This is a genomic window from Corallococcus sp. AB011P, assembly GCF_003611605.1.
Classification (GTDB): domain Bacteria; phylum Myxococcota; class Myxococcia; order Myxococcales; family Myxococcaceae; genus Corallococcus; species Corallococcus coralloides.
Window position 1 is genome coordinate 770768 of record NZ_RAVX01000002.1, and the last position, 341042, is coordinate 1111809.

Genomic DNA, 341042 nt, shown 5'->3' on the forward strand with positions numbered 1-341042 from the left:
TCCACCTTCCACAGGTCCCTCGATCGCGGCAGGGGAATCCAATCCAGGTTCACCAGCGCGTCGGTGCTCGCCTTGGTGGACGACGGCGGCAGGGGGGAGAGGTTCCCGGTGGCGGGCCCGCCGGGCAGCGGCGATGCCGGTGGCGGCGGCGACTCCATGGCCGGCTGCGAGAAGGGGTCCAGCGTCACGGCGGAGGGAACGGACTCCAGGGCCAGCCGGCCGCCCGTGGACACCGGGGGCGGAGGGAGCGTGACGTGGCGCGCGAAGTCCTCTCGGGCGGCGCGGTACTCCGCCGCGGCCAGGTTCGCTTCGCCCTTGTCCAACTGCTCGCGCGCCGACGCCAGCCGCGCGTCCACCGCGGTCCGCCAGTCCGCCAGGGTGTCCAGGCCACCGCCGGCCTGGGCTTGGAGCTGCGTCAGCGCCTCCTCCAGGTTGTCCACCAGCTCGCGCAGGTACAGCGCGTGCGCGGACTGGTAGTAGAGGTACGCCTCGTCCACGCTGGCGGACATGCGGGCCCGCGCCCGGGCCAGCTGTTCGCCCACGCGCAGGCGCAGCGCCGCCCACTCCTCCTGCGTGAAGCCGCCGGGCAGCTCCTTCGCGGTGAAGGCGTCCTCCAGGTCCGTCAGGAGGATTTCGAGGAACGCCTCGCGCGCGGTCTCCACCAGCCGGCGCGACGCCTCCAGGTCGGGCCCCGGCAACTGCTGACGCGCGCGCAGCACGTACAGGGGCAGCTCGCCCTGGAGCCGGCGGCTGACGGGGTCATCCCCGCGCTGGGAGGACAGCGTCCGCGACTGCTGCTCCAGCTCCGTCAGCCGCGCCTCCAGCACCGCGCGGGCCACCGCCTCCAGGTCGAGCGTGCGCAGCAGCTGCGCCTGTTCGGTGAAGTCCGCGGACGTGGCCTGATCATTCTGGAGCAGCGTCTCCACCGCCTTGAGCTTGCGCTCCGCGTCCAGCAGCGCCACGCCCTTGAGCCCCTCCAACTGCCGCAGCAGCACGGACCAGAGCGAGAACAGCTGGAGGCGCGCCTCGAAGAGGGCGAGCACGGAGTCCTGCACGACGAGCCCGCTCAGCGGCCGCTGGATGTCCGCGAGGAGCGCGTCCACCTGACGGCGCAGCGACGCGGCCACGGTGGCCTCGCGCTCCAGCGGACGGGCGGGCACCAGCGATTGCAGCTTCTGGCGCGCGGCCTCCGCGCGGCTGCGCAGGTTCACGCGCGGGCGCACGCGCTGCACGTAGAAGCGCACCGCCGCGGACGTCACCACGCCCAGGAAGATGAGGAACGCGCCGAACATCGCGGGCGTCTTCACCCAGACGGTGAAGGCCTGCTCCACCGCCGCGCCCTCCGGCACGAGCAGCCGCACCGTGCCGGTGTACTCGCCGGACTCCGGCAGGTCGTCCACGTCCAGGCTCAGCAGGCCGGTGCCGTAGGCGGGCACCTGGAGGATGCCCTCCTTCCCCGAGCCCTGCGGCTGGCCATCCGGTCCGCGGAAGAACCACTTCGCGTCCTGCGCCTGAACGGGCGCCGCACCGTCTCCCGAGCCGCTCGCCCTGCGGTCCAGCTGCACCACCGCCGCGGGCCCCACCGCGCCGCCCACGCCCGCCGTCTCCCGGAAGGTCAGCCGCACCGTGGCCTTGCCGGAGAACGGCCCCAGCGTCCAGCCGCGCGCGGGGGCCACCGGATAGAACTGCACCGTGGGCGCCACCGCCACGCGCCGCACGACGAGCGGGATGACCTCCCGCACGCCGTCACCCAGGAGCACCACGCGACCGTGATAGTCGCCGGCCGCGGGCAGGTCCGCGGACAGCGTCACCGTCACCGGCTGTCGCACGGAGATGGGCACCTCCGCCGCGCCTTCCGTCGTGCCCACGCGCACCGTCACCGGCGCCTGCGTGCCGTCCGCCGCGAGCAGAGGATCCACCAGCACCGTCACCCGCGTGGCCTCCGCGCCCGCGTCGCGCGGTGAGTCCGGAGCCGCTTCCGTGGGCGTGGGCAGCAGGTCCACGCGCAGCACCGTCTCCAGGTGGGCGGTGGACGTGCGCAGGCGCACCTCGTTGTTGGAGGACAGGCCCGCGAGGCCGAAGCGCGGCGCCGCGCCCGCGAGCATGGGCAGCAGGCACAACACGGTGCACATGAGCCACGCGCTGGCGTGGGACAGGACCTTCGCGGCCAGGGTGCTTCGAGCGGGAAGGCTCATGCGCGGGGACGATAGCAGTCCCCTCCTCCGCGCTCGCATGCGCGTCCACGCGTGCGGATCCGAGGGCTCGTCACAGGGGTGTAGCAGCCGTGCTTCCAGGCTCGCTGTTGGCGGCGCACCGCACGAACCTGTCCGACAGTCGGACAGGTTCTGGAAGACCGGGGCCCGGCCTCGTCACTCCCAGCCCAGGCGGCGCAGCACGCCCCCGGACAGGCTCGCGCGGATGGTGTCCAGGGGGATGCCCTCGTCGTCCTCGGCGGATTCGTGGCCGGGGCGCGGATCTCCACTGTGATGCAGCGCGACCAGCTCCAGGTCCGGCGTGAAGCACGGCGACCCGGACGAGCCCGGGTGCGTGTTGGTGCAGTACGTGACTCGCGTCTGGGAGCGGTTGACCGCCTGGAACGTGTCCAGCGCCACCTGCATGGGCCGCCCCTTCGGGTGCTGCACCACGAGCGCCAGCGCGCCGGGCGCGAACGCCGTGGGCGACGACGGGGCCAGCGGGACGAAGCCGCGCGGCCGGTCCCCCATCCGGTCCTCGCCGGGGGCGTCCTGAATCTGCAGGAAGGCGTAGTCCAGCTCGTCGCGCGTGGCCTCGCGCGGGCGCGGGTGCATCAGGTCCGCCGGGCTGTGCGGACTCTGCGCCAGGCACGCCGTCACCGCGTACACCCGGCCCGGGTGCACCGCGATGCGGTCCGGCAGCACCTTCAAATCGAAGCGCACGCGCAGCGCCTCCAGCAGCCGGTGCTCGATGACGTGCGAGTTCGTCAGGACGATGTCCGGCGCTACCAGGAAGCCCGTGCCCAGCGCGCGGCCGCCTTCCAGCTCCACGCGGCACACGCGCCGCGACAGCGTGGTCAGCCGGTCGCGCCAGGCCTGCGGCGTCAGCGCCAACCTGGACTGCTGGACGATGCGCGCCAGGGCACTGCCGGACACGCTGCGCTGCACGGAGGACAGGTAGCTCTGCAGGAAGCGGCGGATGCGCGGATGGCCCGGCGCCGCCGCGTGCGCGCCGCGCACCAGCACGTCCGTCCACCCCTCCGCCTCCGCGGTGCGCACGAGCGCCCGAGCCCGCGCCGCCCCCTCCCGCTCGACGGGGGGCACCAGGCTGCGGCCGCATTTCACCTCGACCATCCGGAGGAGTTCCTCCACCGAGGTGAACGCGCCCAGGAGGGCGTGGGTCAGTTCCTCCTGTTCGGAGCCTTCAAGCTCCATCCAATTCCTCGCTGCCGCGCGCAAATGCATCTCCGCCGTGCACCCTGAAGTGTACGCACGCTGGCAGCGATTGCACCGGGCGGGGGGCGCCCGGAGGAACGGGCCCCTGCCGCGCTTCCGGCGCGCATTCCACTCGCCCCCGAGGCCGGACGGAAGGGACCTGCACCGGCGCCGTGAGTGGAGAATGACCCCACGGCACCGGAGGGCGTCAGCGCACCGCCCAGGTGGTGGGCGGCAGTGACGCGGTGATGTCCGGCCGGCCAGGCACGCCCAGTCGCGCCGCGCCCGCCTGCAACGTCCCGGCGAGCGTGGGCAGCACGCGGAACTCCACCTGCACCGGCGCGCCCTGCTCCCTGGGAGAAAGGTCCAGGGACAACGCACCATCCTGCACATCCCAGGAGGTCACCTGTCCGGACGCCACGAGCGCGGCCAGGCTCGCGGGGTCCACCTGCACGCCAGCGGGCAGCTCCTGCTGGAAGCGCAGCGGCAACGAGGACGGAGCACCCACCTGGACGCGCACGTTCGTCAGCTGCCCCACGCGCGCCTCCTTCGGCCCCGTCACGGCCAGCTGCAGGCCGCCCTTCACCTCGCTCTTCCACGGCACCGCCGCGGACAGCGCCAGGGAGAAGCCCAGCCCCGGCACCGCGGGATCCGCGCGCACGGTCCACGTGTGCATGCCCGCCGAGCCCGGCGCCGCGGCCTCCAGCGCCAGCACCTCGCGCAAGGCCTTCGTGTCGTAGGTGCCCTCCGTGACGACCTGTCCGTCGCGCGCTACCGTCACGCGCACCTGGGCGGGCAGCGGGTCCTTGAAGAGGGCCAGCGCCGCGCGCAGCCCCACGCGGTTGGCCTGCCCATCCCCCCAGCCCAGGCCCGGCGTGTAGTGCGCGAGCAGCCAGGCGCCCAGGTCCGCGAGCGGCGCCTTCGCATCACCCTGGAGGGCAAGCACCGCCATCGCCGTGGCCTCCGCCTCCGAGGGCATCTCCCCGTCCGCGCGCACCGTGTCCGGATCCACCGGCAGCCACGCGGTGCCGTCCGCGCCGGACTTCAGCGCCTCGCGCACGCGGCTGCGCAGTGCGTCCGCCACGGCGCCCTCCGCGGCGCCCTCCGCCAACAGCACCGCCGCCGTATAGCCATCCTTCACCTGCGGCAGGTAGCGCTCGAAGACGCCCGACGCGCGCACGGTGAAGGCCGCCGCGCGCTGCTTGCCCTCCGGGGTGCCCTGCGCCGCGCGCACCGTGCGGGCACAGTTCGCCGTCGCCACCAGCAGCCGCTGGAGCGTCCAGCCGTCACCGCCCTGGCAGGTGCCGTCCGGCCGCTGGGCCTGGGCCACCTGCGCCACCAGCCGCTCCCCCAGCCGCGCGAGCACGGGGTTGTCCGGGTGGGCCAGCGCGCCCTCCGCGAGCCGCGTCGCCACCTCCACCGACGGCGCCCGCGCCGCGCGCAGCACCCGCTGCGTCGCCACCAACGACAGCGCCTTCAGCGCCGCGGGGTCCGCCGTCTCGCCCAGCGACTTCAAGAGCTCCGGAGCCTGGCCCGCGAGCAGCAGCGCGTACGCGTCCCCCGCCACGTCCACCGGCCGGCGCTCCACCGTCGCCAGCTCCGCGCGCACCATGCCCAGCGCGCCCGGGTACACCTGCAAGCGCACCCGCTCGCTGCCGGCCTGCGCGTCCGCGGGGCCCACCAGGGACAGCGTGCGCGGTGCGGCCAGTGAACCGCCGCGCGTCTGGACCACGGGCTGGCCGGTGGCCCACACGTCGAAGTCGCGCACCACCGCGTCCGTGTCCCCCAGCGAGGCACGCAGCGTCACCGGCCCCGCGCCTCCGGCCTTCACCGTCACCAGCTCCACCACGCTGCCGCGCGCGGGCACCCGCACCGTGCGCGCGCCGGATTCCACCTGCGCGCCCTTCACGTCCACCTTGAGCGCGGCCTCCACGGCCTTGTCGGTGGTGTTCACCACCTGCACCGGCAGGCGCACCGTGTCGCCCGCGCGAAGGAAGGGCGGCAGCACCGGATCCACGTACGTGGGCAGCGTGCCCGCGAAGGACGTCACGGCCCCCGCCTGCGCGCCGGAGCGCGAGTGCGCGAGCGCCAGCACCCGCCACTGCGTCAGCCGGTCCGGCACGCGCACCGGCACCGTCGCCACGCCGTTCGCGTCCGTCACCACCAGGGGCTCGAAGAGGAACGTCTCCGGGAACCACGCGCGGGTGGGCGCCGCCGTGCTCGCGCTGTTCCTGTCCTCGCTGACGCCCCCTTCCTCCTCCGGCTCCGGAGGCGCCGCCACCTCCATCACGGGCGCCGCGGCCATCGGAGGTTCGGCCCGTCCGCCGCCTCCTCGCGAACCGACGGACTCGTCGTCGTAGGAGTTCGACGAGCCGAAGCTCTTCATCGCCTTGCGCTTCAGGCCCTCATCGCCGGAGCCTGGCGCGGCGAAGGTGGGGTTCATGGAGTCCCCCGCGAGCGCGGCGGCGGACTGCCCCATGGTCTTGCGGATCACATCCCCCGCCGCCAGCGCGAGCGTCACCCCGCCCAGCACGAACCCCACCCCGAGGCCCACGACCCCGGACATCCACGAGCGCTGCTTCATGGCGCCTCCCGGGCGACCCACGCGCCCCAGTTCACGACGTCCTCCGGCAACCGCGTTCCATTCACCACCACCGCGCGCGGATCCGTGAGGGCCAGCAGGTCCTGCGGCAGCCGCGACAGGCGCAGCTTCCGGCCGAACGCATCCGTCACCTTCTGCCCGCGCTGCTCACAAGTGGCGAGCGACTCCGCCCACAGCCGCGCGAGCCCCGCGGGGTCCAACGTCTCACCCTCGGGCGCGGTCTCCTCCCACTTGCGCGTGCGCGCGTGCAGCTCCGTCAGCACCGCGTAGAAGGGCTCCGTCAGCTCCGCGTCCGGAGAGAAGGGGCTCGTGGCGCTCGCCGTCAGGGGCGGCTCCTCGTCCTCCAGCGAGGGCACCGCGTTCACGCGCAGGAGCGCCGCCGCGGCCGCGTTCGCGCCCCGGATGCGGCCCATGGCCAGCGCCTGGCCGTCCAGCACGCCGAAGGCCGGCGTGGCCACCGACGGAGCAGGCCGCAGCCCATCCAGCGCGTCCGCGCCCGGCAGCGGCGCCAGCTGGGACAACGTCTCGTCCACGCCGAAGAGGCCCACCGCCGCCTCGCCGTCCTTGCCGTCCACGCGCGTGTGGACCTGGAGATGCGCCAGCTCTCCGGGCGCGTACGCGGGCTTGTCCGGAGACACCTCCACCGACAGCGACGCGCGGGGCGCCACGTACACGCGCGCGGTCGCCGCCACGCCCTCCACCTGCGCCCAGCCCTCGAAGTCCTGGGGCAGCGTGAAGCGCGCGGAGCGCGTGGCCGGGTCCAGCTTCTCCTTGAGCCGCGTCGGCCCCGCCACCAGCTCCAGCGTCTTGGGCAGCTCACCCGTGAAGCCGGGGCCGCGCAGCAGCTCCACCTTCACGGGCTCGCCGGCCTTCGCCAGCACCGGCGTCACGCGGGCGCGCAGCGGCGGCAGGCGCGCGGGGCGCAGCACGAGCTTCGTCTCGCCCATGTCCTGGCCATCCCACTTCGCCCGGACCTTCAACTCGTAGCCCAGGAACGTGGTGGCCTGGGGCGGGCGGGGGATGCCGTTTCCGCCGTACGTGGGCTGCGCGATGAAGCGCACCACGCCCATGGCCTCCGACAGCCCCCGTCCCACCTGTTTCGAGGCCGGAGCGCGGATGCGCGCGAAGCGATCCTTCACGCACGCCAGCACCGCCGCCGGGAGCGCGTCATCCGGCGCGGGCTCCGCCACCCAGGACAGCGCCAGCTCCGGCTTGTCCGCCCACAGCCGCCACGTCAGCGCGCCAGGGATGGCCACGGCGCGGTCCAGCGTGGGAGGCAGGCACGAACGCGCATCCAGCGCGGCGAGCGTCAGCCCCTCGCTCACGCCCCGCTCGTCCCCGAAGGCGACCTGCGTGTTCCAGCGGAAGGAGGGCAGGCCCGGCTCCCTGACCTGGAAGCGAAGCTGGAGCATCCGCTCCGCGCGCGCCGGCAGTCCTTTCGCGCGCAGCGCCGACGCCATGCACGCCTCCAGCCCCTCCTCCGCGCCACCCACGTCCAGCACCTGCCCGGCCGCGCCCACCCGCACCGCGAACTCCGCCATGGCGGAGCCGGAGGCCGGAGAGACGAAGCGCGCGCAAGGGTGCAGCGCGGGCAGCAGCCGCTCCAGCGCGAGCTGATCCTCCAGCGACGCCTGTCCTCCCTGCGCGCCCAGCAGGTCCTTGGACGACACCAGCGACACGGACGGCGGACGCGGCTGCACGCGCACCGGCAGGGGCGGCACCACCACGTTCACCGCGGGGCCCGGATCCAACTGGAAGGCGGCCACGCCGTCCTCGTCCGCCACCGCGCTCACGCCCTTGTCGCGCGGGTCCCACGCGCGCGTCACCGTCACCTCCGCGCCCGGCAGCACCTGGCCCGACGCGGTGGTGGCGCGCAGGTAGACGCGGTTGTTGAAGCCCGCCACCAGCCCGTCCTCCAGCTCCGTCACGGAGGACACGGCCAGCGCGTCCTCGGACAGGAGGAGCGACACGCCACCGCGCACCGGCTCACCCGTGGGGTCCTTCGCCTCCAGGCTCGCGCTCAGCGTGGCCTGGCCGCGCAGGTCCTGGGGCACGCGCGGCAGCGTCACGCGGAAGCGGCCAGCGGCGTCCGTGCGCGCCTTCGTGGGCAGCTCGCCCCGGAGCCACTCCGTCGGAGGAGGCCATGCGCCCGCGTGGCTCCACGCCAGCGTCACGTCCGTGTCCGCCACCGGCGCGCCGGACGCGTACGACACCTGCCCCGTCACCTCCGGCGCGTCGTTGGCGCGCCAGAAGGGCCGGGGGCTCTTCGCCTCCATCCGCAGGCGCGGCAGCGTGAAGGGCTCCACCGTGAAGGCCGCGTCACCGGAGGCGCCACCGCTGGTCCACGACACCGTCCACGTGCCCGTGGGCGCGCCCCGGTCCAGCGGGAAGTCCCCCGCCACCACGCCCCAGTTGCCGGCGGGCGCGCGCTCCTCCAGCACCACCTCGCCGGAGGGGTCCGTCACCTTCCACGTCCCCGGCCGTCCATCGAGCGGCGACAGGTCCTTCGCGCGCAGCGCCACCGCGCGGAAGCGCACCCGGTGCCCGGGCTCGTAGAGGGGCCGGTCCGTCAGCACGCGAACCCGCGCGGGCGCGTACAGGGGCAGCGCCGAGTCCACCGTGCCGGTGCCCAGCGGCGTGGTGAGGCGCGCGCGAAGTTGGTAATCGCCGTCAGGCACCGCGGGCAGCGTCACTGGCGCCGACAGGGGACCGGAGCCTTCGCGCTCCCAACGGCCCTTGTCATCCAGCGGCAGCGGCGTCTCCTTGCCGGCCGCGTCCACCAGGAACAGCGCCGCCGTGCCCCGGCCCACGTAGGCCCGGAGTTCACGGCCCTTCGCGTCCATCCCGTGCGCCTCCGCCCAGACCGTCACCCGGCTGGAGCCCCCCCGCGCGAGCGCGCTGGAGGCCATGCTCACCGTCTGGCGGAACTCGCCGTCCGGACACGCGCGCACGTCCACGCCCTGGAACATCCAGGCGGACAGACACCGCCCGGAAACCATGAAGGCCAGGCCTCCCCCCACGAACAACAGCCCGAGCCCTCTGGCCACCCATCGCCGGCGCTGGATGCCACCTGTCATGCGTTTTCTCCCCGTCTTTCCACTGTACGCCGGAAAGCGTGGAGCCGGTCCCCACCTCCCCCCGTTGACGTATCCGTGGGGTGGCTGGGCTAGGGTGACGCGCCATGGCCGTGTCGAAGAACCGTCCCCCGCAGGATGCCCTGCCGCCCCGCCTGGATGCGCTGCTCGAAGCCTTGATGGACCGCGACTTCGCGACGCGGCTGCGCAAGGTCTACCAGGCGGCCGCGGTCGCCATCGACCGGCTGGGGCACCTGAGCATCGTGAAGTACGAGCCCGCCACCGCCGAACCCGACGACGCCGCGGACCTGTCGTTGTGGGAGACGATGGCGCCCGCCATCGGCGAGACGCTGACGGACGTCAACAAGCTGGTGGCCGCCATCCGCGACGCCTTCCCGCCGCCCGCGCGCCCCGCCGCGACCAATGACGGCGGCTGGGCCCCGCCGCCCGCGAGCTCCGACGAGCGCCTGTCGCAGGAAGCGGAGGCCGTGCTGCACGCCAGCGCGGAGCGCCTGTCCAAGCGCGTGCAGGAGCTGGGCGTGCAGATGCGCCGGCCGGAGGTGGTGAGCGACCGCTGGACGCTGATGTCGGAGCTGGCCGCGTCGCGCGCGGACTTCCGCAACCGCATCGGCGACCTCGTGTACCTCACCGCCGCGGCCTTCGCGGACGTGCGCCGCGAGGACGTGGTGCCCGGCTACGCGAACCAGGTGGGCGCGCGCGTGGCCCTGCGTGGCGCCGCGGCCGACCTGCGCCGCTCACTGCAAGGCCGGCTGGAGCGCGCCGCGAAGGCCACGGACGCCCAGCGGCCCGCGCTGGCGAGGCAGGCCGAGGAGAGCCTGGCCGCGTTCGTGTCCCTGCCCGCGTCGCTCGCGCTGAAGACGCCCACCAAGCGCGAAATCGTCGCGGCGCGAGGCCGGCTGCGCGAAGCGGGCACGCAGGCCGCGCTGGGACCGGACGTGCTGCCCGGACTGGTGGAGCCCTTCCTCGCGCTGCTGGAGGAGGCGATGGAGGAGCTGACCCGCATGTGGCTCACCGTGCACGACCGCGCGGTGTGGGCCGCGAGCGGTGTCCGGCTAGAGCAGGTGGAGATGCACCTGGAGCTGGGCTCTCCGGGCGCGGCGCGGGTCCTGGAGGAGGCGGTGACGGCGGCGGGCGCGCTGTCGGGCCGCTCGGCGCCCTTCGACGCCTTCCTGCGCAAGGGCCGTCAGGAGGCCTCGGCGGGGCTCAACGAGGCAGGAGCGCGAGACCTGCTCGCCCGCTTCCGCGAGCGGCTGGCCAGCCTGCCGTTCAGCTAGCGGGCCTCACGCCTCCACAGGGCCCCGGAGCACTGGGGCCCTGGAAGCGGACACGGCCCGTCGATTCACCGGAGCTTCAGGGCTTCGCGGGCGTGGCCGGCGCGGGCAGCGCGGGGGCGTCCTTCTTCGGAGGCAGGATGCGCAGCTCCTCGAAGCGCTCCGCCAGCGTCTGCGGCGTCAGCTCCTCCTGCCACTGCTTGGGGTTGGTGTTCCACCCGAAGTCGGCCGGCACCTTACCGCCGCCCTGGCTGGAGTAACCAATCATCTCCGGGAACTGCGCGGACCAACGGCCGCCCGGATCCGGCTCCTTGGTGACGTGCTGCCGGTTGGGAAGGATGAAGGGCTTGGGCTTGGGAGCATCACTCATGCAGCCAAGCCTCTCCGAAAGAGACCTCATTGGGTAGAGCCAAGCAGGGCTCCTGCCGCCTTCGCGCGTGGTTCTTGGGGGGCAGCACGCTCGGCCCCAGCTCGAACACCGCCGCGAAGTAACGCGCCTGCGACTCGCTGCCGTACCGGTAGCGCCGCACGCCCCCCGAGTGCGCCACCTCCACCCGCCAGCCCTTCCGGTCGCACATGACCTTCACTGTATTCCCTGCACCCATCCCGCACCTCCCCCGTCCCGTTGCTGTCCGAGGGGGTGCGCCATGAAATCCCCGTGCCAGCGTCCGCGAGGCCGCCCAAGAGGTTGCGGTGTCGGCGGGTGAGCAGTCGGAGATCGGCCGGTAACCTTTGCAGGCTGCCCTGGAGGGCCGTCTTCCGTGCCTGAAAGGTGGGGCAAGGCGCCATACCGGGTCCTCGCGGCGCGGAACCGGTCTGCTTGTGTCGGGCAGATCCTGCGTTAACTCAATGGCATGACCCAATTCGAGACCCAGAGCGGAGAGCGGTTCGCGGACTTCGATCTTCCCGAGGGCTGCATGATGTGTGGCGGCGCGGTCTCCATCCGGGCCACGCCAGCCGGTGCCCACGGCTATTGCCCGCACTGCCATGTGCTGTCGCGCCCGCAGATGCGCGTGAAGCCCAATGGCGTCGAGCTCTCCTTCGAGACCACGGCGCTCGCCTGAAACGAATCGCCTGACGCCCGTGCCGCGCGGGCGTCAGTGCACCAGGGACAGGAGCAGCGGCGCGGTGGCGAACGACAGCGGAATGCCCACGCCCACCATCAGCACCGCCAGGTCCGCGTCCAGGTCGTGCTCGGCGGCGAGGATGGCCGCCGTCACCATGGGCGCCATGGCGATTTGCAGCACCGTGGCCTGCTTCACCACCAGCGCCAGCCCGGGCATGAGCATCAGCAGGCCCAGCACCGCCAGCGGCGCGAGCACCAGCTTGTAGGACAGCCCCAGCGCGAGCGCCGGCACACGCGGCCAGAGCCCCTTCAGCCGCAGCTGGAAGCCCACGACGAACAGCGCCAGCGGCGTGAGCAGGTCACCCAGCCGCTGCAGCACGGACTCCAGCCAGTCCGGGAAGGCGAAGGGGCGCAGGAGCAGCGCCAGCACCAGCGCCTGGAACGGGACGAACACCAGCACCTTGCGCACGAGCGAGCGGACGGACAGCCCCACCTGGGCGCTGGCCCTCGCAGCCGTCAGCGTGGCGAGCGTCGCCAGCACCAGGAACGAGCCCAGCTGATCCGCCACCACCGCCACCGGCACACCCGAGGGCCCCAGGAGCGCGGCGGCCATGGGCAGGCCCACGAAGGCCGTATTGCCCAGCCCCGCGGTGAGGATGAGCGCCGTCACCGACTCGCGTGACAGCCCCAGCCGGGGCCCGAGCAGGCGAAGGAAGAGCACCGCCCCCACGAAGAGCAGCCACGGCGCCGCGGCGGCCACCACCAGCCCGGGCGCGAACTCCAGCCGGTGCATGGCGCGCAGCACCAGCGCCGGCAGGGACACGTTGAGGAGGAAGACGTTGAACGCGGGCGCCGTCCCTTCGGGGAACCGGCCGCTGCGTCGCGCCAGCACGCCCAATACGAGGCACACCCCCAGGAGTCCGATGACCTGCCCCATGCCCGCCTTGCGTCCCGCCTTCCCGCGTGTGGATTGGCGCGGCAACCTGGAGGAGCCCGCCAGCGATGTCCAGCGCCATGAAGGCGCGCACGGGGAAGTCGCGTTTCGCGCGCGGCCGGAATCGGCGCATGCTGGCGGGCACCCGCGGTCAGTCCCTCTTCTCCACGTCCGTCGGGCAAACGCCATGAATCCCGTTGCCACGGTGTTGAGAGCGCTGGGCGGGGGTGGCCTGCCACGGACGTATTGGGTCCTGTGGGTGGGCACCTTCGTGAACCGGCTGGGGTCCTTCATCGCGCCGTTCCTGGCGCTCTACCTCACGCGCGAGCGCGGCTTCAACGTGGAGCAGGCGGGCATCATCGTGGCGCTCAACGGCGCGGGCGCGGTGCTGGCGGCGCCGCTGGGGGGCATGCTCGCGGACCGGGTGGGCCGGCGGCTGACGCTCGCGGGGGGCCTGTGGCTGGGGTCGGGGGCCATGCTGCTCATCGGCCACTCGGAGAGGCCGGCAAGCATCGCGGTGGCGGCCTTCCTCCTGGGCATCCTGGGAGATTTGTACCGGCCGGCGGTGTCCGCGGCGGTGGCGGACCTGGTGCCGCCCCGGGACCGGGCGCGCGCGTACGGGTTGCTCTACTGGGTCATCAACCTGGGCTTCGCCATCGCGCTGCCGCTGGCGGGCCTGCTCGCGGGGCTGGGCTACCGGCTGCTCTTCATCGCGGACGCGGTGACCACGTTCCTCTACGGCTGCTGCGTCTGGGCGTTCGTGCCGGAGACGCGGCCCCCGGAGGCCCAAGCGGCGCACGCGTCCCACTCCCCGCTGGGGGCGATGCTGACGCCCTTCCGCGACAGCGTGTACCTGGCCTTCTGCCTGCCGGTGTTCGCGCTGGCCCTGCTCTTCCACCAGAGCTTCCTGAGCCTGCCGGTGACGCTGACCCAGCAGGGCCTGACGCCCGCCCAGTACGGGCTGGTGATGTCCGTCAACGGAGTGCTCATCGTCGCGCTCCAGCCGTTCGTCGTGCGAGGCGTGGGCCGGGTGCGCCGCTCCACCGCGCTGGCGGTGGCGGCCGTGCTCACCGCCGTGGGCTTCGGGCTGCACGCGCTGCCGGCCACCGTGCCGCTCTCGATGGCGGCCGTGGCGGTGTGGACGCTGGGGGAAATCGTCCACTCGCCGGTGGCGCCGTCGGTGGTGGCGGACCTGGCGCCGGCGGAGCTGCGCGGCAGCTACCAGGGCGCGTACCACATGATGTGGGGCCTGGCGTCCAGCGTCGCCCCCGCGCTGGGCGGAGCGATGCTGGGCCACGTGGGTGCCGCCGCGCTGTGGGCCGGCTGCTTCTGCGTGGGCCTGGCCGCCGCCGTGTGGCACCTGACCATCGCGGGAGCGCGCAGGCGCCGGGTGGAGACACTGCGGCTGGAGCGCCCGGAGATGAGCGCCAGCCTGGACTGAGAGGCTACTGCCCGACGCCCAGCAGGGCCTCCGGCCGGGTGAGGCCGCGCGCGCGGGCGACGGGCTGGAGGATGTCCTGCGGCGGCGCGTCCGCGGTGAGCAGCAGCGCGCGCACGGCGGTCTCCACCACGTCCTCCGCGCCGGGGCGCACCATGCCGCGCCGGGCGTCCTCCACGCGCTTGCCGCGGTACAGGTCGAAGCGCTCCTTCACGTGCTTCGCCACGTCCGCCACGGCCTTGTCGCCCGCGTCCACGCGCATCTCCAGCTCGTTGCGCAGCTGCACGGGGTCCGCGAGCACGCCGTAGCGGTCATAGCCCTTGTGCGCCAGGTCCTCGTGCAGCACCGCGTAGTCCCGCGTGTTGGGCGCGGGCACCTGCTGGGGCGTCAGCAGGTCGCGCATCACCGACGTCACGGTGGCCGTCACGGTGAGCCGGTGCAGCTGCACGTCGTAGACGAAGTCCGAATACATGGGCTCCTCCACGGTGATGGGCTCGCGGAAGACGGAGTCGCGGTTGCGCTGCACCTCGGTGCGCTGGGTCTCCGCCTTGTCCAGCGCCACCTGCACGGCCACCTCCAGCACGCGCGCCGCCTTGGCCTTCATCGTCATCAGGCCCTCGTCCTGGGTGCACTGGCCGGAGCAGCGCTCCGGGTCGCACTCGCTGGGCACCTTGCCCGGGCTCTTCGCGTCGCGGGCCTCCTCGCCGCACTCCTGGATGGCCGCGCGGCACTCGCGCTTCTCCCGCTCACGGCAGCGCTCGGCGACGTCGCGCAGCGTGCCCAGCTCCAACTGGGCCTTGAGGTACTCGCGCAGCACGGCGGCCTGCTTGCGCTCCACGCCCTCCAGGGTGCGCTCCGCCTCCAGCAGCTTCTTCTCGTTGTCGCCGCGCTTGGGGTTGGGCACGGAGCGGTTGCCCGCGAGGTAGCGCTGGCTGCGCTGCGAATCCTCCACCGCCTTGAGCGGCAGCACGCGCTCCAGGGACAGGTCCAGCTTCACGCCCACGCGGCCCGGGGGCGCCTCCGTCACGACCTTCAGGGGCAGCTTCGTGGGGAGCGCCGAGGCCAGCCGTCCCGCGCTCAACCGCTGGGCGACGTCGGGGGCCTGGGCGTTGTCCTCCACGGGCGTGGCGACCACCAGGAAGGCCACCTCGTCGCGCAGCCGCTGCCGCACGGACTCCGCGCGCTCCCGGGCGGCGGTGGCGCCCACGCGCTCCTGGTCCGCGCGCACGTAGGCCACGAGCGCGTTGCCCAGCTTGCCGGCCTTCTCCAGCGTCTCCGCGCTGGCGAAGAAGCGCCTGGCCCACGCCACCTGCACGGCGTCCACGCCCTTGCGAGCGTTCACGTGGTCCGGCGACACGGCCAGCACCGCGTCCAGCTCCGCGCGGGCATCCTGGAGCTTCTCCTCCTTGAGCAGCCCCAGGGCCACCTGGACGCGCGCATCCAGCGTCTGGGCGAGCAGCGCGCGGGCCCCATCATGGTCGGGGTTCAACTCCAGCACGCGCACCAGCAGCTTGGTGGCGGACGGCAGGTCTCCGGAGGAATGGGCGGCGCCGGCCTCCTGGTACACCTCCTCGCCCCACTCCCTGCGCACCGCGCGCAGCTTCACGGTGATCTCGGAGGCCTCCGGATCCGCGGCCAGGGCGCGCAGGTAGGCGGCTTCGGCCTCCGCCCAGTGGCGCTCCTTCACGGCGCCGTCGCCCTCGCGCACCGCGCGGGAGAAGGCGGAACAGCCACTGAGCAGCACGAGCGACAGCAGGGCCAGGGCGCTCAGCCAGCGGGAGGAATCGCGGGGGGGTCGGGCGGGGGAGCTCACGCGCCACATTCTCGCGGGAAAGCGCTCCGGGCGTGAAGATTCCGACGGCCCGCCCGGCTGGTTGCTCCGCGTGAAGGCAGACATCCTGGCGGGACGGGCCAGGGACGCCCGACGTCATTAGGCTGTTGTGCCTTTTGAATGTGTCACACCCACACGGTCTTCTGCTGGCAGCGATGAGGCGGGGTGCAGGCGTTCAGTGTCCGGGCGACGGATGGCCGGGAATGACGCGACGCACCAGTCAGTAGAGGGAATCAGCACCCACGAGGGGGGCTAGAGAGAATCCAATGCCTTGTCCACAGCCGCGTCCCACCAAGTTCCACCTCCCGCTGCGGGCCGATACGTTCTCCATCGAGGAGCACCGCAACGTCCACTGCCGCTTCTACGGCGGCTGCATCGACGTGGCGGTCCGTCAGGACTGGGAGAGCTTCACCTGCGCCAAGTGCCCGCTGTTCCAGCAGGACAAGGCGCCGGGTGCCAGCTCGTTTGCCTTCACGCAGCCCGCGAACTTCGGGCAGCCGTAGGGTGTCTTTGTTTCAATCCCTGTGATTGAGCCGGCCGGGCGTCCTGGACGCCCGGCCCCTGCGTTCCGGGAGGACAGGGCCCACCTTGTCAGGCGGCGAGGGGGCAGCGGATGCAGGAGCGTCGGGTCACATCCTGGTTGGAGTTGCAGGACCTGGTGTTCGCGGGCTCATGGAACGAGCCGCTGGGCCGGTTCCGCACGAGCTTCGTGTTCCGGGGCGTGCCGGACGCGACGTTGGATTTGACGGCGACGCTCAACCGCCAGGGAGCCTTCGTGCGGTTGGAGCGGGACCTGCTGCGGGCCTTCCGCAAGTACGCGCGAGGCGTGCCGGGCACGGAGCGGCTGACGTCCATCTGGGACTGGCTGGCGCTGGCGCAGCATCACGGGATGCCGACGCGGCTGTTGGATTGGACGTTCAGTCCCTACGTGGCGCTGCACTTCATGACGGAGCGCATGGACCTGCTGGAGCAGGACGGCGCGGTCTGGTGCGTGGACTATCACCAGACGAACCAGCAGTTGCCCCGGCCGCTGCGTGAGCAGTTGCGGTTGGAGGGGGCGGACGTGTTCACGGCGGAGATGCTGGCGACGGTGGCGGGGGACCTGGCGACGTTCGACGGGCTGGGGGAGCATCCGTTCGTGTTGTTCTTCGAGCCGCCGTCGCTGGATGCGCGCATCGTGAACCAGTTCGCGCTGTTCTCGGTGATGAACGGGCCGGGGCTGAGCCTGAACGAGTTCCTGGGGCACCAGCACCAGGGCGTGCGCAGGCTGGTGGTGCCGGCGCAGCTCAAGTGGGAAATCAGGGACAAGCTCGACCAGGCCAACATCACCGAGCGGGTCCTCTTCCCCGGCCTGGACGGCCTCAGCCGCTGGCTGCGCCGCTACTACGCTCCGCGTCCCCGGTAGGAGCAGGAACCCGTGGCTCCGGTGCGGGCGGTGGGGCCGGAGCCTCTTGCGCGGGAGCCTGCGTGTCCGACCCAGGAGGAGGAACCGCGAAGGAGGCATCTCCCGCCGGAGGAGGAGCCTTTGCGAGCACCTCTCCCTGAGGAGTGACCGCATAGGCATCCCAGGCATCAAGAACCCGGATGCGAGGGCCTCCACACCGTCTGAAGTCCTGGTGTACCGCGACGAAGTAGAGGCCCTGGGTGGGCCCGGTGAAGACGGCGACCGCCAGGCCCTGCTCCGGGCTGGACCAGCCCTGGAACAACGTGGGGTCGGGGTTCGTGCGGATGAACTCCCGTATCGCGCCAGCGGCAGCCACCGCGGCCCCGGCCTCCATGGGTTGTCCCACGAGCGAGGCGGACGTCTCGTCGGGCCATTCGATGGGCGTCGCCCACGCCTTCGGCTTCGCGGCACATCCCGCGAGCACCGCGATGCATCCTGCCGCCACAACCCTGCCCCTCATCGATGCTCCCTATTCACGCAGCAGCCGCAACGGTGGAAGCAGGCATCGAATCGACGCATCCCATCAACAGCATCAGTAACGAAGGCAGCGCGAATCGCTCGGCGCTTCCTCGCACCCACGAGAGGAAAGCACCTCATTCAGTCGTGGTACCGCCAACACCTCCCTGTTCCCCGCCAGGCCCGGCGTCGTTCACGGGAGCTTCGGGCACAGGCGGTGGGGCCTGGGGTAGCTCAGCGGGTGTGCCTTCATCCGGAGGCCCCGGCGATTCCGCGACCACGTCTCCCTGGGGGGTGACGGCGTAGAAGAACCAGCCATCGAGGATGCGCCGACGCGGTCCCGCGCATCGCTCGAAGTCGGGATCCAACAGCACGTAATAGAGCCCCGGCGTCGGCCCCGTGAAGAGCGAAACGTTGAGGCCGTCCTCGGGATGCTCGCAGCCAGAGAACAACCGTCGTGGATTCGTCCTGACGAACTCGCGAACGGCGCCCACCGCGGCCTGCGCCGCGCCCGCGGGCATCGGACTCTCCACGGGCCGGGCTGAGCGCTCATCCGGCCATTCGACGACGCCCTTCCACGCGGCCGCGGGATGCCTGCACCCGGACAGCATCAGCAGGAGTCCCAGCCATCCATGCACCTGTCGCATCCACCGTCCCCTACTCACGCAGCAACCGGAGAGCGCCACCTTCGCAACGGGGCGCGACACTGAGGCCACCTGCAGGAGCAGGCGCACAGCGCCCCAGGAGGACCCAGTCCCGCTGGGCCTCGCTCCATTGTTCGATCTCACCCGTGGGAAAGTAGCGCAGGAAGATGCGGGTTCCATCCTGTCGCTCCGCGACCACGGCGGAGGCCATTTCGAGGAACGTGTCCTGGAACCGGGCCGGTGCGGGGTTGCCTGGAATCAATCGGACCTCCGCCATGGCGACGGCGGGCCTGAACGCATCCGTGGGCCAGGCGCCCAGGTCCGGTGAGGAGGGCACCGCTCCGCAGGGATGATTGTGGATGTAGCCCACGACCCAGACCTGGGAAGAAGAATGGTCCGCATCCTCCACCGCGAAGAAGGGCGTGCATCGGTTGTGGCGCTCCCGCGTGGGCTCGGTCACTCGCCAGGACAAGGAGTCACGCGTTCCCGCCACGTAGACCGTCGAGCAGTACTCCGTGGAGAGACCTGGAATGGGTCTCTGCGTGCCCGGGTCACACGTCTTCGCCCCTGGGAGTCGGAGCAGCGCATCCGCCACGTCGCGCAGGAGCGAAATGGGAATGGACCGCTCCCCCGTCGGCATCTCGACCACAGGGACCTCGGACCAGGGCCCCCGAGCACGCTCAACCTCGGCAATGGTGCCCGGCCCGCCAGCGCACCCCACCAGCAACCCCAGCAATGAAGGCAGCGCGAATCGCACGGGGCGGCATCCTCGCATCCACGCGAGGAAAGCACCTCACGCTTTCACGCGTGCACGGGCTCCCCACCCATGGGCCCGGACCTGTCCCGGTCGCGCCGCGCCGCGCGCTCCGCGTCTTCCCTTGCCCACCGCGCGTCATCCTCACGCGCGTTCTTGTGCGCGAGCGCCCCCCCCACGATGACCCCACCTATCACCAGCATCATCACCAGGATTCCCACCACCATCGCGCCGACGATGAGCATCTGAACCACCTCCACCTCCAACGGTACGTCGCGCCTGCCCCTCCCGCAGGCCTGAGCCGACACGCCCTGCGGGACCTTGTCTCCCTGTCCGTCCCCACCCGTGTCTGCGACCCCGGGGCCCCCCGCCTGGCAATGGACAGACATGGGACACACCTTTGCCAGAGATTCGCAGGGACACCCCACATGGAGGTGCGCCAATGCCAGACACCACCGGCATCGAACGCCCCAGCCCCCCATCCCCTACCTGGCAGCCCAAGCCCTCGCTGCCCCCGGAAGCCCCCCGCCCGGACGCCGCTCCGCCCACGTCCGACGGTGAATGCCCGCCGTACGATGACTTCGACGACCCCATCGCGTCCTGGTAGGGAACCAGGGCATGAGCGTGCCCCGCCCCAACCCCCTGCTGTCGGACCGCGACGTGGACTTCCAGCTCTACGAAGCGCTGGACACCACCGCCCTCTGCGCGCTGCCCGCCTTCCAGGAGCACTCGCGCGACACCTTCGCGCTCCTCCTGGACAGCACCCGCCGCTTCGCCCGTGAGGTGCTCGCCCCCACCTACCGGCCCATGGACGCCGCCCCGCCCGTCTTCGAACACGGCCGCGTGCGCGTCCATCCGGCCATGCGCTCGCTCTACGCCGGCATGGTCGACCTGGGCCTGCTCACCGCCACCCGCCCTCCCGACGTCGGCGGCCAGCAGCTCCCGCTCACCGTGCACGCCGTGGCCAGCGCCTACCTCATGGCCGCCAACCTCAGTGCCTATGGCTACCTGGGCCTCACGATTGGCGCCGCGCACCTGCTGGAGGTCTTCGGCACGCCCTTCCTGCGCGACACCTTCATGGCCCGGCTGTACCGAGGCGAGTGGACCGGCACCATGGCCCTCACCGAGCCCCAGGCCGGCAGCAGCCTCGCGGACGTGAAGACGCGCGCCACGCCCGCGCCGGACGGCTCCTACCGCCTCCAGGGCTCCAAGATCTTCATCAGCGGCGGCGACCAGGACTTCACCGACAACGTCGTGCACCTCACCCTCGCCCGCATCGAGGGCGCGGAGGGCGGCACGCGCGGCGTGTCCCTCTTCGCCGTGCCCGCGAAGAGGCCCCAGGGGGACACCTTCGTCCCCAACGACGTCCAGGTGGCCGGCGTCATCCACAAGATTGGCTGGCGCGGCCTGCCCAGCCTCGTCCTCAACTTCGGCGAAGCCAATGACTGTCACGGCTGGCTGGTGGGCCAGCCCGGACGCGGGCTCGCGTGCATGTTCCAGATGATGAACGAGGCGCGCATCATGGTGGGCCTCAACGGCGTCTCCACCGCCGCCGTCGCCTACCAGGAGTCGCTCGCCTACGCGCGAGAGCGCCCCCAGGGCCGCCCCGCCGGCATCCGCGACACCACGCGCGCCCAGTCCCCCATCATCGAGCACGCGGACGTGCGGCGCATGCTGCTGCGCCAGAAGGCCATCGTGGAGGGAGGCCTCGCGCTGCTGCTCACCACCTCCACCCAGGCGGACCTCGCGCACCACGCCCCGGACGAAGCCACGCGCAAGCGCGCGCAGCTGCTGCTGGACCTGCTCACGCCCATCGCCAAGACGTTCCCCGCGGAGAAGGGCTTCGAAGCCAACGCGCTCGCGCTCCAGATTCACGGCGGCTACGGCTACTCCAGCGAGTACCTGCCGGAAGCGTGGCTGCGCGACCAGAAGCTCAACAGCATCCACGAGGGCACCACCGGCATCCAGGGCCTGGACCTGCTCGGGCGCAAGGCGGTGGCGGAGGGCGGCGCCGCGCTCCAGGCGCTCGACGAGGAGGTGCGGGCCACCACCGCCCGAGCCCGTGCGGCAGGCGTGGAGTCCGCATGGAGCGATGCATTGGAGGACGCGCTCCAGCAGGCCGCGGCCCTCACGCTGGAGCTGGGCGCGCGCGGCATGGCGGGGGAAGTGGACGTGATGCTCCGCCACAGCACGGACTTCCTGGAGCTCTTCAGCGTGGTGGCCGTGGCGTGGCGCTGGCTCGCGCAAGGAGCCGCCGCGAAGGAGGGACTCTCGCGCGCACCCTCACCCGAGGACACCGCCTTCTACGAGGGCAAGCTCGCCGCCGCGCAGTACTGGTTCGCGGTGGAGGTGCCGCGCGTGCCGCTGCTCGCCCACCTGTGCCGCACGGGCGAGGACTCCTACGCGCGCATGCGCCCGGACTGGTTCTGACATGTCCGTCTCCTTCCACCTGTGCCAGCCCGGCGCGGGCGCCTCATGCGGCGCCTGCTGCGGCCTCTACAACTTCCGCGACCACTCACGCGCGGCGCTGACCCGGCGGCTCACCACGCAGACGGAGCGGCTCTCCCGCACGCCCCACACCCCCGAGGCCTACGCCGAGGCCGCGCACGAGCTCACCGCGAACCGGGACGCCCCTGCCCTCTTCCCCATCGTGCGGGTGTGTCCCCTGCTGGGCTTCCTGGACGCGGAGCACCAGCGCGTGGGCTGCCTGGGCCACCCGCTGGTGACGGGCGGCACGGACCTGCGTGACTGCGGCGTCTACCGCGCCACCATCTGCGAGACGTTCACCTGTCCGTCCTTCGGCTGGCTCACCGACGCGCAGGCCCGGCTGGTCCAGGCCGCGTGCGCGGACTGGTACCTGTACGGGCTCGTCATCACCGACGTGGAGTTCGTGCGCGGCTGCCTGAAGCTCCTCGAGTGGGAACTGGGAGGCCCCGCGTCCCCGGACCTCCTGCGCGAGCGCCCCGAATCGCTCACCGCCGTGCGCCGCCTCTTCGCCCTCAAGGAGACGGCGCCCGGCCGCGACGGGCAGGCCACCGTGTTCGGCCGCTTCATCCATGACACGGAAGGTGAGCCCACCCCGCGTTCACTCGACTACGCGGCGCTGGGCACACGCGCGGCCCCCGAGGACGACGTGGTGCTGTGCCTGGGCTACACGCCCTCGGATGCAACGGAGCTGCTCGCCGCCAGGACGCTGGTGCGCGAGCACGTGCGCGCCGTGGCCGCCACGTTCCCCGCGTAGCCTCCGCCATCCAGAAACCAACACCCCGCGGCACGCCGGACGCTTGCAACGACAGGGGGTCGTCCGCAGGTTCGCCTGCGGGAGGGTTGGCGGATGGGTGGACGGTGGATGTGGTTGGGGATGGTGGGGCTGTGCTCGCTCGCTTCCGGCTGTCAGGAGCATGACACCGAGGACACGACGGTGCCGGCGGCACCGGCGACGATGCAGTCCCGAGACTCCGCGAGCGGCGGCCTGATGGTCCCGGCCACGCCCGCGCTGGCGCGGAACACGGTGGACGGCAACCGCGCCCCAAGCGGGGACGCGCTGCCCACGGCGAACGCGCAGGTGCCTCCGGACACGGCGCCGCCACCCGGTGCCCGGCCGCTGTCAGGCCCCCGCGTGAACGAGCCCGCGCAACGCACCACGGCACAGGCCCCGGCCCGTCAGAACACCCAGGCGAACCCGAATACCGCCCGGCCCCAGCAGGCCGCCCAGGCGAACACGAACGCCCCACCGCAGCCCCAGGCCAACCCGGACGGCACGCCCGCGACGCAGGCCCCCGCCGAGGGCCGGGTGATGATTGGCGCCCAGGCCGTGCAGGCCAGCGACGACGAGGCCTGGTACGAGGGCGCGGCCAAGGCGGCGCAGGCGGCGGTGACGGACACCTCCGCCAACCGGCCGCTGGAGCAGGTCGTCATCGCGTCCAGCACGGTGAGCGGCCGGGTGACACGCGTGGGCAGGAACACCCTGCACGTGCGCGACGGCGAGGGCACCGTCTACGAGCTCCAGCTCGACCAGCGCAGCCGCGGCCTGCGCCAGGGCCAGCGCGTGCCCCTCAAGGAAATCCAGGAGGGCACCCCGGTGCGCGCGCGGTTCGTGCTCATGGGCGGCCGCACCGTCGCGCGCGACGTGCAGGTGCGGCGCTAACCCGCACTCCTTCCAACGCCCGAAACGACGACACCCGGGAAGCCATGCGGCTCCCCGGGTGCCTGTCTTCGTCCCGGGCTCCCTTCACGCGAAGGGAGCCGGGATGGATGCGGATGCGACTACCAGATGGCCTTGAGCGTCACGCCCGAGTAGGCGGTGTAGCCACGGATCTTCACGTAGTACTTGCCACCGGTCGTCTTGGTGACGCTGCACGACTCGTTGTTGCCGGACAGGTACGGACGGCAGTCGTACGTGGTGGTCGTCGGCGAGGAGCCGAAGCGCACGAACATGTCCGCGTCGCCCGTGCCACCCGCGATGGAGAACGTGACCTTCGTGCTCGCCGGCACGTCCACGGTGATCCACTCGCTGGTGAAGGAGCCGGAGGCGCCGGAGATGCCCGTCACCGGGACGTTGTTCTGCAGCACGTTGCCGCCACCGCCGCTCGGGGGCGTGAAGCTGCCCTTCAGCGACACGTTCGCGTACGTGGAGTAGGCGTTCAGCATCACGTAGTACGTGCCCGCCTGGATGTTGGTGATGGTGCACGTCTCCGCGTTGCCGCTGGCGTACGGACGGCAGTCGTAGGTGGCCGAGTCCGGCACCGCGCCGAACTTCACGTACAGGTCCGCGTCACCCGTGCCACCGGAGATGGTGAACGTCAGGGCCGTGGCGCCCGCGGGGACGACCAGCGAGTAGTACTTGTTGTTGCCCGTGCTGTCGCCCACCGTCACCGCGGTGCCGTTGGTCAGCGGGGTGGAGGTCGGGGGCGGCACCGTCACGCCCACGCCCACCGCTTCCCAGGCGGCCGTCACGGCAGCCTGCTCGGCCGCGGTGTAGCCCAGCGCCGCGGCGGCCTGGACCGTCCAGTTCTTGGCCTGCACGAACGTGGTGCTCGCCGTGAAGAGGTTGGTGTTGGCGTAGTACCAGATGCGGGCGGCCTTCTCGACGCCGATGGCCGGCACGTTGATGGTGCTGCGGCCGCGCGGGTGCGTGCCACCCTTGGAGAGCAGCGCGAACGCCAGGTTCGGCACGCCGGAGCTGTAGTGCACGTCCGTGCCGGACGTCACGTTGGGCGCCCAGTCCTTGGACACGCCGTCCTTCGCCGGGTCGTCCATGTAGCGGAGCGCGTCGTTCGCCGTGCCCGGCGTCCAGACGTCCTCGCCCACCATCCAGATGGCCGCCGCCGTGCTCCAGTTGTTCACGCGGCTCTCGCAGACGGCGCCGAACGTGTCGGACATCGCCTCGTTGAGGCCGCCGGACTGGCCGGAGTACGTGAGGTTGGACTCGTACTCCGTCACGGCGTGGGTCAGCTCGTGGACGGTGACGTCCGCGTCCTTGCCCAGCTCGATGGAGTTCACGCCGTCGCCATCGCCGTACACCATCTGGGTGCCGTCCCAGTAGGCGTTCACGTAGTTGGTGCTGTAGTGCACCGTGCTGATGAGCGCCGTGCCCGCGTTGTCCAGCGAGTCGCGGTTGAAGAGCACCTTGTAGCAGTCGTAGGTGTAGCCCAGCATGTCGTAGTTCATGTCGACATGCGAGTCACCGATGGCCGCCTGGCCCTCGCTGCGCTTGAGCGTACCCGGGGTGCTGGTGCCGTTGTTCGCGCTGTACACCCGGCGGTTCATGGCCGAGTGGATCTCCGGCGCGCGCAGCACGATGGAGCCGTCCTGGGCGCTCACGTACACGCGGTCGCGCAGCGGCATCAGGTCGTTCTCACCCGTCACCGTCACTTCGTACGCCAGGCGCAGCGCGCCTTCCTCGGTGCGCACGTACACCAGGCGGGGAGCACCCTGGGCCTCCAGGCCCGTGCCCACCGTCGCGCTCAGCGCCGCATCACGCGCGGACACGGCCGCGATGCGCGGCAGCGCGGACACGGTCAGGCCGTCACGCGCGGAGCCGTTCGCCCCGTACACCGAGCCGTCCGGACGAACGTGCACCACCAGCTCGCCGCCGACGACCTCCAGGCCGTTCTTCGTCTGCGTGAAGCGCAGGTGCTGGTTGCCCATCTCGTCGGTGCGCGACTTGCGCAGCACCATGTCATCCGCGTTCAGCCGGAACGCCGGCGCCACACGCGCCACCGCCTGGCGGCTCGCGTCCAGCGTGTTCAGCGTCCGCTCCACCCGGCCCAGCTCGCCCTGGATGCTGTCCGGGATGCCGTCCGCGTGCACGCCCACCACCTGGGCACCACCGAGCGCGTTCAGCGTGCTCTGGATGTCCTCGCCCGACCTCTCCTGCTCAGGCGCCTGCACCTCTTCCCCTGAGGAGCCCTGCGTACCGCACGCCGTCAGAGCCACGCCCAACCAGGCCGCGCCAATCGTCTTCAACAGTCGATGAGCCAACGCGATACCTCCATGAAGAAACAGCGGGATGATACGTGACACACTTGAAATCATCAGAGCAACTACTTTTTGGGGAAAGTACGTTTAGCCACTTTCACCAGCCCGTCCGACCAAGCCTAGAGAACCTGAATTGCCGTTCTGGAAAATTTCAACAACTTTGCGGCTCTTCACCGGCTCTCCGGAGGGAACGGACCTGCCTCCGGGATGTCTCAAAAAATGTTTCATGAGACGGGCGGAAGGATGCCTCAGGGGGCTGACATGACGCGGAGCGCCGGGCGCCGGTGGACGGGAGGGCTGTGCGTGGGGGTGCTGCTGACGCTCACGGCGTGCGCGTCCCGGGCGCCGGTGGTGACGCAGGTGCCAGCGCCGCCCACGTTGTCGGTGGCGCAGGTGGCGCGGCTGCTGCCCGCGAAGGTGAAGGGGGCGGAGCGCGAGGGCTGGGCGGGCGACGTGCTGGCGGCGCTGGACGCGGAGGCGGTTCCCGCCGCGGCGCCGGAGGTGTGTCAGGTGCTGGCCATCATCGAACAGGAGTCCGGCTTCCAGGCGGACCCCGCGGTGCCGGGGCTGCCCAAGATGGTGCGCCAGAAGCTGGACAGCACCGCGGGACGGCTGGGCCCCGTGGGGCGGCGGCTCTTGGGGGACGTGCTCGCGGCGAAGCCGAAGGGGGCGAAGCGCACCTTCGGGGCGCGCCTGGACACCCTGCGCACCGAACGGGACCTGGACCGGCTCTTCCGGGACATGCTGGCGTACTACGAAGCGGAGTACCCGGCGGCGTACGCGGCCGCGGACCTGGCCAGCTCGCTGTTCGGCCCGTCCTCGTTCGCGGGGCAGAACCCCGTCACCACCGCGGGCTCCATGCAGGTCAGCGTGCGCTACGCGGTGCAGAAGGCGGGCCCGGACGAGGATCCGGTGGCGGTGCGCGAGTCGCTCTACACACGCGCGGGTGGCGTGCGCTACGGCACCGCCCGGCTCTTGGGCTTCGAGGCCGCGTACGACGCACCGCTCTACCGCTTCGCGGACTACAACAGCGGCGTCTACAGCTCGCGCAACGCCGCGCTCCAGGCCCAGGTCAGCCGGCTCACCGGCGTCGCCCTGGCGACCGACGGCGACCTCCAGCTGTATGACAAGGAGGGCGAGCCGCGCGGTGAGGACAGCCAGAGCCTCAAGGCGCTGCTCCTCTTCCGTCAGCGCTACGCGCCGGACCTGAGCGAGCGCCGGGTGCGCCGGGACGTGGAGGAGGAGAAGACGGCGGACTTCGAGAAGACGGACACGTACCTGGCGGTGAAGCGCGTGTACGCGAACCGGACGGGACAGGCGCCCGCCTACGCCCAGCTGCCCCAGGTGACGCTCAAGAGCGTGAAGCTGAGCGGGGAGCGCTCCACCGCGTGGTTCGCGAAGTCGGTGGACGCCCGCTACCAGCAGTGCATGGCCCGCCACCGCCAGCCTGCGCGGTAGCGGGCCGCCACAGCGGGACTACGGCGTGGTGATGACGGCGCTGAACGTTTCCGCGGTGATGATGGGCAGCAGCTCCCCGGTGACGAACGGAGAGCGCGAGGGCTCATAGTTCGGCGAGCCCTCCGCCCTCACCCGCACGTAGTAGGTCGACGCGGGCAGCAGCAGGCCCGGCGGCAGGCGGACATGCCTCCGGTCACCGGGCACGTAGAAGCGCAGCGTCGGGTTGGCGGCGTAGGTGCCGATCAACTGGATGACGGACACCACGTAGTTCCGGGCCGTGCCCAGGACGGGAGGCCGCCAGGAGATGAGGGGCTGGTTGGTGCCCACTACGCGCGACACATAGGCGTCCACGCCGTCGATGCGCAGATCCCGCGGCGGCGAGACGGGCGGCTGGATGGGACCGGCGATGAGGTGGTCCATCCGGTCGGTGACGAAGATGCTGCCGCTGGGGTAGTGGGTCCGGTTCCCGATGACGACGGGCGTCGGGGACCGGAACGAATAGCCGGCGGAGCCCACCACGCCCCAATTGGACGGATAGGGATTGCCGTAGGCCAGCCGGCTCGCGATGACGCCATCCTCACCGCGCGGCAGCCACATGTTGAACAGCTCCCCCTGATAGCCCACCCAGCCGTCCTGGTAGCCGAACGGCGCGGGCACCAGCGACAACGAGGGATAGTTGAGCGTGCCGCTGGGGTTCGCGTCCGAGCGCCAGCGGGTGAACTCGTTCAGGCGCCACTCCAGGGAGAAGGGCGTCTGCCTCACGGGCTGCAACGTGGCCGCCAGCGGCAGTGGAGTGGTGCCGTCCGGCGTGAACGAGAACGACGGCAGGTGCGCGCTGCTCACCAGCGACTGGTACGCCAGGGTCCCGCCGCTCGGCAGCGTCCCGGCCTGCACGGAGTTGAACTGGTTCACGTAGATGCGGTCGCCCTTCGACGCATCCAGGACGGGCGCCCCATAGCCGGTGCTGAAGAACGCGGAGGAGTACGGGTCGACGATGGACGTGTCGCCGGCCTGGGCCCACACGTTCAACGAGCTGTACAGGTCCACGTCCGCGCTGATGAGCTGCACGGAGCTGCCCGGCTCGGAGATGGACGAATAGTCCTGCCAGGGATCCAGGTTGAAGAGCTCCGCGGACACGGGGGAGTCGGTCTGCGGCAGATAGACCGCGTCCGGCCGGCCGATGCGGTTGACGCCCAGGTCGAAGTGGCGCTCGCGCGTGAGGAAGTAGCTCTGGCTCGAGCGCAGGAAGTACTCACCCTCCGGAACGTTGTCGAAGCGCATGCCCCCCGCCACCGGCGTGCCGGTGTACCGGTCAAAGGAGATGCCATTGGGGACGAGGATCTCCAGGTCGCGCCCGGACAGGTTCTGGGGCACCACCGTCACCCCGGCGCTGGAGTGGAAGCGGGTGTCCGCCGTCACCAGCACGGACGTGCCCGCGTCCACTGGCCCGGAGCCCGCGTCGGGCTCACCACAGCCCGGCAGCATGTCCTCGTTGACGATGACCGCGGTCCCCTCGCGGGGGTCCATGGCGATTCCGGGAGGGTTCACATCCTCGGAGGAAGGCGCAGCTTCCCCGCAGCCCAGCCAGGCCGCGCAGGTGGGGACGAGCAACAAAGACAGACGTCGCAAGGACATGGATGCCCCTTCGTGACAGGAATTTTGCAGTGGTTGTCCGGTCCCGGCCCCGACCAGACACTGCGACCTATACGCGAAGGGTCTGACTTGCTGGATATTTACTTTTTAGGGGGTAATTCCGGTGGGCGCACTTCAAGACTTGCGCCCACCTCCGTCTGACATTTATCGGCCCGGCGCCGCCGGCGGGGCGAAGCGCTTGTCGGAGATCTTCATCTCCGTGACGGGCCCGTACTTGCGGGCCACGTCGCGCAGGGCCTCCGCCTTGCCAATGAGGACGAACGTCAGGTCCTCCTGGGCGGGCAGGACGCGCTGGAGCACGGTGTGGACACTGCCACGGGTGGAGGCGGACACGGCGTCCGCGAACCCGTTCACGTCCTGTGCGCTCATGCCGTAGAAGGCCAGCTCCGACAGCTTCATGGCCAGCTGCTCCCCGGTCTCCAGCGTCGGCGGGAACTGCCCCAGCACATAGGCCTTGGCGGAGGCGAGCATGGCGTCATCCATGCCGTCCTGGCGGTAGCGCGCGAGCACATCCAGCGCCAGGTCGATGGCACGGCCCGTGGAAGCCGTCTGGGTATAGGACGTGAGGATGACGGTGCCGGGCTGGAAGGCCGTGGCCAGCGCGGAGCGCGCACCGTAGGTGAGGCCGGTCTTCACGCGCAGCTCGGTGTTGAGCAGTGAGGTGAAGCGGCCGCCCAGCACGGTGTTGCCCAGCTCCGCCACGACGCGGTCCGGGTCGGTGCGGCGGATGCCCGTGTTGCCGATGGCGAAGTAGGTCTGGGTGGCGTCGGGCTTGTCCACCAGCAGCACGTGGCGGCCCTTCGTGGGCGCGGTGGGAGGCACCGCGGCGAACGACTGTGCCGCCGGGGCCCATCCGCCCAGCGCGGCCTCCAGCTTCGCGGCCAGCTGCTTCGCGTCGAAGTCGCCCACGACGGAGAGGATGAGCCGGTCCCCGCCCAGGTTCGCCTTCGCCCAGCCGAGCACGTCGCTCCGGCTGATGCCCGGCAGCGACGCCTCACTGCCCACCGCGGATCCGCCGTACGGGTGCGAGGGGAAGTGGAAGGCGTTGAAGTACACGCCGATGAGCATGCGCGGGTCGCCGTCCTTGGCGGAGGCGATCTCCGACACGCGCAGCGCGCGGGCCTTCTCCAGCTCCTGCGCGTCGAAGCGCGGGCGCACGAGCATGTCCGACAGCAGCTCCACCATCAGCGCGGTGTCGCGGGACTGGAAGCTGCCGTTGAGGACGAGCGCCTCGCGCCCGGGAGTGATCTCCAGCTCGCCGCCCACGCCGTCCACGGCGTCGGCGAACTGCTGGGCGTTGCGGGAGCCCGCGCCCTTCTGGAGCAGCTCGGCGGTGAGCGCGGCCAGGCCCTCCTTGCCCGCGGGGTCGGTGACGGCGCCGCCCTTGAGCCACGCGCTGAAGGACACCAGCGGCAGCTCGTGCTTCTCCACGAGGAGCAACCGCACGCCGTTCTTCAGCGTGACGGAGGTCGTCTCCGGCAGCGTCACGCCCTTCGTGGACAGCGGGACTTGGGGCGCGGGCGTGGCCGGTGCTTCCGGCGCCGGGGAAGGCGGCGTGGGCGCGGCGGTGGGAGCGGGCGTCGGCGTGGTCGCGCACGCGGAGGTGAACAGCAACGCGGCGAGGGCGGAGCGCATCATGTGGGGACCCGGGAAACGAAGGCGGAAGGGAGCACTCATCGCGCGGCCTCCTTGCTGGCCGGGGCAGCGGGAGCCGTGGTGGGGACGAGCCAGCCCACGGTGCGGTGGTCGGGGTTGAGGATGCGGGCGGCCAGCGCCTTCACGCCGTCACGGGTGACCTGCTCGTAGCGCGCGGGCGCGTCGAGCAGGGCCTTCCAGTCTCCCCGGAAGGTGGCGGCGTTGCCCAATTCGCGGGCGCGGCCGCTGTTGGTCTCCAGCTTGCGCCAGAAGGTGGACAGGGCCACGTTGCGCGCCTTGCGCAGCTCCGCGTCGGTGACGCCGTCCTTCACCACGCGGGCCAGCTCCGCGGTGAGCAGCGCCTCGGTCTTCGCCAGGTCACCGCCCGGCGTCAGGTCCACGGAGAACCAGACGAGCGACGGGTCGAAGCCCCCGGCGGTGGAGCTCCGGACTCGGATGGCCACGCGCGCCTCGTCCACCAGCTTGCGGTGCAGGCGCGACGAGTCCCCGTGCGTGAGGATGAGGCCCAGCAGCTCCAGCGTCTCCATGTCCGGGTCGTTGGCGGCGAGGCCGTGGTAGGCGACCTGGAGCAGCGGGGACTGCGCCAGCTTCTTCACGACGATGCGCCGCTCGCCCTGCTGTTCGGGTTCCTTCGTGCGCACGGGCTCAGGCGCGGGCTGCGAAGGGATGGTGCCCAGCGTGGCCTCCACCTGCTCGAAGACGCGGGCTGGATCCAGGTCGCCCGCGAGGACGAGCGTGGCGTTGTTGGGGGCGTAGTACGTCTTGAAGTAGGCCTGGAGGTCCTCCATGCGCCAGGACTCGATGTCGGACGGCCAGCCGATGACGGGAATCTGGTACGGGTGCGCGACGAAGGCGGTGGCCTGCAGCTGCTCCTGGAGCGCGCCGTTGTTGTCATTGTCCACGCCCGAGCGGCGCTCGGAGTAGACGACGCCGCGCTCGGACTCGATGACCTTGGGGTCGAAGGAGAGCGACTGGAGCCGGTCCTGTTCCAGGTCCAGGATGAGGGGCAGCGTGGAGGCCGGGAACCAGTCCAGGTAGACGGTGACGTCCTCGGAGGTGAAGGCGTTGTTGGAGCCGCCGTTGGCCTCCATGACGCGGTCGAACTCACCGGGGCCGTACTTCTTCGCGCCGTTGAACATCATGTGCTCGAAGAAGTGGGACAGGCCGGTGATGCCGGGGCGCTCGTTGCGGCTGCCCACGCGGAACCAGTTGGCGAGCGCCACGTTGGGGATGTCGTGGTCCGGCCAGACGATGACGGTGAGCCCGTTCTTCAGCGTGCGGGCCTGGATGTCCGAGCCCAGCTTCGCGGCGGGGGTGGAGGCAGCGGCGGGCTTCGCGGAAGGCTCGGAGACGGCCTGGGCCCCGGCCTGGGGCGCACCCAGGAGGGTCAGACAGGCGAACCACGACAACGGCGGACGGAACATCCTTGCTCCTGGGGAGGGACCACGGCGCGCCCGGGAACGGGCGAAGGCGCACCCTATTCCAGATGGGCTCAATCCTCGCGGATTCCACCAAAGCGCAGCAGCCCCAGGAGCTGCGCGGGGGACAAGGCGGCGGCGCCGTCCGCCTCCGACAGCAGGCTGTCCGCCAGGTCCCGCTTCTCCGCGTGGAGGGCGAGGATGGCCTCCTCGATGGTGCCTTCCGACACGAACCGCGACACGGTGACGGGGCGCGTCTGCCCGATGCGGTGGGCCCGGTCGGAGGCCTGGTCCTCCACCGCGGGGTTCCACCATGGATCCAGGTGGAGGACATGGTCGGCGCCGGTGAGGTTGAGGCCGGTGCCGCCCGCCTTGAGCGAGATGAGGAAGAGCGCGCCCTCCCCTCGCTGGAAGGCCTCCACGCGCGCCTGCCGCTCCGCCGCGGGCGTCCGCCCGTCCAGGTACTGAAACGAGATGCCCCGGGCCTCCAGCGCGTCGCGCACCAGCGCCAGATGGCGCACGAACTGGCTGAAGACGAGCGCGCGGCCCCCTTCCGCCAGCAGTTCGTCCACCCGCTCCAGCACGCGCTCCAGCTTGGAGGAGGACAGCCCCGTGTCCGGATCCACCAGGCGGGGATGACAGGCGGCCAATCGCAGCCGGGTGAGCGCGGCCAGCATCTCGAAGCGCTGGTCCCCGCCAGGAGTCCCCTCGCCCAGCCGGGCCAGGGCCGCGAGCCGCACGTCGTCGTACACGCGCCGCTCGGCGTCCGACAGCGTGACGGGCACCACGGTCTCCACGCGCGGGGGCAGCTCGCGTGCCACCTGGGCCTTCGTGCGGCGCAGGAGGAAGGGGCGCACCAGCCGGGCCAGGGACGCGCGCGCGTCCGCGCTCCGGTCCCGCTCGATGGGAACGGCGAACCGCGAGTGGAAGGACTCGCGCCCGCCCAGCAGGCCGGGGAAGAGCAGGTGGAAGAGGCTCCACAGCTCGGACAGGCGGTTCTCCACGGGCGTGCCGGTGAGGGCCACGCGGGCCTCGGCCTTCACGCCGCGCAGCGCGCGGGCCCGGGCCGTGTCCGGGTTCTTCACCGCCTGCGCTTCATCCACCACCAGCGTGGCGAACGTCACGTCCGCGAGCTTCGCCGCATCCCGCGTCAGCAGCCCATAGCTGATGATCAGCACGTCCCGGGGCCCCAGCAGGGATGGCAGGGCGTCCCGCTCCGCGTCCTGCCAGACATGCACTCGAAGGGACGGCGCGAAGCGGTCGGCCTCGCGCATCCAGTTGCCGCGCAGGGACGTGGGCGCCACCACCAGCGCGGGCCCCATCGCCGCGCGGGACAGCAGCAGGGCCAGCGCCTGGACCGTCTTGCCCAATCCCATGTCATCCGCGAGGCACGCGCCCGCGCCCCATGAGGCCAGCTTCGCGAGCCACGTGAAGCCCTCGCGCTGATAGTCGCGCAGCTCCGCCTTCAAGCTTCGGGGCACGCGCACCGGACGTGCGTGGGCATCGCGGATGCGCTTCGCCAGCTGGCGCCAGTCCGGAGGCGCCTGGACTCGCGCGCCGGCCTCCTCCAGTGTGTCGAGCACGGGCGCCGCCGCGGCGCTCACCTCCAGCCCCTTGCGCCCCGGATGGGCCACGTCCGCGAGCGGGGTCAGCTGCTCGCGCAGCGCCTCCGTGAGGCGCATCCAGCGTCCCTTCCCCAGCGGGACGTAGCGCTGGCGGCGGCGCACGGCCTCCAGCAGGACCGCCAGCTCCACGCGTGTGCCGTCCAGCTCCACGCCCCCCTTCGCGCCGAACCAGTCGTGCTCCCGCAGGACCTGGACCCGGACGTTCGCGGTCTCCACGCGCGTCACCGTCCACGGCTGCTCCGCCCACTCCACGCGCACCGAGGGCCCCGCGAGCGGCTCCAGCGCCTCCAGGAGCTGGAGCGCATCCTCCGCGGTGTCGCGCGTGAAGTGATACACCCCGGCCGGCAATGACAGACGTGCGAGGAGCGCGTCCGCCTCCTTCCGCTCCGCGTCCAGGTCGCGCCGGACCATGACGCGCTCCTTGCCGCGCAGGCCTCGGAGCACGGGAGCGCCCTCGCCCACGGGCTGGGGAGGCGCCTCCGGTAGGGGCCTGACGAGAAGCGAGACCTCCAGCGCGGAGTCCTCCACCGCGCGCAGCCGCGCCAGCAGGCCCGGGCTGGCCTCTACGAGGCGGGGCTCCAGGGACGGGGGCAGCACCACGGGAAAAGCCGCCTCCAGCGCGGAGAGGTGCCCCAGCAATGCCTCGCGCTGGCTCTCGGACACGTAGGCGCCGTGGCGAGCCAGGGACTCAAGCAGTGGGACCGCGCCAGGGGGAACGGACACCAGGGTGACGCTCGGCTCGCCGGGCTCCACGAGCAGCCAGGGCTGGGGCGCCTGCGGCCCATCGGGAGGCGGCGTCAGGGCCTCCGCGGCCACGGGGCGTCCGTCCACCGCCGGCCGCAGGCGCAGGGCCTTTGCGTCCTCTTCGAGGGCGAAGCCCAGCGGCGCTTCTCGCACCCGCACGACCGCGTCCGGAGCCCCGGCCAGGCGGAGGCGGGGGCTGTGCGCGAGCGAGCGCAGGGCCTGGAGCAGCAGCGTGTAGGGCGCGGCCGCATCGAAGCCTGCCCCCAGGTACATGCCATTCCTGCCCATTCGCTCTTCCGTGTCGAGGAGCGACCAGGCATGGCGTTCATCCGGCTCCTGAAGCGTCCGGAGCGCCTTGTCGCGGTCGTACCAGGTGACGGCGCGCCCCTGCGAAAGGCCGCCCTTCTTCGCGGGCACGTGCAGGTAGGGCCGCAGCCGCCAGCCGCGCGACGGCTCGGGCTCCAGCCGGAAGGTGACGAAGTCCCCGGTCGAGGGAGTGGCGTGAAGCGCCCGGTCCAGGAGCGACGCCTCCAGCGTGGACAGCAGCTCACGGCCCGGCGCTTCGAACAGCCCCTCCGACAGTTTCGCGGCGTGCGAGGCCTGCTTCGGCAGCACCAGGAACGCCAGCGCCGCGTCCACCGCGGTCAAGGCGTGGACGCAGGAAGCCTCCGCCGCATGGGGGGAGCACGGACAGGACAGTCCGGGACGTCCCTCCATCAGGGCGCGAGGGTCGAGCACCACGTGCCCCCCGTCCTCCCCGGACGCGCGCGGCACCGGGGGCGTCCACGCCGCCAGCTCCGGCTCCGTCACGAGCAGCCGCAAGGGGCGCTCCTGGAGGGTGACCGTGGGTGATGGCGACAGCAGCCGGGGCATGGCCTGGGTGCGGATCCGCGCGCGGGCCCGCGTCAGCACATCCCTCAGCGGCGCGAGGCGGTCATCCGTCAGCGGCGGCAAGGGCTTCGCGGAGGCTTCACGGGTCAGTCCCCGCGAGACGCGTCCTGCCTCGTCACGCACCCAGTGCCAGGCTGCCTCCAAGAGGACGTCCTTGCTGGCGTCCTTCAAGCGCCGCAGCTTCGAGGTGCCCTCCAGCGCATCCACCACCGTGGCCTTGCGCAGCACGGGGAGCCAGCGTCGGGTGAAGGGCCCGGGCAACAGGGGCGCCAGCACCGCCACGGGCACCGTGCGGGCACGCTCGGCGTGGTGCTCCACGAGCCAGGCCTGGACTGCGTCGGGCGTGGCAGGCCGTGAAGGGGCCTTCGCGAGGCGCGGGGAGGCGGGCTGCGTGGGTCGAGGAGGCGACACGCGCTTTCGCCCACGGGGAGCGGAGGCGCGGATCCACTCAAGCCCGACCGCGATCGCGTGCGCGCAGACCCCTTCGTTCCAGTACCTGTCGCATTCACACCCCAGCAGCAGCTCTTCGGAATCAGGGTCCGCGGTGATGGTCGCGTTGAACGCGTGCACGCGCCCTTCGGTGACGGTTCCCTGGAGGCGGCCCAGCGAAGGCGGATACACGTCCACCGCTCTCCGGGCGAGCAACCGCCGGGCCTGCTCGAGTACCTGCTCACCGGCCACCTCGCGGAGGTGGTCCACCGTGAGGCGCTGCTCGAGCAAGACTTCTGGTGCGGAGGAGGAAGAGGAGAGCATCAAGCCGGAAAGCTACCCATGGGGTAGCCTCCCAGCGAGCCCTGTCTTCAAGTCGTCACGCCGGATCCGCCGCGAGGGGACACCCGGCGGCCCGGCGAGCGCTCCCAACGGACGCTATGCGCCCAGCACCTGCCGCAGCACGGATTGGAAGTAGTTCGTGCTGCCGACGTGGCCCGCGTGCAGCTTGGCGGACTGGTGGAGGCGCTGGGCCACGGCCTCGAACTCCGCATGGCTGACGTCGCGCAGGGACAGGTACAGGCGGGCGGCGGCGCGCAGGTAGGAGAAGAGCGGGTTCTTGTGGTGGCCGTCGGGCCGGCGCGCCAGGTGCCGGTAGAGCTGGGAGAACTCCTGGTCGACCTCGGCGTGGCGGGTGTCGCGGCAGAAGCCGGCGGCGGTGGCCTCGAGGAGGAAGAAGAACGGCTCGTACTCGGGGAAGGGAGGCCGGGTGAAGTCAGGGGGCTGCTTGTCGCCGGTCCACAGCGCGGAGATGGGCTGCAGGCGCACGTGGGCGGTAACGTCACCGAAGCGCACGGGCACCTCATCGCCCACGGGCTTCACCTGGCCCTGCTCGTCCCGTTCCACGGGGATGAACAGGCGCATGGGGTCCTCCACCTTCACGCCCGCCTTCTCCAGCTCCGCCACCACGTTCGCGTCCATTGCGTTGATGAACCTCCGGGACACCCATCTACCGCGTCGCGCCCGGATGTGCACCCGGGTCCATTCCGTATTCCCACCCCACCCCGCGGGGCCACGTACCGGGAGTGCCGTTGACAGCGCGGAGGCGAAGGCCTCGAATGACACACAGTCCTCCCAGAGGTGACACATGTCACAACGCATCCCCTCGATATTCATGCTGTGTTTGGCGGTGGGTAGTCTTTTCACGGGATGCGGCGGAGGCAGCCTGGAAGCGGTGAGCACCTCCGAGTGCTCCACGGGCATGAAGTGGACGGGCGGCGACAGCGGCAACGCCCTCATGCATCCCGGTGGCAACTGCATCCAATGCCATACAGACCGGGGCGAGGGGCCGAAGTTCGTGGTGGCGGGGACCGTCCAGGCCACCGCGCACGAGGCGGACGACTGCGCGGGCCTCGAGGGCGCCCAGGTCGTCATCACCGACGCCAGACAGAAGGCCTACACACTGACAGCCAATGCCTCCGGCAACTTCTTCCTCAAGGCCGAGGACGCGAAGGACTTCGCGCTCCCCTACACCGCCCGCGTCACCCACGGCGGCACCCAGTGGGCCATGAACAGCTCGCAGGGCACCGGGGCCTGCGGCTCCTGCCACACCGTGGCCGGCGCCAATGGCGCCCCTGGGCGCATCAGCCCTCCGTAACGGCGCCGCCCACCAGCGCGGGCAAAAGAAAAAGGGCGCCGGACCGGAGTCCGACGCCCTTCAGATTCTTCTTACTGGTGTGCCCAAGGGCGGAATCGAACCACCGACACGGGGATTTTCAGTCCCCTGCTCTACCGACTGAGCTACTTGGGCGAACCGCGCACCGCGAGCGGCAGCGCCGATTTACGGTCACTGGCCCGCGACGTCAACCCCTTTTCCGCCAACCCTCTTCCTCGCCCGACACTCAGGCCGCCAGCCGGGGCGCTTCGCCGTCCCAGGCCGTGCAGCCCGCCGTCAGCCGCTGGCGCAGCTTCTGGCGCAGCCCCTGCTCGATCTGCCGGATGCGCACCGCCGTCACCCCGAAGCGCTTCGCCAGGAACTCCGCGCTCACCCCGTCCTCCACCAGCATCCGCTCCTTCACCAGCGCCCGCTCCCTCGCGTCCAGCTCCGGCCAGGCCGCCGCCACGCTCTGGTGCAGCTTCTCCGCCCAGGCCCCCCGGTCCGCCTGCTCCTCCGCCGAGTCCTCGTCCGACTCCAGCATGTCCAGCCGCGTCACGTCCCCCTCCAGGCCCAGGGGCGCGTTCAGGGACACGTCCTTCGCCAACGCGTCCGTCCCCCGCACCACGTCCTCCTCCTTCTTGCCCAGCGCCTCGGCCAGCCGCTTCGTCACCTCCGGGTGCCCCTCGCCCCAGCGGGCCTCCAGCCGCGCGCGCTCGCGGCGGAGCTGGAAGACGATCCACGGCGCGCGGCCCCCCGCCACACTCCAGGTGCGGGACACGTACGCCCGGATGCGCGCGCGGATCCACTGCTGCGCGTAGGCGCCGAACGGCACTCCCCGCTCCTCGAACCGGCGCGCCGCCTCCACCAGGCCGACGTTGCCCTCCGCCATCAGCTCCTCCAACGACAGGCCCGTCCAGCGGTACTTCCAGGCCAGCCGGCGGACCAGCTCCAGGTGCCCCCGCACCCGCATCTCCACTTCCGCCGAGTCCACCTCGGTCTCCACACCCTCCACCGTGGACTCGAGCTCCTCGTAGATGGCTTCCATGACGCGTACCTCCCCAAGCAGTCCCCCGCGCACCCATCGCGCGGTGACGGACGTAGAAATAAGCGGAGGCGACACTTAAGAAAATTAGCTAGTTTGGATGAAAACCTTCGGTTATTCCTAAGTCATGGCGTGGCTCAACTACCACCATCTCCTGTATTTCTGGACGGTTGCGCGGGCGGGCAGCATCGCCAAGGCGAGTGAAGAGCTGCACCTCGCCCAGCCCACCATCAGCGCGCAGATCAAGCTCCTCGAGGAGTCCCTGGGCCACCAGCTCTTCGAGCGCAAGGGCCGCAAGCTCGTCCTGTCCGACGTGGGCCGCACCGTCATGCGGTACGCGGATGAGATCTTCCGCCTGGGCAACGAGCTGAAGAACGTCGTCTCCGGCCTGCCCACCGGCCAGCAGCTGCGCCTCAACGTGGGCGTGCTCGACGTCATCCCCAAGCTCGTCGCCGAGCAGCTGCTCAAGCCCGCGCTGGATGCCGGGCCCTCGCTGCGCATCATCTGCCGCGAGAGCCCCCTGCCCCAATTGCTCGCACAGCTGGCGCTGCATGAGCTGGACGTGGTGCTCGCGGACGCGCCTGGCTCCGAGCCCGTCAGCGTCCGGTCCTTCAACCACCTGCTGGGCAAGTGCGGCGTGACGTTCTTCGCCGCCCAACCGCTCGCGCACCTGCGCAAGGACTTCCCGCGCTCGCTCGACGGCGCTCCCATGTTGCTGCCGTCGGAGGAGTCGTCGGTGCGCCGCTCACTGGACCTGTGGTTCGAGCGGCTCGGCATCCGGCCCCTCATCGCCGGCGACTTCGACGACAGCGCGCTGCTCCAGGCCTTCGGACAGAAGGGGCACGGCATCTTCGCCATGCCCTCCATCATCGATGCCGAGGTGCAGCGGCAGTTCAACGTCACCGCCATCGGGCACACCGACGAAATCGAGCAGTGCTTCTACGCCATCACCGTGGAGCGCCGCCTGCGCCACCCCGCCGTCGTCGCCATCGCCGAGGCCGCGCGCTCGCACATCTTCGGCGGGTGAGCCTGCGTCACCCGGCCGCCCGGAACACCTCCGCGCCCGCCACCACCGTGGCCAGCACGCGCGCGTCCACCAGCGCCGCCGCGGGCCCCTCCAGCGGATCCTCCGACAGCGCGACGAAGTCCGCGTCCAGGCCGGGCTTCAACCTTCCGCGCCGCGCCTCCTCGAAGGACGCCCACGCGGGCCCCACCGTGAAGCCCTCCAGCGCCTCCGCCGCGCTCAGGCGCTCCTCCGGATACCAGCCACCCTCCGGCCAGCCCTTCGCGTCCTGCCGCGTGCGCGCCGCGTAGAGCCCCGCGAGCACGTCCGGGTTCTCGATGGGGAAGTCACTGCCCAAGGCCAGGTGCGCGCCCGCGTCCTTCAACGTGCGCCAGGCGTAGGCGCCCCGGAGCCGCTCGCGCCCCAGCCGCGTCTGTGCCCAGGGCATGTCGCTGGTGGCGTGCGTGGGCTGCACGCTGGCCACCAGGCCCGCCGCGCCCAACCTCCGGATGTCCTCCAGCCGAAGAATCTGCGCGTGCTCCACGCGGTGACGCAGGGCCTGCGTTCCCGTCCGCTCCGCGCCTCGCAGGAGGACGTCCACGACCAATGTATTGGCACGGTCTCCAATGGCGTGGATGCACACCTGGAAGCCCCGCGCCATGAAGGCCCGAGCCCGCGCTTCGAGTTCCTCGGGAGAGAGGAGCAACAGGCCGCGCTGGCCGGGCTCGTCGCTGTAGTCGTCGTGCAGCGCCGCGCCCCGGCTCCCCAGCGCTCCATCCGCCAGGAACTTCACCGAGCGCATGGACAGGTGACGCCCCTGCCACGGCCCCTGCTCCAGATAGGCGTGACGCTGCTCCCCCTGCCCCGCCGCCATCGCATACACGCGCAGGGGCAAGGTCCCCGCGGCGTCCCACGCCTGCAACGTGCGGAAGGCCTGCAGGTCCATGCCCGCGTCGTGCACGCCCGTGAGCCCGACCTGTGCGCACCGCTCCATGGCGGCTCGCAACCGGGTTTCCAGTTGCTCGCGCGTGGGCGCGGGAATGGCGGCCTCCACCACGTCCATCGCGTTGTCCACGAGGACGCCGGTGGGCTCGCCGTTCGCGTCCTTGAGGATGCGGCCTCCTGGCGGATCCGGCGTGTCCCGCGTGATGCCCGCGCGGCGCAGCGCCTCGCCGTTCACCCAGGCCGCGTGATGATCCACCCGCATGAGGAACACCGGCGTCGTAGGGAAGCGCGCATCCAGGTCCTCGCGGCCGGGGAACGTGGCGCCGGGCCACTCGTTCTGGTCCCACCCCTTGCCGAGCAACCAGTCCCCCTGGAAGCTCGACGCGGGCGCCTTCGCCAGGCGCTGGAGGACATCCTCCACCGAGGGCGCCTTCTCCAGGCGCACCGTGGTCAGGCTCTTCCCCAGACCGTGCAGGTGCGCGTGCGCGTCCACCAGGCCGGGCACCACCGTGGCGCGGCCCAGGTCCACTTCACGCGCGCCAGGACCCGCGGCGGCGCGCGCTTCCGCGAACGTCCCCACCGCGAGCAACCGCCCGTCCCGCACCGCCAACGCTTCCGCGCGCGGACGCTCCGCATCGAGCGTCCACACACGCTCCGCCCTGTAGACCGTGGTCTCCGCCGTCATGGAGCGGAAGACTACCCGCCGCCCTCGGGGATGCCACCGTCCACGTCTGGCGCATTGACGGGACCCGCGGGGCCCGCCGGTTCGTTGGGCACGTTCTGGATTTCTTCGCGGACCGTGTCCGGTCCCTGGATGGGCATCTGGTCCTCCGTCCCCGGGGGCTGGGTGGTCCTGCAGGCCACCGCTGCAGCGGTCAGGCCCAGAGCAGCGATGAGCAGCACGGCACGGCGCATGAAACCTCCTGGAAGAAGAGCGAGAGACTGAACCTAAGGAGGTGCGTCCTCCTCCAGCAACGCGCATCCCCTTCAACGTCCAGGATTGGATGCACAAGCGGGGCGCCGGGCCCTCCCTGCCCGCCTGCCCTCCGGGCCCCCGGCTTCTCGAGCCGGTCATCCGAAGGTCCGATGCACATCGTTGTCCGAGTGCGTGTGCGCGAGGGGCGCGCATCGCATTCGGGGGGCGGACATGCGGGACCACGTCGACAGGATGAGCTGGCGCCGTCACGTCCTCTGGGGCTGGCTCCTGGCGTTCCTCTTCGTGGGCTTCGCCGCTCCGGCGGCTCCCGCATCACCGTCCTTCGTCGCGCGGTGCGAGCTGGAGGGCGTGGTGGATACCGGCTCGGGCGCGTACCTCGCGGACTGCGTGAAGCGCGCGGAGGACGGGGGAGCCTCGGCGCTGCTCGTGCGGTTGGACACGCCGGGCGGTTCGTTGGAGGCCACCCGCGCCGTGGTGCGCGCGTTCCTGGGCTCGCGCGTTCCCGTGCTCGTGTGGGTGGGACCTTCCGGTTCACGTGCCGGCAGCGCGGGCGTGTTCATCGCGCTCGCATCGAACGTGAGCGCCATGGCGCCGGGGACGAACATCGGCGCGGCGCACCCCGTGGGTCTTGGGGGTGAGGATGTGGAGCAGGTGGGTGGCGAGGAGCTCGCCCGGAAGGTGGAGAACGACACGGTCGCCTTCGCGGAGGGCATCGCCCGGCAGCGGGGCCGCAATCCGGAGTGGGCCGCGGCCGCCGTGCGCGACAGCGCCAGCGTTCCCGCGGACCGCGCCGTGGAGCTTCGCGTGGTGGAGTTCGTCGCTCCCACCGAGGCCGCGTTCCTCTCCGCCGTCGATGGCCGCCGCGTGGAGGTGGCGGGCGGTGACACCGTGACGCTCGCCACCCGCGAGGCCCACGTGGTGTCGCTGGAGCCGGGGCTGTCACAGCAGGTGGTGCATGCGCTCGCGCAGCCGTCCCTCATCTACCTGCTGTTCCTCGTCGCGGTGCTGGGCCTGGTGGTGGAGCTGTCCCATCCGGGCGCGGTGGCGCCGGGGCTCATCGGCGGCGTGGCGCTGGTGCTGGCGTTGATGGCTTCCGCGACGCTGCCGGTGCGCTCGGGGGCGCTGGTGCTGATGCTGATGGGCGTGGGGCTCATCCTCGCGGAGCTGTTCGTCACCAGCGGCCTCTTGGGCGCGGCGGGCGTGGGCCTGTTGATATTGGGCGGTGTGTTCCTGGTGGACCGCTTCGAACCGGGCTGGTTCGTGGAGCCGTCCTTCCGCATGTCGTGGGGCGTGATGCTGCCCACGGCGCTCGTGTTCGCGGGGACCGCGGCCTTCGTTGCATACCGCAGCGCCCAGACGCGCAAGCTGCCGCAGCGGGGCGGCGACGCGGGGCTCGTGGGCGAGGCCGGCACGGCGCTGGCCCCCGTCACGCCTTCCGGCGGCGAGGTGTTCGTCCACGGCGAGCGCTGGCGCGCCGTCTCCTTCACTCCCATCCGCGAGGGCGCCCAGGTCGTGGTGCGTGCCGTGGAAGGGCTCACCCTCACCGTCGCGGAGCAGATGCCATGAACGAGCTGGTCGGAGCGCTGGGGTGGCTCCTCCCCCTGGCCGTGTTGTTCCTCCTCTTCGTCTCCGGTGTGCGCATCGTCACCGAGTACCAGAACGGTGTCGTGTTCCGGCTGGGGCGCTACGTGGGCCTCAAGCGCGCGGGCTTCCGCTGGCTCATCCCCTTCGTCGAGCGGATGGTCATCATCGACCTGCGCACCGTGGCGCGCGACGTGCCCCCGCAGGACGTCATCACCAAGGACAACGTCAGCGTGAAGGTCAACGCCGTCGTCTACTTCCGCGTCATCCAGGCGGACAAGGCCGTGCTCCAGGTGGAGGACTACCTCTACGCCACCAGCCAGATTGCGCAGACCACGCTGCGCGCCATCCTGGGCCAGGTGGAGCTGGACGACCTGTTGTCCCAGCGCGAGCGCATCAACCACGAATTGCAGCAGGTGCTCGACGCGCGCACCGACCCGTGGGGCGTGAAGGTCTCCAACGTGGAGGTGAAACACATCGACCTGCCGTTTGAGATGCAGCGGGCCATCGCGCGGCAGGCCGAGGCCGAACGCGAGCGCCGCGCGAAAATCATCGCCGCGGAAGGCGAACACCAGGCGGCGGAGAAGCTTGCCCTGGCCGCGGACGTGCTCAGCCGCAACCCCGCCACGCTCCAGCTGCGCTACCTGCAAACGCTGGTGGAGATCACCAGCGGCGGCAACCACACCATCCTGCCCATCCCCCTGGAGCTGCTGCGCGCGTTCGGCGCCGTGCCCGCGCGGCCCTTCCACCCGGAGGAGGCCCACGAAGAGGAGGACGAGGAGGCGTCCCACGGGCCGTCCTGAAACGACGAAGGTCCACCCGCGCGCGAGGCACGGATGGACCTTTCGGGTGAGACGAAGCGGCGGGATTACAGCTGGCCGCTGTCTTCGATCTTCACGGGCTGGCGCGTCGCGCCGGACTGGCTGCCCACGCCTTCAATCTTCTTCACCACGTCCATGCCCTCGACGACCTTGCCGAAGACGACGTGCTTGCCGTCGAGCCAATCCGTCTTGGCCGTGGTGAGGAAGAACTGCGAGCCGTTGCTGTTGGGGCCCGCGTTGGCCATGGAGAGGATGCCCGGGCCCGTGTGCTTGTGCTTGAAGTTCTCGTCCGCGAACTTCTCACCGTAGATGGACTCGCCGCCGTAGCCGTTGCCGAGCGTGATGTCGCCGCCCTGGCACATGAAGTTCGGGATGACGCGGTGGAAGGGCGTCCCCTTGAAGTGCAGCGCCTTGCCAGCGCGGCCAGTGCCCTTCTCACCCGTGCACAGGGCGCGGAAGTTCTCGGCGGTCTTGGGAACGTCGTCGGAGAACAGCTCCATCACGATGCGGCCGGCGGGCTGGCCACCAATCGACATGTCGAAGAAGACCTTGGCGTTTGCCATGTTCACGTGCTCCACGGTGAGGGTTGAGCCTGAAGAGGCTGCGGAATCCTGCGCGCTACCAGGCGCGCGGGCCGGGACGTACCAGACCCGCGCGTCTCGGAGGCACCCGCTAGCACCTTCGCGTGCGCTGCGGAACAAATTCAGGGCGCTGGTGGCCCGCCCGGCCGCCCGTCACGAAACAGCTCAGCGCCCTCCAGCGTGATGGCGCGGCGGCTCAAGCGCAGCGACGCCAGGGCCAGCACCGCCGTGGAACCCAACAGCCCCACGCCCAGGGAGAAGGACATCACCGGCAGCCCCTCCGGCACCGCGACGCTGCGGCGCAGCAGGTACAGGAGCGACGTCACCACGAAGGACAAGAGCGCCGCGTAGGTGAAGCCAATGGCCCGGGCGAGGATGGCGTGGCGCCGGTCCATGATGGCCACCTCCTCGCGCAGGAGCGACCGGCGCGCATGGCCCTCCGGCAGCGTGCGCCATTCCCGGACCATGTCCCGCATGCGCGCGGTGATGCGCGAAATCTGATTGTCCAGGCCGGTGGCCAGGATGCCGCACCCGGACACCATCACCGCGGGCGTCACCGCCGTACCAATGAGCTGGATGGAGGAGGGGTCCAGGCCGTCCACGCCGACGTTCATGGCCCCCCTTCTGTCCCACCGCCCGCCCGGCCGCCACCTCCCGCATCCCGACACCACCGCTGACGAATCGCCACCGACGTCTTGACACTTCAACTGTCACAACCTACTGTCAGGTTCGTGAGCACGCCCAAGACACAGACGGAGTGGAAGCTGACCGCGCTGGCGGAGGAGGTGGGCGTCTCGCCTCGCACGGTCCGCTATTACGTCCAGCGGGGCCTGTTGCCCGCGCCGCCCTTCAAGGGGCCGGACACGGTCTACGGAGAGGAGCACCGGGTGCGGCTCAAGGCCATCCGGGTGCTCCAGGCGCGGTTCCTGCCACTGGACGCCATCCAGGCGGAGCTCTTGCGGCTGTCGCCGGAGGAGCTGCGCCGGCTGGCGGAGACGCCGGTGGGCCCGGGGACGCCGCCGGTACCGGAGGAGGTCCCCCGGATGCCCCCGAAGCGCCCTGGAAAAGACCCGACGGTGGAGGTGGCGCGTTACCAGCGCTGGCTCCTGGCGCCGGGGTTGGAATTGCACGTGTCGGAGCAGGCGGAAGCGAAGGTCCGGGCGCTGGCGGAGCGGGTGCGCGCCCTCATCGAGGAGTTCCAGGAAGGAACGCTGTCATGAACGAGCAGGCGAAGTGTGGGCTGTTCACGCGTGAGGGGGCCCAGGTGCCCCTGCAGGGAGTGGAAGTCACCGGTGAGCTGCTCGGGGGGCACGCGCGGGTGCGCGTGACGCAGCGCTACCGCAACGACGAGAAGAAGCCGGTGGAGGCCATCTACACCTTCCCCCTGCCCTCCGACGCGACGCTCAGCGCCTTCTCCATGACGTGCGCGGGCCGCCGCGTGGCCGGCGTGGTGAAGGAGCGCGAGGCCGCCTTCCGCGCCTACGACGACGCCATCACCGAAGGTCACGGCGCGGCGCTCTTGGACCAGGAGCGCGCCAACGTCTTCACCGCGCAGGTGGGCAACCTGCTGCCGGGCGAGGAGACGCTGGTGGAGGTGGAGTTCCTGCAGACGCTCACCGCGGAGGAGGGCAGCGTGCGTTGGATGCTGCCCACGCTGGTGGCGCCCCGGTACATCCCCGGCGCGGTGCACGGCGACCGCACCGGTCACGGCAGCGCGGCCCCGACGACGCGGGTGCCGGACGCGGACCGCATCACCCCGCCCACGAGCCTGAACGTGGACTACGGGCTGCGCATGGACCTGCTCGTCGACGTGGGCCGTGACGTGGTGGTGGAGAGCCCGTCCCACCGCATCACCGTCACCAAGGAAGGCACCCGCATGCGGGTGAACCTGCAGCGCGATTCGTTCCTCAAGAACTTCGCGGGCAACGAGGTGGCGCTGGACCGGGACGTGGTGCTCACGATGCGCAACGCCAACCCGGACGTGATGCTCACGCCCGTGGTCACGCACCGGAAGGCGGAAGGTCCTGGCACGTTCGCGCTCACGGTGGTGCCGGACCTGCTGAACCTGGCGACGACGCCGCCCCGGCAGGAGGTGGTGTTCGTGGTGGACACGTCCGGCTCCATGTCCGGCGACAGCCTGCCCCAGGCCCAGGCCGCGCTCCGGCTGTGCCTGCGCCACCTGCGTGAAGGCGACCGCTTCAACGTCATCGCGTTCGAGAACTCGTTCCGATCCTTCTCCAAGCAGACGGTGCCGTTCACCCAGCGCACGCTGGAGCAGGCGGACGCGTGGGTCGCGGGGCTGAAGGCCTACGGCGGCACGGAGCTGCTGGAGCCCATGGTCACCGCGATGAAGGCGGCGCCGGACGGCGTGGTGGTGCTGCTGACGGACGGGCAGGTGGGCAACGAGAGCGAGATCCTCGACGCGGTGCTCGCGGCGCGCGGGATGGGGCGGGTGTTCTCGTTCGGCATCGGCACCAACGTGAGCGACGCGCTGCTGCGCGACCTGGCGCGGCGCACGGATGGCGCGGTGGAGTTCATCCACCCGGGGGAGCGCATCGACGAGAAGGTGGTGGCGCAGTTTTCGCGGGCGCTCGCGCCGCGCGTCACCGACCTGGAGGTCCGCTTCGACGGCGTGGAGGCCAGCGAATTGGCGCCGGCCACGCTGCCGCCGCTGGTGGATGGCACGCCGTGGACGCTCTTCGGGCGCTATGCGCAGGCGGGCACGGGCAGCGTGACGCTGAAGGGGAAGTCGGGCCGGGAGCCGTTCTCCCTCACGGTGCGGTTGGAGCTGCCCGCGCAGTCGGACCGGCCGGTGGTGGAGAAGTTGTGGGCCGCCGAGCGCATCCGGGGCTGGATGGACGCGGGGCTGGTGGGCCGGCGCGCGGAGGCGATGAAGGAGCGCATCGTGCGGCTCGCCATCGAGCACCAGTTGGCCACGCAGTACACGTCCTTCGTGGTGGTGGAGGAGCGCCAGGGTGACCGCCGCGCGTCCGGCACGCCGGAGACGCGCGTGGTGCCGGTGAACGCGCCCGCGGGCTGGAGCATGTTCAACCAGGTCGCTCGGGACGAGGACGACGAATACGTGCCGGAGGGCGGGCTCGTGGACGCGCTCCCGCCGGCACGGGCGCCGGTGATGAAGCGGATGGCCTCGAAGTCGATGCCCGCGCCCGCGGCGATGCCCGGAGGGGTCGGCCGTTCCCGGGGCGGCGCGGTGCCTCCGCCGCCTCCGAGCATGGCCGCGCCCGCGCCCGCGTCCGCGCCCGCGCCCGCGCGCAACCTGGGGCCGGAGCCCACCACCGGGTCCTCCTTCCAGGCGGAGTTCGCGGATGGCTCCGGGCCCATGGGAGGCAGGGCCGCGCCCATGGAGCAGGAGTCCGCGAAGAACGCGAAGAAGGACAAGGGCGGCCTCTTCGACCGGCTGATGTCCGCCGCGAAGCCGCGCAAGGCCGCTGACCGCACCCTGGAGTCCGCTCCGGAGCTGGAGGCCCGGCGCGAGCAGAAGGCGGAGGTGTTCTACGAGCAGGAGGAGGTCCTGCCGCTGTCCGTGGCGGAAGCGTCCATCCCCACCGAGGACGTGGGCGGCCTCCTGGGCCAGCAGCTCGCGAACGGGCTGTGGGCTGGCACGGGTGAGGGGCCGGAGCCGGTGCGCCAGGCGCGCGCCACCGCGCGGGTGCTCCTGGTGCTCCTGCGCGAGGGCATCACCAGCAGCCACCCGCTGCACGGCGCGCAGGTGAAGAAGGCCGTGGACGCGCTGCTCGCGCTGGCCTCGCAGCTGGGCCAGGCACCGGACGTGGCGGAGCTGGCGCTGGGTGTGGCGTGGCTGGTGGCGGCGGGGCCGCGCACGCGGGGCCGCATCGAGCAGGCCGCGAAGCCCCTCCCGGGCCTGGACGGACGGCTGGGGGACATGACCGCGCTCCGCCAGCACATGGAGACGCTGGCGACGCGGTAGGCCGCCGCGTGGCGTCACCCGGGCCCCGTGCCTCCTTTCCAGGAGGACCGGGGTCCCGGGTCTCCCGCCTTTTCACCGGGGTCGACTAGGGTGGGCGCTCGCATGGTCCTCGCGCCCTTCGTCCTGGCCGTCCTCGTCGCAGCACAGCCCGTGCCTTCGCCCCGGGAAGGCACGGCACCTCCCGCCGCCACGTCTTCAGGCGCTGTCTCCGCGCCGCCGCTCGTGGCGAGCGAGGAGTCCTGCGCCGCCGAGTCCGACTACGCGTCGGGCTTCGACGCGCTGGTGCGCGGACAGAATGCCCAGGCGCTGGAGTTGTTGGAGCGCGTGATGCGGGTGTGCCCCGGGCATCCGTACGCGCCGGAGCTGGCGCGGCTGGCGCGGACGCGGCTGGAGCCGGGCGCGCGGCTGGCGCAGGACACGCTGGCGCGGCCGGTGGAGGCGGAGCCAGAGGTGTTCTCGAAGGAGGGACCGTCGAAGGGGGCCCGGGCGTCGTTGACCGTCGTGCAGACGCTGCACGGCATCACCCAGGGCATCCTGCTGTGCGCCATCTCCAACTGCCAGGACGGGCGCGCGTACGTGGCGGTGTCGCTGCTGGGCGGCGGCGCGGGGGCGGCGATTTCGCTGCTCGCCACCCGGAGCGGGCTGACACAGGGCCAGGCGGCGGCCATCAACTCCGGCACGGTGTGGGGCTTCGGCTATGGCCTTGCGTCCATGAGCTCGTTCGACCTGGACGGGGACAGCGCCACGGGGGCGGTGATGGTGGGGGCGCTGGGCTTCACGGGCCTGGGCATCCTGGTGGCGGAGTTCGCGCGGCCCACGGCAGGACAGGTGTCGCTGACGAACTCCGGCGGCCTGTGGGCGGGCGTGGTGGCGGGGCTGCTGATGGCCACCCAGAGCGGCGAGACGCGCGATTTCATCGGCATCGAGCAGGGCGTGGTGGGCGCGGGCCTGCTCACCTTCGCGCTGGTGTCGCGCCACCTGGACATCTCCCGGGGCCGGGTGCTGCTCATCGACGCGGGCGGCATCCTGGGCGGCCTGATGGGGTTGAGCGCGCTGTTCCTGGTGCTGGACAACGACCATGGAGACGCCCTGCTGGTGGGGACCGCCGTGGGCGTGTTGGCCGGCCTGGGGACCGCGACGTTCCTCACGCGTGACTTCGATGCGCCCGATGACGTCCCGGCCGTCTCCGTCGTCCCGGCGGCCATGGGGCGCCATGGGGGGATGGGGCTCGCGGTGCTCGGACAGTTCTAGACTGCGGCCGCCGTCCTCCTTCGGCCTTCCCGGAGCCATCCATGCCCGTCGAGTCCCAGGCGCTGACCCTCTTGCGTGACGAGCACACGCTGCGTGTGCGGCAGGTGAAGGAGTGGGGCGAAATCCTCACCGGCTTCGAGGGCCGCAACCGCTACGAGGTGGTGGGCGACGACGGACGCCCGCTCTTCTACGCGGGCGAGGTGGGCAGCGGGCTGGGCCTGTTCCTCTTGCGCGGCTTCCTCAAGGCGAAGCGGCCCTTCACGATGGAGCTCAAGTCCTCGCGAGGGGAGACGCTCTTGCGGCTGCGCCGCCCGTGGCGCTTCTGGCTGTCCCGGCTGGAGGTGGAGGACGGCGAGGGACGGCACCTGGGCGCCATCCAGCAGCGCTTCCGCTTCTTCACCCGCGCCTATGACGTGCTCGGGCCCAACGACGAGGAGCTGGCCCACTTGAGCGGGCCGTTCTTCAGGCCCTGGACGTTCAACGTGGAGCAGCAGGGCCGCGAGGTGGGGACCATCGCGAAGAAGTGGAGCGGGTTCGGCAAGGAGATGTTCACGGACGCCGACAACTTCGGCGTTCGGTTCGACAGCCTGCACGACCCGCACGTGCGGACGCTGGTGGTGGCCGCGACGTTCCTCATCGACTTCGTGCACTTCGAGGACCGCCGCGGCGGCAACGACTGACGGCTAGGAGTGCCGACGCAGCGTTGTGGGCACGCGCGTCTGGCCCTCCTCGTCACGCGGGAGTCCGTCGAACGCCGGCTCACCGGCGGGCGTGCCGGGGCGCCAGCGCTGGACCTCGCGCACCATGAAGAACGCGGCGGCGGACAGCACGCCCAGGTCGTCCAGCCAGCCGAACACGGGGATGAAGTCCGGAATCACGTCCACGGGCGACACGAAGTACAGGACGGCCAGCAGCCCGGCCAGCTTGCGCCACGTCGCCACCCGGGGGTCGCGCACGTAGTGGAAGAAGCGGGTTCCCATTCCTCGAAGGCCTGCGATGTTCATACCCCTCCCTACGCATGGGGAACGCGGGTGATTGCACCAGGCGTGCCGGGTGCTTGCACGCCTGGTGTACTAGCGGGCGGGCCCGGATGTCTCCTCCAGCACGTCCGCGCGGCCCGCGACCTCCAGGCGGGCACGGCCGCCCTCGCGAAACGGGGCCGAGGCGGCGGCGCGCACCACCAGCGCCATGCCCGCGCAGGACACGGTGAAGTCCACGTGCGCGCCCCGGAACGCGCGCTCCAGCACCTCCGCGCGCAAGGCGCCGCCCACCGCGACGCCGTCCGTGTCGGGCACGAGCCGCAGTGCTTCCGGGCGTAGGGAGAGCATCACCTCGCCGCGCGCCTCCGTGCTCAGCGGCAGGTTGCCCAGCGCCGTGCGCGCGACGCGGCCGAAGCCTGAACCGGGCAGCAGGTTGGTGCCGCCCAGGAAGTACGCGGCGAAGGCGCTGCGCGGCGCTTCGTAGACGGACTCGGGTGTGCCTTGCTGTTCCACCGTGCCCGCGCGCAGCAGCACCAGCCGGTCCGCGAAGGCCAGCGCGTCCCCCACGTCGTGCGTGGCGAAGAGCACCGCGGCGCCTCGCGCCTTGAGCACGCGGCGCCACTCTCCGAGGATGTTGGCGCGCAGGCCGGCGTCCATGCCGGCGAAGGGCTCATCCAGCACCAGCAGCTTCGTCCCGGAGGCCAGCGCGCGCGCCAGCAGCACGCGCTGCCGCTGTCCCCTTGAAAGCGTTCCGCAGGCGCGCGCCTCCAGGTCTTCAAGCTGGAACAGCGCCAGCATGCCGCGCGCGTGCGCCAGGCCTTCGCCCTTGGGCTGTACACCCATCACCACGTCGCGCACGGTGAGGCCGGACTCGAGCTCCGCGTCGTGGAGGACGCGGCGCAGGGGGCGCTGCTCGGGGGGCACGAACACGTCCGGCCCGGCGACCACGCGGCCCGCGAGCGTGATGGTGCCGGACGTCGGTTGCTCCAGGCCCGCGACCAGCCGCAGCAGCGCCGTCTTCCCGGAGCCGGAGGTGCCCATCAGCGCCACCGCGTCGCCCGGCCCCAGCGCCAGCGACACGTCCCGCACCGCCGGGGCGGCGGCACCGAGGAACTTCAGGGTGAGGGCATCGAGCGAAAGGAAGGCCATGACGGCGGGCACACTACGGTGCGGCACCGGCCGGGCCAAGCACCGGGTCCCGTCGCTGGGGACTGCCGGACGACGCGGACGTGGCGCCCCAGCTCGAATGGCCCAAGTCCCTGGGGGCCACCTCCCGCCCGGCCCGGTCCCAACCTGTCCGACTGTCGGACAGGTTCGTGCGGTGCGCTCCGCGGAGGGGAATCCCAGCGAGTGCTTCCGCGCCGCGGGATTAGGCTCTTCGCCCTTCCCCTCTTCCGGGAGTCCCCATGTCGCGCCTGCTCGTCGCTTGTGCCGTCCTGTTGGGAACCGCGTCCTTCGCCCAGGCCCCCGCTGCCCCTCCGCCGCAGCCCAAGGCCGTGGCCGCCCCCGCCGCTCCGGAGAAGCCCAATCCAATCAAGGCCTCCGCGGAGCGCACCCAGGCCGCGCTCGCCCAACTGCCCAAGGCCAAGCCCGAGGACGTGAAGTCCCAGGACGCCATCCTCAAGGCCCTCTACGACGTCATCAGCGGACCGGCGGGCGCGCCTCGCGACTGGCAGCGCTTCCGCTCCCTCTTCTATCCGGGCGCCCAGCTCATCCCGCTGGCGAAGCCGCCGGGCGCGACCACGCTGGCGGCCCGCCCCATCACCCCGGACGACTACGTGACGTGGGGACAGGAGAGCACCGCGACGCACGGCTTCTTCGAGAAGGAGATTGCTCGCCAGACGCACGCCTTCGGCGCGCTGGTGCAGGTCATGAGCACCTATGAGGCGCGCGGCACGCAGGACGGGCCGCTCATCGCCAAGGGCGTCAACAGCATCCAGCTCTTCAACGACGGCCAGCGCTGGTGGGTCATGAACATCTTCTGGATCGACGAGAAGACGGCCGGCCTCACCGTGCCCAAGGACCTCACCCAGAAGTAGCCGCTCCGCACCAACAAAGAGGGCCGGGTCCCGGAGCGCGCATCGAAGCGCGTCCCGTGCCCGGCCCTCCCGTGTTCCTACCGCCTGGACTCAGCCTTCCGAGCCGGGCTCACCTTCCGGGCCGGGCGAGCCAGCCGAGCCGGACTCGTCCGCCGGAGCCTCCGGTGAAGCCTCCTCCACCGGCGCGCCCTCCGGGGAAGCCTCGGCGCCGGACGCCTCCACTGGCGAGGTGGCCTCCGTCTCCTCGTCCTCGGACTCCTCGCCTTCGGGCAGCTTGGAGATGGCCATCACCTTCTCCTCGCCGTTCTCCAGCGCGATGAGGCGCACGCCCTGCGTGTTGCGGCCGATGACGGAGATCTCCTTCACCTTCATGCGGATGAGCATGCCGCCGTTGGTGACGAGCATCACCTCGTCGCTGTCCTTCACCTGCACCACGCCCACCACGCGGCCGTTCCGCTCGGTGGCCTTGATGTCGATGATGCCTTTGCCGCCACGGCCCTGCTGCCGGTACTCGGCGCCTTCGGTGCGCTTGCCGTAGCCGTTCTCCGTCACCGTGAGGATGGCGCTGCTCTGCTCCGCGGGCGCCTGGCCCTCCTCCGGCTCCTTGTCCAGGAGGTCCGCGCCCACCACCTCGTCGCCGTCCTCCAGCGTGATGCCCTTCACGCCGTAGGCCTGACGGCCCATGGAGCGCACGTCGTCTTCCTTGAAGCGGATGCTCATGCCCGTGGCCGTGGACAGGAGGATGTCCTTGGTGCCGTCGGTGATCATCACGCCCACCAGCTCGTCGCCCTCGTCGATGCCCAGCGCGATGATGCCGCTGACCCGGACGTTCTCGAACGCGCTCAGGTCCGTGCGCTTCACCACGCCCTTCTTCGTGACGAAGAAGACGTAGCGGTTCTCCGGGAAGTCGCGCGTCACCAGCACCTGCGCCAGCCGCTCCCCTTCCCCGAACTGCACCAGGTTCACGATGGCCTTGCCGCGCGACGTGCGGCTGCCCTGCGGAATCTGGTGCACCTTCAGCGAGTACAGCTTGCCCTTGGTGGTGATGGGCATGAGGTACGCGTGCGTGCTGGCCACGAACACCTTGGTGACGAAATCGTCCTCCTTCGTCCCCGCGCCCGTCTTGCCGCGCCCGCCGCGCTTCTGCGCGCGGTACTCCGACAGGGGCGAGCGCTTCACGTAGCCCGTGTGCGACAGCGTGACCACCATCGTCTCTTCCGCGATGAGGTCCTCGCTGGTGAGGTCATCCACCGCGCCGGTGATCTCCGTGCGGCGCTTGTCGCCGTAGCGCTCGCGGATCTCCATCAGCTCCGCCTTGATGACGGAGAGCAGGCTCTTCTCGTTGGCGAGGATGTCGCGCAGGCGCGCGATGTCGCGCACCAGCCCGATGAGTTCCTTGAAGAGCTCCTCGCGCTGCAGGCCGGTGAGGCGCTGCAGGCGCATCTCCAGGATGTTCTGCGCCTGGTCCTCGCTGAAGCCCGCGCCCTCGTACTTGTGCTCCAGGCCGCCGTAGGCCGGCTCCTCGTTGCGCGCGCGGCTGACCAAGAGCTCCATCTGCGCCTTGGCCTTCGCGTAGTCGATGCGGTCCAGGTTCTGGAAGCGCTCGCGCGTGTACAGCTCCGGCGACAGGATGTTCATCAGGCCCCAGCGCGCTTCATCCGGGTCGCGCGACGCGCGGATGAGGCTGACCACCAGGTCGATGAGGTCCTGCGCGACGAGCAGGCCTTCCACGATGTGCATGCGCGAGAGCGCCTTGCGCAGCTCGTAGCGCGTGCGGCGCGTCACCACGTCGCGGCGGTGCGCGATGAAGCGGTCCAGCAGCTCCTTCAGGTTGAGCGTGCGCGGCTGCCCACCGTCGATGGCCAGCATCACCGCGCCGAACGTCGTCTCCATCTGCGTCATGGAGAAGAGGTTGTTGAGCACCACCTGGGAGATGGCATCGCGCTTGAGCTCGATGACGATGCGCATGCCCTGACGGTCGCTCTCGTCACGGATGTCGCTGATGCCCTCCAGCTTCTTCTCACGCACCAGCTCGGCGATCTTCTCGATGAGCCGGGCCTTGTTCACCTGGTAGGGGATCTCCGTGACGATGATGGCCTCACGGTCGCCCTTCTTGTTCGTCTCAATCTCCGTGCGCGCACGGATGGTCATGGACCCGCGGCCCGTCTCGTAGGCGCGGCGGATGCCCTCGCGGCCGGTGATGATGGCGGCGGTGGGGAAGTCCGGGCCCTCGATGAACTCCATCAGGTCCAGGACGGTGCAGTCCGGGTTGTCGATGAGGTGCAGCGTCCCGGTCACGACCTCGTTCATGTTGTGCGGCGGGATGTTGGTGGTCATGCCCACCGCGATGCCGCTGCTGCCGTTGACGAGGAGGTTGGGGAACTTGGCCGGCAGGACGAGCGGCTCTTCCAGCGAGTCGTCGTAGTTGGGGCCGAACTCGACGGTCTCCTTGTCGATGTCCGACAGGAGGTCCTCCGCCAGCCGCTCCATGCGCACTTCCGTGTAACGCATGGCCGCCGGCGAGTCGCCGTCCACCGAGCCGAAGTTGCCCTGGCCGTCCACCAGCAGGTAGCGGAGGCTCCACTCCTGGGCCAGGCGCACCATGGCGTCGTAGACGGAAGAGTCGCCGTGCGGGTGGTACTTACCGATGACGTCACCCACCACGCGCGCGCTCTTCTTGTAGGCGCGGTTGTGGAGGTTGCCCAGGTCGTTCATCGCGAAGAGGACGCGACGGTGGACGGGCTTCAGGCCGTCGCGCACGTCTGGCAGCGCGCGGCCGATGATGACGGACATCGAGTAGTCGAGATACGAGCGGCGCATCTCGTCTTCGATGTTGATGGGAATGAGCTCTCCAGCGCCGCTCGACGGAGGAGGCGCGGGGGGCGTTGCCGGCGTGTCGGTGGTGTCGTCAGCCATGGGCTCTGGAAGGTGCGGACGGGCCCCTCACGTGGGGGGCTCCGCCCGATGGGAGAGTGTTCGTAACCCCCGGATTTCCCTCAGTCAATAAGGGAAACAGGGGGGATTCGCCCCGGCTGCCCGCCCGCCCGGTTCCAGGGGTCGGAAGAGGCCTTTCCGGGGCACCCGGATGGAACATCCGGGCGGTGCGTTTTCAGCCCCACCGGAGGCCGTTTCCGGACCCGTTTTCCAGGCCCGTTTTTCACGCCTTCGGGCGGAGGTTCGCGGCCAGCCGTTCGGCCTCCGCGCCCACACCGCCCTCGGGGTCCTTGGCCTTCGCGGTTTCGAACGCGGCGAGCGCCCCTTCGCGGTCGCCGCGGAGCTTCAGCGCCACGCCCACGTTGAGGTGCGCGGCGGCGTTGTCGCGGTCCATGGCGAGCGCCTCGCGGAACAGCGTGAGTGCCTGGTCCACGTCACCCGACAGGAGCGCCTCGCGGCCCGCCTGGACACGCTTGTCCGCGTCGTTGACCAGCTCCACCTCGAACACGCTCTTGCCCACGACGTTGGCCACGAGCACGCGCAGGATGCCGCCCCAGTAGAAGGAGAGGCCCTCCGCGGCGACGACGGCGGCCAGGGGCAGGTCGGGCAGCAGCTGCTTGCCCCGGAACTTGAAGCGGACCTTGGTGTAGCGGCCCTTGTTGGTCCAGTGGACCAGCTCGCCGCGGAGCTTCTTGAAGCCGGCCTCCAGCTGGGCTGGGTCGATTTCGAAGGGCAGCACGCGGCCCTGCGGTTCGCCAGCGGGCAGGCTCTTGGGCGCGGCCTCGCGGGGGTCCACCTCCGGGCTGGAGTCGAAGACGGGCTCGGCCTCCAGCACGGGGGGCTTCGGAGAGGACGCGGAGGCGCGGCGGGGCTCGACCTTCTCCACCTTCGCCTTCACTGGCCGGGCCGGTGTCTTCGCGGGCGCGGCGGGGCGCGCGGGCTGCTTCTTGGCCTTCGCGGGGGACTTGCGGGATGCCGTCTTTGCCATGAGGCCACTCTAAGCGACCCACTCCCCCGCCGCTCGTGAAGTCGTGCGAAGACGGCCTCGCTAGACAGGGCCTGGACGGTGGCCCCAGACGCCCACCATGAGGCTGGGCACCAGCACGCCGCCGTTGGAGCGCAGCTCGGCGGTGAGGCGGGCGGCCAGCGTGTCGATGTCCACCTCCATGGCCAGCGCCACGCCCAGCCGCTCCATGTGGGGCAGCAGCGTGCGCACGGTCTCCACCAGGGCGTGCGTGGTCTCCGCGTCCGGCGTCACGCCCAGCCGCCCGCCCACCACGCCGTCATCCACCACCAGCCCGGCCCGCCGCAGCGTGGACACCAGCTCCAGGCCCATGTGGACCTTGATGCCCACGCGTTCGCAGGTGGGCAGCATCCAGTTCCAGACGCGGTTGAACAGCGGCAGCTTCGGGTGCGCCAGGCCCATGGCCGCCAGCTCCAGCTCGTGCAGCGCCAGCACGCCGCCGGGGCGCAGGTGCTCCGCCATGCGGCGGACGAACGTCACCGGGTCCGGCTGGAACATCAGCACCAGCCGGCCGACGATGGCGTCGAAGGGGGCGCCGACGGGCAGGGACTCCAGGCTGCTCTGCTGGAAGCGCACGTGGGGCAGGCCCAGCACTTCGGCGCGGCGCTGGGCGCAGGCGAGGACGCGGGCCTCGCGGTCCACGCCCACCACCTCGCCCGTGGGGCCCACCAGCTCCGCGGCGAGGAAGGACACGTCCCCCACCCCGCAGCCCACGTCCAGCACGCGCATGCCGGGCCGGAGGCCGGCCCCGCGCAGCACGCCTTCCGTCAACGGCGCGTACACCTGGGCCTGGAGCATCAGCCGTCGCAGCTCCCGGTCCTCGTTTCCCTGGACGTACTCCGCGGCGGCACTGGTTTCTTCGACACGCATGTGCGACTCCGGGGTTGGAGACGACGCGCACGGTCGCAAGCCCTGGCGTTCTTTGCGCCCTCCCGCCGGTGCCTGGGCAATGACAGGCATCCGCCCACGCCTGCGACCCCAGGGCAGGTCTGGCGTTCACTCCCGGACGCCCCCGCCAATGACAATCCAGCCACGAACAACTCCCCACCCTTCCGTCTGTCATTCTTCAAGCCATTGAACGACCCTCCCTCCCGGCGGATGGAGACCGGACGCCAGGAAGGGAGGCCCGACGCATGTCGCGACAGCAGCCCCAGGTCCGGTTCCACGACGATCCCCTGCTATTCATGGAGCAATCGCTCCCCGCTGGGGGTGACGCGCTCTGGCTACCCGGACGGCAGCTCTGCGTCGCGGAGCCGGCGGCGGCCAAGGCCGTGCTCGTCAATGGCGGCGGGCTGTACGAGGAGCACGCGGACTTCTTCCAGACCGCTGAAGGCATGCTGGGTCCCCGCGCCGTGCAGCAAGAGATTGGACGGGAAGCCCGGTCGCTCTTGAAAGCCTTTCTCGCCTCGCGCGCGGAGCTGCTCCCGGAAACCCTCCGCCAATCCCTCTCACCCACCAGCGAATGGCCTCACGCGGGCAACCGGCTGATGTACCGGCACCTCGCGGACGCGCTCGTGGCCCACGGCAGTCCGGAATCGCTGCGGAGCATCGTGGGCGCGGTGGTGGAGCGCGCCGTGCTGGCCGGCGTCCGGGAGCGCACCTCCTGGTGGACCCGATGGCGCTTCCGCCGGCGCGTGCGCCGCGAACTGGTCCAGGCCATCCGGGCCCGGCGCGAGCGGCGTGGCGCGGCGCCCTCCGACCTGTTGGACGTCGTCGTGCGCGCGGCGGACGTCCACGCGTCCGAGGCGCTCCTGGCGGAGGTGTTCCTGTCCTGCGTGTTCGCGGTAACGGGCTCGGTCGGATTCGCACTGGGCTGGTCGCTCTACCTGTGGGGCACGCACCCGCGTGCGGACGCGGATCCGTCCGGCGTGGTCCGTGAGGCGCTGCGCCTGTGGCCGGTGGCCTGGATGCTGTCGGTCCGGCCGGCGAAGGCCCACGCCGTGGCGGGCGAGGATGTCACGCCCGACGACACGGTGGTCGTCTGTCCCTACCTGGTCCACCGGCACCCGTCGCACTGGCAGGAGCCCGAGTCCTTCAAGCCGGAGCGGTGGGACGGCGTCCGGTCCCCTCCGGCGTTCATCCCGTTCGGCTGGGGCACACACACCTGTCCCGCCGCGCTCCTCTCCATGGAGCTGGTGGAGGACGTCCTGCGCATCCTGTCCCGCACCTACCAGTGGACAGTCACCGCGCATGGAGCCCGCCCCCACTTCGGTCCCGCGCTGGCGCCGCCGCGCTTCACGCTGAGCGTCCGGCCGCTTCCCCTGTAGCAACCCGCAGAAGGAGGTAATGCCCATGAAGAAGCTGGCCCGTGCCCTGCTGACCGCGCTGTCCATCCGCCGCAAGGACTCCAAGTACATCTGGGTCATGTACCGCAGCATCTGACCTCTTCCGGAAGGAGGCGGATCCCGTCCGCCTCCTTCTCCAGGGGAGTCCCCATGGACGCGGCACCCGAGGAGCCAGACTTCGTTCGCGAGCTGCGTGCGCGGTGTGCCGCGGAGGGCGGAGTCCTGTGGATCCAACCGGATGAGCTGGGCGTGTTCGAACCCGAAGCCGCTCGCGGATTCCACGCGTGCCACTTCGCCGACCTGACCCTGGCGGACAAGCTCAGCGACGTCGTGCGAGGCCGCCAGAGCGAGCCCTTCTCCTGGAAGGACATTCGCGCCGCGTGGCTCACCCAGCTTCGCCGGCTCTCGGATGGAGAGGGGCTGCGCCAGCTCGAGGAGCGCATGGTGGCGCTGCTGGAGGCCCGGCTGGACCGGCCGCTGGACCTGATGTGGACCGCGCATGAGGTCGTCACCGGCTCGCTGCTGCCGGTGGTGGTGAAGGCGCTGCCCGCGGCGGACCTGGCGCTCGTGCAGCGCGACCAGGAGTTCAAGCTGCGCCGGCTGCTGGGCGCCGGAGGTTCGCGCGCGACGCGATGGGAGGAGCTGCGCTTCGTCCTCGGGCAGGTGCGCAGCGGGAACGCGGTGCGCCGCGAGTTGCGTGGACGCGCCTCCGGCCGCCGTCCCCGTCAGGCGGACCTGCTGGACCCCATCGTGGAGCTACTGCCCACGCTGGGCGTGGACCGCGCCGTCGACGCCGTCACCGCCGTCATCACCGCCATCGCGGGACCGCCCGGCGCCGCGGCCGCGAGCCTGCTGTACGAACTGACGCATCAGCCGGAGCGCGTGGCCCCGCTGGTGGAGGAGCTGGCGCCGCTGTCCGCGGCGGACTTCCTGGAGGACCCCACCCGCACCGCGCCCGCCACCCACCGCTTCGTCAAGGAGGTGCTGCGGATGTGGGGCCCGCCCATGTTCATGACGCGGGAAGCGACCGGAAACCTCCAGGTCGCCGAGACCCGGCTCAAGAAGGGCCAGCGCTTCATCGTCAGTCCGTACCTGCTGCACCATGACCCGAAGCACTGGAACGCGCCGGACACCTTCGCGCCGGAGCGCTGGCTTCCCGAGGCGCCACACGGGGCCTGTCCCCGGTCCAGCTACGTTCCCTTCGGCTGGGCGCCCACGGCATGCATTGGCGCGGCGCTGGGCACCGCGCAGCTCATGCTCCTCTGCCGGCTCCTGCTCCTGCGCTACCGCATCCAGCTGAAGGACCCCGGCGCGGTGCGGATGCGGCTGGCCGCGGTGCCCATGCCCGTGAACTTCCAGGGCACGCTCGTCCCGCGCTGAACACCGGACACCGGGACTTCCGGGTGAAGCACCGGCGTGGTGCACGGCGTGTGGGTTGTCGCGCGGCGAAGCCATGAAACAATCCGCGCCCTCCCCCACCAGGAAGAGCGCATCCATGACGCGTGTCCGGCCCGTCCTCCTCTCCGCCCTGCTTTCTGCCTCCCTCGTCCACGCCGCGCCCGCCGTGCCCGCCGCGGAAGGCGCGTGGCCCCGGGTGCGCAAGGAGCGCCTCCAGAAGCTCTTGCCCCAGGCCATGGCCCGCGCGGGCGTGGACGCGTGGGTGGTGCTCTGCCGCGAGAACGACAACGACCCGCTCGCCGCCCACGTGGGCGGGGAGAACGCGGGAGGCACCGCCGCGTTCCTGTTCCTGCGCGACGGCGACACGCTGCGCTCCACCGCGCTCTCCCCCGAGGGCGAGGCCACCGCGCTCCGGGACATGGGCGTGGTGGACGAGGTGGTGGCCTTCGAGCGCGGCGCGGACGTGAACGCGCTCATCGCCGCGCGGCTGTCCAAGGCGAAGCCGGCGAAGGTGGCCATCAATTCGTCGGAGCGGATGTCCATCGCGGACGGGCTGTCCGCCACGCAGCGCGCGAAGCTGGAGGCGGCGCTGTCCCCCGCGCTGCGCAAGAAGCTGGTGTCCTCCGAGGACCTGGTCTCCGAGTGGCTGTCCGTGAAGACGCCCGAGGAGGTGGACATCATGCGCAAGGCCGCGGACATCACCGCGAAGCTGGAAGAGGAGGCGTACCGCACCGTGGTGCCCGGCAAGACGCGGGACTCGGACGTGGCGCGCTTCCTCAAGAAGCGCATCGCGGAGCTGGGCGTGGGTGACGGGTGGCAGCCGGACCAGAACCCCAACGTGAACAGCGGGCCCACGCGCGGGCACTCGAACGCCACCGACCGCGTCATCCAGCCGGGGGACTTCATCCAGACGGACTTCGGCATCCGCGTGGGTGGCACGTGGGTGACGGACATCCAGCGCTTCGCGTACGTGCTGGCGCCGGGCGAGAAGCAGCCTCCCGCGGAGGCGCTGGCGAAGTGGGAGAAGTCGAAGAAGGGCAGCCGCATCGCGCTCGCGGCGATGAAGCCCGGTGTGCGCGGCTACGACGTGGACAAGGCCCAGCGCGACTGGATGCGTGAAGCGGGCTCCGAGCCCGTGATGTGGGGCACCGGTCATCCCGTGGGCTACTGGGCCCACGACGCAGGCCCCGCCCTGTCCGGCGCGGCGTCCGGCAAGCCGCCCGCGGGCTCCGCGCTGCGCAAGCTCCAGCCCGGACAGGTGTTCGCCTTCGACGGCTTCTACGCGTGGAAGGACGGCAGCAGCCCGGACGCGCTGCGCATCCTCTCCGTGGAGGAGATGGCCGTCATCACGGAGACCGGCGCCGAATACCTCAACCCACCCCAGGAGCAGCTCATCCTCATCCCGTCCCCTGTCACGCCCTCGAAACACTGAGAGCCCTGATGGGCCCGCCACGCCCACACCCTACGACGGGGGTGGTCTCGACCCCGCGACTTGCCCGGTGGGGTGTGGCGCGCGGACGCGCGGGCTCGGATACACTCGTGCGCATCGGCGCGCCGCTCAGGCGCTGGAGGACCGCCCATGCCAACCGTGCTGGTCATCGACGATGACCTCTTCGTGCTCGCGACCGTGGGCGACACCCTTCGGGGTGCGGGCTACACGGTGCTCACGGTGCAGTCCCCCGTCGAGGCCTTCCACCTGGACCTCTCCGGCATCGCCGCCATCCTGTGCGACTACAACATGCCGGACATGAACGGCTCCGACGTGCTTGTCGCCATGCGCGAGCTGCAGGAGTGCCGCGCGCCGTTCATCTTCCTCACCGGCCACTCGGATCTGGATGACCTGCTGCCCGTGGCCATCCGCTACGGCGCGGAGCTGCTGCCCAAGCCGGTGGATCCCGCGGAGCTGACGCGGCTGTTGCGCAAGCAGATCGCCGCCTGAGCCGTTCCGCGCGCATCGGGCCCGTGCGACTCAAGGTCCTCACCCTGAACGTGGCGCACGGTGCGCCGTTCGCCGTGCCCATGCCCTTCCTGCGGCGGCGGTCCGCGCTGCTGGGCACGCTGGACCGGGTGGCGGCGCTGCTCGCGCGAGAAGGCGCGGACGTGGTGGCGTTGCAGGAGGCGGACCGCTCCAGCCTCTTCAGCGGACGGGTGGATCAGGTGGCCCGCATCGCGGAGCAGGCCGGGTATCCGCACGTGCATCACGGCGTGCACTCCGGCGTCCCCGGGTTGTTCGCGCAGGGCACCGCGCTGATGAGCCGGCTGCCGCTGGAGTCATGCGACACGGCGCACTTCGGGCGCGACCGGCGCGTGGACAAGGGCTACGTCGTGGCCACGCTCTCCGGAGAGTACGGACCGGAGCTCGTGTCCCTGCACCTGGATCCGTTCTCCTCGGCGGTGCGGCGGCGGCAGGTGGACCAGCTCGTCCACGCTTTGCGCCAGCGGCCACAGCGGCCTCGCGTGGTAATGGGCGACTTCAACGCGGAGGACGTGGACGGTCCCGTGGCCCGCCTGTGCGCGGAGCTGGGACTGCACACGCCCTCCGAAGGCGAGCCCACGTATCCCGTTCCGCACGCGCGTCAGCGCCTGGACCAGGTGCTCATCTCCCACGCCCTGCGCTTCACCCGCTACGAGCGTCTGCCCGACGCCGTCTCCGACCACCACGCCGTGGTGGCCGAGCTGGTGTCCTGATCAGCCGAGCACGGCGACGAGCTGACGGCACTGCGCGAGCAGCGTGCCGTCCTCCGCCCAGAGGAGCTGGGTCTCCTCCGTGTAGCCGTCCGCGGCCTGGCGCGAGCGGCCGGTGCGCAGGTAGTGCGCGTCCGGCGCGATGCCCTTCACCGGGAACGGCTGGAAGAACTGCACGCTGAAGTCCACGGACGCCGCCGCGCGGAAGCCGTCCAGCCGCGACAGCACGGACGGCGGATACGCATCCATCAACCCCACGCACAGCGCCGAGTCCAGCGCCGTGGGGACGCGAGGCCGCAGCCACCCGCCCACCTCCGCCTCGGGCCCGCCCGAGTACGGCGCCGAGCCCACGCAATAGCGGTACTCGAAGAAGCGGCAGAAGTCCGGCATGGGCACGTCGTCGGGGACGGGCGTGAGCGCCCCGGGCGCGGGCACCTTGGGCATGACGAAGTCCATGTATTCGGGGGCTCCACCGCGAGCGGCGCCGAAGGTCGCCGTGGCGACGGCCACCACCACGCCGCCGCTCTCCACCCGCGCGGTGGCGTGGGTGACGAACTTGCCGGCGCGCTCGATGCGCGTGTGCAGGTCTGCCACGCCCTCCGCCGCGGGCGAGCAGAAGTGCACGGTGAACGAGCGCACCTGCCGTTGGGGGTCGTTCAACTGGTGCTCCAGCGCGCGCAGCACCTGTCCCGCCACCACGCCGCCGTAGGCGCCCCGGCCCTGATACCAGGCCGCCTCGTAGCGCGAGCGGTAGTGCCCGGGTTCCAGCGGTTCAACAAGGGTGGCAGCGAGGAAGGGCGCGGTCATGATGCACCGCATCCTAGTGTCCCCGGCGTGGATGTCCCGGGGAACTCCACGCCCGGCCGGCTGGCACTACCAGACGAGCTCACGCAGCGTAGTGCCCTGACTGACGGGCACCCACTGGAGCACGCGCTTGCTCAGCCGGGGGTAGGGGCATTCCGGTTCAGCGATGAAGAGGAAGCTGAAGGCCTCCCCGCCAGGACGCACCTCGGTGGTGGAGAGGAGCGTCTCCGGTCCCTTGCCATCATTATCGGAGAAAGCGACCGTGAGATCCGTCCTCTCCGACGGCGGCTCCAGGTCGCCGGGGAGGGTTCCCGTCGGCGTCAGGGGCCTGGCCAGAATCCAGCTCAGGGGAAGGTCCACCTCCAGCCGGTCAGGAGCGATCCACCGGACGGGAGGAAGCGACGTGTCCTTGCGGTCGGGCGGCTGGAGCCAGGTGGCCACGGGCTTTCCATCGGCGGTGCGTGCCACGCCCAACCGCACCGGACGCGCGGAACCCGCCTTCCCTTCGCGCCACCACAGCTCCAGGTGATCCGCCACGAGGATGGCCTTCACGCGGGTGTCGGTGGCCGGCACCGGATGGTCGTCCTGGAGCGACGCGATGAGCGTCACCGCGTCGCCCTTGCGCAGCCACTGCACCTTCAGGTTCGCATCCGAGGGGCCTCCCCAGTCCTTCGAGCCCCAGCTCGGCCAGACCGGCGCGGGGGGCGCCGGAACCTTCGTGCCGGAGGCGAGCATCGCGGCGGACCGCACGGGGGGCGACTCTTGGCCTGAATCGATGTCGCCGCCGTCCGTGGGCGTGGCATTGCCCGCTTCGAAGGAGATGCGCTCCGCTTCCTGCCGCACCAGGTCCACGATCTGGATGTGGTGCTGATCCAGGGTCCTGCTGCTCGTCAGCAGCGGCCCCTTCTTGTCGAAGCGGAGGAATGCCTCTGCCCGGAAGCCCGTCGGGGCGCTCATGCCAACGAGCAGGAGCTTCAGGGGATTCACCGCGCTCGGGAGGAGAGCCCTCGGGCACTCGGCGAACCCGGGGCCCAGCCCCTGGCCGCGCAAGGCAAAGCGCTCACCGGTGGCGAGCCCCACCAGGATGACAGGCGCGGTGGTGACCCATTCCTTGGGTGTCTCGAAGACGTAGCAGGCGACGTCGTCCTCCTGGCCATCCCCATCCAGGTCCACCTGGAAGCGCTCGCGGACGAAGGCCTTCTCCGCCTTCACGCGCGCATCGAACCAATCACCGAAGGACTGGGGAGCCGAGGCGGCCGCAGTGGCCGCGACGAGGAGACCGAGCAACGAAAACCCATGGAGCGTGTGCATGAAGGACCGTGGCTCAGCCCTGGTACGACTCGTCCTGTTCGATGCGGCTGAGCACCCAGTCGAACTCGCCGGAGGTCACGCGCGCCTGGCAGTGCGTGCAGTGGCCCGCCATGTTGATGGACAGCGGCGCGCCGCACGACGGGCACTGCTTCTGAGTGGAGGGCTTGCCCTGCACGCCCCGGCCGCGGATGAGCGTCCAGTACTCGCTGTAGGCGCGCTCGCGGGAACGGCTGCCACCCACGACCTGTCCGTCCCGGTCCCGCACCGTGTAGTCCAGGCTGGAGGCGAACACGCGCAGGGTGACGGCGTCGAAGTACTCATCCCGCGTCACGCGCGCGAGCACCATGTTCGTGATGTGCGCGTTCTCCGTGATGTTGCGCAGGCCCGCCGCACGGTAGGCGTTGATCCAGTACAGCTGCGTCTGGAAGAGGTTGTCGCTGAGGAAGGGCCGCATGCCCTTCCACTCGCGCGCGGCCCACGCGGTCTGCATCTCGTGGAAGATGAACTCCAGGCGCTTGCGCAGCGCCAGCGGCGTCGCCTCCGGGTCGTCATGCAGCAGCGCGTTCAGCCGCTCCTGCGAGCGCGAGTCCTTGATGGTGGGCAGCTCCGTGCCCTGCTCCTCCGTGGTGCCGGTGAGCTGCGGGCCGCGCCGCTCGCGCTCCTGCGACGCCACGCGCGTCACCACCCAGTCGAACTCGCCGGTGTTCACCACCGTGTCGCAGTACGAGCACTTGTGGCCGTGCACGGACTCCAGCGGCGCGCCGCAGTTCGGGCACTTGAACGCACGCGCGTCCTCGGGCGCCCGGGACTTCGCGGACGCGTCGCGCTCCAGCAGCCACTCCTCCGCGACGTACCAGCTCTGCTCGGAGCCGGAGGTGACCTCCGTGTAGTTGGCCTCGAAGCGCAGGACGACGCGGACGCGCCGGCTGTTCGCGCTCACGCCCTCCACGGCCTCGTAGGTGACGGCGCCCACCACCACGGCCTTCACCGCGTCCGGGGTGCCCAACTGCTGGAGCGAAGCGATGGCGCCGTCGGACAGCCAGCCGCCCAGCGTGTCCAGGCGTCCGCCGCCGCGCGCCTCGTGCACGCGGGCGAAGAGCGAATAGACGAAGTCCTCGAAGAGGACGATGGAGAACTCCGGATCCAACGGCTGCGTCGACCCGTCCGAACCCTTGGGCCCCACGCGGGCCAGGCGCGCGAGCTTCGTGCGCAGCGAGCCCTGGCGCTGGGGCGGCGGAGGCGCATGGGGCGTGGTGGTGCTCCAGTCCTTCTCACCCGCGCCCGTCTTCAGGTTCATGACGACGATGGCCACCACGCCCATGACGACGATGAGCAGGCAGAAGCCCCCGAACGCTCCACCGCCATCCGAGGATGACGAACCGCTGGAGCTGTAGGAGCGAGGGCCGGAGCTGTACGAGGACCGGCTGCTGCTGGAGCCGAAGGAGGACGATGAGCTGCGGCTGCTGGAGCTGGACGAACTGCGGCTGCTCGACGAACTGCGGCTGCTGGAGCTGGACGAACTGCGGCTGGAGCCCCGGTAGGTGCTGCCGCCACCAGGGCGCGCCTCGGCGTCTGGGAGCGAGGCCAGGCCCAGCCCGAGGAACAGCGCGACGGCGAGGAGGAGGACGGAGTGGGAGCGCCTCACGCCACGGCTCCGGGCATGTCCGGCAGTTCGTTCACGTCATCCTCCAGGCGGGGCAGCACGCGCGAAAGCGGCGCCTGGATGCGGCGCAGGGCCTGGAGGAAGGGCTCGGGCGCGGTGGACGCGGACAGCGCGGCGGACAGCTGCGTGAGCGCGTCCTGCCACTCGGCGCCCATGAGCGAGGTGTCCACGCCGTAGTCGGTGACGACCTCCACGCGGCGCTCGAAGAGGGAGACGAACACCAGGATGCCGGTGCGGCGCGACGTGTGCGAAACGCCCAGCTCCGTGAAGGCGGCCTTCGCGGCGGTGCGCACGGAGTCCTCCTGGAGCTTGCGCGGGGTGAGCGCGCGGCGCAGCGACGGCAGCAGGCGGCCGCCCATCACGCCCGCGGCGTAGGACAGGAGCACCACGGGCGGGAAGGCGAAGAGGTGGACCTCCTGCGGGATGAACAGGAGGACCAACAGCATGACGAAGGCGACGGCCGCGCCCAGTCGTGCATCGGTGTGGGCGTAGTCGCCAGAGGCGCGGCGCACGGACACCACGACCTCCGCGGCGGTCTGGGACTCAATGGCCGCGACGGCTTCCGCGGCCTGGGTGCGTGCGGCGTCTTCGAGGAAGGTCGTGGCCATCGTGGGCAGGCACTATAGCCAACCCACGCGACACGCTCCTACGAGGGCAGCTCCCAGCCGATGGTGTGCTGGCCGTGCTTCTTCAGCGCGGCGTTGGTGGTGCTGTACGGCTTGCTGCCGAAGAAACCCTTGCTGGCGGACAGCGGCGAGGGGTGCACGCCCTCCAGGACGACGTGGCGCTTCGCGTCGATGAGGGCCTTCTTCTTCTGCGCGGGCTTGCCCCAGAGCAGGAAGACGACGGGGTCCTCCTTGGCGCTGACGGCGCGGATGACGGCGTCGGTGAAGGGCTCCCAGCCGTGCTTCGCGTGGCTGTTGGGGGAGGCCTGGCGCACAGTGAGCACGGTGTTGAGCAGGAACACGCCCTGCTTCGCCCAAGGGATGAGCGACCCGTCGCGAGGCTTCGGCGCGCCCACGTCGCTGTGGAGTTCCTTGAACATGTTCACGAGCGAGGGCGGAGGAGGCACGCCAGGTTGGACGGAGAAGGCGAGGCCATGGGCCTGACCGGGGCCGTGGTAGGGGTCCTGGCCCAGGAGCAGCACGCGCACGTCCGTGTAGGGCGTGAAGCGGAACGCGGAGAACACGTCCTCCTCCGACGGGAACACGGTGTGTTCCTGGCGCTCCTTGCGCACGAACTTCTCCAGCTCCTGGAACGACGGAGCGTGGATGGCGTCCTGCAGTACTTCCTTCCAGTCCTCGGGCAACCCGTCCGCCAGGCTCATTGTGTCCCTCCCAGGGCCGCACCCTAGACCAGCGCGTGCGTCCTGAGGGGGCCCGCTTAGGGATTGGGGTTCCCGGCATCCAGCCACTGGGATGGAAACGAGGGCTGCGGCTCGCCCCAGGAGGTGTCTCCCACGGGGATGGACGGGTCCGAAGGGCCGGTGGGTACACCTGCATCGGTGCCGCCAGGGACGAGCGGTCCATCCGGCTCGCCATCATGGAGCCGCCGCAGGACGCGTCCGTCCGACAGTCGGACCGCGTACGTGACACCTCCGTCCAGCAGCAGCCCGCTGGGTTCACAGGCGCGCGGGTCCAGGTCCATGCGAATGAAGACGATGTCTCCTTCACGGAGGATCCGGATGAGGTGGGCCTCCCTCCTGCTCCAACAGGGCTGGCCTTCCTGTTGGCGGGGAAGGAAGTCATGGGCCGCCACAACCATGGCCCGAAGCAGGCTGCCCTCCAGCGAGTACGGCTGCCCCGGCGCCCCGATGGTCAGCGCCTCTCGCGCGAACATCTCCGGGAAGACGATGGAGCGGTCCTCCGACGCCAGCGAATCGGACGGACTCGTCTCGCGTCGCATGCACCCGGCGCATAGGACCACGCCTACGAGCAGCAGCCGCTTCATGGTCCGGGCTCGGGCCGCACGAGGTCCGGGTCGAGCACGGTGGAGGACGCGCAGCCCCCAAGCCAGCACACCAGGCAGCACCACCAGGGACCGCGCATGGGCTGGCACTCCTTCCCCGAAAACGGAGGGCGGATGACCGCCCCTGGGCGGCATCGTGCCGGAACGCTGCACCGGAAAGCGAGCAGGCACTCAAGGCGGGAGCTTGGGGCCCGGGCCGGAGCGCGCTAGCCTTGCTCCCGCCATGACGATGTACACCGAGTCGCTCCGCGCCTTTCTCAAGCCCGTCCTCCCCTACCTGGACGACGAGTCGGTGTCGGAAATCATGATCAACGGCCCCACCGACGTGTGGATCGAACGCAAGGGCCGGTTGATCAAGACGGATGCCTTCTTCTCCGAAGAAGGTCTGATCGGCGCCGCGCGCAACATGGCCCAGTTCGTGGGCCGCCCCCTGTCCGAGGAGCGACCCCGCCTGGACGCGCGCCTGCCCGACGGCAGCCGCATCCACGTGGTGATTCCGCCCATCGCGCGCAACGGCACCACCATCTCCATCCGCAAGTTCTTCAAGGACAAGCTGACCATCGACTCGCTGTTGAAGTTCAAGTCGCTGACCAAGCCCATGGCGCGCCTCATCGAGGCCGGCATCGCCACCAAGCTCAACATGCTGGTGGCCGGCGGCACGGGCTCCGGCAAGACGACGCTGCTCAACATCGTCTCGTCCCTCATCCCGGACGAAGAGCGCATCCTCACCATCGAGGACTCCGCCGAGCTCCAGCTCAACCAGTCCCACATCGTGGCCTTCGAATCCCGCCCCGCCGACAAGTTCGGCAAGGGCGCCGTGGACATGGGAGACCTGCTGCACTCCGCGCTGCGTCTGCGCCCCGACCGCATCGTGGTGGGCGAGGTGCGCGGCGGCGAGGCCTTCCACCTCATGCAGGCCATGAACACCGGCCACGGCGGCTCGCTGGCCACCACACACGCGAACACGCCCACGGACACGCTGCGCCGCATCGAGTCCCTGTGCCTCATGTCGTCCGTGGAGCTGCCCATGGTCGCCGTGCGCGCCCAGGTGGCCAGCGCCATCAACTTCGTCATCTGCTGCGAGCGCCTCCACGACGGCAGCCGCAAGACGATTGCCCTGTCGGAGGTGCTGCCCCTCAACGAGAAGGGCGAGTACCGCACCCAGGACATCTTCGTCTTCACGCCCGTCGCCAAGGACGAGCACGAGAACATCCTGGGCTACCACGCGCCCACCGGCATCATCCCCAACTTCATCCAGAAGGCGCGCGCGTACGGCTTCGACGACCTGGATGACGCCTTCTTCGACCCGGCCACCTACGGAGTGCCGCCCCCGCCCAGCTTCCACGTGGGCGAGGCGTACGCCCTGCGCTGGGCCCCGTCCCTGAAGCACCGCGAGCAGGGACTGCCGGACCCCGCGCACTTCAAGGAGGACTGGGCGAAGTTCGAGCAGGTGCTCCGCAACGCGGCCCCGGACGGCCCGGTCGCCGGACCCAAGCCGGCGGCGACCCCGCCCAAGCCCGCCGCCGCGCCTCCGCCCGCGAAGGCCGCTCCGGCGCTGCGCCCCTCGCTGCCGCCGCGCCCGCCGCCGCCGCAGGACGACGACAAGACGCCGCCGCCCACGCGCAACCCGTTCGCGGAGCAGGAGGACACCCGCGCGACTCCTGCGTCCGAGCCGCTGGTCCAGGTGTCCGAGGACCTGCTCGCGGAGGCCCCGCCCGCGCGCAACACGCCGCCGCCGCGCCGTCCGCCGCCCGCTCCGGCGCGTCCCGGTACGCCGCCGTCCAACACGCTGCGCGCGGGTGCCACGCCCACGCGCCGTCCGCCGGGTCCTCCTCCACCGCCCTCGGACGACGAGGACGAGGACGACGACCGGCCGAAGACGGAGCTGAACACGTCGGAGAAGACGCAGATCCGCCCGGCGCCGGAGCGTCCGCGCCGGTAGCCGCCGGAAGGCACGGGGGACCCTGTCCGGGCTTCCCCGGCCACGGCGACGTGAAACATCCACGCCCGGCGCCCGGCGCCGGACACCGGTGTCACCCCCGGGTGGGTGGGGCCCTGTCCCACCACCCGGGTCAGCGAATCCTGACCTTGCGAGGAGGGCGGGTCAGGGAGAAAGTGCTCCCGTGTTGATCCCCTTCCTCGCCGCGCTCACCCTGGTGGTCGCCCAGGCGCCCGCACCCGCCTCCTCCGCGAAACCCGTCACCGTGTTGCTGGCGCCCACGGACGTGACGCGGGGAACGCCGCGCTACCTCGTTGGAACCGCCCAGGAGCACGTGGCCGAGCAGCTCAAGGCCCGGGGCCTGGAGGTGATCCGCGTGGAGGACGTGACGCGCACGCTGCCGAAGAAGAAGCGCACGGCGATGATGCGCTGCAACCGCACGCAGCCGTCCTGCATCGCGTCGCTGGGCGTGGCGGCGAAGACGGACGTGGTGATGGTGACGGAGATTGGTCCGTACCTGAACGCGTTCAAGGCGGGCGTGCGCGTGTACACGGCACAGGACGGCGCGCCGCTCGTCGAGGAGTCGGTCCCTGGCGTGAGCGAGGACCAGGTGCTGGACGCGCTCAACAAGTCGCTGGACGTGGTGGTGCCGCGCACGCTGCGGGTGCTGCGTCCGGAGCCGGTAGCGCCGCCGGTGACGCCGCCCGTGGCGCAGACGCCCAACGTGACGCCGGGTGTGAAGCAGCCGGTGCCGGGGCCGGACCTGACGCCGGGCGTGCAGCCGCCCACCGAGTTGGGGCTGACGGACACGCCGACGGTGGAGACGCCGGGACGCCGCAAGTGGGCCTGGGTGCCCGCGGCGGGCGGCGTGGTGCTCGCGGGTGTGGGGACGGTGTTCTTCGTGCAGTCGCGCGGGAAGCTCAGCGACCTGAACAACAACGAGTTCCCGACGCTGGAGCAGGCGGAGAAGGTGCGCGACTCCGGCAAGCGCTCGCAGACGATTGGCGTGGTGGGAATTGGCGTTGGCGCGGCGGCCGTCGCGGCGGGCGCGCTGATGTACTTCCTGCCGGTGAAGCAGACGAATGTTCAGCCGTCCGTGACGCTCACGCCGCAGGGCGGTGGTCTGAGCTTCGCCGGGACGTGGCAGTGAGCACGGGGAAAGCCATGCGGAACCTCTGGAAGGTCGGCGCGCTGAGCGCGGTGTTCGGTGCGGTGCTCAGCGTGGGTGGCTGCAGTGATTTCCAAGCGGCCTATGAAAACTGTCAGGGCGAGGGCCGCTGCGGACCGCAGGCAACTGGGGATGGCGGCACGGATGCGGGCGACGCGGGCGACGCCGGTTATGACTGCATCCCCACTGCCGGCCCCGACTACCCCGATGAACTGGGGGTGGACACCGACTGCGACGGCGTGGATGGTGATCCTGCGCTCGGGTACTTCGTGGATCCAGCGGGTGAAGACACGGGTGACAACCGAGGCACTCGGGATGCGCCTCTGAAAACCCTCTCCCGTGCCCTCCAGCTGGTGCAGCAATCGGACGGAGGCCGGAGCAATGTCTACCTCGCCTTGGGCACCTACGCCGAGACCACACCGGTGGAGGTCACCGCGCCCGTGTCCATTCACGGTGGCTACACGCATACCGGGAACAATTGGCTGCGTCCGACCCAGGAGCCCAGCGTCATCCAGTCCGGGCCGTATGCCGTCACGGTGGTGGGTGTGACGGATGGCGGCGTGTTCCTCGACCGGCTCCATGTCATTTCGACCACGGTCGCGACGCCGGGCCATCCCTCCGTAGCGCTGCGTGCCATCAACACCCAGGAGGTTCGGCTTCGCCATTCCATCCTGGAAGCGGGACGCGGCGCCAACGGCTCAGAAGGCCGCCCCGGGGATCGCGGAGGGACGGGCTTCCAAGGGCTCGCAGGCATCGATGGGCTTGCCACCAACAATCCTGTGGGAGGGGATGGAGGAAGCGCGGCCTGTACGCCTTCGTTCGCCGGTGGACCTGGAGGTACTGGTGGCACTGCCAACAGCGGCGGGCTTGGAACCAACGGCCGACCGATCACGGACGGAGGCGTCGGGGGGGCCAAGGGTGCTTCCACTCAGTTGAGCTGCGATGTCGGTGACGATGGCGGCTCATGCACTTGTAGCAATAGTGAGGGAGGCAGGGGAGGCAAGGGCCCGAATGGCTTCGCAGGCATGCCGGGCGATGGCGGCGTGGGCATGGGCGAAGTGCTCCCAGAGGGAAACTGGCAGGTCTCCGCGGCACAAGCGGGTGCCCTGGGGCTGACTGGAAGCAACGGTGGGGGCGGCGGGGGCGGAGGAGGCGGCGGTGCTTGCGAGCCTGCGGTCGCGGAGGTTTCTCCAAATCCACGTGGGGGCGGCGGGGGCGGCGGGGGTGGTGGCGGCTGCGGAGGTCAGGGCGGGCAGGGCGGCGGAGGCGGTGGCGCGTCCATCGCGGTTATCGCTGTCAATTCGCAGGTCATCCTTGAGCCCACCTCGCAGGCACGCACACTGGGAGGGGGCAACGGTGGTGCCGGCGGGACAGGTGGTCCGGGAGGCACAGGAGGCCCTGGCGGAAGCGGCGGTGAAGGCAAGACGGGCTCAGCCGTGGACAATAAAATCGTATACCTCCTTGTCAGCGGCGCAGGCGGCACAGGCGGAGTAGGGGGTGAGGGCGGTCCTGGCGGTGCGGGTGGTGGCGGCGCGGGCGGCCCCTCAGTCATCTTCTGGTGTCTGGACGCAGGCGTTGGCCTTCCCCCGAGTGTGCTTCCCGAACTGGGAGGTGGCGGCTCAGGCGGCACCAGTCCGAATGGAAAGCAGGGCACGGAGGGCACGTCGCAGCTGGACATCGGCTGCACCTTCGTGGACGCCGGAACGCCCTGACCCACTGCATCGCCCGCTGGGTGACACCAGCGGGTGAGAAAACGCGACCCGGGGGCAGGTGCCTGTTTGCTTGCCTGGCGTGCCCCGGGCCGTGACTTCGCTTCCCGGGATTTCACCTGTTACGCTCCCCCGTGGTGGAGATGTCTTCTGAGCTGATCTGCGAAACCTGCGGCCTCACCGTTCCGTCCGAGACGGCGGTGTGCCCTCGCGATGGCACCGTCGTGCTGTCGTCGTTCCAGCCGACTCCACCGGAACCGAAGGTCATCGTGGAGCACCCCGGTACCGAAGCGACCGCCATCACCGACCCCCTCATCGGCCTGAAGCTGGGCGAGTACGAGCTGCGCGCACGCATCGGCGTGGGCGGCATGGGGCTCGTCTACGAGGGCATCCAGCCCCTCATCGGCAAGCGCGTCGCCGTGAAGGTGCTGCGCCCCGAACTGGCGCACTCGTCCGAACAGGTGGCCCGACTCCTCGCGGAGGCCCGCGCCGTCAACGCCATCCGCCACCGCGGCATCATCGACATCTTCGGCTTCGGCCAGCTCCCGGACGGTCGCCAGTACATCGTCATGGAGTACCTGGATGGCCAGCCGCTGGACGCCATCCTCGCGGAGAAGGGCCGCCTCCCCGTCCCGGAGGCCCTGTCCCTCCTGGATGAAGTGCTCGCTGCCCTGGGCGCCGCGCACGGCGCGGGCGTGGTGCACCGCGACCTCAAGCCCAGCAACATCTTCCTCGTGCGCCAGCCGGACGGCTCGCGCTACGTGAAGCTGCTGGACTTCGGGCTCGCCAAGCGCGGCGAAGGCCCCACCGGTCGCACCGCGCAGACGCGCACCGACATGGTCGTCGGCACTCCGGAGTACATGGCGCCCGAGCAGGCCCGCGGCCAGTCCGTGGGGCCCATGACGGACCTGTACGCCATGGGCGTCGTCACCTTCGAGATCATCACCGGCCGGCTGCCCTTCATCGGCAGCTCCCCGGTGGACCTGCTCATGAAGCACGTGGAGGCACGCCCTCCCCGGCCGTCGGAGTTCGTCCCCGACCTGCCGCCCGCCGTGGACGCCTTCATCCTGCAGATGCTCACCAAGGACCCGGAGACGCGCCCCAACTCCGCGGATGCCCTGCGTCAGCACCTCTCCAAGCTGCGCCGCACCCTGCGGGCCACGCGCACCAACCCCACCGCGCCCGCCCCCGTCGAGCCCGCGCCGCCCAAGCCCGCCGCCGCCCCTGCCGCGGTCGTCGTCAGCGACGCGGACGCGCGCCGCCCCACCACCCAGGTGCCGCCGCCGGTCCCGCCGGACGACCTGATGGTGCCGCAGGAAGAGACGTCATCCCTGCGCCGCTTCGCGCCCATCGCCGTGGGCGCGGCCGTGCTGCTCGCCGCCGTGGGCGTGGTCATCGCCACGCGCGGGGGTGGTGAAACGCCTCCGCCGGTCGTCGCCGTCGCCACTCCGCCGCCGCCCACCCCGAAGGTGGAACCCACGCCGCCGCCGCCCGCGCCCGAGGTCGTCGCCGCGCCCGAGCCAGAGCCCCCTCCCGCGCCTGTCGTCGAGGAGCCCCCTGCCGCGAAACCGGAGCCGACCACCGTCAAGGCCGTGGCCGTGAAGACCGTCCGCGACGTCCCGGCGCCCGCGCCCAAGCGCACGGAGTCCGCGAGCGAGTCCGCCGTGCGGGATCAAATCATGGCCGCCGTGAGTCAGGTGGAGAGCAGCCCCTTGTACGCCGACAACAAGGTCCACAAGGGGCTCACCCGGCAGGCCGCGCGCAACTACCTGGACCGGCAACTGAAGCGGCTGGAGAACGCGGACGACGCGGCGGGCCGCGCGGACATCCTCAGCGAGCTCCGCGGCTGGAAGCAGCAGTACCTCAAGTAAGCTCCACGCCATGACCGCGCCCCCAGGTCCTGCGCTGCTCGCGGTGGACCTGGGCCTGCGCTGCGGGCTCGCGCGCTTTGGCGCGGACGGGCGGCTTCAGGGGTACCGCTCCCAGAACTTCGGTACGCACGCGCGGCTCAAGCGCGCGGTGCCCGCAGTGCTTCAGGATGCGTCCCCGCTCGCGTGGCTCGTGCTGGAGGGCGGTGGCCCCATCGCGGACGTCTGGGAGCGCGAGGCCCTGCGCCGCGCCCTGCCCGTGCTTCGCGTGGCCGCGGAGGACTGGCGCCACCGGCTGCTCTACGCGCGGGAGCAGCGCAGCGGCTCGCTGGCCAAGGACGCCGCGGACACGCTCGCGCGGCGGGTCATTGACTGGTCCCATGCGCCCCGCCCCACCTCGCTGCGCCACGACGCCGCGGAGGCCATCCTGCTGGGCCTGTGGGGCGCGCTGGAGGTGGGCTGGCTTCCGCAGGTGCCCGCGGAAGTGCGGCGCTGACCGCCCGCTACTTCACCGACGAGCACGCCACCGGCTGCGCGATGGCGTTGCGCGCGCGCTCCTCGCTCACCAGCGCGTAGCCCGCAAGGTCCTGCAGCAGCATGTCGCGGTTCTGCCGGATGAGGCTCGCGTTCTTGCACGCCTTGATGTCGCCGTAATAGCCGTACGGCGGCAGCGCGAGTTGCAGCTCCGCCAGTTCCGACAACTGGAGCTCTCCCAGCTCACGGTGGAAGAGCTTGCGGGACGCGTCCTCCACGCCGACGACGCCGCGCTCGAAGCGGATGATGGACAGGTCGTACGCGACGAGCTGGTCCTTCTGGAAGAACGCGTGCAGCCGGTGCGCGGCCACGGACAGCTGCAGGTCCCCCTCGATGCCCATCTCCCGCGCGATGCGCATGGCCAGCCGCCGCTCGCAGGACCCATCCCCCGGGGGCGCCGTGCCCAACGTCACGCCGGCGAACAGGCGCCACGCCCACGCACGCCCGTCCTCGCGCGGCGTCTGGAAGTAGGTGGGGCAGTTCATCTGGCGGATGTAGAGCGCCACCAGGTCCTTGGGCATCCGCGAGAAGTCCGGCCGCGTGAACGTCACCGCCGAGCGATCCCGGATGCCCTGGTCCATCCGGCCGGCCAGGATGCTCATCCGGTCGCCTTCGATGCGATGGCGCAGCTGGCTCTCGACGTCGAACTCGCTCTCCAGCCGCGGCAGCTTGCTGGCCGTGTAGAGGTACGTGATCGGAATCACCACGCCGGCCAGACCGACGAGGAACATGAACAGCCAGAACACGGTCTTCACGGGCACGACTCTAGCAGGGCAGGCACGCGCCAGGAGGACGGGTTAGAAAGTCCCCATGAGCGACTGGCACACCGCCACCGTTACCGCCCGCACCCCCGCGGCGGATGGCCTCACCGATTGGGTGCTCGACATCGGCGGGACACCGCTCGTGGGCTCGCACGCCCACCCGGGACAGTACGTCCAGCTGCGGCTTCCCGGTGGGCAGCCAGGCATGTTCGCCATCGCCTCGCCGCCCGTCCCCAATGGCACGCGGTGGGAGTTCCTCCTCAAGGACGAAGGCACGCTGCCGTCCGCGCTCCTGCACCTGCCCCTGGGCGCGCGCGTGGAGGTGACGCGGCCGGCGGGCCCCGGCTTCCCAATGGAGAAGGCGCGCGGCCGCAACCTGCTGCTGTTCGCCAGCGGCTCCGGCATCTCCGCCATCCGCCCCGTCATCGCCGCCGTGCGCCAGGAGCGCGGCGCGTTTGGCCAGGTGACGCTGTACTTCGGCGCGCGCACGGCGAGCGGCTTCGCGTACCAGCACGAATTGCAGCAGTGGATGGCGGACGGAGTGCGCGTGCTGTGCACCGTGAGCCGCCCCGGCGCCAGCGGCTGGCAGGGCCTCACCGGCTACGTGCAGGCCCACCTGGGCGAGGAGCGGCTGGAGCACGCCATCGCGTTCGTGTGCGGTCCCTCGGACATGGTGCAGGACGTGATGGCCCAGCTGGCCCAGCGCGGCGTGCCGCGCAGCGCCGTGTTCCTCAACTACTGAGCCGCTCGCGTCTCGACGGCGGGGGCCACGTAGCGCACGCCCACCACCACCGCCGAAGGGTCACTCTCCTGGCTGCCGGTGGCCTTCTGCGGCGTCCACGCGCCCACGCCCACCTGATGTCCCTCCGGCGAGAAGCGCACGCGCCGCACGGACCAGCCGAACTCCAGCTCGCCCTTCGCCTCCGGCGCGCCCTCGGCGAAGAGATACACGCGCCGGTCCCATCCGCCCGACACCAGCGAACGCCCATCCGGCGCGATGGCCGCGGTGGACACCACGCCGTGGTGCAGCTCCCACTTGTGCAGCACCTGCCCGGAGGCCGCGTCCACCAGCGCGCCCGCGTTCCACGGGCCCCGGGGCTCCTGGATGCCCTTGCGCTCGCGCTCGTACACCGTGCGGTTGCGCTCCGCCTTCTCCTGGCTGAAGGCCACGCCCAGCCGCTTTCCGCGCGCGTCCACGGTGACGTCGTTGACGTGCGCCGGGAAGGTGAAGTCCAGCCGCGGCGTGAGCGCTCGCGCCGTCGTCGCGGTCGCCCCTTCCGGAATGCCGCCCTTGAGCGTGAGAACCGCCTCCGCCGTCGTCTCGTCGAAGACCGTGTCCACGCGCTCGGCGAAGGGCGCGCCCAGCACGCCCTGGCTGCCCTGCGGCACGCACGCGTCGCACACCGCCACGTCCACGCCCGGCAGCGTCATCTGCTTGAAGCGCAGCGTGCGCCCGCGCGACAGCCGCGCCACGGTGTTGCCCAGCGCGCCCGGCACGGTGACGGTGTCCTTCAGGAACGCCACGTCGATGCCGGACGCCGTGGCCGCCGCCGTGGTGAGCACCACCACCGGCGTGCGCGAGTCCAGCGCCAGCACCACCGGCGGCCCGCTGTCCACGCGGCCCTGCACCGCCGCGAACCCGCCGCGCCGCTCGAAGTGCGTGCGCGCCACGTCCGGCTTCAGCGTCTGCTCCGGCGTGTCCGACGCACGCACGTGCTTGTCCCAGCCGCCCGAGTACAGCGTCCCGTCCGCCGCGAACGCCAGCGCGCTCACCGGCCCCACGTGCAGCCGCGCCTCCGCGCCGAACGAAAGCTCCGGCACGGACAGCAGGGACACCAGCCCCTGCGCGCTGCCCACCGCCAGCCACTTGCCATCCGGATGGAAGGCCACCGACACCAGCGGCTCCTCCGTGGCGAGCGCCCCCACCTGCGAGCCCGTCGCCGCGTCGAAGAGCTGCACCGCGCCGCTGCGGCTCACCGTGGCCACGCGCGCGCCGTCCGGAGAGAAGGCCACGCCCTCCAGGTCGTACTGCTGGATGTTGACCGAAGGATCCGCGCGCATCATCGGCGCACCGGAGCCCCCGGACTTCGCCAGGTCCCAGACGGAGACGTGGTACGCCTTGTCCCCCAGGCGTGTGTAGGCCACGCGCTGGCCGCGAGGCGCGAAGTCCAGCGCCCAGATGAAGTCCTTGCGGTTGAGGACGGTGGGCTCCCCGTCGAAGCCCTCCACCGCGCCGGAGAGGAAGCCTCCGGGCGCGGACTCCAGCCGGCCCAGCGTGTCCGGCGTCAGGCCCACGGCCGTGTGCGCGCAGCCCGTGAGCGTCAGCACGCCCGCAAGCACCAAGCCCCCGGTGCGCGGGCTCATGAACCCGACCCGCGGACGGCGGCCTTCTCCTTGTCGACGTTGATCTCGTTCACGCCCTTGTTGTCCACGGACAGCAGGAACAGCTGCTTGTCCGCTTCACGCTTGTCGTTGAACGAGGTGCGGCCGGTGGCGCCGTCGAAGTCCTTCAGCCCCGCCAGGGCTTCACGCATCGCCGCGCGCGTGTTGGGCCGCTGCTTGTCAATCACCTGCCGCACCATGCGCGCCGAGTCGTAGCCGATGGCCTCCAGCAGGCCCGGGTCGCGGCCCGTCTCGCGGTACGCGTCGCGGTAGCTCTTCACGAACTTCTGCGTCGCCGGCCGCTGCGAGTCCACGAAGAAGCCGTCCACGTACACCGAGCAGGTGACGAACTTGCCGCCGCGCTCCAGCAGCTCCGGCAGGCCCGAGCGGCCCTTGGGGCTGGACCACTGGTTGGTGCCGAAGAGCGTGACGGTCTTCAGGTCCTTCTTGCCCGTCGTCTTGCGGATGCGCTCCAGGTCGCGCGGGTCGCACGCGTTGGTGACGATGTCCTCCACCGCGAGCGCGGGCGTCACCAGGCTCACCCGGCGCCAGTCGTCCGGGATGAAGAGGCCCTCGAAGTCGATGATGGGCTCCACGCCGCTGCGCGCCTTCTCCATCGCCTTGCGGCGGCGGTACGCGTCCGTGATGTTCTCGCCCTGCACGTCGCGCACGGCCTCCGCGTAGTCGCCGCGGTCCTCCAGGTAGTAGCGGCCCACCAGGCGCTTGGCCTCGCTGGTGAACGTCGTCTGGTCGTACGAGTACGACTCCGCGCCGCGCACCGCGCCGCCGCGAGACACGACGTCGTCCCAGAACTCGTTCGCCAGCTCAACACCGTAGGGGATGTTCGGGTAGAGCACCGCGAAGCGCTTGTAGCCCTTCACGTTCATCGCGTAGTCCGCGATGGCGCGCGCCTGCGCGGAGTTCGTCAGCATGTTGCGGAAGACGTACGGGCCAATGTCCGTGATGCCCTCCTGACGGCTCAGCGTCAGCAGCGGCACCTGGAGTTCCTCCGCCAGCAGCGCCGCGCGCTTGGTGTCGTCCACCAGCAGCGGGCCCAGGGCCGCGATGGCGCCGTCGTCGAACGCGAGCTGCTCCATCGCCGTGCCCGTCTTGTTGACGTCGCCCTGCGTGTCCTTCACCACCAGCTCGATGTCGCTGCCCTGCAGGCCCAGCTTCACGCCGCGCAGCACCGCCTCGCCAATGGGCTGGTAGCGGCCCGACATGGGCAAGAGCACCGCCACGGTGCGCGGACGCACCTCCACGCGGCGGGTGGCGCGCGCGAGCAGCTCCTTGGCCTGCGGCGCGAAGGCGCTGTTGGGCGCTTCGCGCAGGAACGTCTGGAGCGTCTCCTCCAGGCGGGTCCAGTCACGCAGGTGGTAGTAGATGCGCGCCAGCTTGAACTGGAGCACCGGCCACGCGGGGTTGGACGGGGACAGCCCCTCCTGCACGCGGGCGATGTCGAGGAAGCTGGCGCGGCCCTCCACCAGCTGCTCCACCTTCTTCACCGCGGCGGCCTTCTCCTCCGCCGTCCGAGCGTCGCCCGCCTCTTTGACAGCGGAGGACAGCGCCTGCGTGTACAGGCCCGCGCCCTCCGCCGCGCGCGCGGCCTCCCTCAGCAGCTGTTCCTTCTCCGCGCCCTCCGCGCGCTCCGCCAGGCTGGTGAGCGTCTGGTACGCGTCGCGGTAGGCACCCACCTCCATGGCGGAGATGGCCAGCTTGTGCTTGGCGTCCTCGGCCTGGGCGTGGAGGGGGTTCTCGAAGAGCAGCTCGTTGAAGGTCTTGCGCGCGTTCGCGTAGTCCTTCGCCTCGAAGTAGAGGACGCCCGCGTTGTAGAGCGCGTCCTGGCCGGCGGTGGTGGCGGGGTACGCCTTGCGCACGGACAAGTAGGCCTCCGCGGCCTGCTTCTTGTCCGGGTTCGCCTGCGCCTGGGTGCGGGCCTGCGCGAGCGCGGCGTTCGCGGTGGCGTCCTGCTTCACCTCCACGCGCGGGCGATTGGGCTGGGTGGAGTCGCCCCCGGAGGTGTCGTCCCGGCTGTCGGTGCGGGAAGGCGTCTTGGGGCAGGCGGTCAACGTCAGGGCCAGCGCGGCGACGAGCGCGCGGCGCGATGCGGAGAGGACTTCCATGGCGAAGTGCATAGCAGCGCGGGTGAGGCTCCGTCGACACTTGAGCGGGGGGATGATTCCCCTGGAACGTCCGCTTCAATGCACCACGCATGCCCGCGTGCGTCACCGAGGGGGAGCCCCATCCCCTCCCCCTCTTCGTGCGGCCCCTGAGCCACGCCTTCGCGCGGCCCCGGACGCACGCCCGGCCACCTAGCCGAAGAGTTCCTTCACCTTGTCGAAGAAGGACTTCGACTGGGGATGGGTCTCCTCGCCGGACACCTCCGCGAAGCGCTCCAGCAGCTCGCGCTGCTTGGAGGACAGCTCCGTGGGCGTTTCGATGATGACGCGCACGTGCTGATCCCCGCGCTGCTGGCTGTGCAGGTGCGGGATGCCCTTGCCGCGCAGGCGGAACACCTTGCCGGACTGGGTCCCCGCCGGGATGGTCATCTTCACCTTGCCGTCCAACGTGGGCACGTCGATCTTCGCGCCCAGCGCCGCCTGCGTGAAGGACACCGGCACCTCGCAGAAGACCTCGTACTCCTCGCGCTGGAACAGCGGGTGCTCCCGCACGATGACCGTCACGTACAGGTCGCCCGCGGGCGCGCCCCGGTCTCCCGGCTCACCCATGCCCGCCAGCCGCACGCGCGTGCCGTTGTCCACGCCGCCCGGGATGGCGACCTCGATGACCTCTTCCGACGGCGTCTTCCCGGAGCCCCGGCACTTCGCGCACGGATCCGGAATGGTGGCGCCCGAACCGCCGCAGTCACCGCACGGACGGGACACCGCGAAGAAGCCCTGCGAGTAGCGCAATTCCCCGCTGCCACCGCACGCCGCGCACTGCCGGGGCGCCGCGCCGCTCTTGCTGCCGGAGCCGGAGCAGGTCTCGCACTTCTTCGGACGAGGGATGGTCACCTTCGGGCGGCAGCCGAACGCCGCCTCCTCGAAGCTGATCTCCAGGTTGTAGCGCAGGTCCGCGCCCCGGCTCTGGCGCTGCCGGCCACGCCCGCCGCCACCCCCGAAGATGTCGCCGAAAATCTCTCCGAAGATGTCGTTGATGTTGACGCCCTGGAAGCCGCCGCCCGCGTCCCCAAAGGGGTTGCCCGAATGTCCGAAGCGGTCGTACTTCGTGCGCCGGTCCGGATCGCTCAGGACCTCATAGGCCTCCGAGGCTTCCTTGAACTTCTCCTCGGCCTCGTGGTTCCCGGGGTTGCGGTCCGGGTGGTACTGCAACGCGACCTTCCGGAACGCGCTCTTCAGGTCCTGCGCCGTAACGTTCTTCTGGACGCCCAGGACCTCGTAGTAGTCGCGCTTCTGCCCTGCGGCCCCTGCCATTGAATCGAACCCCTGGAAATTACTGGCGTTTTCAAGCTGCGTAGAGAATCGGAGTCACTATAACGCAGCGAAACACGCCAGCAATCCAGGCCGGGGTCCAACCCTGTGGGAAGCCGGGCCTTGGCGCTACACGGTCCAGACGCGGTTGACCGTCAGCTCCATGCGAGCGAGCCGGCGCTTGAGGGCCGGGTCCACGGGGCCGTTCATGGACCACTTGGGGACCACGAAGTGCAGCTCCGCGTTGTAGAGCTTCGCGGCGCTCGCCAGGAGGCTCCAGCGGTTCTCCGCGGTGGGATCATCCACCATGCCCGGGGTGACGATCTCCAGGATGATGGGCGTGCGGGCGGAGTCGGACTGGCGACAGGTGAAGTCCGGCCGGTGGTCCTCGATGGTGCCGGAGAGCACGGGCGGCGGCATGAAGCCAGGGAGCCGGGCCTTGATGTCCGAGTAACCGATGGTGCGGAAGTACTCGGCCATCAGCCAGAGCAGACGGCGGCGCTCTTCGTCATCTACGACCGACTCGCAGCCGGGATTGAACAGGACTTCTTTCTCGGAGTTGGTTTCCATGGCGCATCTCAAGCTGTCCGCGTGTGTGGGATGCGGCAACGCAGGCGGGCGCGAGCGCTCCCTGACCGGCCGTGGGGCGGGCGGCCATGCACGCGCGCTTCCCACTTCCCTTTGGCTTGGACGGCACCGTCGCCTCGGTGACAGAGTGCGCCCCCTCCCGTGGCCCCCCGTCCCTCCGCGCACGTCTATCGCCGGCTCCTGGGCTACCTGAGCCCTTATCGCCGGTTGCTTCTCACGGGCACGCTGGCCTCGCTCACCGCCGCGGCCGCCACCGCCGCGTACGCCTGGATCGTCGGGCCCCTGCTGCGCGCCGTCCTCACCGGCGCCCCCGTCACCGTCGCGGGGATGACCCTGGCGCCGGAGGCCCTGCTGTCCCGGCTGCCCCTGCTGGTCGTCGCGGTCGCGCTGGTGAAGGCCACTGCCCAGTTCCTCCAGGGCGGCCTGATGCAGCGCCTGGGCCAGCGGGTGATGGCCGACCTGAGGGGCTTCCTCTACGGCCGGCTGCTCGCCCAGCCGCCGGCGTTCTTCGAGCAGCGCCACTCGGGAGAACTTGTCTCCCGGTTCACCTCGGACGTACCCCTGGTGGAGTTCTCCGTCACCCAGGCGTTGTCATCGTACGTAAGGGATGGGCTCCAGATTTGCGCACTGCTGGCGACCTGCTTCCTCATCGACGCGAAACTCTTCCTCTTCACGTTCGTCGTCGTGCCCGTGACGGTGGTGCCGGTGAGCCGCTTCGCGCGGTCGCTCAAGAAGGTGGCCACCCGCTCGCAGGCGAACCTGGGCGCGCTCAGCGCCATCACCGCCGAGCAGCTGCAGAACCTCCCCGTGGTGCAGGCCTACGGCACGGTGCCCCGCGCGCTGGAGTCCTTCGACGCGGAGGCCGAGGCGTACCTGGCGGAGATGCGCCGCTCGCTCTTCATCCGCGGCGCCTTCAGCCCCACGGTGGAACTTCTGGGCATCGTCGGCGTGGCGGTGGCGGTGGCGTGGGGCGCCCGCGCGGTGTCCATGGATCCGACGCTGGCCGGGCGGCTCTTGTCCTTCATGGCGGCGGCGCTGCTGCTCTACCAACCGGTGAAGTCGCTGAGCGGCACGCTGTCCCAGGTGCTCACGGGGCTGGCGGCGGCGGAGCGCCTGTTCGAGCTCGCGGACTCGCCGGTGCCGCCGGACGTGGGCGCGGAGGCCCCTCCCCTGTCGCGCGCCCTGGAGCTGTCGGGCGTGCGCGCCACGTACTCGGACGGGCGCGAGGCCCTGAAGGGCGTGGACCTGACGATTCCCGCGGGCGCGCGCGTGGCGCTGGTGGGCCCGTCCGGCGCGGGCAAGACGACGCTGTTCTCCGTGCTGCTGGGCTTCCTGCCGCCGAGCGGCGGTGAAGTGAAGTGGGACGGTGTGCCGCTGTCCTCGCTCAAGGCGTCCAGCGTGCGCGCGCAGCTGGCGTGGGTGCCGCAGGAGCCGGTGCTCTTCTCCGGCACCGTGCGCCACAACCTGCGCCTGGGCCAGCCGGACGCGACGGACGACGCGCTGTGGGAAGCGCTGCGGCTGGCGCACGCGGAGGACTTCGTGCGGGCGCTGCCCGGCGGCCTGGATGAGCCCGTGGGAGAGCGGGGCAGCCGGCTGTCCGGCGGACAACGGCAGCGGCTGGCCCTGGCGCGCGCCTTCCTGCGCCGCCCGTCACTGCTGCTGCTGGATGAGCCCACGAGCGCCCTGGACGCCACCAGCGAGGCAGCGGTCGGCGCGGGGCTCCAGGCGCTGATGAAGGGCCGCACGGTGCTGGTCATCGCGCACCGGCTCAGCACCGTGCGCGACGCGGACCTCATCGCCGTGGTGGAGGGCGGACAGGTGGTGGAGGCCGGCACGCATGAGCAGTTGCTCGCGCTGCGGGGCCGCTACGCGCGCCTGTTGGGCGAAGGCGCCGTCGCCGCCTGAACGCCGCCCCGCGGGGCCATGGCCTTCGCTTGCGAAGGGGTGTTCATGGGCCCCGTGCCCATCCGCTCCACGCCATTGCCGGCCTTGCGCGACCGGGGACGCCCTGCGAGCCTTCCGCCCAGGCCCATGCCTCAGACGCCGCCCCGCGAACGAGAGCCGCTGTCGCTCAACGCGCTCCTGCTGGTGCCCGCCCTGCTGCTGGCCGCGGGCGCGTGCGTCGCGGTGGCCGCCCGGCACTTCGCGCTGGCCGCCGCGTTCACCGGAACCCTGGTGCTCGTCCCGCTCGTCTTCCGGCTGTGGACGCGGCCCTGGTACCGGGGGCTCGTGCTGCGCGGGCTGGGCCTGTTCATCGCGGGCATGCACCTGCCCATGCTCACGGGCGGCGTGCTCGCCTACGGGCGCATCGGCTGCGAAGGCGCGGACTGCGGCCAGACGCTGCTCTGGAGCATCGTGCTGGCTCCCGTGGCCGGCGCCGTCTGCTCTGTCGTGTACTGGCTCGTGGGCCGTCCCCCCGTCTGAATTACAAGGAATCACAGGCCCCCTATTCTCACTGGAAATGCTTGTTCCAGTCAGACCTCAAGTCGCGCCCGGGCCGTTCGTCGTGGCGTTGGCCGTCCCCACCATGGTGTGCGTGCTGGGGGGCACGCTGCCGGTGCTCCTGGGCAGTCCCGCCGGACTGGTGAGCGTGGTGACCTCCGCGGGGCCCTTCGCGGCGTTGCTGGTGCTGGCGCTGGTGGTGGAGGTGCCCCTGCTGATGCTGGCGACGGGCTCCACGCTGCTGGGCCGCACGGTGCCGCTGGCGGTGATGGTGGGCATGGCGACGGTGCCGTGGACGCTGGGCCTGCTGGGCACGGAGGTGGCGCTGGAGCGGATGCAGGCGGCGCTGCCGATGGTGTCCGCCACGGACGCGGGCATCGCGTTGACGGCGGGGCTGGGCAAGGCGATGGCCCCCCGGCTGCTGGGCGCCTGGACGAGCGCGGTGCTGCTGGGCGCGCTGTCGGTGGCGCTGGGCATGGCGCGCTACAACACGGCGCGCGCGGTTCACGACAACACGCGCCGCAGCCTGCTGCTGGGCAGCCTGGTGTCCGCGGCGCTGGCGGGCATGGCGGTGGTGGGCACGCTGGAGGCGCACCATCTCTTCACGCTGCTGTCCCGGCTGTCGCGGGCCCCCGGCGCGCTCCGCCCGGACCTGATGGCGGAGGGTATGGCGCAGGCGGCGCGGCTGCGCACGGTGCGCTGGAGCTGCTTCTCCTGCCTGCTGGTGCTGGGCTTCGCCTGGCTGATGACGTACCGCGCGGCGGAGGCCCGGCGGACCCGCGCGCTGGAGTGGGTGGGCGGCCTGGTGCTCACCGCCGCGGTGGCCGTCCTGCTGGTGCTGGACGCGCACCCGCTGCACACCACGCTGGGCCCGGAGCGCGTCACCACCGGCCGCAGGACGTCCGGCCCCGTTCCCACCGACGCGGACGTGACACACCTGATGGGCGAGCGCTCGCCCGTGCGGCTCAGCTTCCCCGCGTCAGCACGTACAGCATGATGAGCCCCACCACGACGGCGAAGCCGAAGACGGCCACCATCACCAGCCCCTCCGACTTGCGCACCACCGGGGGCAGGACTTCGTTGGGCAGCGGCTGACCGTACCGCAGCAGCACGGGCTCCGGCTCCGGGACCACCCGCGGCGCGGGCGCTGAAGCAGCGGCGGCGGGAACGGCCTCGCGCGGAGGCGGCGCCACCGGCGTGAAGGTCACGGCCCGGGTGGCGACGGTGTCCCGCGTGCCGGGGGTGCGGCCCAGCTGCTCCGCCAGGTGCTCTGGCGGCGTGACGCTGGACATCTCCAGCCCCTCGCGCGCCAGCGCCAGCACGCGCTGCATGTGCAGGATGTAACGGTCCTGGCCTTCGTAGGTGGCGAGCGCCTGCGCGGCGCGCACCAGCCGCTGCGGCACCAGCTCCGGGTCCGCGCGCACCTCCGTGGACACGGGCCGCGCCTCGCCGGCTTCCACCCTGCCGGTGCGCACGCCCTGGCCGCTGGCCCAGATGCAGTGTTCATCCAGGAGCGTGAGTTCCTGGCGGCGCACCCGGCCGTCCTCGTCCACCAGCGACATCAGCTCCGCGCCCTGGGGAGACAGGTGCCAGACGGTGCGCAGGCCGTTCTCCCCCAGCGGGCCTTCCACCGCGCGTGCGCGGTAGAGTTCCTGCATCGCGGACTTCAAGGGGTCGGACGAAGTTTCCACGGCCATGACTGCCGCACAGTAGGGGCGCCGCGCCCGAAACGGAAGCGACGGCCGCTCCCGCGTGATTGCCCCGTGCGCGGATGCCCGCCTTGTGCCTACCGTCCATTCCACGATGAGCCGCTCCAAGAACCGAGCCCCCGACTTCGTCCGCCAGTTCGAGGGTGCACAGACGCTCGACGGACTGCTGGAGCTGTCTGGCAGTCCCTGCGACACCGCCGACGTGCTCGAGCGCATGCACGAGGCGCGCGCGGAAGGCGCCGATGCCAGCCAGGTGATTCCCACCCTCTTCGACGGGGAGCCCCGCTTCCAGGACCCGGAGCTGGCGCGCCGCCTGTACCAGAACCTGCTGGGCCTCTGGGACCTGGTGCTGGAGGGGAAGGCGGTGCGACTGGAAGACGGCCCCCGCCCACCGCGTCCGAAGAAGGAGCGGCTGCAGCCGCCCGCGCCCTTCCATCCGGACGAGCCCACCGGCGAATTCGTGGAGGCCGCCTGGCGTTACCTGGAGGACGACGACAAGGCGCGCACGCGGCTGATGCATGCCTTCGAGAACCGGCAGGACGGCTTGCTGGGTGCGCTTGACGCCGCTGGCCTCACGGACGAAGGTTATGGGGTCGCCCGCCACCTGCTCTTCGAGCTGCACGCCATGCTGGAGCTGGGCTGGCCGTCGGGGCTCTTGGCCGCGGATGCCAGGGCCCTGGACAGGGAACCGGATGCGCCGCCCGCGCCGGATGCCCTCCAGGAATACGTGACGGAAGCGCTGTTCGAGGCGGAGCAGGACGAGGAGCACCCCCTCGCCCCCGAGGAGCTGGCGCAGGTGCGCACCCTCGTCCGGCGGGGACTGGCGGCGCTGTGGCGCGCCCGCAAGGGGAGATGAAGATGGCCCGAGACGACAACGACGGTGGTGGCTTCACCGGCAAGCGCAACAAGTCCTACCGAGAGCTGGACGCGCAGCGCGGCAAGAGCAAGTACCACTCGCGCCAGGACGACCCGGCGCAGCAGAAGCTGGAGCGCAGCGCCAGCTACCAGAAATACAAGACGGCCGCGGACGCCCTCTTCACCGGCGGCGAGCTGCCGGAAGGGCTCGCGAAGACGTTCGACCCTGAAGGCAAGCGCAAGGCCCAGAAGGACGCCCTGCGCAAGGTGCAGGAGTCGGAGACGCGCGCGGACTGGGTGAAGGGCGTGGTGGACTACCTGGAGAAGTATCCGGACCTGCCCGAGGACGCGTACTTCCTCGACAGCCTCCTGGACCACCCGCGCGAGCGCATCGTGGACAAGGCGCTGGCGAAGCTGGAGGCGCTGCAGGAGGCGGGCACGCTCCAGAAGAAGCTGCCCAAGAGCCTGGACCAGCGGCTGAAGTCCATTGAGCTCACCGGCCTGGACCCCGACATGCAGGGCCGCGCCAAGGCGCTGCGCGAAAAGCTGCGCGCCTGATCAGCGCGCGCGCTGCTGATAGATGAGCACCACGCCGCGCTGGCCGTCCTTCGCGGGCTGGTGCGTGAGCCGCAGCTCCGCGCCGGGCCGCGAGTACAGGCCGGCCTCGTCGCCGCGCTTCCACCCGGCCTTCGCCAGGGCGTCGCCGTAGAAGGCCTCCACCTGCGGCCCCGTGAGCGGCACCTGGAAGGTGAGCGTGCGCGAGCCCTCCGCGTTGACGCGCAGCACGCCATTCGCTTGCGGCGGCAGCGGCGCGAAGTCCCCGGGCGCTTCCTGCGGACGAGCCAGCGCGTGGTTGGCTTCCCCCAGGTACAGCGTGGTGGTGCCATCCGGCTGCGGCATCATCACCACGGTGTAGGTGATGCGCCGCTTCGGATCCAACGCGGTGAGCATGGCCGCGTTGTTGGCGTACTGCGCCTGCTCCTTGCCGGGCGGCACGTAGAGGCCGCCGTCGCGGAACGCGTCCGCGAAGCGCTGCACCAGGTCCCGGATGTTCTCCTTCACGTGCACCGCGCGCAGCGCCACCGGGATGCCACCCGCCTCCACGATGTCGCTGGACTCCACGTGCGCGATGACCTGGAGCCGGGGCCACGCGAAGCGCGGCGCGTCCGGCACGCCCGAGTCCGGCACGCCCGCGTCGGGGGCCCGGGCCCGGGCGGACAGCCCCAGCAGCAGCGAGAGCAGCGCCCCCGCCACGCGCCCGCCCCGGCTCAATGCGGCACGCCTCCCAGCCACTTGTTCTCGCGCTGGACGTCGTACTTGGGATTGATGTTGCTGGCCTTGAAGGGCGTCGTCTCCCAGACGGTCTGGTTGCCCGCGTGCGAGCCGCCGATGCTCTGCTCGTAGTTGCTCTCCTGGCCGCGGAAGCTCATGAAGAACTGGTCCTCGTTCACGCCCCCCTCCGCGCCCACGCCGGCCATCAGCGCGCTGCCCGCGCTCCCGCCACCACCGTTGTTGCGGTACACGCTCTGGGCCCACTCGTAGTAGTCCACGTTCCCGCAGGCGCCCCCGGTGTTGGTGCTGAGGGGGCACTCGCGGCCCTCGGCCACGGTGGACAGGCCCCAGTCGTCCAGCAGCATGAAGAAGCGCCGGGTGCAGCGCCCGTTGGACGCGCGCCCCGCCGCGCACACCACGAACTGGTCGGTGGCGCGCCGGTGAGACACCTTGAAGAACTCCGGCTCCATGAACGTGCCCAGGCGCTCCGCGCGCATCCGGGTGGAGGCGGTGCACGAGATGCCGTCGGACTGCGTGTCCATGGACTGACTCAGCGCCGTCGAGACCGGGTCCGCGTCCTGCGGGCGGGTGCCCAGGATTTCGATGTCGCTGCCCGCGGGCCGCGTCGGCTCGCAGTCCACCTGGATTCGCGTGGCGCGCGCCAGGGCCAGCTGGAACGTCATGGCGCCGCTGGTGCGGCCCGCGCGTCCGTCGAAGTCCTGGTAGCGCCCGGCGGCCTCCGCGGAGGCCAGCGCTTCTGCGTTGGAGCGCTGGAAGACGCCGTTCTGCGGGTTGTGCATCACGTGCCCGGTGGCCTCCCACAGCGCGAAGTTGGCGGCCTCCTGCACCTTGAGGGTCAGCGCGCTCACCTCCGCGAAGTAGATGCCGAACATCAGCACGGTGACGAACACCAGCGACCCCAGCGCCGTCTCGACGAGCGCCTGTCCACGGCGCGACCTGGAAGCGCGCGTGTCCATCAGTACCTCCCGCCCGTCTTGCTGCCACCCCGGTAGCCCGCGTTGTCCAGCCGGCGCAGCGCGTCCGCGTGCTCGGTGAAGCCCGCCTCGGACAGGCTGCGCGCGGGCTTGTCGTCACGCGCGCCCTCGGTGCTCACCAGCGTGGCGCGCCAGAAGGGGTTGAGGAAGTTGGGCGGCTCCGCCCAGCCACCGCCCGCCGCCGCCGCCCGGGGCCGGTGGTAGTAGGCGAGCCCCGCGGACAGGGCCACCTGGTTGCGCTGCACGTCCTCCATGCCGGTGGGCTGGATGCGCCCCAGCGGCGCGGCGTTGTCGAACTCCGTCTCCTGGTTCGCGAACTTGAAGGTGAACAGCAGGTTCCACGGGTCCGGCTTCGCCCGGCGCGACGCGCTGGCGTAGTCGCGGTGGAGCATGGCGTACAGCTTGGGCTGACCGAAGTCGTTCTCGTCCGGGCGGGGGCCGTTCAAGAGCCCCGCGTTGAAGCCCACCGCGTACGGCCAGATGCCGGGGCACACGTTGCAGGCGCCCAGCGTGTGGCGCTCGTCCACGGTGGTGTTGTTCTCCGAGCCCTGCCCCGGGGGAGGCTTGCCCGCGCCGTAGACGTGCTGGTCCTGCTTGGACTGGAGTTCGTCGGACATCACCCACGCGTCCGTCGCGGCGCCGGGGACCACGGTGCCGTCCGGGCAGGTGATCACCACCGCGCGCCCGTGGTCGTGCGCCCACGAGTTGCGGCCGGAGATGGTCTCGTACGTGGAGGAGTCCATCGAGGAGGCGCTGCCGTAGCGCTTGAAGCCGGGGTTGTGCGCCGCGGCGCCCGAACCGAAGCCCGCGCTGCCGGACGCCCGGTTGTGCACCCACGTCCAGCCCAGGCTGCCCATGGTGGCGTTCAGGTTGGCGGTGCTCTGCCCGCCGGCGAGCGCCACCGCGCCGGAGCTGTCCGGCACGCCGCCGGTGCGCATCTGCTCCTCGAACTGACTGTAGGAGGTACCGGAGGACGCGCCGCCCGACACCTCCGACAGCGACTTGTTGGCGCCCGCGGGCGGGGCATCCAGCTCGCTGTTGATCTCCCGGGCGATGCGCTTCGAGAGCTCCTGCCGCGCCAGGTGCGTGCCCACCAGCGTGTTGTACATGGCCAGCTCCGAGCGGAACATGTCGCCCGCACGCCCCTGCAACTGCGCCACCTGCGTGGCCGCCGCCTGGTCCAGGCCGGAAAAGACGGTGTCCGGCATGGCACACGGGGACGCCTGCCGCGCGGCGTAATGCTGGCTGCCGTAGCTGATCATCGACTGCGTGCCCGCCATGGCCACCATGTGGGCAATCTGGGCGCGGTTCATCACCGCGATGGCGTTGAACGTGCGCGCCGTGGACACCGCCTGGCTGTAGGCCGCCGCGTCCGCCGCCATCTGGATTTCGACGCGCTCCTTGGCGCGCATGCCGAAGCCCAGCGTGCCCAGCACCATCAACGTCAGGAGCAGCAGCGTCAGCGAGAACAGCACCAGCGCCTGACCGCGTCCGTGCCTCAGAAGCCGTGCAGGCTGCATCCGGCACCTCCCTGGAAGTTCGCCGCTTTCACTGGCGTCATCATCCGCATGGCCGCGTGCACCTGGATGGGGAACAGGTAGTGCCCCTGCGCGTTCCAGCGCACCATCCGGTCCCCCAGGTCCCCGCCGGGCCAGTCATCCGGCCCCAGCTCCACGTCCGTGTCCGCCCACCAGTCGGACTTCTTCTGCGCCGGGTTGAGCGGGTTCGCGTCCGTGTAGTTCTTGAGGTGGAACTGGGCCAGGAACATGCGGCTCATCACCCAGTCCGCGAACGGGATGCGCATGTAGTACCAGGCCACCATGCGGATCTCGAGCGTGCGCTGGCGCATCAGCGCCGCGTCGTCCGTGGGCACGTCGAACAGCAGGTCCTCGTCCCCCAGGCCGCGCACCCAACCGACGTTCGGGGACTCACGGACGATTTCGACCATGGGCCCTTCGGTGAAGAGCGTCCCCTGCGAGCCGCGCACGCGCAGGTAGTTGCGCTTGCGCTCGTCAAAGGCGTTGGCCAGCTGCGCGGGCGTGCGCGTGTGCTCCACCGTGGGCAGCATCGTCACCAGCGCCGCGTGTGTCATCGCCTCGCAGCTGGCGTGGTTGAGGCTGCCCGCGCGCACCGCGCGGTACACCGCCACCTGCGCCAGGATGCGGCCCTGCAGCAGCATGAAGAGCTGCAGCGTGCCCAGCACCATGAACACCACCAGCGGCATGCACAGCGCCGCTTCAACCGCGGCCTGACCGGATTCGCGCTGCCGACGTGGGGGGTGGGGAAGGGCCATGGGGGGAGGCTGCCTTCCTCCTAGATTCTCGATGATTGGGGAATCGGTCAAATGGCCGGAACACCATTAGAACCGATTCCATACTATCAGGATGGTTTGGCTCAGCGGTTGAGGGTGAACCCGCAGGCCGCGTCCAGCGCCACCTTCGCCCCCGCGAGCGCCTGGAGCAGGCGCTCGTAGTGATTGCGCTCCGCGTCAACCTGGGCCTCCACCTCCTCCGGGGGCAGGCCCTGGTGGGAGAGGGAGAGGCGCAGACGGGCGGCGGCCGAGTCGCGCTCGGCCTCGATGGCGGCCCGGGCCTTCTTCGCGGACCGGCCGAACTCCGCCTCGGCGGCGGCCTGGGCCACGGGCAGCGCGGCGTCCACGAAGGCGCCGAAGCCCGGGAAGGCCTGGTGGACCTCATCCCCCTTCAGCGCCTTGCCCTCGGATTCCAAAGCGGCGAGTACGGAACCGTCCGCCACGGGCCCCTCCGGGCCCTCCACCACGGCCACGGGCAGGAGGGTGCGCGCCAGGAAGCGGGCCAGCTGGCGGCTGGGCACGCGGGCGCCGGGCGAGGTGTCCTGGGGCTCCGGCAGCTGGACGTGGAAGAGCAGCTCCAGGCCGCGCGCCGGCTTCTTCACGCCGCGCTTCTCGATGTGGCGGAAGCCGCTGCGGCCGTAGGGGCCGTCCTTGAGGAAGCCGAACAGCGCCTCCACCAGCGGGTGGCCGGTGGCGAAGTACTCCAGCTCCTCCGCCTCCACGGCGGTGTCGCGCCAGAAGGTGCCCAGCACGGTGCGGTCCTGCATCACGTCGATGCCGGGCAGCCCCTCGACGTTGAGCGCGTGGCCGAACTGGAAGGCCACCTGGAAGGCCTCCACCTGTTCGTCGGTGTCCACGCCAATGCCCACGCGGCGCGCCAGCTCCGTGACGGTCTCCTCCAGGCGCTCGTCCAGGTCGCGCGCCACGCTCCACAGCCCGTCCTCCAGCGGCGGAGCCTCCTCGCCGGAGTCATCGTCGTCCCCTGGCTCCGGGGCCTCTTCGCCCATGCGCTCCTGCGCGCGCGCCACCAGCCGGGCCACGGCGGGCTTGTCGAAGCTGCGCACGTCCAGCAGCGGGTCGTACGCGCGCTTCACCTGCTCACGCGCCACCTCCACGCGGGCCTTCAGCTCCGCGGCGTACTCCACGCGCGCCTCGCGGGGCAGCAGGGCCAGGTCCGCGATGCGGTCCTCCACCTCCTCCAGCACCGCGTCCAGGCCGCCCACCGTCTCACCGAAGACGCCCACGGCGTCCGCCAGCAGCATCAACACGTCCGACGCGAGCGTGCCCGCGGGGTCGAAGACGTGGATCTCCACCGGGTGCGCCTGCCCGATGCGGTCCAGGCGGCCGATGCGCTGCTCCACCGTGGAGGGGCTCCACGGCAGGTCGTAGTGGACCAGGTGGTGCGCGAACTGGAAGTTGCGGCCCTCGCCGCCCACCTCCGTGCACAGGAGCACCCGGGGGCCCTCCGGGTCGCGGAAGCGCGCCACCTGCCGGTCGCGCTCCACGAGCGGCAGGTCGCCGTGGTAGCCCAGCGCCTCCACGCCCTCGCGCGACAGCTCCGACTGGAGCGAGTCCAGCGTGTCGCGGCTCTCCGTGAACACGAGCACCTTCGCGCGCGGCTCCGCCTTCCAGATGCCGCGCAGCACGCCCACGAACGCGATGAGCTTCGCGTCCCGGCCGGTCAGCTTGAGGTCCGCGCCCTTGAGCGCCGGGTTGGACTTCACCGCGCCCGTGAACGCCGCGGGGCTGGACTCCAGACGGCGCAGCACGTTGGCCAGCGGCGCGCCGCGAAGCGTGCCCTTCGCCAGCGTGGCGAGCGCCGTGTCGCGCGCCGTCAGCTCCTCCGGCGTGAGCTGCACCGGGTGCCGGTGGAGCCTGCGCGTGGAGAAGCCGCCCACCACCGCGCGCCGGTTGCGCACCAGCCGGTCCGACAGGCTGTACGTCTCCGCCAGGTGCGCGAGCAGCGCCTCCTTCTCCTTCAGCGTCTGGAGCCGCGCGTCCTCCGGGAAGCGCTTGGCCAGCGCGGCCACGGAGGCCTTCGCGTCCTTGCCTTCCATGAGCGCGCGCACCGCGGTGGACAGCTCCTCCTGGCGCTGGAGCCGCGCCTCGAAGCCCTTCACGGACGGCGCGGTCGCCGCGTCGATGAGGGTGAGCAGGCCGTGGTACTCCGCCGGATCCAGCTGCATGGGCGTGGCGGTGAGCAGGAGCAGGCCCCACGAGTTCGCGGCCAGCCCCTTCGCGGCGGCGAAGGCCTTCTCGCCCTTGAGGTGGTGCGCCTCGTCGATGATGACCAGGTCCCAGAAGGCGTCCTCGGCGGCCACCTCCTCGCGGTGCTCGCGGGTGCGGCTGAGCAGCTCCAGGCTGGTCACCACCAGCGGGAAGCGCGCCCACGGAGAGACGTCCGGCGCTTCCTTCAGCGACTGCTCGTAGCGGTCCGAGTCCATCAGCGTGAAGAGCTGGTTGAACTTGTGGAACAGCTCCACCAGCCACTGCACGGTGAGGTGGCTGGGCGCCACCACCAGGCACCGCCGCGCCAGGCCCACCAGCCGCAGCGCGCTGAACACCATGCCCGCTTCAATCGTCTTGCCCAGGCCCACTTCGTCCGCCAGCACGAAGCGAGGCCGGCGTGCGGACAGCACGCGCTGCACCACGCCCACCTGGTGAGGCTTCACCATCACCCGGCTGGCCAGCAGCGCGCCCAGCGCGTCACCCCGGCGCTCGTCGTCCAGCACCAGCGCCTGCTTGCGCAGCATGAACGCCTTCGCGTCCCCCACCCGCCCGTCGCGCAGCGTGGACAGCAGGTCGGAGCGCGGCGCCAGCGCGCGGACTTCGGACTCCGGCAGCTCGTCCTCCTCGCCCGTGTCCTCGAAGCGCACCACGTAGCGGCGCAGCCCGCGCGCGCCCGGCTCCTCGCCCAGGATGGTGGCCTTGCGTCCCTTCGGCGTCTGGATGGGCTCACCTTTGGGCAACTGGTAGGGCACCAGCGCACCGCCGCGCGTGGACACCAGCACCGGCTCGTCCTCGCGGGACGGGAAGGCGATGAGGGCCTTGGCCCCCTGCTCCTGCAGCGACACCAGATGCCCCACACCCCATTCGGGCTGCGGGAGGTAGCGGACCTTCAGACCTTCGACGAGAGACGCCATATGCCGTGCAACACCTGGGTGACGAGGAGGGTGCGCTGAATAACGTCCCGGCGCCCGGAAGGCCATTTCGCAGGCACCTCCACCCCGTCCAACCCCTTGATTCCAGGCCCGAGTTCCCTGAAAAGCGCCAGGCACCGTCCACCATCCGACAGCCCCGCCGCGTCCTGCCCGCCAGAAATTTCCCATCCCCACGGGCAGGGTCCTTGATTTCATGACAAACAGGTAAAAACAGGGTTATAGGATACCCTGCCCGACAGTGCGATGTCGCTCACCCCACCTTTTCGGTGATGTTGAGCGTCCTTCTGCACAGAAGCGCTCGGTGCCGTCGGGGGGGAGTGCCACATGCTGCGACGTTGGACCTTCGCTCAGCGGGTCGGGGCAGGTCTGTCCGTATGCCTTCTGGCCGGACTCATCCTGCTTGCCACCCTTGTGTTCACGGCCCACACGCTGACGGTGGACGACGGGGCCGTCCTCCATCACGCCTCCGACATCCTCTCCGGCCTGCTGGGCCTGGGCGCCCTGGTCGCGCTGGTGATGGTGCTGCGCAACGCGCTGGGCCCCATGCACGAGGAAGCCGTGCAGAGTGAGCAGCGGTTGCACCTGTTCATGGATGGCGTGAGCGACTACGCGCTGTGCTTCCTGGAGTCGGATGGCACGGTGTCCTGCTGGAGCACGGGCGCGGAGCGGCTCACCGGGTGGACGTCCTCCGACATCGTGGGCCAGCGCGTGGAGGTGCTGCACGTGCCGGATGCCGTCACGCACGGGCTGCCCGCCTCCCACCGCGAGCGGGCCGCGCGCGAGCGGCGCCTGCAGTCGGAGGGCTGGCGGATGCGCAAGGACGGCTCGCGCTTCTGGGCGGAGACGCTGCTCACCGCGCTCTACGCGGAGGGCGGCACACTGCAGGGCTTCGCGGAGGTGACGCGCGACATCACCGAGCGCAAGCGCACCGAGCGCATGCAGGCGCTGCTCGCGGAGGCGGGACGCGTGCTGCAGCCGCAGGCCGGCGCCAAGGAGCTGGGAAACGCGCTCACCCGCCTGTGCGTGCCGGAAGTCGCGGACGCGTGCGTGCTCTACCTGCCGGACAGCCAGAGCGGCGTGCGCCCCGGCGCGGTGGCGTGCGCGGACGCGGCCACCCAGGCGCGGCTGTGGGAGCCGCTGATGCGCAGGCCCTCGCTGGACGAGCCCGGCCCCGCGCGCGTCATGCACACCGGCCGCGCCGAGCGCTTCGCGGAGGTGGATCCAGACCGGCTGCCCTCCTCCGTCAGCGACAGCACCTGCGCGGAGCTGTGGCGCGCGCTGGGCGTGCGCTCCGCGCTGAGCGTGCCGCTCGTCGTGGACAACCGGGTGCTGGGCACGCTGTGCCTCTTGTCCACCCGGCCGCACCGCCACTACGGCGCGGTGGACCAGGCCTTCCTGGAGGAGCTGTCCGCGCGGGCCGCGCTGGCGCTGGACAACGCCCGCCTGCTGGCGGCGACGCAGAACGCGCTGGAGCTCATTGGAGTGGCGGCGCACGACCTGGGCACCCCGCTCAGCTCGCTGCAGCTGCGCCTGCGCCGCGTGCGCCTGCAGTGCGCGCCCGCGCACGCGGAGGACCCGCGCCTGCGCGAGGGGCTGCTGCTGGCCGAGGACGAGACGAAGCGGCTGGGGCAGCTGGTGCACAACCTGCTGGACCTGTCGCGCCTGTCCGGCGGCCGGCTGGTGCTGGAGTCCCGGCCCATGGACCTGGCGGAGCTGGCGCACGAGGTGGCCGCCCGCCACGAGGACCAGGCCGCCGCCGCCGGCTGCGCCCTCACCGTCCACGCCCGGAACGCGGCCCGCGGCCGCTGGGACCGCCAGCGCCTGGACCGAGTCCTCACCAACCTGGTCAGCAACGCCCTCAAGTTCGGCCGGGGTCAGCCGGTGGAGGTGCATGTGAACGTGGATGAGGACTCACACCGGATCCAGATGTCGGTGCGGGACCACGGCGCCGGCATCCCCGCGGAGGCCCAGCAGCGCCTGTTCACCCGCTTCGAGCGGGTCACGACGGACAGCCGCGCGCCGGGCTTCGGCCTGGGCCTCTACATCGTCCGACAGCTCGTCGAAGCCCACGGCGGCACCATCCGCGTCCACTCGCGGCTCGGTGAGGGCTCGGAGTTCACCGTCGAACTCCCGTTCACCCCGGAAGCACAGGAGGAAGCGGGAAACACGATTCGAGTTTGACCCTCCCGGGTGGGTTGCGCCCCAGAGGCCCTTCTCATCCAGTCACGAACAGTCCGAGTTCGACTCTGACTAGAATTATTCTCAGAAGTTGAATCGCTCTGTTGATTATGGATATTCTCCGTGTGGCTAGAACTGCTCGTTTCCGGCAAAAGCCGGATTTGAGAGTGACCCGCCGCCAGCGTCCCCCCGACGCAAGGGCACCCGGGTCCACTGGCCGCGACGCTGCTCCGGCAGCCGTCCGCACATACGCGTTCGGAGGAGTCCCCTCATGGCTGGAACTGTCACGATTCGGGAGCGGTGTTCTCGCACTTCCCCCCACCTGTTCACGGCGGGCCGCGCGAGCCTGCTGGCGACCCTCGCCAGCCTGACGGTGGCGTGCGGTGGTCCGGAGTCCACGGAGCTGGAGTCCTCCGCCGTCGTGGAGCCCAATGTCGAGCCGCAGCTCGCGGTCCAGGGCCAGGACCTGTCGCTGGGCGACATCCTGGGTGGCGGAAACCGCGAGCCGCCCGTGGGCCTGGCGCTGGAGGTGGACAACGGCAAGGGCGTGCCCATCAAGGTGAAGGCCGGGCAGACCTTCTGGGTGGACCAGATTGACCTGCGCGCCTCCATCACCGCGTCGAAGGACGAGGGCGTGGACGGCCTGCGTCAGAACAGCGACTTCCTGGCCATCGGGTGGTCGGGTGTGCGCATGGCGGACCAGGAGTTCGTGGGCCTGTCGAACCCGGACGGCACCTTCACCCGCCGCCGCTTCTACCGTGACGCCGCGTGGATGAAGGCGACCAGCCTCTTCACGGTGGAGCCGGTGGACGCGCGCGGCGTGCTGACGGGCGCCCCGGTGCTCCTGAACATCGGCAGCGACGACACCCGCCGCACGGAGCGTGACGACTTCTTCATCCGCCGCATGCGCGCCATCCAGTGGACGCGCGACTGCCGCTCGCTCACGGACTGCAACGGCGCCACGGCCTATGAGGAAGAGGCCCTGGTGGAGCTGCGCAACGCGTACAACCACGCGAAGAAGCAGACCCTCACCTTCAACTCCCGCACGGCGGGTCTGCGCCTGCGCTGGAGCCTGCGCCCGTTCGCCCCCTACTACATCCCCGTCACGCAGGTGTCCCAGCCGGAGTTCAGCTACGGGTTTGGCATCGACATCAAGGCCCTGACGGCGCCCCGCAAGGACGGCACGTATGCCCCCGGGTCGCAGGTCACCTTCCAGATGACCCTGAAGGACGGCAAGGGCAAGCGCCTGCACAAGGCCGGGAGCCTTCCAACCTACAATGAGGTCGCACCTCCGGGCGCTCCCGGCAGCCCGGCGGGGATCCAGTACTATCAGGCGTTCTTCAACCCCACGACGACCTACTATCGCCGCAAGCACCAGGAACGGATGATGATGACCCAGCTCATCGGGCCGGCGCAGGACATCCAGCCCATCCGGACCATCGTCGACCTGGAGGCCTTCCTGGATGACTCGCAGGACGTGCAGACCATCGCCACCCCGGCGCGCGACGGCGTCTATGCGCAGTTCATGACCTTCCCCCCCTCCAACAAGCTGTTCGGCGGCGCCTTCTTCCCCAATGACGGCCGCTGGGACGCGCCCGTGAGCGACACCTGGACCTACACCCTGCCCGCGGACGTGAAGCCCGGCACCTACCTGGTGACCGCCAAGGCGCGCCGCAATTACCTGGGCGAGGACGTTCCGGCGTCGCGCACCATCGAAATCCAGGTGGGGACGAAGACGCACACCAGCGCGGCCCTGACCACGGGTCCGTGCAACACCTGCCACAGCAAGGGCGGCGAGCTGGGTGAAGTCCTGCATGCGAACGACAACCGCGCCGCGTGCGCGTCGTGCCATGCTCCGCTGGGCTTCGAACTGGAAGGCCCCATCTTCGTGCGCACGCACTTCATCCACTCGCGCTCCAACCGCTTCGACGCGCCCCTGGAGAAGTGCTCGTCCTGCCACCTGAAGCAGGAGACCACGCAGCGCACCAGCAAGGCCGCCTGCCTGTCGTGCCACAAGAGCTACCCTGAGAGCCACGTGGAGAAGTTCGGCCCCATCGAGAGCATGTACGTCGGCGGGGGCCGCGAGTCGTTCCAGCAGTGCACCGGCAGTTGTCACAAGACACACCCCGGCGCCGGCTTCTAGCCGCCGCCGGTTCGCACGGAGGTCCTCATGGCGCACGTGAAGATGCAGACGGCTCGTTCCACCCTCACGGATCCGGTCGCCGTCGCCGAGGACCTCCTGGGCCAGTTGCACGGCCCGCCGCCGAAGCTGGTGACGCTGTTCGCGGCCCGCCAGCGCGACCAGCGCGCGCTCAACCGCGCGGTGCGTGAGCGGCTGCCCAAGGACACCCGGCTGGTGGGCGCCACCACCGCCGGGGAGCTGGACAACAACGGCATCCACGAGAACAGCGTGGTGATGGGCGCGCTCTCCGGCGACTTCGAGGTGGGCCTGGGTTTGGGAAGCGGCCTCACCGGGGACGCCATCGCCGCGGGCGCGCAGGCCATCAAGCGCGCGTGCGAGGAGCTGGGCGTGCGCCAGCAGGACCTGGACGCGCGCCGGTACGTGGGCCTCGTGATTGACGACGGCTTCCGTTACAAGAAGGAAGAGCTGCTGCTGGGCATCCTGGAGAAGAACCAGACCCTGGTGCTCGTGGGCGGCGGCGCCAGCGATTCAGAGACGGACCCCGCGCGCCAGTCCGCCCTCATCCACGTGGACGGAGAGGTCGCCGGCGACGGTGTGCTGGTGGCCCTGTTCAAGACGAACGCTCCCTGGGCCGCGCTGCGCTCGCACTGGTACGTGCCCACCGGCGAGCGCATGACCATCACCAAGGTGGATGAGACGCACACGCGCGCCCTGGAGATCGACGGTCAGCCCGCCGCCCGGCGCTACGCGGACATCCTGGGCGTGGAGAACATCGCGGACCTGGAGTTCGGCCGGCCGGGTGGCTTCGCGCTGCGCCCCACCGCGCTCAAGGTGGGCCGCGAGTACTTCATCCGCGCCGCGTGGCGCCCCCTGGAAGATGGCTCCATCCTGTTCGCCAACCTCCTGGAGGAGGGCAGTGAGCTGGACCTGATGAAGGCCGGCGACCTGGCGGGCATGACGCGGGACTTCTTCCAGGAGGAACTGCCCAGGCGGGTACAGAACCCCCAGGCCGCCCTCCTGTTCCACTGCAGCGGACGCCTGTGGTACGCGCAGGCCCAGGGCATGTTGCCAAAGCTCTCCGAGGCCATGAAGCTTGCACCGTCCGCTGCTGGGATGAACGTGCAATTCGAGATCTACTCGGGCTTCCACATCAACACCACGCTGACCGTGCTCGCGTTCGGCTCCAACTAAACAGACCATGGCCCACCACCCGTTCGACGTGGCCCAAGCCGAAGCGCCCCTCGGTTACACCCTGTCGCTGCTCCTGGTGGGCAGCGAGCGTGAGACGCGCGCCATGCGCGACGCGTTGGAGAAGGAGGACATCCTCTCCATGCTCACGCTGGAACCCGTCGGCACGCGGGAAGCCCTGGAGCAGGCGCTGGAGCGCCCCTGGGCCCTGGTGCTGGTGGGCTCCGAGCTGCCGGGCATGAGCTGGGAGGACGTCCAGTCCGCGTGGGTGAAGCGCGGCCGGGAGACGGCCTTCGTGGTGAGCGCGCCCACCTGGAGCGCGGACACGCTGTCCGCCGCCATGCGCGCCGGCGCGCGCGACTACGTCAGCGAGGACCGCTACGGCCACCTGCCCTTCGTGGTGGCGCGCGAGCTGCGCCTGCACGCCGAGCGCGCCCAGCACCAGATGACGGGCGTGGAGCTCAAGCGCACCAACTACCTGCTCAGCAACATCATCGACGCGCTGCCCTTCGTGCTGTTCGTGAAGGACGCGGAGACGCGCCGGCTGGTGGTGGTGAACAAGACGTTCGCGGACGCGTTCCGGGTCACCAAGGAGTGGTTGCTGGGGAAGCTGGACCACGACTACTTCCCCAAGGAGCAGGCGGAGTCGTTCATCGCCATCGACACGGAGATCCTCGAGACGCGCAAGATGAAGACGTTCGAGGAGGTGGCCCGCGCGGACGGCGTGGACCGCATCTTCGCCACGCGCAAGATTCCGCTGCTGGACGACCAGAACGTCCCGCGCTTCGTGATGGGCGTCACGGAGGACATCTCCGACCGCAAGCAGAACGAGGAGGCCCTGCGCGCCTCCAGGGATGAGCTGGAGGCCGCCAACAAGCAGCTGGCCGCCAGCCTGGAGGAGATCAAGAAGACGCGCGCGGTGTCCGCCCGCTCCCTGGCGAGCTACCAGCAGCGCGCGCTCCAGATGGAGATCATCCGCCAGCAGAACGAGGACCTGGACCGGCTGGCCCAGGAGCTCTCCGTGGCCAAGCGCAACGAAGAAGAGCGCGCCCGCGAGGCGGAAGGGGCCGTGCGCCTCAAGAGCGAGTTCCTGGCGAACTTCAGCCACGAAATCCGCACGCCGCTCAACGGCATCATCGGCTACTGCGACCTGCTGATGCGCGAGGAGGGCAGCCGCCTGACGCCGCACGGCCGGCGCGACCTCAACGTGGTGAAGACGAACGCCAAGACGCTGCTGGCGCTCATCAACGACATCCTGGACCTGTCCAAGATTGAAGCGGGCCGCGTGGAGGTCGTCACCGAGCCGGTGGACGTGCAGGAGCTGGCCGACGAGTGCATGGCCACCGTGAAGGAGTACCTGAAGGGCAAGGACGTGGCCCTCACGGTGAACGTGGACAACGACGCGAAGGAGATCCGCACCGACGCGCTGAAGCTGCGGCAGATCATGCTCAACCTGTTGAGCAACGCGGCCAAGTTCACGGACACGGGCGAGGTGGCGCTCACGGTGGTGCCCGCGGGCGGCGGCGAGCTCTTGATGACGGTGGAGGACACCGGCGTGGGCATCCCGTCGGATCAGCTCGCCTTCATCTTCGAGAAGTTCCGCCAGGTGGACGGCACCACCACGCGCAAGGTGGGCGGCACGGGGCTGGGGCTCGCCATCGTGCGCGAGCTCACCCGCGTGCTGGGCGGCACGGTGGACGTGAAGAGCACCCTGGGCCGCGGCTCCACCTTCACGGTGCGGCTGCCGGACGTGCTGGCGACCACGGTGGGCGCGGACAGCCCGCACGCCACGGAGCGCCTGGTGCCCTTCCACGACGTGGCCCAGAAGCTCGCGCCCATGGCGCGGCCGGGCAGCACGGTGATGGTGGTGGACGACGACGTGCTCATCCAGCAGCTCGTCACGGGCCAGCTGGAGCCCGCGGGCTTCAGGGTGGTGACGGCCAATGACGGCATCTCCGCGCTGAAGCTGGCCCGCGAGGTGAAGCCGCAGGCCATCCTGCTGGACATCCACCTGCCGCGCATGGACGGCTGGTCCGTGCTGAGCCAACTGAAGAGCGACCCGGCGCTGGCGGCCATCCCGGTCATCTTGGTATCGGTGGAGGAGCAGCGCGCCCGCGGCTTCAGCCTGGGGGCGTGCGAGTACCTGGTGAAGCCGGTGGAGCCGGAGCGCCTGGTGGACGTGGTGCAGAAGAGCCTGGCCTCCGCGGGCGCTTCCGCCGCCACGGGCGACGTGCTGGTGGTGGACGACGACGCGGCCACGCGCGAGCTGGTCAGCCGCAACCTGCGCCGCGCGGGCTTCTCCACCAACGAGGCGCGCAACGGCGAGGACGCGCTGCTCAAGGCGCGCGTGTCGCCGCCGTCGCTGGTGGTGCTGGACCTGATGATGCCGAACCTGGACGGCTTCGAGGTGCTGCGCCGGCTGCGCGCGGAGAAGCTGTCCGTGCCGGTGGTGGTGCTCACCGGAAAGACGCTGTCCAACGAAGAAGAGACGCTCTTGCGCGACGGCTTCGCGGGCTTCGTGCGCAAGGGCGGCCACGCGCTGGAGGACGTCATCGCGCAGGCCAAGGGCCTCTTGATGTCCCAGCGGGCGGCGTCCGCGGGGAAGCTGCCTCGCGTGCTGTACGTGGAGGACAGCGAGCAGAACCGCGACATCGTCCGCAGATACCTTGGCGGACTGTATGACCTCATCGAGGCGGAGGACGGCGAGCAGGGGCTGGAGCGGGCCCGCAACGACGCGCCGGACCTCATCCTCATGGACCTGTCCCTGCCGCGGCTCGACGGTTGGGAAGTCACCCGCAGGCTCCGCGCGTTGCCGGATGGGCAGAACGTGCCCGTCATCGCCGTCACGGCGCACGCGGGTCGCGAATACCAGGACAAGGCTCAGGCAGCCGGTTGCACGGCCTATATGACCAAGCCCCTGGACCGCGATCAGCTCATCGAGACGATTCGTCAGTACCTAGGGAGAAGCCATGGCTGAAGCAAAACCGCGCGTCCTTGTCGTGGACGACGATCCGGACCTGCTCGACCTCGTGCAGCGCTCGCTGAGCGCGTACGGGTTCGATGTGCAGACCCACACGTCCGCGTTGGGCGTGTCCAACATCGTGCGCGCCTCCGAGCCGGACTTCGTGCTCATCGACGTCAACTTCCCCGCCCTCAAGGGGGACAAGGTGGTGGGCCTGGCGCGCCAGTACGCGCCCCCCGGCACCCGCTTCATCCTCTACTCCGCCTCGGATGAGGCCAAGCTGCGCTCGCTGGCCATCGCCTCCGGCGCGGACGGCTACATCTCCAAGAGCGTCCAAGGCGCGGAGTTGGCGCAGAAGCTCAACGCCATGCGCCTCAAGCCTCGCCCGGCGTCGCCCAACCGGAATCCCTCACCGGTTGAGAGCTGACCCACCCCCTGGGTGAGCCCGGACCCTCGGGCCACCCCGTACTCCGGACGGATGGGAATCTCAAAAATCGATAACCAGCAAGCCCTGTATGACTTGAAGTTCACCAAAAGGGCTGTAAGGTAGTCGCTTCTAGAGATTTACGCGCTCACTGTTCCTCCCGACTGGGGCGCGCCTTACCCACCAGGAACTGCCTGCGTCCCCCCGGAGGCACCTTGCATACGTCGACCGATTACAGCCACGCCGAAAAGCTGAAGCAGGAGCTGACTCAACCCCTGTTCAACGTGATGTTGAAGAAGTGGGTGGGCAAGGGCGAGCTGGACTACGAGCGCTACCTGCACACGGACACCCTGCTGTCGCTGCAGTCGCCGGAAGGCGAGCTGGTCTCCCATGACGAGCTGATGTTCCAGATCGTCCACCAGTCTCAGGAGCTGTACCTGAAGCTGGCGTCGCGGGAGATGGTGGAGGTGGTGGCGGAGATGGACCGCGACGCGCTGTGGGCGGTGGTGGCCCGGCTGGCGCGCGTGCAGAAGATCATCGCCGGCATCAGCGCGGAGATGGCCATCCTGGAGACGATGACCCCGGCCGAGTACCAGGTCATCCGCCGCAGCCTGGGCAACGGCAGCGGCCAGGAGTCGCCGGGCTACAACACCTTGCGCCTCGCGGCGGACGGGCTGGAGTCCGCGATGGAGCGCATGCTGGCGCGTCGCGGGCTGACGCTGTTCCAGGTCTATTCGGCTGGGGGGCCGAAGGACCTGCAGCACGTCTGCGAGCAGCTGGTGACGGTGGATGAGAGCTTCCAGGGATGGCTGTACGCGCACTACCAGCTGGTGCGCCGGACGATTGGCATCGACCGCACGGTGAAGGCGCTGGACGGGCTGCCGTCGCAGGTGCTGCAGGCGCGGATGACGCTGCCGCTGTTCCGCGCGCTGTGGGACGTGCGCGTGGAGCTGACCGCGGGCTGGAAGCGCGAGGGTGGCTACACGCCGGGTGAGTCGCGCACCGGCGGCGGCTGCCCGATGGCCGCGATCAACGCGATGAAGGACACGGCGGTGCACGCGCCGGTGGCCCAGGCGCAGGCGGCGCACGCGCATGTGGCGGCGTACGCGCAGCATGCCTCGGCGGCGCATGTGCATCACACCGCGACGGCGCACGCGGCCCCGGCCCATGCGCATGAGGCGCGCACCGGCGGCGGCTGCCCGATGAGCGCGCAGCACGCTCCGGCCCACGCCTACGCGGTCCACGATCCGGCGGCCCACGCGTCCACGGTCCACGCGCACTCCGCCACGGCGCACGCTCAGCACGCCTCGGTGGCGCACGTGCCCGCGGCCCACGCTCAGCACGCCTCGGTGGCTCACGCCGTCATGGCGCATGCCGCGGAGGCCCACGCGGCCACGGCGCACGCGGCTCCGGCCCACGCGCACGAGGCGCGCACTGGCGGCGGCTGCCCGATGCACGCTCAGCACGCGCCGGTGGCCCATGCTCCGGCCGCCCACGCCCAGCCGACTCCGGCTTCACATGCTCCGCATGCGGTGGCCCATGCTCCGGCCGCCCACGCCCAGCCGGCTCCGGCTTCACACGCTCCGCACGCGGTGGCCCATGCTCCGGCCGCCCACGCCCAGCCGGCTCCGGCTTCACACGCTCCGCACGCGGCGGCCCATGCTCCGGCCGCCCACGCCCAGCCGGCTCCGGCTTCACACGCTCCGCACGCGGCGGCCCATGCTCCGCACGCACCGGTGGCCCACGCTCCGCACGCGCCGGCTCCCCATGCGGCGGCGGCTCCCGCGCCGGTGGCGCACGGGCCGCATGCGGCGGTGCCTCACGCTCCGACCCCTCACGCGCATTCGCATGCCGCGCATGTGTCGGCGTACGCCCACGCCCAGGAGCTGCGGAGCCAGTCGTGACCGTGGCGGCACTCCCGGGCGCCCTGCGCGCGGAGTACCCGCTGCTCCAGACCTGCACGTACCTCAACAGCAACTCCACCGGGGCCCTGCCCCGGGCCGTGGAGGGCGTGCTGGCGCAGTACTGGAACACGATGCGCGCGTGGCGCGATGACACCTGGGACTCCTGGCTGTCCCAGATGCAGGCGTACGCGGACGGCGTGGCGGAGCTCATCGGCGCGCCCGCCGGCTCCGTCGCGCTGGACACCAACCTGAGCGCGCACCTGTCGCGCCTGGCCTCGTGCCTGGAGTTCACCGGAGAGCGCCGCCGCGTCGTCATCACCGACCTGGAGTTCCCCACCGTGCCCTTCATCTGGAAGGGCTTCGCGCGCTACGGGGCGGAGCTGGTCGTCGTCCCGTCGAAGGACGGCCGCGTGGACGAAGCCGCGCTGGAGGCGGCCATCGACGAGCGCACGCTCATCGTCTGCGTCGCGCACGGGGCCTTCGCCACCGGCGCCGTGCTGGACGTCGCGCGCATCGCCAGGGCGGCGCACGCGGCCGGAGCGCTCATCGCCACGGACGCGTACCAGACCGTGGGCACCGTCCCCGTGGACGTGCGCCAGCTGGACGTGGACTTCCTCATGGGCGGCGCGCACAAGTGGCTGGGCGGCTCCGAGGCCGCCTTCCTGTACGTGCGCCCGGGGCTGCTGCCCACGCTCCGGCCCGCGGTCACCGGCTGGCTGGCCGGCGCGTCACCGCTCGGCTTCCAGCAGACGACGGACTACGCGCCGGACGCGCGCCGGATGATGGGCGGCACGCCCGCGCCGCTGATGGTGCTGCTGTCCCGGCCCGGCCTGGAGCTGCTCAAGGGCGTGGGCATCCACGCCGTGCGCGAGCACTCGCTGAAGCTCACCGGCCGGCTGATGGCCCGCGCGGACAAGGCAGGCCTGCGCGTGGTGACGCCCCGGGAGCCGCATCAGCGCGGCGGCGTGGTGGCGCTGAGCTTCCCCGGCGACGTCCAGGTGACGGCGCGGCTGGTGGCGCGCGGCTTCATCTGCAGCCACCGGGGCTTCCTGCGCGCCGCGCCACACTTCTACAACACGCTCGAGGAAGTGGACGCCTTCATGGACGCGCTCATCGAAGAGCAGCACAATGAAGCCGCATGAGCAGCCAGATGCCTCCCTTCACGCGTGAGGCGCCGTCGCCTCGCGCCCTCCTGCACCTGCTGTTCAACGGCGCCCGCGCGATGGACGTCGTGGAGACGGCGCTGAAGCTGGGTCTGCTGGACGCGCTGGAGCCCGGCCCGGTGACGCTGGGCGAGCTGGCCACGAAGTACGACCTGCGGCCCAAGCGGCTCTACAAGTTCCTCGACTGCCTGGAGAGCCTGGGGCTCGTGCAGCGCGAGCAGACCAGCGACGCACTGGAGGCGGCGCGCTACCGCGGCGTGCCCGGCCTGCGCGCGGCGGCGGAGACGGTGCTCGGCGAGGGCTCGCTGGAGCGCGACCGCGAGAAGTACGACTGGAAGGCCCTGCACGGCCGGCTGCCGGAGACGCTGCACGGCCAGCACTCCATGTCCGCCACGTCGTTCGACTGGCCTCCGCGCACGCCCGAACAGGTGGAGGGCTTCGAGGCCAGCATGTCCGCGGGCCTGGGCCCCATCCTGGAGACGTTCCGCGTGCACGCGGGCACCCTGTGGCCCTCCGAGGCCCGGCTGCTCGACGTGGGCGGCGGGGACGGCACGCTCGCGGAGCACCTGCTGCGCCAGCACCCGATGCTCTCCGTGGACGTCTACAACCTGCCCGCCACCGAGCCGCTCGTCGCGCGCACGCGCGAGCGCGCGGACCTGTCCGCCAAGCGGCTGGGCTTCGTGGGCGGCGACTTCCTGAAGGAGCCGCTGCCCCGGGGCTACGACGCGCTGTCGTTCGTGCGCGTGCTGCATGACTGGCCCGCGGAGGTGGCGCGGTCGCTGATGCAGGCCGCCTTCGCCGCCCTGCCCTCCGGCGGACGCGTGCTCATCTGCGAGGAGTTCCGCACCCCGGAGCGGCTGGCGGCCCAGTTCTTCTGGTCCTACTTCCTCATCGGCGTGGACACGTGCGTGAGCAGGCTGCGCGAGGTGGAGTTCTACCTGGAGGCGCTCACCGCCGCGGGCTTCGCGGACGCGCACGTGCTGCCCGGCCCCTTCGAGCTGGTAGTGGCCACGAAGCCTTGAGGCCCTGAAGCCGCCTCCCCACCCCGTCAGGGAGGCATGCGAAGCAGGGCGCCCTCCCCGGGGCGTCCTCGCATGCCCCGCGGGCCCTGTCCTACGCTGGACATCCGGCCCCTTCCGGCAGGTCACAACGGGAAGGGCCATGTTCAGACTGTGTCTCAGCCAGACGCGGTAACCAGCCACACGCAGACGGGAGGAGCCTGTATGACAGGTCCCCGGTCACGAACGGGGTTGAATGCGGTAGGGCAGCACCACGGGTGGGAAGAAGCGCGGGAGTCCGAGGCGCAACGTGGTGGCGGTAGACCGGCGGCGCGCACGCATCTGGAGCGCGAGGTGATGGTGCCGGTGGATGACGCCGTCCTCGTCCGGGGACGGCTGGCGGTGCCCTCGGGGGCCGGGGGCGTGGTGGTGCTGGCGCGCGGCAGCGACAGCAGCCTCCAGAGTCCACGGCTCGCGCAGACCGCGCGCCTGTTCCAGGCGATGGGGCTGGGCACCCTGTTGATGGACCTGCTCACCCGCGAGGAGATGGAGGAGCGCAGGACCCGGCAGCTGCGCTTCAACGTGGGCCTCCTGGGCATGCGCATGGCGGGCGCGGCCCGTTGGCTCCGGCGCGAGGGCCCCACCGCGGGCCTGAACGTGGGCTACTTCGGCGCGCACACCGGCGCGGGCGCGGCGCTGTCGGCCGCGGCCTTCCGGCCTGATCAGGTGGAGGCCGTCGTGTCGCGTGGCGGCCGTCCGGACCTGGCAGGCGCGGTGCTGCCCAAGGTGCAGGCCCCCACCCTGCTGCTGGTGGGCGGCGCGGACACGCTGGGCCTGGACATCAACCGCCGGGCCTACGAGGCGCTCCGCGCCGACAAGCGCATGGACATCATCCCGGGCGCCACCCACCACTTCCAGGAGGACTCGGAGCTGGAGCAGGTGGCCGAGCTCGCCGGGGAGTGGTTCCTCCAGCACCTGGGCGACTCTCGGGACGGCGCGGAGGAAGCCGCGCCGCCCTGAGGGAGAGGCCTCAGGCCAGCACGGGGCGCGTCACGCCCAGCTCGCACGCCAACACCGCGAGCTGGGCGCGGTTCTCCGGCCCCAGCTTGCGGTAGATGCTCGTCAGGTGGGCCTTCACCGTGCGCTCGGTGATGCCCAGGTGCGCGGCGATCTTCAGGTTGTCCGCGCCGGCGGCCACGTAACCCAGCACCTCGCGCTCGCGCAGGGTCAACCGGGACAGCGCGGAGGCCGGCATCTCAAGGTCGTCCAGGTGCATGGCATTGGCGTGGAGCATGTCCACGGGCAGCAGCCGCTCGCCCCGGGCCACGCGGCCCACGGCCCGCACCACGTCATCGACACCCACGTTCAGCTTGCACAGGTAGCCCGCCGCTCCCGCCTGGAAGCAGCGCTCCACCACGTCCGGCTCCCGGTGTCCGGACAGCACCAGCGCGCGCACCTGCGGATGGAAGTCATGCAGGTACTTCAGCGCGTTCAATCCGTCCTCCGCGCCCTCGCGGCCCACGTGCTCCAACCGCAGGTCCACCACCGCCACGTCCGGCGCGGCCGCGCGCACGTTGGACAGGAACGAGCCTGTTTCCGCGCAACGGGCCACCACCTTCATTCCCGCGCCTTCGAGTAGGGCCACCAGGCTCTCGCGGAACACCTGCTGATCTTCCAGCAGTGCGACGCGGATCTCCCGCCCCGTTGAGTTCAATTCCATGGATGACACCCTCGCCTTCCCATCGATTGGTCATCACCCCCTGGGAAGGGATGTCCACCCTACGCCATCCCGCCGCCCCCTGTGAAACCACTCCCCGCATGAGGGCGGCCGAGGAGAAGGGCAGCGAACGTTTTGTCGTTCGAAACCCGGACGAGGAGTATGCCCAACGTTGTCTCTACGAGAGGAGAGTGCGGGTCTTGCCCGGTAAACATCACTGGGCTACTCCCTCCACATGGCGAACAAGCCCCCACGAGACAGTGAGCTCGAAGCCATCCTGGAGAAGGTCCGACAGGTGCGGAACTTCGACTTCCGCAACTACAAGCGGGCCACGCTGCAGCGGCGCATCGAGCGGCGCATGCAGGCCACGCGCTGCCGGAGCCGGGCTGCCTACCTGTCGCTGTTGGAGCGGGACCCCGCCGAGGTGAGCACGCTGGTCTCCTCCATGCTCATCAAGCTGACGTGCTTCTTCCGGGACCGGGAGGTCTGGCAGGCGCTGGAGCAGTGCGTGGCGGAGCTCGTGCGCCAGCGGCCGGACACGGAGCTGCGCATCTGGAGCGCGGGCTGCGCCACCGGCGAGGAGGCGTACTCGCTGGCCATCATCGCGGCGGAGGCGATGGGGCCGGGCTACCCGGGCGCGGAGCTGAAGGTGTTCGGCACGGACGTGGACGAGGACGCCATCGCCACCGCGCGCCGGGGCATCTATTCGCCGGAGCAGCTGGAGAACGTCTCCCCGGAGCGGCTGGCGCGCTTCTTCATCCGCACCGGCAACAGCTACACGGTGCGCAAGGAGATCCGCCGCGCGGTGGTGTTCGGCGTGAACAACCTGGTGTCGGACGCGCCGGTGTCGCGCATCGACATCATCCTGTGCCGCAACGTCTTCATCTACCTGGACTCGGAGCTGCAGAAGCGGGTGCTGGCGCGCTTCCAGTTCGCGCTGCGCCGCAACGGCCTGATGGTGTTGGGCCGCTCGGAGCTCATCCCCTTCGCGGCCCGGCTCTTCCGGCCCATCGACCTGGCCCGGCGCATCTACCGCAAGGACGGCCAATCGGAGGTGACCAGCACGACGCAGGACCGGCTGCCGCCGGAGCCCTCGTCCCTGCCGCGCATCCTCGAACCCAGCATGGACTTCGAGCGCTCGTTCCTGCGCAACCTCGTGGACTCGCATCCCTGTCCGCACATCGCCACGGACAACGACGGCACGGTGACGCTGTGGAGCCGCGCGGCGGCCCGGATGTGGAACCGCAACGAGGGCGAGATGCTGGGCAAGAAGCTGGCCGCGCTGGGCCTGCCGGGCCTCAGCGGCGACCTGCTCGTCGAACAGAGCCATCGCGTGCGCTCCGGCGCCTCCGAGCGCGAGGTGGACGACGGGATGATGGAGGTCGCCAACGCAGAGCCCCTCGCCCTGCGCATCCAGGTGGTGCCCCTGCGCGAGGCGGCGGGAGGCCGGCAGGGCCTGCTGTACATCGTCCACGACATCTCCCACCTGCGCGACGTGGAGCAGAACCTGCGCGCGGCGCAGGAGGAGCTGCAGGCCATGCAGCTGCGGATGCAGTCCTCCACGGAGGAGCTGCGCGCGTCCAACGAGGAGCTGGAGACGACCAACGAGGAGCTCCAGTCCGCGAACGAGGAGCTGCAGACGACCAACGAGGAGCTCCAGTCCACCAACGAGGAGCTGGAGACGACCAACGAGGAGCTGCAGTCCGCCAACTCGGAGCTGGACGCCACCAACCGCGAGCTGGCGCACCGCACGCTGGAGATGGACGCGCTCACCTTCTGCCAGCACACCATCATCCGCACGCTCTCCGCCGCGGTGCTGGTGCTGGACGGCGACGGCCGCATCACCACCTGGAACCTGGCCGCGGAGCGGCTGCTGGGCCTCACCGAGCGCGAAACGGTGGGCCAGCTGCTGTGGTCCCTGCACGTGCCCGCGCTCAAGCGCGCGCTGCTGCTCAAGCTGCGCCGCCACCTGCAGGAGAAGCGCTCGCTGCGCCTGGAGAGCATCCCCTACCAGCTGCCGCACGGGGGCAAGGGCAGCGCCACGCTGGTGGCCACGCCGCTCATCACCGACACGCACGTGCTGGGCTCCATCATCCTCTTCGAGGACACCACCCGGGCCACCGCCCTCCTGGAGGAGAACCGGACCCTGCAGGAGAAGCTCAAGGCATGAGCCCGCGCCGCGAGCCCCCGCCCGCCGCCGTCCCGGGCCCCAGCGTCCGGGAGTCCCAGGGGCTCTTGCGCAAGTACCGCGAGCTCATGAAGAAGCACACCGACCTGGTGCGCAAGCTGGGGGAGCACACCCGGCGGCAGGTCATCACCTTCAAGCTGTCGCGATGGGCGTTGGAGACCAACGACAGCGCGCTCGCGGTGATGAACACCACCAGCGTGGTGCTGGCCAACAGCCGCTGGCACGCGCTGGGACGGCTGCGTGGCCCCTGGCGGCGCGAGGAGGACGGCGCGGAGCGGATGGCCCTGCGCGACGTGGGCCAGGCGGAGGCCGCGGCGGTGATCGCGCTCAGCGAAGGCGCGCGTGTCACCCGCTACCGGCAGGCGCGCGAGGCCCAGCCCCGGGTGCTGGAGGTGCGCGCCGAGCGCGTCACCGGCCACATGCAGGGGCAGGTGCTGGTGCTCGCGCGCGACATCACCGAACAGGCGCGCGCCGAGGACGAGCTGGCGAACGCGCGCGCCACCCTGCTGGAGCGCGAGAAGGTGCGCGCCCTGGGCGAGCTGGCGGCGGGCACCGCGCACGACCTGCGCGCCACGCTCAACGCCATGCGGCTGCGGCTGGAGCTGCTCCAGCGCGACGTGGACCCCGCCGGCCAGGGCCAGCAGCACCTGGACGCGCTCGTGCGCGTCGTGTCCGACGCGGAGGCGCGCGTGGACCGGCTCCAGGACTTCTCCCGCCGCAAGCCCGGCACCATCCTGGAGCGCGTCAAGTTGACGGACGTGGTCCGCGACGCGGTGGACATCGTCCGGGGCGGCATCGAGCACCAGGCGCGCCAGGGCGGCCATCCCCTGCACCTGGAGGTGGAGCTGCCCGAAGGGCTTCCCCCGGTGTCCGGTTCGGCCATGGAGCTGCGCTACGTCATCATCAACCTGATCATCAACGCGCGTGACGCCATGCCCCGGGGCGGCGCCATCCACGTGCGGGCCTTCCGGTTCGGCAAGGCGGTGCGGGTCACGGTGAAGGACGAGGGCACCGGCATCCCGGAGGAGCACCTGCTGAACATCTTCAAGCCCTTCTTCACCACCAAGGGCGACAAGGGCACCGGCCTGGGGCTGTCCATGGCCCATGGCGTGGTGACGCAAGCGGGCGGCACGCTCACCGCGGCCAACCGCCCGGAAGGCGGCGCGGTGTTCACGCTCACCTTCCCCGCGATGAAGGCCGCTCCCGCCCCGCCGCGCGGCGGAGCGCGCTGAGCCTGGGGCCTCAGCCCATCTGCTTCGACTCGCCGGGCAGACTGGACTCCGCGGACGCGGCGCCGGACGGAGGCGCCGCGAGCACCGCCTGGCGCAGCAGCTGCACCTGGGCCTCGGCCGTGCGGGCACGCTCATCGAAGCGCAGCGCGGAACGTTCATGGCTGCGCTCCCGGGCCTGCGTCGCCAGCCGGCGCGACAGGGACGCGCTCTCCTCCAGCGCTCGCAGCGCGGCCCACATCGCGCCGTCCAGCTGGTTCTGCTGCGAGCCGGACAACGCCTCCGCCGTGTACGCATGGCCCGTGCGGCAGCGAAAGCGCAGCAGGCCGTCCTCCTCCAGTTCGAAGAGCACGCCTCCACAGTCGGGGCAGCCGTAATAGGACGGCTTCGCGTACTCCAGCGGGGAAGGCGGGTCGTCCATGGAGGGGATGTCCACCTTCATCGCCTTCACCTCCGTCTCCACCTGCCGCGACCGCTTGCGCGAGCGCGGCGCGGCGGGCGTGGCCACCAGCCGCGTCAGCAGCGCGCCCATGTCCTCCAGGGGCACGCAGTGGTCCACCGCCACGAACTCCAGCGCGCTCCGGGGCATGTCCGGACAGAGCGCGTCGCGCGGGTCCTGCACCACCGCCAGCCCCCCCTCCCGCTTTACCGCCAGGAGGCCACCGGTGCCGCAGTCCAACGCGCCGGTCAGCACCACGCCCACCACGCGCGGGCCGTGGGCACTCGCGGCCGAGCGGAACAATGGATCCACCGCCGGACGGTGCCCGTTCTCCTTGGGGCCCTTCATCACCCTCACGCGGCCCGGCTCCACCAACAGGTGTCTGTCATTGGGCGCCACGTAGATGCGGCCCGGCTCCAGGCCTTCCCCGTCCTGGGGATGGTGGGCCGGCAGCGGACCGGAACGGGTGAGGATCTCCGGCAGGTAGCTGCGGTGCTGCGCCGGCACGTGCAGCACCAGCAGCACGCAGGCCGCCAGGTCTCCGGGCAGCTGCCGCGCCAGCGCGGTCAGCGCCTCCACTCCCCCCATGGATGCGCCGATGACGATGATGTCGTGACGTTGCACGTGGCGCGTCTCCCTGTCGGCGCGCCAGGGGAGTCGGGCGCGTCTGTCTCAAGCTAGGCAGGGGCCCTGTCCCCGTGCAGCCCGGGACGGCGGGACACCGCCGCCTGGCCGGAGCTCAGGCGCTGTCCTCTGCTGGCGGCGGGCTGGCGGGCCCCTCGATGGGTGCCAGGTGCGCCTTCTGCCAGGACACCTGCGCCTCCGCTTCCGCCCGGCCCGCCTCGGCCTCCGCCCGGCGGGCCTGTGTCGCGTGGAGCGAGGCCTCGCGCTCCATCAGTTCCGAGTGGGTCTCCGCCCGTTGACCGTCGTGCCAGGCCCAGCTCCGCTCGTATTCGCTCCCGCCCAGCCGGGCCACGGCGTGATCCGCCAGCCAAACGGCCTTCAGCGCCTGGGCCCGCCGCGCGCAGGCTCGGGAGAGCGCGGCGTAGGCCTCCGCCTGTGCCTGTGCCGCCAGGGACTCCAGCCGCCGGGCCTCCGCGCGGACCTCCAGGGCATGCTCCCGCGAGTCCGGCTCCTGCACCTTCCACTGGGATGCCATGGGTACCTCCAGGTCGGACGGACACCCACCTGTCACGTGACGTGTGTCCACTCCAAGGCTAGGGACGAGCCCCCGGGCTGCCCACCCGGCGGGGCGAGGCATGTGGTTTCAATCGGAAGTTTCCAGAAAATTCCAGGGAGGGTGGCCAGAAGGGAGGGGGGTGGGTCATACTCGGGAAGTGCCTGGGTCCACTGTCTTCCTTGGGGCGGCATCCTGCCGACCGGGGCGCCCAACTGTCGGTTCCAGGGGGAGCCACCATGTCGGAGACCAAGATTCGCGTCCTCATCGTGGACGATGACCCGGACCAGCTCGCGCTGACGGAGCGCTCGTTGTCCTCGTACAACTTCGAGGTGCGCACCCACCGCTCGTCCCTGGGGGTCTCCAACCTGGTGCGCACCACGGCGCCGGACCTGGTGCTCCTGGACGTGAACATCCCCGCGCTGAGCGGCGACAAGGTGTTGGCGCTGGCCCGGCAGCAGGCCCCGGAGAACACCCGCTTCGTCCTCTACTCCGCCTCCGACGAGTCGAAGCTGCGCGCGCTGGCGCTGGCGGCGGGCGCGGACGGCTACCTGTCCAAGAGCACGCAGGGCGCGGACCTGGCGCGCAAGCTGGAGCGGCTGCACAAGCGCCCGCGCGTCGCCGCCGGCACGTAGCGCTCCGCGCTTGCACGGGGCTCACTCGCCCACGAGCGCGCCGACCTCCAGGAACACCTGCCGGAAGTCGCCCTGCGCGCCCACGAGGCGCAGGTTCTGGGCGAGCCCGCCGGTGGCGCGGAAGAACATCATCGCCTCCGGGGGCGGCCGGATGCGCATGATGCGCGCGGCGTTGCGCGTGAAGTGGTTGCGCATGTCGCGGTTGATGTCGCAGGTGCCGTAGTCATACGGCGCCGTGCGCATGGGCCGCCCGGCGATGTGGAGCACCTCGCGCAGGAGCACCTCGGCCTCCGCCTCCGGCAGCTCCACGGAGAAGCCCACCTCGCGGCACAGGCCCAGCACGTCCAGCGTCTCCAGCCGCAGCGCCTGCTGGAACATGCGGCGGTTGGCCGCGACGAAGCCCGGGCTGAAGCGCTTGATGGAGCCGAAGTCCAACAGGCCCATGCGCCCGTCCGGCATCACCATGAAGTTGCCGGGGTGGGGGTCGGCGTGGATTTCGCCCGCGTCCAGGAACGGCCCGTAGGTGGCGCGGATGAGCTGGCGCGCGACGCGGAAGCGCTCGGCGTCATCCGGCGACGTCGTCACCCAATCCTTGAGCGTCTGGCCTTCCAACAGCTCCAGCGTGAGCACGCGGTGGGCGCTGCGCTCCTCGATGACCTGGGGCACGTACAGGTCCGGCAGCCGCGCCACGCTCTTCGCGAAGCCCTGGGCGAGCTTCGCCTCCCGGCGGTAGTCCAATTCCAGCATGAGCTCGTCGCGGAGCTCCTGGAAGTAGGCGGTGCCGTCCATCATCCGCGACGTCTTGGACACCGTCTTCACGATGAGCCCCAGGTTGTCCATGTCGTGGCCCATGGACACGTCGATGCCGGGGTACTGCACCTTCACGGCGACAGGGCGGCCGTCGTGCAGCACCGCGCGGTGCACCTGGCCCAACGACGCGGCGGCGAGCGCGTCCGGGGAGAACTCCTTGAACAGCGCCTCCGGCGGCGCGCCCAGCTCCTCCTGCACCACGCGCGACACCTGCGCGTAGGACATGGCGGGGGCCTGGTTCTGCAGCCGGGCCATCATCTGCCGCACCTCTGGCGTGAGCAGGTCCGGGTCCATGGAGAGCGCCTGGCCCAGCTTCATGGCCGCGCCCTTCATCTCCCCCAGCGTGGCCACCAGCTTCTCAGCGGTGCCCAGGCTGAGCAGCTCCGTGGGGCTCGTCCCGGAGAGCTTCTTGGCCCCCGTCTTGAGCACCTCCGAGCCCACGTGCAGGGAGAGGCCCGCCAGCTTGCGCAGGCGGTTGAAGCGCCCCTGGGGCGGCAGCTTGTCGTCGGGTTCGGAAGCCATGGGAGAGCAGAGGATTAACGAAGACTCCTCTCCCATACGCAAGACGCCCCCGGGGTGGATGCGAGCCCGGCTCCCCTACCGGGGAGCGGCCGAGCCCCGCACCCGGGCCCGGAGGAAGCGCCAGCGCTTGAGCCCCTCCAGATCCAGGGGGTCCGCGCGGACCGCCAGCTCATAGGCGGCGAGCGCCTCCTCCAGCCGGCCCACGGACGCGAGCGCGTCTCCGGACAGGCGGTGGACGGCGGCGCGGCCCTCGCGGCCGGTGTTGCCCGCGAGGAAGCGGCGGCGGCACTGCTCCAGCATGGTGGCGGTGAGGCCCGCGGCGAGGCACCGCTCGATGCCCTCCACGTTGCCCAGCGTGGCGTCGTACTCCACGCGCCGCTCCACGTGGCCCAGCGTGTGGAGCGCTCCGGCCACGCGCTCCATCGCGCGGTCCACCTGGGCGCGCTGGCTGTCCGACAGCGGGCGGGCCTTGAGCAGCTCCAGCGCCCCGCGAGCGCGCTGGGCCGCGGTGCGCACGGACTCCAGCGTGGCGTCGCGCGGCAGCTCCAGCACGGCGTACGGGTCCCCGGCGAGCCGCCGGCGGAACCCCTGGAGGACTCCTTCCGCCTGCGCGTCCTCGGGCGTGGGGATGGCGGCGGTGGCGGCGGCCTGCGCGGACGTGGCGCGCGTGGCGTTGCGAAGCTGGGCCAGCTGGGCCTGGAAGGCGGGGCTGGCGTCGCGCAGCTGCACACCGAAGCCCGGGGACATGTTCCACGACTGGGCCTGCTCGGCGGTGACGTGGCGCACCACCTGCGCGGAGCACGGCAGCTCGCCGCCGGGCAGCCGCAGCACCAGCGACACGTCCGACAGGAGAGCGGGAGGCGGGGTGGCCAGTTGGAAGAAGAGGCCGGAGCGGCCCACCCACTCGCCCTTGAGCTCCACGGGGGCCTGCGTGCCCTGGCCGCGCATGAGCGCGGTGAGCGGCGGGGCGGTGGGCGCGGGCGGCGGCGCGAGCGACGCCTCCAGGGCCGCTCGCAGCTCCGCGGCGGAGGCGAAGCGGTGTTCGGGCCGCTTGGCCAGCGCGCGCAGGAGCACCCGCGACAGGGGCTCCGGCACGGCGGGGTTCAGTTCGTGCGGCGGGACGGGCTCCTTCTGCAGGTGGCCCACCAGGATTTCGGCTGCGGTGCGGCCGTAGAAGGGCACCTGGCCGGTGAGCAGCAGGTACGCCAGCACGCCGGCCGCGTAGAGGTCGCTGCGCGCGTCCACGATGCCGTCGCCGCACTGCTCGGGGGCCATGAACTCCGGCGTGCCCAGGAGGACGCCCACTTCGGTGGTCATCTCCCCGGCGGGGCGGGACAGCAGCTTGGCGATGCCGAAGTCGAGCAGCTTCACGCGCTGCTTGCCGCTGGGGCTGGGGACGAGGAAGACGTTGGCGGGCTTCAGGTCGCGGTGGACGATGCCGTGCGAGTGCGCGGCGCCCAGGGCGTCACACACCTGGGACATCAGGTCCACCACCAGCGCCGGGGCCATGGGGCCGCGGGCGAAGTTGGCCAGGCTGTCACCCTCCAGGTACTCCATGACGAGGTACGGGCGCCCGTCGCGAGAGTCCAGGTCGTAGAGGGTGACGACGTTCTCATGCTGCACGAGCGTGAGCGTGCGGGCTTCGGAGAGGAAGCGCGCGACGAGCTCCGGGGCCTGGGCCAGGTGCGCGTGGAGCACCTTGATGGCCACGCGCTTCTGGATGAGCGCGTGCTCCGCGAGGAACACGGTGCCCATGCCGCCGCGGCCCAGCTCGCGCACGATGCGGAAGCGGCCGAACTCCTGGCCCACGAGGGAAGGCACCACGGGCGTGGGAGACGACATGGGCGTGGGCGGAGCGGGCAGTGACGCCGCGGGTCCCGGCGGCGGCGTGCCGGCGTAGAGAAGCGTGCCGCCGTTGAGGTCCAGCCCGCGCATCAGCGTGGGACACGCCTCCGCGTCCGAGTGGGGCTGACCGCAGGAACAGATGAGAGGCGACTGGGCGAGCACGAGGGACCGGTAACCAGGGAAGGCGACGTGGGGGTGAGGACAGCGTCAGCGGCCGATGCGAGCGGTGTGCCAGGAGCCGGGGTTTTCCGGTTCGCGCGGACGGGTGCGCCAACCGGTTGATCCGCTTCGCTTTTGCGACACTCGGATGCGACCTGGGTCCCAGCTCATCGGCAGACACCCCTCGGTTACGGGGAGTTTTTACAGCCCCGGGACGGAACAGTTTTCCGCCCACCACATCCCAATACGTTCGGTCCGCAAGACCTTGGACGACTTCCGCTCCGCCTTCCCCTCAACCGCCGTGCCGCACCGCGAAAGTCCCTTCAAGATGACAGCACGCCGTGCGGGTTTCCAGTCCGCAGCGACACGAACACCCATGTTGGAAAACATCTCGTTCACTCTCGAAGAAAGCCGTGATTGCGCGGCTGGCTGAGGGAGCCTGGAAGCCCCTGTAGCGCGAGAGGAACGTACGGATCCGACTGTGTCCGGAGCCCGACAAATCGGCCTGGGATGAAGTGTCCTGCGTGGATGGCGGGGGTTTCCGGGCTTCTGGCGGGACGCGGCTGCGTGCGGTGGGGACGCGGGGTTCGTCACCCGTCCTGCATCAGATTCTTCAGCCAGAACCAGCGGCCGTTGGAGCGGAGCGCGCCCGCCAGGAACTCGGAGAACGAGCTGGCGATCCGAGGGCACTGCGTCGGATCCGGGAAGCCTTCGCGGAAGCCGTCGCGCAGGGAATAGCGGCCGTCGTGCTGCTGGCTCACGTCGAGCAGGACGTAGTTCCCATCGCGGACCTCGCAGAGGGCGTACCAGGACGCGGGCCCTGCATGGTCCGTGTCGGCCTGGCTCATGACGACCCGCGCGCGGCGAAGTTCGGACAGTGGAGGGAAGGAGAACGCGGGGTCGACGCGGTCGAACAGGTCCGCGCCGTCGCAGTGCAGGTAGAAGGCGCGGAGGTCCGGGTCCAGGCGCCATCCGACGCGTTGCTCGAAGGCATCAATCTGCGCGGGCGTCGCGGGAGGGCGTGCGTGGTGGAGGCGCGAGACCTCTTCGAGCAGGGCACTCATCGACATGGGGTTACTCGCCATAGGGGTAGCTCGGGCCCACGCCGGTCCACGGGGGCTGGTTCGCGTAGCACTGGGCATAGAGCCCGTTCAGCGTCTGATGGATGTCCTTGGGGAACGGGATGATGTTGTCCCAGTCCGTGGGGTTGCCACCATGGCTGAGGTCCCGGAGGTGGTGGCCCTGGTAGGGCTTCCCGTTGGCCTCGGTGGGCCATGCACCAAAGCGCTCGGCCCAGCGGCCTCGGAACCCGTCGCGGATGTTGTCCCAACGATCGCGGGCCGCGGCGTTCTGGGCCGCGGTGAGCGTGCCGTAGTTGCAGCAACAGTGCGTCATGCCGAACCGGCTTCCCGCTCGCACAATCGTACCCTCGAAGTCCATCTTCACGTCCGCGAGCCACATGCAGCCCTGAAGGACATAGCCGGTGCCAGAGCACTTCTCCCGGCAGTAGTCCATGAGTTGAGCGCTGCACTGCCAGGGGCCGTAGTGGATGACGGTGCGGAACTGGCCGCCACCGGGCACGTTCACCAAAGGGCCGACCCACTTCCGGGCATTGGGGGTGGGGGTGGGCGTCGGTCCTTCGGCGCATGAGGTGAGGAGCAAGACACTCACCAGCACCGTGAACTGCCACGTGAGCCCATTGCGTTTGATGGTCATGGATGCACCCTACAGTGCGAGCACACGCGCCTCCTCCCTGGTAGGAAAGAGGCATGCCGCTTCAGTTCGCAGGGGACTTCCGTGAACTCGACCCAGGCTCCGACGAGGGTCCGTCGATCGTGGAAGCGCTCGGGAAGATTCCGGAGGCGGAGCGCAGCCGGATCGGGCGCTATCTCGCGTCGGGCGTTGTCTTCACGGTCAGCAGTTGGCCGTACGCGGACTGGTTCACAGGGGAGAAGAACATTGCGCCCGCACGTACGCACACAGATGGCGTCTGGCACTGGCGGGCCGACCTTCCGTACTACGTCCTGCGTTACGGCGTCGCGCTTCCGGATGCGTTCCTGCGGCGCATGCAGGACCTGGACTGGAAGTGCCCGGTCCTGTCGCGGCAGGGACTGGACGCGTTCATGGAGCAACTGTCGTTCGAGGGCGAGGTTCAGCAGAAGCTGAGGAAGAAGGCGGGGGTGCGGCAGGCATTGGAGCGGCGACAGACCAAAAAGTGACTGCACAACCGTAGCGTGGTTCAGCCTGCGTAATTTCTTGCGCCTCCATCGAGAATCATCCTGCCGCGTGCGACGGCCAAGCAAAGCCTCTACCGTGCGCTTCGAAGGTTTCCTCCCTGTTCTTGGCTAGAAGGCCCGTCTCTGGCTGCTCAACCCAAAGCATCGCCCTCCACCTTCAACTCTGCCCTGCAGCCACACACCCCAAGATTACGAACCGAATCATGACCGACGGAATCTCCGCTCTTGAGGGCTTCGACTACCAAGCCATGACCGCGCTTGAGCTTATGCTTGAGCATTTCAAAGCCCACGGACCAACCGCTCGGGCTCGTCCGGAGGGCATCGAAGATCTCGATCTTGAATACAGAGACGATCAAGGGCTCGTTCATCGCATTCTCATCCAAATCAAGAAGCCCCGTCAGAACGCCGCAGGCTCTCGCACACCCACTCCATGGACCTTGAGTGGGGCACTTGAAGCCCTGCTTTCGCCCCGCTGGAACGAAATACAAAAAGCAAATACCCAAGTATGGTGGGTGCTTGGAGACTCCCTCGGCGACGACGTAAAAGCCTTGTTGGGTTCAAGTGACAACACCACCGTATGGGCAGCCCGCCGCGCTGCAGCCGAGTGGGTTGTCCGTGAGCAACGTGCTTCTGCGCAGGCAAAAGGCACGGCGAAGATCCAGGTCTGGGAAAGCCCTTTCCGCGCTGGGGCCCGGCCAGAGGGCAGCATCGACGATGCCCAAAAAAAGTGGACTGACAGCTTTGTGCGGCGAGCAAGTCAGGCTGGTTTTGACGCAACCACTATAACCAGCATGCAGAAGACCATTGCTCGCGCCCATATTATCCTCGAACAGTCCTTGCAGCGCGTAGCATGCCGCGCGCCCTTCGCGGATGCCGATGAACTTCGGGCCCGACTAACGACTTATCTTTCTGCACAGCTAGGGCTCAACGAACTAGACGTTCGCGACGTTGTGTTTCGCAACCTACGTGGTTTCATAGACGACGTGGCACGGTCTCGGGGAAAGTGGATTGATCATCCCGCGCTGGAGGGCGAGATTTTACGCGTGTGGCCCCGACGAATCGCCACTGTGCTGCCTCCGCCACTGCCGAAGCCGCATCTTCTTCGCCCCGCATGGACTCGCGCACTAGCCAAGCAAACGGGAGCGGTGGTTGGCCCGTCTGGCGCAGGCAAGACTACGTCAGCGACTGAATTGTTCCACAAACTCCGCGAGACTGAGCCCGACACGGCGGTTCTTTACGCAGAAGTCCGGAACGATACGACGTGGCAAGGCGTTCTGGAGGGAGTGGCTTACGCACTGGGACGCAGAGGAGAAACAGCTCCGTATAAACTGTTACCATCGCTCCGAGACGGCGACGACAAGGCACTGATCGATTTGGCCGATGAACTCGAAGCCTACGCGACGCCTGTTGCTTTGCTGGTAGACCTCATCGACGGCACTGCGTCAAAAAAGTTTATCCGCGATCTCGCTCGATTTGCTCAGCGATTTCCGGCCGCGCCAAAGACCCGACTGTGGGTGTTCGGGCAAGAGGATGCACTTGCGGAGCTCTCCAATACGGAGCGCGCCACCCGGCACCTCCCATGCGTTTCAATTCCAGGCTTCGCCTGGGAAGAGTTTCTCGACCTTGCTCAGCTCCACAGATTCAAGACTCAATCAACTCTCCACTCCGTATATGAGGCACTCGCCTCAGGACGAACAGCCGGCGTCCCACCACGTGTCGCCGATGCCGTTCTGCGGCTTGGGACAGTGGAGTCAGCCCTAAAGGCTGCGATGTCCAGCGATGTACTCCTCGCCGCTGATACGACTCGATATGAAGGCCTATCGCCCAGGGCTCAAGAAGCACTTGGAGCACTCGCATGTATCGCTCACCCGTTTCAAGAGGATGACGCTGAGACCACTTTCCCTAGCGTCGCCGTGAAAGCAGGCATCCGCGCGGGAACTAGCGTCGGATTGCTCCATTCGCTGGGTGATGGCAGATTCGAGTTTCACGAGACGGTCCGCCGCAACATCCTTGCTCAACTCCCTCGGTCCACTCAAATCGCTCACCATGCCCGATTGGCAGACGTGAACGCACAGAGAGGTGATCATGTCCTTGAGTCCCATCATGCTGAAGCGGCCGGCCTTGTTGCTAGGGCCCGGGAAGCCGGCCGTACCGCGTTTTTTGATTGGCACACCGCAGACCGCATCGCACAAAGAGCAGTGGCGCGCAATTGGGTGAGTCCTGCCGAAACACTGTCGCTCCTTCGCAATGCGCCAAAACACTCATCCGGTTGGTGGCTTGCGCTACATCGAGGCATCGATGACATAACCGCCCAAGGTCTTCTCAACTGGTGGCGTGAAGAAGTACGTCACCAAGGCCCGAGCAATGCTCTTTGGTCAGTACCGCGCGCGCTACTAGCCAGTCGACCGGATCTGCTCCTCGACCTGCTCAATATAGCGGCGAGAAGTCCACAAGAAGATGGCCAGCATCACGGAGCAGTCGCACTTGGCCTCGCATGTCGGAATGGCGAACTCAACGAGGAAGCGGTTCTCGAACGATTTGAGAATGCATCTGCAGATGACCGCCAAGTACTGGCTGACACTTTGCGCTACATTGGCACTCCTAAATGCTTAGCTCGGTGGCTTGCATACGTAATCGAGACAAAAAAAGAACCAACACTTCATGCAAGCCTCTCTCCACTTTCCGAAGCACATGTGCTCGCCATTGTGGACGCCCTACCCGACTTAGAGCCGGCGGCGTTGATGGTGCGAAACGATTGGGGGTTCGGGACTGCCACTCCTTTCTTATGGATGCATCATAAGGCCATTGGCGAAGGAGCAGTTCGACTGCTCCAAGACACTGGACTTGCACCGCAGCGAGCAGCCGTCGCAATACGGTTGCTCGGACTGACGGGCCGCGACGAGCTACTCGACAGTTCCCGGCGATGGGGGCGGCACCCCAGCAACGCACAGGACGTTGCGCTCACTGCGCCACTCTTGGTTAACGCGGATGCATGGCGCGAGGAACTCAGCCGCCTAGCTGTTGATCCTTCCGTCGACGCGTTGACCCAAGTTAATGCCTACGGGATATACGCACAATCGGGAGAGGGCGGTGAACTCTTACTCGAAAAGCTCGTGCGGATGTCACCGGGACTTGAGTGTGCGTGCCGTTGGATTGCAGGAATGTCGTTCGTTTCGAGACCGTCACTTTTCGCCCTAGACATTCTGCTCGAAGATTTCACACGTGGCGGCAAAGGGCAGGTCGATCTCTTGTCCGGGTCCGCGCTCATGCGTGCCTCCTATTTCGCAGATGGCCCTCACGCAAAGGCCGTCGCCGAGCGCCTAGTCCCGCTTTTGGACAACCACTCCAACAACATACGAATTGCGACCCTACATGTCCTCACAATGCTCCGACAACCGATCGCCCGAGAGGCCTGTGTCAGACTGGCGCGACTGGAGGCTGGCAACCCAATCGGGAGCATGGCCGCCATCGCAGCAAGCTCCAGTCGACCAGAACAACTATCAGACGTTCGCGAAGCGATAGAAGCGAATCCGAGTTCTTGCTGGATGCTCTCCACACTGGCTGCTCGGCTCAACGACACAGGCGTCACATCCTACCTCATAACAGAGGCAAAGGATGCTCTTCGACCATGGACGGCACGAAGACGCGCTCTCCAGGCGTTAGAACGGTTGCCGTACACGCCAGAAATCGACATCACTGTCGACTGCATTCTCAAAGAGCAACTACTGCTGGGCCGGACTGATTCGTTCGACGGACAAGCATCCACAACCATCTTAGAACTAATGCAAATTCACACCGGATACTTCATCAAACTTCTCCAGCAAGACAAAGAACACTTCGTACGCAAACTTACATCAGACATCCAGGCCAGATTTACGCTTCAGAATATTGACACCTGCCTCCGACTCATATGGCACACCGTACGTGTCGAAGTCTCAGGAGGTTCGTCTTTTAAAAAGGCAGTCAATTCAGTGATCAACAGGATACAAACCTCGCAGGTACAGTCCGCAGCCCTCCGAGTCGCTCGCACCTTCAATAAAGTAGACATCCTAGAGCGCACCTTGGCCACCAGCGATGCTCCATGGATTGTTGTTCGAGCACTTGTGGAGCGTACGAATGCAGAGCCGCGAACCCCAATCGACGCGGCACACTGGGCGCAACTTGTCTCTGATGGGCCGTGCGGCGCGAACTTGTCGCTGCGAATTGCGCTGGGGAACGTGCTGGAGCCATTTCGATCCTCCGACAGGAGGCCACGATCCCCAATTGTCATGCGCAACTCGTCGCCTCAAATCCTCACCGCCATAGATCTCCATGCATTGCTCGACAAGATGCAACCGGCTCCGCCGGATGCTCGCATTGCCGACATGGACGACGCGTCGTTGACATCACTAATCGATCGACTCGACTTCAAGGACGACGACATCGTTGAACTGGATAAAAACACAAATGACGCCGCACGAGTCTCCCTGACTATTAACGGAGCTACTCTAAATGGACCACGCAAACGTTCTACGGGACGCACGGGTAACCGGCCAGGGATTAGAGCGCGCTTGACTGCGCGATTCCCTGAGCGAGTCCCCACAGCGTGGATGAACAGCCCACTACGGGGATATGGCTTCATATCGAGCCTCATCGAAGCCTTGGCAAATGAAGGCAATCCAAAGCGTGCCCTCGCCATCTTGCGTCCGTTGTCTGGCGATATAACGGATATTATTGGACCACGCTCCAACATCTACCGCCTTGGCCACATTGCAGACGATGCTCTCGTCAATTGGCTCAACAGTTTTGCTGGAGTTGGCGGGGGTGCGGAAGTTGCTGCATTGGCGTCATTCGCAAGTCAAGTTTCAGCCGACGCCGTGCTGCCATTGTTGTGGCGATTGATGTGCCGAATCAAAGGTCGCATCTCAGGGCACAATGCCACAACCTTCCGAGGTGTCGATGACCCATGGCAACGGGCATTCGTCAACATCCTCCATGCCAAACGCTTGCGTGATGTTTCTGGTGCAGGCGAGTGGCTCGTCATGATGACCATGCAGACACCACGCTCTGTTGTTCGAGAAACCATCATCGAAGCAATGGCATCATTTCCATCAACATGGTCCATCGTGGAAGCCGAGGCACAGCAGGGGTCAGACTACACGCATCGGCCAAAGCCGGTGTTCCTGCTAGCCGAAGAAGTGGCTCACGCACTTTTCCGGAAAATCCGAGACAATTAGCCCCCCCACCACCAGACATCCTTTCACAAGGCACGCCTGTTGTTCCGCCTCTGCGGGTGAAGCATCCCAGTACTTTGACCGGAATACCATTGGGCAATAAATGTCGTCCGCACGGCTCACGCCCCAGCACGCCGACATTCCCCGAAAGAGACATGGTGAAACAGCGGACGATGTGTCTCGACTGCCTTCGCTACGCAGGCGCGGGCCGCACGTCTGGCACCACGTCCGCGAGCAGGCCCTCCACTTCATCCCGGTAAGGCAGTCCCGCCTGCGCCCCCAGCCGTGTCGTCGCGATGGCGGCGGCGGCGTGCGCGAAGCGCGCGGCGGAGAGCAGCGGCTGGGATTCCGCCAGGGCGACACAGAGCGCCGCGCAGAACGCATCCCCTGCTCCAGTGGTATCCACCGTGTCCACCGGAAGCTCCGGCAGCCACGCCTCCTCCTCCCGCGACACCAGCAGACTGCCACCGGGCGCGGCGATGATGGCCGCTCCCACTCCGCGCATCAGCAGGTTGCGGGCGGCTCTCCGCGCGGAAGCACGACCATGCACCGCGATGCCTGTCAGTATCCGCGCCTCGGAGGCGTTGGGCCGGATGACGTGCACATCCTCCAGCAACACCTCCGGCAGCGGCACGGCGGGCGCGGGATCCAACACCACCCGGACTCCGGCCGCTCGCGCCAAACGGACCGCGGCCTGGGCCGCGGCCAGCGGCACCTCCAGCTGCACGAGCAACACCTTCGCGGTGGCGATCCGCTCCGCACTCCTCAACACATCCCGGATGGACAGTCTGTGATTGGCGCCCGGCGAGAAGAGGGTCTGCTTCCTCCCGGCTCCATCCACCATCACCAGCACCGCGCCCGAGGGCGCATTCGGATCCGGCACCACTCCCTCCAGCGCAACGCCTTCCCGCTCCAGCAACGCCACCTGCCTCAGGCCGCGCCCATCCGTCCCCACCCGCGCCACCAGCGAGGCACGCGCCCCCAGCCTCACGGCGGCCACCGCGCCGTTGGCCCCCTTTCCTCCGAGCGCCTCCTGGAAGACGTCGCCCTCGGCGCTGCCTCCCGGCTCCGGCAGCGACGGCCCGCGCACCAGGTAGTCCGTAGCCACGCCCCCCACCACCACGATGTGCGGGCTCATGGCGGCGCCTCGCCGGACGGACGCTCCCGTGCGGCCGTGGCCAGGTGCTGGAGGAACCAGCCCCGGGCCAGCCGGGCCGCCTGCTCCAGCGTCCCCGGCTCCTCGAAGAGGTGGGTCGCCCCAGGGACAATCTCCAGCCGCTTGTGCGTGCGCAGCGCCTCCAGTGCCTCCTGGTTGAGCGCAATCACTTGCGTGTCATCTCCACCCACGATGAGCAGGGTGGGCGCCCGCACCGCCGGCAGCACGGCGCCCGCGAGGTCCGGACGGCCACCCCGGGACACCACCGCCTGGAAGGCTTCGGGCATCCGCCCCGCCGCCACCAGCGCCGCTCCCGCTCCCGTGCTCGAACCAATCAGCCCCAGCGGCTGGCCCCCCAGCCCCGGCACCCGCGCCAGCCACCGAGTGGCCCCCACGAGCCGCCGCGCCAGCAATTCGATGTCGAAGCGCAGGTGCCGCGTCCACCGCTCGGCCTCCTCCTCCCCTGGCGTGAGCAGGTCCATGAGCAGGGTCGCCAGCCCCGCCTGCTGCATCACTCTCGCGACGTACTGGTTGCGCGGGCTGAAGCGGCTGCTGCCGCTGCCATGCGCGAACAGCACCACGCCCGAAACCGGCTCCGGCACGCTCAGCGTTCCGTCCAACCAGACACCGGGCTCCGCCTCCAGCCGCACCGCGTGCTCCGAAATTCTGTATTCAGCCATGTTTCAACCCTCCGCCGGACTTCACGGCGCCACCGGGGCAGCCTCTTCACCTTGCGCCGCGCGCGCCAGCAGCTCGCGCACCTCGTCGTCGGTGGTCTGCGTGAAGTCCTCGAACCATTGGCCCACCGCGTAGAACGGCGCTGGGGTGTGGACGCAGACGACCACGTCCGCTTCGCGCTCGAACTCCGCGCACGTCTCCGGCGCGCCCACCGGCACGCCCACCACGATGCGCGCGGGCTTCTGACGACGAAGCGCCCGGAGCGCCGCCCTCATGGTGGAGCCCGTGGCCAGCCCGTCATCCACCAGGATGACCGTCCGCCCTTCGACCCGCGCGGGCGGCCTGCCCTCACGGAAGAGATGCTCCCGCCGGGCCAGCTCCCGCGTCTCACGCTCCGTGGCCGCGGCGATGGCCGACCGGGGAATCCCCAGCCTTCGCACGACGCCCTCGTTGAGGACCGTGACGCCGCCCGTGGCGATGGCCCCCATGGCCAGCTCCTCGTGCCCCGGTGTGCCGAGCTTGCGCACCATGAACACGTCCAGCGGCACCCCGAGAATCCGAGCGACCTCGAAACCCACGGGCACACCGCCGCGCGGCAGCGCCAACACCAACAGGTCACCGCCTCCGCCAAGCAGGACGCGGAGCCGTTGGCCCAACGCACGGCCGGCGTCGACGCGGTCTCGAAACAATTGCATGGCGTGCCCCCAGTGAGGTCCTCCTCCTTGAGGTGGAAGACATGCCTGACGGCAGCAAGGGCACCCTGCCCGCTCGCTCGCATCACGCCCGAGTGACTTCGCACCCGATTCCGCGATCAACCATTAACAAACATTTACATCCGACTTCCTGCGCGTAACGCGAAGCGTCACCTGTCTATGGTCTGTTCCGCGTCAAACCCCCGTAGGAGTGCGTCAAAACCCAACGCAGGGAGTCCCCATGTCGAAGGTCTATGAAGCTCCGGGTCAGAAGGGCAGCAAGGTCGAGTACAAGAGCCGTTACGGCAACTACATCGGCGGTGAGTTCGTCCCGCCCGTGAAGGGCCAGTACTTCGAGAACATCAGCCCCGTCACCGGCCGCCCCTTCTGCGAGATTCCCCGCTCCACGGCGGAGGACATCGAGAAGGCGCTCGACGCCGCGCACAAGGCGAAGGACGCGTGGGGCCGCACCGCCGCCGGCGAGCGGGCCAACATCCTGCTGAAGATCGCCGACCGCATGGAGCAGAACCTGGAGATGCTCGCCGTCTCCGAGACGTGGGACAACGGCAAGCCCATCCGCGAGACGCTCGCCGCGGACCTGCCGCTCGCCATCGACCACTTCCGCTACTTCGCCGGTTGTATCCGCGCGCAGGAAGGGTCGCTCAGCCAGCTGGATGACAACACCGTCGCCTACCACTTCACGGAGCCGCTCGGCGTCGTGGGGCAGATCATCCCGTGGAACTTCCCGCTGCTCATGGCCGCGTGGAAGCTGGCCCCCGCGCTCGCCGCCGGCAACTGCGTGGTCCTCAAGCCCGCGGAGCAGACCCCCGTCACCATCCTCAAGTTCGCGGAGCTGGTGGGCGACCTGCTTCCCCCCGGCGTGCTCAACATCGTGAACGGCTTCGGCATCGAGGCCGGCAAGCCGCTCGCCAGCAACAAGCGCATCGCGAAGATTGCCTTCACGGGTGAGACGACCACCGGCCGCCTCATCATGCAGTACGCCTCCGAGAACATCATCCCCGTCACCCTGGAGCTGGGCGGCAAGTCCCCCAACATCTTCTTCGAGGACGTCTTCGCCAAGGACGACGACTTCGCCCAGAAGGCGCTGGAGGGCTTCGCCATGTTCGCCCTCAACCAGGGCGAGGTCTGCACCTGCCCGTCCCGCTCGCTGGTCGCCGAGCGCTTCTACGACGAGTTCATCGCCAAGGCCGTGGAGCGCACGAAGCGCATCGTGCAGGGCAACCCCCTGGACGTCACCACGCAGATTGGCGCGCAGGCGTCCAATGATCAGCTGGAGAAGATCCTCAGCTACCTGGACATCGGCAAGAAGGAGGGCGCCAAGGTGCTGACCGGCGGCGGCCGCAAGTCGCTGTCCGGCGCGCTGGCGGAGGGCTACTACGTGGAGCCCACCATCTTCGAGGGCCACAACAAGATGCGCGTGTTCCAGGAGGAGATCTTCGGCCCCGTCGTCGCGGTGGCGAAGTTCAAGGACGCCGAGGACGCGCTCGCGATGGCCAATGACACACTCTACGGACTGGGCGCCGGCGTGTGGACGCGTGACAACAGCACCGCGTACCGCATGGGCCGCGGCATCCAGGCGGGCCGCGTCTGGGTGAACTGCTACCACCTGTACCCCGCGCACGCGGCGTTCGGCGGCTACAAGCAGTCCGGCATCGGGCGTGAGACGCACAAGATGATGCTCAATCACTACCAGCAGACGAAGAACCTGCTCGTCAGCTACGACCCGAAGCCCATGGGCTTCTTCTAGGCCGCCCCATGCCCGTGCCGCGCGTCGAGGTCACGCCGGCCGCCGAGGCCCTGCTCCGCAAGATGCAGGGCCTTCACGGTCCGCTCCTCTTCCACCAGTCCGGCGGCTGCTGCGACGGCAGCGCGCCCATGTGCTTCCCGCGCGGCGACTTCCGCGTGGGACAGGAGGACGTGTACCTGGGTGACATCGTCCGCACGCCCTTCTACATGTCCGGCCCGCAGTTCGAGCTCTGGCGCCACACCCACCTCACCGTGGACGTGGTGCCCGGTCGCGGCAGCGGCTTCTCCGTCGAAGCCCCCGAAGGCGTGCGCTTCCTCATCCGCTCACGCCTGTTCACCGACGACGAGTACCGCGCGCTCGAACAGGAAGGGCCCCCGCCCAAGGGACCCCAGCACTGAAGGCCGCGCCCTTAGCCTCCCTCACAGCTCCGGGGGAGGCGGGGGCGGCGCTTCGACCGTGTTCCGGGGCAGCCGCAGCGTGAAGGTGGCGCCCTGCCCCGGCTGGCTGTCCACGTCGATGCGGCCGCCCAGCGCCTCCACAATCTGGCGGCTGATGTAGAGCCCCAGGCCCATGCCGCCGTAGTGCCGCTCGCTCACGGCGCGCTCGAAGCGGCCAAAGAGGCGCGGCAGCGCGTCCGCTTCGATGCCGATGCCCTGGTCGCGCACCTCCACCCAGGCCTCGTCGCGCGCATCCACGCCCGCGCGCACCGACACCGGGTGGCCCGCGCCGTACTTCGCGGCGTTCGTGAGCAGGTTCACCAGCACCTGGTCCAACCGCAGCGCGTCCCACTGGCCCGTCAGTGTGCGCGGCAGCTCCAGCTCGAGCGGACACCGCGCCTGGGTGAACACGTCCTCCAGCCGCTCCACCGCGTCGCGCGTCAACTGCACCAGGTCCACCTCCGCGCGCTCCAGCGACAGCTTGCCCAGGGACAGCCGGCTCACGTCCAGCAGGTTGTCCACCAGCGCCGTCAGCCGGAGCACCTGCCGCTGCGCGGTGTTGAGCCTCCCCGCCACGGGCCCGGGCGGGCCCGCCGTCTCCAGCGCCCGGCCAATGAGGTTGTGCTGGAGGATGAGGCTGGTGAGCGGCGTCTTCAATTCGTGGCTCGCCACGGAGAGGAACTCGTCGCGCAGCCGCACCGCGGACTGGGCGTCGTGGAACAGGCGCGCGTTCTCCAGCGCCACGCTCAAGCGCAGCGCCAGCTCCTCCGCCATCGTCACGTCCGCGGCCACCAGCGTGCGCTGGGGCCCGGCGGTGAACAGCGTGATGACGCCCAGCGTGCGGCCCCGCGCGCGCAGCGGCACCGACAGCACGGACGTGGGCGCCAGGCTGTCCACCAGCGAGCGGTGCGCGGCGCTCGTGGAGACGGCGTCGCAGCGCGTGAAGTCCAGGCGCGACAGGAAGCAGACCTCTCCGGTGCGGAAGCACTGGAGCGCCGGGTGCGCGGGCCCCCGGTCCGTGCCCCCCAGGGCCGCGTGGAGCCGCGCGTCGTGCTCGGGCACGCGGTGGGCCGCCGTCACCCGCCGCAGGGTGCCGTCCGGCGCGGCCAGGTCCACCAGGCAGCCGGTGGCCACGTGGTCCACCACCAGCCGCGCCACCTCCGGCAGCGCCTCCTCCACGTCGTCCAGGCGCAGCGCCAGCACGCGGCTTGCGTCCAGCAGCAGCTGCAGCCGCTCCTCGGCCTCCTTGCGCCGGGTGACGTCCGCCATGGCGCCGGTGAGCTCCGTCACCTTCCCGTCCGGCCCGGCGAAGGACTGCCCCACGCTGTGCAGCCAGCGCACGCCGCCGTCGCGGCGAATCACGCGGAACTCCAGCTCGAAGAAGCCCGGCGACTCGCGCTGGTAGCGGTGGAACTCCGCCTCCACGTGCGGCCGGTCCTCCGGGTGCAGCTGTTCCAGCATGTCCCCCACCGGCACCGCCGAGTCCACCGCCGGCAGGCCCAGCATGTGGTTGAGCGCCGCGTCGCGCAGCTCCTTGCCTCGCACCAGGTCCAGGCGCCAGGTCCCCATGTCGCCCGTCACCAGCGCCTGCCGCAGCCGCTCCGTGCGCTCGCGCAGCGCTTCGTAGAGCGCGGCCCGCTCCAGCGCCTGCGCGCACTGGTGCGCCAGCGCCTCCAGGAACGCGCGCTCCGCGTCCGGGAAGACGCGCGGCTCCGGCCACGCGAGCAGCAGCAGGCCCCGCACGCGCGTCTCACCCCACAGCGGCACCACCGCGCGGGCCCCCGCTCCCTGGCGGCGCGCGAGCTCCGCGTTCTCCGGGTAGCGCGCGATGAACTCCTCCAGCGAACCGAACCACCCCGCCTCGCGCCGGATGTCCGGGGCCACTCCATCCGGCGGCCGGGTGAACGAGGCCAGCGCGTCCTCCGGGTAGCCCAATACGCGCAGCGGGCGCATGAGGCCGTCCTCCTCCAGCGCCAGCACCGCGACGCGCGTGGCACCGCTCGCCTCCCACACCTCGCGCGCCAGCACCTGCGCCACCGCGTCCTCGGTGGCCGCGCGGGACAGGGCCGCCGTCACCGCCTGCAGCCGGGCCGTGCGCGCCTGGGCCTGACGGGCCTCGCCATACAGGCACGCGTTGTCCAGCGACAGCGCCGCCCGGCGGGCCAGCTCGCGCGCCAGCTCCAGGTCGCATTCGCCATAGCGGCCGGCCGTGCCGGACATCAATGACATACATCCCAGGACCCGCCCGCGCGCCACCAGCGGCACCACCATCACGGAGCGGCACCCCAGGCGCCACGTCTCCTCCAGGGCCGCGTTCCCCCGGGCCGCCTCCAGGAAGGCCTGTTCGGGCACGTCCGGGATGAGGCGGGGCTCGCCGGTGCGCAGCACATGGGCCATGGTCTGGGAGCCGTTCTCCTGGAGGGCCCAGCGCTCGGCAATGGCATACACGGTGGGCACGAGCGCGGGGTCGCGGTGTGTCGCGGCCCTTCGCACCACCTTGTGCGAAGGCGTGACGACATCCACCGCGCACCAGTCCGCCAGGTCCGGCACCACCAACTCCGGCAGCTCGCGCAGCACCGTGGGCTCATCCAGCGATGACGCCAGCACCTCGCCCGCGCGGGCCAGGAACGCGAAGCGGCCCTCCTCCATGGCCACCGGCGACGCGGGCTCCGGCGAGACGGCGGAGGCGACGGCCTCGCCTCCGGCGTCCACGCCACCGGACGCGGACACGGGAACCGCGGCGTCGTTCGTCGTCACGGCGGACGGCGGAGGTGGCTCGACGGCAGGCTCGGTCGAAGGCTCGATGGACGGTTCGGGCATGGAGCGCGGGCCACGGCGTCATGGGCATGACGCCTCACCAAGGGGACGCTCCGATAATGACGACCCCCGACCGGCCACAAGCCTCCCGGGCCACCGGACTCCTGGCGAGTGTCCGGCAGGCAACCCGCCCGGCCTGCCTGCCCTCGCGCGGTGCCTCAGCCCGCCGCGACGTCCGGTGAAGGAGGGTTCCACCACACCGTCCCCTTCCCCTGGATGGCGGTGTGCGCCCGCTCCCGCACCGCCTGCATGCCCACGACGTCCAGCGGTTGGAAGGCCGAGGCCGCCCGCAGCGCGGCGTCCTGTTCGTTCGGGAAGCCCATCCCCATCAACATCACGTCCGGATCCAACGTGAGCGTGTACTGCACGCACTCCGCCACCGACAGGTGCGGCAGCATCGGCGTGTCGCGCGCCTCTCCACCGGAGCCGACCTTGCCGCGCGGGCGCGCCTGGAGCGGCCGGCCGTAGCCCTCCGTGTCTCCCAGGAGCTTGCCCGCGCCGAACGTCTTGAAGGACACCACGCCCACACCGTGCGCTCGCGCCAGGGGCAGCACCTCTTCCACGTAGCGCGCGTCCACGAACGGCCCCAGTGGGAACATCACCACGTCGCACCGCCCGGAGCGCACCGCCGCCACCAGCGCGTCCGGGTGGTGGCAGGAGATGCCCTTGAAACGCGCCTGCCCCTTCGCCACGCACGCCTCCAGCTGCTCCAGCGCGCCACCCGGCCGGGCCAGCTCCTCCCACTGCGCCAGCGACTTCACCGCGTGCAGCGCGAACAGGTCCACCGACGGCAGGCCCAGCCGCCTCAGGGACGCCTCCACTTGCGGCGCCACCGGCGCGTCCAGCTCGTCCACCTTGTCGATGACGAACACGCCCTCACGCCGGCCGCGCAGCGCCTCGCCCACCACCTCCTCGCTCAGGCCGTCCTCGTAGCCAGGCGCCGTGTCGATGACGTTGAGCCCCGCGTCCAGCGCCCGCGCGAGCGTGGCGACCAGCTCCTCGCGTGGCACCGTGCGGTCCGCCAGGTCGCCAATGCCCACCGCCGTCGCGGTGAAGCCCGTGCGCCCGAGCGCGCGGCGCGGGGTGAAGCGGGGAAGCGATGTCGTGGTCATGAAGCAATCCTCCCGTCAGGCCCAGGAGGAGAACAGCATCTCACCGCGCCTGGCGCCCCGCGCGGTTCTTGTCCCAGATGGCTCCCAGGATGAGCAGGTAGGCCATCAGGCGGACGACATACAGGTAGTGGAGGCGCTCGGCGTCCAGCGTCGGCGCCAGCAGCGCGCCCAGCAGGTTGTGGACACCCATCAGCGTGAAGGCCAGGGAGAACAGCGCGAACAGCCGGTCCTTCGACTGGAGGTAGAAGCGCAGGAAGAAGAGAGCGCACGCCAGGTACGCCATCAACACCGCGCCATCGAGCAGGATCTTCATCATGGCGTCCCCCCCCATTGCGTCAGGACACGTCCCAGATGAGGCCAAAGAGCAGCACGCCGGCCCCCACCAGCGATGTGACGGTGCGCTCCAGCGACAGGTCCCCTTCGGGGATGAGCACCAGGTCCACGAAGAGCAGCACGTTGTTCAGCGTGAAGAGCGTGAAGCACAGGCCGCTGTAGAGCAGCAGCTTCATCCGCGTGCGCCGCCAGGCCCGCAGCAGCAACACCGCGCACGCCAGGCTCGTCAACGCGCACAGGATGTAGACCGCCTCAGCCATGTCCGTCGCCGTCCTTGTCCTTCTTGATCACGAATGCGTCCGCGAAGCCCCTCACCCGGTCCATGGGGCGTGAGAAGATGAACGAAATCACACTCACGCGGCGCGCCGAGTACGCCATCGCCAGCTCCGCCGTGGCCTGCACGTCCTCCGAGCGGCCGGGGCTGAAGCGGTAGGCGTCCTCCGCCCCCCCATCCTGGAGAAGCAGCCCTCCCGTCCGCAGCTCCGCCATGCGGCGGGCCGCGGAGGCTTCGGTGATGCGCAGTTCCAGGGCTACCGCCGGCGCCGTCCAGGCCCGCTCCGTCCGGGCGCGAAGCAGGAGGAGCACCTCCAGCTTCTCGATGGAATCGATGTGCGTCGTGAGGAAGCCCTGGACCCGTGATGAGAGGCCGGCGTCAGTCACGTCTCCACCTATGGACCCAGATACTTTGTGAATCAACCTTTCTATTGAGAGCGGTTGTTCACAGTTACACACGAGCCCGGCCGCCTGCCTGGTCAGGGCGCGTCACGCCAGGGGGTGCCTGATTCCGCCTAGTTGCGAACGCGAGGGGCGGGGGCGCGGACGCGGACGTCCATGCGGGCGTCGCCGGCCACCATGCTGCTCAGGGCCTCTGGCTGGGACGGCGACAGGCGGGCCACGGCGCGCAGGGCGGCCACCAGGATGAGGGACTCCAGGCTGGAGGGCACGGACAGCCCCTGGGGACCGGCCTTCACGGGCAGGGGCAGCCGGGGCGCGCGGCCCGCGGCGGACAGCGCGTCCACGGCGTACGTGGGGCGGGCCTCCAGCGACACGGTGATGGCGGGCAGGGCCTGCGCCTCCTTGTCGGCGCCATGCACCTGGAGCTCCAGCAGCCGCCCCAGCGAACCGGGGGACAGGTAGAGGGCCAGGCCCGAGGGACCCTCGTCCTCGCCGTGGAAGACGCAGCCCTCGTAGGTGTGCTCGTGCGCGCCCGTCACGTCCACGGTGAAGGCCTGGCTGTCGTCCCAGTGCGTCCAGGGCTTCGCGTCCCAGAACTCGGTGGCGGCCTGGACGAAGAGCAGCGCCTTGTCGCTGCCCAGCCCGGACACGCCCATCTGGCCCCACGCGAGGAAGGTGGCGATGGCCGCCCGGGCGGAGAGCGCCGCCAGGGACGGTGGCGCCACGGCCAGGCCCAGCTCGGCGGCGGCGTCCGCCAGGGCGGGCTCGCACGACACCTGGGACGGTTCCAGGCCGGCGATGAGGGCGCGCACGCCGGCCAGGTCCGTCTGTTCGAAGACGGGGGCGGACGGCTCGCCCGTCTCGCCGATGCGCAGGTAGACGCCGGTGGTGCCCACGGAGAGCGGCACGGGACCCAGCTTGAGCAGGTGGAACATGGCGGACCCTCCGGGCACGCGGGCGGTGCGCTTCACCCTCCCCGGACGCGGGGGTTCGCGTCCAGGGACCTGCGGACCAGCTTCATCAGGGCCCGGATGTCGAACGGCTTCTGGAGGAACTCCATGCCCGGGTGCAGGCGCTTGAGGCCGCTGACGTCCACGGCGCTCATGCCCAGCACGGGAATCTGGCGCAGGACCGGGTCCTGCTGGATGCGCGCGATGAGCGCGGGGCCATCCAGCACGGGCATCATCCAGTCCGTCAGCACCAGGTCCGGCGTCACATCCGCCATGCGCTCCAGGGCCTCGCGGCCATGGGACGCAGTGAGCACGCGGTAGCCCTCCTCTCGGAGGAGGTCCGCGAGCGCCTCCAGGATGCCCTGTTCGTCATCCACCACCAGCACGGTCTCGGTCGCGGGAACCACGGAGCCTCTGGGGGTCAGGAGTGGTTGCCCGGGAAGCGGGCGATACCGGTGAGCAGCAACTCGGGCGACGGCTGGAAGGGCGGCTGGATCTCGATTCCCTGGGAGGTGATGAGGAACTCGCGCAGCGTCGGATCATAGTCCGCGTCGCGCAGCTTGAAGATGGAGAGCAGCCGCCGCAGGCGGCCATTGAGTTCCAGGTGGCGCATGAACAGCAGGTTCTCCGCCACGCCGGACAGGCCGGTCCCCAGGGGAACATCCATGTCCGGGCCGAAGAGGCGTGGCGTCTCCAGCGTGAAGACGGTCGTCACCCCGTGGCGTCGCAATTCCTGCGTGAGCGCGGCGAAGAAGGGGCTGATGCGCGCCGGCTCGTTCGTGGTCTCCACCATGGCGCTCAGGCCGTCCACGAACAGGCGCTTCACGCCGCGTCTGCGCACGTCCTCCAGCAGCGTGTGCGCCACCAGGTCCAGGTTGCACTCGGCGGGCATGTTCCACTGGAGCACCAGCCGGCCGTCCTTCACCGCGCCGGCCAGCGACAGCCCCACGTTGGCCGCCTTGTGCATCAGCCGGTCCGGGCCCTCGTAGAAGCTCACCATCAGGCAGGGCTCGCCCAGGCGCAGCCCTTCGGCCAGGTGGCTGACGCCGAGGAGCGTCTTGCCGCAGCCCGGAGGCCCCATCACCAGCGTGGTGGACGCCGCGGCGAAGCCCTCCGGAATCATGGCGTCCAGCGTGGGCACGCCGAAGCGCACTCGCTGTGTGCCCCAGTCCGGCGGCTGCGCGCGGCTGACCATCGTCTCCAGGCGGGGGAAGACCTCCAGGCCCGCCTCGGAGATGCGGAAGTGGTGCGAGCCATTGAGGCTGGCGCTGCCCCGGAACTTGCGCACCTGCAATTCGCGCCACGAACGCATGGCCGCCGTGCGCTCGCGCAGCTCCAGGATGCCGTCCACCATGGTGTATTCCGGGTGCACGGTGGGGCCCACGCTGCTGGTGAGCAGGAGCGCGGTGAAGCGCGACAAGCCGGCGGACACCTGGAGCTCGTGGATGAACTTCTTGAAGTCGCGGCTGCTGCCCGCGGCCTCCTGCGCCTGCACCAGGCCGTCCAGCACCAGGATGCCGGCGCCGTGGTTGCGCATCTCCCGGCGCAGGAGCTCCAGCAGGCCCGGCAGCCCCTGCTCCTCCAGCATGCGGAAGCCGCTGACGTAGTAGATGCGCTGAGGCAGCTGGGAGGCGTCGAAGAACGCCATGCTGCGCAGGTTCGCCAGCATGCGCGAGTGCGACTCGGCCAGGAGCGTCACGTACAGACAGCGCGTGCCCTGGCGCGCCTGCGAGTAACACAGCTGGTTGGCGAAGATGGTCTTCCCCGCGCCGGGCTCCCCCACCACGATGTAGACACCTGAGGCCACCAGGCCACCGCCCAGGATGGCATCCAGTCCGGGAACGCCTGTCGCGATGCGCTCGAAGACGGGCGGGTGCTGCTCGCTAGGGGACATAACGACCGCTCATACCGTAAAACCCGGGGTGTCGCCCTGGGAGTTTCACACCGGGGCCCCCTGAACGCCTGGAGCCCTCTCACCGTGGAAACCCTCGTCCGGTTCGCCGAAGGCCTGGGCCGCTTCTCCGCGCGCTTCGTCCCCAGCGCCTTCGCCATCGCGGTGCTGCTCACCCTGCTCACCATGGCGCTGGCCATGGGCTGGGTGGGCGCCGCGCCGCCGGTGGTGCTGGACGCGTGGGGCGGAGGCTTCTGGGAGCTGCTCACCTTCTCCATGCAGATGGCGCTGGTGATGTTCACCGGCTACCTGCTCGCTCTCACCGCGCCGGTGAAGGCGCTGCTGGAGTGGGTGGCCCGCCTGCCGAAGAGCCCCCGGAGCGCCACCGCGCTGATGGCAGCCGTGTCCATGGCGCTCGCGTATTTCAACTGGGGCCTGTCGCTGGTCGCCAGCGCCATGCTGGTGCGCTTCATCGCGCGCAGGCGTCCGGACGTGGACTACCGGCTGCTGGTGGCGTGCGCCTACTTCGGCCTGGGCGCCACGTGGCACGCGGGCCTGTCCGCCTCCGCGCCGCTGCTGGTGGCGACGCCGGGGCACTTCCTGGAGAAGCAGCTGGGGGTCATCCCCATCGACCGGACGTTGTTCTCCCCCTTCAACGTGGGCCTCACGCTGGCCGCGGTGGCGCTGCTCACGGCGCTGGCGTGGGCGCTGCACCCGTCCCCCGAGCGCACCGTGCGCGTGGAGCCCGCGGTGCTGGAGAAGCTGGGCGACTTCGTCCCGCCGGAGAAGCCCAAAGGGCGCCTGAGCCCCGCGGAGTGGCTGGACCACGCGTGGCTGCTCAACGCCCTCTTCGGCGTGCTGGGCCTGCTGTGGTTCGCGCGGCACCTGTGGCTCCACGGCGGTTGGAAGGCGCTCAACCTCAACGTGGTGAACTTCACCTTCCTCACGTTGGCGGTGCTGATGCACGGCACGCCCGCGCGGCTGCTCAAGGCGAGCGAGGAGGCAGCGAGCGTGCTGCACGGCATCGTGCTGCAGTTCCCGCTGTACGCGGGCATCTACGGCATCTTCAAGGCCACGGGGCTCACGGACCGCATCGGGGAGCTCTTCGTGTCGCTGTCCACGCAGCAGACCTTCCCCGCCATCGTGTACCTGTACAGCGGCGTGGTGAACTACTTCGTGCCTTCTGGTGGATCCAAGTGGGCCATTGAAGCGCCCTACCTGCTGGACGCGGCGGGACGGCTGGGTGTGGCGCCGGAGAAGGTGGTGCTGGCGTACGCGTGGGGCGACATGGCCACCGACCTCATCCAGCCCTTCTGGGCGCTGCCGCTCCTGGCCGTGGCGCGGTTGGAGTTCAAGGACATCCTCGGCTTCCTGCTGGTGGCCTTCCTCGCGTACCTGCCGTTGGTGACGCTGGGCTTCTTCCTGTTCGGATAGCGCGGCGCGGCGTCCCCGGTGCGAAAGCCCGGTATCCGGGACTCGGGGAATGGCGTGGGATGTTTCATGGTAGACAAGCACACCAAGGGGCCGGACGTGGGCCGGCCGCCTTCAACATCAACGAGGGGACCCCAAGTCATGAAGAGCCTGTTCAACGGAAGCGTGCTGTGCGCGGTGCTGGGTGTGGCGGCGGTGGCGGGAGCGCAGGAGGCGGCGGCGCCGGCGGCGGAGTCGGTGAAGGCCCCCAGCGCGGACGCGGTGCGCGAGACCTGGAACTACTTCTACAAGGGCCAGGGCCAGGGTCCCGTGCTGGTGGAGGCCAAGCTCTGCACGGAGGTGGCCAAGGACGGCCCCAACAAGTACGAGTGCACCGCCGAGGTGGGCCCCGAGGGCGTCAAGGCGAACACCAACGTGATGCTGTGGCAGAGCTACCTGGTGCCCCAGGGCGACTCCATCGACGACATCACGGTGCAGGTGAAGCAGGGCGCCACCGTGCGCGAGACGAAGGACGTGAAGGTGAAGGGCGAGGGCTGGCGCGCGCGTCAGTGGACCGGCGTGCGGCTGCCCAAGGCCGGCGCGTGGACCGTGACCGTCATGCGCGGCGACCAGGTGCTCAAGGAAGTGCAGGTGAAGGTGCTGTAGGCCTTCATCCCGTCCAACACATAACACATACATCGACGCCCGCCGGGGAGACCCGTGCGGGCGTCTTTCTTTACCGCCTCCCCTCCCTCCGGTCGGCAGGAATTACCGGCTGACGGACACGGCCTCTGCCCTTCCATCCGGCTCCCCGAGGCTTCCGCCGAGGGGACTCCTTCGCCAGGACACGTTGGCCGCGCGCTTGCAGTAGAGCTTGGGCGCGGTTGAAGGGCGGGGGAGTCGGGGTTGGGTGGGGCGAGTCCGGGACGGGGGGCGGCGGTGGCGTGGATTCGGATGGCGGTGTTCGTGGGGGGACTCTTTCTCGTGGGGTGCGAGGAAGCCCGAGCCACGGCACCGCGCATCCCGGTGCTCGGCGAGGTGGGTGGACAGGTAGCGCCAGAGGGCGTGGAGGCACACGTGTGGTCGCGGACCCTGATGGTTGGGGACCCACAGGCTCCGCACGCGGTGGTGACCTCCAACGGGGACGTCCTGGTGGCGGAGACCTATCAAGAACCCATCGACCTGGGGGCGGGTCCCCTGCCCTTCAATCGCAACGTCGTGGCGCCACACCTGCTGGTGGCGCGGTATTCGTCGGAAGGCACGCTGAAGTGGGCGCGGGGCTGGACGCCCGGGCATGAGGCGCGGGCCCGCGTGGGTGGCCTGGCGGTGGACGCCTCCGACAACATCTTCCTCACGGGCATGTCCGCGGGCTTCACCCGCGAAGGCGCCACGCTGCCGGAGGGGCCGTTCCTGGCCCGGCTGGACGGCGGTGGCGCGCTGGACTGGGTGCGCTCGCTGCCGGGTGAGGGCCCGGTGGCGGTGAACGGCGTCACGTCCGACCAGCACGGGGGCGCGGTGCTGGTGGGGGACTTCGCCGGCGCGCGCGACCTGGGAGAGGGATTGAAGCGCACGCCCCATGGCAGGCACGCGGGCTTCGCGTTGAGCGTGGGATCCAAGGGCGAGCAGCGTTGGAGCCGCGTGTGGATGCCTTCAAGCGAGGGCGAGGTCTCCGCGCGGGCGGTGGCGGTGGATGTCTTTGGCGACGTGCACGTGGTGGGCGGCTACGCGGGGGCGGTGTCGTTTGGAGACGCCACGTTCGTCACCGTGCGCCAGCACACGCCCTTCGTGGTGAAGCTCAGCCGGGACGGCGACCACGTCTGGAGTCACGACGTGCGCGGCACGGATGGCACGGCGGTGTCCGTGGCCGTGGGAGCGGACCGCGTCTTCGTGGGTGGAGGCTTCAGCGGCCGGCTGTACTTCCAGAAGACCTTCCACCGCGCGGACTCGCGAGACGGCTTCCTCCTGGCCTACGACGCGAACGGCGGCCAGCAGTGGGCGCGAACCTTCCCCACCGGCGCGCCGATGGTGGCCACCGACGACGCGGGCCAGCTGACGGTGGCGGGCGGCCATGACGGCGGTCTCGCCCTGGGTGGGGGCAGCCTGCCTCCGGGCCTGTACGTCGCGAAGCTGTTGCCGGAAGAGGGCACGTCGCTCTGGGTGCGCGGGTTCGCGAGCCCCGGCACCGTGGCCCAGGCCAAGGCCGTGAGCGTGGACGCGTCCGGGGGCGTGCTGCTCGCCGGAGGCTTCAACCGGTCCGTGCCGGAGGACGGACCGTCACGGCCGCTGCAGGACGGCTTCCTGCTCAAGCTCCATCCCTGACTTCAGGCCCCGATGCCCTCGGGGTCCGTGGCCAGCTCGCCGCCCAGGTGCATGCCCGTCTGGCAGCGGTAGTCCGTGACGAGCGACGCGGCCAGCACCTTCACGCCCAGCAGCACGTGCAGCGCCGCCGCCACTGGCGAACGCTTCGCGTACCCCAGCACGAAGGGCGCCAGCACCGCGCCCAGACCATAGGCGTAGTCCGCCAGCTCGTGCGCCTCGATGGGGATGAGCTTCGTGAGGCTCAGCCGGTAGTCCGTGAACAGCGACACGCCCACCGCGGCCCCGCCCAGCGCCCAGCCAGCCGCCTTCGCCTTGCTGTCACCGGACGCGCTCCCCACCGCCACCAGCGCCGCACCGCCCACGTAGTCCAGCACCGAGTGCAGGTCCTGCGACAGCCAACGGCGCAGCGGCAGCCGGCCGAACAGCGGACGCGACAGGATGCCCGCCGCCGCGCTGTGGTCCCTCATCCGGCGCCACTCGCGGCGCGCGGCGCCCTCCGCGCGCGGAGGAACTGGGGGCAGCAGGGTCTCGGGGCCTCGGACCTCGTACATGACGTGACTCCTCTCCCGGCCGTCGTGGCCTTGCCCGGAACGGTAGCCACGCCTCCAAACCCAGGCGCTGGAGCCGCCCCTGCTCCACGCCCGCCTGCCTGTGCCAACAACGGTGGGGGGGCTGACTACCCCACGAACTGTTGGCTGCTCAGCAAGGGGGCTTCCACCCACCCCTCCCCGCCGGGCAGACTGTCGTTCGCACTCAGGCCCTCACATTTCGAGAGGACCGACCGCTCCCGGGCGGTGGGTGCCACGCCCCACCCAACAAAGAGAAGACGATTCATGGCTACTGGTACGGTGAAGTGGTTCAACGATGCGAAGGGCTTTGGCTTCCTCACTCAGGACGGCGGTGGTGAGGACGTGTTCTGCCACCACAGCGCCATCAACATGGACGGCTTCCGCACCCTACAGGAAGGTCAGAAGGTGGAGTTCGAGGTGACGCGTGGCCCCAAGGGCCTGCAGGCGCAGAACGTCCGCTCAGTGGGTTGATCTCAACCCGCTCCGGGTCAACCCCAGAGCACGGAAGCCCGGTTCCGCTCACGCGGGCCGGGCTTCTTCATTTTTACAACCTACCCAGAAGGAATAACACGCAATTCCTTTCAAACCTTACACCCTCCAAGGAATCAAGGGGGGGCTGGTGAAAGTCCGAAAGACGTCTGTTAGGCTTTGATCCTGCGAGGGAGGGCGCACCTATGTTCGAAGTCACCAACGATGTCAGCCGTCGGACCATCACTGCCCGCATGAGCGGTTTCATGCGGCCGAACGAAATGAAGGAGTACGTGGCCGTCTACAAGAAGGCCACGGACAGCTACGGCGGAGGGCGGCACCTGGTTCTGGCCGACATGCGGGGTCTGCGCCCGCTGGAGCCGGAATCCGCGAAGCTGTTCTCCGAGATCGTCGACCACGGGCGCAAGAATGGCTGCGCGATGTGCGCGCACGTGTCGGACTCCACCATCGCGCGCCTGCAGACGGCCCGCGTGGCGTCGGAAGCATCCCCCAACGACGACATCACCGTGGATTGTGTGTCGCTGGAGGAAGCGCAGAACCAGCTCGCCAAGGCGCGCGTGCGCCTGCTCAACGGCGACGGCATGTCGGCCGTGCGCTAGAGCTGTCCTCCCGGGCAGGACGCCCGCGAACGCCCCGTCTCCGGCAAGGCCCGGAGCCGGTGGCCCGAAGCGGAAGAGGCCCACCCGGGATTTGTTTCATCCCCCTTGTTTCAAATGAAAGGCGCGGGTGACGGCACCGTCACCCGCGCCTTTTGTTTCATGCCCTGAGGCCTCAGGCCGCGCGGTCGTGCGCCGCGGGCGCGTCCACGGAGAGCGTGGCGTTCGGGCCCTGCGCGCGGGGCTGCTTCTTGCGGAAGGACAGCTTCTCCATCGCCGCGAACACCACCGGCACCACCAGCAGCGTGAGGAAGGTGGAGGTGATGACGCCGCCGATGACGGAGATGGCCATGGGGGCGCGGAACTCGGAGCCGATGCCCGTGCCCACGGCGGTGGGCACCATGCCAATGGCCATGGCCGCGCTCGTCATGAGGATGGGGCGCAGGCGGCGGGGGCCGGCCTTGAGCAGGGCCTCGTCCACGGAGTCGCCCTCGCGCAGGTGCTGGAGCGCGCCGTCGATGAGGAGGATGGCGTTCTTCGTGACGAGGCCCATCAGCAGGATGACGCCAATCATGGCGCCCATGCTGAGGTGGTAGTTCGTGACGACGAGTCCCAGCAGCGCGCCCACGAGCGCCAGCGGCAGCGACACCATGATGGTGAAGGGGTGCTTGAAGGACTCGAACTGGCTGGCGAGCACCATGTAGATGAAGACGAAGGCCAGCAGGAACGCGATGCCGAACGCGTCGTTCTGCTCATCCAGGCTCTTCATCTGGCCGTCGTAGACGATGGCGTAACCGGGCGGCAGCGGCTTCTGGGCGATGGCGGCCTTGAGCTTCGTGGCCACGTCCCCCAGCGCGGCGCCCTTGGCCAGCTGGGACACGACGGCCACCTGGCGCTCGCGGTTCTCGTGCTCGATGACGCTGGGGCCGTCCTTGAGCGACACCTCCGCCACGTCCGTCACCTGGTGCAGGCCGCGGGGCGTGGCGATCATCAGCTGGCGCACGCGCTCCGGCGTGGCGCGGTCCTGCTCGCGCAGGCGCACGCGGATGTCCGTCTCGTCCGTGCCCTCGCGCAGCTTGGCCGTCACGTCACCGTCGATGGCCAGCCGCAGCTGCGTGGCGAGCGCCCCGGCGGACAGGTCCATGTCCGCGGCGCGCGCGCGGTCGATTTGAATCTGGAGCTCCGGCTTGGCCGGGTTGGAGTCCACGCGCACGTCGGAGGTGCCCAGGGTGCGCAGGATGCTGGCGACGCGCTCGGCCTCCTCGTTGACGCGCTTCAGGTCCGGGCCCACCACGCGCACCATGATGGGGTACCAGTCCCCCAGGCCTTCGATGGACGGCGGGTCCGACAGGGTGATGGCGGTGGAGACCAGGTTGGGGACCAGCAGCGCGCGGGCCTCCTCCTTGAGGACGGGGATGCTCTTGGTGCGCTGGTCCTTGCCCACCGTGAGCACGCGCAGGCGCGCCTTGTAGACGTCTCCGTTGGGGCCGACCGTCGTGTAGATGTCCGTGACTTCGGGGATCTTCTTGAGCAGCACCTCCGCTTCCGCGGCGCGCTCCGTGGTCTGAGCCAGGTTGGCGGAGTCCGGCAGCTGCAATTCGACGATGAGCTGCGAGCGGTCCTCCGCGCTCATGAACTCCACGCCCAGGCGGCTGGCGGCGCCGAAGGACAGGAACAGCGCCAGCACGGTGAGGCCGGCGGTGGTCCACTTGTGGCGCAGCACCCAGCCCAGGATGCGGGCGTAGGTGGACTCCGTGGCCTCCAGGAAGCGGCGCAGCGCGCGGAAGACGGCGGGCTCGTGCCGCGGCTCCCCTGGCTTGTGCGCCTTGGCGAAGCGCGCGGACAGCATGGGGTCCAGCGTGAAGGAGATGAACAGCGAGATGAGCACCGCCACGGAGATGGTGATGCCGAACTGCTTGAAGAACTGACCCACGATGCCGGGCATGAAGGCCACGGGGATGAACACCGCCACCAGGGCCAGCGTGGTCGCGAGCACCGCCAGGCCCACGTCCCGGGTGCCGTTGGACGCGGCGCTCATCGGGTCCTCGCCCTGCTCCAGCCGGTGGGTGATGGCCTCACGCACCACCACCGCGTCGTCAATGAGCAGACCGATGGCCAGGGACAGCGACAAGAGCGTCATCTGGTTGAGCGAGTAGCCCAGCACATACATCACGAAGAACGTGCCGATGACGGACGTGGGCAGCGCGAGCGCGGAGATGAACGTGCCGCGCGGGTCCAACAAGAACATCAGGATGATGAGGACCGCCATCAGGCCGCCGAAGATGAGGGCGACCCACACCTCGTGGGTGTTGGCGCGGATGAGGTCCGACTGGTCGATGAGCAGCGTGGCCTGGAAGCCCTGCCCCACCACCGGCGTCATGTCCGCGAGCGTCTTCTTCACCGCGTCGCTGACGCTCACGGTGTTGGAGCCCGGCTGCTTCACGATTTCGAGCACCACGGCGTCGCGGGCGTTGAGGCGCGCGGTGGTGCGGCGCTCGGCGACGCCGTCCGTGACGGTGGCGATTTCCTCCAGGCGCACCTGCGCGCCGGTGCTGCTGCGGGCGATGGGCAGCTTCTGCAAATCCTCCACGCTGCGGAACTCGCCCATGGCGCGCACGGTCAGCTCGTTGGGCCCCAATTGCAGACGGCCCGCGGGCAGGTTGAGGTTCTCCATGGCGATGCGCTGGGACACCTGCGACGGCGCGATACCCACCGCGCGGGCCTTGTCCAAGTCGATGTCGACCTGGATTTCACGCGTGTCGCCACCGGTGATGCGCACCTCCGCCACGCCGGCCAGCTGCGCGAGCGCGGGCTTGATGCGGTCATCCAGCAGCTTGCGCAGCGCCTGGGACTTCATGTCCGCGGAGATGGCGTAGGTGAGGATGGGCGCGGCGGACAGGTCCACGCGGCTGACGATGGGCGCGTCCGCGTCCGTGGGCAGCTTGTTGACGGCCTGGCCCACCTTGTCGCGCACGTCCTGGACGGCGGTGTCCAGGGCGGTGCCCAGCGTGAAGGACACCACCACGGTGCCCACGTTCTCACGGCTGAAGGAGTGGATTTTATCCACGCCGCTGATGCCGGCGACCGCGTCCTCCAGGGGCTTGATGACCTGGGTCTCGATTTCGCCCGGGCCCGCGCCCTTGTAGAGGGTGTTGACCACCACCACGGGGAAGCTGACGTCCGGGTAGAGGTCGGTGCCCAGTCGCTTGAGGCCCATCACGCCCAGCACGATGAGCAGCAGGGACACCATGGCCGTGAACACCGGCCGTCGGATGGAAACGTCACTGAGAATCATTGGAAGAGCTCACGCACGCCGCGGCCACCCTCAAGGACGGCTTCGGCGAAAAGGGGCGGCTTGCGGCTACTTCACGGAGACGCGGGTGCCGGGGGTCAGGGAGGGCGTGGGGAAGTCCACCACCTGCTGGAGGACGGCCGCGGCGCGCACCACCACCTCGCGGTCGCGGCGCTCCAGCACCTGCACGTCCACGCGCTGGAGCGAGCCATCGCTGACGACGAGGACGTGGTCCCCGTTGGAGGAGGACAGCGCCGTGGTGGGGAGCAGCTGCGCTTCCTGCGTCTCGCCCAGCTTCAGCATGGCGCGCGCCAGGGTGTGGGCCACGAAGCGGCCGTCCGCGTTGGGCACGGCGATCTCCACCGGGATGCGGCGGGTGGTGGGGTCCGCGGAGGGCAGGATGGTGCGCACCACGGCCTCGTCGGTGGACGCGCCGTTGCCCAGCGCCGCCACGCGCACCTTCGTGCCGGGCTTGAGCAGCGCGCGCGCCCCTTCCGCCACGGTGGTGCGGAAGACGAGCGTGTCCAGCTGCTCCAGCGTGAAGAGGGGCGAGCCCGGCCCCACCGTGGCGCCCGTCTGGTCCGGGGACTCGATGAGCGTGCCCGCGAAGGGCGCCTTCAGGTCGTGCCGGCGGCGCGACGCGCGGGCCTGCGCCAGCTGTGCCTTCGCGGCCATCACCTGCGCCTGGGCCTGCGCGGCGGCGGCCACGGCGTTCTTGTGCTGCTGGTCGCTGACACCACCGCCGGTGCTGAGCTTCTCCGTGCGCTCGGCCGCGTCCTGCGCCATGGAGGCGCCGGCCTCCGCGGCGGCGACGGCGGCCTCCGCTCCGGCCACCTGCGCGTCCACGATTTCGGAGTTGAGCTGGGCGAGCGTGTCGCCCTTCTTCACGGCCTGGCCCTTGTGGATGCGCACCGTCTCCAGGCGGCCGCCCACCTCGAAGCCGACCTGGAGGCCCTGGGCGGGGTACAGCGTGCCCGTCACCTCTTCCGACTGCGAGGCCTGCACGCCGCGCGCGGAGACGACCTTCACGGCCGGCGCCGGCTTGTCCTGGCCAGCGGCGGCGGCGGCGGCGGCGGGCGGCGAGGACGCATCCGCCTTGTCACAACCGGAGAGCGCGAGCGCGGCGGCCATTCCCAGGGCGGTGAGGGCGCGGGAGGCAGAGGGCTTCGTGGACGGTTTCACGGGCGTTTCCTTGGCGGGCGGTGCGGGTGGGCCGCGCGGGCGTGGCGCCGGCGCGTGGAAGGAGGCGAAGAGGGACGGGCAAGGGCGGCGGGCGTCGCGGGCACGGCCTCGCGGGGCAGCGAGCCTTCGTGCATCAGACGCTGGAGGCCCACGGCCCAGACGGCCAGGTCCGGCTTCTGCGTCAGCCGCCCCATGCGCCGGGCCAGCAGCAGATAGGTGCCCACGATGAAGGAGCCGAAGAGGCTGGGGTCCACGTCCGGGGTGTCCGGATGCTGGCCGCGCAGGTGGTGGAACTCCCGGGCGATGCGCTCCACCTCGCGGTCCACCACGTCCCACATGACGGACTCGAAGGCGGTGCCCTGGCTGCCCACGATGAGCGCGGTGACCAGCTCACGCTGCTCCCACATGAGCTCCAGCATCTCCACGTCGAGCGCGGCCTCCATGCGCAGGAAGTCGCGGTAGCGCTCCGAGCGCACGGCGACGTCCCCGGGGCCCGGCAGGCCGCTGTGGTCGGCGCGGAAGCGGTCCATGCAGGACATGCGCTTCGTGGCCAGCCGCTCCAGCTCCTCCAGGAAGCCCTCCACCAGCGCCGCGAAGAGGGCCTCCTTCGAGGGGAAGTGCAGGTAGAAGGCGCCCTTGGACAGGCCGCTGGCGGCGGTGATGTCGCTGATGCGCGCGCCCTTCACGCCCCGCTTCGCGAACTCCGCCCGCGCGGACGCGATGAGCGCGCTGCGGGCTTTCGGGTCGGCGGGGCGGGGCATGGCGGACGCATTCCTAACCCGCCGGTCAGAAATAGAACAGTCGTTGCTGACCGCCGGGTCAGGAATCCGAGGGGCGTGTCGGCGGGGGGCGCAGGAGTGCGGAGCAGAGCGGACACGCGGGCGGGGCGTGGGGGGCGTCCCGGCGGTGCAGGTCCAGGATGGCGCGGGACACCTCCGCCAGCTCGCGGCGCACCTCGCGGCGGGCGCCCTTCACGCGCTGGATGCGCATGTCGTCGTAGCCGGTGGTCTGGTGGCGCATCCAGGCGATGACGGCGGCCTCCGCGCGCCTCTCAATGGGGATGCGCTCCGTGCGGGCGACGGTGCCGCTGCCCACGGGGGTGGCGTGGCCGGCGACCATCACGGCCAGGCGCTTGGCGTGGGGGAGCCACGCGGGGCTGAAGGCGAGGAAGCGCAGGACGGCGTTGGCGAAGTCGACCTCGTACTCGGCCTGCTCCTTGGCGCGGCGCTCGCGGCCCTGGGCCAGCTTCTTGGCGTAGGCGGGGGTGGCGCGCTCATCGTCCAGGGCGGCGCGGGCGTGGACGATGTGGGCCTCCGGCGCCCACACGCCCCGGGAGAAGAGCTTGCGGCCCACCTTCTCCACCACGGTCCAGGAGGGGCCGGCGGCCTTCACGCGGCGGGTGAGGCCGGCGTCGCCGGGGGGAAGGAGGGCCCAGCCGTCAGGAACGGTGAGCAGGCGGCCGTCCTGGGCTTTCACCCGGCGGGGGTCGGCCGTGGGGCCGACCGTCAAGGAATCAGGCATGGGGGAGGGTCCGAAAGGGCCGGCTGCATAGCACGCCCCCTCGCACCCTGGTAAATGCCCCGGGAACGCGCGCGCCGGGACAGACTCCGCGCGTGCGAGGAGGCCACTCTCGACGTGGGAAGCGCTGGCATGTCCCTACTGAGGCTCACCTTCCTCGGCACCTCCGCCGCACAGCCCACGCTGCATCGAGGCCTCTCCGGCCTGGCGGTGAAGGCGGACGCGGACCTGCTCCTGTTCGACTGTGGTGAGGGCACCCAGCGGCAGATGGTGCGCTTCGGCACGGGCTTCACCGTGGACGCGGCGTTCTTCACGCACTTCCACGCCGACCACTACCTGGGAATCATCGGCTTCTTGCGCACGCTGGGGATGATGGGCCGCACCGCGCCCATGCACCTGTACGGGCCTCCTCCCGCGCGCCGGCTGCTGCACCAGGCCGTGCACCTGGGGCTGGAGTCGCTGGCCTTCCCGGTGGAGATCCACGAACTGAAGGACGGGGACACGGTGCGCCGCAATGGCTACACCGTGCAGGCGGTGGGCGTGGACCACCGCATCCACGCGCTGGGCTACGTGCTGGCGGAGGACGGCCGCCCGGGGAGGTTCCACCTGGAGAAGGCGCGGGAGCTGGGCGTGCCGGAGGGACCGTCCTTCGGCAAGCTGCAGAAGGGCGAGTCCATCACGCTGCCGGATGGGCGCGTGGTGAAGCCGGAGGACGTGCTGGGCGAGTCGCGGTCCGGGCGGCGGCTGGTGATTTCCGGTGACACGCGGCCGTGCCCGGCGCTGGTGCAGGCGGCGAAGGACGCGGACCTGCTGGTGCACGAGTCCACCTTCTCCGACGACGAGCAGGCGCGCGCGCAGGAGACGCGGCACTCCACCGCGCGGGAGGCGGCCCAGGTGGCGCGGGAGGCGGGAGCGAAGCGGCTCATCCTCACCCACCTGTCCAGCCGCCACGACACCGACCCCGGACGGCTGCTCACGCAGGCGCGTGAGGCGTTCAAGGGCCCGGTGGAGGTGGCTTTCGACGGCCTCACCGTGGAGCTGCCGCTGCGCGACTGACGTCCGGTGTCGCGCGGGCGGCGGGCCTTCCCACGGTGCGGCGGGGCTACTCGATCTTCTTCGCCTCGGCCTTGAGGGCGGAGGCGGCGTCGGGGTCCACCTTCTGGAGCAGCTCCCACTCCAGCTCGGAGTCGCGCCGCATCTGGGAGTTGCCGGCGCCGTTCACGCCCTCCCTCTGCTCATTGGCGCGCCCGTCGGTGCTGTCGGCGGCGCGGGATTCGGAGCGGTCCTGGCGGCGGAACTCCACCGCGCACTGGCCGGGCCCCCGCTCGAAGCCGCGCACCAGGTAGCGCGCGTAGGAGGTGCCCAGCGAGGAGGGAGCGCTGGTCATCAGCCACTCCGTCGTGGTCTCGAAGCCGGTCTGCGCGTTCGTCACGGAGAAGCCCTTCTCCTTGACCAGGGCCAGGGCCGCCGGCCACACCTCCGCGATGGGCTTGCGGTAGACGTGGCCCATGGCCTTGTCCTCCAGGTACGACTGCTGACGGCGCGCGGCGCAGCCGCTGCTGAAAGCGAGGGCGAGGGCGGACACCACGAGCAGCGCCGAGGCGCGGGACGATTTCGAGGGATTCATTGCTCCGGACTCCATGAAAGGGAAGACGGCTGCGGAATTTCGCCCGGCGCGGGCCTGGAAGCCAAGTCCGGGCCCGTCCGAAAGAGGGTTACCCCCAGCAGGCAACCTTCATTTGGCTAGAGCCCGGCCGCCTTCCGGTGATGCGTCCGGCGTCGCACATCCGCGCGCACGAGGCCGTCCGGGGGGCCGGGGGCGGGGCCATGCTTGCGGGCGGACATGATTCCCATCAGCGACGACAACCCGACCCTGCGCACCCCGGTGATGACGTACCTCCTGCTCGCGACCCTGGGGCTCACCTGGGTGTTCTTCCAGGGCGCGGGCTTCAACGTGGTGGCGCTGGCCACCAGCATCTGCGAGCTGGGCATGGTGCCCGGGGAGCTCACCGGCCGCGCGCCGCTGGGACAGGCGGTGCCGCTGGGGGACGGGCTGGCGTGCGTGGTGGACAACGAGGCCATCAACCGCCTCACGCCGCTCACGTCCATGTTCCTGCACGGCGGCTGGGGGCACCTCTTGGGCAACGTGCTGTTCTTCTGGGTCTTCGGAAACAACATCGAGGACAGCATGGGGCGCTTGCGCTTCCTCGTCTTCTACCTGGTGTGCGGGCTGGTGGCGGCGGCGGCGCACGTGGCGGTGGACCCCACGTCGCCGGTGCCCACGGTGGGCGCGTCCGGCGCCATCGCGGGCGTGCTGGGCGCGTACCTGGTGCTCTATCCGCGCGTGCGCGTGAACATGCTGTTCATCATCTTCATCCTCATCCGCGTCTTCCCCATCCCCGCGTGGGCCGTGCTGGTGTGGTGGTTCGTGCTCCAGGTCATCACCGGCCTGCCGCAATTGATGACGCTGCGGCCGGAGGTGTCCGGCGGCGTTGCCGTATGGGCGCACATCGGCGGGTTCGTGGCGGGCATGGTGTTGATCAAACTCTTCGAGAACCCCCGCTACACGTCACAGCGCACGACGTGGCGGCACCGGATGCACCCGAACCACCCGTAGTAAGGCGAGCGGGCGGACAGGCCCGCGCCGGCCCGGGATGCGGATGCGACAGGGCGCCCCGACATTGGGGGATGGTGCTCTTCGCGCCGTGAGGAGGCGGGCATGGGAGCGGACGGGAAGTCGGAAGGGCTCTGCGTGGACGCGCCGCCGCCACGCAAGCGGGTGCTCATCCTGGGGGGCGGCTTCGCGGGGATGTACGCGGCGCTGCACCTGGAGCGGCTGCTGGGGAAGCGGGACGACGTGGAGGTGACGCTCGTCAGCCGCGACAACTTCTTCCTCTTCACGCCCATGCTCCACGAGGTGGCGGCGAGCGACCTGAACGCGACCGCCATCGTCATCTCGCTGCGCAAGCTGCTGCCGCGCATGACGTTCGTGGAGGGCGACGTCAGCGGGCTGGACCTGGAGTCCAAGCGGGTCACGGTGGCGCACGGCGGGCTGGACGGCCACAGCCACACGCTGGAGTATGACTTCGTGGTGCTGGCCATGGGCTCGGAGACGAACTTCTTCGGCAAGCCGGGCCCGCGCGACTACACGCTGACCATGAAGACGCTGGGCGACGCGATGCTCCTGCGCAACTGCCTGGTCGACCGGTTGGAGGAGGCGGACGCGGACTGCATCGCCACGGGCGCACGCAACGCCATCGTCACCTTCGTGGTGGTGGGCGGCGGCTTCGCGGGCGTGGAGACGGCGGGCGCCATCAACGACTTCATCCACGGCGCCCTGCCCTTCTATCCCAACATCCAGCACGCCAACGTGCGCGTGATGCTGGTGCATGGCGGCAAGGAGGTGCTGCCGGAGCTGGGTGAGGACCTGGGCGCGTACACGCGCAAGAAGCTCATCGAGCACGGCATCGAGGTGCGCACCGGCGTCCACGTGAGGGACGTGACCGCGGCGGGCGTGGAGCTGCCGGACGGCACGGTGGTGCCCACCAAGACGGTGGTGTGGACCGCGGGCGTCACGCCGCCGTCCCTGCTGTGCACGCTGCCGTGCGAGAAGGAGCGCGGGCGGCTCAAGGTGAACGAGCGCATGGAGGTGCCCGGCTTCCCGGGCGTCTGGGCCCTGGGCGACTGCGCGTCGGTGCCGGACGTCACCAACGGAGGCAAGCCCTGCCCGCCCACCGCGCAGCACGCACTCCGTCAGGGCGTGACGGTGGCGCGCAACGTGTGCGCGGCGCTGAAGGGTCAGCCGGGGAAGCCGTTCCGCTACCGGATGCTGGGGCAGCTGGCGACGATTGGCCAGCGCTCGGGCGTGGCGCGCATCCTGGGGCTGAAGTTCTCCGGCACCTTCGCGTGGGTGCTCTGGCGCACCATCTACCTGTTCAAGCTGCCGAAGCTGGAGACGAAGGTGCGCGTGGCCATGGGCTGGACGCTGGACCTGCTCTTCCGCAAGGACGTGGTGCAGCTCATCGGCCCGCGTGAGTTGGATCAGCTCACGCTGCCGGCCCTGCCGCTCAACAGCCGCCAGCAGGTGCGCCAGGTGCAGGCGCTGCACCCGCGCACGCAGCACTGAGTGTCATTGGGCTCAGACGAGCGGCGGCAGGTGGTGCAGCAGCCGCTCCAGGTCCGGCTGGAGGTCGTCCGGGGTGGCGGTGGCCAGCTCCTCGTGGGCGTGCGTGCCCCAGGTGACGGCGTAGGTCTTGAGGCCCGCGGCCTGGCCCGCGCGCAGGTCCAGCGTGGTGTCACCCACCATCCACAGGCCGCCGGTGCCCAGCGCCTTCAGGGCGTGGTGGATGACGTCCGGCGCGGGCTTGTGCGGGAAGCCATCCGTGCCCTGCACGTGGTGCAGCAGGCCGCCCAGCCCCATCGCGTCCACGAAGCGCCGCGCCATGTCGCCGCGCTTGGTGGTGGCGACGGCGAGCAGGTAGCCCCGTTCGCGCAGCGTGCGCAGGACGCGCTCCACGCCGGGGAAGGGCCGGGAGCGCCGGTGGAAGTTCAGCGGATAGTGCTCGCGGTAGGCCACGCAGAGCGTGGTGGCGTGCTCGGGCGCGAAGCGCGTGTACATGGCTTCCAGTGGCTGGCCGATGAGCGCGCGCACCTCCGAGACGGAGGGCGCGGGCAGACCATGGTGCGTGAAGCCGTGGAGGAAGCTGTCGATGATGTCCGGCAGCGAATCCACCAGCGTGCCGTCCAGGTCGAAGCAGATGCCGCGAGGGGTGACAGTGCTCACCCGTTGCTCCATACGCCCTCCAGGGCCGCGTGTCCTGGCCCGTCCGATATGCTTTCACCCACCGTGCGTTCCCTCCCCTGGAAGGGCGCACGCCAGCGGGGGGAGCCATGCGACGCACGAAGCAGAGGGACGGCTTCTGGGTGACCCCGGAGGTGCCAGGGCTGGAGCTTCACCGGGCGGCATACACCCGATGGACCTTTCCCAAGCACTCGCACGATGCCTTCTCGCTGTGCGCCTATGATGCGGGCGCGGAGTCGCTGTACCTGCAAGGGCAGCGGGTGGTGGCCTCGGTGGGCAGCTTCCTGGTCGTGCCTCCTGGAGAGATGCACGAAGGCCGAGAAGCGGACCCGAGCGTCGGGTGGGCGTATCGCATCCTCTACATCCCGCCCCCGCTGCTCATCCGCGCGGCGGAGGAGACCGGGGCGCCCCCGGGCACCCTGCCCGGCTTCACGTCTCCCGTGCTTAAGGACGCAGCCCTGCTGGAGCGCTTCACCGTCACCTTCGACGCGCTGAAGGGCGGCGGCGTCTCCCACCTGGAGCGCGAGGAGCGGCTGCTGGGATTGCTGATGGCGCTGCTGCGCCGGCACGCGAGCCTGCCCCACCGGCGGCGGGCGCCCCAGTGCGCGCAGGGCGTGAAGCGGGCGCGCGAGCTGCTGGAGGCACATCCCACGCGCAACCTCTCCCTGGAGATGCTCGCGCGCGTCGCGGGGCTCAGCCCGTGGCACCTGGTGCGCGCGTTCCACCGTCAGTTCGGACAGACGCCGCAGGTGTTCCAGCGGGCCCTGCGGCTGCGGCTCGCGCAGGAGTTGCTGGCGGGGCCGCTGCCCATGGCGGAGGTGGCGCTCGCGGCCGGGTTCACGGACCAGAGTCACCTCATCAAGCACTTCGGCCGCACCCTCGGCGTCACGCCTGGCGAGTACCGGGCCGCGGCGCACGCGGGGCGTGGACCGCGCAAGCACGTACAATCCCGCGCGCCCGTGCATCCGTAGTTTGGAGCCCTCTTCTCAAGGAGGGGTCCACACATGCAGACGCACATCATCGCGGTGGCGGTGCTCACGGGATGGCTCATGGGTTGCGCGCCGGACGCAATGCCAGACGAGGTGACGGCGGATCCCGCCGCCTCTTCCGATGAAGCACTGGAAGCGCGGAGCTGGGGCGCGGTGGTGCTGCCACCGAGTGCCCGCGTGTACGGCCGGCCCATCACCGCATGGGCGAAGGAGTGGTACCGCTGGCACTTCCGCGTGCCGGCGGACCGCAGCCCCATGCTGCGGCTGGAGCAGGACTGCGACGAGGACCAGGACGGCCCGGTCTACTTCGTCCCCACGTACGACCTGGACACCACGTACCAGCGCACCTGCCGCGTCCCTCGGAACCGGCCCGTGCTGGTGCCGCTGTGGGTCATCATCAATGACTATCCGTGCCCCGACCCGTCCTTCGAACCGGCGCCGGGCCAGTCACTGGAGGCCTTCCTCCGCCAGGGCGCCATCGACTTCAACAATGGCACGCAGGACCTGGTGGTCACCGTGGATGGCCGGCGCGTGGACACCCGCCGTCACCGTCACACCAGCGGCCTGTTCACCTTCGACGCGGACCCCAGCCTCGTGGGGAAGATTCCAGACCCGTGCCTCGTGGGAGGCGAGCAGCGCGGCGTGACGGACGGGTGGTGGCTGATGCTCCAGCTCGCCCCGGGGGAGCACGTGGTGCGCGTGCAGGCCCTGGCGCCCTTCGGCGCGCCCATTGATTACACATACACGCTGCGCGTGGGGCGCTAGGCACCGGTGACTCGCGGGACTGGCCGTCGCGAGGGGCGTGCGTCAGAGTGCCGCGCGATGTCCCGGGACTTTCCTGCCCGGGCGAACGGTCATGGCGGGTGCGCGGATGATGCGAGGACGTCTCGGTTGGATGCTGGGGGCGCTGGTCCTGTGTGCGGGCGCGGGCTGTTCGCGGCGCGTGCCAGAGGGAGCGCCCGCGGAGCAGGCGGTCGCGGACGCGCCCACGGTGTACGTGGCCAGGCGCATCCGCACGCTGAATGCCGCGAAGCCGGACGCCCAGGCGCTCGCCGTGCGGGACGGCAAGGTGCTGGCCGTGGGCACGCGTGAGGAGGTGCTCGCCGCCGCGGGCGCCACCGCGCGCGTGGTGGAGCTGGGTGACGCGACGGTGGTCCCGGGCCTCACGGACTCGCACGGCCACCTGGCGGGGCTGGGCCAGGCGCTCGCGGGTGTGCGGCTGGAGGGCACCGCGTCCCTGGCGGAGGTGCGCCAGCGGCTGGAGAAGGCCCCCGCCACCGCGTACCAGGGCGACTGGCTGGTGGGTCAGGGGTGGGACCAGAACGACTGGGACACGCCGCGCTTCCCCACCGTCGCGGACATGGGCGAGCACCTGAAGGACACGCCCGTGGTGCTGTGGCGCATCGACGGGCACGCGCTGTGGCTCAACGGCGCGGCGCTGAAGCGCGCGAACATCACCCGCGACACGAAGGATCCGCAGGGTGGCAGCATCCTGCGGCTGCCGGAGGGCGACCCCAGCGGCGTGCTCATCGACAACGCCATGGACCTGGCGCTGAAGGCGCTGCCCCTGCCCACGCGGGAGCAGCACGAGGCGCGCATGCGGGCCGCGCTGGAGCACTGCGCGCGCGTGGGCCTCACCGGCGTGCATGACGCGGGCATGGACCTGCGCACGTTCCAGCTGTTCCAGGCCTGGGACAAGGCGGGCACCCTGCCCCTGCGCGTCTACGCCATGGCGGATGGCCAGACGGACGACCGCGTGCAGTACCTGAAGGACGGCCCCTTCCAGGGCAAGCTCCTGACGATGCGCGCGGTGAAGCTCACCCTGGACGGCGCGCTGGGCAGCCGGGGCGCGGCGCTGGGCGCGGCCTACAGCGACGAGCCCGGCCACCGCGGCCTGCTGCTGTTGTCCCCGGAGGAGTACGCCTTGCGCGTGCACGCCTTCGTGGGCCGCGGCTTCCAGGTGGCGACGCATGCGATTGGCGACCGCGCCAACACGCTGCTCCTGGACACGCTGTCGCGCGAGCTGGCTGCCACGGGGACGAAGGCCGCGCGCCCCCGCGTGGAGCACGCGCAGATCATGACGGCCGAGGACATCCAGCGCCTGGGCGCGAACGGCTTCATCGCGAGCGTGCAGCCCACGCACGCCACCAGCGACATGCCCTGGGCGGAGAAGCGCGTGGGCGCGGAGCGCATCCAGAACGCCTACGCGTGGCAGAAGCTGAAGGCCGCGGGCGCCGTGCTGGCGCTGGGCAGCGACTTCCCGGTGGAGCGGCCGGACGTGCTCGCGGGGCTGTACGCGGCGCGCACGCGGCAGGATGCCAGCGGCCAGCCTCCGGGCGGGTGGCACCCGGACCAGCGCCTCAGCGGTGAGGAGGCGCTGGAGGGCTTCACGGTGGGCGCGGCCTACGCGTCCTTCGCGGAAGCCCAGCGCGGCCAGCTGAAGCCGGGCATGGACGCGGACTTCGTGGCGCTGTCGGTGGACCCCGTGGACGCGCCCCCGGCGGACCTGCTCACCGCGCAGGTCCGGCTGACGGTGGTCGCGGGCCGCGAGGTGTTCCGCGCGGACGCGAAGTAGCTACAGGTCCGCCTCGTAGGAGAGCGACTCGATGCGCTGGTTCGTCTCCGCCTGCAGGCGGGTGCGCTCCTGCTCGAGTCGCTCCAGCTCCCGGCCGATGCTCTCCAGCCGGTCCTCCTGCGCGTTGAGCTTGGTGACGAAGCGCTCCACCAGCTCGCGTTGGGACGCACCGCTCTTGAGCGAGTCGATGTTGGAGCGGATCCGCTCCTGGTCCTTGAAGAGCTGGGTGCGCTCGTCGTTGAGGCGCTGGAGGTCGCGGGCGACGTTCGACTGCTTCTCGCGCATGGCCACCACGTCGCGCAGCGCCTGGGCGACGCGCGGGTCGATGAAGCGCGAGTCGAGGAAGAACGTCACCTCCTCCAGCCCCAGGTTGCCGAGGTAGTACTGACGGTGGCCCTTGGTGCGCTCGGTGATGACGAGCGTGTCGGAGGTGCCCGGGGCCAGCTCGCGCTTGAAGCGCCAGAAGCCATCCGTGGTCTCCGCGGGGGTGGCCGTGTCCTTCAGTTCCCAGCCGGTGCGCGGGTGCTCCACGAAGAGCACCTGGGGGCGCTTCGCCTTGTTGCGCGCGAGGACCTTGGTGCGGCGCTGGTGGAAGAACTCCACCACCAGGGTGCCCCGGTTGAGCCGCGCGCGGAACACCGGGCCGTCCTCCTGGTCCTCCTCCACGGACATGGTGCAGGACAGCTCCACGGCGTAGGGGACGAAGCGCACGTCGTCGGGCTTGAGCGTGTCGAGCATCGCCTCGCCCACGTAGGTCTCTTCCTCCGTGATGGTGACGGGACCGCCCTCCAGCGTGAGGCCGGTGGTGTTCTTGAACTCGATGCAGGCCATCGGGTTCTTCTCACGCGTGGCGCGGTTGTAGAGCAGCACGCGGCGGCCCTCGAAGGGGCGGTGCACGATGGGGACGAGCGCGCTCTGGTTGCGGTGCACGGTGACGGGGCGGTCCACGCCGTACTCGAAGAGGTCACCCACCTCCTTGGTCAGCGTCGTCACCGCGGTGCTCTGCTCCAGCGCCTCGCGCATGCCGCCGCGTCCGCTGCCGCCAATCATCGGGCCGCCCTTGCTCCGCATCATGCGGGGGGCGGGAGCGGGGGCCGCGGCCATGGCGGGCATGATGGTGGACGCCATGTCCGCGGAGCCGAAGGAGCCGTCGTCCGCCGACTCCATCAGGGGCTCGGCGGCGCTCTCGTAGGCCTCCTCGGGGATGACGGGCGCGACGCCGGTCTCCGAGCGCACCTCCACGACGGGGCGGCGCAGGTAGCGGGGGTTGTAGAGGTCGTGGACGAAGGACACGGGCAGGCCGGCGATGAGGGACAGCTCCACGTCCACCCAGTCCTCGTCACCGGTGTTGTCCACCATGGCCCAGCCCTGGAGGAGGGGCGGTTGTCCTTCGTCCAGGAGGATGCGGTAGCTGGTCTTCCACACGGGGGACTCCAGCACGTAGCTGACGAACAGCTCGCGCGAGCCCTCTCCGGCGGTGAGGATGGACAGCCGCTTGGAGTCCTTCTTGTACGAGGACATGACGGTGGCCAGGTAGAACTCCAGGTCCTTGCGCACGGCCTCGTCGAGGAACTCCAGCTCGCCCAATTCCAGCACGTCGAAGGTGCGCAGCGACGCGCCGACGAGCAGCGTGAGGAAGGGGCGCACGACGCTGGCTTCCCCCTGGACGACGGGCAGCGATTCCAGACCGACGATGGCGCCCTCCACCTGCGCGCCGCCGACGCGGGCGCGGACGCGGGCGCCCTTCACCTGGCCGAGCAGCGCGGTGAGGCTGCCGTGTTCGGGGATGCGGATGGTGGCTTCGGAGAGGAGCTGCTCCAGGGGCTTGGTGGAGTCGTAGCTCACGGCGGACACGGAGCCGCCGTTCAGGTCCAGCACGGTCATGGACTTGAGCACGTCGTTCATGTCGCGCGCCTTGAAGTCCAGGTGCGCGGTCTCGCTGCCGGTCACCTTCCCCCGGCGCTCGAAGTAGCCGACGCCGTGTTTGTAGAGGACGACACGGCGGATGGACAGAGGCGAAGGCATGCGTGGGGCTCCAGGTGCGGTGGGACTGTGGGCCATGGTCTAGCAGCGCCGGGGGATGGGGTTCCACTCCGGGTGGGGGTGGCGACCCTGGCATGCTCCACGGAGCGTCATTCCCGGGGGATGCATGCGCGAACTGTGCTGGCTGCTGGTAGGGCTGCTCTGGAGCTGTGCGTCGACGTCATCCGCTCCGGCGTTCTCGCCGGAGGCCTTGTGGGCGGAGGCGGAGACTGGAAGTGAATGCGCGGACGGGGACGAGGACCAGTGCCTCGCGCCCTGGTGCGTGGACGGAACCTGCGCGCTGTTCCGGTGCGAGGACCTGGAGCCGGGCCGCGTGGTGCGCGCTCGAACCTCGCTCGCGCCTCCGGTGTTCGTGGCACCGGGGAGCGGGCCCCAGCGGACGTGGGGCAGTGCGCAAGGGCTGCCGGGCGATGCGATGCCCGTCATGGTGTTCCGCTGGTATCCGCGCGAGAAGCTGCCCAGCGAGGTGAAGCGGCAGAAGGCCCTGGAGGAGTGGGCGAAACGGCCCAAGGAGCGGCACCACATCTTCCCGCAGGCGTTCAAAGGGCACTTCGTCAACAAGAACATCGACATCCACCAATACGTCATCGCCATTGATGCGGACCTGCACAAACGCATCCACCGTGGAGCAAATGGCGGACCCTGGAACCAGGACTGGCGAGACTTCATTGAGGACCAGGGACGCACACGGGATCGGGTACAGCACTTCGACCACGCCTCCCTGATGATTCAGAAGTACGGTCTCTTTGGATTGACCATGACCTATTGGCAGCAGGTGGACCTCGCGCCCATATCGGTGGAGGACTGACAGGTGCGCTACTTCGAGGTATCCACACCACGGGATCTGGATAACTTCCACTGGAGTGGGTCGTACCGCGCTGAGCGCCGCTGGGCTCTGCCAAGCATCCTCTGCCCGCGATGTGACGCCTGGGGAGGAATGACGGCGTATCCGTCAGTGGACCTGTCCGCCCTGCCCGAGAAGGATGAACTGAAGAGCGGCTGGCCGCAGACTCGCGAGGAGTATCAACGGCGCGCAGCTCTTGTGCGCCCCTTTGTTCCTCCAGAACTCCAGCTTGAGCCGGGATGCATGTTCGGCCCACTGGTGGGCACGGCAATAGGCCGGTTCGGACCCGTCACCGCCCTGCCTTCGTGGCAGGTCCTCGTGCGTGAGGACACGCTCGCCGCGATTCAAGAGGCCAGGCTGAAAGGCATCATCCCGGTCCGGGCGGAGCTGCGGAACCGCCGCACGAAGGAGCTGCCGCAATACGAGCTGGAAGCGCGCCCCCTGGTGAAGCTGCATCCCGCGTGCATCCAGGACCGGGACCGGGTGCCCACCTGCGATTACTGCGGGCGCCATGGATTCTCGCTTCCACCGGAGCGCTGGCTGCTCAGTGCATCCATCCCCACGGACCTCGACCTCTTCGGAGTGGAAGAGACCACCCGCATCGTCGTCTCCGAGCGCTTCGTCGACACCGTGAACCAGCTGGGCCCCAGTGACGTGGTCTACCGGGAGATCTCAGTGGAGTAGCGCCGGAAGCCGATCCGTGCGCCAATGGCAGACAGGGGGCATCCACCAGATGCAACGACAGTCTTTCCACCAGGGATTCATCGCGTGGGCCATGGGGACCCTGGCCTTGCTCATGGGCTGCGGGACGGCCAGGCGTCATGTGACGGAGGACACCTCGGTCCAGGTTCCCACCACCTGGCAGGACGCACGCGTGGGTGACCGCGTGGAGTACGCCTTCTACGCCCAGGGGGGGTCCAGCCGGGGGTCCAGCGCTTCAGCGGGCCAGCTCTTCGTGGAGGTCATTTCCGTCCAGTCGCCCTGGGTCTGGCTCTCCATCCGGGTCACGCGCAATGACGGACAGCCCCATCCGCATCCGTTCCTGAGCCACGACTACGTATTGCCCGTGCGGATGGGACAAGCCCCGGCGCATCCGCCCCCAGGCATCGAGGGAAGCGTTCCCGTTCGCATCCGGGCCTTCGCCGCCGGTCATCGTTGGCTGGCACAGCGCACCTCCCGTGACGAATCCATGGGGGACGGTCCTACACAACATCGAATCTACGCGGAGCCTCCAGGCCCGCTCTATCTCACGCGAGGGCTCCTCGAAGTCTCCTTCTCCGGTGGCTTCTTCACGATGAGCCACCACCGCCTCGCGCTCGTGTCATTCCAGCGGGGCTCAGGCACCTCCGGAGGGCGCCCTCCAGGCATGGACCAGCCCTGGGGACCGGGCACCTGGTACGAGACACAGGAGCGCGCCAGTTGGGGTGACGTCAGGAAGCGTGTCTGTCTTGGCGCGGAACAGGGCTATTTGCTGCGCAAGGTTTTGGAAAAACCGCGGGACGAAGTCCGGTGCGAAGACTTCCAGGGCGCGGAGGTCGTTGCGTTGGAGGATGCGTTGATCCACCTCGTCAACGACTCCGTCTACATTCCCACCTGGCCGCCTCGTGACTACGGAGCCCCGCTCCCCAGGAAGGTGCGGGTCCAACTGGGACAAGCGTCCGTGGTGGCGTACCTCGAAGAAGCCCCTGCTCCTCAAAACGGTGGCGCCTCCTGGATGCGGTCCAGGAGCTATCCCACGGACCTGTGGAGCCCCGTTCTCCAGGGGCTACCCATGGAGGTGCGCTTCGACCGGCTCTCGGAAGGGGTGTACCGACAGTCTGATGGAGGAGCGCGTGAATACCGCTCCGACAGCCGGCTCATCCGTTGGGGCACGTGGCTGGAGTCCCCCGAGCTGTCGACCAGCGCACGTTGACGCCGCGCATGCGGACACCGTCCACGCGGATCCGCGCGGGGCTCCGTGTATCTAACGACCGCATGCGACGCCCCCTCTTCCGCGCCCCCTTCCTGCTGTGCTCCGCGCTCCTGCTGACCACGGGCTGCGAGAGCATGAAGCCCCGTGCCGTCTCCCCCTCCGACGGCACCACCGCCACCGCCACCGAGCAGCCCGACGCCTCCGCTCCGACCGAGGCCTCCGTGCTGGACGCAGGCGCCCCCGACACCACCGCCACGCCCTCACCGTGGCAGCGCGCCCGCGTGGGCGACCGCGTGGAGTACGCCTTCTCCGCCCACCGGGGCCGCCCCGGCGCGGACACCGGCGTGGGCGTGGCCGGCCATGTCACGCTGGAGGTCATCGCCGTCCAGGCACCGTGGGCGTGGCTCACCGTCACCTTCACGGATGATCAGGGCAGGCCCCTGGCCCACCCTCGCCTCTCCCAGCCCCGCGTGCTGCCCATGCGCATGGAGGAGACGCAGCCCTGGAAGGAAGAACACCGCGGCCAGCGCTCCGCCGAACAGACCACCGCCGCCGGGCGCACCTGGGATGCCCGCCGCTTCCTGGACGACCGCCGCCCCAGCGACGGCCCCCTCCAGAACCGCCTCTACGCCAATGAGCCCGGCCCGCTGTACCTCACCCATGGGCTGCTCGACGCCAGCACCACGCTCTCCGGCTTCGGCGCCAGCGGCAGCCAGCAGCTCACGCTCGTGTCCTTCCGCCAGGGCTCCGATGCCGCGAGCACCGTGCCCGTGCTCGAGCGGCCCTGGGGCCCGGGCACCTGGTACGACGTGCGCCAGGACCTCTCCGGCACGTCCTCCGTGCGCCGCGTCTGCCTGGGCGCCGAGCGCGGCTTCGTCCTTCGCAAGGAATGGACCGGCCCCACCGGCGACGCCCCCTGCGCCGACTTCCGCGACGCGGAAGCCCAGCCCCTGGAAGAGGCCCTCCTCCACGCCGTCAGCGAAGCCGTCAGCCAGCCGCAGCAGTGGCCCCCCGTCGCCGCCGGCACCGCGCCGCCGCGCCGGGAGACGTTCACCGTCGCCCAGCACCCCATCCCCGCCTTCGTCCTCGAAGCGCCCGCGGGCGAGGGCGCCGAGCGCCGCGTGCAGGTCACCACCTACGCCGCCGACCCCTGGGGCGCCGCGCTGAACGGGCTCGCGGACGAGGCCCGCTTCATCCCGCTCGCGGACGCCGTCTACCGCGCCCCGCCGAAGGGCAAGCGCGTGCCCGAGGACGGGACCGCGCTCGGCGGCTGGGGCAAGTGGGTCATCGACGGCGGCAGGTAGCGCGCGTCAGTCACACGTGCGGCGCTCCGGCTTGTCCGCGCGGCACTGCGCCACGGACGGGAGCGCCTCGCGCGCCTCGTCCGCCACCTCCACCAGTTGGCGCGCGCACTCCTGCGCCGCCAGCGTGCCCTGGATGTCGAAGAGGGACAGCACTTCCTTGCAGCGCTTCTGCATGGACTCCACGCCCGCTACGAAGAGCGGCTGCATCACCTCCGGCGTGAACGAGTAGCCGCTCGCCGTCGCCAGCCCCGTCTCCGGCTTGAACATCCACGTGCTGCGCCAGCTGCTCGCCACCTGGTCGAAGCGCGCCGAGCCCATCCACACCGCCTGCCCCGCCCCCGGCCCCACCATCCGCGGATGGAAGCCCGTGCCCTTGCGGCGGCAGAAGTCCTCCGTCGCGCCGCGCAGCGTGCAGACGTTGTACTCGCCCAGCCGGCGCGTCACCGCGAGCAGCTCCGCCTGCTGCACCTCCGCCACGCGCGGCTGCGCCACGAACAAATCGATGGTGCGCATCAGCACGCTCATCGCGTTCTTCGGATCCATCGACGGTGACGGGTTCATCCCTCCCGTCGAAATCACCAGCACGCGCTCCGCTCCACGCTGCACCGCCTGGAGCAGCGGGAGCCCGGAGCGCACGCCGCCGTCGTAGTACGTCCCCGTGCGGTCACCGGTCGCCGACGGCAGCCTGACCGCCGGGTTCGACAGCACCGGCTCCGCGATGGACGCCACGATGGCGTGCACCATCCCGCCCTTGCGCTGCTTGTCCGACGCGCCCGGCTTGAAGTCCGCCGGATCCTGGTCGCTCACGCCGAACACGTCGCCTGTCTGGAAGTCCACCGACACCGACACCAGCTCCGTGCCGTTGTGCAGCATCTCCGGATGGATGAACTGATCCAGCTTCGCGTAGACGCCGTCGAACTTCACCAGGCCCCGCGTGTCATCCGCCAGGTTCCACAGCCACGTGGAGTTCACGCAGTACAGGTCCGACTCCACCGTGCACGTGTAGTTGCCCAGCAGGAGCCGCCGCGCGTTCGCCTCCTGTCCCGGCGTGTGGAACAGGTCCACCAGCGTGCTGATGAGCGCGCCCGTGCTCGTCCCCGCCGCCAGGTCGATTCGCGCGTCGCCGCACCCCTCCGGCTCGGGCTTGCCCCGGCACTGCTCCAGGATGCCCAACAGCCGCCACATGGCCCCCGCGCTGAACGCTCCGTTCGCCCCACCGCCGCTCAGCACCACCGCGTTGCTGGGCCGTTGCAGGTCGCGGCGCCACGAACGCGCCCGCACGTACGCCGCCGCGGATGCCGCGCCCCGCTGGATGCCCTGCGCGAGCACCTCGCGCGTCAGCGGTACCTCCAGCGACTGCTGCAACGCCGCGAGCGACGGGCCAATGCCCATCGCGTTCGAGAGGAAGCGCTGCGCGTCCACCTCCTCCTCGGCCGCCGCCGCCGCGGAGAAGGACTGCACCGGCAGCGGCACGCCCCACGCCGCCGCCCTCACCGTCCGGTCGACGTAGCCCGCGCGCTCGGCGTTCTCATAGCAGGACGCCGTGTCGTTGCCCGCGTGCTGGACCAGGCACGCCGACATGTCCAGCACGGCCTCCGGAGACGCGCCCAGCGCCTCCATCCACGCGCCCGCGCGCGCCGGGTCCACATAGGAGTCCGTCAGCTGCGCGCGCGTCAGCCCCGCCACGCGCTCCACCGCCGCCACCCGGAGCGGCTGGTCCTTCGGCTCCGGCGAGTCCGGGGCATTGAGCGTGTCCAGGAGGACGTCCGTGCGCAGGAAGCTGCAACCGCTCGCCGTGGCGGCGAGGAACACCAGCAGGGGCGTGAGATGACGGCGCATGGAAGACGCCTCCTTGACGAGGGAGTGGACAGACCGTCTTCCTCCTTAGCTGAAGCCCCCGACACCCGGCCATCACCCGAAACGTCCGGCATCCGCAATCTCGCAAAGCACTGCTCGCGACGCGTCGCGGTGTGGTTAGCATGCGCCCCCCGTCCCGGAGGGTATCCCCTACATGGTTGAGTATGACCCGCATCGCTGGTGGAGCTACTTCCACTACCTGCGCGGTTCGATGGTGAAGGAGATCGTCGGCCGAGTGTTGATGTGCGTTGTCTGGGCCGCGGCCGTGGTGGTCTTCCACCAGCAGGTGCACAACGTGGGCGTGCCCCCGACGGTGCACACGCTGGCGGGCATGTCGCTGAGCCTCCTGCTCGTGTTCCGCACCAACGCCTCCTATGACCGCTTCTGGGAAGGCCGGAAGCTGTGGGGCGGCATCGTCAACGAGACGCGCAACCTGGTCCGCGCGTCGGAGCCCTTCCTGGGCCGCACGGAGCTGTACGCCACGCTGGTGCGCTGGACGGCCGCGTTCCCCTTCGCCACCGCCGGGTGGCTGCGCGGCCAGCAGCGGCACCTGGGCCCCCACACGGACGCCCTGCCCTCCGGAGAGGTGGCGGACGTTCTCAAGGCCCAGCACGTGCCCCTCAACGTGGCCCGCCGGATGACCGCCGTGCTGGACGAGGGCCGCCGCCAGGGCCTCTATCCCGAGTACGTCCAGATGCAGCTGGACCAGAACGTCCACCAGCTCATCGACTACCTGGGAGGTTGTGAGCGCATCCACCGCACGCCCATGCCCTTCGCGTACATGGTGCACCTGCGCCGCGCGCTCATCCTCTACTGCTTCACCCTGCCCTTCGCGCTGGTGGACACTTTTGGCTGGGTGACAGTCGTGGCCACGTTCGTCGTCGCGTATGTCTTCTTTGGTATCGAGGAGATTGGCGTCGAGATTGAAGACCCCTTCGGCACGGACGACAACGACCTGCCGCTCGACACCATCTGCCAGAACATCCAGAACAACCTGCTGGCGCTCCTGCCAGCCTCCACCGCGAGCACGCATGGCGACTCCGCCACCTGAGCCCTCGGCTCCTGCGAATTCCGTCATCTTCCAGCGCAAGTGGAAGGCGGAGCTGCGCGCCAGCGGCGCGATGACGCCCCGGGTGCCGGTGCAGTTCGTCGCCGAGCAGGGCCGGGCCATCCGCGTCATCGACATCCGTGAGAAGGAGGACCTCACGGGGATGATGGGTCACATCCCGGGCTCGCTCTGGGTGCCGCTGGAGCGCATCGCGGAGGTGTACCAGCAGCTGGGTCCGGACGTGCCCGTGGTGCTCGTGTCCCACAGCGGCCGGCGGGCAGGGCTGGGCGCGCAGTACCTGCACGCGCTGGGCATGCAGTACGTGGCCGCGCTGGCCGGCGGCATGATTGGGTGGCGCACGGCGGGCTACTCCACCAGCCGTCGCACGACCATCCTCGAGCGCGGCCTCACCACGCCCAGCTTCGCGACGGAGGAAGGGCCCACCACGGGGCCGCTGCGGAAAGAGCACATCGAGCGGCACGTGGGCGACCCCAGCCAGGTGCGCTGGGCGCGGCTGTCCGCGCTGCTGATGATGGGACGCCGCTCGTGCGTGGACGGCCGTGACGAGCAGGGTGTCATCGGCACGCCCGGCGGCGACGCGGGCGAGTTCCTCGTGGCGCTGGCCGCCGTGGAGAACATCACCGGCGCCCGGTTCGATGACACGACGGTGGAGGAGCTCCTCTTCCAGGAGCTGGAGGTGTTCGGCCGCTTCTACATGCACACGGACACGCTCGCGTGGGGGAAGCTGGTCGACGCGCTCGCGGCGGATCCGCGCCTGTCCGGCCACCGCCAGCCGGGCCAGGACGACGAAGCGGGCTGGCACGCGTTCGTGGACCACCCGCCCGTGGACGCGCGGCCCGTGGTGATGGAGCAGCTGCTGGAGCCCGCGCACCTGGGCTGCGGCCACCTGAAGCTGATGCTCACGCGGCCCCAGGACTACGGCGTGCGGCCGGACCTGGTGCGCGCGTTCCTGCGCGCGTTCCACGACCTGCGCTGGCAGGGCGTGCCGGAGCTGGAGTTCGTCGTGCTCTCCGGAGAGCACGACGAAGCGGCGGTGTTGCAGGTGTTCGTGGAGGAGGAGTTCTGGGACATGACGTCCATCCCGCTGGTGTCTCCGTCCGTGGGGCCCAAGCAGGTGTTCGTCGCGCACCCGCAGGTGGCGGCGAAGCACCGCGACCACTACGTGGAGTTCTTCCGGCGCCTTCCCAGATGGGTGAAGGTGGAGCCGCACCAGGTGGAGCCGCTGCGCACGGAGATGAACGCGCTCGCCGCCGCGCAGCTGGGCCACACGCTCAAGAGCCTGGCCAACGGACTGCCCATCTTCGAGGCGCGCTTCGACGGCGCGGAGACGGTGCGCGTGGTGGAGGCAGGCAAGGTCTAGCCCTGCCTCCGGGTGCGTGAAGGACTACTCCGCGACGGAGACCTTCACCTCGATGTTGCCGCGCGTGGCGTTGGAGTACGGGCACACCTGGTGGGCCGCCTCCATCAGCTGCTGCGCCTCCTCGCGGGGGATGCCCGGGAGGATGCCCGTGAGCTCCACCGCCAGGCCGAAGCCGCCCTCGGGCGTCTTGCCGATGGTGACGGTGGCCTTCACGCCGGCCTTCTCATCCAGCTTCTTGCCGGCCTTGCCCGCGACCAGGCGCAGCGCGCTCTCGAAGCAGGAGGAGAAGCCCGCGGCGAAGAGCTGCTCGGGGTTGGTGGCCGTCTCCTTGCCGGAGCCGCCCAGCTGCTTCGGCATGGCCAGCTCCAGGCCGTTCAGCGGGCTGTTCTCCAGGAGCAGCTTGCCGTTGCGGCCGCCGTGCGTGATGGCGGTGGTGGAGTAGAGCGGCGAGATCTGGACCGGGGCCATGGTGTTGCTCCTTCGTGACGTCGTGAGTGGAAACCGCGTGTGTCTCAAGCGCTGCGTGAAACCTTCTCGAACAACCGCTGGATGTCCCGGCGCAGCCGCGCCAGTTCCTCCAGTGAAAGGCCTGTGCGACAGACGATGGCCTCCGGGATGGACGCGGCCTTGCGGCGCAGGGCCTTTCCCGGCGCGGTGAGCGACACCGTCACCGACCGCGCGTCTTCCTTGGAGCGCTCGCGGCGTACGAAGCCCAGCGTCTCCAGCCGCTTGAGCAGCGGCGTGAGCGTCCCCGAGTCCAGGTACAGCTTCTCCCCCAGCTCCTTCACCGACACCCCATCCGTCTCCCAGAGCACCAGCATCACCAGGTACTGCGGATAGGTGAGCCCCAGCTTCGCCAGCAGCGGCGTGTAGGCCTGCACCATCGCGCGCGACGCCGCGTAGAGCGGGAAGCACAACTGCAGGTCCAGCCGGAGGAAGTCATCCGTCGACATGGGGAATATGTAGTGCGCAATTAAATTGCGCGCAACTGAATTGGCGGCGCGCGAGGGGAAGCGCCGTCAGGTGTAGGGTGTTTCCCCCGTCGGGCAGGGCCGTGGTACAGCCGCCACCCCCGGAGTGCCCGGGAACTGTCGAGGACGAGTGATGCTCAGGACGGTCACCGCCACGCGCTACGTGACGCCCTTGCGCGAAGGGGGCTCCTTGCCCGCCATCGTGGAGGCGAACGACGCGGGGCTCTATGTCGTGAAGTTCCGTGGGGCGGGCCAGGGGGCCAAGGCGCTCATCGCGGAGCTGTTGGCGGGGGAGATTGCTCGCGTGCTGGGCCTGCGGGTGCCGGAGCTGGTGTTCGTGGAGCTGGACGTGTCACTGGGGCGCAATGAGCCGGACAGTGAAATCCGCGAGCTGCTCAAGTCGAGCGCGGGGTTGAACCTGGCGCTGGACTACCTGCCGCGCTCGGTGACGTTCGATCCGCTGGCGGTGCCGGTGCCGGAGGCGCAGGTGGCGTCCGCCATCGTGGCGTTCGACGCGTTCGTGACGAACGTGGACCGCACGCCGAAGAACCCGAACCTCCTGGTGTGGCACCGCAACCTCTGGCTCATCGACCACGGGGCGGCGATGTACTTCCACCACTCGTGGGACGGGTGGGAGGAGCGCAGCCAGACGCGGTTCGCGCCCATCAAGGACCACGTGCTGCTGCCGTGGGCGCACGGGCTGGCGGAGGCCGGGGACCTGCTGCGCGAGCGCGTGACGCGGGAGGTGGTGGAGCGCATCGTGGGTTCGATTCCGGAGGCGTGGCTGGGCCAGGAGCCCGCGTTCGCGTCCACGGCGGAGCACCGCGCGGCGTACGTGACGTGGCTGATGCGCAGGCTGGACGCGGCGCCGGCGTTCATCGAGGAGGCGACGCGTGCCCACGCCCAGCTCGTTTGATTACGCCATCATCCGGCTGGTGCCTCGCGTGGAGCGCGAGGAGTTCATCAACGTGGGTGTCGTCCTCTTCTGTGTGCAGCACCGCTTCCTGGGGGCGCGCGTGGAGCTGGACGTGGCGCGGCTGAAGGCGCTGTCGCCGGACGCGGACGTGGAGCTGCTCGGCGGCCACCTGGAGAGCTTCCGCCGCGTGTGCGTGGGCGGGAAGGACGCGGGGCCCATTGGACGGCTGCCGCAGAAGGAGCGCTGGCACTGGCTGGTGGCGCCGCGGAGCACGATGCTCCAGACGGGCCCCGTGCACGCAGGCCTGTGTGACGACCCCGACCGCGCGCTGGAGCACCTGCTGGACACGATGGTGCGGGTGAAGCCCGCTCCGTGAGCAGGCAGGCGGACGAGCCCTGCGTCCGCTTGTTGGCACATCGCGGATGGCGCCGACGCATCCCATGGTGAAGAGAGTGGGGAGCCCTGGACGTTTGTCGCGGGGCTTCCCATTTTTCGCCGCGAGGCATGGGGAGGTGGCGTCCGGACATGGAGCCGTCAGCGCTGCGCATCGTCACATACAACGTCCGCTACTTCGGCCACATGCTGAGGGGGCTCGCGAGCACCCTGGGCCCCAAGCGCCGGGTGGCAGCCGCCCTGGCCACCCTGGACCCGCTGCCGGACGTCGTCTGCCTCCAGGAGGTGGAGACCTCCTCGCTGCGCAGCAACATCGTCCACCGGCCCACACGCCCGGGTGAGACGCAGCTGGAAGCCTTCATGGAGCGTGTGGAGGAGACGTTCGCCCTCCAGGGGAGGGTGATGCCCTACGAGGCGTTCTACTTCCGCGCGCACCACTACAAGGTGGGGGAGCTGTCGCTGTACACGACGGGGCTGGCGATGCTCGTCAACACGCGCACGCTCCAGGTGGACCGCCACAACGTGGAGGCGCCGGAGCACATCACGCACCACCACGTGCAGGGCCTCAAGGAGCGCAAGCAGAGCCGCATCTGCGCGCACATGCGCGTCATCCGCCGCGCGGACCAGCGCGCGTTCCACGTCTTCAACACGCACCTGAGCCTGCCCACGCCGTTCGCCCGCGAGTTCTGGGCCACGCGCGACAAGATGGGCGGCGGCGTCAACCAACTCCACGAGGCGAAGAAGCTCACGGGCTTCATCGGGTTGCACGCGAAGGAGGAGCCGTTCGTGGTGTGCGGGGACTTCAACTCGCCGCCGTCGTCGCCGGTGTTCCGCTATCTCACGGGGGATGCGCACCTGACGTGCGCGCAGGCGTCGGTGGGGCAGATCAACCCGACCCTGTCCCGAGCCTTCCCCACCGCGGGCTTCATGCACATGCGCATGCACCTGGACCACCTGTTCTCCGGTGGCGGCGTGAGCTGGCTGGACACGGCGGAGACGCGGCCCTTCGGAGACCTGACCAGCCGCTTCCACGGCCTGTCCGACCACGTGCCGCTCATCGCGCGCTTCCGGCTGGACGCACCGACTCCCGCGCTGGTGACCTGAGAAGCGGGCCGCCGCGTCCCCGCCGGGTGCTTCCCGCGAGCGCCTCGCGTGGGCAGCGTGTCCTTTCGGAGGCTCGCGACGATGATTCGACTCCAGCGCGTTTATGACGAGCACGGCTCGGACCCTCGGGCGGGGACCCGCTTCCTGGTGGACCGGCTGTGGCCACGGGGGCGCAAGAAGGTGGACCTCCACCTGGACGGCTGGCCCCGTGACGTGGGGCCCAGCACGGAGCTGCGGCGGTGGTTCGCCCACGACGTGGCGCGCTGGGACGAGTTCCGGCGCCGGTACACCCGCGAGTTGGACGCGCACCACGACGCGTGGGAGCCGTTGCTCGAGGCCGCGCGCCAGGGCCGCGTCACCCTGCTCTACGGAGCCCGCGACACCGAGCACAACAACGCCGTGGTGTTGAAGGACTACCTGGAAGCCCGGCTGAAGCGCTCCGCGCGAACGAAGCCGCGCCGCACGGTGCACTAGGGGCTGTCCCTGATCTCCGGTCCGAAAATCAACCTGGTGGATCAAACACCGGCGTTGGACCCGGCCTTGAGGGGCACCAGGAGGTTGCCAGCCAGCGTCAGGCATGATCAACGCTGGCTGTGCGCCGACATGAACTGAGCGATGCCGAGTGGAGCCGCATCAAGCCCTTGCTGGGCTCGCGGAGCGGCCCACCCTCGAAGCGAGGAGACCGCGACTTCATCAACGCCGTTATCTGGCGCGTGAAGACTGGGGTGCAATGGCGGGACCTTCCGGAGCGATTCGGCCACTGGAAGACCGTCTACAACCGCTTCCACCGCTGGGCGCAAGCCGGGCGCTGGGAAGCCATCTTCAAGGCCCTGCGACTTCCGGTGGATGAGCTCGGCTCGCTGGCAGACGCTTCCGTCGTCCGGGCGCATCAGGACGCCTCGGGCGGAAAAGGGGGGTCCGAAGAAATGCTCTGGGGCGTTCTCGAGGAGGTTTTTCAACGAAAGTTCACGCCGTCACAACGGCGGGCGGTAAGCCGCTCCACCTCGAAATAACGCCCGGCCAGCAACATGAGTCCACGATGGCCGAGGAGTTGTTGGTGCACGCCGAGGGCAAGGCCTTCATCGCGGACACCGGTTACGACGCAGAGCGCATTCGCGCCAACGCTCTGAAGGTGGGAATGACGCCTGTCATTCATCCCCATCCCAGCAGGAAGCAACCGCCTGCGCTGGACCGCACCCTCTATCGGTTGCGCTACCGGGTGGAGTGCTTCTTCCACGACCTCAAGCGCTTTCGGGCTGCGGCCACCCGCTACGACAAGACGGCGAAGAGCTACCTCGCCGTCCTGCACGTTGCTTCCATGCTTCTTTGGCTGCGGTAATCAGGGACAGCCCCTAGCCCGCGTCGCGCTCCAGCGCCTCCCACGCGTCCAGGATTTCGCGCGTGCGGCGTTCCGCGAGCGCGTGGAACTCCGGCGCCAGGTGGGCCACCTTGTCCGGGTGGTATTGCGCGATGAGCGTGCGGAACGCCTTGCGCGCCTCGTCCTTGGGGGTGCCCCGCTCGATGCCCAGCACCGTCCAGGGGTCCTTCGTCTCGGGCTCGGCCGCGACGGCACGGCTGCCGCGCGGAGGCGTGGCTTCGTCCGCCTGCCACGCGCGGGCCCTCGACGCGCCTTGGCGGCCTCCGCTGCCCGAGGCTCCGTCGTCACGGGCCCTGGCGGAGCCGGAGCGGGCGCCGTCACGTGCGGACGCATTTTCGCGGGCGCTGGAGCGGCGCCAGGGGTCGGCGGGTTCTTCCGGTGCTCCGCTGTCGCTCGCGGGCCCGTATCGGGGCGGGGCCCTGGGCGCGGGCTCGGGGCGGCGGTGGCCGGGGCGCTTCTCCGGGTCGGGCGCGGGGATGCTCTGAGACAGGCGGCTCAGGGCCTCCTGGAGGAACCACAGGTCTTCAGCGGGACTGGCGTGCTTGCGCACCACCGCGCGCGGCTTGCCGCCCTCCAGCAGCACGTAGCCCGTGGCCGCCGCGTACGCGCGCTTCTTGTCGTCCGGGTAGAGCCGGTCGCCCAGGTCCCCCAGCGGATCCCGCCACATGCCTTCCGTGGTGCCTTCATCCGCCACGATGACCTGCGCCAGCACGTGCCCGAACAGGTCCTCCAGCGCCGCGAAGGGCTCGCGCGCCTGCGGTGGACGCGTCATCGCCGCGCCGTGGCGCACTCCCGCCACCAGCAGCAGCCCCTGCGCCGCGTCCACGAACGAGAAGAGCTTCTCGCGGACCTGCTTGTCGGAGAAGTAGAGAACGGCCTGCACGGTCTTCCCATCTTAGGGCCTTCACGCCCCCGGCCCCATCCGTTCCCCTCCCAACCTGCCGGGTCCGTCTCCAGGAATTCAGACAAGACCCGGTTCAAAGCGGCTCGACCCCGGGGCGGGCTTGCGGAAGAGTCACCTTCCCCTATGCGCTGCTGCCACCGCCACGCCCCCGCCGCCGCCGGGTCCTCCGACCCGCATCCGTTCAGCCTCCCCGGCGCCACCGAGCACTACGCCGCGCCCCGCCCCGTGCGCGCCGAGCACGTGCGCATCGAGCTGGACCTGGACTTCGCCCAGCGCGCCCTGGCCGGCACCTGCACCACCCGCGTGTCCGCCGTCCGCACCGTGTCCACCGTCACCTTCGACGCCGTGGACCTGGACGTCACCGAGGCTCGCGTCGACGGCCGCTCCGTCCCCTTCTCCAACTCCGGCGCGCACGTGCGCGTGGAGCTGCCTCGCGCGCTCGACGCGGGCCAGGCGTGCGACATCGCGCTCACCTACCGCGCCCGCCCCCGCCGAGGCCTCTACTTCTGGGGCCCCGACGCGGGCTACCCCGACCGTCCGCTCCAGGCGTGGACGCAGGGCCAGGACATCGACGCGAGATGCTGGTTCCCCTGCCTGGACACGCCCGCGCAGAAGGCCACGTCGGAGGTCATCGCCACCTTCCCGGCGCACATGACGTCGCTGTCCAACGGCGTGCTCGTCAGCGACGTCACCACCGGCGAGCGGCGCACCCAGCACCACCGCATGGCACAGCCGCACGCGCCCTACCTCGTCACGCTGGTGGTGGGCGAGTTCGACGAGGCCACCGACACCGCCGGCACCACGCCGCTGCGCTACCTGTTCCCCAAGGGTCGCCGCGAGGACGCGCTCCGGTGCGTGGCGCGCACGCCAGGGATGATTGCCGCGTACGAATCCATCACCGGTGAGCCCTACCCGTGGAGCGGCTACGCGCAGGTGTTCGTCACGGAGTTCATCCTCGGCGGCATGGAGCACACCACCGCCACCACGCTGGTGGACACCGTGCTGCACGACGCGCGGGCGCACCTGGACTACAACGCCGAGCCGCTCATCTCCCACGAGCTGGCGCACCAGTGGTTCGGCGACCTGCTCACCTGCCGCGACTGGCCCCACGGCTGGCTCAACGAGGGCTTCGCCACCTACTTCGAGGTGCTCTGGAAGGAGCGCGGCGACAACCGGGACGAGGCCGACCACCACCGGGCGCTCGACCTGGAGGCCTACCTCTCCGAGACGCGCGAGCGCTACGCGCGCCCCATCGTCGCCCGGAAGTTCCAGGCGCCCATGGACCTGTTCGACCGCCACCTCTACGAGAAGGGCGGACTGGTGCTCCACGAGCTGCGCCGCCGCGTGGGGGATGACCTCTTCGTGCGCGCCCTGCGCCACTACGTCGCGTCCCACCGCCACGGCGTGGTGGAGACGGTGGACCTGGCGCGCGCCTTCGAGGAGGCCACCGGTCACAACCTGGACCCTGTCTTCGACCAGTACGTCTTCTCCCCCGGCCACCCGGAGCTGAAGGTGGAGGTCCGCTACGAGGCGGACGACGCGCGCCTGCGCATCACCGTGCGCCAGACGCAGCGCACGGACTCGGGCACGCCTGTCTTCCGCCTCCCGCTGGAGGTGGCCGTCATGGTGAACGGCGAGGACACGCGCCACCGGTTGGAGCTCACGGACGCGGAGCACCGCTTCCACCTGCCCTGCCCCGCCGCGCCCACGCAGGTGCGCGTGGATCCTCGCCGCGACGTGCTGGGCACGCTGGACGTGGACAAGGCCGTGGGGCTGTGGCGCGAGGAGCTGGCGAATGCCCCGGAGGCCCGCGCGCGCACGGAGGCCGCGCACGCGCTGGGGAAGGACGGAGGCCTGCGGTCGGTGGAGGCGCTGGGCCGCGCGCTGAAGGACGCGAAGCGGTTCTGGGCCACCCGCGCCGCGTGCGCGAAGGCGCTGGGCCGCATCCGCACGCCGGAGGCCCGCGCGCTGCTGTTGGACGCGGTCGCCACCGAACACCCGCGCGTGCGCCGCGCCGTCGTCGCCGCGCTGGGCGAGTTCCGCCACGACGTGGAGGCGGCCGGGAGCCTGCGCGCGCTGCTGAAGGCCGGAGACGCCAGCTACTTCGTGGAGGCGGAGGCCGCGCGGGCACTGGGTCGCGTGCGCGCGCCGGATGCACTGCCGCTGCTGGAGGCCGCCGCCGCGAGGCCGTCGTTCCAGGATGTCATTGGCGCGGGCGCGATGGACGGGCTCGCGGAGACGCAGGACCCCGCCGCGTTCCCGGTGGCCGTGGCACGCACCGCGTACGGCCAGCCCGCGTTCCTGCGCCGCGCGGCCGTGAGCACCGTGGCGAAGCTGGCGGAGGTGGCGAACCGCAAGCGCGAAGCGGTGGACCTGTTCGCGCAGCTATTGCGTGACCCGCAGTTCCGCGTGCAACTGGCGGTCTGCGACGCGGCCTCCACGCTGGGCGACCGCCGCCTGCTGCCCGCGCTGGAGGGCACGACCTTCAGCGACCCGCGCACACGCCGCTATGCCCGCGAAGCCGTGCGCGCCCTGCGCGAAGGCGCGCCCCAGGCCCGTGAAGTCGCGTCGCTGCGCGAGGAACTGGACGCGCTCAAGCAGGAGACACGCACCCTGCGCGAGAAGCTGGAGACGCTCACGCTCAACGCGCAGCCGGCTGCCCCCGCGCGGAAGCCCGTGCGCAAGCAAGCGGCGAAGCGCGGCCGGACGCAGCCCAAGCGCCGACGCTAGGCAGCCACGACTTCAGTCGGCCCGCCCCTGCAACGACTGGCGCAGGAACGCGCGCCAGTCCTCGAGCAACGCGGGCGACACGTCGTGGCCCAGGTCCGGGTAGGTCCTCACGTCGATGGGGACGCCCCGGCCCTTCAGCGCCTCAACCCGTTCGCGCGTGTGCTGCACGGGGATGATGGCGTCCTGCTCTCCCTGGAGCACCAGCACCTTCCGCGACACAGGCGGCTCCTGTCCCGGGTCACCCAGCAGCCGCGTCCCCATGGGCACCGCCGCGTCCACCAGCTCCGGGTGCCGGATGGCCAGCATCCACGCCAGGTCTCCCCCGTAGGAGAACCCCGTCACCACGACGCGGCGGAGCTCCGGATGCGCCGCCCGGACCTCGCGGATCAACTCCGCGAGCCGCTCCGCCATGCGCTCCACGTCCTCCGTCTTCCCCTCCCACGTCTTCTCCTCGTGGTCGGCCTGGAACCACGTGAAGCCGTCGCGGCGAGGCCTCGGGCCCTGGGGCAGCAGCGTGCGCACCGGGATGCCCAGCGACTGGATGGGCTCATCCCAGAACGCGGGCGTGGAACCGGAGAAGTGCAGCGCCACGAGCAGCGCCTCGGGCTTCGGAGCGCCCACCGCCTCGCTCTTGTAGACGAGCGGGCTCGGCACCGTCGGTGGCGCGCCCCGGGTGCCGGCACAGCCCATCCCCAGCAATGACACGGCGAGCAGCACGGCGGCGGTCCGGGATTCGCGCATGCTCTCTCCTGTACCCGCCCGCTCGCCCGGCCTCCAGGGGCGCTGTCAGCGTCCTGCCCTCCGGCTTCACCGCGCCGCTCCGGCCCACAGTGTGTACCTGTAGTCAAAGGGAACGCGCACGGGCGCCAAGACGCGCGCCCGCCAACGCCGGGGAGACCCCACCTCCCGGCAGGGCCGGCCACGCGGCGGAAAAGGACGCGTGCCGGTTCCCACCAGGAGCGAAGCATGGCCGGAGGAGCCGCACGGGAGCTGGAAGCCATCTTGGACGCCGCGGTGGACCCCATCATCGCGTGCGGCCCGGATGAGTTCATCCTGCACGTCAACGCGGCGACGGAGCGGCTGCTGGGCTGGGACCGCGAGCAGCTCGTGGGCAGGCCCATCACCGACCTCTTCCCGCCTCGCCTGCACCACTTCCACGGCCTCAGCCTGCCGCGCTACCTGCTGTCGCGCCGCAAGGCGCTCGGCGGGCGGCCCACGCGCGTCTTCGCCCGGCGGCGGGACGGCGTGGAGCTGCAGGTGGAAGTCACCGTGGGCGCCACCGGCCTGGACGGAGATGAGCGCATCGTCTTCACGCTGCGCCGGATGCACGAGGTCATCGACTCGCTGGAGGAGCCGGTGGAGCACATCCCCGGCGGCCCCGGCGCGGCCTCGCATCAGGAGACGGTGGACCGGCTCTACCGGCTGCTCGTGGAGAACGCGCCCCTGGGCATCTTCCACTTCGACCGCAACCCCGTCATCACCGCGTGCAATGACCTCTTCTCGAGCCTCATCGGCACGTCGAAGCGCAACCTGGTGGGCCTGCACCTCCTCACGCTGCGCGACGAGCGCATCATGACCTGCGTGCGCGAGTCACTGGCCGGCCGCCCCTGCGACTACGAAGGCGACTACCGCTCGCTCACCACCGGCAAGGTGACGCCCGTGCGCGTGCGCTTCGCCCCCTGCTACGCCGAGGACGGCAGCGTGGAGGGCGGCGTCGGCATCGTGGAGGACATCACCGAGCGCCGCCGTGTGGAGGCCGAGCGCGAGGAGAACATGGCCCAGCTGGACCTGCTCGTGCGCAGCGCGCCGGTGGGCATCGGCTTCCTGGACACGAACCTGCGCTACGTGCGCGTCAACGAAACGCTCGCGCGCATCAACGGCATCCCGGCGGAGGACCACCCGGGCCACACGCTGCCGGAGCTGCTCGGAGAGCCGGGCGCCATCGCGGAGCAGGGACCCCGCTACGTGCTGCGCACCGGTGAGCCCATGGTGGGCCAGGAGACCACCTCCGACGAGGACCTGGGCGTCCCCGGCCCCCGGCGCTGCTTCCGGGGCAGCTTCTATCCCGTGCGCACCCCCGACGGCCGCGTCCTGGGCGTGGGTGTCCTCATCGAGGACATCACCGAGCGCAGGCGCGCGGAAGAAGAGCGCGCGCACCTGTACCGCGAGGCCCAGGAGGCCGTCCGCGTGCGCGACGACTTCCTCTCCATCGCGAGCCACGAATTGAAGACGCCGCTGACGCCCCTGAGCCTGCGCCTGGCCACGCTGGAGCGCCGCCTGGAGCGCGGCGAGAACCTGGACCCCAGCGTGCTGCGCCACGCACGCCACCAGCTCACGCGCCTCACCGGCCTCATCAACGACCTGCTGGACGCCTCGCGCATCGAGGCCGGCCGGCTGGCCCTGCATCCGGAGGCCACCCGCTTCGACCTGCTGGTGGAGCAAACGCTCGCCGGCATGGAAGGCCAGAAGGGCAACCACACCTTCGACTTCGAATCCCCCCGAGAGCCCATCTCCGTCCACGGCGACACGTTCCGGCTGGAGCAGGTCGTCTCCAACCTGCTGGAGAACGCGCTCAAGTACAGCCCGGACGGCGGCACCATCCGCGTGCGGCTGTCCCAGACGGACGACGTCGCGGTGCTGTCCGTGACGGACCCGGGCATCGGCATCCCGGAGGACCAGCAGCAGCAACTCTTCGACCGCTACTTCCGCGCGCGCAACGCCTCCACCCGCTCCTACGGCGGACTGGGCCTGGGCCTCTACATCAGCCGCGACATCGTGGAGCGCCACGGCGGCCGCATCTGGGTGGAGAGCGTTCCGGGCCGGGGGTCCACCTTCTACGTCGCGCTGCCGACACTCGCCTCCGTGCGGCCCGCCCTCCCGCAGGTGTGGCCTGATCGCCACTTCCACTGAAGCCGCGATCGCCCCCTGCCTGAAAGAACTTCAGCCCCGCCTCTCCGCCCCGGACGAAGGCTGCATGCAAGGGGCTGGAATCCCACGCTTCCCAGCCCTGGCACGCCCCCTGCTCATAGGGGCGCACGGGAGGGAGAAGACCCATGGAAAACATGACGATGACGAGCGAGTCCCCTGTCAGCCAGGACAACGAGGGGTGGATTGTCCGGGTGAAGGTCGGCGGACGCATCCAGGAGGTGCGCTGCACCTCGGAGGACCAGGCGCGCTACTTCGCCGCCGTGCTGGCCTTCAACGCGGCCCGCCCCTCGCGCATGCGCAACTGACGCGCGAGGAGAGAGCGCCCGGCGTCAGGCATTGCGCCGGGCGATGTCGGTCGACAGCACGTTGGCGAAGGACACCCAGCCCAGATACGGGGCCATGAACCACGGCGCCTTGCGGTCCACGCGGCTGGCGGCGGCGGTATACGCCGCGATGCTGCCCAAGAGGGCCCAGTTCTCCACCGCCGCGGCCTTGAGCTGGCGCTTGCGGAAGAACAGGTGGGACCACGCGGCGTTGAGCCCCAGCTGCATGAACCACAGGCCCAGCGCGCGCGAGCGCTCCGCTCCCGCGGGTGAGCCCCAGATGCGCCAGCCGGAGACGGCGATGAGCCCGTAGAGCGCCGTCCACACCGGCCCGAAGGCCTGCCGCGGCGGCTGGTAGGGCGGCTTCTTCAAGTGCTTGTACCAGCGGCCCTCCACGGCCTCGCGGGTGCTGCGCGCGTTGAGGAAGACCGCGCCCGCGGTGAGCGCACTGAAGGCACCCAGCGCCACCAGCGATTCACGGTTGAGCGTGGCGTTGTGTTCCAGGCCCTCGGAGCCTCCCAGCTCGCTGAGCTGCATGTCGTTCCTCCCGGACGTGACGAAGCCGTCGTGCGAGCCCACAAGCTGTGTCCTCGCACAACGGCCTGCCATGTCCGCCTGCCTGCCCGGCTGTCCTCAGGGCTGCGCGGGGACGGCCGCGGAGTCCATGGACGCGCGCGCCTCCGTGGCCACGCCCGCCGCCAGCCAGCCCTTCACCAGCGCCAGGTGTTCCGCCTCCGCGTCCAGCGCCAGCGTGAAGCGGTCCGCGAGCGAGTCATGGCCCAGGCCGCGCGCCAGGTCGATGAGCAGCTCCCAGCTCGCGTTGTCCGTCAGCTCCGCCACCAGCAGCGCCTGCATGGCCTGCCGCAGGTTGGTGCGCGCGTCGGAGATGGCCGCGGGCACGCCCATGGAGATGACCGAGGTGAGGTCCGCCGACGGCGTCATCGCCGTGGGGTCCGCGCCCAGCTTCTCCATGGCCTCCATCAGGAGCGCGAAGTGGCTGAGCTCGTCCTCGAGGATCTTCGTGAGCAGCTCCCGCGACGGTCCGCCCTCCCAGCTGCCGAAGACCTCCAGCTTGGAGAGCGCGCCCTCGTAGAGCCGGACGCCGCTGCGCTCGAAGGCGAGCCGCTCCCCCAGCTTGTCGATGAGCACGGTGGGCTTGCCGCCCTTGAGCATGTCCACCGCGGTCTTCGCCATGCCCTTGAGGCTCGCGGGCGGTGGCACGCTGCCCAGGCCGTCCGCGGCTTCGCGTGTGTATTGCTTGCGCACCTCCGCGATGGCCCGCGCGTCGCCCGGGCTGCTGGGCTCGGCCTTCCGCGCCTGGGCGATGATGTCCTTGCTGTCGATGGGCGACGTCTTGATGCCGGTGCGGTTCGCGCCGACGTCGGCGATGTTTTCCTTGCTCATTGCAGCCTCCTCCCCTCGAGCACCGAGCCCATGCGCTCCGCCTTCGCGGCGAGCTCCGTGCCCGGCCTCCATTTGTATCCAGCCGCCGCCGTCTCCGAGGGCGACCCTTCCGAGTTCAGCTGGGACTGGTACACGAGCGTGCGGTGACCCGGCGGCAGCCGCGACTTGTCCACGTACTCGGTGCCGTCGGAGCGCATGTCCACCTCCTGCGAGAGGACCTTGCGCACGAACTCGCGGTGCTCCTTGAACGCGATGGGCTCCGGCAGCGTGCGGGGCAGCACCTCCGCGGGGTCACGCTTCTCCAGGGTCTTGAACAGCTCCATCACGTAGTGGAGGTGTCCCAGCTCGTAGTCCACGAACCGCTGCCACACCTCCTTGATGCGCGGGTTCGTTTCGTACGCGAGGCACGAGGAGTAGTTGTAGACCTCCATGGCCTCGTGGAGCATCCACTTCTCCAGCAGGGACTCGCCGGGGTCCATCAGCGAGCCGTACTGGGTGACGTGCTGCTCCTCGATGGAGGCGATCTCCGCGTAGAGCTGCCGCGCGACGGGGTCCGCGAACGTGGGGCCCACGGTCATGTAGTAGTCGTGCGTCTGGAACTCGGCCGCGGTGATGGTCATCGCGTGCAGCTTGGACAGCGGATCCGCGGCCTTGCGGTCATACGGGCGGCGCAGGTCATCCAGCGGATGGCGGTGCTCCACGGCCGTGGGGCGGCCCGGGATGATGTCCGTATAGGACTGGGTGATGTTGTTGGGGTCCTGGCCCTCCAGCCGGTCATAGAGCGCGGAGTAGCGGTACAGGTGGTCGAAGTCCTCCAGCATCCCGAACCGGTACGTCTGGGCCAGATAGGGGTCGGGCTCGTGGATGGCCACGCTGGCCGTGACTTCAATGGCGAGCTGCTCGAAGCCGAGCGTGGTTTCGATGACCTTCTGGTCCGGCGGCGTGAGCCAGTTCACCAGCGTCTGCTGGTGGTGCTCCGCGCGGCGCACCAGCGCCAGGTGCGGGCGCAGCTCCAGGCTGAGCCGCGCGAAGATGTGCTTCATGCGCAGGGCATCCGCTTCGATGCCGTTCATCAGGATGACACGCGTCCGGGTGAACGCGTCGTCGTCCATCTTGCTGTAGGGCCGCCGCACGAGGTCCTTCCAGGTGAAGGACTGGCGCTCCACGGGGACGCCTTTTTCTTTGAACAGGTCCAGGGCCACGGGGTGACTCCTTCAGGGCAGGGACAGGGCATTGAAACGCGGGCGGTGGGCTTCACCGCCTCGGGTCCCATGGGCATGAAGGTTGGGGGCCTTCATCCAACGGCAACAGACGTGCAGGCGTCGGCCGGCGGACGCCAGGGGCTGCGACGGCTCGCAGGGCCGCCTGCTTCACGGGCCTCTCCGGCTCCTCCTGGCTGAAGGACCCGTTGTATCGGCCCTCCCGCGTGCCTGGGGACTGCTTCCCGGAGTAGCGTCGCGCCGTCGACCTCGTGGGGAGGGGCCGTGGCGGGTGAGACGTGGAAGATGATCCAGGAGCGCTGGCGCCATCACGGACGCGTGATGATGGGGATCGCGCTGATGGCCACACTCGCCGCGTGGGCGTGCGAGTGGGCGGAGGTCCTCAAGAGCACGGAGCACATCGCCTACGACGAGGCCCTGGTCCGGTTCACTGGCGGCCGGAAAGAATCGAAGCAGGTGGTCGTGGTGGCCATCGACCAGAGCACCATCGATGCCATCAGCCGAAACTCGCAGCTTCAGATCAACTTCGGCAACTGGCCGTACACGCGCACGCTGTGGGCGCGTATCGCGCAGGAGCTGAAGGCCGCGGGAGCCAGGGCCGTGCTGTTCGACGCGGTGATGGACGAGCGGACGGCCGACGAGTCCGCCGACCTTGGCTTCGCGCAGGTGCTGCGTGAGACCGGCCTCCCCTTCTACCTGGGCATGGCGAGCAGCGGCACGGCGGAGCCGCTCGCTCGCGCGGACTTCTCGGCCCCCGTGCCGCTGACCGCTCCAGAGGCTGCTCCCGCCAGCCCTCCGGAGGACGACTCCTTCCCCGAGGAGTTCGAGGACGCACCCACCCCGGCCACGCCCGTGCTGGCGCCCGAGGCCCTGGCGCGGGCGCTCGCCTTCCCCGCGAGCCGAACAGATGGAGATCCGTTGCCCGCGCTTCCGCCAGGGCGCTACCCGGTGCCTCCGACGTCCGCGCTGGTGGGCGCGGTGAACGGGTTCGGCCTGGTGGAGACGGAGGCGGACGGGGACGGCTCCATCCGCCGCACGCGCTTCGCGTACACGGACGGCACCAACACCTACGTGACGCTGCCGGTGCGCATGATGGCGGACCTGCTGGGTGCGAAGGAGGTCACGTTCTCCGGCCGCACCCTCCGCATTGGCGAGCGCACGTGGCACGTGGACCCGGACGGCTTCGCCGCGCTGGACTACGGAGGCCCGCTGGACGAGCGCTTCCCGCCGGTGCCCCTCATCCGGGTGCTGAAAGATTGGATCCACCGCTCCAGGGGCGAAGACCTGGAGCTGCCCGCGGACACCTTCCAGGACAAGGTTGTCGTCATCGGCGGCACGTCGGTGGGCCTCAACGACATCAAGGCCACGCCCTTCTCCTCCACGCAGCCTGGTCTGGTGAAGCAGGCCACGGTGGTGGACACACTGCTGTCGGGAACGTTCATCACCCGCACGCCCCTGGTCGTGGACCTGGGCCTGACGTTCTTCGTGGCCCTGCTGTCCGCGGTGCTCCTCATGACGGCGCGCTGGACGCCGCTGGAGGTGGCCTGGCCGGTGGCGCTGGTGGTGGGACTGCACGTGCTCACCGGCATGCTGCTCAAGACGGCGCACACGCACGTGCTGATGGCGATGCCCGCGCTGGCGGGCGTGGGCGCGAGCGTGGCGGCGCTGGCGTTCAACCACCTGGTGGCCAACCGCGAGACGCAGTTCATCCGGCAGGCGTTCAACCGCTTCATGGAGCCGAAGCTGGTGGAGCAGATGATCCGCTCGCGGCAACTGCCGCGCCTGGATGGGGAGAACAAGGAGATCACCGCGTTCTTCAGCGACATCCGCGGCTTCTCCACCTTCAGCGAGCGCTTCAAGGAGGACCCGCGCCAGCTGGTGCGCATCCTCAACACGTACCTCACGACGGTGAGCGGGGCGCTGCTGCGCGAGGGCGGGTGCCTGGACAAGTACATCGGCGACGCGGTGGTGTGCCTCTTCGGCGCGCCCATGGCCCAGGAGGACCACGCCGTGCGCGCGTGCCGGGGCGCCCTGGCGGCGAAGGCGGCGGTGGAGGCGCTGCGCGTGGACTTCCGCGAGAAGGGGTTCCCGGACGTGTACACGCGCATCGGCGTGAACAGCGCGGTGAACTTCGTGGGCAACTTCGGCAGCGACCAGCTCTTCAGCTACACGGCCATTGGCGACGGCATGAACCTGGCCGCGCGCCTGGAGGGCGCGAACAAGGCCTACGGGTCGGTCATCATGATTGGCCCGCGCACGTACGAACTGGCGCGCGAGCACATCGAGGTGCGCGAGCTGGACCGGGTACGGGTGGCGGGCAAGACGGAGGCCGTCACGGTGTACGAGCTGCTCGCGCTCAAGGGACAGCTGGACGCGTCCACCCAGCACACGGTGGCGCGATACCACGAGGCCCTGGGGCTGTACCGCGAGGCCCGCTTCGCGGAGGCCGCGGCGGTGCTGGAGGCGGAGGCCGCTCGGTCGCCGGAGGACGGGCCCACGGCGAAGCTGCTGGAGCGCTGCCGCGAATACATGGAGACGCCTCCGGAGAAGTTCGATGGCGTCGCGAATCTGGAGAAGTGACGGCGTATCAGGGTGGGGAGGATGACGATGAGACGATGGACCTGGGGCATCGTGCTGCTGGCGCTGGGGCTGCCGGCGACGGCCGCGTGGGCGGTGAAGAAGGACGAGAAGCTCTACGTGAAGGCGCGCAACACGCGCGTCCTCAAGAGCGCGGTGCCCACGGCGGACGTGGTGGCGGTGCTCCAACCCGGGCAGCAGGTGACGTGGAAGGGCGCGGACCCGAAGAACGCTCAGTGGCACCAGGTGACGGAGCCCGGAGGCAAGGCCGGCTACGTGTTCCAGACGAACCTGTCCACGAAGCCGCCCGACATGGAGCTGGTGTCCAAGGACGGCAAGACGCGCACCATCGACCCTGCCGCCTTCGTGTCCAGCGGCGCGGCGGTGAAGGCGCTGAGCCCCGGCGCGGAGAAGTACGGCAAGGAGAAGGGCGGCGACTACGCGGTCGCGGTGTCGCAAATCAAGGCGCTGGAGGCCCTGGCCCTCAAGGTCACGCCCGTGGAAATCGACGCGCACGTGAAGCAGGCCGGGCTGTTCCCGGTGGTGGCGCCCAACACGAAGCTGGGTCCCCAGGCGAAGAAGGCGGTGAAGTGATGCGCTCGCGCATGGGGATGCTGGCGGCGGCGGGCCTGGGGCTGTGCCTCACGTCCTGTTCCCAGATGGCGAAGGGCCTGAGGGCCGCGAACCTGGGCGAGGACGCGAACCGGGTGGCGGCCGCGGCGGAGAAGGTGCAGTCCTGCGACAAGCTGAAGGTGGAGCCCGCCATCCAGGAGGAGTACGCGCTGGGCAGCGCGCTGGCCATCCACTGGGCGCAGCAGGGCGGCGGGCTGATGCTGTCGGGCGCGGCGGAGGAGAAGCTGAACACCTACGTCAACACGGTGGGCCGCAACCTGGCGATGCAGTCCCCCCGGCCGGAGCTGCGCTGGACGTTCGGCGTGCTCAAGGACACGAAGCGCTTCAACGCCCTGTCCGCGCCCGCGGGCTACGTGTTCGTCACGCACGGGCTGCTCCAGGGCGTGGAGAACGAGGCGCAGCTCGCGGGCGTGCTGGCGCATGAGATTGCCCACGTCGTGCTCAAGCACGCGCTGCACCAGTACGTCTCCGTGAAGGTGAGCACTTGCAAGGGCGCCGCGGTGACGGGCGCCGTGGTGTCGAAGCTGAAGAGCGCGAGCCAGCTGGACGGCCGGCTGGACCTGGACTCGGACACGGGGCTGATGGGGGAGATGGTCGAAGGGACCGTGGACGCCTTCGGCAAGGGCAACCGCAAGGACGAGGAGCTGGCGGCGGACACGCTCGCGGTGGAGCTGCTGCTGTCCGCGGGCTACGACCCCAGGGAGTTCTCGCGGCTGCTCGAGCGGACGTCCGGGGGCGGCGGCTTCTGGGAGAACCACCCGAAGAAGGAGGAGCGCCAGGAGCGGATCGCCGACCTGCTCCAGGGGCGGCGGGAGAACGCGGATCCGCTCGCGCGGGTGGACGTCGCGTCGCTCCAGCGCCCTGCCCTGCCCGCGTCCTTCACCGCCACCGTGGGGCCCGGGAAGAAGCCCACGGGCGTGGCGAAGGACGCGAAGTAGGCGAAGGCCTTCAGCGCACCGTGGCCTGGCTCAAGGCGCGGTGCACGGACTCCAGGGCCTTGCGCGCCTCCAGCAGCTCGGCGCGCTCGGCGGTGAGGGACGCGACCTGCTGGGCCAGCACGTCGCGCTCGCCCTGGAGCGTCTCCACGGCGCGGCGCAGGGAGGAGGACTCGTCCTTGGCGCCTTCCAGTTCCACGGCGAGGCGCTCCTCTTCCGCCAGGCTGTCGGCCAGGGCCAGCTTGCCCTTCGTGACGACCTGCTCCAGCGCTTCGTGCTCCTTCGCGGCGGCCTGGAGGGCCTGACGGGACTCCTGGAGGGACAGGAGCGCTTCGTCGCGCTCGCCTTCCAGGGAGGCCAGCTCGCGCTCCAGGTCGGCGAGCAGCTTCACGCGGCCCTCCATCTCCGCGGACAGGCGGCGGGCCTCGTCCATGCGCAGGCGGGCCTCCTCGGTGGCCTTCTCCGCCTGACGGCGGGCGACCTCGAGGTCCTGGGTGAGCGTGAGGTTGGCCGCCTTGACCTTGGTGAGCTCCGCCTGGAGGTGGGTGATGCGCTCCACGGCGCGCTGGCCGGCTTCCGCGACGGTTGCGGGCAGCGGCTCCGGGCGCGGGTTCTCGCGCACGGCCTTGAGGCGGGCCTTGAGCTTCTCACGGCGGGATTCGGAGTCGTCCTCGCGGGGAGGCGCGGGCGTCTGCACCTCGACGGGGGCGGGCGCGGCTTCCTGTCGGGCCACCGTCTCGGTGGTGGTGACGGTGGAGGCCTGGACGGCAGCGTACGTCGTCATGGGCTCGGCCTCGGAAGGCATGCGGAGGGCCTGAACGCCCATCCGTCCATCGAACTGTACTCCGGGAGGCGGGCCCGCGAAGGTGACCGGGGCGCCCCGGGGGGCTTCCGCCTGCGCCATCGCCGGTGGCGGCGAGGCGAACGTGACCGGCGCGCCCCGAGTGTCGGCGCGAGGGGCTTCGGCGTACACAGCCGGGCCCGCGACGGGCGCGCGAGCGGCTTCGGCGTGCGGCGCCATGTTCGCGACAGGCGCGCGGGCATCAGCCTGGGGAGGCACCGGCGCGGAGGCGGCTCCCCCGTGCGTCGCGGCCTGCGGCTCCATGCGGGTCACTTCGCCGCGCAGCGCCTCGGTGTGCGTCACGGAGTGGGCCAGGGGCGCCACGCGCGTCGCGTCCACGTGCGTGGCGGCCTCCGGACGCGCCGTCAGCGCATCCCAGCGCGCGGCGGCGGGCGGGGGCGGCTCCACGTGCGTGGGCGTCGGCTCGGCGCCCAGGGGCTCCTGGCCGAAGGCCTCCACCGCGGCCTCCCGCTGCTGCGCGACGGACACGTTCCACGCGGACGCGGCGACGGCCTCCGCCACCTCGCGGTGCGACACCGGCGACACCGCGTCCGCGTCCCAGACGGACTCCTCGGGCGCGGACTCCTGCGCCACGGTCCAGCCGGGCGCGGTCTCCTGCGAGTCAGCGTCCAGCCACGGCGCGGGCGGAGCCTCTTCCTCCTCGCGGCGCGCCTCCGGGGACACCAGCGCGGACAGCGCGTGGGACACCGGCGAGAACGAGGGCGCCGTCACCGCCGGCAGCCCCTGCGCGGCCTGGGGCGGCGCGGTGTGCCTGGGCGGGGCGTTCAGCGCGGCCTCCATCGCCTCGGCGGCGGTGGGGCGCGGGCCGGCGCGGCGTTCGATGCGCGAGCGCACCTCGGAGGACAGGTCCGGCGCTTCCGCGACGGGCGCAGGCGCTTCCGGCGCGGTGGGCTCCGGCGTGGCGGCGGCGGTCCCCGTGGGGTCGGCCGGGTCGAGGGCACCCGTCAGCGCCCCCAGGCGGAGGCGCGGCTTCGCGCGGGACACGTTCTGTTCGAAGGCTTTCTTCATGGGGAAATCTCAGCCGGCTTTCGTCGCGGTGCCGGCCTTCACCGCCGCGGCGTGCGCGGCCACCAGGCGAGGCAGCACGTTGTCCAGCATGGCCTGGATGTCGTTGGCGCCCTTGGACGTGGGGTCCGCCACGAACACCGGGCGGCCCTCGCTGGAGGCCTGCGCGAACTTGGTGCACTGCCGGATGATGGTGGGCAGCAGGTACTCGGGGTAGTGCGTCTGGAGCGCCTCCAGCGCCTCCTTCGCCAGCTTGAAGGTGGCGTTGAAGGAGTTCACCACGATGAACACGTGGTCCAGCACGTGGTTCAGGTCCTCCTCCAGGCTCTGCACCGTTTCGAACAGCAGCTTGAGGCCGTGGAAGGACAGGAAGTCCGCGAGCACCGGCACGAACAGGTCGTTCGCGGCCATCAGCGCGTTCAGGTTGAGCAGGCCGAAGGACGGAGGCGCGTCGAAGACGATGAAGTCGTACTGCGCCTCCACGTCCTTGAGCGCGTTGCGCAGCTTGAACTCACGGCCGGCCATGGGCATCAGCGCCAGGTCCACCGTGGACATGCTCAGGTTGGACGGGATGAAGTCCAGGTTGGGCAGGGTGGACTTCTGAACCACCTGCGCGAGCGGCGTCTTGCGGACGAGCACGTCCAGCAGCGTCTTCTCGAAGTCCTCGCCCTCGTAGCCCAGGCACTTGGTGGCGTGGCCCTGGCTGTCCAGGTCGATGAGGAGGACGGCGTAGCCCAGCTCCGCCAGGCGCCACGCGTAGGACGTGGACAGGGACGTCTTGCCGGTGCCGCCCTTGAAGTTGAGGAAGAGCTGTCTGCGCAGGCCCGCGGTGGGCGGGAACTTGTTGAGCGTCGTGCGCAGCTCCCACACGTCTTCCGGGCCGTAGGCGTCCTTGCGCAGCTCCGCGGGGATGGACTTCGGAGTCACGCCGAGCATCTCGGCTACCTGCTTCGAGCTGTACGTCGGCGCTTCCATGAACGACCCTTCGGATGACGTGTGAGGCCTGGGCGGGTTGCACCTTGCCTCAAGCGGCGAAGTATTTGTGCCCCCTTCGCACGATGGCCCCTCGGGCCACCAGCAGGGCAACAGCCTCCTGGGCCAGCTCCGCCGGAGCGGACAGCCCGGACGTCAGCTCGGCGAGCGAGCGTCCTCGGACAGCGACCCGCACCTCCTGCAACATCGCCCCACACAGCGCTTCCACGGGAGACGGGCCGCGCTTGGGAGGAACCGGCGGCGGGGCGGCAGGCGCCGGAGCCCGGGCGGGAGGAGGCGCCCCCATGGCGACCAGCGCGGCCTGCACGGGCGTCCGCCGCACGGCGGGCTGCGCGGGCACTGCGGGAGGAACAGGGGCCACCGGGCGCGACGGCGGCGCGGCAGGGCCCGAAGCGAAGGACACGGGCCCACCGTTCGCGACCCGGGCAGGCGCCGGAGCCGCACCGTGCATCACAGCGGGTGCGGAGCGGGCCGCGCCCACGGTGGCGACCGCGAGCGCGGGGGCGGCCATCGGCGTGGCGGTCCACTGCGAGGTGTTCGCGGCGACGTCCGCGAGAGACACCGGCACGGCCATGTGTTCGGGAATCGAAGGGAGGGGCTGCGGCGCCGCGACCGGGGCGCTCACCCGCGGCGCGCCCATCGCGGCCACAGGCTGCACCTGCGCCACCGCCACAGGCTGCGCACCATTCACCGCGACGGACTGCGCGACCTGCGCCACCGCCACGGGCTGCGCGGCATTCACCGCGACGGGCTGCGCGGCATTCACCGCCACGGGCTGTGTGGCATTCACCGCGACGGGCTGCGCGGCATTCACCGCCACGGGCTGAGCCTCCGCGACCACGGGGGCCGCGCGCACGGGCTTCACGTCCAGCGTCGCGCGCACGGGCCTCACGGGCAGCGTCGCTAGCCGGCGGATCTCCCGGCGCCGGTGCGCATCATCCAGCGCGACCACCGCGGACACGTCGTGCCCCAGGATGCGCGACAGGCTCTGCGCCGCCGCCTTGCGCACGCGCGCCTCGCCGTCGTCCAGCGCACCCAACAGCAGCGTCCGGGCGTTCTCGCCCCGGCCCGCGCCCAGCGCCAGCGCCGCCAGCGCGCGGACCTCCGGATCCGTGTCGTGGATCGCGTCCTCGCCCAGCCGCCGCGCCGTCTCCCCCTCCAACCCCAGGGCCAGCAGCGACGCGCGCCGGCGCACCGACCGGTCCGAGTCCTTCATCGCCTGCGCCAGGTGCGGCGCCGCGTCCTTCGGCGCCAGCACCAGCAGCGCCTTCAACGCCGCGATGCGCACCTCCGGCACCGGCGACGACAGGAGCGGCGACACCACCGACGCACCCTCCTCCCGGCAAAGCCCCGCGAACGCCTGCACCAGCGCCACCTGCGCCGTCGCGTCCGTCTCCGCGTGCAGGGCCGCCGCCAGCGCGGGCGCCGCCGCCGGATGCGCCAGCGCCTTCAGCCGCTCCGCCGCCCGCACCCGGGCCGCCGCGTCCGCCGCCGACAGCTCCCGCACGGAGAACCCGAACAGCGTCTCGTCCGTGGTGCTGCCCGAATGCCCGGACAGCTCCGCCATCTGCTCCGGGCTCACCCGCAGGCGGCCCTCGCTCTGCAGCCGCTGCGCCTCGCGCGCCACCGGCGACAGCCCCGACTCCGCCGCGCCCGACGACACCATCGAAGCCCGGGACGGAATGGCCGGCGCGGGACGCTCCGCCCACGGCACGCTCGGCTCGGAGGACTTCAGCGGCACCGCCGGCCCGTTGAAGGGCGCGCGCATCGCGGGCACGTCCCCGCGGAGGATCACCTCGCTGCGCAGCTGGGAGATGAACGACGCCAGGTCGAACCCCAGCTCGTCGGCGTCATCCTCCGCCATGGCGCGGGCCTGCCCGGAGGAGTGGATCCGGCTCGCATCCAGCAGCTTCGCCATCAGCTGGTCGCGCTCCAGCCGCAGCGCGTGGTTGAGCCGGGACAGCTCCTCGCGCTCGGCCTGCGCGCGGGCGCTCTTCACCTCCATCGAGGCCACCTCCCGGCGCAGGTCCAGCTCACGCTGGTGCCCCTCCGCCAGGTCCTCCTTGAGGTGCGAAAGCTCGTCGCGTGCGGACGCCAGCTCGCCATGCAACTGCTGCGCACGGGCCTCGAAGTAGACGATCTTTTCGAGTGCGCTCTTGAGCAGCGCGTCCGGACGCTCGTCACTCACGACTGGCTCTGGCCTCCCCGCGAAGGCGCTCGGCGGCGCTCCCCGGTTCGCTTCACCGAAGGGACTCCCCGGTATCCCGGCTCGCCGCCGGGGCAGGCACCTTATGTCAGCCCTACGTGCTACGTAAACCACGGAAACACCAGGGGTTTTCCCCCGCCGGGGCACGCTGTGATTGACAACGCCGCCCAGGCCGATTTTTCGGCCTCGCGCCCGCGCGCACGCATGCTCCAATGCGCGCATGGCCCCTTCGCGCATCGATACCGCGGTCACCCGGATGTTGGGCATCCGCTATCCCATCATCGCCGCCCCCATGTTCCTGGTGTCCAACGCGGCGCTGCTGGAAGCCGCCGGACGCGCGGGCGCCATCGGGGCGGTGCCGTCGCTCAACTACCGCACCGCGCAGGCGTACCGGGACTTCCTCGACACGTTCCCGAAGGACGTGCCCTTCGGCGTGAACCTCATCCTCAAGTGGGCCGAGCGCCTGGAGGAGGACGTGGCCGCGACGGTGGAGCGCAAGGTGCCGCTGGTCATCACCAGCCTGGGCGACCCCACGCCCATCGTGGAGCGCGTGCACGCGTACGGCGGCAAGGTGTGGAGCGACGTGATTTCACTGCGCCACGCGGAGAAGGCCGTGAAGGCCGGCGTGGACGCGCTCGTCGCGGTGGGCAGCGGCGCGGGCGGCCACGCGGGCAACCTGAGCCCCATGGTGCTGGGCCCCTGGCTCAAGGCGGAATTGGGCGTGCCGGTGGTGCTCGCGGGCGCGCTGTCCACGGGGCGCCACCTGGCCGCCACGCTCGCGCTGGGCATGGATGGCGCGTACGTGGGCACGCGCTTCCTGGCCACGGTGGAGGCCGGCGCCGCGCCTGACTACAAGCAGGCACTGGTGGACTCAGGGCCCGAGGACCTGGAGTACACGAAGGAGGTCACGGGCGTGCACGGCAACTTCATCAAGAGCGCGCTGGAGCGCTTCCGCGCGGGCCAGGGCAAGGCGTGGAAGGACACCTGGAGCGCGGGCCAGGGCGTGGCCTTCGTGAAGGACGTGCTGCCCGCCGCCACCGTCGTCGAACGCATGGTGCGCGAGTACTCCGAAGCCCGCGCCGCGCTGCCGTCCGAATCCTGAAGCAGCACTGAAGCAGCCCGGGTGTCGAGCCCCGCTTCCGGCCCACTCCGCCGGAAGCGCGCGGTCTCCCCGGACCCGCGAAGTCGTCGCGAATCGCACGAAGCAACCTGCCACGTCGGGCGACCTCTCACGGCCTTCCCGTGACGTCTTGGGAGGGGCGGAGGCGTGCGCGCCTACCACCCCGGTTCGGCGCGCGTGACGCGCAAGAAAAAACACCCGGGAAGCCTTGCCAAACGCGCGCGTGAGAACGGCGGAAACGGCGGATTGTCGAGGGTTTGCGGGCCCTGTCCGAACGCCCGGGGATGTCAGACCCCACTCGTAATCTGTGTCTCACGAGGTCACGCAAGGCAGCGACTTCTCCCCGGTACCTCTCCGTCTGAAAAGCGGGGGGAGAAGCTCCTCTTTCGACAGGTTTTGCACGCCATGGAACAGCGACTGGCAACCCTCATTGGAAACGCGGTGCGAGTGGCCCGGCAGCGGCTGGAGCTGACGCAGGCCGATGTCGCCGAGCGCGTCGGCATCGCCACCGAGGTGTACGGCCGTTTGGAGCGCGGGCACATGCTGCCCAGCGTGCGGACGCTGCGGAAGCTCTGCCTCGTGCTGAGCTGCTCGTCGGACGTGCTGCTCGGGTTGAGCGCGACGGCGGCGGTGACGGAGGACGGCGCGCCGCAGCTCGCGGAGGATCCGCCGGAGTACCGCGAGCGTCCGGAGGTGCGGCGCCTGATGCGCACCGTGCGCAAGCTGGACTCCCCGCGCCTGCGCCTCTTGGGGCAGGTGGCGCACGCGCTGGAGCGATGAAGCGCTGAGAGGGGCTACTCGGCCGCGGGCTCCGCGTTCGCGTCCACGGGCGCTGGCGCTTCGCGGTGGACAGGGGGGGATGCGGTACCGGCGACGGGCAGCCGGAGGATGAAGCGCGCACCGCCTTCCGCGCGGTTCTCCGCGTCCAGGGTGCCGCCCGCGCGCGCCACGTAGTCGCGGCAGAGCGCCAGGCCCAGGCCGGTGCCCTTGCCGGGCGGCTTCGTGGTGAAGAAGGGCTCGAAGAGGCGCGACAGCGCGGCCTCGGGGATGCCCGGCCCGTTGTCCTCCACCTCCACCCGCACGCGGCCGTCCTCCATGCGCGCGCGCAGCATCACGTGCGCGGGCTTGCTGGAGCGGGCGGCCTCCAGCGCGTCCGCGGCGTTGAGCAGCAGGTTCACCAGCACCTGCACCAGGTGGCGGGCCGTGACGCGCGCGGGGAAGAGCTCCTGCGCCACGTCGCGCTCCACCAGGCCCAGGCTGCGCAGGCGCACCGAGGCCAGCCGCTGCGCCTCGGCCAGCGCCTGCGCGACGTCGCAGGACTCCAGCTCGTCGGGGGCCTCACGGGAGAACAGGCGCAGGTCGGTGACGATCTGCTGGATGCGCAGCACGCCCTGCTGCGTCTCGTCCAGCACGCGCCGCACGTCCTCCAGGTCGTCGGGCGCGCCGTGCGCCCATTCCTCCTGGAGGTAGTGCAGGTTCGACTTCACGTACGCGAGCGGGTTGTTCACCTCATGGGCCACGCCCGCGGCCAGCTGCCCCACCACCACCAGCCGCTCCACCTCCGCGCGCTGGCGCTCCACGCGGGCGCGGCGAGACTCGCTCTCCGCCAGCTGGCGCAGGGCCTCCACGCGCTCCAGGTGCGCGTTGCGCTCGGCCGCGCGCAGCTTGCGGAAGGCCTCCGCGCCGTGCGCGGACACCGCGAACACGAAGACGAGGCTGAGGCACTGGCTGACGAACACCGCCCAGGGCACGTGCGACAGCCACGTCATCAGCCCCACCGCCACCAGCGTGCCCCCGATGGCGGACCACACCGGCAGGCGCTGGCCCGGGACGAAGACGGTGACCAGGAGGGGCACCGTGTAGAAGGCGGGGAACAGCGGGCTCTCCAGGCCACCGGTGAGCTGGATGCTCACGGTGAGCGCCGTCAGGCTGACGGTGCCCGCCGCGATGCCGCTGAAGGGCGGGCGCAGCCACCCCGCGCCGACCGCGGTCCCCAGCGCGAGGAACGCCACGGCCCAGGCCAGGTGCGCCGCGAGGAAGTCCGCGCGGAAGCCGCCGAGAATCAGCGGGTGCGCGAGCGAGCCCAGCGTGATGATCAGCGCGCACCACCAATACGTGCGCCGCCGGACCCGACGGCGGGCCCGGACATCCGCGTTCGCGTCGTCCCACGCGCTGGAGGTTGGAGGCGTCACCCCGCGCTGGTCCCCCAGGGCGCGTTGCGCGGCGCGAAGTGCAGCTTCATGTCGAGTCCTCCCGTGGACGTCGCAGCCGGCGGGACTTCCCCAAGCGCACCGCGTCCCGTCCCCGTTTCTTCGCCTGTCCGCCGCCGGAGGGCAAGATGGGGTCAGGACACACCGCTCGAAGCCGACATCCCCGGCACTCGGCGCCGCTCCACACGGCCTCGAAGAGGGCGGTCGTCCGGTCGATGGTGTCGAAGTCCTCCGTCACGAAACCCATCTCGAAGTTGCGGACATCGTCGCCCTTGGCGCCCAGGCCCGCGCCGGTGAGGTTGGCGCTCCCCAGGTAGACCCAGGCGCCGTCCACCACCACCGCCTTGAAGTGGACGCGCGGGCACACCTTCAGTTCCAGCCCCCCCTTCACCAGCCGGGAGCGAGCGTCGAACGCCGCCCGGAACGGCCGGCTGGGCAGCTCCGCGTGCAACAGCCGCAGCGCCACGCCCCGGGCGGCCAGCCCGTCCAACACCTCCAGCAGCGGCACGAACGCCCCCTTCGAGCGCTCCACGTACATGGCCTTCACGTTGGCGGTGGCCATCCACACCGACTCGCGCGCGTGGGCCAGCTTGCGCAGCACCACCTCCTGGTACAGCGCGCTCCCCGACAGCAGCTCCGCGTCGATGGGCCTCATCATGTCACCCAGCGTCGCACACAGGATTACACGACACCATCCCCCCTCCCCTCGCGAACGTCCTGCGGTGGAAGGAGACCCAGGCGCCGGCTTGACCAATGACCGACGGTCATTTAACTGCGGGTCATGGTGGGAGCACTGGCCGCGAAGCGGGTCGTTCCACTGCGGGCGCGGCGGGACGAGGACAAGGAAGCGCGGCGGCGCGAGCTGCTGGACGCGGCGCGGGCGCTGTTCGAGGCCACGTCGTTCGCCGAGGTGAAGATGGCGGACGTCGCGGCGCGCACGGGCCTGGCGAAGGGGACGGTGTTCCTCTACTTCCCGACGAAGGAGGCGCTGTTCCTGGCGCTCCTGGACGACCTGCTCACCGCGTGGTTCGCGAAGCTGAACGGGCGCCTGGCCGAAGACGGCACGTGGACGGGCCACCAGCTGGCGCGCACGGTGGCCGAGTCGCTGGAGGGCGAGGAGACCTTCACGCGGCTGCTGGCGCGGGCGCAGACGGTGCTGGAGCAGAACGTCACGGTGGCGCAGGCACAGGCCTTCAAGGAGCGCGTGCTCGTGTCCATGGGGACGACGGCGGCGCTGCTCCAGGCGCGGCTGCCCTCCCTCACGCCGGAGTCCGCGGTCCAGCTCATCCGCCATGTGCACGCGCTGATGACGGGCCTGCGGCAGATGGCGGACATCGCACCCGTGGCGCGCGAGGTGCTGACGCTGCCGCACATGGCGCCCCTGCGCGTGGACTTCTCCGCCGAGCTGACGGCGGCCATCACCACCCTTCTTCGCGGGCTCGAGGCCCGCTGACCCTTTGCGTCTTTCTTGAAACGGAGCCCGTCATGCTGGAAGCCGTCGCGTCCCTCCTCCCCCAGGCCACGGTCGAAGTGGACCGCATCCGCGCGGTGTTCGAGTCGCAGCGCGCGAACCGCTGGAACCTGTCGCGCAGCACTCCCGCGGAGCGCATCGCCAGGCTGCGCAAGCTGCGCGAGGCCATCATCGCGCGGCGCGAGCAGCTGGCGGAGGCCATCCACCAGGACTTCCGCAAGCCGGCGATGGAGGTGGAGCTGACGGAGATCCACCCGACGCTGGAGGAGCTGAACCACACGGTGAAGCACCTGAAGTCGTGGATGAAGCCCAAGCGGGTGGCGACGCCGCTGACGCTCAAGGGCGCGTCCAGCCACGTGCGCTTCGAGGCGAAGGGCGTGGTGGTCATCCTGTCGCCGTGGAACTACCCGTTCCAGTTGGTAGCGGCGCCGCTCATCGCGGCCATCGCCGCGGGCAACGCGGTGATGATCAAGCCCAGTGAGAAGACGCCGCACACGTCGCGCTTCCTGGCGAAGCTGGTGCGGGACATCTATCCGGAGAACGAGGTGGCGGTGTTCGAGGGTGGCGCGGAGGTGGCGGAGGTGCTGCTCCAGCACCCGTTCGACCACTTCTTCTTCACGGGCAACCCGAACATCGGCCGCAAGGTGATGGCGGCGGCGACGAAGTTCCTGTCCAGCGTGACGCTGGAGTTGGGTGGCAAGTCGCCGGTCATCATCGATGAGTCGGCGAACCTGAAGGCGGCGGCGGAGGCGCTGGCGTGGGGCAAGTTCGTCAACGCGGGCCAGACGTGCGTGGCGCCGGACTACATCTACGTGCCGGCGTCGAAGCAGCAGGCGTTCCTGGAGGCGTTCAAGGCGGTGCTGACGCGCTTCTACGGCGCGACGGAGGCCGAGCGTCAGGCGAGCCCGGACTTCGCCCGGGTGGTGGACCCGGCGGCGTGGAGGCGGCTCAAGGAGGTGCTCGACCGCACGGTCGCCGCGGGGGCGAAGGTGGAGGCGGGCGGCACGGCGGACGGCCCGTCGCGGTACGTGGCACCCACGGTGTTGTCCGGGGTGACGACGAAGATGCCCATCATGGAGGCGGAGATCTTCGGGCCGGTGTTGCCGGTGCTGACGTACGAGCGGCGCGAGGAGGTCTACGCGCACATCAACGAAGGTGGGAAGCCGCTGGCGCTTTACGTGTTCTCGCAGGACTCGAAGATGGTGGAGGAGGTGCTCCAGCACACGACGTCCGGCGGAGTCGTGGTGAACAACGTGCTCATCCACGTAGCGAACCCGAACCTGCCGTTCGGCGGGGTGGGAATGAGCGGGTTGGGGAGCTACCACGGGCACTACGGCTTCAAGACGTTCAGCCACGAGCGGGCCGTGATGGTTCAGTGGATGAAGTCGCTGGCCGCGGTGTTCTTCCCGCCGTATCGGGGAAAGACCCAGGAATGGGCTTCCAAGGCGACCCGGATGCTGGAGTAGGTCCCGGGGTGGGAGAGAGGAACCGGCATGCGCGTGGTGTCAGTGGAGGAGGCCCTGGTCCCGGGAGACCTGCAGGCGGTGTTCGACCGCCTCCAGGCGCGCCGCTGGGAGCTGGCGAAGACAGGGCCGAAGGAGCGCCTCGCGCGGCTGGAGAAGCTCAAGGCGCTGTTGTTGGAGCGGCGTGAGGAGCTGGCAGACGCGCTGCACGAGGACTTCCGCAAGCCGCCCGCGGAGGTGGAGGCGACGGAGATATTGCCCGTGCTGCTGGAGCTGGCTCACGTGCAGAAGCACCTGAAGGCGTGGATGAAGCCGCGCAAGGTGGGGGCGCCGCTGCTGCTCGCGGGCACGAAGAGCGAGGTGCACCCGGAGCCCAAGGGCGTGGTGCTCATCCTGGCGCCATGGAACTACCCGTTCCACCTGCTGGTGTCGCCGCTGGTGGCGGCGGTGGCGGCGGGCAACGCGGTGCTGTGCAAGCCCAGTGAGAAGACGCCGGGCACGGCGCGCTTCCTGACGCAGCTGCTGCGGGACGTGTTTCCGCAGGACGAGGTGGCGCTGGTGGAGGGCGGCGCGGAGGTGGGCGAGGCGCTGTTGCGGCTGCCGTTCGACCACTTCTTCTTCACGGGCGGACCGCGAGTGGGCCGGCGGGTGATGGAGGCGGCTGCGCGGCACCTGGCGGGAGTGACGCTGGAGCTGGGTGGGAAGTCGCCGGTCATCGTGGATGCGTCAGCGGACGTGGACGCGGCGGCGGAGCGGATTGTCTGGGGAAAGTTCCTGAACGCGGGGCAGACGTGCATCGCGCCGGACCACGTCTGGGTGCATGCGTCGAAGGAAGAGGCGCTGCTGTCCGGGATGAAGGCCGCGCTGGAGCGCTTCTACGGGAAGACGGAGGAGGCGCGGCGGGCGACGCCAGACTTCTGCCGGATGGTGGATGACGGCGCGTACAAGCGCGTGTGCCGGCTGTTGGACGAGTCCGTGGCGGAAGGAGCGCGGGTGGTGGCGGGAGGCGGCGTGCACGCGGAGACGCGCTACATCGCGCCCACGGTGCTGGCGGACGTGACGCCGGAGACGGCGGTGATGGATGAAGAGATTTTCGGGCCGCTGTTGCCGGTGCTGCGCTTCGAGTCACTGGATGAAGTGGTGACGCAGGTGCGCGCGGAGGGCAAGCCGCTGGCCATGTATGTCTTCAGCCACGAAGAGGCCACGGTGGAGCGCCTGCTGAAGGAGACGAGCGCGGGCGGCACGGTGGTGAACAACGTGGTGTTGCACAACGTGAACCCGCACCTGCCCTTCGGAGGCGTGGGCCAGAGCGGCCTGGGCGCGTACCACGGCGAGGCGGGCTTCAAGGCCTTCAGCCACGAGCGCGCGGTCGTGCGCCAGGGCCGCACGTCCTTCACGAACCTCTTCTTCCCGCCCTACCGGGGCAAGGCCCAGCGCCTGGCACGGCTCGCGAGCAAGCTGTTCGAATAGGAATGAACTCCGACGACACACCGCCGCCTCGTGGCCTCTACGGACAGCGCCCCAGCAAGAGCGCGGATGCGGCGCGGAGGGCTCAGTTCGAGCGACTGGCCGCGATGACTCCTCGGGAACGCGTACTGCTCGCGCTGAGCCTCAAGGAGCGGATGCGCTACATCACGCCTGCGCGCACGCATGAGCCCAGCCCGGGTACGCCCAAGTGAGCGACACACTCAGTGCCAAGCGACGGGAGCGTACGCTCCAGATTGCCGAGCGCATGGTCGGCCTCTTGGGATTTCCTGGAACGCAATCAGCAACACCTGGATGTCGCTGAGTTGCGCGATGGCTGCGAGCGTCATGGAATGGGGCCAGTCCTCCAGCCCCTCCTCGAAGAGCTTGGGATTGCCTGACCGCGCAAGCCCGGGCTTTCGTGGCCCGTGCGGGCAACGCACTCCGTGTCACCGCCGAAGCAGCTCGTCTCTCATTTCCTGGCACTCCGGCTGGCAGGAGGCCTTCGCTTTTTCCGCGCGGTGAGAGCCAAAAGTGTCGGGTCCCGGAAGGAACGGGGCCCGGTGCGACTGGCGGGCAGGTTGAGCCACTCCGCAAGGACAGACAACCCATCCCATCCCCTCGTTGACCTGCCTGGCTGACGACCGACAGGCTATGGGCCGGCTCAGTCTTTCGGGGGGAGATGGATGAAAAGGCAAACTCGTTCCAGGCCAGTCCTATGGCCATGGCATGGCTTCTTGCTGTTGTTGGGAGCGGGGCCATGGGGATGCTCTGGACAGGATGCTCCCTCTCATCCCGACGAGGCCTGCCTTTCCGCTCCTTGTGGCGGAGCGGATGGCGGACTCTCAGGTGATGCCGGCATGGATGGAGGCGAAGTGCAGGCGCCCGCTGCCATTGCCCCCACCGTCCCGACGGACTTCGGCGCCTCCATCGAGTTTCTCTACAAGGGTCCGAACCCGGCTCAGGTGGACGTGACCGACGGCGCCCTGGATCCACGCCGGGTTGCCGTCATTCGCGGGAAGGTGTTGGGAAGGAATGGGCAGCCCATCGTGGCTGCTCGCATCGGTGTTCTCGCGCACCCCGAGCAAGGCCATACGCTCACGAATGCCCAAGGTGATTATTCGCTCGCCGTGAATGGCGGTGGAGCACTCACGATTGAAGTGGAGAAGCCAGGATTCCTGCCCGTCCAGCGACAGGTGGATGTTCCGTGGCGCGAATTCGCTCCGCTTCCAGATGTGGTGTTGACGGCCTTGGACTCCAGCGTCACGGCCATCACGCCGGAAGCAGCGGAGTTCCAGGTCGCGCGGGGCAGCGTGGTGGAGGACAGCGCCGGCAGCCGTCAGGCCACCCTGCTGTTCGCTCCCGGAACCCAGGCGGAGATGCTCCTGCGCGACGGGACCCGTGTTCCCCTGACGGGGCCGTTTCACGTGCGCGCGACCGAGTACACCGTCGGGACCGAGGGCCCCGCGGCCATGCCCGGCTTGCTGCCCGCCACCAGCGGCTACACCTACGCCGTGGAGCTGAGTGTGGACGAAGCGCTGGAGGCAGGCGCCACCGAGGTGCGCTTCAGCCCGCCAGTCCAGGGATACGTGGACAACTTCCTGGCCTTTCCAGCGGGGCTCGTCGTGCCCTCCGGCTACTACGACCGGCAACAGGGGCGCTGGCGCGCATCGGACAATGGGCGGGTCATCGCGATCGTGGGGAAACGCGACGGCATCGCTCAAGTGGATGCGGACGGAGACGGCGCACCAGACGACCGCGAGCAACTGACGGCCTTGGGCTTCACCGATGCGGAGCGTGCGCGCCTGGCTGCCCTGTATGCCGTGGGAAAGAGCTTGTGGCGGGTGCCCGTCACTCACTTCACTCCGTATGACTATAACTGGCCTTTTGGGCCTCCACCGGATGCGCAAGAGCCCCAGCAACCCGAGCCACATGCTGAGACACCGGAGGCCCAGCCCGACTGCGAAAGCGGCAGCATCATCGAATGCCAGAACCAGACGCTGGGAGAGGCCCTGCCCATCCCCGGGACGCCATTCCAGCTCTACTACCGCAGTGACCGGGCCGCCGCTCGCACCGCCAACCGGGCCCTCCGGATCCCGCTGAGCGGAGGTCACGTCCCCGCGAGCCTGAAGAACATCGTCCTCATCGTGAACGTCGCGGGACAGGCCTTCGCTCGAACCTTCCCCGCGCGTCCGAACCAGAGCTACCGCTTCGTATGGGATGGCCTGGATGCCTTTGGCCGGCAGGTCTGGGGAGAACAGACCGCCCGCATCCGGATCGGCTACGTCTACGGGTTGAGCTACTACGCGAGCCCGGATGATCAGTCCCAGGCCTGGGCCCGGTATGGAGATAGAAGCACCCGGTTCGAGGGCCCTGACGGCCGGGACCTGACGCTGTGGCAGTTCCACACCGCCACGGTGGTGTCCCTGCCGGACTTCAGCCAACTGGGAGGCTGGAGCCTGGATGCGCATCATGCCTACGACCCGTGGCGCAGCACCCTCTACCCGGGCCAGGGAGGAGCCCTTCCCGGGCGGGAATCCCTGGGCAAGACGCCCCGGGTGCTGACCACCGCGACGCCCACCTTTAGTGGAGACCACGGCCCAGCGAAGCAGGCGCGCCTCGCCGCGCCCCAGGGGGTCGCCGTCGCGGCGGACGGAACGGTCTACATCGCGGATACGGGCAACCACCGCATCCGGCAGGTGAAGCCCAATGGAGTCATCTCCACGGTGGCGGGCAACGGGGTGAAGGGCGCGACGGGAGATGGTGGCAGGGCGCTCATCGCCCGCCTGGCCTCTCCCGAGGCGCTGGCCGTGGGCTCAGACGGAGCGCTGTACATCGCGGACACGGGCAACCACCGCATCCGCCGGGTCACGCCGGACGGACTCATTTCCACGGTGGCGGGCACAGGACTCGCGGCGGACGGCGGCGACGGAGGTCCCGCGACCCTGGCGAACCTGAATGCGCCCGCGGGCGTCGCGGTGGGACCGGACGGCAGCATCTACCTCGCGGATACCGACAACCACCGCATCCGTCGCGTCACGCCAGACGGCATCATCTCCACGGTCGCGGGCACGGGCGCTCGTGGCAACGCGGGAGAAGGCAGACTGGCGATCGCATCGCGCCTGGATACGCCCCGCGCACTGGTCGTGGGCCCTGAAGGCGTCCTCTTCTTCGTGGACTCAGGCAACCGCCGTCTGCGCCGTGTCGATACGGAGGGCAGACTGTTCACGCTGCTCTACTCACTGGACGAGGAGGAGCTGCGCACCGGCAGCAGGAGCCGCAGGCAGAATCTGTACGACGAATCACCGCGAGGCTGGCTCTGGGGCCTGGCCCTCGGCCCTGACGGCAGCCTCTACACGTCGTCTTCTCACCGATGCCTTCTGCACCGCCTCCTCCCGGATGGCAGCGCATGGGCCATCAACAACGGCGGATGCGGAGGAGATCCTTCCAAGGAAGGGCCCCTCGCCAGTCTGACAGCGCCCAAGGGGCTCGCCGTGACCCTCGATGGCAGCCTCCTTGTGGGGGACGCGTCCCAGTTCGTCGTCCGCAGGGTCTCATTGGACGGCAACCTCTTTGTCTTCGCCGGAGGGGGACCCGAAGCACCGGTCGTCACCGCGCCCGCGCCGCCCCAGTATCCGGTAGGGACGTTGGAGACACCCTGTGGCCAGGTCGATGACCTCGTGCCCTCCCCCGACGGCAGCGAGCTGTATGGCTTTGGTTGGCAGGGGCGTCACCTCTGCACCCTGGAGGCCTGGACGCTCTCGGTCCGCCACCGCTTCACCTACGACGAGAACGCGCGGTTGGTGTCCGTCGCGGACGGGTCCGGCCTCATCACCCGGATTGAACGGGACGTGACAGGGGCACCCACGGCCATCCTCGCGCCCCACGGCCAGCGCACCGTGTTGCAGACAGGGCCCGATGGATTGCTCGCCTCCCTCGCCCGGCCAGGCAGGGAGAGCGTGGCCTTGACCTACCAGGACGGCGGACTGCTCTCGTCCCTGCGAGACGAACGCGGCGGGATGCACCTGTTCGAATACAGCCCGGAAGGCTGGCTGACGAAGGACGCCCAGCCCTCGGGAGGATTCAAGGCCCTCGAACGGACGCGGTTGGACAAGGGCTACCTGGTGGCGCTCACCACCGCGATGGGGCGCACCCGGAGATACCAGGTGGAAGACCTGGAGTCCGGCGTCCAGCGGCGCATCACCACCGCGTCTGATGGAACGGCGTGGATGACGCTGCGCTCGCCCAATGGCACCACGGTCTACACCGCACCGGATGGCAGGGTCACCACGGTGGTGGAGATACCGGAGCCCCGCCTGGGCATGCAGTCACCGCTCGTGGCATCGCGCACCGTGAAGCTGCCGAGCGGGTTGACCTCCACGTCCACCCACCAGCGGGAGGTGACCCTCCTGCCCCAGGGCACGCTGCTGGACGTGGGTACGCAGACGGACACGGTGACGGTGAATGGCCGGACCACCACCTTGCGCTACGAGGCCGCTGGAAGACGTCTCCTCTCCACCAGCCCCATGGGCAAGGTGTCTGTCCTCACACTGGACGCGCAGGGACGCATCCACACGGCCGAGACACCGGGCCTGCTTCCGGTGGAGTTCACCTACGACGGGGAGGGCCGTCCCGGTTCCGTCGTCCAGGGGAGCCGGCGGAGGACGTTCACGTATGGAGCGGAGGGTGCCTTGCGCTCTGTAACAGATGGGCTGGACCGCGCCACCGTCCTCACAAGGGACGAGGCAGGTCGCATCACGTCCAGCATGCTTCCTGGACACCGTGTCACGGGGCTCACCTATGAGACAGGGGACGCCCCCGCCTCGGTGACGCCACCCGGACGGCCCTCACACGCATTCCAGTACACGGCCATGGAGGCACTGGCGTCCTATGCACCTCCCGGAGGGAGCGCCTTCTCATCCGGCTACACCTACGACCTGGATGACGCCCTCACCGAACTCCGGCAACCAGATGGCACCGTGTCATTCGCCTACGATGCCGCGGGCAGACTCGCCACCCTGGACATCCCAGGCACGCGCGTAACGAGTGGCCATGACGGAGCAGGTCGTCTCCGCTCGCTCGCGAGCACCTCCGGGGTGGGGCTCGAATTCAGCCACGACGGTCCGCTGCTGACCGGGGTTTCCTGGAAGGGAGCCGTGACAGGGGCGCTCCAGTACAGCCATGACACGGACTTCCGGATCGCGACAGCGTCCGTCAATGGTGGGTCACCCGTGGCGTATGCCTATGACCTGGACGGGCTGCTCGTCTCAGCGGGAGCGCTGACGCTGTCACGGCGCGACGACAATGGCCTGCTCGCGGGAACACGCCTTGGAGCGGTCTCCACCACTGAAACCTCCAACGGTTACGGAGAGCTGGAGTCCTGGTCCGCCGCTACCGGGAACGTCCCGCTGCTGTCCTACCAGTTGGAGCGCGACGTGATGGGCCGCATCGTCCGGCGGACTGAAACCGAGGGAACCACTGTCCATTCGGACGTCTTCACCCATGACGAGGCGGGACGGCTGGCGTCCGTCACCCGCGACGGAGTCCTGCTGGAGGCGAACACCTACGACGCCAATGGCAACCGCACCTCCGTCCTCCGGGACACGTTGCAGACAGCCACCCATGACGCCCAGGACCGGCTGCTGTCCTTTGGGAGCAAGACCTACAGCTACGGCGCCAACGGGGACCTTCAGACGCGCACGGAGGGAACGTACACCACCCAGTACGCATATGACGCGCTGGGCGCGCTGGTGCATGTCGAGCTCGCCGGCGGCAGGCAGCTCGAGTACGTGCTCGACGCCGCGTCGAGGCGTGTCGGCAAGAAGGTGGATGGCACGCTCATCCAGGGCTTCCTCTACGAGGGGCGGCGGGTCATCGCGGAACTCGATGGTGCGGGGAATGTCGTCAGCCGCTTCGTCCATGGCACTCGGGGGCATTCCCCCGACTTCATGCTCAAGGGAGGCATCACCTACCGCATCCTCACGGACCCGCTGGGAAGCCCGCGCCTCGTCGTCGACACCCGGAATGGGGCGGTGGTGCAGCGCATGGAGTTCGACGTCTGGGGCAACGTCGTCGCGGATTCAAATCCCGGCTTCCAGCCCTTTGGCTTCGCGGGCGGCCTCTATGACCGGGACACGAAGCTGACCCGCTTCGGGGCTCGGGACTACGACGCTGAAACGGGTCGGTGGACGGCCAAGGACCCCATCCGGTTCGCAGGCGGAGATTCCAACCTCTACGCCTACGCCGCGAACCAGCCCCACCAGTTCATCGATCCTGATGGACGGCGCATCGTCTCCATCGCCCCTGCGCTACAGTCCGCGTTCAACAACATCAAGGCCACGGAGCTGGGCAGCTTCGCCATTAACACGCTGGAGAACAGCCCGCATGAGTTCAGCTTCAGTCAAGGGAGCCAGATGCGAGATCGTGAAGGGAATCGCACTCCGGGCCATTCACGCCGGATGGGAAACGCATGCTCCGCGCGGCCAGACGGAATCCAGCGCTATCTCGCCCCTCAAGCCTTCGTGAGCACCATCGACACTCGCCTCGCCCTCGGGTCTGGGCGCTCCGTCGAGGAAGTCTTGTTCCACGAGATGTGGCACGACACCCAGTTCTCACAAAACCCATACAAGGCCTCTTTCGAGGGGCTTGACTTCCTTGAAGTTGAAATGGAGGCCCAGGGCATGACAACGGCCTTCCTGGACGAGGTTTTCAATGCCAACCCATAGGACGTCCTGGCTTCTCCTGGCTGGAGCCACAGGAGGTTTTTTGACCGTGCATTGGATGAACTCGACGAGTCCAGTCCCGCCAGAAGCATCATTACCCGATGCGTCACTCAACGCTCCCTCTCAAGCGCAGCCCATGCAATCCATTGCCCTATTGACTCGACTCCGCCATGGCATGACACGAGCCGAAGCGGAAGCGCTCGGACAAAACCTCACATTGAGTGGGTACCCGGCGAAGGTGACCTACTTGTTTTCCTCTGACGAAAAGCTTGAGAACTTTGGGGCCTCGGTCGTTCGCCGGGAAGCGCGCTGCGCAACGGCGTTCAAGGCCCTCCACGATGAGGCAGTTTCCGTTCTTGGCTCTCCCACCTCCACCAACCGCGAGGTGGGAGAAAAGCAGTGCGAAGACTGGACCCTCAGTGACTCAGTTCTTCGCATCTGCTGCAGACAAATCGCCCCATCGGACGGAGGAACCGGCTGGATGCTCCTGATGGCGATCAAGTCCTTCTCTCCTCACAAGATGATCGACATCACAAACGGCTTTCACTGAGATTCATGATGGAGCTCGGTCCCAGACTCGATACCTTCAGGCTCCTCACGTTCGCGAACAGCAAGCCATGAGCATCCTGGACGAGGCAGATCGAAAGCTGACCGGCAACGAGTGCGCCGGCGCTAGGGACGACTACCGCGTGGCCAAGGTTCGCAGGAGCCATCTAGCGCGGCTCTTGCGAACCTTGGCATTGCGGAGGAGTACGAGGCCATCCAGTCAAAGCCGAACGACTTCGACGCCCTTCTTGCGGCCACGGCGGCAGAACGCGAGGCGCTCCGGCAGTTCGAGGCCGGCGCATGAGGCTCACTGCCACCATCTCTTCACAAACAATGAAATCAATAGGCGAAACCGTCGCGTCGCTTGAAATCACCAGCGCAGACGACGCCTTCTACCTGTTCCGCCTGGGCGCCAACGAACTGCCACTCGATGACACATGGCATCCAAGCCTTGAGGAAGCCATGCGGCAGGCGAAGTTTGAGTTTTCAGTAGGCCCTGCCGACTGGACGCAAGTCGAAGATTGAGCCCAACGGCAGCGTCGCCCAGAGCGCTTTCACGCTCTGGGCGTCCGGTACGTCTCAGCTGCGCAGGCCCGGGGCTTCCTGGCCCGTGCGCGCGACGTACTCCGTGTAGCCGCCGCCGTACTTGTGGATGCCGTCCGGCGTCAGCTCCAGCACGCGGTTGGACAGCGCTCCCAGGAAGTGCCGGTCGTGGGACACGAACAACATCGTGCCCTCGTAGCGCGACAGCGCCGTGATCAGCATCTCCTTCGTGCCCATGTCCAGGTGGTTCGTGGGCTCGTCCAGCACCAGGAAGTTCGGCGGGTCGTAGAGCATCTGCGCCATCACCAGACGCGCCTTCTCTCCACCCGACAACACCCGGCACTTCTTCTCCACCTCGTCGCCGCTGAAGCCGAAGCAGCCCGCCAGCGCCCTCAACGAGCCCTGCCCCGCCCGGGGGAACGCGTCCGACAGCTGCTCGAAGACCGTCTTCTCTCCGTCCAGCAGGTCCATGGCGTGCTGCGCGAAGTAACCCATCTTCACGCTGCCACCCAACGCCACCGTGCCTTCATCCGGCTGCGTCGTGCCCGTCACCAGCTTCAGCAACGTGGACTTGCCCGCGCCGTTCACGCCCATCACGCACCAGCGCTCCGCGCGGCGCACCAGGAAGTCCAGGCCGTCGTAGATGGTCCGCTTGCCGTAGCCCTTGGACACGCGCTTCAGGTTCACCACGTCGTCACCGGAACGCGGCGGCGGCTGGAACTCGAAGAGCACCGTGGAGCGGCGCTTCGGCGGCTCCACCTTTTCAATCTTCTCCAGCTTCTTCACCCGGCTCTGCACCTGCGCCGCATGCGACGCGCGGGCCTTGAACCGCTCGATGAACTTGATCTCCTTCGCGAGCATCGCCTGCTGACGCTCGTACTGCGCCTGCTGCTGCGCCTCGTTCTGCGCGCGCTGGCCTTCGTAGAAGTCGTAGTTGCCCGAGTACGTCGTCAGCGAACCGCCGTCGATCTCCACCACCTTCGTCACGATGCGGTTCATGAACTCGCGATCGTGCGACGTCATCAGCAGGCCGCCCTCGTACCCCTTGAGGAAGCCCTCCAGCCAGATGAGCGACTCCAGGTCCAGGTGGTTGGAGGGCTCGTCCAGGAACATGGCGTCCGGCCGCATCAGCAGGATGCGGGAGAGCGCCACGCGCATCTTCCAGCCGCCCGACAGCTTGCCCACGTCGCCGTCCATCATCTCTTCGCTGAAGCCCAGGCCCGCGAGGATTTCCCGCGCGCGGCCCTCCAGCGCGTACCCGCCCAGCTCCTCGAACCGGCCCTGCACGACGCCGTAGCGCTCGACGAGCTTCTCCATGTTGTCCGCCTGGTCCGGGTCACCCATGGCGGCTTCCAGATGCTTCATCTCCGCCGCCACGGTGCTCACCGGGCCCGCGCCGTCCATCACTTCAGACACCGCGCTGCGGCCGTTCATCTCACCGACGTCCTGGCTGAAGTAGCCAATGGTGACGCCACGGTCGATGGAGACCTGTCCCTCGTCCGGGTACTCCTGGCCGGTCATCATCCGGAACAGCGTCGTCTTGCCCGCGCCGTTGGGGCCCACCAGGCCCACCTTTTCGCCCTTGTGGAGCGCGGCCGACGCCTCGATGAAGAGGATCTGCTGACCGTGTTGCTTACCGATGTTGTCGAGACGGATCATGTGCGTACCGAAAGGGCCCGGGGAATCAGGCGGCGCGCCCTTATGCCATGAGCCGCCCGCCGGAGGGATGCTTCCGAACCCCCAACCGCCCCAGGTCCATCCACGCGGCCGGGCAGGCAGGCCCCCGCCCGGGATTCCGCCCGGCTTGGAACCTGGACCCTGGAACGCGGGCCTCAGTGGTCCCGGTGCACGGTTCCCGGGGAGAACGCCGGGGTGCAGATGGCCACGTACTCCGCGCCGTCCTCCTCGGGGGTGCTGTAGCGGACCCACTCGCCGGGCTCGCACACCACCGTCTGGCCGGCGTGCACGTCCATCACCCCGCCCTTGTGCTCCACCCGCAGCGTGCCCGCGAGCACCAGGGTGATTTCACGGAACTCGGGCGTCTGGCCCGGCTCCTCCCACCCACCGGGGCTGCGCATGTGGGCCACGCTGATGTTGGACGTCTTGGAGTTCACCCGGCCCACGTACTCGTCGATGAGCTTCGGCTTGTTGCCCACGGCCGTCACACGGATGGGCTTCGGGATGAGCGTGGGCATGCGGATGCTCCAGGAGGGGACGAAGGGGAACAGCAGCCATCCCTACCCTACCAGCGCGTGGCGTAGAGTGCCGCCGTGCTGACCGTCGACCCCCATCCCCTCCTCGACCTCATCGCCTTCACCTCCTCGTGGCCCGCCCCCCTGGGGGACCTGCCCGCGCCCGACTGGCTGCAGGCCCTGCTGAAGCCCGGCGCCACCGCGCCCGTCCAGAGTGACGACGCCGTCCGGGGCGCCGTGCGCGACCTGCTCCGCCACGGCGGCTACAAGCCCACGGGCCGGGGCAAGCCCGCGTCCGAGTACCTGGTGCGGGCCTCCGGCGACGGAACCCTGGGCACCATCAACGCCGCGGTGGACGCCTGCAACGCCGTGTCGCTGCACAGCGGCCTGCCCATCAGCGTGGTGGACCTGGACAAAGCCCAGGCCCCGTTCCGCGTCTCCACCGCCATCCAGGGCGACCGCTACGGCTTCAACGCCTCCGGGCAGACCATCGACCTGGAGGGCCTGCTGTGCCTCTTCGACGCGCAGGGCCCGTGCGCCAACGCGGTGAAGGACGCCCAGCGCACCAAGACGGACGCCACCACGCGCCGCACCCTCACGCTGCTGTGGGGCACGAAGGAGCTGAAGGGCCACACCGAGCGCGCCTTCACCTGGTACCGCGAGCTGCTGGAGCGCCTGGGCGCCACCGTCGAGCCCGTACGCTGAAAGCGCTCTACACCCGGGGCGTCAACGCCAACCCCGCCACGATGCGCTCGACGATCTCCTCGGGCGGGGGCGTCACGTCCACGGTGAACGCGTCTTCGGGCACCTCCATCGTCTCCAACTGGCTCTGGAGCAGCGACGCCGGCATGAAGTGCCCCATGCGCTTCTGGATCCGCTCGAGGATGACGGACGCGGGCGCGTGCAGGTACACCCAGCGCTCGCGCGCGGGGTCCACGGTGAGCCTCGCCCGGTAGAAGGCCTTGAGGCCGGAGAACGCCAGCACCAGGTCCTCGTCCGCCTCCAGCGCCTTCTCCATCCTCGCGCGCAGGAGCTCCAGCCAGGGCTGCCGGTCCACGTCCGTCAGCGGCGTGCCCGCGGCCATCTTCCGGCGGTTCTCCACCGAGTGCAGGTCGTCCGCGTCCACGAACGTCCACCCCAGCCGGTCCGCGAGCGCCCGGCCCACCGTGGACTTCCCGGTGCCTGAAACGCCCATGACGATGACCACCATGCCGTTGCCGCCTCCCTCGGGTCTCGCGCGCTCCCGCATGCTGCGGCCTTCTTGCCTCGGGCGCCACGCGAGATGCACGGCCGGTGACACACCGGACATGAGCGTCCGCTGTCCAACGCCATCCCCCCCGCGTCCAACATGACTTCCACTTCACGACGGAGGAACCATTACCCTCCCGCGCCATCATGACTTCCGTGGGAGCAACCCCCGGCCGGACACTCGCCCGGCTCCTTCTGTGCAGCGGCCTGCTCGCGCTGGTGTCCCTGGCCGCCTGTCGTGACCCCGCCGCCGCGGCCGGCACCGCGCTCTTCGTCACCGCCCAGTTCGAGCCCTCCCTCAACCTCACCCGGCTGCGCATCTCCGCCACCGCGGACGGCGCCTCCGTGCCCACCTCACTGCTGCCCGAGGACTCCAGCCGCGCGCTCGTGAACGGTGAGACGTTCCGCGTCCTCCTGGACGGCGCGGCCAATGGCACCCAGGCCACCGTCCGCGTGGACGGCCTGCGCGACGACGCCACGGTCGCCACCGGCGAGGCCACCGCCACCGTGCGCGACGGCTACGAGGTGGAGGTCACCGTGCGGCTGACCGCGTCGAACGGCGGCACCTTCTGCGTGGACTGCCCGGACGGCTGCTGCCGCGAAGGCGTGTGCACGTCCCGCACCTTCCGCACCTGCGGCGTGGGCGGCGTCGCGTGCGAGGTCTGCGATTCGATCCGCGCGGACACCTGCACCGACCGGGGCACCTGCGGCTGCGGCACCGGCCCGGCCTGCGACATCAACGCCAGCCGCTGCGCCGGGGGCAAGTGCGTCTGCGGCCTCAGTGGCACCGCGTGCGGACCGGGGCTCGCGTGCATCAACGGCTTCTGCAAGTGCGACCCGTCCACCTGCGGCGGCTGCTGCGAAGGCAACAGCTGCATCCCCGCGCCCAACAAGAACCAGTGCGGCAAGGGCGGCGAGTCCTGCAAGAAGTGCGACAAGCGCTGCAACCCGGACGGTTCCTGCGACTGACGCGCGCTACTTCACGGTGAACGGGCGCGAGCTTCCCGAGTACGGGTGGATGCGCCCGTCCCAGCCGGACTTCCAGTTCCCCTCATGCACCAGCCGGTACGTGCCCGGCTGCGTGTCCCTGGAAATGGGCCAGGTGATTCGCACCTGCGAGCACGCGAGCGTGGGCACGCAGTACTCGCGCTGCCAGTGGTACAGCGCGACGCCGTCCCCGTCGTTCGCCACGTCCCGCCACGTGCCATCCGCCTCCCGCCGCTGTACGCGAAGGAAGGTGCCACCCAGCTTCAGGTCATTGCGCGGATGGCCGCCCCAGAAGGTGACGCTCGCCGTGTCGCCCCGCGCGTAGGACGCCTTCGCCTCCTCCGCGACGGCGCCGAAGTCCACCCAGAGCAGCTTGTCGTCGAACACCACGCCGGGCTGCAGCCCCACCACCGCCTTGCGCAGGTCGCGCGGCGTGGGGCCGGGCGGCACGGATGTCCCGTCGCGCAAGCTGGCCGCGAGCCCCGTGAAGGACTGCTGCAGCGCCGCCAGCGTCCACGGGCCGAAGTGCGTGGACGCGCCCTCGTAGTCCTGGCGCGCGTACTCCTCGCGCGTGGCCACGTAGCCCGAATAGGCGTTGGCCGGTCCCGCGATGACCACGTCCGTCACGCCCGTGCTTTGGAGCTGCGCGCGCACCGTGTCGCGCAGCCGGCGGCCCGCCATGGTGGTCATTTCGAAGGGCACCGCCACCAGCGCCAGCGGCCCCACCGTCACCACCTGCAGGGGCAGCACCTCCGGGGACCACGGGTAGGGCTTCATGGTGCCCATCTCCAGGACGATGGGCTTCTCCCCCTGGCAGGGCGTGGTGACGGCGGCGCAGGTGAACTGGCTCCACACGTCGTGCACGGACTCGCACGTGGCCCCTTCCGAACCGAAGCCGGGCCCATCCTCCGCGCCCGCCAGCATGGACAGTCCAATGGCCGCGGGACAGGTGCGGTGCGCGCTGCCGTCCGCGAACGCGGGCGCGACGTCCACCGCGTCCATCTTCACGTAGGCGTGCCGGTAGTCCACGCCGCCCATCACCGGCATCCCGGCGGTGGACCACAGGTGCTCGGCGAAGTCGTACTGCTTCTTCGCGGACAGGGCCGCGTCCTCGAAGTCGTTCGCGCCGCCGCCGTTCGTGCCGCCCAGGATGTTGGGCGTGACGTCGCCTTCATTCGAGTTCGCGAACGCCGCGACGAAGGAGTCCGGGCCTCCGGGCGCCCGTCCTCCCTTCTCCACCTCGAACGTGTGCGCCGCGAGCCCCTTGTTGTCGCCGCTGATGTACGTGTTCGTGTTGCCGAAGGACGTGGCGTGCACGGCGAACCAGTTGACGAGCCCCAGCTCGCGCCCATCCGCTCCCGTCATCCGCAGCAGCGTCATGCGGTTGTCCACGTTGTCGGGATAGCGGACGCGCTCGGACTCCGGGTTGCGCAGGTAGGCTTCCGGTGAGCGGTTGATGCTGGCGCCGTGCAGGTCGCCCGAGGACAGCCGCAGCGAGCCCTCGGCCAGGCGTGCGTTGGCGCGGATGATGGAGTCCGTGATGCCGGAGACGATGGCTTCGAAGTTCTGGGGCACGAAGCCGAAGGTGGTCAGGTTGTAGAACGTGTAGTGGCTGAAGCCGCCCGGCCCGGAGTGCGTGTGCGTGGCGCTGAGCAGCACGTTGTCGTCGGAGAACGTGTCGCCCAGCTTCGAGCGCAGCCGCTCCACCACCTGCTGCTTCACCGCCTGGAACACCATGCCCAGGTCCGCGCTGACGAAGGCCACGCGGCGGCCGTTGCACGGCGAGGCGATGACGAACGCCCGCGAGAACAGCCGCAGGTGGATGCCCTCCGTCTTCTGGCCCACCTGCCCGTAGCCCATCATCCCCACCTCCGCCGCGGGGCCGGTGATGTCCGAGCGCGCCGCGCCGATGAGGAAGTTCGCGGAGCCCGCGCACCCGTTCGCCGGAGCTTCCACTGGAGCCGGAGCCTGCGGCGTCCCATCCTGCGCGCTGGAAGCGCCCGGCCCCAGCGCCAGCACGCAGCCCAGCAGCAACCCGAGCACGGGAGCGAGGCGGCCGTTCAGCGTGTGCATGACATCCTCCACGGCCTTTCGGAAGGGAAGGCCCCCGGCGGCGGGGCGGGTCCCAAGCGTGCCGCCGTTGCCCCCTGGAGGGCAGCGCACGCGAGGGCAGGCCGTCCGACGCTCCACACTCGAACACGGGAGCGCGGCGGATTCAGTCCATTTCGAGGCAGCGGACGGGCGGCCCGCTCCGCCGCATGGACGCGGAATGCAGGCCTGCTCAGGCCACGCGTGCGGGCCGCGCGGCGACGTGCAGGGTGACGCGGAAGGTGGCGCCGTTCCCCGGAGTGGACTCCGCGGCGATGGTGCCGCCCAGCGCGCGCACGATGGTGTCGCAGATGGACAGGCCCAGGCCGGTGCCCTGGCCCGGCGCCTTGGTGGTGAAGAAGGGGTCGAAGATGCGGCGCAGCAGCTCCGGCGCGATGCCCCGGCCCGTGTCGCGCACCTCCACCACCACCCGGCCGTCGTCGTCCACGCGGCTGATGAGACGGATTTCGTGCTCGTCCGTGAAGCCTTCGGGAATCGCGTGCGCGGCGTTGATGACCAGGTTGAGGAACACCTGGAACAGCTTGCCCTCGTTGGCGCGCACCGTCGGCACGACGCCGTACTGCTTCACCAGCCGGGCGCGCGGCCGGATTTCACTGGCCGCCATCTGCGCCACGGAGTCCAGCACGCGGTGCAGGTCCACCGCCTCCTCGTGCGCGTCGTCCACGCGGGAGAAGACCTTGAGCTGGCGGACGATCTGGCGCATCCGCTCGGAGCCCTCGCGCGCGTCGTCCAGCACCTGCTGGTACTCCAGCAGCTCCTCGGCGCCCAGGGGCCGGGGCATGGGGCCCAGCGCGCGGTGCAGGAACTCCAGGTTGGAGAGCACGTAGGACAGCGGGTTGTTCAGCTCATGCGCGATGCCCGCGGCCAGCATGCCCATGGAGGCCAGCCGGTCCCCCAGCATGAGCTGCGCCTGCATGTGCTTGCGCTCGGTGAAGTCGCGCGCCACCGTCACCCGCGCGGGCACGCCGTCGAAGAGCACACCCAGCGTCACCAGGTCCGCGCTCACCACCTGCCCGTCGCGGCGCACCAGCGGCACCTCGTGCGAGCGGGCCGCCAGCGCCCCGTCCTGCGCCTCCTCCAGGTGGCGGCGTGCGACCTCCTGGTCCTCGCGCCGCACCAGGCCCAGCAGGTGCCGGCCCAACAGCTGCGCGGGGTCCTGGTAGCCCAGGTAGTTGGCCATGGCCGGGTTCACCGACAGGAGCATGCCGTCCGTCGTGTGCACCACCACGGGGTCCGGGAACCCTTCGATGAGCAGGTGGAAGCCGGCCTCCGTGCGGCGCAGCGCCGTCTCCGTGCGCACGCGCAGCGCGTCCGTGGTGTGCTGCTCCAGCGCCAGCGACAGCGCGCCGGCCGCGCCGGAGAGCAGATTCACCTCCACGTGCGACCAGGGCCGCGAGTCGTCGCAGTTGTCGAAGCCGATGAAGCCGAACGGCTCGCCGTGCACCACCAGGGGCAGCACCAGCAGCGAACGGATGCCCTGCGCCAGCAGCACGGGCGCGTTGTCCGCGCCGAAGTCCTCCGGCGAGCCCTGCACGGCCTCGCCCCGGTGGAGCTGCTCCAGCTGGTGCAGCGTGAAGGCCTGATCGATGGGCCACGCCTGCGTGTCAGGGTTGTCCAGTTCGCGCGAGATGCCGGGCGCGCACCACTCCGCGCGCTGGGACTGGAGCATCCGGCCGGAGGCGTCGCGATGGAACTCGAAGACGTAGGCGCGGCTGGCGCCCGCGACGCGGCCCAGAGGCTCCAGGATGGAGTTGTACACATCCCCGGAGGCCTCCGGCGCGAGCAGCTGCCGCTGGACCTCCACCATCGCGCCCAGGTAGCGCTCGCGCGTGGCGGCGGCCTCCTCCGCCAGACGGCGCGGGGTGACGTCCACCAGCGTGCCCAGCACGCCGCCCAGGTGCTCCGGATCGCCCGTCGCGGACAGCTCCACCCAGCGCGGCTGCGTGCCGCCCGACAGCCGCAGCTCCAGCCGCGAGGGCACGTCCGTGCGCGCCAGCGCCGTGCGCAGCAGCACGCGCGCCTGGTCCCGGTCCTCCGGATGGAACAGCTCCACCAGCGCGCGGCCCAGCCACGCGTGCACGGGCGCTCCGACCAGTCTCTCCCAGGCGGGGGTCGCCAGGACGAGGCGGCCCGCCGCGTCCAGTTCGAAGAGCGCCTCGCGCAAGAGCGACCCGGCGCGCTGGAAGCGACGCGTGTCCACGAGGTCGCCCGCCACGGATGACTGCCCCAGAGCAGCGGCGCTCCCCGTTTCGCGTTGCTCCTGCGTCACCGCGGCCTCCTTCATCACGGATGAAACGGAATGAAATCTGGATTGGAGGGAAACCCACCCGGTGCGTCCGGGCCCGACCCCTCTTTCCGTCTCACCGCGACCTGAAGCATAGGGCGCTCGAATGTTTCAAAGTCAATGGACCCACCCGGGACTCAGGGGTTTCCCTCGGAGTCTGGAGGCTCCCACCCCCCGGGAATTCCGGAACGGGGGCGTTGACGGCGATCCCCGAGCAGGCGTGCAGGCACGCCCCCGACGATGGCCCACGGGGGCACGTCGCGGGTGACGACGGCGCCCATGCCAATCACCGCGTGGTCACCCACGGTGACACCGTCGGTGATACCCGCGTTGGCGCCCACCCAGACGTCCTGGCCGATCACGATGCCCTTCGAGGTGACGGGCTGCTCGCGCACGGGGCGGTCCGGCGCGAGGCCGTGGTCGAAGGCGTAGAGCGTGGCGCCGCTGGCGATGCGGCTGCCCTCGCCGATGCGGATGCCGCACGTGCCGCCGTCCAGGCTGACGCGCGCGTTGAGGCTGACGCGCGGTTCCAGCACCACCGGCCCGTGCACGAAGGCGTCCGCGCCGATGCTGCACCCCGGCCCGATGCGAACGGTGCGGCCGGGCTCCGCGAAGATGCGCGCCTCCGGGGCGATGAAACATCCTTCGGCGATATCAACTGTCTCCAGCGCGCGCAGGCGGTCCTGCACCTCGCGCTGCCAGGCCTCCGCCCATTCGCGGTGGCGCGGCTTGAGGCTGAAGTAGAGCCACGGCATCCACGACAGCCGCAGCTTGTGTTGTTCACGGCGTTGCGCGTCCAGGTCCACGTGTCCTGACTACCACGGGCCCGGCTTCAACCGGACGCGGGCACCACGGTGAAGTGGCAGCGCTCGCGCTCCATCGCCACGGCCTCCGCGTCCAGGGACACGGGTGACAGGCGGCAGAGCATGTCGTCCGGCTCCCACGGATACGGCTGGCCATCCAGGCGCACGCGCCCTTCGGCCACGGCGCGTGTGGCCTCCACGAGCGACAGCGAGGACAGGTCGCGCATCAGCGCCTCGAAGCGGCCCTGACGCTCCGGGGTGGAGAAGTGGAAGCGGCCGCGCGCGACGACGGCCAGGTGGTACCACATGGGCCGGAAGGCCACGCCGGCCAGGCTCAGTCGCTGGGCCATGGCGAGCAGCACCTCCGTCGTCTCACGCGACAGGCCCAGGCCGGGCACCTCCTGGCCGGGCAGCTGCGGGCGCTTGTCGCTGAAGCGCGCGCGGGGGTGGCGCAGGGACAGCCAGTTGGCGAAGAGGAAGGTCTCGCCCTGGAGCTCCTTCTTCTCCACCACCGAGTCCGACAGCAGGTGCTCGCGGCCGCCCGCGTGGCCCAGCACCATGATGCGGTCGCCGGTGCCGCCGGTGGAGGCCACCTGCACGCGCAGGCGGCTGTAGCCCAGGCGCTCCACGTACGACAGCAGGCCGTAGCGGAAGAGCGCGTACTCGATGCCCTGCGCGGTGTAGTGGCCCAGCACGCGCGGCTGCACCTCCGGCCCCAGCCGCAGCGGGCCCTCCAGGTCCTCCAGCGAGAAGGGCTCCCAGTGCGGCACCTTCCCGGCGGTGTTCGCCTTCTCCGGATCCAACAGGTGCGCGATGCGCTGGAAGCGCGCGCTCAGCGGGTCGTAGCGCGCGGTGATGCGCTGGTGGCCCAGGCCCGCGAGCACCAGCACGGTGCCCGCGAACAGCTTCCAGGACTCCGCGTGGTAGCCGCCACCGGGCAGCCACACGCTGGCCTGTCCCCGCAGCGCGGCGGCGATGGCCACGTCGCGCTTGCGCGCCCCCTGGAGCGTGATGCCCACGCGCCCGAAGCGGTCCCCGGACAGCACGTCCCCGCCAGCGATGACGAAGGTGATGTCGGAAGCGGGCATGCGCGCGAGCAGGTCCTTCACCTTCTGCACGTAGGTGACGTCGTCGCAGCCGTCCGGCACGCGTGTTTCGTCCACGCCGGGGGGCAGCACGCCCCAGTCGCTGCCGGACACGGAGCCGATCCACACCTTGGGCTGTCCGGCGAGACACGCCGCGGTGCCATCCGGCGGGTGCGCGTCCAGGTCCAGCACGGCCACGGAGCCGTCGAAGCCGGAGGCGCGGAGGTCCGCCACGGCCACGGCGATGTCATTGACGGTGCAGAAGCCGCCGCCCTTGTCCGGGCGCGCGTGGTGGAAGCCGCCGGCCATGTTGACCACGGGCCCCTGCCGCGCGAGCGCCAGCCGGGCCGCGCCCAGCGTCCCGCCGCACACGAGCCGCACGCTGTCCAGGAGCGCGTCCACGGGGACCTCGGACGGGTCGGTGGCGTAGATGCGCGCGAGGGTCGCGGGGTCGGAGAGGGACTCCAGGTAGCGGGCGTCGTGCACGCGCGAGAGCTGCGCGTAGGACACGGGCACGGGGTGGCGCACGTCCGCGGCGCGCACCACGCCGGCCTCCAGCAGGTACCAGGTGGTGAAGTCGGTCCCGCGCGGCTCGATGCCCACGGAGGACTCGATGCCGGTGAGGGGGAGGCGGTAGGCCTCGTCGTAGAAGACGTGCACCCGGCCGCGTCCCAGGCCCAGCTTCCACAGCCACGCTTGGATCATCCGCGCCTCGCGGGCGGCAGGGAGTGGCGGGTGTTCACGGGGACGAGGGACACGGGAGGTGGGTCGAAAAGGGTGGTGGCCCCTTCATCCTGCGTGGGGGCCGTGGGCGCAAGGCTCATTCCACGGGGCGCTGGGCCTCTTCCCGAAGGGCGGGGCTGCGGCGGCGCACGGTGCGGGCAGCGACGGTGACGAACAGGGCCCACGCGAGCCCGGCCACCCAGCCGCCGAGCACGTCCGTGGGGTAGTGCACGCCCAGGTACACGCGGGTGCAGCCCACGAGGACGGAGAGCACCAGGGCCACGGAGAGGAGATAGACCTTCACGCGGCGGTGTTCAGCGAACTGGGCCAGCAGCGCGCCCAGCGTGAGGTAGGTGATGGCGGACAGCATGGCGTGGCCGCTGGGGAAGCTGGTGGACATCGTCTCGGTGAGGTGGGGCACCACCGAGGGGCGCGGGCGGTGGAACAGGTTCTTGAGCAGCGCGTTGAGGATCCACCCGCCGACGATGGCGGACAGCACGAAGAGGCTGGTGCGGTAGCGGCGGGCCACCACGAGGAAGCCGCACACGGCCGCGGTGAGGAGCGCCAGGACGGGGAAGCCGCCCAGGGACGTCACGTCGCGAGCGGTCTCCGCGAGCCACCACGGGCCTCGGGGGAGCGCGGGGTCTTCGTCACGGCGCAGGGAGCGCACGATGCGCTCGTCGATGTCCTGCGTGTCGCCTTCATGGACTTCGTCGGACAGGACGACGAAGCCCAGGACGCACGCGACCACGAGCAAGAGCAGCCCCAGGGGCCGCGTCACCATCACGTCCCAACCCGACACCCACCGCCATGGCCCTCGTGACATGGATGTGACTTAGGACAGCGGGTGCGGGCTGGCCACGGGCTTTTCGCGGCGAGTGTCGGGCAGGCTCCAGGTGCTTAGGGGTTCTGAACGGACAGGCCCAGCGCCTCCGCTCCCGCGACCTTCGCGCCGTCGAGGGCCACGATGAGCTGGGTGTAGGGGGCACGGGCGTCAGGCTGGAAGAACAGGCCGCGTTGGCCCTTGGGACGGGCCTCCAGGAAGGCACGCAGGCGCGGCACGAAGTCGGCTTCGCTCACGGGCTCACCTTCCAGGAGGAGCGTGCCGTCCGCGGTGAGACGCACGAGGCCGGGGGCCAGCTCCTTCGACGTCGGGGGCTCTTCGGTCGGGGTGGCCTGCGCGGACGGGAGCTGGAGCTGGAACTCCCCGCGCATGAGCGGGGTCACGACCATGAAGATGATCAACAGCACGAGGACCACGTCCACGAGCGGCGTGATGTTGATGTCCGACTGGATACCGGATGGGGGTTTCACCACGAATGGGCGTCTTGCGTGCATGGCGGTCCTCCTCAGTTCTTCCGCATGGAGACACCCAGGGACACTTTCAGCGCACCCGCGTCCCGCGACTGTTGCAGCACCCCGAGCACGTCGCCGCAGGTCAGCGTCTCATCGGCCTTGAGGAGCAGCTTGCGGTCTGGCTGGGCGCGCAGTTCCTGCTGAACGCGTTCCTGGAAGCGCGCGGCGTCCGGGAAGGCCTCTTTGCCGACGTACAGCGCCTTGTCGGCGGTGAGGGAGAAGACCAGTGGCTCGGGCTTCTCGCGAGGCTCGCCCTGAGCGGTGGGCAAGGTGACGTCCTTGTCCTGCTGGGCCAGCGGCGTCACGACCATGAAGATGATCAACAGCACCAGCACCACGTCCACCAATGGGGTGACGTTGATGTCGGCCTTCACTCCACTCCTGCCTCCCACGGCCATTCCCATGCACAGCCTCCGCGCGAGTTCCTGCGAGTCGGAAGCCATGGGACCACGGGGCCTAGATGCCGTTGGCCGTGGGCACCCGGTGGTTCGGTCATGATTCGGTCACGGATGCCGGGCAGAGACGACGATGGGTCGTTCCTCATCAGTCCTGAAAGGCATGGTTCACGCCAGGGAGTTCGGGGCGCGCTCGGCCCGCGATCCAGACGTCGGTACCAGCCATGCGGAACTCGTCGACGGTGTTGAGCACGAAGCCAGGGGCCGCCGTGGGCACGCCGTCGTCGAACCAGCGCAACAGCAACTCGTGAGCGAAGAAGTCGATGAGCAGATGGGCCGTCGCAGGGTCCGCGAGCGCTCGTGCCGGCTCTGGCCAGCCGAGGGCACGCAGCGCCTGATCCAATGGATGATCCGGCGAGAGAAAGCGCTGACCGTCCTCCACCACTTCGACCCAGTCCTGTTCGAGCAGCGCCACGGCGTAGGCGCCGGGCAGGATGACTTCGTAGCGCACCTCGACGATGCCCGGCGTCCGCCAATGCTGGCCGAAGTTCATGGTGCGGACGCTCAAGTTGTCTACCGCCACCGGGCGGCCCTCCACGACATAGCTCGACCTGTGCGGTGAAACGGAGAATCGGGGTCGCCACTCGTTCTGATAGGTCATGGTCCCTTCGGCAGGATACCTGGAGCAGAAGTGAGGACGCTCAGGCGAGGCCAAGGTCATGCGAACGACTGAGGGTGGACCATTGCTGAGCAACGCGGACCTGGATGCGTTCGAGCAGCGATATGGGTTCGCGCTCCCACTCCCGCTTCGTGAGTTCCTGCTGACCAGCAATGGTGGCCGGCCGGAGCGCGACCTCTTCAAGCTCCAGGGTCTGCCAGGGAATCCCTTCGGCCGGATCCACTTCTTCTTTGGGCTCAACGACCCCATCGAAGCCTGCAACCTGGACTGGAACCTGGAGGTCTTCCGGGATCGCATCCCCCCAGAGCTGCTCCCCATCGCGACGACGGAGGGCGCGGACAAGGTGTGCCTGTCCGTGACCGGTGCCACAGCGGGCCAGGTGTTCTATTGGGACGCGCATGCCCGGCCGGGCACGAACAGCGTCCATTTGCTGGCGGAAGACCTCGACACCTTCATCTCCGCGCTCCAGTCGGATGCGCTGTCGCCTACCGTCCTGGAGTCCTGAGTCACCGGCGTCCGGCGTACGCCCCTGGACGCTCGGACCCGGGAGGCATTGTCACGGGGGTGTGGCCTGTTATCACCCGGTGACGTTCTCACCGGGAGGCACCCGCACATGGCCATCGCCACCATCAGCCCCACCACCGGCAAGACGCTGCGCACGTTCGACGTGCTCTCGTCCGAGGAACTGGAGCGCAAGCTGCAACGGGCCGCGGACACGTTCCGCTCCTACCGCGAGACGTCCTTCGCGGACCGCGCCCGCTGGATGCGCCGCGCCGCTGAGATCCTCGAAGTCGAGGCCGGTCGCTTCGGCCGCATGATGACGGAGGAGATGGGCAAGCCCCTGGAGGCAGCCAAGGCCGAGTCCATCAAGAGCGCCACCGCGTGCCGCTACTACGTCACCCGCGCGGAGAAGCTCCTGCGCGACATGCCCATCGACGTGGACGGTGACACCGCCTTCGTGCGCTACCAGCCCCTGGGCCCCGTCCTCGCCATCATGCCGTGGAACTTCCCCTTCTGGCAGGTCGTGCGCTTCGCCGCCCCCGCACTCATGGCCGGCAACGTGGGCCTCCTCAAACACGCCAGCAACGTGCCCCAGTGCGCCATCGCCCTCGAAGAAATCTTCCGCACCGCCGGCTTCCCTGAGGGCGCCTTCCAATCGCTGTTCATCGAAACGTCGGACGTGAACCGCGTCATCGAAGACCCTCGCGTGAAGGCCGTCACCCTCACCGGCAGCGAGGGCGCCGGCCGCGCGGTCGGCGCCGCCGCGGGCCGTGCCATCAAGAAGGTCGTCCTGGAGCTGGGCGGCAGCGACCCGTTCATCGTCATGCCCAGCGCGGACCTGGACAAGGCCGTGCACACCGCCGTGTCCGCGCGCCTCATCAACAACGGCCAGTCCTGCATCGCCGCCAAGCGCTTCATCGTCGCCGACCCCATCGCCCAGGAGTTCGAACGCCGCTTCGTCGAACGCATGAAGACCATGGTGGTCGGTGACCCCATGGATCCGAAGACCGACGTGGGTCCGCTCGCCACGCCCGGCATCCTCGAAGGGCTGCACGCCCAGGTGCAGGAGAGCGTGAAGGCCGGCACCCGGCTGCTGCTCGGCGGCAAGCCCCAGGGCGGCCCCGGCAACTTCTACCCGCCCACCGTGCTGGCGGATCCGCCGCCCAAGGCCCCCGCCTTCCATGACGAGCTCTTCGGCCCCGTGGCCACGCTGCTGCGCGCCCGCGACCTGGAGCACGCCATCGAGTTGGCCAACGCGACGCCCTTCGGCCTGGGCGCCAGCGTGTGGACCCAGGACGCGAACGAGCAGCGCCGGCTCATCGACGGCATCGAGGCCGGCATGGTGTTCGTCAACGCGCTCGTCGCCTCCGACGCGCGCCTGCCCTTCGGCGGCGTGAAGCACTCCGGCCACGGCCGCGAGCTGGCCGACCTGGGCATCCGCGAGTTCGTCAACGCGAAGACCGTCCGCATCACCGGCGCGTCCGGCGCACCGCCGCCGTCGAAGCACGCGGGCGAATAGCCCCGCACCGCCCTTCAGCGCGTGCGCACCCGGCCATCCACGGGTGCGCCGTGCACCTCTTCCAGCGCGGACGTCACCGCGTCCACCTCCGCGCCCAGTTGCTCCACGCTGTGGCGCAGGCCCGCGCCGGCCACGTCCGCGTCCGCCGCGTCCGCCGAGCGCACCCGCAGCACCTGGGCGTAGAGGTTCTCCAGGGTGTACGCCAGCCGCGTGAACTCGGCCTCCAGCCGGTCCGCCGCCTTCGTCAGCTCCGCGCGCTGGCGCACCTGCTCATCCAGCACCTGCAACGCCGCGCGCAGCCGGTCGCGCACCACCACGTCCTCCTCCGCGGCCCAGCGCGTCTCCAGCTTCTTGCGCTCGTCCGCCAGCCGCTGCACGTCCTCCGGCGGCGCCACCGTGCGCAGCTCGCGTTCGCGGCGGATGAGCTCGTGGCAGCTCTTGCGCAGGTCCTGCACGGTGCGCTCCGGCGAGCGCACCATCTCCTGCAACACGCCCTTCCCCGCTCGCAGCTCCGCGAGCAGCTTCTCGCAGACGGCGTCCACGCGCGTCAGGCGCGGATCCGCCGGCGCCTCCGGCACCTTCGCCTGGGGCAGGACCGGCGCGGGCGGCTCCTCCACGCGCGTCAGCAGGGGGTTGTTGCTCGGCCGCAGGTGCTTCGCGGCGCCCTTGAAGAACGCGAGCGCCACGAACACCAGCCACCAGTACTGCTCCGGCAATCGCACCACCGTGGCCACGCACGCCAGCGCGACGACGAGCTGACCCACGCCCACCACCGGGTTTCGCGCGGCCTCCTCCCGCGCCGCCTTCTCCGCGCGCTTCGCATCGCGGTGCGCCTGCTGCTGCGAGATGTACGCGTCGCGTTTGGCCTGCCGCTCCGCGCGGCGCAGGGCGTCCTTCGACTCGCGCTCCCACTGCTTCTCCCACCGCTGGCGCTCCCGCTCCGCGCCGCGCTCCCACTCCCGCTCCCAGCGGTCGCGCTCCTTCTCGGTGGGCAGGCGGCCCATCCGGCGCACCCAGCCTTCCAGGGCCGCGTCCTTGCGCGCACGTCCCTCCTCGATGGCCGCTTCCAGCCGACGCAGGCGCTCGGCCGCATCGTGAGGGGTCGAGGAGGCAGGGGGCGCTTCGCGGTCTCGGGGCACGAGGTGACGCTAACAACTTCCCCCCGGGTTGGGGACTGCCGTGGGTGGCCCCATAAGCGCAGGTGTTGAGCCATTGGCGCGCGGCGGGCAGGCGGACACGGGCACGCGGTGGTCCCCTGTAAACGAATGCGGTACTGGGAGGGCACGATGACCCTTCCCACCGCCGCGACCCGCCGCTTCCAGTGGTTCAGCCAGGGCGTGCTCCTCTACACCCTGGGTGTCATCCTCTGGGGCGCGTTCGTGCGCGCCACCGGCTCCGGCGCGGGCTGCGGTGACCACTGGCCCGTCTGCAACGGCGAGGTGATACCCCGCGCCCCCTCCATCCAGACCCTCATCGAGTACACCCACCGCGTCACCAGCGGCCTGGCCACGGTGCTCGCCGTCGCCCTCTACGTCTGGGCCCGCCGCGAGTTCCCCAAGGGCCACCCGGGCCGCGGCGCGGCGTTCTGGGCGCTGGTGTTCATGCTCACGGAGGGTCTGGTGGGCGCGGGCATCGTGCTGCTCAAGTACGTGGCGCAGGACGCGCGCCTGGGACGCGCGGTGTGGATGGGCGTGCACCTGACCAACACCTTCCTCCTGGTGGGCGCGCAGACGCTGGTGGTGTGGTCATCCAAGGGCCGCGCGCGCATGGTGCTCCAGGGCCAGGGCGTCGTGGGCGCGCTGCTGGGCGGGAGCATCGCCGGCATGCTGGTGCTGGGCGTCAGCGGCGCGGTGGCCGCGCTGGGCGACACGCTCTTCCCCGCCACCAGCCTCGCGCACGGCTTCGAGCAGGACCTGTCGGAGACGGCGCACGTACTCTTGCGCCTGCGCATGTTCCACCCGGCCATCGCGGTGGCCATGGGCGCGCTGCTGGTGTTCGGAGGCCGCCAGGTGGCGCGGCTGCGGCCCTCGCCGGACGTGCGGCGCGCCTCCACGTGGCTCACCGGCATGTACGTGGCGCAGCTGTGCGCGGGCATCATCAACCTGGTGCTGCTGGCGCCGGTGACGATGCAACTGGTGCACCTGCTGCTCGCGGACTGCGTGTGGATGTGCGTGGTGCGGCTGTGCGCGGCGGGGCTCGCGGAGGACGCGCCGCGCCTGGAGCCCGCCACCGAGCCCGCCTCCCGCGTGGAGCCGGTGTAGCGCTCAGCCGCGCAGTCCCCGGGGCACCAGCACGCGCGCCACCGCTTCGAAGAGGCCGCTGACCGCGAGCGCGAGCACCGCCGCGGGCACCGCGCCCTCCAGGATGAGCCCCACGTCGTCCAGGCGGATGCCGGTGAGGATGGGCTGGCCGTAGCCGCCCGCGCCCACCAGCGCGCCCAGCGTGGCGGTGCCCACGTTGATGACCGCCGCCGTCTGGATGCCCGCGAGGATGGACGCCGCCGCCATCGGCAGCTCGATGCGCCACAGCCTCGCGCCGGACGGCAGGCCCAGCGCCTCCGCGGATTCGCGCACCTCCCACGGGATGCCCTGCAACCCCGCCGCCGTGTTCCGCACGATGGGCAGCAGGCTGTAGAGGAACAGCGCCGCGATGGCCGGCTTCGAGCCGATGCCCAACAGCGGAATCATGAACACCAGCAGCGCGAGCGACGGCACCGTCTGGATGACGCTCGACAGGCCCAGCACGCCCTGCCCCAGGCGCGGACGGCGCGCGGCCACCACGCCCAGCGGGATGGCCAGCGCGATGGCCGCCATCAACGACAGCCCCACGAGGAACAAATGCTCGCGCGTGCGCTGCCAGACGCGCGCACCCCGCCCGTCCGTGCGCACCTCCGTCGTCAGGCCCAGTGAAGCCTGGAGGAAGTCCGCCGCCACCCGAGCCTCCGGCACGTGCTCCAGCCGCGCGCGGGCGTTGAGCTGGACCATCTCCGCCTCCGTCAGCGAGCCCTCCAGCCGGCGCAGCGCCTGGACCACCCGGGGCGCTCGCGTCTCCAGGTCCGCGCGGTAGAGGAGCACGGCGTCGTACGCGGGGAAGTGGTGCCGGTCGTCCTCCAGCACGCGCAGCCCGTAGGCGGCGATCTCCGCGTCCGTGGAGTACAGGTCCGTGAGCTGGATGGCGCCGCTCTCCATGCCCCGGTACGCCAGGTCGTGGTCCAGGCCGCGCACGTCGCGCTGGGGCAGGCCGTACGCGTCGCGCAGCGCGGGCCAGCCGTCACCCCGCTGCATGAACTCGTTGCTGAAGCCCACGCGCAGCTCCGGGTGCGCCTTCAGCTCGGAGATGCGGCGGATGCCCAGCCGCTCGGCCTCCGCTTCCTTCATGCCCAGCGCGTAGGTGTTGTTGAAGCCCAGCGACGCGCCCATCCGCAGGCCTTCGTCCGCGAGCGCCTTCCTCAGCGCGTCGTCGTCCGGCAGCGCGCGGCCCACGAGCAGCTCCTGCCGCAGCGTGCCGGTGTACTCGGGATAGACGTCCAGTTCGCCACGGCGCAGCGCCTCCCACAACACCGTGGTGCCACCCAGCTCGCGCCGGTGCGATGCCCGCGCGCCAGCGTGCTCCGCCACCTGCGTCACCATCTCCCCGAGGATGACGGACTCGGTGAATTTCTTGGACCCCACGCGCACCTGGGGCCCGTCACCTCCTTCGGTGCTCGTGCACGCGACGGTGAGCAGCAGCAGCCACGCCAGCGACAGCGCGCGCATCATCCCTGCCTCCGCAGGGGCAGCGGGCGCTGCGCCTGGATGAACCGCGTGACGAACGGATCCTTGGGACGCGCCTCCAGGTCGTCCAGCGTGCCCTGCTGCACCACCTGGCCCTCGCGCATCAGCACGATGCCGTCGCCCAGGAAGGCGGCTTCCGCCAGGTCGTGCGTGACGAGCACCACCGTCTTGCCCAGCCGCTCGAAGATGCCGCGCAGGTCCGTCTGGAGGTCATGGCGCACCAGCGGATCCAACGCGCCCAGGGGTTCATCCAGGAGCAATACGTCCGGGTCCAGCATCAGCGCGCGCATCAGCGCCACGCGCTGCCGCTGGCCTCCGGAGAGCTCGCCCGGGAAGCGCTCCAGCGCCTCCGCCGGGAAGCGCGTCAGTTCCACCAACCGCGCCAGCCGCTCGCGGATCCGCGCCTCCGGCCAGCGCAGGTGCCGCGCCATCAGCGTGACGTTCCGCGCGCCGGTGAGGTGCGGGAACAGGCCTCCGCCCTGGAGCGCGTAGCCCACGCGTTGGCGCACGGCGAGCAACGCGTCCGCGGCCTCCGGCAGGGGTTGTCCGTCGAAGAGCACTCGCCCCGTGTCGGGCCGGAGCAGGCCGTTGAGCAGCCGCAGCAGCGTGGACTTCCCGCAGCCGCTGGGGCCGATGAGCACCGTGGTGGCGCCCTTGGGCAGACTCAAGTCCAGCGGGTGCAGGGCCTGCGCGGCACCGAAGCGCTTGGACACTCCTTCCAGGAGGAACACGAACGCCACGTCCCTTCAGCGCGGAGCGAACACGCCGTTGCAGGCGGTCGGAAAGAGGAAGGGCGCACTCGCCGGGAGGCTGCACGCCGCGAACAGGCCCCAGCCCTTGTAGTTCACGCCGCCGGTCCAGACCTGGACGTCACCGCCCCCCTCCGGTGCGGGCGCGGTGAAGCGGACGCAGCGCGTGGCCAGGCCCTCCACGTAGCAGTCGCGCACCTCCACCGGGCCGGCCCCCGGGAGCGCGTCGCGCAGCTCCTCCGCGCTCCGGTCGCGCCAGCGCTCCACCTGGCCCGTGCCCGGCAGCACCGGCAGGAAGACGCTCCAGGAGAAGGTGGACGCGGCACAGCGGATCCTCCCCGCGCGCGTCGTCGCGTCCGCGACCTCGCAGCCCTCCGGTACGTACAGCACCCGCCACGGAAGCCGGGGCGGCGTGACGAGCGCCGACGGCGACAGCGTGTCGCCCTCCGGATTGCCCCGCGTGGCCAGGTACGCGAACAGCTCCAGGCACCGGCCCAGCCCCGCGCGGACGTCGTCGCGCACCACGCAGCCCAGCTGCCGCACGTGGCCCGCGGAGGGCGTCACCGCCGTGACGTAGCCGCCCACCGTGCAGGCGTTCTCACGGGAGCACTGCTCGAATCGGAGGGAGGGGTGTGGCTGTCCCGCGAGCGGCAGCTCACCGCGGGCTTCCTTGAGGCCCGGGCCCAGCCGAGCCTGGACGCGGGCACGGCCGGAGTCCACGGCCTGCGCCTCGCTCAGCCCGGGCTGTTCGTGCAGCCACACGGAGAGCGCGCCGCAGCGGTACGTGCGCGACGTGGCGCTGTCCGGGACGGGGACGCAGCCGTCGAAGAGGGTGCGCGCGTCGTCCACGAAGGGGCCCGAGGGCGTCACGCCCTCGGCCGGGACCGCGTGGGCCACTGGCGCGGACGCAAGACACGCGCTCAGCAGTCCCCCGAATGTCACCCCCATCACCGCGAGTGCCGTGCGCATCCGCGAGGGGATAGGCGCCGGACCCGGCCGAGTCAACCGGCCCGTCGGCCCGACGCCCACCGCGCTACACACGCGGTCACTGCTTCTTCAGCTGCTTCTCGATCGCCTTCGCCTGCGTCTCGTTGCCGCTGACGACGCGCTCTTCGTTGCCCAGGAGCGCCAGGAAGCTGGCGTCGTTCTTGTACTCCTTGTGGCCCTCCTCGAGCAGGCTCTTGCCCTTCTTCTGGTCCTCCGCGATGCGCGACATGAAGGCCTTGTCGAACGCGGGGCCCTGCTTCGCCTGGAGCGCGTTGATCTCCTCGGTCGTCTTGTCGACGGCCTTGCCCAGCTTCTCGCCGGTGCCCCGCATCTTCTCCTGGTAGCCCTCCTGCACGCCGGAGCCGCCCGTGCCCATCTGCTCCTCGGAGGTGATGTTGCTGTCGGTGAGCGCGCTGACCTCCATCTTCTTCTGCTCGGCCCAGTCGCGCAGGCGGCTCTGGCTCTGCTCGTGGTCCTCGCGCAGCTTGGTGGCGAACTGCTTCACCTGCGGGTCCGACGCCTGCTGCTCCGCGAGCCGCGCCAGTTTGATCTGGCGGTTGTTGAAGACGGCCAGCTTGCCCACGTACTGCACGCGCTTGGCGGCCGCCTCACCCACGGCCTTGCCCCGCTTCGTCTCATGCTCTTCCTGCTTGGCCGGGTCATCGGCATGGGCCGCGAAGCCCATCAGCCCCGTCATGACCGCCGCCGTCACCGCCCGCGTCTTCCAGTTCGTCTTGCGCATGGTCCCTGCCTCCCCCGCCTTCGCGGATGATCGTTTGACGGGGGCAAGGTGTGGATGCGGAAGCCGGGTGCCAGGGCCGCCTGGCTGAGCGCCCTCCCCCCGGGTACGAGGCCCGAGGGAAGAAGCCGCGTCACTCCACCGGCAACAGGCCGCGCACCACCGCGCCGCGCCCCTGCGCCGTGGCCTGGGCCCAGCCGCGCAGGAGCGCCAGCACATCCGAGGAGAAGGTGGGCGTGTCGAGCAGCGTGACGGTGGTGGCCATCCCGCCCGTCTGCGCCTGCTCGAAGCGCGCGGAGAGCCAGCAGGCTCCGGCGCCCACGCCCTCGGGCACCGTGCGCGACACCTCCAGCTCCAGCAGCGAGGACGGGGAAAGCCACCCTTCCGCCCAGCGCAGCCGCCGCTCCAGCAGCGCGCTCAGCGATTCGCTCGCGGCCTTGGCCTGGAGCGGCAGGGGTTCGCCGTCGCCGGAGGGCAGGTACACCTCGCGCAGGAAGGGCGGCTCGCGGGTCAGCGCGTGCGCCGTCGCGCGCAGCCACAGGCGGCAGTCTCGCAGCACGTCCGCCGTGGCCGCCTCGAAGGAGGGCAGCGGGTGGCGCGTCGGGGAGCGGCGGTTGCCCTTGCGGTCCGGCTCCACCTCCACGAAGGGGGACACGCGCGCGCAGCCCTCCACCGTGCCGTCCACCTCCAGCCCCAGCCGCTCCAGCCGCGAGCCCCGGCCCAGGCCGCGCCACAGGTCCACGAAGGCCGCCGCCAGCGGCGCCGCGTTCGCGACCGAGTACGGCCGCCACTCCACGCGCTGACACACCACGCGCGCCGACGGCACCCGCGCCCCGGGAGGCCCCAGCCCCAGCGTCAGGTCCTCGCCGCCCACCGCCACGCGCGCGGACAGCACGTGCCGCACGGGGCCCTCCAGCAGCCACACCCGCAGGGCGCCTCGTGGCACCGCGCCCTCCACGTAGCGCGCGCCCAGCAGCCACAGCTCGCCCTGGATGAGCACGTCCTCGCCCCGGGGCGCGTGCAGGTTCGGCCTCGAGTCCTGACAGCCCAGCACCCAGGCCCCGCGGCCCTCCTGGACCCAGCGCACCCGAAGGCCCTCCGGCAACGCCTCCAACGCGCGCCGCGTGGCCTCCGCCTCGCTCAACCCTTCCGCCATTGGGCCCCTCAAACCAAACAGCGCTACGGTATTCTTACATAATAGCTGTGATTCGCTCCCCGTGTCAGCACGTTTTTCGTGGTTTCCCGAGTGGGTAACGGGAAACCCGGTAGGTCTGGGTGGGGGTACGGCCGGGGGACTCAGGGGGTGGGGGGCCGGGCGCGGTAAGCGCGCTCCAGGAGGGCATCGCTGGAGAGGCCGGGACTGGCCTTGGCGGCTTCGACGTCCAGGCCTTCACCGTGGCCACGGCCCTGGCCTTCGAAGAGGACCTGGGGTCCGTCGAAGGAGGCGCGCTGGGGGCAGGAGGGGAGCTTCAGGCCGGCGCGCAGCGTGTCGCACGGGAGGGAGCGTGCGTCCTCGTAGGGAGCGGCGGGGGTGCCTTCGGTGCGCAGGTAGCGCACGCGGCCGGACTCGAAGCGCAGGGAGACGAGGTTCGTGCCCAGCAGGGCCTCCACCTCGGAGCGGGTGCGGGCTTCGCGCCACGGGGTGTCGCCGCCCTGCGAGAAGGTGAGCCAGGCGTCCCACTTCAGGGGTGGAAGCTGGAGGGCGCGGGTCTCTTCCGGGCGGATGCGCACGGTGCCCCGGAAGGCCTGGCAGTGGGTGGTGTCGCAGAGGGCGCGGCCGGAGTGGCGGGTGTCGGCGTGGCGCTCGTTGTGCGCGGCGACGCGGGCCAGTGCGACGCGGGCTTCGCCTTTGAGCGTGACGTCCTCGGCGGCGACGACGCCGGCGGCGTACTGCACGCGCGTGGTGCGGAAGACGAAGTCGGAGCCGCGCCGGGCCTTGAGGGCGCTGGGCGTGGTGGGCACGCCGGGTGGTGGGCGGTACGGCGGAGGCGTGGACCAGGTGAAGACGCCCGCGTAGTCGCGGCCACCGTCGGGGCCGTCCGGGAAGCGCACGCGCCACGGGCTGCCCAGGCAGACGGCGGGGCCCTTCGCGGTGAGCGCGTCCAGGCGTGAGAAGTCCGGTGGCGCGGCGCGCGGAGTGCCGTCATCGAGCGAGAAGCCGGCGCCCGAGCAGCGGGCCTCCACGGTCGCGGAGGGCAGCAGGCCGAGCACCTGCACTCGCGCGGCGTCCAGTCCCGCCTGACGGCGCACGCGGGTGAGGAGCGCGGGGAGCTCATCCACGAAGTGCCGGGGCATCTTGCCGGGCCGCACGATGACGGCGACGAGGTCCGCGTCCACGGCGGCGATCCATCCGAACTGGGGGCGGCTCGCGGCGTCGCGCACGGTGCCCGTCTTGGTGGCGACGCCCTTGAGGGCCTTGGACGTGGAGAGGCCGCTGAGCGTGCCTTCGTCCACGTTGCCGGTGAGGAGCGCGAGCACGTCCGGCCGCGCCTCCGCGAGCAGCCGGTACGCCTGTGCCATGCCCCACGGGGACAGGCCATGCGCGGAGCGGAGCCCGATGGCCTCCGTCATGTCCGAGGGCAGGCCGGTGAGCCCGACGGCGGACAGCACGGGCCCCCAGACACCGAAGGCCTTCGGCGCGAGGCCCGTGGCCTCCCAGTCCAGGAACCAGCCGTTGCATGAGCGCAGGAGCGCGAGCCGTGCATCCACCTTGGGAGGCAGGCCCGCGCCGCAAGCCCACTCCTGCACGCCCCGGCGCGGCGCGAGCAGTGGCGGCGCATCTGCGTTCGAGGCAAGAGCCGTTCCCGCCGCGTACAGGAACGGCTTGAGCGTGGAGCCGTAGGGCACCGCGCGGCGCACGTCTCCCTCCGAGAACAGCACCTCTCCCGAATGCCGGCTCACCACCACCGTGGCCGCCTCGGGCGCGAGCACCGCCACGTCCGCCAGCTCCTCCACCGTCAGGGGCGTGGCCCACCGCGCTCCGTCATGACACTGACGCAGCCGGCGCGTCAGCGCGGCGGGAAAACCCGTGTGCTCTCCCAGGATGCGAGCGAGCCCCCTCCTCGCTCGCGGCGTGTCCACCGCTGGCGCGCTCGCCACTTCCTTCGCCGCGCGCGACAGCGATTGATAGGGACCGTCGCGCCACGCGGGCAGCTCGCCACTCACCGTCAGCGCGAAGGCTTCGTGGAAGAGCCGGTCCTCGCTGGACGCGGGACAGGCCCACCACAGCAGCTGGTGCGCCAGTTCGTGCCGCAGCGCCGTGCGCGTCCTCGCGTCCAGCACGCCGGGCGTGTTCTGCCGCAGCTCCACCACGCCGGGCCGCCCCTGCGCGTTGCGCTCGGGAGACAGCGACGTGCCCCTCTGGAGTGTCACGGTGGCGGGGGCCCTCGTCGGAAGGCCTCCCGCCTGCGCCGCGTATTGCGCCTCCAGGGACGTCCAGGCGGCCTGGGCCTCACGGCGCAGGTCCGCCTCGGGCGTCACATCGCCCCGCGTGACGAAGGTGGGCGAAGCCGACAACAGCACGGCGACGGCGACGGCCCACCCCATGGGCTACAGGTCACTCACGGACGTCTTCGAGGGCACCACCTTCAACACGACCGAAGCCGTGCGGCCCCGGATGCGCGCCGAGTACATGTCCTCGATGGTCGCGGGCGGCGCCGCGAACGTGCCCGCGAACTGCGCGCGCATCACGTAGCCCACCGTGCGTGGGCTGTCGCTCCACCACGCCGGCTCCTCGAAGAAGAACGTCGCGTGCGAGGGGTCCAGCTGCCGGCGCTTGAGCGCCTCCGGAGCCAGCGGCAGCGAGTGCGGCGGCCCGCGGAAGACCTTGTCCTCCTGGAGCGGAACGAAGCCCGCCGGCACCGCGTCCTCCACCACGTAGTACGCCGAGCGCGCCCGGTTCTCCCCGCGCGCGTCCAGCGTCAGCTCCACGTAGACCTCCTCGCCCTGCGTCACGGAAGCGCCCGCGTCCAGCTTCACCTTCCCGCCCTCGCGCAGCACGTAGTACGCGCGCTCCACGGACATCCCGTTCACGCGCGGCTGCACGCTCTTGAGCGGCGTCATCGCGGCGGCGCGCAGCGTGGCCACGCCGTCGAAGCCACCCACGTCCACCGTGCGAGTCCCCGCCGGCAGCGTGGCCACGAGGCCCATGCCGCGCACCGAGAACTTCACCGGCGCCGAAGCGCCCTTCACCTCCGGCGGCGCCATGCCCTTGAACGCCTTCGCGTCACGCTCCACCAGCCAGAGCGAGTGCAGCAGCGCAGTGCTCCGGTCGAAGGTGGACAGGCCCGGCTCGCTCAGCATCTCCAGGATGCGCTTGCGCGCGCGCGTGACATCCAGCGACCCGAACGACGCCGCGTGCGCGGTGATGGCGGTGAGGCCCACGCGCCGCAGCGGGAAGCGGTAGAACGCCTCGGACGTCTCCGCTTCGCCCCGGAGCCCCGCGAGCTTCGCGAAGCCCTCGCCGCTCTCCTTCACCAGCTCCTGGATGCGCCCCTGGAGGCCGGGCTCCTTCATCACGCCCGCCTTCTCCGCGGCCAGCACCGCGAGCGCCAGCGGATACAGGTCCCCCGGCTTCGCGGCCTCCACCAGCGCACGCACTCGCGCCGCCTGACGCGGGCCCTGCAGGCGCGCCAGCACGTAGGCGCGCGTCGCGTCGTACTCCGGCGGCAGGCCCTCCTGCGCCTCCAGCCACTTCGCGCTCTCCTGGATGCGCGCGTCGTCGCGGTCCACCAGCCCCGCCTCGGACGCGTACGCCAGACCGTCCAGCGCGATGAGCGTGAGCGGCAGGCTGGGCTCGCTGTAGCCGCCGAACCAGGTGAAGCCACCGCCCTTCACCGCGAGCCCCAGGATGCGGGCCGTGCCCTGCACGGAGCGGCTGCGCGCCTCCGCCAGCAGCGCCTGCGAGTCCGGGTCCAGCTTGTCCAGCGCGCCCGCCTTCTGGAGCACCTGGTACACCGCCACGTTGGGCACCGTCGTGGAGACGAGCTGCTCCAGGCACCCGTACGGATACGTGAGCAGCTCGCGCACGTTGGAGAGCGCCGCGTCCACCGTGGACGGCTGGAGCACCAGCTCCACGCGCGTCAACGTGGACGCCTCCGGTGCCTCCAGCGCCAGCGCGCCGCCGCCCCACGCGCTCACCTGCACCGCGTCCTCCACGGCGGCCGGGGCCACGTCGAAGCGCTTCAGGTCGCGCAGCGGATCCTTGCCGCCCACCACGTCCACGGCGAGCTCCGCCGGGCCCGTCTTCGCCGCGTGCAGCGTCACCGGCACCACCTGCTCGCCGCCCTCGCCCAGCTCCACCTTGCGCTGGAGCACCTCCGCCTGGAGCGCGCCGCCCGGCTGCAACCGCACGTCCAGCACCTGGCTGCCCTTGGACTTCGAACCCGCGGCCAGCCGCACGGACGCGAGCGCCTCGTCGCCCTCGCGCAGGAACTGCGGCAGCGCCGCGTAGACGTTCAGCCCGCCGCGCGTGGCGAACTCCGCCGTGCCCTCACCGAAGCGGCCGGACGTGTCCGCCGCCACCGCAGTCACCACCCACAGCGTCTGGTTGGAGGGCAGCTTGAAGCGCACCGTCGCGCGTCCGTCCCGGTCCGTCACCACGGCCGGGTCCCAGTGCGCAGTGTCCTTCTCCAAATCCTTCGCGTTGCGACTGGGCGGCTTGATGGACGCGAACGCGTGGTCGGGCAGCCCCGCCATCTTTCGCGCCAGCTGCTCGCCGTAGCCGTAGCCCTGGAACTCCGCCGAGTAGAAGTTCGTCACGTTGTCGCGCGCCGGCGGATAGAAGAAGTCCAGCACGCCGGGGCGGAACTCCGACTGGATGGCGTAGACGGCCTTGTCCACCACGCCCACGGACAGCTGCGCGGACACGCCGTTGCCGTCGCTGTCGGTGACGCGCACGTCGATGGCCTGCTCCGTGAGCGGCAGCGCCTCCGCGCGGCGAGGCTGCAACGCCACCGTGAGCGTGCGCTCCTTCGGAACCACACGGAACGCCACCGTGCGCTCCTCCCAGCGGCCCGTCGCCGTGGGGTACGCCACGGACGCGTACACCGCGCTGCCGAAGCGCTTCTCCACCGGGAACGAGTGCACCAGCGTGCGGCCCTTCAGCGGCACCACGGTGGTGCCGTACAGGTTCGCGCCCGTCAGCGTCACCCACACGGGCCCCGCGTCCTTGCCGTCCTGGCCCCAGCCGTCCGGCATGAGCGCCACCAGCTTCGCGCTGTCGCCCGGCTCCAGCGTGCCGGACAGCGACGCGAGCGTGAGGTTGGGCACCTGCGCCACGGGCTCGTCCGCGCCGCCGATGACGAGCAGCGACTCCTCGCCCGTCCATTCCTCGCCCTTCTTGTCCTTCACCGTCACGCGCGCAACCACCCGGCCCACGTTGGTGGTGGGCACCTTCTGGCGCGACGTGCCGTCCTGCTGCGTGGTGAAGGTCTGCGTGCCCAGCTCCTTCTCGCTGCCGTCCGCGCGGACCAGCACGAAGTCCACCTCGCCCGTGGTGACGCCGTAGCCCTTGCCGGACAGCGTGGTGGCGCGCACGGACAGCTGCGCGTCCGAGCCCTTCTGCACCACCGCGTCCGAGAACCGCGCCACGCCCAGCACCTCCACCTTCGACAGGAAGAAGGCGGCGGTGCCGGTGGCGAACGTCTCCTGATCATCCCGTGCGCGCACGGTGAGGCTGTAACGGTACGGCAGCCGGTCCTCTCCCGCGCCGAGCGGGGGCACGGCGACCTCCACCTGGGCCTCGCCGTCCGCGTCGAACTCGCTCGCGGAGGACCACGGGTCGTCCGTGGCCTGGCGCTCCGCGACGGACGAGTACAGCCGCTCCGGCACGCTCAGCTTGCCCTCGCTGCTGGAGGCGGTGCCGTACGTCACCGCGCTGCCCTGGCCGCCGCGGCCGGAGTCGTCCACCCACGCGGGCGCGTCCAGCAGGCTGCGGTAGAGGAACACCTCGTACTTCGCGCCCTTGGGCACGCCGCCCGCGTAGCGGCGCGCGCGCACCGTCACGCTCACCGTCTGGCCGGGCACCACCGTCTCCGACGCGGGCTGCACCTCCAGGTAGAACGTGGGCTTCACGTAGTCCTGCACGCGCGCCTCGCCCTGGTGGGGGTGCTCGTCCAGGTCCGCCTCGATGCGCAGCACGCCCGTGCCCAGGTCGTCCGGCACCTTCAGCGTGCCGTTGAACGCGCCGAACTCATCCACCGCCGCGCGCGTGGTGATGGCGCGGCCCTCCTGCGACACCAGCTTCACGCGCACGTCGCGCTTCTTCGGAGTGAAGAGCCGCGCGAGGAACGTGTCCGGCTGGCGCACGAGGCCGCGGAACTTCACCTCGTTGCCCGGCTTGTAGATGGGCCGGTCGCTGTAGATGAACACGTCCGGCGCCACCGCCAGCGTGGAGTAGAAGTCCGTGTCCACGATGGCCGTGTCCTTCCCGGCCGTCACCGTCGCGATGATGCGCGGCTCCGTCACCGCCAGCGTCACCTCGCCCTTGTCGTCCGTGGTGCCCGCGGGGCCCTTGCCCGTGGGCAGGTACACCTGCACCTGCGCCCCCGAGCGCGGCTGCTGATCCCGTCCCGCCACGCGCACCAGCACCTGGCCGTCGGTCTGCTTGAGCTGCACGGTGACGTCGCTGACGACGAGCACCACCTGCCCCTCCACCCGGCCCTGCACCAACTGGAGCACGTAGGTGCCCGCGGGCAGCGGCGCGAGCAGCACGCGGCGCTCCTGGAAGCCGCTGCCGCTGTCACCCGTGTCGAAGCCCGGCACGTTGAAGTCCCGGTTGGCGCCGCCCAGGTCCAGGTTGAGCCACTGGCTGCGCACCACGGAGAAGCCCGGCGGCGTGCCCACCAGCTTCTCCGGCCCTTCCGCCACCTTCGCCAGCGGCTCGCCGGACGAGGACTCTCCCGGCGGCGGCGGCAGCGACGTTCCCACCTCCTGGCGGAAGTCGGGCGACAGCGCCTCCATCAGCACGAGGCCCGGCGAGCGCACCGCGTTGAGGCCGCGGCTCAGGCCGCGGCCCGGGTTGAGCAGCGTGGGCGGCGTCTCATACGCGCGCCGCAGGTCGCCCTGCGCGCGGATGAACGCGTCCAGGTCCGCGGGCTGGAGCACGCGCAGCTCCACGGGGCCCTTGTCCTCGAAGGCGACGTCCACGGCCACCGGCTCGCCGCTGCCGTAGGAACGCGGGACGGTGATGTAGAGCGGCTTGGCCAGCGCCACGCCGGACAGCAGGAGCGCGGCCAGCGCCGCGAAACGCACGGAGGTCTTCATGTCCCGAACCCTTCCGACAGCATGACGTAGCCCTGCACGTTGCCGCGGAAGCCCAGGTACGGCAGGGCCTCCAGGTCGCGGCGGGCCGCTTCGATTTCAGGGGGCAGCGCCTTGGGCATGGGCGACGAGCGGTCCACGCGCGCCTCGGACGTGTAGCCGTCCGTCGCAAGGCCGCTGAGCAGCCGCCCCATGTTGACGCCCAGCACCACCGTGGAGGGCGCGCGCAGCCCCGCCACCACTGGGCCCGCGGCGTTGAGCATGTTGGGCGCGCGGCCTTCACACGCCTTCTGGAGCCGCTCCACCTCCTGCTGGCTCGTGGCCAGCACCACGTGCTTGCACAGCGTGGTGCGCACCAGCGTCCGCGCGCCGCCGGAGAACAGCGCGGCGAGGCCGTCCGCGTCCTTTTCATCACCCCACAGGAGCGCCAGCTCCGGCTCCAGCGACGTGCTGCCGCGCGGCGTCCACACCAGGGCCACCTGGCGCGTGCGTATCCGGGGCCGGCCCTCGTGCTTCCAGAAGGCATTGAGCTGGGCGGGCTCCAGCGACTCCGGCAGCGTGAGCTGGAACGCGAACAGCACCGGCGTGTCCTCCGGCACCAGCTTGAGCAGGTCGTCGGAGAGGGGCTTGCCATCGAAGGCCATCCCGTCCGGACGGAGCTTCCCGGCGATGCCCTTCGCCACCAACCGGTCGCCGTCCACGCGCAGCTGCAGCCGCGTGTCCTCGCCCAGGCCCAGCACGTGGGTGAAGAGCTGCGCTTCTCGGCCGTAGGCGTTCGGGTCGAAGCCCACCTCCACGTCCACGCCTCTGTCCGCGTCCAGCTCCGGCAACGGCGTGCACAGCGCCTGGAGCACCACCACCGGGTGCCGCGACAGCACCAGCCGGTCCGCCGAGCGCGCGGCCCACACCGTCTGCTCCGCGACGAGCCAGCGCGACAGGTGGAAGCCGCCGTCAGGCACCTTCCCCGTGCTGGCGGGGCAGCTGTCCGCGACCATCTCCCCACGCTTCGCCACGGCGTCCAGCGAGTCCCACGCCGCCTGCGCGGTCTTGTTCGCCTTCGGGACGATGAGCGCGGGCGTTCCCACGCGCGCGTCGCCGGTGAACCACACCGTGCGGAACGGCGTGTCGAGCAGCTGCCCGGCGACGACGTCCAGCACCGCGCCCTTGAAGGACGCCTTGAGGTCGGTGCCGGTGGAGCCCAGGAACGCGGCCCAGCCGCTCGCGAAGCCCTGGCCCAGCGGCTTGTCCCACTGCGCCTTCAGCCACGCGTTGCGCGCCAGCGCGTCGCGCACCTTCGCGGGCGAGTGCACGTCCACCCAGACGGCGGGCAGCGCCGCGGCGCCGGGCACCTCCATCTTCGTGGGCTCGGAGGACACCTCCGGCATGCCCTCCACGGTGGCGCCCGCGGTCGGCGGGCCCTTGGATTCTCCGGAGGAGAACGCGGAGCTGCCGCCACCGCCGCTGCTCTTGCGGCCGAGGACGAAGGCCCCCACGCCCACGCCCACGACGATGGCGCCGATGAGCGCGATGCGCACGGCGGACGAGGGGCCCTTGCCTCCGCCTCCAGCGGGGGGCGGCGGGCTCACGGGAGACGTCATGACATCCACTCCTTGAAGCGGAAGAAGCCGAGGAAGGCGGCGTTGGCCGGCACGGGGCGCCACTCCAGCGGCGCCTCGGTGGCGAGTGAGTCCAGGATGCCGGTACGCACGCGCGCTCCAGCCTCACCGGGGTGGTAGACGACGCGCGCGGGTGCATGGGCCCGGTCCTCCGGGCGCACCACGAGCATCAGGTGGAAGACGGGGCCCGCGTCGTGCTCCTGGCGGAAGGCCACCACGTCCCCGGTGCGAAGCTGCTCGCGCGCGTCCACGCCACGGCCCAGCGGAACGAAGCTGCGGCTGATCAGCGTCTCCGCGTCCGCGAAGTCGGAAGGTCCGCCGCGAGCGTCCCGCCACAGCGGCGAGGAGAGGCGTTCAGAAGCCACGCGCCGGTACGCCGTGCGGTACGCGTAGCGGATGAGGCCCGCGCAATCGCGCTGCGCCGGCTGCCACGCGGCGTCCGGAGCCTTCACCTGCGCGAGCGCCACCTGCGCGACCTCCCGGCGAAGCAGCCGCGCGCGAGTCTCCGGAGCCACGGGCTCCGACGCGATGACCGCGCCTTCACGCACAGGGGCCGTCCCGGACGGAGCGGGAGCGGCGTTCACCAACAACGTGAGCATCAGGACGCGCATGGCGGGGCCGAGCCGGGAGCGCCGGTCGCTTCAGTAGCCCTCGTCTCCCCCGCCACCGCCGTCACCACTCTTCTGGAGCTCCTTGACCGCCTCCTCCAGGTTCGTGGGCCAGCCGTTCCCCTTGGGCTTCGGATCCGCGGACGGCACGTACACCTCCGCCTGCCCGTCTCCCAGGATGTTCACCCACGCGAGCACGCGCGTCGTGCCCGGCGTCGCCAGCGGGATGCGCACGCGGCGGCGCACCTCGCCCGGCGTGCCCTCGAAGAGCGCCAGGTTGAGCGTGGCCACCGTGTGCGCCTTGTCACCGCTGGGCCAGTAGTTCGTCGCCACCAGGTACACGCCCTTCGGCGGCGCGCGGTGGACGTAGAGGTACGGGCCGTATGCCGGCTGGTCGAAGTCGCCGCCCTGCTCGTTGAGGAAGAACGTGCCGCCGGACGGGCTCTCCGTGTCCGCCCAGTACACGTGCGCCATCGACGTCACGTCCAGCGTGTCGCCCGCGCTGCTCGCGTCCGTGGGCTCGTAGATGTGCAGGTCCGTGTAGACGCCGTCCGTGTCGCTCGTGAGGATGGCCTTGAGCGGCACCGGCGGCACCTGCGCGTAGCTCGTCGCCTGCGCGCGCGCCGTGCCACCCTTGTTGGTGGCCATCACCGTCACCACGTTCTTGCCGCTGGCCGCGGGGAACTTGCGGCTGAAGCGCCCCCCTTGCGTGCGCATCAGGTAGCGGTCGCCGTTGATGGACACGACCACCGGATCCACCGAGGGGTCGCTCACCGTGCCCTCGATTTTCAGCATCCGGTCCACCGTCCACCCGCCGGACGGCGCGCTCAACACCACCTTGGGAACCGTGTCGCCCCGGCCAATGGGCACCCCCTGCTGGCGGGCGGAGACCGGCGCCGTCTGCGTGAGCAGCCCGGCGAGAAGGACGGAGAGCATGGTGGAGCCTGCGAGCCTGGGAGTGGGGTGCGCGAACCGCGTGTCCGCGAAGAGACACAGCGTGCGGCAAGCCCCTACCCCTTTTCAAGCCACCCGGCCCCCGCTGGCACCACGGCCCGGGAAGCCCCCCCGCCGCGACGCTGGACGTCGCGGCCTTCGCCTCCCTCTTCGCGAGTCCGTCCGTCCGCCTTTCGGGCCCGGACACCCACGGTCACGCGTCAGAAGGGCCCTGCCTGCCGCACCCGACTACTGCGGGCGCTCCCAGCCGTGGCGGGTCACGAAGTCCGACACCATGGCGGCCGTCGTGTCGCGGATCTTCTCCACGTCCGCCGCGGACTTGCCCACCGTGTCCTCCATGGGCCAGTCCTCGCGCTTCTGGTCCGCCACCGACGGCGCGTCCGGCAGCCCGCCCAGCGTCACCAGGATCTGCGCGCTGCTCGCCAGCTCCGGAGTCAGGCGCTGCGGCTTAGCATCACCCAGATCCACGCCCATCTCCTTCATGGTGGCGAGCACCTCGGGATGCAGACGCTCGGCCGGCTGCGTTCCCGCGGAAATCGCGCGCGCCTTCGCCGGGTCCGCCAGCAGGTTGAAGAAGGCCGCCGCGATCTGCGAGCGACCCGCGTTGTGCGTACAAGCGAAGATGACCGTGTTCATCGCACCGCCTTTGGAGTGTTGATAATCATGATGTTCCTGGGCTTCCTGGGAAGTATCACATCCTGAGCGGGGATGAGGACAACGCTCGCCCCTCCCCCATCACGTCCCCCTGACAAGGGGTGTCATGACGACGGATATGGGTAGGATTTGACTCCGCGCGAACCCTTCGCTCGGGCGGAAGCCGGGGGGATGCCTAGGTTGGTGGGGTCATGCAAAGCACCCCTTCCTGGGCCTGGGTCGTCTTCTGGGCGCTGCTCCTGGCGCTGCTGGTGGTGGATCTGCTGGCGCACCGGGGAGGACGGGGGCAGTCGCGCCGCGCGGCTGTGCTGTGGAGCCTGGCGTGGGTGGGCCTGGGCCTGGGCTTCTGCGGCTTTGTGTGGGTGACGCTGGGCAGTGAGCGCGGCCACGAATATCTGGCGGCGTGGCTCATCGAAAAGAGCCTGAGCCTGGACAACGTCTTTGTCTTCCTCGTCATCTTCCGCAGCCTGAACGTGCCCCAGCGCTACCAGCACGAGGTGCTCTTCCTGGGCATCTTCGGCGCGCTGGTGTTCCGGGCCCTGTTCATCTTCGTGGGGGCGGCGGCGCTGCAGCGCTGGGGCTGGGTGTCGTACGTCTTCGGCGCCATCCTGCTCGTCACCGCGTGGCGCGTCTTCCGCGAGGATCCGTCGAAGCAGGAGGACAACCGCGTCGTGGGGTGGCTGGCCAGGAAGCTGCCGGTGACGGACCAGGTGGAGGGGCCGCACTTCGTGGTGAAGCTCCAGGGCCGCAGGCTGGCCACGCCGCTGCTGCTGGCGCTCGTGGGCCTGGAGGTGACGGACATCCTGTTCGCGGTGGACTCGGTGCCGGCGGCCTTCTCCGTCACCACCGACACGTTCATCCTCTACAGCTCCAACGCCTTCGCCATCCTGGGGCTGCGCGCGCTCTACCTCGTCATCGCCGGGGCGGTGGGGCAGCTGAAGTACCTGCACTACGGGCTTGCGGGGGTGCTGGCGTTCGCGGGCGTGAAGATGGTGGTGGAGACGTGGGTGCACATCCCGCCGCTCCTGTCCGTGGCCATCATCGTCGTGGTGATTGGCGGGGCGGTGGGCGCCAGCCTGGCGCACCGCCGGTCCGTGCGCCAGGCGGAGGCCTGACGCTCAGGGCATGGGCAGGTCCGCGGTGCCGCCGGGATTCAGGGGCTTCGTCAGGAGCGTGTCGAACATGGGGTTCGCCGCCTTCGCGATGCGCGCCGCGTGCTTCTTCAGCAGGGCGGCGTTGGCGTCCTTCACGTCCTTGCCGGAGGCCACCTTCAACTGGGTGATGTACTTGCGCAGCCCGGCGCGGCGCTGCTCCAGTTGCAGCCGCTCCGCCTCGCTGAGCTTCGGGTCCTCCAGCTGAGGGCCAATCGCGGCGAGCTGCTCCTCCAGGAGCGCGATGTTCGCGGGGTCGGACGCCTGGGACACCATCGCCACGCCCGCGTCCGGCGCGGCGGCCACGGGCTCCGGATACACCACGGCGGTGAGGCGGCCGAACTCCTGGGGCGACATGCCCTTCGCCTCCAGGTTCAGGAGGAGGGCTGCCTGGGCCTTGCCCAGCATGCGCAGGGAGGCGCCCGCGGCCCGGAGCTGCGCGCTGCGGTTTCTGCTGTTGAACGAGTCGCCGTGCTTCTGGACGAAGGCCAGGGACTCCTTCTGCAGCACGTCGTAGGCAGGCAGGGTCGCCTCGCGCGCCGCGAGGTAGGCCTCCAGCCGCGCCTCGTCCAGCTTCAGCACCTTGCCCGTGGCAGGCGGCTGGAAGGGGTAGCGGGCGTTGAGCTCGGCGACCTTCTGGGCGCGCTCCTGGGACTTCATCAGCGCGGCCACGCCGGCGCCGTCCATCTGGCGGTCCGCCCAGTACCCCGTCGCGACCAGGCCTCCACCCACGAGGAGCAGCCCGCCGACACCCAGTCCCAGCCCGAGGATCCACTTCTTGTTCATGGCGCTGCTCCGCTCTCCTTCCGGAAGGGCGGGGCCCGCCCGCCGCCGGAGCCCCTTTGCTACCCGGGCCTTCCCTGGAGGGCAAGCGCCCCCCGGGAGGGCGGCCCCTTCAGTCCCGGGGGGGCGGCCGGCGCGGCAGCTGCACGAGGAAGGTTGTGCCATCCCGGACGGTGGAGCGCACGCGCAGCCGTCCGCCATGCGCATCCACGATGTGCTTCACGATGAACAGCCCCAGCCCCAGCCCGTGGGAGTTGCGGTGGCCGTCCTGGGCCTCCGCGCGCTTGAGGGGTTCGAACAGGTGCGGCATCAGGTGCTGGGGAATGGGGCGCCCCTGGTTCTTCACCGCGAGCGTCACCGCCTCCTGCTGGCCGCGCAGCCGCACGCGCACCGGGCAGAGGGCGTCTCCATAGGCGAGCGCGTTGTTCACCAGGTTGGTGATGACCTGCGCCAGCCGGTCCGGGTCGCACCACAGCCGGGCCCCTCCCCGCCCGGACACCTCCAGGCGCCGGTCCGGGTGGGCCTGCTGCACCTCGTCCACCACCTGGCGCACCAGGTCCAGGAGGTCCACCTCGCGCGGATCCATGGGGATGCCGCCGCCCAGCCGGGCCTGGGTGAAGTCCAGCACGTCGCGCAGCATGCGGTGCGCGCGCTCGGCGCTGGAGAGGATGCGGGCCACGGCCTTCTGGTCGCGCGGGTCGGGGTCCTCGCGCTTCGCCAGTGACGTGGCGGCCATGGTGATGGCGGAGATGGGGTTGCGCAGGTCGTGGCCGACGATGCCGATGAGCAGCTGTTCGAACTCCGCGCGGCGCTTCGCCGCGGCTTCCGCCTCGTGCCGGCCGGTGACGTCCTGCATGGCGCCCACCATGCGCACCGGGCGGCCCTGGAGGTCCTTCACCACGCGGCCCCGGTCCTCGACGAAGGCCCACGTCCCGTCGCCCCGGCGAATCCGGTACTCGGCCTCCCAGCGGCCCTCGTGGCTGTCGAGCGCCGCCTGCAGCCCCCGCATCACCCGCTCGCGCTCGTCGGGGTGCATGCTGTCCGTCCACCACGCCGTGTCCATGACGGGCGGCCCCCGGGACGTGTCCAGCCGGAGGACGCGGGGCGCCGATTCGCTCCAGTGGATTTCATCCGTCACCAGGTCCCAGTCCCAGATGATGTCGCGGGAGGCCAGGGTGGCCAGCCGGTAGCGCGTCTCCGACGCACGCAGCTCCTGTTCCGCCCGGCGCCGCTCGGTGATGTCCAGCGACACGCCCGACACGCTCACCACGCGCCCGCCCGCGTCGAACACCGGCAGGAGGCGGACCTCGAACCAGACGCCCATGAGGTACAGCTCCGTGGACAGCCGCTCCCCGGCCAGCGCGCGCAGGATGACCTCCAGCACGTCGCGCCGGTCCCGGAACACGTCGAAGACGGAGCGTCCGTGCATCACCCGGGAGGGCACGGACGTGGACGTCACGCCCTCGCCCTCGAAGAGGGTGAACACGCCCTGCGCGTCGAAGGCCCACAGCACGACGGGCAGCTGCGTGAGCACGCGGTGGAGCTGCTCGCGGGCCTCGTCGCGCTCCTGGCGCAGCGTGCGCGTGGTGGTGATGTCCGTGGACACGCCGCACAGGGCCCACGGCTCGCCCTGCACGACGCTGGGCAGGGGGAACTTCATCGTGTGGTAGAGGTGCGTCCCGTCGGGCTGGAGCACCTCCTCGTCGAAGACGAGCGGCGTCTTCGCCGCCAGCACCCGGCGGTCGTTGTAGCGGAAGCGCTCCGCCGTCTCCCGGGGGAACAGTTCCAGGTCCGAGCGCCCCAGCACCGACCCACGCTCGTGGCCGGAGATGGACTCGAAGGGGCGGTTGATGAAGAGGTACCGCCCGCTGGCGTCCTTCGCGTAGATGGCGGCCGGGGCGTGGTCGAGGATCTCCTGCAGCCGCCGTTCGCGGGAGCGCAGCGCCTGTTCATGTTCGTGGACGTAGTGGGCCACGGCTTCCGTCAGGCTCCGGTCCAACGCGCGCCACAGCGTGCGCAGCTCCTCCGTGTCGAGCGGCCGGTGGGACACATCCAGCACTTCGAGGATGGCCTCGCGCAACAGGCCGTACTCCTCCACCAGCGTCTCCACGCGAGCGCCGGCATGGAAGCGCCGCAGTCCGATCTCCCGGGCATGGGCCCAGACCGCCCCCGTGGACCACGTCTCCACGGCGCCCTGACGGAGGACGAGCACCAGCGCGTCCACCAGCTTGAGCATCCCCTCCAGCCGCTCCTGGAGCACCGAGGACCTGCCCGGAGGATGAGGCTCCAGCCGTGCGCCCCAGCGCCGGAGGATGTCCTCGCGCCGCGCCTCCATCAGGTCCGCGAGCGAGTCCGTCGTGGAGGCGACGGGGTTCATGCCGGCGCTCCGGAGGCACCGGTCGGACGAGGCAGGCCGCCTGCTGTGAGAAGAGTGAATGTCACCGTACCCCTGCTCCCGGGACATGGCTGGAGTGGAGGGAGGATGGACATCCCGCGTCACGAAATGGATGGGGCCCGCGGGATGGGGTGGGGTGGGTTGCCCACCTCTGGGATTGAACCCGGGGACGTGGCGGGCGGCCATGGGAGGCCTCCGTGAACCGCTGGGCCCCGTCAGGGTCCTGGGGGAGACTGACTCCCAAGCACACGGGAGGCAGCAGGCCATGTCATTCGCGGAACGCAGGACCGGCGAGCAGGGCGCGCACGCGCTGGCGACGGGGCGGTTGCCCCCGAGGACGTGGACCCAGGTACAGGTCCAGAGGGGCGGGGGCCGGTCATGAGCACGACCCAGGCGGTGGATCCCCTGGAGTCGCTGGCCCGGGGCCACGTGCGCAGCGTCTGGGAGGTGCTGGAGGCGATGAGCATCCTCATGCGCCGCCGCAACGAGGGCCTGCCGCTGAACCTGCCGCAGGTGACGCTGTTCCTGCGCAGCGGGCGTGAAGTCACGGGGCTCATCCGGGAGTACGGCGAGTTCCGCCAGGGCCGCGGCGTGCTGCTCATCACCTCCGGCGGCTACGGTTCGCGCGGAGAGGGACTGGACGTGACGTTCGTACCGGACGGCGTCATCGAGGCGCTCACGCTGCACGACGCCACGGTGCTGGACACGCCCGCGAAGTCGATGCCCGAGTCCTCGCCCATGCACCTGCGCCGCCACCTGCCCGCGATGGCCGACAGGCTGTCCAGCGCATGGGGCACGAAGGTGACGGCGGAGTTCGGCACGGCCGCGGAGCTGGAGCAGGAGGCCCACATCCAGCCCCTGGCGTGGCTCGTCGAGCGCACCGGCGAGGTGCTGCCCAAGCTGGCCGCGACGCCCGACGTGGGCGACGTGCTCCGGGAGCGGGTGCGCAGGGTGCGGCTGATGGTGAGGGACACCTTCGGGGCGAGGCTCTCTGACGGCACGCTGGACCTCACCACGTCGCGCCGCCCGGCCGCCTGGCCGCTGGAGCCGGAGCTGGCCCGGGCGGTGATGGACACGCTGCCGTAGGGTGGCCGCCGCCGGGCGCCGTCCCCGAGGACATGGCGCCGGGCAGCGGCCCCACAGGCCCCGGCGGGCGCGCCGGGCCTCCAGCTCCAGGGCCTCGAACTCGCCGCGCCGGGAGGCACCGGCCGGCGGGATGAACAGCGTGCACGCATAGCCCCGTTGCACGAGCAGCGCGTTCACGTCCTGGCCGTCCACGGACACGTAGGCGAGCCGCCGCCCGTAGCGGTCCGTGCACGCCTCCGCGTCCCGCAGCCGCACCGTGCGGCCCTCCACGAGCGAGCGGTTGAACGCCGCGGCCTCCTCGCCGAAGCAGTCGTCGTGGCCCTTCGTGGTCTCCGGCGTATCCGCGAGCAGATAGCGGATGCGCTCGCCGTCCTGGAGCACCAGCGTGTCCCCGTCGATGACCTTCGTCACCACGCCCGTGCTCGGGCCGCACTCCCCTTCCCCGCCACCACAGGCGGACAGGACGGTGAGCAGCAGCAGCCACTCCAGTCCCCGCGTCATCGCGCGCACGTCCGGTTCTCCCGGCCCGGGGTGCCCCGGTCGCCCGCGCCGTCGTTCACACCGGCGGGCGTGGGACAGAAGGCCCCGGCCACGTCGTTACCGGTGGCGTCCCGAACGCGTGCATCCAGCTGCGACGACACGCCGGGGCTCGCGGCGTTCGTGAAGGCCACCGAGTCCAGAACACTGCCCTGCGCCGACAGCTTGAGGACATGCGCCCCCGCGCCGTTGCCCAGGCCGAACGCGAACGTGCCGAGCACCGAGGGCAACCCGCCATTGAGTGAAGCGTCATCGCCGCGTGCGAGGACCGCGAAGCTCCCGGCCTTCATCGACAGGCACAGCGGGGACTCCAGGACGGAGCTGCCCGACTCGTTGGCGAGCGTCACCCCGTTGAGGTCCAGCTCGCGCAGCGCGAGCACCTCCACCCATTCCCCCTGCGCATCCGGGACGGCGGCGGGGTCCGCCATGAATTCGGTGAGCACCAGGGAGCCCACGGTGGGAGTCCGGAGCGCGCGGGTCTGCCCCGTGGTCCGGTCGATACAGCCCGCCTGCGCCGTGCCCGCGTCCACTCCAGTGCACGCGCGGTTGGCCCGCCCCGGCGTGCCCAGATTGCCCCTGTCACCGTAGGCCTCCGTGGCCGCGCACCAGGACGCCGTGACGTCGTTGCTCTTCGCATCGGCGGTGAGCGGCGCGGACACCTGGGTGGCCACGCCGTCCTGGGCCGGGCCATACAGCGCGCTGTCGATGAGCACGCTGCCCGCGCGAATGGCGACCCCGCCGCCCGCGTTGCGAAGGTCCACGGAGAACGTGGCCAGCGGCTCCGGCAGACCACCGTTCACCTCCGGCTCCCGCCTTCGCGCGAGCAGCGCGGACTCTCCAGCGGCGAGGGACAGACAGCGCTCCGATTCCAGGCGTGTACCGGACGTGTCTGTCCCCACCGTCAGCCCATTGAGGTCCACGGGCACGTTGGCGCGGACCTCCAGCCACTCGCCCACCGTGTCGTCGCCTCGCGGGTTGGCCATCACCTCGGTGATGATCAGCTCCCCGGGTCGCGGGAGCTGGATGTCCCGAGGAGCGCTCGCGCCCGGCGGCAGGCACGTCGTGCTCCGGCCTCCGTCTCCGGAGGGCACGCCGCCATCCGCCAACGCGGGACACGGCGCGTTCGCGCTTCCCGGACTGCCCCGCGTTCCACCCGGCTCGGTCTCCAGCGCGTCGCACCAGCGCGCCAGGTCGTCGTTACCCTCCGCGTCGGGCATGAACCGGCCGTCATAGGTCCGGGCCGCGCCCGACTTCACTGGAGCGGCCAGCACCACCGAGTCGAGCACGCGCGTCCCGCACCGCAGGCCCAGGAGCCCCGCGCTGTTCCCCAGCGCGCCGAGCGCATCCCCATAGGTCTGGTCCACATGCTCGGGCAGTGCCCCATCGCGCACGTCGCCCAGCACGACGAAGGCCCCTGCGTCCACCGGCAGGCCCGTGGTGAACGTGTAGACCCGCTCCTGTGCCGCCTCGTCGCGCGCGGTGAAGAGCGTGACGCCCAGCAGGTCCACGGTCTCCCCGGTGGGGTTGTGGAGCTCCACGTACTCCTTCCCCGTGTCCGCGCCCGCGGGGTCGTTGAGATACTCCGTGATGACCAGGTCCCCCGGCACCAGCGCATCACAGGCCGCTGGCTCCTCCTCCCACGTGGGCAGTCCGCACGCCCCCATCCATCCCAGCACCCATCCCAATCCCAACCGCACGCCCCATCCCCGCACTGCCCAAGCCGCCACACTCCGCTCCCTTCAGAACCGCGTCTCCACTTCCAGCGCGAACAGGTGCCGGGGCGCATCCGGCGGCGTCCGGGCACCTCTCGCATCCTTCAAGTCCACGACCCACGCGTACCGGGCCCGTGTCGTCACGGCGTCCGCCGTCCAGCTCGCATCGAGCGTGGTCCGGAGGGCCTGCTCCAACCGGTTGCGCGTCAACAGGTCCTCGTCCTTCCACACGGCGCGGCCGCGCAGCCTCACGGCGTCACAGGGCCGCACCTGCGCTTCCACCACCGCGTGCGCGTCCTCACGCACGCCCCGGTTCACCGGATCATCCACGCGGGCATGCGCGTACTGCGCGGCCACGGACACGGCGTCGTGAAGCTCCGCCTTCACCCGAGCCGTGATGCGCAGGAGCGACCCTGAGCAGGGGTCCTCGCCCGAACCGTCGAAGCAGTCCCCCGCCACGCCGACGTCCTTGTCCCGGTACTCGGTCCACAGCGACGGTTGGAACAGCGCGTGCGCCCGCCAGTCCACCCGGGCCGAGGCCCGCAGGTTCACCGTGCCAGCGCTGCCCACCGCCGCGCCGTCGGCAGGCAACGTCCAAGCATCCACCTCACCGCGCAGCCGCAGCGCGCCCTCAACGCGGTGCAGGTAGCGCACGCGCGCGCCCACTTCATTTCGCGCCCGTGAGCCCTCCAGCTCGTCCGGGCCGGACATCGCGCCGGTGTAGGGATTGGCGAAGCCGCGTCCGTAGGCACGCAGCGACAGCTCCAGTTCCTTCGACGTGTCCGCCACCACCGTGCGCTGAAGCGCGCCGTAGCCACCGCCTCCGCCCGGCGTCGCATCGAACGTGCGCGCCGCTTCCACGAAGAGGTCCACGGGCCCAAGCCCCCACGCGCCATCCACGCCCACCGCGCCGAAAGCGCCGCCCGCCGGGTAGCCCGCCGTGGAGCGGAAATCGAGCGTCGCGCCCTCCACGTTCCACACAGGCCGCGCGCCCCACGCCGTCATTCCGACCTGTGCCCGCCGGGTCCACGCCATCGCCGCGTGGCCACCTCCCGCCCACTCGTGGAACACGCCGGGCAGCGTGCGCGACACCACGCGTCCCATGGGGGCGCCCGTCCCCGCGAGCCACACCGCTGGCGCCTTGCAGGCAGTGCCCTCGCAAGACGTCCGCTCCATCAGGGCATGCGAGAGCAGCGAGCGGGACTGGTACGAACCGAAGCCCGTCACGGACACCCCCGAAGAGGTCCGCACCGTGCCCACCACGCCCCGGAAGCCTTCGTCCCACTGGAAGTCCGGCGTCACGTCCGCATCGCGTTCCTCGGGGGTGCAGGCACCTTCTCCCAGGAAGCACCAGCGCTCCACGCCGCCCGGCACTCGCACGGTGTCGTCAGGCAGGAAGCCGTCCGGCGTGGGCAGTCCGGTGGTGTCCAACGTCAGCCGCTGACCGAAGCCCAGCCGGTACGAGCCCACCAGCACGGAGGCCCGCTCGCCCGTCCACTGACCGTGGAACTTGGGCACGACCACCGACACACCGGGAGCCTCCGCCACCAGCGCCCGCCGGTTCGCATCCCGGTGCACCGAGCCCAGCCGTCGCCGAGTGAGGGACGTGAGCAGTCCCACGCGCCAGCCCTCCGGTCCCGCCACGCGCACCTGGAGCGCCAGCGGTGGAAGCACCGGATCCGACGCGGCGAACGCCGTCAGCAGCCGCGCATCGCCCGTCACCCGCTCCGGCGTCGAGGTCGTCAGGAAGGGCGCCAGCCGTCGCCGCTCCTCCGGTGTCAGTCCCCCGGAAGCAGTAAACCCATCCACGCGCGCGTACGTCAGTCCCGGCAACGCATAGAGCGAGGCGCGCGACGCATGCGCTGGATCCACGCCCGAGCGCCGCAGCACCAGCAGCGCGGACAGTGTCTCCGCCGTGATGGCGCCGTCCTCCCTCAGCGCGAACAGCGCCTGCTCTCCCGTGTCCTCTGGCTCTACCTCATAGGTCGCGGCGAGCGCCGTGAAGGGCAGACCCAGCAGGAACAGCCACACGCAGACGAGGACGGAGCGCACGCGGCGGGCCCTCTGCATGAGCGGGACCACCCTTCCCTACAGAGAAGGCACGACGCGCGGTCCATCCGTTCCCCGGACCCGCCGTCCAGGCCAGGGACGGCGGTCCACGCGTCTCCACGTGGGCGTGGGGCGGTGCGGCTATGCTGCGGTGACATCCTCGCGAGGCCGGTCCCGTCCGGCCCCAGAAACAGCGCATGGGCTACGTCCACATCCTTCGCCACTTCCCCTCTCCCCAGGAGGGGTTCAACCGCACCGTCCGCATCTACACGCCGGACACCTACGACTCCCGGCAGGACCACCGCTTCCCGGTGCTCTACATGCACGACGGGCAGAACGTCTTCGCCCATCCGGAGTCCGCCGTCTTCGACACGTGGTGCGCCAACCGAGTCGCGGAGGAGAGCGTCCAGGCGGGGCGGATGGAGCCGTGGATCATCGTCGCGGTGGACTCGGGCCCCGGCCGCTTCCAGGAGTACTCGCCGTGGGACGAGCCGCGCAACGGCGTGTCCGCGCGAGGCGAGGCCTACGGGCGCTTCCTGGTGGAGGAGCTCAAGCCGTACATCGACCGGACGTACCGCACGCGCCAGGGCAGCGAGTGGACCGGCGTGATGGGTTCATCCCTGGGCGGGCTCATCTCGCTGTACCTGGGGTGGAAGTTCCCGCGGGTGTTCGGGCGCATTGGCGCGCTGTCTCCCACGGTGATGTGGAGCCAGGGCCGCCTGTTCGACGCGTGGCGCGAGCACAGCCAGCGCTGGACGCGCATCTACCTGGACGCGGGCGCCACGGAGTACATCCACGCGGGCGGCCTGCCCCTGGACTACGGCCAGGGCACGCGCGACTTCTTCCATCACCTCAAGGGCCTGGGTTACGGCGACCACGAGGTGTCGCTCGTGCTGGAGCCCGGCGGCGAGCACCACGAGAAGGACTGGCAGCGCCGGCTGCCGGGCGCCATGCAGTGGCTGCTCGGGTGAGTCCCCTTCCGTGACACGACGGCCTCGCTCGGTGCCGCCCGAACAGCGGCAGGTCTACGTGCAGGTCGTGGAAGGCCTGCTCCAGCACGGCCTGAGAGGCCAGGTGTCCCCCCGCCTGCGGGAACGGCTGCGTCAGGCGGGCGTGGACCTGGACCGGCCGCTGTTGCCGCTCTACCCCGTGCCGCTCTGGGCGCGGTGCCTGGAGATCGTCGTCGAAGAGGTGTACCCGGGCCTGCCCAAGGCGGAGGGCTACGCCCGGCTCGCCCGGGCGCACGTGGAGGGCTACGGGGCCACGCTGCTGGGCCGCGCGGTGATGGGCGTGATGCGCGTGCTGGGGCCCCAGCGCATGGTGCAGCGGATGCCGGAGGTGCTGCGCGGCACGGACAACTACACGGAGGTGACGTTGGTGGAGCGAGGCCCCGCGCACTTCGAGCTGCACTTCAACTCGAGCCTCAAGGGGCCCGGCTACGTGGAGGCCCTCTTCGAGGCCATGCTGACCGCGGGTGGCGCGAAGGCGCCTCGCGTGACGAAGCTGTACGACGACGGGGAGCGCACCGAGTACGCGCTCACCTGGGCGCAGGAGCCCTGACGCTCACGTCGCCTGGATGAAGCGCACCGCGTCCTGCATGGATTCGAGGTCCGTGTGGCGCGTGAGGTACATCTCTTCACCCAGCAGCGAGTGGTAGATGGGCGGCAGCTCGCGGTGCACGAGCAGCGACTTGCCCAGCCGTTCGACAATCTGCGAGTGGGAGTGCTTGTAGCGCCGGCCGTGACGGCGGGCGCTGTGGCAGACGTGGTGGCGCGGCGTGTACTGGAAGTCCGCCACCGGGTCGCCGGTCACGACGCGGGCATAGAGCCGGTACACGTCGATGTCGCACGTGTAGTTCATCATGTCCGTCATGAAGCCGCCGGGCGGGCGGAGGTTGGCCTCCAGCACGACGAAGCGGCCGTCTGGCAGGCGGAAGAACTCCAGGTGGAACCAGCGCTCGCGCAGGCCGAACGCGGCGACGACCTGCCGGCCCAGCACGTCGAGCGCGGCGGGGATGTGCTGGAGGCTCCAGAAGGAGATGTCGCGCCGCTCGGTGACGGTCTCCATGCCGCCGTCGCTGTATTCGTGGCTGAGGTTGAAGACGATGACGCCGTGGCGGTCCACGATGCCGTCGTAGGTGACGATGGTGCCGCGCACGAAGGGCTGCGCGACATAGGACGTGGGCAGCGGGTGCGCGAGCGCGGCGTCCACCTCCGCGTCGCTGGCGACCTTGAACGTGTGGGCGGCGCCCACGCCCACGTCGGGTTTGAGCACGAGCGGATATCCCACGCGGGATGCGAACTCCTTCACCTGGTCCGCGTCGCGCACGCGCAGGAGGTCCGGGTGGGGGACGCCGGAGGCGTGGAAGACCTCGGCCATGCCGGACTTGGAGCGCAGCTTGTGGATGTCCGAGGGCTGGAGGCCCGCGACATGGAAGTCCTCGCGCAGCCGGGCTTCGACTTCGAGCCAGGACTCGTTGAGGGACTCGATGCGGTCCATGCGGCCGTGGCGCCAGGTGAGGTAGCCGGTGGCGCGCAGGAGGGCGTCGTAGTCGGTGAGGCTGGGGACGAAGAAGTATTCGCGAAGGGACTCGCGAAGTTCCGGGCGCAGGGACTCGTAGGGTGTGTCGCCGATGCCCAGCACGGTCACGCCGCGCTCGCGCAGCGCGGTGGCGAAGTGGAAGTACTGGGAGGGGAAGTGGGGGGAGATGAAGACGAAGTTCATGGCTCCTGGCGGGCGAGTCCTCCGCTGGGGTGGACCATAGCGGCCCCGCCCGCGCCCTAGAAGCCCGCTGGGGAACAGTGTCCACCAGCGGCACTCGCACGGAGGGCCGTGATGGAGGCGCGTCCAAGCACCTCCTTCGGCTCGGGGCTACTGCGCCAGGTCCGGGCGGTAGGTGGCCAGGGTGCAGCGCATGCGTTGCACCTGCTCCGCGCTGAAGCCCGTCATGCAGGCGTCGTCCGTCAGCTCCATGTAGTTCTGGATGGGGACCGGCACGCCGCCGCAGCTCGTGATTCCCGCGGTGCATCCCTTGTGGGAGGTGGCATTGGGCGGGGTGTCGCAGATGCGGTCGCCGGTGGTGTAGCAGTCCGGCGCGGTGGCCGTGCCGCACCCCGAGTAGTACGTGTGGAACAGGCCCAGGTAGTGGCCCACCTCGTGCGTGACGGTCCGGCCGTTGTGGTACGGCATGACGGGCCCCACCCGTCCGAATGCCAGCCAGTTGATGACCACCCGGTCCTGCGGCTGACCGACGGCGCCCGTGGGCTCCGCGGGGAGAAAGGGCACGTACCCGCGCGAGCCGCCGGCGCTGTTGGTGTAGATGTTCACGTAGCGCGTCGGATCCCACGCGGTGCTGAGCCAGTAGCTGCCCGTGTCCTGGTACCACGTCGTGTTGCAATAGCGCTGGATGCCCGTGGTCGGGTTGCCCAAGGGGTCCACGGTGGCAAGGAAGAACTCAATCTTGCTATCCACCCCGCCGCCTCCTGGAGTGCCCGCCAGCGCGCGGAAGTCCTCATTGAGGACCGCGATCTGGCTATGGACCAGCGCGTCCGAGACATTGCCATTCGCGCAAGCACTGTCCGCGACGACATGGACCACCACCGGGATGCGCCGCACCGTCAAAGGCAGCCACTGAGGGCCGGGGACGGTCGAGTCCATGGAGCAGTCAGAGGCGGAGGGAGAGAACTTCGCCACAAAGGAAGGTACAGGCTCCGGGGCGGCACAGACGCCAGAGTCGACCGGGTGGGACGCTCCGGACAGGAGCGCCAGGGCATGACCGACCATCATGGAATGAAGTGTCATTTGAGCCCAGGATACCTTGGGCTCACGCACCTGGCGCCACCACAGCCCGACGACACCTCCGCCCCGGAATCACTCACAGGGCGGAGCACAGCACACGGCAATCTCAGCTCTTCGTCAGCGGGCGGTAGCGGATCCGGTGCGGCTCCAGCGCGTCCGGGCCCAGGCGCTTCTTCTTGTCCGCTTCGTAGTCCTCGAAGTTGCCCTCGAAGAAGAACGCCTTGCTGTCGCCTTCGAACGCCAGGATGTGCGTGACGATGCGGTCCAGGAACCAGCGGTCGTGGCTGATGACCACCGCGCAGCCCGCGAAGCTCAAGAGCGCGTCCTCCAGGCTGCGCAGCGTCTCCACGTCCAGGTCGTTCGTGGGCTCGTCCAACAGCAGCAGGTTGCCGCCGGCTTTGAGCATCTTCGCCAGGTGCAGCCGGTTGCGCTCGCCGCCGGACAGGTCCTTCACCCGCTTCTGCTGATCCGTGCCCTTGAACGCGAAGCCCGACAGGTACGCGCGGCTGGGCACCGTGCCCGCCTTGCCCAGGTCGATGAGGTCCAACCCCCCGCTCACCTCCTGGAACACCGTCTGCTCACCGTCCAGCGAGTCGCGGCTCTGGTCCACGTAGGCCATCACCACCGACTCGCCAATCCGCAGCTCGCCCGCGTCCGGCTTCTCCGTGCCCGTCATCATCCGGAACAGCGTCGTCTTGCCCGCGCCGTTCGGGCCAATCACACCCACGATGCCGCCCGGCGGCAGCTTGAAGTTCAGCTCGTCGATGAGCAGCCGGTCCCCATACGCCTTGCGCAGCCCCTTCGCCTCCACCACCAACCCACCCAGCGGCGGACCCGGCGGAATCATCACCTCGCCCGTCACGTCCCGCTTCTGCTGCGACTGGTTGAACAGCTCCTCGTACGCGGCGATGCGCGCCTTGCTCTTCGCCTGACGCGCCTTCGGAGACGCCCGCACCCACTCCAGCTCGCGCTTGAGCGTCTTCTGACGGTGGCTCTCCGACTTCTCCTCCAGCTCCAGCCGCTTCTGCTTCTGGTCCAGCCAGCTGGAGTAGTTCCCCTTCCAGGGCACCCCCTCGCCGCGGTCCAGCTCCAGAATCCACTCCGCCACGTTGTCCAGGAAGTACCGGTCGTGCGTGATGCAGACGATGGTCCCCGTGTATGCCTTCAGCGCCTGCTCCAGCCACGCCACGCTCTCCGCGTCCAGGTGGTTGGTGGGCTCGTCCAGCAGCAGCAGGTCCGGCTTCTCCAGGAGGATGCGGCAGAGCGCCACGCGGCGCTTCTCACCGCCGGACAGCTTCGTCACGTCCGCGTCGCCCGGGGGCAGGCGCAGGGCGTCCATCGCCATCTCCAGCGTGCGGTCCAGCTCCCAGCCGTTCGTGGAGTCGATGAAGTCCTGCAGCTTGCCCTGCTCGGCGAGCAGCTTCTCCATGGCCGCGTCGTCCATGGGCTCCGCGAACTTCGCGCTGACTTCATTGAAGCGGTCCAGCGCCTGACGGATCTCCTTCAGGCCCAGCTCCACGTTCCCCTTCACGTCCAGCTTCGTGTCGAGCTGCGGCTCCTGCGCCAGGTAGCCCACCTTCACCGTGGGGTCCGGCTTCGCGATGCCGAAGAACTCCGTGTCCACCCCCGCCATGATGCGCAGGAGCGTGGACTTGCCGGAGCCGTTGGGACCAATCACGCCAATCTTCGCGCCCGGGAAGAAGGACAGGTAGATGCCCTTGAGGATGTCCTTGCCGTTCTTGACCTTGCGCAGGTCCTGCATCGTGAAGATGAAATTCTGGGCCATGGCGGAAGGCCTCCTGGGATTCGCCGAAAAGACGTGAGCGGGGCCAGCGGATAGCAGGGAGCCCCATCCGGCTCAAGGCGCCTGCGTCCGCGCCGTGTCCGGTTGGACGGGGCGCGTCACGCGTCCAGGAGCGAAAACGCCTGCTCGCTGACCAGCGAACCCAATTCGAAGGTGTTAGAGGAAGCGCCCCATGTCCGAGCCCACGACCCCCGCCCTGGAGCTGAAGGGCCTCTCCAAGGCCTACGGAAAGTTCACTGCCCTCCACGCCGTGGACCTCACCATCCGCCCCGGTGAAATCTTCGCCCTCCTGGGCCCCAACGGTGCCGGCAAGACGACCCTCATCGGCAGTGTGTGCGGCCTGGTGAAGAAGTCCGCTGGCACCATGAAGGTCTTCGGCAAGGACCTGGACGTGGACCCCACCGGGCCCCGCTACCAGGTCGGCCTCGTGCCGCAGGAGATCAACTTCGACCCGTTCTTCTCCGTCGCCGAGTCCCTGCGCATCCAGCAGGGCTACTACGGCCAGCCCCGCGACGACGCGCGCATCGATGAAGTCCTCACCGCCTTGAACCTCCAGGCCAAGAAGGACTCGCTCACGCGCGCCCTGTCCGGCGGCATGAAGCGCCGGCTGCTCATCGCCAAGGCGCTCGTCCACAAGCCCAAGCTCGTGTTCCTGGACGAGCCCACCGCGGGCGTGGACGTGGAGCTGCGCCGCGACCTGTGGACGTACGTGAAGAAGATCGCCAGCGAGGGCACCACCATCGTCCTCACCACGCACTACCTGGAAGAGGCGGAGGAGCTGGCGGACCGCGTGGGCATCATCAATGAGGGCCGCCTCCTCATGACCGAGGACAAGGCCGCGCTCCTGCGCCGCTTCGGAGAGAAGCGCCTCGTCGTGACCTTCGCCGAACCGCAGGCCGCCATGCCCGCCGCGGGCACGCGCTTCGCCGCGAGCCTCTCCGCCGACGGCCGCACGCTCACCTACGTAGAGCGCGACAACTGCGCGCCCTCCGGTGAGCTGCTCCGCTCGCTCTACGCGGACGGGCTGCCCATCGCGGAGGTGGAGACGCGGCGCTCGCGCCTGGAAGACGTGCTCATCGAAATCCTCCGTGGCCGCCCCTCGCAGGCCGCCTGAAACCCCGCTCCTTCGAAAAACACCCCATGAACGTCCTCGGGATGCAGACGCTGTTCGCGAAGGAGGTCCGGCGCTTCATGCGCGTGCCGGGCCAGACCGTCCTATCGCCTCTCATCAGCACCACGCTGTATTTCATCGTCTTCGGCTATTCGATTTCGGGCCGCATCCACGAGGTGGAAGGCCACCCGTACCTGCACTTCATCGTGCCGGGCCTCGTGTTCCTGGGCATCGCGAACAACGCGTTCCTGAACAGCTCCTCGTCGCTGTTCATCACCAAGATCCAGGGCACGGTGGTGGACCTGCTGGTGGCGCCGCTGGGGCCCGGTGAGCTGATGGTGGGCTTCATCGGCGGCGCCATGGTGCGCGGCCTGGTGGTGGGCCTGCTCACCTGGGTGGTGGCGGCGGTGTTCTCCGGCTTCAGCCTGGAGCACCCGCTGGCGACGCTCTACTTCCTCTTGCTGTCCAGCTACGTGTTCAGCGTGCTGGGCATGCTCGCCGCCGTGTGGGCGGAGAAGTTCGAGCAGATCAACTTCTTCCCCACCTTCGTGATGCTGCCGCTCACGTTCCTGGGCGGCGTCTTCTACTCGGTGCGCGAGCTGCCCTCGCCGTGGAACCACGTCAGCCTCTTCAACCCCATGGTCTACATGGTGGAGGGGCTGCGCTACGGCATGCTCGGCAGCGGCCTGTTCTCACCGCTCGTGGGCGGGGCCATCCTCGCCCTCACCGCGGCGGTCGCGACGGGCGTCACGTACGCGGTGCTGCGCTCCGGTTACAAGATGAAGGCCTAGGCGTCAGTAGCCCGCCTGCCTCCTCAACGGGTAGGGAGGCGGGCCCCTCCCTGCTGGACAGAACCCCGGTCTTTTTGGAGGTCGGCTGTTTCCCGCCCGGTGAGAAAGCGCGGTATCCTCCCGGACACCCATGGCGGTGGTCTTCGGGAAATACGAGCTGCTTCGAAAAATCGCTTCGGGCGGAATGGGACAGGTGTTCCTCGCCCGGGAGCACGGGACGGGCTTCGAGCGGCTGGTCGTCCTCAAGCTCATCTTGCCGCACCTCGCCGAGGACGAAGAGTTCCTGGAGATGTTCCTGGACGAGGCGCGGCTGGTGGCGCGGCTGTCCCACCCGAACCTCATCACCATCCTCGACCTCTCGGAGATTGAGGGCCGGCACTGCCTGGCCATGGAGTACGTGCAGGGTGAGGACGTGCGCCGGCTGGACCGCTTCGCGCGCAAGCAGGAGCGCCCGCTGCCGGTGGGCCTGGTCGTCCGAATCATCGCGGACGCTGCGGCGGGGCTGTCCTACGCGCACGGTGCGAGGGACGGGCACGGCCAGCCGCTGAAGCTGGTGCACCGCGACGTGTCGCCGCAGAACGTGCTCGTCGGGTTCGACGGGGGCGTGAAGGTCATCGACTTCGGCGTGGCGAAGGCGGCCACCAGCGGTCAGCAGACGGCGACGGGCGTGCTCAAGGGCAAGTACCCGTACATGTCGCCGGAGCAGGCCAACGGGATGGCGGTGGACGGCCGGAGCGACCAGTTCGCGCTCGGTGTCGTGATGTGGGAGCTGCTCACCGGCATGCGCCTCTTCAAGGGCGACACGGACCTGATGACGCTGCGGCTGGTGCGCGACTGCCAGGTGCCGCCGCCGTCGCAGCTCAACCCGAAGCTGCCGCCGGGCCTGGATGAGATTGTCCTCAAGGCCCTGGCGCCCACGCCGGAGGGCCGCTACGCGGACTGCGCCGCGTTCCGCCTGGCGCTGGAGGACTGGACGCTCAACCTGCGGCTGCCGTCCAGCAGCGCGCACCTGGCCGCGTACCTGCGGGAGCTGTACGCGGACCGCATCGCCACGGAAGCAGACCCGGCGAAGTTGGATCAACTGGCCGAGGACGTGGACCTGGACTCTCAGTCCAACTCCTCGCGGGACGGGATGCCCACGTCGGGTGCGCGGGGGCAGGCCGGCTCGCGTGCGTCGAAGCTGGTGGGGCCACCGTCCCGTCCGCCCACGCGCGTGGAGCCGGAGAAGACGCGGAACACCGCGGCCCTGATGCCGGAGCCTCCGAAGCGGCGCGCATGGCTGCCCTTCGTGGTGGGCGGCGTGGCGCTGGTGGTGGGCGGCGCGGCGGTGGTGCTGGTGCGCGGCGGCTCCGAGACGGTGACGCCGCCCCCGGTCGTGGCCACGCGGCCCCCGGATGAGGCGCAGGGACGCACGCCGGAGACACCCACGCGTCCCACGCCGCCGGAGACGCCCGAGCAGAACACGGCGCCCCAGCCGGTGCGCCTGATGGTGACGAGCGAGCCGCCCGGCGCCACGGTGCAGGTGGCGGGCGAGGAGCGCGGCATCACGCCGGTGGCGCTGCCGCTGGTGCCCGGGGAGCCGTCGGTGGCGGTGACGCTCGCGCTCAACGGCTACGAGCCGGTGACGCGGCAGATGTCCGCGGCGGACGCGCCCGCGGTGGCGGTGGCGCTCCAGAAGCGGGCGGCGCGGCCCTCGCCCCAGCCGAAGAAGCCGCCGTCCGGGTCTTCGCTGGGCATCAAGACGGGGCGCTGAGGCGCCGCTCCGTGCCGCCGGTCCGGCGGACAAGCACTGCCCGGGTGAAGCGCGTCAGGAGCGCTTCGCTCGCGACTCCGCTGCCACGACGACGACGTAGCCGTCCGGGTCCTTCGCCCAGAACTCCCAGCGGCGCGAGTTCGGGTTCACGTGCGGCGCCTCCACCCACTCCACCTTCAGCGCCTGCGCCGCCTCCACGCACGCGTCGAAGTCCGTGGTCTCGAACCAGAGCAGCACGCCGTGGCCCTTTGGCGCCGAGTCCGGCCCCATCAGGTTCGCGTGCTCATCCAGGTCCCACGCGTGGAGCTGGAGCACGAGCTCGCCGTTGTTCAGCAGCATCTCGTACTCGGGCCCGCCGTGCCCGCTCTCGCAGCCGAGCACCGCCTGGTACCACCGGCTGCTCGCCTCCACGTCGCGCACCGCGATGAGGGGTTGCGAACGGACGTGGCCGGTGCGGCGGGGCTTGCTCGGCATGGAATGATCCGGAAGGACAGGCTCGCAGGCTCGCAGGCTCGCAGGCTCGGAAGGAGGACGGGGCGCGGACGGCCCCGTCCTCCGGTGAGGCACTACCGCTTGAAGTGGTCGGCGACGACGCTCGCCACCGCGGCGGTCAGCTTCTTGCCCGTGGGGATGTGCAGGAACTCATTGGGCCCGTGTGCGTTGCTGCCCGGCCCCAGCAGGCCCGTGATGAGGAACTGCGCCTCCGGGAAGCGCTCACCCAGCATGCCCATGAACGGGATGGTGCCACCCTCGCCCATCGCCATCGCGGGCTTGCCGAAGCACGCCCTGGACGCGGACTCCACCGCGCTCGACAGCCAGCCGGCCAGCGGCGGCGCGTCCCAGCCCACCGACGCCTTGTCGCCTTCGAACGACACCTTCGCGCCGTACGGCGGATCCTTCTCCAGCGTCTCCTTCAGCGCCTTCGCGGCCGCCTTGGGGTCCACGCGCGGCGGGATGCGCATGGACAGCTTCCACGTCGTGAAGGGGCGCAGCACGTTGCCCGCGCTCGCCAGGCCCGGCACGCCCTCCACGCCCGTCAGCGCCAGCGCCGGCCGCCAGGTGCGGTTGAGCACCAGCTCCTCGCCGTCCGTCGTCACCGGGTTCGCGCCCTCCACCCAGGGGAACTTCGAGAACAGCTCGTCGCCCATCGTCTGGGCGGCGGCCTTCGCCTGCTGGCGCCGGCCCTCCGGAATCTCCGTGTGAAGGGCCTGCACCTTGATGTGGCCCGTGGCCTCATCCTCCACGCGCGACAGCAGCATCCGCATGATGCGCATCGAAGACGCCACCACGCCCGTCGCGTCACCGGAGTGCACACCCTCCGTGAGGATGTCCACGCGCAGGTTGCCGGCCACCATGCCGCGCAGGCTGGTGGTCATCCAGAGCTGCTCGTAGTTCGCGCAACCCGAGTCCAGGCACACCACCAGCGACGGCTTGCCGATGCGCGGCGCCAGCGCCTCGATGTACGCGGGCAGGTCGTAGCTGCCGCTCTCCTCGCACGCCTCGATGACGATGGCGCAGCGCGCGTGCGGCACGCCCTGTTCCTTGAGCAGGCGCAGCGCGGACAGCGACGCGAACGCGGAGTAGCCGTCATCCGCGCCGCCTCGTCCGTAGAGCTTGTCGCCCTCGCGCACGGGGGTCCACGGCGTCAGGCCTTCACGCCAGCCGGTCATCTCCGGCTGCTTGTCCAGGTGGCCGTACAGCAGCACGGTGTCGTCGCCGCGCGTGCCCGGCACCTCCATGTAGATGACCGGCGTGCGGTCCTTGCCGTCCGCCGTCTTCAGCCGCACCACCTCCACCGTCAGCCCCGGCAGGTGCGTGGCCTGCGCGCGGCACCAGTCGGCGATGAGCTGGACGGCCTGCTCCATGTGGCCGGACTTCACCCAGTCCGGGTCGAAGGCGGGCGACTTGTTGGGGATGCGGATGTAGCGCTCCAGCGCCGGGACAATTTCCTGCTCCCAGATGCGCTCGGACGAGGCGAGGGCTTGGTCGACGTTCATGGCGGCGCCATGCTGCCCACCCTGGCGCCCCCTGTCGATGGAAAGCCCCGTCTCCCGAGCGGCGGAGGCCCTCGCTCCAGGCCTCCCCGCCCGCCCGGCGCGCGGCCTGCCGTCCTGCGTCAGGCCGCGTGCGGGTCTGGTTTCACGCGGGGTTCAGGGCTGGATTTCGCGGACACTCAGCCACTTGAAGTCCACGTCCGTCGCGCTGTCCCAGCGGAACACCGCGATGGGGCCTCCCCATGTAATCGGCGCGGCCGGCACGGCGCCGCCGCAGTGCTGGGCATCACCGCCCCACCTGCCGGCGTCCGTGTGGTCGTAGACCTTCTTCCACGTCACCTTGTCCGCGTTCTCGTTGACGTACAGCTCCAGCTTCACTGCCGTCTGGCCGCTGACGGTGACGTTGCGCATGACGGCCTTGAAGCCCACCCAGCGGCCCTTGAGCGCGGAGGTGGCGGTGACGTAGGGCGTCTGGTCGTAGGAGACGTGCCACGTCTCCTTCTCCCAGCGGGCGCGGCCGTCATAGTGCAGGCCGGCCTTGTAGCTGCTGCCCTCGCAGCCGGAGTATTTGTCGTTGTGCTTCCCGCCGCGCGCGTACCACGCGAAGTTGTCCTTCACGTCGGCCACCGCGTTGACCTTCACGAAGCCGGTCATCTCGATGTTCTTCCAGTCGTTCGGCGCCTGCATGTAGCCGCGGCTCGCGAGCACGTCCCGGTCGTAGGTGGGAATCTTCCGGTCGTCGTAGCCCGTGGACGTGAAGACGCTCATCCGCACCTGCTTGTCCTTCATCTTCCAGGAGCCGTCGCTGTTGCGGGTGATGGTGTCCTGCGGGTCGAAGCGCGCGTCCGCCAGCGCGTTGTCCGCCAGCGTCCACGCCTCGCCCCCGGACTTCGAGGCGTAGAGCATGGTGACGCCGAACCGGTCCTTGCCGGACGTGGGCGTGTCGGTGCCGGTGATGGCGGCCCACTCCGCGATGCTGGCCCAGGTGTTGACGGAGTTGCCGTTGACGGTGACGCGCACGTAGCGGGCGTTGCGCGCGGTGAAGCTGTAGCGCTCGAAGTTCGCGGTGGTGCCGGACGACGTCGTGGACACGGCCGTGGACCAGGTGGTGCCGTCCGTGGACGTGGCGAGGACGAACGTGTTGGTCCGCTCGTTGCCCCGGTGCCAGGCGATGTCCACCGCGGACAGCGACTTCACGCTGCCCAGGTCGCCCCGGAGCCACTGCCCCACGCCGTCGCTGGACCAGCGCGTGGTGAGGTTGCCGTCGATGGTGGCGGACGGCAGGTTGCCGTCATTCCCACTGGCGGTGACGGCGGTGAAACCCGACGCGGCGAGCGCCGGTGCGGCGGCCCCGAGCAGCAGGAGCGCGCTCGCGGTGGTGACGTGCCGCTTCCACGGCGATGGATGAGATTGAGACAAGGTGCTTCCTCCTGGCGGCCGAGTACCGGCCTGGCCCCGAGGGCATTCCTTGTCTGGGTTTGTTTCACGGACCGGAAACACGGCGGCCCGCCTCCCCTGCTTCCGGGGTGACGGGCCATGCGTGAAACAGTGTCTGCCTTTGCGTGCGGGCTACTCGCGCAGCTTCACCACCGCCGCGGAGGGGCCTTCCAGGCGCACGACGTTGCCGGTGAGCGGAGACGCCTCCACGGTGCCGCCGTAGCGCGGGGTCTCACTCCACATGACGATGCCCGCGCTCGCGTGCGTGGGCAGCGTGTGCACCAGCGAGCCCCTCAGGTTCACGACGATGAGGAACGTGTCCCCTTCCGCGCGGCGCTCCAGCACGAACGCGTCCGGCCCCAGCGCTCGGGCGTCGTGCGTGCCCTGACGGCTGGTGAGCACGGGCTCCGTGGCGCGCAGGCGCAAGAGCTCCTTGTAGAGCGTGTGCACGCCCGCGGCCTCCGCGCCGTCCAGCTCGCCCCAGTCCAGCGTGGAGCGGGTGAAGGTGTCGCGGGCCTGCGGGTCCGGCACCTCTTCACCCTTGAAGCGCGAGAAACCGGCGAACTCCTTGCGGCGCCCTTCGGTGACGAGCTTGCCCAGCTCCGCGTTGTGGTCCGTGAAGTAGAGGAACGGCGTGCGCGCGTTCCACTCCTGTCCCATGAAGAGCAGCGGCGTGAAGGGCGACATCAGGAGCAGCGTGCTCATGGCGCGGTAGGCGGCCGGCGACACGTCCTCCGACAGGCGGTTGCCGAAGGGCCGGTTGCCCACCTGATCATGGTTCTGGATGCAGTGGACGAAGTGCCACGGCCCCAGCCCCTTCGGGTCCGTGCCGCGCGCGTGGCCCAGGTTCTTCGACTTCTGGCCCGTGTAGAACCAGCCCTGCCGCAGCGTCGCGGCCAGGTCCTCCGCGCTGCCCGTGTAGTCCTGGTAGTAGCCCTCGTGGTCGCCCGCGAAGGCGCGCCGCAGCTGGTGGTGCAGGTCATCCGCCCAGACGCCATCCAGGCCATAGCCGCCTTCGGACGCGGGCGTGACGAGCTTGCGCTCGTTGCGCTCGTCCTCGGCGATGACGACCACGCGGCGGCCGGAGCCAGCGGCGTGGGCGCGCTCCACGATTTCGGCGAGCAGGTGCGGCTGGCCGTCATCCACCAGGGCGTGCGCCGCGTCCAGGCGCAGGCCGTCCGCGTGGTAGTCGCGGATCCACATCTCCACGTTGGAGAGCACCAATGAGCGCACGAAGCGGCTGCCCTCGCTGTCGTAGTTCACCGCGTCGCCCCAGGGCGTGTGGTGCTTGCCGGTGAAGTAGTGCGGCGAGTACGCGCGCAGGTAGTTCCCGTCCGGTCCGAAGTGGTTGTAGACGGCGTCGATGAGCACCGCGAGCCCGTGCGCGTGCGCCGCGTCGATGAGCTTGCGCAGCCCCTTGGGCCCGCCGTAGGTGGCCTGCGGCGCGAAGAGGTCCACGCCGTCGTAGCCCCAGTTGCGCGTCCCCGGAAAGCTGGCCACCGGCAACAGCTCCAGCGTGTTCACGCCCAATTCGCGCAGGTGGGCGAGCTTCGGGATGAAGGCCTCGAAGGTGCCCTCCGGCGTGGCGGTGCCCACGTGCACCTCGTAGATGACCAGCGATTGCGGATCCGGCCCCTTCCAGTGCGAGTCCGTCCAGCCATGGTCGGAGCCCACCACCTCCGACGGGCCGTGCACGCCCTTCGGCTGCGAGCGGGACCACGGGTCGGGGAAGGGGTCTCCGCCGTCCACGCTGAGCTTGTAGCGCGAGCCTTCTGCCATGTCCGGCAGCGCGCCGCCGAAGCAGCCGTCCGCTTCCGGGGTGAGCGGCACCTTGCGCAGGACGCGGTCCTCCGCGTCGTAGAGGACGACGTCCACGCCCTGGTGGCCGGGCGCCCAGACGCGCCAGCGCACCGAGGAACCCTCCACCCACGCACCCAGCCGGGGCGCTTGGGACCGTGCTTCAATCGATTGAGCCATGTGCGCCCGTGTTAATGCGCACGCGCGGCTCCGGGGAGCATCCCGCGCACGTGGGGAACAGCGCTGTTCACGGGCCGACCTCTGGGAGCCCACGAGTGCGGACCGGCGGACGGAGGAGCGCACGCCGGAGGAAAGGGGAAGGTGCGCTCCTGGACCGTCTACGTCCTGTTGTCACCTTGCAATCCCACAGGTAGTGTTCGGCCTTTTACCGGAGACGCCCGACCATGAATGTGCCCACGCGAATGCGGCGCCTGGTCCCGCTCCTCCTGGGAGTCGCGGCCTGTGCCCTGCTCCCGGGCTGCGGTTCCTTCGGCTACTACAAGTACGAGCGCCCCGAGCGCATTCCTCGCGAAGAGGGAGAGCGCATCCGGGACCCGCTGACCTTCGAGACGACGAACGAGTTGGAAGGGCCAACCCTGGCCGCGCTCCAGGTCGCGCTGGCGGACTTCCTCCCCCCAGGAGCGAAGGCCAGCGGCAATCACGAACGGCTGGTCCGTTGTCTCAGTCGTCGGGACGTCTACGACGTCAGGCTCCAGAAGGTGAACGACGACCTGTACGTCATCGCCTTCTCCGCCAACCTCGACCGCTGCGACGAGATGCCACCCGACGCCGTGATTCTGGACGCGGGCGCCACCTATCTCATCGACGGGCAGGGCCGCATCGTCGACATACGGTGACGGCCGGAGCTGCCTTCCTCTTGCGTCCAGCTTGTCCGGTTCAACCGACTAGTCTTTATTTACACGAATTAACCTGATAATGAACGAGCCGCAGGAGAGCCTCTTCCCACCAGGACACCGCACATGGGGATACAGCGAAGCCGTCGGGCTGCCCCATGGGTATGGGTCGCGGTGATGATGGGCTGTTCCACGCCGAACCCGGCGGTGCGCTTCCGCGAGCTCCCCGGTGGAGGGCTTGAGGTGGACGGCCCCCTCGCGGGACCCTTCGAGTCGCTGGAGGCGCTCGCGGAACACACGTGTGAGCTGATGACCGGGCAGCCCGGTGCGTCCTCCGGCCCCTACGGAATGGAGTACTGCGCGCTGCACTACTTCTCCCAGAAGGAGCAGGCGTACTACCTGAGCTACCTCTCAGACCTCGGTGGGACCCGCCCCAATGGGGACAAGTACTGCTTCATCCCCTCATCACTGAACGACCCCTCCCATCCGGACGCGCTCATCCTGGGGGGCGACCACTCACATCCCCACAACCGGCGCTTCTCCCCTCGCGACCTCAGCGCCGCGACCATCCGGTACCCCACGCGCATCGTGGATCAGGGCACCGGGAAGGTCCTCCACCGCCAACTGCTGATGCTCTATCGGGAGAAGAACGGGGAGTGCCGGGCCTATGCCTTCGACCACGTGAACCGCGTCGTCTCCGCGCTGCGCTCGGGAGCGTGGGTTCCCATTGGCGATGTGCCCAATGACCAGGGACACATTGAGCTGCGTCCCGGACAGGACCAGGTGCCATGACACGCTCCCCTCTCTTCATCGTCGCGCTGTGCGGCGTGTTGTCCGGCTGCTCGCTGTTCGGCTACCACCGGTACACCCGGCCGCCCCGCGCCCCCGCTGAGGAAGCGGCCCGCGTGCGGTTCCCCGCGCCAGGCGAGGGGGCCATGAAGTTGGATGGGCCGGCGCTGGCGGCGCTCCAGGTCGCGCTGAGTGACTTCCTGCCCCCCGGTGCCAAGGCCTCCGGCCCCAATGAAGCCCTGGCGCGCTGCCTGTCCCGCCAGGACACCTATGACGTCACCGTGGTGAAGCAGGACGACCTCCACTTCGTCTTCTTCACCGCCAGGCTCGACCGCTGCGGCATTCCTCCGGAGCCCGTCGTGCTCGACATCGACGCGGCCTATGCCGTCGACGCCCAGGGCCGCATCGTCGACGTGAACTGAAGCCTCGGGCCTGGGTGGCTTGTCGCGCCCCGGTGCCTCCCGGATGATGGGACGTCCCCACCCTCCTGGAGCCCCCCGCGATGTCCCCCCGTTCCGGCGTCGACCCCTCCGCCTTCCCCGAAGGCCCGCCCATCCAGGAGCGCGTGGCCGCGCTGGAGGTGCTGTCGCCCCAGGAGATCGACGCGCGCCTGGGCGACCTGGGCTACCGGGGCCAGCCCGAGGCCCGCCGCGCCGCCTCCGTGCTCGCCTACCGCCACCTGCGCCGCATCCGCCGGCTGTACCTGGAGGGGCTGGAGCCCGAGCCCGGCACCCGCGAGAACGCCCTCTTCCTGGGCCCCACCGGCTCCGGCAAGACGTTCCTCGTGGAGCTGATGTTCCGGGAGATTCTCGGCGTGCCCACCGTGCTCGCGGACGCCACCCAGTTCTCCGAAACGGGCTACGTGGGTGACGACGTCAGCACCCTGCTGTCCCGCCTCTACGAAGCCGCGGAGCGCGACGTGGCGTGGGCCGCCTGCGGCGTCATCTGCATGGATGAGTTCGACAAGCTCGCCACCAGCCGCTCCGACAGCCGCTTCTCCGGCCAGCAGACCACCAAGGACGTGAGCGGCTTCGGCGTGCAGCGCAGCCTGCTGCACCTGCTCTCCGCGGCGCAGGCCACCTTCCCTCCGGACTTCGGCTTCACCAGCCGGATCCGCTCCGAATCCCTGGACATGGGCTGCATCACCTTCATCGCCTGCGGCGCCTTCAGCGGCTTTCGCGGCACGGCGGCGACCATGGCCCACGTGGAGCGCGTGGGCTTCGGGCGCGAGCCCGGCAAGGGCGGCCAGAAGGACCTGGAGTCCATCGCCACGCGCATCACGGAAGAGCACCTGGAGAACACCACCGCGTTCTCCCGCTACGGCTTCATCCCGGAGCTGATTGGCCGCTTCAACCGGCTGGTGTCCTTCGACCCGCTGGACGCGGCCACGCTGGGGGACATCCTCCAGGACACCGTGCTGCGCACCTGGGAGCGTGAGTTCGCCCACGAGGGCCTGGAGCTCACCGTGGACCCCGCCGTGCGCGAGTGGATTGTCGCCCGCGCCCTCAAGCGCGAGACGGGCGCCCGCGGTCTGCGCACCGCCCTGGCCCCCGTGCTGGAGCAGGCCGCCTACGAGCACTTCGGCCATGGCAAGGCCGCCACCGTGCGCCTGGTGCTCAAGGACGACGCCGTGCACGCCGTGCGCGGCTGAGCGGAAGCAGCCGACATGCCGGGGCCCGGTCCGCGGGGTCCCCGAAGCGTCGTTCAGCCGGGCCCGTCCTTCACCCGCGAGTCAGACGCCTTACGGTTGAGGCACACGACAGTCGCGCGGAGGCGGCCCATGGCACACATCAACCAGGAAATCCCCCGGGATCAGTGGGCGAGCTACCTCGCCGGCATCAGCAAGCAGGACGCCACCCAGTGGGTGCGCGTGGAGTCCATTGACGCGGAGACCGGCGACCAACCCCTCGCCGACCGCCTGCCCCTGGTGGACATCTCCCTGGAGCGGAAGGGCAGCGACGCGGGCGCGGTGCAGATCATCGTGGGCCGCGAGGACGGGCGCATCACCCACCGCATCCTCGAACCGGACCACCTCTACGCGGAGCTGGACGGAGAGTCGGGCGCGCTGGAGTGCCTGGAGATTGGCGAGCGCGGCGGCAAGACGCTCGTCTTCTTCGAGCGCCCCACGGAGGCCGAGGAGGTCTCCGCCCGCTTCTAGCGCCCGAAACGGCACGGGGCCGACGGGCGCGTCGTGAAGACGCTCCCACCGGCCCCTGCCCCCTCACAAGCGTGACGCTTGAATCACGGGTACAGCGCGCGGGCGCCCTGCTTGTCCAGGGTCGTCAGCACGAGGTCGCCCGTCTGGGTGCCGTTGCACTGCGGGTAGTGCATGACGGAGGAGCGGTCGTAGGTGGAGGTCAGCGCGCGCCACTGGCTGTCCTCGTAGCAGCCGCTCGCCGTGGAGCGGGTGTGCTCGTGACGGAAGCCCAGCGTGTGACCCAGCTCGTGGCGCAGGATGCCCGTCAGCGTCCAGGGCGACAGGTTGCCGAAGGCGCTGCTGTCCACCAGCACGTTGCGGCCGGAGCGGCTGGAGTTCGGGAAGAACGCGCGCGCCACGTAGGACTGGCCCGACACCGGACGGATGTCGAACAGCACGCCCGCCTGGGACGCGGTGCAGGACGCGTCGTACTGGGACAGGTAGACGAACTTGACGTTCGCCGTGGCCTGCCAGGCCGCCGTCGCGCTCGCCATCGCGTTCACCATCTTCGTCTTGTTCGTGCCGAAGTTGTTGCTGATGCAGTAGGTGAGGTTCAGCTTCTGGGTGGCGCTCCACTTGATATCGCCGCCGATGTAATAGACGGCGAGACCGTCCTGCGACTTGCCCAGCTGCGCCTCGACGACGTTGTGGAAGTAGGCCTGCAGCTCCTCCTCGGAGTCCAGGGCCTCGTCACCGTTGACGATGAACTTCCCGCCCTCCCACGGCTCACGGTACGCCTGGGCCTTGAACTCCTCCCACGTGGGCTTGACCTCGGACTCCTGCGCGGACTCGGGGCCACCGCACGCACCGAGCATCAGCGAGGCGCCGGCCAGCATCGCAACAGAGCGGAACTTGAGCATTGGGAGACTCTTCCTGTGTGCTTCGAGGGATGCGCGGCCACCACCCCCTGGCCTTCCCGCCAGTCGCGGTCCGCCGCGCGCCGGGCCATTGAGCAACTGCCGGGCCAACGGCTCTCCCCAGGAGAAAAACAGGAAACGCGGGGATAGCTGGAGCGCTCCCGCTCCAGCCCTCCCCACGTCAACCGTCACTTCACGTGACGTTTACAAAGCCAAGCCCTGTGAAAGACTCAGGTTTTCCCGGGCAGCTCTTGCTGTCTGAGAAGGAGACAGCAAGGTGTCCTGATTTCGGTCAGGCCTGCCCGTGGTTTTCCTGGGAATCCCTAGAGGATGGCGCGGCGCATCTTCCAGTAGGTCTCCTTGGCCATGCGGAAGGTGTTGGAGCCCGGGGGCAGCAGGGCGCGCAGCAGCTCCGCGGACTGAATCTGGAGGGGGCGCACGCAGTGGGCATCCAGCTGGTGGCGCAGGTAGCCCACCATGTCGCGGCTCCGGTACTCGTTGAAGTAGTTGCGCAGCTGCGCCTCCGTGCGGGCCTTGCCGTTGTCCGCGTACTTGGCCACGAAGGGGCTGAAGTCCGGGTAGAGGCTGCCCTTGCCGAAGCCGCCGTGCACGGTGGTCTTCATGAAGTTGCCGATGAGCAGGTCGTCGAACACCTGGTACTTCACTGCGGTCATCAGCGAGCCGCGGGGCGCCTCGAAGGTGATGCCCTTGTGGAAGCGGCGCTTGGTGAACTCGATGACGTGCTCCTGGCCGCCCACGCGGAAGCGGAGGAAGTCCATCACCGTGCCCAGGTGCTCCACTGCGCGGAAGTACTGCTCCAGCTGCTTCACCTCGTCCGCTTCCAGGCGCTCGCTCCAGTCGTCCCCGAAGTCCTTGGGGTCCAGCGGCCGGATGGTGCGCTCCTTCGGGTTGATGGAGACGGAGGAGTCGTTGGTGAAGTCGTGGCGCAAGAAGGCCGGGAGCATCTCGCAGGAGTTGGAGGCGAAGCCCCGCGCGTAATCCGGCAGCGTGGTGGTGTACTCGGAGCACCAGACGCTGTCGGCGCGCTGGTACTTGTGCATGGAGCTGAAGGGGACGAAGTAGCGGACGCCGTACGTCTCCGCCATGCGCGCAATCGTTTGTCCCACGGGCGTCTTCGCCGCCGCGTACGGGAGGATGCGCCGCCCGTCCTCGGTGAAGAAGTTCATCATGTCCGCGTCGCCGTAGCCGGACAGGGCCAGCAGGTACGTCTCGCCGTACTCCTTGATGACCCGGCGCACGAAGCGGCCCTGGCCGCGGTCACCGGCGTCGTTGAGGTTGACAATGAGCCGGCCGCCCACCTCCACCAGCAGCACCGCGTCCTGGTTCACGTCTGGGATGCACAGCACACGGATGCGCGGGGACAGGCGCGTCCACTCGCGGTCCTGGAGCACCTGGACCTTGAAGCCCGCCTCGAGCAGGTCGTCGCGGATGCGGCCGCCCACGTGGTTGGGGACCAGCAGGGTGCGCTCGCGCAGCTTCTCCAGCGAGGCCATGCTCAGGTGGTCCGGGTGGCCGTGCGACAGCCACACGTAGGGGCAGTCCAGGATGGACTGGCGCTGCTCGTCCGGAACCTCGTGGGACAGCGTCCAGCTGCCGAAGTATGCGTCCCCGTCCGTCCAGGGGTCGGTCACCAGCACCGGCCCGTTGTCGTGACAGATGAGTGTGGCGTTGCCAATCGTCTCGAAACCCAGCTCCATTGCGCGCCCCCTTGAACCCCTCACGCCGCTCCCATTCATTGCGCGTGTGAACGAGAAGGTGGCACCCGGACTTTTGCCTACAAGCTTGGGAAACAAGCTTCACGCCTGGCCGGTAGCCCTCCGCGCCTGCGGCCCAGGAAAGGGCCTTCCCTTGTCAGGCGGTTCGCGGCGGACGGCACGCCCCCCGGCGGATCCACGCTGTCCCCCGGCATCGCATCCGGGGGCACGCCGCGGCCCTGGCGGGGCTGTTCCACGCGCCCCTGTCCACCGGCGGACACGCGGATCCGCGCCTGCCGTCAGCGCCGGCGGGACACGAGCGAGAGGATCTGCGGGCCGTAGCGCTCCGCGAGCGTGGGGCCCACGCCGTGGATGGACATCAGCTCCGCGCCGCTGGAGGGCCGGGCGCTGGCGATGGCGTCCAGCACGCGGTCGGTGAGGATGCGGAAGGCGGGCACCTTGCGCTTGCGGGCCTCGGTAAGGCGCCACTCCTTGAGGGTCGCCACCAGGGCGGGGGACGCCGGGGGCGGGTCGAAGTCTGGAGGCGCGTTGCGGGACGCGTTCCAGGAGGCGCGGGGCCCCCCCAGGCCCGGTGATGACTCCGGCGTGGCGCGCGCCTTCCAGCCGCGGGCCGGAGGGGGCTCGGCGGGGAAGGACTCCTGGCTGAAGTCCGCGTCGTTGGAGGCGCCGCGCGGGGCCCGGGACTCCGAGGCGCCCCGGCGACCCTTGCCACGTCCCCGGGGCGAGGCCGCCGCGCTGGAGGCGGCGCGCTTGCGAGTCGTGCGCTTCGTGGTGCCGGAGGCCGCCGTGCGGCCCTTGCGCTTCTTGGAGGGCACCTCGCGCGCCTGGGGGAGCACCACCTGTCCGGGGGCGATGACGCGGGCGCGGCGGCCGGTGTCCGTGAGGGACAGCCGCTGGAAGAGGATGACCTGGCCGTCCTTGTCGAAGGAGTCCGAGTCCAGGCGCACCAGCCCCGAGCGCACCAGTCCGCCCACCAGCCGTTCGAAGTCGCGGCGGTGGAGCTGCTCCCCGAAGAGCTCCCGGTGGAGCCGCCCGGTGGCCTGGCCGTCGCGGGCGTGGAGTGCCTCCAGGATGCGGCCCAGCGCGTGGGCCTCCAGGGCGGAGGGCTCCTCGAAGCGGACCACCTCGCAGGACTCGGGGGCGCAGACGTCGCACAGGCCGCAGGCGGCGCCGGAGTCCTGCACGTCGCCGAAGTGCGCGACCAGGTGGCGCATGCGGCAGTCATGCGCCTCCGCGTACCGGCCCATCTGTTCCAGGTGGAGCTGCTTGCGCTCGCGCTGCGCGATGTACGCCACGGCCCAGCCCGCGCGGCCGCGCCGCACGTCCTCGTCCGGGGTCATCTCCACGCCGCCGTGGATCCACAGCTGTTCCAGGGCCTTGTCGAAGATCTCCGGGTCGCCGCGCACGCGGGCCTGGATGGAGGCCTTGGGCTCGAACTCGTTGGAGGTGGCCTGGTAGATGCGCTCCAGGAGTGAGGGGTCCGGGTAGTCGCGGCGGTGGAAGAACTCATGGGTGCGCCGGTCCACGAAGGCGTGGAGCAGCACCGCGCGCGAGTCCTTGCCGTCACGGCCCGCGCGGCCCAGCTCCTGGTAGTAGCCCTCCAGGCTGGCCGGCAGCGCCGCGTGGATGACGGTGCGCACGTCCGGCTTGTCGATGCCCATGCCGAACGCCGTCGTGGCGACGATGACCTCCAGGTGGCCCTTGAGGAAGGCGGCCTGGATGCGGTCGCGCTCCGACGGCTGGAGGCCCGCGTGGTACGGCGCGGAGTGGAAGTCGTGCGCGAGCAGGTCCGCGTACTGCTCCGCGTGCTTGCGCGTGGACGCGTAGACGATGGCGGGCCGGTGCTCCGGGTTCCTGAGCAGGGACAGGATGGCGTCGCCGCGGGCGCCCGGGTTGAGCTCGCGCACCTCGATGGCGATGTTGGTGCGGCGGAAGCCGTGGATGAAGGTGTGCGCGGCGCCGCCGCGTGAGCCGCGCAGGCCCAGCTGCTGGACGATGTCCTTCTGCACGTCCGGCGTGGCGGTGGCGGTGAGCGCGACCACGGGGGCGGGACGCAACAGCGGCAGGCGCGAGCCCAGCAGCCGGTAGTCCGGACGGAAGTCGTGGCCCCACTGCGAGATGCAGTGCGCCTCGTCGATGGCGATGAGCGAGGGCGTGCGGCGGGCCAGGAGCTCCACGAAGCCGGGGACGCCCAGGCGTTCCGGGGCGATGAAGAGGAAGTCCAGGCGGCCTTCGAGGTACTCGGCGCAGACCTGCCGGGAGGTGGCCCGGTCGCGGCCGGAGTGGATGCGGTCCGCGGCGAAGCCCAGCGACTGGAGCCTCAGCACCTGGTCCTCCATCAGCGCGATGAGCGGGCTGACGACGACGGTGGTGCCCGCGCGAGCCAGGCCCGGCAGCTGGTAGCAGAGCGACTTGCCCGCGCCCGTGGGCATCACCAGCAGCAGGTCCTCGCCGGACGTGGCCGCGCGGCAGACCTCTTCCTGGTACGGGCGGAATTCGTTGAAGCCGAAGGCCTCCTTGAGGAGGCCGCGCAGCTTGTCCGGAGGCGTGGGCGCGCGGTGCACGCGCTCTGGCCGGGTGCTGCCCATGTTCACGGTTTGAGGCTGACGTTTGGCCCGGCCGAAGCCCTCGGAGGAGGCCTGCACGAAGGCGGTGCGCACCTCCGCGGAGGGAATCGTGGGAGGGCGCTCCTGCACGTGTGGTGACGCGGCCCGGGCGGTGCTCCCGGTGGCTGCACCCGTCCAGCCCCCCGCGTCACCGTGGAAGCCGTGAGCCGGAGCGCCCGTCGCTGGCCGTGAGGGTCCTGTGTGGGCGGAAGTCCCCGCCGCGTGATGAGCACCACCGAGGTGGGCTCCGGCTCCACCGAGCGCGGAGGCTCCGACTTCATTGCGCGCGGTGTTGGCACGGGCCGCGCTCTGGACGGTGGCGGTCGCGGCCTCACGGGTCCGGAAGAGTTCCTCCGTGGGGCCCTGCGCGGGGTGCGGCCTGCTGGTTTCGAAGCGTCCGCTCGAGGGCGCAGGTCCAGTCTGCGCAGGCGTGGGAGGCAGCGACGTGGGCGCCTGGCCCACGACCTCCCGCACATACGCCTCGATGCCACTCATGAACGAATCCAGCGCGCCCTGCCCGCGCTCGATGCGCTGGAGCCACGCTTCCCACTGCCCCGTCATCACGGGGGACTTCACATCCGGGTGCACCACCCCGATGAGGTGGATGCCCTTCTCCGTGGCCACCAGGCGCTTGCCCTCGCGGGTCAGGTACTCGCGCTCGAGCAGCAGCTCGATGGTCGCGGCGCGTGTGGCGGGCGTGCCCAGCCCCGTGTCGCGCATCGCGTCCACCAGCTCCTTCTCATCCAGCGTGCGCCCCGCGGACTCCATCGCCGTCAGGAGCGTCGCCTCCGTGAAGCGCGGCGGTGGGCGCGTGCGCTTCTTCACCGCCTCCACGTCCTCCACCGTCTGCGCCTGTCCGCGCGCGAGCCCCGGAGGCAGGTCCTGCGGTTCGTCGTCCGGCTCCTCCTCCTTGTCCTTGTCCGCGCCCTTCTTGCCCTCCGGCTTGAGGCGCGGCGCCTTCTGCCCGCCCCCCACGTCCAGGACCTTCCAGCCCACCTTCTCCACCTGCGTGCCCGCGCTGTGGAAGCGGTCCACCACCGGCCCCGCGTCCCCCTTGGACGTCACCGCGGTGATGACCGTGGTCACCTTCCAGACGTGGTCCTCGTGCCACGCCTGGAGCAGCCGCCGGCACACCAGGTCATAGAGGCGCTGCTCGTCCGGAGACAGCCGCACGCCGGACGCCGGCATGGGCGTGGGGATGATGGCGTGGTGGTCCGTCACCTTCGAGTCATCCACGTAGCGCTTGCCCAGCGGGCGCTCGCCCGTGCCCGGCGCCAGGTCCTCCTGGTAGGGCGAGGCGATGGCGCGCACCACCTCCGGCAGCGTGTCCGCCACCGTCTCCGACAGGTGCCGGCTCGCGGTGCGCGGGTAGCTCAGCAGCTTGTGCTTCTCATAGAGCGCCTGCGCGACCTCCAACGTGCGCTGCGCGCTGAAGCCGTAGAGCCGGTTCGCATGGCGCTGGAGCTCCGTGAGGTCGTAGAGCAGCGGCGGCGGCATCCGCTTCGTCTCCGCGTCCAGCGACTCCACCACCGCGTTGCCGCTGCGCACGCGGTCGATGACACGGCCCGCCTCCACGCCGTCCGCGTCCAGCCGGCGCGCCTCGCGCACGGACTCGTAGCCGGGCGGAATCACCGGCTTGCCGTCCGGCCCCGAGCGAAACCACGTGCCCTGATAGCGAGCCCCGACGGGCGCGCCCTTGCCGCGAGGCGAGAAGGTGGCCACGACCTCCAGGTAGTCCCAGGGCACGAAGTCGCGGATGGCCAGCTCGCGCTCCACCACCATGGCCAGCGTGGGCGTCTGCACGCGCCCCACGGACAGCATGTTGCCGTAGGTGCCGCTCGCCAGCGTGTAGAGGCGCGACAGGTTCATGCCCACGAGCCAGTCCGCGCGGCTGCGCCCCATGGCGGCGGCGGCCAGCGGCGCGTAGGCCTTGCCGTCCTTGAGGTGCTGGAAGCCGTCGCGGATGGCGCGCTCGGTGAGCGACGACACCCACAGCCGCTGTACCGGCTTGCGGCACGCGGCGGCGTCGTAGATGTACCGGAAGATGAGCTCGCCCTCGCGGCCGGCGTCCGTGGCGCACACCACCGCGGACACCTCCGGCGCGTTCATCACGCGGCGGACGACCTCGAACTGGTCCTTCGTGTTGGACGACACCACCAGCGGCCAGTCCCCCGGCAGCATGGGCAGCTGCGAGCGGTGCCACTTCTTCCACTCGGGGTGAATCTCATGCGGCTGGGCCAGGCCCACCAGGTGGCCAATGGCCCACGTCACGACGTAGCCGTTGCCGCGCAGGAAGCCCTCGCCGCGCTCGGTGGCACCGAGCACCCGGGCGATGTCGCGCGCCACGGAGGGCTTCTCCGCCACCACCGCGAGGACGGAGCCCCGCCCACCGCGAGCCGTCCCACCGTCCACGCTCGCGTCCCGCGACACCGACCTGTCCCATCCGGGCGACTCGCCCATCTCATCCCACCTCATGACCTGTCCCCTCCCCGCCCCTGGGGCGCCCACCCGCGGGGTCGGGCCCCCCACCGTGCGCGTCCCTACCCTTCCCTATCGCGGCAGGCTGACATGGCCAGGGCCCCCCTGTCCCGCTCCGTCACGCCCGCTTCCCCACCAGGGGGCCAATGAGCGCGGCCAGAAGAAACGATGGGTCCGATCAAAACGGAAATCGCCCCGGCGCCAGCAGGCACCGGGGCGACTTGCGCACCACGTCCCAGGTCTTCTTGCCTCAGTGCACCGGCGCGGGCTGCGACGCCGGGAACTCCGGACGCGCGGGAGGAGGAGGCAGGGCGGGCGCCTGACGGGGCGGAGCCAGGGCGGGCATGCGCTTGGACACGTTGTGGGTGATGAGCCGCATGTTCCGGCCCCCCTGGGTGAAGAACGTGTAGCCCCAGTTCAGCATCACGAAGAGGCGGTTGCGGAAGCCAATGAGGTAGGCGATGTGCACGCCCGCCCAGACGCACCACGCGGGCAGCCCCTTCATGCGCCACTTGTCGAAGAGCAGGCCCACCGCGTAGCCGCGGCCAATCACCGCGAAGCTGCCCTTGTCGTGGTAGCGGAACGCGCGCAGCGGCTTGTTCGCCAGACGGTCGCGAATCGTCTTCGCCACGTGCCGTCCCATCTGCATCGCCGCCGGCGCGATGCCCGGCACGGGCTTGCCGCGCTGCTCCGCCGCCGCCACGTCGCCAATCACATACACGTCATCCAGGCCCGGCGCCGTGAGCAGCGGCGTCACCTTCACCCGCCCCGCCCGGTCCAGCGGCACGTCCAGCGAGCGCACCAGCGGCGACGCCGCCACTCCCGCGCCCCACAGCACCGTGCGCGTGGCGATGCGCTCGTCACCGAACGTGACGCCCTCCGCGTCGAGGTCCGTCACCAGGGCCCCGGTGCGCACCTCGACGTGCAGCTTCTCCAGGTCGCGCTTCGCCGCCTCCGACAGTTCCTCCGGGTAGGCACTCAGCACGCGCGGCAGGCCCTCCAGCAGGACGACGCGCGCCTGGCGCGTGTCGATGCGCCGGAAGTCCTTCGGCAGCGAGTGCCGCGTCATGTACGCCAGCGCCCCCGCCAGCTCCACGCCCGTGGGCCCCGCGCCGATGATGACGAAGGTCATCCACTCGCGCTGGCGCGCCGGGTCGGGCTCGCGCTCCGCGGCCTCGAAGGCCGTCAGGATGCGCTCGCGGATGCGCACCGCGTCGTCCAGCGTCTTCAGGCCCGGCGCCACGTCCGCCCACTCCGGGTGCTTGAAGTACGAGTGCGACGCGCCCGTGGCCACCACCAGCGAGTCGTAGGGAATCTCCCCGCCCTCCACGACGAGCACCTTGCGGCGCGCGTCCACCGACTTCGCGTCCGCGAGCAGCACCTCCGTGTTGCGCGAGTGCAGCACGCTGCGGATGGGCGCGGAGATGTCCGCGGTGTTCAGCACCGACGTCGCCACCTGGTACAGCAGCGGCTGGAAGAGGTGGTGGTTGTAGCGGTCCACCACCGTCACCCGCACGTTGTCCGCCTTGCCCAGGGCCTTCGCGGCCTCGAGCCCGCCGAAGCCCGCCCCCACGATGACCACGTGATGCCTGCTGTCCCGGTCGCGTTCCATGGCGGAAAAGGTGCGGACGCATGACGCGCCCGGCCAGCACCGCATGCCCCTCGCCTGCCCGGCGGCTCATGGATGGACGCCCGGCCGCTCCACGGCCGGGCACCCGGGCCAGCCTGCGGCGGCTCAGCCCGCCTTGGCGGTGCCCTTCGCCTGGTGCCATGCCGCGAGCACTTCCTTCTCGCGTTCAGCGGACAGGCCCGCGCGCAGCTTCTCCTGGCGGTCCGCCGGCAGCGCGTGGAACCAGGTCAGCGTGTCGCGCACGGTGTCCGCCAGCGACCGGGTGACGAGCCCCGCCTGCGTGGCCTTGGTGATGCTCACCGCGCCGATGCCGCCCTCCGGTCCGGTGCGCGGCACCCACGCGGGCATGTCCCCGAAGGCCGTCACCTTCTGCTGATCCAGGAACGCGGTGTCCACCCAGGTGAAGCGCGCGTCGCTCCCGGTCGCCTCACGGAGGGTCTCCAGCATGCCCTTCATCATCATGGGCTGGACCGGGCCGGTGACGTTGAAGATGCCCGTGCTGCGGCGCTCCACGTTCCGGATGATGAACGCGGCCAGGTCGCGCGCGTCGATGACCTGCACCGGGTCCTCGCCGTCGCCGGGGGCCAGCACCTCGCCGCCCTTCGCCACGCGCAGCGGCCAGTAGGTGAAGCGGTCGGAGCCGTCATCCGGGCCCACGATGAGGCCGGGGCGGATGTTGAGCGTGCGGCCGGGCAGCGCCGTCTCCGCGGCCTTCTCACAGAGCGCCTTGAGCGGGCCGTAGCTCGTCTCGCCCACCTCCTCCGTGGTCTCGTCGGGGATGATGCCCACCGCGTCGGACTCGTTGAGGTTCTGCTTCGTCATCTCCTTGTAGACGGAGATGCTGGAGATGAAGACGTACTGCTCCACGTTGGGCGCGAGCAGCTCCGCGGACGCCTTCACGATGCGCGGCACGTAGCCGGACGTGTCGATGACCGCGTCCCACTTGCGGCCCGCCAGCGCCTTCAGGCCTTCGCCCTTGTTGGGGTCCCGGTCGCCCTGGAGCTTCTCCACGTCCGGGAACAGGCCCGGGTTGGACTTGCCGCGGTTGAAGAGCGTGAGCGTGTGGCCGCGCGCCTGCGCCACCTGCACCAGCGCGGGGCCCAGGAACCGGGTGCCTCCCAGGATGAGGATGTTCAGGGGCTTGCCCGGGGCGTTGTCGTCACCGGTCGCCGAGCCTGGGCCCGCCTTGGGGGACGACGCACAGCCCAACACCTGGACCGCGCCCAGCGCGGCCGCTGCTTGAATCACGCCTCTTCGGGTCAGCTTCATGCCGTGGTTCCTCCAGGAAGGGTTGTCTGCGGAAGGGTTTCAGCGGCGCGCGTGCGTTGCTGACGCGCCAGGTACAGGGCCACCGCGAGCCACAGCGCGGCCACGGGCACGGCCGCCAGCGACAGGCCCGTCATGCCCAGGCCCAACGCGGTGAGCCCGCCCTGCAGCCACGCGCTCAGCGTGTCACTGCCGCGGTACACCACCGTGTCGATGAAGCTCTTGGACTTGTAGCGGGCCTCGCGGTCCACCGTGGTGAACAGGATTTCGCGCGACGGGCGCTCCAGCGCGTAATGACTCGCGCCCCGCAGCGACTTCACGGCGATGAGCACCGCCAGCACCGGCGCGAACGCAAGCACGCCAAAGCCCACCAGCGTGAGCACTGGCGCCACCGCCATGGCCACGCCCAATCCCAGACGGGAGATGACCCGCCCGGTGACGAGCGTCTGGATGGCCAGCGTCAGCACCTGCACCCAGAAGTCGATGTCCGCGAACGCCGCCGTGCGCGACGCCGCGTCCTTCGCCAGGGACGCGACCAGCTGCACCTCCTGGTAGTACAGGAACGTGGAGGTCGCCGCGTACAGCAGCACCTGCATCCCCAGCGCGAGCAGGAACGGCGACGTCACCAGGAGCCTCAGGCCCGCGAGCATCCCGCCGCCCACCGGCCCCTCGCGCGTGGCGGGCTGATGCTGCACGTCCCTGGCCCAGTGGCCCAGGCGGCGCACGCACTGCGCGCTCACCTCCAGCATCACCGCGGACACGAGGATGAGGTTCACCGGCCCCACCGGCTCCGCAAGTCTGCCCACCAGGAACGGGCCGACAATCATCCCCGTGGTGCCGCCCGCGGCGATGAAGCCGAAGAGCCGCTTGCCCTGGTCGCTGGCGAACACGTCCGCCATGAAGCTCCAGAAGATGGAGACGACGAACAGGTTGTAGACGCTCAGCCAGACATAGAAGGCGCGCGCCACGGACTCCTTCGCCACGCCCCATTTGAGCAGCGCGAAGAAGACCAGCAGGTTGACGAGGAAGAAGCGGTAGACGCGCGGCACCACCACCCGCCGGGGGTAGCGCGCCACCAGCGCGGAGAAGACCGGCACCGCCAGCAGCATCACGAGGAAGGTGACGGTGAAGAGCCAGGGCAGGTGCTTCACGTCCCCGGCGGTCCCCATCTCGTTGCGGATGGGCCGCAGGATGGCGTAGCCGCACATCAGCGTGAAGAAGTAGACGAACGCCCCGCGGACCGCCCCCACCTCCTCGTCACGGACGTCCACGAAACGCTTGAGCATGATGGCGGCGCCCTCAACGCCACGGCTGGCAGGCTATTCCCTGCCTGCCAGCCTGTGGAGGAAAGTGGCTACCGGGCCTTGAGGATTTCACGCACGGTGGCCTCCACGCGAGGCATCGCCTCCTCGATTTCGGCGACGGAGGTGGCGCCCACGGAGAGGCGGAACCAGCCGGTGTCCTCCGCCAGGCCGAACGCCTGGAAGGGCACCATGGCGAAGCGGGCCTTCTCCAGGAGGCGCTTGCGGATGGCGTCGTTGGTGGCGAGGCCGTCCTTGCCCACCACGTCGAAGCGCACGGTGAGGTAGATGGCGCCCTGCGGCGCGATGGCGTCCACCGGCAGGCCCGCGTCCTTCATGCGCTGGAAGCCCTTGTAGAGGGCCTCCAGGCGCTGGTCGACGCGCTGGCGCATCGTCGTCAGGAAGGACTCGGTGGCGGGGACGTCGTCCAGGTAGCGCGCGGTGGCGACCTGTTCGGCCGTGGGGGCCCAGGCGCCCACGTGGCCCAGCACGTCGCGCATGCGGGAGATGAGGGTGGGCGCGCCCACGCCCCAGCCCACGCGCACGCCGGTGGCGGCGAAGGCCTTGCTGATGCCATCCACGAACACGGTGTACGGCGCCATCTCCGGCACCAGCTCCACGGGCGTGACGTGCTTCTTGCCGAAGGTCAGCACCCAGTAGATGTGGTCGTACATCAGGATGAGAGGCTTCTGGCCGCGGCCCTCGCGCGCGCGGTTCTCCTCGACGATGCGCTGGCAGATGGCGCGCAGGGCCTCCGGGTCCAGCATGGTGCCGGTGGGGTTGAGCGGGCTGCACAGGCACAGCAGGCGCGCGGACGACAGGTGCGGCTCCAACTGCGCCAGCGTGGGCATGAAGCCCGCCGCCGCGTCCGTGGTCACGACCACGCTCTTCGCGCCCAGCATGTGGGCGTAGTGGTTGTTGTTCCACGACGGCACCGGGTAGACGACGACGTCCCCCGGGTCGAGCACCGCGCGGTAGGTGGCGTAGATGACGGGCCGCGCGCCGCCCGCGATGACGATGCCCTCCAGCGGGTACTTCAGCCCCAGGGAGCGCTCGTAGAAGCGCTGCACGGCCTGGCGCAGCTCCAGCACGCCGTCGGACGGCGGGTAGTTCGTCTCACCGGCCTGGAGCGCGGTGCCAATCTGGTCGCGCAGGCCGTCCGGGACGGGGAACTCCTTCGGGCTGAAGTCCCCCACGGTGAGGTTGCACACCTTGTTGCCCTTGGCCACGAGCTCGCGAATCTCCGCGGCGATGCGGAGGATTTCACTGCCCACGAGCCCACGCACCATGGAGCCCACGGTGGTGTCGTCGGGAGAGGGACGCGGGAGGGAGGTCAGGTCGAGGGCCATGGTGCGGAACTCTCCAGTGCGCGAGGGGGGCCGGGCGGACCCTATACGCAACGGCGCTGGGAAGGCGCATCTTCCATGGTCCTGGGGAACGCGGTGTGCGAGGACTCGGGATGTCCCCGGCTGACGGGGTTTGACGGGAGGAACCGGATGCGCCTGCGACAGGGGTTGTACGTGGTGGGAGTGGCGTTGGGACTGCTGGGCCAGGGCTGCCAGAAGCAGGAGCCCCAGACCGTCCCCATGGATGTGCCGGCCGCGCCCCCGCCCGCCAAGACCGTGCCGCGCGAGGGCCCGGCCGCCACCGCCCCGGTGGTGCACCAGGTGCTGGACGTGAAGGCAGACGCGGGCAAGCCGGCGTCCCCGGCGGAAGCCACGTCGGACTCCGGGGACGCGGCTTGGGCCACGGCGACAGTGCAGAAGCCGCGCGGCGAGCCCCCGGCCATCACGCTGCGCTCGGTGCGCACGGGGACGCACGCGGACTACGACCGCACGGTGTTCGAGTTCGACGGGCCGCGCCTGCCGGGCTACCAGCTGGGGTACGTGAAGACGCCGGTGCAGCAGTGCGGCTCCGGCGATGACGTGACGCTGCCGGGAGAGGCCGCGCTGGAGGTGCGCTTCACGCTGGCGAGGGCGCACGACGACCAGGGGCAGGCCACGGTGGCGCAGCGCACGCTCAAGCCCGCGCTGCCGTCCCTGCTTCAGCTGGAGCGCGTGTGCGACTTCGAGGGCGAGGTGACGTGGGTGCTGGGCACCGCGCGCCGCGCCCCGTTCCGCGTGCTGGAGCTGACGAACCCCACGCGCCTCGTGCTGGACGTCCAGCACTGAGACGGCGGGAGGCGGCTACTTCCTGGGAGGCTGGGCGCGCTTCTTCGCGATGAGGTCGCGCGCGTCCTTCTCCGAGTCCGCGAAGTCCACGTCCACCGTCCACTTGCCGGTGAAGTACAGGGCGAGCATCAGCGCCTTGGCGCCCGCGCGCTGGAGCGGGCCCGTGCCCAGGTAGACGTGGCCGCGGAACCACTCGGCCTTCGCCTGCGCCACCAGCAGCTCGCGCGAGTCCTTCTCGATGCTGGAGGTCGACACGTCGGAGATGACGAACACCGGCCCGTTCTTCGACACCTCCTGACAGATTTCCAGCACCTTCTTCGAGTCCTCCAGCTTCGAGGGCCCGTTGAACTTCATCACCAACAGGTCCGGCTCCTCGAAGAACGCGCGATGCGCTCCGAACTCCCACTCACGATGATTCGCCACGCGGTCCCTGCCTCACACAGATCAAGAATTGCGCAGACCCGATAGCACCGAGAACGGTGATTTCCAAGGAGACTGAGGAGACCCGCTCTGTGTGAAGTGAAGCCCCCTGAGGGTGACAGCGACCGCTCAGGTCGGGTCGTGCGCGACGTCTGTCTTGGCTGACCCGGGTCGAGCACGGGCACGCCAGGCCGAAGGCGTGACACCGAAGCGGGTGCGGAAGCGGCGGATGAATTCAGACAGGTCGCCAAAGCCACACGTGAAGGCGACGTCCGCGATGCGCTCACCGTCCGTCCGCAAGCGTTCAGCGGCGAGTGTCAGGCGACGGCCCAGGATGTAGCTGTAGGGGCTCTCTCCCACCACCTTGCGGAAGGTGCGCAGGAAATGGTGGCGACCCATGCCCAGCTCTTGCGCGAGCACGCTCAGGGAAAGGGGCTCCACGAGCCCGGCCTCCATCAGCCGGAGCGCTTCCGCCATGCGGCGCTCCTCGGTGGCGGTGACAGGCCGGGCTGTCCCTCCGTGGATGCCACTCAGCGCCGCGCCCGCCATCCGCAGCGCCAGTTCCTCCGCGCCGCGCGAGCCAGGCTGCTCGGCCAGCGCCTGGACGTCCGCGATGAGCGGCGCGAGCCGTTGGAGGGGCGGCAGCCTGTGCTTGGGGAAATCCGTGCGAGTTACCCCGGACAGGTCCCTGGCCACCTCTTCCATGAGCTCGGGCTTGAAGTGGAAGGCGATGCAGCGGTCACCCACGCCGTGCTCGTGCCCGCAGCAGAAGGACGTGTGCTGTTCCCCGAGCAGCAGCGAGCCGGGCGTCAGCAGCACGCGTCCGTTCCGGGAGCGGTAGGTGAAGCAGCCCGACAGGACGGCGGAGATGGACACCCAGGTGTGCTGCTCCTCGAAGACGGGGTCCTCCGGACCGGAGCGGCAGAGGATCTCGCTCACGCGCCATCCGTCCCCGGAGGCCAGCCGGCGCACCGTGGTCAGGTCCACTTTCCCCAAGTCGGCCACGGTCCGTCCTTCCATCCTGCCCCCGCAATTTCAACGGGGTGACCGAATCATGGCAACGGAGGCAACGGCAGTCACGCGGGAGCTCATCTGGCGGCGCGTGATGGATGAACTGGGATTCGAGCATGCACGCGTGCGGCGAGGCCAGGAGGGCACGGAGCTCTCCGGCTTGATCCTCGTCGCGGAGCAGGGTGCTCCGCTGAGGGCGGAGTATTCGGTCGTCTGTGACAGTGCGTGGCGCACGCGCCGGGTGAGCGTGACGCAATCGTGGCGCGGCGAGCACCGGACGCTCACGTTGGAGCATGACGGGGAGGGCCACTGGAGGAAGGACGGCCGGGTCGCGGAGGAGCTGAAGGGCTGCACGGACGTGGACCTGGGCTTGAGCCCCTCCACCAATGCGCTGCCCATCAACCGGCTGCGGTTGGGCGAAGGCGCCAGCGCGGAGATCCGCGCGGCGTGGGTGAGGTTTCCCGCGCTGGAGGTCGTGCCCGCGCGGCAGGGCTACACACGCGCGGGCCCCACGCGCTACCGCTACGAGAGCCTGGAGAGCGGCTTCAACGCCATGCTGGACGTGGACACGGACGGGCTGCCCATCGAATACGCCGGCATCTGGCGCAGGCTCGCGGAAGGGCCCGCCGCCCCCGTGTCCCCGGCGCAGGCGTTCGTGGAGGCGCTGGTGAGCCCAGGCCCTTCGAGCGAGCTGGGCGACGCGGCGGCCACCTTCGGATGGTTGGTGGGCGGCTGGGCCGGGACCATCCAGGACCATGACCCGGACGGGAGCATCCGCCAGAGCCAGGGCGAGTGGTGGTTCCACTGGGTGCTGGAGGGACGGGCCCTGCAGGACGTGTTCATCGTGCCATCGCGGCACGCGCCCGCGCAGTCAGGTCCCGGGGCGAACAGGCGCTACGGCACCACGGTGCGCTCGTTCGACCAGGCTGGAGGCAAGTGGCAGATCACCTGGATCAGTCCCACGGGGGGCGCCATCAACCGGCTGTCTGGAGGACGGGATGGGGACCGGCTCGTCCTGCTGGGCGAGCACCACGGAAAGCCCATCCGCTGGAGCTTCTCCGACATCGGACCGGACCGCTTCACCTGGCTCGGGCAGATCCAGGAAGCGGATGGGCAGTGGAAGCTCCAGTCACGCTTCGACATGCGGCGCATCGACTGAGCCCCCAGCCACAGGCGTCCAAAACCTGTCCGACTGTCGGACAGGTTCGTGCCGCACGCTCTCGCCGGGCGCGACTCACAGCACGCCGCTTCGCAGTCGGGCCGCGGCGCCGTCCAGTCGGGTCAGCAACTCCGCGTGGCGGGCCCGTGCCTCGGCGCCCCCCGCGCGCAGCGCCATGGCGAGCACCTGCGGCAGGTTGAGCGCGGCCCCCACGCGCAACCGCTGCTGGTAGTGCTCGGCCCAGTCCGTCGGGATGCGCAGCGACCAGTTGCGCGCGTCCACGGAGCCCGGCGCGTTGTACGTGTCCGGCATGCCCAGCAGGTCCGCGAAGAACACCATCACGCTGCGCGCACGGCTGGCGAACAGGTCCGCGAACTTCGCCTGCGCGAGCAGCCCCGGATCCTGCGCCAGCTCACGCGCGAAGGCCTCACGCCCCTCCGCTTCGGGGTGCAGACGCTCCGCGAGGTAGTCCGCCTGGGCGCGCAGCGCGTGCTTCCACTGCCATTCGGAGACCAGCCGCCAGAGTGACTTCGTGTCGTGGTTGCCCACCATCACCCAGTCCTCGGGGGCCACGTTCTCGCTGCGGTACACGTCCGCCGGGTTGTTCAGGTCCGCCTTCTGCGTGACGCGGAAGCGGCCCAGGCCATCGCGGGCCATCACCCGTGACAGCTCATACGGCAGCGTGCTCAGCACCTCGCACAGCACGTCCTCGCGGGCCCGGCCGTGCGCCCGCGCCGTGCGCACCACGGAGTCGAAGAGGATGGCGTACCGGGCCACCTGCTCCTCCGTGAGCCCCGTCACCCATCCATCCGCGTAGCGAGGCACCGAGCGGTTCAGCTGCTCCGGAGCCACGATGGAATACGGCGCCAGCGCCGGGTGATCCGGCAGGTCCGGCGAGGAGAACAGACGCGCCCCACCCTGCACCGCGCGCAGCGGATCCGCCGAGCCCGCGCGGTACACCCACGGACACACGAGCCCGTGCGGATGGTCGATGCGCAGGCCGTCGTACTCGGAGAGCATCTTGCCCAGCCGCGCGTCCATGTAGCTCAGCACCGGCCCGGGGCCCGAGCCGTCCGCAGCGACGTACTGCTCCGGATCCAGCACCGGGTAGTTCCACGGCTGGCCCTCCGGGTTCGTGCGGCTGGGCGGAGCCCCCATGAGGTACGCCCCCAGGAACAGCCCCTGCCGCGCCCACGTGTCCCGAGGCGAGAAACCAATCTGGAGGTCCCCGTACAGCTTGAGCCCCCACGCCCCCGCACGCTCCCGCAGAAACCCATGCTGCTCGTACACGAGGAACTGGCGGAAGGCGTACTGCTCCACCGCCTCGGCTTCGACGGTGAGCAACTCCCGGATGCGCGCCTCCGCCTGCATCACTTCGCCGGCACGTGGCGCGAACAGGCGCCCATCCAGCGAATCCGCCCAACCGCGCCAGTCCTCCGGCGTGTGATGCCGGGCGGCGAGCACGTCGAAGAGCGCATCCCGTTCCAGCCACTCCCGGTTCTCCATGCGGAAGTCCGCGAAGCGGCGGACCAGCGCGAGGATGGACGCGGGAGCATCCACGCGGTCCCGCTCACGGCGGAACGTGTCCCAAGCCTCCTGGAGCGCCTGCGCCTGGCCCCGGCACGCAGAGGAGTACCGGACCTCTGGCCCCCCGTCCTCGGGCACTTCGGAGACCAGCCGCGCCAGGGTGTCAGGCGACAGCAGCACGCCCCACGGGCCGTGCGGATCCGTGAGCGGCGCGAGCGCCACGTTCAGCGTGTTGCGCGAGAACAACGTGCCGTCATACGGCGACGGGTTGTACGCGGTGGTCTGCCCCTGCGGCCCCAGCTGGATGCCGGTGAAGCCCAGGTCCCGGGCGAAGGCGAGGAAGCGCGCGGCGCCCTCGGAGTACGGAGAGCCGCGCCCCAGGTCCTCTCCGGGGAGGCCCGGGAAGTTGGGGTCATGGATGCTCAGGACCCAGCGGGTGACACCCAGTGCGTCCAGGGCTTCGGTGACGAGCGAGCGGTGCGAATCGGGCAGCGGGGACAGGAGCTCCACACTCCCGACCCTATGGCCCTCCGCGCGATGCGCCAACCGTTCCTTGAGGGTGACGCGATCATCTTCTCCGCGTCAGTCCTGCCGGGCCTGAGGCTGGGGCCGGGGCTCACCGCCGCCGTGCGCCGGCCCGTGGGCCTGGCCGCGCGCCTTGAACACCCGGCGCAGCTTCCCCGTCATCCACGCGCGGCCATCCGTCAGGATTTCATACACCGTCGGAATCACCAGCAGCGTGAGCAGCGTGGACGTGATGACGCCGCCAATCACCGCGCGGCCCAGCGGCGCCCGGAAGTCGCCGCCCTCGCCGTGCCCCAGCGCCACCGGCACCATGCCCGCGATGAGCGCGAAGGTCGTCATGATGATGGGCCGCAAGCGGATGCGTCCCGCTTCGATGAGCGCCTCGCGCAAGGGCATGCCCTTCTCGTGCTGCCACTTGGCGAAGTCGATGAGCAGGATGGCGTTCTTCGCGACGATGCCCATCAGCAGGATGACGCCGATGAGGCTCATGATGTTCAGCGTGTCCCCTGTCACCACCAGCGCCAGCACCACGCCAATCAACGACAGCGGCAGCGACACCAGGATGGCCAGTGGATCGATGAACGAGCCGAACTGGATGACGAGGATGAGGTACATCAACATCACCGCCACACCCAGCGCCAGGAACACCCGGCCGAACACCTCCTGTTGATCCGCGGACTCGCCGCCCGTGGACACCTCGTAGCCCGGAGGCACCTTCACCGCCTCGAGCCGCGTCTGGATGCCGTTCATCACCTCCGACAGCGACCGCCCCGCTACGTTCGCCTGCACGTTGATGACCTTCTCGCGGTTCAAGTGATCGATCTGCGCCGGGCCCACCGTCTGCTTCACCGACGCCACCTGTCCCAGCGGCACCACCACCGGCGCGCCCGTGGCGCTGGTGCCCACCACCAGCGGCAGCTGCGACAGCTGGGACGGGTTCTCCCGGAACTGGGGCGCCAGGCGCACCATCACGTCGCGCGTCTCGCCAATGGGGTCCACCCAGTCGCCGGAGTCCAGGCCCGCGAAGGCCGGCCGCAGTGACTGCGCCACCTGCCCCACCGTCACGTTGAGCTGGCCCGCGACACCGCGGTTCAGCTCCACCTCCAGCTCCGGCTTCTCGCCGCGCGTGGACAGCCCCACGTCCACCGCGCCCGGCACCTGCTTGACCTCCTTCATCACCTGCTGCGCCAGCTGGTTGAGCCCCTTGGACTCCGGCCCGCGCAGCTCCAGCTGGATGGACTTGATGGCCCCGCCAAAGCCGCTGGTGAACACCGACACGTTGGCGCCGCCCACCGCGAGCAACTCCTGACGCAGCGTCTTGCCCAGCACCTCCTGGCTCGCCTTGCGCTCCGTCTTCGGCTTGAGCCGCACGTACACCAGCGCCTGGTCCACGCCCGGTGAGCGCAGCGGCAGCGGCACACCAATGGTCGTGTACGTGTACGCGACCTCCGGGTGCTGGCGCGTGAGGCGGGACACCTCCTCCACCTTGCGCCGCGTGTAATCCAGGCTGGAGCCCGCAGGCGTCTCCACCAGCATCTCAATCTCCGCGCGGTCGCTCACCGGCACGAAGCCCGCGCCGCCGAAGACGCCCTGCAGCGCCACCGCGCCCACCAGCGAGCCCACCGCCAGCAGCACCATCGCGAGCCGGTGGTCCAGCGCCCACGCGATGACGCCCTTGTAGCGGTCCGCCTGCCGGTCGAACCAGTGGTTGAAGCGCTCCAGCCCTCGCGAGATGAAGTTGCGCCGCTCGCCCTTCTCCACCTGCGGGTCGGGCCAGTACGCGCTGAGCATGGGGTCCAGCGAGAAGCTCACGAACAGCGACACCAGCACCGAGCACGCGATGGTGAGCGCGAACGGTTTGAACCACTGCCCCGCCACGCCGTACATGAACGCCACCGGGACGAACACCGCCACGATGGAGAACGTCGTCGCCGCCACCGCGAGGCCAATCTCGTTCGTGCCCTCGCGCGACGCCGTGTAGTGGTCCTTCCCCATCTCCACGTGCCGCACGATGTTCTCGCGCACCACGATGGCGTCGTCGATGAGGATGCCGATGGCCAGCGTCAGGCCCAAGAGCGACATCGTGTTGAGCGTGAAGCCAAACGCCCACACGCTCACGAACGACGCCAGCACGGACACGGGCAGCGCCAGGCCCGTAATCACCGTGGAGCGCCATGAGTTGAGGAACAGGAACACCACCAGCACCGTGAGCAGCGCGCCTTCAATCAGCGCCTGCTGCACGTTGATGACGGAGTTCTCCACGCGCGTGCCCGCATCGCGGACGATTTCCAGCTTCGCGTTGGCGGGCAGCCGCTGCTGGAGCGTCTTCACGCGCTCGCGCACGCCGTCCGCGACCTCCGTGGTGCTGTGGCCCTTGGACTTGATGACCTCGATGCCCACCGCCTGCGCGCCGTTGTAGAGCGACAGGGTGCGCGGCTCCTCGGTGCCGGCGAACACATCCGCCACTTCCCCCAGCCGCAGCGTGCGTCCGTTGCGCTCCGCGATGGGCACCTGCGCGAAGTCCTCCGGCGTCTCCAGCCGGCCCTTGAGCCGGATGGTGCGCTCCTGCAATTCGGTGTTGAGCCGGCCCACCGGCGCCGCCAGGTTCTGCGCTTGGAGCGCCGCCACCACCTGCGCCACCGACAGGCCCGCCGCCTGGAGCGCCGCGGGCCGCACCTGCACCGTCATCTCCCGGTCCACGCCGCCCACCACCGTGGCCTGCGCCACGCCCGGTACCGAGCGCAAGTCGCCCACCACCATGGGGTCCGCGATGAGCGACAGCGCGGGCACGTCCAGCGCGTCCGAAGTCAGCACCAGCGACACGATGGGTTGGTCCGCCGGGTCGAAGCGCGTGAGGATGGGCTCCTCCATTTCCTGCGGCAGGTCCGCGCGCTTGCTGGAGATGGCGTCGCGGATGTCCTGGGACGCCTCCTGGATGTCCTTCTCGAAGTCGAAGAAGACCGTGAAGTTCGCCAGGCTGTCCGTGGAGCTGGACGTCGTCTTCTTCCCGTCCACGCCGGAGATGGCGAAGATGGCGTCCTCGATGGGCTCCACGATTTCGCGCTCTACCGTGTCCGGTGAGGCCCCTGGGTACGCGATGGTGACGTTGATGACCGGCTGCTGAACGTCCGGGAATTCGTCCGTCTCCAGGTTGATGAGCGCCACGATGCCGAACACGACGAGCGCCACCATCGCCGTGATGGTGATGATGGGGCGCTTGATGGCGAAGTCGGAGATGAACACGGACGACTCCTGCGGTGCTTCTTCAAGAAGTGGAGACGCCTGGCGCTACTTCGCGGGTGCCTGGGCCGGAGGCGTGGGAACCCCAGCCGCCGCCGGAGCCTTCACCGGAGCCTGTCCCGGGCCACTGCCGCCGGACGCGCTGCCCGCGCCGCCCACGCCCTGCTGGGCTTCCGGAGGAGACGCCGGCCGCTGCTTCTTCGGCCCTTCCGGCCCGGCGGTGAGCTTCACGGGCGTGCCGTTGGTCAAATCGCGCGCGGAGCCCAGCAGCACCACGTCCCCGGCCTTCAACCCCGAGCGCACCTCCACGGTCTGCGCCACGTCATCCCGCAGGCCAGTCATCACCGCCACCTGCTCCACCTTGCCGTCGGAGATGCGCTGCACGGTGGGCGGCTCCTGGCGCGTGTCCAGCGCGTCCACCGGCACGGCCAGCGCCTCCTTCGACTGGGACGCCACGCGCCCCAGCGCGAACAGGCCGGACAGGAGCGTCTGCTCGTTGTTGGGGATGCCCACGTAGATGCGCACCTGGCCCGTGGCGGGATCCACCGCCGGGTTGATGCGCTCCACCTCACCCTTGAAGGCGCGGCCCTCGTAGCCGTTCACGCGGAAGTCCACGGGCGTGCCCACCTTCACCTGGCCCAGCTGCGCCGCGGGCACGGAGGCCTCCAGCCGCAGCGTCGCGGGGTCCACCACGACGAAGAGGGGCGCGCCCGGCTGGACGATGTCGCCCGCGTTCACCTGCCGCTCGCTCACCACGCCCGTGAAGGGCGCGGCCACCTTCGTGCGCGCCAGCTGGTCCTGCGCCAGCTTCAGCCGCGCCTGCGCCTCCGCCAGCTGTCCCTCCGCCTGCGTCCGCGTGAGCTGCGCGCGTTCGAAGTCGCGGCGGGTGATGACGCCCTGCTTGACCAGGGTTTGATTGCGCTGCTCATCCGCCTTCGCCACCTGCAAGGCATTGCGCGCCACACGCAGGCTGGAGCTGGCCGCCAGCACCTGCTCGCGCAGCGTGTGTTCCTCCACGCGAGCCAGCAGCTGCCCCTCCTTCACCGTCTGGCCCTGGTCCGCCATCACGTCCAGGATGCTGCCCCCCACCTCCGCGCGGACGCTGGCCAGCCGCCGCGCCTGGAGCGTCCCGGAGATGACGGGCCCGTTCTCCAGCTTCAGGGGCTCCACACGCACCACGTTCTCCGGCCCCAGCGACACCACCGTGGGCGCGGTGGGCGCGGCGGCCTCCTCGGAGCGCTGTCCGCAGGCGCCAGCCAGCCAGACGCCGGCCAGCACGGCTCCCCACCGTGAACCCGTGCACCGGGCTCGAAGACCCGCTGTCTCTTCGGTGCGTTCCACGGCCTGCCTCCCCGGCCCCCAGGGGCCATTGGCCCTGGAGTTCCACCCGGGGGCGTCCCCGGGGCCGGGTAAACGTGGTGCCGCCTCCCCGGCCGGGGAAGTCGTGCCACCACCGGCCGTGAACCTGGAGAACACGCCCGGCCCGTCCCCCTGACAGGCGGGGAGGCATGCGAACGGCGCCTGGACAGACGACGGCCTCCGTCCCAAGCGAAGGGACGGAGGCCGCTTTTTCACATCCGGGCGAGGCTCAGTGGACGCTCGGCGCGGCGGTCACGAACGCCGTGGTGAGGCAGCTCTGGTTGGCCATCTGGTCCAGGAACGTCTGGCGCGCCAGCACCTCGTTGAAGGTGCGCACGGGCGTGCCGTCCGCGCGGTCCGGCACGGTGAGCGCGCCGCTGAGGAACGGCGACAGCGCTCCGGTCCAGCTCACGTGGGTGAAGTTCGTGCCCAGCTCGTCACCGTGGCAGCCGTCGCAGGTATTGAGTGAGAAGACGTGCCGCGCCTGACGGTTGGGGATGACGGACGCCGGCTGGCTCCAGAACGGCGGGGTGGCCACGGGGTTCGTCACGACGGCGCGGCCCGAGCGGAAGGTGCCGCCGGCCCACGGCAGCGGGACGGAGTACGTGCCCGCGAGGATGGGCCCAGTGTTGGCGTTCACGTAGGCCGGGAACAGCGTCGTCTGCCGGGTGCGGTCCGGCGTCTGGGCCACGGTGTGGCTGTTGAGCAGCCCCAGCACCGGCGGCGGCGTGGTGGAGTAGGAGTTCGGGTTGATGGAGCCGTTCCAGAGACGGAACTCACGCAGCTCCCAGGGGCTGGCCAGCCAGTCGTCGTTGGTGCGCACCTGGTTGATGGAGCTGCGGTTGGGCTTGCGCGGGGACAGGTCGCGCTTGGCGAACTGCTCCGTCAGGGCCTCCAGCGCCGCGTTGTACGACGCGCTGCCCAGCGGCAGCCCGGACAGGGCCTGCCACTGCTGCGCGTAGGTCTTGATGGCCGCGCAGCCGTTCTTGTCCACCCCGTACTCCAGGATGACCAGGAAGGGCACCGTGTAGCAGCTGCTCCCCGTGCCCGTGGTGGCCGCGAAGATGAAGCGCCCCTCGCCCGCGCTGCCAGCGCCGTAGGCCGGGTTGCTGCCGGCCAGGTCCAGCCGGTTCACGATGGCGATGAGCTTGAACGGCGATCTCGCCAGGTTCAGCTCACCGGAGGCCAGCTTCGGCCAGGGGCCGATGAGGTTCCCCGCGATGGACGTGCGCGGCGGATTCACGAAGCCGTTGATGGTGCGCGGCTGCTCCCACTGCCGCAGCCACTCGCGCACGAAGGTGGAGGGGGCCACGCCCGTGAAGGGCTGGTTGGCCATCTCCGTCATCAGGTAGTTGAACGTCCACTTGCCGGTCGGGTTGCCCACGCCGGTGCACGGGTCATACGTGCGCGTCGTGTCGTTCACGACAGCGGGCGCGCGGATGATGAGCGAGCGCGCCGGGTCCACCAGCGACGCCAGGCCAATGGGCTGGATGGGCACGGGCTGGCCCACCGGGAACTGCGTGCTCAGCGCCGTCACCGGCACGGTGCGCACCAGCTGGCGGTTCTCGAACACGGCCGTGGTCAGCTGCGTGGGCGACTGGGATTGCGCCTGGGCAATGCGCTGCTGCTCCGCCTGGAGCGCCACGAAGTCGAACGTGCCGGAGGCCGTGAAGAGCAGGTCGCCCGCCACCGCGTCGCCACCCTGGCCGTTGTCGCGGAACGTCAGCTGCTGCGCGCCGTCCGCCATCGTCAGCGTCCCACCGCGGAACGCCTCGTTCTCCGTGCGCCTCGAGTCCAGCTTCAGCTGGAACACCGTGGCCGTGCTCTTGCTGGCCGCGCCCTGGGGAATCGCGAACAGGGACTCCACCACCGGACGCGCCTCGTCCCCCTCCAGGGCCTGCAGGGTCGTACCGAGCGCCACCTCCAGGTTGCCGGACGGGTCCACGGCCTGGGCGGAGGAGTCCGCCTGGGGCGCGGAAGGCGCGGGAGTCTCCGGGGCGGGCTGACCACAGCCCACCGCCAGCGACGAGGCCAGGAGCGCGAACGGCAGACGCTTCCGGGAATGCTTCCACAGCAGGGACAGCTCAGGCTTCATGGGGTGTGCTCCACTCACGACGGGGATACCGCGACGACAGGCTCGCGATGGGGCACCCTCCCCCTCACCGTGCGCGGAACCCCGGACACACCGGTCCCGTCCCCCTCCGTGAATGCGGAAAACGCCCCATGCCCCTCCGGTCCTTGCGACACGGAGGCGAATGGAGCGTTCTCATAACATGAAACACTGACCTTTATCGACTTCCAGATTTTGTAACCTATTCAGTTACAAGTCTGGGATTGCTGTAGCCGGTGAGGCTACAACCCGCTGACCCCGGAGGGCGCCTCGCTGATGAGGCGGGTGCCGGACTGGAAGTGGCTGGTGCTGCCGCAGTCGGGGATGGGGTTGAAGCCCGAGCACGTCACGGGCTCGTGGGCGCGGGTCTCCGAGGTGAAGCAGCGCGCGCCGGCCTCGTTCCACTCGGCCTCCAGGCTCCAGGACTCGGAGTCGGCCTGGATGCCCACGCCGTCGTAGAGGTTGACCCACTGGCCATCGGTGGTGTGCGACGCGCCGTCGCCGCAGAAGTCCGCGCGCACCATGCGGGTGCAGGCCTGGTGGTGGCCCGCGAGGCTCTGACCGTTGACGGTGACCCAGGGCTTGTAACCGAAGTGCATGCACTTCGCGATGGCGGCGCCCTCGCAGGCGAAGGTGAAGGCGGTGGCGTCCTCAATCTTCTCGCCGCCACCCGCCACGCCCTGGAGGTAGTTCCAGCGGCCGGCCACGGCGATGGCGGGGAGCGCCCCACCGTTCGCGTCCTGGCACACGGCGCGCCAGTTGCCGTCCGAGCCCTGGTAGGAGACCTGGTAGGACCACAGGTCGCTGTCGCCGCCGCTGCCCTGGGTGATGCCGTCCACGCGCACGGGCAGGGTGGAGCCGTCCCCCAGCTTGCCGACGAAGCGTGCACCGGTGAAGCCCGTGCCCGTCACGGGGTTGGGGCCGTCCAGGCCGACGAAGGCGGTGCCCTGCAGCCGCACATTGGTCAGCGTCTTGCCGGAGGCGGAGGTGGCGCCCGCGTACGCCACGGACACCAGCATGCCGCCCAGCTCGCTGTTGTTCAGGTTGCGTCCATTGAGGTTGCGTCCATTGAGGTTGCGCCCATTGGGAGATGCGACCTCCGCCACCTGCGTGCGCAGGGAGGGAGCCTCGGGCTCCGACGATTCCGTGCCACAGCCCACCGCCACGACGGCGAAACACGCCGCGACCACTCGCTGCAACGTCCTCATCTGGATGCCCCTTCCCTGCCCCGACCCCGACCCGCACCGCGTTACAGGGCACAAGGTCAGTCCGGTGGGCGGGAGCGGCAACCACACGAGGCCCGTCCGGGCACTTGCAGCGTCCAGTGGCTTCCAATTGGAGGAGACCCCAGGGTGATGCCAGCGGTTCCCGGGGGGTTCCAGTGTCCGGTGGTGCTCAGCCGCCGGACACGGGCGCGTCCGCGCAGACGCGCAGGCCCACCGTGACGTCGCGCAGTGAGGCCTCCGGCAGCTCCCGGTTGGAGGACCGCGCGCTCGTCACGTTGAAGGTGAAGCTGCCGCCCCGGGCCACCGGGCGGCCGGGCTCCAGCCACGAGCGCGTCCACTCCCAGACGTTGCCGGCCATGTCGTCCGCGCCGAAGGGGCTGCGGGACGCGGGGTGGCTGCCCACGACGTCCGGGCCGAAGCCGCCCGGGTCCTTGCCGTAGGTGACGTCCACGTTGGCCTCGTCCGGGCCCAGGCGGTTGCCGTGGGGGTACTCGCGGCCGTCCACACCGCGCGCGGCGCGCTCCCACTCCAGCTCCGAGCACAGCCGGGCCCCCGGCACCCGGCCAGACGTGGACAGCCACGTCACGTAGGCCTCCGCGTCCGCGAAGTTGATGCCGCTGACGGGGAACTGGCGCCAGTCCTGCTCCGTGCGCTGCGAGCGCCGGGCGTACCGGATGGGCTCGCCCGTCCGCGCCGTGTACCGCACGCCGCCGGGTTGGAAGCGCAGGCGCCAGCCATTGCCGTCCGGCTCCAGCGCCAGGCCTCCGGCGTAGCCGCCCGTGCCCACGCGGGGCAGGCGCGAGGCGCGCCCCTCCGCGGGCAGGGCCGCCAGGTATTGGAGCCAGTCCGCGTACGTCGTCTCGTGGCGGGCGATGAGGAAGCCCTGCACGGGCACGGTGTGCAGCGGGGTGGCGTTGAAGAAGTCGCGCACGCTGGACTCGGCGGCGCTGCCGAAGCGCACGTCACCCGGGGGCACGTACACGAACCCTGGCGGGAGCGAACCCGCGCGGACGAGCGGCAGGACGACGCTCCGCGACTCCCCGCGCGTCAGGAGCAGCGGCTGCACCGACGCCTCGTGGCCCGGGGCGCGCACGGTGAGCTGGTAGGTCCCCGGAGCCACGGTGAGGCCGGTCCAGGGGAGCGCGCCCGGGGAAGGCAGGGGCTCGCCGGCGACCTCTGGCCCCGTGGCCTCGCGCGACACGGGGCGCAGCTCCGCGGAGGCACCGGGCGCGTCCACCTGGAGGGACAGGTGCGCGGGCGTGTTCCAGCGGCTCCAGCGCACGCCGTCGGGGTCGTAGAGGCGCAGGCGCTGGAGCAGCGCTGGCAGCACGGGCTCGCGCTCGCTTTCGGCCCACAGGGCGCGCTCGTAGAGGAAGTCCGCCAGCGCGTCGCGCACATCGGTGCGAGTGGGGGCCAGCGCCAGCGCGCGCTCCAGCCGGTCCGCCACGGCGTCGAAGTGGTGGGACAGCTGTCCGGCGTGCCCCGCCACCTTCGCCCAGCTCCGGTCCCCGTCCGCCTTGTGGCCGGTGTCGTAGAGCTGGAAGGCCTCCGCGCGCTCGGCCTGGAGCGCGTCGCGTTCGCGGCGCACGGCCTCCAGCTCCGACCCGGCCGAGGCCAGCTCGCCATGCACGCGCACGTCGAGGATGCGGCGCTCGCGCCACTGGAGGCCCGCGTACACGAGCCCCAGCGACACGAGGAAGCCCAGCGCCAGGCCCACCTTCAGGCGCCGGCTGCGCACGCCGGTGCGACGCGAGGTGCTGAGGAAGGACTGCTCGCGCTGGGTGAGCTCGGACGACTCCAGGAGCTCCGTCTCCGCCAGCTGGCGCGGGCCCCACAGCGACTCGCGCGCATGGCCCAGGCGCTCCCACTGCGCGGCGGCGGCCTCCAGGCGGGCCTGCACCTCGCGGCGCTCGCCCGCCTCCACCAGCCAGCGCGCCAGCGTGGCCCACCCGGTGAGGAGTGCTTCATGGGCCAGCTCGTACGCGGTGCCGCCCTCGCCTTCACGCGCCACGAGCAGGCGCGCGCGCACCAGGGCCTCCAGCGCCGCGCGGTAGCGGGGGTCATCGCCCACCAGCTCACGGTCCGTCTTGCGCGCGCGGGTGCCGTCCGCCGTCACCAGGCGCAGCATCACCCCACGCGCCGCCGAGCGCTGGTCGGGCAGCAGGCGGGCCACCGCGGCGTCGGCATGCCGGGCGAGCGCGCCGGACACACCGCCCAGCGAGTCCAGCGCCGCCTGGGTCATCACGCCGCGGGACTCGTCGCGAGCGTCCCACAGCTCCGCCAGCGCGAACTGGAGCAGCGGCAGGCCTCCGTCGGAGGCCGCCGTGGAGGCGACGAGCGCGTCCACCACGGTCTCGGATTCGAAGCTCACGCCCTTCACGCGCGCGGGACCGACGATGGCCTCACGCGTCTCCTCCGGCGTGAGCGCGCGCAGGAGGTACAGCGCGTGCGGCACCTCCGGGCCCAGGCCGGGCACGGCGGTGAGGCGGGTGAGGAAGTCGCTGCGGCCGGTGGCGAGCAGCCGCAGTCCGCCGGCCGCCTCCGTGAGCGACCCCAGCGCGGCGCCCGCGAGCGCGGCCTCCTCCGGCGGGGACAGCGTCACCAGCTCCTCCAGCTGGTCCATGTAGACGAGCAGCCCGCCCTGCGTGCCCAGCTTCGCGCGCAGCCTGCGGCCGAGCGACGCGGGGTCCTGGCGCAGCGTCTCCGCGAGCGGCTCCTCTTCCACCTCCAGCACCGGCGCGAGCGCCACGGCCAGCGCGGACACGGGCCTGCGCCCGGGCACGAGCCGCGCGGTGCGCCAGCGCCGGCCGTCCTCCAGCGCGCCGTCCGCCACGGCGGGGAGGATGCCCGCGAGGCACAGGGACGACTTGCCCACGCCGGAGTCGCCCGTCATCAGCAGGAAGGCCTCCGCCTTCAGCCGCTCCAGCACGGCGCGCTGCTCGCGGCGGCGGCCGAAGAAGAGGCCGCGGTGCTCGGCTTCGAAGGCCCGGAGGCCACGGTAGGGATTGCCCTCCGGAATGACGGCCGGAAGCTCCTCGCGCGTCAGCGCCTCCAGCGCGTCGAGCAGCTGCGCGGCGGACGCGTGGCGCTGGGCGGGGTCTCGCTTCAGGCACTTGTCGATGGCGGCGGCGAAGCCGGGGTCCACCGACTGGGCCACCTCCTGAAGGGGGCGCACGTCGCGGGTGCGCACGGCCTCGGACAGCTCGCGCCAGGGCACGTCGCGGAAGGGGCCTTTGCCCGCGCACAGCTCGTAGAGCACGACGCCCAGCGAGTACACGTCACTGCGCGCGGTGAGCTCCTCGCCGGCCCAGGCCTCCGGGGACATGTAGTAGGGCGTGCCCACCAGCGCGCCACGCGGCAGGGACGGCAGGAAGACTCCGTCCAGCGAGCGGGCGCCCAGGGCGGGGCTGGACTCCGGATCCCAGTCCGCGGGCAGCTCCGGCGGCGGCAGGGGCGCGCGCGGAGGGGTGGGCTCACTGGCTTCGGCGCGGTCGAGCAGCTTGGCCAGGCCGAAGTCGAGCAGCTTCACCTCGCCGCTCTCCGTGAGGACGGCGTTGCCGGGCTTGATGTCGCGGTGGAGCACGCCCCGGCGGTGCGCGGCGCCCAGGCCGCGGGCCAGGTCCCGCCCGATGCCCAGCGCGCGCTCCCAGGGCACGGGCCGGGCCAGCCGGTCCAGGCTGACGCCCCGGATGAACTCCGAGATGAGGTAGGGCTGATCCTCCAGCTGTCCCACCCGGTACAGGGTGACGACGTTGGGGTGCTGGATGCGGGCGGCGGCGCGGGCCTCCACCAGGAAGCGCGCCAGCGCGTTGGAGCCCAGCGACGGGATGAACTTCACCGCGACGGGGCGCTCCAGGAGCGTGTCGTGCGCCAGGTACACCCGGCCCGTGCGTCCCCGTCCGAGCGGCCGCACGATGCGGTATTCGTCGAACTCCTCGGGAGGAGTCCACGCGTCGGGTGAAGAGGACGAGGCGGGAGAGCCCACCAGGGTTGCCTACGTTTCCCGCGTCCAGGGGTCAACCGGGGGGCCTGCGGGAGAGCCCGTCCCGGCGCAGGGTGCCGCACCCGAGTGTCCACCCATGGACACTGCGGGGCGGAGCCTGGGGTTACTCCTGACCCGAGCGGGGCTTCGCCTTGCTGGGTTTGAGCATGTTGCGGATCTTGTTCTCCAAGTCCTGGGGCAGGCAGGGCTTGGCGACGAACTCGTCAGCGCCCACGGACAGGGCGTGCTCGGCGTTGCCGGCGAGCACGTGGCCGGTGAGGGCCATCACGGGGATGTCGCGGGTGCGGGTGTCCTGCTTGATGCGCCGCGTCGCCTCCCAGCCATCCATGACGGGGAGGGACAGGTCCATGAGGATGATGTCCGGCTCCCCCTCCTGGGCCTTCTCCACGGCCTCCAGGCCGTTCTTCGCGGTGTCCACCTCAAACCCGCAGAATTCCAGGTATTCGGCGTACATCTCGCGGGCGTCGTCGAAGTCGTCGACGACGAGGACGCGCTGCTTGGCGGAGTTCACGGGAGCGGGCCCACCGCTCGCGGTTGGCTCACCCTCTGGAGATGTCAGGACCGCGTTCTTCATGGAGCAGAGGCCTCGCATGCAGGGGAGGGGCGGGGTGAATCTAAACACGTCCACCGAAAAGCGCCCGTTCTCGCAAGATTTCCCTGGACGGATCCCAGGGTAGGTCCGCTGTCCGCTGCGCGACAGGGGGACAGTAGACGACAGTGTAGGTGGGCGGAGGGACTGGGGGTGGGGGCTCCGCCAGGAGCCCCCGGTGCACCGGACTCAATCGTTGGGGCGGAAGACGTGGAGCCTGGGCTGGGTGGCGTCCTGCTCGTCGACTTCGGTCCAGGCGAGGAAGATGCGCCCGTCCTTGTCCATGCCGAGCTGGGATTGGTTCACCGGCGTGGCACCGGCATTGGCGCTCAGCGCGCCTCCGATCGGCTCCCAGTGATCCGTGTTCCACCGCTGGACGAACAGACCTCGCACGGAGGACGAGGCTTCGGACTCAGGTTCTTCGAGCAGCATGATCAACCGGCCCTGCGCATCGAACTTGAGGGTGGTGGCGGAAGCATCTGTCCTGCCAGGGACGCGGTCGTAGGTGTCTCCCACGCGCTCCCACCCTCCTCCCCCCTCCAATCGTTCCTGCACCAGGACAGACTGACTGCCACTGGACTGGACTGGGCTGGCGACGACGAACCTGTCATCCCTGCCCACCGTCATCGCAAACATGGGCGACGCGGCTTGTCTGGATGGAGACCCATACCCGACATCACTCCCGCCTGACGAACGACTAACGGAAATCGCCCACCCGGGGAATCCATACTCTGTATTGCTCCAGCCCAGGATCTGCTCGTTCCATTGATTCAGTTCCAGGTGTAGAGAAGTGAGGTTTGGGACGCCCTGGGAGCCTGACACGACCCGTGATCTCCACTCTCCCGCCTGCAGGCGGAAGACACTGACTCGGAGTTCCGACGCATTCCTTTCCTTGAAAGCAATGACAGGGACACCCCCAAAGCTTTCCACCTTTATTCGCAAGTCGGTCACACTGGCTTGCGACAACACAGGAATGACGGGCGCCCCCAAGGCAGTCCAGGCGCTCCCGGACCACCGTCGGACATGGACCTCCACGCTTCCATCGAGCTTGGGTTGGACCCATGCCACGTGCGGGGTGTCCGACGAGTCGAGGTGCAGAACACACTCCGTTGCCTGGGGGTCTCCGGCGCTGCCTTGGAGCGGGGCTCCTAGCACTTGCCAGGCCACACCATTCCATCGTTCGACCTGGACGCCGGACGTTCCCGTTCCCAACCTCGCCACCAGCGGAGTCCCCCCGCGCTCCACCTGGAACGAGAAAGAGTCCACGCGGGTTCGAGGAGTCTGGGAGTCCCCCAGGGGAAGGAAGGCAGGAACCCGCCAGGACCACCCCTGGGAAGACATCGCCACGGGGTTGCCCGCGGCATCCGTCACGCTCGGATCGAACACCACACGCATCACTTCGCTCACGGGCAGTGGCTCAAGCGGTTGAAGTGTCAGGACGCGGCCATCCTGCGACAGGGAAACCTCCGCAGAGACCTCTCGCTGTCCCGCCAGAAGTCGGACCGTGCTGTCGTTCACGCTGTCCGCCACCACGGGCTCGGACAGCTCCGCTCGAACCGTCTGGTGCACGGACACCCACTGTGCACCGTCCTGGGGGGTCTGCGCGATCAGCGATGGCTTCGTCCGGTCCACCACCACCTGGCGCTGGGGACTCATGGATTCCTGCCCACATCGACGCGCCCGAACGACGAACGCATGCGGGCCCTCCGAGACGGATTGGGTCTCCCAATCCAGGACGAAGGGGTCCTTCAGGGTCGCGACCGCTGTGCCATCCACTAGCAGGTCCACGTTCTCAGGTGTGGCGCCCGTCAGTTGAACCCGGAGCCTCGCGATGCTTCCGACCTGTGCTCCTTCCTTGGGTGACACCCATTGGACGCCAATCGGCTCCTCGCCCGCGTCACTGCAGTCAGGCTCGTCGGGTGGCGCCGCGATGTCGGGAATCTGGATGCATGCCGCAGGCATGAGCAGCATCGCAAACAGAATGGATTTGAGATTTTTCATGAGGCCACGGCTGAGCAAGAAGGCGTCCATCCGGAAGCGGACTCGCGCCGTATGCATCTACGGGATGTTGCGCGTCCATCGACGGTGAGACAGGTCTCCATTCAAGACGGGAGGATCCCTCCCCGAGGACACCTTGAAACGAAGATGCCCCCGCGAAGCCTGGGCTTCACGGGGGCATCCAGGTGGCTTCAACCACCTACGTCAGGCTGACGCAGGTAGGATCAAGGAGCAGGGGTCGGCGCGGCGTGCTGGCCAATGCCCGTCGCTTCCAGGTCCGTGTTGATCGGCTGGCCCCAGATGGACTCGTAGACGTCGTTGGTGCCCAGGACGGGCGCCAGGCTGCTGAACGAAACGACGAGACGAACCTGGCTCGGGTTGAGGGCAACAGAACCCGTGTAATTGAAGAAATAGCGGGTGCTGTACCCGGACGCCTGGATGCCGAACACAGGCAACTCGGCCGGCGTGCGCGTCCGGACGGGCTTCGTCGGCTCAGCAATCTCCAGGGGGAAGCCCTGGCCGCTGTAGTTGCCGACCTCACCGAAGGAGTTGCCGCCCACGGTGCCGTTGTTGTCGATGTCCGCGTTGAAGAAGACCTGGACGGACTGGCCGACCTGCTTCGCGATAGGCGCGCTGAAGTTCACGAACACGTCTTCAAACTGGTTGAGCTGCGTCGCGGTGACCGCGGGCGGAGCCGACAGCTCCTGGTACCGGAGCTCCGCGATGGTCACCGCCCTCGGCGCGGCCTGGTCGCCGCCGAAGAAGAAGCCCGTGCGGCTGTAGTTGCTGCCACCCTCCGCGGCCACCGCGCGGACGAAGATGTTGTACTCCTTGCCCTCCTGCACGATGCCGTTGCCCGGGGTGATGGTCGCCGAGTAACCGCCGACATTCACCGCGGCCGTCACCGGCAGCGACTCCTTGGCGTACTCGTCCGTCAGGCGCACGAACACCGAGCCCGGCTGCACCGGCTGGTTGAAGTACACGTAGATGGGCTCGCCAGGACGCACCATGTTGCGGAGCGGATCCACCTCCGCGGCGCCCTTCAGGCTGGACACGTTGCCACCCTCGATGTTCAGCGCACCCGCGCCCGTCGGCTTCGAGAAGGACAGCTGCGCGAGCGTCGTGGCCTGCGACCCCACGATGGTGTCACCCGAGTAGCTCTTCGTGTAACCGCCCGTGTCCACGACCCCGTCGCCGTTGGTGTCCATCGGCGCGATCCAGAGGCTGTAGGTGCCGGTCAGCCGCGCCAGCTCCACGCCGGAGGGGATGCCGGTGAAGTTCAGGACGCCGTTGGCGTCCGCCGTGGCCTCCACGTAGACCTTGCTGATCACGGAGGAGACGGAGTCGTAGTTGCTCAGGATGACCGAGCCCGCCTTGTCCACCTCGAGCACGCCCTTCGCGCCCACCGCCGGACGGCCCTGCGGCGTCACCACGGTGACGGCCAGCGAGCTGTTCAGCTGCGCCAGCGTCACCGGACCGAAGCTCGCGTTGCCGTTGTTGATGGGCACCGTGCCCGCGGCCGACGGCACCGTGGAGGTCGCGCGCAGCGTCGAGTAGCCGCCCTTGCTGAACGTCAGCAGCACCTGCGCGCCCGCCGGCACGTCCGTCATCACGAAGTTGCCGCTGGCGTCCGTCGTCGCCGACTTGCCCGTCGGCTGGCTGCCAATCGTCATCGCGACCGCGACGTCCGCGAGCGGCTGCAGCGTCGTGCTCAGCACCTGGCCCGACACCGTGCCCTTCGGCGTGGAAGGAACCACCACCGACACGTTGTTCGGATCACGGATGCCGTCAGCGACACCATCGTTGTCCGCGTCAGTCGCGTCACCGCACCCCCAAGCCAGCAGCGGCAACACGGCCATCAGCACATGCTTCTTCATCGTCCCCACCTTGAATTTATGACGGAATTTTCACGCCCCAGCTGCTCCCAAAAGGGCGGAAATCGGACACTCCCCGACGCGGGCCCACGCCGTCAAGGTGGGGTAAATTCTACCCAAGGGCGGCCAAGCGCCTTGAAACTAGGATGACTCGCCATGTCAGACGTCAACGACCCCTGCCTGGGCTGCGCCATCGTTCGCGGAGAGGTCCACCCACCGGGTGGCGTGCTCGGGAGGGCGCCCGGGCTCGTCCTCCACGGGGTGGCGTCCCCCAGCCCCGTCCCGGGTTGGGTGGTGCTCACCAGCGATCAGCACGTGCGCGGCTGGTATGACCTGGACGAAACGGCCTCGCGGGAGCTGGGGCCGTTCGCCGCCCGGGTGATGCGCGCCCAGCGCGAGGTGCTCGGCGCCGAGCACGTCTACGCCTTCGCCATTGGCGACGTGCTCCGCCACTTCCACCTGCACCTCGTCCCCCGCTTCGCGGACACCCCGTCCCACCTCCGGGGTCGGGGCGCCTTCGACGCGGCCCCGGCGGAGCACCTTTCGCCGGAAACGCTGGAAGCCGCGGCCCGGCGGCTGGCGGCGGCGCTCGCCCGCTGACCCACGCCGGGCGTGCGGTGCCCTCCCGGGCTCTCCAGTGTCATGGACCTGACACCGTATCGGGGGAAGAATGCAGGCGTCCTCATGCGTGCGTTCCCCCTCGGTCCCTGGCTGCTGTCCCTCTGGCTCCTCACCGCCGGTCCCGCGCTCGCGGACAACAACGCGGACGAGGCGGATATCGCCTTCGAGCTGGGCAACGACGCGTACTCCCACGGCAACTACACGGAGGCGCTGCGCTCGTACTTCACCAGCTACCGGCTGGTCCCCAACCGCAACGTCCTCTTCAACATCGCGCGCTGCTTCGAAGCGCTGGGCAAGTTCAACGAGGCGTACCGCTACTACAACGACCTGCTCGGCGAGGACCTGCCCGCCGAGGACGCCTCGGAAGTCACCCGCTCGTTGGAGCGGCTGCGCCCGAAGGTCGCCCTGGTGCGCGTCACCACCAATCCCCGCGGCGCGGAGGTCTTCGTGGACCGCGCGGACCTGGGCAGCCGGGGGCGCTCGCCGCAGACGCTCGCGCTGTCGCCGGGCCGCCACAAGGTCCTGGTCCAGAGGTCCGGCTACCGCCCCACCGAGGCCACCGTCACCCTCGTGCGGGGCCGGGAAGTGCCCGTGGACCTGGACCTGGCCCTCATCACCGGCATGGTGGACATCACCGGCTCCCCCGAGGGCGCGGAGGTCCGTGACAGCCCCACCGGCCCCCTCCTGGGCCGCATCCCCGCGAAGCTGCGCCTGTCTCCGGGCCAGCGCGTGTTGCATGTACGCGCGGCCGGTCACGCGCCCGGCCAGTACGTCATCGACGTGCCCGCCGAAGGCACCCTGCCGCTCGCGGTCACGCTGACCGCCCAGACGGCGCCCAGCGGACGCGTCGTCGTCACCGCCAACCACGACGGCGCCACCGTGCGCGTGGACGGCCGGCCCGCGGGCTTCACTCCCACCGTCGTCACCCTCCCGCAGGGCGAGCACGTGCTGGAGGTGGAGAGCCGCGACGTGCGCCCCGTGCGCCAGAAGGTCACCGTCATCCCCGACCAGGAGGTGAAGGTCCACGCCACCCTGCGCTACGAGCCGCCCCCGGTGCGCGCCGCGTCCAAGCGTCTGCTGTCCGTGGACGAGGCCCCCGCTTCCACCACCGTGCTCACGCCGGAGGAATTGCGCGCGTTCGGCTGGCGCACCCTGGCGGAGGCGCTGGCGGGCGTGCGCGGCTTCTTCCTCACCGACGACCGGACGTACACGTACCTGGGCGTGCGCGGCTTCTCGCCGCCGGGCGACCTCAACACGCGCATCCTCATCCTCTGGGACGGCCACGCGATGAACGACGTGTGGGCCGGCCAGGGCTACGCGGCGCATGACCTCAGCGTGGACCTGGAAGAGGTGGAGCGCATCGAGGTGGTGCGCGGCCCCGGCAGCGCGCTGTACGGCACGGGCGCGTTCTTCGGCGTCATCAACGTGGTGCCGCGCGAGTCGCTGGGCCTGGACCGGCGGCTGGAGATCACCGGCGCAGTGGGCGCGATGGGCTCCACGCTCGTGCACGCCACCACGTCGTGGGAGGACCCCCAGCGCTCCGTCCTCTTCAGCCTCGCGGGCATGAAGTCCCACGGCGCGGACACCACCCGCCTGGGCGACCCGGGCCCCATCGTCACCGGCCTGGACGGCGAGAAGGCCGGCACCGGTTCACTGCGCGCTCGCCTGGGCAACCTGTCCCTGGCGGCCCGGCTGCACGGGCGCAGCAAGGACGTGCCCACCGCTCCCTATGGCACCGTGGTGGGCGCGCAGGGCACGCGCGTGCAGGACGTGCGCGGCTTCGCCGAGGCCAAGTACGAGCGCCCCCTGTCCGAGCGCTTCGTCCTGTCCCTGCGCGGCGCGCTGGACCTGAGCCGCTACAAGGGCCACTGGAACTACGACGGCGGCGACAGCTCGGCGACGAACACCGACTCCGGCGCGGCGGACTGGCTCACCGGCGAGGCGCGCCTGCTGGCGGTCCTGTCCGAAGCCAACCGCCTCACCGTGGGCGTGGAGGGCCAGGCCCAGCTGCGCGTGGACCAGAAGAGCGTGGGCCCCGCGGTGGCCGCGTCGCTGGGCTCGCGGACGCGCTCGCTCGTGTCCGTGTACGCACTGGACGAATGGCGCCTGCACCCGCGCCTGAGCCTGTCCCTGGGCTTCCGCGTGGACAAGTACTCCGACCTGGACTCGCTGCCGCTCACGCCCCGGCTCGCGGTCATCGGCCGGCCGTATGAGCAGGGCCTCACCAAGCTCGTCATCGGCCGCGCGTTCCGCGCCCCCAACGTCTACGAGCTGTTCTACGAGGACAACCTCCTCACCCAGCGCCCCGCGAAGCAGCTGAACCCGGAGACCATCACCACCTTCGAGGTGGAGCACTCACACGACCTGACGCACGAGCTGCGCGTGACGGTCGCGGGCTATCACAACCGCATCTCCCAGCTCGTCACGCTCACCACCGAGTCCGTGGCCACGCCCGCTTGCGGCACCGCGAGCGCGCCCACCCAGTGCCTGGTGTACGCGAACAACTCCGGCGAGACGCTCGCGTGGGGCGCGGAGGCCGGGCTGCACTGGCAGCCGGGCCGCTGGCTGCTGGTGGACCTGAGCTATTCGTACGTGAATCTGCGCAACGCCTCGCAGGACGTGGTGGAGGCCGCGCCCGCGCACCTGGCCTCGGGACGCTTCCTGCTGCCCGTGGGCAATGGCGACATGCGCATCGCCACGCAGGCCACCTACCAGAGCGCCCGGGTGCCGAGCGTCGCTGGCGCGGACAGCGGGGAGGCGCTGCTCGTGGGCTTCGGCGTATCCGGTGACTACGGCCGGCTGCGCTACTTCGCGGGCGTGAACAACCTGCTCGACTCGCGCTACGCCTTCGTCGTGAGCGATGACGTGTCCGCCGGCCCCGTGCCGCAGTACGGCCGCACCTTCAACCTCCAGCTCACCGGCAGCTTCTGAGAGACTCTCGCGCCATGACTGACCTCCGCTTCGACTTCATCGACCCCCGCCACCCGCTCTACGCGGGCGAGCTGGAGCTGCGCTTCCGCGTGCTGCGCGAGCCCCTGGGCCATGTCCGCGAAGACGTGAAGTTCCCCTTCGAGGACGCCAGCCTCCACCTGGTGGCCCACGCGAACGGCGACGTGCTGGGCTGCGTGCTCTTCCACCCGGAGGACGCGCACGGCGGCCGGCTCTTCCAGATGGCGGTGTCACCGTCGCTGCAGAAGAAGGGCCTGGGCGCGAAGCTGGTGCGCGCGCTGGAAGAGGAGCTGCGCACGCGCGGCTTCCGCCACGTGCACCTGCATGCGCGGGCCCCCGTCGTCCCCTTCTACGAGCGCCTGGGCTACGCGCAGTACGGCGAGCTCTACGAAGAGGTGGGCATCCCCCACCGGAACATGCAGCGCGACCTCTGAAGCTTCAGGTCGTGGAGGCGTGGGCCGCCGGCAGACGGCGGCCGCTCCAGAGCACCACCACCAGCGCCGTGAGCGACATCGCCGCGCCCACCGCGCACACCCCCGGCCAGCCCGCGCGCGTCCACGCCGCCATGCCCGCCCACGCGCCCGCGGCGCCGCCCACGAAGTAGGTCACCATGTAGAGCGTGTTGAGCCGGCTCCGGGCGTCGGGACGCAGCGAGTACACCCGCGCCTGGTTGGCGATCTGATTCGCCTGCGCCCCCAGGTCCAGCAGCACCACGCCCAGCGCGATGCCCCACAGTGAGTGCCCCCAGAGCCACAGCACGACGAAGGACGCCAGCAGCACGGCGATGGCCAGCGCGTTGATGCGCCGGTCCCCGCGCTGGTCCGCGTAGCGCCCCACCAGCGGCGCGATGGCCGCGCCCGCCACGCCCACCACGCCGAAGAGGCCCGCCACCTGCGCGTCGTAGTGCCCGGGCAGCGAGCGCAGGTAGAGCGCCAGCGTGGCCCAGAACGCGCTGAACGCGCCGAAGGTCAGCCCTCCCAGCAGCGCGTGCAGCCGCAGCACGGGCTCCGTGCGGGCCAGGTGGATGAGCGACCGCATCAACCGCGGATAGGGCATGGAGGCCAGCGGCGGCTGCGCGGGCAGCGTGAAGCGCAGCACGACGCCCGTCACCACCATCAGCCCCGCGGCCACGAAGAACATGGTGCGCCAGCCCAGGTGCGTGCCCACGAAGCCCGCCGCCGTGCGCGACAGCAGGATGCCGATGAGCAGCCCGCTCATCACCGTGCCCACCACGCGTCCGCGCTCCGAGGGCGCCGCGAGCTGCGCCGCGAACGGGATGAGCATCTGCGGCACCACCGTGGTGACGCCGATGGCGAAGCTCGCCGCCACCAGCACATGCAGGCTGGGCGCGAGCCCCGCGACCACCAGCGCCACGCCCACGCAGCCGCACAACAGGAGGATGACCTTGCGGCGCTCCAGGCTGTCACCCAGCGGCACCAGGAACAGCATGCCCACCGCGTAGCCCACCTGCGTCAGCGTGGGCACCAGCCCCAGCGCGCTCCCGTCCGCCCCCAGCGTCCGGCCAATGTCTCCCAAGAGGGGCTGGTTGTAATAGAGGTTCGCGACGGTGACGGCGCCGGCCACCGCCATCAGCCAGACGAGCGAGGGACGAAGCGAGGCGGAAGGCGCGGGGTCGGAAGGCGTCTGCATGGCGGGCGGCGCAACGGATAAGCCCCGCCTGGACGCGCTTCAAGCAGGACGTGCGCGCCCATCACCGTCCGGGCGGGCAGGCCGTGCGTGCCCCCCTTCCCCACGGGGCCCGCGCGCGGCAGGCTGCGGGCCATGCTTCGTTCCCTTCTGCTGTGCGCGGTGCTGGCCCTGGCCGGCTGTGGTGACTCTTCATCATCCTCCTCGGGTGACCCCGCGAAGGTGACCTACGCCGAGTCCCTGGGCGTGGACCTGTCCGCGATGAACAAGAGCGAGTCCGGCCTCTACACGCAGGACCTGGTCGTGGGCACCGGCAAGGAGGCCGTCAACAAGAGCTACGTGTTCGTCCACTACGCGGGCTGGCTGCCGGACGGCTCCATGTTCGACAACAGCCGCGCTCGCGGTGAGCCCATCGACTTCGTGATTGGCAGGGGCGATGTCATCAAGGGCTGGGACGAGGGGCTCGTCGGCATGCGCGTGGGCGGCAAGCGCAAGCTCGTCATCCCATCCGACCTGGGCTACGGCTCGCGCGGCTCCGCGCCCGTCATCCCCAGCGACGCCGTGCTCGTCTTCGACGTGGAGTTGATGAACGTCTACTGACGCGCGTGACAAAGAGCCCCGGCGTTGGCTTCAGACGCCGGGCGTTCCCCCGGACACCGGCGGCGAGCGCTTCTTCGGAATCGTGGAGCGCCCCTTCGGCCCCTTCAGCGCCACGCCCAGCAGCATCGTCGCGGGCAGCATCATGCCCAGCCCCTGCGTGAGGTCCTGCGGGGGATGGGTCGCCACGCCCAGCACCATTCCGGCGAAGAGCAGGCCGCAGACGATGCGGAGGATGAGGGCGTTCACGGTCGAAGGCTCCCAGGCGGGCGGTGCCCGGTGGCGGGCGGCCGGAGCATAGCGCGCGGCGCCCCGCCGCGCCGTCCGTTAAGGTGGCCCCGTGAGCCTCCTCAAACGCTTCCAGTCCGGCTACGAACCGCCCGCTCGCTCGCGCGACACCGCGCTCCTGTTCGCCGCGCGCGGCATGGACCTGCTCGTGTCCGAGCACGATGGCCGCCTCGACCTGCCCCGGGGTTCGGCCCTACCGGAGGCTGCGGTCAGCGCCCACTTCCTGGGCATGCTCGACGACACCGACTGCTACGCGGCGCCCATGCCCGGGGACTTCACGCCACCGGAGGGGCTGAAGTTCGTGCCTGCCCGCTCGCTCTACAAGCAGGTGGACGAGGTGACCTTCGCCGTGGCGGGCCGCGCGCTCTCCATCTCCGAGTGGGACCTGAACCACCGCTTCTGCGGCAAGTGCGGCACGGCCACGCAGCTCGTGCCTGGCGAACGCGCGCGCCGCTGCCCGGTGGACCACACGCCGTTCTATCCGCGCATCGCTCCGGCGGTGATCGTCCTCATCACCCGGGGTGACGAGATGCTGCTCGCGCGCAACGCGTCCTTCCCGGAGCCCTTCTTCAGTACCGTGGCCGGCTTCGTGGACGCCGGCGAGTCGCTGGAGGAGACCGTGCTGCGCGAGGTGAAGGAGGAGGTGGGCGTGGACCTGAAGAACGTCACCTACTTCGGCAGCCAGCCGTGGCCCTTCGGCCGCTCGCTGATGGTGGGATTCATGGCCGAGTACGCGGGCGGAGACGTCGTCGTGGACGGCAAGGAGATCGCCGAGGCGCGCTGGTTCGGCGTGGACGACCTGCCGCGCATCCCCCCCCGCCTGAGCATCGCGCGCCACCTCATCGACACCTTCATCGACCGGGTGAAGGCCCGCCAGCCCCAACCCTGAGCCTTCCGGGCTTGACCCCCTCCCCCCAAGGGTGCGCTTGATGCGCCCCTTCGCACCGCACGCCATGCCTGCCGCACGCCCGCACATCGAGCCCCGCCGCGTCCCCACCGCCGACTCCGTCGTGGTGAAGGAACTCTATCTCTCACTCCAGGGCGAGTCGTCCCACGCCGGCATGCTGTGCGGCTTCATCCGCCTCACCGGCTGCCACCTGCGCTGCTCGTACTGCGACAGCGAGTTCGCCTTCCACGGCGGCAGCCGCATGAAGGTCTCCGAGGTCGTCGAGAAGGCCCTGGCCTGGAACTCGCCCACCGTGGAGGTGACGGGCGGCGAGCCCCTGCTCCAGCCCGGCGTGTATCCGCTGATGGAGGCGCTGCTGGACGCGGGCCTCAAGGTGCTGCTGGAGACGAGCGGCGCCATCGACGTGCGGCTCGTGCCCCCGGCCGTCCACAAGATCGTGGACATGAAGACGCCGTCGTCCGGCGAGTGCGACCGCAACGACTACCGCAACCTCACGTCCATGAACGCCAACGACGAGCTGAAAATCGTCATCGGCTCACGCGTGGACTACGAGTGGGCGCGCGCGCTCGTGCAGGAGCACAAGCTGGGACAGAAGCCCTACAGCGTCCTGTTCTCCACCATCTTCGACAAGCTCCACCCTCGCCAGCTGGCGGAGTGGATCATCGAGGACCGGCTGCCGGTGCGCTTCCAGCTCCAGATGCACAAGTACCTTTGGGACCCCAACGAGCGCGGCGTGTAACGCGCGCCCTCAGGGCCCGTGCCGCCCCACGGTCAGCACGAAGGCGGTGAGCGCGCCCCACGCCAAGAGCCCCAGCAGGTTCAGCGCGGACAGGACGCGCAGCATGATGGCGAAGGCCCGGTCGCCCACCTCGTCGCGGCGCCGCAGCTTCCGCGTGGAGATGACGGTGCCCGCCACCGCCGCCGCCAGCGTGCACGCCAGCTCCAGCAGCACCTCCAGGCCTCCGCCCAGCCTCCCGTAAGCCGACCCCGAGAGCCGCACCACGGGCGCGCCGAGGAACAGGAAGCCCCCGACGTTGGCCAGCAGCGCCAGCCGCACCGCGCGCGACGGGCGCGTGTCCCGTAAGCGTCGCTCGGCGCAGGGCGCGCAGTACGCCGTCTCCTCCAGCACCTCCGTGCACGCGCCGCACAGGTAGCCGCCGCAGCGCGCGCAGAGGGCCACCGCGGCCTCTTCCGGATGCTGGCCACAGCGGGCACCCGAGGGGCTCGCGGTCATGCGCGGAGGCTAGAAGCCGGGGGGCGGCATGCGGGCCGCCGCCGCCGCGATGCCGTGCGCGCCCATGCCCAGGAACACCGCCGTCAGCACGGTGCTGGCCACGAAGCCCGCGACGATGAGGTTCTTGCGCGGGTGCTCGAACTGGCTGAACGCGTAGACGAGCATGTAGCAGGGGATGAGCAGCACCATGACGCCCGTGCCCACGCTGCGGCGGAAGGCGTGCGTCAGCAGGAGGGCCGCGCACACGAGCGAGACGACCCCGAACAGGATGGCGAGTGGCAGGAGCGGCACACCCGTCCCCTTAGCATGCCTTCGCCCCTTTCGCGGCGGACGTGCGCATACTAAGGACGGCCCGCCGCCCACCCGCCGAGGAGGTCCCCGCCATGGCCACGTTCAAGACGTTCCTCATCTTCATCCTGGCCGGCACGCTGCTGGGCACCTTCATCGCGTCGCTGGTCGCCCCCTCCTACATCGAGTGGTACAACAGCACGCCGCTCGCCTCGCAGACCATGTGCAACCTGCCGGAGGTCGTGCGCCGCGTGACGACGTCGCTGATGCACTCGCAGCTGATGGGCGCGGGCATTGGCGCGGGCGTGGGCCTGGTGGCCGCCATCCTCGTCGCCGTGCGCGCCCGGAGCCGCGCGAAGCAGCGTCCGGGTTCGCCGCCGCCCGCGGCCACCGCCGCCTGAGCGGGCGCTACTGCTGCTTCGGCAGCACGTAGATGGAGGGCGACTGGCCCACCAGCACGCCGCCGTTGTGGTCCTCCACCTCCACGTAGAGGAGGATGGCCTGGTGGGGGTCCTCCGGCGGCGACGGCACCGTCCAGGTGGGCGTGGCGATGCGCGGGTCGCTGAACACGCCGGCCGGCTGCGGCGGCTGCTGCGACCAGCTGTAGAAGATCTCGTCGTTGTCCGCGTCCGTCGCCTCCAGCTGGAGCTGGATGACCGTCCCCTCCTCGAACTTGAGCCCGCCCGGCGTGGACGGCGAGCCCAGCGGGCGCGGTCCAGCGTGGATGACGGGCTGGTGGTTGGGCTCGGAGCACCCTGCGCTCCCCAGACCCAACGCGAGCAAGACGAACACGAACGAGCGAGAACGCGACATGGACTTCCCCCTGCTAGGACAGGCCACACCCTAATTCGGCCCCCGGCGTTCCGTACACCCACCCGCGGGCCCCAACCGTTTCATCAGCAGGCGATGAAACAACCGCGGGCGCCGCGCCAACTGTCGCGAGGCGCGCATCCTGCGTTGTGAAGAGAACCCCTTTCCGCCAACAAATCAGGGGGACGTGCGTCAACGCCGTCCCGGGCGCCGCGCGAACAGCCGCAACTTGTCCGCGCGCGTCAGCCGCTTGATGGCGGCCTCGCGGCGCAGGGCGGTGCTCCGGTCCTGGGCGGGCTCGCTCCACACCAGCGTCACCGGCAGCCGGGCCCGCGTGTACGCGGCGCCCTTTCCCCTGCCGTGCGTGGCCAGGCGGCGCTCCAGGTTGTTGGTGGCACCCGTGTAGAGCGTGCCGTCCCGGCAGCGCAGCATGTACACGGTCCAGGCGGTGGAGGGGGCTTCCGACACGGCGGGCCCCACTCTACCGCCAGGACCGCGCCCCTCAGAAAAGCTTCTGCCCGCCCCCGCGCCTGCCGTGCAGGCGCGCCAGCCGCCGCTTCTGGCTGCGGACCGCGTGCGTCTTGCGAACGCGCGCCATGACGTCCGACACCTGCGCCAGCGGATCCGTCCGCCACCCCGCCAGCACCTGCGCTTCGTGCACCACGCCCACCAGGCTGCCCCCTGCCCCCACCACCCCCACCACCTGCACGTGGTGCCGCTCCATCACCTTCAAGGCCCCCAGCAGTGTGTCTGTGGGAAAAACTGTGCCGATGAAGGACGACAACACTTCCCTGAAACCCCGGCCCTGCCCCATTTCCACGACCTCCCCGCGATGGACTCACATTCCCTGCAACTGTCCTGCCGGTCCTCCAAAGTCCGCGCGCGACACACCGGCATCGGCCGGGCGACGGGCGTAGACTGAAGGGGTGACATCACGACAGGCATCAGCACCCCGGTTGAGCCGGATGGCGGACCTCTTCACCAAGGCGGTGGAGCGGAGCAAGGAGGGGTTGCTGACCCTCTCGTTCAAGCCGGACGAGCTGTACCGGGTGCCCACGGACGACGGAGCGGCCATCGCGCTGGGGCGCTACCACCCTCGCGGAGAGCGCCGGTTCGCGGAGCCCGTCCTGCTGTGCCACGGGCTGGGAGCCAACCGCTTCCACATGGACTTCAACGAGCAGTACAGCCTGGCGCGCTACCTGGCGCGGGCGGGGTTCGAGACCTGGGTCATCGAGCTGCGCGGCCGGGGGCTCGCAGGGGCCTGCGCGGACTGGAATTTTGATGATCAGGCTGAACACGACGTGAGAACGGCTTTGCGCACCGTGATGTCCACCGGTGCCCAGCAAGTGCTGTGGGTGGGCCACTCCAAGGGCGGCCTGATGCTCTACGCCCACCTGGCCAGGAACCCCCAGGCGCCGGTGAAGGCGGCGGTGTCCCTGGGGGCGCCCTTCACCTTCGCGGTGCAGCCGGGCCTGCGGGCGTTCGTCCAGCGGGTGGAGCCCGTGCTCAAGCTCAAGGTCATCCCCACCCGGCGCGTCACCAGCATCGCCTTCTTCGGGGCGCCTCCGGGGCCGCTCACCCGGTACATGATGCTGGCGGACAACATGGATCCGCAGGTGGTGCGCTGGGCGCTGGCCAACGTGCCGGCGGACGTGGCCGGGGGTGTGGGGCGGCAGTTCGCCCGGTGGATCACCACCAGCCAGTTCACGACGTTCGACGGCGGCTTCGACTACCGCGAGCCGCTCGCCGGGGTGAAGATTCCCTTCCTGCTCATCGCCGGCAGCCGGGACCTGCTCGCGCCGCCCCTGGCGGTGGCCCGGGCGAAGGAGCACCTGGGCGGCCCCGTGAAGATGCTGGTCGCCGGGCGCGGCCATGGCTTCGCGGCGGACTATGGCCACGCGGACCTGATTCTGGGCCGCAAGGCGCCGGACGAAATCTTTCCCCAGGTGGAGGCCTTCCTGGCCTCCAACGCCACCCCGCTCTAAGGGGGCAAACCCCTCCTGGAGCGCGGGTTGTCCGGGCCCGCCCGGCGTGCTACCCGGAAAGCCGTCCCATGGGCCCATCCGTTCGCTTCCCATCCCGGCCGTGACGTCCCGCTTGAAAGCCTGGCGGCCCGGCACCACCGTGGAAGGTCCCCTGTCCCCTCCCCCGAGGCCTCCGCGCATGCGTCCCGCTTCCTTCCGCGCCTCCCCGATGCCGTGGTCCGTCGTCCTGAGCCTGGGGCTCGCCCTGGGTGTGCTGGGGCTGACGGGCTGCCGGCCGCAGGCCCAGGAGGGACCGGACCCCTCGGTGGTCGCCACCGTGAACGGCGAGTCGCTCAGCCGAACGGACTTCGAACAGGAGCTGGCGCGGGAGCTGGCCACCACGGAAGGGCCCGAGCCCACGCCCGAGGAGGTGGAGCCCTTCAAGCGGGCGCTCGTGGACACGCTCGTGAAGCGGATGCTGCTGCTCCAAGCCGCGAAGCAGAACAACATCGCCGTGACGCCCGAAGAGGTGGACCGCGGCGTGCTGCGGCTGTCCGGCGACTACCCCGCGGGCAACTTCAACGAGGTGCTCGCCCAGGGGCAGCTTTCCATGGCGGAGCTGCGCGCGCGCGAGGCGAGCCGGCTCACCATCGAGAAGCTCTTCACCCACCACGTCTATTCGCGCGTGGCCGTGACGGAGGAGGAGCTGCGCGCGTACTACGCGGCGCACGAGGCGGACTTCCAGGAGCCGGAGGAGGTCCACGCGGCGCAGATGGTCGTGAAGGGGCTGGACGAGGCGCGCAGGCTCCAGGTGCAGCTCAAGTCGGGCAAGAAGTTCTCCGACCTCGCGCGGCGCTATTCGCTCAGCGCGGACGCCAAGGTGGGGGGCGACCTGGGCTTCTTCCCCCGGGGACAGATGCCGCCGGCCTTCGACGAGGTGGTATTCAAGCTGGGGGTGGGGCAGGTTTCGGACGTGGTGTCCACGGAGTACGGCTACCACCTGTTCAAGGTGCTGGAGCGCAGGTCGGCGAGGAAGCGGGAGCTGGTGGAGGTGCGGGGGAAGGTGGAGGGGCGCCTGCTGGAGGCCAAGCGGGCGGCGGCGCAGGAGGCCTTCGAGAAGGAGCTTCGCGACAAGGCCCAGGTGGTGGTGAACGAGGCCACGCTGCAGACCATCCGCGGGCGGCCGGCGCCGCAGGCGGCGAAGTGAAGGACTTTTCCGGGGGCCAGGCGGTTGGGCTCGCCGGTGTCATGGTGTTCAAGAGGGTCGTTGCGATGAAGAACCTGGTGGCGTTCCTGGCGGCGGTGATGCTCCTGGCAGGGGGCACGTCCGCCCGCGCGGAGCTGGTGGACAAGGTGGCGGCGGTGGTGAACCGCGACATCATCCCGCTGTCGGAGGTGCAGCAGCGCGCCGCGCCGGAGCTCCAGCGCGTGAACTCCGAAATCGACCCGCACAAGCGCGCCGAGGCCCGCGCGCAGCTGATGAAGACCGCGCTGGACACGCTCATCGGCGAGAAGCTGATGGAGTCGGAGGTCCAGCAGCTGGGCATCACCACCACCGAGGCGGAGGTGGATGAGCTGGTGCAGGACGTGCTCAAGCAGAACAACGTCGGCGACATGAGCCAGTTCGAGCAGCTGCTCAAGAACGAGGGCTTCTCGCTCGCCAGCTACAAGGACATGCTCCGAAAGCGCGTGGTGCGAGACAAGCTCTTGCGCCTGAAGGTGGGCCCCAAGGTGAAGGTCACCGAGGAGGACCTGAAGGCCGCGTACACGCAGTACACGCGCATGGAGAGCGAGGACGTGGAGGTGCACGCCCGCCACATCCTGGTGCAGGTGGACGCCAAGGCCACGCCGGAGCAGGTGGCCGCCGCGAAGCAGAAGGCGGAGGGCATCGCACAGGAAGCCCGCCGGCCGGGCATGGACTTCTCCGCCCTGGCGCGCGCCCGCAGCGAGGGCCCCAGCGCGGCGGACGGCGGCGACCTGGGCTACTTCAAGCGCGGCGTGATGGTGCCCGCCTTCGAAAAGGCCGCCTTCAACCTCAAGGAGGGTGAAGTCAGCGAGCCCATCCGCACCAACTTCGGCTGGCACATCCTGAAGGTGGAGGAGCGCCGCAACATCGCCGTGGCCTCCTTCGAGGAGATGAAGCCCAAGCTGGAGTCCAAGCTCCTCAACGACAAGACGGAGAAGTTCCTGGACCAGTACGTCCAGGAGCTGCGCTCGAAGGCCAACGTCGAAGTGAAGATGTGAGCCCGCGCCCGGTGACCACGGAGGACACGCGCCCCCGCGTGGGCATCTCGCTGGGGGACGTGTCGGGCATCGGGCCGGAGGTGACGGCCATGGCGCTGGCGAAGCCCGCGGTGCGCCGCGCGCTGGTGCCGGTGGTGTTCGGGGACGGGCCCACACTGGACGGCTTTCCCCTCTTCCGCCGCTTCCCACGCGTGGCCCCTACGGACCTGGGCCGCACGGAGGGGCCGGCAGTGGTGGAAGTGACGTACCTTCCGGCGAAGCACCGCGTGCCGGGCAAGCCCACGCGCGAAGGCGGCAAGGCGCAGTACGCGTACGTGCGGGCCGCCATCGACGCGATGCGCGCCGGGACAGTGGACGCGCTGTGCACCGCGCCCGTGTCGAAAGAGGAGATTTCGCGCGCGGGCATCCCGTTCATGGGCCACACGGAGGTGCTGGCGGACGCGTTCGGCGTGGACGTGTTGATGATGATGGACGGGCCGCGCGTGCGCATCGCGCTGGCGACGAACCACGTCCCCATCTCCGCGCTGCCGAAGCTGCTGACGGTGGAGAAGCTGGTGGCGCAGCTCCAATTGCTTTCGCGCAGCCTGCAGCCGGTGGTGGGCCGCAAGCCGCGCATCGCCGTGCTGGGGCTCAACCCCCACGCGGGCGAGGGCGGGATGCTGGGGCGCGAGGAGGTGGAGGTGATTGGTCCCGCCATCCGCCTCGCTCGGGCGAAGCGGGTGGATGCGCATGGGCCCATCCCCGCGGATGGCCTGTTCGCGCGGCCCGACGAGGTGGGCGCGAAGTACGACGTGGTGCTGGCCATGTACCACGACCAGGGGCTCATCCCGGCCAAGGCGCTGGACTTCGAGCGCACGGTGAACGTGACGCTGGGCCTGCCGGTGCCTCGCACGTCGCCGGACCACGGCACCGCCTATGCGATTGCCGGCACGGGGACCGCGAGCTGCGTGCCCATGATGGAGGCCCTGCTCAAGGCGGCCCGGCTTTCGTCGGGAGCCGGGCGGACAGGTGCTTCGCGAGGTCCTCGCCGTCCTCCTTCGGGTCGATGAGCTTCGCGTGCGTACCCCGCGCCGTGGCGTCAGGGACGACGAGCACGGTGACCTTCCCCGTGGGGCAGTGACCCAGGCAGGACGCGGGGATGAGCTGCGTCTTGCCCGCCAGGCCGTGGGCCTTGAGGGCTTCACGCACCCGGCGCGGAAGGTCCACCCCGCCCGCGTCCACCGGCAGCCGCATCAGGCAACGGTGACACAGGTGCAACTCGATGGGGTCTGGGTCCTCCCGCGCGGCCATGCGCCAATCTAACGCTGGAACCGCTTGTCGAGCTTGTTGAGCTGGCTCTCCATGCCCATGGACGCCCGCTTCGTCCACTCCTCGCTGTGCATGGCGTCGGACGTGACGACCATCCGCACGGTGCCGCCCTTCGCCTCGAACTCCACCACCGTGGAGACGGTGTACGGCGTGACGCCGGGGATGAAGTCCACCGCGTGCCGGTACGCGAGCCGCTTCTTCGGCGTCAGCTCCGTGTACGTGAGGCTGCTCGGGCTGGAGAGGGGCATGCCCATCTTCTTCATGCCCTCGATGACCTGCGGCGCGGTGGCGATCATGTCGTAGCGCAGCAGGCCGCCCGGGCTCGCGGTGAGCTCGTGCACCTTCACGGAGAAGCCCTCCGGACCCCACCAGGACTCGAAGCCGTCCTTCGTGGTCCACAGCTCCCAGACCTCGTCGAGCGTCGCCGGATAGCTGCGGTCGAAGGTGACGGTGCTGCGCTTCGCGGTTTCGGTCGTCATGGGGGTTCCTCCTCGGATTTGGGGGCGTCCGTGCGTGCCTTGCGTCTTCGCTCGAGCGCCTGGCCGAACCGGTCGAGGCGGGCCTCCCAGAGGCTCCGATACCCGGTGACCCAGGCATCGAGCTCCTGAAAGGGCTCCGGGCGAAGCGAGTACAGCCGCTTCGTGCCCTCGGGGCGGACCTGGACGAAGCCCGCCTCCTGGAGGATCCCCAGGTGACGGGAGACACCCGACTGCTGGATGTCCACCCGCGCCACCAGGTCGTTCACCGCCAGTTCGCCGCCCTTCAGCGCCTCGACGATGCGGCGGCGCGTGGGGTCGGCCAGGGTCTGGAAGACGTCAACATTCATGGACGTGTATATACATATCCGTGAATGCTTTGACTGTCCAAGGCCCTTCGCGTGGGCCTGGCGGGTGAGCGGGCGGGCTAGAAGACGAAGGGGTAGTGCACGGGGGCGTTCATGGCGACGCGGTGCACGGGGAACTTCCAGCCGCGCACCTGATCCTCGATGCAGCCGGCGAGCGGGGAGCCCTTCAGGGCTTCGGTCTCCATGGCCACGCCGGAGACGGTGCCGGCGGTGTCCACGGACCAGCGCAGCTGGAAGCGGCCGCCGTTCTCCAGCGCGGTGCCGGCCTTGAGGTTCTGGACGCAGGTGGCGATGGCGGGCTGGTTCGTGACGACCACGTTGGTGATGTCCGAGGCCGCGAGTTGCTCGCGCTCGGAGGTCGGGGCCGGCGGGATGTAGACGGTCTTCTCCTGGGCCTGCTTCGCGGCGGAGGACTCCGGGGCCCCCTCTTCGTCGGTGAAGCCGAGCTCGCGGGCGAAGTCCTCGTCGATTTCGGATTCAGGCTGCGCGGCTTCCTCGGCCTCGGCTTCGGCGGCGGCCTGACGGGCCCGGGCCAGTTCCTCCTCGGAGATTTCGCTGCCGAAGGACATCTCACGGACCTCGCTGGTGTCCTCGGGCGCTTCGAGCGTGGCCGCGCGCTGGGCCACGGGGGCCTTCTTCTGCGTCACCGGCGCGGGCTGCGTGGACGGCGTGGGGTCCGGAGCCAGCGTGTGCAGGCCGGTGGTCAGGCCCGCGCTCGCGGGGCCCGCGAGGACGGGCGTGTTCGGCGTGAGGGCCTGCGCGGCGCGCTGCGCGTCCGTCAGGGCGGGTGTGTTCACGCCGCCAGCGATGGACTGCGAGAAGTCCGGCGTGGCCGGCAGACTGCCCGTGAGGCCCTGTGCGCCCGCGGCGCCAACGTGCGTGGCCGCGGTGCCCGACTGAGTCGTCGCGGAGCCCTGCGTGCCCGGAGCGCCGACCCGCGCGACCATGGTGCCCGGAGCGCCCACGGTGCCGGCCAGGGGCTGCGCTTGCTGCGCGGGCTGCGCCTCATCCTTCGACGTGAGCCGCAGGCCCGCGACGACGAGGAGACCCGCGGCGAGCGCGCCCATCGCCACGGCGCTGACGAAGGACATGGGGCTCATGCCGAGGATGCGCGTGGACGCATCGGCGATGGCGGGCGGCGGAGGCTCGGGCGCGACCGGGGCGTACGGCATCCACGGCTGCGGTGCGTAGGCTTCGGCCGGAGAGCCGGGCGTGGCCCAGGCGGGCGACGGCGGCGCGGCGTCCCACGACGTCACGGCGCCACAGGAGTTCTCCTGCGAGGTGCTGGACGGGGACTCGTCCGCGCGCAGCCACTCCGGGATGACGAAGTTCGCGGCCTCGGCGGACAGCGTGAGCTGGGGCTCCACGTTGTCGTTGGAAGGCGGCGGCAGCGACTGGAGCCAGGTCTCCTCCGTGGAGGCCAGGTCGAGCAGCGTGCGCAGGGGGCCGGTCGCGAAGGACTCCGGCACGATGTCCTCTTCTTCGAAAGTCTCGGAGGAGAGCGCGCGATCCAGGCACGCATCCAGCTCTGCTTCGAAGGTCTCGGGGTCGCGGGAGAAGTCCGAACCACCCACCTGCGCCCGCGAAGACACATCACCCGTCAGTAGCTCGCTCACGCCACCCTCCCCGCCGCCCATGCCGCGCCAGACCGCCCGACCACTGACTCACTGCCAGGGGGCCGATGTTAGGAACGACCCCCGTTCGCGCTACCGCGAGCGTCCAGCCGTGAACGCTCCAGCGGTCATTTGCCCCCGCGCGAGCCCCGAAACGTACGGCCCCGCACTCCACACTGTACGCCGGTGTGCCGACAGGGTTCGGCTTTCCACTGCCAACCCGCCATGTCAGGAGGGGGAGGTAGACACTCGGGGCCTACCCGCCCTGCATGAGCACGAGGCCCTCCGCCACCCATACGGTCGAGTTCCTCCAGACCGCCGTGAAGCAGTTCGCCGCGGTGGATCCGGTCCATCAGCGCCGCATCGCGAAGCGGATCGACGCGCTGGCCACGGAGCCCCGGCCCATGGGCGCGCCTCGGTGATGCTGACTTCCATCATGGCCGTTCCTCGGGAAACGTACGTTCTGTACGCATCAAACGGAACGTCCCGACACGGCGTGCCACCTCAGTACCGAGGGGCGCCCGCCTTGGGCGTCAGGTTGCTGGGCGGGGCCTGGACTCCGTTCACGCGCAGGCCCGCGTGCATGAAGGAGGGCGCGCCCTGGAGGAAGGCCGCCGGGAAGTTGAGCGTGGGCTGGGATTCGTCATCCAGCGCCTTCACCTGTTCCGGCGTGAGCTTCACGTCCAGCGCGCCCAGGTTGTTGTCCAGTTGCTCCAGCGTGCGCGCACCCAGGATGGTGGACGCCACGCCCGGCCGGCCCTGCACCCAGGCCAGCGACACTCGCGCCACCGAGGTGTTCTGCTCCTTCGCCACGCGATGGAGCACGTCGATGAGCTTGTAGGTCTTCTCGTTGAGCGACGCCTCCGCCCACGCACCCCGGTCCGCCTTCTGCTTGCCCGCGTTCTCCCGCGTGTACTTGCCGCTCAGCACCCCGCTGCGCAGCGGCGACCACGGCGTCACGCCCAGCCCCAGCTCCCGCGCCATGGGGATGAGCTCGCCCTCCACCGTGCGCTCCAGCAGCGAGTACTCGATCTGCAACGCCACCAGCGGCGCCCAGCCCCGGAACAAGGCCATCACCTGCGCCTGCGCCACCTTCCACGCGGGCGTGTCGGAGAAGCCCACGTAGCGGACCTTGCCGGAGCGCACCAGGTCGTCCAGCGCCCGCATCGTCTCCTCGATGGGCGTGTTCGCGTCCCAGGCGTGCATCCAGTACAGGTCGATGTAGTCCGTCTGCAGCCGGCGCAGCGACTCATCACACGCCGCCATCACCGACTTGCGGCCCGCGCCGCCGCCGTTTGGATCCCTCTCGAAGAGGTTGCCGAAGAACTTCGTGGCGATGACCACCCGGTCGCGCTTCGCGGGGTGCTTCCCGATGTGGTCCCCGATGATCTTCTCCGCGTGCCCGAACGTGTACACGTTCGCCGTGTCGATGAAGTTCCCGCCCCGCTCGATGAAGCGGTCCAGGATGGCGTTGGACGTCTCCACGCTGCTGCCCCAGCCCAGGTCCTCGCCGAACGTCATGGCGCCCAGGCAGAAGGGACTGACGCGCAGGCCGGAGCGGCCCAGGGTGACGTAGTGGTCGAGCGACATGGGCGGCTCCCTCGCGAATGGCAAAGTGCGGAGCCAATCCCAGACGCCTCCACAGCGCCAACCGCCCTTGCCCTCGGACGTCCAACGCCAGACAGGCTCCCGCGCCCATCCGATCAACGCCGGACATCCGCGCGCCTCAGAGCTCCCTGCGCTCCTCCAGCGCGCAGCCATACACCGGCGTGCCGCCTCCCTCGCCGTCCTCACTCAGCACGCGCTCCAGCGCCTCGCGTCCCGCGCTGTCGCCCACGTGCCCTCGCGCCACCGTGATGCCTCCGCTGAAGCGCAGGCGCCCGTCCGCGCCGTAGAGCACCACGTGCCCGGAGGTCGTCGCGCCGAAGCGCTTCGCCTCCAGGCCGTCCGGGTCACGCAGCACCGTGACGCCCGGGATGCTCGCGGCCGTGCGCCACAGGTCTCCCTGTTCCCAGCCGTCCTCCAGTCCCTCCGGACGCAGGAACAGGACGAAGGCGTCCGCGCGCCTGTCCACGTGCGCCATCACCTCCGCCAGCTCCGCCAGGCTCGCTCGCGTGCAGGTGCACTTCGGATGCGCGAGCATCACCAGCACCGGACGTCCGGTCCCACGCGTCAGCCGCGCTCCCTCCGGCCACGTCGCCGCCGTCACGGGCGCGACTCCCGGCGTCATCGAGTACCGGGCCAGCGCCACGACACCCGCGCCGATTCCGCCCAACCACAGCGCTCCCGCGAGCATCAGCCAGCCCCGGGTAGAAGGCCCCTTCATTCCGAACGACTCCTGGGAGGTGTCCGTCCCCCGTGACGCTACCGTCACCCGCCCCGGCGGCGTCGCGCCCTCCAGGGCCGGGTCAGTGTCCGGTGCCCGTGTTCCCCGACAGGCCGACGTGCGACAGGATGGCGCTCCTGCGCACCACGGTCAGCCTGCAATGACTAGCGGTGGTACGCGTGCTGGCGGTCCGCGTGGTGTTGCAGCTGGCGCCGCGCGGCCTCGAAGGCGTCGGTGACGGCCTGGTAGGCATCCGCGTGGGCCGCGAGCTCCGCTGGCTCCCGGTCCGCGATGATGTCCCTGCCGGGCACGTGCAGCTCCACTCGGACGTGGAAGTGGTGCCCCTGGGCATGGTGGCGGTGCGGCTCCTCCACCACCACGTTGCAGCCGGTGATGCCGTCGTAGAACTGCTCCAGCTTGTCCGCCTGGTCGCGGATGTGCTCGTTGAGGGTGTCGCTCGTCTCCATGCCCCGGTAGGTGATTCGCAGTGCGCGCTTCATCGTCCGCCTCGGGTAGGGCTCCGTGCTCTGGAGCCGGTGTGGATTCAAGGCATTGCATGAGCCCGGCCAACGTCCCGGGCCCACGAAACACCTATAACGGCCCCCATTTGACGGGGCATGACGGGACACGCGCCCCGCTGCATGGTGCACGTTGACTCATGGCAGCTTGCGCAAGCGAGGCAGCAGCTCCGCTACTGGCCGCCCCAGCTCCTCCGCGTCCAGGTACACCTGCACGGCGTGTCCTACGCCTTCCACGGGGGCGTCGAAGTAGTTGCGCTTGGTGGGCACCACCCACGCGAACCCCGTGCGCGGCAGGACGAAGCTCGGCGCGTTGCCGTAGGTGAGGAAACCTCCGGTCCGCTCGCCCACCAGCGGCGCTCCCGTGGCGCGGTGCAGGGCGTAGGCTCCGCTCTCTCCCGACGAAGCGGAGTCCCGGTCCACCAGCACCACGATGCGCCCGGTAAAGGGCGTCTTCGCATGGCCTTCCGCGCGGCCGCTGTCGAACACGGGGCGCGAGGGCTCCGGCTTCACGGGCCACTTCGGCCGGATGGCTTCACGTTCGGCCTTCGCTTCCGGCGTGTCCAGCCGTCCATCCATGGCCTGCCGCTGGACGCGTGAGTTCCATTCGAAGCACGGGAAGAAGGCGCCGTGCATCCACACTTCGCCGGAAGAGAACCACGGCCCGCGCACCATCGTGTCCAGCCATTCGTACACGTAGCCGTCGTTGCCACCGCTGTTGCCCCGGAGGTCGAACACGAGCAGCTTGTGCTTGCGGTGCTTCGGCGCGTCCGCGACGAACTGGCGCAGCCCGGCCTCCGCTTCCGGCGGTCCGGAGAAGCGGCGGATCGTGATGATGCCCACGTCGCCCTTCGGCTCGTACGTGTAGATGTCCTTCGGCGCGAACTCACGGGCCGGGCGCGGGGGGCGGACCTTGAGCGGCAGCGACGTGTCGCCACAGCGGAGCGTCCGCGCATCGCCTCCGCCTCGCGCGGACACGGTGAGCCGCTGTGCACGGGAGCCATCCGGCTTCAGCACCGGCGCCACCCGCAGCGTGTCCGCCTGCGCGCCCTCCACGGTGTTCGCGTCACAGGATGTGAGTTGAAGTCCCGGAGGTGCGTCGGCCTGGTACTCACGGAAGGCGAGCCGTGGCTCCTCGCGCAGCATGCTCAGGAGGCCGGACGGACCGAAGTGGTTGTCCGTCAGTGCCTCGCGGACGGCGATGGTCGGCGTGAGCACGCCGTCCTGGAAGGACACGGTAGGCCCGGACGCGGCCACCTTCGTGCTCCAGTCCTGGAAGAAGGCATCCGGATCGAACGTGCGGTGCGCGAGCAGCTCCGGCCAGCCGGAGTACGTGGTGCGCAGGACCTGGTGCAGGAAGCGCACGTCCTCCGCCAGCGCCGCGCTGTCCACGCGTGTGTCGGACGTGGGCTTCGGGCGGCGGAAGGCCTCGTGCAGCACGGGGCTCTCCGGGTCGTAGCAATACGCGGCGCCGGTGGTCCGCGAGTCCAGGTAGGGGGAGGGGGCCGCCGTCAGCAGGCCTCCCACGAGGAGGAAGAGATGCATGCCTGGATTACGACGCGGTCCCTCGAGCCATTGCCAGAAACAAGGCTCAGCGACTCACGGTGAAGCGGCCTCGCATCAACTTGGTGACGGGATGGGGGCGCGGCCGGGCTCGACGACCTGCGGCCCACGACCGGGGAACTGCACGCCCTCGTCGGAGTCCTTCTTCTGATTCTCCAGGATTCGCGCCTGCGCACGGGCGCGGTGCAGCCCTTCGCCCACCCATTCGTAGGCCCGGTGCAGGAAGAAGGACGCCGCACTGAGCGCGAAGACGGAGGCCACGAAGCGCGTCTCGCGCGGGCGCACCGTCGAGGCCACCATGAAGCCCGAGGCCACCCACGGCGTCAGGCAGAAGGGGCAGTCCAGCAGCTCGCCCAATGCCCGCCGGGGGCCTTCACCGCGCGCGGTCTCCACCACCTCGCCCGCGGTGCTGTCGGATTCGTAGCGCGTGAACGGTGCTCGGAGCACACCGAAGACCCGGTCCAGGGCCACCAGCCGCGTCACCGCGTGCGTCGCGACTCCGAACAACGCCAGGTCCCTCCACCCCAGGCGCTCCGGCAGCCGCCGCCCTGACGCGTTCATCCAGCCCAGGAAGCCGACCAGCGACGTGCTGAACGTCCCGATGAGCGCCGCGTACGAGCCCAGCGGGTGGTGCTCCGAGTCGTAGCCAGCGAACGGTCCCGTCTCCTGAAGCGCTTTCATGGGGTGCACAGCCTCCGTGCCGCCAAAGCTGTGCACTCCCCCTGGCCTCAAGCATCCGGGCAGCCAGGCGCGCGGGCACTCGCTCCAGCGCGGCCCTACTCCGCCACCGCCATGTCCAGGACCGCGGCCCCGCGCACGCGGCCCTCACGCAGGGCCTGGAGCGCCTCGTTCGCGGCGGACAGGGGAAACACCTGGACCTCCGTGCGCACCGGCACTCGCGGCGCCAGCGCCAGGAAGTCCATCGCGTCCTGACGCGTGAGGTTCGCCACCGAGCGCACCACGCGCTCCTCCCACAACACCGAATAGGGGAACGACGGGATGTCACTCATGTGGATGCCGCCGCACACCACCACGCCTCCCTTGTCCACGGCCTTCAGCGCGGCGGGCACCAGCGCGCCCACGGGAGCGAAGAGGATGGCCGCGTCCAGCGGCTCCGGCGCCAGCGTGTCCGAACCTCCCGCCCACACCGCGCCCAACTCCCGCGCGAACGCCTGGCCCTTCGCGTCGCCCTCGCGCGTGAAGGCATGCACGCGGCGCCCCTGGTACCGGGCCACCTGGATGAGGATGTGCGCGGCGGCGCCAAAGCCATACAGCCCCAGCCGGGGCCCCTCCCCCGCCATGCGCAGGCTGCGGAAGCCGATGAGCCCCGCGCACATCAGCGGCGCGGCCTCCACGTCGCGGTACGACAGCGGCAGCGGGAAGCAGAAGCGCGCATCCGCGACGGTGTACTGCGCGAAGCCCCCGTCGATGTCGTAGCCGGTGAAGCGCGCCGTGTCGCAGAGGTTCTCCCGGCCGGAGCGGCAGAAGCGGCACTGCCCGCAGCTCCACCCCAGCCACGGCACGCCCACGCGCAGCCCGGGGGCGAAGCCTTCCACCCGCGCGCCCGCCGCCACCACCGTCGCCACGATTTCGTGGCCCGGCACCAGCGGCAGCTTCGGGCGCGTCAGCTCTCCATCCACCACGTGCAGGTCCGTGCGGCACACCGCGCAGGCGTGCACCTTCAACAACACCTGCTCCGGCCCGGGCTCCGGGATGGGCCGCTCCTCCTGCCTCAGGCGCTGTCCGGGTGCGTGGAGCACCATCGCCCGCATGGTCCCTGCCATGGCCCGCCTGCCTCCCCACCCGCGCACTCCACGGGTGTCGAAGACAAGCTAGTCAGTGCCAGATGACCCGGCCGCTGCCGTTGACACGGAGCTGGGTCGACAGCGCGTGGCCATACAGGTCCACGTTCCCGGACGAGTCGAGCACGATGACCGCCCCGCCCCCGTCCACGTACGCGGCGACGGTGCCGGAGCCCTTCGACGTGATGTTCACGTCCACGGCCCGGAGGCCCGGGGCCCCGAGACCACCGCTGCCGTCCAGCCAGGCGTCGAGCCGGTTGGTGACGCCCGTGAGCGTCGTGAAGCCGGAGCCATCCAGCCGGGCGCGCACCTGCTTCGCGGCCCCCTCGAACTTCAGGTCGCCGGAGCCGGACTGTGACAGGTCCACCCACTCGGCCAGGCCTTCACCGGCCGCGCACAACTCCATGTTCCCGGAGCCGCTGAGCTTCGCCTCCAGCGTGCGCACCCCGCCGCAGAAGCGCAGGGAGCCGGAGCCCTTCGCCAGCAGCTTCACGTCCTCCTTCACCCGCTCGAATCCTTCCACGCGCAGGGAGCCGGAGCCGTCCTGCGTCGCGCCCACCATGCGCGGCACACGGACCTCCACGCGCGCCAGGCCCCGGGGCGCGAACGAGCCGTCCGTCTCGATGACCAGCGTGTTGCCGGGCGACACGAAGGTGCGCACGCGGTGCTGGAGGTTCTCATCCAGCGTGACCTTCACGTCCGGCACCTCGCCCTCGCGCACCACCACCTCCATCGAGCCCCGGTTCTCCACGGTGGAGAAGCCGGTCGCCACGCGCGACTCCGTGACGGTGTTGCCGTCGCCCTGAATCTCGTCGGTGAAGTAGCAGCTGGACAGCATCCCCGCCGCGAGCGCGGCCCATCCCAAGCGCTTCCACATGTTCCCCTCCCGGACTTCGAATCGAATGCCGCGTCAGATCTGCACGCCCAGCAGAACGCCCGGCCACACGCGCACGGTGGTGCGTCCCCCGTCGGAGACGCTGCGCCACTCGGGCCCGATGCCCAGCTCCTCCCAACGGTCCCCGTTGTCCCAGGTCACGAGTGTGTTGCCGGTGACGCCGCCGATGAGCGCGAACCGCTTCGCCACCTGCCAGCCCGCCACCAGCCGCAACTGTCCCAGCACGTTCAGGCCGTCGCCATCGCGAAAGAGGTTGTCCGTGTGGACGCCGCTGCCAATGACATCCAGGTCGAAGAACAATGGCCCCGCGGGGATGTGCGCGCCAAAGCCCATGCCTCCCACGTAGCGGCGGCGGTGCGTGTCCGTGCCCGGGTTGAAGCCCAGCGTCAGCAGCGTGTGGAAGTGCCGGCCGCCGAACTTCACCGCGACGTTGGTGTACGCGAGGTCGCTGGCCCACAGCTGCAGGTTCGCCTGGCCGTTGCCGATGAAGCTGAGCAGGCCCAGCGCCTCGCCCTGGGACTCGCGCGCCACGTTGATCAACCCCAACTGGAGGCCGTCCACCTTGCCCGCGACGTTGATCAGCCCCACCTGCGCGCCGGACACGTCCCCGCCCACGTTGAGGAGCGACAGCTGCGCGCCTTCCATCCGGCCCGCGTAATTGAAGCCCGAGGAGGCCTGGAGGCCCGACATCGTCGAGGCGAGGTTCGCGCCCGCCGAGAACTGCGCGCCCCTGAACTGCGCGGTCGCGATGTTCGCGCCCACCGTGAACTGGGCCCCCACGCCGCCCGAACCCGCGATGTTGGCGCCCACGGAGAACTGGCCACCGGCCAGCTCGCCGCCGGCCACGTTGCCGCCCACGGAGAACTGACCGGCCACCGCCGCGCCCTTCACGACGTTGAGGCCCACCGCGGCCTGGAGACCCTCCAGCTCGCCCGTGACGATGTTGCCGCCCACGGCGAACTGCGCGCCGGACGCGGTGCCGCGCACCACGTTGGCCCCCAGCGCGAGCTGCGCGCCGGACAGCGACTCACCCACCCAGTTCGCGCCCAGGGACATGGCCACACCATCCACCCGCTTCGCATGCGTCCCGAGCGCACCGAGCGCGAACGTGGTCACCAGCCGCTCCGTGGCCGTGCCCGCCGTGCTCACGTGCGGCAGGGCCATCAGCACCACTGGGACGTGGATCTCCTCCGTGTCCGAGCGCTGCTGCGCCACGGTGACACCCGCGGGCCGCGCGGGCTCACCGCCCGTCGCGGCCTCCACGAGAGGCGCGGGGGACAGCGCCGAGACCGGGACCGCGACGGCCATGGGCTCCGGTGCCTCCTGCACGGGAGCGGAGTGTGACTCCGGAGCGACGGCCCATTCCGTCCGCTCCTCGGCCCCGGCCGCTCCCGCCGCCACCGCGACCATCACCCCGACACACACCGCGACCTTGCGCTTCATCGCCTGGACCTTCCTCAAAAAGGATTCGAGCAGGGCGTCGTCGCCCCTCGCGGCGAAGGGAACACCGCGACCCTCCAGAACTGTCACCTGCCCGTCTTCACCCCTCACGAAGCCCGGTGTCCGGCGCTCCCGGCCGCTACGCTTCCCCCATGCGCCCGTCCCGTCCTCCCCACCCGTCCCGCCGCGAGGTCCTGGTGGCGGGCATCGGCGCCGCGCTCGCGCCGTCCCTGTCCGCCCTCGCACAGACTCCGGCCCCCGGTCCCCGCATGCTCACCCGCCCCATCCCCAGCTCCGGCGAAGCCCTGCCCGTCATCGGCATGGGCACCTGGCAGACCTTCGACGTTGGCGGCGCCGCGAACGAACGCGCGCCCCTGGCCCAGGTCCTCCAGAAGTTCTTCGCGTCGGGAGCGCGCCTCATCGACTCGTCCCCCATGTACGGCCGCTCCGAGGCCGTCGTGGGCGACCTGCTGAAGCAGTCCGGCCAGGAGAAGACCCCGTTCCTCGCCACCAAGGTCTGGACACGCGGCAAGGCGGAAGGGGCGGCGCAGCTCCAAGCGTCCCTCCAGAAGATGGGCCACGGCCGCATGGACTTGATGCAGGTGCACAACCTGCTGGACGTGGACGTGCACCTGCCCGTGCTGCGGGAGATGAAGGCCGCGAAGAAGATCCGCTACGTGGGCGTCACCCACTACCTGCGCAGCGCCTTCGACGACCTGGAGAAGCACATCCAGGGCAGCAAGCTGGACTTCGTGCAGCTGCCCTACTCACTCGCGATGCGCGACGCCGAAGCGCGCCTGCTGCCCGCGGCGAAGGAGCACGGCGTGGCTGTGCTCGTCATGGAGCCCTTCGACAAGGGCAACCTCTTCCGCAAGATGAAGGGCCGGCCCCTGCCGGACTGGGCCGCGGAGTTCGACTGCTCCAGCTGGGCCCAGTTCTTCCTCAAGTTCATCCTGGGCCACCCCGCCGTGAACTGCCCCATCCCCGCCACGTCCGACCCCGCCCACCTGGAGGACAACGTGAAGGCGGGCTTCGGACGGCTCCCCGACGAGAAGCTGCGCGCGCGGATGGTGAAGCTCTTCGAATCCTGAGCGGCGCGGACTACAGGTCAGGTGACGGCGAGTAGCGCAGCTCTCCGCCCGGCTCCAGCACCAGCCCGGTGCCGGGCTCGCCGGCCTCGTCGTCGCGCCCCACCTCCAGCACGCCCTCCTCCGCGTCCCACTGGCCCAGGTAGTACTCGCCACCGGCCACCATGCACGCGCGCCCTTCGGACACCAACGTCTCCACCACTTCCTTCTTGTCGCTGGTGAGCCGGTAGAGCGTCCACGTCTTGCCGTCCTCGCGGAAGCCCTTCACCAGGTCCGCCAGCTCTTCGTCGCGAGGCGCGCCGCCCGCCTTCTCCTCGCGCGTCCACTGGCGCGGCTCCTTCGCGGGCTGCGTCTTCTGCCACGCCCGCGCCAGCTCCAGCAGCTTCTGCTGGGCCGCGTCCTGGAGCGCGTGCATCGCGTCCGGCAGCTCAATCTCCTCCAGCGCCAGCAGGGCCGTCTCCAGTTGCAGCGCCTTCAGGCTCCACTCGTTCCACGCGGTCTTCAGCATCCGTGTCGCTCCCGGCCGGCACGCCTCGTTCCGAAGGACGAAACAAGCGAGAGGGCCCGGCACGCCCCCTATCACACGCCCGGCTGCCGGGGTGCCGACCCGGCGGTACGGACGATGTTCGCTGCCAGGCCGCTGCCTACCTTCAACCCCCAAGGGAGGCGAGCACATGACGACGACGACGAAGAGTCCGCAGGACGTGGTGGAGCACCTGGGCAAGCTCATCCACGGCATCAAGGTCGCGATGATGACGACCGTGGACACCGACGGCAGCCTGCGCAGCCGGCCGATGTGGACCTACGACAAGGACTTCGACGGGGAGCTGTGGTTCTTCACCAACGACCACACGCACAAGGTGGACGAGGTGCAGAAGGACCACCACGTCAGCCTCGCCTACTCCGACCCCACGCGGGACCGGTACGTGTCCGTCAGCGGTCGCTGCTCGCTGATCCACGACAAGGCCAAGGCGAAGGAGCTGTGGAACCCCGCCCTCAAGGCCTGGTTCCCCCAAGGGCTGGATGATCCGAACCTGGCCCTCCTGCGCGTCTCCGTCGAGAAGGCCGAGTACTGGGACACACCCAACAGCAAGATGGTCCAGCTGGTCGGGTTCGTGAAAGCCGTCCTCACCGGCGACAAGTACCACCCGGGCGACAACCAGAAGCTCGACCGGGGCGCCCCCCGCCGCAACTGACGGGAACCCGAACGGGGCCGCCGGAAGGCCGGCGGTTCCCACGCTCTTAAAACCTGACACGTGTGTCATGGGGTGTGTGAAAGCAGGACAGCCTCAGACTCGTACCACCCCGGCCCACCCGGCAGGCGCACCCGAGTGAGCCCGCCGTGGTGGGTGAGACTTTTGTCCCTTGGTTGCTGTTTCTCTGACAGCGCCGTTCGTCCTGGCTTGTAACGCGGCCCCGGCCCGAGTCATGCAGCCGGCCGACGCCGTGGTACGAGCCGGACACCGTCCACACATCACGTTGAAGTGACAGACGGTTTAGAGTATCAACCATCCGCTTTCGAGATTTTCCACCTTCCGTCCGGCATCCTTGCCGGCGCCGGATGGAACGGACTCGGAGACGCTCATTGGGCGGAGCGATTTCCCGCCATTCGAAGGAATCAGGACGATGGAGAATAAGAAGAAGGTCGCGAAACCCGAGGGCAAGCTGGCGGTGCTCATCCCGGGCCTGGGCGCGGTTTCCACCACGCTGATGGCGGGTGTGGAGCTGGCGCGGCAGGGCAAGGGCGCCCCCATTGGCTCGCTCACGCAGATGGGCACGGCCCGCCTGGGCAAGCGCACCGACGGCCGCACCGTGAAGCTCAACGAGCTGGTGCCGCTGGCCACGCTGGAAGACGTCGTCTTCGGCGCGTGGGACATCATCAGTGAGGACGCCTACCAGGTGGCCGTGCGCTCGGGCGTGCTGACGGACAAGCACCTGGAGCAGGTGAAGCCCTTCCTCCAGGGCATCAAGCCGAAGCCGGGCGTGCATGATCCGGAGTTCGTGCGCCGCATCGCGGCAAACCACATCAAGGCCACGAAGACGCACCGCGAGAGCATCGAGGCCATCCGCCAGGACATCCGGGACTTCAAGAAGGAGCTCAACGCCAAGCGCGCCGTGATGGTGGTGTGCAGCAGCGTGGAGACCTTCCGCCCGCTGCCGGAGGCCTTCCAGACGCTGGCCAACTTCGAGAAGGCGCTGGACGCCAACAGCACGGACATCAACCCCACGGCGCTCTACACCTACGCGGCCATCAAGGAGGGCGTGCCGTTCGCCAACGGGACGCCGAACGCCGCCGTGGACACGCCGGCGCTGCAGGAGATGGCCAAGCTGGAGGGCGTGCCCGTCGCGGGCCGTGACCTCAAGAGCGGCCAGACGATGATGAAGACGGTCATCGCGCCCGCGCTCAAGGCGCGCATGCTGGGCCTGGAGGGGTGGTTCTCCACCAACATCCTGGGCAACCGTGACGGCGAGGTGCTGGATGATCCCCAGGCCTTCAAGGCCAAGGAAGTGACCAAGTCGAGCGTGCTCGACACCATCCTGCAGCCGGACCTGTACCCGGAGCTGTACAACAAGTACTCGCACAAGGTGTCGATCCACTACTACCCGCCCCGCGGCGACGCGAAGGAGGGTTGGGACAACATCGACATCACCGGGTGGCTGGGCTACCCGATGCAGATCAAGGTCAACTTCCTCTGCCGCGACTCCATCCTGGCGGCGCCGCTGGTCCTGGACATCGCGCTGTTCATGGACCTGGCGAAGCGGCTGGAGTGGCGGGGCATCCAGGAGTGGATGTCCTTCTACTTCAAGAGCCCCATGGCCCACCCGGGCCTGCCGGTGGAGCACGACCTGTTCATCCAGCTGACCAAGCTGAAGAACACGCTGCGCGTCGTCGCGGGCGAAGAGCCCATCACCCACCTGGGGCTGGACTACTACGGGGATGACCTCCCGCTCGCCCGATAAGAACGCCTCCGCGTTCAAGTGGCTCGTCACCGTCATGGCGACGGGCCACTTCGCGTTGGTGGTCTCCACCGGAAGAGTCCGGTGGGAGCACGTCGCGGCGGACCTGCTGCTGGTGGTGCTGGCCTGGGCCGGCGCCGGCCCGCGGCGGTTCCTCCGCGGCGCGTTCCCGCTGTGGCTCACCGGCATGATCCTGGACAGCCAGCCGCTGTGGCTGTGGCTGCGCGGCACCATCCACACCGGCGACCTGTGGAACCTGGAGAAGGTGCTGTTCCCCGCCCCGGGCGGCACGCACTGGCCCGAGTGGTGGTCGCGTCACCCCAACACACCGTTGGACCTGCTGTGCGGCTGGGCCTACGCGGCCTACCTCTACGAGGTCTTCCTCGTGGCGCTGTGGTTCTTCTTCAAGAAGGACGCGAGATTCGAACAGCTATGCTGGGCCTTCTTCGTGGTGAACGCCATCGGCGTGGTCACCTACGTGATCTACCCCGCGGCTCCCCCCTGGTACGTGCTGAAGTACGGGCCGGGACTCGCGGACCTGTCGGCGCCGCCCAGCCCCGCGGGCACCGCGCGCTTCGATGCCTTCTTCGGCATCCACTACTTCGCGAACTTCTACGCCAAGAACCCCAACGTCTTCGGGGCCATGCCGTCGCTGCACGCGGCCTATCCGCTGATGATGGTGCTCGTCCTCTGGCACAAGGGCCTCGCGTGGCGGGTGGGCACCATCTTGTTCGCGCTGCTCGTCGCTTTTTCCGCCGTGTATCTCACGCACCACTACGTCCTCGACGTGCTCGCGGGAAGCATCGCGGCGGTCGTGGCCTTCGTGGTCGTGAGGGCTGTCTTCGCAAGACGGGCCGTGGAAGCGCCAGGGATGGCGCCCATGACCCTGCCGTCTGGAGGGAACACCCGTGCATGACAACATGCTGGCCTTGCTGAGTGGCGACCTGTCCCCCTCGGCGCGCATCTGGACCGCGCTGGCGCCCGCGCTGTTCGCGGTCGCGTACTTCCTCGTGGGACTGGTGCTCTTCTGTATCCGCTGTGCCATCAAGGGCATCCCCCGGGACGCGGAGACGCTGACGCGCGGCAAGTCGGTGCTGGTGGGCTTCTTCCTGCGCCACTACTTCTTCTGGGTCATCCAGCCGCTGTGGCGGGTGCTGCTGCGCTCGGGCCTTCCGGCCAACGCGCTGTCCATGCTGTCGGGCCTCCTGGGCGTGTCGTCCGGCGTGGCGGTGGCGGCGGGCCGCTTCGCGCTGGGTGGCTGGCTGTTCCTCCTGGCGGGCGTGCTGGACGTGATGGACGGCCGCGTGGCGCGCACCCGCAAGGAGGCCAACCCCGCGGGCGCGGCGCTGGACTCCGTGCTGGACCGGTACGTGGACTCCGCCATCCTGATGGGCCTGGCCTGGTACTACCGGGACACCTGGGTGCTGCTGCCCGCGCTGGGGGCGCTGATGGGCTCCTCGCTGGTGCCGTACGTGCGCGCCAAGGGTGAAGGCCTGGGCGTGAGCGTGCGCGACGGCGCGATGCAGCGGCTGGAGCGGGTGCTGTTCCTCGGCGTGGGCACGGCGCTGTCGCCCATCCTGGAGGCGCTGTTCTGGCCGACGGAGAAGCACCCCATGCACTGGCTGGCGGTGGCGGGCCTGGTGTTCGTGGCCGTGCTGAGCAACGTCACGGCGCTGGCGCGCTTCCGCACGCTGGTGCGGGCCCTGACGCCCAAGAAGCCGGTGAAGCAGCGCTCGGGCGTGGCGCTGTTCGGCTTCAACGCGGCGGCGGGCGCCATCGCCACGGCGGTGGACTTCGCCGCGGTGCTGGGCATGGTGGAGTGGGGGGGCCTCTCCCCGGTGTGGGCCACGGTGGCCGGCTGCGTGCTGGGCGGCGTGGTGAACTACTCCCTCAACCGGGTCATCACCTTCCGCAGCCAGGGGGCGGTGGCGCCGCAGCTGGCGCGCTACACGCTGGTGAGCGCGACCAGCGCCCTGCTCAACGCGGGCGGCGTGGCGCTGCTCACGCTGCACCCGCAGCTGGCGTACACGCTGGGCTGGTGGTTGGTGCGCGGCGTCGTGTACTTCGCGTGGAACCTGCCGCTGCAGCGTGACTACGTCTTCAACGACACCTCGGACGAGCTCCTGGAGCAGCGGCCCCATGCGGCGTGACACGCTCGCCCGCGGCTTGAGGGCCCTGTGGGTGGGGGCCCTGCTTTCGCTTCCTGGGGTGGCGGCTGCGGGTGGCGTGCTGGGGTTGTCCTACGACTCCAGCGACCGGTACGGAGAGAGCTTCTCCTTCGTGGCGGACACGGAAGACGGCACCTACGTGACGGTGAACCTGACGGTGACGAACATCGGCCCGGGGTCGCGCACGGGCATCTGCCGCGCCACGGTCTTGCGGCCGGGCAAGGCGGTCTGGTCGCCGCAGACGCGCGTGGGCGCGAAGGAGTGGAGCTACGCGCCCACCACGGACACGTTGAAGCTGGGCACGTGCCTCGCCCGGGCTTCGGACACGGGCCTGACGGTGGACGCGCCGTTGGACAACGGCCGGGTGACGCTGGAGTACGCGCGCAAGCCCGAGCCGTGGTCGACGGACGGCTCCGTGGTGGAGGAAGGCAAGGACCGCTACCGCCACGAGGTGCTGGTGGCCGGCAGCCCCGTGAAGGTGACGCTCCAGATGCCCAAGACGGAGGCGGTGACGCTGTCGGGCGGCGGGTACGCGGACCACTCGCGCAGCACGGTGGCGCCGGCGAAGTTGGCGAAGCGCTGGGTGCGCTTCCGCGCGATCAAGGGCCCGCCGTACGCGGTGGTGCTGGGGCGCGAGGGCCATGGGGGCGACTACGCGCCCGTGTACGTCTGGGAGGACAAGGGGGCCGCGAAGCTCCTGGAGTCCTTCACGCTCACGCAGACGGGAGCGAAGGAGAAGAGCACGTGGCGGGCGGAGCTCACCGACCGTGACGGCAAGCCGGCCGTGACGCTCAAGGGCACGTCGCTGCTCCAGCGCAGCGCGCCGGTGGAGTCTCTGGGCGTGCTGAGCGGGCTGGTGCGGCCGGTGGTGGGCTCGCCGGTGACGTACCTGCTGCGGGGCGTGATGGAGCGTCCGGGCAAGGCGCCGGTGGACGGGTTGATGGAAGTGACGTTGGAAGGCGAGTAGCGGAGCAGGGGTTTTCAGCGTGAGCGAGTCGTTGCTGCGGTCGGTGCATCACGTCCCCGGGGTCCGGGGGTTCGTTCGCAAGCAGGTGCTGCGGGTGGTGGCGCGCGGGGTGGAGTGGACCACCAAGCTGCCCGGCAAGCGCGCCCTCAACGTGTCCCAGGTGAACCCGTGGCTGCACGTGGGCGGCAGCGTGTCCCGCGCGCGCTACGGCGAGCTGAAGGACCGGGGCATCACCTGCGTCATCGACCTGCGCGCGGAGCGCTGTGACGACCGCGAGGCGCTGGCGGCGCTGGGCATCGAATTGCTCAGCCTGCCGGTGACGGACCGCTACCCGCCGTCCGTGGAGCAGCTGTCGCAAGGGGTGCGCTGGGCGCTGCCCCGGCTGGACGCGGGCGGCGTGCTGTACGCGCACTGCGAGCACGGCGTGGGGCGCGGGCCGCTGATGGGGCTGGCGGTGATGGTGGCGCGCGGCTGGGACGCGCCGGAGGCGTACCGGGCGGTGCGCCACGCGCGCTGGCAGGCGACGCTCAACGACCGGCAACTGCGCGGACTGGCGGACTTCGTGGCTGCTTGGACGGGCGTGCCGGAGAAGGCCGCTTAGGATCCGCGCCGGATGCGGGCGTGGGGTTGGGCGTCCGGGCTCAAGGCTGGGGGCGCCACCACAGGCCCTTCAGTCCCGCCTGATCACACGCCTGCCGCGCCTCCTCGGTGTAGCAGTAGTAGGCCAGCTCGGGGACGAAGAACACGGGCGGGAAGCCTCCGGGTGGCGGGCGGAGCACGAGTGGCTCGGCGTCATCCTCGCCCAGAAGCTCTTCGTCGCACTGGTGGAAGGGCACGCCCTTCACGAGGGTGCGCTCCCGGTCGAGGCAGTCTGTCTGCTCCAGCACCTGGAGGATGACGAAGTCCTCGTTCTTCAGCGCAGGGTCCGTCACCGAATGCCAGGTCCGCCTCCGGGGGTACCCTTTGCTCACGAGGTGCTTGATGCGTTCTGAGTAGATGATGGTGGGGATGAGGCGGTGGCGGAACGGGCCTACTGCTTCGAGCACGCGCACCATGCGCCGGGAGAGCAGCAACCAACCCATGGGCGCGGTGAACAGGTGGTCGAGCCCGGCGATCCTCTCCAGATTGCCGACGAACTCCATGACCTCGGGCGCGCCCTGTTGGCGCTGGTAGTCAATGCCGGGATCGAAGAACGTCACGGACTCGAAGCCGTCGAACTCGATGAGCTTGACGTCGTAGATATCCGCATCCTCCTCGATGTGGGAGACATCCGTCGCCAATGCATACATCATGTGATGTGTGACTCCCCGTGGGGAGACAGCTCCAACAGTGCCAGCTTCTTCCCCGTGAGCACCCTACCGCCGCGCTGCTCCTGAATCACCTTGATGACCGGCTCCTTCAGGCTCCCGGATTGAATGGCCTGGCGCAGCTCGTTCTCGACCTTGAGGATGGCCTCCTCGATGGCCTGCGGCGTCCAACTGGAGGGGGAGCCCTTTCTGGACAGCTCCTTCAAGGCAAATTCAAGCCGGGCACGCACGAACCTGCTGTAGAGGGGATGGCTGCCCGAGTGGATGAGCTGGCCCTCCACGTTGATCCCCGAATGCATGTCGAGGATGTTCGACCCCCGGTCAATCGTATAGCCCTTGATCCGCTCCAGGGCCATGCGGATCAGTGGGTGGCTCTGGGCGATCTCGTCGGGGATGAGGTGGTGCATGGGATGACCGGCGGAGAGCCGGACCTCCGCCGCCGCCCGCGCCGCCGGGCCCTGGGTCTTCTCCACCCAGTCCAGGTAGTTCTTCCGGTAGCGGGTGAAGACACTCAGGCGGGACGTGCCCTTGCCGGCCTTGAGCACCACCAATCCCTCTTCGGTCACCGTGAGCGCCCCATACTCGTCGCCCAGGGCCTTCCCGTCCGGACGGCGCAGCCGATACGGCTGGGAGTCCGAACTCAACTTCTCCAGGCGGTAGCCAGCGGCCTGGAGCTCCCGCTTGAACGCGTTGAACTCCGGCGTCCCCTCCGCCGGGATGCGGCGTCCGACGAAGTCCTTGAGCTTGTCCCAGTTGGGGAGCTTCTCCAGCAGCCTCTCCAACTCGGCGTCACCAAGCGTGCGCTCGGTCAGGGTGGGCTCGGAGTCCGGTCTGGACGCCCCGCCTTCCTCGACCGCCTTCGATAACAACGGTGCGCCGGAGCCCCAGGGATTGAAGGGCAGTGGGACAGACGGAGCGGCGGTGATGGAGCCCGGCTGGAACACGGGGACACCCGCGTAGGCACCTCCCGGCCCCGCCGCCGCCATCATGTAGATGCGGGGCGGGGTGATTCTCACGGACGTCATCAGCTTGAGCCCACGTCCCGTGTTGGTCTTCACGCCCATCAGCGCCAGCGCCGCCATCGCGATGCTCACCAGCATCCGGAGGAAGGACTTGCTGGCCTCCTTCAGCTTCTCAGCGGAGCCATTGGCCGCCCAGGCCTGGGTGAGCCACAGCTGCGCGTGCTTCAGGGCCTCCCCTCCGGCCTCGATGAGGCCATGGGCTCCGAACGCCGCCAGGCCCAACTGGATGAGCGCCGCCGCGAGCTGTCCTACGCCGGT

The 341042-nt window shown here is 70.3% G+C and carries 281 protein-coding genes, 1 tRNA gene and 2 pseudogenes (1 of these 284 cut by a window edge); 125 read left to right on the forward strand and 159 right to left on the reverse strand.

The genetic code is table 11. The annotated features are described in order from the left end of the window. The 4 genes from D7X30_RS08410 to D7X30_RS08425 form a co-directional block, all read right to left on the reverse strand. Nucleotides 1-2195 carry the 5' portion of a hypothetical protein gene (locus D7X30_RS08410; RefSeq protein WP_120562316.1) on the reverse strand. Its footprint begins 190 nt before the window's first position, so only the first 2195 of its 2385 coding nucleotides appear in the window; its start codon is at nucleotides 2193-2195; its stop codon lies off the left edge, out of view. 174 nt (nucleotides 2196-2369) lie between these two features. After that, nucleotides 2370-3407, reverse strand: a complete 1038-nt coding sequence (locus tag D7X30_RS08415; protein ID WP_120562317.1) for a trypsin-like peptidase domain-containing protein — start codon at nucleotides 3405-3407, stop codon at nucleotides 2370-2372. A gap of 208 nt (nucleotides 3408-3615) precedes the next feature. Beyond that, nucleotides 3616-5991, reverse strand: a complete 2376-nt coding sequence (locus D7X30_RS08420) for an alpha-2-macroglobulin family protein (RefSeq protein ID WP_199724207.1) — start codon at nucleotides 5989-5991, stop codon at nucleotides 3616-3618. After that, on the reverse strand, nucleotides 5988-9086 hold the full coding sequence (locus tag D7X30_RS08425; protein WP_120562319.1) for an MG2 domain-containing protein: 3099 nt from the start codon (nucleotides 9084-9086) through the stop codon (nucleotides 5988-5990). Before D7X30_RS08425 ends, D7X30_RS08420 begins: the two co-directional genes overlap by 4 nt. A 104-nt stretch (nucleotides 9087-9190) precedes the next feature. On the opposite strand from D7X30_RS08425, the gene D7X30_RS08430 reads away from it, so the two are divergent. After that, nucleotides 9191-10378: a hypothetical protein gene (locus D7X30_RS08430; RefSeq protein WP_120562320.1), complete on the forward strand. Its 1188-nt coding sequence runs from the start codon at nucleotides 9191-9193 to the stop codon at nucleotides 10376-10378. A 76-nt stretch (nucleotides 10379-10454) separates the two neighbouring features. Here the strand turns inward: D7X30_RS08430 and D7X30_RS08435 are convergent, their stop codons facing one another. Together D7X30_RS08435 and D7X30_RS08440 are read right to left on the reverse strand one after the other, a co-directional pair. Continuing rightward, complete coding sequence (locus D7X30_RS08435; protein ID WP_120562321.1) at nucleotides 10455-10745, reverse strand: hypothetical protein; 291 nt, start codon at nucleotides 10743-10745, stop codon at nucleotides 10455-10457. After that, nucleotides 10738-10953 carry a hypothetical protein gene (locus D7X30_RS08440; protein ID WP_233591454.1) on the reverse strand — a complete coding sequence of 72 codons (216 nt, stop codon included), beginning with the start codon at nucleotides 10951-10953 and terminating at the stop codon, nucleotides 10738-10740. Before D7X30_RS08440 ends, D7X30_RS08435 begins: the two co-directional genes overlap by 8 nt. A 276-nt stretch (nucleotides 10954-11229) precedes the next feature. Here D7X30_RS08440 and D7X30_RS08445 point away from each other — a divergent pair, with 276 nt between their 5' ends. Continuing rightward, nucleotides 11230-11439 (forward strand): hypothetical protein, encoded by a 210-nt coding sequence (locus D7X30_RS08445; protein WP_014393545.1) that lies wholly within the window; start codon nucleotides 11230-11232, stop codon nucleotides 11437-11439. A gap of 33 nt (nucleotides 11440-11472) precedes the next feature. Here D7X30_RS08445 and D7X30_RS08450 read toward each other — a convergent pair whose 3' ends face one another. Then, a complete protein-coding gene (locus D7X30_RS08450) occupies nucleotides 11473-12378 on the reverse strand; it encodes an AEC family transporter (protein ID WP_120562323.1) in 906 nt (301 codons plus the stop codon). Between the two features lie 184 nt (nucleotides 12379-12562). Here D7X30_RS08450 and D7X30_RS08455 point away from each other — a divergent pair, with 184 nt between their 5' ends. Next, on the forward strand, nucleotides 12563-13816 hold the full coding sequence (locus tag D7X30_RS08455) for an MFS transporter (RefSeq protein ID WP_120562324.1): 1254 nt from the start codon (nucleotides 12563-12565) through the stop codon (nucleotides 13814-13816). Between the two features lie 4 nt (nucleotides 13817-13820). Here the strand turns inward: D7X30_RS08455 and traC are convergent, their stop codons facing one another. After that, entirely contained in the window at nucleotides 13821-15635 is a 1815-nt protein-coding gene (gene traC / locus D7X30_RS08460) for an outer membrane exchange accessory lipoprotein TraC (protein ID WP_120562325.1), read from the reverse strand. Between the two features lie 275 nt (nucleotides 15636-15910). On the opposite strand from traC, the gene D7X30_RS08465 reads away from it, so the two are divergent. Both D7X30_RS08465 and D7X30_RS08470 read left to right on the forward strand, forming a co-directional pair. Beyond that, a complete protein-coding gene (locus tag D7X30_RS08465; RefSeq protein ID WP_014393541.1) occupies nucleotides 15911-16147 on the forward strand; it encodes a hypothetical protein in 237 nt (78 codons plus the stop codon). A gap of 110 nt (nucleotides 16148-16257) precedes the next feature. After that, nucleotides 16258-17049 carry an FRG domain-containing protein gene (locus tag D7X30_RS08470; protein WP_120562326.1) on the forward strand — a complete coding sequence of 264 codons (792 nt, stop codon included), beginning with the start codon at nucleotides 16258-16260 and terminating at the stop codon, nucleotides 17047-17049. A gap of 632 nt (nucleotides 17050-17681) precedes the next feature. Here the strand turns inward: D7X30_RS08470 and D7X30_RS08480 are convergent. The 3 genes from D7X30_RS08480 to D7X30_RS41600 all read right to left on the reverse strand — a co-directional run bounded on the left by D7X30_RS08480 (nucleotide 17682) and on the right by D7X30_RS41600 (nucleotide 19187). Beyond that, entirely contained in the window at nucleotides 17682-18191 is a 510-nt protein-coding gene (locus D7X30_RS08480) for a hypothetical protein (RefSeq protein ID WP_120562328.1), read from the reverse strand. 10 nt (nucleotides 18192-18201) lie between these two features. Next, entirely contained in the window at nucleotides 18202-18660 is a 459-nt protein-coding gene (locus D7X30_RS08485) for a hypothetical protein (RefSeq protein WP_199724208.1), read from the reverse strand. Nucleotides 18661-18989: 329 nt separating this feature from the next. Next, nucleotides 18990-19187, reverse strand: coding sequence for a hypothetical protein (locus D7X30_RS41600; protein ID WP_147443139.1), 198 nt, complete (start codon nucleotides 19185-19187; stop codon nucleotides 18990-18992). A gap of 197 nt (nucleotides 19188-19384) precedes the next feature. Here D7X30_RS41600 and D7X30_RS41910 point away from each other — a divergent pair, with 197 nt between their 5' ends. The 4 genes from D7X30_RS41910 (at nucleotide 19385) to D7X30_RS08505 (ending at nucleotide 23089) form a co-directional block, all read left to right on the forward strand. Further along, the gene (locus D7X30_RS41910) at nucleotides 19385-19549 is read left to right on the forward strand and encodes a hypothetical protein (RefSeq protein ID WP_158619217.1); all 165 of its coding nucleotides are present in this window, start codon (nucleotides 19385-19387) and stop codon (nucleotides 19547-19549) included. 11 nt (nucleotides 19550-19560) lie between these two features. Beyond that, nucleotides 19561-21372, forward strand: coding sequence for an acyl-CoA dehydrogenase (locus tag D7X30_RS08495; protein WP_120562330.1), 1812 nt, complete (start codon nucleotides 19561-19563; stop codon nucleotides 21370-21372). A gap of 1 nt (nucleotide 21373) precedes the next feature. After that, nucleotides 21374-22183: a hypothetical protein gene (locus tag D7X30_RS08500; RefSeq protein ID WP_120562331.1), complete on the forward strand. Its 810-nt coding sequence runs from the start codon at nucleotides 21374-21376 to the stop codon at nucleotides 22181-22183. A gap of 93 nt (nucleotides 22184-22276) precedes the next feature. After that, nucleotides 22277-23089, forward strand: coding sequence for a hypothetical protein (locus D7X30_RS08505; protein ID WP_233591455.1), 813 nt, complete (start codon nucleotides 22277-22279; stop codon nucleotides 23087-23089). Nucleotides 23090-23208: 119 nt separating this feature from the next. Here the strand turns inward: D7X30_RS08505 and D7X30_RS08510 are convergent, their stop codons facing one another. Then, nucleotides 23209-25425, reverse strand: a complete 2217-nt coding sequence (locus tag D7X30_RS08510) for a M4 family metallopeptidase (protein WP_120562333.1) — start codon at nucleotides 25423-25425, stop codon at nucleotides 23209-23211. Between the two features lie 258 nt (nucleotides 25426-25683). On the opposite strand from D7X30_RS08510, the gene D7X30_RS08515 reads away from it, so the two are divergent. After that, complete coding sequence (locus tag D7X30_RS08515) at nucleotides 25684-26880, forward strand: DUF1615 domain-containing protein (protein WP_120562334.1); 1197 nt, start codon at nucleotides 25684-25686, stop codon at nucleotides 26878-26880. An 18-nt stretch (nucleotides 26881-26898) separates the two neighbouring features. Here the strand turns inward: D7X30_RS08515 and D7X30_RS08520 are convergent, their stop codons facing one another. The 5 genes from D7X30_RS08520 to D7X30_RS08540 form a co-directional block, all read right to left on the reverse strand. Next, the gene (locus D7X30_RS08520; protein ID WP_147443140.1) at nucleotides 26899-28407 is read right to left on the reverse strand and encodes a fibronectin type III domain-containing protein; all 1509 of its coding nucleotides are present in this window, start codon (nucleotides 28405-28407) and stop codon (nucleotides 26899-26901) included. Between the two features lie 270 nt (nucleotides 28408-28677). Further along, entirely contained in the window at nucleotides 28678-30171 is a 1494-nt protein-coding gene (locus tag D7X30_RS08525; RefSeq protein WP_233591456.1) for a pitrilysin family protein, read from the reverse strand. 35 nt (nucleotides 30172-30206) lie between these two features. After that, the gene (locus D7X30_RS08530) at nucleotides 30207-31613 is read right to left on the reverse strand and encodes a pitrilysin family protein (protein ID WP_120562336.1); all 1407 of its coding nucleotides are present in this window, start codon (nucleotides 31611-31613) and stop codon (nucleotides 30207-30209) included. 68 nt (nucleotides 31614-31681) lie between these two features. Next, nucleotides 31682-35587, reverse strand: a complete 3906-nt coding sequence (locus tag D7X30_RS08535; protein WP_233591457.1) for a DEAD/DEAH box helicase — start codon at nucleotides 35585-35587, stop codon at nucleotides 31682-31684. Nucleotides 35588-35734: 147 nt separating this feature from the next. Further along, nucleotides 35735-36277 carry a hypothetical protein gene (locus D7X30_RS08540; protein ID WP_120562338.1) on the reverse strand — a complete coding sequence of 181 codons (543 nt, stop codon included), beginning with the start codon at nucleotides 36275-36277 and terminating at the stop codon, nucleotides 35735-35737. Nucleotides 36278-36530: 253 nt separating this feature from the next. Here D7X30_RS08540 and D7X30_RS08545 point away from each other — a divergent pair, with 253 nt between their 5' ends. Next, on the forward strand, nucleotides 36531-36953 hold the full coding sequence (locus tag D7X30_RS08545; RefSeq protein WP_120562339.1) for a hypothetical protein: 423 nt from the start codon (nucleotides 36531-36533) through the stop codon (nucleotides 36951-36953). An 80-nt stretch (nucleotides 36954-37033) separates the two neighbouring features. Here the strand turns inward: D7X30_RS08545 and D7X30_RS08550 are convergent. Together D7X30_RS08550 and D7X30_RS08555 are read right to left on the reverse strand one after the other, a co-directional pair. Continuing rightward, nucleotides 37034-37106, reverse strand: a tRNA-Phe gene (locus D7X30_RS08550). A 91-nt stretch (nucleotides 37107-37197) separates the two neighbouring features. Further along, the gene (locus D7X30_RS08555) at nucleotides 37198-37998 is read right to left on the reverse strand and encodes a sigma-70 family RNA polymerase sigma factor (protein ID WP_120562340.1); all 801 of its coding nucleotides are present in this window, start codon (nucleotides 37996-37998) and stop codon (nucleotides 37198-37200) included. A gap of 124 nt (nucleotides 37999-38122) precedes the next feature. On the opposite strand from D7X30_RS08555, the gene nhaR reads away from it, so the two are divergent. After that, nucleotides 38123-39022, forward strand: coding sequence for a transcriptional activator NhaR (nhaR, locus tag D7X30_RS08560; RefSeq protein ID WP_014393518.1), 900 nt, complete (start codon nucleotides 38123-38125; stop codon nucleotides 39020-39022). A 7-nt stretch (nucleotides 39023-39029) separates the two neighbouring features. Here the strand turns inward: nhaR and D7X30_RS08565 are convergent, their stop codons facing one another. Next, the gene (locus tag D7X30_RS08565; RefSeq protein WP_120562341.1) at nucleotides 39030-40628 is read right to left on the reverse strand and encodes an amidohydrolase; all 1599 of its coding nucleotides are present in this window, start codon (nucleotides 40626-40628) and stop codon (nucleotides 39030-39032) included. Nucleotides 40629-40639: 11 nt separating this feature from the next. Then, the gene (locus tag D7X30_RS08570; RefSeq protein WP_120562342.1) at nucleotides 40640-40858 is read right to left on the reverse strand and encodes a hypothetical protein; all 219 of its coding nucleotides are present in this window, start codon (nucleotides 40856-40858) and stop codon (nucleotides 40640-40642) included. A gap of 253 nt (nucleotides 40859-41111) precedes the next feature. Between D7X30_RS08570 and D7X30_RS08575 the strand changes: the two genes are divergently transcribed. Beyond that, nucleotides 41112-42446, forward strand: a complete 1335-nt coding sequence (locus D7X30_RS08575) for a nodulation protein NfeD (RefSeq protein ID WP_233591458.1) — start codon at nucleotides 41112-41114, stop codon at nucleotides 42444-42446. Next, nucleotides 42443-43264 carry a slipin family protein gene (locus D7X30_RS08580; protein WP_120562344.1) on the forward strand — a complete coding sequence of 274 codons (822 nt, stop codon included), beginning with the start codon at nucleotides 42443-42445 and terminating at the stop codon, nucleotides 43262-43264. The genes D7X30_RS08575 and D7X30_RS08580 overlap by 4 nt, the downstream gene beginning before the upstream one ends. A gap of 65 nt (nucleotides 43265-43329) precedes the next feature. Here D7X30_RS08580 and D7X30_RS08585 read toward each other — a convergent pair whose 3' ends face one another. Together D7X30_RS08585 and D7X30_RS08590 are read right to left on the reverse strand one after the other, a co-directional pair. Next, nucleotides 43330-43845: a peptidylprolyl isomerase gene (locus D7X30_RS08585; protein WP_120562613.1), complete on the reverse strand. Its 516-nt coding sequence runs from the start codon at nucleotides 43843-43845 to the stop codon at nucleotides 43330-43332. Nucleotides 43846-43985: 140 nt separating this feature from the next. Beyond that, complete coding sequence (locus D7X30_RS08590; RefSeq protein ID WP_120562345.1) at nucleotides 43986-44477, reverse strand: DUF2721 domain-containing protein; 492 nt, start codon at nucleotides 44475-44477, stop codon at nucleotides 43986-43988. Nucleotides 44478-44594: 117 nt separating this feature from the next. Between D7X30_RS08590 and D7X30_RS08595 the strand changes: the two genes are divergently transcribed. From D7X30_RS08595 to D7X30_RS08610, 4 genes are all read left to right on the forward strand, one after another. Continuing rightward, nucleotides 44595-45083 carry a MerR family transcriptional regulator gene (locus D7X30_RS08595; protein ID WP_120562346.1) on the forward strand — a complete coding sequence of 163 codons (489 nt, stop codon included), beginning with the start codon at nucleotides 44595-44597 and terminating at the stop codon, nucleotides 45081-45083. After that, the gene (locus tag D7X30_RS08600) at nucleotides 45080-47812 is read left to right on the forward strand and encodes a VIT domain-containing protein (RefSeq protein ID WP_120562347.1); all 2733 of its coding nucleotides are present in this window, start codon (nucleotides 45080-45082) and stop codon (nucleotides 47810-47812) included. Before D7X30_RS08595 ends, D7X30_RS08600 begins: the two co-directional genes overlap by 4 nt. Before the next feature lie 102 nt (nucleotides 47813-47914). Then, complete coding sequence (locus tag D7X30_RS08605) at nucleotides 47915-49063, forward strand: hypothetical protein (protein WP_120562348.1); 1149 nt, start codon at nucleotides 47915-47917, stop codon at nucleotides 49061-49063. A gap of 41 nt (nucleotides 49064-49104) precedes the next feature. Then, nucleotides 49105-49743 carry a phospholipid scramblase-related protein gene (locus D7X30_RS08610; protein WP_120562349.1) on the forward strand — a complete coding sequence of 213 codons (639 nt, stop codon included), beginning with the start codon at nucleotides 49105-49107 and terminating at the stop codon, nucleotides 49741-49743. A gap of 3 nt (nucleotides 49744-49746) precedes the next feature. Here the strand turns inward: D7X30_RS08610 and D7X30_RS08615 are convergent, their stop codons facing one another. Both D7X30_RS08615 and D7X30_RS08620 read right to left on the reverse strand, forming a co-directional pair. Next, nucleotides 49747-50043, reverse strand: coding sequence for a YkvA family protein (locus D7X30_RS08615; RefSeq protein ID WP_233591459.1), 297 nt, complete (start codon nucleotides 50041-50043; stop codon nucleotides 49747-49749). A 93-nt stretch (nucleotides 50044-50136) separates the two neighbouring features. Beyond that, complete coding sequence (locus tag D7X30_RS08620; RefSeq protein ID WP_120562614.1) at nucleotides 50137-51192, reverse strand: ABC transporter ATP-binding protein; 1056 nt, start codon at nucleotides 51190-51192, stop codon at nucleotides 50137-50139. A gap of 257 nt (nucleotides 51193-51449) precedes the next feature. Between D7X30_RS08620 and D7X30_RS08625 the strand changes: the two genes are divergently transcribed. Further along, entirely contained in the window at nucleotides 51450-52082 is a 633-nt protein-coding gene (locus D7X30_RS08625) for a nuclear transport factor 2 family protein (protein WP_120562351.1), read from the forward strand. A gap of 90 nt (nucleotides 52083-52172) precedes the next feature. Here the strand turns inward: D7X30_RS08625 and gyrA are convergent, their stop codons facing one another. The 3 genes from gyrA to D7X30_RS08640 all read right to left on the reverse strand — a co-directional run bounded on the left by gyrA (nucleotide 52173) and on the right by D7X30_RS08640 (nucleotide 56910). After that, complete coding sequence (gene gyrA / locus D7X30_RS08630; RefSeq protein ID WP_120562352.1) at nucleotides 52173-54998, reverse strand: DNA gyrase subunit A; 2826 nt, start codon at nucleotides 54996-54998, stop codon at nucleotides 52173-52175. A gap of 241 nt (nucleotides 54999-55239) precedes the next feature. After that, nucleotides 55240-56004, reverse strand: a complete 765-nt coding sequence (locus D7X30_RS08635) for a tetratricopeptide repeat protein (RefSeq protein ID WP_120562353.1) — start codon at nucleotides 56002-56004, stop codon at nucleotides 55240-55242. A 60-nt stretch (nucleotides 56005-56064) separates the two neighbouring features. Then, the gene (locus tag D7X30_RS08640) at nucleotides 56065-56910 is read right to left on the reverse strand and encodes a class I SAM-dependent methyltransferase (RefSeq protein WP_158619218.1); all 846 of its coding nucleotides are present in this window, start codon (nucleotides 56908-56910) and stop codon (nucleotides 56065-56067) included. A 263-nt stretch (nucleotides 56911-57173) separates the two neighbouring features. On the opposite strand from D7X30_RS08640, the gene D7X30_RS08645 reads away from it, so the two are divergent. From D7X30_RS08645 to D7X30_RS08665, 5 genes are all read left to right on the forward strand, one after another. Then, nucleotides 57174-58307, forward strand: a complete 1134-nt coding sequence (locus tag D7X30_RS08645) for a cytochrome P450 (protein ID WP_199724209.1) — start codon at nucleotides 57174-57176, stop codon at nucleotides 58305-58307. Nucleotides 58308-58475: 168 nt separating this feature from the next. Further along, nucleotides 58476-59705: a cytochrome P450 gene (locus D7X30_RS08650; protein ID WP_120562355.1), complete on the forward strand. Its 1230-nt coding sequence runs from the start codon at nucleotides 58476-58478 to the stop codon at nucleotides 59703-59705. Between the two features lie 115 nt (nucleotides 59706-59820). Beyond that, on the forward strand, nucleotides 59821-61155 hold the full coding sequence (locus tag D7X30_RS08655) for a Xaa-Pro peptidase family protein (RefSeq protein WP_120562356.1): 1335 nt from the start codon (nucleotides 59821-59823) through the stop codon (nucleotides 61153-61155). Between the two features lie 147 nt (nucleotides 61156-61302). Then, on the forward strand, nucleotides 61303-61662 hold the full coding sequence (locus D7X30_RS08660) for a response regulator (RefSeq protein WP_120562357.1): 360 nt from the start codon (nucleotides 61303-61305) through the stop codon (nucleotides 61660-61662). A 23-nt stretch (nucleotides 61663-61685) separates the two neighbouring features. Then, a complete protein-coding gene (locus tag D7X30_RS08665; protein ID WP_120562358.1) occupies nucleotides 61686-62411 on the forward strand; it encodes an endonuclease/exonuclease/phosphatase family protein in 726 nt (241 codons plus the stop codon). Here D7X30_RS08665 and D7X30_RS08670 read toward each other — a convergent pair whose 3' ends face one another. From D7X30_RS08670 to D7X30_RS08695, 6 genes are all read right to left on the reverse strand, one after another. Next, complete coding sequence (locus tag D7X30_RS08670; RefSeq protein WP_120562616.1) at nucleotides 62412-63215, reverse strand: acyl-CoA thioesterase II; 804 nt, start codon at nucleotides 63213-63215, stop codon at nucleotides 62412-62414. It abuts the gene before it with no gap. 66 nt (nucleotides 63216-63281) lie between these two features. Beyond that, nucleotides 63282-64523 (reverse strand): hypothetical protein, encoded by a 1242-nt coding sequence (locus D7X30_RS42705; RefSeq protein WP_233591460.1) that lies wholly within the window; start codon nucleotides 64521-64523, stop codon nucleotides 63282-63284. A gap of 13 nt (nucleotides 64524-64536) precedes the next feature. Beyond that, nucleotides 64537-66168, reverse strand: a complete 1632-nt coding sequence (locus tag D7X30_RS08680; protein WP_120562359.1) for a TIM44-like domain-containing protein — start codon at nucleotides 66166-66168, stop codon at nucleotides 64537-64539. Next, on the reverse strand, nucleotides 66165-66794 hold the full coding sequence (locus D7X30_RS08685) for a TPM domain-containing protein (protein ID WP_120562360.1): 630 nt from the start codon (nucleotides 66792-66794) through the stop codon (nucleotides 66165-66167). Before D7X30_RS08685 ends, D7X30_RS08680 begins: the two co-directional genes overlap by 4 nt. 38 nt (nucleotides 66795-66832) lie before the next feature. Then, nucleotides 66833-67513, reverse strand: coding sequence for a uracil-DNA glycosylase (locus D7X30_RS08690; protein ID WP_120562361.1), 681 nt, complete (start codon nucleotides 67511-67513; stop codon nucleotides 66833-66835). A 56-nt stretch (nucleotides 67514-67569) separates the two neighbouring features. Beyond that, nucleotides 67570-68091, reverse strand: coding sequence for a hypothetical protein (locus D7X30_RS08695; protein ID WP_147443141.1), 522 nt, complete (start codon nucleotides 68089-68091; stop codon nucleotides 67570-67572). A gap of 286 nt (nucleotides 68092-68377) precedes the next feature. Between D7X30_RS08695 and D7X30_RS08700 the strand changes: the two genes are divergently transcribed. From D7X30_RS08700 to D7X30_RS08720, 4 genes are all read left to right on the forward strand, one after another. Continuing rightward, on the forward strand, nucleotides 68378-70096 hold the full coding sequence (locus D7X30_RS08700) for a CpaF family protein (protein WP_120562363.1): 1719 nt from the start codon (nucleotides 68378-68380) through the stop codon (nucleotides 70094-70096). A gap of 181 nt (nucleotides 70097-70277) precedes the next feature. After that, complete coding sequence (locus tag D7X30_RS08705; RefSeq protein ID WP_147443142.1) at nucleotides 70278-71243, forward strand: hypothetical protein; 966 nt, start codon at nucleotides 70278-70280, stop codon at nucleotides 71241-71243. A 1870-nt stretch (nucleotides 71244-73113) separates the two neighbouring features. Then, complete coding sequence (locus D7X30_RS08715) at nucleotides 73114-74841, forward strand: serine/threonine-protein kinase (RefSeq protein ID WP_120562618.1); 1728 nt, start codon at nucleotides 73114-73116, stop codon at nucleotides 74839-74841. 10 nt (nucleotides 74842-74851) lie between these two features. Beyond that, a complete protein-coding gene (locus D7X30_RS08720) occupies nucleotides 74852-75334 on the forward strand; it encodes a hypothetical protein (protein ID WP_120562365.1) in 483 nt (160 codons plus the stop codon). A 7-nt stretch (nucleotides 75335-75341) separates the two neighbouring features. On the opposite strand, the gene D7X30_RS08725 is transcribed toward D7X30_RS08720, so the two are convergent. Then, nucleotides 75342-76127: a transglycosylase domain-containing protein gene (locus D7X30_RS08725; protein WP_120562366.1), complete on the reverse strand. Its 786-nt coding sequence runs from the start codon at nucleotides 76125-76127 to the stop codon at nucleotides 75342-75344. 55 nt (nucleotides 76128-76182) lie between these two features. Between D7X30_RS08725 and D7X30_RS08730 the strand changes: the two genes are divergently transcribed. After that, nucleotides 76183-76875 (forward strand): NAD-binding oxidoreductase, encoded by a 693-nt coding sequence (locus D7X30_RS08730; RefSeq protein ID WP_120562367.1) that lies wholly within the window; start codon nucleotides 76183-76185, stop codon nucleotides 76873-76875. On the opposite strand, the gene D7X30_RS08735 is transcribed toward D7X30_RS08730, so the two are convergent. The 4 genes from D7X30_RS08735 to D7X30_RS08750 form a co-directional block, all read right to left on the reverse strand. Then, the gene (locus D7X30_RS08735) at nucleotides 76869-78497 is read right to left on the reverse strand and encodes a WD40 repeat domain-containing protein (RefSeq protein ID WP_120562368.1); all 1629 of its coding nucleotides are present in this window, start codon (nucleotides 78495-78497) and stop codon (nucleotides 76869-76871) included. The two genes, D7X30_RS08730 and D7X30_RS08735, sit on opposite strands and share 7 nt — an antisense overlap. Further along, nucleotides 78494-80638 (reverse strand): penicillin-binding protein activator, encoded by a 2145-nt coding sequence (locus D7X30_RS08740; protein WP_233591461.1) that lies wholly within the window; start codon nucleotides 80636-80638, stop codon nucleotides 78494-78496. The genes D7X30_RS08735 and D7X30_RS08740 overlap by 4 nt, the downstream gene beginning before the upstream one ends. Nucleotides 80639-80827: 189 nt before the next feature. Further along, nucleotides 80828-81949 (reverse strand): molecular chaperone DnaJ, encoded by a 1122-nt coding sequence (gene dnaJ / locus D7X30_RS08745; RefSeq protein WP_120562370.1) that lies wholly within the window; start codon nucleotides 81947-81949, stop codon nucleotides 80828-80830. A 126-nt stretch (nucleotides 81950-82075) separates the two neighbouring features. Beyond that, nucleotides 82076-82516: a hypothetical protein gene (locus tag D7X30_RS08750; protein WP_014393482.1), complete on the reverse strand. Its 441-nt coding sequence runs from the start codon at nucleotides 82514-82516 to the stop codon at nucleotides 82076-82078. A gap of 159 nt (nucleotides 82517-82675) precedes the next feature. Here D7X30_RS08750 and D7X30_RS08755 point away from each other — a divergent pair, with 159 nt between their 5' ends. The 3 genes from D7X30_RS08755 to D7X30_RS08765 all read left to right on the forward strand — a co-directional run bounded on the left by D7X30_RS08755 (nucleotide 82676) and on the right by D7X30_RS08765 (nucleotide 85973). Continuing rightward, on the forward strand, nucleotides 82676-84439 hold the full coding sequence (locus tag D7X30_RS08755) for an ABC transporter ATP-binding protein (protein WP_120562371.1): 1764 nt from the start codon (nucleotides 82676-82678) through the stop codon (nucleotides 84437-84439). 45 nt (nucleotides 84440-84484) lie between these two features. Next, entirely contained in the window at nucleotides 84485-84958 is a 474-nt protein-coding gene (locus D7X30_RS08760) for a hypothetical protein (RefSeq protein ID WP_233591462.1), read from the forward strand. Nucleotides 84959-85040: 82 nt separating this feature from the next. Next, a complete protein-coding gene (locus D7X30_RS08765) occupies nucleotides 85041-85973 on the forward strand; it encodes a hypothetical protein (RefSeq protein ID WP_147443143.1) in 933 nt (310 codons plus the stop codon). Here D7X30_RS08765 and D7X30_RS08770 read toward each other — a convergent pair. Next, complete coding sequence (locus D7X30_RS08770) at nucleotides 85942-86634, reverse strand: hypothetical protein (RefSeq protein ID WP_233591463.1); 693 nt, start codon at nucleotides 86632-86634, stop codon at nucleotides 85942-85944. The genes D7X30_RS08765 and D7X30_RS08770 overlap by 32 nt on opposite strands. Nucleotides 86635-86779: 145 nt before the next feature. Here D7X30_RS08770 and D7X30_RS08775 point away from each other — a divergent pair, with 145 nt between their 5' ends. Then, on the forward strand, nucleotides 86780-87541 hold the full coding sequence (locus tag D7X30_RS08775; RefSeq protein WP_120562375.1) for a hypothetical protein: 762 nt from the start codon (nucleotides 86780-86782) through the stop codon (nucleotides 87539-87541). A 2-nt stretch (nucleotides 87542-87543) separates the two neighbouring features. Then, nucleotides 87544-88098: a hypothetical protein gene (locus D7X30_RS08780; RefSeq protein WP_199724210.1), complete on the forward strand. Its 555-nt coding sequence runs from the start codon at nucleotides 87544-87546 to the stop codon at nucleotides 88096-88098. Here the strand turns inward: D7X30_RS08780 and D7X30_RS08785 are convergent, their stop codons facing one another. The 5 genes from D7X30_RS08785 to D7X30_RS08805 all read right to left on the reverse strand — a co-directional run bounded on the left by D7X30_RS08785 (nucleotide 88099) and on the right by D7X30_RS08805 (nucleotide 95261). Next, the gene (locus D7X30_RS08785; RefSeq protein WP_120562376.1) at nucleotides 88099-88812 is read right to left on the reverse strand and encodes a hypothetical protein; all 714 of its coding nucleotides are present in this window, start codon (nucleotides 88810-88812) and stop codon (nucleotides 88099-88101) included. It lies immediately after the preceding gene. After that, nucleotides 88809-89789 (reverse strand): TadE/TadG family type IV pilus assembly protein, encoded by a 981-nt coding sequence (locus D7X30_RS08790; RefSeq protein ID WP_120562377.1) that lies wholly within the window; start codon nucleotides 89787-89789, stop codon nucleotides 88809-88811. The genes D7X30_RS08785 and D7X30_RS08790 overlap by 4 nt, the downstream gene beginning before the upstream one ends. After that, nucleotides 89789-91327 (reverse strand): pilus assembly protein, encoded by a 1539-nt coding sequence (locus D7X30_RS08795; protein WP_120562378.1) that lies wholly within the window; start codon nucleotides 91325-91327, stop codon nucleotides 89789-89791. The genes D7X30_RS08790 and D7X30_RS08795 overlap by 1 nt, the downstream gene beginning before the upstream one ends. Beyond that, nucleotides 91306-92100, reverse strand: coding sequence for a TadE/TadG family type IV pilus assembly protein (locus D7X30_RS08800; RefSeq protein WP_120562379.1), 795 nt, complete (start codon nucleotides 92098-92100; stop codon nucleotides 91306-91308). Before D7X30_RS08800 ends, D7X30_RS08795 begins: the two co-directional genes overlap by 22 nt. Before the next feature lie 101 nt (nucleotides 92101-92201). Beyond that, nucleotides 92202-95261, reverse strand: a complete 3060-nt coding sequence (locus D7X30_RS08805) for a helicase-related protein (RefSeq protein WP_120562380.1) — start codon at nucleotides 95259-95261, stop codon at nucleotides 92202-92204. A 342-nt stretch (nucleotides 95262-95603) separates the two neighbouring features. Here D7X30_RS08805 and D7X30_RS08810 point away from each other — a divergent pair, with 342 nt between their 5' ends. The 9 genes from D7X30_RS08810 (at nucleotide 95604) to D7X30_RS08850 (ending at nucleotide 109259) form a co-directional block, all read left to right on the forward strand. Next, on the forward strand, nucleotides 95604-97460 hold the full coding sequence (locus D7X30_RS08810; protein WP_120562381.1) for an ATP-binding protein: 1857 nt from the start codon (nucleotides 95604-95606) through the stop codon (nucleotides 97458-97460). Between the two features lie 268 nt (nucleotides 97461-97728). Continuing rightward, nucleotides 97729-99600, forward strand: a complete 1872-nt coding sequence (locus tag D7X30_RS08815) for a cytochrome C (RefSeq protein ID WP_120562382.1) — start codon at nucleotides 97729-97731, stop codon at nucleotides 99598-99600. 27 nt (nucleotides 99601-99627) lie between these two features. Beyond that, nucleotides 99628-100791: an FIST signal transduction protein gene (locus tag D7X30_RS08820; protein ID WP_120562383.1), complete on the forward strand. Its 1164-nt coding sequence runs from the start codon at nucleotides 99628-99630 to the stop codon at nucleotides 100789-100791. A gap of 7 nt (nucleotides 100792-100798) precedes the next feature. Continuing rightward, complete coding sequence (locus D7X30_RS08825; protein WP_120562384.1) at nucleotides 100799-103765, forward strand: response regulator; 2967 nt, start codon at nucleotides 100799-100801, stop codon at nucleotides 103763-103765. Beyond that, entirely contained in the window at nucleotides 103758-104177 is a 420-nt protein-coding gene (locus D7X30_RS08830) for a response regulator (RefSeq protein ID WP_014393466.1), read from the forward strand. The genes D7X30_RS08825 and D7X30_RS08830 overlap by 8 nt, the downstream gene beginning before the upstream one ends. 212 nt (nucleotides 104178-104389) lie before the next feature. Further along, entirely contained in the window at nucleotides 104390-106078 is a 1689-nt protein-coding gene (locus D7X30_RS42250) for a tryptophan 2,3-dioxygenase family protein (RefSeq protein WP_199724211.1), read from the forward strand. 2 nt (nucleotides 106079-106080) lie between these two features. Beyond that, the gene (locus D7X30_RS08840) at nucleotides 106081-107220 is read left to right on the forward strand and encodes an aminotransferase class V-fold PLP-dependent enzyme (protein ID WP_233591464.1); all 1140 of its coding nucleotides are present in this window, start codon (nucleotides 106081-106083) and stop codon (nucleotides 107218-107220) included. Continuing rightward, entirely contained in the window at nucleotides 107217-108263 is a 1047-nt protein-coding gene (locus tag D7X30_RS08845) for a methyltransferase (protein ID WP_233591465.1), read from the forward strand. Before D7X30_RS08840 ends, D7X30_RS08845 begins: the two co-directional genes overlap by 4 nt. Nucleotides 108264-108596: 333 nt before the next feature. Next, on the forward strand, nucleotides 108597-109259 hold the full coding sequence (locus D7X30_RS08850; RefSeq protein ID WP_120562386.1) for a dienelactone hydrolase family protein: 663 nt from the start codon (nucleotides 108597-108599) through the stop codon (nucleotides 109257-109259). Nucleotides 109260-109269: 10 nt separating this feature from the next. Here D7X30_RS08850 and D7X30_RS08855 read toward each other — a convergent pair whose 3' ends face one another. Beyond that, the gene (locus D7X30_RS08855) at nucleotides 109270-109959 is read right to left on the reverse strand and encodes a response regulator transcription factor (RefSeq protein WP_120562387.1); all 690 of its coding nucleotides are present in this window, start codon (nucleotides 109957-109959) and stop codon (nucleotides 109270-109272) included. A gap of 232 nt (nucleotides 109960-110191) precedes the next feature. On the opposite strand from D7X30_RS08855, the gene D7X30_RS08860 reads away from it, so the two are divergent. Together D7X30_RS08860 and D7X30_RS08865 are read left to right on the forward strand one after the other, a co-directional pair. Continuing rightward, complete coding sequence (locus tag D7X30_RS08860) at nucleotides 110192-112126, forward strand: CheR family methyltransferase (protein WP_120562388.1); 1935 nt, start codon at nucleotides 110192-110194, stop codon at nucleotides 112124-112126. Beyond that, complete coding sequence (locus D7X30_RS08865; protein ID WP_120562389.1) at nucleotides 112123-113376, forward strand: sensor histidine kinase; 1254 nt, start codon at nucleotides 112123-112125, stop codon at nucleotides 113374-113376. Before D7X30_RS08860 ends, D7X30_RS08865 begins: the two co-directional genes overlap by 4 nt. Before the next feature lie 10 nt (nucleotides 113377-113386). On the opposite strand, the gene D7X30_RS08870 is transcribed toward D7X30_RS08865, so the two are convergent. Both D7X30_RS08870 and D7X30_RS08875 read right to left on the reverse strand, forming a co-directional pair. Next, nucleotides 113387-114436 carry a chemotaxis protein CheB gene (locus D7X30_RS08870; RefSeq protein ID WP_120562390.1) on the reverse strand — a complete coding sequence of 350 codons (1050 nt, stop codon included), beginning with the start codon at nucleotides 114434-114436 and terminating at the stop codon, nucleotides 113387-113389. Nucleotides 114437-114551: 115 nt separating this feature from the next. Next, nucleotides 114552-114971 carry a hypothetical protein gene (locus D7X30_RS08875; protein WP_120562391.1) on the reverse strand — a complete coding sequence of 140 codons (420 nt, stop codon included), beginning with the start codon at nucleotides 114969-114971 and terminating at the stop codon, nucleotides 114552-114554. 257 nt (nucleotides 114972-115228) lie between these two features. Here D7X30_RS08875 and D7X30_RS08880 point away from each other — a divergent pair, with 257 nt between their 5' ends. After that, a complete protein-coding gene (locus tag D7X30_RS08880) occupies nucleotides 115229-115624 on the forward strand; it encodes a response regulator (RefSeq protein WP_120548103.1) in 396 nt (131 codons plus the stop codon). Between the two features lie 21 nt (nucleotides 115625-115645). Here the strand turns inward: D7X30_RS08880 and D7X30_RS08885 are convergent, their stop codons facing one another. From D7X30_RS08885 to D7X30_RS08900, 4 genes are all read right to left on the reverse strand, one after another. Beyond that, complete coding sequence (locus tag D7X30_RS08885) at nucleotides 115646-116956, reverse strand: AarF/ABC1/UbiB kinase family protein (RefSeq protein WP_120562392.1); 1311 nt, start codon at nucleotides 116954-116956, stop codon at nucleotides 115646-115648. A 75-nt stretch (nucleotides 116957-117031) separates the two neighbouring features. After that, the gene (locus tag D7X30_RS08890) at nucleotides 117032-118891 is read right to left on the reverse strand and encodes a serine/threonine-protein kinase (RefSeq protein WP_233591466.1); all 1860 of its coding nucleotides are present in this window, start codon (nucleotides 118889-118891) and stop codon (nucleotides 117032-117034) included. A 659-nt stretch (nucleotides 118892-119550) separates the two neighbouring features. Further along, the gene (locus tag D7X30_RS08895) at nucleotides 119551-120030 is read right to left on the reverse strand and encodes an SMI1/KNR4 family protein (protein ID WP_120562394.1); all 480 of its coding nucleotides are present in this window, start codon (nucleotides 120028-120030) and stop codon (nucleotides 119551-119553) included. A gap of 4 nt (nucleotides 120031-120034) precedes the next feature. Continuing rightward, nucleotides 120035-120676 (reverse strand): hypothetical protein, encoded by a 642-nt coding sequence (locus D7X30_RS08900; RefSeq protein ID WP_233591467.1) that lies wholly within the window; start codon nucleotides 120674-120676, stop codon nucleotides 120035-120037. Between the two features lie 53 nt (nucleotides 120677-120729). On the opposite strand from D7X30_RS08900, the gene D7X30_RS08905 reads away from it, so the two are divergent. Then, nucleotides 120730-121179: a hypothetical protein gene (locus D7X30_RS08905; protein WP_120562395.1), complete on the forward strand. Its 450-nt coding sequence runs from the start codon at nucleotides 120730-120732 to the stop codon at nucleotides 121177-121179. 221 nt (nucleotides 121180-121400) lie between these two features. Next, nucleotides 121401-126413: an ATP-binding protein gene (locus D7X30_RS08910; protein WP_120562622.1), complete on the forward strand. Its 5013-nt coding sequence runs from the start codon at nucleotides 121401-121403 to the stop codon at nucleotides 126411-126413. A gap of 190 nt (nucleotides 126414-126603) precedes the next feature. Here D7X30_RS08910 and D7X30_RS08915 read toward each other — a convergent pair whose 3' ends face one another. From D7X30_RS08915 to D7X30_RS42720, 3 genes are read right to left on the reverse strand one after another with little or no spacing between them, the layout of a single operon-like run. Then, a complete protein-coding gene (locus D7X30_RS08915) occupies nucleotides 126604-127548 on the reverse strand; it encodes a ribokinase (protein WP_120562396.1) in 945 nt (314 codons plus the stop codon). Then, nucleotides 127545-128246: a dienelactone hydrolase family protein gene (locus tag D7X30_RS42715; RefSeq protein WP_120562397.1), complete on the reverse strand. Its 702-nt coding sequence runs from the start codon at nucleotides 128244-128246 to the stop codon at nucleotides 127545-127547. The genes D7X30_RS08915 and D7X30_RS42715 overlap by 4 nt, the downstream gene beginning before the upstream one ends. A gap of 21 nt (nucleotides 128247-128267) precedes the next feature. Next, nucleotides 128268-128939, reverse strand: a complete 672-nt coding sequence (locus tag D7X30_RS42720; protein ID WP_120562398.1) for a phosphoribosyltransferase — start codon at nucleotides 128937-128939, stop codon at nucleotides 128268-128270. Nucleotides 128940-129177: 238 nt separating this feature from the next. On the opposite strand from D7X30_RS42720, the gene adh reads away from it, so the two are divergent. Beyond that, a complete protein-coding gene (gene adh, locus D7X30_RS08930) occupies nucleotides 129178-130704 on the forward strand; it encodes an aldehyde dehydrogenase (protein WP_120562399.1) in 1527 nt (508 codons plus the stop codon). 8 nt (nucleotides 130705-130712) lie between these two features. Beyond that, a complete protein-coding gene (locus D7X30_RS08935) occupies nucleotides 130713-131102 on the forward strand; it encodes a DUF779 domain-containing protein (RefSeq protein ID WP_120562400.1) in 390 nt (129 codons plus the stop codon). A 21-nt stretch (nucleotides 131103-131123) separates the two neighbouring features. Here D7X30_RS08935 and D7X30_RS08940 read toward each other — a convergent pair whose 3' ends face one another. The 8 genes from D7X30_RS08940 to D7X30_RS08975 all read right to left on the reverse strand — a co-directional run bounded on the left by D7X30_RS08940 (nucleotide 131124) and on the right by D7X30_RS08975 (nucleotide 138922). Next, nucleotides 131124-133961 (reverse strand): GAF domain-containing protein, encoded by a 2838-nt coding sequence (locus D7X30_RS08940; protein ID WP_120562401.1) that lies wholly within the window; start codon nucleotides 133959-133961, stop codon nucleotides 131124-131126. Nucleotides 133962-134116: 155 nt separating this feature from the next. Then, nucleotides 134117-135070, reverse strand: a complete 954-nt coding sequence (locus D7X30_RS08945; protein ID WP_120562402.1) for an aldo/keto reductase — start codon at nucleotides 135068-135070, stop codon at nucleotides 134117-134119. A gap of 40 nt (nucleotides 135071-135110) precedes the next feature. Then, nucleotides 135111-135386 carry a DUF5985 family protein gene (locus tag D7X30_RS08950; RefSeq protein WP_233591468.1) on the reverse strand — a complete coding sequence of 92 codons (276 nt, stop codon included), beginning with the start codon at nucleotides 135384-135386 and terminating at the stop codon, nucleotides 135111-135113. Nucleotides 135387-135405: 19 nt separating this feature from the next. Beyond that, nucleotides 135406-135663 carry a DUF5985 family protein gene (locus tag D7X30_RS08955; protein ID WP_120562403.1) on the reverse strand — a complete coding sequence of 86 codons (258 nt, stop codon included), beginning with the start codon at nucleotides 135661-135663 and terminating at the stop codon, nucleotides 135406-135408. Then, the gene (locus D7X30_RS08960; protein ID WP_120562404.1) at nucleotides 135656-136063 is read right to left on the reverse strand and encodes a hypothetical protein; all 408 of its coding nucleotides are present in this window, start codon (nucleotides 136061-136063) and stop codon (nucleotides 135656-135658) included. The genes D7X30_RS08955 and D7X30_RS08960 overlap by 8 nt, the downstream gene beginning before the upstream one ends. Nucleotides 136064-136191: 128 nt before the next feature. Beyond that, entirely contained in the window at nucleotides 136192-137013 is an 822-nt protein-coding gene (locus D7X30_RS08965; RefSeq protein ID WP_120562405.1) for a hypothetical protein, read from the reverse strand. A 32-nt stretch (nucleotides 137014-137045) separates the two neighbouring features. Then, nucleotides 137046-137435, reverse strand: coding sequence for a response regulator (locus D7X30_RS08970; RefSeq protein ID WP_120562406.1), 390 nt, complete (start codon nucleotides 137433-137435; stop codon nucleotides 137046-137048). A gap of 14 nt (nucleotides 137436-137449) precedes the next feature. Beyond that, complete coding sequence (locus tag D7X30_RS08975; RefSeq protein ID WP_120562407.1) at nucleotides 137450-138922, reverse strand: ATPase domain-containing protein; 1473 nt, start codon at nucleotides 138920-138922, stop codon at nucleotides 137450-137452. Nucleotides 138923-139006: 84 nt separating this feature from the next. Here D7X30_RS08975 and D7X30_RS08980 point away from each other — a divergent pair, with 84 nt between their 5' ends. The 3 genes from D7X30_RS08980 (at nucleotide 139007) to D7X30_RS08990 (ending at nucleotide 142648) form a co-directional block, all read left to right on the forward strand. Beyond that, nucleotides 139007-140353: a short-chain fatty acid transporter gene (locus D7X30_RS08980; RefSeq protein WP_120562408.1), complete on the forward strand. Its 1347-nt coding sequence runs from the start codon at nucleotides 139007-139009 to the stop codon at nucleotides 140351-140353. 138 nt (nucleotides 140354-140491) lie between these two features. Next, entirely contained in the window at nucleotides 140492-140995 is a 504-nt protein-coding gene (locus D7X30_RS08985) for a hypothetical protein (RefSeq protein WP_120562409.1), read from the forward strand. A gap of 273 nt (nucleotides 140996-141268) precedes the next feature. Then, nucleotides 141269-142648 (forward strand): hypothetical protein, encoded by a 1380-nt coding sequence (locus tag D7X30_RS08990; RefSeq protein WP_233591469.1) that lies wholly within the window; start codon nucleotides 141269-141271, stop codon nucleotides 142646-142648. Between the two features lie 2 nt (nucleotides 142649-142650). Here D7X30_RS08990 and D7X30_RS08995 read toward each other — a convergent pair whose 3' ends face one another. Next, nucleotides 142651-143199 carry a hypothetical protein gene (locus tag D7X30_RS08995; RefSeq protein WP_120562411.1) on the reverse strand — a complete coding sequence of 183 codons (549 nt, stop codon included), beginning with the start codon at nucleotides 143197-143199 and terminating at the stop codon, nucleotides 142651-142653. Between the two features lie 282 nt (nucleotides 143200-143481). Between D7X30_RS08995 and D7X30_RS09000 the strand changes: the two genes are divergently transcribed. After that, nucleotides 143482-143688 (forward strand): cold-shock protein, encoded by a 207-nt coding sequence (locus tag D7X30_RS09000; RefSeq protein ID WP_120562412.1) that lies wholly within the window; start codon nucleotides 143482-143484, stop codon nucleotides 143686-143688. Between the two features lie 263 nt (nucleotides 143689-143951). Beyond that, nucleotides 143952-144305: a hypothetical protein gene (locus D7X30_RS09005; protein WP_233591470.1), complete on the forward strand. Its 354-nt coding sequence runs from the start codon at nucleotides 143952-143954 to the stop codon at nucleotides 144303-144305. A gap of 172 nt (nucleotides 144306-144477) precedes the next feature. Here the strand turns inward: D7X30_RS09005 and D7X30_RS09010 are convergent, their stop codons facing one another. The 4 genes from D7X30_RS09010 to D7X30_RS09025 form a co-directional block, all read right to left on the reverse strand. Next, on the reverse strand, nucleotides 144478-147597 hold the full coding sequence (locus tag D7X30_RS09010; protein ID WP_120562414.1) for an efflux RND transporter permease subunit: 3120 nt from the start codon (nucleotides 147595-147597) through the stop codon (nucleotides 144478-144480). Between the two features lie 66 nt (nucleotides 147598-147663). Continuing rightward, nucleotides 147664-148776: an efflux RND transporter periplasmic adaptor subunit gene (locus D7X30_RS09015; RefSeq protein ID WP_120562415.1), complete on the reverse strand. Its 1113-nt coding sequence runs from the start codon at nucleotides 148774-148776 to the stop codon at nucleotides 147664-147666. Further along, nucleotides 148773-149537 (reverse strand): TetR/AcrR family transcriptional regulator, encoded by a 765-nt coding sequence (locus tag D7X30_RS09020; protein WP_120562416.1) that lies wholly within the window; start codon nucleotides 149535-149537, stop codon nucleotides 148773-148775. The genes D7X30_RS09015 and D7X30_RS09020 overlap by 4 nt, the downstream gene beginning before the upstream one ends. A gap of 58 nt (nucleotides 149538-149595) precedes the next feature. After that, nucleotides 149596-150297 (reverse strand): DUF2293 domain-containing protein, encoded by a 702-nt coding sequence (locus D7X30_RS09025; protein WP_120562417.1) that lies wholly within the window; start codon nucleotides 150295-150297, stop codon nucleotides 149596-149598. Between the two features lie 129 nt (nucleotides 150298-150426). On the opposite strand from D7X30_RS09025, the gene rnz reads away from it, so the two are divergent. Continuing rightward, entirely contained in the window at nucleotides 150427-151350 is a 924-nt protein-coding gene (gene rnz / locus D7X30_RS09030; protein ID WP_120562418.1) for a ribonuclease Z, read from the forward strand. A 46-nt stretch (nucleotides 151351-151396) separates the two neighbouring features. Here rnz and D7X30_RS09035 read toward each other — a convergent pair whose 3' ends face one another. Continuing rightward, the gene (locus D7X30_RS09035; protein WP_120562419.1) at nucleotides 151397-151921 is read right to left on the reverse strand and encodes a hypothetical protein; all 525 of its coding nucleotides are present in this window, start codon (nucleotides 151919-151921) and stop codon (nucleotides 151397-151399) included. A gap of 216 nt (nucleotides 151922-152137) precedes the next feature. Here D7X30_RS09035 and D7X30_RS09040 point away from each other — a divergent pair, with 216 nt between their 5' ends. Then, nucleotides 152138-152911 carry a rhomboid family intramembrane serine protease gene (locus tag D7X30_RS09040; protein WP_120562420.1) on the forward strand — a complete coding sequence of 258 codons (774 nt, stop codon included), beginning with the start codon at nucleotides 152138-152140 and terminating at the stop codon, nucleotides 152909-152911. Nucleotides 152912-153013: 102 nt separating this feature from the next. Continuing rightward, on the forward strand, nucleotides 153014-154420 hold the full coding sequence (locus D7X30_RS09045) for an NAD(P)/FAD-dependent oxidoreductase (RefSeq protein WP_120562421.1): 1407 nt from the start codon (nucleotides 153014-153016) through the stop codon (nucleotides 154418-154420). A 12-nt stretch (nucleotides 154421-154432) separates the two neighbouring features. Here the strand turns inward: D7X30_RS09045 and D7X30_RS09050 are convergent, their stop codons facing one another. Then, a complete protein-coding gene (locus D7X30_RS09050; RefSeq protein ID WP_370037912.1) occupies nucleotides 154433-155089 on the reverse strand; it encodes an HAD family hydrolase in 657 nt (218 codons plus the stop codon). 95 nt (nucleotides 155090-155184) lie between these two features. On the opposite strand from D7X30_RS09050, the gene D7X30_RS09055 reads away from it, so the two are divergent. The 3 genes from D7X30_RS09055 (at nucleotide 155185) to D7X30_RS09065 (ending at nucleotide 158659) form a co-directional block, all read left to right on the forward strand. Then, on the forward strand, nucleotides 155185-156066 hold the full coding sequence (locus D7X30_RS09055) for an AraC family transcriptional regulator (protein WP_120562422.1): 882 nt from the start codon (nucleotides 155185-155187) through the stop codon (nucleotides 156064-156066). Between the two features lie 33 nt (nucleotides 156067-156099). Further along, the gene (locus D7X30_RS09060; protein ID WP_120562423.1) at nucleotides 156100-156849 is read left to right on the forward strand and encodes a hypothetical protein; all 750 of its coding nucleotides are present in this window, start codon (nucleotides 156100-156102) and stop codon (nucleotides 156847-156849) included. A 106-nt stretch (nucleotides 156850-156955) separates the two neighbouring features. Beyond that, nucleotides 156956-158659: an amidohydrolase gene (locus D7X30_RS09065; protein WP_370051375.1), complete on the forward strand. Its 1704-nt coding sequence runs from the start codon at nucleotides 156956-156958 to the stop codon at nucleotides 158657-158659. Here D7X30_RS09065 and D7X30_RS09070 read toward each other — a convergent pair whose 3' ends face one another. After that, nucleotides 158660-160684 (reverse strand): hypothetical protein, encoded by a 2025-nt coding sequence (locus D7X30_RS09070; protein ID WP_120562425.1) that lies wholly within the window; start codon nucleotides 160682-160684, stop codon nucleotides 158660-158662. Nucleotides 160685-160808: 124 nt separating this feature from the next. Here D7X30_RS09070 and D7X30_RS09075 point away from each other — a divergent pair, with 124 nt between their 5' ends. The 4 genes from D7X30_RS09075 (at nucleotide 160809) to D7X30_RS09090 (ending at nucleotide 164762) form a co-directional block, all read left to right on the forward strand. Then, entirely contained in the window at nucleotides 160809-161510 is a 702-nt protein-coding gene (locus D7X30_RS09075; protein WP_120562426.1) for a TIGR02269 family lipoprotein, read from the forward strand. 3 nt (nucleotides 161511-161513) lie between these two features. Further along, entirely contained in the window at nucleotides 161514-162230 is a 717-nt protein-coding gene (locus D7X30_RS09080; RefSeq protein WP_120562427.1) for a double-CXXCG motif protein, read from the forward strand. Between the two features lie 49 nt (nucleotides 162231-162279). Next, entirely contained in the window at nucleotides 162280-163458 is a 1179-nt protein-coding gene (locus D7X30_RS09085; RefSeq protein WP_147443144.1) for a DUF6068 family protein, read from the forward strand. 62 nt (nucleotides 163459-163520) lie between these two features. Beyond that, entirely contained in the window at nucleotides 163521-164762 is a 1242-nt protein-coding gene (locus D7X30_RS09090; RefSeq protein ID WP_120562429.1) for a DUF6068 family protein, read from the forward strand. 6 nt (nucleotides 164763-164768) lie between these two features. Here D7X30_RS09090 and D7X30_RS09095 read toward each other — a convergent pair whose 3' ends face one another. Further along, complete coding sequence (locus D7X30_RS09095; protein WP_120562430.1) at nucleotides 164769-166601, reverse strand: patatin-like phospholipase family protein; 1833 nt, start codon at nucleotides 166599-166601, stop codon at nucleotides 164769-164771. A 172-nt stretch (nucleotides 166602-166773) separates the two neighbouring features. Between D7X30_RS09095 and D7X30_RS09100 the strand changes: the two genes are divergently transcribed. Continuing rightward, a complete protein-coding gene (locus D7X30_RS09100) occupies nucleotides 166774-167670 on the forward strand; it encodes a bestrophin family protein (RefSeq protein WP_120562431.1) in 897 nt (298 codons plus the stop codon). Continuing rightward, on the forward strand, nucleotides 167651-169048 hold the full coding sequence (locus D7X30_RS09105) for a rhodanese-like domain-containing protein (protein ID WP_120562432.1): 1398 nt from the start codon (nucleotides 167651-167653) through the stop codon (nucleotides 169046-169048). The genes D7X30_RS09100 and D7X30_RS09105 overlap by 20 nt, the downstream gene beginning before the upstream one ends. 24 nt (nucleotides 169049-169072) lie before the next feature. Here D7X30_RS09105 and D7X30_RS09110 read toward each other — a convergent pair whose 3' ends face one another. Next, nucleotides 169073-169516 (reverse strand): organic hydroperoxide resistance protein, encoded by a 444-nt coding sequence (locus D7X30_RS09110; protein ID WP_120562433.1) that lies wholly within the window; start codon nucleotides 169514-169516, stop codon nucleotides 169073-169075. Between the two features lie 44 nt (nucleotides 169517-169560). Further along, complete coding sequence (locus tag D7X30_RS09115; protein WP_120562434.1) at nucleotides 169561-170001, reverse strand: MarR family winged helix-turn-helix transcriptional regulator; 441 nt, start codon at nucleotides 169999-170001, stop codon at nucleotides 169561-169563. A gap of 151 nt (nucleotides 170002-170152) precedes the next feature. On the opposite strand from D7X30_RS09115, the gene D7X30_RS09120 reads away from it, so the two are divergent. The 5 genes and pseudogenes from D7X30_RS09120 to D7X30_RS42725 form a co-directional block, all read left to right on the forward strand. Then, on the forward strand, nucleotides 170153-170935 hold the full coding sequence (locus tag D7X30_RS09120) for a HipA family kinase (RefSeq protein WP_120562435.1): 783 nt from the start codon (nucleotides 170153-170155) through the stop codon (nucleotides 170933-170935). Further along, nucleotides 170913-171311: a DUF3037 domain-containing protein gene (locus D7X30_RS09125; protein WP_120562436.1), complete on the forward strand. Its 399-nt coding sequence runs from the start codon at nucleotides 170913-170915 to the stop codon at nucleotides 171309-171311. Before D7X30_RS09120 ends, D7X30_RS09125 begins: the two co-directional genes overlap by 23 nt. Nucleotides 171312-171460: 149 nt before the next feature. Further along, on the forward strand, nucleotides 171461-172432 hold the full coding sequence (locus D7X30_RS09130) for an endonuclease/exonuclease/phosphatase family protein (RefSeq protein WP_120562437.1): 972 nt from the start codon (nucleotides 171461-171463) through the stop codon (nucleotides 172430-172432). Between the two features lie 81 nt (nucleotides 172433-172513). Beyond that, nucleotides 172514-172906 carry a DUF488 domain-containing protein gene (locus tag D7X30_RS09135; RefSeq protein WP_120562438.1) on the forward strand — a complete coding sequence of 131 codons (393 nt, stop codon included), beginning with the start codon at nucleotides 172514-172516 and terminating at the stop codon, nucleotides 172904-172906. Nucleotides 172907-173052: 146 nt separating this feature from the next. After that, nucleotides 173053-173771, forward strand: a pseudogene (locus tag D7X30_RS42725) (IS5 family transposase); the annotation flags it as partial. A gap of 13 nt (nucleotides 173772-173784) precedes the next feature. Here D7X30_RS42725 and D7X30_RS09150 read toward each other — a convergent pair. Beyond that, nucleotides 173785-174693: a J domain-containing protein gene (locus D7X30_RS09150; protein WP_120562441.1), complete on the reverse strand. Its 909-nt coding sequence runs from the start codon at nucleotides 174691-174693 to the stop codon at nucleotides 173785-173787. A 144-nt stretch (nucleotides 174694-174837) separates the two neighbouring features. Here D7X30_RS09150 and D7X30_RS09155 point away from each other — a divergent pair, with 144 nt between their 5' ends. Further along, nucleotides 174838-177444 carry a M1 family aminopeptidase gene (locus D7X30_RS09155; protein ID WP_120562442.1) on the forward strand — a complete coding sequence of 869 codons (2607 nt, stop codon included), beginning with the start codon at nucleotides 174838-174840 and terminating at the stop codon, nucleotides 177442-177444. Between the two features lie 12 nt (nucleotides 177445-177456). Here D7X30_RS09155 and D7X30_RS09160 read toward each other — a convergent pair whose 3' ends face one another. Next, nucleotides 177457-178185 carry an alpha/beta hydrolase gene (locus D7X30_RS09160; RefSeq protein ID WP_120562443.1) on the reverse strand — a complete coding sequence of 243 codons (729 nt, stop codon included), beginning with the start codon at nucleotides 178183-178185 and terminating at the stop codon, nucleotides 177457-177459. Between the two features lie 225 nt (nucleotides 178186-178410). On the opposite strand from D7X30_RS09160, the gene D7X30_RS09165 reads away from it, so the two are divergent. Further along, nucleotides 178411-180354, forward strand: a complete 1944-nt coding sequence (locus tag D7X30_RS09165; RefSeq protein ID WP_120562444.1) for a PAS domain S-box protein — start codon at nucleotides 178411-178413, stop codon at nucleotides 180352-180354. 143 nt (nucleotides 180355-180497) lie between these two features. Then, nucleotides 180498-180677: a hypothetical protein gene (locus D7X30_RS09170; RefSeq protein WP_120562445.1), complete on the forward strand. Its 180-nt coding sequence runs from the start codon at nucleotides 180498-180500 to the stop codon at nucleotides 180675-180677. Nucleotides 180678-180701: 24 nt separating this feature from the next. Here D7X30_RS09170 and D7X30_RS09175 read toward each other — a convergent pair whose 3' ends face one another. The 3 genes from D7X30_RS09175 to D7X30_RS09185 form a co-directional block, all read right to left on the reverse strand. Further along, nucleotides 180702-181232, reverse strand: a complete 531-nt coding sequence (locus tag D7X30_RS09175; protein WP_120562625.1) for a TspO/MBR family protein — start codon at nucleotides 181230-181232, stop codon at nucleotides 180702-180704. 96 nt (nucleotides 181233-181328) lie between these two features. After that, complete coding sequence (locus D7X30_RS09180) at nucleotides 181329-182099, reverse strand: ferritin-like domain-containing protein (protein WP_120562446.1); 771 nt, start codon at nucleotides 182097-182099, stop codon at nucleotides 181329-181331. Continuing rightward, the gene (locus D7X30_RS09185; protein ID WP_120562447.1) at nucleotides 182096-183301 is read right to left on the reverse strand and encodes a hypothetical protein; all 1206 of its coding nucleotides are present in this window, start codon (nucleotides 183299-183301) and stop codon (nucleotides 182096-182098) included. The genes D7X30_RS09180 and D7X30_RS09185 overlap by 4 nt, the downstream gene beginning before the upstream one ends. A 282-nt stretch (nucleotides 183302-183583) precedes the next feature. Between D7X30_RS09185 and D7X30_RS09190 the strand changes: the two genes are divergently transcribed. Genes D7X30_RS09190 through D7X30_RS09200 form a run of 3 tightly spaced genes read left to right on the forward strand, consistent with a single transcriptional unit; the run spans nucleotide 183584 to nucleotide 187467 of the window. After that, a complete protein-coding gene (locus D7X30_RS09190; RefSeq protein WP_120562448.1) occupies nucleotides 183584-185899 on the forward strand; it encodes a CHASE2 domain-containing protein in 2316 nt (771 codons plus the stop codon). 27 nt (nucleotides 185900-185926) lie between these two features. Beyond that, nucleotides 185927-186490 carry an SH3 domain-containing protein gene (locus tag D7X30_RS09195; protein WP_120562626.1) on the forward strand — a complete coding sequence of 188 codons (564 nt, stop codon included), beginning with the start codon at nucleotides 185927-185929 and terminating at the stop codon, nucleotides 186488-186490. Beyond that, entirely contained in the window at nucleotides 186490-187467 is a 978-nt protein-coding gene (locus D7X30_RS09200) for a M48 family metallopeptidase (RefSeq protein ID WP_233591471.1), read from the forward strand. Before D7X30_RS09195 ends, D7X30_RS09200 begins: the two co-directional genes overlap by 1 nt. 10 nt (nucleotides 187468-187477) lie before the next feature. Here the strand turns inward: D7X30_RS09200 and D7X30_RS42730 are convergent, their stop codons facing one another. The 3 genes from D7X30_RS42730 to D7X30_RS09220 are packed head-to-tail and all read right to left on the reverse strand — an operon-like array spanning nucleotide 187478 to nucleotide 192512. Then, nucleotides 187478-189334 (reverse strand): hypothetical protein, encoded by a 1857-nt coding sequence (locus D7X30_RS42730; protein WP_233591472.1) that lies wholly within the window; start codon nucleotides 189332-189334, stop codon nucleotides 187478-187480. A gap of 9 nt (nucleotides 189335-189343) precedes the next feature. Beyond that, nucleotides 189344-190306: a ParA family protein gene (locus tag D7X30_RS09215; protein WP_120562449.1), complete on the reverse strand. Its 963-nt coding sequence runs from the start codon at nucleotides 190304-190306 to the stop codon at nucleotides 189344-189346. A gap of 49 nt (nucleotides 190307-190355) precedes the next feature. Beyond that, the gene (locus tag D7X30_RS09220; protein ID WP_120562450.1) at nucleotides 190356-192512 is read right to left on the reverse strand and encodes a HEAT repeat domain-containing protein; all 2157 of its coding nucleotides are present in this window, start codon (nucleotides 192510-192512) and stop codon (nucleotides 190356-190358) included. Nucleotides 192513-192750: 238 nt separating this feature from the next. On the opposite strand from D7X30_RS09220, the gene D7X30_RS09225 reads away from it, so the two are divergent. Then, the gene (locus D7X30_RS09225) at nucleotides 192751-193632 is read left to right on the forward strand and encodes a nitronate monooxygenase family protein (protein ID WP_120562451.1); all 882 of its coding nucleotides are present in this window, start codon (nucleotides 192751-192753) and stop codon (nucleotides 193630-193632) included. Between the two features lie 423 nt (nucleotides 193633-194055). Then, the gene (locus tag D7X30_RS09230) at nucleotides 194056-194430 is read left to right on the forward strand and encodes a helix-turn-helix transcriptional regulator (protein ID WP_014393392.1); all 375 of its coding nucleotides are present in this window, start codon (nucleotides 194056-194058) and stop codon (nucleotides 194428-194430) included. A gap of 14 nt (nucleotides 194431-194444) precedes the next feature. Here D7X30_RS09230 and D7X30_RS43575 read toward each other — a convergent pair whose 3' ends face one another. Both D7X30_RS43575 and D7X30_RS09240 read right to left on the reverse strand, forming a co-directional pair. Further along, the gene (locus D7X30_RS43575; RefSeq protein ID WP_120562452.1) at nucleotides 194445-195842 is read right to left on the reverse strand and encodes a sensor histidine kinase; all 1398 of its coding nucleotides are present in this window, start codon (nucleotides 195840-195842) and stop codon (nucleotides 194445-194447) included. 46 nt (nucleotides 195843-195888) lie between these two features. Then, on the reverse strand, nucleotides 195889-196515 hold the full coding sequence (locus D7X30_RS09240) for a phospholipase D-like domain-containing protein (RefSeq protein WP_120562628.1): 627 nt from the start codon (nucleotides 196513-196515) through the stop codon (nucleotides 195889-195891). Between the two features lie 126 nt (nucleotides 196516-196641). On the opposite strand from D7X30_RS09240, the gene D7X30_RS09245 reads away from it, so the two are divergent. The 7 genes from D7X30_RS09245 to D7X30_RS41610 all read left to right on the forward strand — a co-directional run bounded on the left by D7X30_RS09245 (nucleotide 196642) and on the right by D7X30_RS41610 (nucleotide 208051). Further along, nucleotides 196642-197313 (forward strand): TetR/AcrR family transcriptional regulator, encoded by a 672-nt coding sequence (locus D7X30_RS09245; protein WP_120562453.1) that lies wholly within the window; start codon nucleotides 196642-196644, stop codon nucleotides 197311-197313. A 32-nt stretch (nucleotides 197314-197345) separates the two neighbouring features. Next, entirely contained in the window at nucleotides 197346-198797 is a 1452-nt protein-coding gene (locus D7X30_RS09250) for an aldehyde dehydrogenase family protein (protein ID WP_120562454.1), read from the forward strand. Between the two features lie 27 nt (nucleotides 198798-198824). Beyond that, nucleotides 198825-200264 carry an aldehyde dehydrogenase family protein gene (locus D7X30_RS09255; RefSeq protein WP_120562455.1) on the forward strand — a complete coding sequence of 480 codons (1440 nt, stop codon included), beginning with the start codon at nucleotides 198825-198827 and terminating at the stop codon, nucleotides 200262-200264. Between the two features lie 2 nt (nucleotides 200265-200266). Next, nucleotides 200267-200473, forward strand: a complete 207-nt coding sequence (locus tag D7X30_RS09260) for a hypothetical protein (RefSeq protein WP_120562456.1) — start codon at nucleotides 200267-200269, stop codon at nucleotides 200471-200473. 645 nt (nucleotides 200474-201118) lie between these two features. Continuing rightward, complete coding sequence (locus D7X30_RS09265) at nucleotides 201119-206983, forward strand: RHS repeat-associated core domain-containing protein (protein WP_158619220.1); 5865 nt, start codon at nucleotides 201119-201121, stop codon at nucleotides 206981-206983. Between the two features lie 133 nt (nucleotides 206984-207116). Then, nucleotides 207117-207530, forward strand: a complete 414-nt coding sequence (locus D7X30_RS41605) for a hypothetical protein (RefSeq protein ID WP_147443145.1) — start codon at nucleotides 207117-207119, stop codon at nucleotides 207528-207530. A 296-nt stretch (nucleotides 207531-207826) separates the two neighbouring features. Continuing rightward, nucleotides 207827-208051 (forward strand): hypothetical protein, encoded by a 225-nt coding sequence (locus D7X30_RS41610; protein ID WP_147443146.1) that lies wholly within the window; start codon nucleotides 207827-207829, stop codon nucleotides 208049-208051. Between the two features lie 54 nt (nucleotides 208052-208105). Here D7X30_RS41610 and D7X30_RS09270 read toward each other — a convergent pair whose 3' ends face one another. Together D7X30_RS09270 and D7X30_RS09275 are read right to left on the reverse strand one after the other, a co-directional pair. Beyond that, the gene (locus tag D7X30_RS09270) at nucleotides 208106-209728 is read right to left on the reverse strand and encodes an ABC-F family ATP-binding cassette domain-containing protein (protein ID WP_120562458.1); all 1623 of its coding nucleotides are present in this window, start codon (nucleotides 209726-209728) and stop codon (nucleotides 208106-208108) included. A 173-nt stretch (nucleotides 209729-209901) separates the two neighbouring features. Next, a complete protein-coding gene (locus D7X30_RS09275) occupies nucleotides 209902-210264 on the reverse strand; it encodes a cupin domain-containing protein (protein WP_120562459.1) in 363 nt (120 codons plus the stop codon). A 75-nt stretch (nucleotides 210265-210339) separates the two neighbouring features. On the opposite strand from D7X30_RS09275, the gene D7X30_RS09280 reads away from it, so the two are divergent. Then, complete coding sequence (locus tag D7X30_RS09280) at nucleotides 210340-210966, forward strand: phenylalanine--tRNA ligase beta subunit-related protein (protein WP_120562460.1); 627 nt, start codon at nucleotides 210340-210342, stop codon at nucleotides 210964-210966. A gap of 7 nt (nucleotides 210967-210973) precedes the next feature. Here the strand turns inward: D7X30_RS09280 and D7X30_RS09285 are convergent, their stop codons facing one another. Continuing rightward, on the reverse strand, nucleotides 210974-211471 hold the full coding sequence (locus D7X30_RS09285) for a gluconokinase (protein WP_120562629.1): 498 nt from the start codon (nucleotides 211469-211471) through the stop codon (nucleotides 210974-210976). A 194-nt stretch (nucleotides 211472-211665) separates the two neighbouring features. Between D7X30_RS09285 and D7X30_RS09290 the strand changes: the two genes are divergently transcribed. Beyond that, entirely contained in the window at nucleotides 211666-212478 is an 813-nt protein-coding gene (locus D7X30_RS09290; RefSeq protein ID WP_233591473.1) for a cadherin-like beta sandwich domain-containing protein, read from the forward strand. A 6-nt stretch (nucleotides 212479-212484) separates the two neighbouring features. On the opposite strand, the gene D7X30_RS09295 is transcribed toward D7X30_RS09290, so the two are convergent. From D7X30_RS09295 to D7X30_RS09330, 8 genes are all read right to left on the reverse strand, one after another. Next, nucleotides 212485-214569 carry a neutral/alkaline ceramidase gene (locus D7X30_RS09295; protein ID WP_120562462.1) on the reverse strand — a complete coding sequence of 695 codons (2085 nt, stop codon included), beginning with the start codon at nucleotides 214567-214569 and terminating at the stop codon, nucleotides 212485-212487. A gap of 208 nt (nucleotides 214570-214777) precedes the next feature. Continuing rightward, complete coding sequence (locus tag D7X30_RS09300; protein WP_120562630.1) at nucleotides 214778-216874, reverse strand: ATP-binding protein; 2097 nt, start codon at nucleotides 216872-216874, stop codon at nucleotides 214778-214780. Nucleotides 216875-217026: 152 nt separating this feature from the next. Beyond that, nucleotides 217027-217695 (reverse strand): DapH/DapD/GlmU-related protein, encoded by a 669-nt coding sequence (locus D7X30_RS09305; RefSeq protein ID WP_120562463.1) that lies wholly within the window; start codon nucleotides 217693-217695, stop codon nucleotides 217027-217029. A gap of 26 nt (nucleotides 217696-217721) precedes the next feature. Next, nucleotides 217722-219482, reverse strand: a complete 1761-nt coding sequence (locus D7X30_RS09310; protein WP_120562464.1) for a histone deacetylase — start codon at nucleotides 219480-219482, stop codon at nucleotides 217722-217724. Nucleotides 219483-219597: 115 nt separating this feature from the next. Next, on the reverse strand, nucleotides 219598-220326 hold the full coding sequence (locus D7X30_RS09315) for a phosphatase PAP2 family protein (RefSeq protein ID WP_120562465.1): 729 nt from the start codon (nucleotides 220324-220326) through the stop codon (nucleotides 219598-219600). Between the two features lie 74 nt (nucleotides 220327-220400). Further along, entirely contained in the window at nucleotides 220401-220838 is a 438-nt protein-coding gene (locus D7X30_RS09320) for a biopolymer transporter ExbD (RefSeq protein ID WP_120562466.1), read from the reverse strand. Between the two features lie 11 nt (nucleotides 220839-220849). Beyond that, complete coding sequence (locus D7X30_RS09325) at nucleotides 220850-221260, reverse strand: biopolymer transporter ExbD (RefSeq protein WP_120562467.1); 411 nt, start codon at nucleotides 221258-221260, stop codon at nucleotides 220850-220852. Nucleotides 221261-221399: 139 nt separating this feature from the next. Next, a complete protein-coding gene (locus tag D7X30_RS09330) occupies nucleotides 221400-221912 on the reverse strand; it encodes a hypothetical protein (protein ID WP_120562468.1) in 513 nt (170 codons plus the stop codon). 58 nt (nucleotides 221913-221970) lie between these two features. Between D7X30_RS09330 and D7X30_RS09335 the strand changes: the two genes are divergently transcribed. Both D7X30_RS09335 and D7X30_RS09340 read left to right on the forward strand, forming a co-directional pair. Next, a complete protein-coding gene (locus tag D7X30_RS09335; protein ID WP_120562469.1) occupies nucleotides 221971-222435 on the forward strand; it encodes an SMI1/KNR4 family protein in 465 nt (154 codons plus the stop codon). Between the two features lie 108 nt (nucleotides 222436-222543). Further along, nucleotides 222544-223950: an NAD-dependent succinate-semialdehyde dehydrogenase gene (locus tag D7X30_RS09340; protein WP_120562470.1), complete on the forward strand. Its 1407-nt coding sequence runs from the start codon at nucleotides 222544-222546 to the stop codon at nucleotides 223948-223950. 14 nt (nucleotides 223951-223964) lie between these two features. Here the strand turns inward: D7X30_RS09340 and D7X30_RS09345 are convergent, their stop codons facing one another. Next, nucleotides 223965-225089, reverse strand: coding sequence for a hypothetical protein (locus D7X30_RS09345; RefSeq protein WP_120562471.1), 1125 nt, complete (start codon nucleotides 225087-225089; stop codon nucleotides 223965-223967). A gap of 147 nt (nucleotides 225090-225236) precedes the next feature. Here D7X30_RS09345 and D7X30_RS09350 point away from each other — a divergent pair, with 147 nt between their 5' ends. Further along, on the forward strand, nucleotides 225237-226211 hold the full coding sequence (locus D7X30_RS09350) for a COX15/CtaA family protein (RefSeq protein ID WP_120562472.1): 975 nt from the start codon (nucleotides 225237-225239) through the stop codon (nucleotides 226209-226211). Nucleotides 226212-226214: 3 nt separating this feature from the next. Here D7X30_RS09350 and D7X30_RS09355 read toward each other — a convergent pair whose 3' ends face one another. The 11 genes from D7X30_RS09355 to D7X30_RS09405 all read right to left on the reverse strand — a co-directional run bounded on the left by D7X30_RS09355 (nucleotide 226215) and on the right by D7X30_RS09405 (nucleotide 242274). Continuing rightward, the gene (locus D7X30_RS09355; RefSeq protein WP_120562473.1) at nucleotides 226215-227705 is read right to left on the reverse strand and encodes a glycine betaine ABC transporter substrate-binding protein; all 1491 of its coding nucleotides are present in this window, start codon (nucleotides 227703-227705) and stop codon (nucleotides 226215-226217) included. Beyond that, nucleotides 227705-228454 (reverse strand): ATP-binding cassette domain-containing protein, encoded by a 750-nt coding sequence (locus tag D7X30_RS09360; RefSeq protein ID WP_120562631.1) that lies wholly within the window; start codon nucleotides 228452-228454, stop codon nucleotides 227705-227707. Before D7X30_RS09360 ends, D7X30_RS09355 begins: the two co-directional genes overlap by 1 nt. Nucleotides 228455-228469: 15 nt before the next feature. Next, on the reverse strand, nucleotides 228470-229441 hold the full coding sequence (locus D7X30_RS09365; protein ID WP_147443147.1) for a hypothetical protein: 972 nt from the start codon (nucleotides 229439-229441) through the stop codon (nucleotides 228470-228472). 76 nt (nucleotides 229442-229517) lie between these two features. Further along, on the reverse strand, nucleotides 229518-230201 hold the full coding sequence (locus D7X30_RS09370; protein WP_158619221.1) for a DUF4142 domain-containing protein: 684 nt from the start codon (nucleotides 230199-230201) through the stop codon (nucleotides 229518-229520). A 130-nt stretch (nucleotides 230202-230331) separates the two neighbouring features. After that, entirely contained in the window at nucleotides 230332-231354 is a 1023-nt protein-coding gene (locus D7X30_RS09375) for a hypothetical protein (RefSeq protein WP_120562476.1), read from the reverse strand. 140 nt (nucleotides 231355-231494) lie between these two features. Further along, the gene (locus D7X30_RS09380) at nucleotides 231495-233744 is read right to left on the reverse strand and encodes a hypothetical protein (RefSeq protein ID WP_120562477.1); all 2250 of its coding nucleotides are present in this window, start codon (nucleotides 233742-233744) and stop codon (nucleotides 231495-231497) included. Between the two features lie 3 nt (nucleotides 233745-233747). Further along, nucleotides 233748-238463: an MG2 domain-containing protein gene (locus D7X30_RS09385; RefSeq protein WP_120562478.1), complete on the reverse strand. Its 4716-nt coding sequence runs from the start codon at nucleotides 238461-238463 to the stop codon at nucleotides 233748-233750. After that, nucleotides 238460-240058 (reverse strand): hypothetical protein, encoded by a 1599-nt coding sequence (locus D7X30_RS09390; RefSeq protein ID WP_199724212.1) that lies wholly within the window; start codon nucleotides 240056-240058, stop codon nucleotides 238460-238462. The genes D7X30_RS09385 and D7X30_RS09390 overlap by 4 nt, the downstream gene beginning before the upstream one ends. After that, nucleotides 240055-240687: a DUF1175 family protein gene (locus D7X30_RS09395; protein WP_120562480.1), complete on the reverse strand. Its 633-nt coding sequence runs from the start codon at nucleotides 240685-240687 to the stop codon at nucleotides 240055-240057. The genes D7X30_RS09390 and D7X30_RS09395 overlap by 4 nt, the downstream gene beginning before the upstream one ends. Nucleotides 240688-240717: 30 nt before the next feature. Continuing rightward, entirely contained in the window at nucleotides 240718-241620 is a 903-nt protein-coding gene (locus D7X30_RS09400) for a DUF2135 domain-containing protein (protein WP_120562481.1), read from the reverse strand. Nucleotides 241621-241866: 246 nt separating this feature from the next. Next, nucleotides 241867-242274, reverse strand: a complete 408-nt coding sequence (locus D7X30_RS09405) for a low molecular weight phosphatase family protein (RefSeq protein ID WP_120562482.1) — start codon at nucleotides 242272-242274, stop codon at nucleotides 241867-241869. A gap of 209 nt (nucleotides 242275-242483) precedes the next feature. On the opposite strand from D7X30_RS09405, the gene D7X30_RS09410 reads away from it, so the two are divergent. Beyond that, complete coding sequence (locus D7X30_RS09410) at nucleotides 242484-243407, forward strand: TerC/Alx family metal homeostasis membrane protein (protein ID WP_120562483.1); 924 nt, start codon at nucleotides 242484-242486, stop codon at nucleotides 243405-243407. A gap of 3 nt (nucleotides 243408-243410) precedes the next feature. Here the strand turns inward: D7X30_RS09410 and D7X30_RS09415 are convergent, their stop codons facing one another. Together D7X30_RS09415 and D7X30_RS09420 are read right to left on the reverse strand one after the other, a co-directional pair. Continuing rightward, nucleotides 243411-244229: a hypothetical protein gene (locus tag D7X30_RS09415; protein ID WP_120562484.1), complete on the reverse strand. Its 819-nt coding sequence runs from the start codon at nucleotides 244227-244229 to the stop codon at nucleotides 243411-243413. A 109-nt stretch (nucleotides 244230-244338) separates the two neighbouring features. Further along, nucleotides 244339-246603, reverse strand: a complete 2265-nt coding sequence (locus tag D7X30_RS09420; protein WP_120562632.1) for a PAS domain-containing sensor histidine kinase — start codon at nucleotides 246601-246603, stop codon at nucleotides 244339-244341. Between the two features lie 396 nt (nucleotides 246604-246999). Between D7X30_RS09420 and D7X30_RS42260 the strand changes: the two genes are divergently transcribed. Continuing rightward, nucleotides 247000-247707, forward strand: coding sequence for a hypothetical protein (locus D7X30_RS42260; protein ID WP_199724233.1), 708 nt, complete (start codon nucleotides 247000-247002; stop codon nucleotides 247705-247707). A 63-nt stretch (nucleotides 247708-247770) separates the two neighbouring features. On the opposite strand, the pseudogene D7X30_RS09425 reads toward D7X30_RS42260, so the two are convergent. The 3 genes and pseudogenes from D7X30_RS09425 to D7X30_RS09435 all read right to left on the reverse strand — a co-directional run. Beyond that, nucleotides 247771-248208 (reverse strand): annotated as a pseudogene (locus tag D7X30_RS09425) (thermonuclease family protein); the annotation flags it as partial. After that, complete coding sequence (locus tag D7X30_RS09430; RefSeq protein WP_370051376.1) at nucleotides 248205-249971, reverse strand: lamin tail domain-containing protein; 1767 nt, start codon at nucleotides 249969-249971, stop codon at nucleotides 248205-248207. The pseudogene D7X30_RS09425 and the gene D7X30_RS09430, both read right to left, overlap by 4 nt. 12 nt (nucleotides 249972-249983) lie before the next feature. Further along, on the reverse strand, nucleotides 249984-252026 hold the full coding sequence (locus D7X30_RS09435; protein ID WP_233591474.1) for a hypothetical protein: 2043 nt from the start codon (nucleotides 252024-252026) through the stop codon (nucleotides 249984-249986). 176 nt (nucleotides 252027-252202) lie between these two features. Here D7X30_RS09435 and D7X30_RS09440 point away from each other — a divergent pair, with 176 nt between their 5' ends. Together D7X30_RS09440 and D7X30_RS09445 are read left to right on the forward strand one after the other, a co-directional pair. Then, nucleotides 252203-252976, forward strand: a complete 774-nt coding sequence (locus tag D7X30_RS09440) for an alpha/beta hydrolase (protein ID WP_120562487.1) — start codon at nucleotides 252203-252205, stop codon at nucleotides 252974-252976. 10 nt (nucleotides 252977-252986) lie between these two features. Then, nucleotides 252987-253565: a DUF2378 family protein gene (locus tag D7X30_RS09445; protein WP_233591475.1), complete on the forward strand. Its 579-nt coding sequence runs from the start codon at nucleotides 252987-252989 to the stop codon at nucleotides 253563-253565. Between the two features lie 3 nt (nucleotides 253566-253568). On the opposite strand, the gene D7X30_RS09450 is transcribed toward D7X30_RS09445, so the two are convergent. The 3 genes from D7X30_RS09450 to ettA form a co-directional block, all read right to left on the reverse strand. Then, nucleotides 253569-254729 (reverse strand): acetyl-CoA carboxylase biotin carboxylase subunit family protein, encoded by a 1161-nt coding sequence (locus D7X30_RS09450; RefSeq protein ID WP_120562489.1) that lies wholly within the window; start codon nucleotides 254727-254729, stop codon nucleotides 253569-253571. A 147-nt stretch (nucleotides 254730-254876) separates the two neighbouring features. Next, nucleotides 254877-255662 carry a zinc metalloprotease gene (locus tag D7X30_RS09455; protein ID WP_233591476.1) on the reverse strand — a complete coding sequence of 262 codons (786 nt, stop codon included), beginning with the start codon at nucleotides 255660-255662 and terminating at the stop codon, nucleotides 254877-254879. Between the two features lie 247 nt (nucleotides 255663-255909). Further along, complete coding sequence (gene ettA, locus D7X30_RS09460; protein WP_120562491.1) at nucleotides 255910-257589, reverse strand: energy-dependent translational throttle protein EttA; 1680 nt, start codon at nucleotides 257587-257589, stop codon at nucleotides 255910-255912. A 190-nt stretch (nucleotides 257590-257779) separates the two neighbouring features. Here ettA and D7X30_RS09465 point away from each other — a divergent pair, with 190 nt between their 5' ends. From D7X30_RS09465 to D7X30_RS09475, 3 genes are all read left to right on the forward strand, one after another. Next, on the forward strand, nucleotides 257780-258721 hold the full coding sequence (locus D7X30_RS09465) for an ABC transporter ATP-binding protein (protein ID WP_120562492.1): 942 nt from the start codon (nucleotides 257780-257782) through the stop codon (nucleotides 258719-258721). A 26-nt stretch (nucleotides 258722-258747) separates the two neighbouring features. Beyond that, nucleotides 258748-259509, forward strand: a complete 762-nt coding sequence (locus D7X30_RS09470) for an ABC transporter permease (RefSeq protein WP_120562493.1) — start codon at nucleotides 258748-258750, stop codon at nucleotides 259507-259509. Nucleotides 259510-259639: 130 nt separating this feature from the next. Then, on the forward strand, nucleotides 259640-261262 hold the full coding sequence (locus D7X30_RS09475) for a serine/threonine-protein kinase (protein WP_120562494.1): 1623 nt from the start codon (nucleotides 259640-259642) through the stop codon (nucleotides 261260-261262). 54 nt (nucleotides 261263-261316) lie between these two features. On the opposite strand, the gene D7X30_RS09480 is transcribed toward D7X30_RS09475, so the two are convergent. The 4 genes from D7X30_RS09480 to treZ form a co-directional block, all read right to left on the reverse strand. After that, on the reverse strand, nucleotides 261317-261736 hold the full coding sequence (locus D7X30_RS09480; RefSeq protein ID WP_120562495.1) for a VOC family protein: 420 nt from the start codon (nucleotides 261734-261736) through the stop codon (nucleotides 261317-261319). A gap of 92 nt (nucleotides 261737-261828) precedes the next feature. Continuing rightward, the gene (locus tag D7X30_RS09485) at nucleotides 261829-263259 is read right to left on the reverse strand and encodes a M20 family metallopeptidase (RefSeq protein WP_120562496.1); all 1431 of its coding nucleotides are present in this window, start codon (nucleotides 263257-263259) and stop codon (nucleotides 261829-261831) included. Between the two features lie 153 nt (nucleotides 263260-263412). Then, complete coding sequence (locus tag D7X30_RS09490; RefSeq protein WP_120562497.1) at nucleotides 263413-264675, reverse strand: discoidin domain-containing protein; 1263 nt, start codon at nucleotides 264673-264675, stop codon at nucleotides 263413-263415. Between the two features lie 150 nt (nucleotides 264676-264825). Next, nucleotides 264826-266670: a malto-oligosyltrehalose trehalohydrolase gene (treZ, locus tag D7X30_RS09495; protein WP_120562498.1), complete on the reverse strand. Its 1845-nt coding sequence runs from the start codon at nucleotides 266668-266670 to the stop codon at nucleotides 264826-264828. Nucleotides 266671-266912: 242 nt separating this feature from the next. Between treZ and D7X30_RS09500 the strand changes: the two genes are divergently transcribed. The 5 genes from D7X30_RS09500 to D7X30_RS09520 all read left to right on the forward strand — a co-directional run bounded on the left by D7X30_RS09500 (nucleotide 266913) and on the right by D7X30_RS09520 (nucleotide 270291). Further along, complete coding sequence (locus D7X30_RS09500) at nucleotides 266913-267347, forward strand: hypothetical protein (protein WP_233591477.1); 435 nt, start codon at nucleotides 266913-266915, stop codon at nucleotides 267345-267347. 174 nt (nucleotides 267348-267521) lie between these two features. After that, nucleotides 267522-268136, forward strand: a complete 615-nt coding sequence (locus tag D7X30_RS09505) for a hypothetical protein (RefSeq protein ID WP_233591478.1) — start codon at nucleotides 267522-267524, stop codon at nucleotides 268134-268136. Beyond that, entirely contained in the window at nucleotides 268133-268555 is a 423-nt protein-coding gene (locus tag D7X30_RS09510; protein ID WP_120562500.1) for a hypothetical protein, read from the forward strand. Before D7X30_RS09505 ends, D7X30_RS09510 begins: the two co-directional genes overlap by 4 nt. Before the next feature lie 80 nt (nucleotides 268556-268635). Continuing rightward, complete coding sequence (locus tag D7X30_RS09515; RefSeq protein WP_120562501.1) at nucleotides 268636-269784, forward strand: AAA family ATPase; 1149 nt, start codon at nucleotides 268636-268638, stop codon at nucleotides 269782-269784. A 129-nt stretch (nucleotides 269785-269913) separates the two neighbouring features. Beyond that, entirely contained in the window at nucleotides 269914-270291 is a 378-nt protein-coding gene (locus tag D7X30_RS09520) for a DUF5335 family protein (RefSeq protein ID WP_120562502.1), read from the forward strand. A gap of 83 nt (nucleotides 270292-270374) precedes the next feature. On the opposite strand, the gene D7X30_RS09525 is transcribed toward D7X30_RS09520, so the two are convergent. The 7 genes from D7X30_RS09525 to D7X30_RS09555 all read right to left on the reverse strand — a co-directional run bounded on the left by D7X30_RS09525 (nucleotide 270375) and on the right by D7X30_RS09555 (nucleotide 283553). Continuing rightward, nucleotides 270375-271190 carry a matrixin family metalloprotease gene (locus D7X30_RS09525; RefSeq protein ID WP_120562503.1) on the reverse strand — a complete coding sequence of 272 codons (816 nt, stop codon included), beginning with the start codon at nucleotides 271188-271190 and terminating at the stop codon, nucleotides 270375-270377. Nucleotides 271191-271510: 320 nt separating this feature from the next. Beyond that, nucleotides 271511-272905: an MBL fold metallo-hydrolase gene (locus D7X30_RS09530; RefSeq protein ID WP_120562504.1), complete on the reverse strand. Its 1395-nt coding sequence runs from the start codon at nucleotides 272903-272905 to the stop codon at nucleotides 271511-271513. A 296-nt stretch (nucleotides 272906-273201) separates the two neighbouring features. After that, nucleotides 273202-278004 (reverse strand): DNA topoisomerase 3, encoded by a 4803-nt coding sequence (locus D7X30_RS09535; protein WP_199724214.1) that lies wholly within the window; start codon nucleotides 278002-278004, stop codon nucleotides 273202-273204. 253 nt (nucleotides 278005-278257) lie between these two features. Then, nucleotides 278258-279589 (reverse strand): NAD(P)/FAD-dependent oxidoreductase, encoded by a 1332-nt coding sequence (locus D7X30_RS09540; RefSeq protein ID WP_120562506.1) that lies wholly within the window; start codon nucleotides 279587-279589, stop codon nucleotides 278258-278260. A gap of 153 nt (nucleotides 279590-279742) precedes the next feature. Then, entirely contained in the window at nucleotides 279743-280906 is a 1164-nt protein-coding gene (locus D7X30_RS09545; protein ID WP_120562507.1) for an NAD-dependent epimerase/dehydratase family protein, read from the reverse strand. Then, a complete protein-coding gene (locus D7X30_RS09550) occupies nucleotides 280903-282189 on the reverse strand; it encodes an NTP/NDP exchange transporter (RefSeq protein ID WP_120562508.1) in 1287 nt (428 codons plus the stop codon). The genes D7X30_RS09545 and D7X30_RS09550 overlap by 4 nt, the downstream gene beginning before the upstream one ends. A 68-nt stretch (nucleotides 282190-282257) precedes the next feature. Continuing rightward, nucleotides 282258-283553, reverse strand: a complete 1296-nt coding sequence (locus D7X30_RS09555) for a pyridoxal phosphate-dependent aminotransferase (RefSeq protein WP_120562509.1) — start codon at nucleotides 283551-283553, stop codon at nucleotides 282258-282260. Between the two features lie 147 nt (nucleotides 283554-283700). Here D7X30_RS09555 and D7X30_RS09560 point away from each other — a divergent pair, with 147 nt between their 5' ends. After that, nucleotides 283701-284375 (forward strand): hypothetical protein, encoded by a 675-nt coding sequence (locus D7X30_RS09560; RefSeq protein WP_233591479.1) that lies wholly within the window; start codon nucleotides 283701-283703, stop codon nucleotides 284373-284375. A 15-nt stretch (nucleotides 284376-284390) separates the two neighbouring features. Here the strand turns inward: D7X30_RS09560 and D7X30_RS09565 are convergent, their stop codons facing one another. Together D7X30_RS09565 and D7X30_RS09570 are read right to left on the reverse strand one after the other, a co-directional pair. Next, nucleotides 284391-284798 (reverse strand): hypothetical protein, encoded by a 408-nt coding sequence (locus tag D7X30_RS09565; protein WP_120562511.1) that lies wholly within the window; start codon nucleotides 284796-284798, stop codon nucleotides 284391-284393. 126 nt (nucleotides 284799-284924) lie between these two features. Beyond that, the gene (locus D7X30_RS09570) at nucleotides 284925-285800 is read right to left on the reverse strand and encodes an AraC family transcriptional regulator (RefSeq protein WP_158619222.1); all 876 of its coding nucleotides are present in this window, start codon (nucleotides 285798-285800) and stop codon (nucleotides 284925-284927) included. 49 nt (nucleotides 285801-285849) lie between these two features. Between D7X30_RS09570 and D7X30_RS09575 the strand changes: the two genes are divergently transcribed. Next, on the forward strand, nucleotides 285850-286965 hold the full coding sequence (locus D7X30_RS09575; RefSeq protein ID WP_120562513.1) for a putative glycolipid-binding domain-containing protein: 1116 nt from the start codon (nucleotides 285850-285852) through the stop codon (nucleotides 286963-286965). 75 nt (nucleotides 286966-287040) lie between these two features. Here the strand turns inward: D7X30_RS09575 and D7X30_RS09580 are convergent, their stop codons facing one another. From D7X30_RS09580 to D7X30_RS09620, 9 genes are all read right to left on the reverse strand, one after another. After that, nucleotides 287041-289002: a 4-alpha-glucanotransferase gene (locus tag D7X30_RS09580; protein WP_199724215.1), complete on the reverse strand. Its 1962-nt coding sequence runs from the start codon at nucleotides 289000-289002 to the stop codon at nucleotides 287041-287043. 72 nt (nucleotides 289003-289074) lie between these two features. After that, complete coding sequence (locus tag D7X30_RS09585) at nucleotides 289075-292260, reverse strand: efflux RND transporter permease subunit (protein ID WP_120562514.1); 3186 nt, start codon at nucleotides 292258-292260, stop codon at nucleotides 289075-289077. 45 nt (nucleotides 292261-292305) lie between these two features. Then, nucleotides 292306-293598: an efflux RND transporter periplasmic adaptor subunit gene (locus D7X30_RS09590; RefSeq protein WP_120562515.1), complete on the reverse strand. Its 1293-nt coding sequence runs from the start codon at nucleotides 293596-293598 to the stop codon at nucleotides 292306-292308. A gap of 247 nt (nucleotides 293599-293845) precedes the next feature. Continuing rightward, nucleotides 293846-295711, reverse strand: coding sequence for a hypothetical protein (locus D7X30_RS09595; protein WP_120562516.1), 1866 nt, complete (start codon nucleotides 295709-295711; stop codon nucleotides 293846-293848). Nucleotides 295712-295968: 257 nt separating this feature from the next. Further along, nucleotides 295969-296934, reverse strand: coding sequence for an ADYC domain-containing protein (locus D7X30_RS09600; protein ID WP_120562517.1), 966 nt, complete (start codon nucleotides 296932-296934; stop codon nucleotides 295969-295971). A gap of 187 nt (nucleotides 296935-297121) precedes the next feature. After that, on the reverse strand, nucleotides 297122-300937 hold the full coding sequence (locus tag D7X30_RS09605) for a bifunctional serine/threonine-protein kinase/formylglycine-generating enzyme family protein (protein ID WP_120562518.1): 3816 nt from the start codon (nucleotides 300935-300937) through the stop codon (nucleotides 297122-297124). Between the two features lie 121 nt (nucleotides 300938-301058). Continuing rightward, the gene (locus tag D7X30_RS09610; RefSeq protein ID WP_014393311.1) at nucleotides 301059-301529 is read right to left on the reverse strand and encodes a response regulator; all 471 of its coding nucleotides are present in this window, start codon (nucleotides 301527-301529) and stop codon (nucleotides 301059-301061) included. Between the two features lie 204 nt (nucleotides 301530-301733). Further along, nucleotides 301734-303575 (reverse strand): Ig-like domain-containing protein, encoded by a 1842-nt coding sequence (locus D7X30_RS09615; RefSeq protein WP_158619223.1) that lies wholly within the window; start codon nucleotides 303573-303575, stop codon nucleotides 301734-301736. Between the two features lie 191 nt (nucleotides 303576-303766). Continuing rightward, nucleotides 303767-305419: a carboxypeptidase-like regulatory domain-containing protein gene (locus tag D7X30_RS09620; protein WP_120562520.1), complete on the reverse strand. Its 1653-nt coding sequence runs from the start codon at nucleotides 305417-305419 to the stop codon at nucleotides 303767-303769. A 153-nt stretch (nucleotides 305420-305572) separates the two neighbouring features. Between D7X30_RS09620 and D7X30_RS09625 the strand changes: the two genes are divergently transcribed. The 3 genes from D7X30_RS09625 to D7X30_RS09635 all read left to right on the forward strand — a co-directional run bounded on the left by D7X30_RS09625 (nucleotide 305573) and on the right by D7X30_RS09635 (nucleotide 309420). Continuing rightward, on the forward strand, nucleotides 305573-306016 hold the full coding sequence (locus D7X30_RS09625; protein ID WP_120562521.1) for an HIT family protein: 444 nt from the start codon (nucleotides 305573-305575) through the stop codon (nucleotides 306014-306016). 84 nt (nucleotides 306017-306100) lie between these two features. Then, the gene (locus D7X30_RS09630; protein WP_120562522.1) at nucleotides 306101-308968 is read left to right on the forward strand and encodes a TonB-dependent receptor domain-containing protein; all 2868 of its coding nucleotides are present in this window, start codon (nucleotides 306101-306103) and stop codon (nucleotides 308966-308968) included. A 14-nt stretch (nucleotides 308969-308982) separates the two neighbouring features. Next, nucleotides 308983-309420: a GNAT family N-acetyltransferase gene (locus D7X30_RS09635; protein ID WP_120562523.1), complete on the forward strand. Its 438-nt coding sequence runs from the start codon at nucleotides 308983-308985 to the stop codon at nucleotides 309418-309420. Between the two features lie 4 nt (nucleotides 309421-309424). On the opposite strand, the gene D7X30_RS09640 is transcribed toward D7X30_RS09635, so the two are convergent. Further along, entirely contained in the window at nucleotides 309425-310636 is a 1212-nt protein-coding gene (locus D7X30_RS09640; RefSeq protein WP_120562524.1) for an MFS transporter, read from the reverse strand. Nucleotides 310637-310768: 132 nt separating this feature from the next. On the opposite strand from D7X30_RS09640, the gene D7X30_RS09645 reads away from it, so the two are divergent. Next, nucleotides 310769-311233 carry an FKBP-type peptidyl-prolyl cis-trans isomerase gene (locus D7X30_RS09645; protein ID WP_199724217.1) on the forward strand — a complete coding sequence of 155 codons (465 nt, stop codon included), beginning with the start codon at nucleotides 310769-310771 and terminating at the stop codon, nucleotides 311231-311233. A 30-nt stretch (nucleotides 311234-311263) separates the two neighbouring features. Here D7X30_RS09645 and D7X30_RS09650 read toward each other — a convergent pair whose 3' ends face one another. Beyond that, the gene (locus tag D7X30_RS09650; RefSeq protein ID WP_120562526.1) at nucleotides 311264-311479 is read right to left on the reverse strand and encodes a hypothetical protein; all 216 of its coding nucleotides are present in this window, start codon (nucleotides 311477-311479) and stop codon (nucleotides 311264-311266) included. Nucleotides 311480-311570: 91 nt separating this feature from the next. On the opposite strand from D7X30_RS09650, the gene nudC reads away from it, so the two are divergent. Together nudC and D7X30_RS09660 are read left to right on the forward strand one after the other, a co-directional pair. Then, entirely contained in the window at nucleotides 311571-312407 is an 837-nt protein-coding gene (gene nudC / locus D7X30_RS09655) for an NAD(+) diphosphatase (RefSeq protein ID WP_120562527.1), read from the forward strand. A gap of 64 nt (nucleotides 312408-312471) precedes the next feature. Next, nucleotides 312472-313164, forward strand: a complete 693-nt coding sequence (locus D7X30_RS09660) for a radical SAM protein (RefSeq protein WP_120562528.1) — start codon at nucleotides 312472-312474, stop codon at nucleotides 313162-313164. Between the two features lie 9 nt (nucleotides 313165-313173). Here the strand turns inward: D7X30_RS09660 and D7X30_RS42265 are convergent, their stop codons facing one another. Next, nucleotides 313174-313659, reverse strand: coding sequence for a hypothetical protein (locus D7X30_RS42265; RefSeq protein WP_199724218.1), 486 nt, complete (start codon nucleotides 313657-313659; stop codon nucleotides 313174-313176). 9 nt (nucleotides 313660-313668) lie between these two features. Beyond that, nucleotides 313669-313950 (reverse strand): hypothetical protein, encoded by a 282-nt coding sequence (locus D7X30_RS09670; RefSeq protein WP_120562529.1) that lies wholly within the window; start codon nucleotides 313948-313950, stop codon nucleotides 313669-313671. Between the two features lie 92 nt (nucleotides 313951-314042). Here D7X30_RS09670 and D7X30_RS09675 point away from each other — a divergent pair, with 92 nt between their 5' ends. Beyond that, the gene (locus D7X30_RS09675; protein WP_014393298.1) at nucleotides 314043-314348 is read left to right on the forward strand and encodes a hypothetical protein; all 306 of its coding nucleotides are present in this window, start codon (nucleotides 314043-314045) and stop codon (nucleotides 314346-314348) included. A gap of 7 nt (nucleotides 314349-314355) precedes the next feature. Here the strand turns inward: D7X30_RS09675 and D7X30_RS09680 are convergent, their stop codons facing one another. From D7X30_RS09680 to D7X30_RS09690, 3 genes are all read right to left on the reverse strand, one after another. After that, nucleotides 314356-314760 carry a hypothetical protein gene (locus D7X30_RS09680; protein WP_120562530.1) on the reverse strand — a complete coding sequence of 135 codons (405 nt, stop codon included), beginning with the start codon at nucleotides 314758-314760 and terminating at the stop codon, nucleotides 314356-314358. 189 nt (nucleotides 314761-314949) lie between these two features. Then, complete coding sequence (locus D7X30_RS09685; RefSeq protein WP_120562635.1) at nucleotides 314950-315189, reverse strand: GIY-YIG nuclease family protein; 240 nt, start codon at nucleotides 315187-315189, stop codon at nucleotides 314950-314952. A gap of 70 nt (nucleotides 315190-315259) precedes the next feature. Next, the gene (locus tag D7X30_RS09690) at nucleotides 315260-315571 is read right to left on the reverse strand and encodes a CBS domain-containing protein (protein ID WP_120562531.1); all 312 of its coding nucleotides are present in this window, start codon (nucleotides 315569-315571) and stop codon (nucleotides 315260-315262) included. Nucleotides 315572-315722: 151 nt separating this feature from the next. On the opposite strand from D7X30_RS09690, the gene D7X30_RS09695 reads away from it, so the two are divergent. From D7X30_RS09695 to pdxA, 4 genes are all read left to right on the forward strand, one after another. Beyond that, entirely contained in the window at nucleotides 315723-316742 is a 1020-nt protein-coding gene (locus D7X30_RS09695; RefSeq protein WP_120562532.1) for an alpha/beta fold hydrolase, read from the forward strand. 178 nt (nucleotides 316743-316920) lie between these two features. Then, nucleotides 316921-317928: a peptidyl-prolyl cis-trans isomerase gene (locus tag D7X30_RS09700; RefSeq protein ID WP_120562533.1), complete on the forward strand. Its 1008-nt coding sequence runs from the start codon at nucleotides 316921-316923 to the stop codon at nucleotides 317926-317928. Nucleotides 317929-317993: 65 nt separating this feature from the next. After that, nucleotides 317994-318965: a peptidylprolyl isomerase gene (locus tag D7X30_RS09705; protein ID WP_120562534.1), complete on the forward strand. Its 972-nt coding sequence runs from the start codon at nucleotides 317994-317996 to the stop codon at nucleotides 318963-318965. 89 nt (nucleotides 318966-319054) lie between these two features. Beyond that, entirely contained in the window at nucleotides 319055-320014 is a 960-nt protein-coding gene (gene pdxA / locus D7X30_RS09710) for a 4-hydroxythreonine-4-phosphate dehydrogenase PdxA (protein WP_233591492.1), read from the forward strand. Here the strand turns inward: pdxA and D7X30_RS09715 are convergent. The 4 genes from D7X30_RS09715 to D7X30_RS09730 all read right to left on the reverse strand — a co-directional run bounded on the left by D7X30_RS09715 (nucleotide 319935) and on the right by D7X30_RS09730 (nucleotide 322733). Next, a complete protein-coding gene (locus D7X30_RS09715) occupies nucleotides 319935-320255 on the reverse strand; it encodes a hypothetical protein (RefSeq protein ID WP_120562535.1) in 321 nt (106 codons plus the stop codon). The genes pdxA and D7X30_RS09715 overlap by 80 nt on opposite strands. 8 nt (nucleotides 320256-320263) lie before the next feature. Beyond that, entirely contained in the window at nucleotides 320264-320752 is a 489-nt protein-coding gene (locus D7X30_RS09720) for an SRPBCC domain-containing protein (protein WP_120562536.1), read from the reverse strand. Beyond that, a complete protein-coding gene (locus D7X30_RS09725) occupies nucleotides 320749-321099 on the reverse strand; it encodes a helix-turn-helix transcriptional regulator (RefSeq protein ID WP_120562537.1) in 351 nt (116 codons plus the stop codon). Before D7X30_RS09725 ends, D7X30_RS09720 begins: the two co-directional genes overlap by 4 nt. A gap of 77 nt (nucleotides 321100-321176) precedes the next feature. Next, on the reverse strand, nucleotides 321177-322733 hold the full coding sequence (locus tag D7X30_RS09730) for an AgmX/PglI C-terminal domain-containing protein (protein WP_147443148.1): 1557 nt from the start codon (nucleotides 322731-322733) through the stop codon (nucleotides 321177-321179). Between the two features lie 266 nt (nucleotides 322734-322999). Between D7X30_RS09730 and D7X30_RS09735 the strand changes: the two genes are divergently transcribed. Next, nucleotides 323000-323152, forward strand: a complete 153-nt coding sequence (locus D7X30_RS09735) for a type II toxin-antitoxin system RelE/ParE family toxin (protein ID WP_199724219.1) — start codon at nucleotides 323000-323002, stop codon at nucleotides 323150-323152. 82 nt (nucleotides 323153-323234) lie between these two features. Here the strand turns inward: D7X30_RS09735 and D7X30_RS09740 are convergent, their stop codons facing one another. The 8 genes from D7X30_RS09740 to D7X30_RS09775 form a co-directional block, all read right to left on the reverse strand. Continuing rightward, on the reverse strand, nucleotides 323235-324320 hold the full coding sequence (locus D7X30_RS09740; protein ID WP_120562539.1) for an aldo/keto reductase: 1086 nt from the start codon (nucleotides 324318-324320) through the stop codon (nucleotides 323235-323237). A 136-nt stretch (nucleotides 324321-324456) separates the two neighbouring features. Next, nucleotides 324457-325056, reverse strand: coding sequence for a RedB protein (locus tag D7X30_RS09745; protein WP_120562540.1), 600 nt, complete (start codon nucleotides 325054-325056; stop codon nucleotides 324457-324459). A 164-nt stretch (nucleotides 325057-325220) separates the two neighbouring features. Continuing rightward, nucleotides 325221-325556 carry an HPF/RaiA family ribosome-associated protein gene (locus D7X30_RS09750; protein ID WP_014393282.1) on the reverse strand — a complete coding sequence of 112 codons (336 nt, stop codon included), beginning with the start codon at nucleotides 325554-325556 and terminating at the stop codon, nucleotides 325221-325223. A gap of 156 nt (nucleotides 325557-325712) precedes the next feature. After that, the gene (locus tag D7X30_RS09755) at nucleotides 325713-327119 is read right to left on the reverse strand and encodes a S41 family peptidase (RefSeq protein ID WP_120562541.1); all 1407 of its coding nucleotides are present in this window, start codon (nucleotides 327117-327119) and stop codon (nucleotides 325713-325715) included. Between the two features lie 75 nt (nucleotides 327120-327194). Further along, nucleotides 327195-327818, reverse strand: coding sequence for a DUF1360 domain-containing protein (locus tag D7X30_RS09760; RefSeq protein WP_120562637.1), 624 nt, complete (start codon nucleotides 327816-327818; stop codon nucleotides 327195-327197). Between the two features lie 95 nt (nucleotides 327819-327913). Next, nucleotides 327914-328921 carry a zinc-dependent alcohol dehydrogenase family protein gene (locus D7X30_RS09765; protein ID WP_120562542.1) on the reverse strand — a complete coding sequence of 336 codons (1008 nt, stop codon included), beginning with the start codon at nucleotides 328919-328921 and terminating at the stop codon, nucleotides 327914-327916. Nucleotides 328922-328973: 52 nt separating this feature from the next. Continuing rightward, nucleotides 328974-329816 carry a GIN domain-containing protein gene (locus D7X30_RS09770; protein ID WP_120562543.1) on the reverse strand — a complete coding sequence of 281 codons (843 nt, stop codon included), beginning with the start codon at nucleotides 329814-329816 and terminating at the stop codon, nucleotides 328974-328976. A 33-nt stretch (nucleotides 329817-329849) separates the two neighbouring features. Beyond that, nucleotides 329850-331277, reverse strand: coding sequence for a hypothetical protein (locus tag D7X30_RS09775; RefSeq protein WP_120562544.1), 1428 nt, complete (start codon nucleotides 331275-331277; stop codon nucleotides 329850-329852). Nucleotides 331278-331426: 149 nt separating this feature from the next. On the opposite strand from D7X30_RS09775, the gene D7X30_RS09780 reads away from it, so the two are divergent. Beyond that, complete coding sequence (locus tag D7X30_RS09780; RefSeq protein ID WP_120562638.1) at nucleotides 331427-332365, forward strand: aldo/keto reductase; 939 nt, start codon at nucleotides 331427-331429, stop codon at nucleotides 332363-332365. Nucleotides 332366-332375: 10 nt separating this feature from the next. On the opposite strand, the gene D7X30_RS09785 is transcribed toward D7X30_RS09780, so the two are convergent. Further along, nucleotides 332376-332870 carry a hypothetical protein gene (locus D7X30_RS09785; protein WP_120562545.1) on the reverse strand — a complete coding sequence of 165 codons (495 nt, stop codon included), beginning with the start codon at nucleotides 332868-332870 and terminating at the stop codon, nucleotides 332376-332378. Between the two features lie 166 nt (nucleotides 332871-333036). On the opposite strand from D7X30_RS09785, the gene D7X30_RS09790 reads away from it, so the two are divergent. The 6 genes from D7X30_RS09790 to D7X30_RS09815 all read left to right on the forward strand — a co-directional run bounded on the left by D7X30_RS09790 (nucleotide 333037) and on the right by D7X30_RS09815 (nucleotide 339056). Then, nucleotides 333037-333558 carry a pyridoxamine 5'-phosphate oxidase family protein gene (locus D7X30_RS09790; protein ID WP_120562546.1) on the forward strand — a complete coding sequence of 174 codons (522 nt, stop codon included), beginning with the start codon at nucleotides 333037-333039 and terminating at the stop codon, nucleotides 333556-333558. A gap of 430 nt (nucleotides 333559-333988) precedes the next feature. Next, a complete protein-coding gene (locus D7X30_RS09795) occupies nucleotides 333989-335323 on the forward strand; it encodes an inositol-3-phosphate synthase (RefSeq protein WP_120562547.1) in 1335 nt (444 codons plus the stop codon). Next, a complete protein-coding gene (locus D7X30_RS09800) occupies nucleotides 335301-336236 on the forward strand; it encodes a phosphatase PAP2 family protein (protein ID WP_120562548.1) in 936 nt (311 codons plus the stop codon). Before D7X30_RS09795 ends, D7X30_RS09800 begins: the two co-directional genes overlap by 23 nt. Before the next feature lie 4 nt (nucleotides 336237-336240). Then, nucleotides 336241-337470 (forward strand): GtrA family protein, encoded by a 1230-nt coding sequence (locus D7X30_RS09805; RefSeq protein WP_370039589.1) that lies wholly within the window; start codon nucleotides 336241-336243, stop codon nucleotides 337468-337470. Continuing rightward, complete coding sequence (locus D7X30_RS09810; RefSeq protein ID WP_120562550.1) at nucleotides 337460-338455, forward strand: hypothetical protein; 996 nt, start codon at nucleotides 337460-337462, stop codon at nucleotides 338453-338455. Before D7X30_RS09805 ends, D7X30_RS09810 begins: the two co-directional genes overlap by 11 nt. Nucleotides 338456-338474: 19 nt before the next feature. Then, on the forward strand, nucleotides 338475-339056 hold the full coding sequence (locus tag D7X30_RS09815; RefSeq protein ID WP_014393269.1) for a dual specificity protein phosphatase family protein: 582 nt from the start codon (nucleotides 338475-338477) through the stop codon (nucleotides 339054-339056). Between the two features lie 40 nt (nucleotides 339057-339096). Here the strand turns inward: D7X30_RS09815 and D7X30_RS42270 are convergent, their stop codons facing one another. Together D7X30_RS42270 and D7X30_RS09825 are read right to left on the reverse strand one after the other, a co-directional pair. Further along, complete coding sequence (locus D7X30_RS42270; protein WP_199724220.1) at nucleotides 339097-339747, reverse strand: hypothetical protein; 651 nt, start codon at nucleotides 339745-339747, stop codon at nucleotides 339097-339099. Continuing rightward, nucleotides 339744-341042 (reverse strand): AHH domain-containing protein (locus tag D7X30_RS09825; RefSeq protein ID WP_147443149.1); only part of this gene is annotated, 1299 nt, incomplete at its 5' end. The genes D7X30_RS09825 and D7X30_RS42270, both read right to left, overlap by 4 nt.

Bases quoted from the DNA above. Each gene is read 5' to 3' on its own strand.
- D7X30_RS08415 (WP_120562317.1), bottom strand. From the start codon at position 3,407: ATGGAGCTTGAAGGCTCCGAACAGGAGGAACTGACCCACGCCCTCCTG.
- D7X30_RS08420 (WP_199724207.1), bottom strand. From the start codon at position 5,991: ATGAAGCAGCGCTCGTGGATGTCCGGGGTCGTGGGCCTCGGGGTGGGG.
- D7X30_RS08425 (WP_120562319.1), bottom strand. From the start codon at position 9,086: ATGACAGGTGGCATCCAGCGCCGGCGATGGGTGGCCAGAGGGCTCGGG.
- D7X30_RS08430 (WP_120562320.1), top strand. From the start codon at position 9,191: ATGGCCGTGTCGAAGAACCGTCCCCCGCAGGATGCCCTGCCGCCCCGC.
- D7X30_RS08435 (WP_120562321.1), bottom strand. From the start codon at position 10,745: ATGAGTGATGCTCCCAAGCCCAAGCCCTTCATCCTTCCCAACCGGCAG.
- D7X30_RS08440 (WP_233591454.1), bottom strand. From the start codon at position 10,953: ATGTGCGACCGGAAGGGCTGGCGGGTGGAGGTGGCGCACTCGGGGGGC.
- D7X30_RS08445 (WP_014393545.1), top strand. From the start codon at position 11,230: ATGACCCAATTCGAGACCCAGAGCGGAGAGCGGTTCGCGGACTTCGAT.
- D7X30_RS08450 (WP_120562323.1), bottom strand. From the start codon at position 12,378: ATGGGGCAGGTCATCGGACTCCTGGGGGTGTGCCTCGTATTGGGCGTG.
- D7X30_RS08455 (WP_120562324.1), top strand. From the start codon at position 12,563: ATGAATCCCGTTGCCACGGTGTTGAGAGCGCTGGGCGGGGGTGGCCTG.
- traC (WP_120562325.1), bottom strand. From the start codon at position 15,635: ATGTGGCGCGTGAGCTCCCCCGCCCGACCCCCCCGCGATTCCTCCCGC.
- D7X30_RS08465 (WP_014393541.1), top strand. From the start codon at position 15,911: ATGCCTTGTCCACAGCCGCGTCCCACCAAGTTCCACCTCCCGCTGCGG.
- D7X30_RS08470 (WP_120562326.1), top strand. From the start codon at position 16,258: ATGCAGGAGCGTCGGGTCACATCCTGGTTGGAGTTGCAGGACCTGGTG.
- D7X30_RS08480 (WP_120562328.1), bottom strand. From the start codon at position 18,191: ATGCGACAGGTGCATGGATGGCTGGGACTCCTGCTGATGCTGTCCGGG.
- D7X30_RS41600 (WP_147443139.1), bottom strand. From the start codon at position 19,187: ATGCTCATCGTCGGCGCGATGGTGGTGGGAATCCTGGTGATGATGCTG.
- D7X30_RS41910 (WP_158619217.1), top strand. From the start codon at position 19,385: ATGCCAGACACCACCGGCATCGAACGCCCCAGCCCCCCATCCCCTACC.
- D7X30_RS08495 (WP_120562330.1), top strand. From the start codon at position 19,561: ATGAGCGTGCCCCGCCCCAACCCCCTGCTGTCGGACCGCGACGTGGAC.
- D7X30_RS08500 (WP_120562331.1), top strand. From the start codon at position 21,374: ATGTCCGTCTCCTTCCACCTGTGCCAGCCCGGCGCGGGCGCCTCATGC.
- D7X30_RS08505 (WP_233591455.1), top strand. From the start codon at position 22,277: ATGGGTGGACGGTGGATGTGGTTGGGGATGGTGGGGCTGTGCTCGCTC.
- D7X30_RS08515 (WP_120562334.1), top strand. From the start codon at position 25,684: ATGACGCGGAGCGCCGGGCGCCGGTGGACGGGAGGGCTGTGCGTGGGG.
- D7X30_RS08520 (WP_147443140.1), bottom strand. From the start codon at position 28,407: ATGGACCCCCGCGAGGGGACCGCGGTCATCGTCAACGAGGACATGCTG.
- D7X30_RS08525 (WP_233591456.1), bottom strand. From the start codon at position 30,171: ATGATGCGCTCCGCCCTCGCCGCGTTGCTGTTCACCTCCGCGTGCGCG.
- D7X30_RS08530 (WP_120562336.1), bottom strand. From the start codon at position 31,613: ATGTTCCGTCCGCCGTTGTCGTGGTTCGCCTGTCTGACCCTCCTGGGT.
- D7X30_RS08540 (WP_120562338.1), bottom strand. From the start codon at position 36,277: ATGGACGCGAACGTGGTGGCGGAGCTGGAGAAGGCGGGCGTGAAGGTG.
- D7X30_RS08555 (WP_120562340.1), bottom strand. From the start codon at position 37,998: ATGGAAGCCATCTACGAGGAGCTCGAGTCCACGGTGGAGGGTGTGGAG.
- nhaR (WP_014393518.1), top strand. From the start codon at position 38,123: ATGGCGTGGCTCAACTACCACCATCTCCTGTATTTCTGGACGGTTGCG.
- D7X30_RS08565 (WP_120562341.1), bottom strand. From the start codon at position 40,628: ATGACGGCGGAGACCACGGTCTACAGGGCGGAGCGTGTGTGGACGCTC.
- D7X30_RS08570 (WP_120562342.1), bottom strand. From the start codon at position 40,858: ATGCGCCGTGCCGTGCTGCTCATCGCTGCTCTGGGCCTGACCGCTGCA.
- D7X30_RS08575 (WP_233591458.1), top strand. From the start codon at position 41,112: ATGAGCTGGCGCCGTCACGTCCTCTGGGGCTGGCTCCTGGCGTTCCTC.
- D7X30_RS08580 (WP_120562344.1), top strand. From the start codon at position 42,443: ATGAACGAGCTGGTCGGAGCGCTGGGGTGGCTCCTCCCCCTGGCCGTG.
- D7X30_RS08585 (WP_120562613.1), bottom strand. From the start codon at position 43,845: ATGGCAAACGCCAAGGTCTTCTTCGACATGTCGATTGGTGGCCAGCCC.
- D7X30_RS08590 (WP_120562345.1), bottom strand. From the start codon at position 44,477: ATGAACGTCGGCGTGGACGGCCTGGACCCCTCCTCCATCCAGCTCATT.
- D7X30_RS08600 (WP_120562347.1), top strand. From the start codon at position 45,080: ATGAACGAGCAGGCGAAGTGTGGGCTGTTCACGCGTGAGGGGGCCCAG.
- D7X30_RS08605 (WP_120562348.1), top strand. From the start codon at position 47,915: ATGGTCCTCGCGCCCTTCGTCCTGGCCGTCCTCGTCGCAGCACAGCCC.
- D7X30_RS08610 (WP_120562349.1), top strand. From the start codon at position 49,105: ATGCCCGTCGAGTCCCAGGCGCTGACCCTCTTGCGTGACGAGCACACG.
- D7X30_RS08615 (WP_233591459.1), bottom strand. From the start codon at position 50,043: ATGGGAACCCGCTTCTTCCACTACGTGCGCGACCCCCGGGTGGCGACG.
- D7X30_RS08620 (WP_120562614.1), bottom strand. From the start codon at position 51,192: ATGGCCTTCCTTTCGCTCGATGCCCTCACCCTGAAGTTCCTCGGTGCC.
- D7X30_RS08625 (WP_120562351.1), top strand. From the start codon at position 51,450: ATGTCGCGCCTGCTCGTCGCTTGTGCCGTCCTGTTGGGAACCGCGTCC.
- gyrA (WP_120562352.1), bottom strand. From the start codon at position 54,998: ATGGCTGACGACACCACCGACACGCCGGCAACGCCCCCCGCGCCTCCT.
- D7X30_RS08635 (WP_120562353.1), bottom strand. From the start codon at position 56,004: ATGGCAAAGACGGCATCCCGCAAGTCCCCCGCGAAGGCCAAGAAGCAG.
- D7X30_RS08640 (WP_158619218.1), bottom strand. From the start codon at position 56,910: ATGCGTGTCGAAGAAACCAGTGCCGCCGCGGAGTACGTCCAGGGAAAC.
- D7X30_RS08645 (WP_199724209.1), top strand. From the start codon at position 57,174: ATGTCGCGACAGCAGCCCCAGGTCCGGTTCCACGACGATCCCCTGCTA.
- D7X30_RS08650 (WP_120562355.1), top strand. From the start codon at position 58,476: ATGGACGCGGCACCCGAGGAGCCAGACTTCGTTCGCGAGCTGCGTGCG.
- D7X30_RS08655 (WP_120562356.1), top strand. From the start codon at position 59,821: ATGACGCGTGTCCGGCCCGTCCTCCTCTCCGCCCTGCTTTCTGCCTCC.
- D7X30_RS08660 (WP_120562357.1), top strand. From the start codon at position 61,303: ATGCCAACCGTGCTGGTCATCGACGATGACCTCTTCGTGCTCGCGACC.
- D7X30_RS08670 (WP_120562616.1), bottom strand. From the start codon at position 63,215: ATGACCGCGCCCTTCCTCGCTGCCACCCTTGTTGAACCGCTGGAACCC.
- D7X30_RS42705 (WP_233591460.1), bottom strand. From the start codon at position 64,523: ATGCACACGCTCCATGGGTTTTCGTTGCTCGGTCTCCTCGTCGCGGCC.
- D7X30_RS08685 (WP_120562360.1), bottom strand. From the start codon at position 66,794: ATGGCCACGACCTTCCTCGAAGACGCCGCACGCACCCAGGCCGCGGAA.
- D7X30_RS08690 (WP_120562361.1), bottom strand. From the start codon at position 67,513: ATGAGCCTGGCGGACGGGTTGCCCGAGGACTGGAAGGAAGTACTGCAG.
- D7X30_RS08695 (WP_147443141.1), bottom strand. From the start codon at position 68,091: ATGCGACGCGAGACGAGTCCGTCCGATTCGCTGGCGTCGGAGGACCGC.
- D7X30_RS08700 (WP_120562363.1), top strand. From the start codon at position 68,378: ATGACGATGTACACCGAGTCGCTCCGCGCCTTTCTCAAGCCCGTCCTC.
- D7X30_RS08715 (WP_120562618.1), top strand. From the start codon at position 73,114: ATGTCTTCTGAGCTGATCTGCGAAACCTGCGGCCTCACCGTTCCGTCC.
- D7X30_RS08720 (WP_120562365.1), top strand. From the start codon at position 74,852: ATGACCGCGCCCCCAGGTCCTGCGCTGCTCGCGGTGGACCTGGGCCTG.
- D7X30_RS08730 (WP_120562367.1), top strand. From the start codon at position 76,183: ATGAGCGACTGGCACACCGCCACCGTTACCGCCCGCACCCCCGCGGCG.
- D7X30_RS08735 (WP_120562368.1), bottom strand. From the start codon at position 78,497: ATGAGCCCGCGCACCGGGGGCTTGGTGCTTGCGGGCGTGCTGACGCTC.
- D7X30_RS08740 (WP_233591461.1), bottom strand. From the start codon at position 80,638: ATGGAAGTCCTCTCCGCATCGCGCCGCGCGCTCGTCGCCGCGCTGGCC.
- dnaJ (WP_120562370.1), bottom strand. From the start codon at position 81,949: ATGGCAGGGGCCGCAGGGCAGAAGCGCGACTACTACGAGGTCCTGGGC.
- D7X30_RS08750 (WP_014393482.1), bottom strand. From the start codon at position 82,516: ATGGAAACCAACTCCGAGAAAGAAGTCCTGTTCAATCCCGGCTGCGAG.
- D7X30_RS08760 (WP_233591462.1), top strand. From the start codon at position 84,485: ATGGGCCCCGTGCCCATCCGCTCCACGCCATTGCCGGCCTTGCGCGAC.
- D7X30_RS08770 (WP_233591463.1), bottom strand. From the start codon at position 86,634: ATGCAGGAACTCTACCGCGCACGCGCGGTGGAAGGCCCGCTGGGGGAG.
- D7X30_RS08775 (WP_120562375.1), top strand. From the start codon at position 86,780: ATGAGCCGCTCCAAGAACCGAGCCCCCGACTTCGTCCGCCAGTTCGAG.
- D7X30_RS08780 (WP_199724210.1), top strand. From the start codon at position 87,544: ATGGCCCGAGACGACAACGACGGTGGTGGCTTCACCGGCAAGCGCAAC.
- D7X30_RS08790 (WP_120562377.1), bottom strand. From the start codon at position 89,789: ATGGACACGCGCGCTTCCAGGTCGCGCCGTGGACAGGCGCTCGTCGAG.
- D7X30_RS08795 (WP_120562378.1), bottom strand. From the start codon at position 91,327: ATGCAGCCTGCACGGCTTCTGAGGCACGGACGCGGTCAGGCGCTGGTG.
- D7X30_RS08800 (WP_120562379.1), bottom strand. From the start codon at position 92,100: ATGGCCCTTCCCCACCCCCCACGTCGGCAGCGCGAATCCGGTCAGGCC.
- D7X30_RS08805 (WP_120562380.1), bottom strand. From the start codon at position 95,261: ATGGCGTCTCTCGTCGAAGGTCTGAAGGTCCGCTACCTCCCGCAGCCC.
- D7X30_RS08810 (WP_120562381.1), top strand. From the start codon at position 95,604: ATGCTGCGACGTTGGACCTTCGCTCAGCGGGTCGGGGCAGGTCTGTCC.
- D7X30_RS08815 (WP_120562382.1), top strand. From the start codon at position 97,729: ATGGCTGGAACTGTCACGATTCGGGAGCGGTGTTCTCGCACTTCCCCC.
- D7X30_RS08820 (WP_120562383.1), top strand. From the start codon at position 99,628: ATGGCGCACGTGAAGATGCAGACGGCTCGTTCCACCCTCACGGATCCG.
- D7X30_RS08825 (WP_120562384.1), top strand. From the start codon at position 100,799: ATGGCCCACCACCCGTTCGACGTGGCCCAAGCCGAAGCGCCCCTCGGT.
- D7X30_RS08830 (WP_014393466.1), top strand. From the start codon at position 103,758: ATGGCTGAAGCAAAACCGCGCGTCCTTGTCGTGGACGACGATCCGGAC.
- D7X30_RS08845 (WP_233591465.1), top strand. From the start codon at position 107,217: ATGAGCAGCCAGATGCCTCCCTTCACGCGTGAGGCGCCGTCGCCTCGC.
- D7X30_RS08850 (WP_120562386.1), top strand. From the start codon at position 108,597: ATGGTGCCGGTGGATGACGCCGTCCTCGTCCGGGGACGGCTGGCGGTG.
- D7X30_RS08855 (WP_120562387.1), bottom strand. From the start codon at position 109,959: ATGGAATTGAACTCAACGGGGCGGGAGATCCGCGTCGCACTGCTGGAA.
- D7X30_RS08860 (WP_120562388.1), top strand. From the start codon at position 110,192: ATGGCGAACAAGCCCCCACGAGACAGTGAGCTCGAAGCCATCCTGGAG.
- D7X30_RS08865 (WP_120562389.1), top strand. From the start codon at position 112,123: ATGAGCCCGCGCCGCGAGCCCCCGCCCGCCGCCGTCCCGGGCCCCAGC.
- D7X30_RS08875 (WP_120562391.1), bottom strand. From the start codon at position 114,971: ATGGCATCCCAGTGGAAGGTGCAGGAGCCGGACTCGCGGGAGCATGCC.
- D7X30_RS08880 (WP_120548103.1), top strand. From the start codon at position 115,229: ATGTCGGAGACCAAGATTCGCGTCCTCATCGTGGACGATGACCCGGAC.
- D7X30_RS08885 (WP_120562392.1), bottom strand. From the start codon at position 116,956: ATGGCTTCCGAACCCGACGACAAGCTGCCGCCCCAGGGGCGCTTCAAC.
- D7X30_RS08890 (WP_233591466.1), bottom strand. From the start codon at position 118,891: ATGCGCGGGCTGGACCTCAACGGCGGCACGCTTCTCTACGCCGGCACG.
- D7X30_RS08895 (WP_120562394.1), bottom strand. From the start codon at position 120,030: ATGTCGATGAGTGCCCTGCTCGAAGAGGTCTCGCGCCTCCACCACGCA.
- D7X30_RS08900 (WP_233591467.1), bottom strand. From the start codon at position 120,676: ATGACCATCAAACGCAATGGGCTCACGTGGCAGTTCACGGTGCTGGTG.
- D7X30_RS08905 (WP_120562395.1), top strand. From the start codon at position 120,730: ATGCCGCTTCAGTTCGCAGGGGACTTCCGTGAACTCGACCCAGGCTCC.
- D7X30_RS08910 (WP_120562622.1), top strand. From the start codon at position 121,401: ATGACCGACGGAATCTCCGCTCTTGAGGGCTTCGACTACCAAGCCATG.
- D7X30_RS08915 (WP_120562396.1), bottom strand. From the start codon at position 127,548: ATGAGCCCGCACATCGTGGTGGTGGGGGGCGTGGCTACGGACTACCTG.
- D7X30_RS42715 (WP_120562397.1), bottom strand. From the start codon at position 128,246: ATGGCTGAATACAGAATTTCGGAGCACGCGGTGCGGCTGGAGGCGGAG.
- D7X30_RS42720 (WP_120562398.1), bottom strand. From the start codon at position 128,939: ATGCAATTGTTTCGAGACCGCGTCGACGCCGGCCGTGCGTTGGGCCAA.
- adh (WP_120562399.1), top strand. From the start codon at position 129,178: ATGTCGAAGGTCTATGAAGCTCCGGGTCAGAAGGGCAGCAAGGTCGAG.
- D7X30_RS08935 (WP_120562400.1), top strand. From the start codon at position 130,713: ATGCCCGTGCCGCGCGTCGAGGTCACGCCGGCCGCCGAGGCCCTGCTC.
- D7X30_RS08940 (WP_120562401.1), bottom strand. From the start codon at position 133,961: ATGCCCGAACCGTCCATCGAGCCTTCGACCGAGCCTGCCGTCGAGCCA.
- D7X30_RS08945 (WP_120562402.1), bottom strand. From the start codon at position 135,070: ATGACCACGACATCGCTTCCCCGCTTCACCCCGCGCCGCGCGCTCGGG.
- D7X30_RS08950 (WP_233591468.1), bottom strand. From the start codon at position 135,386: ATGATGAAGATCCTGCTCGATGGCGCGGTGTTGATGGCGTACCTGGCG.
- D7X30_RS08955 (WP_120562403.1), bottom strand. From the start codon at position 135,663: ATGGCTGAGGCGGTCTACATCCTGTGCGCGTTGACGAGCCTGGCGTGC.
- D7X30_RS08965 (WP_120562405.1), bottom strand. From the start codon at position 137,013: ATGTTCCACCTGCTCAAGCTGGGTCCCGTGCCGCTCTCCGTGGGCACC.
- D7X30_RS08975 (WP_120562407.1), bottom strand. From the start codon at position 138,922: ATGTCCCCTAGCGAGCAGCACCCGCCCGTCTTCGAGCGCATCGCGACA.
- D7X30_RS08985 (WP_120562409.1), top strand. From the start codon at position 140,492: ATGAAGAGCCTGTTCAACGGAAGCGTGCTGTGCGCGGTGCTGGGTGTG.
- D7X30_RS08995 (WP_120562411.1), bottom strand. From the start codon at position 143,199: ATGTACGAGGTCCGAGGCCCCGAGACCCTGCTGCCCCCAGTTCCTCCG.
- D7X30_RS09000 (WP_120562412.1), top strand. From the start codon at position 143,482: ATGGCTACTGGTACGGTGAAGTGGTTCAACGATGCGAAGGGCTTTGGC.
- D7X30_RS09005 (WP_233591470.1), top strand. From the start codon at position 143,952: ATGCGGCCGAACGAAATGAAGGAGTACGTGGCCGTCTACAAGAAGGCC.
- D7X30_RS09010 (WP_120562414.1), bottom strand. From the start codon at position 147,597: ATGATTCTCAGTGACGTTTCCATCCGACGGCCGGTGTTCACGGCCATG.
- D7X30_RS09020 (WP_120562416.1), bottom strand. From the start codon at position 149,537: ATGCCCCGCCCCGCCGACCCGAAAGCCCGCAGCGCGCTCATCGCGTCC.
- D7X30_RS09025 (WP_120562417.1), bottom strand. From the start codon at position 150,297: ATGCCTGATTCCTTGACGGTCGGCCCCACGGCCGACCCCCGCCGGGTG.
- rnz (WP_120562418.1), top strand. From the start codon at position 150,427: ATGTCCCTACTGAGGCTCACCTTCCTCGGCACCTCCGCCGCACAGCCC.
- D7X30_RS09035 (WP_120562419.1), bottom strand. From the start codon at position 151,921: ATGAATCCCTCGAAATCGTCCCGCGCCTCGGCGCTGCTCGTGGTGTCC.
- D7X30_RS09040 (WP_120562420.1), top strand. From the start codon at position 152,138: ATGATTCCCATCAGCGACGACAACCCGACCCTGCGCACCCCGGTGATG.
- D7X30_RS09045 (WP_120562421.1), top strand. From the start codon at position 153,014: ATGGGAGCGGACGGGAAGTCGGAAGGGCTCTGCGTGGACGCGCCGCCG.
- D7X30_RS09050 (WP_370037912.1), bottom strand. From the start codon at position 155,089: ATGGAGCAACGGGTGAGCACTGTCACCCCTCGCGGCATCTGCTTCGAC.
- D7X30_RS09055 (WP_120562422.1), top strand. From the start codon at position 155,185: ATGCGACGCACGAAGCAGAGGGACGGCTTCTGGGTGACCCCGGAGGTG.
- D7X30_RS09060 (WP_120562423.1), top strand. From the start codon at position 156,100: ATGCAGACGCACATCATCGCGGTGGCGGTGCTCACGGGATGGCTCATG.
- D7X30_RS09065 (WP_370051375.1), top strand. From the start codon at position 156,956: ATGATGCGAGGACGTCTCGGTTGGATGCTGGGGGCGCTGGTCCTGTGT.
- D7X30_RS09070 (WP_120562425.1), bottom strand. From the start codon at position 160,684: ATGCCTTCGCCTCTGTCCATCCGCCGTGTCGTCCTCTACAAACACGGC.
- D7X30_RS09075 (WP_120562426.1), top strand. From the start codon at position 160,809: ATGCGCGAACTGTGCTGGCTGCTGGTAGGGCTGCTCTGGAGCTGTGCG.
- D7X30_RS09085 (WP_147443144.1), top strand. From the start codon at position 162,280: ATGCAACGACAGTCTTTCCACCAGGGATTCATCGCGTGGGCCATGGGG.
- D7X30_RS09090 (WP_120562429.1), top strand. From the start codon at position 163,521: ATGCGACGCCCCCTCTTCCGCGCCCCCTTCCTGCTGTGCTCCGCGCTC.
- D7X30_RS09095 (WP_120562430.1), bottom strand. From the start codon at position 166,601: ATGCGCCGTCATCTCACGCCCCTGCTGGTGTTCCTCGCCGCCACGGCG.
- D7X30_RS09100 (WP_120562431.1), top strand. From the start codon at position 166,774: ATGGTTGAGTATGACCCGCATCGCTGGTGGAGCTACTTCCACTACCTG.
- D7X30_RS09105 (WP_120562432.1), top strand. From the start codon at position 167,651: ATGGCGACTCCGCCACCTGAGCCCTCGGCTCCTGCGAATTCCGTCATC.
- D7X30_RS09110 (WP_120562433.1), bottom strand. From the start codon at position 169,516: ATGGCCCCGGTCCAGATCTCGCCGCTCTACTCCACCACCGCCATCACG.
- D7X30_RS09115 (WP_120562434.1), bottom strand. From the start codon at position 170,001: ATGTCGACGGATGACTTCCTCCGGCTGGACCTGCAGTTGTGCTTCCCG.
- D7X30_RS09120 (WP_120562435.1), top strand. From the start codon at position 170,153: ATGCTCAGGACGGTCACCGCCACGCGCTACGTGACGCCCTTGCGCGAA.
- D7X30_RS09130 (WP_120562437.1), top strand. From the start codon at position 171,461: ATGGAGCCGTCAGCGCTGCGCATCGTCACATACAACGTCCGCTACTTC.
- D7X30_RS09135 (WP_120562438.1), top strand. From the start codon at position 172,514: ATGATTCGACTCCAGCGCGTTTATGACGAGCACGGCTCGGACCCTCGG.
- D7X30_RS09155 (WP_120562442.1), top strand. From the start codon at position 174,838: ATGCGCTGCTGCCACCGCCACGCCCCCGCCGCCGCCGGGTCCTCCGAC.
- D7X30_RS09160 (WP_120562443.1), bottom strand. From the start codon at position 178,185: ATGCGCGAATCCCGGACCGCCGCCGTGCTGCTCGCCGTGTCATTGCTG.
- D7X30_RS09165 (WP_120562444.1), top strand. From the start codon at position 178,411: ATGGCCGGAGGAGCCGCACGGGAGCTGGAAGCCATCTTGGACGCCGCG.
- D7X30_RS09170 (WP_120562445.1), top strand. From the start codon at position 180,498: ATGGAAAACATGACGATGACGAGCGAGTCCCCTGTCAGCCAGGACAAC.
- D7X30_RS09175 (WP_120562625.1), bottom strand. From the start codon at position 181,232: ATGCAGCTCAGCGAGCTGGGAGGCTCCGAGGGCCTGGAACACAACGCC.
- D7X30_RS09180 (WP_120562446.1), bottom strand. From the start codon at position 182,099: ATGAGCAAGGAAAACATCGCCGACGTCGGCGCGAACCGCACCGGCATC.
- D7X30_RS09195 (WP_120562626.1), top strand. From the start codon at position 185,927: ATGAGACGATGGACCTGGGGCATCGTGCTGCTGGCGCTGGGGCTGCCG.
- D7X30_RS09200 (WP_233591471.1), top strand. From the start codon at position 186,490: ATGCGCTCGCGCATGGGGATGCTGGCGGCGGCGGGCCTGGGGCTGTGC.
- D7X30_RS42730 (WP_233591472.1), bottom strand. From the start codon at position 189,334: ATGAAGAAAGCCTTCGAACAGAACGTGTCCCGCGCGAAGCCGCGCCTC.
- D7X30_RS09215 (WP_120562449.1), bottom strand. From the start codon at position 190,306: ATGGAAGCGCCGACGTACAGCTCGAAGCAGGTAGCCGAGATGCTCGGC.
- D7X30_RS09225 (WP_120562451.1), top strand. From the start codon at position 192,751: ATGGCCCCTTCGCGCATCGATACCGCGGTCACCCGGATGTTGGGCATC.
- D7X30_RS09230 (WP_014393392.1), top strand. From the start codon at position 194,056: ATGGAACAGCGACTGGCAACCCTCATTGGAAACGCGGTGCGAGTGGCC.
- D7X30_RS09240 (WP_120562628.1), bottom strand. From the start codon at position 196,515: ATGAGGCCCATCGACGCGGAGCTGCTGTCGGGGAGCGCGCTGTACCAG.
- D7X30_RS09245 (WP_120562453.1), top strand. From the start codon at position 196,642: ATGGTGGGAGCACTGGCCGCGAAGCGGGTCGTTCCACTGCGGGCGCGG.
- D7X30_RS09250 (WP_120562454.1), top strand. From the start codon at position 197,346: ATGCTGGAAGCCGTCGCGTCCCTCCTCCCCCAGGCCACGGTCGAAGTG.
- D7X30_RS09255 (WP_120562455.1), top strand. From the start codon at position 198,825: ATGCGCGTGGTGTCAGTGGAGGAGGCCCTGGTCCCGGGAGACCTGCAG.
- D7X30_RS09260 (WP_120562456.1), top strand. From the start codon at position 200,267: ATGAACTCCGACGACACACCGCCGCCTCGTGGCCTCTACGGACAGCGC.
- D7X30_RS09265 (WP_158619220.1), top strand. From the start codon at position 201,119: ATGGATGGAGGCGAAGTGCAGGCGCCCGCTGCCATTGCCCCCACCGTC.
- D7X30_RS41605 (WP_147443145.1), top strand. From the start codon at position 207,117: ATGCAATCCATTGCCCTATTGACTCGACTCCGCCATGGCATGACACGA.
- D7X30_RS41610 (WP_147443146.1), top strand. From the start codon at position 207,827: ATGAGGCTCACTGCCACCATCTCTTCACAAACAATGAAATCAATAGGC.
- D7X30_RS09270 (WP_120562458.1), bottom strand. From the start codon at position 209,728: ATGATCCGTCTCGACAACATCGGTAAGCAACACGGTCAGCAGATCCTC.
- D7X30_RS09275 (WP_120562459.1), bottom strand. From the start codon at position 210,264: ATGCCCACGCTCATCCCGAAGCCCATCCGTGTGACGGCCGTGGGCAAC.
- D7X30_RS09285 (WP_120562629.1), bottom strand. From the start codon at position 211,471: ATGGTGGTCATCGTCATGGGCGTTTCAGGCACCGGGAAGTCCACGGTG.
- D7X30_RS09295 (WP_120562462.1), bottom strand. From the start codon at position 214,569: ATGCACACGCTGAACGGCCGCCTCGCTCCCGTGCTCGGGTTGCTGCTG.
- D7X30_RS09310 (WP_120562464.1), bottom strand. From the start codon at position 219,482: ATGATCCAAGCGTGGCTGTGGAAGCTGGGCCTGGGACGCGGCCGGGTG.
- D7X30_RS09315 (WP_120562465.1), bottom strand. From the start codon at position 220,326: ATGTCACGAGGGCCATGGCGGTGGGTGTCGGGTTGGGACGTGATGGTG.
- D7X30_RS09320 (WP_120562466.1), bottom strand. From the start codon at position 220,838: ATGCACGCAAGACGCCCATTCGTGGTGAAACCCCCATCCGGTATCCAG.
- D7X30_RS09325 (WP_120562467.1), bottom strand. From the start codon at position 221,260: ATGGGAATGGCCGTGGGAGGCAGGAGTGGAGTGAAGGCCGACATCAAC.
- D7X30_RS09330 (WP_120562468.1), bottom strand. From the start codon at position 221,912: ATGACCTATCAGAACGAGTGGCGACCCCGATTCTCCGTTTCACCGCAC.
- D7X30_RS09335 (WP_120562469.1), top strand. From the start codon at position 221,971: ATGCGAACGACTGAGGGTGGACCATTGCTGAGCAACGCGGACCTGGAT.
- D7X30_RS09340 (WP_120562470.1), top strand. From the start codon at position 222,544: ATGGCCATCGCCACCATCAGCCCCACCACCGGCAAGACGCTGCGCACG.
- D7X30_RS09350 (WP_120562472.1), top strand. From the start codon at position 225,237: ATGACCCTTCCCACCGCCGCGACCCGCCGCTTCCAGTGGTTCAGCCAG.
- D7X30_RS09355 (WP_120562473.1), bottom strand. From the start codon at position 227,705: ATGCGCGCGCTGTCGCTGGCGTGGCTGCTGCTGCTCACCGTCGCGTGC.
- D7X30_RS09365 (WP_147443147.1), bottom strand. From the start codon at position 229,441: ATGCGCACGGCACTCGCGGTGATGGGGGTGACATTCGGGGGACTGCTG.
- D7X30_RS09370 (WP_158619221.1), bottom strand. From the start codon at position 230,201: ATGCGCAAGACGAACTGGAAGACGCGGGCGGTGACGGCGGCGGTCATG.
- D7X30_RS09375 (WP_120562476.1), bottom strand. From the start codon at position 231,354: ATGGCGGAAGGGTTGAGCGAGGCGGAGGCCACGCGGCGCGCGTTGGAG.
- D7X30_RS09380 (WP_120562477.1), bottom strand. From the start codon at position 233,744: ATGGGGTGGGCCGTCGCCGTCGCCGTGCTGTTGTCGGCTTCGCCCACC.
- D7X30_RS09385 (WP_120562478.1), bottom strand. From the start codon at position 238,463: ATGAAGACCTCCGTGCGTTTCGCGGCGCTGGCCGCGCTCCTGCTGTCC.
- D7X30_RS09390 (WP_199724212.1), bottom strand. From the start codon at position 240,058: ATGACGTCTCCCGTGAGCCCGCCGCCCCCCGCTGGAGGCGGAGGCAAG.
- D7X30_RS09395 (WP_120562480.1), bottom strand. From the start codon at position 240,687: ATGCGCGTCCTGATGCTCACGTTGTTGGTGAACGCCGCTCCCGCTCCG.
- D7X30_RS09400 (WP_120562481.1), bottom strand. From the start codon at position 241,620: ATGCTCTCCGTCCTTCTCGCCGGGCTGCTCACGCAGACGGCGCCGGTC.
- D7X30_RS09405 (WP_120562482.1), bottom strand. From the start codon at position 242,274: ATGAACACGGTCATCTTCGCTTGTACGCACAACGCGGGTCGCTCGCAG.
- D7X30_RS09410 (WP_120562483.1), top strand. From the start codon at position 242,484: ATGCAAAGCACCCCTTCCTGGGCCTGGGTCGTCTTCTGGGCGCTGCTC.
- D7X30_RS09415 (WP_120562484.1), bottom strand. From the start codon at position 244,229: ATGAACAAGAAGTGGATCCTCGGGCTGGGACTGGGTGTCGGCGGGCTG.
- D7X30_RS09420 (WP_120562632.1), bottom strand. From the start codon at position 246,603: ATGAACCCCGTCGCCTCCACGACGGACTCGCTCGCGGACCTGATGGAG.
- D7X30_RS42260 (WP_199724233.1), top strand. From the start codon at position 247,000: ATGAGCACGACCCAGGCGGTGGATCCCCTGGAGTCGCTGGCCCGGGGC.
- D7X30_RS09435 (WP_233591474.1), bottom strand. From the start codon at position 252,026: ATGCAGAGGGCCCGCCGCGTGCGCTCCGTCCTCGTCTGCGTGTGGCTG.
- D7X30_RS09440 (WP_120562487.1), top strand. From the start codon at position 252,203: ATGGGCTACGTCCACATCCTTCGCCACTTCCCCTCTCCCCAGGAGGGG.
- D7X30_RS09450 (WP_120562489.1), bottom strand. From the start codon at position 254,729: ATGAACTTCGTCTTCATCTCCCCCCACTTCCCCTCCCAGTACTTCCAC.
- D7X30_RS09455 (WP_233591476.1), bottom strand. From the start codon at position 255,662: ATGGACTCGACCGTCCCCGGCCCTCAGTGGCTGCCTTTGACGGTGCGG.
- ettA (WP_120562491.1), bottom strand. From the start codon at position 257,589: ATGGCCCAGAATTTCATCTTCACGATGCAGGACCTGCGCAAGGTCAAG.
- D7X30_RS09465 (WP_120562492.1), top strand. From the start codon at position 257,780: ATGTCCGAGCCCACGACCCCCGCCCTGGAGCTGAAGGGCCTCTCCAAG.
- D7X30_RS09470 (WP_120562493.1), top strand. From the start codon at position 258,748: ATGAACGTCCTCGGGATGCAGACGCTGTTCGCGAAGGAGGTCCGGCGC.
- D7X30_RS09475 (WP_120562494.1), top strand. From the start codon at position 259,640: ATGGCGGTGGTCTTCGGGAAATACGAGCTGCTTCGAAAAATCGCTTCG.
- D7X30_RS09480 (WP_120562495.1), bottom strand. From the start codon at position 261,736: ATGCCGAGCAAGCCCCGCCGCACCGGCCACGTCCGTTCGCAACCCCTC.
- D7X30_RS09485 (WP_120562496.1), bottom strand. From the start codon at position 263,259: ATGAACGTCGACCAAGCCCTCGCCTCGTCCGAGCGCATCTGGGAGCAG.
- treZ (WP_120562498.1), bottom strand. From the start codon at position 266,670: ATGGCTCAATCGATTGAAGCACGGTCCCAAGCGCCCCGGCTGGGTGCG.
- D7X30_RS09500 (WP_233591477.1), top strand. From the start codon at position 266,913: ATGCGGCGCCTGGTCCCGCTCCTCCTGGGAGTCGCGGCCTGTGCCCTG.
- D7X30_RS09505 (WP_233591478.1), top strand. From the start codon at position 267,522: ATGATGGGCTGTTCCACGCCGAACCCGGCGGTGCGCTTCCGCGAGCTC.
- D7X30_RS09510 (WP_120562500.1), top strand. From the start codon at position 268,133: ATGACACGCTCCCCTCTCTTCATCGTCGCGCTGTGCGGCGTGTTGTCC.
- D7X30_RS09515 (WP_120562501.1), top strand. From the start codon at position 268,636: ATGTCCCCCCGTTCCGGCGTCGACCCCTCCGCCTTCCCCGAAGGCCCG.
- D7X30_RS09520 (WP_120562502.1), top strand. From the start codon at position 269,914: ATGGCACACATCAACCAGGAAATCCCCCGGGATCAGTGGGCGAGCTAC.
- D7X30_RS09525 (WP_120562503.1), bottom strand. From the start codon at position 271,190: ATGCTCAAGTTCCGCTCTGTTGCGATGCTGGCCGGCGCCTCGCTGATG.
- D7X30_RS09530 (WP_120562504.1), bottom strand. From the start codon at position 272,905: ATGGAGCTGGGTTTCGAGACGATTGGCAACGCCACACTCATCTGTCAC.
- D7X30_RS09535 (WP_199724214.1), bottom strand. From the start codon at position 278,004: ATGAGGTGGGATGAGATGGGCGAGTCGCCCGGATGGGACAGGTCGGTG.
- D7X30_RS09545 (WP_120562507.1), bottom strand. From the start codon at position 280,906: ATGAAGCTGACCCGAAGAGGCGTGATTCAAGCAGCGGCCGCGCTGGGC.
- D7X30_RS09550 (WP_120562508.1), bottom strand. From the start codon at position 282,189: ATGCTCAAGCGTTTCGTGGACGTCCGTGACGAGGAGGTGGGGGCGGTC.
- D7X30_RS09555 (WP_120562509.1), bottom strand. From the start codon at position 283,553: ATGGCCCTCGACCTGACCTCCCTCCCGCGTCCCTCTCCCGACGACACC.
- D7X30_RS09560 (WP_233591479.1), top strand. From the start codon at position 283,701: ATGCGCCTGCGACAGGGGTTGTACGTGGTGGGAGTGGCGTTGGGACTG.
- D7X30_RS09575 (WP_120562513.1), top strand. From the start codon at position 285,850: ATGGCAACGGAGGCAACGGCAGTCACGCGGGAGCTCATCTGGCGGCGC.
- D7X30_RS09595 (WP_120562516.1), bottom strand. From the start codon at position 295,711: ATGAAGCCTGAGCTGTCCCTGCTGTGGAAGCATTCCCGGAAGCGTCTG.
- D7X30_RS09600 (WP_120562517.1), bottom strand. From the start codon at position 296,934: ATGAGGACGTTGCAGCGAGTGGTCGCGGCGTGTTTCGCCGTCGTGGCG.
- D7X30_RS09610 (WP_014393311.1), bottom strand. From the start codon at position 301,529: ATGAAGAACGCGGTCCTGACATCTCCAGAGGGTGAGCCAACCGCGAGC.
- D7X30_RS09615 (WP_158619223.1), bottom strand. From the start codon at position 303,575: ATGGACGCCTTCTTGCTCAGCCGTGGCCTCATGAAAAATCTCAAATCC.
- D7X30_RS09620 (WP_120562520.1), bottom strand. From the start codon at position 305,419: ATGAAGAAGCATGTGCTGATGGCCGTGTTGCCGCTGCTGGCTTGGGGG.
- D7X30_RS09625 (WP_120562521.1), top strand. From the start codon at position 305,573: ATGTCAGACGTCAACGACCCCTGCCTGGGCTGCGCCATCGTTCGCGGA.
- D7X30_RS09630 (WP_120562522.1), top strand. From the start codon at position 306,101: ATGCGTGCGTTCCCCCTCGGTCCCTGGCTGCTGTCCCTCTGGCTCCTC.
- D7X30_RS09635 (WP_120562523.1), top strand. From the start codon at position 308,983: ATGACTGACCTCCGCTTCGACTTCATCGACCCCCGCCACCCGCTCTAC.
- D7X30_RS09640 (WP_120562524.1), bottom strand. From the start codon at position 310,636: ATGCAGACGCCTTCCGACCCCGCGCCTTCCGCCTCGCTTCGTCCCTCG.
- D7X30_RS09645 (WP_199724217.1), top strand. From the start codon at position 310,769: ATGCTTCGTTCCCTTCTGCTGTGCGCGGTGCTGGCCCTGGCCGGCTGT.
- D7X30_RS09660 (WP_120562528.1), top strand. From the start codon at position 312,472: ATGCCTGCCGCACGCCCGCACATCGAGCCCCGCCGCGTCCCCACCGCC.
- D7X30_RS42265 (WP_199724218.1), bottom strand. From the start codon at position 313,659: ATGACCGCGAGCCCCTCGGGTGCCCGCTGTGGCCAGCATCCGGAAGAG.
- D7X30_RS09675 (WP_014393298.1), top strand. From the start codon at position 314,043: ATGGCCACGTTCAAGACGTTCCTCATCTTCATCCTGGCCGGCACGCTG.
- D7X30_RS09680 (WP_120562530.1), bottom strand. From the start codon at position 314,760: ATGTCGCGTTCTCGCTCGTTCGTGTTCGTCTTGCTCGCGTTGGGTCTG.
- D7X30_RS09685 (WP_120562635.1), bottom strand. From the start codon at position 315,189: ATGCTGCGCTGCCGGGACGGCACGCTCTACACGGGTGCCACCAACAAC.
- D7X30_RS09690 (WP_120562531.1), bottom strand. From the start codon at position 315,571: ATGGGGCAGGGCCGGGGTTTCAGGGAAGTGTTGTCGTCCTTCATCGGC.
- D7X30_RS09695 (WP_120562532.1), top strand. From the start codon at position 315,723: ATGGCGGACCTCTTCACCAAGGCGGTGGAGCGGAGCAAGGAGGGGTTG.
- D7X30_RS09700 (WP_120562533.1), top strand. From the start codon at position 316,921: ATGCGTCCCGCTTCCTTCCGCGCCTCCCCGATGCCGTGGTCCGTCGTC.
- D7X30_RS09705 (WP_120562534.1), top strand. From the start codon at position 317,994: ATGAAGAACCTGGTGGCGTTCCTGGCGGCGGTGATGCTCCTGGCAGGG.
- pdxA (WP_233591492.1), top strand. From the start codon at position 319,055: ATGGCGCTGGCGAAGCCCGCGGTGCGCCGCGCGCTGGTGCCGGTGGTG.
- D7X30_RS09715 (WP_120562535.1), bottom strand. From the start codon at position 320,255: ATGGCCGCGCGGGAGGACCCAGACCCCATCGAGTTGCACCTGTGTCAC.
- D7X30_RS09720 (WP_120562536.1), bottom strand. From the start codon at position 320,752: ATGACGACCGAAACCGCGAAGCGCAGCACCGTCACCTTCGACCGCAGC.
- D7X30_RS09725 (WP_120562537.1), bottom strand. From the start codon at position 321,099: ATGAATGTTGACGTCTTCCAGACCCTGGCCGACCCCACGCGCCGCCGC.
- D7X30_RS09735 (WP_199724219.1), top strand. From the start codon at position 323,000: ATGAGCACGAGGCCCTCCGCCACCCATACGGTCGAGTTCCTCCAGACC.
- D7X30_RS09740 (WP_120562539.1), bottom strand. From the start codon at position 324,320: ATGTCGCTCGACCACTACGTCACCCTGGGCCGCTCCGGCCTGCGCGTC.
- D7X30_RS09745 (WP_120562540.1), bottom strand. From the start codon at position 325,056: ATGAAGGGGCCTTCTACCCGGGGCTGGCTGATGCTCGCGGGAGCGCTG.
- D7X30_RS09750 (WP_014393282.1), bottom strand. From the start codon at position 325,556: ATGAAGCGCGCACTGCGAATCACCTACCGGGGCATGGAGACGAGCGAC.
- D7X30_RS09755 (WP_120562541.1), bottom strand. From the start codon at position 327,119: ATGCATCTCTTCCTCCTCGTGGGAGGCCTGCTGACGGCGGCCCCCTCC.
- D7X30_RS09760 (WP_120562637.1), bottom strand. From the start codon at position 327,818: ATGAAAGCGCTTCAGGAGACGGGACCGTTCGCTGGCTACGACTCGGAG.
- D7X30_RS09765 (WP_120562542.1), bottom strand. From the start codon at position 328,921: ATGGCAGGGACCATGCGGGCGATGGTGCTCCACGCACCCGGACAGCGC.
- D7X30_RS09770 (WP_120562543.1), bottom strand. From the start codon at position 329,816: ATGTGGAAGCGCTTGGGATGGGCCGCGCTCGCGGCGGGGATGCTGTCC.
- D7X30_RS09775 (WP_120562544.1), bottom strand. From the start codon at position 331,277: ATGAAGCGCAAGGTCGCGGTGTGTGTCGGGGTGATGGTCGCGGTGGCG.
- D7X30_RS09780 (WP_120562638.1), top strand. From the start codon at position 331,427: ATGCGCCCGTCCCGTCCTCCCCACCCGTCCCGCCGCGAGGTCCTGGTG.
- D7X30_RS09785 (WP_120562545.1), bottom strand. From the start codon at position 332,870: ATGCTGAAGACCGCGTGGAACGAGTGGAGCCTGAAGGCGCTGCAACTG.
- D7X30_RS09790 (WP_120562546.1), top strand. From the start codon at position 333,037: ATGACGACGACGACGAAGAGTCCGCAGGACGTGGTGGAGCACCTGGGC.
- D7X30_RS09795 (WP_120562547.1), top strand. From the start codon at position 333,989: ATGGAGAATAAGAAGAAGGTCGCGAAACCCGAGGGCAAGCTGGCGGTG.
- D7X30_RS09800 (WP_120562548.1), top strand. From the start codon at position 335,301: ATGACCTCCCGCTCGCCCGATAAGAACGCCTCCGCGTTCAAGTGGCTC.
- D7X30_RS09805 (WP_370039589.1), top strand. From the start codon at position 336,241: ATGCTGGCCTTGCTGAGTGGCGACCTGTCCCCCTCGGCGCGCATCTGG.
- D7X30_RS09810 (WP_120562550.1), top strand. From the start codon at position 337,460: ATGCGGCGTGACACGCTCGCCCGCGGCTTGAGGGCCCTGTGGGTGGGG.
- D7X30_RS42270 (WP_199724220.1), bottom strand. From the start codon at position 339,747: ATGATGTATGCATTGGCGACGGATGTCTCCCACATCGAGGAGGATGCG.